285 protein-coding genes, 1 riboswitch and 1 other annotated feature (1 of these 287 cut by a window edge) are annotated in these 324,987 nt (G+C 44.7%); of the genes, 175 read left to right on the top strand and 110 right to left on the bottom strand.

The features are described 5' to 3' along the window. Positions 1-917: flagellin (locus tag DPF91_RS11370; RefSeq protein WP_164684130.1), on the top strand; the 917-nt coding region annotated here is incomplete at its 5' end. A 211-nt stretch (positions 918-1,128) separates the two neighbouring features. Here the strand turns inward: DPF91_RS11370 and DPF91_RS11365 are convergent. After that, positions 1,129-4,233, bottom strand: coding sequence for an efflux RND transporter permease subunit (locus tag DPF91_RS11365; protein ID WP_117234542.1), 3,105 nt, complete (start codon positions 4,231-4,233; stop codon positions 1,129-1,131). Between the two features lie 3 nt (positions 4,234-4,236). Further along, positions 4,237-5,370, bottom strand: a complete 1,134-nt coding sequence (locus tag DPF91_RS11360; protein ID WP_117234541.1) for an efflux RND transporter periplasmic adaptor subunit — start codon at positions 5,368-5,370, stop codon at positions 4,237-4,239. Between the two features lie 169 nt (positions 5,371-5,539). Here DPF91_RS11360 and DPF91_RS11355 point away from each other — a divergent pair, with 169 nt between their 5' ends. Beyond that, on the top strand, positions 5,540-6,145 hold the full coding sequence (locus DPF91_RS11355) for a TetR/AcrR family transcriptional regulator (RefSeq protein ID WP_241033803.1): 606 nt from the start codon (positions 5,540-5,542) through the stop codon (positions 6,143-6,145). 91 nt (positions 6,146-6,236) lie between these two features. On the opposite strand, the gene crr is transcribed toward DPF91_RS11355, so the two are convergent. The 5 genes from crr to cysZ form a co-directional block, all read right to left on the bottom strand. Then, positions 6,237-6,746: a PTS glucose transporter subunit IIA gene (crr, locus tag DPF91_RS11350; RefSeq protein WP_117234540.1), complete on the bottom strand. Its 510-nt coding sequence runs from the start codon at positions 6,744-6,746 to the stop codon at positions 6,237-6,239. 107 nt (positions 6,747-6,853) lie between these two features. Next, on the bottom strand, positions 6,854-8,578 hold the full coding sequence (gene ptsI, locus DPF91_RS11345) for a phosphoenolpyruvate-protein phosphotransferase PtsI (RefSeq protein ID WP_117234539.1): 1,725 nt from the start codon (positions 8,576-8,578) through the stop codon (positions 6,854-6,856). A 138-nt stretch (positions 8,579-8,716) separates the two neighbouring features. Beyond that, positions 8,717-8,974, bottom strand: coding sequence for an HPr family phosphocarrier protein (locus DPF91_RS11340; RefSeq protein ID WP_117234538.1), 258 nt, complete (start codon positions 8,972-8,974; stop codon positions 8,717-8,719). Positions 8,975-9,259: 285 nt separating this feature from the next. Continuing rightward, positions 9,260-10,228: a cysteine synthase A gene (gene cysK / locus DPF91_RS11335; RefSeq protein WP_117234537.1), complete on the bottom strand. Its 969-nt coding sequence runs from the start codon at positions 10,226-10,228 to the stop codon at positions 9,260-9,262. Positions 10,229-10,769: 541 nt separating this feature from the next. Then, a complete protein-coding gene (gene cysZ, locus DPF91_RS11330; RefSeq protein ID WP_117234536.1) occupies positions 10,770-11,510 on the bottom strand; it encodes a sulfate transporter CysZ in 741 nt (246 codons plus the stop codon). A 207-nt stretch (positions 11,511-11,717) separates the two neighbouring features. Between cysZ and zipA the strand changes: the two genes are divergently transcribed. From zipA to DPF91_RS11315, 3 genes are all read left to right on the top strand, one after another. Next, on the top strand, positions 11,718-12,626 hold the full coding sequence (gene zipA / locus DPF91_RS11325) for a cell division protein ZipA (RefSeq protein WP_117234535.1): 909 nt from the start codon (positions 11,718-11,720) through the stop codon (positions 12,624-12,626). Between the two features lie 80 nt (positions 12,627-12,706). Next, positions 12,707-14,719: an NAD-dependent DNA ligase LigA gene (gene ligA / locus DPF91_RS11320; RefSeq protein ID WP_117234534.1), complete on the top strand. Its 2,013-nt coding sequence runs from the start codon at positions 12,707-12,709 to the stop codon at positions 14,717-14,719. Between the two features lie 500 nt (positions 14,720-15,219). Next, the gene (locus DPF91_RS11315; RefSeq protein WP_117234533.1) at positions 15,220-16,350 is read left to right on the top strand and encodes a porin; all 1,131 of its coding nucleotides are present in this window, start codon (positions 15,220-15,222) and stop codon (positions 16,348-16,350) included. A 227-nt stretch (positions 16,351-16,577) separates the two neighbouring features. Here DPF91_RS11315 and DPF91_RS11310 read toward each other — a convergent pair whose 3' ends face one another. Further along, positions 16,578-17,201, bottom strand: coding sequence for a DUF2057 family protein (locus DPF91_RS11310; protein ID WP_117234532.1), 624 nt, complete (start codon positions 17,199-17,201; stop codon positions 16,578-16,580). Positions 17,202-17,416: 215 nt separating this feature from the next. Then, complete coding sequence (locus DPF91_RS22075; RefSeq protein ID WP_164684128.1) at positions 17,417-17,587, bottom strand: hypothetical protein; 171 nt, start codon at positions 17,585-17,587, stop codon at positions 17,417-17,419. Between the two features lie 291 nt (positions 17,588-17,878). Between DPF91_RS22075 and cueR the strand changes: the two genes are divergently transcribed. Further along, positions 17,879-18,283: a Cu(I)-responsive transcriptional regulator gene (gene cueR, locus DPF91_RS11305; RefSeq protein ID WP_117234531.1), complete on the top strand. Its 405-nt coding sequence runs from the start codon at positions 17,879-17,881 to the stop codon at positions 18,281-18,283. Between the two features lie 36 nt (positions 18,284-18,319). On the opposite strand, the gene DPF91_RS11300 is transcribed toward cueR, so the two are convergent. The 5 genes from DPF91_RS11300 to DPF91_RS11280 form a co-directional block, all read right to left on the bottom strand. Further along, entirely contained in the window at positions 18,320-18,778 is a 459-nt protein-coding gene (locus tag DPF91_RS11300) for an NfeD family protein (protein WP_206355561.1), read from the bottom strand. 7 nt (positions 18,779-18,785) lie between these two features. Continuing rightward, on the bottom strand, positions 18,786-19,721 hold the full coding sequence (locus tag DPF91_RS11295; protein WP_117234530.1) for an SPFH domain-containing protein: 936 nt from the start codon (positions 19,719-19,721) through the stop codon (positions 18,786-18,788). A gap of 149 nt (positions 19,722-19,870) precedes the next feature. Beyond that, positions 19,871-20,725: a thioredoxin family protein gene (locus DPF91_RS11290; protein ID WP_117234529.1), complete on the bottom strand. Its 855-nt coding sequence runs from the start codon at positions 20,723-20,725 to the stop codon at positions 19,871-19,873. 387 nt (positions 20,726-21,112) lie between these two features. Further along, complete coding sequence (locus DPF91_RS11285; protein WP_117234528.1) at positions 21,113-21,937, bottom strand: SDR family oxidoreductase; 825 nt, start codon at positions 21,935-21,937, stop codon at positions 21,113-21,115. 45 nt (positions 21,938-21,982) lie between these two features. Then, a complete protein-coding gene (locus tag DPF91_RS11280; RefSeq protein WP_117234527.1) occupies positions 21,983-22,894 on the bottom strand; it encodes a TIGR01777 family oxidoreductase in 912 nt (303 codons plus the stop codon). Between the two features lie 142 nt (positions 22,895-23,036). Between DPF91_RS11280 and DPF91_RS11275 the strand changes: the two genes are divergently transcribed. Genes DPF91_RS11275 through yfcE form a run of 5 tightly spaced genes read left to right on the top strand, consistent with a single transcriptional unit; the run spans position 23,037 to position 25,894 of the window. Then, a complete protein-coding gene (locus DPF91_RS11275; RefSeq protein ID WP_117234526.1) occupies positions 23,037-23,771 on the top strand; it encodes a DUF1538 domain-containing protein in 735 nt (244 codons plus the stop codon). Next, positions 23,768-24,565, top strand: a complete 798-nt coding sequence (locus DPF91_RS11270; RefSeq protein WP_117234525.1) for a DUF1538 domain-containing protein — start codon at positions 23,768-23,770, stop codon at positions 24,563-24,565. Before DPF91_RS11275 ends, DPF91_RS11270 begins: the two co-directional genes overlap by 4 nt. Next, a complete protein-coding gene (locus DPF91_RS11265) occupies positions 24,555-24,905 on the top strand; it encodes a P-II family nitrogen regulator (protein WP_117234524.1) in 351 nt (116 codons plus the stop codon). The genes DPF91_RS11270 and DPF91_RS11265 overlap by 11 nt, the downstream gene beginning before the upstream one ends. Next, positions 24,902-25,306 (top strand): CBS domain-containing protein, encoded by a 405-nt coding sequence (locus DPF91_RS11260; RefSeq protein ID WP_117234523.1) that lies wholly within the window; start codon positions 24,902-24,904, stop codon positions 25,304-25,306. Before DPF91_RS11265 ends, DPF91_RS11260 begins: the two co-directional genes overlap by 4 nt. Before the next feature lie 42 nt (positions 25,307-25,348). Continuing rightward, a complete protein-coding gene (gene yfcE, locus DPF91_RS11255; protein ID WP_117234522.1) occupies positions 25,349-25,894 on the top strand; it encodes a phosphodiesterase in 546 nt (181 codons plus the stop codon). Positions 25,895-26,038: 144 nt separating this feature from the next. Here yfcE and DPF91_RS11250 read toward each other — a convergent pair whose 3' ends face one another. Beyond that, the gene (locus tag DPF91_RS11250) at positions 26,039-28,816 is read right to left on the bottom strand and encodes an insulinase family protein (protein ID WP_117234521.1); all 2,778 of its coding nucleotides are present in this window, start codon (positions 28,814-28,816) and stop codon (positions 26,039-26,041) included. A gap of 159 nt (positions 28,817-28,975) precedes the next feature. On the opposite strand from DPF91_RS11250, the gene sixA reads away from it, so the two are divergent. Next, positions 28,976-29,440, top strand: a complete 465-nt coding sequence (gene sixA / locus DPF91_RS11245; RefSeq protein ID WP_117234520.1) for a phosphohistidine phosphatase SixA — start codon at positions 28,976-28,978, stop codon at positions 29,438-29,440. A gap of 75 nt (positions 29,441-29,515) precedes the next feature. Here sixA and smrB read toward each other — a convergent pair whose 3' ends face one another. Next, on the bottom strand, positions 29,516-30,043 hold the full coding sequence (gene smrB, locus DPF91_RS11240) for an endonuclease SmrB (RefSeq protein WP_117234519.1): 528 nt from the start codon (positions 30,041-30,043) through the stop codon (positions 29,516-29,518). 59 nt (positions 30,044-30,102) lie between these two features. Between smrB and prmB the strand changes: the two genes are divergently transcribed. Further along, positions 30,103-31,035: a 50S ribosomal protein L3 N(5)-glutamine methyltransferase gene (gene prmB / locus DPF91_RS11235; RefSeq protein WP_117234518.1), complete on the top strand. Its 933-nt coding sequence runs from the start codon at positions 30,103-30,105 to the stop codon at positions 31,033-31,035. Between the two features lie 80 nt (positions 31,036-31,115). Here prmB and DPF91_RS11230 read toward each other — a convergent pair whose 3' ends face one another. The 4 genes from DPF91_RS11230 to DPF91_RS11215 form a co-directional block, all read right to left on the bottom strand. Beyond that, positions 31,116-31,742 (bottom strand): CDP-alcohol phosphatidyltransferase family protein, encoded by a 627-nt coding sequence (locus DPF91_RS11230; RefSeq protein ID WP_117234517.1) that lies wholly within the window; start codon positions 31,740-31,742, stop codon positions 31,116-31,118. Next, on the bottom strand, positions 31,735-32,382 hold the full coding sequence (locus DPF91_RS11225; RefSeq protein ID WP_117234516.1) for an ATP-binding cassette domain-containing protein: 648 nt from the start codon (positions 32,380-32,382) through the stop codon (positions 31,735-31,737). The genes DPF91_RS11230 and DPF91_RS11225 overlap by 8 nt, the downstream gene beginning before the upstream one ends. Beyond that, complete coding sequence (locus DPF91_RS11220) at positions 32,348-34,051, bottom strand: ABC transporter permease (RefSeq protein WP_117234515.1); 1,704 nt, start codon at positions 34,049-34,051, stop codon at positions 32,348-32,350. The genes DPF91_RS11225 and DPF91_RS11220 overlap by 35 nt, the downstream gene beginning before the upstream one ends. Positions 34,052-34,130: 79 nt before the next feature. Beyond that, positions 34,131-35,291 (bottom strand): ABC transporter substrate-binding protein, encoded by a 1,161-nt coding sequence (locus DPF91_RS11215; protein ID WP_117234514.1) that lies wholly within the window; start codon positions 35,289-35,291, stop codon positions 34,131-34,133. A 449-nt stretch (positions 35,292-35,740) separates the two neighbouring features. Between DPF91_RS11215 and aroC the strand changes: the two genes are divergently transcribed. Next, entirely contained in the window at positions 35,741-36,826 is a 1,086-nt protein-coding gene (gene aroC, locus DPF91_RS11210) for a chorismate synthase (protein ID WP_117234513.1), read from the top strand. Between the two features lie 86 nt (positions 36,827-36,912). Here the strand turns inward: aroC and DPF91_RS11205 are convergent, their stop codons facing one another. Further along, complete coding sequence (locus DPF91_RS11205; RefSeq protein WP_117234512.1) at positions 36,913-37,536, bottom strand: trimeric intracellular cation channel family protein; 624 nt, start codon at positions 37,534-37,536, stop codon at positions 36,913-36,915. Between the two features lie 188 nt (positions 37,537-37,724). Here DPF91_RS11205 and DPF91_RS11200 point away from each other — a divergent pair, with 188 nt between their 5' ends. From DPF91_RS11200 to DPF91_RS11190, 3 genes are all read left to right on the top strand, one after another. After that, entirely contained in the window at positions 37,725-38,255 is a 531-nt protein-coding gene (locus DPF91_RS11200; RefSeq protein WP_117234511.1) for an elongation factor P hydroxylase, read from the top strand. 12 nt (positions 38,256-38,267) lie between these two features. Continuing rightward, positions 38,268-38,531 (top strand): YfcL family protein, encoded by a 264-nt coding sequence (locus DPF91_RS11195; protein ID WP_117234510.1) that lies wholly within the window; start codon positions 38,268-38,270, stop codon positions 38,529-38,531. Positions 38,532-38,682: 151 nt separating this feature from the next. Further along, positions 38,683-39,210 (top strand): NADPH-dependent FMN reductase, encoded by a 528-nt coding sequence (locus tag DPF91_RS11190; RefSeq protein ID WP_117234509.1) that lies wholly within the window; start codon positions 38,683-38,685, stop codon positions 39,208-39,210. Positions 39,211-39,306: 96 nt separating this feature from the next. On the opposite strand, the gene mnmC is transcribed toward DPF91_RS11190, so the two are convergent. Further along, on the bottom strand, positions 39,307-41,328 hold the full coding sequence (gene mnmC / locus DPF91_RS11185) for a bifunctional tRNA (5-methylaminomethyl-2-thiouridine)(34)-methyltransferase MnmC2/FAD-dependent 5-carboxymethylaminomethyl-2-thiouridine(34) oxidoreductase MnmC1 (protein ID WP_117234508.1): 2,022 nt from the start codon (positions 41,326-41,328) through the stop codon (positions 39,307-39,309). Positions 41,329-41,456: 128 nt separating this feature from the next. Here mnmC and fabB point away from each other — a divergent pair, with 128 nt between their 5' ends. From fabB to purF, 10 genes are all read left to right on the top strand, one after another. Beyond that, positions 41,457-42,668, top strand: a complete 1,212-nt coding sequence (fabB, locus tag DPF91_RS11180; RefSeq protein ID WP_117234507.1) for a beta-ketoacyl-ACP synthase I — start codon at positions 41,457-41,459, stop codon at positions 42,666-42,668. 285 nt (positions 42,669-42,953) lie between these two features. Then, positions 42,954-44,087 carry a 4-phosphoerythronate dehydrogenase gene (locus DPF91_RS11175; RefSeq protein ID WP_117234506.1) on the top strand — a complete coding sequence of 378 codons (1,134 nt, stop codon included), beginning with the start codon at positions 42,954-42,956 and terminating at the stop codon, positions 44,085-44,087. Between the two features lie 32 nt (positions 44,088-44,119). After that, positions 44,120-45,133, top strand: a complete 1,014-nt coding sequence (locus DPF91_RS11170) for an aspartate-semialdehyde dehydrogenase (protein WP_117234505.1) — start codon at positions 44,120-44,122, stop codon at positions 45,131-45,133. 228 nt (positions 45,134-45,361) lie between these two features. After that, the gene (locus DPF91_RS11165) at positions 45,362-49,930 is read left to right on the top strand and encodes a FimV/HubP family polar landmark protein (RefSeq protein ID WP_117234504.1); all 4,569 of its coding nucleotides are present in this window, start codon (positions 45,362-45,364) and stop codon (positions 49,928-49,930) included. Positions 49,931-50,065: 135 nt separating this feature from the next. Beyond that, entirely contained in the window at positions 50,066-50,860 is a 795-nt protein-coding gene (gene truA, locus DPF91_RS11160; RefSeq protein WP_117234560.1) for a tRNA pseudouridine(38-40) synthase TruA, read from the top strand. A 189-nt stretch (positions 50,861-51,049) separates the two neighbouring features. Next, positions 51,050-51,973: an acetyl-CoA carboxylase, carboxyltransferase subunit beta gene (accD, locus tag DPF91_RS11155; protein WP_117234503.1), complete on the top strand. Its 924-nt coding sequence runs from the start codon at positions 51,050-51,052 to the stop codon at positions 51,971-51,973. Between the two features lie 46 nt (positions 51,974-52,019). Beyond that, complete coding sequence (gene folC, locus DPF91_RS11150) at positions 52,020-53,279, top strand: bifunctional tetrahydrofolate synthase/dihydrofolate synthase (RefSeq protein WP_117234502.1); 1,260 nt, start codon at positions 52,020-52,022, stop codon at positions 53,277-53,279. 9 nt (positions 53,280-53,288) lie between these two features. Then, positions 53,289-53,870 carry an SPOR domain-containing protein gene (locus DPF91_RS11145; protein ID WP_117234501.1) on the top strand — a complete coding sequence of 194 codons (582 nt, stop codon included), beginning with the start codon at positions 53,289-53,291 and terminating at the stop codon, positions 53,868-53,870. Positions 53,871-53,932: 62 nt separating this feature from the next. Continuing rightward, a complete protein-coding gene (locus tag DPF91_RS11140; protein ID WP_117234500.1) occupies positions 53,933-54,424 on the top strand; it encodes a CvpA family protein in 492 nt (163 codons plus the stop codon). Between the two features lie 34 nt (positions 54,425-54,458). Next, positions 54,459-55,973, top strand: coding sequence for an amidophosphoribosyltransferase (gene purF / locus DPF91_RS11135; RefSeq protein WP_117234499.1), 1,515 nt, complete (start codon positions 54,459-54,461; stop codon positions 55,971-55,973). Between the two features lie 114 nt (positions 55,974-56,087). Here the strand turns inward: purF and DPF91_RS11130 are convergent, their stop codons facing one another. Further along, positions 56,088-56,969, bottom strand: a complete 882-nt coding sequence (locus DPF91_RS11130) for a LysR family transcriptional regulator (RefSeq protein WP_117234498.1) — start codon at positions 56,967-56,969, stop codon at positions 56,088-56,090. Positions 56,970-57,259: 290 nt separating this feature from the next. Here DPF91_RS11130 and DPF91_RS11125 point away from each other — a divergent pair, with 290 nt between their 5' ends. The 6 genes from DPF91_RS11125 (at position 57,260) to recR (ending at position 63,112) form a co-directional block, all read left to right on the top strand. Then, a complete protein-coding gene (locus tag DPF91_RS11125) occupies positions 57,260-58,354 on the top strand; it encodes a response regulator (RefSeq protein WP_117234497.1) in 1,095 nt (364 codons plus the stop codon). 362 nt (positions 58,355-58,716) lie between these two features. Then, positions 58,717-59,079, top strand: coding sequence for a YbaN family protein (locus DPF91_RS11115; RefSeq protein WP_117234559.1), 363 nt, complete (start codon positions 58,717-58,719; stop codon positions 59,077-59,079). A 165-nt stretch (positions 59,080-59,244) separates the two neighbouring features. Further along, the gene (gene apt, locus DPF91_RS11110; protein WP_117234495.1) at positions 59,245-59,790 is read left to right on the top strand and encodes an adenine phosphoribosyltransferase; all 546 of its coding nucleotides are present in this window, start codon (positions 59,245-59,247) and stop codon (positions 59,788-59,790) included. Between the two features lie 33 nt (positions 59,791-59,823). Beyond that, on the top strand, positions 59,824-62,031 hold the full coding sequence (gene dnaX, locus DPF91_RS11105; RefSeq protein ID WP_117234494.1) for a DNA polymerase III subunit gamma/tau: 2,208 nt from the start codon (positions 59,824-59,826) through the stop codon (positions 62,029-62,031). 128 nt (positions 62,032-62,159) lie between these two features. Continuing rightward, positions 62,160-62,489: a YbaB/EbfC family nucleoid-associated protein gene (locus tag DPF91_RS11100; protein WP_117234493.1), complete on the top strand. Its 330-nt coding sequence runs from the start codon at positions 62,160-62,162 to the stop codon at positions 62,487-62,489. 23 nt (positions 62,490-62,512) lie between these two features. Then, positions 62,513-63,112, top strand: coding sequence for a recombination mediator RecR (recR, locus tag DPF91_RS11095; protein ID WP_117234492.1), 600 nt, complete (start codon positions 62,513-62,515; stop codon positions 63,110-63,112). A gap of 86 nt (positions 63,113-63,198) precedes the next feature. Here the strand turns inward: recR and aqpZ are convergent, their stop codons facing one another. Together aqpZ and DPF91_RS11085 are read right to left on the bottom strand one after the other, a co-directional pair. Continuing rightward, positions 63,199-63,885: an aquaporin Z gene (aqpZ, locus tag DPF91_RS11090; RefSeq protein ID WP_117234491.1), complete on the bottom strand. Its 687-nt coding sequence runs from the start codon at positions 63,883-63,885 to the stop codon at positions 63,199-63,201. Positions 63,886-63,995: 110 nt separating this feature from the next. After that, complete coding sequence (locus tag DPF91_RS11085) at positions 63,996-64,244, bottom strand: YkgJ family cysteine cluster protein (RefSeq protein WP_117234490.1); 249 nt, start codon at positions 64,242-64,244, stop codon at positions 63,996-63,998. A gap of 147 nt (positions 64,245-64,391) precedes the next feature. On the opposite strand from DPF91_RS11085, the gene DPF91_RS11080 reads away from it, so the two are divergent. Then, positions 64,392-64,829: a YcgN family cysteine cluster protein gene (locus DPF91_RS11080; RefSeq protein ID WP_117234489.1), complete on the top strand. Its 438-nt coding sequence runs from the start codon at positions 64,392-64,394 to the stop codon at positions 64,827-64,829. 105 nt (positions 64,830-64,934) lie between these two features. Next, positions 64,935-66,641, top strand: coding sequence for a mechanosensitive ion channel family protein (locus DPF91_RS11075; protein ID WP_117234488.1), 1,707 nt, complete (start codon positions 64,935-64,937; stop codon positions 66,639-66,641). 3 nt (positions 66,642-66,644) lie between these two features. Here the strand turns inward: DPF91_RS11075 and DPF91_RS11070 are convergent, their stop codons facing one another. The 5 genes from DPF91_RS11070 to gap form a co-directional block, all read right to left on the bottom strand. Next, entirely contained in the window at positions 66,645-67,004 is a 360-nt protein-coding gene (locus DPF91_RS11070; RefSeq protein WP_117234487.1) for a hypothetical protein, read from the bottom strand. A gap of 184 nt (positions 67,005-67,188) precedes the next feature. Then, on the bottom strand, positions 67,189-68,154 hold the full coding sequence (locus DPF91_RS11065) for a ChaN family lipoprotein (RefSeq protein WP_117234486.1): 966 nt from the start codon (positions 68,152-68,154) through the stop codon (positions 67,189-67,191). Between the two features lie 74 nt (positions 68,155-68,228). Beyond that, positions 68,229-69,068: a 23S rRNA (guanine(745)-N(1))-methyltransferase gene (gene rlmA, locus DPF91_RS11060; RefSeq protein ID WP_117234485.1), complete on the bottom strand. Its 840-nt coding sequence runs from the start codon at positions 69,066-69,068 to the stop codon at positions 68,229-68,231. Positions 69,069-69,246: 178 nt separating this feature from the next. Next, the gene (locus DPF91_RS11055) at positions 69,247-70,128 is read right to left on the bottom strand and encodes a D-hexose-6-phosphate mutarotase (RefSeq protein ID WP_117234484.1); all 882 of its coding nucleotides are present in this window, start codon (positions 70,126-70,128) and stop codon (positions 69,247-69,249) included. Positions 70,129-70,285: 157 nt separating this feature from the next. Beyond that, positions 70,286-71,281, bottom strand: a complete 996-nt coding sequence (gap, locus tag DPF91_RS11050) for a type I glyceraldehyde-3-phosphate dehydrogenase (RefSeq protein ID WP_117234483.1) — start codon at positions 71,279-71,281, stop codon at positions 70,286-70,288. Between the two features lie 349 nt (positions 71,282-71,630). On the opposite strand from gap, the gene msrB reads away from it, so the two are divergent. After that, positions 71,631-72,038 (top strand): peptide-methionine (R)-S-oxide reductase MsrB, encoded by a 408-nt coding sequence (gene msrB, locus DPF91_RS11045; protein ID WP_117234482.1) that lies wholly within the window; start codon positions 71,631-71,633, stop codon positions 72,036-72,038. 46 nt (positions 72,039-72,084) lie between these two features. Here msrB and DPF91_RS11040 read toward each other — a convergent pair whose 3' ends face one another. Then, on the bottom strand, positions 72,085-72,912 hold the full coding sequence (locus DPF91_RS11040) for a DUF2989 domain-containing protein (protein WP_117234481.1): 828 nt from the start codon (positions 72,910-72,912) through the stop codon (positions 72,085-72,087). A 101-nt stretch (positions 72,913-73,013) separates the two neighbouring features. On the opposite strand from DPF91_RS11040, the gene DPF91_RS11035 reads away from it, so the two are divergent. Then, positions 73,014-73,289 (top strand): YeaC family protein, encoded by a 276-nt coding sequence (locus DPF91_RS11035; RefSeq protein WP_117234480.1) that lies wholly within the window; start codon positions 73,014-73,016, stop codon positions 73,287-73,289. An 88-nt stretch (positions 73,290-73,377) separates the two neighbouring features. Here the strand turns inward: DPF91_RS11035 and ansA are convergent, their stop codons facing one another. Beyond that, entirely contained in the window at positions 73,378-74,391 is a 1,014-nt protein-coding gene (gene ansA, locus DPF91_RS11030; RefSeq protein ID WP_117234479.1) for an asparaginase, read from the bottom strand. Positions 74,392-74,609: 218 nt separating this feature from the next. Then, the gene (gene sppA / locus DPF91_RS11025) at positions 74,610-76,460 is read right to left on the bottom strand and encodes a signal peptide peptidase SppA (RefSeq protein WP_117234478.1); all 1,851 of its coding nucleotides are present in this window, start codon (positions 76,458-76,460) and stop codon (positions 74,610-74,612) included. A 213-nt stretch (positions 76,461-76,673) separates the two neighbouring features. Between sppA and DPF91_RS11020 the strand changes: the two genes are divergently transcribed. The 3 genes from DPF91_RS11020 to DPF91_RS11010 all read left to right on the top strand — a co-directional run bounded on the left by DPF91_RS11020 (position 76,674) and on the right by DPF91_RS11010 (position 81,448). Then, a complete protein-coding gene (locus DPF91_RS11020; RefSeq protein ID WP_117234477.1) occupies positions 76,674-78,677 on the top strand; it encodes an NADPH-dependent 2,4-dienoyl-CoA reductase in 2,004 nt (667 codons plus the stop codon). 151 nt (positions 78,678-78,828) lie between these two features. Further along, a complete protein-coding gene (locus DPF91_RS11015; RefSeq protein ID WP_117234476.1) occupies positions 78,829-79,377 on the top strand; it encodes an NAD(P)H nitroreductase in 549 nt (182 codons plus the stop codon). A 94-nt stretch (positions 79,378-79,471) separates the two neighbouring features. Next, on the top strand, positions 79,472-81,448 hold the full coding sequence (locus tag DPF91_RS11010; RefSeq protein ID WP_117234475.1) for a DNA topoisomerase III: 1,977 nt from the start codon (positions 79,472-79,474) through the stop codon (positions 81,446-81,448). Positions 81,449-81,450: 2 nt separating this feature from the next. Here DPF91_RS11010 and DPF91_RS11005 read toward each other — a convergent pair whose 3' ends face one another. Then, a complete protein-coding gene (locus tag DPF91_RS11005) occupies positions 81,451-82,137 on the bottom strand; it encodes an SDR family oxidoreductase (protein WP_117234474.1) in 687 nt (228 codons plus the stop codon). A 146-nt stretch (positions 82,138-82,283) separates the two neighbouring features. Between DPF91_RS11005 and DPF91_RS11000 the strand changes: the two genes are divergently transcribed. The 3 genes from DPF91_RS11000 to DPF91_RS10990 all read left to right on the top strand — a co-directional run bounded on the left by DPF91_RS11000 (position 82,284) and on the right by DPF91_RS10990 (position 84,608). Continuing rightward, the gene (locus DPF91_RS11000; protein ID WP_117234473.1) at positions 82,284-82,973 is read left to right on the top strand and encodes a YoaK family protein; all 690 of its coding nucleotides are present in this window, start codon (positions 82,284-82,286) and stop codon (positions 82,971-82,973) included. 76 nt (positions 82,974-83,049) lie between these two features. Beyond that, positions 83,050-83,994: a histone deacetylase family protein gene (locus tag DPF91_RS10995; protein ID WP_117234472.1), complete on the top strand. Its 945-nt coding sequence runs from the start codon at positions 83,050-83,052 to the stop codon at positions 83,992-83,994. Between the two features lie 11 nt (positions 83,995-84,005). Next, the gene (locus DPF91_RS10990) at positions 84,006-84,608 is read left to right on the top strand and encodes a LysE/ArgO family amino acid transporter (RefSeq protein ID WP_117234471.1); all 603 of its coding nucleotides are present in this window, start codon (positions 84,006-84,008) and stop codon (positions 84,606-84,608) included. Positions 84,609-84,660: 52 nt separating this feature from the next. Here DPF91_RS10990 and DPF91_RS10985 read toward each other — a convergent pair whose 3' ends face one another. Then, complete coding sequence (locus DPF91_RS10985; protein ID WP_117234470.1) at positions 84,661-85,080, bottom strand: universal stress protein; 420 nt, start codon at positions 85,078-85,080, stop codon at positions 84,661-84,663. Positions 85,081-85,318: 238 nt separating this feature from the next. Further along, complete coding sequence (locus DPF91_RS10980) at positions 85,319-86,911, bottom strand: BCCT family transporter (RefSeq protein ID WP_117234469.1); 1,593 nt, start codon at positions 86,909-86,911, stop codon at positions 85,319-85,321. Between the two features lie 193 nt (positions 86,912-87,104). Between DPF91_RS10980 and DPF91_RS10975 the strand changes: the two genes are divergently transcribed. From DPF91_RS10975 to DPF91_RS10940, 8 genes are all read left to right on the top strand, one after another. Continuing rightward, the gene (locus DPF91_RS10975; RefSeq protein ID WP_117234468.1) at positions 87,105-87,719 is read left to right on the top strand and encodes a sugar O-acetyltransferase; all 615 of its coding nucleotides are present in this window, start codon (positions 87,105-87,107) and stop codon (positions 87,717-87,719) included. A gap of 156 nt (positions 87,720-87,875) precedes the next feature. After that, the gene (locus DPF91_RS10970) at positions 87,876-88,805 is read left to right on the top strand and encodes a TAXI family TRAP transporter solute-binding subunit (protein WP_117234467.1); all 930 of its coding nucleotides are present in this window, start codon (positions 87,876-87,878) and stop codon (positions 88,803-88,805) included. A gap of 11 nt (positions 88,806-88,816) precedes the next feature. Continuing rightward, on the top strand, positions 88,817-90,706 hold the full coding sequence (locus tag DPF91_RS10965; RefSeq protein ID WP_117234466.1) for a TRAP transporter permease: 1,890 nt from the start codon (positions 88,817-88,819) through the stop codon (positions 90,704-90,706). Between the two features lie 151 nt (positions 90,707-90,857). Continuing rightward, positions 90,858-91,577, top strand: a complete 720-nt coding sequence (locus tag DPF91_RS10960) for a nitroreductase family protein (RefSeq protein WP_117234465.1) — start codon at positions 90,858-90,860, stop codon at positions 91,575-91,577. A 438-nt stretch (positions 91,578-92,015) separates the two neighbouring features. Continuing rightward, the gene (locus tag DPF91_RS10955) at positions 92,016-93,494 is read left to right on the top strand and encodes a protein adenylyltransferase SelO (RefSeq protein WP_117234464.1); all 1,479 of its coding nucleotides are present in this window, start codon (positions 92,016-92,018) and stop codon (positions 93,492-93,494) included. 112 nt (positions 93,495-93,606) lie between these two features. Continuing rightward, positions 93,607-94,335, top strand: a complete 729-nt coding sequence (locus tag DPF91_RS10950) for a response regulator (RefSeq protein ID WP_117234463.1) — start codon at positions 93,607-93,609, stop codon at positions 94,333-94,335. Positions 94,336-94,363: 28 nt separating this feature from the next. Further along, a complete protein-coding gene (locus DPF91_RS10945) occupies positions 94,364-95,836 on the top strand; it encodes an ATP-binding protein (RefSeq protein WP_117234462.1) in 1,473 nt (490 codons plus the stop codon). Between the two features lie 35 nt (positions 95,837-95,871). After that, entirely contained in the window at positions 95,872-97,119 is a 1,248-nt protein-coding gene (locus tag DPF91_RS10940; RefSeq protein ID WP_117234461.1) for an ABC transporter substrate-binding protein, read from the top strand. A 23-nt stretch (positions 97,120-97,142) separates the two neighbouring features. Here DPF91_RS10940 and DPF91_RS10935 read toward each other — a convergent pair whose 3' ends face one another. Further along, positions 97,143-97,358, bottom strand: coding sequence for a hypothetical protein (locus DPF91_RS10935; protein WP_117234460.1), 216 nt, complete (start codon positions 97,356-97,358; stop codon positions 97,143-97,145). A gap of 741 nt (positions 97,359-98,099) precedes the next feature. On the opposite strand from DPF91_RS10935, the gene tig reads away from it, so the two are divergent. From tig to DPF91_RS10900, 7 genes are all read left to right on the top strand, one after another. Beyond that, a complete protein-coding gene (gene tig / locus DPF91_RS10930) occupies positions 98,100-99,407 on the top strand; it encodes a trigger factor (protein WP_117234459.1) in 1,308 nt (435 codons plus the stop codon). A gap of 104 nt (positions 99,408-99,511) precedes the next feature. Further along, on the top strand, positions 99,512-100,138 hold the full coding sequence (gene clpP, locus DPF91_RS10925; RefSeq protein WP_117234458.1) for an ATP-dependent Clp endopeptidase proteolytic subunit ClpP: 627 nt from the start codon (positions 99,512-99,514) through the stop codon (positions 100,136-100,138). Between the two features lie 71 nt (positions 100,139-100,209). Next, on the top strand, positions 100,210-101,484 hold the full coding sequence (gene clpX / locus DPF91_RS10920) for an ATP-dependent protease ATP-binding subunit ClpX (RefSeq protein WP_117234457.1): 1,275 nt from the start codon (positions 100,210-100,212) through the stop codon (positions 101,482-101,484). Positions 101,485-101,625: 141 nt separating this feature from the next. Then, positions 101,626-103,977, top strand: a complete 2,352-nt coding sequence (gene lon, locus DPF91_RS10915) for an endopeptidase La (RefSeq protein ID WP_117234456.1) — start codon at positions 101,626-101,628, stop codon at positions 103,975-103,977. A 192-nt stretch (positions 103,978-104,169) separates the two neighbouring features. Beyond that, complete coding sequence (locus tag DPF91_RS10910; protein ID WP_117234455.1) at positions 104,170-104,442, top strand: HU family DNA-binding protein; 273 nt, start codon at positions 104,170-104,172, stop codon at positions 104,440-104,442. A 145-nt stretch (positions 104,443-104,587) separates the two neighbouring features. Then, positions 104,588-106,447, top strand: coding sequence for a peptidylprolyl isomerase (ppiD, locus tag DPF91_RS10905; protein WP_117234454.1), 1,860 nt, complete (start codon positions 104,588-104,590; stop codon positions 106,445-106,447). A gap of 202 nt (positions 106,448-106,649) precedes the next feature. Next, complete coding sequence (locus tag DPF91_RS10900) at positions 106,650-106,895, top strand: ComEA family DNA-binding protein (RefSeq protein ID WP_241033806.1); 246 nt, start codon at positions 106,650-106,652, stop codon at positions 106,893-106,895. Positions 106,896-106,898: 3 nt separating this feature from the next. Here DPF91_RS10900 and rrtA read toward each other — a convergent pair whose 3' ends face one another. Continuing rightward, the gene (rrtA, locus tag DPF91_RS10895) at positions 106,899-107,456 is read right to left on the bottom strand and encodes a rhombosortase (RefSeq protein ID WP_241033802.1); all 558 of its coding nucleotides are present in this window, start codon (positions 107,454-107,456) and stop codon (positions 106,899-106,901) included. Positions 107,457-107,465: 9 nt separating this feature from the next. Here rrtA and DPF91_RS10890 point away from each other — a divergent pair, with 9 nt between their 5' ends. Then, positions 107,466-108,092 (top strand): tRNA-uridine aminocarboxypropyltransferase, encoded by a 627-nt coding sequence (locus DPF91_RS10890; RefSeq protein WP_117234452.1) that lies wholly within the window; start codon positions 107,466-107,468, stop codon positions 108,090-108,092. A 32-nt stretch (positions 108,093-108,124) separates the two neighbouring features. Here DPF91_RS10890 and DPF91_RS10885 read toward each other — a convergent pair whose 3' ends face one another. From DPF91_RS10885 to DPF91_RS10875, 3 genes are all read right to left on the bottom strand, one after another. Next, positions 108,125-109,444, bottom strand: a complete 1,320-nt coding sequence (locus DPF91_RS10885; RefSeq protein WP_117234557.1) for an anti-phage deoxyguanosine triphosphatase — start codon at positions 109,442-109,444, stop codon at positions 108,125-108,127. A gap of 30 nt (positions 109,445-109,474) precedes the next feature. Continuing rightward, positions 109,475-110,074 carry a 5'-deoxynucleotidase gene (gene yfbR, locus DPF91_RS10880; RefSeq protein ID WP_117234556.1) on the bottom strand — a complete coding sequence of 200 codons (600 nt, stop codon included), beginning with the start codon at positions 110,072-110,074 and terminating at the stop codon, positions 109,475-109,477. A 72-nt stretch (positions 110,075-110,146) separates the two neighbouring features. Beyond that, entirely contained in the window at positions 110,147-111,361 is a 1,215-nt protein-coding gene (locus tag DPF91_RS10875) for a pyridoxal phosphate-dependent aminotransferase (RefSeq protein WP_117234451.1), read from the bottom strand. 237 nt (positions 111,362-111,598) lie between these two features. Here DPF91_RS10875 and DPF91_RS10870 point away from each other — a divergent pair, with 237 nt between their 5' ends. The 7 genes from DPF91_RS10870 to DPF91_RS10840 all read left to right on the top strand — a co-directional run bounded on the left by DPF91_RS10870 (position 111,599) and on the right by DPF91_RS10840 (position 119,370). Continuing rightward, entirely contained in the window at positions 111,599-112,906 is a 1,308-nt protein-coding gene (locus DPF91_RS10870) for an isochorismate synthase (protein WP_117234450.1), read from the top strand. Between the two features lie 205 nt (positions 112,907-113,111). Beyond that, on the top strand, positions 113,112-114,827 hold the full coding sequence (gene menD / locus DPF91_RS10865; RefSeq protein ID WP_117234555.1) for a 2-succinyl-5-enolpyruvyl-6-hydroxy-3-cyclohexene-1-carboxylic-acid synthase: 1,716 nt from the start codon (positions 113,112-113,114) through the stop codon (positions 114,825-114,827). After that, positions 114,820-115,668 carry a 2-succinyl-6-hydroxy-2,4-cyclohexadiene-1-carboxylate synthase gene (gene menH, locus DPF91_RS10860; protein ID WP_117234449.1) on the top strand — a complete coding sequence of 283 codons (849 nt, stop codon included), beginning with the start codon at positions 114,820-114,822 and terminating at the stop codon, positions 115,666-115,668. The genes menD and menH overlap by 8 nt, the downstream gene beginning before the upstream one ends. A gap of 18 nt (positions 115,669-115,686) precedes the next feature. Beyond that, positions 115,687-116,553 carry a 1,4-dihydroxy-2-naphthoyl-CoA synthase gene (gene menB, locus DPF91_RS10855; RefSeq protein WP_117234448.1) on the top strand — a complete coding sequence of 289 codons (867 nt, stop codon included), beginning with the start codon at positions 115,687-115,689 and terminating at the stop codon, positions 116,551-116,553. 114 nt (positions 116,554-116,667) lie between these two features. Then, positions 116,668-117,657, top strand: a complete 990-nt coding sequence (gene menC, locus DPF91_RS10850; protein WP_117234447.1) for an o-succinylbenzoate synthase — start codon at positions 116,668-116,670, stop codon at positions 117,655-117,657. After that, positions 117,642-119,051: an o-succinylbenzoate--CoA ligase gene (menE, locus tag DPF91_RS10845; protein ID WP_206355559.1), complete on the top strand. Its 1,410-nt coding sequence runs from the start codon at positions 117,642-117,644 to the stop codon at positions 119,049-119,051. The genes menC and menE overlap by 16 nt, the downstream gene beginning before the upstream one ends. A gap of 136 nt (positions 119,052-119,187) precedes the next feature. Beyond that, on the top strand, positions 119,188-119,370 hold the full coding sequence (locus DPF91_RS10840) for a hypothetical protein (protein ID WP_117234446.1): 183 nt from the start codon (positions 119,188-119,190) through the stop codon (positions 119,368-119,370). 23 nt (positions 119,371-119,393) lie between these two features. Here the strand turns inward: DPF91_RS10840 and DPF91_RS10835 are convergent, their stop codons facing one another. The 3 genes from DPF91_RS10835 to DPF91_RS10825 all read right to left on the bottom strand — a co-directional run bounded on the left by DPF91_RS10835 (position 119,394) and on the right by DPF91_RS10825 (position 122,932). Further along, on the bottom strand, positions 119,394-120,317 hold the full coding sequence (locus tag DPF91_RS10835) for a YeiH family protein (protein WP_117234445.1): 924 nt from the start codon (positions 120,315-120,317) through the stop codon (positions 119,394-119,396). A gap of 132 nt (positions 120,318-120,449) precedes the next feature. Further along, positions 120,450-122,327 carry an MFS transporter gene (locus tag DPF91_RS10830; RefSeq protein WP_117234444.1) on the bottom strand — a complete coding sequence of 626 codons (1,878 nt, stop codon included), beginning with the start codon at positions 122,325-122,327 and terminating at the stop codon, positions 120,450-120,452. Positions 122,328-122,341: 14 nt separating this feature from the next. Next, entirely contained in the window at positions 122,342-122,932 is a 591-nt protein-coding gene (locus DPF91_RS10825) for a TetR/AcrR family transcriptional regulator (protein ID WP_117234443.1), read from the bottom strand. Positions 122,933-123,110: 178 nt separating this feature from the next. Here DPF91_RS10825 and DPF91_RS10820 point away from each other — a divergent pair, with 178 nt between their 5' ends. The 7 genes from DPF91_RS10820 (at position 123,111) to DPF91_RS10790 (ending at position 131,339) form a co-directional block, all read left to right on the top strand. Further along, positions 123,111-124,031: a Tim44 domain-containing protein gene (locus DPF91_RS10820; RefSeq protein ID WP_117234442.1), complete on the top strand. Its 921-nt coding sequence runs from the start codon at positions 123,111-123,113 to the stop codon at positions 124,029-124,031. Between the two features lie 590 nt (positions 124,032-124,621). Continuing rightward, a complete protein-coding gene (locus DPF91_RS10815; protein ID WP_117234441.1) occupies positions 124,622-126,253 on the top strand; it encodes an ABC transporter substrate-binding protein in 1,632 nt (543 codons plus the stop codon). Positions 126,254-126,350: 97 nt separating this feature from the next. Beyond that, positions 126,351-127,271, top strand: coding sequence for an oligopeptide ABC transporter permease OppB (oppB, locus tag DPF91_RS10810; RefSeq protein WP_117234440.1), 921 nt, complete (start codon positions 126,351-126,353; stop codon positions 127,269-127,271). 17 nt (positions 127,272-127,288) lie between these two features. After that, entirely contained in the window at positions 127,289-128,191 is a 903-nt protein-coding gene (gene oppC, locus DPF91_RS10805; protein ID WP_117234439.1) for an oligopeptide ABC transporter permease OppC, read from the top strand. Positions 128,192-128,220: 29 nt separating this feature from the next. Further along, positions 128,221-129,198, top strand: a complete 978-nt coding sequence (gene oppD, locus DPF91_RS10800; protein ID WP_117234438.1) for an ABC transporter ATP-binding protein — start codon at positions 128,221-128,223, stop codon at positions 129,196-129,198. A 9-nt stretch (positions 129,199-129,207) separates the two neighbouring features. Beyond that, positions 129,208-130,200 (top strand): murein tripeptide/oligopeptide ABC transporter ATP binding protein OppF, encoded by a 993-nt coding sequence (gene oppF / locus DPF91_RS10795; protein WP_117234437.1) that lies wholly within the window; start codon positions 129,208-129,210, stop codon positions 130,198-130,200. A gap of 191 nt (positions 130,201-130,391) precedes the next feature. Further along, positions 130,392-131,339, top strand: a complete 948-nt coding sequence (locus DPF91_RS10790) for a glutathione S-transferase family protein (RefSeq protein WP_117234436.1) — start codon at positions 130,392-130,394, stop codon at positions 131,337-131,339. Between the two features lie 111 nt (positions 131,340-131,450). On the opposite strand, the gene pta is transcribed toward DPF91_RS10790, so the two are convergent. After that, a complete protein-coding gene (gene pta, locus DPF91_RS10785; protein WP_117234435.1) occupies positions 131,451-133,616 on the bottom strand; it encodes a phosphate acetyltransferase in 2,166 nt (721 codons plus the stop codon). Between the two features lie 167 nt (positions 133,617-133,783). Beyond that, entirely contained in the window at positions 133,784-134,980 is a 1,197-nt protein-coding gene (locus tag DPF91_RS10780) for an acetate kinase (protein WP_117234434.1), read from the bottom strand. 331 nt (positions 134,981-135,311) lie between these two features. Between DPF91_RS10780 and yfbV the strand changes: the two genes are divergently transcribed. Continuing rightward, entirely contained in the window at positions 135,312-135,764 is a 453-nt protein-coding gene (yfbV, locus tag DPF91_RS10775) for a terminus macrodomain insulation protein YfbV (protein ID WP_117234433.1), read from the top strand. Between the two features lie 159 nt (positions 135,765-135,923). After that, positions 135,924-137,759, top strand: coding sequence for a maltodextrin glucosidase (malZ, locus tag DPF91_RS10770; RefSeq protein ID WP_117234432.1), 1,836 nt, complete (start codon positions 135,924-135,926; stop codon positions 137,757-137,759). A 28-nt stretch (positions 137,760-137,787) separates the two neighbouring features. Here malZ and dusC read toward each other — a convergent pair whose 3' ends face one another. Then, positions 137,788-138,738 carry a tRNA dihydrouridine(16) synthase DusC gene (gene dusC, locus DPF91_RS10765; RefSeq protein WP_117234431.1) on the bottom strand — a complete coding sequence of 317 codons (951 nt, stop codon included), beginning with the start codon at positions 138,736-138,738 and terminating at the stop codon, positions 137,788-137,790. A gap of 166 nt (positions 138,739-138,904) precedes the next feature. Here dusC and DPF91_RS10760 point away from each other — a divergent pair, with 166 nt between their 5' ends. Next, a complete protein-coding gene (locus DPF91_RS10760; RefSeq protein ID WP_117234430.1) occupies positions 138,905-139,510 on the top strand; it encodes a YecA family protein in 606 nt (201 codons plus the stop codon). 64 nt (positions 139,511-139,574) lie between these two features. On the opposite strand, the gene dsbB is transcribed toward DPF91_RS10760, so the two are convergent. Both dsbB and nhaB read right to left on the bottom strand, forming a co-directional pair. Further along, positions 139,575-140,102, bottom strand: coding sequence for a disulfide bond formation protein DsbB (gene dsbB / locus DPF91_RS10755; RefSeq protein WP_117234429.1), 528 nt, complete (start codon positions 140,100-140,102; stop codon positions 139,575-139,577). A 131-nt stretch (positions 140,103-140,233) separates the two neighbouring features. Then, positions 140,234-141,826, bottom strand: a complete 1,593-nt coding sequence (gene nhaB, locus DPF91_RS10750) for a Na(+)/H(+) antiporter NhaB (protein WP_117234428.1) — start codon at positions 141,824-141,826, stop codon at positions 140,234-140,236. Between the two features lie 608 nt (positions 141,827-142,434). Between nhaB and fadR the strand changes: the two genes are divergently transcribed. After that, on the top strand, positions 142,435-143,274 hold the full coding sequence (gene fadR / locus DPF91_RS10745) for a fatty acid metabolism transcriptional regulator FadR (RefSeq protein WP_117234427.1): 840 nt from the start codon (positions 142,435-142,437) through the stop codon (positions 143,272-143,274). A gap of 72 nt (positions 143,275-143,346) precedes the next feature. Here the strand turns inward: fadR and DPF91_RS10740 are convergent, their stop codons facing one another. The 5 genes from DPF91_RS10740 to DPF91_RS10720 form a co-directional block, all read right to left on the bottom strand. Then, a complete protein-coding gene (locus DPF91_RS10740) occupies positions 143,347-146,409 on the bottom strand; it encodes an error-prone DNA polymerase (RefSeq protein WP_117234426.1) in 3,063 nt (1,020 codons plus the stop codon). A 42-nt stretch (positions 146,410-146,451) separates the two neighbouring features. Further along, positions 146,452-147,876 (bottom strand): Y-family DNA polymerase, encoded by a 1,425-nt coding sequence (locus tag DPF91_RS10735; RefSeq protein WP_117234425.1) that lies wholly within the window; start codon positions 147,874-147,876, stop codon positions 146,452-146,454. Positions 147,877-147,888: 12 nt separating this feature from the next. Then, positions 147,889-148,608: a translesion DNA synthesis-associated protein ImuA gene (gene imuA / locus DPF91_RS10730; RefSeq protein WP_117234424.1), complete on the bottom strand. Its 720-nt coding sequence runs from the start codon at positions 148,606-148,608 to the stop codon at positions 147,889-147,891. A 264-nt stretch (positions 148,609-148,872) separates the two neighbouring features. Then, positions 148,873-149,637: a tRNA isopentenyl-2-thiomethyl-A-37 hydroxylase MiaE gene (gene miaE / locus DPF91_RS10725; RefSeq protein WP_117234423.1), complete on the bottom strand. Its 765-nt coding sequence runs from the start codon at positions 149,635-149,637 to the stop codon at positions 148,873-148,875. An 88-nt stretch (positions 149,638-149,725) separates the two neighbouring features. After that, complete coding sequence (locus tag DPF91_RS10720) at positions 149,726-150,490, bottom strand: DNA repair protein (RefSeq protein WP_117234422.1); 765 nt, start codon at positions 150,488-150,490, stop codon at positions 149,726-149,728. A gap of 310 nt (positions 150,491-150,800) precedes the next feature. Between DPF91_RS10720 and cysB the strand changes: the two genes are divergently transcribed. Together cysB and DPF91_RS10710 are read left to right on the top strand one after the other, a co-directional pair. Then, the gene (gene cysB, locus DPF91_RS10715; protein ID WP_117234421.1) at positions 150,801-151,775 is read left to right on the top strand and encodes an HTH-type transcriptional regulator CysB; all 975 of its coding nucleotides are present in this window, start codon (positions 150,801-150,803) and stop codon (positions 151,773-151,775) included. A gap of 63 nt (positions 151,776-151,838) precedes the next feature. After that, positions 151,839-153,035, top strand: a complete 1,197-nt coding sequence (locus DPF91_RS10710) for a methyltransferase (protein ID WP_117234420.1) — start codon at positions 151,839-151,841, stop codon at positions 153,033-153,035. Positions 153,036-153,128: 93 nt separating this feature from the next. On the opposite strand, the gene DPF91_RS10705 is transcribed toward DPF91_RS10710, so the two are convergent. Both DPF91_RS10705 and ald read right to left on the bottom strand, forming a co-directional pair. Continuing rightward, the gene (locus DPF91_RS10705) at positions 153,129-155,015 is read right to left on the bottom strand and encodes a methyl-accepting chemotaxis protein (protein ID WP_117234419.1); all 1,887 of its coding nucleotides are present in this window, start codon (positions 155,013-155,015) and stop codon (positions 153,129-153,131) included. 280 nt (positions 155,016-155,295) lie between these two features. After that, positions 155,296-156,420, bottom strand: coding sequence for an alanine dehydrogenase (gene ald, locus DPF91_RS10700; RefSeq protein ID WP_117234418.1), 1,125 nt, complete (start codon positions 156,418-156,420; stop codon positions 155,296-155,298). 156 nt (positions 156,421-156,576) lie between these two features. Between ald and lrp the strand changes: the two genes are divergently transcribed. From lrp to serS, 5 genes are all read left to right on the top strand, one after another. Continuing rightward, positions 156,577-157,071, top strand: coding sequence for a leucine-responsive transcriptional regulator Lrp (gene lrp / locus DPF91_RS10695; RefSeq protein WP_117234417.1), 495 nt, complete (start codon positions 156,577-156,579; stop codon positions 157,069-157,071). 155 nt (positions 157,072-157,226) lie between these two features. Continuing rightward, positions 157,227-160,391 (top strand): DNA translocase FtsK 4TM domain-containing protein, encoded by a 3,165-nt coding sequence (locus DPF91_RS10690; RefSeq protein ID WP_117234416.1) that lies wholly within the window; start codon positions 157,227-157,229, stop codon positions 160,389-160,391. Between the two features lie 14 nt (positions 160,392-160,405). After that, complete coding sequence (gene lolA / locus DPF91_RS10685) at positions 160,406-160,999, top strand: outer membrane lipoprotein periplasmic chaperone LolA (RefSeq protein WP_117234415.1); 594 nt, start codon at positions 160,406-160,408, stop codon at positions 160,997-160,999. Between the two features lie 9 nt (positions 161,000-161,008). Continuing rightward, positions 161,009-162,358 carry a replication-associated recombination protein A gene (locus tag DPF91_RS10680; RefSeq protein ID WP_117234414.1) on the top strand — a complete coding sequence of 450 codons (1,350 nt, stop codon included), beginning with the start codon at positions 161,009-161,011 and terminating at the stop codon, positions 162,356-162,358. A 90-nt stretch (positions 162,359-162,448) separates the two neighbouring features. Beyond that, positions 162,449-163,756 carry a serine--tRNA ligase gene (serS, locus tag DPF91_RS10675; protein WP_117234413.1) on the top strand — a complete coding sequence of 436 codons (1,308 nt, stop codon included), beginning with the start codon at positions 162,449-162,451 and terminating at the stop codon, positions 163,754-163,756. Between the two features lie 108 nt (positions 163,757-163,864). Here serS and DPF91_RS10670 read toward each other — a convergent pair whose 3' ends face one another. Beyond that, positions 163,865-164,608, bottom strand: a complete 744-nt coding sequence (locus tag DPF91_RS10670; protein WP_117234412.1) for a YciK family oxidoreductase — start codon at positions 164,606-164,608, stop codon at positions 163,865-163,867. Between the two features lie 75 nt (positions 164,609-164,683). Here DPF91_RS10670 and sohB point away from each other — a divergent pair, with 75 nt between their 5' ends. From sohB to pyrF, 7 genes are all read left to right on the top strand, one after another. Then, on the top strand, positions 164,684-165,745 hold the full coding sequence (gene sohB, locus DPF91_RS10665; RefSeq protein ID WP_117234411.1) for a protease SohB: 1,062 nt from the start codon (positions 164,684-164,686) through the stop codon (positions 165,743-165,745). Between the two features lie 181 nt (positions 165,746-165,926). Next, a complete protein-coding gene (gene cmk / locus DPF91_RS10660; RefSeq protein WP_117234410.1) occupies positions 165,927-166,604 on the top strand; it encodes a (d)CMP kinase in 678 nt (225 codons plus the stop codon). A 159-nt stretch (positions 166,605-166,763) separates the two neighbouring features. Then, positions 166,764-168,434 (top strand): 30S ribosomal protein S1, encoded by a 1,671-nt coding sequence (gene rpsA, locus DPF91_RS10655; protein WP_117234409.1) that lies wholly within the window; start codon positions 166,764-166,766, stop codon positions 168,432-168,434. 102 nt (positions 168,435-168,536) lie between these two features. Beyond that, positions 168,537-168,821: an integration host factor subunit beta gene (ihfB, locus tag DPF91_RS10650; protein ID WP_117234408.1), complete on the top strand. Its 285-nt coding sequence runs from the start codon at positions 168,537-168,539 to the stop codon at positions 168,819-168,821. 162 nt (positions 168,822-168,983) lie between these two features. Next, the gene (locus tag DPF91_RS10645; RefSeq protein WP_117234407.1) at positions 168,984-169,271 is read left to right on the top strand and encodes a LapA family protein; all 288 of its coding nucleotides are present in this window, start codon (positions 168,984-168,986) and stop codon (positions 169,269-169,271) included. A gap of 25 nt (positions 169,272-169,296) precedes the next feature. Beyond that, positions 169,297-170,466 carry a lipopolysaccharide assembly protein LapB gene (gene lapB, locus DPF91_RS10640; protein WP_117234406.1) on the top strand — a complete coding sequence of 390 codons (1,170 nt, stop codon included), beginning with the start codon at positions 169,297-169,299 and terminating at the stop codon, positions 170,464-170,466. Positions 170,467-170,564: 98 nt separating this feature from the next. Continuing rightward, positions 170,565-171,260 (top strand): orotidine-5'-phosphate decarboxylase, encoded by a 696-nt coding sequence (gene pyrF, locus DPF91_RS10635; protein WP_117234405.1) that lies wholly within the window; start codon positions 170,565-170,567, stop codon positions 171,258-171,260. A gap of 284 nt (positions 171,261-171,544) precedes the next feature. Here pyrF and cobO read toward each other — a convergent pair whose 3' ends face one another. Then, entirely contained in the window at positions 171,545-172,150 is a 606-nt protein-coding gene (gene cobO / locus DPF91_RS10630; protein WP_117234404.1) for a cob(I)yrinic acid a,c-diamide adenosyltransferase, read from the bottom strand. 128 nt (positions 172,151-172,278) lie between these two features. Between cobO and DPF91_RS10625 the strand changes: the two genes are divergently transcribed. Next, on the top strand, positions 172,279-172,728 hold the full coding sequence (locus DPF91_RS10625) for a low molecular weight protein-tyrosine-phosphatase (RefSeq protein WP_117234403.1): 450 nt from the start codon (positions 172,279-172,281) through the stop codon (positions 172,726-172,728). Positions 172,729-172,817: 89 nt separating this feature from the next. On the opposite strand, the gene bioA is transcribed toward DPF91_RS10625, so the two are convergent. Next, positions 172,818-174,098 (bottom strand): adenosylmethionine--8-amino-7-oxononanoate transaminase, encoded by a 1,281-nt coding sequence (gene bioA / locus DPF91_RS10620; RefSeq protein ID WP_117234402.1) that lies wholly within the window; start codon positions 174,096-174,098, stop codon positions 172,818-172,820. 170 nt (positions 174,099-174,268) lie between these two features. On the opposite strand from bioA, the gene bioB reads away from it, so the two are divergent. The 4 genes from bioB to bioD are packed head-to-tail and all read left to right on the top strand — an operon-like array spanning position 174,269 to position 177,964. Next, entirely contained in the window at positions 174,269-175,321 is a 1,053-nt protein-coding gene (gene bioB, locus DPF91_RS10615; RefSeq protein ID WP_117234401.1) for a biotin synthase BioB, read from the top strand. After that, positions 175,314-176,471, top strand: a complete 1,158-nt coding sequence (bioF, locus tag DPF91_RS10610) for an 8-amino-7-oxononanoate synthase (RefSeq protein WP_241033801.1) — start codon at positions 175,314-175,316, stop codon at positions 176,469-176,471. Before bioB ends, bioF begins: the two co-directional genes overlap by 8 nt. Then, the gene (gene bioC, locus DPF91_RS10605) at positions 176,472-177,284 is read left to right on the top strand and encodes a malonyl-ACP O-methyltransferase BioC (protein WP_117234399.1); all 813 of its coding nucleotides are present in this window, start codon (positions 176,472-176,474) and stop codon (positions 177,282-177,284) included. Next, positions 177,281-177,964 (top strand): dethiobiotin synthase, encoded by a 684-nt coding sequence (bioD, locus tag DPF91_RS10600; RefSeq protein WP_117234398.1) that lies wholly within the window; start codon positions 177,281-177,283, stop codon positions 177,962-177,964. The genes bioC and bioD overlap by 4 nt, the downstream gene beginning before the upstream one ends. 75 nt (positions 177,965-178,039) lie before the next feature. Here bioD and DPF91_RS22070 read toward each other — a convergent pair whose 3' ends face one another. Further along, entirely contained in the window at positions 178,040-178,201 is a 162-nt protein-coding gene (locus tag DPF91_RS22070) for a hypothetical protein (RefSeq protein ID WP_164684126.1), read from the bottom strand. A 198-nt stretch (positions 178,202-178,399) separates the two neighbouring features. On the opposite strand from DPF91_RS22070, the gene DPF91_RS10595 reads away from it, so the two are divergent. Then, positions 178,400-178,786, top strand: a complete 387-nt coding sequence (locus DPF91_RS10595) for an MmcQ/YjbR family DNA-binding protein (protein ID WP_117234397.1) — start codon at positions 178,400-178,402, stop codon at positions 178,784-178,786. A 26-nt stretch (positions 178,787-178,812) separates the two neighbouring features. Here the strand turns inward: DPF91_RS10595 and DPF91_RS10590 are convergent, their stop codons facing one another. The 3 genes from DPF91_RS10590 to DPF91_RS10580 form a co-directional block, all read right to left on the bottom strand. After that, positions 178,813-180,060, bottom strand: a complete 1,248-nt coding sequence (locus tag DPF91_RS10590) for a leucine-rich repeat-containing protein kinase family protein (protein WP_117234553.1) — start codon at positions 180,058-180,060, stop codon at positions 178,813-178,815. A 76-nt stretch (positions 180,061-180,136) separates the two neighbouring features. Continuing rightward, positions 180,137-182,257, bottom strand: a complete 2,121-nt coding sequence (locus DPF91_RS10585; RefSeq protein ID WP_117234396.1) for a sensor domain-containing diguanylate cyclase — start codon at positions 182,255-182,257, stop codon at positions 180,137-180,139. Positions 182,258-182,376: 119 nt separating this feature from the next. After that, the gene (locus DPF91_RS10580; protein ID WP_117234395.1) at positions 182,377-182,817 is read right to left on the bottom strand and encodes an Lrp/AsnC family transcriptional regulator; all 441 of its coding nucleotides are present in this window, start codon (positions 182,815-182,817) and stop codon (positions 182,377-182,379) included. Positions 182,818-182,961: 144 nt separating this feature from the next. Here DPF91_RS10580 and DPF91_RS10575 point away from each other — a divergent pair, with 144 nt between their 5' ends. The 5 genes from DPF91_RS10575 to DPF91_RS10555 all read left to right on the top strand — a co-directional run bounded on the left by DPF91_RS10575 (position 182,962) and on the right by DPF91_RS10555 (position 186,774). Further along, complete coding sequence (locus DPF91_RS10575; protein ID WP_117234394.1) at positions 182,962-183,546, top strand: LysE family translocator; 585 nt, start codon at positions 182,962-182,964, stop codon at positions 183,544-183,546. An 83-nt stretch (positions 183,547-183,629) separates the two neighbouring features. Continuing rightward, positions 183,630-184,982, top strand: coding sequence for a molecular chaperone (yegD, locus tag DPF91_RS10570; protein ID WP_117234393.1), 1,353 nt, complete (start codon positions 183,630-183,632; stop codon positions 184,980-184,982). 63 nt (positions 184,983-185,045) lie between these two features. After that, the gene (locus tag DPF91_RS10565; protein ID WP_117234392.1) at positions 185,046-185,444 is read left to right on the top strand and encodes a ribosome recycling factor family protein; all 399 of its coding nucleotides are present in this window, start codon (positions 185,046-185,048) and stop codon (positions 185,442-185,444) included. 188 nt (positions 185,445-185,632) lie between these two features. Next, positions 185,633-186,142 (top strand): DUF2780 domain-containing protein, encoded by a 510-nt coding sequence (locus DPF91_RS10560; protein ID WP_117234391.1) that lies wholly within the window; start codon positions 185,633-185,635, stop codon positions 186,140-186,142. Positions 186,143-186,252: 110 nt separating this feature from the next. Further along, entirely contained in the window at positions 186,253-186,774 is a 522-nt protein-coding gene (locus tag DPF91_RS10555) for a lipocalin family protein (RefSeq protein ID WP_117234390.1), read from the top strand. 67 nt (positions 186,775-186,841) lie between these two features. Here the strand turns inward: DPF91_RS10555 and DPF91_RS10550 are convergent, their stop codons facing one another. Further along, positions 186,842-187,507 (bottom strand): HAD family hydrolase, encoded by a 666-nt coding sequence (locus DPF91_RS10550; RefSeq protein ID WP_117234389.1) that lies wholly within the window; start codon positions 187,505-187,507, stop codon positions 186,842-186,844. Between the two features lie 308 nt (positions 187,508-187,815). On the opposite strand from DPF91_RS10550, the gene DPF91_RS10545 reads away from it, so the two are divergent. From DPF91_RS10545 to DPF91_RS10535, 3 genes are all read left to right on the top strand, one after another. Beyond that, positions 187,816-190,458, top strand: a complete 2,643-nt coding sequence (locus DPF91_RS10545) for a nitrate reductase (protein WP_117234388.1) — start codon at positions 187,816-187,818, stop codon at positions 190,456-190,458. Positions 190,459-190,514: 56 nt separating this feature from the next. Beyond that, complete coding sequence (locus tag DPF91_RS10540; protein WP_420855596.1) at positions 190,515-191,501, top strand: glycosyl transferase family protein; 987 nt, start codon at positions 190,515-190,517, stop codon at positions 191,499-191,501. A 334-nt stretch (positions 191,502-191,835) separates the two neighbouring features. Further along, the gene (locus tag DPF91_RS10535) at positions 191,836-192,828 is read left to right on the top strand and encodes an SGNH/GDSL hydrolase family protein (protein ID WP_117234386.1); all 993 of its coding nucleotides are present in this window, start codon (positions 191,836-191,838) and stop codon (positions 192,826-192,828) included. A gap of 108 nt (positions 192,829-192,936) precedes the next feature. Here the strand turns inward: DPF91_RS10535 and gtfA are convergent, their stop codons facing one another. Beyond that, positions 192,937-194,415: a sucrose phosphorylase gene (gene gtfA / locus DPF91_RS10530; RefSeq protein ID WP_117234385.1), complete on the bottom strand. Its 1,479-nt coding sequence runs from the start codon at positions 194,413-194,415 to the stop codon at positions 192,937-192,939. 572 nt (positions 194,416-194,987) lie between these two features. Between gtfA and htpX the strand changes: the two genes are divergently transcribed. The 9 genes from htpX (at position 194,988) to DPF91_RS10485 (ending at position 202,371) form a co-directional block, all read left to right on the top strand. Further along, entirely contained in the window at positions 194,988-195,857 is an 870-nt protein-coding gene (gene htpX / locus DPF91_RS10525; protein WP_117234384.1) for a protease HtpX, read from the top strand. Positions 195,858-196,089: 232 nt separating this feature from the next. Further along, positions 196,090-196,512, top strand: a complete 423-nt coding sequence (locus tag DPF91_RS10520; protein WP_117234383.1) for a nuclear transport factor 2 family protein — start codon at positions 196,090-196,092, stop codon at positions 196,510-196,512. Then, a complete protein-coding gene (locus DPF91_RS10515) occupies positions 196,512-197,309 on the top strand; it encodes an SDR family NAD(P)-dependent oxidoreductase (RefSeq protein ID WP_117234382.1) in 798 nt (265 codons plus the stop codon). Before DPF91_RS10520 ends, DPF91_RS10515 begins: the two co-directional genes overlap by 1 nt. Before the next feature lie 13 nt (positions 197,310-197,322). Further along, the gene (locus DPF91_RS10510) at positions 197,323-198,618 is read left to right on the top strand and encodes an NAD(P)/FAD-dependent oxidoreductase (RefSeq protein WP_117234381.1); all 1,296 of its coding nucleotides are present in this window, start codon (positions 197,323-197,325) and stop codon (positions 198,616-198,618) included. Next, positions 198,615-199,445, top strand: coding sequence for a DUF1365 domain-containing protein (locus DPF91_RS10505; protein ID WP_117234380.1), 831 nt, complete (start codon positions 198,615-198,617; stop codon positions 199,443-199,445). Before DPF91_RS10510 ends, DPF91_RS10505 begins: the two co-directional genes overlap by 4 nt. Further along, on the top strand, positions 199,439-200,716 hold the full coding sequence (locus DPF91_RS10500) for an SAM-dependent methyltransferase (protein ID WP_117234379.1): 1,278 nt from the start codon (positions 199,439-199,441) through the stop codon (positions 200,714-200,716). The genes DPF91_RS10505 and DPF91_RS10500 overlap by 7 nt, the downstream gene beginning before the upstream one ends. A gap of 8 nt (positions 200,717-200,724) precedes the next feature. Next, complete coding sequence (locus tag DPF91_RS10495; RefSeq protein ID WP_117234378.1) at positions 200,725-201,231, top strand: DUF2878 domain-containing protein; 507 nt, start codon at positions 200,725-200,727, stop codon at positions 201,229-201,231. Between the two features lie 24 nt (positions 201,232-201,255). Next, positions 201,256-201,831 carry a chalcone isomerase family protein gene (locus DPF91_RS10490; RefSeq protein WP_117234377.1) on the top strand — a complete coding sequence of 192 codons (576 nt, stop codon included), beginning with the start codon at positions 201,256-201,258 and terminating at the stop codon, positions 201,829-201,831. Positions 201,832-201,840: 9 nt separating this feature from the next. Further along, entirely contained in the window at positions 201,841-202,371 is a 531-nt protein-coding gene (locus DPF91_RS10485) for a DUF3833 domain-containing protein (RefSeq protein WP_117234552.1), read from the top strand. Positions 202,372-202,558: 187 nt separating this feature from the next. On the opposite strand, the gene DPF91_RS10480 is transcribed toward DPF91_RS10485, so the two are convergent. Both DPF91_RS10480 and DPF91_RS10475 read right to left on the bottom strand, forming a co-directional pair. After that, positions 202,559-203,719 (bottom strand): DUF1887 family protein, encoded by a 1,161-nt coding sequence (locus DPF91_RS10480; protein ID WP_117234376.1) that lies wholly within the window; start codon positions 203,717-203,719, stop codon positions 202,559-202,561. Positions 203,720-203,889: 170 nt separating this feature from the next. After that, complete coding sequence (locus tag DPF91_RS10475) at positions 203,890-205,881, bottom strand: methyl-accepting chemotaxis protein (RefSeq protein WP_117234375.1); 1,992 nt, start codon at positions 205,879-205,881, stop codon at positions 203,890-203,892. Positions 205,882-206,102: 221 nt separating this feature from the next. On the opposite strand from DPF91_RS10475, the gene hinT reads away from it, so the two are divergent. From hinT to DPF91_RS10435, 7 genes are all read left to right on the top strand, one after another. Further along, entirely contained in the window at positions 206,103-206,453 is a 351-nt protein-coding gene (hinT, locus tag DPF91_RS10470) for a purine nucleoside phosphoramidase (RefSeq protein ID WP_117234374.1), read from the top strand. A 127-nt stretch (positions 206,454-206,580) separates the two neighbouring features. Continuing rightward, a complete protein-coding gene (locus DPF91_RS10465; RefSeq protein WP_241033800.1) occupies positions 206,581-207,975 on the top strand; it encodes a COG3014 family protein in 1,395 nt (464 codons plus the stop codon). Beyond that, positions 207,972-208,358 (top strand): YcfL family putative periplasmic lipoprotein, encoded by a 387-nt coding sequence (locus DPF91_RS10460; protein ID WP_117234372.1) that lies wholly within the window; start codon positions 207,972-207,974, stop codon positions 208,356-208,358. The genes DPF91_RS10465 and DPF91_RS10460 overlap by 4 nt, the downstream gene beginning before the upstream one ends. Positions 208,359-208,399: 41 nt before the next feature. Continuing rightward, a complete protein-coding gene (gene lpoB / locus DPF91_RS10455) occupies positions 208,400-208,990 on the top strand; it encodes a penicillin-binding protein activator LpoB (protein ID WP_117234371.1) in 591 nt (196 codons plus the stop codon). Between the two features lie 29 nt (positions 208,991-209,019). Continuing rightward, entirely contained in the window at positions 209,020-209,886 is an 867-nt protein-coding gene (locus DPF91_RS10450) for a phosphotransferase (RefSeq protein WP_117234370.1), read from the top strand. Positions 209,887-210,039: 153 nt separating this feature from the next. Beyond that, the gene (ycfP, locus tag DPF91_RS10445) at positions 210,040-210,579 is read left to right on the top strand and encodes an alpha/beta hydrolase YcfP (RefSeq protein ID WP_117234369.1); all 540 of its coding nucleotides are present in this window, start codon (positions 210,040-210,042) and stop codon (positions 210,577-210,579) included. Positions 210,580-210,970: 391 nt separating this feature from the next. Next, positions 210,971-212,260: an NAD(P)/FAD-dependent oxidoreductase gene (locus tag DPF91_RS10435; RefSeq protein WP_117234367.1), complete on the top strand. Its 1,290-nt coding sequence runs from the start codon at positions 210,971-210,973 to the stop codon at positions 212,258-212,260. A gap of 85 nt (positions 212,261-212,345) precedes the next feature. On the opposite strand, the gene DPF91_RS10430 is transcribed toward DPF91_RS10435, so the two are convergent. The 4 genes from DPF91_RS10430 to DPF91_RS10415 form a co-directional block, all read right to left on the bottom strand. Beyond that, a complete protein-coding gene (locus DPF91_RS10430) occupies positions 212,346-212,894 on the bottom strand; it encodes a GNAT family N-acetyltransferase (RefSeq protein ID WP_117234551.1) in 549 nt (182 codons plus the stop codon). A gap of 85 nt (positions 212,895-212,979) precedes the next feature. After that, complete coding sequence (locus tag DPF91_RS10425) at positions 212,980-213,777, bottom strand: peptidoglycan binding protein CsiV (RefSeq protein ID WP_117234366.1); 798 nt, start codon at positions 213,775-213,777, stop codon at positions 212,980-212,982. Between the two features lie 74 nt (positions 213,778-213,851). Continuing rightward, a complete protein-coding gene (mfd, locus tag DPF91_RS10420; protein ID WP_117234365.1) occupies positions 213,852-217,316 on the bottom strand; it encodes a transcription-repair coupling factor in 3,465 nt (1,154 codons plus the stop codon). Positions 217,317-217,319: 3 nt separating this feature from the next. Next, entirely contained in the window at positions 217,320-217,889 is a 570-nt protein-coding gene (locus tag DPF91_RS10415) for a PilZ domain-containing protein (RefSeq protein ID WP_117234364.1), read from the bottom strand. 206 nt (positions 217,890-218,095) lie between these two features. Between DPF91_RS10415 and lolC the strand changes: the two genes are divergently transcribed. The 3 genes from lolC to lolE are packed head-to-tail and all read left to right on the top strand — an operon-like array spanning position 218,096 to position 221,245. Continuing rightward, entirely contained in the window at positions 218,096-219,301 is a 1,206-nt protein-coding gene (gene lolC, locus DPF91_RS10410; protein ID WP_117234550.1) for a lipoprotein-releasing ABC transporter permease subunit LolC, read from the top strand. Next, positions 219,294-220,001, top strand: a complete 708-nt coding sequence (gene lolD / locus DPF91_RS10405; RefSeq protein WP_117234363.1) for a lipoprotein-releasing ABC transporter ATP-binding protein LolD — start codon at positions 219,294-219,296, stop codon at positions 219,999-220,001. The genes lolC and lolD overlap by 8 nt, the downstream gene beginning before the upstream one ends. Further along, positions 220,001-221,245 (top strand): lipoprotein-releasing ABC transporter permease subunit LolE, encoded by a 1,245-nt coding sequence (lolE, locus tag DPF91_RS10400; RefSeq protein WP_117234362.1) that lies wholly within the window; start codon positions 220,001-220,003, stop codon positions 221,243-221,245. Before lolD ends, lolE begins: the two co-directional genes overlap by 1 nt. Positions 221,246-221,419: 174 nt before the next feature. Here lolE and DPF91_RS10395 read toward each other — a convergent pair whose 3' ends face one another. After that, positions 221,420-221,947, bottom strand: coding sequence for a DUF2062 domain-containing protein (locus DPF91_RS10395; protein WP_117234361.1), 528 nt, complete (start codon positions 221,945-221,947; stop codon positions 221,420-221,422). Between the two features lie 8 nt (positions 221,948-221,955). Between DPF91_RS10395 and DPF91_RS10390 the strand changes: the two genes are divergently transcribed. Genes DPF91_RS10390 through DPF91_RS10360 form a run of 7 tightly spaced genes read left to right on the top strand, consistent with a single transcriptional unit; the run spans position 221,956 to position 229,619 of the window. Beyond that, positions 221,956-224,280, top strand: coding sequence for a DNA internalization-related competence protein ComEC/Rec2 (locus DPF91_RS10390; RefSeq protein WP_117234360.1), 2,325 nt, complete (start codon positions 221,956-221,958; stop codon positions 224,278-224,280). 30 nt (positions 224,281-224,310) lie between these two features. After that, positions 224,311-226,062, top strand: coding sequence for a lipid A ABC transporter ATP-binding protein/permease MsbA (gene msbA, locus DPF91_RS10385; protein ID WP_117234359.1), 1,752 nt, complete (start codon positions 224,311-224,313; stop codon positions 226,060-226,062). Further along, positions 226,059-227,066: a tetraacyldisaccharide 4'-kinase gene (gene lpxK, locus DPF91_RS10380; protein ID WP_117234358.1), complete on the top strand. Its 1,008-nt coding sequence runs from the start codon at positions 226,059-226,061 to the stop codon at positions 227,064-227,066. The genes msbA and lpxK overlap by 4 nt, the downstream gene beginning before the upstream one ends. Next, a complete protein-coding gene (locus DPF91_RS10375; RefSeq protein WP_117234357.1) occupies positions 227,047-227,226 on the top strand; it encodes a Trm112 family protein in 180 nt (59 codons plus the stop codon). The genes lpxK and DPF91_RS10375 overlap by 20 nt, the downstream gene beginning before the upstream one ends. Then, positions 227,226-227,978: a 3-deoxy-manno-octulosonate cytidylyltransferase gene (gene kdsB / locus DPF91_RS10370; RefSeq protein WP_117234356.1), complete on the top strand. Its 753-nt coding sequence runs from the start codon at positions 227,226-227,228 to the stop codon at positions 227,976-227,978. Before DPF91_RS10375 ends, kdsB begins: the two co-directional genes overlap by 1 nt. Before the next feature lie 25 nt (positions 227,979-228,003). Further along, on the top strand, positions 228,004-228,945 hold the full coding sequence (locus DPF91_RS10365; protein WP_117234355.1) for a LysR family transcriptional regulator: 942 nt from the start codon (positions 228,004-228,006) through the stop codon (positions 228,943-228,945). A 59-nt stretch (positions 228,946-229,004) separates the two neighbouring features. Next, positions 229,005-229,619, top strand: coding sequence for a LysE family translocator (locus DPF91_RS10360; RefSeq protein ID WP_117234354.1), 615 nt, complete (start codon positions 229,005-229,007; stop codon positions 229,617-229,619). An 82-nt stretch (positions 229,620-229,701) separates the two neighbouring features. Here the strand turns inward: DPF91_RS10360 and manA are convergent, their stop codons facing one another. From manA to DPF91_RS10285, 15 genes are all read right to left on the bottom strand, one after another. Then, entirely contained in the window at positions 229,702-230,892 is a 1,191-nt protein-coding gene (manA, locus tag DPF91_RS10355; RefSeq protein ID WP_117234353.1) for a mannose-6-phosphate isomerase, class I, read from the bottom strand. Between the two features lie 275 nt (positions 230,893-231,167). Beyond that, positions 231,168-233,093, bottom strand: coding sequence for an alpha-amylase family protein (locus DPF91_RS10350; RefSeq protein ID WP_117234352.1), 1,926 nt, complete (start codon positions 233,091-233,093; stop codon positions 231,168-231,170). 161 nt (positions 233,094-233,254) lie between these two features. Next, positions 233,255-234,226, bottom strand: a complete 972-nt coding sequence (locus DPF91_RS10345) for a LacI family DNA-binding transcriptional regulator (protein WP_117234351.1) — start codon at positions 234,224-234,226, stop codon at positions 233,255-233,257. A 120-nt stretch (positions 234,227-234,346) separates the two neighbouring features. Beyond that, positions 234,347-235,396 (bottom strand): Gfo/Idh/MocA family protein, encoded by a 1,050-nt coding sequence (locus DPF91_RS10340; protein ID WP_117234350.1) that lies wholly within the window; start codon positions 235,394-235,396, stop codon positions 234,347-234,349. Positions 235,397-235,415: 19 nt separating this feature from the next. After that, positions 235,416-236,378: an alcohol dehydrogenase catalytic domain-containing protein gene (locus tag DPF91_RS10335; protein WP_117234349.1), complete on the bottom strand. Its 963-nt coding sequence runs from the start codon at positions 236,376-236,378 to the stop codon at positions 235,416-235,418. A gap of 263 nt (positions 236,379-236,641) precedes the next feature. Continuing rightward, positions 236,642-238,096 carry a glycoside hydrolase family 32 protein gene (locus DPF91_RS10330; protein WP_117234348.1) on the bottom strand — a complete coding sequence of 485 codons (1,455 nt, stop codon included), beginning with the start codon at positions 238,094-238,096 and terminating at the stop codon, positions 236,642-236,644. 67 nt (positions 238,097-238,163) lie between these two features. Further along, positions 238,164-239,162 carry a LacI family DNA-binding transcriptional regulator gene (locus tag DPF91_RS10325; protein WP_117234347.1) on the bottom strand — a complete coding sequence of 333 codons (999 nt, stop codon included), beginning with the start codon at positions 239,160-239,162 and terminating at the stop codon, positions 238,164-238,166. Positions 239,163-239,279: 117 nt separating this feature from the next. Further along, positions 239,280-240,359: an ABC transporter ATP-binding protein gene (locus tag DPF91_RS10320; RefSeq protein ID WP_117234346.1), complete on the bottom strand. Its 1,080-nt coding sequence runs from the start codon at positions 240,357-240,359 to the stop codon at positions 239,280-239,282. 5 nt (positions 240,360-240,364) lie between these two features. After that, a complete protein-coding gene (locus tag DPF91_RS10315) occupies positions 240,365-241,819 on the bottom strand; it encodes a glycoside hydrolase family 32 protein (protein WP_117234345.1) in 1,455 nt (484 codons plus the stop codon). Between the two features lie 53 nt (positions 241,820-241,872). Then, positions 241,873-242,775, bottom strand: coding sequence for a carbohydrate ABC transporter permease (locus DPF91_RS10310; protein ID WP_117234344.1), 903 nt, complete (start codon positions 242,773-242,775; stop codon positions 241,873-241,875). A gap of 2 nt (positions 242,776-242,777) precedes the next feature. Beyond that, a complete protein-coding gene (locus tag DPF91_RS10305; RefSeq protein ID WP_206355558.1) occupies positions 242,778-243,914 on the bottom strand; it encodes a carbohydrate ABC transporter permease in 1,137 nt (378 codons plus the stop codon). Between the two features lie 73 nt (positions 243,915-243,987). Continuing rightward, complete coding sequence (locus DPF91_RS10300; protein ID WP_117234343.1) at positions 243,988-245,250, bottom strand: sugar ABC transporter substrate-binding protein; 1,263 nt, start codon at positions 245,248-245,250, stop codon at positions 243,988-243,990. Positions 245,251-245,539: 289 nt separating this feature from the next. Continuing rightward, positions 245,540-247,066 carry a SpoVR family protein gene (locus tag DPF91_RS10295; RefSeq protein ID WP_117234342.1) on the bottom strand — a complete coding sequence of 509 codons (1,527 nt, stop codon included), beginning with the start codon at positions 247,064-247,066 and terminating at the stop codon, positions 245,540-245,542. A 9-nt stretch (positions 247,067-247,075) separates the two neighbouring features. Further along, positions 247,076-248,347, bottom strand: a complete 1,272-nt coding sequence (locus DPF91_RS10290) for a YeaH/YhbH family protein (protein ID WP_117234341.1) — start codon at positions 248,345-248,347, stop codon at positions 247,076-247,078. Positions 248,348-248,422: 75 nt separating this feature from the next. Then, complete coding sequence (locus DPF91_RS10285; protein WP_117234548.1) at positions 248,423-250,357, bottom strand: PrkA family serine protein kinase; 1,935 nt, start codon at positions 250,355-250,357, stop codon at positions 248,423-248,425. Positions 250,358-250,711: 354 nt separating this feature from the next. Here DPF91_RS10285 and DPF91_RS10280 point away from each other — a divergent pair, with 354 nt between their 5' ends. Continuing rightward, positions 250,712-251,446, top strand: coding sequence for a MipA/OmpV family protein (locus DPF91_RS10280; RefSeq protein WP_117234547.1), 735 nt, complete (start codon positions 250,712-250,714; stop codon positions 251,444-251,446). Between the two features lie 83 nt (positions 251,447-251,529). Here the strand turns inward: DPF91_RS10280 and DPF91_RS10275 are convergent, their stop codons facing one another. The 5 genes from DPF91_RS10275 to DPF91_RS10255 form a co-directional block, all read right to left on the bottom strand. Further along, entirely contained in the window at positions 251,530-252,030 is a 501-nt protein-coding gene (locus DPF91_RS10275) for a YfbU family protein (protein ID WP_117234340.1), read from the bottom strand. A 171-nt stretch (positions 252,031-252,201) separates the two neighbouring features. Then, a complete protein-coding gene (gene pflA / locus DPF91_RS10270; protein ID WP_117234339.1) occupies positions 252,202-252,942 on the bottom strand; it encodes a pyruvate formate lyase 1-activating protein in 741 nt (246 codons plus the stop codon). 121 nt (positions 252,943-253,063) lie between these two features. Further along, on the bottom strand, positions 253,064-254,062 hold the full coding sequence (locus DPF91_RS10265) for a lipid A deacylase LpxR family protein (RefSeq protein ID WP_117234338.1): 999 nt from the start codon (positions 254,060-254,062) through the stop codon (positions 253,064-253,066). Positions 254,063-254,252: 190 nt separating this feature from the next. Further along, entirely contained in the window at positions 254,253-256,529 is a 2,277-nt protein-coding gene (gene pflB, locus DPF91_RS10260) for a formate C-acetyltransferase (RefSeq protein WP_117234337.1), read from the bottom strand. A gap of 356 nt (positions 256,530-256,885) precedes the next feature. After that, the gene (locus DPF91_RS10255) at positions 256,886-258,433 is read right to left on the bottom strand and encodes a DUF3360 family protein (protein ID WP_117234336.1); all 1,548 of its coding nucleotides are present in this window, start codon (positions 258,431-258,433) and stop codon (positions 256,886-256,888) included. Between the two features lie 705 nt (positions 258,434-259,138). Here DPF91_RS10255 and DPF91_RS10250 point away from each other — a divergent pair. The 4 genes from DPF91_RS10250 (at position 259,139) to DPF91_RS10235 (ending at position 262,300) form a co-directional block, all read left to right on the top strand. Continuing rightward, the gene (locus tag DPF91_RS10250) at positions 259,139-259,909 is read left to right on the top strand and encodes an ABC transporter ATP-binding protein (protein ID WP_117234335.1); all 771 of its coding nucleotides are present in this window, start codon (positions 259,139-259,141) and stop codon (positions 259,907-259,909) included. 97 nt (positions 259,910-260,006) lie between these two features. Then, a complete protein-coding gene (locus DPF91_RS10245) occupies positions 260,007-260,777 on the top strand; it encodes an ABC transporter substrate-binding protein (RefSeq protein ID WP_338116873.1) in 771 nt (256 codons plus the stop codon). Between the two features lie 96 nt (positions 260,778-260,873). Then, on the top strand, positions 260,874-261,614 hold the full coding sequence (locus DPF91_RS10240) for an ABC transporter permease (protein WP_117234333.1): 741 nt from the start codon (positions 260,874-260,876) through the stop codon (positions 261,612-261,614). A 2-nt stretch (positions 261,615-261,616) separates the two neighbouring features. Next, a complete protein-coding gene (locus DPF91_RS10235; protein ID WP_117234332.1) occupies positions 261,617-262,300 on the top strand; it encodes an ABC transporter permease in 684 nt (227 codons plus the stop codon). 105 nt (positions 262,301-262,405) lie between these two features. Here the strand turns inward: DPF91_RS10235 and xthA are convergent, their stop codons facing one another. Beyond that, positions 262,406-263,215, bottom strand: coding sequence for an exodeoxyribonuclease III (xthA, locus tag DPF91_RS10230; protein WP_117234331.1), 810 nt, complete (start codon positions 263,213-263,215; stop codon positions 262,406-262,408). Between the two features lie 244 nt (positions 263,216-263,459). Between xthA and DPF91_RS10225 the strand changes: the two genes are divergently transcribed. Continuing rightward, positions 263,460-265,577, top strand: a complete 2,118-nt coding sequence (locus DPF91_RS10225) for a methyl-accepting chemotaxis protein (RefSeq protein ID WP_117234330.1) — start codon at positions 263,460-263,462, stop codon at positions 265,575-265,577. Between the two features lie 86 nt (positions 265,578-265,663). Here DPF91_RS10225 and DPF91_RS10220 read toward each other — a convergent pair whose 3' ends face one another. The 4 genes from DPF91_RS10220 to mnmA form a co-directional block, all read right to left on the bottom strand. Next, complete coding sequence (locus DPF91_RS10220) at positions 265,664-266,803, bottom strand: ribosomal protein uL16 3-hydroxylase (RefSeq protein ID WP_117234329.1); 1,140 nt, start codon at positions 266,801-266,803, stop codon at positions 265,664-265,666. 88 nt (positions 266,804-266,891) lie between these two features. Continuing rightward, positions 266,892-268,262, bottom strand: a complete 1,371-nt coding sequence (purB, locus tag DPF91_RS10215) for an adenylosuccinate lyase (RefSeq protein WP_117234328.1) — start codon at positions 268,260-268,262, stop codon at positions 266,892-266,894. Positions 268,263-268,421: 159 nt separating this feature from the next. Next, the gene (gene hflD / locus DPF91_RS10210) at positions 268,422-269,039 is read right to left on the bottom strand and encodes a high frequency lysogenization protein HflD (protein WP_117234327.1); all 618 of its coding nucleotides are present in this window, start codon (positions 269,037-269,039) and stop codon (positions 268,422-268,424) included. A gap of 104 nt (positions 269,040-269,143) precedes the next feature. After that, positions 269,144-270,280: a tRNA 2-thiouridine(34) synthase MnmA gene (gene mnmA, locus DPF91_RS10205; protein ID WP_117234326.1), complete on the bottom strand. Its 1,137-nt coding sequence runs from the start codon at positions 270,278-270,280 to the stop codon at positions 269,144-269,146. A 203-nt stretch (positions 270,281-270,483) separates the two neighbouring features. Here mnmA and DPF91_RS10200 point away from each other — a divergent pair, with 203 nt between their 5' ends. Beyond that, positions 270,484-270,753 (top strand): hypothetical protein, encoded by a 270-nt coding sequence (locus tag DPF91_RS10200; protein ID WP_117234325.1) that lies wholly within the window; start codon positions 270,484-270,486, stop codon positions 270,751-270,753. A gap of 117 nt (positions 270,754-270,870) precedes the next feature. Further along, the gene (locus tag DPF91_RS10195) at positions 270,871-272,175 is read left to right on the top strand and encodes an inosine/guanosine kinase (RefSeq protein WP_117234324.1); all 1,305 of its coding nucleotides are present in this window, start codon (positions 270,871-270,873) and stop codon (positions 272,173-272,175) included. A 175-nt stretch (positions 272,176-272,350) separates the two neighbouring features. On the opposite strand, the gene DPF91_RS10190 is transcribed toward DPF91_RS10195, so the two are convergent. After that, positions 272,351-272,758 (bottom strand): H-NS family histone-like protein, encoded by a 408-nt coding sequence (locus DPF91_RS10190; protein ID WP_117234323.1) that lies wholly within the window; start codon positions 272,756-272,758, stop codon positions 272,351-272,353. 379 nt (positions 272,759-273,137) lie between these two features. Further along, a riboswitch (Lysine riboswitch) is annotated at positions 273,138-273,318 on the top strand. A gap of 104 nt (positions 273,319-273,422) precedes the next feature. On the opposite strand from DPF91_RS10190, the gene DPF91_RS10185 reads away from it, so the two are divergent. The 9 genes from DPF91_RS10185 (at position 273,423) to hisIE (ending at position 282,695) form a co-directional block, all read left to right on the top strand. Continuing rightward, a complete protein-coding gene (locus DPF91_RS10185) occupies positions 273,423-275,018 on the top strand; it encodes a Na+/H+ antiporter NhaC family protein (protein WP_117234322.1) in 1,596 nt (531 codons plus the stop codon). Between the two features lie 240 nt (positions 275,019-275,258). Then, positions 275,259-275,394: a sequence feature (His leader region), on the top strand. 85 nt (positions 275,395-275,479) lie between these two features. Then, positions 275,480-276,376: an ATP phosphoribosyltransferase gene (hisG, locus tag DPF91_RS10180; RefSeq protein WP_117234321.1), complete on the top strand. Its 897-nt coding sequence runs from the start codon at positions 275,480-275,482 to the stop codon at positions 276,374-276,376. Positions 276,377-276,381: 5 nt separating this feature from the next. Further along, positions 276,382-277,677 carry a histidinol dehydrogenase gene (gene hisD, locus DPF91_RS10175; protein WP_117234320.1) on the top strand — a complete coding sequence of 432 codons (1,296 nt, stop codon included), beginning with the start codon at positions 276,382-276,384 and terminating at the stop codon, positions 277,675-277,677. An 11-nt stretch (positions 277,678-277,688) separates the two neighbouring features. Continuing rightward, on the top strand, positions 277,689-278,747 hold the full coding sequence (hisC, locus tag DPF91_RS10170) for a histidinol-phosphate transaminase (RefSeq protein WP_117234319.1): 1,059 nt from the start codon (positions 277,689-277,691) through the stop codon (positions 278,745-278,747). A gap of 74 nt (positions 278,748-278,821) precedes the next feature. Next, positions 278,822-279,895: a bifunctional histidinol-phosphatase/imidazoleglycerol-phosphate dehydratase HisB gene (gene hisB / locus DPF91_RS10165; protein ID WP_117234318.1), complete on the top strand. Its 1,074-nt coding sequence runs from the start codon at positions 278,822-278,824 to the stop codon at positions 279,893-279,895. Positions 279,896-279,913: 18 nt separating this feature from the next. Beyond that, a complete protein-coding gene (gene hisH, locus DPF91_RS10160) occupies positions 279,914-280,528 on the top strand; it encodes an imidazole glycerol phosphate synthase subunit HisH (RefSeq protein WP_117234317.1) in 615 nt (204 codons plus the stop codon). Positions 280,529-280,570: 42 nt separating this feature from the next. Further along, positions 280,571-281,308, top strand: coding sequence for a 1-(5-phosphoribosyl)-5-[(5-phosphoribosylamino)methylideneamino]imidazole-4-carboxamide isomerase (hisA, locus tag DPF91_RS10155; protein WP_117234316.1), 738 nt, complete (start codon positions 280,571-280,573; stop codon positions 281,306-281,308). After that, complete coding sequence (gene hisF, locus DPF91_RS10150; protein ID WP_117234315.1) at positions 281,290-282,063, top strand: imidazole glycerol phosphate synthase subunit HisF; 774 nt, start codon at positions 281,290-281,292, stop codon at positions 282,061-282,063. Before hisA ends, hisF begins: the two co-directional genes overlap by 19 nt. Then, positions 282,060-282,695 carry a bifunctional phosphoribosyl-AMP cyclohydrolase/phosphoribosyl-ATP diphosphatase HisIE gene (gene hisIE, locus DPF91_RS10145; RefSeq protein WP_117234314.1) on the top strand — a complete coding sequence of 212 codons (636 nt, stop codon included), beginning with the start codon at positions 282,060-282,062 and terminating at the stop codon, positions 282,693-282,695. Before hisF ends, hisIE begins: the two co-directional genes overlap by 4 nt. A 132-nt stretch (positions 282,696-282,827) precedes the next feature. On the opposite strand, the gene DPF91_RS10140 is transcribed toward hisIE, so the two are convergent. After that, complete coding sequence (locus DPF91_RS10140) at positions 282,828-284,246, bottom strand: GH1 family beta-glucosidase (protein WP_117234313.1); 1,419 nt, start codon at positions 284,244-284,246, stop codon at positions 282,828-282,830. Positions 284,247-284,711: 465 nt separating this feature from the next. Here DPF91_RS10140 and DPF91_RS10135 point away from each other — a divergent pair, with 465 nt between their 5' ends. The 7 genes from DPF91_RS10135 (at position 284,712) to DPF91_RS10105 (ending at position 294,314) form a co-directional block, all read left to right on the top strand. Then, the gene (locus DPF91_RS10135) at positions 284,712-287,120 is read left to right on the top strand and encodes a beta-mannosidase (RefSeq protein ID WP_117234312.1); all 2,409 of its coding nucleotides are present in this window, start codon (positions 284,712-284,714) and stop codon (positions 287,118-287,120) included. A gap of 183 nt (positions 287,121-287,303) precedes the next feature. Beyond that, positions 287,304-288,299, top strand: a complete 996-nt coding sequence (locus tag DPF91_RS10130; protein WP_241033799.1) for a LacI family DNA-binding transcriptional regulator — start codon at positions 287,304-287,306, stop codon at positions 288,297-288,299. Positions 288,300-288,541: 242 nt separating this feature from the next. Continuing rightward, positions 288,542-290,203, top strand: a complete 1,662-nt coding sequence (locus tag DPF91_RS10125; protein WP_117234311.1) for an ABC transporter substrate-binding protein — start codon at positions 288,542-288,544, stop codon at positions 290,201-290,203. A gap of 120 nt (positions 290,204-290,323) precedes the next feature. Then, entirely contained in the window at positions 290,324-291,313 is a 990-nt protein-coding gene (locus tag DPF91_RS10120) for an ABC transporter permease (RefSeq protein ID WP_117234310.1), read from the top strand. Between the two features lie 13 nt (positions 291,314-291,326). After that, a complete protein-coding gene (locus DPF91_RS10115) occupies positions 291,327-292,268 on the top strand; it encodes an ABC transporter permease (RefSeq protein ID WP_420855595.1) in 942 nt (313 codons plus the stop codon). Continuing rightward, positions 292,268-293,290, top strand: a complete 1,023-nt coding sequence (locus DPF91_RS10110; protein WP_117234308.1) for an ABC transporter ATP-binding protein — start codon at positions 292,268-292,270, stop codon at positions 293,288-293,290. Before DPF91_RS10115 ends, DPF91_RS10110 begins: the two co-directional genes overlap by 1 nt. 1 nt (position 293,291) lies before the next feature. Beyond that, the gene (locus DPF91_RS10105; RefSeq protein ID WP_117234307.1) at positions 293,292-294,314 is read left to right on the top strand and encodes an ABC transporter ATP-binding protein; all 1,023 of its coding nucleotides are present in this window, start codon (positions 293,292-293,294) and stop codon (positions 294,312-294,314) included. Between the two features lie 81 nt (positions 294,315-294,395). Here the strand turns inward: DPF91_RS10105 and DPF91_RS10100 are convergent, their stop codons facing one another. From DPF91_RS10100 to DPF91_RS10085, 4 genes are all read right to left on the bottom strand, one after another. Next, positions 294,396-294,905: a YchJ family protein gene (locus DPF91_RS10100; RefSeq protein ID WP_117234306.1), complete on the bottom strand. Its 510-nt coding sequence runs from the start codon at positions 294,903-294,905 to the stop codon at positions 294,396-294,398. A 43-nt stretch (positions 294,906-294,948) separates the two neighbouring features. After that, the gene (locus DPF91_RS10095) at positions 294,949-296,160 is read right to left on the bottom strand and encodes an EAL and HDOD domain-containing protein (protein ID WP_117234305.1); all 1,212 of its coding nucleotides are present in this window, start codon (positions 296,158-296,160) and stop codon (positions 294,949-294,951) included. 93 nt (positions 296,161-296,253) lie between these two features. Continuing rightward, complete coding sequence (gene lpxH / locus DPF91_RS10090; RefSeq protein ID WP_117234304.1) at positions 296,254-296,991, bottom strand: UDP-2,3-diacylglucosamine diphosphatase; 738 nt, start codon at positions 296,989-296,991, stop codon at positions 296,254-296,256. 67 nt (positions 296,992-297,058) lie between these two features. After that, on the bottom strand, positions 297,059-297,553 hold the full coding sequence (locus DPF91_RS10085) for a peptidylprolyl isomerase (protein ID WP_117234303.1): 495 nt from the start codon (positions 297,551-297,553) through the stop codon (positions 297,059-297,061). Positions 297,554-297,806: 253 nt separating this feature from the next. On the opposite strand from DPF91_RS10085, the gene cysS reads away from it, so the two are divergent. Further along, positions 297,807-299,189 carry a cysteine--tRNA ligase gene (cysS, locus tag DPF91_RS10080; protein WP_117234302.1) on the top strand — a complete coding sequence of 461 codons (1,383 nt, stop codon included), beginning with the start codon at positions 297,807-297,809 and terminating at the stop codon, positions 299,187-299,189. An 84-nt stretch (positions 299,190-299,273) separates the two neighbouring features. Next, complete coding sequence (locus DPF91_RS10075; protein ID WP_117234301.1) at positions 299,274-299,852, top strand: thymidine kinase; 579 nt, start codon at positions 299,274-299,276, stop codon at positions 299,850-299,852. Positions 299,853-300,249: 397 nt separating this feature from the next. On the opposite strand, the gene DPF91_RS10070 is transcribed toward DPF91_RS10075, so the two are convergent. The 6 genes from DPF91_RS10070 to DPF91_RS10045 all read right to left on the bottom strand — a co-directional run bounded on the left by DPF91_RS10070 (position 300,250) and on the right by DPF91_RS10045 (position 306,489). Next, a complete protein-coding gene (locus DPF91_RS10070) occupies positions 300,250-301,236 on the bottom strand; it encodes an alpha-L-glutamate ligase-like protein (protein ID WP_117234300.1) in 987 nt (328 codons plus the stop codon). Between the two features lie 4 nt (positions 301,237-301,240). Beyond that, the gene (locus DPF91_RS10065; RefSeq protein WP_117234299.1) at positions 301,241-302,746 is read right to left on the bottom strand and encodes an inactive transglutaminase family protein; all 1,506 of its coding nucleotides are present in this window, start codon (positions 302,744-302,746) and stop codon (positions 301,241-301,243) included. Between the two features lie 62 nt (positions 302,747-302,808). Next, complete coding sequence (locus DPF91_RS10060; RefSeq protein ID WP_117234298.1) at positions 302,809-303,561, bottom strand: ATP-dependent zinc protease family protein; 753 nt, start codon at positions 303,559-303,561, stop codon at positions 302,809-302,811. A gap of 138 nt (positions 303,562-303,699) precedes the next feature. Next, the gene (gene cmoB, locus DPF91_RS10055) at positions 303,700-304,671 is read right to left on the bottom strand and encodes a tRNA 5-methoxyuridine(34)/uridine 5-oxyacetic acid(34) synthase CmoB (protein WP_117234297.1); all 972 of its coding nucleotides are present in this window, start codon (positions 304,669-304,671) and stop codon (positions 303,700-303,702) included. 92 nt (positions 304,672-304,763) lie between these two features. Beyond that, positions 304,764-305,501, bottom strand: coding sequence for a carboxy-S-adenosyl-L-methionine synthase CmoA (gene cmoA, locus DPF91_RS10050; protein WP_117234296.1), 738 nt, complete (start codon positions 305,499-305,501; stop codon positions 304,764-304,766). 103 nt (positions 305,502-305,604) lie between these two features. After that, positions 305,605-306,489 carry a DUF72 domain-containing protein gene (locus tag DPF91_RS10045; RefSeq protein ID WP_117234295.1) on the bottom strand — a complete coding sequence of 295 codons (885 nt, stop codon included), beginning with the start codon at positions 306,487-306,489 and terminating at the stop codon, positions 305,605-305,607. A gap of 320 nt (positions 306,490-306,809) precedes the next feature. On the opposite strand from DPF91_RS10045, the gene aspS reads away from it, so the two are divergent. The 17 genes from aspS to nadA all read left to right on the top strand — a co-directional run bounded on the left by aspS (position 306,810) and on the right by nadA (position 321,798). Beyond that, on the top strand, positions 306,810-308,585 hold the full coding sequence (gene aspS, locus DPF91_RS10040) for an aspartate--tRNA ligase (protein ID WP_117234294.1): 1,776 nt from the start codon (positions 306,810-306,812) through the stop codon (positions 308,583-308,585). Positions 308,586-308,691: 106 nt separating this feature from the next. Next, positions 308,692-309,213 carry a crossover junction endodeoxyribonuclease RuvC gene (gene ruvC / locus DPF91_RS10035; protein WP_117234293.1) on the top strand — a complete coding sequence of 174 codons (522 nt, stop codon included), beginning with the start codon at positions 308,692-308,694 and terminating at the stop codon, positions 309,211-309,213. 137 nt (positions 309,214-309,350) lie between these two features. Beyond that, positions 309,351-309,545: a hypothetical protein gene (locus DPF91_RS10030; RefSeq protein ID WP_117234292.1), complete on the top strand. Its 195-nt coding sequence runs from the start codon at positions 309,351-309,353 to the stop codon at positions 309,543-309,545. A 136-nt stretch (positions 309,546-309,681) separates the two neighbouring features. Beyond that, complete coding sequence (gene ruvA, locus DPF91_RS10025; protein ID WP_117234545.1) at positions 309,682-310,296, top strand: Holliday junction branch migration protein RuvA; 615 nt, start codon at positions 309,682-309,684, stop codon at positions 310,294-310,296. Positions 310,297-310,388: 92 nt separating this feature from the next. Then, positions 310,389-311,396 (top strand): Holliday junction branch migration DNA helicase RuvB, encoded by a 1,008-nt coding sequence (ruvB, locus tag DPF91_RS10020; RefSeq protein WP_117234291.1) that lies wholly within the window; start codon positions 310,389-310,391, stop codon positions 311,394-311,396. A 461-nt stretch (positions 311,397-311,857) separates the two neighbouring features. Next, positions 311,858-313,444, top strand: a complete 1,587-nt coding sequence (cydA, locus tag DPF91_RS10015) for a cytochrome ubiquinol oxidase subunit I (protein WP_117234290.1) — start codon at positions 311,858-311,860, stop codon at positions 313,442-313,444. Positions 313,445-313,460: 16 nt separating this feature from the next. Beyond that, positions 313,461-314,597, top strand: a complete 1,137-nt coding sequence (cydB, locus tag DPF91_RS10010; protein WP_117234289.1) for a cytochrome d ubiquinol oxidase subunit II — start codon at positions 313,461-313,463, stop codon at positions 314,595-314,597. A 31-nt stretch (positions 314,598-314,628) separates the two neighbouring features. Next, the gene (gene cydX, locus DPF91_RS10005) at positions 314,629-314,736 is read left to right on the top strand and encodes a cytochrome bd-I oxidase subunit CydX (protein WP_000270284.1); all 108 of its coding nucleotides are present in this window, start codon (positions 314,629-314,631) and stop codon (positions 314,734-314,736) included. Continuing rightward, entirely contained in the window at positions 314,729-315,031 is a 303-nt protein-coding gene (gene ybgE, locus DPF91_RS10000; protein ID WP_117234288.1) for a cyd operon protein YbgE, read from the top strand. Before cydX ends, ybgE begins: the two co-directional genes overlap by 8 nt. Positions 315,032-315,188: 157 nt before the next feature. Continuing rightward, the gene (gene ybgC, locus DPF91_RS09995) at positions 315,189-315,608 is read left to right on the top strand and encodes a tol-pal system-associated acyl-CoA thioesterase (RefSeq protein WP_117234287.1); all 420 of its coding nucleotides are present in this window, start codon (positions 315,189-315,191) and stop codon (positions 315,606-315,608) included. After that, positions 315,598-316,296: a protein TolQ gene (tolQ, locus tag DPF91_RS09990; RefSeq protein ID WP_117234286.1), complete on the top strand. Its 699-nt coding sequence runs from the start codon at positions 315,598-315,600 to the stop codon at positions 316,294-316,296. The genes ybgC and tolQ overlap by 11 nt, the downstream gene beginning before the upstream one ends. A 2-nt stretch (positions 316,297-316,298) precedes the next feature. After that, positions 316,299-316,742 carry an ExbD/TolR family protein gene (locus DPF91_RS09985; protein WP_117234285.1) on the top strand — a complete coding sequence of 148 codons (444 nt, stop codon included), beginning with the start codon at positions 316,299-316,301 and terminating at the stop codon, positions 316,740-316,742. An 11-nt stretch (positions 316,743-316,753) separates the two neighbouring features. Beyond that, complete coding sequence (tolA, locus tag DPF91_RS09980) at positions 316,754-317,806, top strand: cell envelope integrity protein TolA (protein WP_117234284.1); 1,053 nt, start codon at positions 316,754-316,756, stop codon at positions 317,804-317,806. Between the two features lie 11 nt (positions 317,807-317,817). Continuing rightward, a complete protein-coding gene (gene tolB / locus DPF91_RS09975; RefSeq protein ID WP_117234283.1) occupies positions 317,818-319,170 on the top strand; it encodes a Tol-Pal system beta propeller repeat protein TolB in 1,353 nt (450 codons plus the stop codon). Between the two features lie 30 nt (positions 319,171-319,200). Then, positions 319,201-319,743 carry a peptidoglycan-associated lipoprotein Pal gene (pal, locus tag DPF91_RS09970; RefSeq protein WP_117234282.1) on the top strand — a complete coding sequence of 181 codons (543 nt, stop codon included), beginning with the start codon at positions 319,201-319,203 and terminating at the stop codon, positions 319,741-319,743. 40 nt (positions 319,744-319,783) lie between these two features. Next, positions 319,784-320,584: a tol-pal system protein YbgF gene (ybgF, locus tag DPF91_RS09965; RefSeq protein ID WP_117234281.1), complete on the top strand. Its 801-nt coding sequence runs from the start codon at positions 319,784-319,786 to the stop codon at positions 320,582-320,584. A gap of 149 nt (positions 320,585-320,733) precedes the next feature. Beyond that, positions 320,734-321,798: a quinolinate synthase NadA gene (nadA, locus tag DPF91_RS09960; RefSeq protein WP_117234280.1), complete on the top strand. Its 1,065-nt coding sequence runs from the start codon at positions 320,734-320,736 to the stop codon at positions 321,796-321,798. Between the two features lie 76 nt (positions 321,799-321,874). On the opposite strand, the gene DPF91_RS09955 is transcribed toward nadA, so the two are convergent. After that, positions 321,875-322,459 carry a UPF0149 family protein gene (locus DPF91_RS09955; protein ID WP_117234279.1) on the bottom strand — a complete coding sequence of 195 codons (585 nt, stop codon included), beginning with the start codon at positions 322,457-322,459 and terminating at the stop codon, positions 321,875-321,877. A 170-nt stretch (positions 322,460-322,629) separates the two neighbouring features. Here DPF91_RS09955 and DPF91_RS09950 point away from each other — a divergent pair, with 170 nt between their 5' ends. Next, positions 322,630-324,987 carry the 5' portion of a hybrid sensor histidine kinase/response regulator gene (locus tag DPF91_RS09950; protein ID WP_117234278.1) on the top strand. Its footprint extends 84 nt past the window's final position, so only the first 2,358 of its 2,442 coding nucleotides appear in the window; the start codon lies at positions 322,630-322,632; the stop codon falls past the right edge of the window.

The following is a 324,987-nucleotide window of genomic DNA, read 5'->3' as shown; positions in this document are numbered from 1 at the left end:
CAATTGCACAAACAGCAGAAGGTGCAATGAACGAGACGACGAACATCCTGCAACGTATGCGTGACCTTTCTCTACAATCGGCGAATGGCTCAAACTCAAAAGCAGAGCGCGTAGCGATTCAAGAAGAAGTAACGGCACTGAACGACGAGCTAAACCGTATTGCGGAAACCACGTCTTTTGGTGGTAACAAACTACTGAACGGCACGTACGGCACTCAATCTTTCCAAATCGGTGCGGACAACGGTGAAGCGGTAATGCTAAGCCTAAACGATATGCGCTCTGACAACACTCAAATGGGTGGTAGCAGCTACGGCGCAACGAATGCGAAAGACGCAAGCTGGGAAGTACAAGCAGGTACAACTGAGATTACCATGGCGTTTAACGACACATTTGGTAATGCACAAAGYATCACTATCAACGCAAAAGAAGGCGATGATATTGAAGAAGTAGCGACTTACATCAACGGTCAACAAGACTTCGTAAAAGCGTCAGTAGACGAAGATGGCAAACTACAGATGTTTGCAGGTAACAACAAAGTTGACGGCGCAGTGACGTTCTCTGGCGCACTAGCGGGTGACCTGACCATGGGYGCTGCTCAAGCAGTGACGGTTGATACTATCGATGTAACGTCAGTAGGTGGTGCACAAGAGTCTGTTGCAATCATCGATACAGCACTTAAATATGTAGATAGTCACCGTGCAGAGCTGGGTGCATTCCAGAACCGCTTTGACCACGCTATCAACAACCTAGACAACATCAACGAGAACGTGAACGCTTCGAAGAGCCGCATTAAAGACACAGACTTCGCTAAGGAAACAACGGCGATGACTAAGTCTCAGATTCTGTCTCAAGCTTCAAGCTCAATCCTAGCTCAAGCGAAGCAAGCACCGAACTCGGCACTAAGCCTACTTGGTTAATCGCTTTAGTTCTCAGGAACGTTTTAATACAAACCCAGCTTCGGCTGGGTTTGTTGTTTTTCCCCTTAGATAACTAGAGCGCTTCACTTTGGAAAACTAGACACCTAGATTTTTTCAATCTGAAGATGAAAAAGAGTTGATGCCCTAACGTCAACCCTCAAAATTAGCTCTCTAGCTCTCTAGCTCTCTAGCTCTCTAGCTCTCTAGCTCTCTAGCTCTCTAGCTCTCTAGCTCTCAACTCTCCAACCACCTTATTTTTCTTCTTCCTATTCATCAGCACAAACAGCGGTGGAACGACATAGAATGAAATCAGGGTTGTGAGCAAGGTACCACCGGCAACTGCGACGGCAAAAGGTGGCCAAAAGCCTCCTCCGCCTAGGATTAATGGTAAGAAGCCGCCAATTGTAGTGATCGTGGTTGAGGTGATATGACGAGTACAGCTCATTACGCCGTGAGTGATGGCTTGTTTGTCACCCGAACAAGCTTGTTCATCACTTTTTAGTTCTGCAAGGATGATAATGGCTGCGTTTATCGCCAACCCGACGACACCGAGTAGGCCGATGATGACGGTGAAGCCAAATGGGTAGCTGAATACCCAAACGGATAGCAACCCGAGGCCAGCGGCTAGAGCGGCAACAAGGAAGATGATTGTGCTGAGGCGGAAAGAGTTAAATGATAAAACGACCACTAAGATCATCAGCGTGACAACCAATGAAAGGTTGCTAAGTAAGTGAGCGACCGACTCATCTCGTTCAGCAGACTCTCCACCAAACTCAACATAGTAGCCATGAGGAAGTGTAGTCAGATAGCTATCAACCCGATTTTTAAACGCATTCAAAGCCGTTTGAGGTAAAACACCTGCAGCCACAAAGCCTTCAATGGTATTCACGCGTTGACCGTCACGTCGAACTATAGCACCGCGTGTCGGGGTGATCTTAAAGTCAGTCATTGCTGCGAGTGGCAAGACTTCAATGCCGTTGCCGGTGTTTACTGATAGAGGGAGCTGGCTAAGATCAGATAACTGCTCTTTTTGTTCTGATGCTATACGCACTCGAACAGGGATCGATTCCACTCCCTCGATAATATTGCCTTGAACCCTACCCATCAGCGTCGCTTCAAGCGTTGAGGCCAGTCCTGATAAGTTCATGCCACCGAGCATGGTGGACTCTTCATTCACATCAAGCCAGATTTTCGGAATGCCTTGTTGAAGTGTACTGCGGGTATGAGTGACATCCGGTGTTTCCGCCATAATCAAACGCAGTTCTTCACCAATTTGGCTGAGTGTGTCTAAGTTATGGCCAACCACACGAATTTCTAACGGCGCGTTGAATGGAGGTCCTTGCTCTAGTTTGCGAACAATTACTTGCGCTTGAGGAATTAAGCGATCGAGTGTTTCTTGGAGCTCTGGAATAAACGCGTTCGCATCAGAGAAGTGCTCCATCTTTACCATCGCTTGGGCGAAGTAAGGGGCACCACGTTGCATGCTAAGCATGTTGTAGTAAAAAGAAGGGAAGTTGGTGCCCACTAACCAATTGATGCTTTCCACCTTAGGGTTGTCTCTAATAATATTTTCAACCTCGAGCGCTGCATCTTGAGTTGCATAAATACTGGCTTGAGGAGGCATGAACAGCTGGATCTCAAACATGTCTCGATCCGATGGAGGGAAAAACTGTTCGGTTAATTGACCGGCGCTCCAGAACCCAAATAACGGGATTGCACAGACCAGTAAAACGGTTTTTTTGGGGTGATGGATAGCAGCCGATATCGTTTTCCGGAACGCACTCGCTAGTGCAGGGGCCTGTAATCCATGTTGATACCATTTCTCTTCTACCTTACTTGATGGCAAGAAGCGTGCAGCAAAGCCAGCGACCAATGTATGCGCGATCAAATAAGAGCCTAATAGTGAGAAAGAGACGGTAATAGCAATAGCACCAACAAACTCGCCTGCTGGTCCTGGCATTAAGAAAATAGGTGCGAATGCGAGTACGGTTGTCAGTGTGGAACCTAATAAAGGTGTCCAAAGGTGTTGAATAGCCGCTAGAGCAGCCTCTACGCGACGCATTCCTTGTCTGCGGTAGTTCTGAATGGTATCCACCATAACGATGGCATTGTCTACCATAATGCCTAAGGCAACGATCAGGCCTGTAACTGACATCTGATTGATTGGTAATCCCGTCGCTTTCATTAGGGCTAGCGTCAGCATGGCAGTCAGTGGTAAAGATAGGGCAACAATGAGCGCTGAATTTACACCGAGTGTCAGCAGTAATACGATCAACACAAGACCGAAGCCAATCAATAGGCTGTTCATCAGCTCAGATAGACGCAATTGTGTGTAACTGTTTTGTTCAAATAAGGTGTCTACGACAATGTTCTGTGGTAACTGTTGCGAAAAGCGTTCAACAAGATTTATCGCCCTTGGTGTCCATTTATCAACTCGAATGTCAGAGTTCATGCGAGCAGCAACAATGATCGCGGGTTCACCATCGACTAAGGCTATTTGTGCAGGGGGTGTCGCCATCGAGCGAGTGGTGGTTGCGATGTCTTCGAGGCGGATCACGTAGCCATCTTGGTCAACCGCAACGGGTACCTGACGAATACGTTCTAATGTATCGAGTGATTTGCTGACTTCCAGAGCAAAGCGATTGTCTTGATTCACTAGCTCGCCAGCAGCATTTTTAGCATCCGCACCACCAATAGCATCAGATAGCGAGAGTGCGTTGCTGCCCAAAGTAGACGCAGCAGCAATGTCGATTTGAACCAATATTTCTTCATCAACCAGACCGTATTCATCTACGAATTCTGTGCCTTTCATCGCTCTAAATTGCTGAGCGAGCTCTTTTGCGTAGCGATTAAGAACGACGAGATTAGGTTCTCCTTGTCCCTGCCATTTTACCGCTGTAATGTAAGTAAATGCGTAAGAGTGGTCGCTATCAAGTGATGGTGTTGAGGTCCCCGAAGGCAGCTTAGCTTGGACATCATTTAACTTGTCTCGGACCCTTGACCAAACAGGCTCTGAATCTGTGATGTAATCGTGAAGTTCGATGTTCACTACCGAAATGCCAGGACGAGAGCTCGATGTGATTAAGTTGATGGTATCAAGAGTTCTAAGCTCAGTTTCGATGACCTCACTGACTAGGGCTTCAACGCGCTCCGGGGTGGCCCCTTGATACGAAGTGATAATTGCCGCGTTTCGGTTGGTTATTATTGGGTCTTCAGCTCTAGGTAAAGATTGAAGGGCCGATAGCCCCGCCACAACTAACAGAGCAGTAAAAAGTGCAAGTGTACGGGAGTTTCTTAACAGCTGCTGTACCTTCATTCTCTACTCCTTGCTGTCACTTTTTACGAGGACAGAGCGAACAGGGTTGTCTACTAAGGTTTTAGCAACGTGTTGTCCTGGTACGACTCGATGTAAGCCAGCGGTGACAACTGGCTCATTGTTATCTATGTTGGTCCAGATAAATGCAGCATTGTTGTCGGCAAAAATCAATTCAACATGATGACGTCGAATTTGGTCATTGTTGTCGACGGTAAAAATATTCCATGTACCTCGAATACCGTCAGTCAAGGATGAAACAGGTACCCAAAAACCATCTTGATTCTTTACGCTTTGATGTTGTAAATACCCAAGTTGTCCTTCGACCCAATGTGTGTCTTCCGGTAGCTGAAAACGTAGCTCTATTGTTCGTGATTGACTACTTATCTGCGCGCCGGATTTAATGAGTTTGGCAGGAATCATAGATTCTCCAACACGTACCTGCCAATGACCTTGATTGATGATCTCTTGAGCAAACTTTGCAGGGACACCAATATGAGCTTGAGGAGCGCTATCGGCAAGTAAGGTTAAGCTTGGCATTGCAACGGTGACGATGTCGCCCATGGATACAAAGCGCTTACTGATCGTCCCGGAAAAGGGCGCTCTCAAGGTTGATTTACTTTGTTGTAATGTGTTTGCCTCTAAAGTGGCACTTAACTGCTGAAGGTTGGCTAGGTAGGCGCTTTTTTGGCTAGTGAGTGAATCGATTTCTGCTTCAGCACTGAATCCTTTGCTTTTTAGAGAGCGCTGGCGTTTGAGGTTTGTTTCGATGAGTTTCAATTGGGCTTTAACTTCAGCTTGTCGCGCCTTCAGTTGATTTTCTTCAGTGACTAACAAACGAGTGTCAAGTTGGATCAGCGGGTCACCTTGGTTGACACTATCACCAATATCAACCCAAATTTTATTTACCTTGCCATTGAGTTCGAAACCTAATTGAGCCTGTTCCTCTGCACGAATGAAACCGACGTACTCACGCTGAGCAGTATAGTGATCAGTTAAGGTTGGAATAAAGACTTCGACACTGGGTTTATGTACTTTGGTAACAGAGCCTTTGGGTTCTTCTTGCTGGCAACCAGATAAGGCCACTACACAGGCAGCACTTATTAATAATGTACGAAGGTTAGATCTTACAAATTCCATCTCTGTATTCCAAATCAAACTAGACAGTCTAGTTTGATTTAAGACTAGAATGTGCTAATAATCAAATTACAGTCAATGAAAGTTTGATGACGATCGTCAAACTGGACTCTCCAGTCTAGTAAGCTCTGGATTCGAACGATTGTTCTCAAAGAATAAAGGTGTATAGATTATGGTGTTATCACCAAGAAGTGCAAAAAAGAGAGAGCAAATTTTGCAAGCCGCTGGGCAGTTGTTTACTCAGCACGGATACGCTACCAGTATGGACAATATCGCTGAGCTTGCTCAGGTTTCAAAACAAACGGTTTATGCGCATTTCAAAACCAAGGATGAGTTGTTTGAAACCTGCGTGATGGATAAATGCGAAACGACCAAAGCGAAGGTGGGCCTGCTTGAGGATACACGAGAGATAGAAAGTGTATTGTTTGACTTTGCTCTTGGATTCCAAAATATGTTGTTGACGGATGAAGCGTTGAATATTCACCGCACAGCGGTAAGTCAGTTAGAGAGTCATCCTGATCTCGCCAAGGCATATTTGAAGGCTGGTCCAGAGAGGACAACACAGATGTTGTTAGACTATCTACAGCATCAACAGAAGCAGGGTATATTAGTTGCCGAACTGAGTATGGAGCATGCTGCAGTTCAGTTTATGTTGATGATCCACGGTAAAGCGGTGTATTGGCACCATCTCGGCACCGATATTAAACAGAGTGTAGAGGAGCAGCGAGCTTATCTAAAGAGCAGTGTCGAACTGTTTTTGAATGGCTATAAGGCCTAAAGATAAAGCTCTCCGTCGCTTATCTTCAGACAACAAAAAACGCAGCCGTTAGGCTGCGCTTTTTGAACTTTTGAAATGCTCTAAGTATGAATTACTTAGTCACTTTCAGTACTGGTGTTTCACCAACAACAACAGAACCAGCAAGCTTGTTCAGCTCTTTGATTTCGTCCATGTTAGAGATAACAACAGGAGTTAGAGTAGACTTTGCTTTCTCTTCTAGAGTCGCTAGGTCGAAAGTGATGATAGTGTCACCAGCTTTAACAGATTGACCTTCTTCAGCAACGCGAGTGAAGCCTTCACCTTTTAGCTCAACTGTGTCGATACCGAAGTGTACGAATAGCTCAACACCGTCGTCAGACTCGATAGAGAATGCGTGGTTAGTTTCGAAGATCTTACCAATTGTGCCGTTTACTGGAGCAACCATTTTGTCGCCAGATGGCTTGATTGCGATACCGTCACCAACGATTTTCTCTGCGAATACTACGTCTGGCACGTCTTCGATGTTAACAATTTCACCAGAAAGAGGTGCGATGATTTCGATTGCGCCAGCATCGTTGCTTTCTGCAGAAAAAGCGCTTTTTAGTTTGTCAAACAGACCCATTGTGTCGTGCTCCTAACGTTTAGTTTTATTCTGTTGGAATTATACTATACCAATCTTAGAAAATAGACGACCCTTTGGTCGCCTATTTCTTTATATATTTCGCGAGATTATTGAGTTTTCTCTGCGATGAACTTTTCTACTACTGCTTGGATTTCTTCAGCAGTTGGTAGAGAAAGCGCTTCTTCAGCCATAGCCTTAACTTCAGCGAAGTTAGAGTTACGGATTACTTTCTTCACTTTAGGGATTGAGATGCCGCTCATTGAGAACTCATCTAGGCCCATACCTAGTAGAAGAAGTGTTGCGCGCTCATCACCAGCAAGCTCACCACACATACCAGTCCACTTGCCTTCAGCGTGTGAAGCGTCAATTACTTGCTTGATCACTGTCAGTACTGCTGGAGATAGTGGGTTGTATAGGTGAGAAATCATCTCGTTACCACGGTCTACTGCTAGCGTGTACTGAGTCAGGTCGTTAGTACCGATAGAGAAGAATGCAACTTCTTTCGCTAGGTGGTGTGCGATAGCTGCTGCAGCTGGAGTTTCAACCATTACACCGATTTCGATGTTTTCGTCGAACGCTAGGCCTTCAGCACGTAGCTCAGCTTTGTACTCTTCGATAGCTTTCTTCAGTTCACGGATTTCTTCAACAGAGATGATCATTGGGAACATGATGCGAAGCTTACCGTGTGCAGATGCACGTAGGATACCACGTAGCTGGTCGCGTAGGATTTCGCGACGGTCTAGACTGATACGTACTGCACGCCAGCCTAGGAACGGGTTCATCTCTTCTGGAAGATCCATGTATGGTAGATCTTTGTCGCCACCGATATCCATAGTACGGATGATCACTGACTCACCGTTCATTGCTTCAGCAACTTCTTTGTAAGCTACGTATTGCTCTTCTTCAGTAGGAAGTGCATCACGGTCCATAAATAGGAATTCAGTACGGTACAGACCAACGCCTTCACCACCGTTACGGATGATGCCGTCACAGTCTTTAACAGTACCGATGTTACCGCAAACTTCTACACGGTGACCGTCTAGTGTCTCAGCGTGTAGATCTTTAAGCTTAGCTAGCTCTTCTTTCTCAGCAACGAATGCAGCTTTAACTGCTTTTGCTTCTTCAAGTTCAGCTTCAGATGGGTTGATAACAATCTTGTTGTTCATCGCATCTAGGATAAGCATGTCGCCGTTCTTCACTTGCTTAGTAATATCGTTAGTACCAACGATAGCTGGAAGCTCTAGTGAACGCGCCATGATAGATGTGTGAGAAGTACGACCGCCGATGTCACATGCAAAACCAAGAACGTAGTCTAGGTTGATTTGTGCAGTCTCTGATGGCGTTAGGTCGTACGCTACTAGGATAACTTCTTCATCGATGTCGCTTAGAGAAACGATGTTGATGCCTAGAGCATTTTTAACAAAACGTGTACCGATATCACGGATATCCGTTGCACGTTCTTTTAGGTATTCGTCGTCTAGAGACTCAAGTGCAGATGCTTGCTCTTCGATAACCGTGTGGATAGCGTTATCAGCATACATCTTGTCGTTCTTGATCAGTGCTAGGATTTCTTCCTCTAGCTCTTCATCTTCAAGAAGCATGATGTGACCTTCAAAGATCGCTTCTTTCTCTTCACCGAATGTTTCAAGTGCTTTTTGCTTTACAACTTCTAGTTGTGCTGCAGATTTGTTGCGAGCGTCAAAGAAACGCTGAACTTCTGCTTCAACTTGGTCTTCAGTGATTGAGTTAGTGTTTAGGACAATTTCATCTTCTTGAAGTAGTAGTGCTTTACCGATAGCAATACCAGGAGATGCTAGGATGCCTGAAATCATAGCCTTACCTTAAATTGGTCAAATAGTAAAAGGGAGAATGTGGACTAGCGCTAACGTATGTTTAGCTTATAAATCGCTCAATTTCCAACAAAGCCATTTTACCTTGCGATAAAATGGCTTTGATATGGAAGCTCGGGATTAGTGTAGTTGATCCATTAGAGCAACTAGGTGGTCTACAGCTTCAGTAGCTTGTGGACCTTCAGCAGAGATAGTTACTACTGTACCTTTAACTAGGCCTAGAGTTTGTAGTTTGAACAGGCTCTTCGCGCTAGCGCTTTTACCGTTAGAAGTCACAGTGATGTCTGCGTCGAATGCTTTAGCTTCTTTAACAAACTGTGCAGCCGGACGAGTGTGAAGACCGTTTTCTGCAGTGATTTCTACTTGCTTCTCGTACATGTGATATACCCCAATTAATTTTTTATTTGTTGGTTTATTAGCCGACTTAGCTTAACCGCTAACGAAAAACTTCGCCAGTGCGAAGACGCTTTTTACGTGTTAGAACTTATGCCGGTTTTAATTTTACCCACTTCATTAAAGTGAAATGAGAAGAATCTAGTCTAATAAGCTTTTATTTTACAGCTTAAAATAAAACAGCCCTGATATTACCAAAGGTTTTCGTGGGATCAACAAAAAAGCCCCAAAAAGGGGCTTTTTTGAATCAAAATTTGATTTGAACCAGTATTACTGTTCGTTCTCTTTTTCGCTAAATAGGCCAGCAAATAGGGCTGTACTTAGGTAACGCTCACCTGAGCTTGGTAGCACTGTAACGATAGTTTTTCCAGCAAATTCAGGAAGTTCAGCCAAACGATTGGCTGCCACAACTGCTGCACCAGATGAGATGCCTGCTAGGATACCTTCTTCTTCCATTAGGCGACGCGCCATTGCGATCGCTTCTTCAGATGTTACAGATTCAACGCGGTCAATCAGCTCCAGATCTAGGTTACCAGGGATGAAACCTGCACCGATACCTTGGATTTTATGTGGTGCCGGTTGAATATCCTCACCCGCAAGTGCTTGGGCAATGACAGGAGACTCTGCTGGCTCTACTGCAACAGAAACGATGTTCTTGCCTTTCTCGCCTTTAATGTAGCGGCTAGTACCTGTGATAGTACCACCTGTACCCACACCTGCTACGAACACATCTACTTCGCCGTCCGTGGCTTCCCAGATTTCTGGACCTGTTGTCTTTTCATGGATCTGTGGGTTAGCAGGGTTGTTGAATTGCTGTAGAAGCAGGTATTTACTTGGGTCGCTAGCAACTATCTCTTCTGCTTTAGCGATTGCCCCCTTCATGCCCTTCGCTGCTTCCGTTAGTTCTAGGTTTGCACCTAGTGCTTTAAGTAGCTTACGGCGCTCAAGGCTCATAGACTCAGGCATGGTAAGTGTTAGTTTGTAACCGCGAGCTGCAGCAACAAATGCTAGAGCGACACCAGTGTTACCACTTGTTGGCTCAACAAGCTCTACACCTGGCTTAAGTGTGCCAGCTTTCTCAGCTTCCCAGATCATGTTCGCACCGATACGACACTTAACGCTAAAGCTTGGGTTACGTGCTTCAACTTTAGCCAGAACATTACCTTTGCTGACTTTGTTAAGACGTACTAGGGGAGTATTACCAATCGTTTGGGAGTTATCTTCGTAGATCTTGCTCATTGTGATGTTCCTTCATTTCCTTGACTAAGTGTCGCGATATTTTGTGTCGTTGCCGTTTTCCATTTAGCTGATTCTTCTTGGAGCCTTGTGAGTGACGACAACGTAATGACTATTCACTGATTTCTTATCCACCTCAAGCCTGCAAAGTTGAGAACTTAGAGGTGAGTAGTGTTATTGAGCAGATTAGGGGAGTGAGGAAAAGTTGAAAAGGATTAAAAAGTTATATGATATGAAGCAAGAGTCGGGCTTTGCCCTCTATGAGCTAGAACGCTTCGCTTCTGGAAAACTAGATATCTAGATTTTAAAACTGAAGATGGAAATAGGGTTGACGCCTACGCGTCAACCCCCAAAATAAGCTCTCTAGCTCTCTAGCTCTCTAGCTCTCTAGCTCTCTAGCTCTCTAGCTCTCTAGCTCTCTAGCTCTCTAGCTCTCTAGCTCTCTAGCTCTCTAGCTCTCTAGCTCTCTAGCTCTCTAGCTCTCTAGCTCTCTAGCACCTAGTTCCTAGAAGTATCGAAAATCTAGGGACTAGGAACTTGTTTTCTAGGTTCTATTTTTGAACTCACCCACCCACATTGCGGTAGCACCGCAGACAGCAACAGGCATTACGATTAAGTTCAGGATTGGGATAGTCGTGAATAGAGCCACTAAACTACCGAAGCTGTAGGCCTTGCCTTGTTTGGCTTTTAACTGAAGGCGCATGTCATCGAAGCTGACTTTGTGGTTATCAAAAGGGTAGTCACAGTATTGGATAGCTAACATCCAAGCGGTGAAGATAAACCATAAAAAAGGCGCGACTGTTTGACCAAGTGCTGGTATCAGTAATAACAAAAACAAACCAATCGCTTTTGGTAGCGTGTAAATAAGCTTGCGCCATTCGCGAGCGAGGATGCGCGGTGTATCTTTAAGAGCGCCCATTAAGCCACTGTCATCGAGTTTTTGCCCCGTGATGTGCGCTTCAACCTTCTCAGCAAGTAATCCGTTGAATGGTGCGGCAATAAAATTAGCTAATGTGCTAAAGAAATAAGAGAAAGTGGCAAGAATCGTCAGAGCCAGCAAAGGCCAAAGAATATAGTAAAGCCAAGAAAGAAACTCGGGTAAACCACCTAACCAGCCATCGATCCAGGTGGTGAGGTTAGAAAAGAGATAAAACAGTGCACCACCGACAAGCAGAATGTTTGCGAGCAGCGGTAATAGAACAAATTGGCGGATGCCTGGTGTCGTAGCTAACGATAAACCGGTAAAGAAATAACCAAACCCGCTTTGTTGTTTATATTTTTGCATTGAAATGTCTTCGTTGAGATTTGTGTCTGCTATTGTAACCAAGTTGATGTGGAAGAAAAGTTGTCACATTAAAGCGTGCAGAACATCACAGTAAATTACTATCAATTTCAATTAAGTGTTTCTATATTGAGGCACTCTTTTGGTACAGTAATAAAATCAACCAGATTTAACCGAACTCGACGACCGTCGAGCAGTTGAGAGCAAAACATGCAGGAATTGCGATTAGTATTGATTATTGTCGGTGGCCTAGCTATCGCCGCACTCTTATTTCATGGATTATGGACCAGTAAAAAAGAGGGGAAAACTAAGTTTGGTGACAAGCCTCTTGGAAAGCTATCAGAACCAGAAGTCGAAGATAACGACTATGCCGATAACGCAGATGATTTTGAAGTGATTCGTAAAGACTCTCCATTTGGTATTGAAGAACCGTTAACAACAACCTCTGATCCTCTGCTTGATTCTGTCGAAACGACTCAACCAGAACCAACAAAACCAGTACCTGTTGAAGCTGAAGAAGAGGTGATTCCATCGTTCTCATCGATTCAAAACGATGATATTGATGAACCATCAGCTCCAGTATTTTCAACAAATGATCCAGAAGAGCCGATCTCTCCAGAGCCAGAAATTATTGCTGAACCAGAGGTAGAGCCCATTATTGCTGCGCCCGTTACTGAAGAGCCACAAGCAGAAGACGAGCTAGAAGTCATTGTGCTCAATGTTCATGCGGCAGGTGACGGTGAGTTTGTTGGAACTGAGCTGTTCGATAGTATGCAGCAAAATGGTCTATTGTACGGTGAAATGGACATTTTCCACCGTCATGCCGATCTTTCAGGTACCGGGAAAGTTCTCTTTAGTGTTGCAAACATGATGCAACCAGGCACTCTCGCACATGGTGACCCAGCCGAATTTACCACCAAAGGCATCTCATTCTTTATGACGTTGCCTTGCTTTGGTGATGCTGAGCAAAACTTCAAGCTAATGCTTCGTACGGCGCAGCAAATTGCTGATGATTTAGGTGGGCATGTGTTGGATGACCAACGTAATTTGATGACGCCAAATCGTCAGGATGCATACCGCAAGCAAGTTCAAGATTTCAAAGCAAAAAAAGCCAGCTAAACTTAAACCACTCGATTAATGAATAAGGCACTGTTTACAGTGCCTTATTGCTATTCCATCTATTGTAAGAAGAATAAACGATGACATCTTCAATTCAATCTAAGCTCGAAAGCCTTCGAGATTCACTTCATTACCACGCTGTTCGTTATTACGTTGAAGACAGTCCTGAAATTCCGGATGCGGAATATGACCGCATGATGCGTGAACTACTTGATCTAGAGTCTGATCACCCAGAACTAGTGACAACCGATTCTCCAAGCCAACGTGTTGGTGGCGCACCACTATCCAATTTTGAACAAGTGACACATGAGATCCCGATGCTATCGTTGGACAATGCTTTCAGCGATGAAGAGCTTGAAGGTTTTCAACGTCGAATGAATGAGCGTTTAATCGGTGAGAAGGTTGAGCAGTTCTGTTGTGAACCTAAACTTGATGGTCTAGCGGTAAGCTTACTTTACGTTGATGGTGTTTTGGTGCAAGCGGCAACTCGTGGTGATGGTGCAACGGGAGAGAATATCACTGACAATGTTAAAACTATTACGGCAATCCCGCTAAAACTTCAGGGTCAAGGCTGGCCTAGTCGTGTAGAAGTTCGCGGTGAAGTGTTCATGCCTAAAGCGGGTTTCGATAAGTTGAATGAACAAGCCGCAAAGAAGGGCGAAAAAGTCTTCGTTAACCCACGTAATGCAGCAGCAGGTAGCCTGCGTCAACTTGATTCGCGCATTACAGCAACAAGACCATTAAGCTTCTACGCATACAGCGTGGGCGTCGTTGAGGGTGCAACCTTATCTGGAAGTCATTATGAACGTTTTCTGCAGCTGAAAGGTTGGGGCTTACCAATGTGCCCTCAGACTAAACGAGTTTCAACTCTTGATGAGGTTAAAGCTTACTACCAAGACATTCTCAGCGCTCGTGATGACCTCGCTTATGAGATTGATGGAGTAGTGATTAAGGTCGATGCCATACTTCAACAAGAAGAGTTGGGGTTTGTTGCTCGTGCACCTCGTTGGGCGATTGCTTATAAGTTTCCTGCCCAAGAAGAGATTACAACGCTCAACGATGTAGAGTTTCAAGTAGGTCGAACGGGTGCAATTACGCCTGTTGCCAAGCTTGAGCCTGTGTTCGTGGGGGGAGTGACGGTAAGCAACGCGACTCTGCATAACGCAGATGAAATTGAGCGTCTTGGTGTCATGGTTGGTGATAGTGTGATTATCCGCCGTGCCGGTGATGTTATCCCACAAATTGTTGCTGTTGTGGTTGACCGTCGTCCAGAGAGTGCGCGAGAGATTATTTATCCGATGCAATGCCCTGTATGTGAATCTGGTGTAGAGCGCATTGAGGGTGAAGCTGTAACACGCTGTACAGGCGGGTTGGTTTGTTCAGCACAAAGAAAAGAGGCATTGAAGCACTTTGTATCTCGTAAAGCGTTAGATGTTGATGGTCTTGGTGTAAAAGTGATTGAGCAACTTGTAGAGCGGGAAATGGTAGAAACGCCTGCTGATCTCTTTAAGTTGTCTGCCGGTGTTCTGACTGTCCTTGATCGTATGGGGCCAAAGTCGGCACAGAATGTGGTCGATGCGCTGGTTAAGTCAAAACTAACGACATTACCTCGATTCCTATACTCTCTTGGCATTCGTGAAGTGGGCGAAGCGACAGCGCTTAATCTCGCGACGCACTTCAAGACGCTTGACGCAATAAAAGTCGCGACTCATGAGCAGTTGATTGAAGTTTCTGATGTTGGGGATGTTGTCGCCGAACACATTGTGAGCTTCTTCAAACAAGAAAGGAATCAGGCAGTTGTTGAAGACCTGATTTCTCAAGGTATCGTTTGGGATGAGATTGAAGAACTTGATGCTGACGTACCACAGCCACTTGCTGGTAAAACTGTGGTTCTAACCGGTAGCCTGAGCCAATTGACCCGCTCTGACGCAAAGGCTTTACTTCAATCGCTAGGTGCAAAAGTGACCGGTAGTGTCTCCAAAAAGACGGATATCTTATTTGCTGGTGAAGCTGCTGGTTCTAAATTGACCAAAGCTCAAGAGCTTGGGATTGAAATTAAGACAGAACAAGACTTAATTGAACTGTCAAAATAGCGGGCCTAGTCGCTAAATTTAACACTATCTTCAGCCAACAGTGCCCACTGTTGGCTTTTTTTATGCCTGAATTTAACAGCCATATGCTTGAAAGCACTTGCTACATCTTTTGATATTTCTTGATGTTTTTTTTGTTTTGGAAATTTTCGACGCACTTCTAACTATTTAAAACTCGAGTCTATATAAGGTAATGATTAATAAAGGTTCATTATTTTATGGGGAACCGTTTTGCTTAAATTATGAGCAAGTTCGGTGTTTTGTGAAAATTTTGTTACAGATCTAATTTTATTAGAAGAAAATTAAGTTCTATTTGATGTTTCGCATCGCGAAGTTAGTCTTTGGTACATGGATACACACTGTGTATGCAGGAAATATAGGGCTCGATATGTAGGAGTGCATTGAAGAGCTTTAACAAATAGGAACGGTTTTTTTATTCTCGGCGGCCAACTAAGGATAAAAAAATATAAAAACAGCTATATCCATTTTTAGGAGTATTTTCCATGGAAAAAATGTTTAAACGCACTCTAGTCGGTGCAGCAGTGGCGACAGCAGCTTTAGCAGGCTCAGTTCAAGCAAAACCAGCAACAGAATCGGTTGATCTTTATGGTCAAGTCGCCTTAGCTGTTTGGCAATTTGGCGAAGATAAAATTGGCGGTGGCGATGCACCTCTTAAGTTAGAAAATGAATCTCGTTTTGGTCTTCGCGGCTCTAAAGACCTGGCTCGCGGACCTTTGCTTATTTGGCAAATGGAAGGTGGTAACGTTGGTGATGACGGCGGTAATAGTGGGCTAGGTGTGCGTGACACCTTTGTTGGCTTTGAATTTGAAGATGCGGGTAAAATTCGTATCGGACGTATGCTGACACCGCTTTATCAAATTGTAGACTGGCCATACTCAGGGCAACGTGCTGGCGCGATCTTTGACTGGGGAGGGGATGTTATCGGTGGAGCTCGCTATGACCGTCAATCCAACATGGTCCGTTATGACTCAGCAAACCTTGGTGGCTTTACGTTCAACCTAGCAGCTGGTCGTGGTACCGAGTCAGATAAGGACTCAAACTTCTACGGCGCGGGTGCGCATTTCACAACGGGTGGTTTAACCATACATGGTGGTGTCGAAGTTGGTGAAGGTCGCAGTGTGAGTGACTTTGATACGGCATACAACAACTGGTTGAATCAGAATCCTGGTTCTTCTATTACCGACGATCTAACCGGTATTTCAGCTAAATCTGATACTTTTGCTGCGATCTTGGGCTTCGAGTACTACATCAACGATTTCGGCGTATATGCGGCCTACAAGATGGAAGAAGCCGAATATGAAGACATTTCTATTGCAGACTCGAATGAAGATCTGTCTGAGTTGAATGGCACTGAGATCTCGCAAGACAGTTATTCAATAGGTTTGGTTTATAGCGGTGTTGAAAACTGGAACTTCAAATTAAACTACGCAGCTAACCTAGAAGCAGATTTAAACAGTACTGAGGTCAAAGGCACAGAGGACTACATCGTATCTGCTCAAGCAATGTACTTCCTAGATGATTCTGCACTAACATACTTCCGTCCATACATGATCTCTAAAGACGATTCAGATTCTGAGTTCGGTTGGGGACTAGGCGTAGAATACTACTTCTAAGTTAACTAGCTATCAGACAGCCTTTTCTGCCAGTTGCGGTATTCGCAACTGGCTTTTTTCGATCTATGTACGAGTGGTAAGTTTGTGTTGGAGGTCACGCAGTTTGACTGGAGCTTGTTGGAAAGCAGAGGTGATACTGGCTTTTTGTTGCAGCATAGGTAAATAACGGAAACGAAAAAAGCAGCGCTTGGCTGCTTTTTGTGTCTATTTAACTCGTTAACTTGGAATTATTCCATATTGCTGATGGCCCAAGTGAGAAACTTTTTCTTTTCCTCTATTGATACGCTTTCATATGCACTTTTCAATACCTCGTAGTTAGAGCCTTCGAGTATAGGCATATCAACCTTAACAGCTTCGTGGGCGAAGTGTTTTAAGCTAGCAGGTTCCATGCTTTTGTTATACTTCTCAACTTCTTGCACCATGTCCGGCATGAGCTTAAAGCCAAGACCGAGTTGGTCTTTCTTAACGCCTTCTAAATCCTCACCCTGATACTTCAACTGGAAACTAGGGTTGTTATTAAATGCCATCCCTTCATCTAGCGTTTTGATATTTGGTACTTCCAGTTTGAGTTGTTTGTCTGATTCATTGAATGTAGCGACAAGAGGTTCCGATTTAAACTTCGTTTTATCAGCTCCGCTTTCAAAGACTATTTTCGATATGCGAAATACGACTTGGTTTACACCGTCCCTCAGAATTAAATTGTCTTTGTAATCAAACCCTAAACTAGAATAACCAGCATCTTCTTGGTTCACCGTAAGTAACTGAACTCCTTTTGGAATATCAATGGTTACTTCTGCTGTAGCTAAGGTAGGCACAAGCGCTAGAGCTGCGATAATACTTTTTTTAAACATTGAATCATATCCCTGACGATCGAGCTGGGTTAAGATTGGTTAGTCACTCGATTTGTTAGGGAAAGTTTAGTTATTTTTTAGAGCGAATAAAAGAAATTGAAGCCAACAATGAGATCAAGGACTGAATATAAATAGGTTATGAGTTGAGCAAGGCCAACGCTAAACAACGACCTTGCGAATGTCACAGTTGAGTTTCTCAGGGCTAGGTATTACCCCTAGTGTTTAATCTCGCCACCACGCTGCTTACACGCTTCGACAGGGATAAACTTCATGTCACCATTTGGTAATTTGCAATCTACGTGAGGCCCCCCAGCAGAACTGCCGGAATACGCTGATACACTTAGACTGAACATTGCTGAAAAAACAAATGTCATTAAAGTTCTCATAATAAATCCTCTTTAACTTACTCTTTAAAAAGCACTTGTTGAAAGTGCTTTGTTAAGTATGGTTCTGTGGCGGAAAAGATCAAAAATATTTTAATGATTCAAATATTTTTTACTGCTTATTTAGGGTGTAAAATATTTCGCTAAGTTATTGAATGTTAGCTGGCTGATTGACTGTTAGTGTTAGATAACTTCTTATAGCACCACGTTTTGTTTGCGTAGATTATTAACATGACTTGTGTGTATCAGCTTGTTGGTTATAGAATTTATTAAGATTGTTTACTCGAATCCGCTATGAATATCAGCCAAGTTGCTAAACTGACGCAATTGTCAGCCAAATCTATCCGACTCTACGAGTCCAAGTCCTTAATCTCACCACCAATTCGTGGCGAAAATGGCTACCGTCAGTATGGTCAGAAGCATATTGATGAGCTGTTGGTGATTGCTCGCGCCAGAAGAGTTGGCTTCACCCTCGAAGAATGCGGCTCATTGGTCGGCTTATCAAATGATGCACACAGAACCAGTGAAGCGGTGAAACATAAGGCACAGACTAAGCTAGATGAAGTGAACGCGAAAATTGCTGAGCTTAATGAGATGAAAGCGCAATTAGAGGAATGGGTAGCGAAATGCCCGGGCGACCAAGGTAGTGAATGCCCGATTATTGATGATTTAAAAGGTTGCGGAAAATCGGCAGGTTAAGAAATTAATTAACCTGCCAATAGCTATGATGTGTCGTTACTTCTCTACGGGTTTAACGTGCAGAACAATCCCTTTCACATCGACGACTTCAACCATCGTTTTAGCAGGAATAGTTTCTTCCGTGTAAGCAGACCAAGTGGTATCACCAAGTTTGACTCGGAACGTACCTTCGTCAGTTTCTTGCTCTATTTTGACCCGTTGACCAATAAGCTGCTTATGCTTCTGATTTAGCTCCCTTTGGTCGTCAGATTGTTTATCCGTGCTTAATTGCTTTCGCCACCAGAGCCAGGTTGTTACTAGAGAAAAAACCGCAAAGCTTATCCATTGAAGCTGCCAACTCATCGGTATGAATGTGAGCAATATACCGACAATTAAACCTGACAATCCAAGCCAAAGGAAATAACCAGCAGTTCCTAAAAGCTCAACGAGTAGCAAGGCTAAGCCAAAGGCTAACCAATGCCAAAAGTTCATTTGTTCGAGAAGAGTTATAATCATAGTTAATTTATTGCTTGGTAGCGGTACTATTAGGTTTTGAGTTTTGGAACATTTCTGCAATACCAGCCACAGACCCCATCAATCCTGTTGCTTCTAAAGGAAGCATGATGATTTTACCGTTTTCAGCTTGTCCGATCGATTTCAAAGCATCGGTATAGCCCTGAGCAATAAAGTAATTGACGGCTTGCATGTCACCTTGAGCAATTGCTTGGGATACCATATCTGTTGCCTTTGCTTCGGCCTCTGCGGCACGCTCACGAGCTTCAGCTTGCAGGATTGCAGCTTGTTTCTCACCTTCTGCTTTCAAAATTTCGGATTGCTTGTGACCCTCAGCTTTTAGTATCTCCGCTTGACGAACGCCTTCTGCCTCGAGGATATCAGCACGCTTATTCCGTTCAGCCTTCATTTGTGCGTTCATCGCGGCTGTTAGGTCTGCTGGTGGTTGAACATCTTTGATCTCGATACGAGTGACTTTTACACCCCAAGGGTTCGTTGCGTCATCGACAATCGTTAATAGCTTGGTGTTAATCATGTCACGCTGGCTAAGCATCTCATCAAGCTCCATGGACCCCAAAACAGTACGAATATTGGTGAGCGTAAGGTTACGAATCGCATGCTCTAAGTCGTTAACTTCATAGGCAGCCTTAGCTGCGTCAATCACTTGGACGAAACAGACCGCATCAATGACGACATTTGCGTTGTCTTTTGAGATAACTTCTTGCGCAGGAATGTCTAAAACGCGCTCCATCATATTGATTCGATTACCGATTCGGTCGATGAAAGGAATGATTAAGTTGAGCCCTGGCTTGAGTGTGTGGGTGAATCGCCCGAATCGTTCAACCGTCCAGTTATTACCCTGAGGGACCGTCTTGACTCCAGCAGCAATAAACATGATTGCGATGATAACAAAGACACCAACAGTAACTAAAATATCAATAGGCATGACTCATTCCTTTTAAACCTTTCTGATGTTTTAGTGTTGCTTGAAATTTGTTCGACTGCAAATGTTAGACAAAAAATAAGTGAGTAAGGTCGAAACTTACTCACGTATTTTCAGCTGGTTACAGGATTGTTGTCGAAAAAATCAACGCTCTAGTAGAGTAATGAATACAGCTGGCGACGATACTTACCCGTAAATGGGTTGGTTTGACCAAGGGCACTCAAAATGTCCATGAAGGTTTTTTTCATGTCGCCGTCACAAGCATTGAGGTCTTTAACTAGAAATGACCATGCGAGCTCTAATGCTTCATCGTTACGATTCACTTGATGGTACTGCAGGGCGAGTTCCATCGCGAGTTGAGCATTCGATGAGTCTTTAGCTAGAGCCTCTTCTAGTGCTTTAAGCTCTGGGCTGTCTGCAGCTTGTTTGTGCAGCTCCAGTTTAGCAACCAGGTTTTTATAATCTTGTTGCTGAAACTGCAGAGGCATAGTGGCCAGTAAGGGTTCTGCGAGGTCAAACTGCTGAGTCTCGATGTAGCATTGAGCGAGGATCAGTTTCACTTCACCTTTATCTAAATACTCTTCTGGTAGAGTCGCTATTGCGGCTATCGCTTGTTGATATTCTCCTTGTTGACAAAGATCTATCGCTTGCTTAAGTACTAGCTCATCTTGACTCGGTAGGTGTTTGCCGAGCATAGCTGCAACGGCCTCAATGGTTTGAGGTCCACCCATACCGTCAACGGCTTGTCCATTCACGAATAAAGCGATGGTTGGAAGAGTCTGAACACCAAACTGTGCAGCAAGGCCTTGTTGCTGTTCGCAATTAAGGAGTGCAAGTGTGAAAGCACCTTTGTATTGCTGAGCCAATCCTTGAAGCGCGGGAATGATTTCGCTGCTCTCTTGACTCATTGAAGCCCAAAAGTGAACCAATACTGGTGTTTGCATTGACCCCTCTAGGGTTTGCTGAAAATTCTGTTCGTTGAGTTCAACAATATATGGTGACTGCATTTCACTATGCCTTTCGTTGTTTTGTTATCTGATACTTTGGGTCAATCGGTAAAAATATCAAGATCTTGAAGCGCAAAAACCAACAAAGCCACTATGCAAGAAGCGATAGTGGCTTTGTTGGTATTCATTTTTGCAGCAAGCGAAGGTGCTAAAATGTCAATAACACGACAAGCGCTACACCCACACCCACCCAATTTAGTTGGTTTAAGGACATGTGTACACCGAATGATACGCTAGAAAGTCAATTAAACAGATCCGTTTAATTGATCGAAAGATCGTTTCGATGGTGGGAGTATTACTAAGTTATGTTACGACCTTATGACAATCTCAACATTTATTCATACTTGAGATGGGATTCTTATCATTTCAGATAGTTTGCAAGTGGTATCAAGCCGCTTTCTGCAGGATTCGATCTAGTACACGGGCAGGAAGCAATCGCTTTAACACTGAAAATACCTTGGTTGGTGTCGTTATTCGGTAACGTAACTTGGGCTTGGTAGACTCCAATGCATCGACAAGGGGATCAACACAAGAGGAAGCAGGGAGTACAAACTGATTGTTTGAGCTCTCTTTCACTAGGCGCTCTTCTTGTAATTCATAAGCTGCTTTGTGGGCACTGTGTTCGACGCTTATCCATTGTTTAAACTTGGCTAAGGCATTGGCTCTGAATTGTGTTTCTATAGGTCCTGGTTCAATAAGAGATACTTGAATATTAGTATCAGCAAGCTCTAATCGTAGTGTGTCCGTCCAACCCTCGAGCGCAAACTTAGAGGCATTGTATGCCCCTCGATATTTCATGGCAGCAAAGCCGAGGACGGAGCTGTTTTGAATAATACGAGCTTCAGGTTGAGCCCGAAGGATAGGCAGTAGCTGTCGCAATAGTTCATGCCAACCGAAAAAATTGGTTTCAAACTGTTCTCTTAGAGCTTGAGTTGGGAGATCTTCCAGTGCGCCGGGTTGACCATAGGCGCCATTGTTAAATACCGCGTAGAGCTTTCCCTCTGTCATGCTAATGACCTGCTTTACAGCACTATCGATACTGGTTTGAGAGTTTAGGTCGAGCTGAATAGTGGTCAAACCCTCTCTTTGCAGTCTCTCAACATCTTCAATTGAACGGCAAGATGCTATTACGTCGTAACCTCTATCTTTTAACGCATGTGCACACGTGTAGCCAATTCCTGTAGAACATCCTGTAATCAATATTGAACGCATACTTGTCCCTAAATTATGGTGTAAGCATGTGAAATTATCGGCTATCTAGTTATTTTGCAATAGGTTCTTCAAGGCTGGTTCGAGGTGAGAGAAGTTAAAATTAAACCCAAGTTCTGTGAGGCGTTTCGGTTTTGCACGCACGCTATCAAATAACAAACAAGCAGACTCACCCATCAATGTTGAAAGCACCCATTTTGGGGTGAAAAGCACATGTGGTCTTCTTAATACCCTAGCTAAGGTCTGACTAAACACTTTATTCGTCACAGCATGAGGAGCGCAGAAATTATAGACGCCTTGGGCATGTTCTTGTTCACTGAGGTGCGATATCCCACGAGTCATATCGTTGAGGTGGATCCAAGGCATATATTGCTCACCACTACCTATAGCCCCTCCAAGCCCAAGACGATAGGGAGGCAGCATTTTCTTTAATGCGCCTCCATGAGGAGCCAAAACGATCCCTGTTCTCAGGATACAAACTCGAGTTTGATCAGACTGGGCCGACAAAGCGATCTTTTCCCATTCACTGCAAACAAAGTGTGGAAAGTTCTCTTGATGCACGTGCAAGGACTCATCGAAAGGGTGATGTTGTTGATCGCCATAGAAGCCCACCGCTGATCCACTTATAAAGGTTTTAGGGGGTGTGGTGCTGGCATGAATGAGCTCGACGATCTGTTGCGTGAGCTTCCAGCGACTGTCGCAAATTCTCTTTTTCTGTTTCTTGCTCCAGCGCTTGTCAGCAATGGGTTCACCAGCGAGGTTAATGACTAAATCAAAATCATTGAGATTTGAAAGCTCATCGAGTGATGTGATAAAAGTGAGGTTATCACCAGGCACATGATGAAGCGTTTGTTGAGCTTGTGAAGGTGATCGAGTCAGGAGGACGATGTCGTGTGTTCGATAATGTTTAACCAGTTCGCGACCAATAAATCCTGTACCGCCAGTAAGTAATACCTTCATGCCTCATCCTTGTGCTGTTTATTAACTATGATTATAGACGAGTTGATAGTGATTAGATCAGCTCATAAAACACGCACTTGTCACATATTGTTACACGACATTCTGTCACACTATATGCATAACGATGACAGAAGGAGATGCGATGCCTGCAATATTGGCACTATTTCGTGCCATGCTGAATAGCTTGAGAGATCTCCTGCCTATTATTGTCGTTATAGGTTGTTTTCAGCTGTTTGTCCTTCAAGAACCCCTTCCTAATTTTCTCTCAATCATCGCAGGCTTGATACTGGTTGTCCTTGGTTTAACGCTATTTATTTTTGGGCTAGAGATGGGACTCTTTCCTATTGGTGAAAGCATGGCACAAGCCTTTGCTCGTAAGGGAAGCGTATTCTGGTTACTCGTTTTTGCATTTTGTCTCGGTTTTGGCACAACAATAGCGGAGCCTGCATTGACCGCTGTGGCAGCCGAAGCGGCTGAAGTTGCCGCGGAAGGGGGATTGATTCCCGGATCTGAAGAATCGTTGCTCGAGTATTCCACGGGTCTGAGGATAACCGTTGCTCTCTCTGTTGGGTTAGCTATCGTTCTTGGTGTTATCCGCATCCTTAAAGGCTGGCCAATTCATATCATGATTATAGGTGGCTATTTAGGCGTAGTGGTTCTCACTGTATTTGCTCCTGAGAGTATTATCGGTATCGCTTACGACTCTGGTGGGGTGACCACTTCCACGATTACCGTTCCACTCGTAACTGCACTGGGCGTTGGGCTTGCATCATCAATCAAAGGCCGCAACCCAATGATTGATGGCTTTGGTCTCATCGCTTTCGCCTCTCTATTGCCAATGATGTTCGTCATGATCTACGGGATGGTGATGGTATGAGTGGCTTTGACTATTTTGCGACAACGCTGCTGTCAACGATACGTGATGTCTTTCCTATTGTCGTCATCATCTTCGGCTTTCAGACCGCAATTCTACGTAAATCTATTAGTAATCTCAGACGCGTTATCCTTGGCTTTGTTTATGTCATTTTAGGTTTGTCTCTGTTCTTGATGGGGTTGGAAATGGCGCTGTTTCCTCTAGGGGAAACCATGGCAAAACAACTCACCGCACCAGCTTTTCTCGCCGAGATGAAGCTGGGACTAGAAACCAGTTTGAGTTGGGAGGATTACTATTGGGTTTATATCTTTGCATTTGCCATCGGGTTCAGTACCACCATTGCAGAGCCTTCGTTAATTGCAGTCGCGATGAAGGCCAATCAAGTGTCCGGTGGCAGTATCAGTACTAATGGGCTGCGAATTGCCGTTGCGCTTGGTGTGGCGGTGGGTATTGCTTTGGGTAGTTATCGCATCGTGGTGGGTGACCCGATCCATTACTACATCATTGCTGGTTATATCGTGGTAGTGACTCAAACCTACTATGCACCTAAGATGATTGTCCCACTTGCTTATGATTCTGGTGGCGTGACGACATCTACAGTGACGGTGCCGTTAGTCACAGCTCTTGGACTAGGGCTTGCGTCTACGGTACCGGGAAGAAATCCAATGATTGATGGCTTTGGCTTAATCGCTTTTGCCAGTCTGTTTCCAATTATCTCTGTTATGGGCTACGCACAAATCACGCAGTGGCTAAATAAGGAAGAACAATCCTCAAAGGAGGGGCGTAATGCGCTTTAAATTATTAATTGCATTTGTAGAAGACAGTAAGACAGACAAGGTGCTTGATGCTGCGCGCAATGCGGGAGCGACCGGCGCAACGGTTATCAATAATGCTCGAGGAGAAGGGTTGAATCAAAAACGTACTTTTTTTGGTCTGACGCTCGAAGTGCAAAAAGATATGCTGTTGTTTGTGGTCGAGGAACACTTATCTCGTCATATTTTAGAAACGATAAATGAAGTCGGCGAGTTTGAGGAAGAGTCAGGGCAGGGGATCGCCATTCAGATAGACATTGAAGACGCGGTCGGCGTTGCACATCAAGTAGAAACACTAACCAAAGTGGTCGAGGATGAGTTATGAGTCAAGTTCCGGCAAAAAGAGTTCGTGAGGTGATGGCAAGCACCTATGTAGTAGTTGATGGCTTGACTACCGTTCATGAGGGGATAGTCTTAGCGCGTAAACATCAGGTCAAAGCGTTGATTGTGAATAAGCGTCACGATGACGATGAATACGGGATCGTATTAATGAACGACATTGCTAAAAAAGTATTGGCTCAAAATCGTTCAACACGACGTACTAACATCTATGAGGTGATGACCAAGCCTGCATTATCGGTTTCTCCTGATATGAACGTTAAGTACTGTGCTCGATTGTTTGAGCGCTTTGGCATAAGTAGAGCCCCAGTTCTTGAGAATGGTGCGGTGATTGGCATGGTGAGCTATAACAACATCGTTATCAATGGCATGGCAGTGGACGATTAACCCCGTTAGAATAGGGGGAATTAGATAAGTTTGGATTTTACGATGAAACTATTTTTTGCCTCAGATCTTCACGGCAGTGAACCATGCACTAAAGCCATGCTACAGGAGTTTGAAGCCTCCCAAGCAGAACACTTGATTCTGCTTGGTGACATTCTGAATCATGGTCCACGTAATCCGGTGCCAGAAGGCTATAATCCCCCTGTTGTGGCTGAATTGTTGAATGCATACGCGAGTAAAATAATTGCCGTACGTGGTAACTGTGACAGCGAAGTTGATCAGATGCTTTTAAGTTTCCCGATGATGATGGATTACAGTTGGGTATTGTTGCCAAACGGTCAGAGACTCTTTCTTACTCATGGGCACCTATACAACACAGACAAGCGTCCCCCATTGAATAAGGGCGATATCGTTGCACATGGTCATACTCATATCCCTCAAGCTGAATGGGTTGGCGAGCAGATTATTTTTAATCCTAGTTCTGTGACCTTTCCACGTAATGATCACCCTGCAAGCTACGGCTTGTTTGACAACAATACATTGATGGTGAAAACCTTTGATGGTGCGCTGCTTGCGCAGTGTGAACTGTAAAGCTTAATTTTAAGGTAAAAGGGTCGCTGCGCCCATGGGTAGCAGGACGCTTTTGCTACAGGTAACGGCATAGGTTGACAGGGCTACTCTTACGGGGTCCTATAACCTATAACCTATAACCTATAACCTATAACCTATAACCTTTCACCCCAACTCACAATCTCTTGGTCTCATTTGGAACTCTTCAATGGACCCTATCTCCTGACCTAAACTCAGCGGACACGAGTTATCGTGAGCATTACCTTTAGAATGCATCACTAAGCGATTCGATGTGCGTGGTTTAAGCTCGTTGATAACAAATCGAATCATCTCACTACGATTCAACGATTCAAGCTCTGCTAAAACCTGCTCTCGGTGGTCGAAAGATTCATCTTTATTGCCGATCGCGACCCAAAGACGCTGACCACGACCCCTTAGCGTTGTATCAGGTGTGAGTATTTGGTTTACCAAACCTTGTTTACTGCTTTGCCAGCGCTCTTCGCTCAACTCTAACAACACCATATAGAAGGCATTTAAGAACTCATCGATCGATGAAATTAAGTCTATTGGCGCAGCGTTGGGTGATTGAACATAAAACACAATCCCGGGGTGGCGATTGAGAGGCATGTTGCCAGTACCCACCATGTAACCTAACTGCTGCTTGGTTCGGATCTCGTGGAAGAAAGCGGCAGACATAAGGTGGTTTGCGAGCAGGTAAAGTGCCGTCGCTTTCGGTGATACCGCTTCACTTTGGTAATAAACCACAATTGCTGAGTCATCTTGATCACAATGTACACTGCGTTGGAAGGTGCCACTATCACCCAGCATAACCAATGGGCGAAGTGCCTCTTCGTACTTCTGATTTTGAACACGTAGCGCATCTTTTAGCACTTCAGCCATATCGTGTGCTTTTTTCTCTGGCCAATCGCCGTAGACAAAGGTATCGATATGGATCTCTGCCAGAATAGATTCAACAAACGCGGGTAGCTCATCAACTTCAATAGACTCTAGCGCTTCAATCAATGTTGGGTATGGAGGATTGTTGGGCTGCAATATTCCAGACATGGCATTGAAAAGCTGCGAAATTGGACGATCTTGCGCTGCGTTGCGCCAACTTCGTAGAAGTTGTTGTTTGATGAGTTCAAAGCGTTCTGGTTTGAAGTCTCGATCTGCAAAGCGTTTAAGAATAATTTCTAGCAGCTGTGGAATTTTTTGACTAAATCCAGAAAGCGATAGAGTCACACCACCTTGATGAGCGTAAAGGTTATAGCCCATACCAGCAATTTCAGCCTGATACGTTTGAGACGCAAGTGAGTCTAAGAACATCTCGACACAAAGGCGAGTCTTTACAATCTTTCTTGGTGTGGCGACAGCTTGAGGGCTATCGATCGCGACGTAAACGACCCCTTTTGGTACACGGAACTCTTTTTCTTGCAGGTGCCACAAGCGGAATCCAGGCAGGTCTTGTACCACTTCTGGCAGTGAAGAGTCGCCTTGAAGTGGCTCTGGATCGAGCTCGTAACAAATGAACGGGTTCTTTTCGGGTAGCTGTAAGCTGTCGTCAATCCTTGGCTCACTCCAGCGGGCTATTTGCTTGTGAGTCAAAGGCTTGATTGCATAAGGGGTGAAGTACCATTTAGCTTCTTTGTTTGTTTCAACGCCTTTTAATGCCCTAGTGACTTTTAGATTGTCAACGGTCATCAGCTGAAGTACCGAAGTTAATTCTGGTTCATCATAGTGTGACATCTTGTAGTCACCGTAGATGATATCGTCACTTTCATAGTGCTGCATGTTCACCACTAGGTGACTAACAATATCGAGGGCCCGGCTAGATTCTTGAAAGCGAAATGCAGACTCAAGAACGGCCTTTTTCTCGAGATAACGCCAGTTATCTAAGCCTTCTTTAGCGATCAGTTGAATATAAGCGAAGGTGGCTTCAATGATGTCATCGGTATGTTCAAGCCCTTCCTGTGTCATGCTGAAGTTGATCGTGAACTCTCGGAAGTTACTGCCACTAACACCACCACCAGCAGAAAGTGCACTCACCCAACCAAGCCCTTTTAAGTGCATTAATAGGCTGCCTTCCCCTTCATAACCAAGTAGGTGAGCGAAGTAAGAAAGAGGCTTGGTGTGATACTGCTCGTTCAAACTCGGGAGTGCAAAGCTCATTGAGAGCTTACGCATCTCTTTGACCGGTTCTATATCAACCCATATCTGTTTGCTGTTTTGGGTTGAGAAAGGGATTTCAACCGTTTTAGGAAAGCGTTGATGATTGGGAATTGAACCAAACATAGATTCGGCCCATACACGTGTGACTTCAAGTGAGTGCGAACTCAGCACGGTTAACGTCATTAAATCTGCAGAGTATTGCTGCTGGTGGAAGTCGATGATTTCTTGGCGAATGGATAGTCCATTTCGGTCTCCTAGAGTCTCAAGGTTACCCACCGAAAACTTGGCAAAGGGGTGCTCAGGATTCATCACTTCTTTGAGCACTTGATACTGACGACGCGAGTCGTCATTGAGTTTCATTTTATATTCGGATTCAACGGCTTGGCGCTCTTTATCTAACGCTTCTTCGTTGAATAGCGGAGCGGTAAAGAATTGGCTGAAGCGATCGAGTGCCGGTTCAAACAAACTCGGCGTAATATCGAAGAAAAAGCAGGTATGCTCTGTGCCTGTCCATGCATTATTGCTACCCCCATGCTGGCTAATAAACTGTTGGAATTCGCCAACCGTTGGGTATTTTTCAGTACCAAGAAACAACATATGCTCTAGGTAATGTGCCAACCCTTCTCGCTCATTAGGATCATCAAAGTGGCCGACGTTTACCGCCAGCGCAGCAGCGCTTTTGGTGGTTTTCTCATCTTGGATTAACAGCACCCGTAACCCATTATCTAGGGTGAGAGTTTGGTATTGATTAGTATCGTTGGGACTCAGGTGCACAGTCGGAACTCCAGATTTTCAGGGGGGCATTACTAGTATGACTGTGAAAGATGAGTCTGCAAACATTCGCTAACGTTTTATTTTCAAAATGTTAGATTTGTCAGTGCCTTCATCAGCTGAGTTGATATACTTGAATAATCAAGTAGTAGGAATACCCAGATGAAGATTTTTATCATGCGTCATGGCGAAGCAGAACACTTCGCGTCGAGTGATGCTGAACGAAACCTGACACCAAATGGTGTGAGTCAATCAAAAGCTGTGGCAAGAGCATGTGTACAGCAGGGCGTCAGTGAATTTGATACGGTTCTTGTGAGCCCTTATATTCGAGCGCAGCAAACTTGGCAGGCGATCTCGGAGCATTTTGGTTCTGATGATGTGCAAACCAGTGACGACATCACCCCTTATGGTCAATCAGATGATGTTTTTGAGTTTGTTTGTGCACTAGCGGAAACACAAAACTTGGAATCGATTCTGCTGGTCTCTCATTTACCGTTGGTTGGTTACCTGACTTCTGAGTTTGTGCGTGATATTGCACCACCAATGTTTCCAACGTCAGGCTTAGTGTGCATTGAATTTGACCTTGAACGTCAGCAGGGCGAACTGGTTTGGAAAATCCACCCTTAAAAGCTGAGTCTATAAAAAGCTCGGTCCATTGTAGCAACCGAGCCTACAGACATTGAATCTGCGAAATAACTCGTATTACTTCTCTGGGATAGAGAGTAGTACGAGCAATGCGCCATCACCACCAAATTCAAGTGGTGCTTGATGAAACGCCATCACATCAGGATGTTGTGCCAGCCACAGCGGAGCTTTCTGCTTCAGAATGTGTTTACCAATACCATGTTGAACACAAGCACAGTGAACGTCATTTTTTACACAATACGAAATCATAGCACCGAGCTCACGCTTCGCCTCTTGTTGTGTCATTCCATGCATATCCAGAAAAACATCCGGCACATAGACACCACGGCGCAATCTCTTCACCTCATAAGTCGATACATCATCACGAGAGTAGCGCGTTGGTCCGTCTTCACTTAGTAGCGGAACGAACTCATCAGAGAAGTAGAACTCGCTGTCACTCGCTTCACGACTGGTGCGTTTAATTTCTTTTTGCTTAGGGTTTTTTGTTGGCTGCTGGACTATGGTATCCTGTTGCAACTTTTTTACGCCCTTTACTGCATCTTTGAAAAGTGCAAAGTCATCATCGTGGTTATCTTGGTCACGCATCGCTTTTCATCTAATTAATACAACTATTGGCAGTATTGTAGCGCTTTTTGGAGGCAATTTTGGATAAGATTTTTGTAGATGAAGCGGTTTCTGAACTACACACGCTTCAAGACCTGATTCGTTGGACTGTGAGCCGCTTTAATGCAGCAAACCTATTTTATGGTCATGGCACAGATAACGCATGGGATGAAGCGGTTCAGTTAATCCTTCCAACCCTTTATCTGCCGATTGATGTTCCTCCGCATGTTCTAAACTCTCGACTAACAAGCAGTGAACGTTTACGCATTGTTGAGCGCGTAGTTAAGCGTATCAATGAGCGTACACCAACCGCATACCTGACGAACAAAGCTTGGTTCTGTGGCCTAGAGTTCTTCGTTGATGAACGTGTGCTTGTTCCTCGTTCACCAATTGGTGAGCTTATTGAAGCTCAGTTCCAACCTTGGTTAGCAGAAGAACCAGTTCGCATCATGGACTTGTGTACGGGTAGTGGCTGTATCGCAATTGCTTGTGCGCACGCTTTCCCTGAAGCAGAAGTTGATGCGATTGATATCTCAGCAGATGCACTTCAAGTTGCTGAGCAAAATGTACAGGATCACGGTATGGAACAACAAGTGTTCCCGATTCGCTCTGATCTTTTCCGTGATTTGCCAAAAGAGAAGTACAACCTGATTGTGTCTAACCCACCATATGTGGATGAAGAAGACATGAACAGCCTACCGGATGAGTTTACTCATGAGCCTGAACTTGGTTTAGCAGCAGGTACGGACGGTCTTAAACTAGTTCGTCGTATTCTAGCGAACGCACCAGACTACCTAACAGACGATGGTATCCTAGTCTGCGAAGTGGGTAACTCTATGGTTCACATGATGGAACAATACCCTCAGATCCCATTCACTTGGATTGAGTTTGAAAATGGCGGTCACGGTGTGTTCATGCTAACGCGTGATCAAATCTTAGAGCACGCAGAAGAGTTCGCTCTTTACAAAGATTAACCTTGTAATGTGATGTCTAGATGCGAAAAAAGGAGCCAATGGCTCCTTTTTTTATTGATTGCGTCGTGGTTCATCGCGGGTCAGTTATTACCGTTCTGTGTATCGTCTAATGTCTGGAAGCCAGAATAGATACGGGTAAATGTGGTGAACCAGCAAGCTGCACCGAAGATATATGCGATAGTATCGAAGTGATTGGGTAGCAAGCAGAAGAGCACAAAGCAGGTGATAGTCTCCGTACCCTCGGTCAAACCGCTCATGTAGTACAAAGATTTGTTCTTATAGACTGGATTCTCAATGCCTCTTTTACCCGCCATAACGGCAAATGCGAGAAAACTCGTGCCTGTGCCAATGAATGAGAAAATCAAAAATGCACCAGCAATCGCATTCTGCTCAGGATTGGCAAGCACAAAGCCAAATGGGATCAATGAGTAGAAGAGGAAGTCTAGGCTGATATCGAGGAAACCGCCCGCATCGCTAATACCCTGCTTGCGTGCTAAAGCACCATCCAAGCCATCAAAAATACGATTGAGTGAGATGAATAATAGAGCCCATAGATACTCCTCTAATATCAGAGCAGGGAAGGCTAAGCATCCTAACAAGAAGCCTGTTAAGGTGATTTGATTCGCCGTTGCTCCAAAGCTGTCGAGCACTTTGGCTGATTGGGTAAGCGGCCAGCGAATGACTTTAATACTGAGTCTATCAAGCATGCGTACTCTCCCAAGGCCAGCTGAGGACTTTGCCATTCTCAGGCACGTCAGAGATATCATGCGTGACCATTAAAGCGGGTATGTTAGCTTGTTTTAATTGCCCAAACACCCAAGTTCGAAATTGCTTTCTAGAGTCTTGGTCGAGCTTGCTAAAAGGCTCGTCTAACAGTACCGCTTTAGGTTTGGCTAGCAGCATACGGGTCAACGCAATACGTGCTCGTTGTCCTCCCGATATTTGATCTGGGTAAGAGTCGGCTAGCGCGGCAAGGTCGATTTGTTCTAATGCGTGAATGGCTTGGGTATAACGCTCCGAACCTTTAACGCAGTTCGGCAGTGCAAAGGCTAAGTTTTGCCACACATTCAAATGCGGGAACAAGAGATCCTCTTGGAACAAAATACCAACCTCTCTCAAGTGAGGGGAGACATTGTTGAGCTTTTCGTTGTTTAAAGAAACCTCACCATTAGCAGTGAACTCATCAGCAAGGTGCCCAGCAATGACATCGAGTAATGTCGACTTACCGCAACCACTTGGCCCCATTAAGGTCACCAGTTCACCGGCTTCAACATTGAGATTCAGGTTAGAAAATAACACATCACCGACAGAATTACGGATGGCGAGGTTTGTGAGACATAGACTCATGTCGTTGAGAATCCTTAATTTTTGAGTGTTGCTTCTTGCCACTAAAGCGGCTTATTGCGATTGCAAATGAGAAGAAAAATAACGGTAACAAGGCTTGCCATAGTGCATAAATAGCAGTGACACGACGATCAAAACCACTCGATAGCGCAACGGCCTCAGTGGTAATCGTTGCAATACGTCCAGCGCCCAGCATTAGGGTAGGTAAATACTGTGCGAGACTTACACTCATGCCTATCGCCCAAGCAAATAATACCGCAGGGAAGAGAAGCGGCAGTTTCACCTTCATCCAGGCGTGCAAAGGTGTTTTACCCAGACTCAGAGCTACGTGCATCAACTTATTGTCGAATGCTCGCCAAGGACCATCGAGTGACAAGTAGACAAAAGGAAACGCAAAGAAAATATGCGACCAACATACCCAGAAAAAATAGCTGTTTTCTGAAAGGTATAGTGTGGTGACCTGCAGACCAAACAAGATGGAAAGCTGTGGGACCAGCATCGGGATGGCGATGATGAAGCCCGGCACTTGCAGTTTGTAACGCAGTCGATACTCGTGAGCAATTAGGGCCAAAAACAGCGCACTTGTCGCTGAAATGATAGCGATGAGTAGGCTGTCATTAATGGTGGACATCACACCATCCCATTCATATTCCCAAAATCGCATGCTGTAGCGCGAGGGCAATAAATCAGGAAAACGCCAACGCTGAGCAACGCTCCATAAAAAGAGCATAGGAAGCATAGCGGCGGCCATAGTGCATAGAGAGGTAAATAACGTTTTACCCGGCAACGCAATACCAGAACGGCCAGAGAACTGCCAACTCTGACATTTTTTAACGACTAGCCATTCTACAAGACGAGCAACCGCAATAAGCAAAGAGGCCAGAACAAACAGCACAACTGCGCCAGCGGCTGCCCTTGGTAGTAAAGATAAATCAGGGTCGCTAAACCACTGCCAAACCAAAACAGCAAAGGTTGGAGGGTTCGTCGGGCCCATAATCAAGGCAAGGTCAACAACAGAAAGGCTGTAGGCAATAACCGCTAGCATCGGAAAACGAAGTTTATTGAACCAAAGAGGCAGAATAGTCTTCCACCAAATCTGTTTATCGTTATAACCCAGCGAAGCGCCAACCTTGATCTGTTTGCTGACATCGATCTGACGAAGAATCGGAATGCTCATCAGGAGTAAGAACGGCACCTCTTTGAAGGCAAGCATGACGACTAAACCAAGCGCATACGGGTCTTTAACCAGTAGGGCTAAGTCTGATTGATTCGCTGAACCACCATCAAAGAGAGTGTGCGCTAGACGCATACCCATGCCCGTCGGGGAAAATAAAAAAGCAAAACCAATCGCAAAAGCGACATGGGGCATCGCAAGAAGTGGAGATAGCAGCAGTTCAATAGGCTTCCAAAGCTTACTATTCCAACAGCTTTGCAATACGGCAAAGCTCATAATGCAGGCCAAGTAACTGCTTGCTAGAGATGAAAAAACGGAAAGGCCAATAGATTGCCAAACACCCTGCCATGCGAACAGTTGCTTGAAACCATCTATCGACAGCTCATTGAGTCCAATAGGTGGGATATAACCTAGAGAAGAAAACAGAACACCCGCCACCCCTGGTAATAAAGGGACGATACAAATGATCACGGTCATCAAATAAAGGGTTCGTAACATAGTGCTCTTCGCTACTTACTACTCAATCAGCGGGTTTGGTGTGAGAGGCCTATGCCTCTCGTCGTTTTAGTTTCTTTGCTTAGCTGCCATAACGCTTGAGCCACTCTTTTTCTAGTGCGGCTTGCCAACTTGGATGCGGCTCAGAGACGGATTTAAACTGAGGCGTATTCTTGGCACTTCCTTCTAAGTATTGGCTAGAAAGCACGGATGGATCACCCCATACATTTAAATCTCCTTTTCGAGATTGCGCCCTAGGGCTCAAAAGGAAGTTGATGGCTACCTGCGCACCTTCTTTGGCGCTAGCGTTCCAAGGAATCGCTAAGAAGTGAATGTTGGATAGTGCCCCCGTTTCTAGGGCATAAGCCTTCGTTGACTCTGCTAACTTGCCACTTGCTTGAGCTGAATAGACTGCATTAGGGTTAAAGGTGATAGCAAGGTCGAGTTGCCCGTCATCTAATAGCTGCACGCTTTCTGCGGTACCTGCTGGGAATTGTTTACCTTGTCGCCAAGCGACTCTATGGAACGTATCCAGATATGCCCATAATGGTTGGGTAACTTTTTGGAATGATTCATCTGTTACAGGCTTGGAAAGCGCAGGGTCGTTGTTGGTTAACTCAATCAGCAGGGCTTTGATAAAGCTCGTACCGTGAAACTCTGGTGGGCGAGGGTAGCTCAAACGATTTGGATACGCTTGTGCATAGCTCAACATCTCACTGAAATTTGCGGGTGGATTATTTAGCGTTTCACTGTCGTGGATAAATACGAGTTGCCCTACACCCCAAGGTGCTTCTAGACCCTCTGTTGGCTCTGAGAAATCGACATCGATTGGTAACGTTTTATCAACGTATGTCCAGTTAGGCAGAGTCTCAGTAAATGGACCAAATAGAAGCTTGTTGTCCTTCATCGATTTGAAGTTTTCGCCGTTAATCCAAACCATATCAACGCTGCCCGCTTCATTCTTATTAACGGCTTTAGCCGCGATAAGGCGGGTCACAGTTTCTGCTGTATCGGTGATCTTTACATGTTTGAGTGTTACGCCATGGTCGCGTTGAAGCTGCTTCCCAGCCCATTGGATGTATTGATTGATCTCTTGGCTACCACCCCAAGCATGAAAATAGACAGTCTGCCCCTGCGCAGCATCTTCGATGGCTTTCCAATTTTCGGCAAAAACAGAAGTTGAACCAATGAGGGTTGCACTCAAGCCAATCGTCTTGGCTAAGGAAGCTAGAACAGGTTTCATAACGTCATCCATAAAGTTAGTGTGGCGATTGTGGTGTTTTTGTTATCTCAAGGTGAATGAAGATGGTAATCGATAGCTAGGTATTAGCAAACCGATTCATCAAAGAGATGGTTGGATCTTAACCCTTTGATGTTCATTCTGGCTCTGTATAACTTGCACATAACCCAGACCTGCCGATCATCAATTAAATTTCATCATGATCTAGAAAAAAGTGTTTCTCCATACCGTATCGTCTCCAACGTGAGCTAGATAGCAATAAATATGCATGTCGGTAACCGTGCGCAAATGTCAATTTTTACGACTTGATGAGCTTTTCTTCACCAAAGGGGTTAAATGTTAAAATTTTAGGGTTTACATCATTTCTTATTACAGCCACTATGAGGGCACGAAAAATTGAAATTGGCCTGAGTGTAAACAAATAAGTACATTTAGGTGGTTAAGAGGAAGCAATGGCAGGAAACAGTATCGGACAACACTTTCGAGTGACGACATTCGGAGAGAGTCACGGTATCGCACTTGGATGTATCGTAGACGGCTGCCCTCCGGGTTTAGAACTAACAGAAGCAGATATGCAGGCAGACCTTGATCGCCGCCGCCCTGGTACTTCTCGTTATACCACACAACGCCGTGAACCAGATGAAGTTAAAATTCTCTCTGGTGTTTTCGAAGGTCAAACGACCGGTACGTCTATCGGTCTTCTGATTGAAAATACTGACCAGCGCTCAAAAGACTACTCTGAGATCAAAGATAAGTTTCGCCCTGGGCACGCTGATTACACCTACCACCAAAAATATGGTGTGCGTGATTACCGTGGTGGTGGTCGCTCTTCTGCCCGTGAAACAGCAATGCGTGTTGCTGCTGGTGCGATTGCTAAGAAATATCTAAAGCAAGAGTTTGGTGTTGAGATCCGTGCTTACCTATCACAGATGGGTGACGTGAAGATCGATAAAGTGGATTGGAGCGAGATCGAGAACAACGCATTCTTCTGTCCTGATGTCGACAAAGTCGATGCATTTGACCAATTGATTCGTGACCTGAAGAAAGAAGGCGATTCCATTGGGGCTAAATTACAGGTAGTTGCAACCAATGTTCCAGTCGGTCTTGGTGAGCCAATCTTTGATCGTCTAGATGCCGATGTGGCGCATGCGCTGATGAGCATCAACGCAGTGAAAGGTGTTGAGATTGGTGATGGTTTCGATGTCGTCAGCCAAAAGGGCAGTGAACATCGTGACCCACTAACGCCAAATGGCTTTAAGAGTAACCATGCAGGTGGCATCCTAGGTGGTATCTCAACGGGTCAAGACATTGTAGCGAACATTGCTCTTAAGCCGACGTCGAGTATTACTGTTCCGGGTGAAACTATTACCAAACAAGGCGAACCAACAGAGCTGATTACCAAAGGTCGTCACGATCCATGTGTGGGTATTCGTGCAGTACCGATTGCAGAAGCGATGCTAGCGATTGTGTTACTTGATCACTTGCTTCGTCATCGTGGACAAAACTTTGGTGTGCAAACCGAAACGCCAAAGATTTAATGCACCTGTTTAATTATTAAGCCATTAAGTTGTTGTAAGGCGCCCTCATTGTTGAGGGCGTTTTTATATGAGTCACAAATGATGTGTTAATGCAGTGGCTCTTCGGATTCAAAGTGAAACGAAGGTAAGCACCATTTAAAACGTACAGCTGCCATTCTCAGTAAGTAGCCAACAACTAAGGTGGCACTAGTCGCCACTATGTCTGTTAAACCTAACTCTAACAAAGTTAGATACAAACCAGAGGCCGCAAGGGCTATCGAAGCATACAGCTCTTTGTGTAAGACAAGCGGCGTTTGTCTACAGATAAGATCTCGCAGCAGACCTCCAAATGCCCCTGTTACTAGAGCTGAGACCATGCAAATAAACGGATGAAGGCCCATACTCATTGCGACTTTGGTGCCTATAATGCTGAAAACTATCAGACCCAGCGCATCAAGTCGAATGAACAGACCTTTTAGCTTCACCACCCATTTAGCAAGCCCAGTTGTGACAACGCCAGCCACGCACGTGATGACGAGAAATTGTGGGTTCTCAACCCAGCCAAGAGGATAGTGACCGAGTAAAATATCACGCACGGTACCGCCACCAATGGCTGTCGCACTGGCGACTAGCATGACGCCGAACCAATCCATTTTTTGTTTACCAGCGGCTAAAGCACCAGTCATCGCTTCTGCGGTAATTCCAACAATGTATAGGGTACTCAGTAACATGGATTGCTCTATAAAACTACTATCTAACTATAAAATAAGCGCGAATTATAGGGCTAAGTGCTGTTGCTGACGAATGAAATTATGTATGGCAAAGGTCGTGCAGAATTAGTTTTACTAATCAATTTGGCATAGAATAACGAGCACCAGATTGCGTAAAATATCCATACTTAAATTAACCTGCTGTACTTATGAGTCACAATTACCAAGACCTAATTGAAGTTTTCAATCACACGTTCGAGCAAGAGTTCAATACTCGCTTAGAGCTGGGCGGGGATGAGCCTATTTACCTTCCTGCCGATGAAGAGCACCCACATCATCGCATTATTTTTGCTCGTGGATTCTATGCTTCTGGGATGCATGAGATTGCCCACTGGTGTGTGGCTGGTCCTGAGCGTCGTCTAATGGAAGATTTTGGTTACTGGTACGAACCCGATGGCCGTACCGAAGCGGTTCAAGCCGAGTTCGAAAAAGTAGAAATACGCCCACAAGCTTATGAATGGATTTTATCTTTGAGTGCAGGCTTTCCTTTTACGGTAAGCTGTGACAACTTACACGGGGACTTTGAGCCAGACCGTATCGGTTTTATGAACAAGGTCTATCAAGAAGTGCTTAGGATCTTTGAGGTCGGTTTACCCCCACGAGTGAAGATGCTTTCAGATTCACTGCGTAAGTTTTACAATGTCGAGCCACTGCACCCTAGCCAGTTTATAGTGAAATAAAAGAGACACAGAATGATTATTGAATTTGAAGAACAACTCCTAGCCCTGATTGATCAGCGCGTTGAAACAGCCTCTGATGATGAGCTGTTTGCTGGTGGCTATCTGCGTGGTCATATTTCACTATCTGCAGCAGACTGTGAAGCGGAAGGTATTAACGATATCGAGCAGTTGAAAGGACGCATTGTTGCTAGTCTTGAAGCGGCACGCTCTGAACTTGCACCGGCTGATCGCACTATTGTGAATGATCTTTGGCAAGAGTTGCAGAACGAAATCTAACGTTTCGGTTCGTCAAAAAATAGACTTAATTTAAGACTCACGGTGTTGTTCGAAATTTTCGAATAACACCGTGAGTTTTTTAATCTTGTTGGTTTTGGACTAAGCGTTATTCTTTTACTCAACGACACAGAACAACGACAGGGTCATCATTATGAAAGTCATTACATTCGGCGCAAGCACAAGCTCTACTTCAATTAACAAAGCTCTAGCGACATACGCAGCTAATCTAATCGATGGTGCTGAAGTAAAAGTATTGGATATTAACAACTATCAAGTACCAATGTTCAGTGAAGACAAAGAGAAAGAGATCGGTCAAGCTGAAGGTGCTCAAGCCTTTCTGAGAGACCTTGATGAGGCAGACGTTTTTGTGATCTCATATGCAGAGCACAATGGTCATTACCCAGCGGCATACAAAAACTTGTTTGATTGGGCGACACGTATCGATCGTGAAGTGTTTAAGAGCAAACCAGCAATATACCTAGCAACATCCCCTGGTCCTGGTGGTGCACAGACGGTGTTAGCTGCGGCAACGGGCTCTGCTCCTTACTTTGGTGGTAACGTTAAAGCATCAGTATCCGTACCAAGCTTCTACGATAACTTTGACTTCGAGTCAGGCTCAATCTCAAATGCAGAGATCGCCGAGCAGCTCAAACAAGCTGTGGCGACGCTAACGGCATAAAAAGCACGAGACTGCCTAGCCTCAAAAGAGATTGATGAAGCCCCGCGATTGCGGGGCTTTCTGGCATTGTAGGACTTATCTATTGCGAGGCGTTGCTTAAAGCGATGTAAGTGCTTTACCTTTTCTTAGTCGTCGAACCCACATTCGACTTGGGTGTAAGCTCTCTAGCACATCAACTGGAAGCGGTATTGGATCATGACAGATTTGTGAAGCCAAAACCTCTGCGAGTAGGGGCGCTGAACTTAAACCACGAGAGCCTAAGCCAATAAAACCGTACAGGTCTGGGTAATTAGCAATAGGTTGTGCAGAGCTTTCATCTTGTTTGTTCAAGTTTTGGTATTGTGTTTTGATGGCCTCAAAATCACCGATGCTGCCGACAAATGGCAGGTGATCTCGGCTGACACAGCGGACACCTTGTCTTGAAAGGTTACCCGATGTATCGACATCGTGTGGCCATTGCTGGTCGGGAATACACTCTCTGATGCGTCGGCCATTTTGTTGTTGTGCCATCGGGTCAAATTCTTGGTCGATATTCGCCCTGTCGTAGCTAGCCCCAATACAATGATGGTGATTGTTTGGATTTACTGGTGTCATGTAGCCGTCATAGCAAATAACCGACTTCAACTTTGAAAGGCTCTCAGTTGTAGGGATATGACTCACTTGCCCCTTAACTTGGCTCAAGGGGATAGAAGCAGTTTGCTCAAATTGACCAAACAAATGGCCATTGGCTACCACGGCAACCTCATGTAGGTAGGTTTGATTACCTTCAGAAGTTAGGTTCCAACCACTTTCACTGTGATTCAGTTGTTTGATGTTTTGGTTGTATAGTACTTTTCCGTTCGGGTGTTCATCCAACTGTATCAGTAAACCTTGAGTAAGTTGAGCTGGCGACAACCACCCGCCCAGAGGCAGGTGAGCGCTTGCTAGATTGGTGTCGAGTCCAAGTAAGTCATTGGTTTGCTGTGCATCAAGAGCGTGAATGAGCTCCGGGTGATAATCAGCGGCTAGTACCTTATCGAGTTTTGCGGCTGTCTTTTCATCCCATTTCAGCATGGTGACGCCACACCAATCGTGATCAAAACTAAATTGCTGTGCAGCTTGATTGACGAATTGTTTGGCGAACAAGAAAGCTGGGGTAAATACACGCGTCACTCCATCTCGAGAGTGGTTTAGCAGAGGATACACAGCTCCTTGACGATTTCCTGATGCGCCTAAAGCTCCCTTTTCATCTTTACAATAGATGGTGACTTTTTTACCACGGCGTAAAAGAGTGGTTGCTAACGCAGCGCTCGCCACGCCACCACCTATGATGGCAATGTCTTTGGCGTGTTTGCTGTTTGAGAGTTGATACCAAGGCTTGGTGTTGTCTGTGTTTATTTGCTCTGGTGCATTATAGCGACCAGCAATCATTTCTCGCTTAGTACCAAACCCTTTGACTTTCTTCATTTCAAAGCCGGCTTCAATCAGTCCACGGCGAACAAAGCCCGCCGCTGTAAACGTTGCACAGGTACAGTCCTGGCGTGCCAGTTTTGCCATGCCATTGAACAAGTTTTGATTCCACATTTCAGGGTTCTTACTTGGTGCAAAGCCATCTAAGAACCAAGCATCTACGATACCTTCTCCATTTGTCGGAACGAGTGGCATGCAATCCTTGATATCACCAAACCACAGATCGAGAGTGACAGCACCATCATCGAGAACGATACGTTGGCATTCTGGTAGTGCGATCGGGTAGTGCTCTTGCAGTTTAGTCGCAAGGTCAGCCAGTTCTGGCCAAGCTTGATGAGCCTTGATGAGGTCGTCTTTGTTTAGGGGGAACTTCTCAAAACTGACAAAATGAAGCTCTTTCAACTCTGCATTTGGGTTTTGTTGTCTAAACTCATTGAAATGTTGCCATGCAGCAAGGAAATTTAATCCTGTACCAAAGCCAGTCTCTGCGATGACAAAACGGCGCTGTTCATACGTTTGCCATCTTGAATTGAGATGATTTTGCTCAATGAAAACATAACGGGTCTCTTCAAGGCCGTTCACGTTTGAGAAATAAACATCATCAAATTGGTCTGAAACAGGGGTTCCTGCTTCGTTCCACTCTAATTCGGCATTACTGATTTTGCTCATAACTTTGGGTTCTTTTCACAGTTTGGACGTTATCTGGCGGCGATTGTACGAATTTATGGGAAAGCTGACCACTTTTGTTGGCCTCTTTGGTTATCATCTAGCGGATTTTTGAATTATAGGAATGTCACATGAAACGAGTCGTAATCACCGGTATGGGTATTGTTTCAAGTATCGGTAACAACGTCGAAGAAGTATTAGCTTCACTAAAAGCAGGCAAATCAGGTATCACAGCCTCTGAACAGTTTAAAGAGCAAGGACTACGCTCTCAGGTTTGGGGTAACTTGAAAATGAACCCTGCTGAGCACATTGATCGCAAGAAAATGCGCTTTATGGGTGATGCGGCGGCGTTTGCTTACCTATCTATGGAACAAGCGATTGCGGACTCGGGTCTGACTGATGAGCAAGTATCTAACGAGCGCACTGGTATCGTGGCAGGCTCAGGTGGTGCATCTTCTCTTAACCAAGTGAATGCGGTTGATATCTTGCGCGAAAAAGGCGTTAAGCGTGTTGGACCTTACATGGTTCCACGTACGATGGCTTCGACAGTGTCAGCTTGTCTTGCTACACCGTTTAAAATCAAAGGCGTTAACTACTCGATGAGCTCTGCATGTGCGACTTCTGCACACTGTATTGGCCATGCAATGGAGCTTATCCAACTTGGTAAGCAAGATGTTGTTTTCGCTGGTGGTGGTGAAGAACTAGATTGGTCTCTGACTATGATGTTCGACGCAATGGGCGCTCTATCAACGAAATACAATGAGACTCCAGACAAAGCATCTCGTACATACGATGCAGGCCGCGATGGTTTTGTTATCTCTGGCGGCGGCGGCATGCTAGTGATTGAAGAGCTAGAACATGCTCTGGCTCGTGGAGCGAAGATCTACGGTGAAATCGTAGGCTACGGCGCAACATCAGACGGTTACGACATGGTAGCACCATCTGGCGAAGGCGCTGTTCGTTGTATGAAGATGGCAATGCAAAACGTAGATGGCGTGGACTATGTGAACACTCACGGTACATCGACTCCAGTCGGTGACGTAAAAGAGCTAGGCGCAATCCAAGAAGTGTTTGGCGGTAATAGCCCTGCAATTTCTGCAACCAAAGCGATGACAGGTCACGCATTGGGTGCAGCCGGCGTTCACGAAGCAATTTACTCAACGCTAATGCTAGAGCACGGCTTTATCGCACCAAGCGTTAACGTTGAAAACCTAGATGAAGCAGCAGCAGGCTTAGACATCGTAACTGAAGCTCGCGAGCAAGAGCTAACAACAGTGATGTCTAACAGCTTCGGTTTCGGTGGTACTAACGCCACTCTAGTGATGAAGAAGTACCAAGCTTAGTAGTCGTTATTTTTGATTAAAAGCAAATAAGACCAAGAGTCACGGAATTGACTGGTTTCCAGAGCTGATCAGCCTCGCTGATCGAACAGACGCAGATTTATCTCACTGGAGAGCGGGATAAGATCCTTTTGTTCTGGATGTTTTGCCCGGCCTTTGTGCCGGGCTTTTTGCTATCTGGTGTATAGGAATAAGTGATAAGGCAATACTATTTGCTACTCAAGTCAGTTTTTAGCACAATCGAACTATGAAAAAAGGTCAGCAGGCCAAAGAAAATAGAGTAAACGGATGAAGATTCTAATCGATGAAGCGATGCCTTATGCGGTTGAGCTGTTTGAGCAACTGGGTGAAGTAACACTGAAATCTGGACGTGAAATTACCACCGACGACCTGATTGATGTCGATGCGTTAATGATTCGCTCAGTGACTAAGGTAAATGAGAACCTGCTAGAAAAAGCCAATAAACTAAAGTTTGTCGGCACAGCAACAGCCGGAATGGATCATGTCGATCAAGGTTTATTGGCTGAAAAAGGAATCTTCTTCACAGCTGCGCCTGGCTGCAACAAAGTCGGCGTGGCAGAGTATGTATTTAGCTCACTCATGGTGTTATCACAACAAAAAGGCTTCTCAGTTTTTGATAAGACAGTCGGTATTATCGGTGCTGGTCAGGTGGGTAGCTACCTAGCTGAATGTTTGCAAGGCATTGGTATCAATGTACTGATCAATGACCCACCAAAACAAGAAGCGGGCGATACACGACGGTTTACTGATTTGGATACCTTGTTAGAGCAATCTGACGTCATTACCCTGCATACGCCTATCGAGAAAACAGGGGATCATCCCACTTATCATCTAATGGATGAAGCGCGTTTAGCCTCACTTCGTGGTGATCAAATCCTAATTAACGCTGCGCGTGGTCCAATTGTTGACAATACGGCGCTGAAGAATCGCCTTCTCGTAAACGACGGCTTTACTGCTGTATTAGATGTATTTGAGTTCGAGCCAAAGGTTGATCTTGAGCTTCTACCATTACTCGCCTTTGCGACGCCGCATGTCGCAGGTTATGGCCTTGAAGGTAAAGCTCGCGGAACGACGATGATTTTCAATAGCTACTGTGAGTTCCTAGGGCGCGATCTTTGGGCTAACGCCGCTGGTCTTTTACCGATAGCTCCAGTGCCTGAAGTCACCCTGAATCGAGCATGGGATGAAGCAACACTGCACAATTTAACTCAGTTGATTTATGATGTGCGCTATGACGATGCATTGTTCCGTCGTGAAATCGAAAAGCCAGAGGCTTTTGACCTGATGCGCAAGCAATACTGGGATAGACGCGAATACAGTGCGATCACTTTGGTAGGAGACTCTAGTTGTAATCTAGAGCCACTATCAAAATTAGGTTTTATGATCAAAATATCTAACTAACGATATATTCAACTAACAATACGAGATAAGCAATGAGCCAAGAATTTAATGTCGCTATTTTCGGAGCAACGGGTGCCGTAGGCGAAACCATGCTTGAAGTACTTCAAGAGCGTAAGTTTCCGGTTGGCGAGCTTTTCTTATTAGCAAGTGAGCGCAGTGAAGGCAAAACTTACCGTTTCAATGGTAAGACCGTTCGCGTTCAAAACGTAGAAGACTTTGATTGGTCACAAGTGCATATCGCACTATTCTCTGCTGGTGGTGATCTTTCTGAGAAGTGGGCACCTATAGCAGCGGATGAAGGCGTAGTGGTGATCGATAACACGTCTAAATTCCGTTACGAGTATGATATTCCTCTGGTTGTGCCAGAAGTTAACCCAGAAGCCGTTGCAGAGTTCCGTAACCGCAACATCATTGCAAACCCAAACTGCTCAACAATTCAGATGTTAGTCGCGTTGAAGCCTATTCATGATGAAGTGGGTATCGAGCGTATTAACGTATCGACTTACCAATCTGTATCAGGTGCAGGTAAATCAGGTATCGATGAGTTAGCGGGCCAAACAGCGAAGCTACTGAATGGTATGCCTGCAGAGCCGGAAGCGTTCTCTCAGCAAATTGCATTTAACTGCATTCCTCAAATCGATGAATTCACGGAAAATGGCTACACGCGTGAAGAAATGAAGATGGTTTGGGAAACACAAAAGATCTTCAATGATGCTTCAATCACAGTGAATCCGACCTGTGTTCGTGTACCAGTATTCTACGGTCACGCTGAATCACTACACATTGAAACTCGTAGCCCAATTGGTGCAGAACATGCAGCTCAACTATTAGAGCAGACAGAGGGTGTGGAAGTGTTCTATGGTCAAGACTTTCCAACACAAGTTCGTGATGCTGGTGGTAAGGACCATGTAATGGTTGGCCGTATCCGTAACGATATCAGCCATCACAGTGGCCTTAACATGTGGGTAGTTGCTGACAATGTGCGCAAAGGTGCCGCGACTAATGCAGTGCAAATCGCAGAACTACTGATTCGAGACTACTTCTAACCTTAATACCGCTCTTCATCTGGAGCTCAAAAAGACCAAATTAAAGCGCCTCTCAGCATAGGGAGGCGTTTTTTATGCTCAATTTACCGGCAGTCTGATGATTATTCGGTTGTTTATTGCTTCAGTGACACATTTTTCGCAGTGTTAACTATAGTTTTGCGCGGTTTATCCGATATATTAGGTAGATCAAATTTTAAAATTTATTAACAGAGCATCGGCTGAGCTTTTATGCGTCAATTTTTCAAGCAATTGCTACTACCTGCCACGTTAGCGATTGCCACTCAGATATCGTCTTCTAATGCAGAAGTGATTCGGGTTCTAGGCCCGAATGGAGAAGTTCGTTCTGCGCCCCAATTTTCTGAGCAATTTAATCGTGCAACGAACTCTGCAAATCAGCAGCCTTCCCGTTTCTATGGCCCAACCGGGGCTAATGAGACCTTGTGGTCAATTTCCTCCGCATTACGTCCTTCGACGAGTGTTTCGGTTCAACAAACCCTTTACGCGATTTATCAATTAAATCCTCAAGCGTTTGAAGACCAAAATATTCATAGCTTGATCCCAGGTAGCAGCTTGCGCGTTCCTTCCTTAGCTCAGGTTCGCAATGTCTCTGTGAACGAAGCCGTTCGCGTGATGGAAGCGCACCAGACTAAGTTAAACCAAGCTAGCGTGCCGCCTGTAGTAGCTCCAGTAACCCAAACGCCTGTCAAGCCCCAGCCGAAACCTCAACCGGAGCCAGTTGAAAGCAAGCCAGAGTTAGTTCCAGAGCCTGAGGAGGTTGCTCCAAAAGAGCAACCAAATACCGAAGCTAAGGCCAAAGATGTGGCTCAATTAGCAGAGCTTGCCAATGTAGAAAAACAACTGAATGCTTCAGAGTCTGAGGTGATGGCGCTTGAAGAGCGTAATCACCAACTCAGATTGATGCTATCGGAAGTGCAAGTTGAGGTGGATTCACTGAAAGGTGAATTAAATGACGAAGCAAGAATCCGCGATGAAGTCGAGCGTTTACTCTCTGAGGAGCGCCAGCGTCAAGCCGAGTTGAAGAGTATTGAGCCAACCTTGGTCGATCAACTGCTTTCAAATACTTGGTTGGTTGCCGCATTAGCCATTATTCCAGGCCTTTTGATTGGCTTGATTGTTGTTCTGTTATTGGGCCGACGCTCATCCTCTGAAGAGCCTGCACAACAAGCTCAGCAAACGACTGATCAAGCATCGAATATTGCGACCCTACCGCAAGACGATGTCGATGATGACATTGACCTTGAAGAGGACTTGTTTGGTGACATTAGCACGGATGATGACTTGTTTGGTGATGACAACTTATTTGATGATGCCTCTAAAGAAGACGGTAGTGACGACATCTTCTCTAACCTTGAAGATGACGATCTAGATTTCAACCTCGAAGGTGAAGATGACCCATTCGCAAGCATCGGTGATGACGGTGATTTTGCCGGTCTTGACGAGAGTGCCAACGGTATTAGCGTTGACGGCGAAGACAAAGCGGTTGGTCTGGAAGAGATGGAGCGCGCGCTTGATGACATCAGTGCTGAGAGCGAAGGCTCTGATTTCGATTTGTCAGACGCTGACGCGATCTCACAAGATGATATCGAAGCGCTTTTAGACTCTGATGGTGAAAATGAAGAGCTTGGTGGCGATAGCTTAGATCAATCACTGCTCGATGACTTGTTCAATACAGCGTCTGAAGAAGCACCTGGCATTGAAGATGACCAATTACTCGATAATGATTTTGATATCGACGCACTGATCGCTGAATCAAGTCCAAGTGAAGATACATCGAGCGATAACGACATCGCTAGCCTAGATGACATCGATGATATTTTTGCGCAAGTAGAGCGCGAAGGTAATGCAGAAGAGAGTACAGAACTTTTAGATGAATCCATTGATTTAGACAGTGATGATATTGATGCCTTGTTGGCATCAAACAGCACTGATTTGCTCGATGAAATGGTTGATGACAGCGCATTGGCAGACACCGTTGGTGATTTTGATGATATCGATGCATTGCTTGCTGACCACGCACCAGAGAAAGAGACACCTGCAACCAGTTCTTCTAGTGAGTTTGATGAACTTATTGGCTTAGATGACACAAACGATAGCGTTGATGACATTGACTCGTTACTTGCAGACAACGCACCTGGTTCTCTTGATGATTTCGATGAGTTAATTGGTCTAGATGAAGAGTCAGAATCAAACACCGATTTTGACGATATCGATTCATTACTTGCCGATAATGCTCGTTCTGACAACAAAGACGATTTTGAAGAGCTGATTGGACTCGATGATGAATCCGAACACAACTTATCTGATAGCACGGTTATGTTGGATGAATTGTTAGATCTCGAGAGTTCAGATATTGATAACGAGACAGCGTTACTTGACGAACTATTGAGTGACGACAGCCCAGGCGATGCTTTCGAAATCGATGAAGATAGCACGGAGATGCTGGATGAACTGCTATCAGAGCCGCAAACGGCCTCAGATGAATTAGCATCCTCAGGTGATGAAGGCCTGTCAGAATTCGACCAATTACTTGCGGACTCCATTGATGACTTTGAACGAGGTGCGCCAGCATCACATACTGCTGAAGATGAGGCTCTCGATGCGCTAGATAGTCTTTCTCTAGATCTGCCTGAGGACAAAACGCCTGCTGAACTAAAATCGGAGCCAAGCTTTGATCGTCACGACTTCATCGATGACATGGCTGATATCGCTCCTGCTGGGGATCCTCTGTTCGATGATAGAGAACAAGCGGAGTCGACACCTGAAGATGTAAATGAAGAATTTAACAATCTATTTGATGATGCCGATATACAAGATAGCGTTGAAGACTTGGAGTCTTTTGAAAGCTCAGCTCCTAAAAATACAGAATCAACGTCTGATGGTTTTGATTTCGAACCAAGCATTGAAGCAACGCAAGAGTTTGGCAGCGAAGACGAGCTCAGCTTGGAGCAAGAAGACTCTCTGCTTGAAGAGTTAGGGCTTACTACTGAGTCGGAGAAAAAGCCTGAGGAGCCTGCAATCTCGGCGGGCATGGAACCTAATGAGTTTGGTATCCCTCAAGACGAAGACTGGTTGTTTGATGAAGATGTTGAATCAGTCGATCCAAGCATGGTGTCTGGTGAGTTGGAAGCGCCTTCACTTGCAACTGAATCTGAACATCCAGCAGTAGAAGAGCCAGCAATTGAGGCACCTCAAGTACAAGAGCCTGTTTCTGAGGCAGCACCAAAGTCTGATGAATCCGATGCGTTTGAAGCTCTATCAGAAGAGCCAACGATCGAAGCTCCTGAAACTCAAGAGCCTGCTTCTGAGTCTGTAGAAAAATTTGATGAAGATACTTTTGATTTCGACGACCTTGAACTGCCAACGTTCGATGAGTCTGACGCGTTTGAAGCTCTATCAGAAGAGCCAACGATCGAAGCTCCTGAAACTCAAGAGCCTGCTTCTGAGTCTGTAGCAAAATTTGATGAAGATACTTTTGATTTCGACGACCTTGAACTGCCAACGTTCGATGAGTCTGACGCGTTTGAAGCGGTAGCCGAGGAGCCAACGACTAAGGTACCGGAAGTTCAGGAACCTGTTTCAGAGACCGTCGCAGAGTCTGAGGAAGAGCTCTTTGACTTCGACGATCTTGAGCTACCAACGTTTGATGAGTCTGATGCGTTTGAAGCGGTAGCTGAGGAACCAACGACTGAGGTACCGGACGTTCAGGAATCTGTTTCAGAGAGCGTCGCAAAGTCTGAAGAAGATCTCTTTGATTTCGACGACCTTGAGCTACCAACGTTTGATGAGTCTGATGCGCTAGAAGCAGCGATTGAACCACCTGAACCATTAGATCCTCAGTCAGAAGATGATGATAAATTAGAGCTCGATGATTTTGACCTTCCTACTTTTGATGAAACTGATGCATTCGAGGCGTTTGCTGATGAGCCATTTGAAGCTGAGATGCTGTCAGAGCCAGAATCTCAACAAGATGTAGAGCAAGACGATTTTAGTATCGATGATATTGAGTTACCTGAGTTTGGTGAAGAACAAGCATTAGAGTCTTTTGCTCAAGCGGGTGACTTTGAGATCAATGAGAAGGATTTTGCTCAAGAGTTCACTGCTGACGATAGTTCGTTCCAATCCGAACTTGCACCAGTGAGCGCTGACAATGATCAAGATGCTCTGCATGATATCTTCTCAACACCGACGGATGATTTATCCAAGCAAGACGCGATCGCTTCTGATGATATCGAACTTGAAAAAGGGAATGATGAACACACCATCTCGAATTTACTCTCGGATGAGTTGTCGGACTTTAAACCAAGTGAGTCGCTAGCACAGAGCGATATCGATAGTGCAGGCATGGATCTTGAGTCCATGTTAAGCACTGAGGCATTAGATGGTGATGATTGGGCTGGGTTTGACAGCACTGCATCCATCACACAACCAGATTCTCAAATCCAAGAGACCGTAGCCGAACCTTCTGCACAACCGTTTATGACAATTGATGAACTGATGGCTCAGGTAGAGGTTGAAGAGCAGGGTATTGACCCTGACGAAGAAGAGTTAAAGTTGGATGTCGGTCTTAATGAGTTTCCTGACGTGATTGGTGATATTGGTAATTACGATGTGGATGAGAACGCGGAGGCATCGAGTAAACTCGATTTGGCTAAAATCTATATCGAAATGAATGATGCAAGCGGTGCAAGAAAGCTTCTTGAAGAAGCGATCGTATTTGGCAACGATGATATTAGACGTGAAGCCAAGGGCTTGATTGATAACCTCGACCGTTCATAGCGAAGACATCAACCTAATAACTCAAGAGCAGCCTGATGGCTGCTCTTGTTTTTATGGTAATCAAATCGGCACGGGTTGGTATTCAACGCCTCAACGATTATAATCCCGCGTTCGTCGCGATGAGAGATAATGAGTATGAAGATTGCTTTGGGTATTGAGTACAACGGTACTCACTACTTTGGCTGGCAACGCCAGAGAGATGTGAAGAGTGTTCAACAAGAGCTAGAAAAAGCGCTGACTGTAATTGCCAATCACCCAGTAGAGGTTCAGTGTGCTGGTCGCACCGATGCAGGTGTGCATGGCACAGGCCAAGTGGTGCATTTCGAAACAGACTCTAATCGTAAGCTTGTCGCGTGGATGATGGGGGCAAACGCCAACATGCCAAAAGACATCGCAGTACGTTGGGCAAAAGAAGTACCGGAAGAGTTTCATGCTCGCTTTTCTGCAACGGCACGTCGTTACCGATACATCATTTTCAATAACGCATTGAGACCAGGCATCCTATCAAGTGGTGTTAGTCATTATCACGGACACCTTGATGAACAAAAGATGCATGAGGCGGGTCAATACCTACTCGGTGAGAACGATTTTACCTCTTTCCGTGCTGTTCATTGTCAGTCTCGCAGTCCATGGCGAAATATCATGCACTTGAACGTGACGCGTCATGGTCACTACGTCATTATTGATATTAAGGCGAATGCATTTGTTCACCATATGGTACGTAATATCACCGGAAGCTTGATTGCGGTCGGTAAGGGTGAGCAAAAGCCAGAGTGGATCAAATGGCTACTTGAAGCGAAAGATCGCAAATTAGCCGGCGCGACAGCAAAAGCGGAAGGTCTTTACTTAGTTGATGTGGATTATCCACAAGAGTTTGATTTACCGCGTGAGCCTATTGGACCTCTCTTCTTGCCGGATGATTTAAGCTGATAATAATTAATTTATCGAGCATTGTTAGGTAACTGAATGACAGTGCTTGATATTTCTGAACGGCTTTATTAAAAATAGGTACAACCAGTTTTTTATCTACACTTGGGCGTGAATGTGGTTTAATCCACACGCATTAATGAATTTTTATCTTTCGCAATGAGGCGGAAGAGTTGAGAGAAAAGGTCTTCCATGAGTTGGCTTGAAAAGATTTTAGAAAAAAGCAACATCGTAAGTTCACGCAAAGCTTCTATCCCTGAGGGTGTGTGGACGAAATGTACCTCTTGTGAACAGGTACTATATCAAGCAGAACTTCAACGTAATCTAGAAGTTTGTCCTAAGTGTAATCACCACATGCGCATGAAAGCGCGTCGTCGCCTAGAGACGTTCCTTGACGAGACTAACCGTCAAGAAATCGCAACGGATCTTGAGCCACAAGACAAACTGAAGTTTAAAGATTCCAAGCGTTATAAAGAGCGTATCTCTGCAGCTCAAAAGAACAGTGGCGAGAAAGACGCTTTGATCGTGATGAAAGGCGAACTATTAGGTATGCCAATCGTAGCGTGTGCTTTTGAATTCTCATTCATGGGCGGCTCAATGGGCTCAGTTGTTGGTGCTCGTTTTGTCCGTGCTGTTGAAGCTGCAATCGAAAACAATTGTGGTCTAGTCTGTTTCTCTGCGTCGGGTGGTGCTCGCATGCAAGAAGCCTTGATGTCTCTAATGCAAATGGCGAAAACCAGTGCTGCTCTAGAGCGTCTTTCTGATAAAGGTCTGCCATACATTTCAGTGATGACTGACCCAACAATGGGTGGTGTGTCGGCAAGTTTGGCTATGCTAGGTGATATCAACATCGGTGAGCCAAAAGCACTGATTGGCTTCGCTGGCCGTCGTGTTATTGAGCAAACGGTACGTGAAGATCTTCCTGAAGGTTTCCAACGCAGCGAATTTTTACTTGAGCATGGTGCTATCGACATGATCGTTGACCGCCGTGAAATGCGTCAACGAGTAGCGGGTATTGTTGCAAAATTAACCAATTACAGCTCGCCTTTGGTGGTTTCTGTCGACGAAGCACCAAAACAAGACGCTTACGAAGTACCAGAAGCGAAAGAAAAATAGTAAAGTAGTCTCTAACACAACCACACTACATTTGGTTACCCGTTAGATGAACAATTTTCCTACTCCACAAGCCACATCATCATTAGAGATGTGGCTTGATTATTTAACCAACCTACATACCTCTGCAATTGACCTCGGTTTAGACCGTGTTCAATCTGTCGCTCAATCAGCAAACCTCACTAAACCTGCACCAACAGTCATTACTGTTGCTGGCACTAATGGTAAAGGCTCAACATGCGCGATCATGGAAGCCGTGCTTTTAGACGCAGGTTACTCTGTCGGAGTTTATAGTTCACCGCACCTCATCAAGTACAACGAGCGTGTACGTGTAAACGGCCGTGATCTCTCAGATGATAAGCACACGGAAGCTTTCCATTTTATTAATCAGGCTCGTGGTGAAACGAGTTTAAGCTTGTTTGAATTTGGTACTCTGGCTGCATTGCGTTTGTTCCAGTCAGAAGAGGTGGAAGTTGTATTGCTCGAAGTGGGCCTAGGTGGTCGCTTAGATGCAACCAATGTCGTCGACCATGATGTTTCTGTTATTACTAGTCTTGCTATTGATCATGTTGATTGGCTAGGCGATGACATCAATGTCATTGGTTTTGAAAAAGCAGGTATTTACCGTGCAAACAAACCTGCGGTATGTGGTCAACCAAAACCACCGGCAACGGTAGCTGCTCACGCAGATGATATCGGTGCGAAGCTACACCAAGTTGGTATTCAATACGATTATCAAGTTGAAGACGATAAGTGGATTTGGCGTAGTGGCAGCTTCACACTAGATGATCTGCCTTTACCAACACTGCCAGTTCAGAATGCTGCAACTGCGTTGATGGCTCTGGGTTGTGCTGAACTGGCAATCACTGACATCAATATTGTCAATGGTCTTAAAAATGCGCGCCTTGCTGGACGTATGCAGAAGCTTGGTTGTAAACCTCATATAGTACTCGATGTTGCACACAACCCGCATTCGGCTGAGTACCTGGTTGAGCAAGTCAAAAAACGCTTCCCTGAGAAACAGATTCATGTCGTTGTGGCCATGCTCCACGACAAGGACATCAAGGAAACCATCGCAACCCTTGCTCCAATCGCTCACTACTGGTACCCAGCATCTTTGACGGGCCCACGAGCAGCGACGGCTGAAGAGTTGCTAACTTACTTACCGGAAGGTACTGCCCCTTATGACACTCCAAAAGCGGCGTTTAAAGCAGCGATATCAGAGTGTGCCGAAGAAGATGTAGTATTGGTTGTAGGCTCATTCCACACTGTGGGCGAAGTGCTTGAGCACTGGGAAATGAATAACTAAGGAGACAGAGTGGCAAGTAAGTTTCAAAGCCGACTAGTTGGCACTGTCATTCTCGTTGCGGCAGGCGTGATTGTCCTGCCGGACTTGTTTGATGGTCAAAAACTTCATTACAAGGAAGAGTTTGCTGCAATCCCGCTAAAGCCAGAGATTGAGCAAAATCCAGAAACCTTCGAGGTCCTATTACCTATCGAAGACAACGCTGTTCTGCCTGAGTCACCTGTCGAGGCGACAGTAGGTGAAGAATTGGTGGTAGATACGGGTATTGCATCGACGCCACCAGAACCAGCGACTCTACCTCAAGACGATAAAGTTGAAGTGAAGCCTCGACCCGTCGCTGAGAAAAATGAGTATCAAGATAGCGCTTGGATCATTCAGCTAATGGCATTGAAGAATGCTGAGAATGCTAAAGTCCTTGTTAAGGATTTGCAAAACCGAGGTTATCAAGCACACACCAAGCAAGAGAGTTCATTTACTCGTGTAATTATTGGGCCAGATGTATCGAAAACGAAGTTAGAGAAACAATTGGTTGAGTTACAAAAAATTACAGGCTCAAAGGGCCAATTGCTCAAATTTAAACCACTAAACCCATAAGAAAACGTTTGCGTCAGCATTTTTTCTGTTAAAATGCGCGCCAACTAAAAGATGTAGACCCCATGATTTGGATAGATTTCGTCATTTTAGGTGTGATTGGCTTATCAGCCTTGATCAGTTTAGTTCGTGGTTTTGTTAAAGAATCACTGTCTCTTGTTATCTGGTTTGGCGCGTTTTTTATCGCTAGCCAGTACTACGCGAAACTCGCGGTGTACTTTACCAATATAGAAGATGACATGGTTCGAAATGGTGCAGCTATTGCTGCATTGTTTGTTGCCACACTAATTGTTGGTGCAATCGTCAATTATGTCGTAGCCCAACTGGTACAAAAAACAGGACTGTCTGGTACCGATAGAGTTCTCGGTATCGTCTTTGGTGGCCTTCGCGGGGTACTGATTGTTTCGGCAGCACTGTTTTTCATGGATGCATTTACATCTGCACCAAGTTCCGAGTGGTGGAAAAGCTCAGAGCTGATTCCGGAATTCCGTCGAATCATTGCTCCGTTTTTCGAACACTTGCAAGCAACGTCTAGTTTTTTATCTGGCACAATCTAGTGCCAGACATTGTCGATAAATCGAGGATAATGGCATGTGTGGTATCGTTGGTATGGTGGGAAACACTCCCGTAAACCAGTCAATTTATGATGCACTTACTGTGTTACAACATCGCGGCCAAGATGCAGCGGGTATTTGTACCATAGAAAGCAATCGTTTTCGTCTGCGTAAAGCAAACGGTCTAGTGAAAGACGTATTTGAAGCTAAACACATGCAACGCCTTCAAGGCACTGTAGGTATTGGTCACGTGCGTTACCCAACCGCGGGTAGCTCAAGCGCTTCAGAAGCTCAACCTTTCTACGTAAACTCTCCTTTTGGTATCACACTTGCGCACAACGGTAACCTTACCAATGCAGCGGATGTTCGTCAGAAGCTTTTCGAAAAAGATCGCCGTCACGTTAACACGACTTCAGACTCTGAAGTTCTACTAAACGTGCTAGCGCATGAGATTGATACAGTAAAAGGTAACGTAACCTCTGAAGACGTTTTCCGCGCTGTAGCGAATGTTCACCGTACTATCCGTGGTGCTTACGCAGTTGCTGCGATGATCATCGGCCACGGCATGATTGCTTTCCGTGATCCAAATGGTATCCGTCCACTTTGCTTAGGTAAGCGTGAAGTTGAAGGTCAAACCGAATACATGGTGGCGTCTGAGTCAGTGGCACTTGATGCGGTAGGTTTCGACTTTGTGCGTGACGTAGCACCAGGTGAAGCGATTTACGCGACATTTGATGGTCAACTACACACTAAACAATGTGCAGATAACCCGAAACTAAACCCATGTATCTTTGAGTTTGTTTACTTCGCTCGTCCTGATTCATTCATCGACAAGATTTCGGTTTACAGCGCTCGTGTGGGAATGGGTGAGAAGCTAGGCCAACGCATCAAAGAAGAGTACTCAGACCTAGATATCGACGTTGTTATCCCAATCCCTGAGACTTCAAATGATATCGCTTTGCGTATTGCTCAAGCAATCGACAAGCCATACCGTCAAGGCTTTGTGAAGAACCGTTATATCGCACGTACCTTTATTATGCCTGGTCAACAGCAACGTAAGAAGTCTGTTCGCCGCAAGCTTAACGCTATTCGTTCTGAGTTTAAGGGCAAAAACGTACTGCTCGTTGATGACTCTATTGTTCGTGGTACCACGTCTGAGCAGATCATCGAGATGGCTCGTGACTCAGGTGCGAATAAGGTATACATGGTTTCAGCTGCGCCAGAAGTTCGTTTCCCGAACGTGTATGGCATTGATATGCCAAGTGCAAACGAGTTGATTGCTCACGGCCGTGACAACCAAACGATTTGTGATCAGATCGGCGCGGATGCGCTTATCTTCCAAACGCTAGAAGACCTAGTTGAAGCGGTTGGTCAAGGAAACCAAGAAATTACACAGTTCGATACGTCAGTATTTAACGGTGAATACGTGACAGGTGATATCGATCAAGCTTACCTAGACTTCCTTGATTCACTGCGTAATGACGACGCGAAGGTTCAGCGTGAAATCCAGCAAGATCTAGCAAACCTTGAGCTGCACAACGAGGGCGCTTAATTCGTCGCTGTGAAGTAGGTCACTGCAAACAGATAGAGAAAAGCCAGAGATTATATCTGGCTTTTTAGTCTCTAGCGTTTCCGATCTTACTCGCTGCTTACTGCTTCTCGTTATTTAAGATTTACTATCGTGATAGTTGATCACGAAATCGATAAACAGGCGCACTTTCTCTGGCTGGTGGTCTTTGTTGTTGTATAGCATGAATACATCACGTGGGTTTGCGTGCCAGTCATCGAGAATACGAACTAGGTGGCCAGTACGGAAGTACTCTTGTAGCATGACATCAGGCATAAGAGTGATGCCTAGACCATCGGAACATGCACGGCGAACAACGTTCATTGCGTTGGCTTCAAAGCGACCCTTGTCATTGTTGATCACGATATCACCTTGGCCATTGACCAGCTTCCACTTCATCAGAGGGTAGCCTTTGAGTAGCTGATGGTCACACAGCTCTTCAGCGTGTTTCGGTTCAGGGTGCTCTTTTAAATAACTAGGGCTTGCGACCAAGATATCCTCGATCGTGTTGATCTTACGAGCAATAAGGCTTGAGTCTCGTTGTGGGCCAACACGGAAGATTACATCCCACTCGGTTGGATCAAGCTGATCGGCTTGCGGGCTCATTGTGATATCAAGTTGGATATCTGGATAAGCATGCATAAACGCATTCAGGGTAGGTAGGATCAATCGTTTGGTTAGGTTAGAAGGTGCAGAGATTTTCAACTTACCTGATGCACCTTTACAGTCATCCGTGATCTCTTCTGTAACATTCGTTAACGATTTAAGTAAAGGAGCACATTGCTCGTAAAAACGCTCACCAACTTCAGTTAACACCAACTTGCGGGCGTGACGATTGAGAAGTCTTAGATTCAGTGAGTCTTCAAGAGCTTGGATACGTCGCGTAATGGTTGCAACTGGGATCGTGGTCTTGCGGGATGTTGCTGTGTAGCTCCCATTTTCGACCACAAGTCTAAATAAATTTAAATCGTCTAATTTCATATAAATATCTGTTCCTAAAGAACATTGTTCAAACCATTTCTTATGGCTTGGTGACTAAAATGTCATTGAAGGACTAATCTATCGCGACTAACCTTATATAAGCTTGAGAAATATCAACATGTTGTGGGGTTTTCTAAACATAGTCCACAAGCCTTAGTATATGGAATTTGAACTCATGACTTTTTCTGACTACTGTTAAGTAGGTCAAGAATGAAAACGCCATTCTTAAAGCTAATGCAACAAATCTAATAATAACAATAAGTAGTAGAACAATTTTGTGAGGGAAGTGAATGTACGACACTCAACAACAGTCAGCGGTTGTTATGGCCAATAGCTCGTTAGAGCCAAAACATATACTTGTTGTCGATGACGACCCTGTATTTCGACGAGTTACCACCAACTTTTTGACTCACCAAGGCTACCGAGTAACCGAATCTGAGAATGGATTAGATGGCTTGCAAAGCCTCTCGTCTGAAGTTCCAGATTTGGTCCTTTGTGATCTTTCTATGCCCATTCTAGATGGTATCGAGTTTGTAGAAGAAGTGCAGCTAGAGTATCCATCCTTACCTATCATTGTTGTCTCTGGCACTGAGCAAATGTCTGAGGTCGCCAAGGCATTGCGTTTTGGTATTAAAGATTTTCTGCCCAAACCAATAGAGAACTATCGGCATCTGCTTTCTGCAGTGGATAACACCCTTGAAGATTCTACCAGCCTGCTTCATGGGCAGCGTGACTTTTCTGCTCAGTGGTTTCGTGTAGAGGGTGGGGGAGAAGTGCCTGAAGAGCAAGAGCTGCACTGGCACCTAGATTACCTGCAAAATAACCCAAGCGCTGCGCGCGACTTGCTGCATGCATTGCTTCCAGAAAAGGACACCTCTCAAGGTAACTGGAAATGCAACTATCGTCTGCTTCAATCATCGACAAACATGCCGTTAGTGTTTGATTATGCTTGGGTGATGAATGGACAATTTGCCTTTTATCTTGTTGATGCAGACTCCGCAGAAGATGCCGTAGGTAGCGTGTTGTTGATACGAGCGCTATTCGATGATTACCTACGCAATACACGCAGCATGCATGTCGACCTGAAAGAAGTCGCGATGACGATAGAGAAGGGTTTGTGCTGTTCAGATGAAACACCAGCGGTCAATGCACTCTTTGGTGTGGCTGATCTGACTGATGGAAGCGTGTCTATTATGCCTGCCGGAATTGAGTCCACTTGGGCTGTGGGTCAACACAACCACAAGGTGGAGAGTGGTAATCAGTTAGGCGATCATTGTGCGAAAAACTTCGTGACGACCGGGCTAGAGATTGGGTCATCTGGTCAATTGAGAGTAAGTAAAGTCGGGGCAGTAAGCTTCAACCTCGAAATCAAGCCGATGCAATAGTGATTAAAATCAGCCGATGAAATATTAGAACAGGTGGCAAAGCAGAATTGTTGCCTGCTTTTTCACTTTCTGTTCTTTTTCAAGATTAGATATAGATCATACAGTGCAATTAACCCTATTTTTGTTGGGTTTTTGTTAATGAGATTATTGGTTATATTGCTCGCCTAATTTAACTAGTCGAGTGATTACGGATGTCTGACTCTAACTTCAAAGAACCTTACAATATTTTCTACTTTCTTGGTTTTATCGCGGTATTATTGATCCCAACTTTGCCAGCGACACTGACTTGGATGCAAATCCTTAGCCGCTAGGCTTTCTTGCCCGAGCTACACTTTAAAGCTCGACCCTCAGGAGCTTGCACCATCATTCGACGTACCTTCTTCAACCTTATTGGTGGCGTGAGCTTACTGCTTGGCATTCTCGGTATATTTCTTCCTTTACTCCCAACAACGCCATTTGTCCTTTTGGCTAGTGCCTGCTTTATGCGTGGCAGCCCAAGATTCCATCATTGGTTGAATCAACATCCGACCTTAGGTCCGATGTTGCATAATTGGCATCAAAATAGAGCCGTAACAAAGCGAGTGAAACGCAATGGTCTGATTACTATTTTGTTGAGTTTTTCATTTTCGATCTACGTAGCGCCAGTTTTTTGGGTGAAATGTATGCTGATTGTCTTGCTTGTGGTTTTGATCACTTGGTTTATTCGTTTGCCTACCCATGAGTAGGTTGCTGACTCAGTTGAAAATCACTAAAATTACCACCCAATGTGCCCACTATATTGTGGGCGTTTATTTTTGTGGTAGAGGCTCATCTACCTCATAACCATAGTTAAGCGACTTTCGATAGCGATAATTACAGAAACCCGCTTAACTTGATGAAGTAACAATATTATGACTACTGAAACCATCTCATTGATCAAATCAAGCATCAAAAGCATCGCAGACTACCCAAAACCAGGCATTCTATTTCGTGACGTGACGAGCCTAATGGAAGACCCTGCAGCATACCAAGCAACGATTCGCCTACTAGTAGAGAAATACCAATCTATGGGCTTTACTAAGATTGTGGGTACAGAAGCTCGCGGCTTCCTGTTTGGTGCGCCGCTTGCTCTAGAACTCGGTGTCGGTTTCGTTCCTGTTCGTAAGCCAGGTAAACTGCCACGCAACACAATTGCTCAAACTTACGACCTAGAGTACGGTACAGACACGCTTGAGATTCACACGGATGCAATCACTGAAGGCGATAAAGTATTGGTTGTTGATGATCTACTAGCAACTGGCGGTACGATTGAAGCGACAACTAAACTGATTCGTCAACTGGGCGGTGAAGTTGAGCATGCAGCATTTGTAATCAACCTACCAGAGATTGGTGGTGATAAGCGCCTAGAGGGTCTAGGTCTTAATGTTTACAGCATCTGTGAGTTCGAAGGCCACTAATACGCCAACCTCTCCAAGTAATCGGAAGTTTTAATGAGTTATCTTGCCTTAGCGCGAAAATGGCGTCCATCGACCTTTGATCAGGTTGTCGGTCAAAGCCACGTCCTTACCGCACTAGAGAATGCTCTAGCGCAGAATAGACTGCACCATGCTTACTTGTTTAGCGGGACTCGTGGTGTCGGTAAAACGTCGATCGGCCGACTTTTTGCAAAAGGGTTGAACTGTGAAACGGGCATTACTTCAACCCCTTGTGGTGTTTGTGATACCTGTAAGGAGATCGATGAAGGTCGTTTTGTTGATCTGCTAGAGATTGATGCAGCGTCACGCACTAAGGTTGAAGATACGCGTGAGCTATTGGATAACGTTCAATACAAGCCTGCACGTGGTCGATTCAAGGTTTACTTGATAGACGAGGTACACATGTTATCTCGTCATAGTTTCAATGCGTTGTTGAAAACGTTAGAAGAGCCGCCAGAGTATGTGAAATTTCTACTGGCAACGACCGATCCTCAAAAGCTCCCGATTACGATTTTATCGCGCTGTCTGCAGTTCCATCTTAAACCGATCAGTGTTGATGACATTCATCAACAGTTAGATACGATTCTTGAAAAAGAACAGGTGAAATCAGAAGCGCGCGCTTTGGGAATGATCTCTCATGCTGCGGACGGCAGTATGCGTGATGCCCTAAGTTTGACTGACCAAGCGATTGCTCTGGGTAATGGTGAAATTCTCGCTGAGTCTGTGTCTCATATGCTTGGGACACTTGATACAGACCAAGCTATTCACCTACTGGAAGCGATCAGCCACAAGCAAGCTCAAGCTATCATGAGCACGGTTGAGAATCTTGCTCAAAACGGTGTTGAGTGGGATGGATTGCTTCAAGAGCTTGCCACTCAATTGCATCGTATTGCGATGTATCAAGCACTGCCTTCTACGCTAGACAAGTCTCAGCCTGACGCAGAAAAAATCGAGGTACTGAGTCAGGCGTTAACCCCACAAGATGTACAGCTTTATTATCAGATCGCGACAAAAGGCAGAGAAGATATTCCTTTCTCACCTAGCGCTCGTATTGGTATCGAGATGCTGCTATTACGAATGTTGGCATTTAAGCCAGTTGCGACTCAAAGTGCACAAGCTATTTCGACTCAATCGAATACAGCGCCTCAACCTAATGTTGCACCTCAAGCAAGTACTTCAGCAATAACATCAACGTGTGAACCCGTGCAGCAAGCGGTTAATCCAGTTTCTGCTCCGAACGTGCAACAACAAACGACCCCGGTAAGAACGGCTCCACAAATTGCACCGATGACTCCTAATATTGCTCCAGTTAACTCTGCAGGTAATGAGATGCCATATGGTGCGCCAGAAGCGCCGCCAATGTCATCTTACGATGAATACGCAAGCATGGGTGATTACGGCGCACCCGCATCTGAGCCAACGAGACCCGCTTCGGCACAACCACGAGCGCAGCAGCGACAGCCAGAGCAGCAACAATCGCAAGAACCGTCGCCAGAGAAGCCAAGCTCTCCGGTTGGTGGATTGCGTCATCAGCTTCGCTCACAGCGTAAAGGGCTGTCAGCTTCGCGTTCACAAGGTACTAGCTCAAAAAAGGCTAGTGCGGCATCTGATAAACCTCTTTCAGTTCTGGAGCGTGTTGCTTCACATGGTGGACGAGCTCAGGTGTCGCAAAATGCTCAAGGCATAAACCAGGCACCACAAGAGCCAGCAAAGGACGAGCCTTACCAATGGAAGGCGAGTCAGCCGGAAGTCAAAGAAGAAAAGAAAGAGCTGACACCAACGCAAATCAAAAAAGCGTTGGAACACGTAAAAACGCCTGAGATGGCACAGCAGCTGTTTGAAGAGTCTGTTGCTCAGGATGAATGGGCAGCACTCGTTAGTCGCTTGAATACGGCAAAACTGGTCGAGCAACTTGCGCTAAACTCTCGTTATAAAAAAACGGGCAGTGTTGTTGAGTTAGAACTTCGCTCTAGCCAAGCACACCTCAACACCGACAAGGCTCAAAGTGAATTGTTAAGAGCACTGAATGAGACCTTAGGAGAAGAATGTCAGCTAACGGTAACCATTGGTGAAGAGGGTCAAACGCCGTTAGAGCTGCGTGAAGCTCTGTATCAAGGTAAGCTGCAGAATGCGTTTACCAGCTTAGCGACAGATCCAAACATTAAATTTATTGAGCAGCGCTTTTTAGCCGAGCTGGATAAAGATAGCGTGAGACCCATTTAGTCTCACGGTCACAAACGGAAACGAAATTGGGGTTGAATGTTTTCCGTTGAACCCCAATATATTAAATAATCATTGAGCGTTAACGCTATCCAAGCTTAAGCTTGGAACTTAATTAAAGAGAGACAAACATGTTTGGTAAAGGCGGTATGGGTAACCTAATGAAGCAAGCCCAGCAAATGCAAGATCGCATGCAAAAGCTTCAAGAAGAAATCGCAAATATGGAAATCACAGGTGAGTCTGGTGCTGGCCTAGTTAAAGTAACGATCACGGGTAGCCACAGTGTTCGTCGTGTTGAAATCGACGAAAGCTTGATGGAAGACGATAAAGACATGCTTGAAGATCTTATCGCAGCAGCATTTAATGATGCAGCTCGTCGAGTAGAAGAGACTCAAAAAGAAAAAATGGCTGGCGTAACTGGTGGTATGCAACTACCACCAGGTATGAAGATGCCATTCTAAATTACGCATAAACAGAACATTTAATGCGTACCAGTCATATGCTGGAACATTTGATGGAGGCCTTGCGCTGTCTACCTGGGGTTGGTCCCAAGTCGGCACAACGCATGGCCTTTCATTTGTTACAGCGAGACAGAAAAGGTGGTTTATTCCTTGCGGAAGCGTTAGGACAAGCAATGACCGAGATCGGTCATTGTAATGAGTGTCGTACGTTTACCGAGGAAGAAACTTGCCATATCTGTACTAACCCTAAGCGACAAGCGAATGGCGAAATCTGTGTGGTAGAAAGCCCTGCTGATATCGCTGCAGTCGAAGCGACCGGTCAATTCTCTGGCCGATACTTTGTGTTGATGGGGCATCTTTCGCCACTCGATGGCATCGGGCCAAGTGATATCGGTTTGGATATTCTTGATTACCGTTTGCGCCGTGGTGATATTAAAGAAGTGATCCTAGCGACCAACCCAACGGTTGAAGGTGAAGCGACGGCACAATACATTGCTGACTTGTGCCATGCACACGAAGTCAGTGCGAGTCGTATTGCTCACGGTGTCCCTGTTGGTGGTGAGCTAGAACTTGTAGATGGCACCACGCTATCTCACTCATTGTTAGGTCGCCATAAGATCTAACGGGTAGCATCGTTTGTTTCGAATACACCAAAGCTCATGGAATACCATGAGCTTTTTTATTGCATATCGTTTTTAACGAGCGTTCTCTATTTGCCACGAATCGCGCGATAGATCACAGCCCCAAGAATGGCTCCAACGATAGGTGCGATCCAGAAAAGCCATAGCTGTGAAATAGCCCAGTCTCCAACAAACACTGCAACGCCCGTACTACGAGCAGGGTTAACAGAAGTATTGGTCACAGGAATAGAAATAAGATGGATGAGAGTTAAACCCAGGCCAATTGCGATAGGCGCAAAGCCTGCAGGGGCTTTTTCATCTGTTGCACCCATAATGATGATTAAGAACATCATGGTCATCACGACCTCACAGACAAGTGCCGCTGTCATTGAATAACCACCTGGTGAGTGTTCGCCATATCCATTGGATGCGAACCCCGAAGCGCCTGCATCGAACCCTGCTTGCCCAGAAGCAATGATATAAAGGATAGCACCCGCGATGAGGCCACCAATGACTTGTGAGATGATATAAGGAGCAACATCTTTGCCATCGAATCGACCACCACTCCAGAGCCCTATGGTGACGGCGGGGTTCAAGTGACAGCCAGATATATGGCCGATAGCGTAAGCCATAGTGAGAACCGTTAAACCAAAGGCAAGTGAGACACCAAGTAAACCAATGCCTACATCTGGGAAACCTGCTGCTAATACAGCACTACCACATCCACCTAACACTAACCAAAACGTACCGAACATTTCCGCAAGATACTTGTTCATAATCTTCCTTAAATTAGAAAGGGGGTATCAACAAGATAGTGTAAGTTTCAGAGTTATGAGAAATTAATCCCTTATGGATTTAGGTTGAGTTGAATCTAAAGTGATCTGAGTCAGGTAATGGATTCTAACTCGATGAGGTTGTCCATGGCTGCTTTATCTGTTTTTCCGCAGATATCAGGGCAAGGCTTGAAGTCGTGACAAACCTTTGGGCGATCATTGGTGCCAAAAAGCTTACACAGATTATTTTCATTCAGTTGGATACATCGGACACCAGCAGGCTTACCATTTGGCATACCAGGAATAGCAGAACTAATACTTGGTGCGATACAGCAGGCGCCACAGCCTAAGCGACATTCCATAATGGTCTCCGAGAGCGAATGAAAAAATGAACGCGGATATTAGCAAAATTTCCACACGTGTACAGGGGTATTTAAGCGCGTAGTACTTGCAGTTTCGCCTTTAGAGCGGTATAAAACGCATCCACTATCAGCAGTAAGACCATCATTATGACAACGCCATTCTGGGAAAACACTTCATTAGACTCTATGACCGAAGAACAATGGGAGTCGTTGTGTGATGGATGTGGTAAATGTTGCCTGCACAAGTTGATGGATGAAGACTCTGATGAGGTCTATTACACCAATGTGGCTTGCAGTTGGCTAAATAGTAAAACCTGTTCATGTAAGGATTACCTAAACCGTTTTGAATCTGGTGAAGAGTGTTTAAAACTGACGCGTGACAAGATAGATGAGTTTCACTGGTTACCAGATACTTGCGCGTATCGCCTACTTGCCGAGGGCAAAACACTCCCTGAGTGGCACCCACTGATCACAGGCTCGAAGTCTGAAATGCACGCAGCGGGTGAGAGTGTTCGCAATAAAGTAGTGTATGAGATTGACGTTGTCGATTGGGAAGACCATATCCAAAATCATCCAAATCGATAAGAGAACAGCTGCCAATGGCGGCTGTGTTTCTTTGTGCGATATATAATTAAGAGGTCAGTGCCTTGGTGTAAACTAAAGAAGTGACGTCGAGATGAAGAGGTAAGTATGGGTATTCGCCGTATTGGATTGAGAAGATTTTGTATCACCGTATTGCTACTGCTTTCCGCTACGGTATGCGCCAATGAAGAAAAAGCGCTAGCGTATGACGCAGATACAACGAGTGTTAATACAACAGCACCCTCAGTAAACCGAATAGAGCAACAACTCAATACGATAGCTCAGGATATTAAAGACCTTTCACAAACCTTAAATACAGCAGCTGGTGAAGAAAAGGATGCTCTGCAACTTAAGCTGTTCCAAAAGAATGATGATCTTCGATCAGCGTTATCCAATGCAATTCGCAATAAATCGATTCCTCAGGGCGAATTGATCGCGCTTGTTACGCAGCAAGACAAGTACTCTATTGGTGCAACAGAGTATCTAGAAGATAAGATTAAAACCCTTAGCGAACAAATTGATAATGCGAAAAATGAAGAGCGGTTGGCACTACTAAATGATTATCAAGAGCTCCAGTTTTATCTCAGTCAGGTGACGATAGCGAGTTGGCAAAATATAAAATGGTTTCGTCAATTAGGGGTTGATGAGTCAGAAGCGATTGTGAGCTTTAGGTTACTCATAGAGCAGCGATTGAGATTAACTTCGGCGTCTGTTGAATACTTTTATCAACAATTAGGATTGCTTGACAAGCAATTATCGGCTAGCCCAGAAAGTGAAAAATCGACTCTACAGCTTAGCCAACTAGTGATTAAACAACGCTTAGATATCTCTGTTGATAGCTTGAAGTCATTGGTGGTGATTGCGGACCAACTTGAAATTGATAGTGCAGAATACAAGCGCCTATTATTCGAGGTCACAGGGAGTATTACTCAAGACATTCTTAACCTGGAGGTACTGTTGACCATCATTAGTCACTGGTCGGCAAATGCCTGGGATTGGGTCGCAAACAACGCGCCACAGCACCTGTTCCAACTTATGGTGTTTGGCCTGATTTTGCTAGTGGCTAAAATGTTAGCGCAAATCACCCGTAAGATTGTAAGTAAAACAGTAGTCTCAGAAAATCTGAAAATGTCGCAGTTGATGCGAGACTTCTTCATTGGGATGTCCGGTAATGTAGTGTGGGTGATCGGTATTATGGTCGGCTTATCTCAAGTCGGCTTAAATCTTGCTCCCATCCTCACCGGTTTCGGTATTGCCGGTGTGATTATCGGTTTTGCTTTGCAAGATACACTATCTAATTTTGCAGCCGGTATGATGTTGTTAATCTATCGACCATTCGATGTCGGAGACTTTGTGTTTGCTGGTGGAGTCGATGGAAAGGTCGCCTCGATGAGTTTGGTAAACACCACAATTAAGACATTCGATAACCAGATCATTATTGTACCTAACAGTAAGATATGGGGGGATGTGATTAAGAATGTAACACACGAACGAGTCAGGCGTGTCGATATGGTGTTCGGTATTGGCTACAGTGATGATTTGCTCAAAGCTGAAGCGGTATTAACAGAGATCGTTACTGAGCATGAGTCGGTATTAAAAACACCAGAACCAATTATTAAGGTCCATACACTGAACACATCCTCAGTGGACTTTATTGTTCGCCCTTGGGTGAGAACTGATGATTACTGGGATGTTTATTGGGATGTCACCAAGGAAGTGAAGTTGCGCTTCGATCGTGAAGGCATAAGCATTCCGTTTCCTCAACAGGATGTACATCTGCATATGCCAGAGAAAGTGGATGAAAAGGGAATATGAGCGCTACACTAAAGCGAGAATAATACCGCCTATGGTAGCTGCTGCGGAAAGGTACTGGCCTGCAGAATAAGAGCTGTCGTCTTCTTCTTCGATTTTATCAGGATGGTCCATACCTAATGCGCCATGAGCAAAGGATTCCATTTGTTCGGTAATACCTTCTTTCTTTTCTGGCTTAGGTTGACTCTGTTCTATTTGCTTTAATGCTTCGAGTAGTGCTTTGCCTTCATCTGAAAGCGTCACGGTATTTTGCTCTATCTTCAAAGGTGTATTTGAAGATGCTGGTTGTGCGTCAGCCGATTGCGTCGATGCCTTAGCAATATTGGCATTGTTTAGATTCGCGTTGTTATAGCTAACTGGTCCCATAGCATCCTCCTATACGCTCTTGATTACTATATCGGCACTGATGTAAAAAACTTGTGATTTATTTTTTATATATTCAGATTTCGAATAGGTGTTCAAACAAGCAAACTCAAACTAACAAAGCGGCAATCCTTGCCGCTTTTGTCTTATTGATTGAACCCAAGCAATTTACAGGCCAAATAGTAGACTAGTCTTCCACTTCACAGGTGAGGGTATGATTACGTTTGGAGAGAGAATGATAAGCTTGCATTCGGTTCTCTTTCTTTACATATCGAGCTGGGGGAGTCAGTACCTTAAGCTGGTAGTCAGAGCCTTCACTAGTAAATTCTGAAACTGGCGTTACTATCGCGATAGACAGTTGTGGATTTCGCTTAAGAATGGATTGAGCCGTCCCTAAACCGCCCTCTGTATGAAACTTACCAGCCACATGTATTACCTGAGAGGTTGGGTGTTCAGTAATGTATTCAACAATACTTTCCGCCATCGTTTCGTCCCAGGTGACTTGAGCGGCATATTGCTTACTCGTTTGTTCCGGTGAACCATGGTGCATTGATGCCATGAATTTTTGTCGGTAAGGGGTATCTGAGAGATCGATCTGCGATGCAACCATTTGGCGTTGTTCTGGTGTGACTCTATCTAGATACTCAATTCCTTCTCGGCCAATACAGCGCACAAGATCTTTCGGTGCGTTCGCTGCAATGATGTCGCTATTGTTTGCTTTGGCAAGCTCCACCAATGAGCGGTAGTCACTTTCATAATTAGGCCAAGCTTTACCCTGTTTTATCAAGATTTGTTCGCCGACTTCACCTGCTAAGTATTGGTCAATAATAGGCTGCTCAGGGCGAGAAAACTGCTCCATTGAAAGTGCAAGTGGTTCGCCGCTTGTCGCAAGTTGTTGGAATAGTTGAGCTTGGAATAAGTGAACGGCTGGATGAGTGTGCCACTCGCCAACTAGCACCACATCGTAGTCTTTTAGTTTATTTGCGAGTTGAGATAAATCGACTCCGTTACCGCTTGGGGTTGCAAGCGAGTAATCGTAATAGGATTGAAGCGGTGAGATAGGTGTTTGCTTATCTGACTCGAAAGTGTGTTTGCTGCTCATTGCTGAGCAACCAGAGAGAAGAGCTAGAGAGAGTAAAGTAAGTGTGCGCATGTCGCCTCCATATTCGGATTACGATGATAGTGGAGGCGACGAAAGGTTTCAATGAAAATGAGAACTAATTGTATTTAGTTGCTTGTTTTTCGATACACACGGATATTGAAATCTGCCTCGCACTCAAATGCCTGACTAGACTTAAGTTCAGCACGTAACTCTTCAGTTGCTTTCCAAGCAAATGGGGTCATCTGTAGTAAGTCATACGCGTGACCAGAAGTCAGGGTCATCGAGTAATTCACTTTTTGTTCTTCAATCAACTCGAAGCCTGAGATCTCTTCCGCTTCTTCACTATGGAGGCGGACACCATCATAGATTCTATCCCTCAACTCGTATAAGTGGCGAGCGCCAGGAGTGACGGTAACAATGATACCTGATGCACTGACAACACGATTAAGCTCCTCAGCCTTACACGGTGCATAGATACGAACGATTGCATCTAGGCTTTGATCTGCAAAAGGCACACGATGGCTTGAAGCGACACAAAAGTGAGTGGTGTTGTCATCCTTAGTCGTGTAACGCTTAGCTGCGTATCGAATCGCAGCCTTGGAAATATCGAGACCAAAGGTTTGTGAACCTTGATACTTTACAGCGAGTTGCTTTGAAAAATACTGGGTGTAATAACCTTCGCCACAACCAATATCTAACAGTGTAGGTGACACTGCATTGATGTGTTGAAGAAGTTGCATAGAGACTTGCTCACGCATTGGTGCGTAATAATCGGTGTCCAAGAATTCACGTCGAGCCTGCATCATCTCTTTATTGTCACCTGGATCTTTCGAGCGCTTATGGTGCGCTGGCATCAGGTTAACATAACCTTCTTTAGCTAGATCAAATTGATGATTGTTAGCACAACGAAAGGTATTTTGATCCAGTGATAAGGCTTGATGGCATAGAGGGCAGGAGTAGGGCATGGTAAATCTAGGGGCTCAATTACGAATGCGTTAAGGGTACAAGGGATAGTAGGGATAAGCTAGTGAAATTCGGGTTAGATAGCTAGGGTGCTGCTGGAAAACCGGATATCTAGATGTTTAGCTCCGAAGGTACAAAAAAGGGTTGACGTACAAACGCCAACCCTCTAGCTCTCAGCTCTTAAGCCGAAATCGTCGTCTTAAGCTCGTAGCTTTCGCCAGGCTGAAGCGTTTTACCTGATTCGATGCTCGGCGCATGCAGTGTTGATTCTACACAAAGGAACGTTTTGTAGCCGTCGTCCTGCATATCACCCATTGCTTGTGCACCTGCTGCCCATGGGTTCCATAGTACAGCAGAGTTATGACCTGCATTTGCTACATTGATTGTACGGCCAAATACGGCGTCGTTCACTTGGATGTTTGCTTCAGGTTTTGTGTAAACGCGATCAATCGTGTCAGTGAGTTTCAGGACATCACCACCTTGAACAATTGCACCTTCAGCGAGGCTATCGATGTATTCAGGGCCCATACCCGTAGTTTTAGCTTGTTCGATATCACCAAGGTTTAGGTACGTATGAAGCGCACCAGAGAACTTCCACTCAGCATCATCGATGTTCTGTACTTTCAGAGATACGTTGAGCTCTTCACCGATCTCGACAAACAGGCGTGCTTCGAACATGAATGGCCAGATTGCGTGAGTCTCTTCTGACGCGAACAGAGCGAGTTCAACAATGACGCCGTTTTCGCTTTCACGATGCTCAACCAGCTCCCACTCAGAATTGCGCGCGAAGCCATGAGCTGGAGCCGCAATACGACCGAACCATGGCCAGCAAATTGGAATGCCACCGCGTAACGCTGTTTTGCCATCAAACTTAGCTTGTTGGCTCATCCAAATAAGGTCTTCTTGGCCTTGTGGTTGGTAAGAAATGACATGGCCACCGAACAGAGAAATTGCTGCGTTAGCTTTGTCGTGAATCACTCGAACGACTTTTACTGAGTCTATTTCAACGATTGTCACGTTGTCCGACAGAACAGCGACAGCAGGGAGAGTATTTAAATTCATGAGATACGTTCCTAGTTTCTAGAACCTAGTTCCTAGAGTACTCGTACCTCACCCTATCTAGGAACTAGGCACTATTTTCTAGGAACTGCAGACACAAAAAAGGCGACTCGAGAGCCGCCTTTTCAAAATTCATACGCTAATTGCGCATCCTAAGAAATTACTTAGAGATGTGAGCGATTAGGTCAAGAACTTTGTTTGAGTAACCGATTTCGTTATCGTACCAAGATACAACTTTAACGAATTTGTCAGTTAGAGCAACACCAGCGTCAGCGTCAAATACAGAAGTTTGAGTTTCGCCGATGAAGTCTTGAGATACTACTGCGTCTTCAGTGTAACCTAGAACGCCAGCCATTTCGCCTGCAGAAGCAGCTTTCATTGCTTCACAGATTTCAGCGTAAGTAGCAGCTTCTTTTAGATTAACTGTTAGGTCAACTACAGAAACGTTAGCAGTTGGTACGCGGAAAGCCATACCAGTTAGTTTGCCGTTTAGTTCTGGAAGAACAACGCCTACAGCTTTAGCAGCACCAGTTGAAGATGGGATGATGTTTTGAGAAGCACCACGACCACCACGCCAGTCTTTAGCAGAAGGACCATCTACAGTTTTTTGAGTTGCTGTAGTAGCGTGAACTGTAGTCATTAGACCAGACTCGATGCCCCACTTGTCGTTAAGAACTTTAGCGATAGGTGCAAGACAGTTAGTAGTACAAGAAGCGTTAGAAACGATGTCTTGACCAGCGTAAGTGTCTTGGTTTACGCCCATAACGAACATTGGAGTTGCGTCTTTAGAAGGACCAGTTAGAACAACTTTCTTAGCACCAGCAGTGATGTGCTGACGTGCAGTTTCGTCAGTTAGGAAGATACCAGTTGCTTCAGCTACAACGTCAACGCCGATTTCGTCCCACTTAAGGTCAGTTGGGTTACGCTCAGCAGTTACGCGTACAGTTTTACCGTTAACGATTAGGTTACCGTCTTTTACTTCAACAGTGCCGTTGAAACGACCGTGAGTTGAGTCGTACTTAAGCATGTACGCCATGTACTCTACGTCGATTAGATCGTTAATACCTACTACTTCGATGTCAGCGCGCTCAACAGATGCACGGAATACGAAACGACCGATACGGCCAAAACCGTTAATACCTACTTTGATAGTCATTGTAGTTGCTCCACAACTTAATTTCTGATTAAAGATAAACTGGTAGTAAAATTACAAAACCAAGTCTTCGACTGCAAGGGATAATCGAGCCTAACTTGTTTAAAGTCAAAAAAAAGCGTCGCTTTTTTTCATAACTCGTAGTATTTGATTACTTTTTATCCCTTTTGGGTATTTAATTGTCATTTTACCAAAGTTTTTGCTAGCCAAACCTTGTTGGCGTAACAAGAATTTTAGTCATCCATGTTACGGAGAGAAAGTATGTGCTACATCAAGGGTGATGTGCAAGTTTTTGACAAAGAAATTCGTTATAATGTTCGCAATTGATAAACCAGTGGTTAAATAGAGGGACATGGAGAGAGTAGTCAAAACAGATCAAGAGTGGCGAGAACAACTAACAGAACAAGAGTTTGCTGTATGTCGTCAACAAGGCACAGAAGCCCCTTTCACTGGCAAGCTTCTGCATAATAGAGAAACGGGTGTTTATGCGTGTACATGCTGCGAAGCTCCTCTATTTAAGTCTGAAAATAAGTACGACTCAGGTTGTGGCTGGCCGAGTTTTGATTCTGCGATCGATGAGAAGGCCATTCGTTACCTAGAAGATCTCAGTCATGGTATGAAGCGTGTCGAGATCCGATGTGCGACATGTGATAGTCACCTGGGGCATGTTTTCCCTGATGGTCCACCCACCACGGGTGAACGATTCTGTGTTAATTCAGTGTCGTTAATTTTTAACAATGAAAACAAAAAAGACGCTTAATGCGTCTTTTTTGTTACTTTCTTTCAATATTGATGGCTTTATTGAGCTAGCTTTCTTCTATACCTTGCGGGATAAGTGCTGCATTGAATTGACGTTGGTCTATGGCGTCCTCTATCGAACCTTTTAACGTCATCAATTGAGACTGGGTTTCATCGTCAAATTGATAGATTCTACGAAGTTCGCTTTCTGACGCTACCGGAACACCTAAATCTTTGGCTATTAATGCCCACACATAAGCTTGTTTAAGATTGTTTAAGCTTTGGTTCACACCCGCTAGTGACTTTATCACTTCTACGTTTAAATCTTTGTCGCGGCTAAGTTCAAGTGAACGGTGTAGTAGATCGCGAGTCTTCAGCTTATCTTTCCCCGTATAAAAGGTAGCAAGGGCGTATTGCATGTCAGCAGTATCTAGGGCCCCAGTGGGTTCTAACTGTAAGAAAGAACGCTGAGCATTTTCGTCTCCAAGCTGGCTCCACAAGAAATATAGGGCTTGAGGTGTTTTCGATGGCTCTAACTCACTAACGATGCGATCGAGTTCTTTGCCTGCGTTGACTAAAGAACGGAAACGGAGCTCTTTAACGTTTGATTTGTCGAGAGGCTCTATCTGCGATGCTAACTCTAGGCATTGCTGATACTTCGCTACCAGATGGTACTGTTCGATCTTATGAGCGTCTGATGGGGAAGGGAGTCCTTCGTAACGGTGCCAAATCATATCGGTGCGAGGAATGCGGCATTGACCATCACCCATATTGAACAACTCGCATTGTAGTCGAGGGTTTTTGTCGCAAAGTTGATCGGTATTTTTACGGCCTTCAAGGCAACCTGTCAAAGCAACGGCCAGTGTAGCTCCAAGGAGCATCTTTATTAGATTCATATACTGTGATCGAAAGCAGTAAATTAATGGGGTTATCTTGACTCAATGCTAGGGCTCGCTATCGTCAACGTCAACACAATATCATTTATTCAAGGGACATTATGGATATTGATCAACTACTCGCTGCTATGACTCCAGAAGTGTATGAGCGTTTGCTGAATGCAGTAGAAACGGGCAAGTGGCCAGAAGGTACAGCTTTATCACAAGAACAAAGAGATAGTTGTATGCAGGCCGTGATGCTTTATCAATCGAAGCACAATGAAGAAGCGCAGCATATGACAGTGGCGGCCGGTGGCGAAATCAGCTTTAAGTCAAAAATGGAACTCAAGAAACAGTTTATGTCTAGCGCTGGGGATATACCAATCAAACAAGATTGATTCGTTTCCTGGAACCTAGTATTGAAATTTGAGAGTTGTGATATGAGATCTGCTCTCAAATTACAACTCTCAAGACTCATTTCTACCTTTATAGGCTCATCTCACCACGAAGAATCTGCTGCATTTTCTGCTTAATTTCTTCGTAACTTAGATCTTGACTCAGCAGATAATGAAGCTTGGCCAATGCTGCTTCTGGTGTCATATCATAGCCGCTAATAACGCCTGCATCTGCTAACGCACAACCTGTCGCGTAGCCACCCATGTTGACTTTGCCCGCCAAACATTGAGTGAGGTTTACAACAATGACGCCACGCTCTGACGCTTCTTTTAGGTGACCAAGCAGTTCAGGGTTTTGTGGTGCATTGCCGACACCAAATGTCAGCAGAATCATCGCGTTCACAGGTTGGCGTAAGGTATTGCGAATCACTTCGTGGGAGATACCTGGGTACATAGTGATCACGCCGATTGGTTGTGGGGTGATGTTGTGGACCTTGAACTCGCCTTCTGGCTTTTTATCAACTTCAACGCCATTGCTCACTTGAATATTAATACCCGCCTCTAGGAGAGGAGATAGGTTCGGTGAAGTGAACGCGTTGAAGCCATCGGCATGTGACTTGGTGCTGCGGTTACCCCGCATCAATTGATTGTTGAAGAAAAGAGTGACTTCATTGATTGGGTAGTTTGCAGCGATGTGCAGAGCATTGAGTAAATTCGCTTGGCCGTCTGAACGAAGCTCGGCTAGCGGAATTTGGGAGCCAGTTACGATAACTGGTTTACCTAAATTCTCTAGCATGAAAGAGAGCGCAGAGGCTGTGTACGCCATAGTGTCAGTGCCGTGCAGAATGACGAAACCGTCGTACTTGTCGTAGTTGGCACGGATATCGTCAGCGATCTGTTGCCAGTCCATAGGAGTCATGTCTGAAGAGTCGATCAGCGGCTCATACTCATGAATCGTGTAATCAGGCATCTCTGGTCGGTGAAACTCAGGCATACTTTGCAGTTGTTTTTCCATAAAACCGGCGACTGGGATATAACCGTGATCGGATTTTTGCATACCGATAGTACCGCCAGTATATGCGATATAAATGTGTTTCTTTGCCATGTTGAATGCCTACGGGTCAGGGAACAGTGGCGCGATTATAACGAAAAAAAGCTGAATAGGAAGAAGTTATAAAAGTGGAACGATGAGCTTAACGGGAAGGAGAATTTCTAGGCGGATTCTATTAGCCAATAAGACGAAAAATCATGGAGTTGTTGTAAATGAGAGCTGGCTCCTAGAACGGTCAATATCAAGGAGCCAACTATGCTAATTTTAGGTGGTTACTCCACCTTACACGGTAAGCAGAAGGCGTAGTAACCTTTCGGGTCATTGAAGCTGTCGAGCAGACTTAAATCAGTTTGTACTTGCTGTGCAACAGGCATTAAAGAACGAGGAATCCAAGCGCTGACATCCAAGCCAAACTCGACTTTCGCTTGATTCATGAAGTCTTGAATCAATTGCTCTGTTGGTGACAAGGGTTCTTCAATCCAGTAGATGTTGTAGCTCTCCAATTGAGCGAGCGCAGCGGCGGCTGCAACAGCATCATCAAAGTCACCCATAGAGTCTACAAGACCGTGTTGCATGGCATCTTGTCCCGTCCAAACTCGACCCTGAGCGATTGAGTCTACTTGCTTGACTTCTATATCTCGGTTTTCGCCCACGAGTGAGATAAAGCGATTGTAACCGTGCTCTATCCCCATTTGGAAAGCATCAGACGCTTGCTCAGTCAAACCCGTCGTTAAGCCTTGGCCAGAGAATGGCGATGTGCCCACGCCGTCAGTATAAACCCCAATATTGTTTAAGCCTTTTTCGAACGTAGTGATCACGCTAAAAATGCCAATTGAACCGGTAAGGGTTGTTGGCTGAGCGATGATCTTGTCTGCGCTCATCGAAATCCAGTAACCGCCAGAGGCAGCAAGGCTTGACATGGAAACGACAACAGGCTTACCAGCATTTCGCAGTGCAACAATCTCATTGCGAATCACCTCAGAAGCAAATGCGCTGCCTCCAGGACTGTCGACACGTAGGACAACTGCTTTAACCTTGCTGTCGTTCTTTGCTTCGCGCAGTAGGCTTGCAACCGTGTCGCCACCCACTGAGCCACGTGGTTGTTGACCGTCTAAGATCGCACCGCTTGCTACAATAACTGCGATATCATCTTGTTGACCATTAAAGTCAGGGTGTACCGATTTTTGGTAATCGTAGTAGCTAACTTGCTTAAAGCTGTCTTCACCATTGCTGCCGTACGTATCAATCAGGTAACGACGCATTTCTTGACGAGTCGCCAACTGGTCAACCAAGCCAAGCTCCAATGATAGTTTTGCTAGGTCGCCATCCACGGCTTTTAGTTGTGCTAAGAAGTCGTCCATAGACGGGTTGAGCGCACCGACGTCGATTGAACGATTGGTCGCAACATCATCAACAAACGCGCCCCACAATTGACTCAGCCAGCGAGATGCCGATTGTTTCGCTTCGTCAGACATGTCATCACGAAGAAAGGGTTCAACGGCAGACTTGTATGTCCCAACACGGAAGATATGCGTAGTGACGTCCAGCTTCTCTAGTAAGGTTTTGTAATAAAGGGAGTAAGCACTGTAGCCTTTAATCATTACAGCACCGTCTGGTGCGAGAAATACTTTGTCGGCATAGCTTGCTAGGTAATATTGACTCTGGTTGTAAATATCACCAATGGCATAGATGGACTTGCCTGATGCCTTGAACTCATTTAGGGCCTTTGCGATATAACGAAGCTTGGTTAAGTTAGTTTCAGGCAACTCTTTTAATGCTAAGACAATACCAAGTATTTTATCGTCGTCTTTTGCATGACGAATCGTTTCAACGATGTCGAAAAGCACATTCTCTTTTGGTAGATCGCGACCAAACAGGGAGCCTGTAACTGAATCCATAGGGTTGACGTAACGGCTCTGCTCAACAATTGGACCAGAGAGGTTGAGAACCAAGGCTCTTGGTTGAACTTCAACCGGTTTGGTGCTGTCCGTTTTGGTATAAGCGAAGTACAGAAGCGCAATCAACAACAAAAATGACAGGTTTAGTACTGCCACTCGTAAGAAGCTTATGGTCTTCCAAATCCCTTTAAGAACAAGGCCAATAAATCGAAATATTGTCTTCATAGTTTTTCTCCGCAACATGGCGGTATCAGTATGGTAGCTTTTAAAGAAAACATAAAAGCCTGAAAAATTAGATACCTATAATCGTAATGTATTACGTTCTTGTTTACCAACAAGATTGATCTTTGTTGCAAATATGTAAACGGCTGTTTGATTTTCAGTTTGTGGACTAATATTGTGGTCAGACCAGAATGATAATAAAAGCGATGGAATGTCATGTACCCACACTTACTAAAACCTCTAGATCTCGGATTTACCCAATTGCGCAATCGCGTACTCATGGGATCGATGCATACTGGCCTCGAAGAACACAAAGAGGGGCTTCATAAGCTCGCTGCGTTCTATGAAGAGCGAGCCAAAGGCGGTGTGGGTTTAATTGTGACGGGAGGCTTCTCACCAAACTTACGCGGCCGCTTGAGCCCATTTAGCGCTGAATTCAGCAGACCAAAACATGCAAAAGAACACCAAGTCGTGACGGAAGCTGTACACAAGCACGGTGGCAAAATCGCATTACAGCTTTTGCATGCTGGGCGATACGCGATGCACCCATTCTCGCAAAGTGCTTCTTCAATGAAAGCACCGATTGCCAAGTTTGCACCGAGTGAAATGAGTGAACGTCAGATTCTCAACACGATTGAGGCTTTTGCCAACAGTGCATCACTTGCCAAATCTGCAGGCTATGATGGGGTTGAGCTTATGGGATCTGAAGGCTACCTCATCAACCAGTTTATCTGTAAACGCACCAATATGCGTTACGACGATTGGGGTGGTACCTATAAAAAACGCATGCGTTTCCCTATTGAGTTAGTAAAAGCGGTGCGTGAAGTGGTAGGAAAAGACTTCATTATCATCTTTAGACTTTCAATGCTTGACCTTGTTGAAGAGGGTAGCACCTTTGAAGATGTCGTGATGCTGGCTCAAGAGCTAGAAAAGGTTGGGGTCACAATCATCAATACCGGTATTGGTTGGCATGAAGCTCGTATTCCGACCATTGCAACACAAGTTCCACGTGGCGCGTTTACTTGGGTGACGGAGAAAGTAAAACCTTATGTCTCGATTCCAGTCGTAACTTGTAACCGTATTAATACGCCAGAAGAGGCTGAGCGCATCCTGAGTGAAGGTCATGCGGATATGGTTTCAATGGCAAGGCCATTCCTTGCTGATCCTGAATTTGTACTTAAAGCAGAGCAATCACGCTCGCAGCATATCAATACTTGTATTGGGTGTAATCAAGCGTGTTTGGACAATGTATTTAAAGGTAAACGCGCAAGCTGCTTAGTCAATCCGAGAGCTTGTCATGAAACTGAGTTACTGATTGAACCGGCTAAAAATAAAAAGCGTGTTGCTGTTGTCGGTGCAGGCCCTGCAGGCCTTGCTTGTGCAACGACGTTAGCAGAGCGTGGTCACCATGTTGATCTTATTGAGAAGAATGACCGAATCGGCGGACAGTTCCGGCTCGCGATGCAGATTCCTGGCAAAGAAGAATTTAGAGAAACTATTCGTTACTTTGCTAATCGTTTAGATGAAACAGGCGTCAATTTATTGCTGGATACACCTGCTGATTTTGAACAGCTCAAAGAGTATGACGAAGTGGTTATGGCCTCGGGTGTTGAGCCAAGAAAACTCAACATTGAAGGCATTGATAACCCTGAGAAAGTGGTCGACTACCAGACATTGATTCGAGAAAAAACCCACGTCGGTAACAACGTAGCAATCATTGGGGCGGGTGGTATCGGTATCGATGTGGCGACCATGTTGACGGAGCCTGTGCATCAAACTCTAGATGATTGGCTACATGATTGGGGTATTGATAAACAATTAGAACATCCGGGTGGTTTATTTCCATTCCCCGATGCAGAGAGTGAGCTTAATGTCTGGGTCATGCAGCGCAAAAAAGGTCGCGTGGGTAAAGGTCCCGGTAAAACGACAGGATGGATTCACAAACGCACTCTCGAGAAGCGTGGTGTAAACCTCCTTGGTGGTATTCAATATGAAAAAATTGATGATGATGGTTTACATATCATCAAGGGTAAAAAGATTGAGTTATTGCCAGCAGACAAAGTGGTGATCTGTGCAGGGCAAGTCTCAGTGAGACCGTTTGAAGAGAAGTGGCAAGAGTTGGGCGAGCACTTCCACTTGATTGGTGGTGCAGATGTAGCTGGTGAGTTAGATGCTGTGCGTGCAATTCGTCAAGGTGTTGAGCTCGGCGCGAAGCTGTAAAGCGTTGAAGGTTACATAGCTACGTGAAGACACACAATTACAATGCAGTCATTCGTCCTTTTTGAGAGTTATTATCATTCCAAACTCTGTGCTAAAGTAGTGAATACTCTTAACAAAAGAGAATCTAAAGAAAGCTTAAGAAGGACTTCAAATGGATGCGTTAGAACTGTTGTTAAATCGACGCTCAATTGCCAAATTATCTGAGCCAGCACCAGAGGGCGTGGTGCTCGAAAACATCATTCGTGCCGGTTTACGAGCACCAGACCACGCCAACCTAACACCTTGGCGTTTTGTTATTTCTCAAAGTGAGGGATTGCAGAAGTTAGCGAACATTCTGGTGGACGCGGCAAAGAAAGCTGGTGCTGAAGAAGCGGTTGTTGAGAAATTGTCAAAGGCACCATTTCGTGCACCTATGGTTATTACTGTCATTGCAAAGGTTACCGAGCATGAGAAAGTACCAGCCATTGAGCAACACTTGTCAGCGGGTTGCGCTGTTCAGGCTATGCAGATGGCTGCGGTAGCACAAGGCTTCCAAGGTTTCTGGCGCTCAGGTAAATGGATGTTTGATGAGAACGTAAGGCAAGCTTTCGGCCTAGAGGGTGAAGATGAAATTGTTGGCTTCTTGTACTTAGGCACACCAGGTTGTACGCCAATGAAAGTACCAGAGCGTGATATTAGTAAGTTCGTTGAGTATCTATAGTCATAAACCACTGGTTAAAAGTACAGTTTTTCTTGATTTGTTAGGGCCACATTCGTTAATGTGGCCCTAATTATTTGTTTGTTATGAATTCTCTATGTCTCGTCTGTTCATTGCCGAAAAACCTAGTCTAGGGCGTGCGATTGCCACTGCTTTACCCAATCCTCAAAAGAAGGAACAGGGTTTTATCCGTTGCGGTAATGGCGATATTGTCACTTGGTGCATTGGGCACTTGTTAGAGCAGGCTGAACCGGACAGTTATGACGAGCGCTACAAAAAATGGAATATAGGCGATCTGCCAATTGTTCCTGAGCTGTGGCAACTCAAACCTAAGAAGACGGCGAGCAAACAGCTAACGGTGGTCAGAAAGCTACTTAGAGAATGCAATGAAATCGTCCATGCCGGTGACCCAGACCGAGAAGGGCAGTTGTTGGTCGACGAGGTGATTGATTACTGCAAGGTCTCGCAAAAGAAGAAAGCGACGATTAAACGCCTTCTTATCAGTGACCTTAACCTGCCGGCAGTGAAGCGCGCATTGTCCTCGATGCGAGATAATCGAGATTTTATTCCTCTGTCAGTATCCGCGTTGGCTCGTTCAAGAGCAGACTGGTTGTATGGCATGAATATGACCCGCGCTTATACCCTGTTGGGACAAAAAGCGGGATACCAAGGTGTACTGTCTGTTGGTCGGGTACAGACACCGGTTTTAGGGTTAGTAACCCGCCGGGATGAAGAGATCGAAAACTTTGTTCCTAAAGACTATTTTACGCTTCATGCTTTAATTCCCTATCAAGGCGATAATGGCTGGTTTGATATTCGTTCGCGTTGGAAGCCAAGTGATGCGTGCCAACCCTGGCAAGATGAAGAGGGACGAGTGCTCAATCGTAAGTTGGTTGAGAATGTCGCTGCTCGTATCGCTAATCAGCCTGCGACGGTTAAAGAGTCTGAGCAGAAACAAACTAAGCAGAATGCGCCACTTCCTTACTCTCTTTCCGCTTTACAAATAGATGCGGCAAAGCGCTTTGGTATGAGTGCTCAACATGTATTAGATGTGTGTCAGTCTTTGTACGAGAAGCACAAACTCATCACTTACCCGCGTTCAGACAGCCGTCACTTACCTAAAGACCATTATAAGCAAGCGGGCTCTGTGGTTGATGCGATCGCCAATAATGCGAAAGATCTCGCTTCCGCAGCACAAGGTGCAGATTTGTCGATCAAATCTAAAGCATGGAATGATAGCAAGGTCGATGCGCACCATGCGATCATCCCGACACCCAAGAAATCTTCAGTGAATGGGTTGTCTGGAGACGAAATGAAAGTGTATGCACAAATTGCTCGCCAGTACCTTATGCAATTCTATCCTGCGGCTGTTTATGCTGATTCTAAACTGGTGTTTGATATCGCTGGTGGAGTCTTTATCGCTAAAGGACGTCAAATGATATCGGCGGGTTGGAAAGCGCTAATGGGTAAGAGTGATGATGAAGAGCAAACGGAAGACAGAGTGCCCGCACTCATAGAGGGTGAGGTGTTGACTTGTCGTGAAGGCCTTATTGGTGACAAAAAAACGGAGCCACCCAAGCATTTCACCGAAGCTACGTTGCTCCAAGCCATGACGGGTATTTCTCGATTTGTTGAAGACAAAGAACTGAAGAAAATCCTCAAAGAAACCGATGGCTTGGGAACGGAGGCTACGCGAGCGGGTATCCTAGATATCCTATTTAAGCGTCAGCTGCTCAAGCGACAGGGAAAGAGCATCTTGAGCAGTCCGGCTGGGAGAGGGCTAGTTCATGCCTTGCCAGACGCTTCGACTTACCCTGACATGACTGCACACTGGGAGCACCAGCTTCAAGGTATGGCAGAAAGAAACCAGGCCTATCAACCCTTTATGCAAGCACTGCAAAATCAAATTGATGGTTTGATGACGCAAGTGAAACAAGGACCAGTTCCTGAATCCTTGCGCCATCTTCCTAAGGTTGAGCGGCCAGCATTTAAACGTAAGCGTAAAAGTACTGGCAAAGCCAATTACAACTCAAAAGCGACAACAGGCACACGTCGTAAGAAAAGTTCTAAATGATATTACCAAGGCAGCTCAGAGCCATCGAAGTTGATAAATTGTCCTGAGTTTCCTGGTGTTGAATTTTGAATAACATTAAATAACCCTTGTGCCGAGATGTCCGTCTCTAAAAGTGCGTTAGGTCCACCCATCTCGGTTTTTACCCATCCAGGGTGAAGCGCAAGCACTGTAAAACCTTGGCTTGATAGATCATTGCTGAGGCTTTTGACAACCGAGTTTAGTGCTGCTTTTGATGAGCGATAGATATAGCCGCCACCCGAGGTATTTTCGGTCATGCTGCCAACCTTAGAGGAGAGGCAAGCTATCGTCTTCGAACTACTCTTTTCAAGTCTTGGGTAAAATGCCTCTACCAGTTTCAATGGCGCTATCGTGTTGACTTCTAGAACCTTTCGCCATTCCTCCACATCAGTGTGACCAAAATCATATCCCTTTGGACCATAGTAGCCCGCGTTATTGATCAGGATGTCGATATTTGGCAGCGCTGAGGCTAGATCTTCTACTTGCGAGTAATTGGTTACATCGAGCTGAAACGCGCTTAAGCTTTGATGATTCTTTGTAAGTTCAAGTAGCTCTTGTGAGCTTGCTTTGTCTCGATAGGTGGCGAGAACTTTGAAGTTATGCTCCAAGAATTGCTTAGCCAATGCAAGGCCAATTCCTCTGTTTGCACCGGTGATGAATACGGTTGCCATAATCTCTCCTTTTTCGTTTTACTCACTATACGTCTTTCACCTATAAAGGTTAAGCCTGCTTGCGATAGGTCAATATTTACCTACATAATCGGCGTACAATCCGCGTTTTATAAATCCAGGTTATACCTGAAGTACGGGTGATATTGATGATCAGACGTTTACCAAAATGGGTGGAATGGGGCTCATTTATTCTGGCTTTTATTGCAGGTTACGTGAATGTCATCGGTTTACTTGGCTTCCAACATCAGTCGGTTTCTCATTTATCGGGATCTGCAACCTTACTCGGCGCGCAACTGGCTGGTTTTGAGTGGACCTTAGGTTTGCAGCTTATTGGCGTCCTGATTTGCTTTGTCGTCGGCTCGGCAATCTCTGGCGCAGTGTTGTGTGGTGAGTCGTTTGAGGTGGGGCGTCACTATGACTCTCTGCTGATTCTTGAAGCGATACTACTCATCCTAGCGACTGTTTCGTTAGTACTTGATGTGCATATTGGCCACTATATTGCTTCGCTGGCCTGTGGGTTACAAAATGCGTTGGCGACACGATACAGCGGAGCAGTAGTAAGAACGACGCACGTAACGGGATTGTTTACCGACCTTGGCTTGATGATTGGAGCGAGTTTACGCGGTGAAACCTTTGATAAACGCAAAGCCAAGCTTTTTGTCACTATCATATTTGGCTTCGTATCCGGAGGCACAACTGGTGCGGTCATCTTTGAGAGATTAGAGTTCATTGCTTTGCTCGTTCCGGCATCTCTCTGTCTTGGTTTAGCATTCGCTTATCGATTGTTCTTCATTAAGCGTAACACCCAGCTTTACACCGAACTTACTCATCACTAATCGTTGATTACTAGCCCATTTTAATCATAGAGTTGATTGGGTACACTGAGGTTATTGCGAATCAATAATCACTATCATGCTACCCATCATTTACCACTCGATTTATTCTGAGCTTCCTCTTCCACCACAGCATCGATATCCTATCTCGAAGTATAAGCGCTTACATCAAGCGGTTAATGAACAGATGAACCAAGAGCTTGAAAGTGGTTGTATTCAGTTGATTGAGTCTACAGCTCTGACGGTAGATGAGGTGAAAAAAGTTCATTGTTCTGACTATATTGACCTTCTTACTAGCGGTCAGTTAGCTGAAGCCAAGATGCGGCGTATTGGTTTTCCATGGAGCGAACAACTGATCCGAAGAACCTTAACCTCCGCAGGAGGTACCGTGGCTACCGCTGAGTTGGCAATAGAGCATGGCTTTGCGATCCACCTAAGTGGAGGTTACCACCACGCTCATTTTGATTTTGGCAGTGGCTTTTGTTTGATTAACGATCTCGCACTTGCCGCCTTTAAAGCTCTTGAGCACCCGGATGTCGATAAAGTGCTGATCATCGATAGCGATGTGCATCATGGTGACGGGACGGCGACACTGTGCCAAAACATGCCAGATGTAGTGACCCTTTCTTTTCACTGCGGTAAAAACTTTCCAGCAAGAAAACCGGACTCCGATATCGACATTGACCTCAACCGGGAAGTCGGAGACCAAGAGTTTTTAACTACTTTTAAGTCGGTGGTGGAAACAGCAATCAACCTACACCAACCGGACCTTGTTATCTACGATGCAGGCGTCGATATTCACATTGATGATGAGCTAGGGTATTTGAATGTCTCTACGGATGGGATTTATCAACGAGACTATTGGTTGCTAAATCATTGTCTCAACAGACACCTACCTGTGGGATGTGTGGTTGGTGGTGGATACCGAACAGATCATCAGGATCTCGTAGAGCCGCACATGCAACTAATCAGGGCAGCAGCGAAGGTGCTATCAGAACGTTGCACTCAGAACATTGCTCTTTAGGACGAACAACAATGACGACTTATCTTGCCGGTTTTTCTCTTGGTTTGTCACTTATCTTAGCGATTGGATCGCAAAATGCGTTTGTGCTCAAGCAAGGTCTAAAACGACAGCACGTGTTTGTGGTGTGTTTAGTCTGTGCATTGTCTGATGCGATACTCATTTCACTAGGAGTGGGCGGTTTTGGTGCATTGGTAAAACAGTTTCCTCAGATTGAGACCTTTGCCCGTTATGGTGGCGCGCTGTTTCTGACCATTTATGCTCTATTGAGCTTCAAATCGGCATTGACGACCGATCATGCTCTAAAAGCGAGTGAGCAATCTCAGTCTTCGTTACCTAAGACGGTGGCAATATGCTTAGCATTTACTTGGTTAAATCCGCATGTGTATCTCGATACGGTAGTTCTGCTTGGTTCGATATCGACTCAGTATCAACCGCAGCAGCATCTGTTCGCTTTAGGTGCGGTGAGTGCATCGTTCGTGTTCTTCTTTTCTCTTGGGTTTGGCGCTCGTTTATTGGCCCCTGTTTTTGATAAACCTAAGGCGTGGAAGTTCTTGGAATTGTTTGTTGGGGTCGTCATGGCGTTAATTGCACTCTCTTTGCTAAGAGTAATCTAACGACTCAGATAGAATAAGCCCTAGCACATGCTAGGGCTTTGTTTATATGGGATTACACGGGAACCACTAATATGTCGACAGGGGATTTGTCGATGAGGTGTTTGGAATGTGAAATCCACTTGCTGAGGAAGTCATGGTGATGTCCGCAAATAATAAAGTCGATATGTCGATCAGCAATCATATCCAGCACTTTAGTGCTTAGATCACCGGTGCCCACCCAACAATTCTTAACAGGATAGGTAGCATATTCAACAAAGCTTTCTAGCTGTTGCAATGCATCGATATTAATTGGTGCCTCGTCTTCAATATGCAAGATATCGATCAATTCTGGGTAGATTTCACCGTGAGTGTCATCGATATGAACAAATGAGACATTCGCGCCAAATTGTTCGGCTAGAAAACCGGCTTTTCTTACCAGCTGTTTGCTTGAGTCTTCTAGATCTAAAGCAACGAGAATATTGTGATATTTCATAGCAATCTCCTAACTCTTTTCCCTTCGGTGTCACCATTAGAATAGTCAAACTTGCCCTTAAAAAATCCCGTTACGCTCGCAACTTATCTGTTACATATTAAAAACATGAATAAAACTTGTTCTAGAGCAAATTTTGGTCGATCAGTTTATTGGTGATGTCGATTCGCTTGCAAGCGAGAAAGAAAAAATCCCCACTGATTTCTCAAATGGGGATTGGAGTTTAGTTTAGGAGATCAATCTAAGCGTACGATGGCTTTTGGTATTCAAGTTCCGTCTTTAGACCCATCACCAAGCTGACACACATGGTCAACAAGATGATGGTAAAAGGCAGACCTGTTGAAATGGTTCCTGCTTGCAACGCTTGGATGGCTTCAGTACCACCGACCCAAAGCAAAACAGCAGCAATAGCACCCTGGGTTGTTGCCCAGAAGATGCGTTGTTGTACTGGTGCGTCAACCTTGCCGCCCGCAGCAATACTATCGACAACTAACGATGCTGAGTCTGATGAGGTGATAAAGAAGACCATAATCAGTGCAATAGAGAGAACCGAAAGTAAGTTACTTAACGGCAGAGCATCGTAAACATAGAAGAGAGATAGCGTGATATCGGACAGCCCATTCGCGCCCAACTCACCCACTTTGTTCACTACTTGGTCGATTGCAAGACCACCAAATGCCGACATCCAAATCAGAGTGATGAATGTAGGAATGAACACTACAGCAGTGATGAATTGGCGAACCGTGCGTCCTTTGGACACGCGCGCGATAAACATGCCGACACATGGTGACCAAGAGATCCACCAAGCCCAGTAGAATACAGTCCAACCGTGCATCCAAGCTTCGTCTTCACGGCCGTGTGGATTACTTAGAGGAATAAAGTTTTCAACATAACCGACAAATGCTGCAGAAACTGAGTCAAAGAAGATGGAGATACCAACGATAATGACAAACATCAGCAGCGCGAAAGCGGTCATTAAGTTGATATTACTCAGCACCTTTACACCACCATCAATACCGCGAATCACAGATAGGATCGCTAAGCCGGAAACGATGACGATAATGATTAGTTGGGTGGTAATGTTCGCTTCGATACCAAATACATGCGACAGGCCACTTGCTGCTTGTTGTGCGCCTAATCCTAGTGAGGTCGCTAAACCAAATAGGGTCGCGATGACTGCCATGATATCGATGATGTGACCAAACCAACCCCACGCGCGATCACCTAGGATAGGATAGAAGACCGATCGCATTGAGAGTGGCAAGCCTTTGTTGTAAGCAAAGAAGGCCATCGAAAGAGCAACCACGGAATAAATAGCCCAACCATGAATACCCCAGTGGAACATGGTTGTACCCAATGCTACGGCCTTCGCTCCTTCAGAATAAGCAGGAGTATTAAGTGGCGTTTCGTACCAACCCGTGAAGTACGCTGTTGGCTCTGCCACTCCCCAAAACATCAAGCCGATACCCATACCAGCGGCAAATAGCATCGCAATCCATGAAGCAGTAGAGTGTTCAGCGACAGCATCTGTACCACCAATACGAATTTTGCCAAATGGTGAAAGCACCAAGAATAGGCAGAAAACGACGAAAATATTGGCTGCCCACATGAACAGGTAGTCGAAGTTAGCGATGATCTTCCACTTAGCACCATCGAGAAGACTTTTGGCGGTCGATGGCTCGACAAGAAGCAGCGCAACTAAAAACAGAATAATAAGCCCAGCACTGATGCTGAACACGGCGTTGTGGACGTCAAAGCCCCACTTTTGAATATTGTCTTGACCGATTGTGTAATCGGTACTTTCAATACTGTATTTGTCCTTTTCTTGACTCATGGTCCCTCTGTACGCTGAAAAACAGCGCGGAATTAACGAGTGCTCAGATTAACAAGAAACAGTGATCGGAATTGCAAATAATAATAATCGCTAAGATTTTACTTGGTTATTTCTATACAAGTAACGGAAAGTCGAAGAATCAAAAGAAAACTCAGGATTGTGAAGTTTTCATCCCAATAACGTAGGTGAGTCAATGAGTTATCAAGATAAGTTACACAGTGGAGAAGTCTTTTTATGTGAAGAGGAGGAGATGTTTGCTGATCAAACTCGGTGTTTGGATCGACTATACGATTTTAACCAAACGCGGCCAACAGAAGCAGACAAACGAGAAGCATTGCTAAGTGAAATATTTGCTGAAGTGGGCAAGGATTGCTACATCGAACCACCACTAAGAGCAAACTGGGGGAGGCATACCCACTTAGGGAATAACGTCTATGCTAACTTCAACCTTACGCTCGTTGATGATACGCATGTCTACATTGGTGACTATGTGATGATTGCTCCGAATGTGACTATAGCGACAGCTGGTCATCCCATTGACCCTGATTTGCGCCGAAAAGTAGGGCAGTTCAATCTTCCCGTTCATATCGAGGAAAATGTTTGGATTGGCGCAAACAGTGTCATTTTACCGGGGGTTACCATAGGTAAAAACAGTGTGATTGGAGCAGGTAGTATTGTAACGAAAGATATTCCTGAAAACGTGGTCGCGGTTGGTAACCCATGCAAAGTAGTGAGATCCATCTCAGAAAGAGATAAAGAGTATTTTCATGGAAATAAGAAGATAAATTATAAATTGCTCAATATTTAAACGGTGATCGCGGTCAAATATTCTCTATTTTACGGGTGATCGTGTTATCTCTTTTGACCAAAGTTTAGTGTCTGAAATCGATCTTTGGAGCTACGCTCAGTGAGCAAATTAATATTCACGCAACGTTTGCTCACAACAGCACAGGACGCTAAAACAATGAAAAAGATATCAAAAACCATTTTGACCGCACTTATTTCAGGTGCGGTTTCTTTCTCTGCATTTGCAAACAACTTCACTATCGGTACTGGTAGCCAAAGTGGTACTTACTACCCTCTTGGCGGTACTTTGGCGAAAATTTGGGGTGAAACAATTCCAGATTTCAACATGCGCGCAGAAGTGACGGCAGGCTCGGTAGAGAACAGCATTAAGGTTGCGACCAATAAGCAGCTCGCGGGTATCGCTATGGGGAGCGTGGTGCAAAAAGCTTATGAAGGTCAGAAGCCATTCCCAACGAAGATGGATGTTGCCGTGGTCTCTGCGCTTTATCCAAATGTGGTGCACTTTATGGTGCCAGCTGATTCAGATATTAAAACCATTTCAGACCTAAAAGGTAAGCGTGTGTCACTTGGTGCTCCAGGATCAGGTACACGCACCAGTGCGATTGGTATCTTAGGCGCTTTGGGTATCTCTGAAGGGGATATGAAAGCTCAGAGCCTAAACTACACAGCAACAACGTCTGCATTGGCGAATGGGCAGATTGATGCGGGTGTCATCGTGGGTAGCCTGGGTGTGGGTGCTGTCACCGAGCTTACTTTAACTCGTGATATTCGTATCCTGTCTTTCTCTGCTGATGAACTAGCGAAAGTGAGTGAGGCGATGCCGTCATTCCAACCTTTAGAAGTACCTGCAGACAGTTATCGTAGTGTTCCTGCGTTTAACACACCAGCGGTATGGAACGTATTGGTTGTGAACAAAAATGCCGACGCGGACTTAGTTTATGAAATGACCAAATCTATGTTTGAAAACATTGAACAAGTACGTCAGAGCATCAAAGTGACAAGCTACACAACGCTTGAAAATATGGAAAAACTTGCAGGTGTTCCTCTTCACGAAGGTGCTAAAAAATACCTTGATGAAAAGAAATAGGGAAATAAATAATGCCAGATCCTAAGTCGTCTATTCTGGTTGATATCCCTTTGAAGATAGCCGCAGTTGCGGCTATCGCCTTGTCTTTCTTTCAGATCTGGCAGGGGATCACTGCAGAGATATCTGCTCCAGTTTTTCGTCCAATACATCTAAGTTGGGTTATTGTTCTCGTCTTATTGACCCATCCGCTCTTCAAGCATCAACAACATTCTCTTCAATTCAAGCTTGGGCGTTTAATCGATACTTTGTTTGCCGTTGCCATTATTTGGTCGACTTGGCGAATTGCAAAGTTTGACTATGATGACATCATGTTTCTTATCGAGGGTGTTGGAGAAACCGATAAGCTAGCAGGTTGTATCACTATTGTGCTGCTTTTAGAGGCAACCCGCAGAACCGTAGGCATGGTCATGGTTTCTATTGCGGCGTTGTTCTTGACTTATGCCATGTATGGGAACTATTTGCCCGCAGCCATCGCAAGTAGTGGTTTTCCTTTGGAAGATATCATTCGTTTCCATATTTTCTCGACCAACGGAGTTTATGGTGCGCCACTTGCCATTGCAGCCGGTGTGGTATTCATCTTCGTGCTGTTCGGTGCATTTTTACAAGTCACGGGGGCGGGTAACTTTTTTATCGACAGTGCATTCGCTATTGCAGGTAAATATCGAGGTGGTCCGGCAAAAGCGAGTGTTATCTCTTCTGCAGCTCTAGGTTCTATTTCAGGTTCCGCGATTGCCAATACGGTAACAACCGGTTCATTAACGATTCCGATGATGAAAAAGCTTGGCTACAAGCCAGAGCAAGCAGCAGGCATTGAAGCAGCAGCATCAACAGGTGGACAAATTATGCCTCCGGTGATGGGGGCTGGCGCTTTTGTGATGGCGCAGTTCACTGGCATTCCCTATAGCGAGATCTTAATTGTTTCTATTATGCCGGCGATCCTCTATTTCGCCTGTACCTTGCTTTATGTTCATATCATGGCGTGTAAGCTTGGACTTAAGGGGATGGACAACTATGAGAAGCTTAAGGTTGTCATGGAGCGCGGCTGGCACTTCTTAGTACCACTTGTGTTGATTACCGCTTTGCTCATGATGAGTTACTCTCCGGTGCTGGTGGGAATTGCAGGCTGTGCAGCCATCTTGATTGCATCAATGCTAAGGAAACACAGTCGAATTACTTTGCCGTTATTTTTTGAAGGAATGAAGCAAGGTGCGATTCTGGCGTTGCCGATCTCTGTAGCGTGTGCGACTGCTGGTATTGTGGTAGGCGTTGTTGGTCAAACTGGTATTGGTCTGCAATTTACACAGTTCCTTATCGCACTCTCTGGTGGTTACCTATTTACCGCGTTAGCTTTGATTGCTTTAGCTGCGGTGATCTTAGGAATGGGCTTGCCTGTCACAGCAGCCTATATAGTGCTCTCTATCATGGCGGTGCCAACGTTGCTTGATTTTGGTGTGAGCTTACTTGCTGCACATATGATCGTCTTCTGGTTATCACAGACCTCGAATGTGACACCTCCTATTGCACTGGCAGCGTTTGCTGGCGCAGGCATCGCTAAATCCTCTCCAATGCAATCTGCCGTTCAAGCCTTTAAATTGGCACAAGGCTTTTTCTTAATCCCTATGATGATGGCATTCTCAGGTCTTATCTGGGTTGATGGAGAAGTTGGGAGCTTTGCATTCGCAACCCTTGCGACAATCGCCTTGATTATCGCTTTTGCTGGTAGCATTGAGGGTTACATGTTTGGTTATCTAACCAAAGCTGAGCGCTTGCTTTGGCTTGCTGCAGCGGCATGTATGGTGTTGGGTACCCCAATGATTGAAGTCGCGGCGATGATTGTTCTGGCGGTACTATTGGCGTGGAATATGCGTAAGGCACAATCATTGAAAACGAGTTCAGCATAACTGTTCCCTACAACGGCTCCTTTTTAAACGCCTCTAGTAATCCTAGAGGCGTTTTTCTCTATGGAACTGACCGCTATTTGTTGGCTTGCGAGGAGATGTTATTTCAGGCAGCATTAATTGGTTTTTCATTTAGTTAACTAGTACTCCTATTATGTCTCAATCTTTTGATAACCTGGTCCATAGCCGCCGTTCTGTCCGAAAATATGATTCACACGCCGAGTTTGATCATCAAGATGTGGCCGATGCTCTTGAGCTCGCACTACTCAGCCCAAATAGCAGCAATATGCAAATGTGGGAATTTCATCGAGTCATTGATGAAGACAAGCGCGCTCAGTTGGCGGAAATCTGTATGGGGCAAAACGCAGTGAAAACCGCGAACGAGCTTGTCGCAGTTGTCGTGACACCACACAATTGGAAACAGAGAGCAGAGATGAACGCTGAGGTTGTACGCAAGGCGTTTGAAGGACGTGAAGACGCTACATCACGAGCTGCACTAAAGTACTACGGTAAATTAATCCCATTTGTTTACCGCAACGATAAACTGGGGTTACTAGGGCTCGGGCGAAAGCTGTTGAGTGCTTTTGTTGGACGTAAAAAACCAATGGTTCGTGAAGTGAGTAAGGAAGATGTTCGCGTTTGCCTACACAAAAGCGCAGCCCTTGCGTCTATGACCTTTATGTATGCGATGAAAGATAAGGGTTATGACACCTGCCCAATGGAAGGTTTTGACTCAGTAAGGGCGAAAAAGCTGTTAGGGCTAAGAAACAGTGACCAAATCTGTATGATCATTGGTTGCGGTGTTGCTGCAAAAGATGGAATTTATGGAGAAAGGCACCGTGTTTCCTCGTCTGACGTGGTAAAAAGCCACTAAAAAGTGAGACTGGCGATAAAAAGATTACACGCTGTCATAAAAGGTTAATATTATTATGCTTGGGCTTAATCCGAATATTCATTATAGTGTAATTAAAGCGTAACAAAACTATGAACGAGGAGCTAAGCCTATGCAACATAACGAAATGATCCAACCTTCTAACTTTGGTCTAATCAGCCGCACTTGCCTATTTTGTCTGGCAGCTATTTCTGCGGTTCTTACGATGATCTGATCATCAATGCTATTAGGGGAGGCATGTGTAAACTTGCGATCCCCTAAGCATCCTCAATCCTAATTGTTTTTTATCTATTGCCTTAGACTCCAACCTCTCTAATTACTTTCAGTTAAACCATTCCTATTTAATTGCGCGACTGCATGCTAATCTGTTTACAAGCTAGTAACATCCATTAGCTCCGAAAATATAACCAAGGCGCGATAATGAAGGACTTGTTAGTGCTTGAAATCGGCCATCGTTTTCAGCAATTGTCAGATGCTTTTTATACTTTAATTGAACCTCAACCACTGGACAATACAACCCTAGTTGCGTGGAACAGTGACCTAGCATCACAGCTAAACCTACCGCGTTCTCAAGCGCAGGCGACGAAACTCACACCGTATTTATTTGGTGAAAGTATTCATCGGACTTTCAGCCCATTAGCAATGAAATATGCAGGCCACCAATTTGGTGTCTATAACCCAGATTTGGGCGATGGCCGTGGAGTTCTATTAGGTGAAGTCATGAACCGAGCTGGTCACTGGGTTGATTTACACCTTAAAGGGTCTGGGCTGACACCCTATTCTCGTATGGGGGATGGTCGAGCTGTGTTGCGTTCAACAATTCGCGAGTACCTGTGCAGTGAAGCTATGCATGGTTTGGGAATACCAACGACAAGAGCTCTCGCTATGGCGACCAGTGACACACCTGTCTATCGAGAAAAAGTGGAACAAGGGGCTATGCTATTGAGGACAGCGTCAACGCATGTCCGCTTTGGGCATTTTGAGCATTTTTTCTATACGGGAAAACTGACTGAGTTGAAACTGCTGACTGATAAAGTGATTGATTGGTATTGGCCAAAATCTAGACAGTCAGAGAATCCATATATAGCGATGTTTGATCAGGTAGTGCTTAATACGGCACGATTGATCGCTACATGGCAAGCCAGTGGCTTTGTTCACGGAGTGCTTAATACGGACAATATGTCGATTCTTGGCGAAACCATTGATTATGGCCCTTTTGCTTTTCTAGACGACTATCAGCCAGGTTTTGTCAGTAATCATTCAGACTACGAGAGTCGTTATGCCTTTGACCAGCAACCTAGAATCGGTCTTTGGAATCTGACTGCCTTAGCCAATGCACTGACGCCACTCATTGATAAGCAAGCCCTGGAAACTGCACTTTTGAACTACGAGCAGCATTTAAACAGAGAGTTTAGTCTATTGATGCGTAAGAAATTAGGCTTGCGCGAGCGCATCGATGGTGACGGTGAACTGTTTGATGAGATGTTTGCAGTATTGAAGCAGGGTGCATTGGATTACACCTATTTTATGCGTCAGTTGTCTGAACTTGATCGACAAGGGGAAGAGACGATTTTAACCTCTATCAAAGAGCTGAACACACTCCCTGAATTCCAAAATCAGTTAAGCACTTGGTATGATTTATATATCAAGCGTTGTCGATTAGAGAAAACAACGAAGAAACAGAGGTGTCGATCAATGCGGGCTGTGAATCCAAAGTATATTTTACGTACTTACCTTGCACAGCAAGCGATTGAAAAAGCGGAAAAAGGTGATTTTAGTGAGGTGAATAATCTCTCTTCGGTATTGAAAAATCCATTTTCAGACCAACATAAATACAACCATTACGCACAGCTACCTTCAGATTGGGGGAAGAAGTTAGAAATCAGTTGCTCATCTTGAGGCTTTTTTTGCCCACTTCGAGTGACGAAAATCAAAAATCTATTCAGTCATAATGAGTAAACTCGCCGATTAACGGTAGACTGTGCCAATTCCAAAATAACGAGCGGTAATAATGCAAGGCCAAACACATATCTTAGTAGTTGATGACGATCCAGAAATCTGTGAGTTGCTTGATGAGTATCTGAGTAACGCCAATTTCAGAGTATCAACGGTCAATGATGGCAAAGAACTTGAGTTGTTTTTGAAAACCTCAGGCTACCCAAACTTGATCCTACTAGATGTGATGATGCCAGGTGACGATGGATTTACCTTATGCCAGCGTATTCGCAAAGAATCAAATGTGCCTATCATAATGCTCACTGCGGTGTCTGACGAAACCGATCAAATCATTGGTTTAGAGATCGGTGCGGACGATTATATTGCGAAGCCGTTTAACCCTCGCCAGTTAATGGCTAGGATTAAAGCATTACTGCGCCGTACGCATATTTCAGATGCTGAAGTCTCAGATTCATTGCCTCGCTTGATCTCGTTTGGTGATTGGAATCTAGATACGGTATCTCAACGTATTATCAATGTTCATACTGATAAGTCGTTTGATCTCACTGGCAGCGATTTCGCAATGTTGTCGTTGTTCTTACAACATCCCAATGAGATTTTAACCAAAGACACCATCTCCATTGCTACAAAAGGGCGAGAGGCTTTGCCTTTTGAGCGTGGTATCGATGTTCAATTGAGCCGACTACGCCAGCGTTTAGGGACGAGTGCGCGCTTCCCACACTACATTAAAACTATTCGAGGTAGCGGTTATATCATGACGGTACCAGTAGAGTTCCATCACTAATTTAAAACATATTTGAGCGAGATTACTCATGCGTCGGCTTTACGGAACCATTCGTCTTAATTCATTGGTGACGAGAACATTGCTGCTGACCTTGTTTGCAGTCATTCTCGCTCAGGGTGTGGCGACAGCAATTTGGTATAACCAATCCAAGCAAAAAGAGTTACAAGGTATCCAGTCGGCTTCTGAGAGCATGGCGGGAATGTTTGCCTCTACCACTAATTTCTTCCAGTCGCTACCGACCAAATATCGTCACATTGTACTGAACCAAATTCGCGATATGGGCGGCACGCGTTTCTTTGTTTCGTTTAACCGTGAAGAATTGATCGTTGAACCGGTTCGGGAGACTCGACTTAAAGAAGTATCTATCGAAGCGGTAGACCGAGTACTCAATACCAAATTACCCAATGCTAAGCAGATATTGGTCGACTTTACCTGGCCAGAAAACCTGCGACTGTTGAAGAACGATATCTATTTGGCGGATTTACCGCGTTCATGGGCGCACCATACATTGACCCTTGAACCATTGAACCCTCCTGTTTTGGTGGTACAGATCCAAATAGCAGAAGATGAGTGGATCTACATTGCTGCACTATTACCAGCACCCTACGTAAGCCTTGATGACACTATCCTTACCAACGAACAAACCGTGTTCTTAGTCTTCTCTACGGCCTTGTTGTTGATTCTCACTTTCTTGATGATGAAACGCCAAGTTCGTCCTTTGAAGAGACTGGCAAGTGCTGCAAATGAGATGAGTATGGATATCGACCAACCGCAGTTAAAAGAAGAGGGAGCTACGGAACTGGTATTGGCGACGCGGGCATTTAACCGAATGCAGCAACGTATTCGTCGTTATATCTCTGACCGTGAGCATCTATTCTCTGCTATTTCTCATGACTTGAAGACGCCTATCACTCGGCTGCGTTTGAGAGCCGAGCTACTGGATGACGATAGAAAACGCGACAAGTTTAATCGTGATCTTGATGATCTTGAGATGATGGTGAAAGGCGCGTTGCAATGTGTGAGGGAAACAGATTTGCATGAGAACAATGCTTTCGTTGATCTTAATGACTTATTTCAAGTTATTGCAGAGCCGTTTAATTCACTGTCCTATTCATCGAAGAATGCAGAGCGTCCTTTGGTATCAATAGAGTGTACCAATATCGACCCGATTATCTGCAAACCATTGGCAATCAAGCGCGTTTTCACCAACTTGATCGAAAATGGGGTGAAATACGGCGGAAGTGCCGAAGTGAGCGTAAAAGATAATGGGGATTGGATTGTTGTCTTCATTCGCGATACCGGCCCGGGTATTCCCGAAGATAAGATGGATGCGGTATTTGAGCCTTACTTCCGATTGGCAGATGATAGCGAAGGTCACGGACTGGGGTTAGGGATCTGTCGTAGTATTCTCCATGCTCATGGTGGTGACCTATTGATGAGCAACATTCCAACCGGCGGATTGTTGGTTGAAGTCTATATCCCAACGGATCTCGATGTTTAGGGTCTATACCCCTAGTATCTTTTTGGAGACAAGCAATGAGTTTAAGTCGTACGCTGCTAACCTTTCCTCTTTTAGCCATGAGCCTACAAAGTTCAGCGGGTGAAGTTGAAGTGCTTCACTGGTGGACATCGGGTGGTGAGGCGAAGTCAGTAGAAGCCCTTAAAGATATGCTTGAGGCTAAAGGTCATTCATGGAAAGACTTTGCCATTGCGGGTGGTGGTGGCGATACGGCTATGACGGTTCTAAAAACACGAGCGGTATCTGGTAACCCTCCTTCGGCAGCTCAGATTAAGGGCCACAATATTCGTGAATGGGCAGAGCTGGGTTTTCTTACTGACCTAAACCAAGTAGCGGATGAGGGGCACTGGAAGCTCGTTGTGCCACCTGTAATCGACGAAATCATGCGTTGGCAGGGTGATTATGTTGCGGTTCCCGTGAACGTACATCGCGTTAATTGGTTGTGGGCAAACCCTGAGGTATTCAAACAGGTTGGAGTTGAGATCCCTAGTACGCTTGACGAGTTCTATACCGCAGCCGATAAAATTAAAGCCGCTGGTTATATCCCTTTGGCTCACGGTGGGCAAGCATGGCAAAACGCTACGCTGTTCGAAACCATCGCCTTAAGTGTTTTAGGCTCAGAAGGCTATACCAAAGCCTTTGTTGATTTAGACCCTGCGACATTGTCCGGTGAAAAAATGGTTGAGGTGTTTACCCACTTCAAGCGCTTTAAGCAGTACGTTGATACTAAGTACCGGGGGCGTTCATGGAGTCAAGCTTCAGAGATGGTTATTGAGGGTGAAGCCGCGATGCAGATCATGGGTGACTGGGCGAAAGGGGAATTTGCAGCTGCAGGAAAGCAACCGGGTGTCGATTATGTCTGTGCTCCGGCACCAGGTACGGCTGATCAGTTTACCTATAACATGGATAGCTTCACTTTTTTTGAATTGCAAGACGAGAGCTCGAAAGAAGCGCAGCACGCGCTGGCGGCGACCATTATGGATAAAGAGTTCCAACAACAATTTAATTTGAACAAGGGTTCGATCCCTGTTCGACTTGATATGGATATGACCGGTTTTGATATCTGTGCTCAAGAATCGATGAAGGCCTTCAAACTTGCGGGTAACTCGGGTGATTTGGTACCGAGCATCTCCCAGGGGATGTCGACCACAGCGTATGCTCAAGATGCAATTTTTGATGTCGTCACTAACTTCTTCAATGAGTCTAACGCCGACCCCGAGCGAGCTGCCAAACGACTCGCAAATGCAGTGCGAGCGGCTATCTAAACTCAAGTAACAAATCTAGATCTTCAAACCTCGATATCGATCCTGTGGTTGTTACGACGATCACAGGATGTGCGTCGTTCAAATGCAACTGGGGTATTTCGGGTTCGTCTTTCAATACGCTTGCGCCTTTCAACCACGTAAACTCCGTCAACTTGGACGGTATCCATGTTCAATTCATCGTGCTCAATAACGGCCGTCTCTGTGTAATACGCGACGTCGGTTTTATTGATATCCTTCATTAATCAACCCTCGTGATTGCTCGTTTTATACGGTCGATAATATTAGTGTAGTCGTGGATTGAGAGATTATGAAAAAAGAGGGAAACTCGCACTCAAGGCAGTGGAAAGAGTGCGAGTTAATCTATTTGGAATTTGTTGCGTCACAGAGTACGACTACATGTCGACTTTGCGCATCAGTATGGGTTCAGATTGCATCAAGCGATGTCAAAAATATGTGAAACAGTGCTGAGAAAATTTTATGGTTTGAATATGGAATTCTGTAGAAAATGTTAATTTTGAATTACAAGCTCAAACATTAAAGAGTGCAAAACAAGATCTATCTCTCTTTTTTATCGTCTTAATAAAAAAAGCGCTTAAATCTGTTGAAAAAGCCGCTATTGTCCCCATTTATAAGCCGTAGATGCAGTTATTAATTGAATAATTGCAATATTCGATAGTTTTTTGTGCAGATAGATGAGGATTTCCCTCAGAGCTCGACAGGCTATGCTCATATCGCTAGAATGTCGCGTCTAAAATTTCTGTCCAGAGACTAATAAAAGACACCTTTTACGCTTTATCGACACGATTGAGTGGCAATAAACGCAAGGGTATCGCTTATTAGCCCAAGATTAAGACGTCAGTCTTGATTTTGATACTAGTTTACAAGTGTTCGGATAGGGCACAACACAAGGATGAAGCCTAGGTACATTACCTTTGGCTCATACGCTCAGGAAACTGAGCCACTTTTGAGGTTTAAAAACAATGCAAGTTACTGTTGAAACGCTAGAAGGCCTAGAGCGCCGTCTTAATATCACTGTTCCTGCTGCTAACATCGAAGATGCAGTTACAGCGGAACTTCGCAACATCGCTAAAAACCGTCGTTTCGATGGTTTCCGTAAAGGTAAAGTACCTTTGAAAATGGTTGCGAAAATGTACGGCAAAGCAGTACGTAACGACGTGATGGGTGAAGTTATGCAACGTCACTTCATCGAAGCAATCGTAAAAGAAAAAATCAACCCAGCTGGCGCGCCTACGTTCGCTCCAGTTGAGTCTAAAGAAGGTGAAGACCTAGTTTTCACTGCAACTTTTGAAGTTTACCCAGAAGTTGAACTAGCAGGTCTAGAAACCATCTCTGTTGAGAAGCCAGCAGTAGAAGTTAAAGACGCTGACGTTGAAGAGATGATCGAAACTCTACGCAAGCAACAAGCAACTTGGACTGAAGTTGAAGGCGCTGCTGAAGAGAACTCTCGTGCAACTATCGACTTCGTTGGTTCTATCGACGGTGAAGAGTTTGAAGGCGGTAAAGCTGAGAACTTCCCTCTAGAGATGGGTGCTGGTCGCATGATCCCTGGTTTTGAAGATGGCATCATCGGCAAATCTGCAGGTATGGAATTCGACATCGACGTAAACTTCCCAGAAGATTACCACGCTGAAAACCTAAAAGGTAAAGCTGCTAAGTTCGCTATCAAAGTGATCAAAGTAGAAGCGCGTGAACTTCCAGAAATCAACGACGAGTTCGTTGCTAAGTTCGGTGTTGCTGAAGGTGGCGTTGACGCTCTTAAAGCTGAAGTTCGCAAGAACATGGAGCGTGAGCTTAAGCAAGCTGTTAAAGCTAAGATCAAAGAGCAAGCAATCGACGGTCTTGTTGCTGCTAACGAAATCGATGTACCAGCTGCACTTATCGATCAAGAAATCGTTACTCTACGTCAACAAGCTGCTCAACGTTTCGGTGGTAACACTGAAGCTGCTGACCAACTTCCACGTGAGCTTTTCGAAGAGCAAGCTAAGCGTCGCGTAGTTGTAGGCCTTCTACTTGGTGAAGTGATCAAGTCTGAAGAGCTAAAAGCTGACGACGAGAAAGTGAAAGAGCTAATCGAAGAGATGGCGACTGCTTACGAAGATCCATCAGAAGTTATTGCTTACTACGAGCAAAACGAGCAGATGATGAACAACATGCGTAACGTTGCTCTAGAAGAGCAAGCAATCGACGCGATCCTAGCTAAAGCACAAGTATCTGACAAAGAAGTTAGCTTCAACGAGCTAATGAACCAGCAACAACCTGCTGCTTAATTAGCAATATCTTGTGTAGAAGGTTGACTTACCGTTAACAATTCTGCTAACAATGGTCCGTGTGATATAGTCACTCGGACCATTTATTTTAGGGACATAAGATTATGAGCTACCAAGAAAAAAACGCGATGCCTTCTATTATGGATGCGCTAGTACCAATGGTGGTTGAACAAACTTCTCGTGGTGAGCGTTCTTACGATATTTATTCACGACTACTCAAAGAACGAGTGATTTTCTTAACTGGTCAAGTTGAAGACCATATGGCAAATCTTGTCGTGGCTCAGTTGCTATTCTTAGAATCAGAAAACCCTGATAAGGACATTTTCCTATACATCAATTCTCCAGGCGGCAGCGTAACTGCAGGTATGTCTATCTATGACACAATGCAGTTTATCAAACCGAATGTGAGCACGGTATGTATGGGCCAGGCGTGTTCTATGGGGGCATTTCTACTAGCTGGTGGTGCACCTGGTAAGCGTTATGCGCTTCCAAACTCTCGTGTAATGATTCACCAACCACTAGGTGGTTTCCAAGGCCAAGCATCTGATATTCAGATTCATGCTCAAGAAATTCTAACGATTAAGCAGAAACTGAATAAGCTACTAGCAGAGCATACTGGTCAGCCTCTAGAAGTGGTTGAGCGTGATACTGACCGTGACAACTTTATGTCGGCGGATCAGGCAGTAGAGTACGGTTTAGTGGACGCAGTTCTTAGCCACCGTGGCGAGTAAATAACGCTACGCAATTTGCTAGAAACTGATATAAACTCAAACTATGAAAGTAAAGGCTAAGAGGTTAGCGAATGACAGATAAAAGCAAAGAGAGCGGTAAATTACTGTACTGCTCTTTCTGCGGCAAAAGCCAGCACGAAGTTCGCAAATTAATCGCCGGCCCTTCAGTTTACATTTGTGACGAATGTGTCGATCTTTGTAACGACATTATTCGTGAAGAAATCAAGGATGTTCTACCTAAGAAAGAATCTGAGGCGCTGCCAACACCGCGTGAGATTCGTGAACACCTTGATGACTATGTAATTGGCCAAGATTACGCGAAAAAAGTACTCGCAGTTGCTGTATATAACCACTACAAGCGTTTACGTAATGGGGACACAACGAGCGAAGGTGTGGAGCTCGGTAAGAGTAACATCCTACTGATTGGTCCAACGGGTAGTGGTAAAACACTACTGGCTGAAACGCTGGCTCGTTTCCTAGATGTACCATTTACTATGGCTGATGCAACTACGCTAACCGAAGCTGGTTACGTGGGTGAAGACGTAGAAAACATTATTCAGAAGCTTCTGCAAAAATGTGACTACGACGTAGCAAAAGCCGAGCGTGGTATTGTCTACATTGATGAAATCGACAAGATTTCACGTAAAGCTGAAAACCCATCGATCACTCGTGATGTATCGGGTGAAGGTGTTCAGCAAGCGCTACTAAAACTTGTTGAAGGTACGATTGCTTCAGTTCCGCCTCAAGGTGGTCGTAAGCATCCTCAACAAGAGTTCCTACAAGTTGATACCTCGAAGATCCTATTTATCTGTGGTGGTGCATTTGCCGGCCTGGATAAAGTTATCGAGCAACGTGTAGCAACAGGTACTGGTATCGGCTTCGGTGCGGAAGTCCGCTCTAAAGACGAAACGAAAACAGTAGGTGAACTGTTTACTCAGGTAGAACCAGAAGATCTAGTGAAGTACGGTCTAATTCCAGAATTCATTGGTCGTCTACCAGTAACAACAACGCTAACTGAACTAGACGAAGAGGCTCTTATTCAGATCCTTTGTGAGCCGAAGAACGCCCTGACTAAGCAGTATGGCGCGCTATTCGATATCGAAGGTGTTGATTTAGAGTTCCGCGAAGACGCACTACGTGCTATTGCCAAGAAAGCAATGGAGCGTAAAACAGGTGCTCGTGGTCTACGTTCTATCCTTGAAGGCGTACTTCTAGAAACGATGTACGAGCTACCTTCGGTAACGGACGTAAGCAAAGTTGTTATCGATGAAACAGTGATCAATGGCGAATCTGAACCGCTACTGATTTACAGCAACTCGGAAAACCAAGCTGCTGGCGCTGAATAATCAAAAGTCGACAAAGACTCATAAAAGAGGAGGTAAGCAATTACCTCCTCTTTTTTTTATTCTTTCATTGAATCCAACCATTTAAGCCCCATATACTGCTTATTAGTAAAAAATTAATATGTAAGCGGAAGAGAGAATTATATGAACTTGGAACGTTCCGAGCGTATTGAAATCCCAGTACTGCCCCTTAGAGACGTAGTCGTTTACCCTCACATGGTTATTCCACTGTTTGTGGGCCGTGAGAAGTCTATCCGTTGTCTAGAAACCGCTATGGATGCCAATAAGCAAGTGCTGCTTGTTGCCCAAAAGCAGGCTGATACCGACGAGCCTACAATCGACGACCTATTTGAAGTAGGTACAGTCGCTACTATTCTACAACTATTAAAGCTTCCAGATGGCACGGTAAAAGTGTTGGTGGAAGGTCAGCAGCGCGCGCGTATTCATCAGTTTAAAGAAAATGATTTCTTTTTAGCGGATGCTGAATATCTACAAACACCAGAGCTGGATGAACGTGAGCAAGAAGTGATTGTTCGTAGTGCAATCAACCAGTTCGAAGGCTTTATTAAGCTAAACAAAAAGATTCCACCAGAAGTGCTGACGTCGCTCAATGGTATTGATGAGGCTGCACGCCTTGCCGATACGATCGCTGCGCATATGCCACTTAAACTTGAAGACAAACAGCAAGTGCTAGAGCTGCTTGATGTGACTGAGCGTCTTGAGTTCCTAATGGGCCAAATGGAGTCTGAAATCGATTTGCTGCAAGTCGAGAAGCGTATTCGCGGCCGAGTTAAGAAGCAGATGGAAAAATCTCAGCGTGAGTACTACCTCAACGAGCAGATGAAGGCCATTCAAAAAGAGCTAGGCGAAACCGAAGACGGCGTTGATGAGTTCGAAGCACTTAAGCAGAAGATCGAAGAATCAAAAATGCCAGCAGAAGCAAAAGAGAAGACGGAACAAGAGCTGCAAAAGCTCAAGATGATGTCTCCAATGTCTGCTGAAGCGACAGTTGTACGTAGCTACATCGATTGGATGGTTGGCGTTCCTTGGACTAAGCGTTCAAAAGTTAAGAAGAATCTAGCAAAAGCAGAAGAGGTCTTAAACGAAGACCACTACGGCCTTGAGCGCGTGAAAGAGCGTATCCTTGAGTACTTGGCGGTACAAAATCGTATCAATAAGCTTAAAGGTCCGATCCTTTGCCTTGTTGGTCCTCCAGGTGTAGGTAAAACGTCTCTTGGTCGCTCTATCGCAGCGGCAACGGGTCGTAAGTATACGCGCATGGCGCTAGGCGGCGTTCGAGATGAAGCTGAGATCCGTGGTCACCGTCGTACTTACATCGGCTCGCTACCAGGTAAGCTGATTCAAAAAATGTCTAAGGTTGGTGTTAAGAACCCACTGTTCCTATTGGATGAGATCGATAAGATGTCTTCTGATATGCGAGGTGACCCATCTTCAGCACTGCTTGAGGTTTTAGATCCGGAGCAAAACAACGCGTTCAACGATCACTACCTAGAAGTGGATTACGACCTGTCTGATGTTATGTTCGTTGCGACGTCGAACTCAATGGATATTCCTGGTCCGTTGCTAGACCGCATGGAAGTGATTCGTCTGTCGGGTTACACCGAAGATGAAAAACTTAATATTGCTAAGCGTCACCTTGTTGATAAACAAGTGAAGCGAAATGGACTGAAACCGCATGAAATTGAGATCGAAGATTCTGCAATCATCGGTATTATCCGTTACTACACACGTGAAGCGGGTGTACGTAGCCTTGAGCGTGAAATCTCTAAGATCTGTCGCAAAGCGGTGAAGAACATCCTGCTTGATGCAAACCTGAAGTCTGTGACGGTAAGCATGGACAACCTGAAAGAGTACCTAGGCGTTCAACGCCACGACTTTGGTAAAGCTGACGAAAGCAACCGCGTAGGTCAGGTGACCGGGCTTGCATGGACGCAAGTAGGTGGTGACCTACTCACTATCGAAACTGAATCGATGCCGGGCAAAGGCAAGTTGACTCAAACAGGTTCACTTGGTGACGTAATGAAAGAGTCGATTCAGGCTGCGATGACGGTTGTGCGCTCTCGCGCTGAAAAACTGGGTATCAACTCAGATTTTTACGAGAAGCGTGATATTCACGTGCACGTACCAGAAGGCGCAACACCGAAAGATGGTCCAAGTGCGGGTATCGCAATGTGTACTGCGTTGGTTTCTAGTCTAACGGGTAACCCTGTGAAAGCAGAGGTGGGTATGACGGGCGAAATCACCTTACGTGGTGAGGTTCTTCCTATCGGCGGCTTGAAAGAAAAACTACTCGCCGCACACCGCGGTGGTATTAAAACTGTGTTGATTCCTAAGGATAATGAGCGTGATCTAGAAGACATTCCTGAGAACGTAATCGCAGATCTTAAGGTGATTCCAGTGCAGTGGATAGACGAAGTATTGAAGGTTGCGCTGGAGCAAGACCCGACCGGCGTTGAGTTTGAAGCGAAAAAATAGTGACGTATCCCAAAAATAAGTAAAAGAATGGGCTGATAGGTGGAAAAACGCTTGTCAGCCTTTTTATTGGGCGCTAACTTTATTGACATTACTGCGAGCCCTTTAAACACAAGGGTTGGCGGTAAAAATCTAATGGAACGAAATGAATACTGCCGACAAAAATAAAACTTAGGCAGACAAAGGGGAATTCTCGTGAATAAAACACAATTAGTAGAAAAAATTTCTGACAACGCAGACATTTCAAAAGCATCTGCAGGCCGCGCTCTAGACGCTTTCATCGAAGCAGTTGGTGACACTCTTCAATCTGGTGACCAAGTTGCACTTGTTGGTTTTGGTACTTTCAGCGTACGCACTCGTGCTGCTCGCACTGGACGTAACCCTAAAACGGGTGAAGAGATCCAAATCGCAGAAGCTAAAGTTCCAGCATTCAAAGCTGGTAAAGCACTTAAAGAAGCTTGTAACTAATTCTTACGCTTCGAATCTGTTGCTAAATCAATAGCAAGCCTTATTTTATGCGCATCTTACTGGTGCGCATTTCTTTTTCTGATATTATCCCTACTCATACATTTCACTCGGGGCTAGAGAGCCTTTTCCGGAGAGCAGTTTAATTATGATGGATCGATTACGCGAAGGCGTGAACAGCATCGCGGTAAAAATTATCCTTGGATTAATCATCCTTTCATTCGTATTTGCCGGTGTCGGTAGCTACATCACGGGTGGCGGTAATAACGCTGCTGCAAAAGTGGGTGATCGTGAGATCAGCCGTGGTGAGTTTGAGCAGGCGTATCAAAACGAACGCAACCGCATGCAAGCACAACTTGGTGATTACTTCTCAACTATGCTGGGTGATCCTGCTTACGTAGAGTCTTTCCGTAAGTCTGTGCTTGACCGTATGATCAACGACCTTTTACTTGAGCTTCACGCAGAGTCTCTTGGTCTACGTATCAGCGACGCTCAAATTCGTACTATGATTCTTGAGATGCCTCAATTCCAAAACGCTGGTCAATTTGACCAAGAGGTTTATCAAGCCGCTCTTCGTCGCGCTGGCTTCAGTGTAGACAGTTTTGCTGAATACATGCGTCGTGACCTAATGCGCAACCAGCTTCTAGAAGCTCTGCAAGGCAGTGAGTTTTCTCTTAAAGGCGAGGTTGAAGCGCAGGGTAAGTTAATCACTCAAACTCGTGAGATTCGCTCTATCACGCTATCTGCTGCTGAATTTGCAGAAAAAGTAGAGCTGACTGACGAAGAAATTAATACTTACTACACAGAGAACCCTCAACGCTATACGCGCCCAGAGCAAGCGAAAGTCTCTTACCTAGAGCTTAACGCCGCCGCGATGAAAGAAGCGCTTGAGATCAGCGAAGAAGAAGTACGTCAATACTATGACGAACACCTAGATAAGTACTCGTCATCTGAGCAACGTAAAGTTAGCCACATCCTTATTCAAGGTGATGACGAAGTAAAAGCACAAGCTATCTTAGATGAGCTGAACTCTGGAGCGGATTTTGTTACGCTTGCCGCTGAGAAATCAGATGACTTCGGTAGTGCTGAAGAGGGTGGTTCTCTTGGTTTTATTGAGCGTGATGTAATGGACCCTGCTTTTGAAGACGCAGCATTTGCACTACAAAACGTAGGTGATGTAACTGGTCTAGTTAAATCTGATTTCGGTTACCACATCATCAAGCTAGATGAACTACAAGATGCAGTGGCTAAGCCATTTGAAGCGGTTGAAGCGGAGATCAAGCAAGAACTCGCGGATCAACAAGCTGTTGATCAATTCTATGAGCTACAAACTGAGCTAGAGCGTGTTGCATTTGAATACCCTGATTCATTGATTGATGCTGCAGAAGCGATCAACGGTACAGTCGAATCAACGGACTTCATCTCACAAGCTGATGCTCCAGATGTTCTGAAGACTCCAGCTGTGATGCAAGCTATTCTATCGCCTGAAGTACGTGAAGATGGCCTGAACTCTGAAGTGATTGAAGTTGCTCCTGAACACGTGATTGTGGTTCGTGTTGAAGAAACTCGTCCAGAAACAGTTCTGCCACTAGCAGAAGTGCAAGAGCAAGTATCAATTCAGCTTGCACGAGTAAAAGGTGAACAACAAGCTATCGAGCTTGCTGATGAACTTGTTGCAGCGTTGAACGAAGGCAACCAGTCTATTCTAGAAGACAAAGCAGTGAGCTTTGGTGAACTAGAAACAATTGACCGTGGCTCTGTACTTGCTGGCACTGTGTTTGCGATGATGAAACCAGCGGAAGACAAGCCAGTTTACGCACAAGCGAAAGATCAAGCAGGTGACATCCTTGTAGTTGAGCTTACTAATGTTAAAGCGGAAATCGATTCCACTTATAATGATCAGATTGGCGCGCAACTTGAGCGTACTAGCTCACAACAAGACCTAGCATCTGTAGTACAGATTCTTCGTCAAAACACGGATATTGAGTATTACATCGTTAGCCAATAATTGATGTAACTAACATATCTATCAGTACGGGTCGCAATTGCGGCCCGTTTTATTTTCTTATCTTGTCGTTTCTTTCTAAACCCTCGAAGACTTACTCTTTTCTTGCTCAGTACTAAATACAAGGAGAAAGAGTATGGGTCATTTAAAGCATTGGCTAGTTGCCATGCTAATCAGTTTGGTTTCATTGCAAACCTACGCCAATATGGATGAAGAAAAAGTAACTAAACCCGATCATTACGAGGGAATTGAGATTACCGTTAATATTAATCGAGCAGATGCTGACGAGTTGGCTACGTTGTTAAAAGGAATCGGTCAGGCTAAAGCCAAAGAGATTGTCGCTTATCGTGAAACACACGGTGCTTTTAAATCTGCTGATGATTTGTCTAAGGTGAAGGGTATTGGTGCTGCAACGGTAGATAAAAACAGAGAGCGAATCTTGCTTAACTGAGATTTAGTCTTTCGCTTTTCTGTTGCCACTCTTTAGCACAAAGTGATAAACGGTAGCGATGAATAACCCAAGAATAAGCCCAGCCAAATGGGCTTCAACAGCAACGTTGGCTTGAATTAAGTCAGCGGTTGCTGATGGAGTTCCAAGAGTGTTTTCCCAGCCTACTTTTAAACCGATACCTAGTACCAATAACCATGACGAACGTCGGTTGTTTAAAGCCTCACCTAATGCCCAGCAAGCAAACATACCGTGTAATACACCAGACATACCAAGATAGATATTGATATCCGACAAGAGGATGGCTATGCCGACTCCAATACTCAATAATCCGATTGAACAGAGTTGGAAAGAAGGCTTAGGTTTGAATATTGAGGTGATTAACCACAGCCCAGCCAAGTTCATTGCTAAATGAGCAAGGTTGGTATGAGTAAAGTTTCCTGTTACGATTCGCCACCACTCACCAGAGTAAATCAACTCACGATTCCAAATCATGGTTGCTTCAATCATGTCTTGGTGAAAGAGCACGCACAGCAAGCTAATGAGCAAAGGTAAAAGGAACAAGCAAACTCCATGTCTCGATATTGTTCAAAATGTGGGAAGGCGAAAGTAGCCTGTATTTGTCAGTATATTCGTACGATCGATACTGATGTGCAATTGATCATCCTACAACACAAGACGGAGACCCAGCGCCCACTAGGGACTGCGAAAATCCTTTCTCTCTCATTAGCCAACAGTGTATCCATTGTTGGGGAAGATTTCTCACACGATACCAAGCTTACTAAACTATTGGCAGACCAATCTTTCCAACATTGGGTATTGTACCCTAGCGACAATTCTATGCTAATTACTGAGCAAGTTTCTACGCGATTAACTCAAAGTAACTTGAGTGAAAAACCAGTGCGTTTAATTGTCATCGATGCAACATGGAAGAAGGCGTATAAGATTTGGCAACTGTCTACCAATCTACATAACCTGCAAGCGGTACATCTGCCAGAAAACATCAAAGGCAATTATCGTGTTCGAAAAGCGCCAAGCGATAACAGCTTATCGACAGTAGAGGCGACTGCTCACGCTTTGGCGCTGATTGAGCCCCAAACGGACTTTAGCCCACTGTTCGAGGCCTTTGATAGCATGGTCGATGACCATATCAAAGCGATGCCTCCAGGTGTCTACGAACGTAATTACCTCAACCCTTAATTTGCACATTCAATTACTACTGCGAGTGGGCTCTAGTACAATGAATGAGCGCTAAACAGTTGTTGATGTAGTCGTTGCGCTGAGCCATCAGTCATTGCTGAGATATGGTCAGCGATAACGCGCATCTTCTCCGACTCTGATTCTGCTTGCTGCCATTCGAGCTTGGTGCTTTCGGTTAAAAGGCGAAGTGGGTCGGCGCTCAAAGCCTCAAAGATATCCATTATTACTTGTTGGCCTTTGTACTCGAAGATCTGTACTTGTGGCACTTGTATAACATGTTCAAAAACGAACTGTTTGAACACCAACAGAGCGGATTCCATTTCTGGGGTAAGGTAAGCGTTATACCTTAGTAAAGCGCTGTCAAAACCTTGAGGAGCAGGGGCTTTTTTGATTGTAATGCTAGTCAACAGCGCGTTTACAATACCACCGATGGCATCTTTTCTTAGATAGTGCTCCCCAGAAAATAAAAGGTCACTGATGGTAGAAATGTTGGCCTCAAACCATTGGTCGCCACACTCTGCTAATTTACTTGCAGCCTGCTCTAACCATTGGTTCTTATCAATCATCCCAAGGACTATCGCATCCTCTAAGTCGTGTACACCATAAGCGATATCGTCTGCCAGTTCCATAATCGAACAATCTAGGGACTTATAGCGTGTTTTATTGTGCGTATAGGGCTCATTTGCTCGCTCCCTCAGTCGTGAGAACTGTTGCCTATCATGACCACTCAGTGGCTCTAATACCCAATCAAACAGCGCTTTATCAGCGTCATAAATACCTTTAGCCGGTGACCAATCTGATGCCTTCAATTGACGTTGGTGTTGCACGGCCGGGCGAGTTTCTAATGCATGGCTTTGGCTGATCAGCGCAGGATATTTAATTAAGCCAAGCATCGCGCGTCTTGTCAGGTTCATACCGTGTTCTTTGGTATAAGGTTCAAGCTTAGAGACAATACGGAAGGTTTGAGCGTTGCCTTCAAACCCTCCATGGTTACGCATCATATAGTTGATAGCGACCTCACCTCCATGACCGTAGGGAGGGTGACCAATGTCATGAGCTAAACAAAGCGCTTCTATTAAGCTGAAAGTGGGGAGTAAAGCCGCGTATTCTGGTTGCTTTTGTTCGATCTGGGCCAGAATACCTGAACCAATTTGTGCAGCTTCTAGTGAGTGAGTCAGTCGGGTGCGGTGAAAGTCATTGAGTCCTGTTCCGTGTACCTGAGTCTTTGATTGCAGACGGCGAAACGCAGCAGAGTGTAAGATACGCGCACGGTCACGCTGATACGGGTCACGATGATCGTTGCGTCTGAGCTTCGCTTCTTGGTTTATTCTGTCTTGCCACTCTAAGGGCATGGTCAACGGGTCAGTCACATGTGTTCCTTACTACTCGGTAATTTCGTCTAACGTAAGCTCAAAGCTTGGAGCAAAGGTATCTAAGAATACTCTCATCTCTGGTGTTTCACGTTCCTTGAGGGTTTCCTCTAAACGACGTTTAGCAAGCGCGTACTCATGGTTGCCCGCTGAGAGTTCTTCTAAGCATTTTAGATAGGCACAGATGGAATCAGCTTGTTTGACGATAGCCTTATCTTCGGAATGTGCACTGTCTGAGATAAGGAAGGGAGCGAACTCGGATTGCAGATCTTCTGGCAGCATGGACAGCAATTTATGTTCGGCAGCGGATTCAATCTTTTTGTACTCTTTCGCTATATCAGGGTTGTAGTACTTAACAGGGGTCGGAAGATCGCCGGTTAACACTTCACTGGTATCATGGTACATCCCCAGCAATGCCACTCGTTCTGGGTTGCTAGTTCCACCGAAACGTTTGTTTTTGATGATCGCTAATGCGTGGGCAACAAAAGCAACTTGAAGGCTGTGTTCTGAGATATTTTCTTTCGACACTGAACGCATCAGCGGCCAGCGTTGAATGAGGTTCATTCTTGCAAGATGAGCAAAGAAATGGCTTTCTTGATGCGGTTTATCCATAAACGAGTCACTCCCAATAAAAAAGGTGAGCATCAGCTCACCTTTAACTATATGAAAGTTCTCATGCTTTTACTACTGACTGTAGCTAGTAATAAAGCGTTCAAAGCGACCAATAGCGGTTTCTAGATCTTCGATGTGTGGCAAAGTCACGATGCGGAAATGATCCGGTTTCGGCCAGTTGAAACCAGTACCTTGTACTAGTAGTACTTTCTCTTGTTTCAAGAAGTCCAGCACCATTTTCTGGTCATCATGGATCTTATACATCTTGGTATCGATTTTTGGGAACAGATACATTGCGCCTTTGGGTTTCACACAGGAGATCCCGGGGATCTGAGTGATCAACTCGTATGCCTTATCGCGTTGCTCTAACAAACGACCACCAGGTAAGATCAGCTCATTGATACTCTGGTAACCCCCCAGTGCAGTTTGGATTGCGTGTTGCATTGGCACGTTGGCACACAATCGCATCGAGGCGAGCATTTCTAAACCATCAATATAGCCTTTCGCTAAGTGTTTAGGGCCCGTTAGGAACATCCAACCCCCACGGAATCCACATACACGATAGGCTTTAGATAGGCCGTTAAAGGTCACCATCAAAACGTCATCTGCAAGGGTAGCGATAGAGGTGTGAGTCGCACCGTCGTACAAAACCTTGTCATAGATTTCATCGGCGAAGATGATCAGGTTGTGCTCACGAGCAATCTTGATAACTTCCAACAGGAAATCTCGGCTGTATACGGCACCGGTTGGGTTGTTTGGGTTAATCAGCACGATCCCACGTGTCTTAGGGCCGATCTTTTTGCGAATATCGTCGAGGTCTGGGTACCAATCTGATTCTTCATCACAAATGTAGTGCACCGCTTTGCCACCAGATAAAGCAACTGATGCTGTCCACAGTGGGTAATCTGGGGCTGGCACCAACATTTCATCACCATTGTTGAGTAGTGATTGCATCGCCATCACGATCAGCTCAGACACACCGTTACCGATATATACGTCCTCAACGTCCAAGCTACGTAGGCCCTTTCGTTGGTAATGTTGAACTACCGCTTTACGTGCTGAGTAGATACCTTTTGAATCACAATAACCTTGTGATGTTGGCAAGTTGCGGATTACGTCGACTAGAATTTCATCTGGGGCGTCAAAACCAAAAGGGGCAGGGTTGCCAATGTTAAGCTTTAGGATTTTATGTCCTTCTTCCTCCATGCGTTTAGCATGTTTAAGTACAGGACCCCTTATGTCATAGCAGACACTATCGAGTTTTTTAGACATCTCGATATTTTGCATGGTTTATTCCCCAAATTCATTTATATTTCATAAATTAAGTTACATTAAAAACGTCATTGAAAGAATAAAAATCTGCATATTCGGCAATAAATAGTTTTCATTAAGCAGCTGTTTGCTGCTCTTTTAGGCTGTAAGGTGTGTGTGTAGCACAAAACTAAGGCTTATTCTTGATTTACGCTAGCGCTATCAATAGAGTAGCGACAGCATCTCAGGGACATATCAATATTTGGGGTTACCTTGTCAAATCTTCACCAAGCCATACAGGCGCTGATCGAAAAGGTCGAGCAATCAACGACTAATCAGCATCGTCTCAGCGTAAACATTGATAGCCTAGACGAGTTTGGCGCGATAGATTGGCTTGAACAACAACCTATATTTCCTAAGTTTTATTGGCAATCTCGTGATACTCGAGAAGAGGTGATTGCATTAGGTAGTGTGCGCACCTTTTCTGAGCTGGCTCCTGCCTACACGGTATTAGCTAAAGATCAGAGAATCTGGGGTGGTCGTTCTTTCGACGGTAACACGGATAAAAATCGTCGTTGTTTATCTTCGTTCTTTTTTTTGCCTCAGGTTGAGTTAAGTCGTTTTGATAACCAATGGTCGCTTTCTGTGAATCTGAATAGCGAGCCTCATCGTGTGCTTTCTTCGCTCAAAAAGCTAAAAGTGGAATGTTCCTCGTTAAGCCCAATAGTGGCCAATATTGCGACAATCAAGCACTTTCCAGAGAAAGCTCAATGGACGGAATTGGTCGACAAGGTTTTGCTTGGTATCGAAAATCTGCAATTTGATAAGGTTGTGCTTGCCAGGAGAAGTGACATAGCGCTTGAACAACCCGTTTCAGCATCTCAGCTATTAAAAGCGAGCTATCAAAAGAATCATCATAGTTTCCACTTCTTGTTGGCGTTAAGCCCTAGCCATGCTTTTGTTGGTTCAACACCGGAGTGTTTATATCAACGTATAGGTCGTGAACTGCATACAGAAGCGCTAGCGGGCACCATCGGGCGCGGTGAAACAGCAAAACAAGATATGGAGCTGGCAAATTGGCTTTCCAAGGACAGTAAGAACCTCAATGAAAACCAGTTTGTGGTTGATGACATCATTGAGCGCCTAAAACCTCTCACCCAATCGATGGACACCGAGATGGAAACGCGCTTGGTGCGTTTAAGAAAGGTTCAGCACTTGAAGCGTAATATTCGTTGTGAGCTTAAGCCTATGGTGCGCGGGGTTGAGTTATTAGATGCCTTGCAACCGACTGCTGCTGTAGCGGGTTTGCCACGCAAAGAGGCGATGGAATTTATCTATGAGAACGAACCCTTTGCTCGTGGTTGGTATGCGGGCTCTATGGGGTATGTGAGCCACGAAAAAGCTGAGTTTTGTGTCGCAATCCGAAGTGCACTGGTTCTCAACAACCAACTTCAACTGTTTGCGGGTGCCGGTATTGTTCCAGGCTCTGAGGCAGAGAAAGAGTGGCAAGAGATCAACAAAAAGATGTCGACTCTCTTGAGCCTAATCAGTGAAAATCTACCCTTGAATGTGGCATCTTAGCTCTTAGAATCATAGAGAATAGAGAATAGAGAATAGAGAATAGAGAATAGAGAATAGAGAATAGAGAATAGAGAATAGAGAATAGAGAATAGAGAATAGAGAATAGATACATCGCCTCTAGAACTATGACTACGTAGAAATTCAGGATACGCAGTCAAACAGACACGCAAATAATCATGTAACAACTAAGTAAGACAATTTGATGATGAACGAGAATAAAGACCAAGCAAGCCTTAATCGAATATGGTGCCGAGTAATGCTTGAGGAGCTTTATCGACATGGCGTTAACCATATCTGTATCGCGCCGGGCTCTCGTTCAACACCTCTCACCTTAGAAGCTCAAGCTCATTCTGGTATCACCACACACACACATTTTGACGAGCGCGGTCTCGGGTTTCTAGCTTTGGGGGTGGCAAAGGCTTCAAAGCAACCTGTCGCTGTGATTGTAACTTCTGGAACTGCAGTAGCGAATCTGTTGCCTGCTATCGCAGAGAGTGCAATTACCGGTGAGCCCTTAATTTTATTAACTGCAGATCGACCACAGAGCCTTATTGATTGTGGTGCTAATCAGGCGATCAATCAGCGAGAGATTTTTGGTTCTCATGTAACCGCGTCATTAGAACTACCAAATCCATTTTCTGGAACTAATCTTAATTGGCTGCTTTCTAGTGTTGATCAGTTGATGCACAAACAACGATCTTTAGGCGGCTCGTTACACATTAACTGTCCATTCCCCGAGCCGTTGTATGGTGAAGTCGATGAGAAGCTTGCTCAAGCTCTTATGGCACCGCTTGTTCAATGGGGTGAAAGTGACAAACCATATACCTCACGAATTTTATCGTCGATGTCGGGTGTGGAAGCTCAAGTAGCGGCTAATTATCGTAAACCAGTGTTTGTGGTCGGCAGTATTGATCATGAACAAGCACGTAAAGTGATCAGTTTTGCCAACCAAATTGGCGCGGCCGTATTGTGCGACCCTCAATCAGGCACGAGTTCTAAATGGGCACATTATGATTTGTGGTTTGAGTTAGAGCAGGCGAAAGAACAACTCGTTGAGTGCGATGCCATTATTCAGTTTGGTGGACGTATCGTGTCCAAACGCTTGAATCAATGGATTGCCTCTCACATAACGACGAAACCATGCGCTTACTTACTGGTTCACCAAGAAGATAAACGACTTAACGAGCACCACCTCCCGCAAACTCATTACCAGCTTACTGCCGAACAATGGCTTGCTGTGCACGAGCGGTTAACTTGGCAGTGTGACAAGGCTTGGTCAGAACAACTCAATCAATACAGTCAAAAAGCAACACTTGCGATTGAGGATTTGATTGATGACGAGCTAACAGAGCTTTCTTTAGCTCGTTGTTTGAGTCAATTAGAAAGCAGTCATACTTTTATCGGCAACAGCATGATTGTTCGCTTAGTCGATATAGTAAGCAAGCTTGGTGAGCAAGTGATCTATTCTAACCGAGGCGCATCGGGCATTGATGGTTTGGTAGCAACTGCGGTAGGCGTTCAACAGACTCTGAACGAACCTTTGCACTTGCTGATCGGCGATACTTCACTACTTTACGATTTGAATTCTCTGGCCCTACTTAGCCAACCGAAGCTTACTCAATCTAAAGCTAAGTTGGTTATTACTGTCATCAACAACGATGGTGGTGCTATTTTTGATATGTTGCCAGTCCCTTCAGCGCAAAAACAATCTTTCTATCAAATGCCTCATGGCCTGACATTTGAACATGCAGCGAAGCAGTTTGGCCTAGGTTATGAGTGCCCAAGGAGCGTGACCTCGTATGTGGAGTTGGTTAATCACCACCTGAAAAATGGGGAGGGCACTTTGCTGATTGAGGTACAAACGCCGCCTGATGAGGTTGGGAATCAAATGCGTCAATTAAGAAAGCGATTCAATGCTTAGTGCTCTACTTCACAGTACTTCGATAGATACCAATAATGATATGCCGCTGGTGGTGTTTCTACATGGTCTATTGGGTAGCGGTGAAGATTGGCAGGGGGTTATCGAAAGGCTTCCACTCCCATCTCTCACCATTGATTTACCCGGTCATGGACAAAGCGTTGATGTTGCTGCCGTTGATTTTGACCATACTTGCCATCTCATCAACTTAACGCTTGCTCAATATGCCGAATCGGGCCGCCCTCTGTTTTTAGTGGGCTACTCATTAGGTGGGCGCATTAGTATGTATGGGTTGGCGAACCACTACTTTTCTTCTTTCAATCTTATTGGTTCATTGATCGAAGGGGGCAACTTTGGTCTTGCCAATGAAGCGGATAGGCAACATCGTTTACAACATGATACCCAATGGGCAAATCGCTTTCGAACTGAACCAATCGAACAGGTTTTGCTCGATTGGTACCACCAAAGGGTATTTTCTTCCCTAAATGATGAGCAAAGACAAACCTTGGTAACAAAACGAAGTGTTAACCTTGGGGAATCAATTGCAAATATGCTGTTATCTACTTCACTAGGTAAGCAGCCTTATTTGTTGACCGAATCACCACACAGAAAAGAACTTGATTGGAAAAAAACTGTCCATTATGTGTGTGGTGGAAAAGATGAAAAATTTAAGCAATTGGCACGAACTAGCCAGTTGGCTGTCACTGTTATCGAAAAAGCGGGTCACAACGTCCATTTAGAGGCACCTGATGAGTTTTCTCAATTGATTCATCGGTTGGTTACTCAGAGATTGGGCTACTGCACAAGTGAACGCTCCGCGAGCGAACTAGACAAGAACAAGTAAACAAGAACGAGATTAACCATGGCAAAAACAGTTGGAATTTCTGAACAAGAGCTTTACGCGCCAGTAAACTGGCAGGATTGCAGCGAGCAATATGAAGATATTCATTACCACAAGTCTGAAGATGGTATTGCAAAGATCACCATCGCTCGACCACAAGTACGCAATGCTTTTCGTCCTCAAACCATAAAAGAGATGATTAATGCATTGGCCGATGCTCGTTACGATGAGAAAGTTGGCGTAATCATTCTTACTGGGCTTGGTGAAGATGCTTTCTGTTCCGGTGGTGACCAGAAAATCCGTGGCGATTACGGCGGTTACCGAGACGATTCAGGTACTCACCACTTAAACGTTCTAGACTTCCAACGTCAAATCCGCACATGTCCTAAGCCTGTGATAGCTTCGGTTGCCGGTTGGGCAGTCGGTGGTGGTCATGTTCTGCATATGATGTGTGACCTGACAATCGCAGCAGAAAATGCTCAGTTCGGTCAAACGGGTCCTAAAGTGGGTTCATTTGATGGTGGCTGGGGTGCTTCTTACATGGCGCGTATTGTCGGCCAAAAGAAAGCTCGTGAGATTTGGTTCCTATGTCGTTTCTATGATGCACAAGAAGCTGTGGATATGGGGCTGGTAAACACCGTCGTTCCTCTAGAAGAGCTTGAGAAAGAAACCGTCCGTTGGTGTCGTGAAGTTCTGCAACATAGCCCAATGGCACTGCGCTGCCTGAAAGCTGCTTTGAACGCTGACTGTGATGGCCAAGCGGGTCTGCAAGAGCTAGCTGGTAACGCAACAATGATGTTCTACATGACCGAAGAGGGACAAGAAGGTCGTAACGCGTTTAATGAGAAGCGCCGCCCAGACTTCGATAAATTTCCTCGTAACCCATAAGTTCATGACTTTCACTAAAGGCAGACCAAGAGTCTGCCTTTAATTTCTGTACTCTATTTAAGAACTGTCTCGTATGAGACGACTCAGTTGCTAAGTAATACTAAGGGAGCCGCTATGAGAGCTGCCAAACTATACAAATATACCCTACCAATGGACAGCGGCGTTGTTCTGCGTGAGAACAAACTCACCGAACGTACTGGCTGGATCATTGAACTCCATGAAAATGGAAAAATCGCTCGTGGTGAAGTCGCACCATTGATTGGTTTTAGTCAAGAATCGCTTGATGAAGCTGGAATAGCGGCGCAGTGCGCTCTCGAGGCTTGGTTCTCTGGACACAAGCAGAATTACGATGAGTTACCGCCCTCTGTTGCTTTTGGCTTCTCAATGGCATTGACAGAGTTAGAAGGAAAGCTGCCTCGACAAGGCAACTATGTTGCAGCGCCACTTTGCACTGGTGATCCTGATGAAATCATTGAGTCACTCAGTGCCATGCCTGGCAAACGAGTGGCTAAGGTTAAGGTTGGTCTCTATGAGCCGATTCGTGACGGTATGCTGGTGGACTTGATGTTGGAATCTATACCTGACTTAACCTTGCGTTTAGATGCGAATCGAGCTTGGACGAAAGAGCAAGCGATGAAGTTTGCAAGCTACATTTCTCCATCTTTACGTCAGCGTATCGAGTTTTTAGAAGAGCCTTGTGCAAATCCTGCCGATAGCCTCGCATTTGCAATCGATACAGGGATTGCGATTGGTTGGGATGAAACCCTTCAACAAGAAATTCGACACCCTGACTTTGCACTCGAAGAACTGACGGGTGTAAAAGCGATTGTGATTAAGCCGACACTTATCGGGTCAATTGAACGTTGTAAGTTTTTAGTCGAAAAGGCGCATAAGCTGGGGATGCATGCGGTTATTAGTTCGAGTATTGAGTCTAGCTTAGGACTAAATCAACTGGCGAGACTGGCGCACTGGATCACACCTGATGAAGTTCCAGGTCTGGATACGATCAGTTTATATCAAGCCCAGCTGGAAACGCCTTGGCCTAAGAGTCCATTACCGCTAACAACGCTTGATGAGCATGAGTTGGTATGGTCGACACGATGAGTGGCGTGACTTCTCCGCTTAATAAATGGGCTCAATCGAGCCCATCTTTGTTAGCGCTGCAAACACCAGAGAGAGATTTCACATGGCTGCAATTGTTGGCCTGCGTCAACGGCGTTGCTAATAGTTTGTCATCACAGGGTATTGCTTCAGGCGATGTCGTTGTTGCTATTGGCAAGAACAGTGTTGAACTGCTCATTCTTCACTTGGCATGCAGCGAGCTTGGCGCGGTTTGTGCGCCAACGATGCCTCAATCATTAGCAGAAGTTCATACCAAGCTTAGCGTTCTGTATAGCCCAGAGGAACATCATTGGATCTGGGTTGATTCAGCGTTAGGAAGAGAGGATTTAAGCGGATTGCGCACGGTGAGTGTTGCCTTATCAGAACATGTTGAAGTTAAGCCGGTTGATAGTCAAGCCAACCCATTTGAGCGTGATCGAATCGCAAGTATTATTTTTACTTCGGGCTCTACGGGTACACCTAAGGCAGTTGCTCACAGCACATCGCAGCATTTGGCTTCCGCTGAAGGCCTACTTAGTCGGTTTGCTTTTCAGCAGCATGATACATGGCTTTTAAGCCTGCCGATGTATCACGTATCTGGACTGGCGATCGTTTATCGTTGGCTGCTACGCGGTGCATGTTTAAAACTTGGTGAGGGCGAGTTAGGACATGATATTCAGGGCGTAACTCACGCATCTCTTGTGGCGACTCAATTAAAGCGTTTGTTGGGGCAGTATGCCTCTCTCGATCTTACACATATATTGCTAGGGGGAAGCCATATTCCCCATGACTTAGCCCTTGCGGCTAATTCAAAAGGTATTGAAACCTGGATTGGTTATGGCATGACAGAAGCAGCCTCAACCGTAACAGCGAAAAGAGTGGATGATCAATGTGACGCTGGGTCATTACTACCTAGACGTCAAATCAAGATAGAGAATCAGCGGATCTATATTGGTGGAGAGACACTCGCTGAAGGTTATTACAAACAGGGTGTTTGTACTTCTATTGTTGATGAATCAGGTTGGTTCGACAGCAAAGACCTCGGTGAATGGCTAGGGGAGCGAATCAAGATTATTGGTCGCGCCGACAATCTGTTTATCTCTGGTGGTGAGAATGTTCACTGTGAGGAGATTGAAGCGGTAATAAATCAGATTTATGGTGTTAAAACGTCAATAGTGATACCCATAGCCGATTCAGAATATGGACATCGACCTGCCGTTGTCATTGATAGCTCAAAGGCTGTGGAGCAGCGAAATATTGAGAGCTACCTAGTTAATCAACTCGCTAAGTTTAAATGGCCAATCGCTTATTACACTATGCCCAAATCACTACTTGGTAACGGTATCAAGATTTCACGCAAAGCAGTTAAAGAGTGGCTACAGACACAACTAAAATAGCTCTGGATCCAAATTATTAACGAGACCTAGCAAGGCTTAGTAACTTTCTGTACTTTCATAGAGCAAATCAGAATTTAGTCACAATATAGCTATACGTCATAATAACTACGTGTTTTAGGTTATATGGATATAGATAATGAAGCTAGTAGCGACTGTGTTGGTCGGAATACTGATTGCCATTGCAATTCAAAATGAAGGAATTATTAGAGCTCTGGCAGAGTTAGCTGCGTTTATCGTCGTTGTGTTTACGGTAAGAAAACATCGCAAACACAGACGACACAATGAAATGGTAAAGATAGAGCCGGAAGAGATCGGTTAGTTCCGATTGTCTGTTCGTTACTTTTACACCAGTAATAGATAAGCCAATGAACTTACAGAGATAACCGTCCACAAACCCACCCCAAGGATAAGAGGCTTAGGCCCAGATGCCTTTAGCTTTTCGACAGAAATTCCGCACCCAATTAAAAACAAACAGACGACGAGAGTTTTCTTCGAGATATCAAAGATCACCGAATATGCCGCTTCAAACTGAGGCAACAGATCGCTAAATCCAATCGCGACACAATAGAATAGGATGAAGTAGGGGATAGTGATGGATTTTGATTTGTTCTTGAAGATAAACGCACTCACCAGAGCAACGGGTACAATCCATAACGCACGAGCTAGTTTTAACGTGGTTGCGGTTGTTAACGCTTCTTCACCATATGCTGAAGCGGCTCCCACTACTGATGATGTATCATGAATTGCGATCGCTGCCCAAGTACCAAAGGTTTGTTGGTCTAAACCTAAAGCATGCCCGATCACAGGGAAAACAAATAATGCAATAGAGTTAAGTACGAATACTGTGGCCAACGCCAGGCCTATTTGGTCGTCCTTTGCATTGATTGCGGGTGATACTGCTGCAATGGCACTGCCACCACAAATCGCGGTGCCCGACGAAATGAGATAACCCGTTTTTGTTTCCAGTCCAATCGCTTTAGTCGCATACCAACCAACAACCAGTGTACCGAAAATGGACGCGATGATTAAGCCTATGCCATCACCGGTTACAGCCAGTGCTTGTTCAAACTGAATACCAAAACCAAGACCAACAATAGAGTAGGCCAGTAGCTTCTTCGTGTACTTCGCTACCTGATACCCTTTAGGGACTAAACCAAAATTAGCCAACATAAAGCCAACGATTAAGGCTGTTGGAGAGGTGGCAAATGGCGTTAAACAAAACATTACTGCGACCCAGAAGGGCAACGCACGAGAAAAAGTAGGCATAAATTAGTTACACGAATGAGTTTTAGGAACCGGGATAGTGTACTGAATTTTTTGTTCTGGTGTGATTGATAATTGTGAACTTGCGTTCAGAAAATATGAACGCAAGTATAAACCTAATATGAGCCCATTTGGCTAGCGCCATTCACCCCGAAGTTCGATGACCTTATCGCGCATGTAATCTGCTGTTGCGTCTTGTGGTTGAACGGGCTCTCCTGCCTCAACTTCAAGCTTAGACCAAAAGCGGCGAGGTAAACCGCAGCAAGCGCGGCCTTTGTGGAAGCGGCTAAAATAGCTTCCCCAGAGTCCTTTCAATGCCATCGGGATCACAGGAACTGGTGAGCGACGCAGGATGATATCCATACCGCGCATGAACTCGCCAACTTCGCCATCACTACTCAACTTACCTTCAGGGAAGATACACACGATGTGACCCTCTTTTAGCGCATTTTCAACTTCATCAAATGCTTTGCGAATTGAGCCACGGCGTCGAGAAGAGATCGGAATCACACCGGCGCGCTTCAAGAAGCGGCGAACAGGGCGATAGTTTGCATAGTCCTCTTCCATTACAAAACGAATGAGGCGAGGGCTTACGGCACTTAATAACAGTGCATCCATGTAACTCACATGGTTACAAACGATCAAAGCGCCGCCTTCTTTAGGTAGGTTATCTAGGTTGCGATGAGTAACTCTATACATAGTATGGGTCAGTACCCACACCAAGAAGCGAACTGCAATGACAGGTAGTTGATAGAAGATGCACAGAGTCACTGCGAAGTTTGCGACAGCGAGCAACAAAAATAGCTGCAGGATCGATAATTCGAGTAAGGCCAGACACACGATACCTAGGACCGCACTACCAACCATAAACAGAGAGTTATAGATGTTCAGAGCTGCAATAACGCGAGCACATTGAGCCCGCTTAGATTTTTGCTGTACTAAAGCATACAAAGGAACGATAAACAGTCCACCGGAGGCCCCAAGCAGCAATAAGTAAATGAATGTCGGCCATAGTTCACGATACAAGATAAACTGCTGGAAGCTGTAGAATTGCGGCAGCGTATCGGGGATAGAACACACCATCAATGCACCGAATACGGTGATACCAAAACTGCCGATTGGGACAATACCAACTTCAACACGATGGTTGGATAATCGGTCACACGCTAAAGAGCCAAGTGCAATGCCAATCGAGAACAAAGCCAGTAGGAAGGAAACCGATGTTTCAATCCCGTTTAGGTGGATTCGAGTGAAGTTTGGAAATTGTGTTAGATAGGTTGCACCTAAGAACCAGAACCATGAGATCGCTAAGATGCACTTAAAAACCGTCTTGTCGCAGCGAGCGATTTGTAGTGTCTCTTTTGCTTGTTGATAGGGTTGCCATTTAAACTCAATGGAGCTGTCGGCTGGTGTCATCTTCGGTATCTGTTTACTTGATAGATAGCCACAAACAGCAAAAATCACCACTGAGAAAGCGGCAATAGTGTGGGCATTGTCGCTTGACGCTATAATGCCCGCGCCAATGGTACCGATTAGGATCGCAATGAAGGTCCCCATCTCTACCAGGGCATTTCCCGAAACTAATTCACTAGATTTTAACTGTTGAGGAAGCAGTGCATACTTTACTGGGCCAAAGAATGCGGACTGTGTGCCCATCAAGAATAGAAGAACCAAGAGTAGAGTATAACTCTGCGTTAAGAACCCCAGCGCCCCGATCAGCATAATCAGAATTTCGGCCTGTTTAACTTTTTGGATGTACCAGGACTTCTCGTATTTATCGGCTAATACACCAGCAGACGCTGAAAATAAAAAGAACGGAAGAATGAATAGGCCAGCCGCCAGATTGATGAACAAATGGCTCGACATGGGTAATGTGTCGACATTCGCGAACGCGACAAAAAGGAGTAGTACATTCTTAAATATATTGTCGTTAAACGCACCAAAAAACTGAGTGATAAAATAGGGCAGAAAGCGACGTTTACGCAGTAAAGAGTTAGAACAAATAAATGGCATAATGAACGAGGCCTTTACCAACTACTCAGATAACTGTCTAGTAAGTTATCTATCAAAGCCTTTCCATCCATAGGTTGGCGAGAAAAGAATTTATCATCGACACTGAGCATCGTAATGCCGTGCACACCAGCCCAAAGCACACGACTTGCTTCTACCACTTCGTCACATGACTTATTTTCACCAATGTTAACTAATAGGTGTTCGAGCATACCGGTCATTCCATCAATGCGGTTAGCTTGCCACTCAGGCAGTTGTTCACCATTCATTGAGTGAGCAAAGATCAATTGCCAGCGGTGGGGGTTGTCACAAGCGAAGTCGTGGTACAGGTATGCGAGCTTTTTAAGGGCGTCTCGATTGTCAGTGGCAGTTGCAACACTCTGTTGAGCGAGCATAGACAGCTCATCGAGAGTGTTTGCCACAACGCGCAGTAACAATAGATTATAGTTACCAAATACGTTGACCAAGGTACTAGGGACATAGCCAATCATCGTAGCGACTTTACGTAAGCTAAGTTCGTGGTGAGACTTGGACTCCAAGAATGATTTAACGGCATCTAACGTTAAAGCAATGAGTTGATCTCTTGTGTGATCGTTTCTGCGTGCCATGCGTTTTATACTGTGTTGTACCTAAATGAACGATGTTCAATTCTAAAGATTGGTCAGCTTATGGTCAACACAGTGTCAGCAGCAATAGTTTGAAACAAGTCTCGTTATTTAAGTTGTTTCATTGTTGTGATGAGATGGCTATGATGCTCGTTATCAAAAAAACTAAAATAGGTTCAAGATGAAACGTCTATTTACTCTACTGGCTTTAGTGATGGTGTCTGTGGTTTCCAGCCCTATCGTTGAAGCGAAAAAATTTGGTGGTGGTAAGTCTTTTGGTAAAAGCTTCAAGACTGCACCGGCACCTAAACAACAGCAGCAAAATACCAACACGCTAAGACAAGATGGCAAGACAAACACAGCATCAAGCAAAAAAGGCTTGATGGGTGGTCTGCTAGGTGGTCTGTTAGCCGGTGGTCTATTAGCAGCATTCTTCGGTGGTGCATTTGAAGGTATTCAGTTTATGGATATCCTTATCATGGGCCTTATCGGTTTTGTTCTGTTTAAGTTTCTACGCGGTATGCTTGGTGCGAAGCAGGGCAGTATGAATCAGCAGCGCCAGCAACCTGCGTTTGGTGGCACTCAATCTTACCAGTCGCAACAAAATGGTCGCTTCCAAGAAAACGGCTTCCAAAAAGATGCTCAGTTCCGCGAGGCGAATGTACACAACTTCGAGCAACCTCAAGCAACAGGCGGTTTTGGTGCGGCAGGACATTCTGATGTGCCCCACAACTACCCACCTGGGTTTGATCAAGCAGCATTCATTAACGGTTCGCGTGAACACTACCGTATTATTCAAGGTGCTTGGAATCACAACGAGCTCCACACTATTGAAGAATATGTTTCACCTAGCTTGTTCGAAGACCTGAAATCTGAACGTGCGAAGCTTGAGGGTGAGCAGCATACTGATGTGATGTTCGTTGATGCTGAGATCGTTCGAGCGGACCATGATGCAAGTAAAGCACAGCTAAGCTTGCAGTTTAGTGGTCGTTACCGCGATGCAGTCGAAGGTGTAGAAGAAGATATTGAAGACATCTGGCACTTAGAGCGTGATTTAACGGTACCAAATGCACCTTGGTTAATCGTCGGTATTCAGGGCTAATCGTCGATAGTCACGATTAATGACTTAGGACCAATTCCGATAGTTGAACCGCCATATTGAAAAAGCGACCTTTATTGGTCGCTTTTTTTGTGTTCGTAATATTTGGCGTATTTTGTAAATTACAGATTTATTGATAAATATATCCATATCATACCTAGTTAATTCCTCTAGTGATTTAAATCACATTCCCCTTATATTTCCTCGATATAATGTAAAAGCATGTTAGACAACAATTGAATCAAATGTTAAATTATTTGACGAAAAATAGCACAAGATGCTAAATTTCGGTCAAATTACAGAGCTATTGAAATGATGAACTACTTTGCAAACTCTTTTTAGATGTATGTTTTTTGGTTTATTTATCAAGTAGCCAATAATGCTGCTTATCTATCAATTTAAGAGAATGATTCGACATTTTGCTGAATTTTTATGGCAAATTGCTTCAATGATTGATAGTGTGTGCTGCAATCTTTATTGCCGTTTAGCTTTTTTTACTCATTTTATAACCTTCTAAAAAGCTAATTAGCCTTCCGTTCTGGTGAGGCAATAAAGAGTCATGGATGCAAAATATAAAACTTGGAGTTTAATGCATGTACAAGAACAAAATCACCCAAGCACTTCTTCTTGGTGCTGGCCTAGCAGTTTCTGCTACTTCTCTTAACGCTTTCGCTGCAGACGTTCCTGCAGGTACTAAACTAGCACCAGTTCAAGAATTGGTTCGTGGTAACGGTACTGAGGTTGCTTCTCTTGACCCACACAAAACTGAAGGCGTTCCAGAGTCTCACGTAATCCGTGATCTATTAGAAGGCCTAGTAAACCAAGATGCAGACGGTAACACTATCCCTGGTGTTGCTGAGCGCTGGGAAACTGAAGACAACAAAACGTTCACGTTCTACCTACGCAAAGATGCGAAATGGTCTAATGGCGACCCTGTGACAGCTGAAGACTTCGTTTACAGCTTCAAGCGTGCAGTTGATCCAAACACGGCTTCTCCATACTCGTGGTACCTAGAAATGACTACGATGGAAAACGCTGATGACATCATCGCGGGTAAAGCAGATAAAGAAACTCTAGGTGTTAAAGCTATCGACGCTAACACTCTAGAAATCAAACTAGAAACTGCAGTTCCTTACTTCGTAATGATGATGGGTCACACAACAGTTAAGCCAGTACACCGCGCAACTGTTGAAAAGTTCGGTGATCAGTGGACTAAGCCAGAAAACTTCGTTGGTAACGGTGCGTTTACTATCGATTCTTGGCGTGTAAACGAGCGTATCGAGCTTGTTCGCAACGAAAACTACTGGGACAACGACAAAACTGTTCTAAACAAAGTAACTTACCTTCCAATCGAGAACCAAGTTGCTGAAATGAACCGTTTCCTATCTGGTGAAATTCACTTCACTAACGAACTACCAGTTGAACACTTTAAGCGTCTTAAGAAAGAGCACCCAGAGTCTGTTTCTGTAGGCGGTAACCTATGTTCTTACTACTACGGCTTCAACAACAAGAAAGCACCATTTGATGATGTACGTGTTCGTAAAGCACTATCTTACGCGATCGACCGTAACATCGTATCTGACGCTATCCTTGCTCAAGGCCAGAAACCAGCATACTTCCTAACTCCTGAAATCACTGCTGGCTTCAACCCAGAACTACCTGCTTACGGTAAGATGGACCAGAAAGCACGTATTGCAGAAGCGAAGAAACTTCTTGCAGAAGCGGGCTTCGACGAGAACAACCCACTTGAGTTTACTCTTCTATACAACACGTCTGAAAACCACAAGAAGATCGCGACAGCTATCCAATCTATGTGGAAACGTGGTTTAGGTGTAGAAGTTTCTCTAGAGAACCAAGAGTGGAAAACATACCTAGATACTCGCCGTAGCGGTGACTTCGATGTGACTCGTGCGGGTTGGTGTGGTGATTACAACGAAGCATCAAGCTTCCTATCACTAATGCAATCTAACAACAGCTCAAATGATCCTAAGTACCACAACGCTGAGTACGATAAAGTGATGGCTGATGCTCTAGCTACGACTTCTGAAGAAGAACGTCAAGCGCTATACATCAAAGCTGAACAGCTTCTAGCTCGTGACATGCCGATTGCACCTATCTACCAATACGTTAAATCACGTCTAGTTCAGCCTACTGTTGGTGGTTTCCCACTAAACAATGCTGAAGACAAGATCTTCTCGAAAGACCTATACATTAAAGCTCAGTAATAGCAGCTAAATAAAACTATAAAAAACCTCACAGCATGTGCGAAACGCACATGCTGTGCATTCTAATTTTTGTCACAGACTGGAAAAGAGTGAGTTTATGCTTAAATTCATTGCCAAGAGGATCTTTGAAGCAATCCCAACAATGTTGGTGTTGATTACAATTTCCTTCTTCTTAATGCGCTTCGCACCGGGTAACCCGTTTTCAAGTGAGCGCCCACTACCGCCAGAAGTTATGGCGAACATCAATGCTAAATACGGCCTAGACAAGCCAGTATTCGAGCAGTACACGACGTACCTAACAAACATCCTGCAGGGTGACTTTGGTCCTTCGTTTAAATACAAAGACTTCACAGTAAACGAGCTCGTTGCTGATGCACTTCCAGTATCGGCAAAAGTTGGTTTCGCTGCCTTCATTTTTACCGTGATTATGGGGGTGACTGTTGGAACTATTGCCGCATTGAGGCAAAACAGCTGGCTCGATTACACCATAATGGCGACCGCCATGCTCGGGGTGGTAATGCCATCCTTCGTGTTGGCACCCGTACTGATCTACCTATTCTCGATTAACTTGGGTTGGTTCCCAGCCGGTGGTTGGTTCGATGGCTCGTTCCAATACATGGCACTACCCGTTGTCGGTATGTCATTACTTTACGTAGCAACGTTCGCGCGTATCACTCGTGGTTCGATGATCGAAACGCTGAACAGTAACTTCATCCGTACTGCGCGTGCAAAAGGTCTAAGTTACCGCTACATCATTCTTAAGCACGCACTTCGTCCTGCTCTATTACCTGTTGTTTCTTACATGGGCCCTGCATTCGTGGGTATCATCACAGGTTCGGTAGTAATCGAAACGATCTTTGGCCTACCAGGTATTGGTAAGTTGTTCGTAAACGCAGCGTTTAACCGTGACTACTCGCTTGTAATGGGTGTAACCATTCTTATTGGTTTCCTATTTATCCTATTCAATGCGGTTGTAGATATTTTACTCGCTTACATCGACCCGAAAATTCGTTACTAATTGGGGACGGACAACAAATGTTGCAGAAAAAAGAAAATTTAGAAGCGATCGAAAAGTTCTCAGAAAATCTAGAGATCGAAGGTCGCAGCCTTTGGCAAGATGCTCGCATCCGCTTTATGCGTAACAAAGCGGCGATGGTGAGCCTATTCATCCTATTTTTAATCACGCTAGCAGTGATCTTCTTACCGATGTTTGCTGCTTACACTTACGAAGATACTGATTGGTATGCAATGCACGCAGCACCATCAATGGAGCACTTCTTCGGTACAGACAGTTTAGGTCGTGACCTTTACGTTCGTACGCTAGTGGGTGGCCGTATCTCACTGATGGTAGGTGTGATGGGTGCACTAGTAGCGGTAACGATCGGTACGCTTTACGGTGCAGCTTCTGGCTTCATCGGCGGTAAAGTAGACCGTATTATGATGCGTATTCTAGAGATCTTGTACGCGATTCCGTTCATGTTCCTAGTAATCGTACTAGTAACTTTCTTTGGTCGTAACATCGTACTTATCTTCGTTGCTATCGGTGCTATCGCATGGCTTGATATGGCGCGTATCGTACGTGGTCAGACTCTAAGCTTACGTAGCAAAGAGTTCATCGAAGCGGCACACGTTTGTGGTGTGAGCAAGTGGAAGATCATCACTCGCCATATTGTTCCAAACGTACTAGGTATCGTAGCGGTATACTCAACGCTACTCGTACCAAGCATGATTTTGACTGAATCATTCCTTTCTTTCCTTGGTCTTGGTGTTCAGGAGCCAATGACAAGCTGGGGTGCACTACTTCAAGAAGGTGCAAACACAATGGAAGTTGCAATTTGGCAGCTCGCATTCCCAGCAGCGTTCATGGTAATTACCCTGTTCTGCTTTAACTACGTGGGCGATGGCCTACGTGACGCGCTTGATCCGAAAGATCGCTAAGCCGACTAAGAATTTTTGAGGAAAGAATAATGAGTCTATTAGATGTAAAAGACCTGCGCGTCGAGTTTACCACTCAAGATGGTATCGTAACCGCAGTGAATGACTTGAACTTCTCACTAAACCAAGGTGAAACGCTTGGTATCGTAGGTGAGTCAGGTTCAGGTAAGTCTCAAACTGTATTCTCTATCATGGGGCTACTGGCTAAGAACGGTATCATCTCTGGTAGTGCAAAGTTTGAAGGTAAGGAAATCCTTAACCTTCCAGAAAAAGAGCTAAATAAGGTTCGTGCTGAGCAGATCGCAATGATCTTCCAGGACCCAATGACGTCTCTAAACCCATACATGAAAGTTAGCGATCAGCTAATGGAAGTACTTATGCTTCACAAAGGCATGGGTAAAGCAGAGGCGTTTGAAGAATCAGTACGCATGCTTGAAGCGGTTAAAATCCCTGAAGCTCGCAAGCGTATTACCATGTACCCGCACGAGTTTTCTGGCGGCATGCGCCAGCGTGTAATGATCGCAATGGCGCTACTATGTCGTCCTAAGCTTCTGATTGCGGATGAACCAACAACGGCACTCGACGTAACGGTTCAAGCACAGATCATGGATCTTCTGAACGAACTTAAAGAGGAGTTCAATACAGCAATCATCATGATCACGCACGATCTTGGTGTTGTTGCGGGTTCGTGTGACAAGGTACTTGTGATGTACGCAGGTCGTACAATGGAATACGGCACAGTAGATGAAATCTTCTACAACCCAAGCCACCCATACGCAGAAGGTCTGTTGAAAGCGATCCCTCGTCTAGATACCGAGGGCGAGATCCTGCCAACAATCCCTGGCAACCCGCCAAACCTTCTTCGTCTACCACCAGGCTGTCCTTACCAAGAACGTTGCCACCGTGTAACGGATCAGTGCCGCAAAGAGGCACCAGTATTGCAGACGTTCGATGGTCACCGTCAACGTGCATGTTTCTCAGATTGGACAACTTGGGCTAAGCAAGGGTAAGGCATCGCTATGAGTAATGAAAAACAACTAATCTTAGATGTTAAAAACCTAAAAGTTCACTTTAGCATCGCCTCTAAATCTGCTTGGCCTTGGTCTAAGCCGGCTAACCTAAAAGCAGTCGACGGTGTAGATGTACACCTGTACGAAGGTGAAACACTCGGCGTAGTGGGTGAGTCTGGCTGTGGTAAGTCGACATTCGCTCGTGCAATCATCGGTCTTGTTGAAGCTACCGACGGTGAAGTGGTGTGGATGGGTAACGACCTAACCAAGATGCACGAGGTTGAACGACGTCAAACACGTAAAGAAATCCAGATGATTTTCCAGGATCCTCTGGCTTCTCTTAACCCACGTATGACAGTTGGTAACATCATTGCTGAGCCTCTAGAGACGTTCTATCCTGAGCTTTCTAAAGCAGAAGTAAAAGATCGCGTTAAAGAGATGATGGCACGTGTTGGCCTTCTTCCAAACGTAATCAACCGTTATCCACACGAGTTCTCAGGCGGTCAGTGTCAGCGTATCGGTATTGCACGTGCACTTATCCTGAAGCCTAAGATGATCATCTGTGACGAACCCGTATCGGCGCTAGACGTATCGATTCAGGCACAGGTAGTAAACCTTCTGAAAGAACTGCAGAAAGAGCTAGGCCTGTCTTTGGTATTCATTGCCCACGACTTGTCGGTAGTGAAACACATCTCTGACCGTGTATTGGTTATGTACCTAGGTAACGCAGTCGAGTTGGGCGAAGCTCACGCTCTATTTGACGATCCTAAGCACCCATACACCAAGGCGTTGATGTCTGCCGTTCCAATCCCAGATCCTAAGATTGAACGCAGCAAAACCATTCAGATGTTGGAAGGTGACCTACCATCACCAATCAACCCACCATCAGGTTGTGTTTTCCGTACTCGTTGCCCTCAAGCAACCGAAGAGTGTGCGAAGACCAAACCAACGATTAAAGGCGATGATGTCCATGCGGTATCTTGTCTAAATGTTTCTGTGTAAACAGTAATAACGATTCAGCCTGTGACGGGCTTAAGCGCGGCTTCTTTTATCGGGGTCGCGCTTTTTTTATACCTGCATTTTTTGCAATAAAGTGGTCTTCAAATTTTCTGAACGAGTTGCTCGAATCTCCCTCCTCATATTTTCCTTATAAGTTCGCTAAATTGTAATAAGTTAACCAAGAGGGAAAAGTTATGGGTAAGTTAGTCGAAGGTGTGTGGCACGATGTGTGGTACGACACAAAATCAAGTAATGGAAAATTTGTTCGTGAAGATGCAGGTTTTCGTTCTTGGGTAAAAAACTCACAAGATGCGCAGTTTCAACCAGAATCGGGCCGCTATCACCTCTATGTTTCTCTAGCTTGCCCTTGGGCCCACCGTACGCTGATTTTTCGAAAGCTAAAGGGGCTAACCGAGCATATTGATGTCACCGTGGTTTGTCCTGATATGATGGATCAAGGTTGGACCTTTGGTATGCCTGAGCCTCTCTATGGATTAACTCAGCTTCATCAGGTGTATACCAAGGCGAAACTCGATTATACAGGTCGAGTGACAGTGCCGGTATTGTGGGATAAGAAGACTCAAACGATTGTGAGTAATGAATCCTCAGAGATCATTCGTATGTTCAACAGTGAGTTTAATGATCTGACGGGGAACAACGATGATTACTATCCTGAGTCACTGACTAGCGTCATTGATGAATGGAACCAGTTTGTTTATCCAAATATCAACAATGGTGTGTACCGCTGTGGCTTCGCAACCACACAAGAGGCGTATGAAGAAGCCTATGACAAGCTCTTCGCAGCGTTAGATAAGGTTGATGATCATCTTGCTACTCATCGTTATTTAGCGGGTAATCAAATAACCGAAGCAGATTGGCGCTTGTTTACGACTCTCGTTCGCTTTGATGCGGTTTATGTTGGACACTTCAAGTGTAACAAGCAACGTATTGCTGATTACAAGCATATACAGGGGTATCTAAAAGAGTTGTATCAGATTGAAGGCATAAAAGAGACGACGGATTTTTATCATATAAAACGTCATTACTACTTTAGCCATACTGGTATCAACCCAACTCAGGTGGTACCGAAAGGTCCGTACTTAGATTTGGAATCGGCACATGGCCGTGACACTATTCTCTAGCTCTCTAGCTCTCTAGCTCTCTAGCTCTCTAGCTCTCTAGCTATAAAAAACCCTCGCACTTGCGAGGGTTTTGTTTGTCTAGCTTTAGCTACTCATTTTAAGGAAAGTAGATTAGTTAACTACTTTTTCTTCAGCTTGAGCTGCTTGGTCTGCTTGGATAGCCGTTAGGGCTACTGTGTAAACGATGTCGTCAACTAGAGCGCCGCGAGACAGGTCGTTTACAGGCTTACGCATACCTTGAAGCATTGGACCGATAGATACTAGGTCTGCTGAACGCTGTACCGCTTTGTAAGTCGTGTTACCAGTGTTTAGGTCTGGGAACACAAATACTGTCGCTTTACCTGCTACTGGAGAGTTTGGCGCTTTAGAAGCTGCAACGTTTTCCATGATAGCTGCGTCGTACTGTAGAGGACCGTCGATCACTAGATCTGGACGTTTCTCTTGAGCAAGTTTCGTTGCTTCACGTACTTTATCTACGTCTGCACCCTTACCAGATTCACCAGTAGAGTAAGAGATCATAGCAACGCGTGGGTCGATACCGAATGCTGCTGCAGAATCAGCAGATTGGATCGCGATTTCAGCAAGCTGTTCAGCTGTTGGATCAGGGTTGATCGCACAGTCACCGTAAACCAGTACTTGGTCAGGCAGTAGCATGAAGAATACAGAAGATACGATAGACGCATCAGGTGCCGTCTTGATGATTTGGAACGGAGGAACGATAGTGTTCGCCGTAGTGTGAACCGCACCAGAAACTAGGCCGTCAACTTCGTCGTTCTCAAGCATCATTGTGCCTAGGAATACTGAATCTTGTAGCTTCTCACGAGCAACAACTTCAGTCATGCCTTTCGCGCCACGTAGCTCAACTAGACGTGCTACGTAGTTTTCACGCACTTCGTCAGAGTTGATGATCTTAACGCCAGCACCTAGCTCAACGCCTTGTTGTGCTGCAACACGCTTGATTTCTTCAGGGTTACCTAGAAGTACACATTCCGCGATACCGCGCTCAGCACAGATAGCCGCAGCTTTAACTGTACGTGGCTCATCACCTTCAGGAAGTACGATACGCTTAGCTGCTTTACGAGCAAATTCAGTTAGCTGGTAACGGAATGCTGGTGGGCTTAGGCGACGAGACTTCTGAGTACCTTCAGTCATTGACTCGATCCAGTTACCATCGATGTGACCCGCAACGTGCTCATTGATGAACTCGATACGCTCTTTATCGTCAGCTGGAACTTCTAGGCTGAAGCTTTGTAGGTTCAGAGAAGTCTGCCAAGTGTTACCTTGTGCTTTGAAGATCGGTAGGCCGCTTTCTAGAGCTGGCTTAATTAGATCTTGGATTTCTGTAGGGATATCGTAACCACCCGTTAGAAGCACAGCACCAATCTCAACGCCGTTCATTGCTGCAAGCGCTGCTGCAACGATTACGTCTGGGCGGTCAGCCGAAGTTACTAGTAGTGAACCTGGCTTGAAGTGTTCAATCATGTGAGGCAGTGAACGTGCACAGAACGTGATGCTCTTGATACGACGAGTGTTCAATTCACCTTCGTTAACGATTTCTGCATTCAGGTGAGAAGCCATATCTGCAGCACGCGTTGCGATTAGCTCGATGCTCCATGGCACGCAACCAAGAACACGGATAGGAGAGGTGTTGAAGATCTCCATCACTTTTAGTTCGTTTTGTTTTGCGCTGTCTGAATCGTCGAAGATCTCAGATAGGTCAGGGCGAGTACGGCCTGCTTCATCAACTGGTGCGTTAAGCTTGTTGATGATAACACCTGAGATGTTTTTGTTCTTTGTGCCACCGAAGTTAGAACATGCTACTTCGATGCGCTCTTTAAGTTGAGCTGGGTTGTCAGTGCCCGGAGTTGCAACTAGTACAATCTCAGCGCCAAGTGTCGCTGCGATTTCTGCGTTCACTTGGTTAGCAAATGGGTGCTTACGAGTTGGTACTAGGCCTTCGATAAGCGTTACGTCAGCATCTTTGTTGATCTGGTTGTAACGCTCTACCACTGTTTCTAGTAGCTCGTCCATGTTGTCATTACCGATTAGGCTTTCAGCAACAGACATAGCAAGTGGTTGGCCGATCTTAACATCGCTGTTAGCGCCAACGATGGTTGACGTTAGATCAGGTTGGTCGCCACCAGAGCGTGGTTGAGAGATTGGTTTGTAGAAAGAAACCTTAACACCTTTGCGCTCCATTGCGCGAAGAACACCCATGCTTGCGCTAGTTAGACCAACACCAGCACTTGTAGGGATGAGCATTATAGTACGAGACATTCGTAGAATACCTTTAGCTATTGGGGAAAGAAGCTTAACTTGTTATTCCACTCAGAAGAGTGAGCCAAAGGCAATAAAGAGGAATAATAGGATAAGCCTGAAATATTGGCGAAATAAATTAGCGCCTAAAACAAGTCGGCTGCACCGAGGTGCAGCCGACTTAACTATTAAAGACCTGCTAGTCGCGCAGTGTCTTCAGCAATGACTAGTTCTTCGTTAGTCGAAACAACCATCGCTGGGATACGGCTATCAGCAGTAGTGATAACACCTTCGCCGCCGAAACGAGCTTTAAGGTTAGCTTCACCATCAACTTCGATACCGAAGATACCTAGACGGTTAAGTACTAGTTCACGGATTGGAGCACCGTTCTCACCGATACCGCCAGTGAATACGATAGCGTCTAGACGACCGTCTAGAGTTGCAGTGTAACCAGCAACGTATTTCGCTAGGCGACGAGTCATTACGTCCATTGCGCGAGTCGCTGCGTCTTCTTTACCGAAGTTGTCTTCGATGTAACGACAATCAGGAGTCACTTCAGTTAGACCCATTAGGCCAGACTCTTTAGTTAGCATGTTGTTGATATCTTCAACAGAGTAACCTAGAGCGTCGTGTAGGTGGAAGATGATCGCAGGATCGATGTCACCAGAACGAGTACCCATTACTAAACCTTCAAGAGGAGTAAGACCCATAGAAGTATCTACAGATTGACCGTTCTTGATTGCACATACAGATGCACCGTTACCTAGGTGACAGTTGATGATGTTTAGTTCTTCAACTGGCTTGCCTAGACGCTCAGCAACTTCACGAGCGATGAATAGGTGAGAAGTACCGTGCATACCGTAGCGACGGATACCGTGCTCTTTGTATAGGTTGTATGGAAGTGCGTATAGGTACGCTTCTTCAGGCATTGTTTGGTGGAATGCTGTATCAAATACTGCAGAGTTCTGAAGCGCAGGGAACGCTTTTTGAGCTGCTTTGATACCAACGATAGCTGCTGGGTTGTGAAGAGGTGCAAGAGTTGCACAGTCTTCGATACCTTTAAGTACTTCGTCAGTGATAAGTACAGACTTAGTGAATTTCTCACCGCCGTGTACAACACGGTGGCCGATTGCAGCAAGTTGCTCTGCAAGCTCTGGCTTAGAAGCAAGAATAGTTTCTACGATGAAAGATAGAGCTTCATCGTGAGCAGCGCCGTCACCAAGTTGAGCTTCGTGCTTACCATCAAGTTTCCACTTGATACGTGCTTCAGGAAGGTGAAGACACTCAGCAAGACCTGTTAGATGCTCGTCGCCGTTGTCTGCATCAACGATCGCGAACTTAAGAGAAGAACTACCGCAGTTTAAAACTAAAACTAGCTTTGACATGGTTGATTACCTATTAATCACTTAGATGAAAATGTTCACAAGAAGAGTAGACGAGTTGCTTGCAACCACCACTTTTTCTTGGTCAAAAATACTGTAATGTCCGTATTAATATGAGCAGTTCATTGCTTACGCTGAGAACCGTCTGCTTTCCGTGCAGATAACTCTCATGGTTGCCAAAATTGTAAATAACAGCAACAATGAGATTGAGGGTCTGCAAAGGATAGCGATAATAGACCAAGATAACAAAAAAAAATTGAAAGAATATTAACTTTTATCAATTTTTTGCGGATTTTGTTGAGTTTTCTCAACTATTTTTTAGTGAGGTCCTGTGATGGAAAATAAGGTTGGATTGTTTCATAGCCTTAAAGATGGGCAAAAGTACATGGATCTTTGGCCGGTGCGCCGAGAGCTTAATCCTCTATTCCCTGAACAACGCATAATCAAGGCGACCAAATTCGGTATCAAGGTGATGCCGGCGATTGCAGCGATCGCTGTATTGACGCAGATGGCGTTTAATAACTATGAAGCGATGCCGCAGGCTATTGTTACTGCATTGTTTGCCATTAGCCTACCCGTTCAGGGCATGTGGTGGTTGGGTAACCGCTCAAATACCAAACTGCCGCCAGCACTGGCTTCATGGTATCGCGAGTTGCATCAGAAGATCACAGAGTCCGGTTTTGCACTAGAGCCTGCTAAAGCGTCTCCACGCTATAAAGAGCTGGCCGCTATTCTAAACCGTGCATTTCGACAGCTCGATAACACAGCGCTTGAGCGTTGGTTCTAATCTTTTCAAGCTCGAATTTTAGACTCTAAACCTCTACAAAGTGTGATCCTTCAAATCTTATCGACATGACGTCGTTGTGGTTTGAAGGATTATTTCTATCTTTAGCAAAGTTTTCCAATTGGCTCGAATTATTGAGCGTTACATGGCGAGTACTTTGCAATGACCGTTTTCCTTTCTCATGCCCAAACCCAAGATGGGCTGTCGTTTTCCAATAACCAACTGAAGGTCAAACTTCGCACAGACTCTAAAGAGTGGTTGTCTGTCCAGGTTCGTCATGAGCCTGATAATGAAGAGTACTTTGTTGATATGACCTACCTTGGTCAGGTAGGACGGTTACACGAATGGCAAGCAAGCTTTGAAATCAACCATGATAAAGACCTCACTAAATACGTTTTCAAAGTTCAGGATGAGAAGGGGCAATATTGGCTAGATGCTCGTGGTGTGCAAAAGCGTATTCCAAGTCATGAGTTCCACTTCAAGTTTAACGCAAAGCACCAACCTCCAGAATGGGTGTCTGAGCAAGTTTTCTATCAAATTTTCCCTGATCGATTCTGTAATGGTAACCCCGAAATTAGCGTAAAAACCGGTGAGTATGCCCTCAATAATGGCGAGCGTCCTGTAGTCGCGAAAGAGTGGGGGGATGCGGTTGATGGTCATGGTGGTACCGGAGCTGCGGAATTTTTTGGTGGCGACTTAGTCGGTATCAATCATAAGCTCGATTACCTACAAGATTTGGGTATCACAGCACTCTATCTAAACCCGATTTTTACCTCCCCAAGTAATCATAAATACGATACCCAAGATTACATGAGTATCGACCCACATTTAGGCAGTGAAGAAGATTTTGCTCTGTTGCGCATGGATACTAAGCAACGTGGAATGAGGCTGATTCTTGATGCGGTATTTAACCATACCTCGACAGAGCATGCTTGGTTTGACCGTATGCAGCGTACTGATAGCGGTGCGTATGCAAACCCTCAATCGCCTTATCATGACTACTACTTTTTTGATAAGGAAGATTCAACCAATTACATCGGTTGGAAGGGAATTGATTCATTACCTGTGCTGAATTTTGAAAATCAGCAAGTGAAGGATTACATCTATCAGTCAGACGATGCAGTAATCAAACATTGGCTGCGTGCACCTTATGATATTGATGGCTGGCGTTTTGACGTGATTCATATGCTTGGAGAAGGCGAGGGCGCGAAGAACAACGCCCACTATGTACAAGCGTTCCGAGATGCAACCAAACAAGAAAATCCGGAAGCTTATGTACTCGGTGAACACTTTTTCGAAGCGACACCATGGCTACAGGGTGACCAAGAAGATGGTGCCATGAACTATTATGGTTTTGCACACCCTTTGAGAGCGTTAATTGCAAAACAAGACATCGCTTATCAGCCGATCGATCTCAATATGATTGAGTTTAGAGATTGGCTTGCTGAAGCGAGAGCTAAGGTGCCTTGGCTCAACCAATTATCACAACTCAATCAACTCGATAGTCATGATACCGCACGCTTTATCTCTCTTATAGATAACGACGAAAGCAAGCTGAAAGTAGCCGCAACCTTATTGATGACTTACCTCGGCACCCCTTGCCTGTACTACGGTACCGAAGTCGGCTTAAAAGGTGGGCAGGATCCAGATAATCGTCGCTGTTTCCCTTGGGGCGAAGAGAGTACCTCTCCTTGGTTTCCATACTTCCGATCTTTAATTGAGCTACGAAAGTCGCGTATCAGTTTGCAGAAAGGTCACTTACAAGAGCTGTACTGTGACGAATTATGTTGGGTGTTTGCTCGGGTTTATGGTGATGAAGTGACACTTGTTAGCGTCAACAGCTCTCAAGAGCAGAAGGACATCTCTGTACCTATGTGGAAGTTAGGGTTTGAGAGTGGTTCTTTCCAAGCTGAAGGCCAAGAATCGACGAAGATTCTTGAGGGCTCGTTAGATATTACGCTACCGGCAATGACTGCCGATATTTATACTCAGTGCTGAGTTAAAAAAGGAGCCGAAAGGCTCCTTTTTAGGCGACAAGTTTTGCGTGATAATGCTGAATACGTTCTACAATAGGAGTGGCCTTTTTGAAAGTACGGATCTCTCTGAAAATCTCTTCAGCTTCCGGGTATTCCTTTCGTAGGTAAACAAACCACTGTTTTACGCGGTTAGGGTAGTAGAGCCCTTTATCGCCCTCAATTTCAAACTCTGAATAACGCAATAGTAGACGTAGCACATCTTCCCATGGCATTGGCGCATGGTTGTGCTTAACCACATTGCCTAGGTTTGGGACGTTGAATGCACCTCGGCAAACCATTAAAGAGTCAATACCTGTCGCTGCAATACAGTTTTGTCCGTCTTGGTAATTCCAGATTTCGCCATTGGCAATCAGTGGTAACGAGGTCTTTTGACGAATTTGGTTTATGTAATCCCACTTGATCTCGCTCGCTTTGTAGCCACCTGTTTTTGTACGCGCGTGAACGGTCAACTCGTCTGCTTTCGCTTGCTCGATGGCATCGACGATTTCAAAGCATTCTTCTGGATCTTCCCAGCCTAAGCGAATCTTGGCAGAGACCGGTATGTGCGCAGGTACTGCTTCACGACACGATTTCACCACTTGGTAGATGAGCTCTGGCTCTTTGAGTAATGAGGCGCCACCATTACTTTTGTTCACCGCCTTGGCTGGGCAACCGAAGTTAAGGTCGATACCTTTAGCGCCAAGGCTCGCTGCTTGTACGGCATTCTCTGCCATCCATTGAGGGTGTTGGCCAAGCAGTTGAACATGGACAGGTACACCCGCCATGGTTTGCGAACCTTGATTTAGCTCGGGGCAGATACGTTGAAAAACGTGAGGGGGGAGTAATTGATCAACCACACGCACAAACTCTGTCACACAGAGATCGTAATCATTAATCTCTGTCAGAATCTCACGCATTAAATGGTCTAAAACACCCTCCATAGGGCCAAGGATTACTCGCATGTTTATCACCGTACTATTAAGAACGCGTGATTGTACGAGCTATGTTCAGTCTTGTCACTAATCCTAAGTTATTAGGCAGCCGACAGGTTCTCTGAAACGTCACTTTAGTTAATTATGAATAGGGCTATAATGTCGCCAGATTAATTTACTGATAAGCAGATCTAACATGACTTACCAAACCTTAGACCTTTCTAGTCTTGATACTGATTACGCAGGCTTCTTTTTTGAAGGTGCGATTTTTGCCTCTAACCTAGCAACTAAACCATTAGACCCAAAAGAATGGCTGCCGAATTTGGTTGCAGGTGTCAGTGAAGAGTTGGAGTCATTAGTTACGGAACAAATAAACCGTCAGCACAATCTCATCCAGCGCAGTGAATACAGCCTTTCTTCTTTGTTAGAAGGAGACGATGCCCTCGCTGAATTTGCTGAAGGTTTTATGAATGTGTGGCCTGTTGTGAGTGAACAATGGGACTTCGAAAAACTCAGTGATGGCACTGCGCGTATGCTGCAGGCATTGTTGACTACATTAATGTTGGCGATCGACGAAGAATCGACTCAGCAACAGATGCGTGATGCAGGTATGGATGATGTGCCGTCATTATCTGACTTTACGGATCAGCTAGATGTAATGGTGACCGAAGTGGCGTTGGCAGCTGATGAACAAATGCTGGGCAATAAAGCGCAAAGCGTGAACCCATTTAAAGGCACGGGTCGTAACGACCCATGTCCTTGTGGAAGCGGCAAGAAATTCAAGAAGTGTTGTGGTAAGTAACCGTTAAGATTGAAGTTCCTAGCTCCTTGGCTTAACTCAAGGAACTAGGGACGCTTTTTCGAACTTATTCTTCCGCTCTTTTCTTGAAAAATTGAGCCAGCACGATAAACGCGAGTGCAACTAGGTTACCTGCAAAAATGACTACCAACCATTGTGGCATGGATAGGCCGATAAACTGCCATACAATCTTGCTACACTCACCATAAGCTTCAAACATCCAAGGAACCCATTGGTTTAGTGGCGCCCAGTCAGGGAAGGTCACAAATAGGTCACAAGTGGCAAATGGCGATGGGTTAAACTGGAAGTCAACGTGCTGCATCGACAGAGCTAGGCCTTTGTACGCACTTGCCCCCCATACCGCTAGACCAATCCAACGAACCAGTGGGTTGTTAGGTGCGATTAACCCAATGGCGGCTCCAACCCCAATTCCAAGCATCGCAATGCGTTCATAAATACACATCACGCAAGGAGCAAGCATCATCACGTGTTGGAAAAACAGTGCGCAAAGCTCGAAGAAGATGATGAAGATGAGTAGCAGAGCCCAAGAGAGTCTGCGTTTAGAGAAATCGTTGAGGAAATGGAAAAAACTCACAAGTAATCATTCCTTTGTGTGAAATATAAAATTCTTGGGTAATAAAAAAGCCCTGAATACTCAGAGCTTTTTAACTTGGAAAAGTTTCTTAAGCAACAGAAAAATTGTGCTTAAAAGGTCATTTCTTCAAATTAGTGATGACCACCCGATACAGCGTGTGTCGCTTCACCAACATGATGAGAGATCCAGCCTGCATCGTAGAACCATGCTGTCATTGGTTCAACAAGGAAGATGATGCCCATTAGACCAACAACCGCTAGCACGATTGTGTACGGCAGTGCCATGATAACCATGCGTCCGTAAGATAGACGAATCAGCGGTGCTAGTGCAGATGTTAGTAGGAATAGGAATGCTGCTTGACCGTTTGGCGTTGCAACAGAAGGCAGGTTAGTACCTGTGTTGATTGCTACCGCAAGAAGATCAAACTGATCACGAGTAATAAGACCTTCAACAAGCGCTGCTTTCACTTCATTGATGTAAACCGTACCTACGAATACGTTGTCTGACACCATAGATAGAACACCGTTTGCAACGTAGAACAGGGCAAGTTGCGTACCTTTATCTTCAACAGCAAGTACTGCATCGATTACTGGCTTGAACAACTCCTGGTCGATGATCACAGCAACGATAGAGAAGAAAACAGCAAGTAGTGCGGTGAAAGGTAGTGCCTCTTCAAACGCTTTTCCTAAAGAGTGCTCTTCGATAACGCCAGTGAACGCCGTTGCAAGGATGATAACAGAAAGACCGATTAGACCTACTTCTGCCACGTGAAGCGCAAGGCCAACGATTAGCCATACCGCGATAGCACCTTGAATCCAAAGCTTAGCGATATCTTGTTTAGTACGGTTCTTACGCGCTTCAGTATCGAAGTCGACTAGGATTTGACGAACGTTGTTTGGCAGCTCTGCGCCGTAGCCGAATACTTTTAGCTTCTCGACCAATGCACAAGTGATAATACCGCAGATAAATACAGGGATAGTAACAGGTAGCATACGTACGATGAATTCACCGAAATCCCAGCTCGCTTGGCTTGCAATTACCAGGTTTTGCGGCTCGCCTACCATGGTCATTACACCACCAAGTGCTGTACCCACACCAGCGTGCATTAGTAGTGAACGCAGGAATGCACGGTAGTCTTCCAGGTCATCACGAGTTAGCTCAGAAAAGTGCTCGTCTTGCGTGTGGTCATGTGAAGAGTTTGTGCCTTTACCAGAAGCAACCTTGTGGTAAATCGAGTAGAAGCCAACAGCGACACTGATAACAACCGCAATTACGGTTAGTGCGTCAAGGAACGCTGATAGGAATGCTGCTGCAACACAGAATGCGACAGAAAGAAGAACTTTTGAGCGGATGCCAAGTAGTATCTTGGTGAAGATGAAGAGCAGTAGCTCTTTCATGAAGTAGATACCCGCAACCATGAAGACCAATAGAAGAATTACTGGCAGGTTGTTTTGAAGCTCATGATAAACCAATTCGGGACTGGTCATGCCCATACCGATGGCTTCGATGGCTAAAAGGCCACCAGGTTGCAGTGGATAACACTTCAGTGCCATTGCTAGAGTAAAAATAAATTCAACAACTAACAACCAACCTGCAACAAACGGGTCAACAAAAAAGAAAACGATCGGGTTAATAACAAGAAATGCAATGATGGCAACTTTGTACCAATCAGGTGCTTTGCCAAGAAAGTTCTTGATGAAAGCATTTCCGAGTGACATCGGCATGGTAATACTCTTTGTGTAAAATTGAATAGACGAAATAAAGCTCGTCGCCATTTGCGGATATCCGCTTCAATAACAGTAACTTAGAAAGGCAACAAGAAGGTGTTTGCAATATAAGTTTGCAACCTTGCCAAGTCACTCCCCATTTGACGATAAGCAGTACAAAATTCTCGACCGCAACAATACCTTTACTTAACATTTAGTCAACATTAAATATAAAGGGATTGTCAAAAACGCGATCAATGTGGGTAGGATATCATGCTTTTTATGATTACTAGAGTTTTAAATTATAAACGGGGTGAAATGATTAAAAATTACAGTTTAGTGACAAGAAATGTTGATTTGAGACAAAAATAACTGAGCTTTCGTGAATGAGTTGATATTCCACACCCACCGTACAGTAAGGGATTAAATAATACTTTTTGATTAAGGTGATAAAAAACTTAATGATTGATAGGTATTGCTCTTAGTTTTATTCAGAAACATTTGGGGTGGAAGTACTTTTGAAGCGTAATCGTATAACTAGGGTGTTAAATTTTAGAATCCCAAAAACTAGTGGTATGATGAGTGAATTAATAATTTTATAACGAATAAATTGGATAATCGATTCGATGGTCATTAAGGCAAAAAGTCCAGCTGGTTTCGCTGAGAAGTACATTATTGAAAGCATCTGGAATGGACGCTTTCCTCCAGGCTCAATCCTACCCGCAGAGCGTGAGCTATCTGAACTGATTGGTGTAACTCGTACCACTCTTCGTGAAGTTCTTCAGCGTCTTGCTCGTGATGGTTGGCTAACCATCCAACATGGTAAGCCGACAAAAGTTAACCAGTTCATGGAAACATCTGGTTTACACATTCTCGACACGCTAATGACACTAGATGTCGATAATGCAACCAACATTGTTGAAGATCTGCTTGCTGCGCGTACTAATATCAGCCCTATTTTCATGCGCTATGCATTTAAGGTTAATAAAGAAGCGTCCGAGAAGACCATCACTAATGTGATTGAAAGCTGTCAAAGCCTACTCGACGCAGAAAGCTGGGATACGTTTATTGAATCTTCACCTTATGCAGAGAAAATTCGTCAATCAGTAAAAGATGATGGTGAGAAAGATGAAGAGAAGCGTCAATCAATTCTGATCGCGAAAACATTCAACTTCTATGATTACATGTTGTTCCAACGTTTGGCTTTCCACTCAGGAAACCAGATTTACGGCCTAATCTTCAACGGTCTGCGCAAGCTATATGATCGCATCGGTAGCTACTACTTCTCTAATGCAGAAGCACGCCAGCTTGCGATTGCATTCTACCAAGAGCTGCTACAAATCTGTGAAAACGATGAGCGTGAAAAGCTACCTCTAGCAATCCGTAGCTACGGTATCTCAAGCCGTGAGATCTGGAATGAAATGAAGCAAACGCTTCCTACTAACTTCACTGAAGACGACAGTTAATCAGTCTACTTATTGAGTATGAATTAAACGGACGCTTTTAGCGTCCGTTTTAGTATTCGCAGTGTTGTTGTGTTAATGAAAGTCCCGTGAGTGAATACTTAACTTGCCAAGCTCATCGGTCAGGTCGATTAACTTACCCGCAATGACGTGAATGACTTCTCCCTCACGTTCAAGGATCCCTTTGACCATCATCACCTTTGCGGTTAAGTATGCTTTCTGCTGTGCTCGAGCGGTCGATCCCCAAATCACAACGTTAATATTTCCGGTATCATCTTCTAGAGTTACGAAGGTGACTCCGGCTGCCGTTCCTGGTGATTGTCGTCCTGTTACTACGCCAACGACCGTTACCATTGATTTATGAGAGTGTTGCTTGAGTTCTGTCATGCGAGTGAATTTAGACAAAGCACCTGAGCGCTCCAGTAGAGTAATAGGATGATGCTCTAAACTGATGCTGGTGGACTCGAGATCTTCCAATAATGTATCCATATCACTTGGAGCATATTGATAGTTGGCTTCCTCTTCTTGTAAGCCCTGAAATAGCGGTAGATCTTGCAGGTCTTCCATCATTTTCCAGCGCGCATCGTAACGATTGTTGCTCATTGCTCGAAAGGCATTGGCAGAGGCAAGCTTTTCGAGTTCTCCCTTATTCAATCCAATCTGCTTAAGTTGGTTCGGGTGATGGTAGCCTCGTGCTGGTCTGTTAATACGAATAGTTTCGGCAGCTTGATGATTCAGTCCTTTTATCAAGCGTAAGCCTAATTGAACAGTACATGCATTGAGTACCTTATGGTGATAGTCCGAATGGTTTACACAGATAGGCTGTATATTCATCTGATGTCGTTTGGCATCTTGTAATAGCTGTGATGCGGAGTAAAAGCCCATAGGTAAACTGTTCAATAGAGAAGTATAAAACTCAGCTGGGTAATAATGCTTTAACCAGGCAGAAGTGTAGGCGAGTACCGCAAAGGAGGCCGAATGGCTCTCTGGGAATCCGTACTCACCAAAGCCACAAATCTGGTCAAATAACTGCTCTGCGAATTGGAGTTCATAACCATTCGCCAACATGCCAGTAATGAGTTTATCTTTGAACTTGAAGACATTACCGTTCTTTTTCCATGCTGCCATCGCTCGTCTGAGTTTGTCTGCCTCACCACCGCTGAATCCAGCGGCTACCATGGCAAGCTTGATCACCTGCTCTTGGAAGATAGGGACTCCCATGGTTCGTGCCAATACCTCTTTCACTTCTTCTGAAGGGTAGGTGATAGGCTCAATGCCATCACGTCGTTTAAGGAATGGATGTACCATGTCTCCCTGTATCGGTCCTGGGCGAACAATCGCAATTTGAATCACTAAGTCGTAGTAACAAGCCGGTTTTAAACGTGGCAACATACTCATTTGCGCCCGAGACTCGATTTGAAAGACGCCAACGGTATCTGCTTTTTGCAGCATGGCATAAACCGCAGGATCGTCTTTGCGTCTGGTAATATCGGCAATGCTGTATTGTTTGCCCGTTCTCTGTTGGATGGCGGTAAAGCACTTACGAATTGCGGTCAGCATACCGAGAGCAAGTACATCGACCTTGAGTAACCCTAGGCTTTCTAAATCGTCTTTATCCCATTGGATCACAGTACGATCAGTCATGGACGCATTCTCCACAGGAACTAATTCGTAGAGAGGCCCAGAGGCAATCACAAAACCACCTACGTGTTGTGATAGGTGACGAGGAAAACCGATGATCTCATCAACCAGTTCAATAAACTGCCGCCCTTTAAGCGAATCGGGTTGGATGCCTAGCTTGACGAGTTGAGATTGCCATGGCAGTGAGCGGTCACGACGATTCACGTTCTTAATGAAAAAGTCGAGTTGAGCCTCTTGAATGCCGAGTGCTTTGCCAACATCTCGCACCGCGCTTTTAAAGCGATAAGAGATGACAGTTGCTGCTAGCGCCGCTCTTTCACGCCCATATTTTGTGTAGATGTACTGGATGACTTCTTCGCGTCGCTCATGTTCGAAGTCTACGTCGATATCAGGCGGCTCATCACGTTCTTTACTGATGAACCGTTCAAACAGTACCGATACTTGCCTAGGATCGACCGCTGTGATTTCCAAGCAATAACAGACGATAGAGTTAGCAGCTGAACCCCGACCTTGGTACAGAATCCCTTGGGATTTTGCGAACATGACGATGTCGTGAATCGTTAGAAAAAAGAATGGGTACTTTTGTTCTTCGATTAACGTTAATTCTTTTTCGATTGTCTCTGCGATATCTTTTGGCACACCCTGAGGAAAGCGCAATTGCTTTCCTCCCTCTACTAGCTGACGTAGGTAACTCATGGGTGTTTCACCTTGTGGAATGAGCTCACTAGGATATTGATAGCTTAATTCTTTCAGCTCAAACGTACATTGCTGAGCGATAAAGACGCTTTCTTCAATCCATTCAGTTGGAAATAATCGAGACAGCTTCTCTTTGCTTCTTAATGACCGCTCAGTATTACTGAGAAGCTCTGAACCAAGTTGTTCCACAGGTTTAAGCTGTTTGATTGCAGTTAAGGTGTGCTGGAGTGAAAGTCGTTCTGCGGTGTGCATTAGTACGCCACCGCAGGCGGTAATAGGAATAGAAAATTGTTGGCCGAGCTTATAACAATAATGTAGAAACTCTTTTTCTCTGTCTTGTAGGTGACGTTGAACCCCAATCCATAGCCGATGCTGGTGGTGTTGATTTAGCCATTGTGCCCAGTGTTGGTCAGATTCTTTTTCGCACGGCAACCATAAAACGAAGCAATGCTTTATCGACATCAAATCCCATTCAGCTAATTGATACTCTCCTTTTTCGGAACGACGTCGAGCATTAGTAATGATGCGGCATAGTTCGGCGTAAGCGAGTTTGTTAGGACACAACAATACAACCTGGCAGGTCTCATTGAGCCAAAACATGCTACCGACAATTTGCTTGATGGAAAGTTGATGATCCTTGATGGCGGTATGGGCACGAACGACACCGGCAACGGAGCATTCATCGGTGATAGCAATGGCCTCATAACGTAAGAAATCGGCTTGCAGCACCAATTCCTCTGCGTGGGATGCCCCGGTGAGAAAAGAGAAGTTACTTTGGCAAAAAAGTTCGGCGTATTTCATCGTTTATACATGACTAATGACTAATAAATACGTTGTGGCGGCTTACCCAAAAAGCCCATGCACAAACCACTGTTTATCTGGGCTTTTAAATATCCATAACCACTGGCCTTCATCACTTTGAGCAATGAAATAATCACGCATCACGGAGTGTTCATCCCACCAGCCTGTGACTATTCTTTCTGGCCCTGAAATAAGCGTGCACTTATGCTCTAGCGGTTTGGGCTCTGAGTACAGAAAACTAGGGCGTAATTTCACGCTATCTGAACATGCAATGTTGCGCTTTTCTCCATCTTGATGAGCAGGATAGCGACGATTTGAATATTCAGGCCTAGGGTCTGAAGTCGGGGTGATCTTTTGTACCTTTTCTTTTCCTAATTTAGCTTGGAGTAGGGAAATGAGCTCCAGAGGTGATAATTGCCCCCTCTTACTATCAAAAAGATCATCGTTATGGCTTTCCAAATTGCCTTGTCGAACGGCTTTAAGAGTAAGCCCATTGACGGCGGACTCTATTTGGATACTTTCCATGACCAGCTTTGATAGTTGGGCCCATTGAGAGGCTCGATATTCTCCAGCCGCTGAGGTGACAGAAAACGCTTGAGGCTTTGTATCACGCTGATGCAAGACAATTTCAAGTTCGTACACAACAAGGTTGCGACTCAGTAGAAAAGTTTCTAGTTGTGAGAACAGTTTTGCCAAGGGCTTTTCTAGCCATTGAATATTCTCGATGTCATAAAGTAGCTCAACATAGCGAGAAAATTGCTCTGGTGGGTGATAAAAGGTGACATTGGTTTTAAACCGGCCGCTTAATTGACCTACGTAATTCACTAACTGGATATCAAACTTACGGGCCAATTCCTGGATTGGTAGAGCGAGTAGCTCTTTGATGGTTTTAATGCCGACTCTTTTTAACTGCTCAATGGTTTTCGTTGATAAATGGGTATGTGAATGTAGACCTGTTAACTCAATCGGTAAGGTCGAGAGTGCCTGCTTCAATAAGGCTTCATCAGTTGTCGCCGATTGAGATCCTGAGAGAGCAAGCAGTTGAGCTTGTTGCATTGAATAGCCAAAAGCAAAGTGGTAACTAACCTTGAGCTCATCGAGATGCTCAGAGAGTTGCTGCCAATAGTTATGAAAACCTTCATATAGACTTAACATATGAGTCACCCGTACAAGAATGCCTTGTGGCGGATAAAGCGCAATATCCGATGTTTTGAGATACAACCACTGAGCAATATCTTTGATCTTATTGTGCTCTATCTCGGCGTTATATTGATGAACTTGGATGTCATGGCACAAAGCCGCAGCACTGGCGAGCCCCATACCACTTTTAATCCCGACTTCCTTTGCCGCTTGATTGACTTGAACGATGTGGTGGTGCAACCCATCAACCACAGCAATAGGCTGTTCAATATCAGCGAACAGACTATCGAGTTGTAATGTCGGGAAGTGTAGGTAGAGCCAAAGCATAGTGGTGTACAATTAGTGAGCATAACGCTTGTGTGGTGCTGGGAAAGCAACGATCTGCGCACTTTGTGCCTCGATAACTTGACTAGTAAGGCGAGGCCAATATTGCCCCATTGATACGACAAAGCTTGAGCGTGAAAAACCGCCCTTACGTTTGGTAATAGACACTCTGATCCCCTCCTGATCAGGGCTCAGAGCCAAGCTTAATGAAATAGGCAGAGAGAGTGCGTTCGCTTGTGGCTTTTTCATCACGAACTGCAAGCATTTACCATGTTCGCTAGCGACTTGTAAACGTTTTGCTTGGTGGATTTCGAGCTCTTGTTGCCATAGCAATACCGCACCGCAACAGCCACTTTTGAGTGATTGCTCTGCCGCCCAGAGTGCTGCGTTAAAATCTTGCTCCTCAATGATCACGATATTGTTGTAATTGATCCCTTGTTCTAAAAAAGCATGACCATTCACATCCGCCGGTGGGTTGATCAAGACACACAACCTTTCTTCTGATTCTTGCTTTAAGTAAGGCATTAAGAGTCGTAATTCACCAATCCCCGCCTCGGAAGCAATTTCAACCACCCCATGAGTAGGAAAACCACCCTGAAGCTTTTCATCGAGATCTGAAAATCCAGTGCTATTTAACACTTGTTGCGCAGGTGCACGATTCGCAGACCACAGTAGGTTCTGCTGCTGTAGCACTTTGATGGAGGAGGGCGTGTCCGATACAGAATGAAGAGACATATCAATTACCAATATACTGTTTATATATACAGTATATTGGTAATTGAGGAAGTGGCAAGAGTTAAGTGTTGAAGAGTAGCAATCATCGCTGATGACAGTTCGAGTCAGGCAGCAAAATCTTATGATACTGGCGTCAGTGTTAGTCGCTAATCACTTAATGTGAACGGTCATCATTTTCTAATGAGCAACAAAATAAAGAGGGTTGATGCGTTCACATCAACCCTCCAAAATTCTAGCTCTCTAGCTCTCTAGCTCTCTAGCTCTCTAGTTCTCTAACTTGGGCATACCACTGTGGAACTTGAAGTCAGCATCTATTGAGGTGATGAGTTCAGCCTCTACTTGAGCAAAATGCTCAACTCGCTCAGAGATATCTTTCCCTGCTATTTGCTCTGCTAGTTCTAGGTAATCTTGGTAATGGCGAGCTTCTGAACGTAGAAGCGAGACGTAGAACTTTTCCATATCTTCTTCTAGGAAAGGGGCCAATTTCGCAAAGCGTTCGCATGAACGAGCTTCAATAAAGGCTCCAATAATCAGTTTGTCGACCAGCGCATCTGGCTCATAGGTTTTGACGTGTTTGATTAACCCTTTTGCATAGCGGCCCGCTTCGATAGGCTCGTAAGTTACGCCTTTTTTCTCCATCAGTTCCATGACTTGGTAAAAGTGGTGCAGTTCTTCTTTGATCAGCAAGACCATTTTATCGATTAGGTCTTGTCCGTAATCACAGCCTTGTTTTGGCGTAATTTGTTTTGAAGCGTTACTCTTTCCACGAAGAGTTTCTAAGCTTCCTTCGCGGCGGTAAGCATAAAGCTCGTATGGTTTGATCCACTCATTGAGCTGAATAGCACTTTCTTTATCAACCGCATATTTCCGAATGAGGAATAGGGCGCTTTGAGCGGCTTTAAGTTCACATAACATGTGATCCCTTAAGATCACGGAAAGGTTCTCTGGTTTTTTCGCTTCCTCAATCCAAGCGTCAGGGGTGCGTGCTTTTAAGAAAGAATGAATCGGTTCTAGAAGTTCTTGATACATAACAATTCGTCAGAAAGTGATTGTCGTTTAAATAAAAGAAAGGCTGCACAGATTGCAGCCCTTCGGAATCAGTCTTATGAGTGGCAAACTACCACTTCTTCTTCGCGCCAAAAAGAGCATCCATGTCGTTGTCTTTTTCTTTGTCTTCGAGCTCTTGACGCTCTTCAGCACTTTTATTTGCTCGTTTTTGGTCAAGCTCATTGAGCATTTCTTGCAGTTTCTCACGCGCTTTATTGGAGTATGCGTCATTTTTAGATGACAGTGCATCAATACCTTTTTTGAGAAGCTGTAGTGCAGTGCCTTGCTGGCCACGAACCACGGCTTCATTAGCTCGCTTGATGACATTTTCAATGTTGATGCGGATTTGGATCGTCTCTAGGCGAGCGTTCTCAGCGACGTAACTTTGTGTATCAAAGCGCCCCTTATTGTGTTCATTACGGATTGTATCGCGCAGTTTTTTAACCAACTTGAGCATAACAATCGCTTGTTTATCGCTCGAAGGGCTCTTAAACGGTGTTGTCTCTTTTTGGTCGTAGTTTTCTGTTAGTTGCTTAACTTGTGCGCGCATGTTTTCAACACGTTGAGCAAGCTGCTTATTCTTAGGGTCTAGCTCTAGCATAGACTCAAGGCAATCCAGGATACGAGTATTGAGGCAAACCAGCAATTCCTTACTAAATGGAAGGTGGTTAGCACTGCTAATCAGGTCTTCAGTTGAATCGATGACTGCTAAGTATCGAGCCGATTCTTGGCGCTTCGTCGTTTCAACCTTCATTTTGTACTGCAGCATAACGTTGTAGCCAAGTACAAGTACCAGCAGAATAGCAACTAACGCAATGATTAAACCAATATCCATAAAATCCGTATCTGAGTTCTTATCTTAACAATTTAAGAATACATTATTCTCTATAGAGTGGCATTCATTTGCACACGTCTAAAACATTTACTTTTGGCATTCTAACAATAAAAAATCCAATTGTGATGCAAAAGATAAAGATATGTGAGGCATTGTGGGAAGCTGAGCCAAGTTTTGTCGGAGATTTCATAACTTTAGCTTTATAGCAATTCATTATATAGATGCTGTTACTTTTTTGCTATTTGGATTAAGCTAGAGCGTAGAGCTATAAAAGAATTTTCTATAAAGGAATTTGTACAGGGAGCATGCAATGAAGCTGCAGCAGCTAAAGTATATTGTTGAGGTTGTTAATCATAACCTTAACGTTTCTGCGACCGCAGAAAGCCTCTATACCTCTCAACCAGGTATCAGTAAACAAGTTCGACTGCTTGAAGATGAACTCGGTATTCAAATTTTTGAGCGTAGTGGTAAGCACCTAACTCAAGTGACTAACGCGGGTGAAGAGATCATTCGCATTTCACAAGAGATTTTATCACGCGTTGAAAGCATTAAAGCTGTCGCAGGTGAGCACACGCACCCAGAGATGGGAACACTGAATATCTCTACCACTCATACTCAAGCACGTTATGCTCTGCCTGATGTCATCAAGGGCTTTACGGCGCGGTACCCTAAAGTGTCGCTTCACATGCACCAAGGTACACCTGCTCAGATGTCAGAAGCGGTAGCCAAAGGTACGGCGAATTTTGCCATAGCAACAGAAGCGCTCCATCTCTACCAAGATTCTGTGATGTTGCCTTGTTATCATTGGAATCGCTCTATTGTCGTGACCAAAGACCACCCGCTAGCACAGAAAGAGACGATTTCCATCGAAGATTTGGCAGCATATTCGCTGGTCACTTATGTCTTTGGTTTTACTGGGCGCTCCGAGCTAGATACTGCATTTAATAAAGTTGGTCTGACCCCTAAGGTTGTATTCACGGCAACGGATGCCGATGTGATAAAAACTTACGTTCGCATGGGGATCGGTGTTGGTGTCATAGCGAGTATGGCTATCGACCAAGACCAAGACGATGATTTAGTCGCGATTGATGCAAGCCATATCTTTGGTTCGAGCACCACGAGTATTGGTTTTAGACGTGGTACCTTCTTACGCTCTTACATGTTTGATTTTATGGAGCGTTTCGCTCCTCATCTAACTAGACCCGTCGTCGAACAAGCGATATCCCTGAAGTCAAATCAAGAGATTGAGGAAATGTTTAAAGATATCGAGCTTCCTGTTCGTTAAACATTCTTCTTTTGTCCTAACCCACTTCCCCTTACAATCAGCGAGAAATTTGTAGGGGGAATAATGCAAACCGCTTTCACACAACTCAGTCAACTACTTCAACAATATCGACCACTTTGGCAGGTTGAGGCTTTTTACGCTTGTCGAAAATCTCAAGTAGAATGGGCTGTTCAGTATCCTGAGTTGTATCAATGGCTGTTATCCCTATCCTGGGAAGAGGTAGACAGCTACAAGCAAGATACCCGCAAGTTGATTGAAGCGGTCAACTCAATGTTTCCTGTTGCTAGCGTCTTGCAACAATTAACCAACTTGGACACTTTGGATTCTGAAGAAAGTCCTGTCCTGAATAGTATTTTTTCGGGAGTTCCCGGTAGAAAGGTCGAACAGATTCGTCGCTTTGGTCAGTATGCACTTGCTTATCACCAAGGCGACGAATGGCTCGAGTGGTGTGCTGGTAAAGGATACCTAGGAAGAGTTCTAAGTAGTGGTTCTGGTGACCCAACCCTGAGCTTTGAATGGCAAGAGTCTCTTTGTGAATCTGGACAACATGAGGCCAACAAGTTGGGGCTGAATATGACCTTTGTTCAAGGGGATGCGTTCTCAGAAAAAGGTGCCGCGGTACTATCTAAGCAACACGCTGTTGCGTTGCATGCGTGTGGTGATTTACATGTACGCCTGCTAAAGCTTGGTGCAAAGAGTCAACTACCTGCGATGACCGTCTCTCCCTGTTGTTACCATCTCATTCATGATGAACATTACCAGCCCCTATCTCAGCTTGGCCAGCAACTCGATCTTCAACTGAACAAAACGGAGCTGCGTATCCCACTGCAAGAAACGGTAACGGGTGGAGAGCGAGTAAAACGTCACCGACAGCTAGAAATGTCCTACCGGCTTGGCTTGGATGCGCTGCGTTGCGATGAACTCAATGAGCAAGAATATCAATCAGTACCAAGTATTCAAAAGTCTAAACTGAATGACGGATTTGAAGCGTTCTGTCGCTGGGCAGAAGAGAAGAAACAGTTTGGTTTGATGGAGCATGATTGGCCGCGTTATGAGTCGATTGGTCAGCAACGATTTGAATTGATGGAGCGTTTGAGTTTAGTGCAGCAATTATTCCGCCGTCCTTTAGAAATTTGGCTCGCGATGGATAAGGTTTCGTTTTTAAATGAATATGGCTATCAAACTCAGCTTAGCATTTTCTGTGATAGGCAAGTGACCCCTCGAAATCTGATTATTCACGCCAGTTTAAGTTACGATTAACGCAGCTCATATCTGCACGAGTTAAATGTAAAAAGACGAGGCACAAAGCCTCGTCTCTTCTATACAGCAATTTCGAGATGTTTTAGATGTAATCTAAGACAGCTTAAAGGTAGCCACTTTGTTTGTGAGCTCTTGTGCTTGCTGCTTGAGCTTGTTGGATTCGTTGGAGCTATCTTGCGTATTAACCACAAGGTCATCTGCAACATCTTTAATCGAAGTTATGTTTTGAGTGATCTCACCGGTTACATGTGTCTGTTCTTCTGCAGCAGTGGCAATTTGTGTTGCCATATCGCTGATAAGCGACACAGCGTTATGAATTTCACTCAAAGCACTGGTTGCTTCGTCGGCATCAGTGACAGAAGTATTCGCCAAACCAGAACTTGTATCCATCAAGCCTACTGCACGATTCGTTGTTTGTTGTAGTGTATCGATCGTTGCTTTGATCTCTTCTGTTGAGGCATGAGTGCGTTGCGACAACACTCGAACCTCATCTGCGACCACAGCAAAGCCACGGCCTTGTTCACCTGCGCGAGCGGCTTCAATTGCTGCGTTAAGGGCAAGTAGATTCGTTTGCTCCGCAATGCCTTGAATAGTCGATAGGACCGTAGAAATTTCTTGGGCATGGCGGTCAAGTTCGCTGATCACCGAGCTCGCTTCTGTCAGTTCCGTCGCTAGGCTGTTGATTGAACCACGAGTCTTCTGAACGAGAGATTGTCCGTAGTTTGTGCTTTCCGTCGAGCCTTGGGCCGCGTTTGCTGTTTGCTCTGCGTGAGACGCAATCTCTTTAGTCGCACTAGCAAGTTCTGTCACCGCTGTTGCCACTAGCGTAATCTCTTGTTGCTGCTGATGAATTTCAGCAACAGCGTTATTAGCGCGGCGAGTATTGTTGTTTGATTGCTCATTGATGAGGTAAGACTGCTCGCGCACATGACTAATCAGGTGTTGCAGACTGTCAACAAAGGTATTGAAGTTTTTGGCTAGCCGACCTACTTCATCGTTATTCTCAACGTCGATTCGTTGGGTCAGGTCACCACTGCCATTTGCAATTTGTTCTAGGGCTTGAGAAACGTTGTTCAGTGGTCTGAATAGGATGTTACAAAGTAGGTTGAACAGCAGTGTACAAAGGACCACTACAATTGCGGTAACAAGTACTTGTCCCCAAACGGCATCAAACAGGGGGGCGACTAGAGAGTCATAATTAATGACAGTCACTGTCGTTAAAGCAGTGCCTTTGATCTGTTGTGCATAGATGACAAACTCGTCACCTTCAATATTAGTTAGCTCAAAGCGACCAGATTGCGATGCACGGCGAACGATATTGAAGTCTAATCCGAGTTGACTCACAGATTGGTTTAATAGTTTGGCATTCTCATGAGTGAAGACATTACCTTGGTTGTTCGCAATGAACATATAACCTTCACCAGGTAAAATCACTTTATCTAAGCTGTTAAGAATATCCGTGATCTCAACATCTGCGCCTAGTACAACTTGTTGACCGTGAAGGTTTAGCGCCTTACCTAATGAAACGACGTTAGCACCTGTTGCAGCAGCGACCGTTGGGTTGTCCATAAACACTTGGCTTGGGTTAGCTAGGGCGTTGATGTACCAACCCCATTGGCGTGGGTCATCATTACCTGGTGGTAATACCACACCATTTGCATTTTCTTGGCTACCATCTGGGTAAGCTAAAAATACATTGTCAAAAGCGGCGGCGTGCTTAACTTGTTTGAGGTGAGTAACAATCGCTTCTCTGCTGACTTCTTGAGACAGTGAAGTCAGTGAACGTTCTTTAGAGAGCAACCAATCGGTAACGTACTGGTTGTAGGAAGCCGTTGTACTTTCTAAGCGTTGTTCAACTTCTGAATCCATGCGATCTAATGAAGCGTTAAAAGAAAGCGCTTCGACTAAAAGTCCACCAATTATGATGGCCACACTCGCTGATATTGCGAGTTTATTTTTTAATGATAGTTTTTTAAACATGGTGAATCTTATAGCAAGGTAATCTCATCCTTACAGAAGGATGAGCGAAAGTCGGCAAATATAATTTTTATACACAAAATAAATCATGATCGAGGTCTACTTTTAGAAAATTTAACCTCAATTATTAATAAAAACGTAAACTACCGGTTGGCTAAGTAAAATATTAATAACTAATGAAATAAAAAGTTGTAGAAAATATAAACAGCGAAGAAGTATGGAAACAAAAAACGCCCACCAAAGTGAGCGTTTTGAACCGGTGACGGGTTAAGCGCAAGCTTGATTAGTTGAACATTTCAATGGCTGATTTAGGCTCAACATATTCAAGGTCAAAGCTTTCAGCGACTTCTTTACAGGTTACTTTACCGTGGATAACGTTCAGGCCTTCTAGGAAGCCGTTATCTGTCAGTAGCGCTTGTTTATAGCCTTGATTTGCTAGCTTCACAATGTAAGGAAGCGTTGCATTGTTAAGAGCAAACGTAGAAGTACGTGCAACCGCACCTGGCATGTTTGCGACACAGTAGTGCACTACGTCATCGACAATATAAGTTGGATCTGCGTGGGTTGTGGCGTGAGAAGTATCGAAACAACCGCCTTGGTCAATAGCGACATCGACAACTGCTGCTCCAGGTTTCATCTTCGCAATGTGTTCTTTAGTCACAAGCTTAGGTGCTGCAGCTCCAGGGATGAGTACTGCGCCAATCACTAGGTCTGCCTCAAGAACATGCTTCTCGATTGCGTCTTCAGTAGAGTAAACCACTTTCGCACGGCCTTGGAACTCTTCATCTAAACGACGCAGCGTATCAATGTTGCGATCTAGAATAGTCACGTCAGCACGCATGCCCACCGCCATACGAGCGGCGTTTGCACCCACAACACCACCACCAACAACGACAACTTTCGCAGGTTCAACACCTGGTACACCACCAAGTAATAGGCCGCGGCCGCCGTGTGATTTTTCGAGTGTTTGTGCACCAGCTTGGATAGACATTCGCCCAGCAACCTCAGACATTGGTGCTAACAGTGGCAAGCGACCCATATTATCTGTTACAGTCTCATAGGCAATACAGACAGCTTTGCTCTTGATTAGCTCATCAGTTTGTGGAAAATCTGGTGCTAGGTGTAAATAAGTAAATAAAATTTGCCCTTCACGAAGCATAGCTCGTTCAACAGATTGAGGTTCTTTAACCTTTACAATCATTTCTGCTTTGGCGAAAACCTCAGCAGCAGTAGGAAGTATGGATGCACCTACAGCGATGTAATCATCGTCTGAAAAACCGATGCCAGAGCCGGCATTAGTTTCTACAAAAACTTGGTGACCATGTGAGATAAGTTCTCTCACGCTAGCTGGGATCATACCGACACGATACTCGTGGTTTTTGATTTCTTTTGGTACGCCAATGATCATCCTGACTCCTCGTTTTATTTTGGTTGTTATAACTATATGTAGGGTAATTCTGTCGAATTAATATCTAGTATAGAGCGCTATAAATAAAATTTGATACTGAATATTAAAAAGTTGTAGTATATTTATTTGCAAGGAAGTAATAAGGTGGAATAAAAAATGGCAGAAAATTATAAGAAGCCGTCCAAGGAACTCGATCGAATCGATCGCAACATTTTAAATGAGCTACAAAAAGACGGTCGAATTTCGAACGTTGAACTGTCTAAACGAGTGGGCTTGTCTCCAACGCCGTGTCTGGAGCGTGTTCGTCGTTTAGAACGTCAAGGCTACATTACTGGCTATACAGCCCTTCTTAATCCTCAATATCTTGATGCCTCTCTTTTGGTGTTTGTTGAAATTACGTTAAATCGTGGTGCACCAGATGTGTTTGAACAGTTTAATACAGCGGTTCAAAAACTGGATGATATCCAAGAGTGTCATTTAGTATCCGGTGACTTCGACTACTTGTTGAAGACCCGTGTATCAGATATGAGTGCTTACCGTAAGTTACTAGGCGATACTCTACTGCGTCTTCCGGGTGTAAATGACACTCGTACATACGTAGTAATGGAAGAAGTGAAGCAAAGTAACCAACTAGTGATTAAGACTCGATAGTCAATATCACTCAGGGTAGTTGATTCCCGCATTCAGGCTTATGACATTTAGTCCTGAATATGGTTAAATCTCAAGAGCGGCGTAAGCCGCTCTATTTATTTGTGATTCGAAAGGTTCGACATCACAGGATGTGATTATTTTTAGTTAGTTGGTTTATGCTCAAAGAGAACCCAAACACCGTTGAAACAATTCTTAAGACAGGGGAAGAGTCGAACAGTACCTCAAGGCTGAGTGGTTTTCAGCGTTTGCGGGAATGCGGTCTGATCCTGGGTATTTTAAGCTCGATTTTTTTTGCTATCGCATTATTGTCATTTAACCCAGCCGATCCCTCATGGTCACAAACCGCATGGGGTGGCACAGTTAATAATGCTGGTGGGCTATTAGGTGCTTGGATTGCCGATACACTCTTCTTCACTTTTGGTTCATTAGCCTACCCAATCCCGGTTATTTTAACGGCTGCTACTTGGATCAGTTTCCGTAATCGAGATAAAGAAGACAAAATTGATTTCATGATCTGGGGCACTCGTCTTTTAGGTCTGACTTTGCTCATTTTAACTGGGTGTGGGCTAGCGGATATTAACTTTGACGATATCTGGTATTTTTCTTCTGGTGGTGTGGTTGGTGATGTACTCACTAGCTTAGCTATGCCAACTCTCAATGTGCTAGGTTCTACACTGGTATTCCTTTTCTTATGGGGCGCTGGCTTTACGTTGCTCACAGGGATTTCTTGGCTAACGATAGTCGAGTGGCTTGGCAACGGCGCGATTGATGGCTTCACGTGGGTGGTGAATAAAATCCGCGGAACTAACAATGAAACTATCAAAGCTCAGCTGAATGACCCAGAGCCGAAACTTGACCAAGATGAAAATACGATTGGCTTCTCCATTCCAATGGATCAGGTTGACATTGATGATCCCCTGACAACTCAAACTGAGCCACAGACTCAAACGCCTGAGAAACGTCAATTTAATATTCATATGCCTTCAGCACCTCAATATGCAGAACCTGAGCATTCAGTCGAACAGCAAGCTCCTGTACATCATCAAATGGCGCAGCAAGCGACAAATCCACACCCCGTGTATCAACAAGCGACTCAGCAAGATGCTTCTCATAAGATTGAACAGTACGCTGATGAAGAACGTTCAAGACAGCTGGGTGCAACAATTGATCAGCTTGAGCAAGATGCTATTGCACATGACGACTTTGCGCAGCAAGAGTCTCAGCTAGCTTCTCGCGAGATAACTCAGACTGAAACTCAGCAGAAAAATGAAGCTGTTGTGCATGCACAAGATGAAGCCACTTCCGTTCAAGAAATTAGTGATGTCGAAGAACCTCTTATCTCGATGGAAACTTTGCAGCAGATTGCGCAAGAGTCTGATACTGCTCATCACCATATTGAGCCTACGACAGAACAAATCACTGCAGCAGTAGAAAGTACTCAACATGAGTTCATTACTCAAACGTCAGAAGCGGATTCTGCGGAGCAAGTAGTACGACAAACACCGACTGTTGAGCCTGTTGTTGAACAACCAGTATTTACTCCGGAAACACAAATTATTGAGCCAGTTGTTGAAGAACGAGTCTTTGACCAACCGAATGTTGAACCTCAAGGTTTTGAAGAGGTTGTTGCGCAGCAACATGTTGAAAGTGATGTCTCGGCACCAGTGTTTGAAGAAGTGACAGAACAAATTGCTGCAGAAGTGCCACCGGTTCATCAAGATGCGGATGTAGCTGCTTTCCAAAGTATTGTATCTGAAGCACAAGCCAATATGGCTGCAGAACAAAATCCATTCTTGGTACAAAAAGAGCCGAACTTACCCAAGCCAACCTCTCCAATGCCAACATTAGAATTGCTTTATCACCCAGAGAAGCGCGACAACTTCATCGACCGTGATGCACTTGAAGAGATCGCTCGCTTGGTTGAAGCTAAGCTGGCAGATTACAAGATCAAAGCCGAAGTAGTGGATATTTTCCCTGGCCCCGTGATCACTCGTTTTGAGTTAGACCTTGCTCCGGGTGTGAAGGTAAGCCGTATTTCAAGCCTTTCAATGGACTTAGCGCGTTCTTTGTCTGCAATGGCAGTGCGTGTTGTCGAAGTGATTCCTGGTAAACCTTATGTAGGCCTTGAGCTACCTAATATGAGCCGTCAAACCGTATTCTTCTCTGATGTGGTAGGCAGCCAACAGTTTATTGAAGCTAAATCACCAACCACCGTGGTTATGGGGCAGGACATTGCAGGTGAGGCAGTGATTGCGGATATCGGCAAGATGCCTCACGTGTTGGTTGCTGGTACTACCGGTTCAGGTAAGTCGGTGGGTGTAAACGTCATGATCTTGAGTATGCTGTACAAAGCAACGCCAGAAGATCTTCGTTTCATTATGATCGACCCGAAAATGTTGGAACTTTCTATCTATGAAGGTATCCCACATCTATTGTCGGAAGTGGTTACCGACATGAAGGATGCTTCAAATGCACTTCGTTGGTGTGTGGGTGAAATGGAGCGTCGATACAAGTTGATGTCAGCGGTCGGTGTAAGAAATCTAAAAGGCTACAACGACAAACTTAAGATGGCAGCGGAAGCAGGGCACCCAATTCGAGATCCATTGTGGCAGCCAGGCGATAGCATGGACCCTGAGGCTCCGTTACTTGAGAAGTTGCCGACGATTGTTGTTGTCGTGGATGAATTCGCTGACCTAATGATGGTTGTGGGTAAAAAGGTTGAAGAGCTGATTGCTCGTCTTGCTCAAAAAGCACGTGCAGCGGGTATTCACTTGATTCTTGCGACGCAACGTCCATCGGTAGATGTTATTACCGGTTTGATTAAAGCCAACATTCCAACGCGTGTCGCCTTCACTGTTTCTACTAAGACCGACTCACGTACTATCCTTGACCAAGGTGGGGCAGAATCGTTACTTGGAATGGGTGACATGCTTTATCTACCGCCAGGTTCAAGCCACACTATCCGTGTTCACGGCGCGTTTGCTTCGGACGATGATGTTCACGCGGTGGTCAATGATTGGAAAGCGCGCGGTAAGCCTCAATATATTGATGAGATCACGAATGGGGAACAAACAGCGGACACCCTTCTTCCCGGAGAGAAGATGGAAGGCGACGAGGATGTCGATCCATTGTTTGACCAAGTCGTTGAGCATGTAACGGAGACTCGTCGTGGCTCGGTTTCAGGCGTTCAGCGCAAGTTTAAGATTGGCTATAACCGAGCTGCGCGTATTGTTGAGCAACTCGAAGCTCAGGGTATTGTGAGTGCACCGGGCCATAACGGTAACCGTGAAGTTCTCGCGCCACCGCCGATTAAAGATTAATTTTAGGATTATAAATGAAAAAACTATTGGTTTTATTGCTAGCAAGCTGCTCAGTATTTGCTGCGCCAAAAGAAGAACTCAACCAACGCTTGACTATGAGCGAGGGTTTCAGTGCAGAGTTTGCTCAAAAGGTGATTAGCCCTGATGGTGAACTGTTGATGGAAGGTGAGGGTACCGTAGAAATTGCTCGCCCTAGTCTATTTCGTTGGGAAACCACTTACCCTGATGAGAACTTGCTAGTCTCTGATGGTGAAGACCTATGGTATTACAGTCCGTTTATCGAGCAAGTAACTATCTATAAGCAAGAGCAAGCGACAGCGCAAACGCCGTTCGTCCTACTCACTCGTAATCAAGCAAGCGATTGGGAAGCTTACCGTGTAGAGCAGAGTGCCGATGAGTTTACTCTGTTTCCAACTGCTGACGATTCAACTCAGGGCCAGTTCATCATTGAAATTGACGATAATGGCGTTGTGAAAGGCTTTAAGGTCGTTGAGCAAGATGGTCAACGCAGTGAATTTGTTTTTGCTCAAATTGAACAACAAAAGCCAGATAGCAAACGCTTTGCTTTCCAAGTGCCTGAAGGCGTTGAGATAGACGATCAACGATAAGAGTTATTAATGAGCAACTATTCATTAGACTTTTCAGGGGACGAAGATTTTCGTCCCCTTGCTGCAAAAATGCGCCCACAAACTGTCGAACAGTACATAGGGCAACAGCATGTTCTTGGACCAAACAAACCTCTGCGTAGAGCGTTAGAGGCGGGTCATATCCACTCGATGATTCTGTGGGGCCCACCCGGTACGGGTAAAACGACGCTTGCTGAAGTTGCTGCGAATTATGCTAATGCAGAAGTAGAGCGCGTGTCGGCGGTGACTTCTGGCGTAAAAGACATTCGGCTGGCTATCGATAAAGCTCGAGAGAACAAACTCAGCGGGCGCAGAACAATCTTGTTTGTTGATGAGGTGCACCGATTCAATAAATCGCAGCAAGATGCTTTCTTACCGCATATTGAAGACGGTACGGTTACCTTCATCGGTGCTACGACTGAGAATCCCTCGTTTGAGCTTAACAACGCATTGTTATCACGTGCCCGTGTATATAAGCTCACCTCCCTTTCTACTGAAGAAATTAAACAAGCCATAACGCAAGCGGTTGAAGATACTGAGCGTGGCTTAGGTAACGTTAAAGCTCAGTTTCATGATGAAGTTCTTGATAGTCTCTCAGAGCTAGTGAATGGTGATGCTCGTATGTCACTGAACTACCTTGAACTTCTTTATGATATGGCGCAGGAAACCTCAGAAGGTGAGAAGATTATCACCTTAGAGCTGCTAGCCGAGGTAGCAGGGACGAAAGTCTCTCGCTTTGATAACAAGGGTGATATTTGGTATGACCTTATTTCGGCAGTTCATAAGTCGATTAGAGGCTCTAACCCTGATGCGGCTTTATATTGGTCAGCTAGAATGATTTCGGCTGGTTGCGACCCTTTGTATATTGCTCGTAGGCTACTCGCTATTGCTTCTGAAGATATTGGCAATGCTGATCCTCGCGCTATGCAGGTTGCAATATCGGCTTGGGATTGCTTCCAGCGAGTGGGAGCTTACGAAGGTGAGAGGGCACTAGCGCAAGCGGTTGTTTATCTTGCTTGTGCTCCAAAGAGCAACTCAGTCTATACAGCATGGAAGCAAGCGTTGTCAGATGCGCGAGATCTACCCGAATATGAAGTCCCTCATCACCTACGCAATGCGCCAACTAACTTGATGAAAGATCTTGGGTACGGTGCTGAGTATCGATACGCGCATGACGAACCAGGCGCTTATGCTGCGGGGGAGGTCTATTTCCCTCCAGAAATGGAACAAACTCGTTACTATCATCCAACAAATCGAGGCTTAGAAACCAAAATTGGTGAAAAGTTAGATTACTTGGCTGATTTAGACGCAAAAAGCCCACAAAAGCGCTATGAAAAATAGTGTCTTTTCGTTATCGTTACCAAGATAAAATTTTTATAACGGATGAATGGTTTTCATCCGTTTTTCACAACCTAAAGCATAGGATTAACAATGCTGGATTCTAAATTACTTCGAACAGAGCTGGATGAAACAGCTGCTAAACTGGCGCGTCGTGGCTTTAAGCTAGACGTAGAGACTATTCGTGCACTTGAAGAACAACGCAAGTCCATTCAGGTAGAAGTAGAAAATTTACAATCCACTCGTAACTCTATCTCTAAGCAAATTGGCCAAAAAATGGCGGCTGGCGATAAAGAAGGCGCCGAAGAGATCAAGAAGCAGATTGGTACACTAGGTAGTGACCTTGAAGAGAAGAAAATAGAGCTAGCAGAAGTTCAGAGCAAGCTTGAAGATATTACTCTATCTGTACCTAACCTCCCTGCAGATGAAGTGCCAGATGGTAAAGATGAAGACGACAACGTAGAAGTTTCTCGTTGGGGTACACCAAAGACTTACGACTTTGAAGTGAAAGATCATGTTGACCTTGGTGAGATTGCTGGTGGTCTAGACTTTGCTAGCGCGACTAAAATCACTGGCGCACGCTTCATCGTGATGAAAGGTCAATTTGCACGCCTACACCGTGCAATCGCTCAGTTCATGCTTGATCTTCACACTGATGAGCACGGCTACACGGAGATGTACGTACCATACCTAGTGAACGCAGACAGCCTATATGGCACAGGTCAGCTTCCTAAGTTTGGTAAAGACTTGTTCCACACTGAGCCGCTTGAAGAGAAAGTAAACGATGAAGAGCCACGTAAACTGTCTCTGATTCCAACTGCTGAAGTACCTGTAACGAACATGGTTCGTGACACTATTTCTGATGAAGCGGACCTACCGCTTAAGATGACAGCTCACACGCCATGCTTCCGTTCAGAGGCGGGTTCTTACGGTCGTGATACTCGTGGTCTTATCCGTATGCACCAGTTCGATAAAGTTGAACTCGTTCAAATTACTCGTCCAGAAGACTCAATGGATGCACTAGAAGAGCTAACAGGTCACGCTGAGAAAGTTCTACAGCTTCTAGAGCTTCCATACCGTAAGGTTGTTCTGTGTACTGGCGATATGGGCTTCGGCGCTCGTAAGACCTACGACCTAGAAGTTTGGGTACCAGCACAAGAGACTTACCGTGAGATTTCTTCTTGTTCAAACATGTGGGACTTCCAAGCGCGTCGTATGCAAGCTCGTTTCCGTCGTAAAGGCGAGAAGAAGCCTGAGCTAGTACACACGCTAAACGGCTCTGGTCTTGCAGTTGGTCGTACTATGGTTGCAATCCTTGAAAACAATCAAGAAGCTGACGGTCGTATCGCAATTCCTGCTGTACTGCAGAAGTACATGAGTGGCATGACGCACATCGGCTAATCGCCACGCGATTGCGGAATAAAAGGGGGCTGACGTTTTTTACGTCAGCCCCTTTGTTTTGAGACGTAGCAATAGTTTCGCTTCGTATTATACCGAGCTTAAACTGATCTATCGTTTAGGCTGTGCATCGATGCACTGGCCGTTAACACTTTTGCTCTCAGGCGCCATTAGGTAAAGGTATAATGGCATGATATCGAGTGGCGTTTTTAGTGTCATTGCGTCTTCTGCCGGGTAGGCTTTTGCACGCATGCCTGTGCGTGTCGCTCCAGGGTTGACTGCGTTGACTCGAACAGAAGTATCGCTTAGCTCATCCGCCAGAACTTGCATCATGCCTTCAGTAGCAAACTTGGACATTGCATAAGTTCCCCAGAATGCTCGGCCGCTGTGGCCGACAGTTGAAGAAGTAAAGATAAGGCTGGCGTCGTCAGATTTACGTAGCAAAGGTAAAACTGCTTGTGTCATCAAGAACTGAGCTTTTACGTTTACTTGCATCAGTTCGTCATAAGTCTCTTCGTCGATTTGTTCAAACGGGCTAATCACACCTAATTGACTTGCGCTGTGAAGCACACCGTCAAGGCGACCGAATTGGCCTTCGATGGTTTCAACCATATCGATATAGTTCTGTTTCGTCGCACCCTTCATATCAAGAGGGACGATGGCTGGTTGTGCGAAACCAGCGGCTTCAATCGCGTCGTAGGTCGCTTCTAGTTTCTTTACTGTACGGCCCAAAAGAATCACCGTTGCACCCTGTTCAGCATAGCTGATAGCGGCTTGCTTACCGATGCCATCTCCTGCACCAGTAACGAGAATGACTTTATCTTTGAGGGCGTTATCAGCAATTGTGTAGTCCACGCAGTTTTCCTTGTCAGTTTTATTGTGGGAAATTTCGGTTACAATACACCAATTCTGAAAGGAGAGGATAATACATTGGAATTTTTGTTAGATTACGGGCTGTTTTTAGCCAAGATTGCGACTGTCGTAATTGCGATTATCGCTATTCTTGTGATTGCAAAGGCTGTCGGCTCTAAGCAAGGTGCGGCAAAAGGTGAGCTAGAAGTAACGGACTTGTCTGAGCGCTATAAGAATACCGTTAGCCAACTAGAACACCACCTGCACGATGACACATTCTTAAAAGCACGTGCAAAAACCGAAAAGAAAGCGGAAAAAGACAAACAAAAAGCACGTGAGAAAGAAGTGAAGCAAGCCGCCAAGTCAGGTGATTTAAAAGCAACGCACGAACCTCACCTATTTGTACTTGATTTTAATGGCAGTATTGATGCGAAAGAGGTCGCTTCATTACGTGAAGAGGTCACTGCTGTACTTGCTGTCGCAAAAGAAGGCGATGAAGTTTTGCTGCGCTTGGAATCAGGAGGTGGCATGGTTCACGCCTACGGTTTGGCTTCTTCTCAACTTGATCGTATCAAGGCGGCTGGTTTGCCTCTGACTATTTCTGTCGACAAGGTTGCAGCAAGCGGTGGCTACATGATGGCATGTATTGCCGATAAAATTGTTTCTGCTCCGTTTGCTATTGTTGGATCTATTGGTGTCATTGCCCAGTTACCTAATTTCAATAAAGTACTTAAGAAGTTTGATATCGAATATGAGCAACTGACAGCAGGCGAGTACAAGCGCACACTGACTATGTTCGGTGAGAATACTGACAAAGCTCGAGAGAAATTCAAGCAAGAGCTCGAAGAGACACATGTATTGTTCAAAGACTTTATTCGAGACCATCGACCTGAGCTTGATCTGGAAAAGGTAGCGACAGGTGAACATTGGTTTGGCACACAGGCTCATGAGCTTGGTCTTGTCGACGAAATAAAAACATCAGACGACCTTGTTATTGAAGCGTGTAAAAATAAGACGGTATTGGCTATCCATTACACGCAGAAGAAGAAGCTCGCTGATAAGTTAGCCGGTGTTGCGGGTAAAGCGGCGGATAACGTATTGCTTAAACTGATTGAAAGAGGCCAAAAACCAATCGTTTAACCAAAAGCATTGATACGTATATAAGGCTCTTTAGAACCAGTTCTAAAGAGCCTTTCTTTTTGTCATGTCGATAAGTTTCCCCAATTTATCCTCGCTACTCAGTGGCTTTGCGCCTATAATATGCCACCGAAAAAGTAGGCTTGAGCCTGAATACTATAATCCTCATCAACGTGGAGTTCTTATGTCCTCTCACACTCCGGTAATTACCGTAGATGGACCAAGCGGTGCTGGTAAAGGCACGCTTTGTATGCTGTTGGCGAAACAACTCGGCTTTCATTTATTAGACTCTGGTGCGATTTATCGCGTACTTGCGCTTGCTGCGATTCACCACGGCGTAAGCCTTGAGTCTGAAGATGCGTTAGTGCCTCTAGCGACACACTTAGATGTACAGTTTATTGCTGAGGGTGATCTGGTAAAGGTTATCCTTGAAGGTGAAGATGTTTCTGGTGAGCTTCGTAAAGAAGAGACTGGAATGGCAGCTTCAAAAGTAGCGGCTTTACCACGCGTGCGTGAAGCTCTGCTGCGTCGTCAACGTGCATTTGCAGAAGCACCTGGCCTTGTGGCTGATGGTCGCGATATGGGGACGGTTGTGTTCCAAGAAGCTGAAGCAAAAATCTTCCTAGATGCAAGTGCTGAAGAGCGTGCTCAAAGACGCCTTAAACAGTTGCAACTTAAAGGTTTAGATGTTAAATTTGGCGACCTTTTGAGCGAGATCCAAGAGCGAGACGACCGAGATCGTAACCGTGCGGTTGCGCCATTACGTCCCGCTGAGGATGCGCTAGTGCTTGACTCTACATCGATGAGTATCGATGAAGTGGTCGAAAAAGCACGTGAATATATCGAATCTAAGCTTGCTTAATACTCTATAATTAAGGGCGGTGCTTATTACCTCGGTAACAGGTATTGCTCTTATTAGGTAAGAGGCAAGAACCGTTGGTCGCAAGGATGATGACCGGCGAATTTATCAACCCCATGCGGTAGGATACCCATGGACGTTTAATTAATTGAAGATTAAATAATGACTGAATCTTTTGCTCAACTCTTTGAAGAGTTTCTAAACGAAACAGAATTCCAACAAGGCAGCATCGTTAAAGGTACTGTAGTAGCTATCGAGAACGGTTTCGTTCTTGTTGACGCTGGTCTTAAGTCTGAGTCTGCTATCCCAGCTGAACAATTCAAGAACGCTGCTGGCGAACTTGAAGTTGAAGTTGGCGCTGAAGTAGACGTAGCTCTAGACGCTGTTGAAGATGGTTTCGGTGAAACTCAACTTTCTCGTGAGAAAGCTAAGCGTCACGAAGCTTGGATCGTTCTTGAGAAAGCTTACGAAGAAGCTGAAACTGTTGTTGGTATCATCAACGGTAAAGTTAAAGGCGGTTTCACTGTTGAACTAAACGGTATCCGTGCTTTCCTTCCTGGCTCTCTTGTAGACGTACGTCCTATCCGTGACACTGCTCACCTAGAAAACAAAGAGCTAGAGTTCAAAGTTATCAAACTTGACCAGAAGCGTAACAACGTAGTTGTTTCTCGCCGCGCAGTTATCGAATCTGAGAACAGCGTTGAGCGTGACGAACTTCTTGAAACTCTACAAGAAGGTTCTGAAGTTAAAGGTATCGTTAAGAACCTTACTGACTACGGTGCATTCGTTGACCTTGGTGGTGTTGACGGTCTTCTACATATCACTGATATGGCTTGGAAGCGTGTTAAGCACCCATCTGAGATCGTTAACGTTGGTGACGAGATCCAAGTTAAAGTTCTTAAGTTCGACCGTGAGCGTACTCGCGTATCACTAGGTCTTAAGCAACTAGGCGAAGATCCATGGGTAGCAATCGCTAAGCGTTACCCAGAAGGTCACAAGCTTTCTGGCCGTGTTACTAACCTAACTGACTACGGCTGCTTCGTTGAAATCGAAGAAGGCGTTGAAGGTCTAGTACACGTTTCTGAAATGGATTGGACTAACAAGAACATCCACCCATCTAAAGTTGTTAATGTTGGCGACGAAGTTGAGGTTATGGTTCTTGATATCGACGAAGAACGTCGTCGTATCTCTCTAGGTCTGAAACAATGTAAAGCTAACCCATGGCAGTCATTCGCAGAGATCCAAGCTAAAGGCGATAAAGTTACTGGTAAGATCAAGTCTATCACTGACTTCGGTATCTTCATCGGTCTAGAAGGCGGCATCGACGGTCTTGTTCACCTATCTGACATTTCTTGGAATGTTACAGGTGAAGAAGCAGTACGTGAGTACAAGAAAGGTGACGAAATCTCTGCAGTTGTTCTAGCAGTAGACGCTGACCGTGAGCGTATTTCTCTTGGCATCAAGCAAATGGAAAACGACCCGTTCAACGCATACGTAGCTGACAACAAGAAAGGTGCTCTAGTAAACGGTACTGTAACTGCTGTTGACGCTAAAGGTGCTACTATCGAACTAGTAGACGGCGTTGAAGGTTACATCCGTGCTTCTGAAGTATCTCGTGACCGTATCGAAGACGCTTCTCTAATCCTAAGTGCTGGTGACAGTGTTGAAGCTAAGTTCACAGGTGTAGACCGTAAGAACCGCGTAATCAACCTATCTATCAAAGCTAAAGATGAAGCTGAAGAGCAAGAAGCAATGGCTTCTCTGAACAAAGCTGACGACGCTTCGTTCGGTAACGCTATGGCAGACGCATTCAAAGCTGCAAAAGGCGAATAATTTAAATTATCGCTAGAAAAGGAGCCGAAAGGCTCCTTTTTTTTTGCTTAATTTTTCGATAGGTCTATAATTCTTAAAAAGAAAAACGAACTGAGGAACATTATGACTAAGTCTGAGTTGATCGAGCGACTTTGTGCCGAGCAAACCCATTTATCAGCAAAAGAAATCGAAGATGCAGTCAAAGATATTCTTGAACAGATGGCGACAACACTTGAGGGTGGTGACCGAATCGAGATTCGTGGATTTGGCAGTTTCTCACTACACTACCGTGAGCCTCGCCTAGGCCGTAACCCTAAGACGGGTGATAAAGTGGAGCTGGAAGGTAAATACGTTCCACACTTTAAGCCAGGTAAGGAATTACGTGAGCGCGTTAATGCGTCTATGTAATAAGAGTAGTTAAAAATTTGTTTTTTTGATTTATCAAAAGACTTAAAAAGCGGTATGCCTAGGTATGCCGCTTTTTTATGACGATAACGTAGCGGTTAATCGTAGCTTGAATCTGCTTTTTGCTGCATAATCAAAGACTCGATTTTTCTAGGGGCATCGACCGTGAAAATTATAAAAATAATCCTCGTAATCGCGTTATTCCTCATTACATTAGCTTTGGGCGCTGAAAACCAAGAAGTTGTGACCTTTAACTACCTGCTAGCAAAAGGTGAATTCCACCTCTCAACACTACTTGGCGTTGTGTTTGCTGCGGCGTTTGGTGTAGCGTGGCTTATCTTCGGAACTATGTACCTAAAGGCACAATTGAAGATTAAGCGTTTGAACCGCAAGCTGAAAAAGCAACAAGGTGGTGATACTACCTCTGCTGTACCGACAGAAAGCAAAGCATAACTAAGGACTCTTGTAGGTTTAATTGATGTTAGAGTTACTTTTCTTGTTGTTACCTATTGCCGCGGCCTATGGCTGGTATATGGGTAATCGAAGTGCACAGCAAGATAAGCAAAAGCAATCACACCAGATATCCCGTCAATATGTGACGGGTCTGAACCTACTCCTTTCTGATCAATCGGATAAAGCGGTTGATCACTTTATCGAACTTCTTCAGGTCGATAATGAAACTATCGATACTCACCTTGCTCTCGGCAATCTATTCCGCTCTCGTGGTGAAGTAGACCGCGCTATTCGTATTCACCAAAACCTCATCTCCCGCTCAGGCTTAACGATTGACCAAAAGAACCTTGCGCTGCAACAGTTAGCGAAAGATTACATGGTATCTGGCTTTTTAGATCGAGCAGAGAAAATCTTTGAACAACTTGTTGAAGAGCCAGACCATAAGGAAGGTGCTTTACAACAGTTGGTTGCCATCTATCAGCAAACTCGTGAGTGGGATAAAGCGATTCATTACGCCAATATCTTGGTAAAAATGGGCCGTAAGCGAATGAAGTCCAACATTGCTCATTTCTATTGTGAGTTGGCGGTATTAGAGCAATCGGAAGGGCAACGAAAGAAAGCGATTGGCCACTTCAAGAAAGCTCTGGATATCGACCCTAAATGTGTTCGAGCAAGTATTCTGCTCAGTAAGCTAAGCCTTGAAAATGAAGAGTACCAAGACACCATTGCTTACTTAGAGCGTGTGCTTGAACAAGATATCGATTTTATTAGCGAAGTACTACCAACCCTTGCAGAGTGTTATCACCATATTGGCCGTGAAGACCAACTGGTTGAGTTTCTGCGTTCATGTATTGAGCGTAAGGCTGGGGTATCGGCGGAGCTTATGCTAGCTCAAATGGTAGCCAGCCATGAAAACACCGCCTCTGCACAAGAATTATTGACTCGCCAATTGGTAAAAAATCCTACCATGAAAGGCTTTTATCGTCTGATGGATTACCATTTAGCTGAGGCGGAAGAGGGGCGGGCAAAAGACAGCTTAACCACCCTACAGAAACTGGTGGGTGAGCAACTTAAAGTGAAGCCGCATTACCGATGTCGTAAGTGTGGTTTCTCGACCCATGCTCTTTACTGGCATTGTCCTTCGTGTAAAGGGTGGGGGACGATTAAGCCGATCCGTGGCTTAGACGGAGAATAAATTTCAACAAGGCAATGCTTGCAAGGGCATTGCTTTCTTTTAGGTAAAGGCTGCCATTGGGCAGCATTTTTATAAGCTCAGAATCATTAGGAGAGAAAATGGTCGACCAAAAAGTAATCGTAGCACTGGATTATGACAACCAAGCGGATGCACTTGCATTTGTAGATAGAATTGACCCAAGCTCTTGTCGCCTAAAAGTCGGTAAAGAAATGTTTACTCTGTTTGGTCCTGAGTTTGTTCGCGAACTGCACAAGCGTGGGTTCTCGGTATTCCTAGACCTTAAGTTTCACGATATTCCAAACACATGTTCTAAAGCTGTTCGCGCTGCTGCAGAAATGGGTGTGTGGATGGTTAACGTGCATGCTGGCGGTGGTGAAAAGATGATGGCAGCATCTCGAGAGATTATTGAACCTTATGGTAAGGATCGCCCGCTACTTATTGGTGTTACAGTGCTCACTAGCATGGAACAAGCAGATCTAGCGGGTATTGGCCTTGATGTTCAACCTCAAGAGCAAGTTATGCGCCTAGCAAATCTAACAAAGAATGCAGGCCTAGATGGTGTGGTATGCTCAGCACAAGAGTCATCTTTGCTTAAATCAGCACTGGGTCAAGAGTTCAAACTAGTAACGCCAGGCATTCGTCCAGCAGGTTCAGCCGCGGGTGATCAGAAGCGTATCATGACTCCATACGACGCCATCCAAGCAGGCTCAGACTACCTAGTAATCGGTCGTCCAATTACACAAGCGGCAGATCCAGCACAGGTATTGGCTGACATCAACGCAACGTTGGTATAGGTACCTAGAACGGACTTCGTCCTCTAGAAAGCTAGAGCGCTGCGCTTCAAGATAACGAGATCGCTTCGCTGCTGGAAAATTGGATATCTAGATTCTTTAATCTACCGCACTAAAAAGGGTTGACGTTAAACGTCAACCCTTCAAAATTCTCTAGCTCTCTAGCTCTCTAGCTCTCTAGCTCTCTAGCTCTCTAGCTCTCTAGCTCTCTAGCTCTCTAGCTCTCTAGCTCTCTAGCTCTCTAGCTCTCTAGCTCTCTAGCTCTCTAGCTCTCTAGCTCTCTAGCTCTACCAATCGACACCCTGTAGTGCTTTTACGCCACTTTCAAAAGCGTGTTTTACATTCTTCACTTCAGACACCGTATCGGCCATTTCAATTAGAGTTCTATGCGCGCCACGGCCGGTGATAATAACGGACTGCATTTTAGGACGATTGCTTAGCGCTTCGACCACTTCATCTAAATCAATGTAGCCGTAACTTACCATGTATGTGAGTTCGTCAAACAGGATGACATCGATGGACTCATCGGTGAGCAAACGCTTACATTCTTGCCAAACCTTTTGTGCCGCTTCAGTATCAGCCGCTTTGTTTTGAGTTTCCCAGGTAAAGCCTGTCGCCATAACGTGAAATTCAACGCCAAGCTTCTCTAATAGGTTACGTTCGCCATTTGCCCACGTACCTTTAATGAACTGAGCAACTGCTGCTTTCTTATTATGGCCAACCGCTCGAGCTATCGTGCCAAATCCAGATGTGGATTTACCTTTACCGTTTCCTGTGATGATAAGTAGTAACCCTTTCTCTTCTTGAGCTGCGGCGACCTTAGCATCAACTTGTTCTTTTACTTTTTGTTGGCGAGCTTTGTGACGTGATTCTTTATTGTCTTCGACTGACATGCGGAGTCCTTGCTGATTCGCGAATAATCTGTCTATCATAACGTAATTGAAATGAATTTGAAGAAGTCTAAAACCCCAATAAAATCAGGGTATAAGATTTTTAAGGAGACAGTTTTAGGTAGGTGTCTATGAAGAAAATATTAGTGGTTTGTATGGGCAATATATGCCGCTCACCAACAGGTGAGGCAGTTTTACGAGCGAAGAGTCAAGAATTAGGGATTTCCATCGAAGTTGATTCCGCTGGTACGATTGGTTTTCATCAAGGTAACTCTCCAGACTCGCGTTCGAAAGCCGCTGGCGAAGCACGAGGCTATTCTTTTAAGGGCATTCACTCCCGCAAAGTGGTCTCAGAAGACTTTGATTATTTTGACTATATACTTGCCGCAGACAAAGCGAACTTAGCCGATCTGACCGACATCTGCCCAGAACACTTAAGACATAAATTGTCCCTTTTTTTGAGTCATTCACAGAGCAGCTATAACGAAATTCCGGATCCATACTACGGTGGAGATCAGGAATTCGAGCTTGTTCTCGATCTGATTGAAGAAGCGAGCGAAAATATACTGCGTAACCTTTAGGCTCTACTTTAGCCCTATCAACACACTCTTAACCTAATGAGGGAAAGACGATAGGGCTATAGTGCTCAGCTTTGTTCAAAAATACTGCTTCAGCTTTGAAAACAGTCTTCTGTTTGCAGCGCTATTTCTATTGCGTCAACCAGCTTACCAATATGTTCCTGCTCGCTAATGAATGGGGGCATCATGTAGATCAATCGACCGAATGGTCTTATCCATACGCCTTGTTCAACGAACAGTGCTTGGATCGCTTCCATATTTACTGGGTGATGAGTCTCAACCACGCCGATTGCTCCTAGCCAACGAATATCTTTGACTTGCGAGTATTGTCGGAGTTTAGGTAATCGAGTTGCGAACTGATGCTCAATCATGTTGGTTTGAGCTTGCCAGTTTTCTTCTTCTATCAAAGACAAACTTGCGCTGCCCACAGCACAGGCTAGTGGGTTACCCATGAAGGTTGGACCGTGCATAAAGCAGCCGGCTTCCCCCCCACAAACGGTATCGGCAACATTTTTACTCGCTAGTGTCGCAGATAAAGTCATGTAGCCGCCGGTTAACGCTTTACCTAGGCATAGAATATCTGGTTGAACGTCGGCATGCTCACAGGCGAAAAGTTTACCAGTACGACCAAAGCCAGTAGCGATTTCATCCAGAATGAGCAATACATTGTGTTCATCGCATAGTGCTCTCACTCTACGTAAGAACTCGGGATGATAAATACGCATACCTCCGGCACCTTGGACGATAGGCTCAAGGATAACTGCGGCGATCTCATCATTGTGTTGCGAAATCTTATGTTTAAAGTCGTCGATGTCTGATTCGTGCCACTCATGCCAAAAACCACACTGAGGAGATTTTGCAAAGATATGCTCGGGTAAGAAACCTTTGTATAAGGAGTGCATCGAGTTGTCTGGGTCGGTGACAGACATCGCTGCAAATGTATCCCCATGATAACCATCTCGAAGCGTTAAAAATTTAGAACGTGGTGTCCCTTTTGCGTGCCAATATTGAAGTGCCATCTTTAGGCTCACCTCAACCGATACCGAACCAGAATCCGCTAAGAAAACGTGCTCAAGGTTGCTTGGTGCTAGTTTGAGTAACTTCTTACATAAGTCGATCGCTGGTTGATGCGTCATACCACCAAACATGACATGAGAAACTTTATCGATTTGCCCATGAGCGGCTTCATTCAATACAGGATGATTATATCCATGGATGGTTGACCACCAAGAGGACATTCCATCCACGAGTTGTTTTCCATCCTCAAGCTCTATGTAGACGCCTTTTGCTGATGTAACTGGGTAACAGGTCAGAGGTGTAAGTGTTGAGGTGTAAGGATGCCAGATATGCTGGCGATCGAAGGCGAGATCCATGTGAGCTTCCGTTTATTGGTTTGTGTGAATATTAATCACATGTAAACCTTATGTGTTTTCTTTGTGTTGACAGTCTACCGCTTGTCGGTAGACTAGCCAAGTCGGAGCACTAGTCAAAAATAGAATTACAACCAAAATTAACGGTCAATCGACCAAAATAAGGAAGCCCTGTGGAAGTTCGTCACAATTGGACTGTCGAAGAAGTCCGTTCTCTGCTTGAAAAACCATTTATGGATCTGCTGTTTGAAGCACAGTTGGTACATCGTCAATTTCAACAACACAATCATGTCCAAGTCAGTACGCTGCTTTCCATTAAGACAGGTGCGTGTCCAGAGGATTGCAAATACTGTCCGCAGAGTGCCCACTATCGAACTGATATCGATAAAGAGCGTCTGATGGAAGTGGAACGTGTACTTGACGCAGCACTAAAAGCGAAAAACTCTGGCTCAACACGCTTTTGTATGGGTGCCGCTTGGAAGAATCCAAAAGAGCGGGACATGGCACACCTTACTCAGATGATTCAGGGTGTAAAAGAGATGGGGCTAGAGACCTGCATGACGCTTGGTATGCTAACTCCTGAGCAGGCACAGACTTTGTCAGATGCAGGTTTGGATTACTACAACCATAACCTTGACACTTCGCCTGAGTTTTACGGCAACATCATTACTACTCGTACTTACCAAGATCGACTCGACACACTGTCTCACGTACGCGATGCCGGGATGAAAATTTGCTCTGGTGGTATTATCGGTATGGGTGAAAGTACCAACGACCGTGCAGGCCTGCTTGTTGAACTAGCTAACTTGCCGGCTCATCCAGAGAGTGTGCCAATCAATATGTTGGTTAAAGTAAAAGGCACACCAATGGAAGATGTTGACGATGTAGAGCCGTTTGATTTCATTCGCTTGATCGCTATTGCACGAATTATGATGCCCAATTCTGCGGTTCGCCTGTCAGCCGGTCGTGAAAATATGAATGAACAGATGCAAGCCCTGTGCTTTATGGCTGGTGCCAATTCTATTTTTTATGGATGTAAGCTACTAACCACTCCAAACCCAGATGAAGATACTGATATGCAGCTGTTTAAGAAGCTGGGTATCAATAGTCAGCAGGTATCGCAAAAACCTGATGAAATCCAAGAGAATGAACTGTTAGACCAAGTTGTCGAGCGCGTTGCAGCGCGCCCGACTAAAGACGATATTTTTTACGACGCAAGTGTTTAGATCTAGGATACAAGCTGTTCTCGACTCTCGTCGAGAGCAAGGGTTGAATCGTCAACTTGCCCCGTTAACCGATGGCAACAAAACGGTGTTTGAACAGTCGGGCGAGCGATACGTTAACTTTTCGAGCAACGACTACTTGGGTTTAGCGACTTCTCAAGAGCTTGGTAAAGCTTGGCAGTCTGGTATTGATAAGTACGGTGTCGGTAGCGGTGCATCACCTCTCGTGACGGGCTTTAGCTCAGTACATCAACATCTTGAGAATAAACTTTGTGACTGGCTGGGCTATGAGCGAGCAGTTCTATTTGGCTCAGGCTTTAGCGCAAATCAGGCTTTGTTATTTTCGATGCTAGACAAGGGTGACCTGTTACTGCAAGACAAGCTTAATCACGCCTCTTTGATGGAGGCGGGGATGTTGTCGCCTGCTACAATGAAACGTTTCAGGCACAACGATATTGCTCATTGTTCATCAATAGTCAGCTCTAAAAGTTCAGATACAGCCGCACTAGTAGTTACGGAAGGCGTATTTAGTATGGATGGTGATAGAGCGCCGTTGAAACATCTAGCCGAACTGACCAGTACTAGTAGCGCTTGGCTAGCTGTTGACGATGCTCACGGGATAGGAGTCCTAGGTGAAGCAGGGCGTGGTAGTTGTGATGCAGTTGATGTTCGTCCCAATATCTTGGTGGTGACATTTGGTAAGGCATTTGGCCTCTCTGGTGCCGCGATCATGTGTGATTCACTAACGGGTGACTATCTCACTCAGTTTGCCCGACATCATGTCTATTCGACTGCTATCCCACCTTCTCAAGCTTATGCACTCTCCCATGCCGTGGACATGATCAAAACTCAGCAGTGGCGTCGAGACAAGCTACTCGAACTCAATGAACGATATGACCATAAAATGCGGGAGATTCGTGGTTATCAGCAGACATCGACGCCAATCAAACCATTGCTCATTGGTGGTTCGGAAAGAGCGGTGAAGCTAGCTACGTCCTTAAAATCTTGCGGGTTATGGGTGACGGCAATTCGTCCACCGACAGTGCCGAACGGCACAGCTCGACTCAGGATCACACTTACCGCTAATCATCAGGTTAGTGACATCGATAAGCTGGCGGAAAGCTGCTTAAGGTTTCAGGGAGATACGGCATAAATGACGAACAACGCGTTTAAGTTCGACGATGCATTAGTCTATGCAGATAAGCAAGCCATTGCATGTGCGTTTGGTCGGGCTGCACACACTTACGACCGTCATGCTGAGTTCCAGCGTGATGTTGGACGTCGCCTGTTGGATAAATTGCCTTCATCGCTTACTGGTTATGAGGTTTTAGATCTAGGGTGTGGTACTGGATACTTTTCTAAAAAGCTGGCAGAGAGAGGTGCTCGAGTGACGTGCGCCGATTTATCTGCCGATATGTTACAGCAAGCAAAGATCAGGTGTGACAACCAACCGCATATCTCCTATCAGCTGGCGGACGCAGAAAACCTTCCTTTTGAAGCCAATCAATTTGACTTAGTGTTTTCTAGCTTAGCGCTACAATGGTGTGACGACTTAGCGATTCCCTTAAATGAAATTAAACGTGTGACTAAGCAAGGCGGCCATTGTGTTTTCTCTACCTTGGTTGAGGGTTCGTTGTTTGAGCTATCTGAAGCTTGGAGCGAAATTGATTCATATCAACATGTAAATCAGTTTCTTAGCGAAAAAGCCATAAAAATTGCGTTAGCGCAATCAGGTTGCCAAAACTATCAACTAGACTTGCCGCACATTACGCTCTGGTATGATCGAGCACTTGAACTCATGCGAGACCTTAAGGGGATCGGGGCAACCCATGTTTCTGGTCGTTCGCAGGGGTTAGCAAGTCGACAAGTTCTCAACTCTGTCGAGAAGGCTTACTCACGTTTTCAAAACTCTCAAGGTCGTCTACCAGCGACTTATCACGTTTGTTTAGGGGTCATTCAATTATGATGAATGCTTTTTTTGTTGCCGGTACGGATACCGAAGTAGGCAAAACTGTAGTATCAAAAGCAATACTACAAGCTCTTGGCGCTAAGGGTCTTAAGACCATCGGTTATAAACCTGTGGCAGCAGGTTGTGAAGAAACAGCTGAAGGTTTGAGAAACTCAGATGCACTTCATTTACAAGAAGCAGCAACCCTTGATCTAAAATACGATGATGTCAATCCATACGCATTGAAAGTACCTGCATCTCCGCACTTTGCTGCTAAGTGTGATGGAGTGGAGATTGAGCAAGACGTTATCACTAGCAAACTTGATGAACACAAAGAAAACTCAGATATTGTTCTTGTGGAAGGTGCTGGTGGTTGGCGTGTGCCAATCTCAGATACAGATTATCTATCGAGCTGGGTGAAGAAAGAACAACTACCTGTTGTACTTGTTGTCGGCATCAAGCTCGGCTGTTTGAGCCACGCTATTTTGACAGCAGAAGCCATTCGTAACGATGGCTTGAATGTGGTTGGCTGGGTTGCAAACCGAATTAACCCTGGCACAGAACATTATGCTGAGATTATTGCACTACTTGAGAAGCAAATGGGGGCGCCAAAGCTAGGCGAGATCCCTTATATTCCAAGAGCTAAGAGCCGCGATCTAGGTAAGTACATCAAGTTAGATTCTATTCTAGCCGAATAATCTTACCCAAACGGGATAAAGATTAAGGGCTGCCAAACGTATTTGGCAGCCCTTTTCGTTCTGATGAAGCCACTACTAGTCTTGTAAGCCCAATAATGCTTCTTGGGTTTCTGTAATGCGTTGTTGTAGTGCTTGATCAGACTCTAGCCCTAATTGGTCGCGTGCTTCGTCTTCTGATAAACCTAGGTGACAGCACAATAGATCGATAGCCATGCTGTAAGTTGTATCATTAACCATGAGAGTATCCTTCTTGTGACACGGTTATTGTGTTTGGAATGAATTTATCTTTCTTCACCAAGATGCTCAATAAGACTTAAGTCTAATAGCTAATGCGTAGTGTTGGATGAGCAAGTTCATAGTTAGAATTTGCCAATATTGTGGCTTACGTGCAAACAAGCTATAACTAGAATATTCATAGGGTTAAAGGGATTTGAGATGAACCTAGATGCGTTCAACCAGTTTTGCAGTCAATTTGCAGCAACATCACATGTTGTTCAGTGGGGTGACTCAGAAGTATGGAAAGTAGGAGGGAAGGTGTTCGCGATCGGTTTCACCACTAAAAAAGGAACGCCCGCTTATACTTTCAAGACATCGCCGCTTAACTTCGATTTTTTAAGTGACAGTGAAGGCTATATTCCCGCACCATACTTTGCTTCACGTGGGATGAAATGGATTCAACAAATTGATACGGGTGGCAGTCTTGATGAAGAACTCGAATATTATTTATCCGAGTCCTATCGATTAGTTGCACTTGGTCTAAGTAAGAGAAAACGTACCGAGTTGGGTATCGAAGTTGAAGCAAAAGACCTCGAATTAGACTAGGTCTTTTGAGCTGGATTTTGCCGAAGTTAACGAATTAACTTAGCTAATTTTTGTAATGAGGAATAAGCAGCCGTTTGCTTTTCTATTGGTTTACATACACTCAATAAATCGTCTATGAAATGGCCAAGAGCTCTTGCCTCTACCGCTCTTACACCATATTGCTGAATTTCACTTAAATATCCGTAAATAGATGCTGCGCCAAAATCACCAAAAATGATATTGCTTTCATTATCAACAAGGACATTGTGAGCGTAAAGATCACCATGGCACACCTTAGCTGAATGTAGATGTTCAAACACATCAATCATTTGAGTGACCACTTTTTCAATTTGGTTTATTGATAGTTGAAATTCAGGTTTAAAAACATCCCTTGTGCATGTTTCTAACGTTGGTGGTAGACCAAGATTATCGAAGTGCTCTGGGATGAGTTCCATTACTAGTGATAGGTGGTCAACTTCGTTAACTTGCCCAATTGATTTTACTAGGTTCTCGTGATGCCCCGTTGCTAAACAAGCTTCGAGCTCGTCTTTTGGATAGCCGTCACTGGTTATTTCGCCTTTAAAAACTTTAACAGCCACTTGTGCAGGAAAGTCGAGTTCTTCGTTTAACCAAGTTGCATGAGAAATGACCCCCGAAGCACCTTGTCCAAGTGTATGATTAATGGAGTAGGAACTAGAAGCCACGGTAGGAACATTGCATCGTTCTTCTTCACTGTGACAGAAAGGATTCCCTGAAAACGCCATCCAAGCTAGTTTAGGTAGTTTGAGTAACACGTCAGGGAAAGCCTGTAAGTTGTTTGCCGATAAACGAACAAGCTCGAGATTTATTAATTGAGAAAAACTGTCAGGCAGTTTTTGGATTCGGTTTCCGGCAAGCGCGAGCTTTTGTAGTTTGCTTCTTTCGCCAAGCACCTCCGGTAGGATTTCTATTTGGTTGTCAGTTAAGATTAACCAACGCAATCTCGGAGGAAGAGAGTCACTACTGACATGCTTTATCTGGTTGCTTTTAAACCCAACCATTTCAAGGCTCGGACATGCACCCAGAACGCTGGGCAGATGGGTGAAGTTATTACTGGACGCAAAAATTATTTTGAGTTTTGGTAGGTTAGCCAAAAAATCTGGAAGTTCAGTTAACAAGTTGCCCGATACATCTAAGATTTCTAGTGAATCCGCCAAACTGACAATTTCTTGAGGTAGTTCAGTTAATTTTTCAGAGAGTTTGAGTCGTTTAATTCCAACTAACTCACCGCTTTTTAGTTGTTTGACGGTATTCAATTGATGGCCCACGTTAAAGTATATTTGTGGGGGAAGTCTACCTAGATTAGTTTGTGATTTCGAGAGGACCTTGTTATCAAACTAACACAAACTGATTGCGCCCAGCTTCTTTGGCTTTGAAAAGTGCTTTATCTGCGAGTTCAAATAAACTCTCAAATGACATTGAATTTGAGTAATCGTTAATGTGATTGATGGAACCAATCGAAAGAGTTAGTCGTTCGCTGCATTGGGAGCGTGGGTTGGTCAACCCTGTTTGCTTAATGGCACATTGTAGCTTTTCAAGTTTGTCAGTGAGCTGCTCTTTGGATTGACCATAGCTAAGGATCAAAAACTCATCCCCACCATAGCGGAATAAATGGTCACTTGATAAATGAAAAACTTGCCTCATTTTTTCAGCCACGATCTGTAGTGCCTTGTCTCCATCGTGGTGACCAAAGTAATCGTTGTAACCCTTGTAATAATCGATATCGAGTATAGTCACAGCAATAGGGTTGTTGGTGACGGTCGCGTTATGGATAAGTTGAGGTGCAATGTGATCGAGCTGATAGCGGTTATACAGTCCGGTTAGTGGCTCGGTGCGAGTTAGTTTATCTAGTGTTGAGTTTGCTTGTTTCAAGCTCTCTTTTTGTGCACGGTTCTCTAAAGATATCGCAATAAAGCTCGCCAGCTGCTCAAACAGTTGGCAGTGATGCTGATGATATTGCTCAGGAAGGGAGTGCTGAGAAGACATCAAGCCAAGCACTCGTCCATCGATCATAATGGGGGTTAGCATGATGGATTGAGCCGGCTTCTCATCCTCATTGAAGTAGATATTTTCAGACTGCTTGCGCTGTTCAGTCGGCACAAACTGCGAAAGGATTTCATCGTTAATGCGGTTCAAATGAACGGTAGCCTGATTCTTGATGACGTAGCTGCCAACAGAATGTTCGTGCTCACAATGAATCTGTATAGGTGGAACCGCACCATCATTGTCGCAGAAATAGCGGTAGTCGAGGACTTGGTTGTCTCGCTCGTAAAGTGCAATACCAAACTCGGTACTAGGGAATATAGTTTGAACTTGCTCAAAAATATGAGGGAGCTGCTCACCAATGTCGTCCGTAGTTGCGATGTGTTGCCCTATTTGAGTGATGACACCGATATGCGATTGCATTTTTGCAAGCAGGTGTTTCTCTTGTTCTGCTGTTGTCTCTTCGACCTGTTTCAGTAATGACTCAAACTCACGTTGTTGGCTACGTTCAAAATGAGTGTCAGTTATCTCTATATAACGTTGTTGGTATTGAACTGTTTCTTCAAGTAAGCCTTGTTTGCTAGTAATACTGATCAGGGTTTTGAGTAATACACCTGCGAAGGTGTAGTTACGTTCCATATCGATGTCTTTGAGCAGTTTCTGGCACAGTTTAGAAGCTTGCTCAAGACAATCATGCTTGTTGAGGTACTCCGCATAGTAAACACCGTTTTCATTACGATGGTGTTTATCGTTAATTTGAGCAAAGGTTTGACTCGCCATTTCAAACAAGGTGATGACATCGTCGACAGGGTAACGGTTGTCGATCGACATGATCTGCGCTTTATAACTGTAACCAATCGCCTGACTACGTAGGATGTTCATGTCTTTGGCACTTGAAATCGCGAGATCCAGATACGGTAATGCTTGGGCACATTGGTTTAAATGACCTAGTGCATACCCCATGTTCAATAAGCAAATCGCTCGATTGGTCGTATTACTGATTCTCAGGCCTGCCTCTGCCCCTAACTTAGCGAGATCAAACGCTGCTTGGTACTGCTTCAAAGACAGCAATAGATCACTAATATTGGTATAAGCGAGTGAACGATATGAGTCGTCTAGTAAAGTGATGTTGTCGAGAACTTGCTTAAAGAGGAAGTAAGCTTGTTGATACTCCTCACGGTCTGAGTAGACGGAACCAAGCAGCATTGAGGCGTGAAGTCGAAGGACTTTATCTTCTGGTGTACAGCGCTTTATGCACAAAGTGTAGTGCTCGATAGCTCCCTCCAGATTGTCAGCTCGGTCAAGCTTTAGTGCTTGAATGAATGCGTGTTGCGCCTCTGGCATTTCAATACCATAGTGGTTGCAAATTTGTTCAGCACGTCGTGCGATGGCATCAGAGCCGTGTTGACCAGGGTGGTTTTGAAACTGAGCAAAAATGCTTTGTATTTCTTGTAGGGCTTGCGCGTTCATTCATACTCTCCGAGCTAATGCTCCTATTATACGGGTTATTGTATTGCAGTGTGATCGGATTAGCGCGATGTGAATGTAAATTAGTTGACTTGATTAAAAAGCTTGCAGTAAATCACGGATTATCGCTCATCTTTTGGAGAATCCATCACTACCATGGTTGTAATAGAGTTGACCTGAGGGCATTCACCCAAAACATCAGCATGAAACTTTTTGTAGCTTGGCAGATCTTGCGTCTCTACCCGCAGTAAATACTCATTTGAGCCAGTGATGTTGTGGCATTCCACGACCTCGTCGACAAATTGAACATGTTGCTCAAACTCGAGCTGTGCTTGCTTTCTATGACTGGCAAGTCCGATGGACACGTAAGCAACAAATCCAATACCCAGTTGCGTGTTATCACAGATTGCTCGGTAGCCTTTGATAATGCGGGATTTCTCTAGTTCTTGTACTCGCCTGAGGGTTGCAGAAGGAGATAACCCTATTCTTTCTGAAAGCTCAACGTTGGAGATCCTGCCGTCTTGCTTTAGTTCGTGCAATATTCTTTCGTCAAACTTATCCATAGTTATCAATCATTGTGTATTTGTTAGGTTGTCTTCGAATAAAAACACATAATTGCGTACAGTTCCACCTAATATAGAACTTCATTGTTTTGATGCACTGCTATTGAAATAAATATTCATCAGCGAGTTCTTTAAGGAGAGAATATGGAGCTTCAACAACTCGGCGCATTACTACTTTTTGCTTCCGTATCGACTTTTACACCAGGACCCAACAACTTGATGCTAATGACCTCAGGTGCCAACGTAGGTTTCGCTCGAACTGTGCCTCATATGCTAGGGATTGCGTTTGGTTTTGCTTTTATGGTTTTGATGGTTGGAATTGGCTTGATTAGCGTCTTTAATGCCTACCCAATGACTCACACTATTCTAAAATATGCGAGTTTAGGGTATCTGGCCTATCTGGCGTGCAAAATTGCAATGAGTGGTAAAGCGGAAACTAAGTCAGATTTTAAGCCTATGACATTTTTTGGGGCAGTGGCTTTTCAATGGGTTAACCCCAAGGGGTGGTCGATGGCGCTCAGTGCTGTGACCTTGTATAGCGATGGTGGCAATTGGTGGACTCTGCTAGTGATATCGTGCTGCTTTTGGTTTGTGAACTTTCCTTCAGGAACCTTTTGGATCCTAGTTGGTAGAGAGTTACAGCGTTGGTTGACGACACCATGGAGAGTGCGAGGCTTCAATATTTTTATGGCGGTGTTACTTATCGGCTCTACATTGCCTATGTTGTAAAAAGTCAAAAAGTACGTGACCTGTCTAAGGTGTAGGCTTTAGAATCGCGCGCTCGATTTATAAAGGGTAGACAGGAGAATATGATGGCAATTGGTTTTGACTATGGCACGGCAAACTGTTCGATAGCACAGCTTGTTGATGGTGAAGTAAAGCGTATTCCTCTTGCGAATGGTGATAACTATATTGCTTCTACCCTGTGTGCGCCAACCTCAGAAACGGTATCTGAACACCTATTTCGTACTCAGGATATCAAACCTTGGGGTGAGGTCGGTGAAGCGGTATTGCGTCGTGCAATCAAGGTCAATCGTGAAGAAGGCTTAGAGGTTCGCTCTGATGACGTAAAGTATGGCAGCGAAGCACTAGACCTATATTTAGAAGACCCACGTGATGTGTATTACGTTAAGTCACCAAAGTCCTTTTTAGGCGCTATGGGGCTGCGTGACATGCAGCTCTCATTCTTCGAGGATTTGGTGTGCTCGATGATGAATAACATCAAGTCTCATGCCGAAATCACGTTGGACAGAGAGATTACCCAGACCGTCATTGGCCGCCCAGTCAACTTTTTGGGTAGAGGCGGTGAAGAGTCGAATATTCAAGCTGAGGGCATTCTGCGTCGTGCGGCAACCAGGGCGGGTTTCAAAGAAGTTGAGTTCCAGTTTGAACCGGTTGCTGCAGGCCTTGAATATGAGTCAACTCTGCATGAAGACAAAAACGTACTTGTGGTTGATATTGGCGGTGGTACGACAGACTGCTCCTTTATACAGATGGGACCAAGCTGGAAGCATCTTGATAATCGAAAAGACTCGTTGCTTGGGCACACTGGACAAATGGTGGGAGGAAACGATTTAGATATTCACACTGCATTCCGCTCATTCATGCCTGAGTTTGGTCGAGGCACTCAAACTCTGGGAGGACTGGAGATTCCAACGACCCAGTTCTGGAACCCAATCGCGATCAATGACGTGCAAGCTCAACGTAAATTCTATGCACACGATAATCTAAAAGTGTTGAAACAGATCGTTAAAGAAGCGAAAGAACCTGAAAAGCTTGTTCGATTAGCACAGTTACACAAAGAAACTCTGGGTTATGGTGTGATTCGCCAAGCCGAACAGGTTAAGATCGCTATAGCAGAGCAAGAGTCGACTCAAGCGGTAATTAATCTTTTGACTGAACAAGTGATGGTTGACGTAACGGTAGAACAGCTGCAACAAGCGATAGAAGTGCCAACGACTAAGATTCAAGCGCTGGTGGCAGAGGCGGTAAAACAAAGCAGCATTAAGCCTGACATCGTGTACATGACTGGTGGATCTTCTCGGTCACCTATATTAACTCAAGCGGTAAAAAATATTTTGCCAGATACCCCGATAGTGAGCGGCAGCTACTTTGGTTCTGTAACAGCAGGGCTCGCTCGTTGGGCTGATTTAATATATAAGTAGTGCTTAAGAGTTTAAAAGCAGAGGCAGGGCGCTTCTGTGTTATCACCAAGGTTCAACCTTAATATGTCCTCGCACGTTTTAAGCATTCCATTGCCATCTCTAATTCATCGAGTCGGGAAGGAAGGGCGGATTGAATTGCAACAACTCGCCGTTGAGCACGGTTGTGTGGTTAAACGGGTAAGACGTTCGCGAAACTGGCAAGTTAATGGTGAGCTTGAGCAGTTGAAACAATTAAAAGCCACGCTGGTAAGTCAACCGAATGACGATTTGGATTATGCTTTAAGGAAAATGGAACAGGGGTTGGAGAAAGCCACACCGGCAATAAAAGCGATCAGCATGGAAGAGAGCTTAGCAAGATTAATCGAGCAGAACGATGCGGTTACCCTTGCTGAGTTGATGGAAGCGACCAACTGTTCAATGAAGCAAGCACGAGAAGCTCGCTTTTTAGCTGATGACCTTTGATTCATTTGTGCCAATTCAGACCTGCTATGCCTTTCTTCTTTCTTGTTGAGGGCGAAAATAAAAAATGGATAAAAATTAGTCGCAAAAAATCAATATATCCAACCGGTTAATCTAAAGTAATAGTAATGTGAAATTCTATGTAATATATTGGTTCAAACAGTAAGAAAGCTGGTAAAAAGGACACCGCTATGAAAAAAACTCTCCTTGCGTCACTCGTTGTGCTATCCCTAACTGCTTGTCAATCTAACGATGCTTCGCAAACATCGACTCAGGCAGATACTTCTTCGACAAATAGTAACGCAGCTCTGATGTCGACAGCGCTGAATACCGCTATTTCACTCTATAGCCAACAGCAAGCTACTCAAGAAACCCCGGTTGTTGATTCGGTTCAAAATGAACTATCAGTGACGACAGAACAAGCGGTTGGTGGTGTGGGTGCACTACTTTCTGTCGCGCAAAATGCATTAGGTACAGAACAGAAGCAAGAACTGAACAGTTTAGTTCCGGGCGCTAGCCTGCTGAGTTCTACTGGCCTTGTGAACATGATCACTAGCATGGACAGTGTGAACGCAGCATTCACGAGTATGGGACTTGATCCTGCGTTAGTTGCTCAATTTGCACCTTTGGTCCTCCAAGGGTTAGAAGCGCAGGGCGCATCCTCTGGACTCACCAGTGCCTTGACCTCATTATGGCAATAGAAGCGGTTTAGTAAGGAGAGCAGATTGCTCTCCTTTTTTATTCTAGCGTATGACCTTATTGAGCTAACTGGATTTAGAGTTCGTAATTGAATGTGTTTAAGGAGTCGTGGATGAAGTACTTTTCGATTTTGATTACGCTGCTACTCACTGGGTGTTTGGGTATGCCAAACAAAGTAGAGCCAATCAGTAATTTTGAGTTAGACCGTTATCTGGGCACTTGGTACGAAGTCGCCAGGCTTGACCATTCTTTTGAGCGAGGTCTGAGTCATGTCACTGCTAGCTATACGATGCGCGACGATGGTGGCGTAAGAGTCATTAACAAGGGATATTCGGCGAGTGACAGCAAATGGCAACAAGCCGAAGGCAAGGCCTATTTCGTTGAACACGAAGACCTTGCTTATTTGAAGGTGTCTTTCTTTGGCCCTTTTTATGGCTCTTATGTGGTATTTGAGCTTGATGAAAAAGACTATCAATATGCGTTTGTTTCAGGGCCAGATACCGCCTACTTATGGCTATTGGCACGCTCACCTGAAGTTAGCGATGAAGTGTTGGAGTCGTTCAAGGCACAAGCTAAGAACATTGGTTTTAATACCAAGGACCTAATCCTTGTTGATCATACTCCAATCAAGTGAATTTGAAGTTCGTATGTAAAAATAAGCTGCGCTGCCTCGGTGGCAATCGCAGCTCTGTCATCTTTGACTATGCTGATGTGACATTTAGCTTTAAGTAGCTCAACACGTCGTCTAAAGAAGGCTTGACGAAATGGACCATAGAGCGAACTTCTTCACACGGTGATACTAGATCAGGGATCTGGAATGTAGTCATGTTTGCGGCTACCGCTGCACGAGCACCGTTATTTGAATCTTCAAAAGCAATGCACTCCGTAGGGCAAACACCGAGGCGCTCAGCCGCTAACAAGAAGATTTCTGGATCGGGTTTGCCATTTTTCACTTCACAACCTGTTGCATAAACATCGAAGTAATGATCGATCTCTGCGAGTTGAAGCTTGACCTTTGCAACATCGTTTTGTGTCGATGTTGCAACTGCAATCGCGTAACCCTGATGTTTCAACCAATCTAGCAATGCTATAACGCCGCTCTTTTTTGGAATGGCTTGATGTTTCACAACAGCATTGTATCGAGTCCGCCATTCCGCATTCAATGTTGGGTAATCAAGGTCATCTCCCCATCCTTGTTTGATGATGTGCTCAATTCCAGCAGCGTTGCGACCTATGATTTGTAGGTATTTGTCTGGATAGAACGGCAAGTTGAGTGCTTCACATGTTTGCTGGAAAATGTCCATGCACACACGCTCAGTATCGAGTAAAAGCCCATCCATATCGAAAATTGCTGCTTTAAATTTCATAACCACACAGTCGATGTTGACAAAGAGAGGACGAAGTGTGCCATAAACAGCGTTTGTTTAGCGAGTAATAGTCAGCGTTTATATTGAAGAAAGTGCACGGTTCGAACAATTGTCTGCACATTCATAGTGCATTAGAGACCAATGTAATGATTAAGCTATTGATAATTTGAGTTAATTAATTTGGCTTGCTAATTGCTGAGATAAATAAAAAACGAACTAAGTTGGTAATGACGCCTTATCTCTGAATCATCAGGGGTAAGGCGTTTTTTATTCTACTAACGGACATTGATGTATTGAAAGGATTCAAGATGAGTATAGAGCTGGTGCAAGGAAAAACGAAAACGGCTTGCCCCTATTGTGGAGTTGGGTGTGGGGTTGAAGTCTCTCAAACGATAGGAAAAACCTGCCAAGTGAAAGGTGATTCTGCTCACCCTGCGAATCAAGGAAAGTTATGTGTAAAGGGTAGCGCACTATCAGAAAGCTTACAGATGCCTTCTAGGCTGCTTTATCCCAAGTTAAAAAATAATGACGGTTGGAGTGAAATAGAGTGGGGCGCAGCAACAGATCTTATTGCAGAAAAAATACACAGTAGCATTGACGCGCATGGTTCTGACTCAGTTGCAATGTATGTGTCTGGTCAGCTACTCACTGAAGACTATTATGTAGCAAATAAGTTGATGAAGGGGTTTGTAGGAAGCGCAAATATTGATACCAACTCGCGACTTTGTATGTCTTCTGCTGTTGTTGCCCATACTCGAGCATTTGGTGAAGATCTGGTGCCCGTCAGTTATGAGGATGTCGAAAAAACAGACTTACTTGTGATAGTAGGTGCTAACACCGCTTGGACTCACCCTGTTCTTTACCGTCGAATTCAGGAGGCAAAACAACAGCGCCCGGAAATGAAAATTGTGGTCATTGACCCAAGAGAAACCGTGACAGCCCAACAAGCTGATTTACACCTCCCTATCTCCAACGACAGTGACATCGCTCTCTTTAATGGTTTGTTGGCGTATTGTGTTGCTAACCATGCGCATGATGAGGATTACATTAACAAGCAGACAGAAAATTTCGCTGAGATATTTGCGGAATGTAGAAAAGATAAATATCAATTGCAGCCGGTAGCCAATTCAATCGGGTTAGAAGCAGAGGTATTAGAAACTTTTTATCGTTGGTTTGCTGAGGTGGACTCGGCGGTCACTCTATTTTGTCAAGGTGTGAATCAATCAGAATATGGTAGTGATAAAGCCAACGCTATTATCAATGTTCATCTATCGACGGGGAAAATTGGCCGTGGCGGTTGTGGGCCTTTTTCTATTACAGGGCAGCCAAATGCGATGGGAGGTCGAGAGGTCGGCGGGCTCGCCAATCAACTCGCGGCCCATCGAGGGTTTGATGCACAATCCATTGGGTATGTTTCTAAATTTTGGAATGCGCCTAATATGGCAAAGAAGCCCGGCCTAAAAGCCGTGGAGCTGTTTCAAGCGGTAGAGCGGGGTGATATTAAAGTCATTTGGATTATGGCAACTAATCCTGTGGTCTCTATGCCTGACACCAGCTTCGTAAAGCGAGCCTTGGAGCAATGTGAGTGTGTGATAGTCTCAGATATTACAGAACATTCTGATATCACCCAGTATGCAGACATATTACTCCCTGCTTCAGGCTGGGGGGAAAAAGAGGGGATGGTGACCAATTCTGAACGCATGCTTTCTCGTCAAAGAGCGTTTACAGCAGCTCCGGGTGAGGCTAAACCTGATTGGTGGGCGATTTCTCAAGTGGGTCAGAAACTTTGCCGCCATCAAGGCGTGACCGATGCTTTTGCATATCAGTCTCCTGCTGATATTTTCCGCGAGCATGCTCAGTTATCTGCTATTAATAACGACTCCAATCTTAAGTTCGACCTCTCTTCTTTATCAACTATGACTGAACTGGACTATCAGAACTGGCAACCGAAAGCTTGGCCATTCGATGATAATCATCCTCTTGATTCAGGGTATTCCACTCCTAGTGGAAAAGCGCAGTTTGTATTGGTTTCCGCTTCAGATCAGGAACATAGTGGCTGGTGGCTTAATAGTGGTCGACAGCGGGATCAGTGGCACACCATGACTAGAACGGGTCACATCGAAAGCTTGAGTCACCATGAAAGCGAACCAACAGTGTATATGAGTCAATCATCCATGGATGAACTGGAATTAGTTCCAGGGCAGCTGTTAGAGATCACTTCGAAGACGAATCAAGCCTTAATCACCAAAGCCGATGTTGATGAGGGCTTAGCTCATCAACAACTATTCATGAGTATGCATTGGGCAGGGCGTTTTGGTGGGAGCGCTCAAGCCAACCGAGTCGTCGAGGCCAATTTTGACCCTTATTCGGGGCAACCAGCTTTTAAATCTAACTCAGTGCAAGTAAAGCCTTATTCCGTAGAGCAGTACGGGCTTTATATTGGCTCAGAGTGGGCACCGAAGGACATGATCTATATTAGCTATCAGCAAACAAGGCAAGGTGTTTGGAGGTTTGCCACGCAAGCCCATCAAGCAAAGCGAGATTGGCTAACTTCGTTTCAGCATGTAATCAATCTAGATATTGATGGCGGTTGGTTGGCGGTGCATTGCGCGGAGCACAGCACGGAGTCGTCTACTTTGCCAAATGTGATGGGAATACTCGCTATTTCTACTGAGCCGTTAGCGATGAACGTTGAAGGGCTGAGTCAATTGGTTGGCCAACCTCTAGAGCTATCCAAGTTGATTGAAGTGGTGGGGAGCCAGAATCTCAGTAAGTTGGTTTGTAGTTGTTTTAAAATAACGGATGAGCAAATCATCTCAGCCATTGAGAGTTTGGGGTGTTCCTCCCTTCAGCAAGTACAGGCTAAATTAAAATGTGGTACAAACTGCGGCTCTTGTTTACCAGAGGTTTCGAGACTGGTTGATGAGTCACTCAAAATTGAGATTAAATAAAGCGTGAAAACTTATTGATAACTGGGCAGACTGTCGATTATAAAAAATAAATAACGATTAGTCAGCTTTACAGCATTGTAAGCGATAAGGAAATTATGAGCTCAATTTTAGAATGTATCAGAACGGTTGGTCGTGGAGAGCGTGGTCGTAAACCGCTGACCTTTGAACAAGCGTACAAAGTAATGGATGAGTATTTGGATGGCCAAGTAGGTGATGACCAAATGGCGATGCTGTTAATGCTTATTCGAGTTCAGAACGAAACTAATGCAGAAATTGCGGGTTTTGTGAAAGCGTTCCAGTCAAGAGTGCCAAACTTGGGCGCGGATATAGATTGGCCTTGCTATGCAGGTAAACGAGCAGCAGCGGGTAAACCTTGGCACGCGCTAGCGGCTAAAATCTTAGCTGATCAGGGTTATAAAGTATTGCTTCATGGGTATAACGACAAACCCGCGGGTCGTGAACATATTGAAGCGTATTTGGAGCAGCTAGGGATCCCTTTAGCTAACGACCCTCAACACGCCAAGACACTGTTGGAATCCGATAGCATTGCCTATTTGCCACTCGCGAACTTTGCACCAATGGCAGAAACTATGATTGGTTGGAAATCTCGTTATGGTCTAAGAACTCCAATCAATACTGTGGTTCGTGCATTGAACCCTGGAGGAGGTAAAGTTGGTTTGCGTGGTAGTTTTCATCCCGGTTTTCAACAACTTCACGCGGAAGTCGAGAACGTTATTGGTGAAGTTTCCCATTCGGTTATCTCATTTAAGGGCCAATCAGGAGAGTCAGAATACAATCCGAAGGTGAGCCAAACAGTATGGTTGAGCCGCCCCGAGGGAGTGGAGTCTTTTTACTGGTCTGAACAAATGTTGACTGAACTACCGCTTCCAGCCGCTTGTGTTCTTGGCACACCTGAAGAAGATCTAAATACGATGGCAAACTCCGTTGTTGCCACGCTTACAGCTGTGCTGTTTGCACAAACTCACGATAGAGATAGAGCCTTTGATCAAGCTTTCCAATATTGGACGGAGTATTGCTCATAGAGGTCGTTTTAGAAATATAATTATTACTTACTTATAAAGTTTAAATACCCGCCTTTTGGCGGGTATTTTTGCTTTGGAATACAGTAGATTGGTGTGGTGGTTTTTATGGTGTAAACGTTACATATTTAGTTGTTGAAAGCCAGATGAGCCTTTATCAGTTACATAAACAAGTCGATAAATGAGTTGAAAATGGTCAAATTGGATGCATATGTGTTCTAAGTTGTAGCGTCCTAAAAGGTGAGCGTTTTCACATCTTGTTCGTTTTATCGACGCGAAAGAGTATTTGTTCTACTACGTTTAGTCCTGTTTACGGACAAGATAACTAGGGAATAATATGAAATTGAGTAAAGTCGCACTTGGTTTAGCATGGATGGTATCTTCAGCAGCGGTCGCTGATGAATACACGAACATGGTGGTTTTTGGCGATAGCTTATCGGATAACGGTAACCTCTATGCATTAGATATATCAGGTGCTTTGGGACCTGCTCGTCAAACCTATGGTCCAAGGTTTTCAAATGGACCATTGCTTGCTGAATACGTCTCTCAATCTTTGCAGCTAGGTAATATCGTGCCTATCGCTCTACAGCAAGCCAATAGTAACAATTTCGCGGTTGCCGGTGCTGTGGCATTAGCGACCGATGAAGCTAGCGCCCGGAACGTGCTCAGTACTCAATTGGATACCTACCTTTCTTTCCAATCTTCTCATTTATCTGACTCTACTCTCTTCTTTATTACAATTGGGGGAAATGACGTACGTGCCGCACGCAGCTTTCTATCTGATCAGATCTTAAATCGGTCGGTAGAGCGCCCAAGGAAGGTGGCTTTTAAGCAGGTTCGTGAAGCGGCTAAAGAAACAATCACTCAGATAGAGAGACTTGCTGAGCGGGGGGCGGGGAACATCGTCATTGTAAATACGCCTAATATTGGCTCAATCCCCGAGAATGATTACATTCGTCAATCAATGCTGTTTCAAGCCGACACATTTAAGGAGCAACTGCAATCGGGTTTCTTTAACCTTACCGCAAGCAATTTGAGCACAACTTACAATTACGCATTAACTCGAGGAGTCAGGTCTTTGCGTAATGAATACCCAGAGTTAGAGTTGACCTTGTTCGATTTTGCTGGTGTCTCGCAGGAGGCTATTCAGAATCCAGGTAAATACGGTTTTACTAACGTAATCAATCAATGCAACTTTGCACTGACTCCCCTTGGCACTATTACGCCGACGGATTGGTATTGCGAGGGGTATTTGTTCTTTGACCAAATTCACCCTACGACAGCCGGTCACAAAGTTGCCGCTGATGCATTGATTGAACAACTCAAGTAGTTATTAGTGCTCGAGACGAAACTTGATATGCATTTATACAATAATGCCCACTAAGTTAGTGGGCATTTTGGGGTATGAGAAGTTCAGGCGTTCCTCATTAATTATTTATTAGAGTTGACCATTGGCCAATGAAACTAGGTCATATTCGGTAGTTTCATTGCCCTCAGTCAGGGTAATCTTACCGCTTGATGCTTCAAGGTTCAGGTCCAATACCGCTTTCGACTCTTTGTTTGTCCATGCCATAGTCAGCGCGTGACCTTCACCTTCAATAACTACTTCACCATTAAATGCATCTGATGTATTACGAATCTCAATCAGCTTAGCCAGTCCTTTTACTACAGGTTTAGTCAGTTGCTCAGCAACCACGCCTTCAGTTAGGTAAGGGCGGTTGATATCACGACCGACATTAGTGTTTTCTAGCAACGTCATATCATTCTGCATTGCCAGTAGGCCACCATAATAGACTTGAGGTACACCAGGGCTGAAGAACTGAATAGCACGAGAAAATAGGTAGTGCACATCGTTACACGCGAGCGCATCGTAATAAGTACAGTTCACTTGGTATAGGTCAACGTTGCTCGCTGCTGCGCCCGTTGCTTTGCGGCTCTGACCTAGGCTGTTGTCGTGCATTGTTTCTACAAGCGTATCAATTTCTTCTGGCGTAAGTAGGCCTGGTTTATCCCCTTCAGGACCCGCATCAATGATGCCGATACCATCGTGAGTATCAAGAACAGTCAGACAGTTCTTAGGTGCAATTTTTAGCCACTTAATCAACGCATCAACATTGCTATTGAACAAGCTGTGAAGAATCAGTGGTGGAAGTGCGAAGTCATAAACACGGTTTACTTTGCTTGCCACATCTACTTGTGTTTTGTAGTAACTGTGGATCTCAGCGATGGTTTCCATACCAAGCTCGTTTGCACGGTTTGATAGCTTGTTGATGAAAGCGAAAGCTTCGTCAGTCATGAAGCAGCTAGTACCAGCACGCTTAATTGCATAACCTGCAGCATCTAGGCGAATAATTTTAACGCCATTCTCAGCAAACAGTTTCAATACTTTCTCAAGATAAGCATCACCTGCTGGTGACTCTACGTTGATATCAACTTGGTTGTCAGTGAAGGTCGTCCAGAAGTTCACCTTGTCACCTGACTTCAGTTCTTTCTCACTGAAACAGCTACCCGGGCGAGGTCGGTAAATCGTTGCAGCTTCTTGTTCTGTAATACCGTTAGGAAAGATATCTGTTTCTTTTAGGAACATTGACCAGTATTCAGAGTCTTGGCCTTTTTCCAGTACATCCTGGAACTCAGGAGACTGCGCAGACGCGTGGTTTACGATTAAGTCAGCCATGATCTCTACTTTGTCACCAAGCTTCTTAACGCTGTCCCAATCACCTAATCTTTCATCTACTTGTGCGTGATCGATAGGGTCGAAACCTGCGTCACTGCCATCGATAGGGTAGTAAAATGGCAAAACGTGTACGCCAGAAAACAGGTTTTTCAGTGAGCTATCAAGAATGCTAGATAGGTCATCGATGCCACCATTTGATAGGCGATCAGCATAAGTGATGAGTTGTACTTGGTTTTTCATAGGTGTTTCCAATCGTTATTTACGAACGCAATTAGCGCTACGCTCAAGTCGTTGCATCTGGTATTACAACGTTGTCAGATATTGTTATAAAAATAGAGCCCTAGGCTCTGCTCTTGTTTGTTCGTACGGAAAATTACAAAACCATGTGCTTCAAAACTGTGAAGCAAAACCGATTTAGCTAAATATCTGCTTTGTTTGGGATAGTAATGTGAGGCAGATCTCGTAATGGAATGGTGTTTTTTATACTTAAGAGGTAATGGTTGGAGTCTGAATAATTAGGCTAGGTATATTATTTAAGCGTACGGTGGCATATCAGGATAGAATTGAGTTTGAGAATTATGGTTTGAGCGGAGAAGGTTGACGGAGGCCGTTTTACGTCATCATGATTCTCTAGCCTCTAGCCTCTAGCCTCTAGCCTCTAGCCTCTAGCCTCTAGCCTCATGTGTCATTAAATGTTTCAATTTATCGCTTAACCTTGTAATTCAAATCTTAGACACTATCTATATAGGTAGTAGGTAAGTGACTGCCTTACTATTCAATATAAAAATAAATCATCCTATTTGGAGAGAGTAATGAAACGAGTGATGTTATTCCTAGCAACGAACCTAGCCGTCGTGCTGGTATTAAGCGTGGTGCTTAATGTTGTTTATGCAGTAACGGGAATGCAGCCGGGAAGCTTGTCAGGTCTATTGGTGATGGCTGCGGTATTTGGTTTTGGTGGTTCTTTCATCTCATTGATGATGTCGAAGGGTATGGCTCTTCGCTCAGTCGGTGGTGCAGTGATTGAAAGCCCACGCAACGAAACAGAGCACTGGCTACTTGAGACAGTTTCTCGTCAATCACAGCAAGTAGGTATTGGTATGCCGACCGTTGCGATTTATGACTCTCCGGATATCAACGCATTTGCGACAGGTGCAAAGCGTGATGATTCTTTGGTTGCAGTATCAACAGGTTTACTGCACAACATGACTCGTGACGAGGCTGAGGCGGTACTTGCTCACGAAGTTAGCCACATCGCGAATGGTGACATGGTCACTATGACTTTGATGCAAGGCGTTGTGAATACCTTCGTTATCTTCTTATCTCGTTTTATCGCAAATATTGTTGCATCTAACGATGATGAAGAGGGTCAAGGTAGTAACATGATGGTTTACTTCGGTGTATCTATGGTGCTTGAGCTAGTTTTCGGCTTCTTAGCAAGCTTTATTACGATGTGGTACAGCCGTCACCGCGAGTTCCACGCTGACTACGGTGCGGCGAAACTGGTCGGTAAGCACAAGATGATTGCGGCACTGGAGCGACTAAAAGTCAGCCATGAACCTCAACTAGAGGGTTCAATGATGGCATTTGGTATCAACGGTAAGCGTTCTCTAACCGAACTACTGATGAGCCACCCACCGTTAGACAAGCGTATCGATGCGCTGCGTGGTTACAACATGTAACATCGTGGGATAGCCTCTATAAGGCGCTATAACCTACTAATATATAAAGGCTTGGATTTTCCAAGCCTTTTTTGATCGCATCCTTCCTTCTCTGCGTAATAAACCGAAAAAGTTATACAAAATAAAATTTGTACAACTTTTGGGTATGCACTACCTTTAAGTTATACATCTACAAATTTTGTACAACCCTGGTTCAAACATCCTAAATGGTTGTAACAGTTGGAAGGTGACAATGAATATCGAAGCGGTCGGAAAAGTCTATCAGCAGCTCAGCAAGAACAATCTCTCGATGCTAGAGAACGTATATCACAATGATGTTGTGTTTGAGGATGCTGCTCATACATTAGAAGGTTGGAGCGCTTTATCGGCTTACTTTGATAGCTTGTACAGTAACGTAACGAGCTGTGATTTCAATATTACTGAACACCAGCAAATTGGAAACGTGGGTTTCTTAGTATGGGAGATGTCGCTTAAACACCCCAAGCTGAAAGCTGGACAACTCGTCGTCGTCAAAGGAGTAAGTCACCTCAAATTCAGCGATGGTAAGGTCATTTATCACCGCGATTATTTCGACTTGGGCGAGATGCTCTATGAAAACCTCCCGATACTCGGCGCAATCATTCGTTCGATCAAACTCAAGCTAGGTAAGTCGTAATGGACAGTACAATCGCTAATAACTGCGTCTTAATTACCGGAGCAACCTCCGGTATAGGAATGCAGCTCGCTAAGGATTACGCTCAAAGTGGTGTCAAAGTAATTTGTTGCGGTAGAAACCAGTCACGACTCGAAGACCTTGAGGAAACTTCGGACAATATTAAGTCACTCAGCTTCGACATTACGGATACGTCGTCTGCTCAAGACGCTGCAAAACAACTCGCGAGTTTAGACAAGTCATGGCATCCGGCTGTTTGGATACTAAACGCTGGGGATTGTGAATATATTGACGACGGTCAGATTGATTCTGGTCTGTTTGCGAGAGTGATGAACACAAACGTGACTGGTGTAGCGAACTGCATCGAGGCCTTCCAATCACATTTTGAGGCTGGGCATAAAGTTGTCGTCGTTGGTTCTATTGCCAGTGAGGTTGCTCTACCAAGAGCGGAAGCGTACGGAGCCTCAAAGGCCGCCCTCGGTTATCTAGCACGTACTCTTCGCTTAGATCTTGCGCCACAAGGTATCGATGTTGTCTCAGTATTTCCTGGTTTTGTTAAGACACCACTTACCGACAAAAACACCTTCGATATGCCAATGATTGTGTCGGTAGAAGAGGCTTCTAGATCTATTCGTAGGGGCATTGAAGCTGGGAAGACAAATATTTACTTCCCATTTGTCTTCACGTCTATTTTACGAGTAATTGGCCTTCTGCCATATAACTGGCAGTACTGGTTGGTGAGCAAGTTAGTTAAATCAGAATCTGGTGCTAACCAGACGCCATCTCAACATAAACAGTGATAAAGGAGTCATCATGAAAATCGCGATAATAGGAAGCGGAATTTCTGGCCTAACATGCGGCTACTATCTTCATAAAGAGCACGATATCACTGTCTACGAAGCCAATGATTATGTCGGCGGACACACAGCTACTATTGACGTACAGCTAGATAACAAGAATTACGCGGTCGATACGGGATTTATTGTTTACAACGATAGAACGTACCCAAACTTCATCCGCTTACTTAACGAAATTGGTGTATCAACTACTCCGACCGAAATGAGCTTTAGTGTACGCAACGACAAGCAAGGTCTGGAGTACAATGGGCACACAATTGCAACGCTATTCGCTCAAAAGAGCAATCTATTCAAGCCTAAATTTTACAAGTTCATCTATGAAATCGTACGTTTCAACAAGCTATCTAAAAGCAGAGTTGAGCAACACGTAGAAGATGGTCAAACGCTGGGTGACTTCCTTTCTGAAAATAATTTTTCTGATTATTTTTGTGAGAACTACATTCTGCCAATGGGGGCGGCGATTTGGTCATCGACATTAGCTGACATGCGTGCTTTCCCACTGGGTTTTTTCTTACGATTTTTCTTGAACCATGGCTTATTAGATGTTGTCAATCGACCTCAATGGTATGTGATAGACGGTGGCTCACGCAGTTATATAGAACCCTTGACTCGTGGCTTTAAGGACCGCATTCGTCTCAATAGTCCGGTTGGTTCAGTCACCCGTTCGGTTGAAGGGGTATTAGTGGAAAGTAATGGGCAAACAGAACGTTACGATCATGTCATCTTTGCATCTCATAGTAATCAATCATTAGCGCTTCTCAGTGATGCTAGTAATAAGGAACAAGAGATCTTTGGTGACATGGCGTATCAAGCGAATGAAGTGATATTACATACAGATACCGAGCTGTTGCCAAAGCGCACTGCCGCTTGGGCCGCCTGGAACTATAAATTAGAGGGTAAAGCGGGAGAAGAGTTCCAACTGCCGACACTGACTTACGATATGAATATTCTCCAGCACATTGAGTCGAATCATACCTTCTGCGTGTCTTTGAATTGCTCAGACAAGATTAACCCCGATAAGGTCCTACGTACATTCGTCTATGACCACCCTGTATTCACTACACAGTCTTTGAAAGCACAGCAACGCAAAGAAGAAATCAATGGTGTGAATAAAACCTGGTTTTGCGGTGCTTATTGGTACAACGGCTTCCATGAGGACGGAGTGCGTAGTGCACTGGATGTGGTGCGGGGAATACAAGTACTTGCAGAAACACACAATGATGAGCAATCCCAGGTAAAAGGGGCGGCATGATGGCTGAACTCAACTCTTCACTTATGGTGGGCGATGTAAGGCATCGACGCTTTACACCTCAAAAGCACAGCTTGAACTACGTCTTGTTTATGCCAGCAATTGACCTTGATGAGATTGAGCAATTAGAAAAGTCGGTGATGCTCTTTGGTACTCGTTGGTGGCATTGGGCGAGATTCAAACGTGAAGATTATTTAGGAGAGGGCAACCTCAAGGCGGCTGTGCACTGTAAAGTGCAAGAGCTTACCGGCGACGAGACGACGGGACGAGTCATTGCCGTTTGTCATCTCAGATATATGGGCATCTATTTCAGCCCTGTGAACTTTTACTATGTGCATGATGATGCGGGTACGTGGCGGTACTTGTTGGCGGAAGTAAGTAATACACCGTGGAATGAAAGGCATTATTACGCAATACCAGCTTCAGCAGTTGAAGCAGGCAAGAGCTGGAGGCACGCCAAAGCGTTCCATGTTTCCCCATTTAATCCTATGGATCAGGAATACGTTTGGCGCGTTAACCCTTTAGATAAAAAGCTTTTTATTCACCTTGAGTGTCACAAGGGCGATAAGGTGTTCGATGCGACGATGGCGATGAAGAAGCATTTGTTCACATCACGTGAGATGCTCACCCAATTAATGCGCGTTCCAGTAATGGCGGTGTATGTGATGTTTGGCATTTATTGGCATGCACTCAAGCTGTGGCTTAAGCGTGTCCCTATATTTGATCATCCTGGTAATCACGAAACTAAGAATGACTTAAAACAAAATCAATCAGATTCGGCTCAAGATGGCAGCAGTTCTGTGCAAGTTAAGGAGAATTCACAATGTTGAACAGCAGTGTATTGGCGTCGAGAAAGGGACTCACAACCACACAGAGAGCCGCGCAGCAATTGATGTTTAAGACGCTAGACAGTCTCAAATTTGGCCAGTTAACAATTTTGGAACAGTTCGATAGTGACGTAGAAGAATCTGTTGTGAGTTATCGCCAGTTCGGCCCTAAACCTATTGGTGACAACAAGATAAACGCCTTGATTGAAGTAAAACACCCTGACTTCTATAAACGAGTGCTCTCGGGCGGTAGCATCGCTGCGGGTGAGGCTTATATGGATGATTGGTGGGACAGCCCTGATCTCACACTGGTCATGAAGCTAATGGCGCTGAATCTAGAGTCTGTTGACCGTATGGAAAAAGAATCGAATTGGACAACGAACGTGTTGAAAAAATGCGTTCACTGGCTCAACAGAAACTCTATTGAAAATTCAAAGAAAAACATCCATGCCCATTATGATCTCGGTAACGACTTGTACTTTACATTTCTAGATAAAGAGATGCTTTACTCATCTGCCTATTTCAAAGATGAAAGCGATACATTGGAACAGGCCCAGCTCAATAAAATGGAACGTTTGTGTCAACAATTAAACCTTCAAGCTGGAGATAAAGTGATCGAAATTGGCACCGGTTGGGGCGCAATGGCTATCTATATGGTGAAGCATTATCAGGTTGAAGTGACGACAACCACGATATCGGAAGAGCAGCACGCCTATACTCAGCAGCGTATTCAGTCTGAAGGGTTAGAAGATAAGATTACTTTGCTTAAAGAAGACTACCGCAACTTAACAGGGCAGTACGACAAACTAGTATCGATCGAGATGATTGAGGCGGTAGGGAAAGAGTACTTACCGTCATACATCAAAAAGTGCCAGTCCTTGCTTAAGCCGGGTGGGCTAATGGCTATACAAGCGATCACTATCGCAGACCAGAGATATGATTCTTACAGTAATGATGTTGATTTTATCCAGAAGTACATTTTCCCGGGTGGATTTCTGCCGTCAGTGACGTCATTAGCAGCTGCTGCCACGAAACACAGTGATTTAGTGATTCGTGACCTGTTTGATATTGGGCAGGACTACGCGAAGACGCTGAAAGAATGGAGAGTACGTTTTAACCATGCAGAGCGACGTGTTAGAGAGTTAGGGTACGATGAGCGTTTCATTCGTATGTGGCGTTATTACTTCTGCTATTGCGAGGGCGGATTTTTGGCTAATAGCATATCGACAATTCACCTAACTTTATCGCGCCCCTCTTCGGCTCAAGATTCGTAGGTATTGTGATGAGGCTGGTCGCTATTTCGGTTTGGTTTCAACTATTATGGTTCTTGGCCGTGTTAGGCCAGAGCCACTACCAAGTTTGGTTATTCGCCCTTGTGGTCGCGAGTTATGTCTGGCTAATGACTCTCGGCAAGCATTTTTTATCACAAGCCGTTGCTTTTTCTGTGGTTGGCGTGCTGGTGGACAGCCTGAATCAAGCTGGCGGTTTGTTTATATTCCCTTCTCATTTTATTCCCCTTTGGTTGGTTGCACTGTGGTTTGCGTTTGGTTGGTATGCAAATTTAATGGCTGCGCGATTGAGCACATTGCCTCATTTAGTCGTAATAGCATTAGGAGCAATGGGAGGAGCACTCAGTTACTTCGCAGGCGTTAAGTTCGGTGCGGTTGAGTGGGGGATTCCATTTATGACTACCTTCATAATATTAATGATTGAGTGGGCATTACTTACGAGTCTCATCTTGTTTGCTTCTAAAAAGGAGTGGTTTTCTAACCAGTACGTAAATAACTGATAGCATCCAAAGGGAGCAGTATCGATGGGACGCATTCTTCTAAACTACACAGCCAATTTGCTCGGTTTACTCATGCTGGTTACAAGTTTCCAATCATCAGCGTCGCTCACCCGCCAGCAAGAGGCTGTAAATAAAAACCAGTGGCAGCAATGGCCTTTAGTCGGTGAAGCGCAGCTATCGTGGTTTTTTTTCGACATCTATCAATCTCGCCTCACAACGCCAAATGGCTACTATCAGCTATCAGACGACGTAACGCCGCACCCACTCGCCTTAACTATCGAGTACCAGCGCGACATAAGTGCAGAACAGCTCATTGAAGCAACTCAAGACCAATGGACTAAACTTGGAGTGAGTAAGGGTGAGCAAGGCAGTTGGATCGCAACGATGAAAGCGATTTATCCCAATATTAGAGAAGGGGATAAGCTCGCCTACGTCACCGATGGGCAGGTGGGTAGTTTTTATCACTCGAGTAAATTTTTTAGCAATAGATTGATTGGTCGGGTTGAAAATGAAAATCTCAACGATGCGTTTTTAGCAATCTGGCTAGCACCTAATAGCGAGTATCGTGACCTCAGGGATCAATTAGTAGGGGTGAAGTAAATGAAAGCGATGACGTACAAACTACGAAACTTCTTCTTTGCTATGGGGGCTTGTTTAGCGCTCAGCTCGTGCTCTACTGATGTTCAAGAGTACCAGCAAACAGAACCGAGCTTTGACCTGTTTGGGTACTTTGAGGGCGACACTTACGCCTGGGGAATGGTGCAAGACTACAGTGATAGATTAACCCGTCGTTTTACTGTTGAGATCGATGGACAAGTGAATGGGGACACTTTGGTCCTTGTTGAGGACTTTATTTTTGCTGACGGTGATGAAAAGCAGAGAATCTGGACTATCGAACGTAAGGGCAATAATACCTATAGAGGTAAAGCAGACGACATCGTTGGATACGCAGACGGAGAAGAGCACGGCAACGTGGTACATTGGGTGTACGATTTTGAGCTCGAAGTTGACGGAGAGCAAATTGAAGTTGAGTTCGACGATTGGCTTTACCGTCATGATGAGAAACGCGTATTTAATATCACCAAAATTAAGAAGTTTGGTGTTGAAGTAGGACGGGTCACGCTCTTTTTTACTAAGTAGGAAGGACGGAGCGTTTTACTGTTAGAATCTAGATAACTAGATAACTAGATAACTAGATAACTAGATAACTAGATAACTAGATAACTATCTTAGCGTGAAAAGAGGTTGACGTATAAACGCCAACCTCTAATTTTTCCTCTAGCCTCTAGCCTCTAGCCTCTAGCCTCTAGCCTCTAGCCTCTAGCCTCTACAGCTCTTCGTGCCCACCAGCTTCGTTAAACCATTTGGATAGATGACTTTTTAGATCTTTCAGCTCATCCGGACCGATCAACGCAAGCCCCAAATCTTCAGCACGAGTAATATCGTTGTAGCGAAGAGGACGGAAGCTTACTAGCATCGCTCGAGCTTGTAGTCCGCCAAGTAGATCACGAAGTGATTCCAGCTTGTAAAGTGTATCATCACCATCATCACGCATACCTTTGGTTTTACATTCGATGATGTGAAGTTTGTTGTTTACAACAGTAGCAACATCAAGCTCATTCCGTACTTCTCGATCACCAATCTCACGGTATACCTGAACGTTCAAAGAGCGGTCTTGAATGGTCGGCAGTGTTTCTTGGATTTGCTTAACTGTGCTGTTAACCAACGTTTCTAACCACTCACCATTAGAAAAACGTCGTGCATCTTCGTTAGCGAAAGTAAGTACGCCCTGATCATAGGTAGCGATCTTAGCGTCGACGAGATCAGACAGAAGCATATTGAGTTCTCGATAGCCTTGTTGCTTCTCGGTTAACTCAACATCGAGCTTTTGCTCTTTACGACACGTTGTAGCGAGGTAGTTCAAGGTCGCCAAACCTGGACCAAGTTCTAAAGCATTGCTGGCCCAACGTTCGCCGAGTTCATAAAGTTTCTGGTCGAGTTGTGGAGGAAGCTCTTGATGGTTAAATTCACCACGAGCTCCAAACACAGTCAGGTAATCTTCGATGGTAATACGGTCTTGAACTTGTGCATCCTCTTGGCTGTTTGGATAAAGCCAACACAAGCGATCACTATTGGGCTCAACCACAAAAATGGGCCAATGATAACTGCGGAAAACTTCGTAAACAGAAAGAAGGCGATGTCGTAAACCACAACTCGCGTTGAGTTTGATCTCTTGTCCACGAGACTTGAGCTCTTCAGCCAATTTCATGATGGACTGCTTGATTAGTGAAGTGTTGACTGCTTGAGGGATCTCAAAAAACTCAACGGTGATATCACGCTTGGTTAAAACTGTGCTCAGGCGTTGGTACATCTCTTTCTGGGTTTCGTCTCCGATAAAAACGATATGCTGGCTGACGGTGCGTTCATCCAGAAGGGGAGTCAAAAGACGAATGGGGTCTTGGTCAATAATGCCAACGTGAATGGCCATAAAATATCCTTCATTCTATTGGCCTGCAAACTGAGAAAATAAAAGCGAAAGTGCAAGCTCTATAAAGGATATAGAGCCTGGTGTCATAAAAAACAAGAGCGATATATACAAAAAATCGCTCTTGTTCAGCGAGTTAAATGTAACTTGATAAGAATCAAATTACATTTAGCTTACAGTTTGAATTGATGGACTAGATCGCCTTGTTGGCTCGCTAGGGCGGTGAGCTCTTCACTGACGCTGGCAATTGTCGACATCGCTTTGTAGCTTTCATCCGCAATAAGGTTAATGTCTTCAAGGCTTTGTGCGATCTCTGAGGTCGTCGCACTTTGCTCTCCTGCTGCTTGTGATATGTGGGTACTCATGTGACTGATCTCGATAATCAGTGCCTGGATTTCTTCCATTGCGCTGTTGGCATTAGACGCTTGCTCGACAGATGAGTCCATCTCGCTCATACAGCTTTCGATGACCTTGCTTGCGTCTTTAGAGCTGGACTGTAGATTGCTAATCATGGTCTCAATTTCAGACGTAGACTCCGTCGTGCGCTGGGCAAGAACACGAACTTCATCAGCAACTACGGCAAATCCACGACCTTGTTCCCCCGCGCGTGCTGCTTCGATAGCAGCATTGAGAGCGAGCAGGTTAGTTTGCTCAGCAATATTGCGAATAACATCAAGAATAGAACCAATCTGGCTGCTCATTTTCTGTAGCTCGCCAACAGCGTCAACAGACTCGTTTAAACGACTCTCTAGTTGATTGATAGTGGTGATATTTGTGCTCATGATAGAGCGGCCAGATTCTGATGCAGATTCAACTTGATGAACCATATCCAGTGAACTTTGCGCGCTTTGGGCAACCTCTTGCACGGAATGAGACATCTGCGCCATCGCTGTGGCAACGCTTGCGGTTTGTTCACGTTGTTGACTCAGCTGGCTTTGAGCTTTCGAAGAGGTGTTCTCATTATTTTCAGCCGCATTGGTGAGGTTGTCTGATGCATCGTTCAGTTTGACCAAGATATTGTGAAGACTATCTGCGAGTGTATTAATGTGGCCACTTACACGGCTAAACTCGTTGTTGTAGCGGATATCAATACGTTGAGTCATATCCCCTTTAGTCAACGCTTCAAGTGTGACAAGGATTCGACTCATTGGCTCACGTACGCTTTGTGCGATGTGATAACCAATGGCTGCGGCAAAGACAGTGACAACGGCAGCGATAACGACGGCTTTGACAATACCTTGTTGATAGATAGACCCAGCCTCGTCCAATGAACCTTGAAGGTTCTGACCTGCGTAATCATTAAAAGAATCGAGTAAAATCATTGCGGTATCGATTTCTTTAGCTAGATTTGCGATGTTTTGATACAGAGCTGTCTGAGAGGCTAAATAGTTAGCATGCTGATCAAGTACGCCGCCTGGTTTACCCACGTCATTGATGAACTTGTCTACAGATTCATCGAACTGAGTTTTGAGCTCAGGAAGCATCGCAGCTAACCCTTGGTATGAGTATCCTAGGTGTGTCACAGCTTTGCGGTTAGCTGAAACCGACTTGGCAACGAATTCTGGGTCGGAGCTTGATAGTGCATCAGAGGTCACAACTTCTGCGTCTTTCAGCTTTACGAAATAGCTTTTCGCCATCATCTTGACTGAGATACTTGTTTGGTCGTCAATGTATTCTTTCATTCCAACCGATAAATCAGAGTGTAGACGTTGGAAGTTACGAGACAAGGTCTGTACATTTGCTTGCGCATCAAACATCTCAGAATAATTCACCATCGCTTGCTTTGCTTCTTCAAAGTAGCGGGTTTCTATTTCACGTAGTTGTTCAATCTCATCGTAAAGGCTTGGATGTTGTGCTGAGATGTTTTCTAGCTGAGAGAATACTTCAGTGAAAGACTGCTCTGACTTTAAAAATTGCTCGCGCATTTCTGCCATTTTCGTGCTGTCTTGTGTGGTGAGGTAGTCTTTGAAAACCTTGTCTGCAGATAAAAGGCTGACGCTAGTTTGGCTTGATGTGGAAACCAGTGGCAGAGATGAGGTAGACACCTTGCCGAACTCAGTGTGGATTTGATTCATGCCTTGCATCATCAAAGTGATGGTGGCCGCAAACATAATAATGATGAGTGCGAATCCGGCATACATCCGTTTAATTACCGATCCTTTCATCGTCTCTCCCTAAAAACTCAAAAGTAAAAACAACCAAATAAAAGCCGTATTCTATTCATATTGATTAACACAATATGTGCTGTACGTATGATATTCAGCATTGTCTACGGTGTTCTATTGAGTATTTTGTCAGGAAAAATCTATTTTATTGAGGTTTGTCGCAAATTCGATCATACTGATTTTATCAATGACATAAGCCCTTAATTACTGGAGTATTTTTCATGGCAGAAGAAACAATTTTTAGCAAGATTATCCGTAAAGAGATCCCCGCAGACGTGGTATACCAAGATGATTTGGTTACTGCATTTCGTGATATCAATCCTCGTGCTTCCAGCCATATTCTTATTATTCCTAATAAGTTGATCCCAACTGTCAATGATGTAGAAGAGCAAGACGAGCGAGCATTAGGTCGATTGTTCACTGTTGCGAAGAAACTTGCTGCCGAAGAGGGTATCGATCAAGATGGCTACCGCTTGATAGTGAACTGTAATGCTCATGGCGGCCAAGAGGTTTACCATATTCACATGCATCTTGTCGGTGGTGAGCCACTAGGTCCAATGTTGGTGAGCTAGGCGTTGTTTAAATAGTAACAATTACCCCCAAATATCATTGGAAAGTAGGGCACTTTATTATTCTGTTGCTGTCTATGGTAAAGTGTCCACGTATAAGGTATCGAACCAATCGGTTTTGGGGGAGTATTTGAAACCGTCCTTTCGTTTTGCAGTTGTGATGAGCATATCTGCGTTGCTCACAGCTTGCGCCAATTTTTCTGCCGGTAGTCTTTTTAGTCACTATAGCGCCCAAAATCGTGCCCTTTATACGGCGGTCGGAACGGGTGATTACCAGCAAGCACAGTCCCTATTATCGGAGTCCGTTGCGGGTGATATTCTCGATAACATGGAAAAAGGGCGTGTCGAATTTCTTAACGAGCAATACGATCAAAGCCTTCAAGCATTAACCTTGAGTAACCAAGCGGTGAGAGAGCAGCAAGACCAAGCGCTTGTGTCTGTCTCAGAAACGGTAACCAACATTGGCTCGCTTGCGGTCAATGACAATCTCACAACGTATCAACCAGCAGATTATGAGCTGAGTTTTCTTTACTTATATTCAACATTGAATTACCTGCAGAAGAACGATTTAGAAGGTGCGCTGGTTGAAATACGTCGCGGTAATATGGCGCAAGAACGAGCTAAACAAGCACGTGAAGCCGAGTTACAAAAAGCGCAAAATGAAGCCGAGAGTAATGGCATCAGTCCAAGCGTGGGAAGCATCATTTCTCGTTATCCCGATGCAGGCAAGAAGCTTCAGGCTGTGCAAAACGGTTACTTATTGTTTTTGTCGGCACTCTTGTATGAGACTGACGGTGACTTAAATGCCGCCTATATCGATTACAAGCGAGCCTTAGCTGTCGCTCCAAATAACCCTGAAATCATTGATCGCACGATGAGACTAGCGCGTTATTTAGGAATGAATGAAGACCTTGCGTTGTTGTCTAAAAAATACAGCCAGCCAGAACCTTTGAAAGAAGGTGAAGGGAGAGTTATCGTGCTTGACGAACAATCGGTTGTACAAGCCATGCAAGGATGGCGTCTAGATTTACCGATTTATGACAGTCGAGGCAACGGAGCGATCTATTCTGTCGCCCTGCCGTACTACCCGAATACAAGTGTTGAGCGTATGTCACCGCTGACGATTGACAATAAATCGTCTAACGGTAATGAGTTAACGAATGTTAACCTGATGGCTCAACAGCATTTATCAGAAGAAATAACTGCTATTGTATTAAGACAAGCTGTGCGAGTTTGGTTGAAAGACAGAATTCGCAAAGAGGCAGCGAGAGGGGATGACGTCGGGAATTTGGTTCTGAATATCTGGAATACAGTGACGGAACAACCAGATACTCGAAGCTGGCTGACATTGCCAGCTTCTATTAAGAGTCATTCTTTCGTAACAAATGAAGGCACACATACGATATCGTCAAATGGTAAGGACTATTCATTCCCGGTTCGCTCTGGGCAAACCACGCTAGTATGGTTGTCTCGACAAGGGAATAATAATGTTGTTTGGCACAAGCAACTTGGGAGTATTTTATGAAGAAGTGGATAGTGGCACTGGGTATGGCCGTCATCCTAGCTGGGTGTGCGGATAACACTGCCGGACTCAACATCGATGGTCAAAGCCAAAAAATCATTTTCGCTGACAATGTTTTGGGCAGTCGCTTGAACATTGATAGCATCCGTACGGTACAAGCCGACGATCGTGCTCGAGGCATTGTCCAATTTTCCAGTCAGTATAAAGGTGACCAGATTATTCAGTACCGATTCTATTGGTATGACGATCAGGGCCTTGAAGTGAATACCAAGCTGGCACCTTGGCGTCGAGTTGTGGTGAGAGGCTTTGAAAGCTTTTCAATCTCAGAAGCTTCCGTTAACCCTAATGGTACTCAGTTCCGAGTGACGATTAGAGAAGCAGAATAAGGTCTCGCGACCATTTAAGTAGTTATGAAGTAGGAATTGTTATGAAAAAGAGCGTTATCGCGTTACTGGGCCTAGCGGTTATTCTTGGCGGTTGTTCAAACAAAGTGAGCTATGGCGACGCACAAGCAACAGAAACAACCACAATTGATTTCGGTTCAACGGATCTGCAAAAGATCGCTGGTGAAATGGTCGACAGCATGCTGGTATCGGGCTCTGTAGCTGCAATCACTCGTGACAGCCGCCCAGTGGTATTTGTTGAGCGAATTAAGAACAAGACAAGCGAGCATATCGATACAGAGTCGATCACTGATTCAATCAGCACTAAGATGCTGAACTCTGGAAAGTTCCGTTTTGTTGATATGGACCGTGTTGAGTCTGTACGTAAGCAGCTTAACTTCCAAAACAATGATGAGCTAGCTAACCAGAGTTCTGCTATTCAGTTCGGTAAGATGGTCGGCGCACAGTACATGCTTTACGGTAACCTTTCTAGCATCGTGAAGAGTGCAGGTAGCGACAAAGACGTTTACTACAAGATGACGATGCGTCTTATGGATATCGAGACTGGTCTAATTGAGTGGGCGGACGAAACTGAGATCCGTAAGCAAGAGTCGAAGAGCCTACTAGGCCTGTGATTCAGCCACTTGAAAGGATGTTGATGTAGATGATTCATATAGGCTGGCAAGAAGCCATACAACTTGATGATTCTCTCTTAGCGTTAACATCCTTCTTCTCAAAGCCTCCTAAAACTGTTCAGTTGTTATCCGGAGGCTTAACTAACCGTTGCTGGCGTGTTCATGGTCAAAATGGAACAAGCTATGTTTGGCGGCCTTGCAGTGAACACTCCCGTGCTTTTTCGGTATCTCGTGACCAAGAGAGAGCAGTTCTTGAGTTTGTAACCCAATCTACCGTTTCTTCTTTTGTGTCCCCAGCACCTGTCTTTAACTGCGAGCAAGGTCTTCTCGTGGAGTGGCTTGAAGGTGAAACGCTACATCAAGGTATTGATGAAGCTTCATTGATTCGACTAGCCACTGACATTCATAATTTGCCTATTGATAAACTTCCGGTCGCTCCCTTTAGTTATGTTGCTCGACTTGACCATTACTGGTTCCAAATAGCCTCGCAGTACAAAAACAGTGAGTTTGAAGCCATTTATCGTTATTGGCGTGCGTTACCAGAAATGCATTCTGCTCAGGTGGCATTGTGCCACTTTGACTTGGGTAGTTATAACCTTATCCAAACCGATAGCGCAATTGGAGTGATCGATTGGGAGTATGCGGCAGTTTCTGATCCCAGAATTGACCTAGCGATGATGGTGGATTTAACCAATGCAGATCTTGATGCGTTTGTTTATCACTACTGTATGCAAAGAAATATTGAGCAAGTCGAAGAGTGGCAGCAGGACGTAGAAAAGTGGATTCCTAGAGTTCGAGTGTTAGCAATGCTGTGGTTCCTTCTTGGTTATAAACTTTGGGGTGATGCTCAATATCTAGACAGTGCAAATCAGATCAAGCACACAATTTGTAGCTAAGATCACTGTTTAGTAAATCGTCATCTTTTTATCCTTTCATTCCCCTTTAAAACCCTTACATTAGTGGTAGATTTAATAAAGCACGTTTCGATTTTTATTCGAGTTTAATTTCATCGTGCATGAATAAGTACCCATAAGGATCAAGGAGGTACCATGATTATCTATTTACATGGCTATGACTCAACAAGCCCAGGTAACCACGAAAAAGTTCTGCAGTTGCAATTCATTGACGATGACGTCCGTTTTATAAACTACAGCACTCTTCATCCTAAGCATGATATGCAGCACCTATTAAAAGAAGTGCATAAGGTGATTGAGCAATCAGATGATCCACACCCGATCATCTGTGGTGTTGGCCTTGGCGGTTACTGGTCCGAGCGTATTGGATTTTTATGTGGTATTAAGCAGGTTATCTTTAACCCGAACTTACACCCAGAGCGTAATATGGTGGGTCGTATCGACCGCCCTGAAGAGTATGAAGATATTGCGACCAAATGTGTTGAACAGTATCGAATGAAAAACAAGCAACGCTGTTTAGTGGTGTTGTCTCGTGAAGATGAAATTCATGACAACAGCGTAACCGCGTCTGAGCTTGAAGATTATTACGATATCATTTGGGATGAGAATCAATCTCACAAGTTCAAGAAGATCTCACAACATCTGCAAGCGATGAAAGCATTCAAAGAGAGTTAATCTAACTTTCGAACACGCTGCATTTTTTATTCAACGGTCACCATATGGTGGCCGTTTTTGGTTCTTTAGACGGGTCAAAATAGACCTTAACCATGAAAAAAGTGCAGTTTTTTTCTTTTATTTCACCCTTCAAACTAAATCGCCTATTGCGGAGGCTATTTTGCTCTATATAATAGCTAACCATAAAATAATTTGATAAATATCAAAAAAAATTGAGAGCGAGTGAGAAACTTGCCCATAATTTGTGTGCCAGAGCCGGAAAATGGCCGAACACACTCCAATTACGATTTTTCTTACACTTGTAGGTCGACCAAGTCGGGACCTTAAGAATTTCTCTAACTGGGCCACTTAGCCGGGTTAGCAATATTTGTAACTTTTGAGGAAGACTATTGTGACACGTATTATCGTTGTTGGCGGCGGTGCTGGTGGTTTGGAACTAGCAACCAAACTTGGCCGCACTCTAGGCCGCAAAAACCGAGCGAAAATTACGCTGGTAGATCGTAAAGGTAGCCACTTATGGAAACCTCTACTGCACGAAGTAGCAACAGGTTCTTTGGACGAAGGGGTTGATGCATTGAGCTACCGCGCTCATGCCAAGAACCACCACTTTGATTTCCAGTTAGGTAGCCTAAAAGATATCGATCGTGAACGTAAAGTGATCATGCTTGATGAGCTACAAGATGAGAGTGGTGAGCTACTGATGCCTTCACGTGAGCTTGAGTACGATGTGCTTGTGCTAGCGATTGGTTCAACATCAAATGACTTTAACACACCAGGTGTACGCGAAAACTGTATCTTCTTAGATAGCCCAGAGCAGGCACACCGTTTCCGTACAGAGATGAATAATCAATTCTTGAAGCTTCATGCTCGCAACGGTGAAGGTAAAGTTGATATTGCTATTGTCGGTGCAGGTGCAACAGGTGTTGAGCTCTCTGCTGAGCTACATAACGCGATTAAAGAGCTGCGTACCTACGGCTTTGGTGACCTAGATTCAAGTAAACTCAACGTAAACCTAGTGGAAGCAGGTGAGCGTATACTACCTGCTCTACCACCACGCATTTCATCTGCAGCGCATCAAGAGCTAACGAAACTAGGCGTAAACGTGCGTACAGCGACGATGGTGACTCAAGCTGACTCTGAAGGCCTGACAACGAAAGATGGTGATAAGATCCCTGCACAAATCATGGTTTGGGCTGCGGGAATCAAGGCACCGGATTTCATGAAAGAAATTGGCGGTCTAGAGAGTAACCGTATCAACCAACTTGTGGTAAACGATACCCTGCAAACGACACGTGATGAGAACATCTTTGTTATCGGTGACCTAGCGCAATGTACTCAAGCTGATGGCTCATTTGTCCCGCCGCGTGCTCAAGCTGCTCACCAAATGGCAAGTCGCGCTTACGCAAACATCGTTGCTAAACTAAATGGTCGTGAAATGAAGCCGTATGTCTACAAAGATAAAGGCTCTCTAGTATCACTAAGCCGTTTCTCAACCGTTGGTAGCCTGATGGGTAACCTAACTAAAGGCTCAATGATGGTTGAAGGCCGCATCGCTCGCGTTGTTTACATCTCACTTTATCGCCTGCATCAAATGGCGCTGCACGGTGTGTTTAAGACGGCGCTGATTATCTTGATGGGACGCATCAACCGAGTACTGCGTCCAAACTTGAAACTGCACTAATCACTTGTTAGTTATTAAATCCCTGGCTCATTGGCTGGGGATTTTTTTATGGGCGTATTAATGAAGGACGAGAGCTTGCAAACAATTACTTTTTATCGTCGGGGATAATAGAGTAAACCAGCCCTTCTTTGGGCTTACCATTATAGATAAAACGGTTTCTTGCTTTTGCTTCAAAGGTAGCTCCGCACCTTTCCGCGAACCTCTGACTCGACACATTATTAGGGTCACACACTAGCTCTAATCGAGTTAACAGTAGCTTATCAAATGCGAACTCTATTAATGCGTCAACACCTTTAAGGGCAAAACCCTGGCGTTGGAACCTATCAAAGATCCAATAGCCGATACTGGCCTGGTTGAAAGTAGGGGAGAACTCATTAATGGCAACCATGCCGACTAATTGTTCGGTTTGCCGTTGATAAATCCCGAAACCATAAGCTTGGGCTTTTATCCAACTCAAACGTGTAGCCGTCAAAAATTCTTGGCCGTCCGTCATGGTAAAATCACTGTCAGTCCAATCAAGCCATTGGTGTAATGACGGCGACTGCTTAATACCGAGAGTAAAAATTTCTGCCTCAGATAAGGGGATGAGCTTGAGCTGGATGGAGGGAGTGATAATGGTAAAGTCTGGAGACACGGTGTTCCTTTCCGTTTTATATAAATAAAGACACTCCGATACAAAAAGCCCCTGTACAAAGACAGGGGCTTTCATAAAGGTTACGTTAGCTAGCTTGAGGGACGCGACGCACTTGGATGATGATTCCCATTAACGGGTGATCGAGATAATGTGTTTCCGTGCTGCGCATACGGCGCTTTTGATCCATACGGTAGCTTTTTAGAAACTCTTCTACACGAACTTCAGGAGACACGTCTTCAAGGTTGCCTACTTGTACAGTGGTGTTTTCAAACGTCGTATTAGGATCAAGAGATTCTGTCTCGGTGTTGAGATCAAGTTGTCGATCTTCCAGTATCACTTCACGAACACTTGGTGCTTTAAGATCTAGTGTGGTTTCAGCGTAGAGATAGTGCTGAACATAGACCTGAAACTTTCCGTCTAACTCGTAGAGTGGGTTATCGATGCTCTGCTCTTGGATACCATTTACACTCGTCGTGTTAGAGCCGTCTTCCTTTGAACTACCGTCGGAGTTGAACTTATCGGAGAAGTCCTGACCGGCTTGAATTCTGAACACTGGAGCACTTGCTCGACCTTGGTCGCCTTGGCGCCAAGCGGTATGCAACAGAACTTTAAAGCCGGCATGTTTCTGCAGTTTATCTTTTTGTTCGGTCAACTCGTATTGGTTGTATCCCAGCATTTGCACGCCTTTGGAGCTTCTATAAGAAGCATCTTGGAAAGAGCGTGCATTGGTTACGTTTATTTCTGGCATCACATTTGGCCAAGCTTCTTTGGTTTGCTCGGCATCAACGGCGCGTTTGAATATAAGTACTTCAATATCAAATTGACGCTGAGCAAGTGATGGCATTGAAACCATCAAAAGCAGCAAAGGAATCAGTTTTTTCATTCTTTCTCCATAAATGTGCCGGTGGGTTAAAGGCTTACACCGGCGAGCATCCGAATTAAGGTTAGTTAATCTTACTAGGATGCAGATGGCAATAGGTTCTGTGAAAATTTGCCAATTAATTCAGATACAAACTGGATGCGTTTTCTACGATCCACCAAAGGTTGCATGAACTTGAGTTTCGTCGGTCCATCCAGTCCGTATTTTGTTGGTTCCGTTTGCAATAGTGTAACCAAGAACGTTGGGTTGATGTCAGCGTCAGGATAAAACTCGATGTACCCGCCCTTATCATGAGCCTCGATCTTTTTAACCTTAATCTTAGCTGCATCTAACTTAACTTGGCTTACTGATAGTAAGTTCTTCGTAGCGTCTGGCAACGGGCCAAAGCGGTCGATAAGCTCAACTTTAAGTTCTGCCAGTTCGCCTTCACCATCAACACTTGCAATACGTTTATACATAGACAAGCGCATATTAACGTCTGGAATGTAATCGTCAGGTAAAAGAGCGGGTAGGCGCATTTCGACTTCGGTTTGCTCTCTGAGCAGATCATCAAGAGAAGGCTCTTTACCTTGTTTGAGCGCCTCGACGGCTTGATCGAGCATTTCCATGTAGAGTGAGAACCCAACTGATTGGATCTGACCACTCTGATCATCACCAAGTAACTCACCTGCACCTCGGATCTCCAAATCATGGGTCGCTAGGGTAAAGCCAGCCCCAAGGTCTTCAAGTGAAGCAATCGCATCGAGTCGTTTAACTGCATCCTTGGTAATAGCCTTAGGGTGAGGCGTCAATAGGTAAGCATACGCTTGGTGGTGAGAACGACCGACACGACCACGTAACTGGTGAAGCTGAGCAAGACCGAGATTATCTGCACGATCCATCAAGATGGTATTTGCCGTCGGTACGTCGATACCGGTTTCGATGATCGTTGTACAAACCAGCAGATTAAATCGCTGATGGTAGAAGTCGTTCATGATGCGCTCTAGCTCGCGCTCACGCATTTGACCGTGTGCGACGGTGACTCGAGCTTCAGGAACGAGCTTTTCTAGGTCAGCGGCTACTTTCTCAATGGTCTCGACTTGGTTGTGCAGGAAGTAGACCTGGCCACCACGCATGATCTCACGCAGCACGGCTTCACGGACTACAGCATCATCGCTTTGACGAACAAAGGTCTTAATCGCCAATCGGCGTGCTGGTGGTGTTGCAATGATTGAAAGGTCACGCATACCACTCATAGCCATATTAAGCGTTCGAGGAATTGGCGTTGCGGTTAGTGTCAGAATATCCACGTCTGCGCGCATCGTTTTCATCTTCTCTTTTTGACGAACACCAAAGCGGTGCTCTTCGTCAACTATCAGAAGGCCAAGATCCGCAAACTTGATATCGTCTTGAAGTAACTTATGGGTGCCAACGATAATGTCGACCTTTCCGTCTGCAACATCTTGCAGTACTTCTTTCTGCTCTTTTGCAGATTTAAAGCGTGAAAGTACCTCTACGCGAATCGGTAAATTGGCGAAGCGGTCACGGAAATTCTCAAAATGCTGTTGAGCAAGTAGGGTAGTGGGAACCAGCACCGCCACTTGTTTAGCGTTGTCTGTGCTGACAAACGCAGCACGCATCGCCACTTCTGTTTTACCGAAACCAACATCACCACACACCAAACGGTCCATTGCTTTCGCTTGGCACATATCAGATAGTACAGCATTAATTGCCATTGCTTGATCGTCGGTTTCTTCAAATGGGAAGCCTGACTTGAACGTCGCGTACTGTTCTCTATCAAGCTTAAACTTATAGCCCGGTTTCAATTCACGTTTTGCATAAACATCGAGTAGTTCTGCGGCGACATCACGGACTTTTTCGGCAGCTCGGCGACGAGCTTTAGACCAAGCCTCACCACCTAATTTGTGCAGAGGCGCACTTTCTTCTGCGCCGCCAGAATAGCGACCAATGAGGTTTAGGGACGCTACTGGTACGTAAAGCTTGGCTTCGTTTTGGTATTCAAGTGTCACGTATTCGGTCTTCATACCACCAGCTTCAAGTGTTTGAAGACCAATATAACGACCGATACCATGATCAATATGAACCACTGGCTGACCCGGTTTTAGCTCCGCTAGGTGACGGATAACGGTGTCACTGTTTACAGTCCGCTTATCTTTTTTGCGTCGTTGAATAACTCGGTCGCCAAGCAAGTCGCTCTCACAGATAAACGCTAGGTTACAATCGGTAAGAATAAAGCCGTGCTCAGCAGAGCCAAGAACCAAGCTGAACTTATCTTCGCCATTGATGGCTTGTTGGAGGTTTTCATAGACGACTGGTCGAACCTTAATTCCTGCTAAAAGTTCTGTTAGGGCTTCACGTCGGCCTTCTGACTCTACTGAAAACACGACTTTGCCACTGAAGCTTTCACTAAACTGACGCAGTGAGGCAAGAGGTTCTTTGTTTTGCTGTTTAGTGCTTAAATCAGGCAATGCTTGAACAGCACCGTTGTTGCGGCCAGCCTTCTCTTCAATCGCTTCGATAAACAGAGAAGCTTGTGGATACTTTTTAAGATTACTGAAGAGTTCATCTTTTTGTTGCCACAGCACCTTTGGTTCGAGCAAAGGACGCAGAGGGTCAACGCCACGCTGATCGTAGCGATGCTCAACATCCGCTAAGAAAGAGTCAATTGAGGTTTCAATGTCACCGACAGTAATAATCTGAGAGTTATCTGCTATGTAATCAAACAGCGTCTCAGTATGTTCAAAGAACAGTGGTTGCCAATATTCGATACCAGCAGGCCAAGTGCCTTTCGAGACTTGTACATAGATAGATTCTGGTTCTCGGCGCGCTTCAAATTGCTGACGCCAACGAATACGAAAATCTTCAATCGCAGTCTCGGAGGTTGGAAATTCGTGTGCAGGAAGTAGACGGATTTCATCCATATCTTCCAGAGAGCGTTGATTTTCCGGATCGAACGTTCGAATGGTATCGATCTCATCATCGAAGAAGTCGATACGATAAGGTGCCCTACTGCCCATAGGGAACAGGTCGAGGATCGAGCCTCGACTTGCATACTCACCAGGACCAAAAACTTGATCTACGTGTCGGTAACCTGACTTCTCAAGCTGAATACGCAACTTTTCTAGAGAGTAGAGATCGCCGACTTTTACCATCAGGGTATGTTGTAGCAAGAAATCTCGTGGAGACTGACGTTGAAGCAGGGTATTGATAGGGACAATAGTGATGCCACACGTCTGAGCCGGTAGCTGGTAGAGCTTCGCGATTCGGTCAGAAATGATTTCCTGATGCGGTGAGAAGTTATCGTAGGGTAAGGTCTCCCAATCAGGGAACAACGATACATCTTGGTTAGTAAATTGTTCGACTTCTGATAGAAGTTTTAAGGCTAACTGTGGGTCAGGAACCGCTAATAGAGTATGCCCTTTATGTTGCTTATCAAGTTCGGCAATAGCGAGTGCAAGTGAAGCACCTGTAAGGTTACCGGTTTGTTTTTTGTCACCGGCTCCTGCGGGAGCAGTGATAGAAAGAATGGCGTTATCTGACATAGTTTACTTGGTGTCTCGGTCTAAAGAGCGTTGACGCAGTAGTTTTTGCTGCTGGATAAGTGCAGCCTTAATTAATAGATCTTGGTCGTTGTCTCGAAGCAGCTTGTAACGCATCGTGATCTCATAATCTTTGCCCGATGCTTGGCAATCCGCTACATAAGCGTAGCAGTAGATAGCGGCAGCTGGCTGCTCAACAAACAGCTTTACTCTAGCGAGTTGGTCAATTTTAAGTGCAGTGCTGCTTTTATAGGTGAACTGACTCGCGCCAAAGCTAATGGTGTTTGCTCGGAATTGCTCGTCATCTTGTTGGGCGAGCATAAACGTCAGCAACAGGTTAAGTTTGCTGTTCTGCGCATCTAACAGTTGGATTAGGTGTTTGAAATCGCTATTTTTAAGCTCTTGCTTTGCGCTATCGGTAAGAAGGTCGAGTTGACTAAAATCACTCGCAACAACGAATGGTGCTGGTATCTCACTTTCGAAATCTTGAACGCTTGGCAGCGTAAATTGTTCATCGAGAGGTTCTATATTTGCGGTGAGCGCATGATGGACAGTGAAAAATTCTTGTTGAGACATAACAGCTTCCTTGTTGGCAATAGATCAATTATCTCAATGTCTGTCGACATAGCAAATATTTCTTTCTATTCCGTTGTTTTTCTGATTATTTCAGCTCCATAGCTGTCATCTAACATCAATTCTCGGTACATTACGTGACACGTTCTGCATTGAACATGTTTTAGATGGAATTTATACGCTCAAGCCTTTGAGCTCAGGTCATGACTATGTTTCACCCAGTATCATTATTTATAGGTCTTCGTTATCTACGAGGACGCTCAGGAGACCGATTTAGTCGATTCGTTTCCTATATGTCGACGGCCGGAATTACCATCGGTGTAATGGCTTTAGTGACCGTGCTTTCGGTAATGAATGGCTTTGAATCCCAACTCAAGTCTCGAATCTTGGGAGTTCTGCCTCAAGCCGTGATTTATCAGGACGGCATGAAAACCGATGGCTCAACAGGATCGCCGGAATTCGCGCAACCATGGTCAACTGCCGAACCGGAGCCTATCGTTCGCAGTGAGGCGGTTATTCAAAGTAGTGCGCAACTCGCCGCCGGTCTGCTGGTGGGTATTGATGCCAGCGAGGACGACCCTATCGCTAACTACCTAGTAATGGGCCGTGTTCAATCGTTGCAAGCGGGTAAATATCAGGTATTTCTTGGTCATAAACTTGCTCGTTCACTTCAAGTCTCTGTTGGTGACAAAGTAAGGCTTATGGTGACCAGTGCTAGCCAGTTCACACCTTTAGGTCGCATTCCTAGTCAACGTAATTTTACCGTCGCAGGGCTATTCAATACGGGTTCAGATATCGACGATCAACTCATGATCACTCATATCCGAGATGCTGGTCGTTTGATGAAGTTTAAGAGCGATACAATTTCGGGTTGGCGCCTTTACCTAAACGATCCATTTGATGTCGCAGAGCTATCCCAGCGCCCATTGCCTGAAGGTTGGCACTGGAGTGATTGGCGTGAACAAAGAGGTGAAGTTTTCCAAGCTGTACGCATGGAAAAGAATATGATGGGGTTGATGCTGAGTCTTATCGTTGGAGTTGCCGCGTTCAACATTATATCAGCTCTAATTATGGTCGTGATGGAGAAGCAATCTGAGGTTGCTATCTTGAAGACTCAAGGTATGTCGAATAACCAAGTATTGGCGATTTTCATGGTCCAAGGCGCAAGTAGTGGCGTAATTGGCGCATTGGTAGGTGGTGCTCTGGGTGTGGCTCTATCAATGAATCTCAATACTGTATTATCTATGACAGGATCATCATTACTCGCACTAGGCGGTCACCTTCCTGTTCAAATCGATCCCACTCAAATCACAACGGTTGTTGTGCTTGCGGTTGCGTTAAGCTTAATAGCCACTATTTTCCCTTCTTACAGAGCATCTTCTGTGAAACCTGCTGAGGCTTTAAGGTATGAGTAATCTTTTACAATGTCATGATATTAAGAAAACCTATCGTGAAGGGTCTCTCGATACCGAGGTGTTGAAAGGGGTTTCTTTCGAGATAAAAGAAGGGGAACTGGTCTCAATTATCGGTACTTCTGGTTCAGGTAAAAGCACCTTGCTGCATATATTAGGTGCATTGGATGATGCCTCTAGCGGTAGCGTCAACTTTAAGCAACAAGATTTGTCGAAGTTGAGCTCAAACAAGCAAGCCAAATTACGAAATCAGTACTTGGGGTTTGTATACCAGTTTCACCACTTGCTTGCTGATTTCTCTGCGGTTGAAAACGTGGCAATGCCACTGTTGATTGGCGGCACATCTGCGACAAAAGCTAGAGAAGAAGCAACAAAGTTGTTAGATAAAGTCGGACTATCTCATCGTATCGACCATCGACCATCGGAGCTGTCTGGTGGCGAGCGTCAACGTGTTGCAATCGCCCGTGCATTGGTGAATAAACCTGCTTTGGTACTTGCAGATGAACCAACGGGTAACCTAGACCATAAAACGGCATTAGCGATTTACGATTTGATGCGCGAGCTCAATCGAGAATCAGGTACCGCGTTTTTGGTGGTGACCCATGACGGTGAGTTGGCTGCCAAGATGGATCGTAAGCTACACATGCAGGATGGTTTGTTGGTCGATGTGAATCAAACACAATCTGATGAGGAGTTAGCCTAGTGTTTTCAAACCTGTCTCTCGTCATCGGTCGGCGTTTTAGCCAAGCGAAGCAACGAGAAAAAATGGTCTCGTTTATTTCTCTATCTTCGATTATAGGCATCACGGTAGGTGTTGCGGTGATCATTATCGGTTTGTCAGCGATGAATGGGTTTGAAAGAGAGCTGCAAAATCGCGTGCTATCGGTTATCCCACACGCGGAACTTGAGGGCGTCAATGCTCCGGTGCAGAACTGGCAGAAAATGGTGCAAGATGCCAACAAGCATCCTGAGGTTGAAGCTGCAGCCCCTTACGTGCGAATGACAGCGCTTGCTGAGCGTGGAACTCAACTCAAAGCACTTGAGGTTCGAGGTATTGAACCAGAGCTAGAAAGCGAAGTCTCTACGCTTTCTAGCTATGTCGGTAAAGAAGCCTGGCAATCGTTCAAGCCAGGGAACAACTCGGTTATTCTCGGTAAAGGTGTTGCAGATGCCCTAGGTGCAAGCGTAGGAGACTCAATTACCTTGATGCTACCAAGCTTGGGTTCAACAACTAAAGTTCAGGCGCCAAAGCGAGTAAGAGTAAAAGTTGTTGGTTTACTGAGCCTAAGTGGCCAAATTGATCATAGCTTAGCATTGATTCCTTTATCTGATGCTCAAGGCTATATGAAGTTAGGAGACAAGGTAACGGGTGTTTCTTTGAAGGTCTCTGATGTTTTGGATGCTCAAAACATCGTGCGTCAAGTCGGTAGTCAGGTTTCAGAATACGTGTACCTGCGCAGTTGGAAACAGAAGTTTGGATATCTACATCGCGATATTCAGTTGGTCAGAACCATTATGTACTTAGTTATGGTATTGGTGATCAGTGTTGCCTGTTTCAATATTGTCTCGACGTTGATGATGGCCGTGAAAGATAGGGCATCTGAGATTGCGATACTAAGAACGATGGGAGCATCAAATGGCCTTATAAAGCGTATCTTTGTATGGCAAGGCGTATTTTCTGGTGTGATGGGCAGTCTTATCGGTAGCGCACTTGGTGTGATGGCCGCACTGAATTTGACTCCAATGATAAAAGCCCTAGAGAACTTAATTGATCATCAGTTTCTTTCCGGTGATATTTATTTTGTCGATTTCCTTCCGTCAGAATTGGTATGGAGTGATGTCTTACTCGTCTCGGGAACCGCAATTGTTTTAAGTTTAATTGCTACTTGGTACCCAGCGACAAGAGCGGCTCAAATGAATCCAGCCGCTGTGCTGAGTGCTAAGTAAAGCTGACCACTAAAACGAAAAAGAGCCGTTAAGGCTCTTTTTTAATATTAGCTCCCGCGAAATCAAACTGAGTCGACATTCTATTTCATTCTAGGGTATGTCTACCGCAATGTTTGACGAGTTAAGACTAGCATCAAGCTATCGGGTCGTTATCTTATCTCAATTCACGAGCTGCTAGTTCTTACGCTGCCAAATCCTAAGTTTTCTTTGTTCCCAACTGCGCACTACTGAGTAGCGCCAGAGACCTCGAATACCAAAGTAACCGATGATGGAAGAAACGACCGCACAGATGGCACAACCAAGCAAGAATGGAGGTCCAATGGTTTGCATTTGCGCGATGATAAAGTCCCAAGACAGTTCGAAGTGAAAAGGCTGCGGTGGGACTTGCATTGCGACAGCACCTACTTTATAGGCAAAGTAGAACATAACCGGCATGGTGACAGGGTTACTGATCCATACCAGAGCAACAGATAAGGGAAGATTTACACCACAAAATATAGCGACGCCTGCAGACATGATCATCTGGCTAGGTAGTGGAACGAATGCCATGAATAGTCCGACGGCGAAAGCGCCTGCTGCCGAGCGTCGGTTAAGCACCCAAAGGTTTGGGTTATATAGCACGTTGCCGAATATCCTTAAGGCCTTTTGACGTCGAATTAGGTCAGGGTCAGGCATGAAGCGTCGGATAAATTGTCTTGGCATAGGGGAAAATGACTCGCTATCTAAATCGGTGGTCAATAACCGTTAACTTACTATTACTGCTTAGTTTCCCGTATTGGGTCGGCATTCCTCACTACTTGTGGGCTTTGCTCTTATGGGCAGTAACTTGCTGCTTCATCAAGTATAGAAGAACGTTTTTCTTCAGGATTTTAGTTCCCTTCATTATCGTTTTGATTGTTCTCATTGGCCATGCGAATCGCTACCAATCAATGAGTAAGCACCTCTATTCAGCAGGCAGTGATATTACCATAAAAGGAGAAGTTGACAGCTTTTTTAAGCAAATAAGTCACGGATATGAAGTGACTTTTGTGGTACATCAAATTGGAGACGTGAAACTGTCAATTTTTGAACAACCCTCTGTTCGTTTAAGTTCTCCCTTCCCATTAAACCTTGGTGAACGTTGGCAGTTCAGGGTTAATATGCGACCCGTGTATGGATTGGGCAATGAGTATGGATTTGATCTCGAGCGGTACTACGGTGGTCGGGGTGTTTTTGCCAAAGCTAAGCTGATACCAATGACAGCAATCCGTATTAGTCAATCGGATAGCTTTCGCTTATTTCTCTCGCAAGGCTTGGAAGAGTTTCATGGCCGACTTGCAAATGTTGCGTTGATTAAAGCTCTCAGTTTAGCAGAAAGAGGGGATATCGATTCGAATGTATGGAATGCATGGAGAGACGCCGGGATCCTACATCTCATCGCGATTTCTGGTCTACATATTGGAATGATGTTTGTTATTGGGGTCAAAGTAGGGCGTATATTCAGGAGGCTTATCGGAGTACAAAGCTTACCACTGCTATTCGGGGTTTTGTGTGCGTTTGCTTACGCATCTCTTGCTGGTTTTGCTATTCCTACTTTGAGAGCACTTGTCATGTGTGCACTGGCTGTGTTTCTAGTCTTAAGCCGAAGGCATCTTGACACATTTACAAAGCTCACTCTCACCGCAGTATTGATACTGATTGTTAACCCGCTTGCTAGCCTACAGATGAGCTTTTGGCTGTCGTTTACTGCGGTGAGCTTCATTTATCTGGCTTGGCATATTACTCAACATTTGGTGCTGATGATGTCTAGCCAGAAACCGGTATTGTTGAGCTCTAACCTTCGAAGGGCATTGATTTCGGCGTTGATGTTTCACTTGGTGTCTACATTGTTGTTTTCTTTGATATCGATGTATTTCTTCACAGGCTTTAGTCTTTCATCCATCATTGTCAATGCTTTCGCTGTTCCATTATTTCTTTTCGTTACCATTCCACTGTTGTTCCTCTCAATAGCCCTGATGCTCGTATTCCCTGCGCTTGCTGAGTTCCCTTTAACAGTGACAGATCGTAGTCTATCGCTGATTAACTACATTATTGGGTTAATCGACGGTAGTTGGATTGAGGCTTCACAAGGAGCATTAGTTCTGTTGTTGATAGTGCTGCTCACTGTTAGCGCCAGTAAGCTGTTTGCTTATCGGTATTTAGTATTTCCGTTATTGAGTGTGGGTTTACTCGCACTTGGCTTCGACTATAGAGTTTACCAATGGCGGTTTGATGTATTCGATGTAGGACATGGAACAGCACTGTTGTTAGAGAAAAATCATAAACTCGTTTTGTTTGATACAGGTGCAGCCTGGGGCGGTGGCAGTATGACTCAAGGGGTGTTATTGCCAAATATTAAACAACGGAATTTGATGAACTTAGATGGTGTAGTGATTAGTCACTTCGATAATGACCATGCCGGAGGGTTAGTAGACCTAAACCAAGACCAGGAATATAAGTGGTTCTTGAGTAGCAGAACGAGGCATTCAGAAGAAAATGATGTTCAGGTTCGGCATCTCCGTTGCGTTCAGGGAGAGCAATATCATTGGCAAGGCTTAATATTTGATTTCTTATGGCCACAACAAACTGTCGAGCGTCCTTTTAATCCCCAATCTTGTGTGGTTAGAGTTACCGATCCTCGGTACGGCTCGAGTGTTTTAATTCCCGGTGATATTGATGCCGTTAGTGAGTACTTATTGGCGCGAAGCGGTGAGAGTATCTCAAGTGATATACTTATCGTTCCTCACCATGGCAGCCGAACGTCATCAACCAGTGCCTTCATTAAAGCAGTAAATCCTAAAGTTGCTATTTTTACTGCGGCTAAACAAGGACGTTGGAGCCTACCCCACCCAGAGGTGTTGCAGCGTTACGTTAAATACGGAGTTGAGGTTTATATTACTGGTGATGATGGACAAGTAACGGCTTATTTTAACAATAGTGATTGGCGAATAGTTAAACAGCGAAACGCCGAATACACACCTTGGTATAGGCAGATGCTGAGGAAGGGAGTAGAATGAAAGTAATTACCTAATAAAAATAAGCACTTTATGTCTGATCAACACGATGAAACGACACGACAAACTTTCGGTCGTTTATGGAAATTTATTCGCCTTTATAAAAAGGGATTAGCGGTTGCTGTCGTAGCGTTGATTGTTAACGCTATTGCCGATACCTATATGATTTCACTACTGAAGCCGTTGCTCGATGAAGGCTTTGGTGACATTGAGTCTAATTTCTTAAGAATTCTTCCTCTCATCATCTTCGGCATGATGTTTGTTCGAGGAGTGAGTGGTTTCGTATCGACATACTGTTTGAGTTGGGTATCGAGCAATGTCGTAATGTTGATCCGTCAAAACGTGTTCAATCATTTCATGCATATGCCAGTCTCCTTCTTTGATAAAGAATCGAAGGGTGAGTTGTTATCACGTATTACTTATGATTCAGAGCAAGTCGCATCGGCAACCAGTAAAGCGTTAGTCAGTATAGTGCGCGAAGGTGCCAGTATCATAGGTTTACTTGCTTTGATGTTTTGGAATAGCTGGCAGCTTTCACTGGTACTACTTTTAGTCGCGCCAGTAGTGGCGTGGGCGATTGGTATTGTCTCTAAGCGCTTCCGCAAGATTTCAAAAAATATGCAGACCGCAATGGGTAAAGTATCTGCATCCTCTGAGCAAATGCTGCGCGGTCATAAAGTTGTACTAACTTACGGTGGTCAGGAGATTGAAAAGCAACGTTTTGACCGTGTGAGTAACCAAATGCGTCAGCAGTCGATGAAGTTGATTTCAGCACAGGCGATTGCCAACCCTGTTATCCAAATGATCGCTTCTGTTGCACTTGTGAGTGTTCTGTTTTTGGCAAGCGTTGACTCTATCCGCAGTGAACTGACTCCAGGTACCTTCACCGTTATCTTTTCTGCGATGTTTGGCTTGATGCGCCCGCTAAAAGCACTAACTAACGTAACCTCTCAATTCCAACGCGGTATGGCTGCAAGCCAGACACTGTTTGCGTTAATGGACATGGACACCGAGGTCGACAAGGGCAAATTCGAAGCAAAAGAAGTTAAAGGTGAAGTTGCGGTCAAAGATATTACTTTCACCTATCAAGGCAGCGAGAAACCGGCCTTGGAGAACGTCTCTTTCGATATCCCCACAGGCAAAACGGTTGCTCTGGTAGGTCGTTCTGGTTCAGGCAAGAGTACTATTGCTAATCTATTTACACGTTTTTATGATGTAGACTCGGGTTCGATAGAGCTTGATGGGACCGATATTCGTGATTTTAAATTGACGAACCTACGCACTCATTTCGCCCTGGTTTCGCAAAACGTGCACCTATTTAACGATACAATTGCGAACAACATTGCCTACGCGGCAGAAGATAAATATTCTCGTGAAGACATCGAAAGAGCCGCTGAGCTTGCTTATTGTATGGACTTCGTTAATGGGCTAGATGACGGTCTAGACACGATTATTGGTGAAGATGGTGCAAGCCTGTCAGGAGGTCAACGTCAGCGAGTCGCTATTGCGCGTGCTTTACTGCGCAATGCACCAGTGCTGATTCTGGATGAGGCAACGTCAGCTTTGGATAATGAATCAGAAAAAGCGATTCAGTCTGCACTTGATGAGCTACAGAAGGATAAGACGGTTCTAGTTATCGCACACAGACTTTCAACCATTGAAAACGCAGATCAAATTTTGGTTGTGGATGATGGTCAAATAATCGAACGTGGTAACCACAACGAGCTATTAGCTCAAGATGGCGTTTATGCTCAACTGCACAGCAACCAGTTTGGTGAGCAATGATCGAAAAAATCTGGTTCGACAAACACCCAGCTGGAATCCTACTATGGCCACTTTTGTGGCCATTAAGTCGTTTGTTTAAACGTATCAGTGAAAAACGAAAATCTGATTTTCAAAATGGTATAAGACCAAGCTATAAAGCAGATGTTCCCGTCATTGTCGTGGGGAATATTACTGCGGGTGGCAATGGCAAAACGCCGATGGTCGTTTGGCTGGTAGAGCAGTTATCTAAGCAAGGTTATAAACCTGGTGTGGTATCTCGAGGATATGGCGGTAAAGCGCCGAATTACCCATTGTTAGTGACAACCTCGACCCCAGCTGAGCACTGTGGAGATGAGCCTCGCCTGATTCATGTTCGTACCGGCGCCCCAGTAGCGGTTGACCCCGTGCGAAGCAACGCCGTGAAATTATTGATGGAGCAAGGGGTCGATATCGTCATTACCGATGACGGTCTTCAACATTACGCACTTCAGAGAGATGTTGAATTTGTCGTTGTTGATGGAGCGAGACGCTTTGGTAATCAGGCTTATATGCCATTAGGCCCACTACGCGAAGGATTAGAGCGTTTAAATAGTGTCGACTTTATTGTCACTAATGGTGGTGAACCGAAAAGTAACGAGCTTGGCTTTGCGTTGCATCCGGATATGGCTGTGAACCTTAAAACCGGTGAGCGGAAAGAGGTATCAAGTTTAGGTAATCTGGTCGCTTTTGCTGGTATTGGCCACCCTCCAAGATTTTTTAGTACGCTAGATGAGCTCAAAGCTGACGTGATTGCGACGCATGCTTTCCCTGATCATCAGGCGTACTCTCTACAAGACATAGAGAAAATAGAACAACCCAACAGCCAGTTAATTATGACAGAGAAAGACGCAGTAAAATGCGATAGCTTTGCCAAAGGCAACTGGTGGTATGTACCTGTTTCTGCAAACTTTAGTCATGCAGATGAACAGCGTATTCTAGAAAAATTAAACAAGGTAATGGAACATTATGGATCATCGACTTCTTGAGATCGTAGCTTGCCCAGTATGTAAAGGTAAGCTGATGCTAGATAAGGACAACCAAGAGCTTATTTGTAAGCTGGATCGTTTAGCATACCCAATCAAAGATGGTATTCCGGTACTACTTGAGCCAGAAGCACGTTCGCTATCAATGGAAGAGGGACGCTAATGTCTTTTACTGTTGTTATCCCTGCTCGCTATCAATCGACGCGTTTACCAGGGAAGCCACTTGCTGATATTGGTGGCAAACCAATGGTTCAATGGGTTTATGAACAAGCACTTCAAGCCGGTGCTGATACCGTGATTGTTGCAACCGATGATGAACGTGTTCAGCAAGCCGTACTGGCCTTCGGGGGCCAAGTTTGTATGACATCTCCAGATCATGAATCAGGTACTGAGCGTCTTGCTGAAGTCGTAACGAAAATGGGCATTGCTGATGACCATATTATCGTTAATGTTCAAGGCGACGAGCCGTTAATCCCACCAACTATTATTCGTCAAGTTGCGGACAACCTAGCTGCGAGCGTCGCGCCAATGGCGACTCTAGGTGTTGAAATCTCTGATGAAGAAGAAGTCTTCAACCCTAACGCGGTTAAAGTTGTAACTGATAAAGAAGGCTACGCACTTTACTTCAGTCGAGCGACGATCCCATGGGATCGAGACAACTTCGCCAAACAAGACAAAGTGATTGAACAGCCTCTGCTTCGTCATATTGGTATCTACGCATATCGCGCCGGTTTCATCAATACCTACATTAACTGGCAGCCAAGTCCGATTGAACGTATTGAGTCTCTAGAGCAATTGCGTGTTCTTTGGCATGGTGAAAAGATTCATGTTGAGAAAGCACTAGAAGCTCCTGCTGCGGGTGTTGATACTCCAGAAGATCTCGAACAAGTTCGAGCGCTCGTGGCTACAAAGTAAGTAAGATCGAATCAGAGAGGGAGTAATGTTAGGTAATATCAACTTAAACTTGCTTCGCTCTTTGCATGTTTTACTTGAAGAGTGCCATGTGAGCCGCGCAGCTGAGCGGCTCAATATCACCCAATCAGCCGTAAGTAGACAGCTAGCTCAATTACGTGAGTTGACGGGCGATCCTCTTCTCGTTCGTGACCGGAACAACCTTGTTCCCACATCTAGAGCTCTAGTTCTGCAAAATAAACTCGGCATCCTTGCAATCGAGTTTGACGACCTTTTCTCTGACAAACCTTTTGAACCACTGGAATGGCATGGAGAGTTGACTCTTTCCTCAAGTGATTATGTCGCTCAATATATTGTCCCAGACATTGCTCAGCACCTCTCTCAAACTGCGCCAAACCTTAATCTTGCATACCAGCTTTGGCATCCTGATTTCTTAGATAAGTTAGCTGATACACCTATCCAGTTAGCATCCTCTATGTTGCCGGATAAACCGAAAGAGCTGTCGAGTAAGAAGCTCGGTGAAGATTATGCAGTTTGCTTGATGAGAAAAGATCATCCGTTAACTCACAAGCCAGATTTATCAATTGATGACTTGGTAAGATTCAATCATGTCAAAGTGACAGGGGGAGGGGACAAAGATTCGTTCGTCGATATTGCTTTGCGTGAAAGAGGGCGTTCGCGTCGAGTCTCTCTTAAGGTTCCCTTCTTTTCTTCAGCGATCAATAGGTTGTTGAATAGTGACTTATTGATGATAGTGCCTGAGCATATCGCTCATAACCTCTCCAAGCATCATGCTTTAACATATAAGGCCCTTCCTTTTGACACGCCCGCTCATATGTATTGGTTGATGTGGCACCCTAAATACGATCTCGACCCAGCTCACGCCTGGGTGAGAGAAGAAGTCTACGCAATCATGCGGGTGTCAAAACACAGCATCGGTATGATCTCAGATCATTATAATGATGAGTAACTTTGATTTCATTTTATAACACCATTCTTGATACTCTATAACCAAAGAGGAGTTTGATTATGACATTCACTATTTGGTTATCTTTATTCACCGTTTGTATTCTTGGTGCGATGTCTCCGGGGCCGAGCTTAGCGATTGTTGCAAAACATTCTCTAGCTGGTGGGCGAATCAATGGACTAGCAACGTCTTGGGCTCATGCATTAGGTATCGGCATTTATGCTTTTGTAACCATCATTGGTCTTGCTGTAGTGCTACAACAGAGTCCAATGTTGTTTAAAGGTATTAGCTTAGCAGGTGCGGGTTATCTGGCGTATCTAGGTTTTAACGCGATACGTTCTAAAGGGGGGGTTGCTGCGAAACTCGAATCTGGTGAAAAGGTGAGTGTCGGACAATCTGCGAAAGAAGGTTTCTTGATATCGATCTTAAGCCCAAAGATTGCGTTGTTCTTCATCGCACTGTTTAGCCAGTTTGTTGCTATCGCTAACGATTTTAGCAACCAAGCAATCATAGTAGCGACGCCACTGATTGTTGATGGTTTATGGTATACCTTTATTACTCTTGTTTTATCCAACTCAAAGGTCGTGGATAAAATAAAGTCTAAAGCGGTATTGATAGATCGCTTGTCGGGTATTGTTTTAATCCTGCTTGCTGCGAGAGTTGTGTTCACTCTGTAGTTTCGCCTTGGGTGTACATAGCAAAAGCCACGGTAGGTACCGTGGCTTTGTTGTCTTTTACGTCAGAACTTAAGGGTATCAATTAGTTGTAAGCACGTACTAACTGACCTTCCCCCTCAAACTGGTATTCGCCTGCTGCAAAAGGAACAAATACCGATTCGCCAGACTTCAGTACAACGGATTCTTGACCTGTTTTCACCGTAACATTACCTGTCAGGCAGAAAAGGATTTCACCACTTTCCGTGTTAAGAGAAGCAGCCTGATCTGTTGAAGTCAGGATATCAATCTTAAAGTCTTCAACAGGTACAGGGAAGCAAGTACGGTATCCTTCAACGACTGGAGCCGTTTTTAGCGTGTCGAATGGAATAGGCTCAAACTTAGTATTATCGATAAGCTCTGGCACATCGATGAACTTAGGCGTTAGGCCTGCGCGAAGTACGTTATCAGAGTTCGCCATGATTTCCATGCCTGTACCACGTAGGTATGCGTGTGGTGTTTCAGCAAAAAGGAACATAGCTTCGCCAGGTTGCAGCTCAATCAGGTTAAGCATTAGAGGTGCGAACAGGCCAATATCGGTTGGGTATTCGGCGTGGAACTCAACGACCATAGCGAACGCTTGCTTAGCGAGCTCTGTTTGACCTTTGCTATCGATGTTCTCTAGTAGTTCTGCTAGTGCGGTATCGCGTGCTTCACCCTCTAGCGACATAACGGCTTCAAAGAATGCTTTAAGTTGGCTCGATTCTGGGTTTGCTTTAAGTGCAGCAAGCTCAGTTTCTAGGCTTGGAACGCTCGCTTGCTCAAATAGACTGATGATCTCTTCAAATACACGGAAGCCGTTCATCGCCAAGTAAGGAGTCAGGGCATAAACAAGCTCAGGTTTATGGTTTGGATCTTTGTAGTTGCGGTTGCCAGCAGTTACAGGGATCCCTGCTTGATTTTCGTTCTCGAATCCTGCAGCTGCGCGACTTTTTTCCGGGTGAACTTGAATAGAAAGCGGTTTAGCTGCGGCCAATACTTTAAGAAGGTATGGCAGTTCGCCGTATTGTTCTGTTGTACGCTGGCCGAGAAACGCTTCAGGTTGCGCCTTGATGAGCTCGCTTAGCAGTGCTTTGTCGTTGTCACGCTTAGAGCAACCATTTGGGTGAGCACCCATCCAGATTTCTGCTTGGTGAGCGTTTTCTGTGTTCTCGATTTCGAACAGCGAAGCAATAGAGGTCTTACTACCCCAGATGTAATCTTGGATTACGTTATCTAGTTTAAATAGGTGTGTCATTTCCATATCCAGAGGTTTTTTATGATGGTTATGTGGCCATTCTACGATGGATAAATGACAGTTTCCATGCTTAATATCAATTTAATACCTAGAGTACAAATTATAATACATATTATCGGTATGTACATATTTGTATTTAAAGTAATAAAAAAGGAGGAGCGATAAGCTCCTCCTAATAATACAATTCGATTTTTGGTCGTGGTTAAACGTGTAAACCACTATTAATCCGAAAAGAACGGGTTAGTTCTTCACTATGGCAATCGACTTGTACCTCATTACTTCTGACGAAGCCAAAGAACATCGTAGGCATCCAGTGAGATGTCTCCCTGCATATTAACATCCTGACCATCAAGAGTATTGATGATGCTGTCTGCCCCTAAAATGTCACAGATTGATGCAGGAACAGATTGTTCGTATTCGCTAAAGTTACAGATTGCTAGCAGCTTCTCACCATTTTCATGAATGCGAGCATAAGCGAAAAGGTGTGGTTGGTAAGTTTCCAGAATTTCGGTGCGAGCTTCACCAAATACCGGTGATGATTTACGCAGTTCAATCATCTGCTTGAGATCATTTGAGACCTTGAAAGCGGCATGGCTAGGGTCGTCAATTGTCGCAATATCCGCTTCGGTAATCTGAGGTCGGTTTACCCAACGAGAATCATCACGCTTGAACGGATCATCAAGGTAGCTGTGGTCATTAAACATCGCAAGTTCATCACCTTGATAGATCAGAGGTATGCCGCCGATACTTAAGTTAATACTGTTTAGTAGGCGAATTCGCTTTTGAGCCAGTTTAGTCGCGTTTGCATCTTGGTTGGCAACTGCGGTTTCCAGACCCGTCAACGCAGCCAATGAACCACAAACACGGCAATCTCCTGTAGTCGGGTTCTCCTGGAACGGGACACCCTCGGCAAATGAGCCTTCGAAACGGCCCGTATAGAATTGATTTAGGAAGCGACGGTGATTGAAGCCATCAATGCCAAGTTGGTCAGCAACGGCATCATCAAACGTCCAGCCGATATCGTCATGACAGCGAATGTAGTTAACCCAGCTGCAGTCAGGAGAAATCTGGAAACTCTTTTTGAGAGAAGCCGTAAGCAGCTTAGTTTCACGAGTGGCGAGGCTTTCCCACATGAGAGCCATCATAAGAGGATTGTAAGAAAGCTGACATTCATCTTTACCAATGTATTTTGCTACTTCATCAGGATGAACAATCGCTTCAGATTTGAATTGAACCGCTGGAGCGACGATTTGTAGACAAGAGTTGAAGCACTGAATCAAGGTATGTGCTTTCGGTAGGCTCTCACACTGAGTCCATTTCTCTTTCCAAATAAAGGCAAGTGCATCCAATCGTAGGCCTTCGCAGCCAATGTTTGCTAAGAATAACATCTCATCAGTAATCGCATTGAAAACGGCTGGGTTGGAATAGTTCAGATCCCACTGGAAACTATTGAAGGTCGTCCAAACCCACTTCTGTTGCGCTTCTAGGAAGGTGAAACTACCTCGACGTACTGTCGGGAAGATTTCGCGACATGTTTGGTTGTAATCATCAACGTCTTGCTTGTTTTCAAAGAAATAGTAGAAATCTTGTAGCTCAGGATCGCCGGCTTTCGCACCTTCAGCCCAACGGTGTTCGTCTGACGTATGGTTGAAAACGAAATCCAGTACCAGGCTAATATCAGCATCGCGTAATGCAGTCGCCAACGTAACAAGGTCTTTTTCTGAACCTAACTTTGGATCGACCTTACGGTAGTCAGACACTGCGTAGCCACCGTCACTGTCACCTTCAGGCGCTTGATAAAGGGGCATTAGGTGCAGATAGGTGATACCAAGCTCTTTGAGGTAAGGGATTTTTTCTTTAAGTTTCTTCAGGTCACCGGCAAACAGATCAACATAAACGGCCATGCCCAGCATATCTTCACTGCGATACCAAGTCGGATTCTTCAAACGCAGCTCATCGCGCTTCTTCATTGCCGGTTTACGAGAAGCAAAGGCATTAGCTAGTGTGATAACGAGTTGTTGAAGATGATAGAAGAAGTCGTACTGATGACCGTATAGCTCATGGAGTTTTTGTGCTAGAGGAGGGAAGTATTGTTCTAAACGCTTTTGAAATACAACGTTGTCTTTTTTGGTTAATTTAGGAAGCTCGATTGATTCAAGCACCTGCTTGAGGGCTTTCTGTCCCTGCTGATGAGTTAACATGGTTTCTCCTAGCCATATTCGTAAATAGTCATATATGGCGACTATTATTTAGCTAGTAAAAAATAATTTCTGTGATCTTCTTCCTAAATCGATTTAGCAAGTGGGTTGGAATCGTATTTATGAGAGGTTATGCGTTGAAGGTGCTGTTGGATACCACTTTTTCAAGATGACAGGCTTTTCTTCAACGAAACAGGGACAACAATACCCATCGGAGCCTCGTTATTCGCGGCCTTGCCAAGTAAAGTAGCGATATGTTCAGCGATCTTCTTGTAATCTTGGACAACGGTGGTTAAACCATCTGAAATACTTGGTATGCCATCGTAACCGACAACGGATATTTGTTCAGGTATGTTAATCCCACGTCGAACTAAGGCGGTTTTTACCCCAAGAGCAATCTCGTCATTTTCGCAGACTAAACCATCTATGCTTTCCAGTTGATTTGGGTCTAAGTCCATGATGGATTGATAGGCAGCTAATTCACCGATTGGGTCTTTACCCGTGCGAATCGTATGAATCGCAATGCCTTCTGTTGCCATGACTGAGGTATAGCCTTGCAATCGAGACTGGTAGTTGACCTCTGGCGCATTAGGGGTTACGAATGCAATATGTCGCTTGCCAGTATCCAGCAGGTGTTGAGTCGCTAGACGACCACCATTAAAGTCATCCGAGGCAATCCAAAATTCGCCTTCTACGACGCCTAAACAAACGAAGGGAATGTTTTTTTCTTTGAGTGTTTTAATTCGAGGGTCGTCGTGTTCTGCACTAAGCAGTACCACACCACCAATTTGGTCGAAGTTATTCTCATCAAGCTCGATAGGTAGCAGGCTTTTGCCTTGCTCTCGCATAGCGATGGAAATGGCAGGCCAAATCAACCCAAGGTAGCGTGAGGCTTGGTAAAAAGGCCCCATAGAAATGGCAATGCTGTCTCTATGCTTGCTTACCAGCTCTCTCGCGTAACCACCAGTAGCAAACCCAAGCTCTTCGCATATTGCTAGGATCTTGTTTTTGGTCTTTTCACTGACTCCCGGCTTATTGTTGAGTGCGCGACTCACCGAAGCGATAGAGACATTTGCTTGTTTGGCTACTTCGTGAATATTAATTTTACTGACATCGAGAGTCTGGGTATCTGACATGTGTAATAGCTTATTGTTATTAGATAATTTTGCGTAGAGGGTAAATATTTACGCCTTGAATAGAAACCATAAAAAATAAAAAGCTCTGGCGCAACCAGAGCTTTTTGATTTCTTAAGACATCAGTCAAAAATGACCGGTTGTTTGGTCTCTGAAGATTCGTAGATGGCTTCCAGAACCTTGGTGACTGTCAATGCTTGCTCAGGTGTCACTTCAGCGTCTGTGCCGTTTTCAAGCGCAGAGATCCATTGCTTCATTTCTGCAGCTAGGCAGTCATCCTCATAGAAAGATGGTTCTTCGACATACAGTGCATCGTTGCGCACACCATTGATACGCAGGCCATTGCGGTTGTCGGCGCCTGCTTTGTCACCACAAAGGGTCACTTGCGCTTCGCCGACATCAAGTGTATTCAACGCCCAGCTCGACTCTAGGAAGATCGTTGCGCCATTTTTCATGCGAATGAAGCCGAAAGAAGAGTCGTCAATCGTGTACTTGTCAGCATCCCAATCACCAAACATATTACCGGTTTCCGTTTGGTTTTTGAACTTGTCGTAAGCGACGCCATTAACGCTGTGCACATCGTAGTTGCCCACGAGGTGTAAGGCGAGATCAAGAGCATGTGTGCCGATATCGATCAGTGCGCCACCACCTTGTACTTCTTTATCTAAGAAGCTACCCCAAGTTGGGACGATACGACGACGAACAGCGTGAGCTTTGGCAAAGTAGATTTCACCTAGACGGCCAGCATCAATCTCTTTCTTCAGGTATAAGTTTTCGTTTGTGAAGCGGTTTTGGTAGCTGATAGACAGCGTTTTACCTGTTTCACGACTTACTTCGACCATGCGCTGTGCATCTTCAACCGTTGTTGCCATTGGTTTTTCACACATCACGTGCTTGCCATGTTTCATTGCTGCAATACTGTACTCTGCATGCGTGTTGTTTGGAGTACAGATATGAACAACGTCGATGTCCTGATTTTTGAAGATATCATCTAGGTTGTCGTAAACCACAGCACCTTCAGCACCGAAATCATCACAGAGCTTTTGTGCGGTTTCTTTGAACACATCAAAGAAGCCAACGAGGTTTACTTGTTCCATTTTCGATAGAGCTAAAGCGTGTTTAGTACGAGCGATGTTGCCACAACCGATAATAGCGATATTGAATTGAGTCATGAGTCTTTCCTTATTGCTATTAATCTGCGATTTTCACGTAAGCTTTGACGAAGCCTTCTGGCTTACCGATGATTGCATCGTATGCGTCGCCCACTTGCTCTAGTGAGAACTTGTGCGTGATTAACGTTTTGGTATCTAGCTTGCCAGCTTCAATCAGTTTAAGTGCGGTCGCTGTACCTTTTACTAGACGCTCAAGGTGACGTTCGTGCGCGTTAACAACAGAGAATGCTTTCCAGTTCCACATGCACATATCAACATTGCGACGTTCACCTTGGTGGAAACCAACAATAGACATCAGACCGTGTACGGCGGTGATCTCAGCTGCTAGGTCAAGACCAGGTTGAGAGCCTGACGTTTCAGCAACTACATCAAATGCTTTACCTTCGTGGCGGCCATTTTCACCAAATTCTGTTACTTTGTATTCTTCTGGAACGTCAGCTGGGTGGTACACTTCGTCTGCGCCTAACTCAAGTGCTTTTTGGCGAGCTTCTTCACGAGGATCAATACCGATCAATTTAACTGGGTTTTTCATCTTCATTAGCTGCAGGAAGCCCAGACCCATGTAACCAAGACCAATGATTGCTACTTTTTGACCGTACTCTACTGGAGTGCGGTTAGCACCGCTCATTAGACAGCCTAGAGGTTCGCCAATTGCTTCTGAATCTTCTAGTGATTCTGGTACAAGTGTCAGTAACTCTTCTTCAGCTTTGCCATATTCAGCGAAACCTTGCATGATAACGCCAGTGACACGATCGCCTTTCTTAAACTTAGTTACACCAACCCCCACTTCTTGAACGATACCAACTGCTTCATGGCCAAGCACACGCTCAGACCCTGCAGGTGTTTCACAGTAGTCGTGAATTTCTGACGCACAGATACCACAAACCGAGATCTTAACCAGGGCTTCTGTTGGGCCAATTTCTGGCATTGGGCGTTCTTCAATATGGAAATCTTTAGGACCGCGTAGTACAGCAACTTTCATCGTAATTTACCTTTTGTGTGTATCGCTCTTGGGTAACAGAGTAGGGGAGAGCGATAGGTCTATGTTCTTGATGAGTTGATTATGCAGATCTTTCGTAAATATTTACGTTAACTGGATCACTAAATTAAAACCTAAAGAGTAAATATTTACCATTAGTAATTTGAACATTGTGAAAGTATCGAAAGACTAGAGTGGCTGTGTAGGTTGTGGCTGTGAAGGCTCGGCTACTCCTGCTGATTAGACGGTAACCGAGTTAGATTGGGTTAAGGGTGCCAAATATCTTTGAGTTGCCAGATGTTGAGTGACTTAAGCGTTACTTTTCCATTCTCAGAGAAAATATTTACTTTGGAGCTATTCTCCTCAGGATAGATACGGCTTGTGATGGTCTGGTAGGCCGTATCTGAGAAGATCTCGACACAAGACCTGTCTAAGTAAATATGTAGATCTACATGGTCGCTACCGTCATGCTCAGTGCTGCGAACGCCTTGAACATGCCCGGATAGATTCCGGTCAAGATAGATGCGCTCGGCCATGGCATCGTAGCCAATCATGGTTTGCTCTTGGTTTTCCCCGCAACGAAGCAAGATACCGAACCGCTCAGCAGTACGCTCTTGTAAACAAAAACTAAGTTCAATTTCGAGTAACTCACCTTGAACATCAAGCGGATGACGGCCTGCTTCTATTTCGCTATTTTGTACTGACAGTAGTTCAGCTTGGCGTAAGCCTGTGAGCTCTTTAATTGGTTTTTGGATGACTCGTTGTTGCTCGTCGAGAGTTAACTCTCTAGGAAGTGAAAGAGCGCCTGCCCAACCACTGTCTTGAGTCTCCATAAGCGTAGCAGGTAGCCCCATCCATGCTTGCATGACTCTTCGGCCATCAGGTGTTTCAAATGTTTGGCAAGCGTAAAAATCATGCCCTACATCGAACTCAGTAAAAACCGAGTGAGAGAATGATTGTCCATCAAACTCACCAACAAAATAACCGCACTGATATTCGCTTAAATTGTGATATCCGTGTTTTGGTAATCCTTGTGGAGAAGCAGCAAGAATATGCTTGCTTCCAAGTTTAAATAAGTCTGGGCACTCCCACATATAGCCTTCCGATTCGTCGGCCTCAACAAGTACGCCTCGATATTCCCATTGCTCAGGGGTTTGTCCTTGGTAATAAAGTACTTGGCCTGTGCCATTGTCTTGAGCGCCCAATATCAAATGCCATTTTCCACCTTCTTTCCAGACCTTTGGATCTCTGAAATCTTGGATGTGCGGTAGGGGAGAATCTGCAATGACGATGCCTTTCTTTTCAAAACTGACGCCGTCTACGCTGGTGGCCAAACACTGTGTTTGCTTGAAGTTTTGCCAATCATTCTCCTGCTTGGTCCAATGATGACCCGTGTAGAACAGGTGAAGCTCACCATTATCGCTAACCGCAGAGCCAGAAAAGCAAGTGCCTTCATCACCTGGTGCTAACGCGACGGGTTGACGCTGCCAATGAACCATATCTTCACTAGTAACATGTCCCCAGTGCATTGGTCCCCAGACTGAAGAATAAGGATGGTATTGGAAGAAGGCGTGATAGAGACCACCGTGAAAGACCAACCCGTTCGGGTCATTAATCCAACCAGATGAAGGAATGATATGAAAGCCGAGTCGATAAGGGCAGTGCTTAATTACATCGTTTTCTTGGGCTTGATTAGCAGAATCAGTGTTATTGGACAGCATGGATTAAGGCTCTATGTGGGGAAATGGCAGCATAATTGCCGCCATTAGAGTAACTAAGTTAGAGGTTTTAGAACGAAGTTCCTTCGACAAAATCCCAATCTACCAAATATTGGTTGCGGTTTAGTGGCTCGCCGAGCAGGTACTGCATCGCGACTTGACCCATCTTAGTATGAGGAAGCTCCATGGTTGAAAGCGAAGGTTTTAGCCAACGAGTGATGTGCTCCATGTTATCGAACGATCCAATACCAAGTTCAGTACCGGGTTTGATGCCTTTGTGTGCCAAATACAAGTACACCTCAAGTGCGATTTCATCCTTACCGCAGATAATGGCATCGGGTGGGTTGTTCATCTCAAGCAGCTCAGTCAACACCTGGTCAGTAACGCTGATAGAACTGGCTCCGCCTTGGTGACTTTCTATTTCTGCATATTTGAGATAATCAGGATTAACGGTAATACCTGACATAGAAAGCGCTGATTTATAGCCTTGTAAGCGCTCACTTGCCGCGATTACTCGACCGTTTAGGTTGAGAAACGCAATCTTTCGGAAGCCTTTATTCAGCATGCGTTGAGTCAACTCTAAGCCTGCTTGGTGTTCATTTGGAACAATGGCTGGGATGTTAGGGTTCTTGCTGAAGCAGTTGACTAACACCATCGGTGTGCCTTCTAATTCTGGCGGGATCTCGACTTCACGATGGTACATGGTCGCGTAGATAATGCCATCGACACGTAGGTTGAGCATTTGTTCGATCGCACTTGCACGGTCGTGTTCGGTGACGTTTGAAGTGATGACCAACTTGCCATGCTTACGCGCATAGTGCTGAGCCTCTTGGATGATCTTTACCGCAGGAGCCATTGAACTGCGGGTTTCCATGATGATACCAAACACCCCCGACTTTTGGTTGCGCATCATTTTCGCAGAGGTATTTGGACGGTAATTCAACGCTTCAATTGAGCGTAATACTTTTTCGCGCGTGCTTTCACGAACCGATGGCTCGTTGTTGACGACTCTAGCCACCGTCTTAAAAGATACGCCCGCGTGTGCAGCTACGTCTTTAATATTACTCATAGGGTACGGACTTTGTTGTTGTGTTTATTGCTTCGTTATTTGATTAAATCTCTGAGTGCAGAGACTTAATCAAATAAGGCTAAGAGAAGCGTGTCCCTTAGCCATAAATGAGGAGCATTAACGTACCGCTTTCCCGTTTTCGTCAAACAGGTGTACGTTCTCAATGTCTGCACCTAGTACGATGTTTGAATCGTCATCGTGAGTGTAGATGCCTTCCATTTCAACCGATACGTTATCACCAGCAAATTCAGTGTATAGGAAGCTGTGACCACCTAGGTTTTCTACAACGTTTGGTAGTACTGAAATTGTGAACGGCTTCTCAGCATCAACGTTTAAGTGCTCAGGACGTACACCAATAGTCACTTGCTCGCCAACGCGTACTGGCTTCGAACGCTCTGGGATGGTAATCAAGCTGTTATCACCAAGCTGAATTGAAACTTTGCCGTCTTGGATTGATTCTACCTGACCTTTGATGAAGTTCATCTTAGGTGAACCGATGAAGCCAGCTACGAATAGGTTATCTGGGTATTGATATAGCTCTAGTGGCGTACCGATTTGCTCTACTTGACCAGCGCTCAGTACCACGATCTTATCTGCCAGTGTCATTGCTTCTACCTGATCGTGTGTTACGTAGATCATTGTTGAATCAAGTTCTTTGTGCAGGCGTGCAATTTCCATACGCATGTTTACACGCAATTCAGCATCTAGGTTTGATAGCGGCTCATCGAACAGGAATACTTCTGGGTTACGAACGATGGCACGGCCGATAGCAACACGCTGACGTTGACCACCAGACATGTTTGCTGGCTTACGGTCTAGAAGTGGCTCTAGTTGTAGAGATTTCGCCGCTAGTTCAATCTTCTTATCCATCTCTTCTTTTGGCGTACCCGCCAGCTTCATTGAGAAACCGATGTTTTCACGTACCGTCATGTGCGGGTATAGAGCGTATGATTGGAATACCATCGCAATACCACGATCAGAAGGCTGAAGGTCGTTAACCACTTGGTCATTGATAGAGATAGTACCGTCTGTGATGCTCTCTAGACCTGCAACCATACGAAGTAGGGTAGATTTACCACAACCAGATGGACCAACAAATACGACGAACTCACCGTCTTTGATATCGATGTCTACACCGTGAATGGTTTGAGTGTCGCCAAAACGCTTGATTACATTGCTTAGTTTTACACTGCCCATGATGATTACCCTTTTACTGATTCTTTGATTGTGTTGATGACGGCATTGCCTTGTAGGACTTCTAGGTTGAACTCACCAAATGAGTGAGTGAAAGCGCAATCAGTTGTAGATACTGTGCCGTCGTTATAAATAATTTCGCAACTAGTACGGTCACGTACGATTGAGAGTGACAATGTTTCGTTGTCTGCTAACTCTAGGTTGTATTCGCACGCGAAGTTTTGTTGATATCGTTCGTCACCATCAACCATACGTTGACGTGACATAGTGACTTGATAGCCTTTGTCAGCTTTCTTAATTCGGTATTGAAGCGCTTCGCTGCCAAGTGGTGACAGCAGAATTTCCGTTTGATTGTCCAGTGTTAGCTCGAGGTCGATCATTGAAGCCAGTTCAGGATCAGACAAAGTCACTGTCTCGTTTGATTTGACAACGCGACCCCATAGCTCCGCACAGTTATCTGTAGCCACCATGCCGTCTGATGCAAATGTTTGAGCCATACGTAGACCTTGGCTTGTTGTTACAAGAGCAAGTTCACGAGGGAAACTCATTGCACTGCGGTGTGAGGTTGCCGGTACATCATTCGAGTACAGCCAATTGCTCATCCATGCGATGGCTACATTGCGATTATTTGGCGTGTTGGACCAAGATTGAGTGGCGTAGAAATCCTTACCGTAATCCATCCAAAGTACATCTGGATGATCGTCTACGCGAGTGAACGTCTTACCATCAAAATCACCAATCACATACTGAGTACCAGAGCCTTCAGTGTACGATTGGAAAATGGTACCCATGACCATCACCCAGCGTGTTACGCCCTTATCATCAACGATAGAGAAAAGGTCTGGACACTCAAATGGACCACCGTCCGTGTAGGCCTCGCCTTTACCCCAACCAGAAACGCGAGTCCACTCGGTTAGGTTCTCTGAGTTGTAGATGCCAACCTCTTCACCTTCTGTTAGAACCATAACCCAGCGTTGTGATTCTTCATGCCAGAATACCTTCGGGTCACGGAAGTTCTTTAGCCCTGTATTTGGGATGATAGGGTTGATAGCAACATGCTGATCGAACGTGATGCCATCTGTGCTTGAAGCAACAGAGTTCATCTGTAGGCCGTCAGCTTGATTCGGTGAAAGACCCATAGTGTTGGTGTAGAACGCAACAAGGTTTAGGTCGCCATCTTTAAAGAAACCAGAAGTATTGTTGTGGTCAATCACAGCAGAACCTGAAAAACAAACACCCAACTCATTAGGTTTTAGTGCAATAGGTAGGTGCTTCCAGTTAGTAAGATCACGGCTCACTGCGTGACCCCAGTGCATGTCGTTCCATTTATTACCGTAAGGGTAGTACTGGTAGAACAGGTGCCATTCACCGTCAACGAATACTAGACCGTTAGGATCATTCAACCAGCCAAAAGGAGCGGTAAAGTGAAGCTCTGGGCGGTATGGGTCTTGAGAAAGTAACATCTTAAATACCTTTTATGCTGCGCTGAGTGATACTCAGCGCAACGAATAGAGAGTTAGCCCTTCACGCCTGCGCCAGCCATAGACTGCACGAACTGACGTTGGAAGATTAGGAATACAACCAGTACAGGTAGAGTGATTAGCGATGCATAAGCCATGATCTCACCCCATTCTGTGTTGTTACCGAAGAACTGTTGAATACCTAGCATGACTGGGCGTACACCTTCCGATTGTGTGAATAACACTGGGAAGAGGTATTGGTTCCAGCCGCCTAAGAACTGCAGGATTGCTACGGTTGCAAACACTGGCTTAGACATTGGGATGATGATTCTCCAGTAAATCTGGAACGGAGTTGCACCATCGATGGCTGCTGCTTCATCGAAGTCCTTTGGAATGTCTTTGAAGAAAGAGACAAACAGGAAGATGAAGAATGGGTTCGCGACCAAAGGTAAAATCTGTACGTGGTATGAGTTCAACCAAGTTGTTTCTAGAACCAGACCGCCGTCCCAGCCAATCCATGGTAGGTGAGAAACCAGCATTAATAGCGGAATCGCGATACCATCTAGTGGAATGATCATGAGTGCAATGATGAACGTCATGACAAATCCGCGGCCTTTCCAATCAAGGCGAACAAGTGAGTACGCCACCATAGAGTTCACCAGTAGGCTCAATACCATGGTTGTGCCAGTGATGAAGAATGAGTTAAAGAAGTACAGACCAATTCGAGTGGATTCGAAAACGCTGGTGTAGTTTGCCAGTGAAATGTCACCTGTTGGCAGTACCGCAGCGAAGCTGTACAAGTCTTCAAAGATCTGCGCTTGAGGCTTTAGAGAGCTTGAAAACATGAATAATAGTGGGAATACAAAGATGTAACCCAGTAGTAGCATGACCGCGTAGGTTGCTACTTTTTTAGGAACCGCATATGGATCCACGGTATTGATAGTGCCTGCAGAGCTCATAATTAAGCCTCCTTCTTAGCGAAGTACAGTTTCTGTGCCAACGCGATGCTAAGAATGATTACAAAGTAGATAACCGTAATCGTTGAACCGTAAGCGGTGTCTTGCTCGTTAAAGCCTTTATTGATAGCGTGAAGCATGACTGTTGAAGTCGAATCCAGTGGACCACCACCCGTCATTACGTCAACCTGAACAAATAGACCGAATGCGGCGATTGTGGTCGAGATAATGATGAATGTGATTGTGTTCTTCAGTCCTGGAATCGTGATATAGCGGAATTTCTGCCATTCGTTTGCACCATCAATTGAGGCTGCTTCGTATCGATCTTGTGGAATACCTTGTAAACCCGCTAGGAAGATGAGCATTTGAACACCTGCACCCTGCCAAGCCGACATGATAACAATCGCCTTCATCGACCACTCTTCGTCACCTAACCAGTTAATGTTATCGACGAGGCCGAAGGTGAGGGTATTGATGTACTGGTTAATCAAACCAAAATCTTTGTGGTAGAGGAACGTCCATACAATAGCTACAACAACCATTGAGGTTACTACTGGTGCAAAGTAGATGGTTCTGAAGAAGTTTGTTCCTTTGAGCTTACGGTTGATTAATAGTGCGAGCGCGAGTGCCATACCACATTGAAGAGGGATAACCATAAAGGCGAAAGCGGCTGTATTCCAAAGGGATTTCCAGAAAATTGGGTCTTTAGCAAGAATTACAACCTTGTCATTTTCACCCCAAGAAAAAGACGTCAACTCGTAGTAAGAACGTAACTCAGGGAAGTTCTTTCTTAGGTGGCGACGAACGCGTGGGTACTTTTTATCACCATCACGATCAAGTTTGTACTCGCCATTTTTGTCTAGCTCTGGTTGCAGAACAATGTAGTTTACCGCTAGAAGCTGGTTGTAGTTATCAAACCCAACGAATTCCGTTGCATTTGGAGAAAGTAGTCGAGAGTTTGTGAACGACAAAAAAATTGCCATTAAGAATGGTAGCAATAGGAACATGCCAAGCCCGAAGAATGCCGGGGATCCCATCGCGATGCCGTATTTTGAGCTGCGGTTCATTTTTTTCTTTTTCACTGGCGTTGAATCAGTCGCTAAATTGCTTTGATTATTCAGTGATGTCACATTGCTGGTCATGTGTGTCACCATTTAGTCGGTGTTAAGAGCCCCTTAGAGGGGCTCTGGAGTATTGCGATTTAGACAGAGTCAATTAGTTCATTGGGAAGCCGTAGCCATCGTTCTTCTCGATAGCTGCTTCAATGTTGTCTACTGCGATGTCTAACGCTTCTACTGGGTCTTTACCGTCAAGAATGTCGTGCATTGCTTTGTCGTAAGAGCTAGAAATTACCGCGTACGCTGGCGTTTCTGGACGTAGTTTCGCGAACTTACCAGAGAACTCGTAGAAGCCGCGCCATTTGCCGCCTTCTTGGTAGTTGTCAGTCAAGTTAGCTGCTTTCTCTGAAGTTGGGATAAGGCTTGTCGCTGTCGACGTTGCTGCGATTTCTTCAGACGATGCAACGTGGTTTAGGAATGCAGACGCTGCTTCTGGGTGTGCACAAGAGTTTGTTGCAGCCCAGTGCCAAGAACCACCACCGATTGAAGGACCGGTACCGAAATCAGGCACTGGTAGGATAGCTAGGTCGTCACCGAATTTCGCATCGAAGCGGCCAACAGCCCATGAGCCTGTGTACTGCATTGCAACACGACCAGCAGGGAAGCCATCGAAATCTGAAGGCTTACGATCTACGTAACCATCTGTTACTAGAGAGCGCATCCACTCACCGAACTCGATTGCAGCATCTGAGTTTAGAGTGCCATCAGCTTCAACGTAGTTGTCACGGTTGATTAGGTCTGCACCCCAAGAAATCATCAGTGGAGACCACGCGTAAGGAACCCACTCACCTGTATTACCAGCTTCAATATCTAGAGCGTAAGGGTACTTGCCTGATGCTTTAATCTTATCTAGAACAGCCATGAACTCATCTTTAGTCCATGGGTTTTCTGCCGTTGGCGTACGGGCGCCAACTTCTTTAAGTAGAGATTTTGTTGTGAACAGAGAAAGTGCTACGTCGAACTGACCTACAGAGTAAACCTTACCGTTGTAAGTACCTTTACCTGATGTGTTGATGTCAGCAAGAGTTGCGTCTGACATGAAGCCTTCAAGAGGACGTAGGAAGCCGTTCCATGCAAAGTTTGGAACTAAAGGTTGGTCAAGCTCAATTACACAAGGAAGTTTGCCAGCTTTTGCTGCAGCCGTGATTGTTTGTGTGTATGTGCCTTCTGGAATAGCTTCCTGGATGATCTTGTATTCACTCTGTGAAGCATTGAAGCGTTCAACCATAGCTTTAGATGCATTCATCTCAGCTGCGTTTGTTTGGTGACGCCAAATAGTTACTTCAGTAGGAGCTGCTACCGCACTTGCAGAGATAACGCCTAATGCAACAGCAGAAATTGTAGTTGTGATCTTTTTCATAAGAACTCCATGTATGACAAGGTTGTAATTTTCTTGTCTATTTTTGTAGGGACGATGCTATTTAAACGAATGGCATTTGAAATTTAAATGCGGCTAAAACGGTTTTGCAGGGTTAGCTCTCATTTATACAGGTGATTAAACTGAAAAATAATAGACAGATCACAAATGGCAACGTTGTAGAATGAAGTGCGGTTTATGGGTGTGGTTTCGTATTCTAACCCAATGGGGTTAGACGAAAACCGCGCCGTAACGGCGCGGTGTGTGATGGGGATCTCATTGATAATTACGGCTAAATAGTCGAGTTGTAGGGTTCACGTTTAGGGCATGTCGAAAGAATGTCTCGATGTCCGGTATCTTTGAGTTCTTCGAGGATGACGTCAAAGCCCCATAATCGATAAAAGTGTCTAAGTACTTGGTCATAGCTCTTATCAAGGGGGATGCGATTGTGCGGTACATATTGCAACGTGATTGAGCGGTCTCCACGAACATCGACGTTGTAAACCTGAATGTTGGGTTCGAGGTTGCTCAAATTGTACTGTGCAGCGAGTGTTTCTCGGATTTTTCGATAGCCGATATCATCATGGATAGCGTTTACTTCGACATAGGTTTTACGGTCATCGTCGACAATGGAAAACAACTTGAACTCACGGATGAGGCGAGGGGATAGGTATTGGCTAATAAAACTCTCATCCTTAAAGTTATGCATCGCGAAATGCACGGCTTCTAACCAATCTGAACCCGCGAGATCTGGGAACCACTCTTTGTCCTCATCAGTTGGCTCTTCACAGATTCGACGAATATCGCGGAACATAGCAAAGCCCAATGCATAAGGGTTGATGCCGCTGAAGTACGGACTATTGTATGCGGGCTGTGCAACAACACTTGTGTGGCTATGCAAAAACTCCAGAATGAATTTTTCAGACACTAAGCCCTCGTCATAAAGATGATTGAGAATAGTGTAGTGCCAGAACGTTGCCCATCCTTCGTTCATTACCTGAGTTTGTTTCTGAGGGTAGAAGTATTGGCTAATTTTACGCACAATCCTCACTACTTCGCGCTGCCAAGGTTCTAGCAACGGAGCATGTTTCTCAATAAAATAGAGAATGTTTTCTTGGGGCTCTGATGGAAAGCGAATTTTCTCTTTCTCGTCCTTTGATTCAGATCGAGGAACCGTTCTCCAAAGATCATTCACTTGAGATTGTAGGTACTTCTCTCGCTCTTGTTGGCGGGCAGTTTCCTCTGCGATGGAAATTTTTTCGGGTCGCTTGTATCTGTCGACACCAAAGTTCATTAAGGCGTGGCAGGAGTCTAGGGTTTTCTCTACTTCTTCGGTACCGTATTTCTGCTCGCATTCAGATATGTAGTTCTTAGCGAAGAGTAGGTAGTCAATAATTGAGCTCGCGTCTGTCCAAGTCTGGAACAGATAATTTCCCTTAAAGAAAGAGTTATGGCCGTAACACGCATGCGCCATTACAAGCGCTTGCATAGTGACGGTGTTCTCTTCCATCAAATAAGCAATACACGGGTTAGAGTTAATTACAATCTCGTACGCCAAGCCCATTTGACCGTGCTTATAGTTTTGTTCTGTTTGAATAAACTTCTTACCAAATGACCAATGATGATAATTGATAGGCATACCGATACTGGAATACGCATCCATCATTTGCTCAGAGGTAATCACTTCGATTTGGTTAGGGTAGGTATCGAGTTTATAGTGTTCAGCGACACGTTTAATTTCTTTGTGGTATCGCTCTAACAACTCAAAGGTCCAATCCGGTCCATCGGGAAGTGTGGTCTTTTTTGTTGCTGTCTCCATAAACCTCTCCTAAGTGATCTCTTTTTGAAATAGTTCTCGGAACACTGGGTATATGTCTTCCACACCTTTGATATTCTTCATCGCGAAGTTGTTGTGACTAGCAAACAACTTGAGGTATTCATGCCAAAGGGTTTGGTGTGAACGTCGAGTGATCTCTATATACGAGTAGTACTGACATTTAGGTAGTATTTTGTTTGTGAGTAACTCCTTACATCGTGGTGAGTCGTCTGCCCAGTTATCGCCATCTGATGCTTGAGCGGCATAGATATTCCATTCCGCGACAGGAAAGCGCTTGTCGACAATTTCGTCCATCAGTTTCAACGCACTCGAAACAATGGTGCCGCCGGTTTCTTGTGAATAGAAGAACTCATGTTCATCCACTTCTTTCGCTTGCGTATGATGCCGAATAAAGATGACTTCAACGTTCTCATAGGTGCGGTTTAAAAATAGGTACAGCAGTACGTAAAAGCGCTTCGCAATGTCTTTGGTGGCTTGATCCATTGAACCTGATACATCCATCAAACAGAACATGACCGCTTGGCTGGAAGGGATAGGTCGCTTCTCGTAGTTTTTAAAACGTAAATCAAAGCTATCAATGAAAGGCACTGACTCTATCTTTTTACGTAGCGCAGTAATCTCTGCTTTTAGCTCGTCTTCAAGCGTGAGTTGCGCGGGTTCACTTTTTTTGATTCGGTCGAGTTCCGACTCAAGTTCTTTGAGCATTCGCTTCTTACCCGCTGTCATGGCTGTCCGTCGAGCTAGTGATTGCTGAAGTGAACGTACGATAGCGATGTTTGATGGAATACCTGCCGTTTGAAAACCCGCACGGTGTGTCTTCCACTCAATTATCTTGTTAATCTGATTCTTTTCTAAGTTAGGTAGCTCTAAATCTTCAAAAAGGATATCGAGATACTCATCTTTTGAGATTTGGAATACAAAATCGTCAGAGCCTTCACCGTCAGGGCTCGCATCACCTTGACCAGAACCTCCTTGCCCACCACCGCCTTTTGGACGCTCTATCTTGTCACCCGTGATGAATTGGTCATTGCCAGGGTGCACGCGTTCACGCATTCCCCCTTGCCCTTGATGAAAGGAAGGCTCATTGATGTCTTTGGTGGGGATAGACACATCCTCACCAGACTCGGTATTGGTAATCGAGCGCCGGTTAACAGCGTCCGACACCGACTCTTTGATTTGGTCTTTATGACGGCGGATGAAGCGCTGCCTATTTACAGCGCTTTTGTTTTTCCCGTTGAGCCGTCTATCGATAAATTGTGCCATAGATCCTCCACGTTATATCCGTTCCTCCATGTTAAAACTGCTCAAGTGTTAGGTCACAGTAGACCCTGAGCAGGTTTATGAGGACTTACGAACACGTAAATACCACTCAGACAATAGACGTACTTGCTTCTCGGTATAGCCTTTCTCCATCATACGAGCGACAAAATCGTCATGTTTCTTCTGATCATCAGAAGAGGTTTTAGTGTTAAACGAAATAACAGGAAGTAGTTCTTCTGTATTCGAGAACATTTTCTTCTCGATAACCGTGCGAAGTTTTTCGTAACTGGTCCAAACAGGATTCTTACCGTTGTTGTTTGCTTTAGCGCGAAGTACAAAGTTCACAATTTCATTACGGAAATCTTTAGGATTACTGATGCCTGCTGTTTTCTCGATCTTTTCAAGCTCTTCATTCAATGAAGCACGGTCGAATAGCTGACCAGTTTCTGGGTCGCGATACTCTTGGTCTTGAATCCAGAAGTCAGCATAAGTGACATAGCGGTCGAAGATATTCTGACCGTACTCAGAGTAGGACTCGAGGTATGCAGTTTGAATTTCTTTGCCAATAAATTCTACATAACGAGGTACTAAGAAGCCTTTTAAGAATTCTAGGTAACGCTCTGCCTGATCGGTTGGGAACTGTTCACGCTCGATTTGCTGCTCGATAACGTAGAACAGATGCACAGGGTTTGCCGCCACTTCAGTTTGATCGAAGTTGAATACACGAGAGAGAATCTTGAATGCGAAACGAGTAGATAGCCCAGACATGCCTTCGTCAACACCGGCAAAATCACGATACTCTTGGTAACTCTTTGCTTTCGGGTCGGTGTCTTTCAATGTTTCACCGTCATAGACACGCATTTTTGAGAACAACGATGAGTTTTCAGGTTCTTTAAGACGCGATAACACACTGAACTGAGAGAGTAGCTCTAGTGTACTTGGCGAACATGGGGCATGAGATAGCTCTGAATGATCCAGTAGTTTCTGATAAATCTTAACTTCTTCAGAAACGCGCAGACAATAAGGCACTTTAACGATGTACACACGATCGAGAAAAGCTTCGTTGTTCTTGTTATTTCGGAAGGTCTGCCATTCTGACTCGTTCGAGTGCGCAAGGATCATACCGTCAAACGGCAGCGCAGACAGGCCTTCGGTACCGTTATAGTTACCTTCTTGAGTCGCTGTAAGTAGAGGGTGAAGCACTTTAATAGGTGCTTTAAACATCTCGACAAACTCCATTACACCTTGGTTTGCTTTACATAGTGCGCCTGAGTAGCTGTAAGCATCAGGGTCGTCTTGTGCAAAGTGTTCTAATTGGCGAATATCTACTTTACCGACCAGCGATGAAATGTCTTGATTGTTTTCGTCCCCTGGCTCTGTTTTTGCGATGGCTACTTGATCAAGGATCGAAGGACGCAGTTTTACAACCTTGAATTTGGTAATGTCGCCACCGAACTCATGTAAGCGTTTCGCTGCCCATGGTGACATGATTGAGCGTAGGTAGCGTTTCTCGATGCCATATTCGCTCTTGAGTAAATTGCCGTCTTCGTTCACGTCAAACAGACAGAAAGGGTGGTCATTTACAGGGCTGCGTTCACCGTTTGCAGAGAGTACATAGATAGGCTGTTTTTGCATTAAAGCTTTGAGTTTTTCTGCTAGTGACGACTTACCACCACCCACTGGACCAAGTAAATAAAGGATCTGTTTACGTTCTTCGAGGCCCTGCGCTGCATGTTTTAGATAAGACACAATTTGCTCGATCGCATCTTCCATTCCATAGAAGTCTTCGAATGTTTTGTATCGAGAAATGATGCGGTTAGAAAAGATACGACTGAGTCGTGGGTCAGTCGAAGTATCAATGAGTTCAGGCTCACCGATAGCTAGCAACAGCCGCTCTGCAGCATTGGCGTAGGCGCTCTTGTCGTCTTTACACAGTGATAAAAATTCTTGAAGCGAAAGCTCTTCGTCTTTTGCTGCTTCATATCTAGATTGGTAATGGTCAAAAATACTCATAGCGAATTCCCCTTGCTCATCCTCAAATACAGAACTGTTCTCCCTCATTTAAATCCTAGTCATGAATTTGGAATTTTGCTTAATAATGATGTGTTTAAATTCCTTACTATTTTTTTGCGCTATGGTTTCTTACGGTCTAAGAGGGGAGTTTAATGAATCGAAATTACGATAACTGAAGTTGTATTTGCTTTATGAATGTTTGATGGGCTGATACCTGCGAAAGTAATGATGATTTTTACCAAATGTTGGATGTTTAATCTTGTTTGCTGGTATGGAGTTCCATATAATCCACGCCGTCTGCTATTCCATAAAAATATAGGTAACTCCGTGAACTGTTTTGTTAAAGCTGCTCTAATGACAGCAATTGTGTCTATCCCTACCGTCGCTCAAGCGAAAATCTCTCAATGGTCTTTGGGAGCGGCGGCTTCATACTCTCCAGCTGTTTATAAAGATACAGATTCAAACAAAACGGTAATTCCTGTTGTGGGTTACGAGGGCGAGCACTTATTCTTACGCGGCTTCACTGCAGGCTATCGTCTAGCACCACTAGGATCTCCGCAGAACGTTATTTTTCGTCTGGGCTATGACCCACGTACTCTTAAACCTGAAGATTCAGATAATGAAATCATTAGTAAATACGTTGATGAGCGCGAGGCGACAGTACTTGGAGGTATCTCATATCAAGTAATCACCCTAGCTGGCATTTTCGAAATGGGTGGAGGTACCGATGTGGGTGGCACGCATAATGGTTTATACGCCGAGGCTTCTTGGCGACTACCTATTCGTCGCAAGGGTTGGGGTTTTACACCATCTATTGGTTATTCGTATAATAGTGAGCGTATTAATAATCATCTATACGGCGTGTCAACTTCTGAAGCAAAAAAATCTTCTGGACAGCTTGAAGCGTTTGATGCTGATTGGGATGGTCAGTACTTTATCGGTCTTTCGGGCTATGCATACGTAACACCAAACGTACGAGTTACGGGTGGTGTTCGCTATACGAACCTTGAGGGCGAAATCGAAAAGAGTCCTTTGATTGAAAGCGGCGTATATACGTCAGTGAATTTTGGTGTCGCTTACGTATTTTAATTGGTTTGAATAAGAATAAACGAGAAAGGGTTGCCAGATGGCAACCCTTTTGGATCTCTATGCTAAAAAGCTAGAAGCGGTAACTAAGCGTTAAATATTTGCTTGAACTCAGCCGCTGATAGGTGGTATTGACGAGGACAGTTGCGCCATGTTGTCAGCATACGACGGTATTTCTCTAGCATTGGCATTTGTGCGTTAAAGTGGTGATCCGCTTTATCGAATTGAGGATATAAACCTTCAGAGTCTGTTAGGAAGCGTACGTAGTTAACCAATTGAGCTTCGGTCGCGATGTCAAAACCTAGGAAGTTAAGGCGACGTTGATCGACTTCCTTTCGCTCTTCTTCCGCAAGCATCTTGTTTGACTCTTGCATCGCGTGATACATCTCCATAATGTCGATTACTTCACGGCACTCGTCTTCTACTAAACAGCCAAACTCCTTGTTGAGCTCACGCATTTGTAGCTCGTAGCCACGCTCTACGATTGTTTGTAGACGTTCATACTTTTCTGCGTTTTCTGGCGTCAGCTTTGACATTAGGTAGTATTGATTTGAAAGGATCAAACGTTGAGCGTTAGTCATTTCCATGGGAAGAGCCTCACTATATTTTCATTTTTTTGTTAACACTAAGACTAACAGTAATCAGCGTGTTTGAAACATGATCTCAACACGAGTTTGGACGGTTTTGTATGAAATAAAAACAAAATGCCGACTGAAAACTCGGCATTGAATGTAACAATTTGTATATTCTGGAAGTGGTTAGTATTTGATGTTGTCGTGGTATTCAGACAGCACTTCTACAATCGAATCCATTGTTTCTTTGCTTGGCGGGTTAACGCCCTCAAGAGGGTACTCAATACCGAGTGCTTCCCACTTGTGAGCACCAAGCTTGTGATAAGGAAGTAGTTCGATTTTCTCGATGTTATCCATATCTTTGATGAATTCACCCAATAGACGAGCATCTTCCAAAGAGTCTGTATAGCCGGGAACGATAACGTAACGGATCCAGGTTTTTTGCCCGACTTTGTGTAGGTAGCGAGCGAAGTCAAGTACACGAGTGTTCGATACACCGATAAAGTCTTTGTGAATTTCGTCGCGCATATGCTTAAGGTCAAGCATCACAAGGTCTGAAACCTCAAGAACCTCATCGATAACGTCGGTGTGTTTACGGATGTAACCGTTGGTATCAAGACAAGTATGGATGCCATTGTCTTTAGCCGAACGGAAGAAATCGCGTACGAACTCAGGTTGAAGCATCGCTTCACCACCTGAACATGTCACACCACCGCCAGAAGCGTTCATAAAGTGTCGGTAAGATTTGGCTTCGTTGATGATTTCTTCAACCGTCACTTCTTTACCATCATGCGTATCCCAAGTATCACGGTTGTGGCAATACTGACAACGCATTAAACAGCCTTGAAGGAAAACAATAAAGCGGATACCTGGACCATCGACGGTACCACAAGATTCAAATGAATGAATGCGACCAGTAGTAGACATGAGCAAATCTCTTATAAATATAATTGTGGTTATTTTATTACAAAATGTAGGGATAAGACAGGCAATTGGTCGCATTACCGCGACTTTGATGTAACCAAAATCGCGGTTAAGTAGAGAGTGTTTAGAAGAAGGCGAAGAGGGTTATATTACCCGTGCCATAGAATGAATCTGGTGCTTCTTTATAATCAGGTGTTTTGATGCTGGTGGATAAGCTCGCACCAACATATTGGTTGTACCAAGCGACACCAAGTACACCGTTTGCTTGTACGTTTTCTAAGGTCACATCATAAATCGAAGGATCAGAAATGTTTGGATCATCCTCGATACCAGAGCGATCACCTTCGATCGTAATATCATTGAATCGGTAGCGAGCTTCAACACCACCGAATACGAACCATCCGGTGTTTGATGCTCCGATCATACCCGCGCGGAAGGGGTTCTCGAAATCAATTTGTGCTGAACCAAAGTTACCACCAAGGTCAGTACCCCAACGAAACATCAAGCCCGTTGATACATCACTCCGAAAGTTACCGGCATTGACTTCAGACACGTTTGAAATTTCCCAGTCTGTATTCGCTATGGCGGGTGTTCTAAGCAGGTTGAAGTGGCCTGTGTAGCCAACGCTACCCACAAACTTGTCATCAACCTGATAGTCCCAGCCATTTGGCTCATCTGATTTGGTGATCGAGTGTACTAGTTTTTGTGCTTCTTCAGAGAGAGCACTATCCCCAGTCGTACCTAGCGTTAGATTAAAACGTTGAGCTTGCTGAGGGTGTAGGCTGATGTAATTGAATTCGCCGTTTAGGTAACCTGCGTATGGTCTGTCGTTGGCCAAAGGCTCGGCTGCCTCAATATCACTTGGGGTGTACATCTTGTGTCCCAGGATGAACTCGATCTTATCTAAAGAAGCGGCGCCCCAATAACCTAAACTCAACGGTTTTGCCCAAGAATAAGGTGTGATCGCTCCAGACGTATAAGAGAGGAAAATACCATTTGTATAGTCTTGGTCAACACCAAAGATACCATCGTTATCGAGAGCAAAAGTAACAGTCGAACGATCTGAAGCATGGGAGGCAAAAGGGATTGCGAGTAAAAGAGGTAAAAGGCGAACAAACTTCATAAGAATACTGCATTAAAAAGTGAACGGTGATATTACAGCAGTTTGATTATTGGGCAAATGCTTAATAATGAAATATCTACTCTAACTTTAACAATATGAAGTGGGTTCTAAAAAAGTGTTTCTAACTATTTCTCTGATAATAAAAAACCCCGCCGAAGCGGGGTTTTATCAAGCATCTTTAAGTTGAGAATTATAGAGACTCAGTGAAAGTACGTGCGATTACGTCAGCTTGTTGCTCTGCAGTTAGAGAGTTGAAGCGAACAGCGTAACCAGATACACGGATTGTTAGCTGAGGGTATTTCTCAGGGTGCTTAACAGCGTCTTCTAGAGTGTCGCGGTTAAGAACGTTAACGTTCAGGTGCTGACCGCCTTCGATACCAGTTTCGTGGTGAAAGTAACCATCCATTAGACCAGCAAGGTTAGCGCGCTGTGAATCTTCTTCTTTACCTAGAGCGTTAGGTACGATAGAGAACGTGTAAGAGATACCATCTTTCGCGTCAGCAAACGGTAGTTTACCTACAGATGTTAGAGATGCTACAGCACCTTTCTCATCACGACCGTGCATTGGGTTCGCACCAGGAGCGAAAGGAGCGCCTGCTTTACGACCGTCTGGCGTAGTACCAGTCTTCTTACCGTATACAACGTTAGATGTGATAGTAAGGATAGACTGAGTAGGGATAGCATCACGGTAAGTCTTAAGCTTACGGATCTTGTTCATGAAGCTAGAAACTAGTTCACAAGCCATGTCATCTACGCGAGCATCGTTGTTACCGAATTTAGGGTAGTCGCCAGAGATTTCGAAATCTACTGCGATGCCGTCTTCGTCACGAACTGGTTTAACAGTACCGTATTTGATTGCAGATAGTGAGTCAGCTGCAACAGATAGACCAGCAATACCACAAGCCATAGTACGACGAACGTCACGGTCATGAAGAGCCATTAGAGACGCTTCGTAAGAGTACTTGTCGTGTGAGTAGTGGATTGCGTTTAGTGCAGTCACGTATTGCTTAGCTAGCCAATCCATGAATGTGTCTAGACCAGCCCAAACTTTGTCGAAGTCTAGTACTTCGTCAGTCATCGCTTCAGATTTAGGACCAACTTGGATCTTAAGCTTCTCATCTACACCGCCGTTGATAACGTAAAGTAGAGTCTTAGCAAGGTTTGCACGAGCGCCGAAGAACTGCATGTGCTTACCGATGATCATTGGAGATACACAACAAGCGATAGCGTAGTCATCGTTGTCGAAGTCTGGACGCATTAGGTCATCGTTCTCGTACTGGATAGAAGAAGTATCGATAGATACCTTCGCACAGAACTTCTTGAAGCCGTCAGGTAGTTGCTCAGACCAAAGAACAGTGATGTTTGGCTCTGGAGAAGGACCCATAGTGTATAGCGTGTTTAGGAAACGGAAGTTAGTACGTGTAACTAGCGTACGACCGTCAACACCCATACCACCCATAGATTCTGTTGCCCAGATTGGGTCGCCAGAGAATAGCTCATCGTACTCAGGAGTACGTAGGAAACGAACCATACGTAGCTTCATTACGAAGTGGTCGATCATTTCCTGAGCTTGTTCTTCAGTGATGATGCCAGCAGCGATATCACGCTCAACGTAAACGTCAAGGAACGTAGAAGTACGACCTAGAGACATTGCCGCGCCGTTTTGAGATTTAACAGCAGCTAGGTAACCGAAGTAAGTCCACTGAATAGCTTCTTGAGCTGAAGTAGCAGGACCAGAGATGTCGTAGCCGTAAGATGCAGCCATTTCTTTGATTTGACCTAGAGCACGGTGCTGCTCTTGGATCTCTTCACGAAGTTGCATTGTCATCTGTAGGTCATCACCAGACTCAAGTTGTTCTTGAGTTGAGTGGAACTGAGCTACTTTGTCCTTCATTAGGAAGTCAATACCGTAAAGTGCTACACGACGGTAGTCACCGATGATACGACCACGACCGTATGCATCAGGAAGACCAGTTAGAACACCAGACTTACGACATTTTAGGATGTCAGGAGAGTAAACATCGAAAACACCTTGGTTGTGTGTTTTGCGGTACTCAGAGTAGATCTTAGAGATTTGAGGATCTAGAGTACGACCGTATGCTTTACAAGAACCTTCGATCATACGTACACCACCGTTAGGGATAAGTGCACGCTTTAGAGGCGCTTCAGTTTGAAGACCAACGATAGTTTCTAGGTCTTTCTCGATGTAACCAGCATCGTGTGAAGTGATGGTAGAGATTACGTCAGTATCGAAATCAACTGGAGCGTGAGTGCTGTTTTCCAGTTTGATACCTTCCATTACTTTAGCCCAAAGCTTGTTAGTTGCTTCAGTACCTTCAGAAACTAGGAAAGCTTCATCGCCTTCATACGGCGTGTAGTTCTTTTGAATGAAATCACGAACGTTTACTTCGTTTTGCCAATCACCTTCAGCAAAACCTTCCCAAGCTTTAGCAAATTGCTCTGCCATGACATACCTACCTTTTTAGTAGTAAAAACACGTACTGTTTTCGCCGTTGAGCCAGCTAGCTTATCGCTAAGCGCAGTACACTCTATTAATAACAATATTTATACGTACTAGTTTTAGTACAGATATAAATATTGTCACTATCCTAAACTAAGAATCGTGCAACAACCCTTTTGGGGTATAAAGAACCACTACAGTATATGTGGACTCTCTATCTTGAGTTCAAGGTTAAACTAAAATTTTTTTGCAAACCTTAAACTAAATCAATAAATGCCAAATTATTAAAAAAAATTTTAATGTAAGCATTTGCATTCAAAAAAAGTTGAGAGCCGAATTTGGCTCTCAACTTCATTGAATCATTATAGGAACGCTTTGATGCCGTATTGGCCTTCAAGCATGCCTACAGCCAGCATCGCGACTAGACAGATAACTAGAACACCTACTGGGATAACAATCTTGTCTACAAAAGATAGACGCTGAGCACGCTCTTTGTCACCGATAAGACCGTTGTTATCAAGCAGCATAGTGAGTGCCCAAGCTAGAACTGGGTTCACGACTGCCGAACCGAAGATACAGATACCTGCCGCCTGTGAATCTTTGCTGTCTTTAACCATCTGCATACCCGCTTCAAGTAGAGGTAGAGATACACCCACTAGAAGAGCGACACGCATGAACGGAGGCCATGTCGCGATGTCCATCGGGAAACCAAGGATTGCTACGATGATACATAGAGAACCAAGTAGGATAGAACCTGCTGGGATAGGGCGTTTAGCGATAGCCGCAGGAATCATGTAAGTACCCCAAGATGAAGTGATGTTACCACCACCCACAGCTGTACCAACCATTTGACGTACAGAACACATAGTCATTGTGTCATCAACATCCATCAGTACTTTTTCAGATTTTTTAGGGTAGTTAAGCTCTTGGAAGATACGGTGGCCAAGGAAGTCAGGAGACCACATCGCAACCGCAAGAATTGCAAATGGTAGAGATGCAATGAAGTGCTCAACGTTTGGAAGACCAAGCATCCAACCTTCTGTCTCAGAGCCCCACCAGTAAACTGGGTTTAGGTTAGGGATCCCCGTCTCTGTTTCGAATACAATATCGAAGCCCGCACCAAGTACCAATGCGATAGCAAGACCAGTAAACGCACAAACTGGGATTGCAAGCCAACGCTTGTTCACTTTCGCTAGGAATGCGTAGATTGCAATCGTTACTGCTAGAACGATAAGACCAACATAACCCATGCTACCCGCAGCAACCGTGTCTGATTGCAAGCCAACAGCCCACGCTTGGATTGAGTTGATCTGGCTCATCGTTCCGGTTAAGCCTAAGAAGATTAAGAGACCACCTGCGGTACCTTCAGAGGTTAAGTTAACCAGTTTAGAGCCACCTTTTAGGAAACTCAGAATCAAGCCAAACACACCGATTAAGATAGCCAATGCAAGAGGGTGTGCACCCGCCAGAGCGATTGTGCCGATAAGAGGGATCATTGGCCCGTGGTTACCTGCGAGGTTGGCCTTCGGGTTAATGAAGCCAGAAGCAAGCACACAGAAGAGTAGTGCTGGAATAAGCATCTCAACACGCGCAACCTCGATAGCGAAGTCTTTGCCTAGTTGAACGTGGTCCCAAGCAGCAGTTAGGCCTTCAGCCCAAGACATCATTACTGCTGAGTACATCGCGATGATGCCGATAGTACCTGCAAGTGCTGGAACAAGATCTTCTAATTCGAAGCGGAAATCACGACCAGGAAGGTTTAAACCGTAACGGCGTGGTTTCATGATTTGAAGTTCGTGGTCTAGGTAGTCCGAACGGCTAGCGAACTCAGATGAAGGACGGTGAAGCTCTTGATAGCTCTTTGTCTCGATATCCGAATCAGAGTGCGCTTTATTTACTGCGTCTGACATAGATTCCTCGTCTATAAAGTTATTAATTCTGATGATTATGTAAAACTGCTACAGCCATATGACACACTCTTCTAGACCGAGGTTATTGTGCTTGAAATCTACAACACTCATAAACAACCATGAGCATATCCAAGGAACCTAACCAAGAAAGCACGTTCAAAAAGAGTGATTTATATGTGCTTCTTATGATTGCCGCTGAGTCTATCAAGCCTACCCAAAAGGGGGATTGATTTAGATCACTTTCTTAATATTAGTGAAATAAAACTACACAATCGCACACAAATTAAGCTTTATGGGCCATAAAGGTTGAGAATTAACTTCAGCTTATAGAGTTTGAGCCATTTTTCTTACGATTGCGACGTGCTAGAAGAAATATTGCAACGTTACTAATGTGTTAAAAATCACTAGTCGTTAACAATTGCCCTCAATAAAGAACATGTGAACATTTACAAAATCACTTATGTCACAAATTAAATTAATAATCCTTACCTATGAGAAGTGACTAAATATTCTCCACTTGGCTTTTTTATGCGAATTATGGAGCATAAAAAGCTGTATTGTGAATATAAATTTAGCTATATTGACTGAATATAAGGTTGCGGCAGGTTAATAATTTGTTGCAACTGTAAACATGCAATGCTAGCGTGTAGTCAGTCGAAGGTCGGAGCACCTTGCAGTCGCAATAGATTAGGGAGCAATTAGCGCATGAAAGATGTACCAGCGCTGGACATAAAAGAACTGCACAAAACGTTCGGTCAGAACGAAGTCCTAAAAGGCATCTCTTTAGAAGCACATAAAGGCGATGTTATTTCAATTATTGGCTCTTCCGGTTCTGGAAAGAGTACGTTCCTTCGTTGTATCAACCTATTAGAAACACCGACAGCAGGTGAAATCTGGGTGAACGGTGAACTGATTCAGATGAAGAATAACCGTCAAGGTGAGTCGGTCCCTGCCAATGAAAAACAGGTACAGCGCATTCGCTCACGTCTTGCGATGGTTTTCCAAGGTTTTAACCTCTGGTCACATTTGACCGTTCTCGAAAACGTCATCGAAGCACCGATTCACGTGCTCGGTGTACCAAGATCCCAAGCTATCGAAAACGCAGAAGTGTTGCTAAAGAAAGTAGGATTATACGAGCGAAAAGATTATTACCCAGGCCACCTTTCTGGTGGTCAGCAACAGCGCGCAGCTATTGCTCGTGCGCTTGCGGTAGATCCAGAGGTTATGCTGTTTGACGAACCAACATCTGCACTCGATCCAGAGCTTGTGGGAGAGGTGTTAGGTGTCATGCGTGATCTTGCCGATGAAGGGCGAACCATGTTGGTGGTGACGCACGAAATGGCATTTGCTCGTGATGTGTCCAATCATGTGATGTTCTTACATCAAGGGTTAGTTGAAGAGCAGGGTGATCCTGCAAAACTATTTACGAACCCAGAGTCTGAGCGCTTGCAGCAGTTCATCTCATCTATTTATTAAAAATTTAATAGTGCCGGCACAGATCGGCATATAAACGAGGCGTAGACCTCACTTGTACACACAACAAAAACTATCCGTAAATCACAGGAGTATGGAAATGAAAAAGTGGTTACTAGCGGCTGCACTAGCAGCGACAGCGACTTCAGGCGTAGCAATGGCAAAGGATTGGAAAGTCGTACGCTTTGGTATTGAAGGTGCTTACCCTCCATTTAGCTGGACAGAGGCTGATGGTTCAATCGCTGGCTTTGACGTAGATATGGCTAACGCGCTTTGTAAAGAGATGGAAGTGAAATGTAAGATCGTTCCTCAAGACTGGGATGGCATTATTCCATCACTACTGGCTCGTAAGTACGATGCTATCATCGCGGCTATGTCTATCACTGAAGAACGTAAGAAGAAGGTTGATTTCACTGGTAAATACGCACAAATCCCTAACAAGTTCATCGCTAAAAAAGGCGCTGATCTTAACTTCGACAACCTAGATGGTGCGAAGATCGGTGTTCAGCGCGCAACGACGCACGACAAATACCTAACTGATACTTATGGCAAGAAAATCGACATCGTTCGTTACGGTTCTTTCGATGAGGCTTACCTCGATCTTGCAAACGGCCGTATCGCAGCGGTATTAGGTGATGCGTCTGCACTTGAAGAAGGTGTGATCAATAAGGCGGGTGGTGAAGCATACGAGTTCGTTGGTCCTTCTCTTACTGACCCTAAATGGTTCGGTGACGGTATGGGTATCGCGGTTCGCAAGCAAGACAAAGACTTAACGAAGAAGCTTGATGCTGCGATCGAATCTCTACGTGAGAAAGGTGTTTACCAGGAAATCGCTGCTAAATACTTCAAATACGACGTTTACGGCCAATAATAAATCAGCCGAAACGTAACAAATACAGGGCAGCCTCAGGATTTTATGTCCTAATGCTGCCCTTTCAATATTCAAAGCCGTTTGTTGGATATTATTATGCTTGATCTGCAGGGGTATGAAGCCTCTATATTCAAAGGTGCAATCCTAACCGTTGAGGTTGCGGTATTGTCGCTGACTCTTTCTGTTATTTTGGGGATGCTCGGGGCGCTAGCTAAGCTTGCTCCGTACCGCTGGGCGCGTGCTATTGCGACCTTATATACCACTATCATTCGTGGTATCCCTGACTTAGTGTTAATGATGTTGATCTTCTTCGGTGGCCAGATCCTGCTGAATAATAGCCTGTACTCAATCAACGAGTGGCTAAATGAGTGGTTCACCTCGAGCGACCCAAATCACGAGTGGACTTCCTACCTACCGGATTATATCGATGTCAGTCCATTTATTGCTGGCGTGCTTACGATAGGCTTTATCTTTGGTGCTTACATGGCTGAGACTTTCCGTGGGGCAATCATGGCAGTAGATAAAGGCGAAATGGAAGCGGCTAAAGCTTATGGTATGAGCGGCCCAATGGCATTCCGTCGTATCTTGCTCCCGCAAATGATTCGTCACGCATTACCTGGCTTTGGTAACAACTGGTTGGTGTTACTGAAAACCACAGCACTTGTCTCGATTATTGGGCTTGAAGATATGGTCCGAGTCAGTTCATTGGCCGCAGGCTCAACAAAAATGCCATTTACCTTCTACATGGCTGTAGCACTCATTTTCCTTCTGCTTACAGCAGTATCAACGGGCTTATTGAAGCTTGTTGAACGTAAATTTAGCATTCACGCGAGGTAACCATGGACTTTTCACTTATTTTTGAAAGCTTTCCTGTTTACTTAGAAGGCTTATGGACAACGACCTGGTTAGTCGCGCTGTCGCTATTTATTGGTATTTTTGTCGCAGTCCCGATGGCAATTGCGCGCAACAGTAAGAATTATCTATTGATGGGGCCAGCATGGGCGTTCATCTACTTTTTTCGTGGCACGCCACTTCTCGTGCAGCTTTACCTAATCTACTACGGCATGGACCAGTTTTTCCCTGTGAAAGATACGCTTTGGGAAAACGCTTGGTTTTGTGCTCTGGTCGCTTTCGTGCTGAATACCTCGGCTTATACCTCTGAGATCGTGCGCGGTGCGATTAATGGTTTGCCTAAGGGCGAGGTTGAAGCAGCAAAGGCTTACGGTATGAGTACATTCATGACTTATCGTCGAATTATATTGCCGAGCGCATTGCGTCGCGCGTTGCCAGCTTACAGCAATGAAGTGATCTTCATGCTACACGGTAGTGCTGTAGCAGGTATCGTGACGATTCTTGATCTTACAGGCGCAGCGCGTCTTGTTAACTCTCGCTACTACGCACCCTTTGAATCCTTCTTAACCGCTGGCCTGTTCTATATGGGACTAACGTTTATCATCCTTTGGATATTTAAACACGCAGAGAAACGCTTCTTAGCTTACATGCGTCCACTTGGTTCTCAGTAAACGCTACCCATTAGTTGAACAAAGAAGTTAATCAAAAAAAAACCGAAGCTTATCGCTTCGGTTTTTTAGTATTTAGGCAATAGCAATTTAATCTTGTATAAAGCCCTACACTTCAAATGTTGACCAAATCGGGGCGTGATCAGACGGTTTTTCAATACCACGCAACTCATAGTCGATATCGGACTCCACACAGCTTTCAGCAAGTGAAGGTGTCGCTAGAATCACGTCGATGCGAAGACCACGGTTATCAGGGAAGCCTTTTGAGCGATAGTCAAACCATGAGAACTTGTCATCAGCATCTGGGTGAAGTTGACGGAAAGTATCAACAAAACCCCAGTCTAGTAGTGTTTTAAGCCACTCACGCTCAATAGGTTGGAAAGAACATTTACCGGTTTTCAACCAACGTTTACGGTTTGGTTCGCCAATACCGATGTCAGCATCAATAGGACTAATATTGATGTCACCCATTACAATAACCTTCTCGTCATTTGAGTGCGCATCGTCTAGATAAGCCATCAAATCTTTATAGAACTGTTCTTTGTATGGGAACTTAGTCTCGTGATTGATGTTGTCACCTTGAGGAAAATATCCATTGAGTACCGTCACTTTCTCGCCGTTGGTGTCTTCAAACGTCGCCATAATCATGCGCTTTTGGTGCTCTTCGTTGTCCGTCGGGAAACCCTTCTGAACAGAAATTGGCTCTTGCTTACACAGCATTGCAACACCGTAATGTGCTTTTTGACCATGGAAGTAAACCTTATAACCCATTGCTTCGACGTCCTCGATAGGAAACGCTTCGTCGTGCACCTTGATCTCTTGTAGACCAATTACATCTGGTTGATGTTTATCGATAAGTGCTTGGAGCTGGTGAAGGCGGGCACGAAGGCCATTGATATTAAAGCTGACGACTTTCATTTGTGATCCATTCTCAATTGTCATTTGTTGTTGAGCTTAACATTTACCATCGGGCTAAAGAAGCATCTCAAAGGAATTCATTAAGTTATCGAAAAATAGCAGGAAATTAACACTTTTATAAACAATATCTTGATGTTCTCAATTTCTATGTTTAAATGCATTATCGCTGTGATTTACGTCGAAAATGGAACATAAAGACATAATAATCCACAGATCGCAGCTTAATGTAGTAAAAGGATGTCCTATGAAGTCTCTTTCCGTGCAGTGGAAGATCACCTTATTAGCAGGCCTCTGCCTGTTGGTTACCTCTTTATCGCTTGTCGCATTTTCAATTTATAACGCTAAACAGAGCCAATTGGCGACTCAATCAGTCAGCTTCGAATCGGTTGGAACGAAATCGCAGCAGTTACTAGAATCCACATCTCAGCTCGGTGCGAAAGAAGTTCAACAGTACTTTGAAGAGGCAACCTATCGCGCTGAAATGCTTGCGTCTAGTGCACTATTCATTAAAAGTAATGCTGAAGATAATTTCATGGCGAGTGATGATCTACGCGCCATGCTTGATGATATGGTTCGTCAATCTGTAATAAACTTTGATTCGATTCAGGGAGCCTATTTAGTCTTCAAACCTAATGCGCTAGACGGGGAAGACAGCAACTATATATTTGCAGATTACGTGGGTTCAAACGATGTCGGTCAATTTGCGACTTACTGGTTATCTTCATTAACAGGTGAAGACGTCCTGTCGAATACGTTAAGCACTCAATTGCTAAGTGAACCTTCTAACGCAGAGCGTTTTTTCTGCCCTCTATCAAGTGGTGCAACATGTGTTAGCACACCTCAAGTAATTAATAATGATACCGGTACTTTCTTAACCTCTTCTATCTCAGTTCCCTTAAGAGTTGAAGGTGATGTAGTTGGCTTCTTTGGTTTAGATCTGCGTTTGGATGGTTTATCTGCGATTGTTGAGCAGTCAGATAAGAGCCTTTTCAATGGTAATGGGTCGATTGATATTGTTAGCCTTGATGGCAGTGTCATTGCTTCTGATAATCCACAGACGCAAGTGGGCAGTGCATTTTCATCACCAATGGTTACCTTAGATGAACTCACGAACTTGCTGTATGGCCAAGAAGTTTCGGCGTTTTGGAATAGAGAAGACACGCAGCTTAACGTGTTTGCCCCAGTTGAGGTGGCAAACCAAACTTGGGGGATCTTATTTCAGGTACCACGCGATAGTGTGATGGCTGACGCTGAAGTACTTGACTCTGTAATCAATCAATACGTAGAAGAAAGCTTGGTTAAGCAATTGACGATTGGTGCTGTATTTATTGTCGCGGGCCTGCTGATCATTACCCTCGCATCGAAAGCTTTGGTCAAGCCGATTCGTGAGGTAGTGGCACGCCTTGATGACATTGCTTCTGGAGAAGGTGATTTAACTCAGCGTTTGGAAGTAAAAAGCAGTGATGAAGTGGGTCAGTTAGCCAAGGGCTTCAATCTGTTCCTAGATAAGCTACAAGTGACCATCAAAGAAGTAGTCACAACATCTCACGAAGTATCACAAGTATCAACAGCAGGGCGCAAGACTGCGCAACAAACAAGACAGAGTAGTGATGCTCAGTTTAAAGAAGTAGATTTAGTTGCTACGGCTTCAGAAGAGATGACACAAACAGCTGCCCTAGTAGTACAGAATGCAGATTTAGCTGTTAAGGCTGCGACTAGTGCAAATCAGTCAGCAAGTGATGGTCAAGAAATAGTAGAGCGCTCTGCTCGTGAGATGCGAAAACTGGTGGAAAGCATGACACGCGCTGTGCCAGTGGTGAAAGAGCTTGAAGTGAACAACAATAATATCACCGAAATTCTAGGGGTTATTGAGGGTATTTCAGAGCAAACTAACTTGTTGGCATTGAACGCTGCTATTGAGGCTGCACGTGCTGGTGAGCAGGGGAGAGGCTTTGCAGTTGTGGCGGATGAAGTTCGTAGCTTAGCAAGCCGTACTCGCGATTCTGTGGATGAGATACGCGGAGTTATTGAAAATGTGCAAACGGGTACACAGGACGTGGTTGAGGCAATCGAAGAGGGTAACGTTCTGGCGAACGATACCGCAGAGACGGTGCAAAACGCAGTGAATAACTTAGGTGCAGTGTTTGAGTCCATCACTGAGATTCACAATATGAACAGTGAGATAGTAAGAGCAGCTCAAGAGCAACAATCTGTATCGAACGAAGTAAACCTTAATGTTGCTAATATTAGAGAACTGAGTGGTGAAATCCTGCATCAGGCAGAACAGTCAGAGGCTGACGGTCGTAAGATAGAGAGTCTCGCAGAGAAGCAGCAAGGTTTAATCAATCAGTTTAAGGTCTGATACACTTTATCTTTAACCGATGAAATAACGGCGAGCATTGTGCTCGCCGTTTTTGATTCGGCGCTAATAATTAGGGTCAAAAGCCCCTAGTCCGCAACAAACCAGTACCCCTTGTTAAGCAGTGCTGTCAGGTGAATTAGGCTTTCATGGGAGATCTGCGTGAAATCTTCCGCAGAGATTTCATCATAGTTACACAGTGTCGTGACGATATGAGTTTCTTCACTATCAAACTCAAAGATCTCACCATTGATGTAGGCAATGTTTGGTTTGTCTTCTAAGAACAAAGATTTTAAACCAGAAACTTTGTATAGGCTCTTGCCCGATTGAAGAAAGTCTACCAACTCCTCTGCTTGCCATACTTCTTCAGGAGCGACGATATCAAGTTGATGGCGTGATTGACTCAACATACAACCCAAGAACTGATTGACGTTGTCTTGAGAGGCCATGGCCGCTTTCAGCATCTTGGTAAGATCAGCGATATCATTATTGCTTACTTCACTGTGATTGCGACGAGTGTTCAATTCTGGGTTGTGCAAGTGCATATCGCCTTGTTCGTGAGCAAGTACATAGTCAGCAAAATTGCTTAATAGCTCTTGTTCTTTTGGAGAGCGATAACCAACCGAGTAGCTCATTGAAGGCTCAAGTGTTTTACCTTCATGAGGGAAACCTGGTGGGATGTAAAGAATGTCCCCTGGTTCCAATTCGCCTTCGATTAACGTATCGAATGATTCAATCTGGCGTAGCGCAGTATGGCGATGGTTTTCATTGTATTGGCCATGGTCTTTTTCGCCTACACGCCAGTAACGTTTGCCTTGGCCCTGAACAATAAACACATCGTATTGGTCGATGTGTGGGCCTACGCCGCCTCCCTCCACAGAGTAAAGAACCATGAGGTCGTCAAACAGCCAGTTAGGCATGGCCTTAAAAGGTTCTAGCATTTCTGCTGCACCTTGGTGCCAGTGATTTGCGGCTTGAACAATCAGCTGCCAGTGAGTTTCTGGAAGCTGAGCGAATTTTTCTTCTGGGAATGGACCGTGTTCGGCACTCCATTCATCATTCAAGTTAGAGACAAATCGAGAATCAACTTCTTCTTCCATTGAAAGGCCGGCAATCTCTTCGGGAGAAATAGGATCTTGGAAGTTAGCAAAGCCACCCTTAATAATGGTTGGTTTCTTCTGCCAATACTCTGCCAGGAACTCTTCAAGTGAAAAACTGAGTTGATACATGTTGTGTCTCTTTTACATTTTTTGAGGAACAGAAATAAAAAAGGTTGGCCTAAGCCAACCTTTTGCTTCGCGCGAGATTATACGCTGATTACAGCTTATCTGTCAGCTCAATTGCTTGACCGATGTAGTTCGCTGGCGTCATCTCTTTTAGACGTGCTTTCTCATGCTCAGGAAGCTCAAGTCCATCGATGAAGTTACGCATTGCTTCACCATCTACACGCTTACCACGAGTTAGCTCTTTTAGCTTCTCGTATGGTTTCTCGATGCCGTAGCGACGCATTACTGTCTGTACAGGCTCTGCTAGAACTTCCCAGTTTTGGTCTAGTTCCGCAAGCAGTGCGTCACGGTTAACTTCTAGCTTGCTAATACCTTTCAGAGTTGAAGTGTAGGCAATGATTGCGTAGCCAACACCAACACCAAGGTTACGTAGAACCGTTGAGTCAGTTAGGTCACGCTGCCAGCGAGAGATTGGCAGTTTCTGAGCTAGGTGACCGAATACTGCATTCGCAAGACCTAGGTTACCTTCAGAGTTTTCAAAGTCGATTGGGTTAACTTTGTGAGGCATTGTTGATGAACCGATTTCACCAGCAATGGTCTTTTGCTTGAAGTGACCCAGAGCGATGTAGCCCCAAACGTCGCGGTCGAAGTCGATTAGAATGGTGTTGAAACGTGCAACTGCGTCGAATAGCTCAGCGATGTAATCGTGCGGTTCGATTTGAGTTGTGTATGGGTTCCACGTTACGCCTAGAGACTCAGTGATGAACTCTTCAGAGAACTGGTGCCAGTCAACTTCTGGGTAAGCAGATAGGTGTGCATTGTAGTTACCTACTGCACCGTTGATTTTACCTAGAATCTCAACGTTAGCGATTTGCTTGTATTGGCGTTCCATACGGTACGCAACGTTCGCCATTTCTTTACCCATTGTAGATGGAGAAGCTGGCTGACCGTGTGTACGAGAAAGAAGAGGAATGTCGCGGTACTCAACAGCAAGTGCTTTGATTGCGTCAATGATGTTTTGGATTTCAGGAAGAATCACTTCATCACGTGCTTCTTTAAGCATTAGAGCGTGAGACGTGTTGTTGATGTCTTCTGAAGTACATGCAAAGTGGATGAACTCATTCACAGCGTGAAGCTCAGGAACACCTGCCACTTTCTCTTTAAGGAAGTACTCTACTGCCTTAACGTCGTGGTTCGTTGTACGCTCGATCTCTTTAATGCGTGCTGCATCTTCTTCAGAGAAGTTTGCTGCTAGTTCATCTAGGAACTTGTTTGCTTCTGCACTGAAAGCTGGTACTTCTGCAATCGCGTCTGTAGCTGCAAGCTTTTGTAACCAACGGATTTCAACGATAGAGCGGTACTTTAGTAGGCCAAACTCACTAAAGATGCTGCGAAGTGCTGTTGTTTTGCTTCCGTAACGGCCGTCTACTGGTGAAACAGCAGTCAATGCTGACAGTTCCATGATGTTCTCCTGAATTGAGTGTCAAAATTTTCGTGTGCTTTATACCAATAACTTGAGCGATTGTCACGAATATTGCGCAAACGTTTGCTTTAAAGTTATTTCACTACAGCTTTGGTATAAAAAATCAGCTCGCGACGAAGCGCGAGCTGGATAAATTGTTTAGATACGTGCAAGCAGTATTTGTGCTTGTTCGACCATCTTTTTACGGCCGAAGATCAAGTGACGACGCTTACCGCCAACTTGTCGCCAAAGTACTGAACTGCGGATACCGGCAAGGAGTAGTGCACGTACTTTGTGTTGATTCGATGTTTGTTGTAAAACCGAAGGAGTGCCAGAAACTTGAATACGAGGGCCGATAGGGCTGATCACATCTAAGTAGATACTTGCAAGATTGCTGAGCATTTGATCTTCTAAGATTTCGAAGTGTTCCGTCTGGCGCTCTGCCATAGAGATGCGGTCACCTAGTTGTGACATTGCGTCAGGGCGGCTATCAAGCTTACGTTCGAGCGCCATCAAGCTAATGATATAACGAGTAAGCTCACTTCCTGTTGGGGTACTATCGATACCTTTTACTAAGGTTTCTAGACCGAGTTTAAGGTCTGCTTCGCGTCCGTAAACACCCACTGTATTCGATGGGTTCATACAAATGATCGATTTGATTGCAGTTTCAAAAGCATCGCGGTCACAGTGGCCATTCTTTGCTACTTCTTGAACAAGTGCTACCGCTTGACAGATACCAGCAAAGGCAATAGTGCGATCATAGAGTGTGTTTGCCACGTAATTTACTCCTGTAAAACTGCAATGGTTGCTGATGACGTATTATCAAACGTCTTCAAACAGTTAGCCACCACAATAATGTGATGGCTAATCAATTTATTAAATTAGATGCGTTGCTCGATGATACCGCCACCAAGACATACGTCTTCGCTATAGAACACCGCTGATTGACCTGGTGTTACCGCGATTTGTGGCTCGTCAAAGATAACTTTAATGTTCTCATCATCGATAGGGATGATAGTACAAGGGATATCGGTTTGACGGTAGCGAGTTTTCACGGTGCATTGTAACGGTTCTTTAATCGCAGCGCGATCTACCCAGTGCAATTGTGAGGCAATAAGCCCTTGAGATTTAAGCATTGGGTGATCTTTACCTTGTACTGCAATCAAAACGTTGCGATCTAGGTCTTTCTCACCAACAAACCACGGCTCTTCGTTACCGCCACCACCTTTAGTACCGCCGATATGAAGGCCTTTGCGTTGGCCTAGTGTGTGGTACATCAAGCCATTGTGCTTACCAATCACTTTTCCTTCTGGTGTTTCAATATCACCAGGTTGAGCTGGAAGGTAGCGACCAAGGAAGTCAGTAAATTTACGCTCACCAATAAAACAGATGCCCGTTGAATCTTTCTTCTTAGCTGTAATTAGGTCTTGCTCTTCAGCAATGCGGCGAACTTCAGGTTTTTCTAGTTCACCCACTGGGAACAAGCTGCGTTCAACTTGGTCAGCACTCAGTGTATAAAGGAAGTAGCTTTGATCTTTGTTGCCATCTAGGCCGCGCAGCATTTTCGCACGAACACCGTTTGCTTGTTCTTCAGCTGTAGGGAAAGTACGGCGAACGTAGTGACCCATTGCGATATAATCAGCGTCGAGTACTTCGTCAGCAAACTCTAGGAAGGCTTTAAATTTAATTTCTTTATTACATAGGATATCCGGGTTTGGTGTACGACCTGCTTTGTATTCAGCAAGAAAGTATTCAAACACGTTGTCCCAGTATTCAGCGGCAAAGTTAATGGTATGTAGGTGGATACCTAACTTGTCACATACTGCTTGTGCATCAGCAAGGTCTTCTGCTGCTGTACAGTATTCTTCGTTATCATCTTCTTCCCAGTTCTTCATGAACAAGCCTTCAACTTGATATCCCTGTTGTTGTAATAAATAGGCAGATACAGATGAATCGACACCGCCGGACATACCGACGATTACTTTCTTTTGGCTATTCTCAGAACTGTTGTTAGACATGATTTAATACCACTTTTTTTAACCGGAGGCAGATTCTAACAGAAACGAAATCAAGGTGACAGTTCCGAGATCGGAATCACACTTTCTGTCTTGTAAACCCTGTGCTCCAATGAGTTGTAAAGATACCTAAACCCTTGGTATCTACTATGATGTCAGCACTATATGTGGCATAGTTTGCCAAAATCCAAGTGCTAGAGATAAAAATGTCTGAACAAAATGAATTCATGCAAGAAGCAGAGCTTATAGAGATCGTTGAGAACCAACTTGCTGATAGTAATCCACTTAAAGTTAAAGAAACTTTGATGCGTTTAATGATGACGGGTACACCACGAGAAGACGCGGTTGCAATGATGGCTTGTGCCGTTTCAATTGAAATCTTTGATGTTATGAAAAATGACGCTCAATTTAATCTAAAGCGTTATAGTGAACATTTAGATCAACTTCCTGATTTAGGTTTTATGGAGGGTGAGTAAATTCTTCTGATCTAATTGGTATCGCAACCGTTTGCGTTATTTTGTGTTATTGCCGTGTCCAATTGGGCGCGGTAAAATCTCACCCCTTTTTATTCTATTTTCACGAAAGTCGCCTTTATGAAATTTCCTGGTCAAAGAAAGTCTAAACATTACTTCCCGGTTCATGCTCGTGATCCGCTAGTCAGCCAATCGCAATCTAGTAAGAAAATGGCTCGCACTCATATTATTGGTATTGACCAAACATTGGTTGATATTGAAGCGAAAGTTTCAGCTGATTTCATTGAGAAGTTTGGATTAAGTAAAGGTCACTCGTTGGTTATTGACGACCAAACGGCGGAAACGCTTTATAACGAGTTGAAAGAAGGGAATCTAATTACCAATGAATTTGCTGGCGGCACGATTGGTAATACACTGCACAACTATTCTGTATTAGCCGATGACCGCTCAACACTACTTGGTGTTATGAGCCAAGATATTAAAATCGGTAGTTATGGGTATCGCTATCTTTGTAATACTTCTAGTCGAATGGATTTAACTCATTTACAAGGCGTAGAAGGTGCGATCGGTCGTTGCTTTACTTTAATTACTGAAGATGGTGAGCGTACTTTCGCAATTAGTGAAGGACAAATGAACCAACTGCGTCCCGAAAGTATTCAAGAAAAAATATTTAAGAATGCATCGGCTTTGGTGATTACCGCTTATTTAGTCCGTTGTAAAGAAGGCGACCCTATGCCAGAAGCAACGATGCAGGCAATTGAATATGCTAAGAAGCACGATGTACCCGTTGTATTAACCCTAGGTACTAAGTTTGTTATTCAAGACGACCCTGAGTTCTGGCGTGAATTCTTAAAGCAACACGTTACAGTTGTTGCAATGAATGAAGATGAAGCCGAAGCATTAACGGGTGAGAGCGATCCTTTAATGGCGTCTGATAAAGCGCTAGAGTGGGTTGATCTTGTGTTATGCACAGCAGGCCCGATAGGTCTTTATATGGCCGGCTATACGGAAGAGTCCGCAAAGCGCGAAACCAGTCTTCCTTTATTACCGGGTGCAATTGCTGAATTTAACCGCTTTGAGTTTAGTCGTCCGGCTGCAAAAGCAACCTGTGAAACACCAATTAAAGTATATTCACATATTGCGCCTTATATGGGTGGTCCAGAGAAGATTAAGAATACCAATGGTGCAGGCGACGCTGCGCTGTCTGCTTTACTTCACGATATGGCAGCAAATAAATACCACAAAGAGAATGTTCCAAACTCAAGTAAGCATCAGCATACTCATCTAACTTATTCTTCATTCTCACAAGTATGTAAGTACTCTAACCGTGCGAGCTATGAAGTCTTAGTTCAGCATTCTCCGCGTTTATCTCGTGGTTTACCTGAGCGTGAAGATAGCTTGGAAGAAGCATACTGGGAACGTTAATCCTTATATTTCTAATGTAACTCATTGCCTTTGATTATGAGAGCCTGTTGATTTATCAATGGGCTCTTTTTTTTAAATAGTCATTAACTTAAGCTGTATTTTATTGGGCGTTGTCATTTTAAAGATACAAAAAAAGCGAGCATAGCTGCTCGCTTTTCATCAAACTTTATATCTCTTAGATTAGGAAGTCATCAAGAGACTTACCTGCATCAAGCTGCTCTTGAATTGCAGAAGGTGTACGACCTTGGCCTGTCCAAGTTTTTTCTTCGCCAGACCCATCTACATATTTGTATTTAGCTGGGCGAGGAGCGCGTTTTTGTTTTGCTTTTGGTTTAGCTTCACCAGCCATTGCAGCAACTAGTTCATCTAAATCAATACCATCTTTAGCAATCATTGCTGCATATTCAGCAAGTTTAGCTTCACGTTCTGCTTTAGCTGCACGCTCTTCAGCTTCTGCTTCTTGGCGCTCAGTAACTACCGTAGTTAGTTTATCTAGAGCTTCTTCTAATTGCTCTAGAGTAAGCTCACGAGAGAAAGCACGTAGGCTACGGATATTTAGTAGTGTTTTTGTTAGTTCAGACATCGCTATTCCTTATCAAAAATAGGCCGCTATATAATAGTTAGATAATAACAGTGAAAAAAAATATAACAATGAAATCCGCAAAAATATTTATCAATTAATACGATTTAGTTTTTTAGGACAAAATAATAAATACTTTTTTACGTAACTAACCGATATAACCGCACACTAATTGTGAAATTAAATGAATAACTCACACTTTCAAAAAACAACTGAAGTCGAAAGGTTAGTGGTAGTAGTTTCATATGTACATCGAAGGACTCAAACGATTTAGTTGTTAAGGGTTGCAATACTGATTCGGATCGGTAGAATGGCGGCCACCTAATGCAAGTTAGTAGTTAATCAATTGTAAAAACGATGTTTTTTTAGTGATATCTACTAATCTTGATGTAGAGGCGCAGTAATAAATAGTAAACTTTGTTGGGGTGATGCCAAAGAACAAAGTGGAAAGGTCTTACTGCCGAAGCAGCATTACTCATCAAAGTGTGTTGCTGGGGTTGTATCAAATAGGTACAACACTGCCATAGTCTATTGTTGTTAAACTATGGAGCGCTACTGTAGGGCAGGGAAAAGCAATCGCTTTCCTTCCGCTAATTTCAACAAGTCTTACGCTATAGGCGTAATTTGTCTGCAGTAGATCTCTAGCCAAACTTGGTTTTTGAAGATCATGAATTTAATTGATTTCGCATCATCTCCTATCTCATTGTTGCCTCCAGTGGTAGCTCTGACTCTTGCGATCGTAACACGTCGTGTACTTGTTTCTCTGGGCGTAGGTATTCTCCTAGGCGCAATCCTTCTTGCTGATTATTCAATTGGCGGTGCACTAAGCTATACATTTGAAAAAGTATCAGGTGTCTTTATTGAGGACGGTGGTATTAACTCATGGAACATGAGTATAGTCGGCTTCTTATTGCTACTAGGTATGATGACAGCATTGCTGACATTGTCAGGTGGTACTCGCGCATTTGCTGAATGGGCACAAGTTCGCGTTAAGAGTAAGCGTGGTTCTAAACTTCTTGCTGCATTCCTAGGCGTATTCATTTTTGTGGACGATTACTTTAACAGCCTAGCAGTGGGGTCGATTTCTCGTCCTGTGACAGATCGCTTCTACGTATCACGTGCAAAGCTTGCCTACATTCTTGACTCAACGGCGGCGCCAATGTGTGTGCTTATGCCAGCATCAAGCTGGGGTGCATATATCATGACGATTATCGGTGGCATCTTGGTGTCTCACGGTATGACGGATTACTCTGCGTTGGGTGCCTATGTTCGTCTAATTCCTATGAACTTTTACGCAGTATTCGCGCTACTGATGGTGTTTGCTGTTGCATGGTTCAAGCTAGACGTTGGTCAAATGCGTCGCCACGAGATCGAGGCATCTCAAGGTCGTGGTTTTGATGAAGGCAATGACTCTCAAGCAGCTCACGACCTAAACGAAGAGCTGGATATTGAAGAAAGCTCTCGTGGCTCTGTGGCTGACCTAGTAATGCCAATCGTATCACTAATCGTTGCGACAGTAGCCGCTATGCTTTACACCGGTAACCAAGCGCTTGCGTCTGATGGTCTTGCATTTAATCTTCTTGGCGCATTCGAGAACACTGATGTAGGTATGTCCCTTATCTACGGTGGTGTCATCGGCCTTGCTGTTGCTCTACTTACTGTATTGAAGCAAAAACTACCGGCATCTGACATCGCGAAAACCTTGTGGATCGGTGCGAAATCTATGTTTGGCGCTATTCTAATCTTGGTATTTGCATGGACTATCGGTTCAGTCATCGGTGACATGAACACCGGTGCTTACCTATCTTCTCTAGTACAAGGCAACATTGACCCTAGCTGGTTACCAGTTATCCTGTTCCTACTGTCTGGTCTAATGGCGTTCTCAACGGGTACTTCGTGGGGTACGTTCGGTATCATGCTTCCTATCGCTGGTGACATGGCGGGTGCAACAGACCTAGCACTAATGCTTCCAATGTTAAGTGCTGTACTGGCAGGTTCTGTTTTTGGTGATCACTGTTCTCCAATCTCAGATACTACGATTCTGTCTTCGACGGGTGCGCGTTGTAACCACATCGACCACGTTGCTACACAGCTTCCATATGCAATTTCAGTAGCGATTGTTTCTTGTATTGGCTTTATCGCTCTAGGTATGACTTCATCAGTTGCTATTTCTTTCGCAGTAGCATCGGTTGCATTCGTCATCACTTGTTTCGTACTGGCAAGCATCTCAAAGTCAAAAATGGCTAGCTGTCCAAGTGCATAAATAAGAATCCCTAACGGTTCTTGAGTAATCTTCAGGCTCTGCAATTTCTATTGCAGAGCCTTTTTGTATTGAAGATTTAAATCGCTTTTTACTGAACTAAAAATTAGTTTAAAAAAAGGTGAATTAGAGGTTGAAAAACCTAACCAGCTTAGTTAGTGTGGTTATCAAGAAATCGAACTGGTTAACAAAAACTGTTCGTTGAGAAGAGAGAATTATTATGCGCAACTTTGTAGTGAAACATCATCACCATCATCACCCAGTCTAGTCTTTCGGGAGATGCGCGCATACTCGGGGGATAGGAAAACTCCCGAAGGTTAAGTCAAAAGAAATCAGATTTAGGCCCTTGGGAGAAACAAGCTTCCAAGGGTTTTTTCGTATTAGGGTATTCATTTTTACCGATTGTAAATGAAGCCAAATAACAACAAGATTTAACAAAATTGAATTTGCACAGGGAAATAGTTATGCAATCACAACGCCTAAGAATCGCAATCCAAAAGAAAGGCCGTCTAAGCAAAGAGTGTCAAGACTTGCTTAAAAAATGCGGTGCGAAATTCAACATCATGGGTGAACGTCTTGTAGTTCACGCAGAAAACATGCCTATCGATCTTCTCCTTGTTCGTGATGACGATATTCCAGGCCTAATTATGGATGGTGTGGTTGACCTTGGCTTTATCGGTGAGAACGAACTGGAAGAAGTTCGCCTAGACCGTAAAGCACTCAGTGAACCTTCAGAGTTCGTTCAACTTCGTCGCCTTGATTTTGGTGGTTGTCGTCTGTCTATCGCAATCGACAAAGACGAAGAGTACAACGGCCCACAAGACCTTGCAGGCAAGCGTATCGCAACCACATACCCCCAACTTCTTAAAGCTTACATGGACGAGCAGGGCGTACCGTTCTCAACTTGTATGCTAACTGGTTCGGTAGAAGTCGCTCCTCGTGCTGGCCTTGCTGATGCTATCGCTGACCTTGTTTCTACGGGTGCTACGCTAGAAGCAAATGGCCTGAAAGAAGCAGAAGTGATTTTCCAATCTAAAGCGACTCTAATCCAACGCGTTGGTGAGTTCGATGCAGACAAGCAAGCGCTAATCGAGAAGCTTCTGACGCGTATGCAAGGCGTTCAGCAAGCGAAAGAATCGAAATACATCATGCTACACGCGCCAACCGATAAGCTAGAGCAAGTGAAAGCGCTGCTTCCTGGTGCAGAAGACCCAACAGTGCTGCCTCTATCAATGGACACTGAAAAAGTGGCTATCCACCTAGTAAGTACCGAGAATTTATTCTGGGAAACGATGGAGCAGCTTAAAGAACTTGGTGCGAGCTCAATCCTTGTTCTTCCTATTGAGAAGATGATGGGGTAAGTACGATGAGAACGGTTGTATGGCAGTCGCTGAGCGAATCTCAGCAAGATTCTATCCTAGAGCGTCCAGCGATTACGGAAGGCGCGAACATTACTGCAGCGGTTTCTGAAGTTATCGCTAAAGTACGCGCAGAAGGTGATGCAGCGTTATTTGAACTAACAGAGAAATTCGATCGCGTTAAGCCCGAGTCGATCTGTGTTTCCACACAAGAGATTGAAGACGCGTCGGCTCGTCTTACCGATGAAATGAAGCAAGCGCTTGAACAAGCTTATTCAAACATTTCGACTTTCCACAAAGCACAGAAGCCACAGCCAATTAAGGTTGAGACTCAACCGGGTGTGGTTTGTGAGCAAGTGACACGAGCGATTCAGAAGGTTGGTTTGTACATTCCTGGTGGTAGTGCACCACTGCCATCAACGGTTCTAATGCTTGGCGTACCAGCTAAAATTGCAGGTTGCCAGAAAGTGGTGCTTTGTTCTCCACCGCCAATAGCTGATGAGATTCTTTACGTAGCTAAGCTGTGTGATATCGATGAAGTGTACAACGTTGGTGGTGGTCAAGCGGTTGCTGCAATGGCTTATGGCACTGAGAGCGTATCTAAAGTCGATAAGATCTTCGGCCCAGGTAACGCATACGTGACAGAAGCGAAACGCCAGGTAAGTAATGACTTCCGCGGCGCAGCGATTGATATGCCAGCTGGTCCTTCTGAGGTTTTGGTAATTGCAGACGAAACTGCGGATGCGGATTTCATCGCGGCAGACCTACTTTCTCAAGCAGAGCACGGCCCTGATTCACAAGTGGTACTTGTAACACCATCACCGATTGTAGCAGACCAAGTCACCGACGCGGTTCAGCGTCAACTGAAAGAGCTGTCACGAGCAGACATTGCAGAGAAAGCGCTGGCATCAAGCTTAATCATTATTGCTGAGTCGCTGACTCAAGCGATCTCGATTTCAAACTTCTATGGTCCTGAGCACCTAATTGTTCAAACTAAGAACCCACGTGAGCTGTTGCCTCTTCTAGACAACGCAGGCTCTATCTTCTTAGGTGACTGGTCTCCAGAATCAGCAGGTGATTATGCTTCAGGTACCAACCACGTTCTTCCTACTTACGGTTACACCAAAACCTACTCTAGCCTTGGTTTAGCTGATTTCTCGAAACGCATGACGGTTCAAGAGTTGTCAGCAGATGGTTTACGTAACCTTGCTCCAACGGTCGTTACTATGGCTGAAGCGGAAGGTTTGGATGCACACAAACGTGCCGTGACGATTCGCGTAGAAAAGCTAGCAAAGCAAGGTTAAGGAAGAGCGACATGGAAAAGTTAGCACGCAAACAAGTTCAGGCATTGACGCCATATCTCTCTGCTCGCCGCATCGGTGGTAGTGGTGACGTGTGGTTGAACGCTAATGAATCGCCATTCGATAACGAATATAAGACGGATTTTGCTCGTCTTAATCGTTACAGCGAATGCCAACCAAAAGAGTTGATCGAAGCTTATGCAGCATACGCTGGTGTGAAGCCCGAACAAACTCTGACTTCACGTGGCGCAGATGAAGGTATCGAACTTCTTATTCGTGCCTTCTGTGAGCCGGGCGAAGATTCAATTCTTTACTGTCCACCGACATATGGAATGTACTCAATCAGTGCTGAAACCATTGGTGTAGAACGTAAAACCGTTCCACTAACTGCGGATTGGCAGCTTGATCTTAAAGGTATTGAAGAAAACCTAGATTCAGTGAAGGTTATCTTCGTTTGTAGTCCAAATAACCCAACGGGTAACCTAGTTAATCGTGACGACATCGTTTCGTTGCTAGAGATGACAAAAGATCGTGCAATTGTTGTGATGGACGAAGCCTATATTGATTTCTGTCCAGAAGCGTCAACCAAAGATCTTCTCGATCAATACTCGAACCTCGCGATCTTACGTACACTGTCAAAAGCCTTTGCGCTAGCGGGCCTTCGTTGTGGTTTCACACTAGCTAATGAAGAGCTAATCAATGTTCTACTTAAGGTGATTGCGCCATACCCTGTGCCTATCCCTGTTGCAGATATTGCAACTCAAGCGCTATCTGAAGCTGGCCTTGCGCGTGCGAAATACCAAGTAGCTGAGCTGAATGCGAATCGAGCTTATTTACAAGCAGGCCTATCTATTCTTTCTGATAAAGATGGGCATGAAGGCTTAGAAGTGTTTGAGGGTTGGGGTAACTATCTACTGGTTAAATTCCCTCAAGGCGACGAGCTTTTCAAGGCCGCTTGGGATACCGGTATTATCCTGCGTAATTCACCAATCGAAGATTGCGTTCGCATCAGTGTTGGTAGCCGCGAAGAGTGTGAGAAAACACTCGGCTTTATTAGAAATTACTATCAATAAAACGATTTAATTAAGAAAAGATTTCGGTTCTTATCCGTTGTAAGAGCCTTCAAATTTGCAATAAGGAAGTTCAAGTGAGTACACAACAGAAAATTCTATTTATCGACCGTGATGGCACGCTTATCGTTGAGCCACCGGTGGATTTCCAAGTTGACCGCTTAGATAAACTCAAATTAGAGCCGTTTGTTATTCCAAGCCTATTATCACTGCAAGATGCAGGCTACCGCCTAGTGATGGTAACGAACCAAGATGGTTTAGGTACAGACAGCTACCCACAAGCAGATTTTGACGCACCGCACGACATGATGATGGAGATCTTTGAGTCTCAGGGTGTGAAGTTTGATGATGTGCTTATTTGTCCACACTTTGACGAAGATAACTGCTCATGCCGCAAGCCAAAACTAGGTATGGTGAAAGAGTACCTTCAAGGTGGCAAGGTTGATTTTAAACACTCAGTAGTGATTGGTGATCGCCAAACAGACCTTCAGCTTGCTGAGAATATGGCAATTCGAGGTATCCAGTACAACCCAGAAACGATGGGTTGGAAGCAAATCCTGAAAGACCTAACAGTCAATGCGCGTAAAGCGGAAGTGGTTCGCACGACGAAAGAAACCGACATTAAGGTGTTTGTTAACCTTGATGAGCAGGGCGGCAATGAAATCACAACCGGCCTTGGTTTCTTCGACCACATGCTAGATCAAATCGCGACACACGGTGGCTTCCAAATGAAGTGTAACGTGGTTGGTGATCTACATATTGATGATCACCACACCATTGAAGACACAGCGCTTGCGCTTGGTTCTGCTTTGAAAGAAGCACTAGGCGACAAGCGTGGTATCGGCCGTTTTGGCTTTAGCTTGCCAATGGATGAGTGCTTGGCACAATGTGCGTTAGACCTTTCTGGTCGTCCTTACTTGAAATTCGAAGCCGAGTTCAGCCGTGAGCAAGTGGGTGACCTTTCAACTGAGATGGTGGTTCACTTCTTCCGCTCACTAACCGACACTTTAGCTTGTACGCTGCACCTTTCTTCTGCGGGCAACAACGATCACCACATCATTGAGAGCCTATTTAAAGCCTTTGGCCGCACCATGCGTCAGGCAATCAAGGTAGAAGGTAACGAGCTGCCAAGTAGCAAAGGAACGCTTTAAAAGCGAAAGGATTGAATAATGAAAGATCAAAAAGTCGTCATTATTGATACAGGGTGTGCCAACGTTTCATCGGTAAAGTTTGCGATTGAACGTCTGGGCTACCCAGTAACTATTTCAAAAGAGCCAGAAGTGGTACTGGATGCAGATAAACTGTTTCTACCAGGTGTGGGCACCGCAAGTGAGGCGATGAAAAACCTTGCTGAGCGTGACCTCATTGAACTGGTTAAAAAGGTGGAAAAGCCACTACTTGGTATCTGCCTCGGTATGCAACTGCTAGGAAAAGTTTCGCAAGAGAAGGGCCAAAAAGCGGATGAGCTCGTTGAATGTCTTGGCCTTTGTGAAGGCGAAGTGAAATTGCTAGAAACGGGCGAGCTTCCATTGCCACACATGGGCTGGAACACAGTGAAAGCGAAACCTGAGCACCCGCTGTTTAAAGAGATTGAAGAAGGTGAGTACTTCTACTTTGTACATAGCTTTGGTATGCCAGTAGGCGATTACACCATTGCAGAGTGTGAGTATGGCAAGCCATTCACCGCTGCTGTTCAAAGCGGTAACTACTATGGTGTGCAGTTCCATCCAGAGCGATCTTCAAAAGCCGGCTCTAAACTGATTCAGAATTTCCTAGAACTGTAGTTCGCTAGGGTAAACCGATCCTGAGGATAAGGACATAACGAAGTGATTATTCCAGCACTAGATTTAATCGAAGGTCAGGTAGTTCGCCTTTACCAAGGTGACTACGGCCAAGTAACAGAATACAAGGTTGACCCTGCAGAGCAGTTCAACCTATACCACCAAGCAGGTGCAGGTTGGTTGCACCTTGTTGACCTAACCGGTGCGAAAGACACCACGGCACGTCAGCTAGATCTAATCGCGAAGCTGCTTGCTAGCACGCCTGCAAACATTCAAATTGGCGGCGGTGTTCGTTCTGAGCAAGACGTAGTAGACCTTCTAGAAGCGGGCGCCCAACGCGTAGTGGTTGGCTCAACAGCAGTTAAACAAACTGAGCTTGTTAAAGGATGGATGGAAAAGTACGGCGCAGAGAAAATCGTTCTTGCACTGGACATCAACATCGATGAAAACGGCACTCGCAAGGTTGCGATTTCTGGGTGGCAAGAAGACTCAGGTGTAACAATCGAAGCGCTAATCGATGACTACCTAACCGTAGGCCTTAAACACGTGCTTTGTACTGACATCTCGCGTGATGGCACACTCGCCGGTTCAAACGTTGAGTTATACGTTGACCTATGTAAGCAATACCCACAGGTTCAATTCCAGTCTTCAGGCGGTATTGGTTCACTCGCAGATATTGAAGCACTAAAAGGCACAGGCGTATCTGGTGTGATTGTTGGTCGCGCGCTTCTAGATGGTAAGTTCACAGCAGAGGAGGCATTTGCATGTTGGCAAAGCGAATAATCCCATGTCTGGACGTCCGTGATGGACAGGTAGTGAAGGGCGTTCAATTCCGCAACCACGAAATCATTGGTGACATCGTGCCTCTTGCGCAGCGTTACGCCGAAGAAGGTGCAGATGAATTGGTCTTCTACGATATCACCGCATCAAGTGATGGCCGTGTGGTCGATAAAAGCTGGGTTCAGCGCGTCGCAGAGGTTATCGATATTCCCTTCTGTGTGGCTGGTGGTATCAAGTCAGCTGAAGATGCGGCACGTATTCTTGAATTTGGCGCAGACAAGGTTTCTATCAATTCACCTGCATTGGCGAACCCTGAGTTAATTACAGAGCTCGCCGATAAGTTTGGTGTGCAATGTATCGTAGTGGGTATCGACTCCTACTACGACAAAGAAACAGGCAAATATCAGGTTTACCAATTCACTGGTGATGAAGCGCGAACCAAGGCGACCCAATGGGAAACCAAAGATTGGGTGCAAGAAGTGCAAAAGCGTGGCGCCGGTGAAATCGTACTTAACATGATGAACCAAGATGGGGTGCGAAACGGTTACGACCTAGAGCAGCTGAACATGGTTCGTGAAGTGTGTAAGGTACCACTTATTGCATCAGGTGGTGCAGGTGCAATGGAGCACTTTGCTGACGCTTACAAGCAAACCAACGTAGATGGTGCTCTTGCGGCTTCCGTATTCCATAAGCAAGTGATCAACATCGGTGAACTTAAACAATATCTAAAACAACAAGGTGTAGAGGTGCGTCTATGAGTTTTGCCACCGCAGAAGTAAACACTCTGATTGAAAAAATTAATTGGGATAAGGTGGACGGCCTTGTTCCTGCGATCGTTCAAGATTTCCAATCAAGCCAAGTGCTAATGATGGGATACATGAATCAGGACGCATTGAAAAAAACGGCTGATACAGAGCAGGTAACCTTCTTCTCTCGAACCAAAGAGCGTCTTTGGACAAAAGGTGAAACCTCAGGCAACGTACTGCAGCTTAAAAATATGTCCCTTGATTGTGACAACGACACATTATTGGTGAAGGTGAACCCAATCGGTCCAACTTGCCACTTAGGTAACACGACGTGTTGGGACGTTGATCCTCAAGAAGAGAGCCAAATGGTGTGGCTTCATCAACTTGAGCAGCTATTGGCTGCCCGCAAGGACGCCGATCCTGAATCCTCTTACACAGCACACCTATATTCGCGTGGCACCAAGCGTATTTCGCAGAAAGTGGGCGAAGAAGGGGTTGAAGTCGCGCTTGCGGCGACGTCGGGTGACAAGGCGGAGCTAGTGTGTGAATCCGCAGACCTGATTTATCACCTAATGGTTCTTCTTCAAGACCAAGGCTTGTCTATGAATGATGTGGTCAACAAGCTGAAAGAGCGTCATAAATAAGAGAGTGTGAAAATGGACCCTGTCCTCTAGATAACTAGAGCGCTACGCTGCTGGAAAACTAGATATCTAGATTCTGGCAAACAAACGAAATAGAAAGAGGTTGACGTACACACGCCAACCTCTTATTTTTCTCTAGCTCTTTATATTCCTATTAAAATCCTCAGGTGCTCTCCAGCCATCCAATGGATTTGAACTCCCAAGCACACTGCCATTTGATTCGATCACAGATTTATACCAGAAGCCCGAATCTTTAATGGTACGTTTTTGAGTCGCGTAATCCACATGAACCAATCCGAAGCGTTGCAGGTAACCTTCCGCCCATTCGAAGTTGTCTAAGATTGACCACTGGAAGTAACCCATAATATCAACGCCAGAATCAGCTGCTTGTTTTAGACCAAGTAAGTAACGATTCAAGAAATCGATACGCGTGGTGTCATGAACCTTACCGTCTAGGCTAACCCAATCATTGGTACTTAAACCGTTCTCAGTGATGATCAAAGGTTTGTTGTAACGCTCGTAAAGGAACTGAGTAGTCCAGCGTAATGATTCCGGTGTTACTGGCCAGCGGAAATGCGTGTATGGGTAGTCGTTAGGGTATGGCACCACCTCTGGTTGACCATTTGCACCCATCTTAACTAATTCAGAGTTGTAAACGTTGATACCAACAAAATCGAGAGGTTGGCATATGATATCCATATCGCCATCTTTGACTTCGGGTGCATCATTGCCAAATAGTGCTAAACCATCTTGTGGGTATTCGCCTTTGAATGCCGGATCCATCCACCAAGTTGCGTTGAACATCTGGTCATCTACAACGTTAAAGGTTCGTTGACGAGCGGCTTCAATATCTTGCTCTGAGTTAGAAGCGGGTGCAGCGGTTCTAAAACATGGTGCAGCGCCTACTTTCGCTGGTTTTTTCGCTTCCTCTCGAAGAATTTTCACCGCCTTTCCGTGAGCTAATAATGCGTTATGCCACGCTCTGTTGACTTCTTTGGTGGCTAATTGTAACCCCGGTGCATGCATACCAGATTGATGGCCAAGACCAATAAAGCAGGCTTGTTCATTGAGAGTAAACCAGTTGCTGACACGATCGGATAGTTTATCAACAATCACACGGGTGTACTCTGCAAACCAATCGCTAGAGTCGTCATTTAGCCAGCCGCCCTTATGAAAGAGTGCCATTGGATAGTCCCAGTGGAAGAGCGTGACCCAAGGATCAATGCCATTAGCAAGAAGCTCATCGACTAAACGGTCATAGTAATCTAAGCCCGTTTGATTTACTTTCCCCGTTCCCTCTGGCATAACGCGGGGCCACATGATGCTCAGACGATACGCATCTAGGGAAAGGGATTTCATGATCTGGACATCTTCTTCATAACGGTTGTAATGATCACACGCGTTAAAGCCGGTATTACCGTCTAATACAAAACCTTTGCGTCGGGAACACATGTCCCATACGGAATCAGCACATCCATCTACGCCTTGAGTGTTGCCTTCAATTTGATAGCTGGCTGCTGCTGCGCCCCAAATAAAATCATCACGAAATGCCATTATTTTCTCCTTAGCCTTAATTTACATTTGCCAGTGTAGGGAAGTGAAAAAAGTAAATTCGTGAGCAAATTCGCATGGGTCTGTTATTTGTCTGAGCAAACAACAAATATCAATGGATGAGCACAATTCCAATCCTTAAATGAAACTAAAATGCTCAATGCATAGATTTTGCATTATATTTCAGTTGTTTGCGCTGAAATGGTTAGTTTTTCTGATTTTGAATCTCTTAGTCAGTTCATTAATATTAGTTTCTCTTTATCTATCTGAATGAAAAGAGATTTGTGAGTTATATCCGGTGTAAGTTTCATGGTTTTCAATGAGATTGGGGGAGTGCTCTGAAATTGAGAAATTAATGTATGAGTTAATAGTTGGGTGTGAAAATTGTCACAATAACCTCTCATCAAGACTCTTATTATCTTCCAAGTTTTAAGTCTAATTAGAATGACTCTGGATAGAGGATAAGAGATGACAGTATTAAATGGTGAGTGGACGCTAACCTCCAAACAAAGACCTGAGATCAATATATCGATGATGATTCCAGGTGATAACTACAATGCGTTATTAAAGGCGGGCATGATTGAAAACCCATATTACGGTTGTAACGAACATGACGTGCAGTGGGTTCGCGAATGTGATTGGCAGATAGAGCGTACGTTTGTTGTTGAACCAGAGCAATTGAGCTGCAATCAACTGGTCGTGAGCTTTACTCGATTAGACACGGTCGCATCGGTTTACGTTAACGAAGAGTTAGTGTTAAGTGCTTCGAATATGTTCCAGAAACATCAGGTAGATATTAAGTCATTCGTTAAGGCGGGTGAAAACTCGATGCGTATTGAGTTTGCTCAAGCGATTGCAGAAGCGAAGCGCCGAGCGGATCAACTTCCATTCCCTATACCGTCTTCAATGGGTGACAACAATCAAGTTCCGCATATGAATATTCTGCGTAAAACGCAATGTCATACTGGTTGGGACTGGGGTATCTGTCTTCCAGTCTCGGGTATTTATGACCCTATTATCGTTGAAGAGGTTGGTGATGTTCGACTGAACTATGTGACGACGGAGCAAATTTGGGCAGAGGATGGTAGCGTTGAGTTAGTGCTGAATATTGATCATTCAAAGGGCGTTGAGCAAGAAGTGGTTGCTCACTTTAATGGTCACACACAACAAGCAGCATGCGTTACTCATGGCTCGACAGTAATCAGATTTATGGTTGAAAACCCTAAGTTATGGTGGCCAGCTGGCTATGGTGATCAACCATTGTACGACCTCAAGGTTGAACTTGCGGGCCAGACGGTTGAGAAGAGGATTGGTCTGCGCCATTTAGAGTTGAATACCGAAGCTGACGATATTGGTTCTGCGATGGAATTCCGAGTCAATGGATTCCCCATTACAGCGAAAGGCGCAAACTGGATTCCAATTGATGCCATGCCATCTCTGGAATCAGAAGAGCGTTACCGTGCACTCCTAACCTCGGCCAAAGAAGCGAACATGAACATGATTCGCGTCTGGGGTGGTGGACATTACGAATCTGAAACCTTCTACAATACCTGTGATGAACTTGGATTGTTAGTGTGGCAAGACATGATGTTCTCTTGTGCATTATACCCATCAACACCAGAGTTTATTGCAGATGTAGAACCAGAAATAGCGCAGCAAATACGTCGCCTTAAAGATCATGCCTGTATTGCGATTTGGTGTGGGGATAACGAAGTTATCGGCGCGTTGAACTGGTACGACGAATCGAAGAACCAACGTGATAAGTACACAGTCAACTACGACCGTTTAAATCGCCGTTTATCAGAAGTGATTCAAGGTGAAGACACCACACGTACATTCTGGCCTTCGTCCCCATGTAACGGGGATCTTGATTATGGTGATGCATGGCATGATGACAATCGTGGTGATATGCACTTCTGGGATGTGTGGCATTCTGGTTCATCTTTCAAGGCCTACTTAGATATTCAACCTCGCTTCTGCTCGGAGTTTGGCTTCCAATCATGGCCGTCGTTCTCAGAAGTGAAATCGTTTGTGCCTGAGCAAGATTGGAATGTTACTTCACCAACGTTTGAGAGCCACCAAAAGAATGGTTCGGGCAACAGTATTATCACTGAGATGTTTACTCGTTACTTCCGATTCCCTGCAAACTTTGAGCAGATGCTTTACCTAAGCCAAGTTCAGCAATCCGTGGCGATTAAGACAGGCTGTGAGTATTGGCGCTCTATCGGTCCAACATGTCGTGGCATGCTCTACTGGCAGCTTAATGATTGTTGGCCGGTGAGCTCTTGGTCTAGCCTAGAGTACAGTGGCCGTTGGAAACAGCTCCATTACCACGCTAAACGTTTCTTCGCACCGACGTACTTACCGTTTGTTGAAACAGAAGATGCATTGACGGTACGAGTATCGAATAACCGCCGCGAAGTGAAAGCAGTCAATGCTAAGATTGTGCAATCCACGTGGTCAGGTGAAATCTTGAATAGCTGGGATATCAACGTGGAAGCTAAGCCAGACGATAATCAAGAAATCTGGACGCTGGAGAAAGCTCAATGGCACTCTACTGCACAAGATTATTTCTTCTATGTGGAAGCTGATGTAGAGGGTGAATACATCCAGAATACATGGTTCTCGACGCCAGAAGTGAAAGGGTTGCCACTTGAGAAAGCGAATGTATCTGTCGAGGTAAATGGTGATACTTTAACCTTCACAACAGACAAGCCAGCTTTCTATGTTCATGTTGAGTTTGATGGTGATGGACGTTTTAGTGATTCAAGCTTCACACTATTGCCAAATCAGCGTAAAGAAGTGAAATACATCGGTGACCAACTGGATGAATTGGCTAACTCGCTACGAGTCTACCACCTAACTAACAGTTACTAGTTTAAACCGACACAATCAATTACGGCCTCTATCTGCGTTTGCTGATAGAGGCTTTTTTGTGGAAAACACTCAGTAATAGTTATTCATTCTGTGATCCTGATAAGAATCAACGGCGATCAAGATTGCTAGGTCGATTTAGCTTGATTATTTTAGGCATACACAACGTCTCACCTATCGAAAACAATGACTATAAAAGATAAGGCCACGATTTACGATGTGGCTGAAGAAGCGAACGTATCGCCAGCTACCGTATCCCGTTACTTGAACCGAACCTCAGCAATCGCCAAAGAAAAAGTCACAGCGATTGAGCGAGCAATTTACGACCTCGGATTTAGACCAAAGCCTAGAGGTAACAAAGCTAATCGAACGATGCGTATTGGGGTGGTTGCACCCTCCTATGAGACCTCTTATGTGACTCACTTACTCGATGGTATGGATATGGGTATGTACCACCTTGCCTATGAAATTATTATCGAAACTACGCAATGGAAGGTTGAGCGAGAAAAGAGGGAGTTAGAGAACTTAGTTCGTAGTGGTGTCGACGGTTTAGTCATCATGGGTGGTTTACTTGAAGAATCTATCATTAAAGAGATCGTTGGTGACTTGCCTACGCTGACTATTTGCCGAAGTCCACAAGGTATTTTTCCTGATTTTAATGTGGACAGTGAACTTGGGGGCTACATGGCAACCAATCACCTTATTCAACTTGGTCACACAAAGATTGCGCATATCCATGGGCCGATGCAAAGCCAAGATGCAAGGGATCGTCTAGCCGGGTACAAGCGCGCACTCAACTCTGCGGGAATGGAAATCAACGATAAATTGATTGTTGATGGTGAATACTCAGAAGATGGTGGCTTTAGAGCAATTGAAAAGCTTCTCAAGCGAGGGGTACCATTTACTGGAATATTTGTTTCCAATGACGTGTGTAGCTATGGTGCAATTCAAGCTCTGTATCAGCACAATATTTCTGTACCGAATGATATATCGATAGTTGGCTTCGATGACTTGCCTTTATCAAAGTACTTTATTCCAAGATTAACTACGATACGTCAACCCTTTAAAGAACTGGGAAGTATCGCAATTAGGTATTTAATTGATTTGATTAATGGTTATAAACCTAAATACGATGCGCCTAATGTCAACTTGATCGCTAGGGAAAGCTGCAAAAGGCTCTAGATGTTTCAAGATAAGCCATTGTTTTTATAAATATAATAAGTAAATGTTTTATATTTGTTTCTTTGGGCAATGTTATTTGTGCTGATATTCTTATTATCGAACATTGGTCAATAGCTAGCGGGTAGGGTGAGAATTTAGTCACATTCGAGCAACAATTCAGTCGTTATTATCTTTCTACACAATCTGGTCAACTTACTAATTAAAACAGTAGCGTTGAAGCCAATAATAATAAGGAAATAACGATGAAAAAGACCCTACTCGCAGCTGCTATTACAGCAACGTCATTAATGTCTATTCCGACAATGGCTGTAGCAAATGATGCGGATACCCCTAATCTACGAATTCTTTCTGAGTTTTCTACTGGTTGGGTACAAAACTTCAACCCTTGGATCGGCGGTCGCCAGAACTTCTCTTATGAATCCCTTGTATTGTTTGACCTACTGGATGACTCGAAAGAACACTATTTCCTTGCAACTGGCTATGAGCTATCTGATGACCTAACGACATTGACTGTTGACCTACGTGAAGGTGTTAAATGGTCAGATGGTGAAGCGTTTACGGCAGAAGATGTAGTATTTAGCTTTGAATATCCAAAAGCACACCCTGCAATCGACACCTCTGGTCTAGGTCAAAAAGTAGCGTCTATCACTGCAATTAATGATCACCAAGTTGAAATCAAACTTAACGAACCAAATGCTTTTGCCGCGCAAGATGTTATTGGCGAGTTCACAAAGATTGTTCCTAAACATATCTGGGAAAACATCGAAAACCCAGCAGCAGAAGTGAATGCAAACCCAGTTGCTACTGGTCCTTTTACGGTTGTTCAACGTTTTACTCCTCAAGTGTACGTATTGTGTAAGAACCCGAACTACTGGAACAAAGACCTGAAAGTTGATTGTGTGGAATTCCCACAAATGTCTAATAACGATGCTGCTCTAGAAATGATGGCGAAGGGTACCATTGATTGGGCGGGTATTTTTGTACCTGATATTGAAAGAACGTACGTTGAAAAGAGTCCTAACAATAAATATTGGTTCCCATCGAGTGACGGTGTTCGTCTAACATTCAATTTCGCTACTGATAACGAAAGTGCGAAGAAAGCGTTCTCTGATGTGAATTTCCGTAAAGCGGTGAGTCTATCGATGGATCGTGATGCGATGATGATGATCGGCGCATACGGTTATGTGAAAGGTGACAACCCAGCAACAAACTTACCAACTGCTCAATGGCGTTGGCGTGATGCTACAGCAGATGCAATGTGGGAACAACTTGCTCGTTACGATGTTAAAGCAGCAAAAGAGATGCTAGCGAAAGGTGGCTTTAAAGATGTTACCGGTGACGGTTTTGTTGAAAACCCAGACGGTAGTGAGTTCCAATTTAAGATTCAGGTACCAAGTGGCTGGAGTGATTGGGTAAACAACACGTCAATTGCTGTTGAAGGCCTACGTGAAGCGGGCATCAATGCATCAGTGGTAACGCCAGAAGCAAACGCATACGCGAAGAACTGGGAATCAGGTAACTTTGATGCGCAGTTCGGTGGTGGTTCATTGCAATCGTCAGTTTGGAAATTCTACGACTACACTATGCACTCACGCTACCAAAAATCACCTATTTGGTGGTCTACATCTTCAACTAACTACGTGAACCCAGAGCTAGACCAGTGGATTGAATCACTAGGTCAATCTAAAGATGAAGCGACGCAAAAAGAGTATGTAGCGAAGATCGAGCAGCACATGGCAGAGAACGTAATCATGATTCCTCTGTACTACAACGGCGTTTGGTACGCGTACAACGACTCTCGTTTCGAAGGTTGGGCGAACGCAGACAACCCATTCATTCACCCTGCGCCATGGGATGGTATGAGCCGTATGGTTCACCTAATGCACCTAAAACCTAAGCAATAATCTCACTTCTTCAATCCCGGCACATGGAAGCGTGCCGGGGTTGAAGGCCTCTCCAGTCTCAATGGATGACTATCCAAAGAGCCATAATTAATTATAAGAAAATCAGTAAGTGAGGAGTATATGAGATATATCCTTAGCCGTTTTGGTTTCTACGTTTTGGCGTTTTTAGCTGCGGTGACCATCAACTTTTTCTTACCTCGCATGATGCCAGGTGACCCAATTCAATCTTTTCTTGCTCGACTCGCGCAGTCTGGTGGACAGATTACTCCAGAGACGATTGCTTCTTTAGAAGCACTTTATGGTTACTCAACCAGCGTTCCTCTGTTTGAACAATTTCTTACCTACTTACAAAACATCTTAATTGGTGAGTGGGGCTTATCAACTCGATTCTTCCAACCTGTAATGGATGTACTTGGCCGCGGTATGCTTTGGACATTGCTACTAGTTGGTACTTATCTATTAGTTTCTTACACATTGACAACCTTGTTAGGTATTTATGTGGCTTGGAAGCGTGGTACTTGGGTAGATTCCATCATCACGGTATCGTCAGTGGTTATTTCTTCAATCCCTGCGGTTGTAATGGCGCTACTGATGTATTTCTTGTTTGCTTCTGATTTAGGTTGGTTCCCAACCAGTTATGCTTATCACCCAGATTTAGACCCTGCCTTATCGTTTGAATTTGTCGGCAGTGTTGCTTACCACTTGGCACTTCCTTTACTCAGCATGGTGCTACTCGGCATGGGTAACGTAATGGGCATGCGCTCAAACATGATCAACCAATTAGGCGAAGACTTCATCGTGATGGGTTGGGCAAAAGGCGTAGAAGACAAGAAAGTGATGTTCCAGTACGGTGCTCGTAACGCAGTTCTACCAATGATCACGACCTTTGCTATGTCAGTAGGTGGCATCTTCGCCGGCTCTTTGATCATCGAGATTATCTTTAACTACCCAGGCTTAGGCCAGGTAATGTTCCAAGCGATGCTTGCTCGCGATTATCCATTGATTCAAGGATACCTATTGATCATGACGATCATGGTTCTTGGTGCGAACTTCATTGCTGACTGCCTTCTATTCAAGTTAGACCCTCGTCTATCTGCTCAACTGGACTAAGGGGAGAATCATCATGTGGAAAACAATTAAACAATTTTTATTGGATAACCCAAAAGCAGCGTTTGGTATTACCATTGTGACTGTTGTGGTATTCATGTGTATATTTGCACCGCTCTTCACCGATATTGCACCTAACGCACGTGTGGCGCGTCCTCACCAAGCGCCTAATATGGACAACATCCTTGGTACGACGCGTATGGGGCGTGACGTTTGGGCTCAGTTCCTGTACGGCGGCCGTACATCTCTGTTGGTCGGCTTTATTGCAGGTACCTTTGTCATCTTTATGGCAATGCTTGTTGGCATCTCAGCTGGCTACTTCGGTGGATGGATTGACAACACATTGTCATTCTTCACCAACCTTGTGATGGTTATTCCTAGCCTACCATTGATGCTTGTACTAGCTGCTTTCCTTGACCAAGTTTCACCAATGGTTATCGCCATTATAATCGGGGCCACCTCCTGGCCGTGGGGGGCGAGGGTTTTGCGTTCTCAAACGTTAGCGATTCGTAACCGAGATTTCATCCACGCAGCAGAAGTAATGGGTGAGACGAAAAAACGCATGCTGTTTGCAGAAGTAATGCCGAACATGATGTCAATCTTGGCTTCGCTGTTCATTGGTACGGTTATTTACGCCATCATGACTGAAGCAACACTTGAATTCATTGGCCTAGGTGACCCGTTAGAAGTGACATGGGGCGTAATGCTTTACAACGCTCAGCAGACCTCAGCGATTCGAATCGGAGCATGGTGGGAAATCTTGGCACCAAGTGTCGGTCTTGCTTCTGTAGCGATTGGTTTAGCACTGATTAACTTCTCAATTGATGAAATTTCTAACCCTAAACTGAAAGCACAACGCATTATGACTCGCTTCCGTCGTGAAGAGAAAAAGGCGGCTAAAGAGCTAGCAAAAGCTCAGCAACAAAAAGAGAAGCTAGCACAAGAAGGTAACGCATAATGAGTAACGATAAATTAGTGGAAGTAAAAAACCTATGCGTTGATTATGTTACGTTCGATGGCAAAGTGCGTGCGGTTAACAGTGTTGATTTTCATATTGGTCGTGGTGAAACCCTAGGTCTTGCTGGTGAATCTGGTTGTGGTAAGTCGACGATTGCCTTTGCTTTGATGCGTTTGCACCGTCCGCCAGCACTCATCTCTGAAGGGGAAGTCCTGTTTGAAGGGCAAGATGTCCTTAAGATGGACGAGGAAGAGCTTCGTTCTTTCCGTTGGAAAGATGCTTCAATGGTATTTCAGAGTGCGATGAACTGCCTTAACCCTGTGAAAACCATTGAATACCAATTCTGGGATATTTTTGATGCTCATAACATGGTGAGCAGCCGTGAAGAGTCGATTGAAAAGGCGAAAGAACTGCTTCAAATTGTCGATATTCCTGCAGAGCGTTTATTTGACTACCCACACCAGTTCTCTGGGGGCATGCGTCAACGTGTAGTTATCGCCATGGCGCTTGCGCTTAAGCCAAAACTGTTGGTCATGGATGAACCAACAACGGCTCTTGATGTGGTGGTTCAGCGTGAAATCTTACAAAAAGTGTACGAACTGAAGCAGCAATTTGGTTTCTCTATTCTGTTCATTACTCACGATTTGAGTTTGATGGTCGAGTTCTGCGACCGTATCGGCATCATGTATTCTGGCCAGCTGGTGGAGCTAGCACCTTCCAAAGAGATCCTAAGTGAACCAATGCACCCATATGCGAAAGGTTTGGGGGATTCGTTCCCAACCTTGAAGGGTGAACTTCAAGAGATGAAGGGTATTCCGGGTAACCCGCTTGACCTGCGTAATGTGCCGGACGGATGTCGATTCGTTTCTCGTTGTTTCCATGCTTCTGATATTTGTCATCGTCAGTCGCCACAACTGGCGAAGTCGGGCGATAATCGATGGGTATCTTGTCACAGACCATTAGAGATACCGTCAAAGATGGTTGATGACGTCGAAGTAAAGTTAAGCGTAGTGGAGGCTTAAAATGAATGCATTAAACCAAGCAACATTAGCCGAAGCGAAAGAGCTAGGCCAAGTGATTATCGAAGCGAAAGACCTTACCATTGACTTTAAGAAGTCTGGTGGCTCGCTATTCAAACCAAAGCAATACCTAAGAGCCCTCAATGGTTTGAACTTCCAGTTAAGAGAGGGGCGTTGTCTTGCTGTTGTTGGCGAGTCTGGATGTGGTAAAAGTACCAGTGCAAAAATCGCGACTAAGATCCATAAAGCGACACAAGGTGGCATTTACTACAAGGGTAAAAACATTGATGACATTACTTCAAGCGAAGAGCTGGATGCTTATCGCCGCGAAGTACAGATGGTGTTTCAAGACCCGTTCAGCTCATTAAACCCACTGCATACCATACGTTATCATCTCACTCGCGCAATGAAGCTTTACCATAAAGTAACGCCAGAAGAGATGGAGCAGAAGCTCATCGATATCTTGGAAGAGGTAGGGTTAACGCCAGCGAAAGAAGTACTGGAAAAATTCCCGCATCAGCTTTCAGGCGGTCAACGCCAGCGTGTTTTCCTAGCTAAGACTTTGGTGATCGGGGCAAAAGTTATCTTGGCGGATGAGCCGACATCGATGCTCGATGTTTCGATTCGTATTGGTGTTTTAAATCTTATGAATAAGATGAAGCATGAAATGAACAAGGCATTCATGTACATCACGCATGACATCGCGACAGCGCGTTACTTTGCCGAAGATACAATCGTGCTTTACTGTGGGCATATGGTGGAATGGGGTTCAACAGAAGCTATTACTCAAAATCCACAACACCCGTATACTCAGTTACTTCTAGCTGCAGTGCCGGACCCTAGCCGTAGTATTCATGACAAGCTACCCACACACCGTTCACTGGAAACGCCAATGTGGTCGCCAGAGAAAACAGGTTGCCCGTATGCAGCTCGTTGTCCGAATGCCAAAGCGGAATGTACAGAGTATCTACCTGAACCAGTACAGATAGCATCAAATCATTACACTCGCTGCCACCTATTTTCGTAGCAAGTACTGATACTAAATGAAAAATGCCCGCTTATTCTTGAGAATGAGCGGGCATTTTCTTTGAGCGTACTTTACTTGGGTTTAGCCACAGCATTTCTTATACTTCTTGCCGCTACCACAAATACATGGGTCATTGCGCCCAACCTTGAGACTAGAAATTGGCTGGTTTAGGCGCTCATCAACAACGGGCTCTTTCTGTGCTTGCGGGAACGTACCATCGATGTAGTACCACAAACCGTCTTCTTTCAAGAAACGAGAACGCTCGGTTAAGCAAAGCTGTTGTCCATCTTCATTGAGATAAGCATTGAAGGTAACAAAACCTTCGTTCTCATGACTTCCAGCTTCAGTGTTTGTTACCTCGAGTCCACACCAGTCACTGTGTACTGAATCCGCAATGCCTTCTCGTTGTTCTTCTGCATTACAACTCGGATGATAGGTATTAATCACATAGTCAACGAGTCGAAGCTCATGAGCAGCATAGCGTGAACGCATCAACTGTTCTGGAGTGGTTACTGATGAGTGGTTTAAATGAGCAGGTTCGCAACAATCGCTGTAAAGCTTGTTGCTATGGCAAGGGCAAGGTTGAGACATAGGTGGAACTCAATAGAAAATTTAGCGCAATTATACTGCTAAATTATCTCACTGCCAGAACACTTTCAGACCAAGCAACGGCATCTGCATAGCTTCGAGAGAGCGTATGCCCCGATATTCCAAGCTCTTCTGATAGAGACATCACGCAGCTCCAGTCGGCCTTTTCGTAAGCTTTAGTGAGCGCAAGCAGCTTACCCAGAGTCCCCTGGTTACACAGAAGTGCCTTATACACATCGTTATCAATCGCAATCGTGTTCAATAGATCTTCTAGTGGTTGATCGAGGATCGAATCTAGCAGCGAAAACATGCCCATGATGAATGCTTGCCCAACCTCTATATTAGGTAAGTGCTTGATACACAGCTCTTCACAAAAAAAAGCACGTTGTACAGACAGAGCATACAAAGAGCTAGGTTTACCCGTGTTAGTGTTGGCAATGGCTAATAGAGAGATGAAACGACGTAGTTGCTCTTCACCTAAATAGACTAACGCCTGATGGAATGACTTAATCTCGTTCGCTAAGTGCGTAACGTTATTAACGTACTTGAGCAGTTTGTATGACAGGCTAACATCCGCTGTAATTATTCGTTCTAGCTTTCCAAAATCGACAGGGTTACTTGATACCTCTTGCAGCATCTGTGAGACCGTTATATACAAAGGTGATATTGCGCTGTTTTTCATCATCTCCGGTTTACTAAAGAAGTAACCTTGAAACCAATCAAACCCGGCGTTTTTTGCTTGGGAAAACTCTTGGTAGGTTTCGACCTTTTCTGCAATAAATCGTATCTTGCTGCCTTGGAGCTTCTGAATGAATACTGCTGCTTTTTCTAATGGGATCTGACGAATATCGAACTTTATGATAGAAATGTAAGGTAAAAAACGCTTCCATTCCGGTTTTGGAATGAAATCATCTAGAGCCAACTTATACCCTTGAACGGAAAGCTTCTTAACGGCTTCAAAAAGCTCATCGGTTGGTTCACAACCTTCTAAAATCTCGACAATTAGTGAGTCATTAGGAAAGAGAGTGGGAATTTGTTTGACGATACTTTGATACGGAAAGTTAACAAAGCCTAACTTTCCATCAAGAGTTTTGTAGTGAGTGGTTAGCATATGGTCCGTCAAAAGTCGGCTCGTTGCATATTCTGCCTCGACTTCTGGAAAGGTATTATTTGGACCATCTCTAAATAAGAGTTCGTAGCCGACCGTTTCTCGGTTTTTATCGAGTATAGGCTGCCTTGCTACGTAAGAGTAATTCACTATCGTTGGTATCGCATTCTGTTTATACTGATCGACATAGTAACGACTTTGTATCTTTTTAGCTACATCTATAAATCAACTTGCGGCTAAGTATCACGCTTTATTTGATGAAAAAGCGCGTGCCTGAAGTGAAAAATCGTCGCCGGTAAATTCTAATACGGAACCTTGTTCATACCAGTCACCGAGTACGATGCGTGTCATTTTTTCTTCACCATAGGTGAACGTATGTATGTCTGGACGATGGGTGTGACCATGAATTAAAAGCTCAACCCCATGCCTTTTCATTGTTGATTCCACCGCGCTTTGGTTAACATCCATGATGTCGAGAGACTTGTCTTTTTTCTCGTCTTTTATATCGGACTGAACCTTGCCAACAATCTTCTTCTTAAGGAAAAATGGGATACGATTGAAGACCCATTGCAACCAAGGCTGATGAACCTTTTCTCTGTATGCCAAGTATTTTACATCGTCGGTACACAAGGTATCACCGTGCATGACCAGTGCTTTGCGACCATATAAATCAATGATTGCTTCTTCATCAAGCAGCTGAACGCCGGTTTGTCTAGAGAAGCGCTTACCCACTAAAAAGTCACGGTTACCGTGGCTGAAGAAGCAGGGGATGCCTTTCTCTGTCAGTTGTTTGAACTCATCACGAATCTGTTTAGCAAACGGACGTGTATCATCGTCGCCAATCCAAAACTCGAACAGATCGCCTAACACATAGACAGCGTCGGCTTGTGGTGCCTCATCACGCATGAACTGAATAAAACAATCAGTAATATCTGGACGTGATGGCGTGAGGTGAAGATCTGAGATAAATAGTGTTTTCATGATATAACTATAAAAAAGGGAGCATTAAAGCTCCCCTTATCCATTCTGAATGTAAACGAAGCTTATATTATTCTTCGATTGTAGTACCAGTGATGATCACTTCTTCTAGAGGTACGTCTTGGTGCATACCCATAGTGCCTGTGCTCACACCTTTAATCTTGTTTACAATGTCCATGCCTTCTGCAACTTCACCGAATACACAGTAACCCCAACCATCTAGGCTTTCTGAACGGAAGTCTAGGAATGTGTTGTTGTTTACGTTGATGAAGAATTGAGAACTCGCTGAGTGCGGTTCCATCGTACGAGCCATAGCAAGCGTACCGACTTTGTTGCTTAGGCCGTTGTTTGCTTCGTTTTTGATTGGTGCGCGCGTTGCCTTCTCTTTAAGACCAGAAGTCATGCCGCCACCTTGAATCATGAAACCATCGATAACACGGTGGAATAGAGTGTTGTCATAAAAACCGTCACGGCAATACTCTAGGAAGTTTGCGCTTGTTTCTGGCGCTTTCTCTTCGTTCAGTTGAATCTTAATGTCACCGAAGTTTGTGTGAAGGATGATCATGATTGATACCTATACTGTTTTTTTGTTTTAAGAATCTGGATTCTAGCTTAACTTTTCCCACAATTAAATCTCAAACTCGTGACGAGATAACGAAATAGCAATTAGGGTTATAGTGGAAGCACATAAATGAGACATTTGAGTTAAGAATAGTCAATTACATGATTTCGTTCTAATTGCTATTACTTAACCCTGGATGAGTTGGTATACTCTCGCCTAATTGACTTTATTTGTACTCACTTAAGTAGAAGAGAAGATGCTAAAGATATACAACACACTCACAAGACAGAAAGAGGAATTCAAACCAATTACAGCTGGCAAAGTCGGCATGTATGTCTGTGGGGTAACCATCTACGATTTATGTCACATTGGACACGGTCGTACGTTCGTTTCTTTTGATGTTGTTTCTCGTTACCTTCGCTACTTAGGTTACGACTTAACATTCGTTCGTAATATCACAGATATCGACGACAAGATCATCAAGCGTGCAAATGAGAACGGCGAGTCTTGCGATTCACTAACCGAGCGCCTTATTGGCGAAATGCACGCTGACTTCGACGCGCTAAACATGAAGCGCCCAGACGTTGAGCCTCGTGCTACGGCGTACATCCAAGAAATTGTAGACCTCGTTGAGCGTCTGATTGAACGTGGCTATGCATACGTGGCTGAAAACGGCGATGTAATGTTTGAAGTGAAGAAGTTTGACGAGTACGGCAAGCTATCTCGCCAGGATTTGGAGCAACTTCAAGCGGGTGCTCGCGTAGACGTTGACTCAGCTAAGCGCAGCCCAATGGATTTTGTGCTTTGGAAGATGTCTAAGCCGGGCGAACCTACATGGGAATCACCATGGGGTCCGGGTCGTCCAGGTTGGCACATTGAATGTTCTGCGATGAACTCGTCGATTCTTGGTAATCACTTTGATATCCATGGTGGTGGTTCGGATCTTCAGTTCCCACACCATGAGAATGAGATTGCTCAATCATGCTGTGCTCATGATACTCAATATGTGAACACTTGGATGCACAGCGGTATGGTAATGGTTGATCAAGAGAAAATGTCTAAATCTCTTGGTAACTTCTTTACAATCCGTGATGTACTCAATCATTACGATGCAGAAACAGTGCGTTACTTCCTGATGTCTGGTCACTACCGTAGCCAGTTGAACTACAGCGAAGATAACCTAAACCAAGCGCGTTCAGCACTTGAGCGTCTGTACACATCTCTACGCGGTCTTGATCTAACGGTATCACCTGCTGGTGGTGAAGAGTACGTGACTCGCTTTACGACGGCGATGAATGATGACTTTAACACTCCAGAAGCATACTCAGTACTGTTCGATATGGCTCGTGAAGTTAACCGCCTCAAGACTGAAAGCCTTGAGAAAGCGAGTGCACTGGGTGCTCTAATGCGTGAACTGGCAGACGTTATTGGTATTCTTCACCAAGACCCAGAAGCTTTCTTAAAAGGTGATGCAGGCAATGATGATGAAGTTGCTGAGATTGAAGCGCTGATTAAGCTACGTAACGATTCACGTGCGGCAAAAGATTGGGCGAATGCTGATATGGCACGCGACAAACTAACTGAGATGGGTATCGTTCTGGAAGATGGTCCAGAGGGTACAACTTGGCGTCGTAAGTAAGCGAATAACTAACACCACAAAGGGCTGATTCTTCAGCCCTTTTGTTTATAGATTTTATAATTTTCTGATTTTAGGTAACGCCCCGTGGCACAGATGTACTTTTATTACTCTGCTATGAACGCAGGTAAATCGACAACTCTTCTTCAATCTTCTTTTAACTACCAAGAACGTGGTATGAATCCAGTGATCTTTACTGCGGCACTGGATGACCGTTACGGCGTAGGTAAAGTAAGTTCACGAATTGGCCTACAAGCAGAAGCGCATCTTTTCCAAAGTGAAACGGACCTGTTTGAATCAATCAAACAACTTAACGAAAAAGAGAAGCATCACTGCGTTTTAGTCGATGAATGCCAGTTCTTGTCTAAAGAGCAGGTATATCAGTTAACTGAAGTGGTCGACAAGCTGAACATCCCAGTGCTTTGCTACGGTTTACGAACTGACTTCCTAGGTGAGTTATTTGAGGGCAGTAAGTACCTCCTATCTTGGGCTGACAAGTTGGTTGAACTGAAAACCATCTGTCACTGTGGCCGTAAAGCGAACATGGTTATTCGTACCGATGAACACGGTGTCGCGATTGCAGAAGGCGACCAAGTCGCGATCGGCGGTAACGATAAGTACGTGTCTGTTTGTCGTACGCACTACAAAGAAGCGTTGGGTAAGTAAGCGGGCTTCGCCCTGTTAGAACGACTGCGCCTGTAGATTTTAGAACGGACTTCGTCCTGCAGAATATAGATAGACAGGTGTGTGATTGAGATAATGTTCGTCATCTCCTATAGCGATGAAGGAGCGTGGTAGGAGATCTTTATCCATGATGTCCTCTAACTACTCTATCGACCCGTTTGCCAAAGGATTCGGAAAGATCCCCAACTCGTTCGTCCCTCCCTCTTGAGGATGACACGGTTAAGTTAATGAAAATAAAAGAGGTTGACGTATACACGCCAACCTCTTATTTTTCTCTAGCTCTCTAGCTCTCTAGCTCTCTAGCTCTCTAGCTCTCTAGCTCTCTAGCTCTCTAGCTCTCTAGCTCTCTAGCTCTCTAGCTCTCTAGCTCTCTAGCTCTCTAGCTCTCACCCTGTACTAATTCATTAGCGTGAACACCGAAGTGTTTTGCTGCGTAGTGCACGCGCTCTTCAGCGGTCGGGTAGGTCTTCGGAGTGCCTAGGTTCTCGATGTGTTGTAGGCGAGGAAGTAGGCCTGCGCCGTTAGCGATTTGAATCGCCAGACCAGGACGAGCGTTAAGTTCAAGAACCATCGGGCCTTCTTCACGGTCTAGCACCATGTCAGTGCCCATATAGCCAAGTCCAGTCATCTCCCATGCACTTGATGCTAGTGTCAGTAGCTTTGGCCAGTGTGGGACTTGCAGAGTACTTAGGTCTTTACCTGTGTCTGGGTGCTCAGTAACAGGTAAATCGAACTGAACTGCACGAACTGCCTTACCAGTAGCGATGTCAATACCAACGCCCACAGCGCCTTGGTGCAGGTTAGCTTTACCGTCTGAAGCGGAAGTCGATAAACGCATCATCGCCATCACGGGGTAGCCTTTAAAGACGATGATTCGTACATCTGGCACACCTTCGTAGCTGAAGCCATCGAAACAGTCATCAAACTTAATGAGGTTCTCAACGACTGCGACGTCATTCTTCCCGCCAAGTGAGAATAGACCCGCTAGCGTGTTACTGATGTGGCGCTCTACATCTTCCTCATTAACCGTTTCTCCTGATGGCTTGGTATAAACTCCATCTTTATGAGAAAGGATAACTAAAATGCCTTTACCGCCACTGCCTTGAGCTGGTTTGATTACAAAGCCTGGCCAATCTTTGACCATTTTGTGGATGTTTTTCACTTCCACTTGGCTGCCGATGGTGCCGATAAGAGCCGGTGTCGTTGCACCGTGCTCCTGAGCAATAATTTTGGTCTTTAGCTTGTCATCTACTAATGGGTATTTCGAGCGATCATTGTAACGACCAATGTAACTATGGTTACGTTGGTTCATACCCATAATACCTTTCGCTTTAAGCTTGCTAGGGGAGGTGAGTCTATTGAACATAGGCTTAGTCCTCCGCTAGTGGTTTAAAACGACGTAGCTCGGTTAGGCGGTAACCTGTGTATGTACCAAGTAGTAAGATACATGCAAGGACGATAAGCTGTAGACCAATGAAGTTAAACGTCAGGTGTTGGACGTACGGGTTGGTCATTGCCAAATAAACCAGTACAGCTGTCATTAATGAGCCGCCACCTTGCAGCACGACTTCTTTTGGCCCTTCCTCTTCCCAAAGGATAGACATACGTTCGATTGTCCAAGAAAGGATAATCATAGGGAAGAAGGTAATTGATAGTCCCGCGGTTAATCCAATCTTGAATGCGACAACGGTAAAGGCACCGATGATCAAGATCACGGTGATAATGACCGCAGAGATCCTCGCAACTAACAGAAGGTTAAGTTTGGATAGATAGCTTCGGATAATCAGACCGGTACCGACAATCAATAGGAAACCAACGATACCAGTCACAAGTTGAGTTTGTACAAACGCAACTGCGATTAGCACTGGCATGAAGGTACCTGATGTTTTCAAGCCGATGATGACGCGAAGGAATACCACGATAAGCGCACCGATAGGGATCAACATGATGGTTTTGAACATCGATTGTTCTTCTAACGGCAAGCTATGGATTGAAAAGTTAAGTAACTGGTCTGCTTCTACTTTCTGAGCGGTTGCATCTCGTGGGCTAATGTCTTGTGCAATCATCGAGAAATGAACTTGGCTGTTCTTACCTCCGATGACATCAAGCAAAGAAACATTCGACTCATCCCAGATTAGAACATTAGCGTCAAACGTTTGTGTAGGCGATTCAGGGCTAAATAGCTCCCAGCTATCTCCACTCCAAACTTGGACCATTTGCTGGATAAGTTGACGGCGGCGGCCATCTTCTAGCTCAACCACACCAACTAACTTACTTGGGACTTTTGCGTAGGAAAGAAGTTTTTCAAGTGCTTGCGATTTTTCCATATTCGCTAGGAAAAGTGCTGCGTTTTGGCTGTCTTTATCGTTCAGAGCCTTGATAAGTTCGCGCGTAAAAGTGATGTTGTCTGCTGAACGTTGTGTTGCTTTATCAATAAGAGCAATCGCTGCAGCCTCTACTGGGCCATCAAACGTTGGTTGTTCAACTTCCGCTGTAGGAGCTTCTATTTCTGGGTTTGCTTGCTCGTCGACTAAGAATTGAACTTTGTAATAAATGGTTTGTGCGCCATTGGCCTCGCGTATAGACCATTCAGCTCGGCGACCAGAGTCAGAACTGACATAAGAAACGCCGTAACCCGGAGAAGATGCTGATTCCGTGATCAGCGTATAGCCATCTTGCGTGTTTGGTGCTGCTAATGAAACCTTAGCGGCTTCCCCTAGCGCCTGAAATTCAACACGAGCCTCAATATCCCATATTTGCCTAGATTCGCCCGGAGTCCAAGGTACGCCGTAGTTGTCATGTCTTAAGACACTCAACGCGATACCACTCACGATGAGTAGTGCAACCGCTATATAAAATGGCACTTTTGAAGTCATAAACAGTCCTATCGTTTTTAGATCGTTAAGCTTTGTTATTAGTAAGATTCAGCTGTCGGATCTTAGTTTTCTTCCGAATGAATAAATTGTTTACTTACATCAACCAACGCGATGTCCTTGATAAACTCTCTACCCAGTAAAACTGGGTGGCTCATGTGAGAGCGGTCGGCCAACGTAAATTGTGCTTTTTCTCGAACAGCTCCAAGCTTCACCCAAAGCTCTACAACGGCTCTGCGTTCAGTTTCAGAACTGGTTGATTGGCGAATTTTCGCAAATCGGATTACTGGTGACTCAATCCATACTTCTGATAGTTCAGGTTGTGTTTCATCGAACATATGGAAACGAACCCAGCGTTTACCATTTCTTTCGAACTCTTGAATATCTGACGCGTTGATCGACGATGTTTGTGCACCAGTATCAATACGAGCATCAAAATTGGTATCGATGTCGTTAATCGTTACTTTTTCAACAGAACCTAGAACTACAGGGGCATTGATTGGAGCAATTCGTGGCATGACTGCCACTTCCAACTCACCTTCCTGTTCAAGTTTGGCGTGCTCCTCTGCTTGTCGAGCTGCTGCTAAGTGAGTTAGCGAGTCAACTTTTGAGCGCAAAACCAACATTTCTTGTTCAAGGCTATAAATATAATGGTCTTGCTCGTTAAGTTGTGACTCAATTTTTTCTAATTTGTTATCAAATTTACTCTCGATATTCTTAAGTGTGCCGAGTGTTTCTTGATGGTTCGTTTCTAATTGTTTGGTTGCACACCCTGCTGTTAAAGAAATCATAGCAGCGGTAACGAATAATTTGTACATCAACGACCTTATAAAACGTAACTAAGTTGTTGTTATTTGTGAAGTGTAGCTTACAAAAAAGGATGCGAGAAGCATCCTTTTGAAGTTTGCATGCAGATTACCTGACTTTATAGAATAGCCAAGTAAAAAATGTGTCAATTATGGTTTATCAGCCACCAAAATCGCGCGACGAGGTGCAGGGTGACCCTCAACCGTCTTACTTGGGTCATTTGGGTCAAGATAATCAGGTAGCGAATTGTGTGTCATCCAATTAGTAGTGCGTTGTTCACCAACTGTGGTCACATTCTCATCCACGATACGAACATTGACGAAGCCAGTTTGCTCTAACCAACGCTTAAGTGCGCGCGCAGAAGGGAAGAAATATACATTACGCATCTGAGCATAACGATCGGCAGGTACTAGTACTGCGTTTTCATCGCCTTCGATAACCAAGGTTTCTAGAATCAGTTCACCACCAGATACCAATTGGTCTTTTAGCTGGATTAAATGATCAAGTGGAGAGCGGCGATGGTAAAGCACACCCATGCTAAAAACGGTGTCAAACGCTTCTAGTTTTGGTAATTGTTCAATACCCAACGGAAGTAGGTGAGCGCGCTGATCATCACCCATTAGTTTACGAATCGCTTCAAACTGAATCAGAAATAGATGTGAAGGGTCGATACCCACAGTTAAGCGTGCACCTTCTCCTAGCATTCGCCACATGTGGTAGCCATTACCGCAACCCACGTCGAGTACGCTACGGTTCTTTAATGGAGAAATATGAGGAAGCACACGGTCCCATTTCCAATCACTGCGCCACTCAGTATCAATATGAATACTGTGTACGGTGTATGGGCCTTTACGCCAAGGATGGAACGTCTTCAGTAAATTTTCTAACTTCTTAAGTTCACCTTGATGGTGAGGCGTATCGTTAGTCAGCGTTACGGAGTTTTTTAGATCTACTTGATCGGGTGCGCCTTGCGGGATCTTGTTTAAAGCACGAAGCCAACGGTCGAAATCACCGTGTTCTGCGTTTTGCCAATCTGTTAGCTGTTGTGGAAGAACATTTAGCCACGGCTGAAGGCGCGTATCTTGAGCGATGAGTTGATAGAAATTGGCAAAGTTAAACATGGATAGAGTTCCTAGAAATGAGTTTCTAGTTCCTAGAGATGTTCTTTAGTGCTTTTCTAGGCACTAGGATCTTTCAACTAGGAACTATTATTTTACTTAATCGCAAACATCGAGCCGAAGTTAAAGCACTGGAACCAAACGTCAAAGCTGGTAAAGCCAATTTTGGCAAAACGTTCTTTATGCTCTTTTTTCGAGTCAGGGCGCATCACATTTTCGATAGCGCTACGTTTTTGGCTGATTTCAAGTTCGCTATAACCATTGGCACGTTTGAAGTCATGGTGAAGGTCGATGAGTAGTTCATTCGCTGTTTCATCTTCGAACACGAATTTCTCAGATAGAATCAAAATACCGCCTGGGCGAAGACCCGCATAGATCTTCTCGAGGAGCGCGTAACGATCTTCTGGAGAGAGGAACTGAAGCGTGAAATTTAAAACAACTACCGACGCGTTCTCAATCTCAATATCACGAATATCGGCCTCGACCACATTGACCGGAGTATCACTGCGGTAGGCGTTAATGTGTAGCTTACAGCGTTCAACCATTGCTGCGCTGTTATCGACAGCGATGATCTGACAACCTTCTTGAGAAATATTGCGGCGCATTGAGAGCGTTGCTGCCCCAAGAGAACAACCAAGATCATAGATGTTAGAATGTGGCTTAACAAAACGTTGAGCGAGCATACCAATAGCAGAAATGATATTGCTGTAGCCTGGTACTGAACGCTGAATCATATCAGGGAAGACTTCGGCTACACGCTCATCGAACGTAAAGTCACCAATCTTATCGATTGGAGCCGAAAAAATGTTGTCCGGATTGCTGTTAGGATTCATAACGTTTCTCTCAATAGCCGAGATTCTCGGCAAGCAAGCATCAAAAAAGGCGCGTATTTTATGGGAATTTCACGCCCATGTCATGTGTAAGAGAAAACTATAGTCAAAACATCTGTATTTGATTGTTGCCACCAAGGGCTGGGAAAGTTGCCAAGTCCGGTAAATGTATAGAATTCTGAAGTGTCTTATATAAATTGGCAGCCAGCTCGGGGGCAATGACGTTATCTGAAGTGTGGATCATGAGGTAGGGTTGTTTACCTTCCTTAATCCATACAGGTAATTTGCTTATCCAAGGTTTGAAGAACGCGATGTTCTTTTCTTCTTGCGGATGACCGATAAATCGAACCATCGGGTTGTTGGCTGTCGCGATAGCATGTACCGGAACCTTGGGCTTTTTCTGTTGTGCATCCAATAAAGATTTATAGTGTGGATGCTGTTCAGTGAGGTGTTCAGAAAATACAGGGCGACTGTCCATAATTATACGGTCGTAACCATTCTCGATTAACCAATGATTAAATGCTTTTTCTTCATTACCTTTGGCGAAAAAAGCCGAGTGTCGCACTTCTATACCGATTTGAAAATCGTCAGGAAATAGAGCACAAAATTGTTTGAGTGTCTCAAAGTGCTCAGGACCAAAGGCAGCAGGTAGTTGGATTGTCCACTGACCAATGCGTTCGTGAAGCGGCGCCATAACCTGCATAAATGCTTTAAGCTCGCTTTGACAGCCTTTCAGCATCTGCTGGTGGGTTATCGCTTGTGGTAGTTTAAAGGTGAAGCGAAAATCATCACTAGTCGCCGATTTCCAGTTGTTCACTGTGCTGATATTCGGTGTCGCGTAGAACGTGGTGTTGCCCTCGACGGTATTGAAAACTTGGGCGTAGCGCTCCAATCGCTCGTTTGGCTTGGTACCTGAGCCGTAAAAGCCTTGTTGCCAGTTATTGTGTGACCACATGGTTAAACCAAGTCTAAGCGGAGGAGGGGTAAGCATGATGATTCCTAAAGTTCCTTTTTCTATTTCACTTTCTAATTGTCTAGAGCCGAGATAGTCATTGTCACGACCAAACTAGATTACGAGATTTTTGAAGAAATGACCAAATTCACGCTATAATCTCGGCTTATATTTATCAATTGATGTGCTTTTGAGCACTTGTAGTATCAAAATGCATCAATGCATGATAAAACACAATTATTCGTACGCTGAGCAGTCGATTTTCGATTACTTTCAGCGTATAAATGGAGCTTTAATCTGTTTGGCCTTTGCGTTGAGCAGAACGTAATCAATTTATTAGAGAGATTGGGAATTTCATTATGCGTACCCATTACTGTGGTAACCTGAACAAGTCCCTTGCAGGACAAACTGTAGAACTTTGCGGCTGGGTTAACCGTCGTCGTGATTTGGGCGGTCTTATTTTCATCGATATGCGAGATCGTGAAGGTATCGTTCAGGTAGTTGTAGACCCAGATATGGCCGATGCGTATGAAGTAGCTAACACACTTCGTAATGAATTCTGTATCAAACTAACGGGTGAAGTGCGCGTTCGTCCAGACAGCCAAGTAAACAAAGACATGGCAACGGGTGAAGTAGAGATCATTGCTACAGGCCTTGAAATCATCAACCGTGCTGACGTTCTGCCACTAGACTTCAACCAGAAGAACTCAGAAGAGCAGCGTCTAAAATACCGTTACCTAGACCTACGTCGTCCAGAAATGAGTGACCGCATCAAGCTACGTGCTAAAGCATCAAGCTTTGTTCGTCGTTTCCTAGATGACAACGGTTTCCTAGACATCGAAACACCAGTACTAACAAAAGCGACGCCAGAAGGTGCACGTGACTACCTAGTACCAAGCCGTGTTCACAAAGGTTCATTCTACGCGCTGCCTCAGTCTCCACAGCTATTCAAACAGCTGCTAATGATGTCTGGCTTCGACCGTTACTACCAAATCGTTAAGTGTTTCCGTGATGAAGACCTACGTGCTGACCGTCAGCCAGAATTCACACAGATCGATATCGAAACATCATTCATGAGCGCTGAGCAAGTTCGTGCAACGACTGAAAAGATGGTTCGTGATATGTGGCAAGAGCTGCTAGACGTTGATCTAGGCGAGTTCCCAATCATGCCATTCTCTGAAGCGATGCGTCGTTTCGGTTCTGACAAACCAGACCTACGTAACCCACTAGAGCTAGTAGACGTTGCTGACCTAGTGAAAGACGTTGAGTTCAAAGTATTCTCTGGCCCTGCTAACGACGAGAAAGGTCGTGTTGCAGTAATCCGCGTACCAGGTGGCGCTAAGTTAACTCGTAAGCAGATTGACAGCTACGGCGAGTTCGTTGGTATCTACGGCGCGAAAGGCCTGGCATGGATGAAGGTTAACGACCGTGCAGCAGGCATGGAAGGTATCCAATCTCCAGTGGCTAAGTTCCTAAACGAAGAAGTGATCAACGGCATTCTTGAGCGCACTGGCGCTGAGTCTGGCGACATCATCCTATTCGGTGCAGACAAAGCAAACACAGTTTCTGAAGCGATGGGCGCACTACGTCTAAAATTAGGTACTGACCTTGAGCTGACTAACGAGTCTGCATGGGCACCATTATGGGTTGTTGACTTCCCAATGTTTGAAGAAGACGACGAAGGCAACCTACACGCAATGCACCATCCATTCACATCGCCTCTAGGTGTGACGGCAGAAGAGCTGAAAGCAAATCCAGCGGCTGCGAACTCTAACGCATACGACATGGTTCTAAACGGCTACGAAGTGGGCGGCGGTTCTGTACGTATCCACAACGCTGAAATGCAATCAGCAGTATTCGATATCCTAGGTATTGAAGCTGACGAGCAAAAAGCGAAGTTCGGCTTCCTACTGGACGCACTTAAGTTCGGTACACCACCGCACGCAGGTTTAGCATTCGGTCTTGACCGTCTAGTTATGCTGCTATGTGGTACTGAAAACATTCGTGACGTTATCGCCTTCCCGAAAACAACGAATGCTTCATGTCTACTAACAGACGCACCAAGCCTAGCTAACCCAGCAGCGCTTGAAGAGCTAGCAATTGCTGTGAAAGCAGCGGAGAAAGAAGAAGAGTAATTTTTCTTTCTCCGCTGATTAAAAATGCCCGCGAATTTTCGCGGGCATTTTTTTTCGTCTTCGATATACTAAGTACAAATATATGTATAAATAATCAGTGGTTTAAATGTCCATCATTCTTGGAATAGATCCAGGCTCCCGTATTACCGGTTACGGCGTTATCCGACAGCAAGGAAGGCATCTTCAGTATTTAGGTAGCGGATGTATTCGCATGTCAGAGAAAGAACTTCCAGGACGTTTGAGGCAGATTTACGCGGGTGTCACAGAAATCATCACCCAGTTTCAACCTGATGTGTTTGCTATTGAGCAGGTCTTTATGTCTAAAAACGCCGATTCTGCACTAAAGCTAGGTCAAGCAAGAGGCAGTGCGATAGTGGCAGCTGTAAATGCGGATCTGCCAGTTCATGAGTATGCGGCACGTTTGATTAAGCAAGCGGTGGTAGGCACTGGTGGGGCAGATAAGTCACAAGTTCAGCATATGGTTCAGCACATGCTAAAGCTGCCAGCAAAACCACAAGCTGATGCAGCTGATGCATTGGGTGTTGCGATTTGTCATGCGAATACCAACAAGACATTGGTTGCCTTAGCAGGGAAGGCGACAGGGGCAAGAAAGGGGCGATATCGTTAGCAACAGATACTGAGTGTGCTTCACGTAACAGTTAAAGAGTAATAAAGAAGCAATTGATATCGAAATGACATTCTCCCTATTGTAAATTACAGTTTGCCATGTTGTTATTGTGTTAAATGCAACTGAAGGAATAATAAGTGGTGCAGAAAGGCAAGGATAAAGCCAGAGAATATGAACGTCTGTCTTACCTAGTTGGCATGCTGTTCTTTACGCTAGGTCTCAACATGCAAAGGCTCACAGGTAATGAAAAGTGGACGGGTATGATCTCTTGTGCGATCGCGGTGTTCACTATGATGTTGGGTTTAATTATCCGTAAAACCCGAAAATACTAACTTCTTCTATAACTGTTTGCTGACTGCTCGGATAGTGAACAAAATCTCTTCTATATTGTGAATCTCTCGGAAAGGACTGGATGTCTATCCAGTTCTTTATTATTCTGTGACAAATTTATTGTTATGGGTATATGAAGTGATTGGACGTCTTCGCGGAACGCTTATTGAAAAGCAACCACCAGAATTATTAATTGAAGTGAACGGCATTGGTTATGAAGTTCAAATGCCAATGAGCTGTTTTTACGAATTACCAAACATTGGTGAAGAAGCGATTATTTACACTCACTTTGTTGTTCGCGAGGATGCGCAACTGCTTTATGGTTTCAATACCGTTAAAGAGCGTTCTCTGTTTAGAGAAGTAATCAAAGCCAATGGTGTTGGTCCCAAACTGGGGCTGGGAATTCTTTCTGGTATGACAGCAAGCCAATTCGTAGCTTGTGTTGAACGAGAAGATATTTCAACGCTGGTCAAACTTCCTGGCGTAGGTAAGAAGACGGCTGAACGCCTAGTCGTCGAAATGAAAGACCGCCTGAAAGGCTGGGGCGCAGGTGATCTCTTTACTCCTGCTACAGACGCAGCTCCAATTGACTCTTCGCCTGTACCGGAACAAAACGCTGAAGAAGAAGCGGTGAGTGCACTCCTTGCTCTAGGCTATAAGCCAGCTCAAGCGTCTAAAGTTGTTAGCCAAGTTGCTAAAGCGGGTATGAGTAGTGAAGAGCTCATCCGTGAAGCACTGAAATCAATGGTTTAAATGTATAAGTTCCTAGTACCTAGAAGTGAGTTCCCAGAATTTCCGAACTCCTTTCTAGGCGCTAGGATTCTTGCAACTAGGAAATCAAACCTATGATCGAAGCAGATCGCCTTATTGCACCTGAGAATCCAGTCTTCAAAGAAGAAGATGTGATTGACCGTGCTATACGTCCTAAAAAGTTAGCTGATTACCGAGGACAGGATCACGTACGTGATCAAATGGAAATTTTCATTAAAGCGGCGCAGTTACGTAATGAAGCCCTTGATCATTTGCTAATTTTTGGTCCCCCTGGCCTTGGTAAAACCACACTAGCGAATATCGTTGCTAACGAGATGGAAGTGAACATTCGCACGACCTCTGGTCCTGTATTGGAAAAAGCGGGTGATTTGGCGGCACTTCTGACTAACCTTGAAGAAAACGACATCTTGTTCATTGATGAGATCCACCGTTTGAGCCCTATGGTGGAAGAAGTACTTTATCCTGCAATGGAGGATTACCAACTCGATATCATGATTGGCGAAGGACCAGCCGCCCGTTCGATTAAGATTGACCTTCCACCGTTTACTTTGATTGGCGCGACGACACGTGCCGGATCTTTGACGTCACCGCTTCGCGATCGATTTGGTATTGTTCAACGTCTGGAGTACTACAAGATTGAGGATCTTCAGCACATTGTTCAGCGTAGTGCAGATTGTCTAAACCTCTCCATGGAGTCGGAGGGGGCGTTGGAGGTTGCGCGCCGTGCTCGTGGCACACCGCGTATCGCCAACCGTTTACTTCGTCGTGTGAGAGATTTTGCAGAAGTGAAGGGTAATGGCCATATATGCCAGAACGTTGCCGATAATGCTCTTAATATGTTGGATGTCGATAATCAGGGCTTCGATTACATGGACAGAAAGCTTCTGCTCGCAATTATGGAAAAATTTGGCGGTGGGCCTGTAGGCCTCGACAACTTAGCGGCAGCAATTGGTGAAGAGAAAGACACGATTGAAGATGTTTTAGAGCCTTATCTAATACAACAAGGTTACTTGCAACGAACTCCTAGAGGGCGAATTGCTACTGATCGGTCGTATCTGCACTTTGGATTGGATAGAAACTAATCAAACGAACTTTTTATAGGCCAAGCATACTGCTTGGCCTATTTGATCAAGCTCACATTTCTGATATAACTCCTGATCCTAAAGGGGTATGGAAAAACCTTACTGTTGTAATGGTTATGTTACTACTTGCCAGGATGGCTTATCGGCTGTTAACGACTCTGTAATAACTCACACTACAAAAATTGATTTGAATCATTTTGCTGCTTTATTAATCATTCAGACAGTAAAAAAATTGATTTTGGTCAAGGTGTTTTTCTGTCATAAACCTTTTGAAACTAGCTTTCATTACCAGTAATATTAGCCGCAGCTATATTAGCTGATGCTTAACAATTAACTAACCAAAGCGGTACATAGTTGCAACAAGGTGTCGATTAATCTTAACAATCGCATCTATTCTCAACGATTAGAACTAAGTTGCACTATGGTGAATGTGTCTTTCAGCCGACACGAAAGGAGTTACCATGATTGACGTAGTTGATCTGTCGCGATTGCAGTTTGCTCTCACAGCGATGTATCACTTCCTATTCGTACCATTGACTCTAGGTATGGCATTCCTCCTTGCCATCATGGAATCAATGTACGTTATGACGAACAAGCAAATCTATAAGGACATGACTAAGTTCTGGGGTAAGCTGTTCGGTATTAACTTTGCTCTAGGTGTAGCGACGGGCTTAACCATGGAGTTCCAGTTTGGTACAAACTGGTCATACTATTCCCACTATGTTGGTGACATATTTGGTGCACCTCTCGCCATCGAAGCACTGATTGCCTTCTTCTTAGAATCCACCTTTGTTGGTCTATTCTTCTTTGGTTGGGATCGCCTGTCCAAACGTCAACACCTGGTTGTAACTTGGTTAGTAGCGCTTGGTTCAAACTTCTCTGCACTTTGGATTCTTGTTGCGAACGGTTGGATGCAAAACCCTGTCGGTGCAGAGTTCAACTTTGAAACCATGCGTATGGAAATGGTGAGCTTTGCAGAAGTTGTTCTTAATCCAGTAGCTCAGGTTAAGTTTGTTCACACAGTAGCCTCTGGCTATACGTGTGGTGCGATGTTCGTCCTAGGCATCAGTGGTTACTACCTATTGAAAGGTCGTGACGTTGCATTTGCACGCCGCTCGTTCGCTATTGCAGCCTCTTTCGGTATGGCATCAATCTTATCGGTAATCGTGCTAGGTGATGAATCTGGTTACGAGCTGGGTGAAGTTCAGAAAGTGAAGCTCGCAGCGATTGAAGCTGAATGGCACACCGAAGAAGCTCCAGCTGCATTCACTCTGTTTGGCCTGCCAAACCAAGAAACAATGCACACTGACTACGCTATTAAGATCCCATACGTAATGGGTATCATCGCGACGCGTTCTTTTGACGAAGAAGTAACGGGTCTACGTGACCTTCGTGACGACCACGTTGAGCGTATCCGTACGGGTATGTACGCATATGAGCTTCTAACTAAGCTTCGTGCGGGTGATAAATCAGAAGAAAACATGGCAGCGTTTGACGAAGTGAAAGGTGACCTAGGTTACGGTCTGCTTCTTAAGCGATACACTGACGATGTTGTTGATGCAACTGAAGACCAAATCCAAGCAGCTGCGGATGATTCTATCCCAACAGTTTGGCCTCTATTCTGGTCTTTCCGTCTGATGGTTGGTTGTGGCTTCATCATGCTATTCGTATTTGGTGCAGCGTTTGTTCAAACGTGCCGCCAGAAGATCGAACAGAAACCATGGGTACTTAAAGCAGCGCTATTCAGTATTCCACTACCATGGATCGCAATTGAAGCGGGTTGGTTCGTTGCAGAATATGGCCGTCAACCTTGGGCTGTAGGTGAAATCCTACCTGTACACGTTGCTGCGTCTGCTCTGACGGTTGGTCAGCTATGGACATCACTGTTTGCAATCTTGGCACTTTACACCGTGTTCCTAATTGCAGAAGTGTACCTAATGGTGAAATTTGCGCGCAAAGGCCCGAGTAGCCTGAAAACAGGTCGCTACCACTTCGAGCAGCAAGAAAACTCAGTTGCTGACAAAGTTGGTCGCCAAGTAGAAGCGTAAGGAAAGGATTTATAAGATGTTTGATTACGAAATCTTAAGACTTATCTGGTGGGTACTGATCGGTGTACTCATGGTAGGTTTCGCAGTGACTGACGGCTTTGACTTGGGTGTTGGTGCTCTTGTTCCTGTTGTTGGTAAGAACGACACTGAACGTCGTGTCATGATTAATACAATTGCTCCGCACTGGGACGGTAACCAAGTATGGTTGATCACAGCAGGTGGCGCACTATTTGCTGCGTGGCCTCTTGTTTACGCAACGTCATTCTCTGGTTTCTACTTTGCGATGATCGTAACGTTGGCAGCACTTTGGCTACGTCCTCTTGGTCTTGATTACCGCTCAAAGGTAGAAGATCCAAAATGGCGAAATGCATGGGATATCGCATTGTGCATTAGTGGTGTAGTACCGCCGGTCATCTTCGGTGTGGCTTTTGGTAACCTTCTTCAAGGTGTACCGTTTGAGCTTAATGACTTCATGATGCCGACATACCACGGTTCGTTCTTCGGTCTACTTAATCCATTTGCACTGCTTTGTGGTGTTGTGAGTCTAGCAATGTTCATCATGCAAGGTGCAACATGGCTACAAATGAAAACGACTGAAGCGGTGCACGAACGTTCACGTTCTATTGCACAAATCGCTGGTCTAGTGGTTATCGCAACCTTTGTAGGTGCGGGCTTCTGGGTACAAAGTATCGAAGGTTACGTGATTACAAGTGAAATCGACATCGCTGCACCTTCTAACCCTCTTGCGAAAGAAGTGGCTCTAGAAGCTGGTGCTTGGATGATGAACTTTGAAAAATACCCACTAATGTGGCTTGCGCCAGCACTAGGTGTATTGATGCCAGTGATTGCTATCATCGCGTCAAAAGCAGAGAAGGGCGCTCTAGCGTTCATCGCATCAAGCTTGACTAACGCAGGTGTTATCTTAACTGCAGGTTTTGCTATGTTCCCATTCGTTATGCCTTCAAGCCTAACGCCGGACCACAGCCTGACTATGTGGGATTCAACATCAAGTGAGCTAACTCTGAACCTAATGACAGGCGTAGCGTTTGTTATGGTTCCAATCATCCTTGGTTACACGACTTGGACTTACTACAAAATGTTTGGTCGTCTGGACAAGAAGCACATCGAAGATAACGATGTGTCAGCTTACTAATCGATAGTAATACGAATTTAGGAGATTAATTATGTGGTATTTCGCTTGGATTCTGGGTGTATTGCTAGCGTGTGCATTCGGCATCATAAATGCTCTATGGTTAGAGCACTCTGAGATGATGGATAAGGATAGTGAGTAACCTGAATACCACATTTAATCGTCTGCACCAACCAATGAACAAGGTTTGGTTGCGCGTTGCTCTGTTTATCATTGCAGTGGCACATGTAGGCGTTTTTATGTGGGAACCAGAGGTTTACGCGGAACAAATCGGTGGCTTTACACCACTGATGGGCATCTGCTTTGTATGGGCGATTTGTTCAAGCATGGTGTACAGCGTCGGTTTTATTCCTATTCTGTGGATTTGGCAGGTACTTTTTAGTCCATACATCTCATATCTAATACTTGTCTTGTTTTCAGCAGCGTGGTTGTTCTAACGACCAGTTGGTGAACAACTAATCAAAGTGAGGTCTTGCGTTGCCAAGTACCTCACTTTTTTTGTTTAAAGTTCTGTAATTCTCAAGTTGTAACTAGCCTGTTCGGTCAGTTTCATTATAGTATCTTGTTTATATTCGATTATTTTTTGGAATTATTTTGCAAGGACTAGCCAAGCCATTCTCATGGCCCATCACCATCTATTACGAAGACACTGATGCTGGTGGAGTTGTCTACCATTCCAACTATCTAAAATTCTTTGAGAGAGCAAGAACGGAACTGCTGCGCAGTATCGGTGTCTCTCAACATATCCTATTGGAAGAAAACATTGGTTTTGTTGTTAAACACATGGATCTTGACTTCATTCAAGGCGCTCGGCTTGATGAGCAACTGAATGTTTTAACTACGGTTTCAGAGCTAAAACGTGCGTCAATTACTTTCTGTCAGGAGTTAGTCAATCCTGAGGGGCAAGCGTTGTGTAAAGCACTGGTTAAGGTAGCATGTGTCAACAATGTGAAAATGAAGCCTCAAGCCATACCGCAATTTATTATTTTGGAGTTAACAAAGAGTGAATGCTGAACTATCGATTCTAGATCTCTTCCTGCAAGCGAGCTTGTTAGTTAAATGTGTAATGCTCGTGCTGTTGGGTATGTCCGTTGCTTCTTGGGCAATGATCATCAATCGCAGCAAGATACTTTCAGCGGCGGAAAAGGACGCTGAAAACTTTGAGGACCGCTTTTGGTCTGGTGAAGACTTAGGCAAGATCTACCAAGACGTTAAAAAACGCAAAGATGACTTAGCGGGCAGTGAAGAGATTTTCTATTCAGGCTTTACAGAGTTTGCCCGTCTTAGTAGGACCAATGCAACATCACCCGATTTCATTATGGAAGGTACTGGTCGTTCAATGCGCGTCGCAGTAGCTCGTGAAGTTGATGACTTGGAAACTAGCCTGCCATTTTTAGCAACCGTTGGTTCAATTAGCCCTTATATCGGCTTGTTTGGTACTGTTTGGGGTATCATGCATGCATTCATCGCGTTGGGTGCTGTGAAGCAAGCAACGCTTGCAATGGTTGCTCCGGGTATCGCAGAAGCTCTTGTCGCAACAGCAATGGGCCTATTTGCTGCGATTCCAGCGGTAATGGCATACAACCGCCTAAGTAACAAAGTCAGTAAGCTTGAGCATAATTACGCGACGTTTTCTGAAGAGTTCCATAGCGTGCTACACCGTCAAGCGATGGCGGGGCAGGAAACAGCAGGTAAGGAATAACCATGGCAGGTTATCAGCGTAAAAAGAGAAAGATGACCGCTGAAATTAATGTGGTGCCATATATCGATGTGATGTTGGTACTGCTGATCATTTTCATGGTGACCTCTCCATTCGTTACCCAGGGTGTTGATGTCGATTTACCAGAAGCTTCTAACGTAAAGTCAGCTTCGGAGTTGATGGGTGATGAGGCGAGCAGCTTTATCATTGTTGAAATCGATAAAGAGGGTAACCTCGGTCTGAGCGTCAATAATGATGAGGTTCAACGCGGCCTTTCTCTTCAAGACATTATCGTACGCGTGAAAGCAGAGCGTTCTATCAATCCAACCTCTCCAGTTGCAGTCGGCGGTGATGCTGCAACACCTTACGCAGAAGTTGTTTTGCTACTCGATGAATTGAGCCGTGCAGGAATCCCTAAAGTAGGGTTGTTAACTGACATTAGGGAATAGTTGTCACGTCAATGAGTAAGAAAAGCAACCTAAAAAAAGCACTTGTCATATCTTTTGGCCTCCATGCCTTATTGATCGTCGCTCTGTTATGGGGCGCCGATTTCACTATGTCTAAACCAGAGCCACAAGGAAACATGGTTCAGGCTGTGGTTATCGATCCTTCTTTAGTTCAAAAGCAAGCTCAACAAATTCGTGAGAAACGTCAAGCGACGGCAAAAGCCGAACAAGATCGCCTTGATAAGCTTCGCCGCGAAAGTGAGCGTTTAGAGAAGAACCGTAAGGCGGAAGAAGAGCGTATTCGTAAGCTAAAAGAGCAGCAGGCTAAAGAAGCTAAAGCCGCTCGAGAAGCTGAGAAAAAGCGCATCGCACGTGAGAAAGAACAAAAAGCTCAGCAAGAAAAACTTCGTGTTGAGAAAGAGCGTGCAGCGAAGGCTGAAGCGGACCGCAAAGCGAAAGAAGCTGCGGCAGCAAAAGCTGAACAGGCACGTAAAGAGCGAGAATTAGCGGCGAAGAGAGCAGAAGAGCAACGCATAGCTGAAGAGAAAGCAGCAAAAGAGGCGGCAGAGAAAGCTCGATTAGAGAAAGAACGTGCAGAACAAGCTGAACGTGAACGCATCGCGAAAGAGAAAGCAGCAGCAGAAGCCGCTGAAAAAGCTCGTCAAGAAAAAGAACGTTTAGAGCAGTTGGAAAGAGAACGTAAAGAGCAAGAAGCAGCTCTCAATGACATCTTTGCTGGTCTAGAAACAGAGGCTTCTGCGAATTCAAGCGCGGCCCAACAAGCCGTAACGAGTGAGGTGAGTCGTTACGGTGAAATTTATAAACAGATGATCCAAAACAACTTGCTTGTAGAGGACAGTTTTGCGGGAAAGTCTTGTCGAGTTAATCTCAAACTGATCCCTGCGGGAAGCAGCGCTGTTGTGGGTAATCTTTCGATTTTAGGCGGGGACTCTCGACTTTGCTCCGCAACGAAAAGAGCGGTAGCTCAAACGAATACGTTTCCGCTTCCGAGTGACCCTGCTGTCGTAAGCAAACTTAAAAACATTAACCTAACTGTTGAACTATAAAGGAATGTAGTGTGATAAAACGACTTTTATTAGGGCTAACTATCCTAGCCGTAAACAGCGTGAATCTAGCCCACGCTGCATTGGAGTTAGTGATTACCGATGGTATTAACTCAGCACGACCAATCGCAGTGGTACCATTCCAGTGGGAAGGTACAACCAAGTTACCTCATGATGTTTCAGCGGTGATCGCCTCTGACCTTCAACGCAGTGGTAAATTTAGCCCCATTGCAACCAGCAAGATGCCTCAAACGCCTTATACAGAAGCACAAGTAAACTTTGATGCTTGGACCGAAAAAGGTGTCGATGCGCTTCTGACGGGCAGCATTACGCAGAATGCCGAAGGCAACTATGTCATCAGTTACCAGTTAGTCGACATCGTACGAGGTCAGCTCACTAAAGGCCAAAGTAAATCTCTAGGCTCTGACGGCGAGCTTGTTCTGTCAAAAGATCATGTTCTATTTAGCAAGCGAGCAACAATCCCTGGTCCACGCCTTCGTGAATACGCTCACCGAATTTCAGATCTTGTATATGAAGAGCTGACGGGTGACCGTGGTGCGTTCATGACACGTATTGCTTACGTCGTAGTGAATGAGAAAGACAAGTACCCTTACCAATTACGTGTAGCGGATTACGATGGTTACAATGAGAAGTTGGTCCTTCGCTCTAAGCAGCCACTCATGTCACCTGCTTGGTCTCCAGATGGCGAAAAACTTGCGTACGTGAGTTTCCAAAACGGCCAAGCCGAAATCTTTATCATGAATATCTACTCAGGTAAGCGTGAAAAAGTGACCTCGTACCCAAGACATAACGGCGCTCCAAGGTTCTCTCCTGACGGTAAGTCACTTGCTTTAGTACTGTCTAAAACTGGTAGTCTTCATGTCTACACATTAGACCTGCAATCTAAAAAGCTTACTCAGGTAACTAGAGGTCGTTCAAATAACACAGAACCATACTGGCACCCAGATGGCAAAAGCTTAGTCTTCACATCGGATAGGGGTGGTAAACCTCAGATTTATCGAGTAAATTTGGCCGATAACTCATCTAGCCGCCTCACTTGGCAAGGCCGACAAAATCTCAGTGGTCAGATTACGCCAGATGGTCGATTCCTGGTTATGGTGAATCAAAGTAACAGTGGATTTAACCTAGCAAAACAAGATTTAGAGTCTGGTGCAGTACAAATACTCACCAAGACGCTACTCGATGAATCACCAAGCATTGCACCAAACGGTGGTATGGTGATTTATAGCTCCATCTATAACAAACAGAACGTCCTTTCGATGGTTTCTATCGATGGTCGATTCAAAGCAAGATTACCGGTAACCAACGGGCGTGTAAGAGCTCCTGCATGGTCACCGTTTTTATAGCACTTAAATTGATTTAAAAAGGAAGATAAGATGCAACTAAACAAAGTTCTTAAGGGGCTTCTAATTGCACTACCAGTACTAGCTGTTACAGCATGTAGCTCAAGCGATGAAGCAACTGATGCTTCTAGCCAAACTACAACAAATGAAGCGGCTGCGGGCGAGAACCAAGGCGTTGATACAACGGTTGTTTCTCCAATTGATGCGAACGGCCAGCTTTCTGAGCAAGAACTAAAAGAGCAAGCGCTTCGTGAAACTCAAACTATCTACTTCGCATTCGACAACGCGACTATCGCCGGCGACTACGAAGAGATGCTTGCTGCACACGCAGCATTCCTAAGCAAAGATGCATCTATCAAAGTAACTATCGAAGGTCACGCTGATGAGCGCGGTACTCCTGAGTACAACATCGCACTAGGCGAGCGTCGAGCACAAGCAGTCGCTAACTACCTACAAGCACTAGGTGTTCAAGCTGACCAAATCTCTATTGTAAGCTACGGTGAAGAGAAGCCACTTCTTCTAGGTCAATCTGAAGATGTGTACGCTAAAAACCGTCGTGCTGTTCTAGTATACTAATATCATTAGTATCAAGAACTTAAATTTTGAGGAAAACCTCATGCTCAGTAACTTTAAGCGTACTGCTGCGCTGATGTTATTGGCGAGTGCAGCAAGCCCAGTGCTTGCTGCACCTGCACCAGTTTCAGAAATCGGCAGTTCAACTAGCAACACTGCAGTTGCAACTACAACCACAAGTGCTCAAGCAGCAACCCGCTCAAGTAACGAGACAGAAACTCAACGTCTTGAGAGATTACTGCAAAATAGCAATCGTCTTCAGCTCCAGTTACAGCAACAGATTGACGATATGTCATTGGAAATCAGTGATCTACGTGGTCAACTAGAAAAGAATACCTACGACATGCAGCAAATGTTGCAACGTCAAAGAGAGTTGTTTGTCGAACTTGATAAAGTCAGAAATGATGTGAAGACAGCGCCTGCTGTAGCGGCTGTTCCTGCAGAAACACCAGCTGAAAAAGGCGGCACTTATTCAAGCAACGCTGACGAACAAACAGCTTACCAGAACGCGGTTGATCTGATCTTAAAGCAGAAAGACTACACTGGCGCAATTACAGCGTTCGAGTCTTTCCAAGCAACGTACCCAGATTCCGTTTATGCACCGAATGCCCATTATTGGCTCGGTCAATTGCACTTCGCTAAAAAGCAAGACAAAGAAGCAGCGAAAAACTTCATAGCTGTAGTTGGTTTCAAAGACTCCAATAAACGTGCTGACGCACTTGTGAAGCTAGGTGATATTGCAAAGCGTAATAATAACGCTGCTAAAGCTAAGGAGTACTACCAACAAGTTGTTGATGAGTACCCAACAAGCGCTTCAGCGAAATCTGCAAAGGCAAATCTTTAGTAGATAACTCTCTGTTTTCAAAGACCCCGCACTAGCGGGGTTTTTTATGTCAGTAAACAAAAATGGCCGTCTACTAAGAAAATTGGAATTGCGAGTACGATAGGGTGTACAATGCGCTGATTACTTGGAAGTTGCGTAGAGCAAGAGCAATGAGCCACCTATTAGATATTGTAGAAAACACTGTATACCCATTCCCACCGAAGCCGGTTCCTCTTTCAGACGAAGAAAAGCTAACTTACGTTGCTAACATCAAAAAGCTATTAGTAGAAAAAGATGCGGTCCTGATCGCTCATTACTACACGGATCCAGAAATCCAAGCGCTTGCTGAAGAAACAGGTGGTTTTGTTGGTGATTCGCTTGAAATGGCAAAATTTGGCAATCGTCACCCAGCTAAAACACTCATTATTGCGGGTGTACGCTTCATGGGTGAGTCAGCGAAGATCTTGACTCCAGAAAAAACGATCTTAATGCCAACACTTGAAGCTGAGTGTTCTCTTGACCTCGGTTGCCCAGCTGACAAGTTCAGCGAGTTCTGTGATCAACACCCCGACCACACAGTTGTTGTTTACGCGAACACATCTGCAGCAGTTAAGGCGCGCGCTGATTGGGTGGTTACATCAAGTATCGCTTTAGAGATTGTTGAACACTTAGACGCGGAAGATAAACCCATTATTTGGGGGCCTGACCGCCACCTAGGTTCTTATATTTCAAATAAGACTGGCGCAGATATGCTGCTTTGGAACGGTGAATGTATCGTTCACGATGAGTTCTCATCAGATGCACTGCGTAAAATGAAGTCGGTATACCCAGAAGCGGCGATTCTAGTTCACCCTGAATCTCCAGCAAGTGTCGTTGAGCTAGCGGATTCTGTTGGTTCAACAAGTCAGCTGATCAAAGCAGCGAAAGAGCTGCCTCACAAGCAAATGATTGTGGCAACTGACAAAGGCATCTTCTTCAAAATGCAACAAATGGTGCCAGAGAAAGAACTGATTGAAGCACCAACCGCGGGTGCCGGTGCAACTTGTCGAAGCTGTGCGCACTGTCCTTGGATGGCAATGAACGGTCTAAAACAAATCGAAGCTGCTCTGGCCGAAGGCGGTAAAGAGCATGAAATCTTTGTTGATGAAGAGCTTCGTGTTAAGTCACTTATCCCATTGAACCGCATGTTAGATTTTGCTGAACAACTGAACGTTCAGGTTAAAGGTAACGCATAAGCGTTATCTTAATGATTGAAATGAGAAAGGGTCAGCAGTTGCTGACCCTTTTGTTTTTATACTGTTTTTTGAAGTCTTATTCTGCTTCGTCTTCGCTTGCTTCGACAATTGCGGCACCACGTTGAGTTAGACCGCAAAGCATGACTGGAATTGAGTTGAAGATTTCTTCAAACTGGTCCAAGCCTTGAAGGCCTTGTTCTTCTAGCATAGTAAGTGTGGTTTCAGGGTCGAACAACATGCTAAGTGATAGTAGTACACCGCCTAGCAGGGCGTTATCTTCACTGTGCTCTGGCATGATGGTTTCCCAGTCATCGCGCGCTAGCTGCCAACCTTGTAAGATGCCCTGACAGAAGTCTTTTGTTTGCTCGTTAACAATATCGGTTTCGTCCAGAGCACAGCCTTCAGGCCATACCCAAGTGCCACCAAGAAGAGCTGGACGGTATTCATTCCAGTACTGAACAACGGCTTCTACGTATTGTTCTAATTGCTCACCATTTGTGAAAGGTGCCGTTTCTTCACCACCCCACAGGTATGGTAACCAGTCGTGCGGTGAGAGCATGTGCGGCGCTGCTGCCATTGAGGTGATAAACCCAAGTGTTGTTGGGTAGTTGAGTAGCTTGCCATCCAATTCAGGGTGGCTAATGATTTCTTGTAAGCTCAAGTGTGCGCCTTTACGTCCGGTATCAAATTGTCGGCAATCTTATCAATGTTCTTAGGCTCAACATAGGGGAACGGTAACAAATCAAGGATTTTTAACTCAGAAACTGAAGCAATATGTTAACAAACTGTAGTACAGTAACTCTGTATAAAGGAATTGGGCAGGGAATTTAAATGGATGTTCGCTCATCGTTGAAAAGAAAAAGTATCGTCGCATTAGGGGTTTACCTCTGTTTCTTCATCGCGACCATTGGTAGCGTCACCTATTTGACTGTTGAGCCACCCGTTAGAGACAAGCTACAACAAAACCTAGATTTACGAACTCAATTACTTTCTGCGCAAATCGAAGAGCCAATTCACAGTTCAGTTGGTGTCTTACATTCGATTCAAGCCGTCACCTCATCTGAGAGTAATTACGACAACCTAGACACACTACTTCCTTCCATGTTGCTTGCAAGTGATAGTGTTGTGGTAAGTGGTGGTGTGTGGCCACAACCTTACACTATCGATCCAGACGTTAAGTATTCGAGTCTTTTTTACAATAAGAACAGTCGCGGTGGTATCGACCGCGTTTTATCTTGGAACAACCCACAGCTTTCAGGCTATGACCATGAGCCCTGGTACTCGTCGGTCGTTGGCAAATCACCAGGTACCGTGGCCTGGTCAGAAGTATATATCGACCCTTATACCCACGTTCAGATGATCACCGCATCAACGCCTTATTACATTGAGAGTCAGTTTGCTGGTGTAGCAACAGTCGATATTTCACTAGATGAACTGGTGAAGTTTGTAAAAACGCATGCTGAGGACTACTCGCTCGGGGTGTTGCTACGTGACTCTAATGACGTAGTCGTCGTAGAACATGACTTCAAGATTGTTGATGATATCTACATTAGTAAGTTCGATTTTGGAGAGTTTAACTGGCAAGTTGAGGTGGTGAATGCAGGAAGGCTAGTAGCAGAAGAAGTCTACGAGCAGGTGATGAGTGTTGAAGCGGGTATCGTCCCATTCCTACTCATTTACATTATGGTGGGCTACTACTTACTTAACCGATATCTAATCAAACCGATCACCATCATTGCACAGAAAGTCGATGACTCACATCTCGGTGGCATTATCGATATCTATTACAAGAGCCAGGATGAAATTCGCCACCTAATAGATTCATTTAATCAGAAAACTATCCATCTTGATCAAGAAAGGGTAAAGGCTCAAGCCTCAACCAAAGCTAAAACTGCTTTTCTAGCAACATTGTCTCATGAAGTTCGCACTCCAATGAATGGGGTATTGGGGACGGCGCAGATACTGCTCAAAACTAAACTCGATGTTGAGCAGAAGAAGTACCTAAAGAGTCTTTATGACTCAGGTGATCACATGATGACATTGCTGAATGAAATATTAGATTTCTCTAAGATAGAGCAGGGTCACCTGGAGTTGGACAAGACCAATTTTGCGTTCGACTCGATCATCGGTAGTGTAAATAGTGTTTATCACACCTTATGCACTGAGAAAGGGCTCCAGTTTAGAGTGCACAGTAATGTATCAGCAGTGCGTTGGTATCACTCCGATAAGGCGCGCTTACGTCAGGTGCTTTTCAATCTTCTCAATAACGCAGTGAAGTTTACGTCTAAAGGGTTCGTGGAGGTTTACTTCGATGAACAGTTAGTTAATGGGCGAAACTTTCTGATTATCCGAGTTAGAGATACGGGCATCGGTATTCCTAAGAATGCACAAGAGCGTATTTTCAAACCTTTCGAGCAAGCAGAGTCGAGCACCACGCGCCGATTTGGTGGTACTGGCTTAGGATTATCTATCGTTAAACAGATCGCTGAGCTGATGGAAGGTGGAGTTTCTGTTACCAGTGAAGAGGGAATCGGTACGAGCTTTGAAGTCCGTCTTGCTATGGTTCAGTGTGAACCTGAGGATAAGCAGCTGATGGTGGCTAGAAAGCTCAATTATCAAGGTCTATCAGTTCTTATCGTTGAAGATAATCGAACCAATACCATCATCATTGATAGTTTTATGAAGTCGAAGGGCTTCAAAACGGTTTGTGTCGAAAACGGTGAGCTCGCGATTCATGCAATGGAAGAACATCAGTTTGATTTGGTGCTCATGGATAACCATATGCCGGTGATGGATGGCGTTGAATCTATTACCGCCATTCGCAATCTAACAGACCAGCGAAATGATATTGTCATTTTCGGCTGTACAGCAGATGTTTTCCGAGAAACGCGAGAAAGAATGTTGTATGCGGGGGCCGATTACATCATCGCTAAGCCTATTGATGAGAGAGAACTCGATGATGCACTCGCTAGTCATGCAGAACGTCTTTTCCAATTTAGTCAATTTAATGGTGATGAAAATTTAAGCGGTATAACAGAAAGTGCTAACCAAGGTGAGATTAATAGCCTCAATGAGGCAATGCTAGTCGAGTTTTATATAGCTCTAGAAAACAACCAGTTATCAGAAGCTTTGTCTACCGTTAACACTATGCTCAACTCCTTAGAGAGAGGAAGCCCGCTGAACGATTTG

Origin of the sequence: Vibrio maerlii (genome assembly GCF_003415655.1) — a bacterium.
In the GTDB taxonomy this organism is placed as follows: domain Bacteria; phylum Pseudomonadota; class Gammaproteobacteria; order Enterobacterales; family Vibrionaceae; genus Vibrio; species Vibrio maerlii.
The sequence above is the reverse complement of the archived record's forward strand: the minus strand, read 5'-3'. Positions and strand labels throughout refer to the sequence as shown.

What these genes read in the sequence shown, in the direction of transcription:
- DPF91_RS11365 (WP_117234542.1), bottom strand. Translation starts at nt 4,233, where the DNA reads ATGAAGGTACAGCAGCTGTTAAGAAACTCCCGTACACTTGCACTTTTT.
- DPF91_RS11360 (WP_117234541.1), bottom strand. Translation starts at nt 5,370, where the DNA reads ATGGAATTTGTAAGATCTAACCTTCGTACATTATTAATAAGTGCTGCC.
- DPF91_RS11355 (WP_241033803.1), top strand. Translation starts at nt 5,540, where the DNA reads ATGGTGTTATCACCAAGAAGTGCAAAAAAGAGAGAGCAAATTTTGCAA.
- crr (WP_117234540.1), bottom strand. Translation starts at nt 6,746, where the DNA reads ATGGGTCTGTTTGACAAACTAAAAAGCGCTTTTTCTGCAGAAAGCAAC.
- ptsI (WP_117234539.1), bottom strand. Translation starts at nt 8,578, where the DNA reads ATGATTTCAGGCATCCTAGCATCTCCTGGTATTGCTATCGGTAAAGCA.
- DPF91_RS11340 (WP_117234538.1), bottom strand. Translation starts at nt 8,974, where the DNA reads ATGTACGAGAAGCAAGTAGAAATCACTGCAGAAAACGGTCTTCACACT.
- cysK (WP_117234537.1), bottom strand. Translation starts at nt 10,228, where the DNA reads ATGAGCAAGATCTACGAAGATAACTCCCAAACGATTGGTAATACTCCC.
- cysZ (WP_117234536.1), bottom strand. Translation starts at nt 11,510, where the DNA reads ATGCAAAAATATAAACAACAAAGCGGGTTTGGTTATTTCTTTACCGGT.
- zipA (WP_117234535.1), top strand. Translation starts at nt 11,718, where the DNA reads ATGCAGGAATTGCGATTAGTATTGATTATTGTCGGTGGCCTAGCTATC.
- ligA (WP_117234534.1), top strand. Translation starts at nt 12,707, where the DNA reads ATGACATCTTCAATTCAATCTAAGCTCGAAAGCCTTCGAGATTCACTT.
- DPF91_RS11315 (WP_117234533.1), top strand. Translation starts at nt 15,220, where the DNA reads ATGGAAAAAATGTTTAAACGCACTCTAGTCGGTGCAGCAGTGGCGACA.
- DPF91_RS11310 (WP_117234532.1), bottom strand. Translation starts at nt 17,201, where the DNA reads ATGTTTAAAAAAAGTATTATCGCAGCTCTAGCGCTTGTGCCTACCTTA.
- DPF91_RS22075 (WP_164684128.1), bottom strand. Translation starts at nt 17,587, where the DNA reads ATGAGAACTTTAATGACATTTGTTTTTTCAGCAATGTTCAGTCTAAGT.
- cueR (WP_117234531.1), top strand. Translation starts at nt 17,879, where the DNA reads ATGAATATCAGCCAAGTTGCTAAACTGACGCAATTGTCAGCCAAATCT.
- DPF91_RS11300 (WP_206355561.1), bottom strand. Translation starts at nt 18,778, where the DNA reads ATGATTATAACTCTTCTCGAACAAATGAACTTTTGGCATTGGTTAGCC.
- DPF91_RS11295 (WP_117234530.1), bottom strand. Translation starts at nt 19,721, where the DNA reads ATGCCTATTGATATTTTAGTTACTGTTGGTGTCTTTGTTATCATCGCA.
- DPF91_RS11290 (WP_117234529.1), bottom strand. Translation starts at nt 20,725, where the DNA reads ATGCAGTCACCATATATTGTTGAACTCAACGAACAGAATTTTCAGCAA.
- DPF91_RS11285 (WP_117234528.1), bottom strand. Translation starts at nt 21,937, where the DNA reads ATGCGTTCAATATTGATTACAGGATGTTCTACAGGAATTGGCTACACG.
- DPF91_RS11280 (WP_117234527.1), bottom strand. Translation starts at nt 22,894, where the DNA reads ATGAAGGTATTACTTACTGGCGGTACAGGATTTATTGGTCGCGAACTG.
- DPF91_RS11275 (WP_117234526.1), top strand. Translation starts at nt 23,037, where the DNA reads ATGCCTGCAATATTGGCACTATTTCGTGCCATGCTGAATAGCTTGAGA.
- DPF91_RS11270 (WP_117234525.1), top strand. Translation starts at nt 23,768, where the DNA reads ATGAGTGGCTTTGACTATTTTGCGACAACGCTGCTGTCAACGATACGT.
- DPF91_RS11265 (WP_117234524.1), top strand. Translation starts at nt 24,555, where the DNA reads ATGCGCTTTAAATTATTAATTGCATTTGTAGAAGACAGTAAGACAGAC.
- DPF91_RS11260 (WP_117234523.1), top strand. Translation starts at nt 24,902, where the DNA reads ATGAGTCAAGTTCCGGCAAAAAGAGTTCGTGAGGTGATGGCAAGCACC.
- yfcE (WP_117234522.1), top strand. Translation starts at nt 25,349, where the DNA reads ATGAAACTATTTTTTGCCTCAGATCTTCACGGCAGTGAACCATGCACT.
- sixA (WP_117234520.1), top strand. Translation starts at nt 28,976, where the DNA reads ATGAAGATTTTTATCATGCGTCATGGCGAAGCAGAACACTTCGCGTCG.
- smrB (WP_117234519.1), bottom strand. Translation starts at nt 30,043, where the DNA reads ATGCGTGACCAAGATAACCACGATGATGACTTTGCACTTTTCAAAGAT.
- DPF91_RS11230 (WP_117234517.1), bottom strand. Translation starts at nt 31,742, where the DNA reads ATGCTTGATAGACTCAGTATTAAAGTCATTCGCTGGCCGCTTACCCAA.
- DPF91_RS11225 (WP_117234516.1), bottom strand. Translation starts at nt 32,382, where the DNA reads ATGAGTCTATGTCTCACAAACCTCGCCATCCGTAATTCTGTCGGTGAT.
- DPF91_RS11220 (WP_117234515.1), bottom strand. Translation starts at nt 34,051, where the DNA reads ATGTTACGAACCCTTTATTTGATGACCGTGATCATTTGTATCGTCCCT.
- DPF91_RS11215 (WP_117234514.1), bottom strand. Translation starts at nt 35,291, where the DNA reads ATGAAACCTGTTCTAGCTTCCTTAGCCAAGACGATTGGCTTGAGTGCA.
- aroC (WP_117234513.1), top strand. Translation starts at nt 35,741, where the DNA reads ATGGCAGGAAACAGTATCGGACAACACTTTCGAGTGACGACATTCGGA.
- DPF91_RS11205 (WP_117234512.1), bottom strand. Translation starts at nt 37,536, where the DNA reads ATGTTACTGAGTACCCTATACATTGTTGGAATTACCGCAGAAGCGATG.
- DPF91_RS11200 (WP_117234511.1), top strand. Translation starts at nt 37,725, where the DNA reads ATGAGTCACAATTACCAAGACCTAATTGAAGTTTTCAATCACACGTTC.
- DPF91_RS11195 (WP_117234510.1), top strand. Translation starts at nt 38,268, where the DNA reads ATGATTATTGAATTTGAAGAACAACTCCTAGCCCTGATTGATCAGCGC.
- DPF91_RS11190 (WP_117234509.1), top strand. Translation starts at nt 38,683, where the DNA reads ATGAAAGTCATTACATTCGGCGCAAGCACAAGCTCTACTTCAATTAAC.
- mnmC (WP_117234508.1), bottom strand. Translation starts at nt 41,328, where the DNA reads ATGAGCAAAATCAGTAATGCCGAATTAGAGTGGAACGAAGCAGGAACC.
- fabB (WP_117234507.1), top strand. Translation starts at nt 41,457, where the DNA reads ATGAAACGAGTCGTAATCACCGGTATGGGTATTGTTTCAAGTATCGGT.
- DPF91_RS11175 (WP_117234506.1), top strand. Translation starts at nt 42,954, where the DNA reads ATGAAGATTCTAATCGATGAAGCGATGCCTTATGCGGTTGAGCTGTTT.
- DPF91_RS11170 (WP_117234505.1), top strand. Translation starts at nt 44,120, where the DNA reads ATGAGCCAAGAATTTAATGTCGCTATTTTCGGAGCAACGGGTGCCGTA.
- DPF91_RS11165 (WP_117234504.1), top strand. Translation starts at nt 45,362, where the DNA reads ATGCGTCAATTTTTCAAGCAATTGCTACTACCTGCCACGTTAGCGATT.
- truA (WP_117234560.1), top strand. Translation starts at nt 50,066, where the DNA reads ATGAAGATTGCTTTGGGTATTGAGTACAACGGTACTCACTACTTTGGC.
- accD (WP_117234503.1), top strand. Translation starts at nt 51,050, where the DNA reads ATGAGTTGGCTTGAAAAGATTTTAGAAAAAAGCAACATCGTAAGTTCA.
- folC (WP_117234502.1), top strand. Translation starts at nt 52,020, where the DNA reads ATGAACAATTTTCCTACTCCACAAGCCACATCATCATTAGAGATGTGG.
- DPF91_RS11140 (WP_117234500.1), top strand. Translation starts at nt 53,933, where the DNA reads ATGATTTGGATAGATTTCGTCATTTTAGGTGTGATTGGCTTATCAGCC.
- purF (WP_117234499.1), top strand. Translation starts at nt 54,459, where the DNA reads ATGTGTGGTATCGTTGGTATGGTGGGAAACACTCCCGTAAACCAGTCA.
- DPF91_RS11130 (WP_117234498.1), bottom strand. Translation starts at nt 56,969, where the DNA reads ATGAAATTAGACGATTTAAATTTATTTAGACTTGTGGTCGAAAATGGG.
- DPF91_RS11125 (WP_117234497.1), top strand. Translation starts at nt 57,260, where the DNA reads ATGTACGACACTCAACAACAGTCAGCGGTTGTTATGGCCAATAGCTCG.
- apt (WP_117234495.1), top strand. Translation starts at nt 59,245, where the DNA reads ATGACTACTGAAACCATCTCATTGATCAAATCAAGCATCAAAAGCATC.
- dnaX (WP_117234494.1), top strand. Translation starts at nt 59,824, where the DNA reads ATGAGTTATCTTGCCTTAGCGCGAAAATGGCGTCCATCGACCTTTGAT.
- DPF91_RS11100 (WP_117234493.1), top strand. Translation starts at nt 62,160, where the DNA reads ATGTTTGGTAAAGGCGGTATGGGTAACCTAATGAAGCAAGCCCAGCAA.
- recR (WP_117234492.1), top strand. Translation starts at nt 62,513, where the DNA reads ATGCGTACCAGTCATATGCTGGAACATTTGATGGAGGCCTTGCGCTGT.
- aqpZ (WP_117234491.1), bottom strand. Translation starts at nt 63,885, where the DNA reads ATGAACAAGTATCTTGCGGAAATGTTCGGTACGTTTTGGTTAGTGTTA.
- DPF91_RS11085 (WP_117234490.1), bottom strand. Translation starts at nt 64,244, where the DNA reads ATGGAATGTCGCTTAGGCTGTGGCGCCTGCTGTATCGCACCAAGTATT.
- DPF91_RS11080 (WP_117234489.1), top strand. Translation starts at nt 64,392, where the DNA reads ATGACAACGCCATTCTGGGAAAACACTTCATTAGACTCTATGACCGAA.
- DPF91_RS11075 (WP_117234488.1), top strand. Translation starts at nt 64,935, where the DNA reads ATGGGTATTCGCCGTATTGGATTGAGAAGATTTTGTATCACCGTATTG.
- DPF91_RS11070 (WP_117234487.1), bottom strand. Translation starts at nt 67,004, where the DNA reads ATGGGACCAGTTAGCTATAACAACGCGAATCTAAACAATGCCAATATT.
- DPF91_RS11065 (WP_117234486.1), bottom strand. Translation starts at nt 68,154, where the DNA reads ATGCGCACACTTACTTTACTCTCTCTAGCTCTTCTCTCTGGTTGCTCA.
- rlmA (WP_117234485.1), bottom strand. Translation starts at nt 69,068, where the DNA reads ATGCCCTACTCCTGCCCTCTATGCCATCAAGCCTTATCACTGGATCAA.
- DPF91_RS11055 (WP_117234484.1), bottom strand. Translation starts at nt 70,128, where the DNA reads ATGAATTTAAATACTCTCCCTGCTGTCGCTGTTCTGTCGGACAACGTG.
- gap (WP_117234483.1), bottom strand. Translation starts at nt 71,281, where the DNA reads ATGACTATCAAAGTAGGTATTAACGGTTTTGGCCGTATCGGTCGTTTC.
- msrB (WP_117234482.1), top strand. Translation starts at nt 71,631, where the DNA reads ATGGAGAGAGTAGTCAAAACAGATCAAGAGTGGCGAGAACAACTAACA.
- DPF91_RS11040 (WP_117234481.1), bottom strand. Translation starts at nt 72,912, where the DNA reads ATGAATCTAATAAAGATGCTCCTTGGAGCTACACTGGCCGTTGCTTTG.
- DPF91_RS11035 (WP_117234480.1), top strand. Translation starts at nt 73,014, where the DNA reads ATGGATATTGATCAACTACTCGCTGCTATGACTCCAGAAGTGTATGAG.
- ansA (WP_117234479.1), bottom strand. Translation starts at nt 74,391, where the DNA reads ATGGCAAAGAAACACATTTATATCGCATATACTGGCGGTACTATCGGT.
- sppA (WP_117234478.1), bottom strand. Translation starts at nt 76,460, where the DNA reads ATGAAGACAATATTTCGATTTATTGGCCTTGTTCTTAAAGGGATTTGG.
- DPF91_RS11020 (WP_117234477.1), top strand. Translation starts at nt 76,674, where the DNA reads ATGTACCCACACTTACTAAAACCTCTAGATCTCGGATTTACCCAATTG.
- DPF91_RS11015 (WP_117234476.1), top strand. Translation starts at nt 78,829, where the DNA reads ATGGATGCGTTAGAACTGTTGTTAAATCGACGCTCAATTGCCAAATTA.
- DPF91_RS11010 (WP_117234475.1), top strand. Translation starts at nt 79,472, where the DNA reads ATGTCTCGTCTGTTCATTGCCGAAAAACCTAGTCTAGGGCGTGCGATT.
- DPF91_RS11005 (WP_117234474.1), bottom strand. Translation starts at nt 82,137, where the DNA reads ATGGCAACCGTATTCATCACCGGTGCAAACAGAGGAATTGGCCTTGCA.
- DPF91_RS11000 (WP_117234473.1), top strand. Translation starts at nt 82,284, where the DNA reads ATGATCAGACGTTTACCAAAATGGGTGGAATGGGGCTCATTTATTCTG.
- DPF91_RS10995 (WP_117234472.1), top strand. Translation starts at nt 83,050, where the DNA reads ATGCTACCCATCATTTACCACTCGATTTATTCTGAGCTTCCTCTTCCA.
- DPF91_RS10990 (WP_117234471.1), top strand. Translation starts at nt 84,006, where the DNA reads ATGACGACTTATCTTGCCGGTTTTTCTCTTGGTTTGTCACTTATCTTA.
- DPF91_RS10985 (WP_117234470.1), bottom strand. Translation starts at nt 85,080, where the DNA reads ATGAAATATCACAATATTCTCGTTGCTTTAGATCTAGAAGACTCAAGC.
- DPF91_RS10980 (WP_117234469.1), bottom strand. Translation starts at nt 86,911, where the DNA reads ATGAGTCAAGAAAAGGACAAATACAGTATTGAAAGTACCGATTACACA.
- DPF91_RS10975 (WP_117234468.1), top strand. Translation starts at nt 87,105, where the DNA reads ATGAGTTATCAAGATAAGTTACACAGTGGAGAAGTCTTTTTATGTGAA.
- DPF91_RS10970 (WP_117234467.1), top strand. Translation starts at nt 87,876, where the DNA reads ATGAAAAAGATATCAAAAACCATTTTGACCGCACTTATTTCAGGTGCG.
- DPF91_RS10965 (WP_117234466.1), top strand. Translation starts at nt 88,817, where the DNA reads ATGCCAGATCCTAAGTCGTCTATTCTGGTTGATATCCCTTTGAAGATA.
- DPF91_RS10960 (WP_117234465.1), top strand. Translation starts at nt 90,858, where the DNA reads ATGTCTCAATCTTTTGATAACCTGGTCCATAGCCGCCGTTCTGTCCGA.
- DPF91_RS10955 (WP_117234464.1), top strand. Translation starts at nt 92,016, where the DNA reads ATGAAGGACTTGTTAGTGCTTGAAATCGGCCATCGTTTTCAGCAATTG.
- DPF91_RS10950 (WP_117234463.1), top strand. Translation starts at nt 93,607, where the DNA reads ATGCAAGGCCAAACACATATCTTAGTAGTTGATGACGATCCAGAAATC.
- DPF91_RS10945 (WP_117234462.1), top strand. Translation starts at nt 94,364, where the DNA reads ATGCGTCGGCTTTACGGAACCATTCGTCTTAATTCATTGGTGACGAGA.
- DPF91_RS10940 (WP_117234461.1), top strand. Translation starts at nt 95,872, where the DNA reads ATGAGTTTAAGTCGTACGCTGCTAACCTTTCCTCTTTTAGCCATGAGC.
- DPF91_RS10935 (WP_117234460.1), bottom strand. Translation starts at nt 97,358, where the DNA reads ATGAAGGATATCAATAAAACCGACGTCGCGTATTACACAGAGACGGCC.
- tig (WP_117234459.1), top strand. Translation starts at nt 98,100, where the DNA reads ATGCAAGTTACTGTTGAAACGCTAGAAGGCCTAGAGCGCCGTCTTAAT.
- clpP (WP_117234458.1), top strand. Translation starts at nt 99,512, where the DNA reads ATGAGCTACCAAGAAAAAAACGCGATGCCTTCTATTATGGATGCGCTA.
- clpX (WP_117234457.1), top strand. Translation starts at nt 100,210, where the DNA reads ATGACAGATAAAAGCAAAGAGAGCGGTAAATTACTGTACTGCTCTTTC.
- lon (WP_117234456.1), top strand. Translation starts at nt 101,626, where the DNA reads ATGAACTTGGAACGTTCCGAGCGTATTGAAATCCCAGTACTGCCCCTT.
- ppiD (WP_117234454.1), top strand. Translation starts at nt 104,588, where the DNA reads ATGATGGATCGATTACGCGAAGGCGTGAACAGCATCGCGGTAAAAATT.
- DPF91_RS10900 (WP_241033806.1), top strand. Translation starts at nt 106,650, where the DNA reads ATGGATGAAGAAAAAGTAACTAAACCCGATCATTACGAGGGAATTGAG.
- DPF91_RS10890 (WP_117234452.1), top strand. Translation starts at nt 107,466, where the DNA reads ATGTCTCGATATTGTTCAAAATGTGGGAAGGCGAAAGTAGCCTGTATT.
- DPF91_RS10885 (WP_117234557.1), bottom strand. Translation starts at nt 109,444, where the DNA reads ATGCCCTTAGAGTGGCAAGACAGAATAAACCAAGAAGCGAAGCTCAGA.
- yfbR (WP_117234556.1), bottom strand. Translation starts at nt 110,074, where the DNA reads ATGGATAAACCGCATCAAGAAAGCCATTTCTTTGCTCATCTTGCAAGA.
- DPF91_RS10875 (WP_117234451.1), bottom strand. Translation starts at nt 111,361, where the DNA reads ATGCAAAATATCGAGATGTCTAAAAAACTCGATAGTGTCTGCTATGAC.
- menD (WP_117234555.1), top strand. Translation starts at nt 113,112, where the DNA reads ATGAACGAGAATAAAGACCAAGCAAGCCTTAATCGAATATGGTGCCGA.
- menH (WP_117234449.1), top strand. Translation starts at nt 114,820, where the DNA reads ATGCTTAGTGCTCTACTTCACAGTACTTCGATAGATACCAATAATGAT.
- menB (WP_117234448.1), top strand. Translation starts at nt 115,687, where the DNA reads ATGGCAAAAACAGTTGGAATTTCTGAACAAGAGCTTTACGCGCCAGTA.
- menC (WP_117234447.1), top strand. Translation starts at nt 116,668, where the DNA reads ATGAGAGCTGCCAAACTATACAAATATACCCTACCAATGGACAGCGGC.
- menE (WP_206355559.1), top strand. Translation starts at nt 117,642, where the DNA reads ATGGTCGACACGATGAGTGGCGTGACTTCTCCGCTTAATAAATGGGCT.
- DPF91_RS10840 (WP_117234446.1), top strand. Translation starts at nt 119,188, where the DNA reads ATGAAGCTAGTAGCGACTGTGTTGGTCGGAATACTGATTGCCATTGCA.
- DPF91_RS10835 (WP_117234445.1), bottom strand. Translation starts at nt 120,317, where the DNA reads ATGCCTACTTTTTCTCGTGCGTTGCCCTTCTGGGTCGCAGTAATGTTT.
- DPF91_RS10830 (WP_117234444.1), bottom strand. Translation starts at nt 122,327, where the DNA reads ATGCCATTTATTTGTTCTAACTCTTTACTGCGTAAACGTCGCTTTCTG.
- DPF91_RS10825 (WP_117234443.1), bottom strand. Translation starts at nt 122,932, where the DNA reads ATGGCACGCAGAAACGATCACACAAGAGATCAACTCATTGCTTTAACG.
- DPF91_RS10820 (WP_117234442.1), top strand. Translation starts at nt 123,111, where the DNA reads ATGAAACGTCTATTTACTCTACTGGCTTTAGTGATGGTGTCTGTGGTT.
- DPF91_RS10815 (WP_117234441.1), top strand. Translation starts at nt 124,622, where the DNA reads ATGTACAAGAACAAAATCACCCAAGCACTTCTTCTTGGTGCTGGCCTA.
- oppB (WP_117234440.1), top strand. Translation starts at nt 126,351, where the DNA reads ATGCTTAAATTCATTGCCAAGAGGATCTTTGAAGCAATCCCAACAATG.
- oppC (WP_117234439.1), top strand. Translation starts at nt 127,289, where the DNA reads ATGTTGCAGAAAAAAGAAAATTTAGAAGCGATCGAAAAGTTCTCAGAA.
- oppD (WP_117234438.1), top strand. Translation starts at nt 128,221, where the DNA reads ATGAGTCTATTAGATGTAAAAGACCTGCGCGTCGAGTTTACCACTCAA.
- oppF (WP_117234437.1), top strand. Translation starts at nt 129,208, where the DNA reads ATGAGTAATGAAAAACAACTAATCTTAGATGTTAAAAACCTAAAAGTT.
- DPF91_RS10790 (WP_117234436.1), top strand. Translation starts at nt 130,392, where the DNA reads ATGGGTAAGTTAGTCGAAGGTGTGTGGCACGATGTGTGGTACGACACA.
- pta (WP_117234435.1), bottom strand. Translation starts at nt 133,616, where the DNA reads ATGTCTCGTACTATAATGCTCATCCCTACAAGTGCTGGTGTTGGTCTA.
- DPF91_RS10780 (WP_117234434.1), bottom strand. Translation starts at nt 134,980, where the DNA reads ATGTCAAAGCTAGTTTTAGTTTTAAACTGCGGTAGTTCTTCTCTTAAG.
- yfbV (WP_117234433.1), top strand. Translation starts at nt 135,312, where the DNA reads ATGGAAAATAAGGTTGGATTGTTTCATAGCCTTAAAGATGGGCAAAAG.
- malZ (WP_117234432.1), top strand. Translation starts at nt 135,924, where the DNA reads ATGACCGTTTTCCTTTCTCATGCCCAAACCCAAGATGGGCTGTCGTTT.
- dusC (WP_117234431.1), bottom strand. Translation starts at nt 138,738, where the DNA reads ATGCGAGTAATCCTTGGCCCTATGGAGGGTGTTTTAGACCATTTAATG.
- DPF91_RS10760 (WP_117234430.1), top strand. Translation starts at nt 138,905, where the DNA reads ATGACTTACCAAACCTTAGACCTTTCTAGTCTTGATACTGATTACGCA.
- nhaB (WP_117234428.1), bottom strand. Translation starts at nt 141,826, where the DNA reads ATGCCGATGTCACTCGGAAATGCTTTCATCAAGAACTTTCTTGGCAAA.
- fadR (WP_117234427.1), top strand. Translation starts at nt 142,435, where the DNA reads ATGGTCATTAAGGCAAAAAGTCCAGCTGGTTTCGCTGAGAAGTACATT.
- DPF91_RS10740 (WP_117234426.1), bottom strand. Translation starts at nt 146,409, where the DNA reads ATGAAATACGCCGAACTTTTTTGCCAAAGTAACTTCTCTTTTCTCACC.
- DPF91_RS10735 (WP_117234425.1), bottom strand. Translation starts at nt 147,876, where the DNA reads ATGCTTTGGCTCTACCTACACTTCCCGACATTACAACTCGATAGTCTG.
- imuA (WP_117234424.1), bottom strand. Translation starts at nt 148,608, where the DNA reads ATGTCTCTTCATTCTGTATCGGACACGCCCTCCTCCATCAAAGTGCTA.
- miaE (WP_117234423.1), bottom strand. Translation starts at nt 149,637, where the DNA reads ATGTATCAAGAACTTCTAGAACCGATTCATTCTTTCTTAAAAGCACGC.
- DPF91_RS10720 (WP_117234422.1), bottom strand. Translation starts at nt 150,490, where the DNA reads ATGGATATTGGTTTAATCATTGCGTTAGTTGCTATTCTGCTGGTACTT.
- cysB (WP_117234421.1), top strand. Translation starts at nt 150,801, where the DNA reads ATGAAGCTGCAGCAGCTAAAGTATATTGTTGAGGTTGTTAATCATAAC.
- DPF91_RS10710 (WP_117234420.1), top strand. Translation starts at nt 151,839, where the DNA reads ATGCAAACCGCTTTCACACAACTCAGTCAACTACTTCAACAATATCGA.
- DPF91_RS10705 (WP_117234419.1), bottom strand. Translation starts at nt 155,015, where the DNA reads ATGTTTAAAAAACTATCATTAAAAAATAAACTCGCAATATCAGCGAGT.
- ald (WP_117234418.1), bottom strand. Translation starts at nt 156,420, where the DNA reads ATGATCATTGGCGTACCAAAAGAAATCAAAAACCACGAGTATCGTGTC.
- lrp (WP_117234417.1), top strand. Translation starts at nt 156,577, where the DNA reads ATGGCAGAAAATTATAAGAAGCCGTCCAAGGAACTCGATCGAATCGAT.
- DPF91_RS10690 (WP_117234416.1), top strand. Translation starts at nt 157,227, where the DNA reads ATGCTCAAAGAGAACCCAAACACCGTTGAAACAATTCTTAAGACAGGG.
- lolA (WP_117234415.1), top strand. Translation starts at nt 160,406, where the DNA reads ATGAAAAAACTATTGGTTTTATTGCTAGCAAGCTGCTCAGTATTTGCT.
- DPF91_RS10680 (WP_117234414.1), top strand. Translation starts at nt 161,009, where the DNA reads ATGAGCAACTATTCATTAGACTTTTCAGGGGACGAAGATTTTCGTCCC.
- serS (WP_117234413.1), top strand. Translation starts at nt 162,449, where the DNA reads ATGCTGGATTCTAAATTACTTCGAACAGAGCTGGATGAAACAGCTGCT.
- cmk (WP_117234410.1), top strand. Translation starts at nt 165,927, where the DNA reads ATGTCCTCTCACACTCCGGTAATTACCGTAGATGGACCAAGCGGTGCT.
- rpsA (WP_117234409.1), top strand. Translation starts at nt 166,764, where the DNA reads ATGACTGAATCTTTTGCTCAACTCTTTGAAGAGTTTCTAAACGAAACA.
- ihfB (WP_117234408.1), top strand. Translation starts at nt 168,537, where the DNA reads ATGACTAAGTCTGAGTTGATCGAGCGACTTTGTGCCGAGCAAACCCAT.
- lapB (WP_117234406.1), top strand. Translation starts at nt 169,297, where the DNA reads ATGTTAGAGTTACTTTTCTTGTTGTTACCTATTGCCGCGGCCTATGGC.
- pyrF (WP_117234405.1), top strand. Translation starts at nt 170,565, where the DNA reads ATGGTCGACCAAAAAGTAATCGTAGCACTGGATTATGACAACCAAGCG.
- cobO (WP_117234404.1), bottom strand. Translation starts at nt 172,150, where the DNA reads ATGTCAGTCGAAGACAATAAAGAATCACGTCACAAAGCTCGCCAACAA.
- DPF91_RS10625 (WP_117234403.1), top strand. Translation starts at nt 172,279, where the DNA reads ATGAAGAAAATATTAGTGGTTTGTATGGGCAATATATGCCGCTCACCA.
- bioA (WP_117234402.1), bottom strand. Translation starts at nt 174,098, where the DNA reads ATGGATCTCGCCTTCGATCGCCAGCATATCTGGCATCCTTACACCTCA.
- bioC (WP_117234399.1), top strand. Translation starts at nt 176,472, where the DNA reads ATGACGAACAACGCGTTTAAGTTCGACGATGCATTAGTCTATGCAGAT.
- bioD (WP_117234398.1), top strand. Translation starts at nt 177,281, where the DNA reads ATGATGAATGCTTTTTTTGTTGCCGGTACGGATACCGAAGTAGGCAAA.
- DPF91_RS22070 (WP_164684126.1), bottom strand. Translation starts at nt 178,201, where the DNA reads ATGGTTAATGATACAACTTACAGCATGGCTATCGATCTATTGTGCTGT.
- DPF91_RS10595 (WP_117234397.1), top strand. Translation starts at nt 178,400, where the DNA reads ATGAACCTAGATGCGTTCAACCAGTTTTGCAGTCAATTTGCAGCAACA.
- DPF91_RS10585 (WP_117234396.1), bottom strand. Translation starts at nt 182,257, where the DNA reads ATGAACGCGCAAGCCCTACAAGAAATACAAAGCATTTTTGCTCAGTTT.
- DPF91_RS10580 (WP_117234395.1), bottom strand. Translation starts at nt 182,817, where the DNA reads ATGGATAAGTTTGACGAAAGAATATTGCACGAACTAAAGCAAGACGGC.
- DPF91_RS10575 (WP_117234394.1), top strand. Translation starts at nt 182,962, where the DNA reads ATGGAGCTTCAACAACTCGGCGCATTACTACTTTTTGCTTCCGTATCG.
- yegD (WP_117234393.1), top strand. Translation starts at nt 183,630, where the DNA reads ATGGCAATTGGTTTTGACTATGGCACGGCAAACTGTTCGATAGCACAG.
- DPF91_RS10565 (WP_117234392.1), top strand. Translation starts at nt 185,046, where the DNA reads ATGTCCTCGCACGTTTTAAGCATTCCATTGCCATCTCTAATTCATCGA.
- DPF91_RS10560 (WP_117234391.1), top strand. Translation starts at nt 185,633, where the DNA reads ATGAAAAAAACTCTCCTTGCGTCACTCGTTGTGCTATCCCTAACTGCT.
- DPF91_RS10555 (WP_117234390.1), top strand. Translation starts at nt 186,253, where the DNA reads ATGAAGTACTTTTCGATTTTGATTACGCTGCTACTCACTGGGTGTTTG.
- DPF91_RS10550 (WP_117234389.1), bottom strand. Translation starts at nt 187,507, where the DNA reads ATGAAATTTAAAGCAGCAATTTTCGATATGGATGGGCTTTTACTCGAT.
- DPF91_RS10545 (WP_117234388.1), top strand. Translation starts at nt 187,816, where the DNA reads ATGAGTATAGAGCTGGTGCAAGGAAAAACGAAAACGGCTTGCCCCTAT.
- DPF91_RS10535 (WP_117234386.1), top strand. Translation starts at nt 191,836, where the DNA reads ATGAAATTGAGTAAAGTCGCACTTGGTTTAGCATGGATGGTATCTTCA.
- gtfA (WP_117234385.1), bottom strand. Translation starts at nt 194,415, where the DNA reads ATGAAAAACCAAGTACAACTCATCACTTATGCTGATCGCCTATCAAAT.
- htpX (WP_117234384.1), top strand. Translation starts at nt 194,988, where the DNA reads ATGAAACGAGTGATGTTATTCCTAGCAACGAACCTAGCCGTCGTGCTG.
- DPF91_RS10520 (WP_117234383.1), top strand. Translation starts at nt 196,090, where the DNA reads ATGAATATCGAAGCGGTCGGAAAAGTCTATCAGCAGCTCAGCAAGAAC.
- DPF91_RS10515 (WP_117234382.1), top strand. Translation starts at nt 196,512, where the DNA reads ATGGACAGTACAATCGCTAATAACTGCGTCTTAATTACCGGAGCAACC.
- DPF91_RS10510 (WP_117234381.1), top strand. Translation starts at nt 197,323, where the DNA reads ATGAAAATCGCGATAATAGGAAGCGGAATTTCTGGCCTAACATGCGGC.
- DPF91_RS10505 (WP_117234380.1), top strand. Translation starts at nt 198,615, where the DNA reads ATGATGGCTGAACTCAACTCTTCACTTATGGTGGGCGATGTAAGGCAT.
- DPF91_RS10500 (WP_117234379.1), top strand. Translation starts at nt 199,439, where the DNA reads ATGTTGAACAGCAGTGTATTGGCGTCGAGAAAGGGACTCACAACCACA.
- DPF91_RS10495 (WP_117234378.1), top strand. Translation starts at nt 200,725, where the DNA reads ATGAGGCTGGTCGCTATTTCGGTTTGGTTTCAACTATTATGGTTCTTG.
- DPF91_RS10490 (WP_117234377.1), top strand. Translation starts at nt 201,256, where the DNA reads ATGGGACGCATTCTTCTAAACTACACAGCCAATTTGCTCGGTTTACTC.
- DPF91_RS10485 (WP_117234552.1), top strand. Translation starts at nt 201,841, where the DNA reads ATGACGTACAAACTACGAAACTTCTTCTTTGCTATGGGGGCTTGTTTA.
- DPF91_RS10480 (WP_117234376.1), bottom strand. Translation starts at nt 203,719, where the DNA reads ATGGCCATTCACGTTGGCATTATTGACCAAGACCCCATTCGTCTTTTG.
- DPF91_RS10475 (WP_117234375.1), bottom strand. Translation starts at nt 205,881, where the DNA reads ATGAAAGGATCGGTAATTAAACGGATGTATGCCGGATTCGCACTCATC.
- hinT (WP_117234374.1), top strand. Translation starts at nt 206,103, where the DNA reads ATGGCAGAAGAAACAATTTTTAGCAAGATTATCCGTAAAGAGATCCCC.
- DPF91_RS10460 (WP_117234372.1), top strand. Translation starts at nt 207,972, where the DNA reads ATGAAGAAGTGGATAGTGGCACTGGGTATGGCCGTCATCCTAGCTGGG.
- lpoB (WP_117234371.1), top strand. Translation starts at nt 208,400, where the DNA reads ATGAAAAAGAGCGTTATCGCGTTACTGGGCCTAGCGGTTATTCTTGGC.
- DPF91_RS10450 (WP_117234370.1), top strand. Translation starts at nt 209,020, where the DNA reads ATGATTCATATAGGCTGGCAAGAAGCCATACAACTTGATGATTCTCTC.
- ycfP (WP_117234369.1), top strand. Translation starts at nt 210,040, where the DNA reads ATGATTATCTATTTACATGGCTATGACTCAACAAGCCCAGGTAACCAC.
- DPF91_RS10425 (WP_117234366.1), bottom strand. Translation starts at nt 213,777, where the DNA reads ATGAAAAAACTGATTCCTTTGCTGCTTTTGATGGTTTCAATGCCATCA.
- mfd (WP_117234365.1), bottom strand. Translation starts at nt 217,316, where the DNA reads ATGTCAGATAACGCCATTCTTTCTATCACTGCTCCCGCAGGAGCCGGT.
- DPF91_RS10415 (WP_117234364.1), bottom strand. Translation starts at nt 217,889, where the DNA reads ATGTCTCAACAAGAATTTTTCACTGTCCATCATGCGCTCACCGCAAAT.
- lolC (WP_117234550.1), top strand. Translation starts at nt 218,096, where the DNA reads ATGTTTCACCCAGTATCATTATTTATAGGTCTTCGTTATCTACGAGGA.
- lolD (WP_117234363.1), top strand. Translation starts at nt 219,294, where the DNA reads ATGAGTAATCTTTTACAATGTCATGATATTAAGAAAACCTATCGTGAA.
- DPF91_RS10395 (WP_117234361.1), bottom strand. Translation starts at nt 221,947, where the DNA reads ATGCCAAGACAATTTATCCGACGCTTCATGCCTGACCCTGACCTAATT.
- DPF91_RS10390 (WP_117234360.1), top strand. Translation starts at nt 221,956, where the DNA reads ATGACTCGCTATCTAAATCGGTGGTCAATAACCGTTAACTTACTATTA.
- msbA (WP_117234359.1), top strand. Translation starts at nt 224,311, where the DNA reads ATGTCTGATCAACACGATGAAACGACACGACAAACTTTCGGTCGTTTA.
- lpxK (WP_117234358.1), top strand. Translation starts at nt 226,059, where the DNA reads ATGATCGAAAAAATCTGGTTCGACAAACACCCAGCTGGAATCCTACTA.
- DPF91_RS10375 (WP_117234357.1), top strand. Translation starts at nt 227,047, where the DNA reads ATGGATCATCGACTTCTTGAGATCGTAGCTTGCCCAGTATGTAAAGGT.
- kdsB (WP_117234356.1), top strand. Translation starts at nt 227,226, where the DNA reads ATGTCTTTTACTGTTGTTATCCCTGCTCGCTATCAATCGACGCGTTTA.
- DPF91_RS10365 (WP_117234355.1), top strand. Translation starts at nt 228,004, where the DNA reads ATGTTAGGTAATATCAACTTAAACTTGCTTCGCTCTTTGCATGTTTTA.
- DPF91_RS10360 (WP_117234354.1), top strand. Translation starts at nt 229,005, where the DNA reads ATGACATTCACTATTTGGTTATCTTTATTCACCGTTTGTATTCTTGGT.
- manA (WP_117234353.1), bottom strand. Translation starts at nt 230,892, where the DNA reads ATGACACACCTATTTAAACTAGATAACGTAATCCAAGATTACATCTGG.
- DPF91_RS10350 (WP_117234352.1), bottom strand. Translation starts at nt 233,093, where the DNA reads ATGTTAACTCATCAGCAGGGACAGAAAGCCCTCAAGCAGGTGCTTGAA.
- DPF91_RS10345 (WP_117234351.1), bottom strand. Translation starts at nt 234,226, where the DNA reads ATGTCAGATACCCAGACTCTCGATGTCAGTAAAATTAATATTCACGAA.
- DPF91_RS10340 (WP_117234350.1), bottom strand. Translation starts at nt 235,396, where the DNA reads ATGACTCAATTCAATATCGCTATTATCGGTTGTGGCAACATCGCTCGT.
- DPF91_RS10335 (WP_117234349.1), bottom strand. Translation starts at nt 236,378, where the DNA reads ATGAAAGTTGCTGTACTACGCGGTCCTAAAGATTTCCATATTGAAGAA.
- DPF91_RS10330 (WP_117234348.1), bottom strand. Translation starts at nt 238,096, where the DNA reads ATGCTGTCCAATAACACTGATTCTGCTAATCAAGCCCAAGAAAACGAT.
- DPF91_RS10325 (WP_117234347.1), bottom strand. Translation starts at nt 239,162, where the DNA reads ATGAGTAATATTAAAGACGTAGCTGCACACGCGGGCGTATCTTTTAAG.
- DPF91_RS10320 (WP_117234346.1), bottom strand. Translation starts at nt 240,359, where the DNA reads ATGGGCAGTGTAAAACTAAGCAATGTAATCAAGCGTTTTGGCGACACT.
- DPF91_RS10315 (WP_117234345.1), bottom strand. Translation starts at nt 241,819, where the DNA reads ATGTTACTTTCTCAAGACCCATACCGCCCAGAGCTTCACTTTACCGCT.
- DPF91_RS10310 (WP_117234344.1), bottom strand. Translation starts at nt 242,775, where the DNA reads ATGAGCTCTGCAGGCACTATCAATACCGTGGATCCATATGCGGTTCCT.
- DPF91_RS10305 (WP_206355558.1), bottom strand. Translation starts at nt 243,914, where the DNA reads ATGACCAGCAATGTGACATCACTGAATAATCAAAGCAATTTAGCGACT.
- DPF91_RS10300 (WP_117234343.1), bottom strand. Translation starts at nt 245,250, where the DNA reads ATGAAAAAGATCACAACTACAATTTCTGCTGTTGCATTAGGCGTTATC.
- DPF91_RS10295 (WP_117234342.1), bottom strand. Translation starts at nt 247,066, where the DNA reads ATGGAGACAGCAACAAAAAAGACCACACTTCCCGATGGACCGGATTGG.
- DPF91_RS10290 (WP_117234341.1), bottom strand. Translation starts at nt 248,347, where the DNA reads ATGGCACAATTTATCGATAGACGGCTCAACGGGAAAAACAAAAGCGCT.
- DPF91_RS10285 (WP_117234548.1), bottom strand. Translation starts at nt 250,357, where the DNA reads ATGAGTATTTTTGACCATTACCAATCTAGATATGAAGCAGCAAAAGAC.
- DPF91_RS10280 (WP_117234547.1), top strand. Translation starts at nt 250,712, where the DNA reads ATGACAGCAATTGTGTCTATCCCTACCGTCGCTCAAGCGAAAATCTCT.
- DPF91_RS10275 (WP_117234340.1), bottom strand. Translation starts at nt 252,030, where the DNA reads ATGGAAATGACTAACGCTCAACGTTTGATCCTTTCAAATCAATACTAC.
- pflA (WP_117234339.1), bottom strand. Translation starts at nt 252,942, where the DNA reads ATGTCTACTACTGGTCGCATTCATTCATTTGAATCTTGTGGTACCGTC.
- DPF91_RS10265 (WP_117234338.1), bottom strand. Translation starts at nt 254,062, where the DNA reads ATGAAGTTTGTTCGCCTTTTACCTCTTTTACTCGCAATCCCTTTTGCC.
- pflB (WP_117234337.1), bottom strand. Translation starts at nt 256,529, where the DNA reads ATGGCAGAGCAATTTGCTAAAGCTTGGGAAGGTTTTGCTGAAGGTGAT.
- DPF91_RS10255 (WP_117234336.1), bottom strand. Translation starts at nt 258,433, where the DNA reads ATGTCAGACGCAGTAAATAAAGCGCACTCTGATTCGGATATCGAGACA.
- DPF91_RS10250 (WP_117234335.1), top strand. Translation starts at nt 259,139, where the DNA reads ATGAAAGATGTACCAGCGCTGGACATAAAAGAACTGCACAAAACGTTC.
- DPF91_RS10245 (WP_338116873.1), top strand. Translation starts at nt 260,007, where the DNA reads ATGAAAAAGTGGTTACTAGCGGCTGCACTAGCAGCGACAGCGACTTCA.
- DPF91_RS10240 (WP_117234333.1), top strand. Translation starts at nt 260,874, where the DNA reads ATGCTTGATCTGCAGGGGTATGAAGCCTCTATATTCAAAGGTGCAATC.
- DPF91_RS10235 (WP_117234332.1), top strand. Translation starts at nt 261,617, where the DNA reads ATGGACTTTTCACTTATTTTTGAAAGCTTTCCTGTTTACTTAGAAGGC.
- xthA (WP_117234331.1), bottom strand. Translation starts at nt 263,215, where the DNA reads ATGAAAGTCGTCAGCTTTAATATCAATGGCCTTCGTGCCCGCCTTCAC.
- DPF91_RS10225 (WP_117234330.1), top strand. Translation starts at nt 263,460, where the DNA reads ATGAAGTCTCTTTCCGTGCAGTGGAAGATCACCTTATTAGCAGGCCTC.
- DPF91_RS10220 (WP_117234329.1), bottom strand. Translation starts at nt 266,803, where the DNA reads ATGTATCAACTCAGTTTTTCACTTGAAGAGTTCCTGGCAGAGTATTGG.
- purB (WP_117234328.1), bottom strand. Translation starts at nt 268,262, where the DNA reads ATGGAACTGTCAGCATTGACTGCTGTTTCACCAGTAGACGGCCGTTAC.
- mnmA (WP_117234326.1), bottom strand. Translation starts at nt 270,280, where the DNA reads ATGTCTAACAACAGTTCTGAGAATAGCCAAAAGAAAGTAATCGTCGGT.
- DPF91_RS10200 (WP_117234325.1), top strand. Translation starts at nt 270,484, where the DNA reads ATGTCTGAACAAAATGAATTCATGCAAGAAGCAGAGCTTATAGAGATC.
- DPF91_RS10195 (WP_117234324.1), top strand. Translation starts at nt 270,871, where the DNA reads ATGAAATTTCCTGGTCAAAGAAAGTCTAAACATTACTTCCCGGTTCAT.
- DPF91_RS10190 (WP_117234323.1), bottom strand. Translation starts at nt 272,758, where the DNA reads ATGTCTGAACTAACAAAAACACTACTAAATATCCGTAGCCTACGTGCT.
- DPF91_RS10185 (WP_117234322.1), top strand. Translation starts at nt 273,423, where the DNA reads ATGAATTTAATTGATTTCGCATCATCTCCTATCTCATTGTTGCCTCCA.
- hisG (WP_117234321.1), top strand. Translation starts at nt 275,480, where the DNA reads ATGCAATCACAACGCCTAAGAATCGCAATCCAAAAGAAAGGCCGTCTA.
- hisD (WP_117234320.1), top strand. Translation starts at nt 276,382, where the DNA reads ATGAGAACGGTTGTATGGCAGTCGCTGAGCGAATCTCAGCAAGATTCT.
- hisC (WP_117234319.1), top strand. Translation starts at nt 277,689, where the DNA reads ATGGAAAAGTTAGCACGCAAACAAGTTCAGGCATTGACGCCATATCTC.
- hisH (WP_117234317.1), top strand. Translation starts at nt 279,914, where the DNA reads ATGAAAGATCAAAAAGTCGTCATTATTGATACAGGGTGTGCCAACGTT.
- hisF (WP_117234315.1), top strand. Translation starts at nt 281,290, where the DNA reads ATGTTGGCAAAGCGAATAATCCCATGTCTGGACGTCCGTGATGGACAG.
- hisIE (WP_117234314.1), top strand. Translation starts at nt 282,060, where the DNA reads ATGAGTTTTGCCACCGCAGAAGTAAACACTCTGATTGAAAAAATTAAT.
- DPF91_RS10140 (WP_117234313.1), bottom strand. Translation starts at nt 284,246, where the DNA reads ATGGCATTTCGTGATGATTTTATTTGGGGCGCAGCAGCAGCCAGCTAT.
- DPF91_RS10135 (WP_117234312.1), top strand. Translation starts at nt 284,712, where the DNA reads ATGACAGTATTAAATGGTGAGTGGACGCTAACCTCCAAACAAAGACCT.
- DPF91_RS10130 (WP_241033799.1), top strand. Translation starts at nt 287,304, where the DNA reads ATGACTATAAAAGATAAGGCCACGATTTACGATGTGGCTGAAGAAGCG.
- DPF91_RS10125 (WP_117234311.1), top strand. Translation starts at nt 288,542, where the DNA reads ATGAAAAAGACCCTACTCGCAGCTGCTATTACAGCAACGTCATTAATG.
- DPF91_RS10120 (WP_117234310.1), top strand. Translation starts at nt 290,324, where the DNA reads ATGAGATATATCCTTAGCCGTTTTGGTTTCTACGTTTTGGCGTTTTTA.
- DPF91_RS10115 (WP_420855595.1), top strand. Translation starts at nt 291,327, where the DNA reads ATGTGGAAAACAATTAAACAATTTTTATTGGATAACCCAAAAGCAGCG.
- DPF91_RS10110 (WP_117234308.1), top strand. Translation starts at nt 292,268, where the DNA reads ATGAGTAACGATAAATTAGTGGAAGTAAAAAACCTATGCGTTGATTAT.
- DPF91_RS10105 (WP_117234307.1), top strand. Translation starts at nt 293,292, where the DNA reads ATGAATGCATTAAACCAAGCAACATTAGCCGAAGCGAAAGAGCTAGGC.
- DPF91_RS10100 (WP_117234306.1), bottom strand. Translation starts at nt 294,905, where the DNA reads ATGTCTCAACCTTGCCCTTGCCATAGCAACAAGCTTTACAGCGATTGT.
- lpxH (WP_117234304.1), bottom strand. Translation starts at nt 296,991, where the DNA reads ATGAAAACACTATTTATCTCAGATCTTCACCTCACGCCATCACGTCCA.
- DPF91_RS10085 (WP_117234303.1), bottom strand. Translation starts at nt 297,553, where the DNA reads ATGATCATCCTTCACACAAACTTCGGTGACATTAAGATTCAACTGAAC.
- cysS (WP_117234302.1), top strand. Translation starts at nt 297,807, where the DNA reads ATGCTAAAGATATACAACACACTCACAAGACAGAAAGAGGAATTCAAA.
- DPF91_RS10070 (WP_117234300.1), bottom strand. Translation starts at nt 301,236, where the DNA reads ATGTTCAATAGACTCACCTCCCCTAGCAAGCTTAAAGCGAAAGGTATT.
- DPF91_RS10065 (WP_117234299.1), bottom strand. Translation starts at nt 302,746, where the DNA reads ATGACTTCAAAAGTGCCATTTTATATAGCGGTTGCACTACTCATCGTG.
- DPF91_RS10060 (WP_117234298.1), bottom strand. Translation starts at nt 303,561, where the DNA reads ATGTACAAATTATTCGTTACCGCTGCTATGATTTCTTTAACAGCAGGG.
- cmoB (WP_117234297.1), bottom strand. Translation starts at nt 304,671, where the DNA reads ATGTTTAACTTTGCCAATTTCTATCAACTCATCGCTCAAGATACGCGC.
- cmoA (WP_117234296.1), bottom strand. Translation starts at nt 305,501, where the DNA reads ATGAATCCTAACAGCAATCCGGACAACATTTTTTCGGCTCCAATCGAT.
- DPF91_RS10045 (WP_117234295.1), bottom strand. Translation starts at nt 306,489, where the DNA reads ATGCTTACCCCTCCTCCGCTTAGACTTGGTTTAACCATGTGGTCACAC.
- aspS (WP_117234294.1), top strand. Translation starts at nt 306,810, where the DNA reads ATGCGTACCCATTACTGTGGTAACCTGAACAAGTCCCTTGCAGGACAA.
- ruvC (WP_117234293.1), top strand. Translation starts at nt 308,692, where the DNA reads ATGTCCATCATTCTTGGAATAGATCCAGGCTCCCGTATTACCGGTTAC.
- ruvB (WP_117234291.1), top strand. Translation starts at nt 310,389, where the DNA reads ATGATCGAAGCAGATCGCCTTATTGCACCTGAGAATCCAGTCTTCAAA.
- cydA (WP_117234290.1), top strand. Translation starts at nt 311,858, where the DNA reads ATGATTGACGTAGTTGATCTGTCGCGATTGCAGTTTGCTCTCACAGCG.
- cydB (WP_117234289.1), top strand. Translation starts at nt 313,461, where the DNA reads ATGTTTGATTACGAAATCTTAAGACTTATCTGGTGGGTACTGATCGGT.
- cydX (WP_000270284.1), top strand. Translation starts at nt 314,629, where the DNA reads ATGTGGTATTTCGCTTGGATTCTGGGTGTATTGCTAGCGTGTGCATTC.
- DPF91_RS09985 (WP_117234285.1), top strand. Translation starts at nt 316,299, where the DNA reads ATGGCAGGTTATCAGCGTAAAAAGAGAAAGATGACCGCTGAAATTAAT.
- tolA (WP_117234284.1), top strand. Translation starts at nt 316,754, where the DNA reads ATGAGTAAGAAAAGCAACCTAAAAAAAGCACTTGTCATATCTTTTGGC.
- pal (WP_117234282.1), top strand. Translation starts at nt 319,201, where the DNA reads ATGCAACTAAACAAAGTTCTTAAGGGGCTTCTAATTGCACTACCAGTA.
- ybgF (WP_117234281.1), top strand. Translation starts at nt 319,784, where the DNA reads ATGCTCAGTAACTTTAAGCGTACTGCTGCGCTGATGTTATTGGCGAGT.
- nadA (WP_117234280.1), top strand. Translation starts at nt 320,734, where the DNA reads ATGAGCCACCTATTAGATATTGTAGAAAACACTGTATACCCATTCCCA.